This is a genomic window from Pontixanthobacter luteolus (genome assembly GCF_009828095.1).
In the GTDB taxonomy this organism is placed as follows: Bacteria; Pseudomonadota; Alphaproteobacteria; order Sphingomonadales; family Sphingomonadaceae; genus Pontixanthobacter; species Pontixanthobacter luteolus.
In genome coordinates, this window is the sequence record NZ_WTYP01000002.1 from 626110 (window position 1) to 1087482 (window position 461373).

The window sequence follows — 461373 nt, forward strand, 5'->3', positions numbered from 1 at the left end:
TTGACCCCGTATGCGGGGGAGCCCTGCATACAAGACACTATGTGAGGAGTTCACATCATGACCAATATCATCCTGGCTACCGACAGCTATAAACAGAGCCACTTTCTGCAATACCCGCCTCAAGCGCGTATGATCAGTGCCTATGGCGAAAGCCGGCACAACGATTTCTCCGATGAAATCCTGTTCCTTGGGCTCCAGCCCTTCCTGATCGATTATCTCGGCACCCCGATTTCGCAGGCGGATATCGATGAAGCCGCGCTGATTTGCGGCGCCCACGGCGTTCCCTTCAATCGGGACGGCTGGCTGGCGATCCTGACCGATCACGGCGGATATCTGCCGCTGGAAATCAGCGCCTTGCCCGAGGGGACGATCGTGCCCAGCGGCGTGCCGATGTATCAGGTGCGCAACACCGATCCGCGCATGCCGTGGCTGACCACCTTCATCGAAACCGCCTTGCTGCGGGCGGTATGGTATCCCACAACCGTTGCCACGCTGAGCTGGAAATGCCGCCAGATCATCGCCGCCGGCCTTGCGCAAACCTCCGACGATGCAGCCGGCCAGTTACCCTTCAAGCTGCACGATTTTGGCGCCCGCGGGGTCAGTTCCGGAGAAAGCGCGGCGCTGGGCGGCATGGCTCATCTGGTGAATTTCAGCGGCACCGACACGCTTGAAGGGATCATGGCCGCGCGCCGTTACTACGGTGCGGACATGCCGGGCTTTTCCATCCCTGCGGCGGAACACAGCACCATGACCAGTTGGGGCAAGGCAGGCGAAGAAGCGGCCTATGCCAATATGCTCGACGCATTCGACGGGGAGGGTGCATTGGTTGCCGTGGTGTCCGATAGCTGGGATCTCGACAACGCGGTCGAGAACATCTGGGGCGGTTCGCTGAAAGAGAAAGTCCTGGCCCGCAAGGGCACACTGGTGGTGCGTCCCGACAGCGGCGATCCGGTTGAAACACCCGCGCGCACTCTGGCGAAATTGTGGGAGATTTTCGGCGGCACGGTGAATTCTAAAGGTTTCCGTGTGCTGGATGACAAAGTTCGCGTGATCCAGGGCGACGGAATGAACATCAACAGTATCGGCAAGCTGATCGACCGCCTGATTGAGGATGGCTTCGCGATCGACAATATCGCGTTCGGCATGGGCGGCGGCCTGCTGCAATCGGTCAACCGCGATACATTGCGGTTCGCCATGAAGGCAAACGCGATGCAGGATGATGCTGGCCGATGGCACGATGTGTCCAAGAAACCGGCGACTGATCCGAGCAAGGCCAGCAAGGCGGGCCGGCAAGCGGTTGTGCTGGAACAGGGCAGGATGGTCGCGAAGCGGCTGGATGCGGTGGGTGATGACGCAAACTTGCTGATGCCCGTTTGGAAAGACGGTGAACTGCTGGTCCGGCACGACTTCGCCGACATTCGCGAACGTGCGGCAAACGCCTGATTTGGCGCAATATCTGGGGCAGCCAGCCGGGATTTGACCCGGCCAGAGCTGCCCCTCTTCGCACCTGCACAAAAAAGAACAAGCCAAAGCGCCTCTTTTCGTGTATGCGGACGGCATAGATCGTGCGTGCACGAGATTTTCCCCCTGCCAACCCGGCAGGCATCAGACCCACCTGCCACATGGCAGGTCTCAGAAATTGCGAGACACATGAATTTTTCCGAACTGCCGCCAGTCCTTGGCGAAGCATTGACCGAACGCGGCTATGAACAACCCACCTCCGTCCAGTCGGCGGTAATCGAAGCGGAAGCCATTGGCCGTGATCTGGTCGTTTCCGCCCAGACCGGCTCCGGCAAGACTGTCGCCTTCGGCCTCGCCATGGCCGAGCAACTGCTGGGCGAAGATGGTAAGGTGCCATACGGCATCGCCCCGCTAGCGCTGATCATCGCGCCTACCCGCGAACTGGCACTGCAGGTCAGCCGCGAATTGATCTGGCTGTATGGCAAGGCGGGTGCGCGCATTGCCACCTGTGTCGGCGGCATGGATGCATCGAAAGAACGCCGCAGCCTTCGCGGCGGCGCGCAAATCGTGGTCGGCACTCCCGGCCGCCTCCGCGACCATCTGGAACGCGGCGCGCTGGACCTTTCCGCGCTGAAAGTCGCAGTGCTCGATGAAGCGGACGAAATGCTAGACATGGGCTTCCGCGAAGATCTTGAGGAAATTCTCGATGCGACGCCAGAAGGCCGCCGCACGTTGCTGTTTTCTGCCACCATGCCCAAGCCGATCGTGGCCTTGGCGAAGCGGTATCAGGATAACGCCCTTCGCATTTCGACCGTTGGTGACGATCGCGGGCACGGCGATATCTCCTATCAGGCAGTCACCATCTCTCCCTCGGAAATCGAAAATGCGGTGGTCAATCTGCTGCGTTTCCATGAGGCCGAGACCGCCATCCTGTTTTGCGCCACGCGCGATGCAGTGCGCCGGCTGCATGCAACCCTGCAGGAACGCGGGTTCGCAGTGGTCGCACTGTCGGGCGAACACTCGCAGTCGGAACGCAACCAGGCCATGCAGGCGCTTCGCGATCGCCGCGCCCGTGTGTGCGTCGCGACCGACGTCGCCGCACGCGGGATCGACCTTCCGTCGCTGAGCCTTGTGATCCATGTGGAGGTGCCGCGCGATGCAGAGACATTGCAGCACCGTTCCGGCCGCACCGGCCGCGCCGGCAAGAAGGGTACCGCGGTTATTCTGGTACCGTTTCCGCGCCGCCGCCGGGTCGAATCCATGCTCCGCGGGGCGAAGATCCAGGCGCAGTGGGTCGATGCCCCATCGCCCAAGGATATTCGCCAGCAAGACCGCGAGCGTTTGCTCGAAACGCTTCTGGCACCGGTCGAGATCGAAGACGAGGACCGCAGCCTTGCCCAGCGGCTGATCGCTGAAAAATCTCCTGAAGACATCGCTGCGATGCTGGTTCAGGCGCACCGATCCAAAATGCCGCAGCCCGAAGAGCTGATGGAAAACACGCCTGAGGCGCGCAAGGCTGCGCAGCAGGACCGCCACCGTCCCGGTTTCGAAGACGTGGCATGGTTCCGCATGGATATTGGCCGCCGCCACAATGCCGATCCGCGCTGGATACTGCCGCTGATCTGCCGCCGCGGTCACGTAACCCGCACCGAAATCGGTGCGATCCGGATTGGCGGCGACGAGACCTTTTTCCAGATACCCACTGCCATCGCAGCGAAGGTTGAGGATGCGATCCAGCGCACAGCTGCATCGGAGGATCAGGATCGTCCGGTATTCATCGAACGCAGCGCCGATGGCCCGCGGATGCAAGCCCGTGAAAATCGCAAGCCGGGCCGCAAGCCATTCGGCAAGAAACCGCATGGCAACAAGCCCTACGCCGCGAAATCCGGCCAGGACAAATCCGGCAGTGGCGGCAATGTTCGCCCTGGGAAATGGGACCGCAACAAAGAAGGCGGCCCCGCAGGTGAAGGCCGCAAGCCGCTAAAACAGCGCGGACCGCGGGTTGAAAAAGGCAAATTCAAGCACCGCAAGGGTGCACCGAAATCCGCTGACTGAGGGCTAGGGCTTCCCAACCGCCATATTGTCGATGAGCCTGGTCCCGCCGATTCGCGCGGCGACCAGCAAGCGCCCGGGCCGATCGCCCAACTCGGACAAGACTTCTAGGCTCGCTGCATCGGCAAGGTCGGCATAATCGACCGAGCTGAACCCTGCGCCCAGCAGCGCATCTTCCAGCGCGGCTAGCGTGCGGCCGACATGTTGTCCGTCTTCGATGCGGGCGATGGCTTCGCGCATTTCACGCGGCAGGCTTGCCGCGGCAGACCGATCGTGCTCGCTCAGATACCGGTTGCGGCTGCTCATCGCGAGCCCGTCTGCCTCGCGAACCGTCGGAATGCCGATGATATCGCGGGCATAGGGACGTGTCAGATCGAGATCGCGCGCCATTGTGCGAATCACCGCCAGTTGCTGCCAATCCTTTTCACCGAAACAGGCGATATCGGGCAGCACCTGATGGAACAGCTTGCACACAACCGTGGCAACGCCGTCGAAATGACCGGGCCGGTCGGCACCGCAAAAGCCGCTGCTCACGCCGCTAACGGAAATACTGCTGGCGAAGCCGTCGGGATACATTTCGCCGACAGAGGGTGCCCAAAGCAGCGCTGTCCCTTCCTGCTCCAGCATCTCCGCGTCTTCCTGCAGCTGGCGGGGATAGGCGTCGAGGTCTTCATTCGGACCGAACTGGGTCGGATTGACGAAAATGGAGGCGGCAACGTGATCGGCGCGGCTCGCAGCTTCGCGCACCAGCGTCAGATGCCCTTCATGCAGCGCGCCCATCGTCGGCACCAGCGCCACGGTTCCGCCCTTCGCGCGCAATTGCGCCACGGCTTTTCTCAACATTTCCAGCTGGGTGATAGTTTGCACGGTTGCGGGGCCTCCGGTAGAAGTAAGCTTGCTGGTCCTAGCCGCGTAGGCAGGGCCAAAACAACCACAATACAGGATTTGCCCCTTGTCCCACAGCGCCCCCCACCGGATCACATTTGCGAATGAGAAGGGCGGAACCGGCAAGTCCACGACTGCGGTGCATGTCGCGGTGGCGCTTGCCTATCAGGGTGCGCGGGTGGCGGCGATCGACCTCGATCCGCGCCAGCGCACGATGGACCGCTATTTCGAAAACCGGGCCGAGACCGCAAAGCGCCGCGAAATCGATCTGCCAACCGCGCGGTGTCAGGTGTTCCGCGGCGAAACGGTCGGCGATTTCGATGATCTGGCGGCAGAAATGAGCGAAGGCGCGGATTTCCTGATCGTCGACACACCCGGCCGCGATGATGAATTCGCCCGCCACGCCGCGACAGAGGCGGATACGCTGGTGACGCCGATGAATGACAGCTTCGTCGATTTCGATCTGATCGGGCAAGTTGATGCGGAAACCTTCAAGGTTCGCCGCCTGTCATTCTACGCCGAACTGATCTGGGAAACCCGCAAGGCCCGCGCGCTGCAACAGCGCAAGGAAATCGACTGGGTCGTGGTGCGCAACCGAAGCGGCCACACCGAGGCGCGTAATATGCAGCGCATTGAAAAGGCTCTGAACGAACTGTCGAAGCGCGCAGGTTTCCGCGTGGTCAAAGGCCTTTCGGAACGCGTGATCTACCGCGAGCTGTTCCCCTCGGGCTTTACCTTGCTCGACAAGGGGCATCTGGGCGAACTGGGCACCAGCCACCTTGTCGCACGGCAGGAAATGCGCGCCTTGCTGGCCGGTTTGCACCTCCCTGAAATCGCCAAACCGCAAGCGCAGCTGGAACTGGCCTAACCGATGTGGAAGCTGCTGTTCTTCACCTTTCTTGCAAGCGCTGCTTGCAAGCTGCTGTTCGGGAAATGGCCGTGGCAGTTCATGCAGACGAAGAGCACGCGCAGCCAGGCGCTGTTCCGCGCAAGAAAGCTTCTGGGTGTTCGTGAAAACGCAACACGCGAAGAGGTAATGCAGGCGCACAAGCAATTGCTGGCCTTGGTTCATCCGGACCGCGGCGGCACCAATGAACAGGTGCATGAAGCGAACGCTGCGCGTGATATACTGATAAATGAATTGCCCTATCCAACGGCAAAAGACACCAGAGGCCCCTGATGACCCATGCATTCGACCCCACCGTCCTTCGCGAATACGATATCCGCGGAATTATCGGAGAGACATTGGGGCCGGATGATGCGCGTGCGATCGGGCGCGGTTTCGCGACACTGCTAAAGCGGGCAGGCGGTTCGAGAGTGGCGGTTGGTTACGACGGACGCACCAGTTCGCCGATGCTGGAACATGCGCTGGTCGAAGGGCTCAATGCGAGCGGCTGCGACGTGGTCCGGGTGGGCATGGGGCCAACGCCGATGCTGTATTATGCAGAGGCGTCAGCCGAAGATGTAGATGGCGGCATTCAGATAACTGGCAGCCACAATCCCGCCAATTACAATGGCTTCAAAATGGTATTTCAGGGGCGCCCGTTTTTCGGGGAAGACATCCAGACCATCGGCCGAATGGCTGCTGCCGGCGAGTGGGATGACGGGGTCGGCACCAGCGAAACCCGCGAAATCATGGACGAGTATGTCGACCGTCTCCTCGCGCCGCTGGATGGGCTTGATCCGGCCGATCTCTCCGCCATGCGGGTCGGCTGGGACAATGGTAACGGTGCAGCCGGCCCCGTCCTCGAGGCCTTGCTTGATCGGCTGCCGGGCACGCATTTCGCGCTTTACACTGACGTCGACGGTACGTTTCCCAATCATCATCCTGATCCCACTGTTGAGGCCAATCTGGAGGACCTGCGCTCGCTCGTCGCCGAGAAGAAACTCGACTTCGGAGTTGCATTCGACGGGGATGGCGACCGGATCGGCGCGATCGACGGCGAAGGCCGGGTTATATGGGGGGATCAGTTGTTGATGATATACGCTGAAGACCTCCTCGTCAGACTACCTAACTCCACGATTATCGCCGATGTAAAGGCGAGCCGCGCATTGTTCGACCATGTGGCAAAACACGGCGGAAAGCCGGTGATGTGGAAGACCGGACACAGCCTGATTAAGTCCAAAATGAAGGAAACTGGTTCGCCATTGGCTGGCGAAATGAGTGGTCACGTGTTTTTTGCGGACGAATATTACGGTTTCGACGATGCGCTTTATGCCGGCGTGCGCCTGATCCTCGCCTCTGTCCGGCTGGGTAAATCCGTGACCCAGCTCCGCGGCGATATGCCCGCGATGATCAACACGCCTGAAATGCGTTTCCAGGTCGATGAAAGTCGCAAGTTCGCGGCGATCGACGAAGTGAAGGCGCGGTTGGCGGACAGCCCCGCGCAAGTTGACGGGACCGACGGGGTCCGGGTCACCACCGATGACGGCTGGTGGCTGCTGCGCGCTTCGAACACCCAGGATGTGCTGGTCGCGCGGGCCGAAAGCGATAGCGAAGAAGGGCTTGCCCGCCTGATGGCGCAAATCGACGAACAGCTGCGTCTGTCGGGCCTTGAACGCGGCGAGAGTGTAGGGCACTGACAATACGAAGAATTATGCGAAAGGCCCGAAAATGCTGAAGAATTCCCTGTTTGCTCTCGCACTGGCTGGCGCTGCTATTGGTTCACCGCTCGCCGCGCAGGAACAAACCACCACCGATGCACGGATGATGGAGGCTATGGGCGAAATGTTCGGCAAGGCCCAGCCGCTGACCGCCGAGCAGGAAGCTCGGCTGCCAGAGGCGCAGCTTGTGGTTGCCAGCATCTTTCCTGAAGGCACCTATGCCAAGATGATGGGCGATACGATGGAGCCTATGATGGGCAGCATCATGGATGCCATGGTCCAGATGCCAACCGGAGAGCTGGCGGAGCTGACAGGGCTGCCGGTCAGTGAGCTGGAGAACATGGGCGAAACCGCGATCAACGATGCGATGGCGATAATGGATCCTGCCTATCAGGAGCGGACCAGGCGGATTGCGGAAACTTCGGTGAAGATGATGACCGATGTCATGACCGAGATCGAACCAGGCTATCGCGACGGTTTGGCCCGTGCATATGCCGTGCGTTTCAGTGTGGCCGAGCTCAAAGAACTGAACGCGTTTTTCACCACCCCGACCGGCAGCCACTACGCAGCTGAATCGATGCTGATCTATGCCGATCCGCAAGTGATGTCGGCCATGAACGAGGTCATGCCTGCGGTAATGGAGATGATGCCTCAGATGATCGAGGCCATCGGCGAAGTAACCGCTGAACTCGCTGCTCCGCGCCAGTATTCGGAGCTGACGGAGGAAGAAAAGGCGGCACTGTCGGGCATTCTTGGTATGGATCAGGACAAACTCGCTGCCGCAGAACCCGAGATCGAGGAAACGGCCGGCAATGCGGAAGAAGGCGGCTATTGATCTGCTGATCGCAGGCGGGGCATTGCACCCCGCCGGTGTTCTGACCGCCGGGGTTTCCTGCCTTCGCAGCTTAGCGCGGACTTCATGCAAGATATGCGGGCGGGGCCGATCATGAAAGCTGCGGCGATCCCGCCAGAGATCGAGGCATGGTTTTCCGGGCGCGACTGGCGCATCCGCAGCCACCAGAAAGGCATGTACGCGGCTGCCCATGCGGGACGCCACACCATGCTGGTGGCCGATACCGGCGCGGGCAAGACGCTGGCCGGCTTCCTCCCCACGCTGGCGGATTTCTGCCCCAGCAAGTTTGGCGATGATGGACCGCCTGAAGGGCTCCACACGCTCTATGTTTCTCCGCTGAAGGCGCTCGCGCATGACGTGCAGCGCAATCTGGTCACTCCGGTGGAGGAGATGGGACTGCCGCTGAAGATCGAAACGCGCAGCGGTGACACCCCGTCCGACCGGAAGCGGCGGCAGCGGAGCAAACCGCCCAACATCCTGCTGACGACACCGGAATCGCTTTCGCTGCTGCTTTCCTATCCCGACAGTTTCGAAATGTTTCGCGGAATGAAACGGATCATCATCGACGAGGTTCATGCATTTGCGACGGGCAAGCGAGGCGACTTGCTTGCGCTGGCGCTGTCGCGTTTGCAGGCCATTGCCCCTCAGCTCCAGCGTGCTGCCCTGTCGGCCACAGTTGCCAATCCCGAATCGTACCGGGAATGGCTCGCGCCGTGGGGAGATCTGGACCAGGTCGAACTGATAATTGGCGAACCGGGGGCGGAACCAGTGGTTGAAATCCTGCTGCCTGTGGAAGAACGGGTGCCGTGGGGCGGCCACGCGGCGACATGGGCAATTCCGCAACTTTACGGACAGATAAAGGCCAACAAGACCACACTGATCTTCACCAACACGCGTTTTCTGGCGGAATTCATATTCCAGAACTTGTGGGACGTGAACGAAGATCGGCTGCCGATCGGGATTCATCACGGTTCGCTTAGCCGCGAGGCCAGGCGCAAGGTCGAAGGGGCCATGGCTCGCGGCGAATTGCGTGCGCTAGTGGCGACCGCCAGTCTCGATCTGGGGGTCGATTGGGGCGACATTGACTGCGTGGTGCAGATGGGCGCGCCAAAGGGTTCATCGCGCCTCTTGCAGCGTGTCGGGCGCGCGAACCACCGGCTTGACCAGCCCAGCCGCGCGCTGCTTGTGCCTGGCAACCGGTTTGAGTTCCTTGAGGCAACAGCGGCAAAGGACGCAGTGGAAGAAGGCCAGCGTGATGGTGAGGACTTCCGGCGCGGCGGTCTGGATGTGCTGGCCCAGCATGTAATGGCATGCGCGTGTGCGGGGCCATTTGGTGAAGACGAATTGCTGGCGGAAGTGCGATCATCGCTCGCCTATGCGTGGATCGATGCTGAAATCTGGGGCCGGGTTTTACGATTTGTAGAGACTGGCGGTTATGCGCTGCGAGCCTATGACAAATTCAAGCGTATCACGCGTGACCGCGGGGGCACCTGGCGGCTGACTCACCCTGAACATGCCGCCCGGCACCGGCTGAATGCTGGCATTATCATTGATGGTGAGATGTTGACGGTGCGGTTCAAGAACGGCCGTTCGCTGGGCAAGGTCGAGGAACGCTTTGCTGCGGCGCTCTCGCCCGGAGACACTTTTGCCTTCGCCGGGACCAGCCTTGAGGTTGAGGGCGTAAAGGACATGGACGTGATCGTGCGTGCTTCGTCAAAGGCGGCGATGATTCCCTCCTATGGCGGCGCGCGGATGCCGCTGACCACGCATCTGGCAGACAGGGTTCGGGCAATGCTGGATGACCGCGCCGGATGGGCGCGGTTCCCAGACGATGTCCGAGAATGGCTGGAGGTGCAGGATTGGCGCAGCGAGATGCCCGCACCGGGGCAATTGCTGGTCGAAAGCTTCCCCCATGCGAAGCGGTACTATTCGGTCTATTATACGTTCGAAGGGTGGAACGCGAACCAGTCGCTGGGAATGCTGATAACGCGCCGGATGGAAGACCGCGGGCTGCAGCCCGGCGGGTTTGTCGCGAACGATTATTCGTTGGCGGTTTGGGGTCTGAAACCGGTGGAAGATCCCGCCCCGCTGCTTTCGCCTGATATTCTGACCGAAGAATTTGTCGACTGGGTGCAGGATTCGCATCTCCTGCGGCGCGCCTTTCGCGAGGTGGCGGTTATCTCGGGGCTGGTCGAACGGCAGCATCCCGGGAAGCGGAAGACCGGCAAACAGGTCACCTTCTCGACCGATCTCATCTATGACGTGCTGCGCAAGCACGAGCCCGATCATGTTCTGCTGGAAGCGGCCTGGGCTGACGCGCGGGAACGAATGACAGACGTCGGCCGCCTGGCGGACCTGCTTGAAAGTTCTGCCGAGAGGCTGCGCCATGTCACTCTTGACCGGGTCAGCCCGCTCGCGGTGCCGGTCATGGTGATGATCGGGCGGGAAAGCGTCCCGCAAGGCCAGATCGACGACGAGTTGCTGCTCGAGGCGGAAAGCCTGGCCGATGCGGCGATGCGGGTGGAGCCTGCGCTTGATGGCTGAGAGCTACTCAGCGCGGGCGAAAGTCTTGTGTTCGTGAAGCCGGTCAAAAGCGAACTTCTTTGAACCGGAATCCTTGATTACGAGAATGGTTTTCGCTGACGCATTGTAGGATGCTGCCGGGTCGGGAGAGAACCGCAGCACAGGTTCTGTTGGCAAGGCCAATGCGCGGGCAATCGACGATTCGAGAGTAGGCTTGTCGACAGGTTCTCCATTCCAGAGCATCTGGTCGCCAGCGGTCAGCCCGACGACATTGATAACCGGGTCGGGTTCCAGGCCGCCATCACCATTGGGTAATTCGACCTCGGTCACATTTGTCATGATCGGGATGGTCATGATCAGCAGGACGAGAAGAACCAGCAGCACGTCAATAAACGGCGTGATGTTGAGGTCCTTCATCGGGCCCTCGTGGGATGGAGCGGTAGTGAATGGCATAACCTTCCTCCTTTATGAATGTGATAACATAACATAAAGCTGCGGCAAGACAAGAGTGGTGAATGGAGAGATGAAGGAGATGCTCCGGAGTGTTCCCTTGCGCGCGTGCGGAAGCGGGTCGGGGGCTGCACATTGCAGCGCGCAAGACAGATTCAGCGAATCACGGCGCTGCTGTTCACAGGATTGCGGGCAAAGAAAAAGGGGCGGATTGCTCCGCCCCTTTTCAAAGGGTCATCTGTAAGAGCCGATTACTCGGCTTGCGTACCGAAGGACCGGTATTTTTCGTTCCCGACGAAACCGAACTTGGTAACGCCCGAAATCTTGATGATGTTCAGAACGCGGGCCGACAGATCATAGCTGGCCGACGCTTCCGGTTCGAACTGAAGCTCCGGCTCCGGATCGATATCCTTGGTGATTTCGAGGTTCCGGACAAGCTCACCCTGGTCGATAGGCGTTCCGTTCCACAGGATCTCGTTCGCCTGAGTAAGAACAATCTTGTTCTTGATCGGGTCGATCTGATCAGGTGGCGGCGGCTCGTTATTAGGCGCCGGGAGATCGATATCAACCGAGTGTGTTGCCACTGGGATGGTGATGATGAACATGATGAGAAGAACGAGCATGACGTCGATAAGCGGCGTCGTGTTCATTTCCATCATCGGCTCGCCATCGTCCTTGCCGCCTGACATTGCCATAGTGGGTTACTCCTGAATTCTCGTTCGATCCGCGCCGATCAACCGTTAGGGTCGACCGGGTTGGAGATGAAGCCGACAGTCGGATAGCCGGCTGCCTGGACGTTGTAGATCGTTCCGGCAACACAGCGCCACGGTGCGTTTACGTCACCGCGTATGTGAACCTGCGGGATCAGTTCCGGGTTCTGCATGATTGCATCCGGTCCGCCTGCGGCCTGAACGATTTTGTCCAGACGTTCGAACGCTTGGTCATAAAGCTCTTGCGAGTCGACCGGGGCTACGTTGTTGAAGTAGATCCGGCATTCGCCGTCGCGTGTTGCGCCTTCGAAGCCTGGCTCGCCCGCGCTGCGGCCTGCCGCGTCGGAAGTGCTGACGGTCAGGAGCAGGTTCTCGACCTTATCCTTCGACTCGATCGATTCCATAATTGGAATTTCGAGCTTGTCGATCGTCTGGATGGCGACCGGAACCGCGATAAGGAAGATGATCAGAAGCACCAGCATCACGTCCACAAGGGGAGTGGTGTTGATGTCTGACATCGGCCGCTCTTGGCCTCCGCCGCCCGCTGAAATAGCCATTGCTAATTCCTATCCTGAATTGGTTTAACTTCGGGTGGAAAGGGGCGGGATGGCACTGCCACCCGCCCCGTTACCCGTTCAGGCTTTCGGCTTTGCAGCTGGTGCTGCGGCTGCCTTCGGAGCCGGCTTGGCTGCGCCGCGTGCTGCTGCTGCGGTTGCAACTGCAGGCTTAACGGTGCCCTTGGAGTTGATGTTTGCAAGCAGATCGGTCGAGAAGCCGTTGAGCAGCTCGGCGATGCGCTTGTTGCGGCTCTGCAGCCAGTTGTAGGCAAGAACAGCCGGAACAGCCACGAGCAGACCAATCGCGGTCATGATCAGTGCTTCACCAACCGGGCCAGCGACCTTGTCGATCGATGCCGAACCGGCGAGGCCGATGTTGATCAGTGCGCGGTAGATACCGATAACCGTACCGAGCAGACCAACGAACGGTGCAGTCGCACCCGTGGTTGCGAGGAACGGCAGGCCGCCAGCAAGCTTCGCATTGATCGAAGCTTCCGAACGGGCCAGCGAACCGTGAAGCCAATCATGCGCTTCGAGGCTGTCAGTCATCTTGCTGTGGGTTTCTTCAGCAGCAAGACCATCGTCGACCAGCTGGCGCCATGCGCTGTTCTTGTCGAGCTTGTTGGCGCCTTCGCGGAGCGAGTTTGCACGCCAGAAGTTCGAACGAACTTCCTTGTACTGATTCATGATCTTGCGCTGCTCGAGCAGCTTGGTGATGAGAATGTAGAACGAACCGACGGACATGATAACAAGGACGCCAAAAATCGACCAGGCGATAACACCGCCCTGATTCATGGCTTCCCAGAAGCCGAACTGGTTCTTGATTTCTTCGCCACCGGCGTTTGCTAGAATTTGGGTAATCATTGCGAGTTTCCTCTCAGAAAGAAGCGTATCTAAAAAAACTTAGTCCCGGTTAGGCCGCCGCTTTCGGCGACCCTCCCGTTTATTCAGGTATCTGCCAGCGAACGGCGTTCGACCACGTTCCCGTCGTCTCCTGTCCGTTGCCATCGGTTGCCGGACGGAAACGACCACGGCGGGTAATCAGCTTACACGTCGTTTCGTCGAGGTCCGAATGCCCGCTAGAGCCCGTGATCTGACAGTTCGTCACACGGCCATCGGCGTTCACCGTAACCCGGAAGCGGGTAACACCTTCGCGTTCTTCGCGAAGTGCACGCGAAGGATAGTCACGAGGGCTTGCCCAGCTGCCAGGATTACCGCGCGGTGTCGGATCCTTCGGCTGGAAAGCCGGAGGCGGCGGCGGCGGCGGTGCTGGCGGAGCCGGTGGCGGCACCCGGACAGCAATCGGCGCTGGTGGCGGAATTGTTGGCTGAGTCCGCACAGGAGGCGGAGCCGGCGCAATGTTAATCGGCGGCGGCGGCGCTACGATAGGCGGCGGCGACGATTCGGGGATTTCCTCCGGTGGTGGTGGCTCCTCGGGTTCGGGTTCGGGCTCATCAATATCAACCGTGGTAACGCGCTCTACCGCTTTCTTGACTGCCTCATAGGCAAGTCCGGTCACGAGAACGTATCCGACAGCGATATGAATCAACGCCACGATGATAAGGGCGATAATGCGATTACCGCTCATCTCTTGGTCAGCGTAGGCCATTCAGTCGCATCACTCCATCGTCATTAACGCCGGACGAATCCGGCTACTCATCCCATTGGAAGGGCTGTCCGCCCTGCCAGAGTGTTATCCTGCTTGTCTACCCCCGCCGATCTGGCAGATCGAATTGGGACTTGGCCCTTTTCAACCCGGCAAAGAGGCGTGGGCCTGCATGAGACTGTTCTATTATATTTATCTCCGCACTCATCGCCCTTTAGCTGGCATAAAGGGGGCGCGCAAACGCTTTATCGGTTAACGCCCAATTCACAGCCATGCTAGGACACCGGCAAGTTACTGGTCTTTGTCGGTTAATGACGGAGCGAAATAAACCCTTGGGTAAATTGACAAACATGAAAACATCACTCGCAATCGTGGCTTTGGCACTCGGCACTGCGGCATTGGGCTCAGCAGCAACCGCGCAGACCGGCCCTGCCCAGATGCAGCTGACATATGCGGATCTTGCCGACCTGGCAGATGGCACGCCGCTGGTCCTGCGGGCAGAGATTCGCAAGCAGATTGCGCTGAAGCCGGAACGTGCCCCGGATGTCCCGCCCGGCATGGTCAGACTTTATATTGAAGCGCGGACAATTGCGCTGCTTTCAGGCAGCACGCCGGTGGGCGAATCCCTCAAATACCTGGTGGATGTTCCGCTTACAGCCAAGGGCAAGGTGCCCAAGCTGAAGAAACAGGAAGTCATCCTGTTTGCGAGGCCGGTTGCCGGCCGTCCCGGTGAAATTCAGCTGGCTGCTCCGTCGTCACAGCTGGCCTGGTCACCGGAGACGGAGCAGAGGCTAAGGGGTGTGCTGACCGAATTGCTCGCGGCAGATGCGCCGCCTGCGATTTCCGGCATCCGCGACGCATTGTCGATTGCCGGCAATCTGGCTGGCGAATCGGAAACGCAGATTTTCGTTTCGACCAAGGCGGACGGTCCGGTATCGCTGACAGTCATTCGCAGGCCGGGGCAACGCCCGATGTGGGGCGTTTCGTGGAGCGAAATCGTTGATCAGGCCGCCCGCCCGCCGCAAGCAGAGACGCTGGCATGGTACAGGCTGGCGTGTTTCCTGCCTGACGCACTGCCCAGATCAGTCATCCTGTCGCAGGACCGCGTGTCACAGCAGCGTGCAGCCGAAGATTACGGTTACATCCGCAATCAGCTTGGCCCTTGTCCGCGCAACCGCAGCTAGCGGCCAGCTTAGAAATACTGGTTCCTATGCGGCAGTCATGGCGGCTACAGAGCCGCTCATGTCACAGCCATTCCGCCACGTCTTCCGTGTCCGTTACGCCGAACTTGATCCTCAAGGGGTCGTTTTCAATGCGCGTTATCTTGAATATGCCGACCTGATCGTCACCGAATACTGGGATGCGCGGGAATTGCGTCTGAGCGGCGAGGGCGCGCTGGAATTTCACGTGGCCAAGGCAGAAGTGAATTTCCGCAAACCGATCCGCGCAAACGAGTTCATCGAAGGACGCGCCTGGACCACCCGGATCGGATCGAGCAGCATGACCACTCGGATCGAATTGCACGGGCATGATGAAGTACGCGGGGACGGCGCGCCTGCAGATGATCTGCGCGCAGAGATCGAACTGGTGAACGTCCATGTCGATCTGGAAACCGGCAAATCCATGCCGATCCCGCAAAGTGCAAGAGACGCCTTGCTTGCCGAAGACACCGAACAAAGGACTTGAGATTGCCAGACACAACATCTTCCGCGCCGCTCAGGATTGCATTGGCCGGCCTTGGCACCGTTGGCGCCGGGGTTATCCGCCTGCTGGATGCGAACGCTGACTTGGTAACCGCGCGTGCCGGGCGCCCGCTGGAAGTCGTGGCAGTCAGCGCGCGCGACCGGAACCGAGATCGCGGTGTCGATCTGTCTGGCTTCGCCTGGGAAGGCGACATGACACAGATGGCATCGCGCGGCGATGTCGATGTGGTTGTTGAATTGGTCGGCGGGGCGGACGGTCCGGCGCTGACGCTGGCGCGCGATACCATCGCTGCGGGCAAGGGCCTGGTCACCGCCAACAAGGCGATGATCGCGCATCACGGACTGGCACTGGCCGAATCGGCCGAAGCGCAAGGCACCGCCCTTAAATTCGAGGCGGCGGTTGCAGGCGGCATCCCGATTGTGAAGGGTCTTCGCGAAGGCGCAGCGGCCAATTCGATCGAGCATATTTACGGCATCCTCAACGGCACCGCGAACTATATCCTGTCGACCATGGAAAGCTCCGGCGCGGATTTCGCCACCACGCTGAAGGATGCACAGGAACTGGGCTATGCGGAAGCTGACCCGACTTTCGACATCGAAGGGATCGACGCGGCCCACAAGCTGGCCATTCTCGCCGCGATCAGTTTTGGCGCGCGGGTCGATTTCGAAGCCGTCGCTTGCGAGGGGATTTCGCGGGTCCGTGCCGCCGATATCGCACAGGCCGATGCGCTGGGCTACGTTATCCGCCTGATCGGAATGGCCGATATTTCAACGGACAGTTCCGGTGCGCCGGTTCTGTTGCAGCAGGTCAAACCGTGCCTGGTCCCCAAGGGGCATCCGCTGGCTCATGTCACAGGCCCCACCAATGCCGTCGTGGCAGAGGGCAATTATTCGGGCCGCTTGCTGTTTCAGGGTGCCGGCGCCGGTGAAGGGCCGACGGCAAGTGCGGTTGTTGCAGACCTGATCGATATTGCGCGCGGCGAGGCCGGGGCGCCGTTTTCCGTGCCGGCAGCGGCATTGCAGGCGATGGCCCCCGCTGAATCGGGCGCACGGATCGGTCAGACCTATCTGCGCTTTACCGTGTCCGACCGGCCGGGTGTCCTGGCAGAGATTACCGCTGCGATGCGCGACGCCGATGTGTCGATAGAAAGCCTGATACAACAGGGCCGCGCCAATGATGGCGGGGAAGTTCTGGTGGCGATGGTGACGCATGATGGCCCGGAAAGCTGTGTCACCTACGCGCTGCAATTGCTGGCCGATTCGGACAGTCTCACTGCGCCGCCGCTGGTCATGAAAATCCTAGAAGATTAGGTTGCGGGCCGAAGCCTGGGCCGAAGCCTGGGCCGAAGCCTGGGCCGGAGTCAGGGTTGGCGTTCCGTCTCGTTAAGGGCCGGGCCTTCTTCGCTTGCGGGCTCACGCGCCGTTTCGCCCGGCAATTCATTGGGCAGGCGAGACTGGGCCCCGGTGTCGTTTCCGCGCGGGGCCAACCCGTTTGCAATCCTGTCCGCATCCGACCCTTTGGGTGTTTCAGGCAATTTGGAAAAATCGATCAGATAGGCTGGCGGCGGGACCGAACCGAAACTGATGCAAGCCCCCTTTTCCGGGTTTTTTTTGCATGATTCGGCGAAATCGGGTGCACGGGGCAGCCCGTCATCCAGTGCCTCATCCGATTCCGGGTCCAGTTCGCTGGTGGATTTGACCCGGAACTGAGACTGTTCCTGCTGCTCCGCGCAAACCACGATCTCATCCCCGTTACCCTGATCGCATTTCGGCTCCGGAGGGGGCGGGCCGTAAGCTGACTGCGCATTTGCGAACACGTCTTCGGCGGTGGATGCCGTGCGCCCCTGTGCGGCGGCCGGCTGAGTGGATACTGACCAGCCGATGGCGAGCAGGGCCATCACTGCCAGATACAATGCCTTCATACATTGCGGGCCAGCAATTGCGGACCCAAGCCTTCTCGACAATGCAACACTCCCTGTCTAAGCGGCCAAGCAACAATTGCCGAGATGCTGGATGCCACAGCAGCCCAGAGGGACTGAATTCACCATGAACACCAAGAAGCTTGCCGCCAGCCAGGTCCTCGACCGGGTTCTCGTCCTTGAAATGGTCCGCGTGACGGAGGCTGCGGCAATCGCTGCGTCCAAGCTGATCGGTCGCGGCGACGAGAAGGCGGCAGACCACGCCGCAGTCGAAGCAATGCGCAAGGCGTTCGACGAGCTGTACATGGATGGAACAGTGGTGATCGGTGAGGGCGAGCGCGACGAAGCGCCCATGCTCTACATCGGCGAAAAAGTTGGCGGTGCACCGGGCAGAGGCCCCAAGATCGATATCGCCCTCGACCCGCTGGAAGGCACCACTATTACTGCAAAGGCTGGTCCCAACGCTCTCGCGGTGCTCGCCGCTGCCGAAGAAGGCTGCCTGCTCAACGCGCCCGATACGTATATGGACAAGATCGCGGTTGGTCCGGGCTATCCTGACGACGTCATCAGCCTCGAAAAAACTGTCACTGAAAATGTCCAGGCTGTTGCAGCAGCCAAGGGTGTGGAACCGAACGAGATCATCGTCTGTGTCCTCGACCGTCCGCGTCACGCCGATATTATCGCGGAACTGCGCGGCCTCGGCTGCGGCGTGGTGCTGATCGGTGACGGTGACGTTGCCGGCGTGATCGCGACGACCGATCCGGAAACCACCATCGACATGTATATGGGGCAGGGCGGCGCGCCAGAGGGCGTGCTTGCTGCCGCTGCGCTTCGCTGTGTCGGCGGCCAGTTCAATGGCCGGCTGGTGTTCCGCAACGATGACGAACGCGCCCGTGCCCGCAAATGGGGCATCGAGGAACTCGACCGCATCTATAAGCTGGAAGACCTCGCCAAGGGTGACTGCATCTTTGCTGCAACCGGCGTCACCGACGGTTCGCTGCTCGATGGTGTCAAACGCCTGCGCGGCGGGAAGATGACCACTGAAAGCGTTGTCATGCGCGCCAGCAGCGGCACCGTCCGCTGGATCAGGGGCGAACACCGAAGCTCTTAAGCCTGTCGGGGCGCACACGCTCCGCAGATTACCTTCACGTGCCGGGGCACAGGATTGGGAAAAGCTGGGTGCTGCTCTGTTGCAATGCAGGGCCGCTCGGCTAAGCCTCCGCCAGCACGAATCGTTGCGCTTTCGGGGATACATCGCATGAAAATCATGGCCGCCAATTCGAACCTGCCGCTTGCGCGGGCCATTGCAGCCTATCTCGAAATTCCACTGACCGACGCCAGCGTGCGCCGCTTTGCGGATGAAGAAATTTTCATCGAGATCCACGAGAACGTGCGCGGCGAAGACGTTTTCATCGTTCAGTCGACCAGCTTTCCGGCGAATGACAATCTGATGGAATTGCTGATCGGAATCGACGCGCTGCGCCGTGCCTCGGCCCGCAGGATCACCGCCGTGGTCCCCTATTTCGGATATGCGCGTCAGGACAGAAAGCCCGGACCGCGCACGCCGATTTCGGCAAAGCTGGTGGCCAATCTGATCACCGAAGCCGGGGCGGACCGTGTCCTCTCGGTCGATCTTCACGCCGGACAGATACAGGGCTTCTTCGATATCCCGACCGACAATCTGTATGCCGCGCCGGTCATGGCAGCGGATATCCAGGCGCGTTACGGCGACCAGTCACTGATGGTTGTTTCGCCCGATGTGGGCGGCGTGGTTCGTGCCCGCGCATTGGCAAAACGCCTCGACAATGCCCCGCTTGCCATCGTCGACAAACGCCGCGACCGTCCGGGCGAATCTGAAGTCATGAACATCATCGGCGATGTTCAGGGGCGGCACTGCATCCTGATCGATGACATTGTCGATTCGGGCGGCACGCTGTGCAACGCAGCGCAGGCGCTGCTGGATCAGGGCGCGAGCAGCGTCGCGGCCTATATCACGCATGGTGTGCTTTCTGGCGGGGCGGTGGCCCGGGTCAACGATTCGGCGCTGACCGAACTGGTCATTTCAGACACCATCATGGCGTCCGATGCTGCGAAGGATTCGGACCGTATCCGGATACTCACCATTGCGCCGCTGATCGGCGAAGCCGTTCGCCGGATTGCCGATGAAAGCTCGGTCAGCTCGCTGTTTGACTGACCACTGGCACGAACGGTTCGCGCATCCACGGGCGTATCGAATCGGGCTCCAGCCGGTGCAGAACTTCCAGCCGGCGGGCCTGCCTGATTTCAAGGCTGAGCGTGAGCAGGCCCTGCCGCTCTGACACGAACTGCTTGGGCGTCATGCTGAAGAAGGTCGTGAATTCCCGTATCTGGTGCGATTGATCGAAGAAGCGGAGATAGATCTCCTCTTCTTCCTCGTCTGCCACACCGCACAGGCGCGCCGCGAGGTCGAGCGTTCTTGCCCGGCGCATCACCTGCTTCGGCGTCATCCCGAAATCACGTTTGATGATCCGCTGCAAGGTTCGCGGAGTAACCCCGTTATCCTCAGCGAAATCGTTAATCGACTGGTTGGGGTCGGCAAACGCCGCAGCTTCGAATTTTTGTGAAACTCTTTCCGGCGGCTGGATGCCGTGGCGCGCGATGTAATGCCGCAGCCAGTCTTCCATCGCGATCAGCCAGTCGAGCGGGTCCTTGTCGGCGTCGTAGAGGCCGGTGAGTTCCGCATCGGGTACGCCAATGAATTCGGTCGGTTTGATCCGGTCGATCAGCGGGCCGTCGTCCTTGCCCCATATCGCCCGGAACGCACCGGGGCGGAACATCATTCCGGCGACCTTGATCCCGCCTACATATTCGAGCGGCATCGCTTTCGAATGCTGGCCGCAAACAAAGGTTTCGTCGCGAATGCGCAGCTCACCATCTGCCGTTCCCACGGTCCAGTCGACGCCGATCGCGGTGCGGATATAGCTGGCATCATTGCACAACAGACCGTTGACCACATAATCGTCGGGTGCCTGCGCCACGGCGACCATGACCCGGCCAAGCCATGGTTCAAGATCGGCAGCGGGAGGGCGGTTGAACGAAAGCGGCACGCCGTCTCTGGTCGCGCCGGTCCGCGGCTGCAGCCGGGCAGAATCGCTCCCGCCCTGTTTGCCGTTTTCAACCTCGTGGGAATTCCCAGCGCCCATTATCCGACTGTCTGACCTCAGCTCTTATTATTCTGGACCCGAAACGTGCCCGGTTTTTTATGAGCGGCAACCGGGGCGGACAATTGTCTTCCGGCGCCAAGCCCTGTGCCAAGACCCTTATGCAAAACCGCAGCTTACGCAAGGCCTATGCCTTGACCAAATCGCGCTCTGCCACGATGTGCAGTGCATGATCAATTCCAGAGATATCGCCTTCGCCAACCGCTTGGCGGATGCCGCCGGTTCGGTAATCGGGCCGCTTTTCCGATCGAGCTTTTCCGACGAGCGCAAAGCCGACCGCAGCCCTGTTACAGAAGCCGACAAAGCGGCCGAGGCAGAGATGCGCCGCTTGATCGAATCGGAATATCCCGATGACGGCATTATCGGCGAGGAATACGGCACCAGCCGCGAATCGGCCGGGCGGCAGTGGGTCCTCGATCCGATCGACGGGACGATCAGTTTCATGGCGGGGCGTCCGATCTTCGGCACATTGATCGCACTGATGCAGGATGGCTGGCCGATGCTGGGTGTGATCGACCAGCCGATAGCGGGCGAACGCTGGGTTGGTCAGATCGGCGGCGGAACCACCTTCAACGGCAAACCCGTTCAAACCTCCGGCTGCCGCGAACTGACCGAAGCGAAGCTGGCAACCAGCAGTCCGCACTACTTCGATGCGGGACAGGCGGATGCCTATATGAAAGTGGCCCAGGCAGTCGGCGGAAACAAACGTCAGGGCATGATCGTCTATGGCGGCGACTGCTACAATTACGGACTGCTGGCATCGGGTCACCTCGATATCGTGTGCGAGGCTGGCCTGGAGATTTATGATTATGCCGCGCTTGTTCCGGTGGTGGAGGGTGCGGGCGGCACCATGTCCGACTGGCAAGGCAATCCGCTCGACGCGAACAGTGACGGCCATGTGCTTGCACTGGGCGATCCGGCGCGGCTCGAGGATGTCCTCGAAGCGATGGGCTGATTGGCAAAGATCAAGGCACCGATCCGCGTGCGGATCGTTTTCGCGCCATGAGCACGACAAACAACACTATCGTCATAACCGGCGGCGGCGCCGGCATCGGCCGGGGTACGGCGGTGCATTTTCTGGACCTAGGCTGGCGGGTGTGCACCCTCGACAAGGATGATGACGCTCTGGCTGAACTGCGCGATCAATTTGCGGGCGATGAACTGCTGGCGATCGAATGCGATGTCGGGCACGAGCACGCCGTTGCGGCGGCATTCGGGCAGATCTCGGAATGGCTTGGACAGTCGCCGCTGACTGTTCTGGTCAACAATGCCGCCATAGCTGATCCTTACTGCGGCCCGATGGAAGAGCTCACGCTGGAGAAGTGGCAGGGCTGGATCGACGCTAGCCTGACATCAACCTTCCTGTGCAGCCGGGCGGCAATTCCCCTGCTGCGCCGCGGCAAGCAGGGCAGCATCATCAACATGTCATCCACCCGCGCAGTGCAATCGGAGCCGGATACATTCGCCTATGCTGCATCCAAGGGCGGGGTCAGCGCGCTGACCCATTCGATGGCGGTATCGCTGGGGCCGGATATTCGCGTGAACGCGGTGCTGCCCGGCTGGATAGAGACGGGTCCGTGGCAGAAAAAGGCGGATCGCAGCTTCCCCGATCACCGCGAAATTGACAAGGAACAGCATCCTGTCGGGCGTGTCGGCGAAGTGTCCGATATTGCGCGCACTGTCGAATGGCTTGTTGGCGAGGGAGCAGGCTTTGTCACCGGGCAGCAGATCGTGGTCGATGGCGGGATGACGCGGAAGATGATTTACGCCGGTTGATGCGCCCGTCCAGCGCCTGCGAATCCCCTTGCATTCGCGCGTGGTTCGTCTAAATGCGCCCCCTTCACCGACACGTGATTCATCTGCCGGTCTGGCCGTTAGGGCTGCCAGGGCTGGTTGGACGTGTCTCTGACCCGACATCCTTTCAGGAGACAAGAAATGCCCAAGCTGAAGACCAAAAGTGGTGTGAAGAAACGCTTCAAGATCACCGCAACTGGCAAAGTGAAGCACGGCGTCGCTGGTAAGCGCCACCGTCTTACGCACCACAACGCCAAGTACATCCGTACCAACCGCGGCACGTCCGTACTGTCTGACGACAACGTCAAGACAATCAAGAAATGGGCCCCTTACGGCCTCGATTGAGCCGGTTCGGAATTTAGGAGTACTTGAAAAATGCCACGCATTAAACGCGGCGTCACCACGCGCCAAAAGCATAAGCGGTTACTGGACCAGGCCAAGGGCTATCGCGGTCGCCGCAAGAACACCATCCGCGTCGCGCGCCAGGCTGTCGAAAAGGCAGGCCAGTACGCGTATCGCGACCGTAAGGTTAAGAAGCGCAATTTCCGCGCTCTGTGGATCCAGCGTATCAACGCTGCCGTCCGCGCAGAAGGCCTGACCTATTCGCAGTTCATGCACGGCGTTAAGCTCGCCGGTATCGAACTGGACCGCAAGGTAATGGCCGATCTCGCGATGAACGAAGGCGCTGCCTTCAAGAGCGTGATCGAACAGGCGAAGAAAGCCCTTCCGGCTTAAGCACTTCGCCGGTTTCAAAACCGGATCATGAAAGGGCGCGGACGGCATGACCTTCCGCGCCCTTTTCTATGTCTGACATAGATTCGCTGCCATGATCCAGACCCTCAGGCTCGGCGGCCCCAAGGCTGATTAACGCGGCACCCTTTCCTTTCCGGGCCGCATGCGTATGAATACCGCTTGTAGAAATACGACAAGTCGGGGAACGCCAAAATGTCCGGACAATGCCGGATCGCGGTGAGCTTTCATGAGCCGCCTCCAGATCTCGAACGATATTTTACGACCTTCTATCATGTCGACATCGATCCCGGCCCGTCGGAAACCGTCAGCGATTCGCTGCATCCCGAATGGGCGAACTTTCGGGTTTTCTCCGGTGCACGGCCTCACAACGAAATCGCCGGGAATGTGCTCGACGATTGCGACGTGACCGTAACCGGGCCCAGCCGTAGCCCGCTGAACTTTACCATGGGCGCGACCAGTATCTGGGGCATCGGCCTGATGCCGCTGGGCTGGTCCACATTTGTGGGCAGGCCGGCAGACGATTTTGCCAATACGATCAACGATGCGCGCATCTCGCCGGCTTTCACCCAGTTTGCAGAGCTCGCAGATGGCTTGCAGTCGCGTGAGGGTGCAGAGCACAGCCAACTGGACTGGATCACGCATTTTTTCCGCGAGGCCGCGCCGCGGTTTGGCAAGGAAGACCCGAGGATCACGGCCATCCATACCAAGCTGGTCGAACCAGAGCTGCCGCATGTTTCCGATCTCGCCGACCAGTGCGGATTGAATCAGCGGACCCTTGAGCGGCTGTGCCGCAAGCATTTCGGGTTCTCGCCCAAGCTCCTGCTGCGCCGGCAGCGCTTCATGCGCAGCCTCGCGCAGTTCATGCTCGATCCGACGCTCGGCTGGATCGGCGCGATAGACTCGCTCTATTTTGACCAGTCCCACTTCGTGCGCGACTGCAAGGAATTCCTCGGCATGACGCCCACCGAATATGCGGAAATGGATCACCCGGTAATGGGCGCATTTCTGAAGGAAAGGATGCGTGCCTACGGCTCGGCAGTGCCGACTTTGGACCCGCCCGAACGCGCACCTGACTGAAACGAAATTCGGCCTGCCAATCTGCACCTTTGCCTTGCGCGCAAATTGGCGCTAGCGCGCCTTCGCCATGGAAGAATTGAAGACACAGAAAAACACCGCCCTCGAGGCGATTGAAGCCGCAGGCTCGCTTGACGCTGTAGAGGCGCTGCGCGTCGATGCGCTGGGCAAGCAGGGCTGGATCAGCCAGCTGCTCAAAACCCTGGGCAAGATGACCCCGGAAGAACGCCAGGAAAAAGCCCCAGCGATCCAGCAGGCGCGGGCCGAAGTGGCCGATGCCATCGCCGCCCGCAAGGACGCGCTGGAAAATGCCGAGCTTGACCGACGACTGGCAACCGAAACGCTCGACCTGTCTCTGCCCGCTCCGGACGAGGCGAGGGGAACGGTCCATCCGGTCAGCCAGGTGATGGACGAACTGGCAGAGATTTTCGCCGATCTCGGTTTCGCGGTGAAGACCGGTCCCGAAGTCGAGGATGACTGGCACAATTTCACCGCGCTCAACATGGATGAGCACCATCCGGCGCGCGCGATGCATGACACATTCTATTTCCCTGACAGGGACAAGGAAGACCGTGCGATGCTGCTGCGCACGCACACCTCGCCCGTGCAGATCCGCACGATGGTGAACGAGGGTGCGCCAGTGCGGATTATCGCGCCGGGCCGCGTTTACCGCAGCGACAGCGATGCCACACACACGCCGATGTTCCATCAGGTGGAAGGCCTGGTGATCGACCGGGACATCCACCTTGGCCATCTGAAATGGACGCTGGAAACCTTCCTCAAGGCATTTTTCGAGCGCGACGATATCGTCCTGCGCCTGCGCCCGTCATACTTCCCCTTCACCGAGCCGAGCGTTGAGGTCGATGTCGGCTTCGAGATCGTCAAGGGCCGCCGCGTACTGGGCGGATCGGGTGATGCCCCCGGTCATGCGTGGATGGAATTGCTGGGCAGTGGCATGGTCAACCGCCGGGTGATCGAATTCGCCGGTCTCGATCCTGACGAATGGCAGGGCTTTGCCTTCGGCGTGGGCGTGGACCGCCTCGCGATGCTGAAATACGGAATGGACGATTTGCGCGCTTTCTTCGACGGCGACATTCGCTGGCTGCAGCATTACGGGTTCAGCCCCTATGACCAGCCGACCCTTTCCGCAGGCGTAGGAGCACCGGCATGAAGTTCTCCCTGACCTGGCTCAAGGATCACCTCGAAACCGAGGCGAGTGTTGCGGAACTGGCGGCGGCGATGAACCGTATCGGTCTGGAGGTCGAAGGTATCGAGGACCCGGCGGAAAAGCTCGCCGGTTTCACCGTGGCAAAAGTTCTCACTGCGGCCAAGCACCCCGATGCCGACAAGCTGCAGGTGCTAACCGTGGACACCGGCGCGGGCGATCCCCTGCAGGTGGTTTGCGGGGCGCCCAATGCGCGCTCGGGGATGAAGGGTGTGCTGGGCCAGCCCGGCGCTGTCGTGCCTTCCAACGGAATGGAGCTGCGCAAGAGCGCGATCCGCGGCGTCGAATCGAACGGCATGATGTGCTCAGTGCGCGAACTGGAGCTGGGCGACGAGCATGACGGCATCATCGAGCTGCCCGATGACGCGCCCGTCGGCGAAAGCTTCGCCAGCTATCACGGCACCTCGCCAGTGTTCGATGTGGCGATTACCCCCAACCGCCCGGACTGTATGGGCGTGCACGGCATCGCGCGCGATCTTGCGGCTGCTGGTATGGGCACGCTGAAGCCGATTGCCATGCCGCCTTTCGAGGAAGCGGGCGCATGTCCGGTTGAAATCCGCACGGATGATCCGGAAGGTTGCCCAGCATTCTATGGCCGCGTGATTACCGGCGTCCGCAATGGACCGTCGCCTGATTGGCTGCAGCAGCGCCTGCAAAGTGCAGGGCAGCGGCCCATCTCGCTGTTGGTCGATCTGACCAATTACCTGATGCTGGCCTATGGCCGCCCGGCGCACGCTTACGATCTGGCGAAGCTGAACGGTGCCGTCACTGCCCGCCGCGCCAAGGATGGCGAACAGGTACTGGCGCTTAACGAAAAGACCTATACGCTTAATAGCGAGATGACCGTCATCGCGGACGATAACGGCGTGCACGACATCGCCGGTATTATGGGCGGCGAGAATTCGGGCTGTTCGGATTCAACCACCGACGTGCTGCTCGAAATCGCCTATTTCGATCCTCACCGGATTGGCCAGACGGGCCGCAAGCTGGGCCTGTCGTCCGACGCGCGGACCCGGTTCGAGCGCGGCGTCGATCCCGCGTTTCTCGATGATGGACTGGACCTGCTGACCGGTCTGATCGCCGAACTCGCAGGGGGCGCAGCGACACAAAAGGTCCGCGCCGGAACCCCGCCTGCCGAGGCCCGGTCGGTGTCCTTCGATCCAGCTCTGACGCAGCGGCTAGGAGGGGTGGATGTTGCCTCTGACGAGCAGCAGCGGATTCTCGAATCGCTTGGCTTCGCCGTCGATGCGTCGGCTGTTCCGTGGGCGGTAACCGCGCCTCTGCGCCGCCACGATGTGGAAGGTCCGGCAGATCTGGTCGAGGAAGTCGTGCGCATTTACGGCATCGACGATATCGCCAGTGTTGCTTTGCCGCGTGCGGAGGGTGTTGCCGTGCCGACCGCGTCGAGCGAACAGAAGCAGGAGCGGCGCGTTCGCCGTGCTGCTGCGGGCCGCGGGCTGAATGAGGCGGTTACCTGGTCATTCCTGCCGGTGCCGGAGGCAGAACATTTTGCCGACGGTCACAAGCTCTGGGCGCTCGACAACCCGATCAGCGAAGACATGAAGGCGATGCGCCCGTCCATGATTCCCGGCTTGCTGATGGCTGCCAAACGCAATGTCGATCGCGGCGCCGGTGCGCTGCGGCTGTTCGAGATCGGCCGGCGGTATTTCCGCAATGATGACGGGTCCAGCAACGAGAAGCCGACTGTCGGTGTGGTGCTGGCGGGCGAGAAAACCCCGCGCGGTTGGGCATCGGGCAAGGCGGTACATTTCGATGCTTTCGACGCCAAGGCAGAGGCTATGGCGCTGCTGGCAGAGGCCGGCGCCCCGGCTGACAAATTGCAGGTGATGGGCGAGGCCGGCGGTCAATTCCACCCTGGTCAGTCCGGCACCTTGCGTCTGGGACCAAAGAACGTACTGGCCCGCTTCGGCGCGCTGCATCCCAAGACGCTTGAGGCTTTCGACATTGAAGTGCCGGTCGTCGCGGTGGAGATTTTCCTCGACGCGATCCCTGGAAAGAAGGGCGCGGCAAGTTTCGCCAGAAGCAATTATTCGCCGCCCGCATTGCAATCCGTCATGCGCGATTTCGCGTTTCTCGTTCCGGCTCAACTGCCGGCAGGCGACTTGCAGCGCATGGTCAAGGGTGCGGACAAGGCGAACATCGTGGATGCGCGCATCTTCGATGTCTTTGCCGGTCAGGGCGTGCCAGAGGGCAAGAAATCGGTCGCGATCGAAGTGACGCTTCAACCTGCCGATAAGAGCTACAAGGAAGAAGACCTGAAAGCGATTTCGGACAAGGTCGTCGCCGCCGCGGCAAAACTCGGCGCGGAACTGCGCGGCTGATCATGACATCCGACAGGCGAACATTTGCGATCATTTCGCATCCCGATGCTGGTAAGACCACGCTGACAGAAAAACTGCTGCTGCAAGGCGGCGCGATCCACCTTGCGGGCGAGGTCAAGGCGCGCGGGCAGGCGCGGCGCGCACGGTCCGATTGGATGAAGATCGAACAGCAGCGCGGAATTTCGGTCACATCCAGCGTGATGACATTCGAGCGGGACGGGATTACCTTCAACCTGCTCGACACGCCGGGGCACGAGGATTTCTCCGAAGACACCTACCGCACGCTAACGGCGGTCGATTCGGCGATCATGGTGATCGATGCCGCCAAGGGTATCGAACCGCAGACGCGCAAGCTGTTCGAGGTTTGCCGGCTGCGCAGCGTGCCGATCATTACCTTCGTCAACAAGGTCGACCGCGAAGGGCGCCCGGTTTTCGAATTGCTCGATGAAATTGCCGACATGCTGGCGCTCGACGTCAGCCCGCAAATGTTTCCGGTCGGAATGGGTGGCCAGTTTGAAGGCATTCTGGAATTCGAAGGCGGCACTGTCGCGCGCCCTGAAGGTCCGTCGAAAGAATTTCTGGGTAAGCGGGACGCAGATCCGGTTTTGCCTGACGAAGTCGCAGAAAATGCCGAACTGGCGCAGATCGGTTATCCCGAGTTCGATCTGGAAGCCTATCGCAATGGCGATCTGACGCCGGTCTATTTCGGTTCTGCGCTGAAGAATTTCGGCGTTACCGAGTTGATCGATGCGATTGCCAAATATGCTCCGCCGCCCCGGCCGCAGCCGGCCGGTGAAACTCAGGTGCAGCCCGATGACGACGAGGTTACCGGTTTCATCTTCAAGGTTCAGGCCAATATGGACCCGAACCACCGCGACCGGATCGCCTTCATGCGGCAGGTTTCGGGCACGTTTAAACGCGGGATGAAATTGATTCCGTCGGGTCTTGGCAAGCCGATCGCGATCCATTCTCCGATCCTGTTCTTTGCGCAGGACCGCGAAATTGCCGACACCGCCGAGGCGGGTGATATCATCGGCATCCCCAATCACGGGACTTTGCGGGTTGGCGACACGCTGAGCGAAAACAACAAGCTGCGATTTACCGGACTGCCCAATTTCGCGCCGGAGATTCTCCGCCGGGTCCAGCTGAAAGACCCGACCAAGACCAAGCAGCTGCGCAAGGCGCTGGACGACCTTTCCGAAGAGGGCGTGATCCAGGTATTTTATCCCGAACTGGGTGCGAACCATATCGTGGGCGTAGTCGGCCAGTTGCAGCTGGAAGTGCTGATCTCGCGGTTGTCGGCGGAATACAAGGTCGAAGCTGCGCTGGAGGCGGCCCCGTTTGCGACGGCCCGCTGGGTAAAGGGCGAAGGTCAGGCGATGAAGGATTTCGAGGAATTCAATCGCCCTCATCTCGCCAAGGACCGCGATGGCGACCTTGTGTTTCTGGCCAAGTCCCCGTGGGATGTGAGCTATCAGGAAGAGAAAAATCCAGATCTGAAATTTTCCGCTACCAAGGAGCGGTGACAAGCCGCGCTTGCGAGCGTAGCATTGTGAAATGGCCGAATTTTTCGACACGCTGCAGGATGATCATATTGCGATGATTGGCAGGCAGCCGGTGTTCTTCGTGGCCACTGCGGCGGAGGGGTCGCGCGTCAATCTCAGCCCAAAGGGCTATGACGCTTTCCGCGTTCTGGAGCCGGGGCGGGTTGCATATCTCGACCTTGGCGGGTCGGGCAACGAAACCCATGCCCATCTGGTGGCGAATGGCCGGATCACGGTCATGTTCTGCAATTTCGAACAGCCAGCCTTGATCCTCAGAATTTATGGTCAGGGCGTTCCGGTGCTGCCCCAGGATGCACAGTGGGACGCATTGGCGCAGCATTTCACCCTGCTGCCAGGAACGCGGCAGATCTTCGACATCAAGGTGGAAAGCGTTCAGACCAGCTGCGGTTACGGCGTTCCATTCATGGAATTCGAGCGTGAGCGGGACACACTGACCAAGCACCATGCCCGCGCCAATCCGTCCGAATGGGCGGCGAAATACGGAATGCAGCTGTCGAGTATTGACGGTTTGCCTGCGCGGCCGACCGACCGGTACATTCCGGGCGAGCCAGAGGAATAGGCACCTTTCGTGAGGCTAAAATTCGCCAGCTATAACATCCACAAGGCCGTGGGCACCGACGGGCGCCGCGATGCAGACCGGATCATCACGGTCCTGCGCGAGCTGGATGCGGATATCATCGCCTTGCAGGAGGCGGATTTGCGGGTCGGCCAGAGGGCCAGCGTTCTGGAACGTGCCGCGCTGGACGACACGCCGTGGAAACCGGTGGATGTGGCCAAGCGGCCGCGCAGCCTGGGTTGGCACGGCAATGCCCTGCTCGTGCGGCGAAAATTCAAGATCATCAACGCCGAACCGCTCGATCTGCCGACGCTTGAGCCGCGCGGAGCGGCGCGCGCGGACCTCCACATTGACGGAATCAGGGTCCGCGTTGTGGGAATGCACCTCGACCTGTCCGGTCTGCGCAGGCGCGATCAGATCAAGGCCGTGCTGGGTCATGTCGAGGATTGCGGGCCAGCCTGTCCGACAGTGCTGATGGGCGATTTCAACCAATGGGGTAACCAGACCGGGGCGATGCAGGAATTCAATGCGGGCTGGCACATCCTCGACACAGGCCGCAGCTTCCCCTCGCGCCAGCCGATTGCCCGGCTCGACAGAATTGTGACTTCGCCCGAGTGGGGCTGCCTTGAACAACACGTTCACCACAGCGGCATGGCGGCACAGGCATCGGACCATTTGCCGATCGTCGCCCACCTAGAATTGCCTAATTTATAGGCATCGCCTAATAATCAGGCAATTTGTTCCTTCGTGGGGAAGGTTTGTTGCGCACTAACCCCTGCGGAATCCGGGATATTTCAAAACTGGCACGGCTTTTGCTGCATGTGCGAAGTCGACGACGGGTCGGCGGACAAGCAGGGGCCAGAGATGAAGTTCATCATCGCCGTAATCAAACCATTCAAGCTCGACGAGGTGCGCGAAGCACTCGGCGCCATTGGCGTGGCGGGCATGACCGTTTCCGAGGTCAAAGGCTTCGGACGTCAAAAAGGGCAAACCGAGATTTATCGGGGTGCTGAATATTCCACCAACATGCTTCCCAAGGTGAAGCTGGAAATTGCAGCTGGCGACGACATCGCCGCTCAGGTGGTTGAAACCATCAAGGATACCGCAAGCACCGAGTCGATCGGCGACGGAAAGATCTTCGTTTTCGACCTCGCCGACGCGACGCGCATCCGCACCGGCGAAACCGGGGACACAGCGCTATGACCGCTCTTCCAGACATGAAGGAAACTTCCATGATCCGCAAAATTCTTGGCGGGGCTGGCGCGCTTGGCGCGTCGTTTGCCGCCGCCGCACCCGCATGGGCACAGGACGCTGCCGAAGCTGCGCCAGCAGTGGCCAATCCCGGAAACAACGCCTGGATGATGACATCGACCATTCTGGTCCTGCTGATGATCATTCCCGGCCTGACGCTGTTCTATGGCGGCCTCACCCGCTCGAAAAACATGCTGTCGACCATGACCCAAATCGGTGCGACGGCGTCGCTCGCGATGCTCGTATGGGTGATGTGGGGCTTCAGCCTCGCCTTCGGTTCGGAAACCTATGAAGGCGCGCTCGGCCTGTTTGTCAGCGGGGGCAGCTACTTCCTCTCGGGCATGGACGCCAGCACGACTGCTGCGACGTTCACCGACGAAGTCATCAGCGAATATGTGTTTGTAAGCTTCCAGATGACCTTCGCCGCGATTACCGCAGCGCTGATCCTTGGTGCGACGGCTGAACGGATGAAGTTCAGCGCAGTGATGGCATTCGTGCCGATCTGGCTGACCATCGTCTATTTCCCGATTGCCCACATGGTCTGGGCAGGCGGCGGGCTTCTGTTCGAAGCTGGTGCGCTCGATTTCGCCGGCGGCACCGTGGTGCACATCAACGCAGGTGTTTCGGGCCTGGTCCTCGCATTCCTTCTCGGCAAACGCCGCGGCTATCCGGCTGAGCCGATGCCTCCGCACAGCCTGACGCTGACCATGGTCGGCACAGGCCTGCTGTGGGTCGGTTGGTTCGGGTTCAACGCCGGTTCCGCTCTTGAAGCGGACGGGTCTGCCGGACTTGCCATGATCAACACCTTCGTTGCGACAGCAGCCGGTGCCCTGTCCTGGATGGTCATCGAACGTCTCGCTGGTCACAAGGGATCAGCCCTCGGCTTCTGTTCCGGTGTTATCGCCGGTCTGGTTGCGGTGACCCCGGCTGCCGGCAACTCCGGTCCGTTCGGTGCGATCCTGCTCGGCATCGTATCATCTGCAGTCTGCTACTTCGCGGTTGCCAAGCTCAAAGCCAAGTTCGGCTATGATGACAGCCTTGATGCGTTCGGCATCCACGGCATTGGCGGCATCGTCGGTGCGATCGGTACAGGCATTGTCTACCAGCCGTTCCTCGGCGGACCGGGCGATGGCTCGACCGGCGTGGCAGCACAGCTGTGGATCCAGACCGAAGGCGTTCTCGTCACGATCGTCTGGGCCGGTGTCGGCACTCTGATCGCCGGGCTTATCGTCAAGGCACTTCTCGGCCTCCGGGTTTCGGAAGAAGCCGAAGTCGACGGCCTCGACATCAGCGAACACGGCGAACGCGCCTACAACTAATTCACCAGGTACGGCGGGGCCGGGAGATCCTCTCCCCTCCCGTTCCCGCCGCACAACGTTCCTCCTGCGAACAACACTCAACGGGCCGGCGCTGCAAAGCTCCGGCCCCTTTTTTGTGTGGGCGCATTTGTGCTGGCGAGAACCTCGCCCGGATATCCCCAAGCAGTAGTGTGGTTCCGGCCCTAGCCGCCGTTCATGATGAAGTCGGCGCAGCGTTCGCCGATCATGATCGACGGGGCATTGGTGTTGCCGCTGACGATCTTGGGCATAACGCTGGCATCGGCGATCCACAGGCCGTCAACGCCGCGCGCCTTCAGCTTGGTATCGACAACGCTGTTCTCGTCGGCCCCCATCCGGCACGTGCCGACAGGGTGATAGACGGTGTCTGCACGGTTGCGGATCAGCTGATCGAGAGCATCGTCGTCGTTCAGATTGATCTCGTGGCGGTCCTTCGGTTCGTAATCCGCCAGCGGCGAAGCCTCGGCAATCCGGTGAGACAAGCGCACGCCTGCGCGCAGCACCGCGATGTCGCGTTCATCATCGAGGAAATTGGGGTCGATACGCGGCGCATCTTTCGTGTCAGCCGAATTCAGGCGCACTGTCCCCCGGCTTTCGGGCCGAAGGACGCAGGCGTGGAGCGAAAAGCCGTGCCCTTTTACCTTTTCGCGTCCGTGATCTTCCAGCATCGCCGGAACGAAATGCCACTGGATGTCGGGGGCGGGGGCATCGGGCATCACGCTCCAGAAACCGCCGGCCTCTGCATAGGGGGTGGTCATGATGCCGGTGCGTTTGCGCCGGTGTTCGATGATCGCCTTGGCCATGCGGGCAGTCCCGGCGGCGCTGTCGCCTATCGGGTCCTTGGATTCGGTTTCCCAGCTCGACACGTAATCGATATGGTCCTGCAGGTCGCTGCCAACTGCTGGCGCGTCGCGAACCACGTTAATCCCGTGCTCCTTCAGGTGGGCCGCCGGACCGATGCCGGAAACCATCATGATCTGAGGTGAATTGAATGCACCGGCAGACAGGATCACGCCGCCGCGCGCGGTCAGGATCTTGCGCCGCCGGCCCTGCCTGATCGCGACGCCCGTAACCTTGCCGCCTTCGATGATCAGCTTGTCGACCAGCGTCTTCGTGCGGATTTCAAGATTGGGCATATCCCGCAGCGGTTCGATATACGCACGCGCGGCTGACCAGCGTTCACCATTGCGCTGCGTCACTTGGTAGACACCGAAGCCATCCTGACGCTGGCCGTTGAAATCCTCATTCAGCCGCAGTTGGAGCGACTCCGCACTCGATACAAAAGCCTTGCTGGTCGGGTTCACCCATTTCTGGTCGGAAACGAACAGCGGACCTTCACCGCCATGGAAATCGTCCGCGCCGCGTTCGTTGCTTTCCGCGTATTTGAAAAACGGCAGGACATCATCATAGCTCCAGCCATCGCAGCCGAGCTCAGCCCAATTATCGTAATCCCACTTGTTACCGCGAATGTAGACCATCGCATTGATGGCCGATGATCCGCCCAGACCTTTGCCCCTCGGTTGATAGCCTATGCGGCCGTTCAACCCCTTTTGCGGGACCGTGTCATACCGGTAATTGGTGTTCTTTAGGAGGAACGGCATGAAGCCGGGCGTTTTGACCAGCATGTTGTCGTTACGCCCACCTGCCTCGAGCAGGCAGACGCTGTGCTTGCCATATTCTGCGAGCCTGCCGGCAACAGCGCTGCCCGCGCTGCCTCCGCCGATTACGATGTAGTCGAACTGATCCATGACCTCTCCTTTACGGAAAGGTTAAGCGGCTTCCTCGCCCGGGGCAATTGCGTTGTTATCTGCAATGCGATTTTGGCCCTGATTTTCGGGCTGCTGCGCCTGGCGAGCTTGCCAGCGTTCCCGGATCATGTCGGACGTTTCTCGGCTGCCGTCGTGGGTCCAGCCGGGTTCGCGCAGCAGATAGGCGAGCTTGTGCCTCCACGGTGCCTTCCAGATATCGGCCAGCATGCCGATCCATTCATGGAAGACGGCCCACAGCAGGTTGAAACTGCCCAATTGCTTCACGATCCCGTAGCGGATGCGTTCGCTGTCGACCTCGGGCTGGAACGTGCCGAACAGCTTGTCCCAGATGATGAAGACTCCGGCATAGTTCCGGTCGAGATACAGCGGATTGGTTGCATGGTGCACGCGGTGGTGGCTGGGCGTGTTCATAACCGCTTCGAACCAGCGCGGCATCTTGCCGATAGCCTCGGTGTGAATCCAGAATTGATAGATCAGGTTGAACCCGCCGGCGACCGCGATCATCACCGGATGAACGCCAAGGAAGACGAGCGGCAATTTGAAAGCAAATCCCAGCGTGAATGCCCCGGTCCATGTCTGGCGCAGCGCCGTGCTCAGATTGTAGTGCTGACTGGAATGATGGTTCACATGGCTTGCCCAGAACCACCTGACGCGGTGCCCGAACCGGTGAATCCAGTAATAGGCAAGATCATCGAGCACGAAAACAACCGGCCACAGCCACCAGATCGACCACCATTCCGGTCCAAAATCGATGACCCGGTATTCATAGGCGAGCAGGAACAGAAACAGCGCCATGCCGCCAAGCAGCAGCCCGGCGACGGTGCTGCCGAGGCCGAATGCGAGCGAGGTCAGGGTGTCGCGCGGCTCATACGCTTCCGGCCGGTGCTTGCGGGCCCAGATCATCTCTATGATCACCAGCAGGATAAACCCGGGAACGGCATATTCGGTAGGTGAGAAATCGGGCATTTCAGCGCGCCTCCAGCCGCCGCAAGCTCGCCGCCCAGACTTGTGCCTGGCGGCCCAGATCGAGGGTCACCGCGCCGAACGGGCGATCCTCGGCCTCGATTGTGAGAAGATTCTGGTCCAGCCGCGCTGTAGGCCGCCGATCAAGCAAGCGGCCAGCAAAGTGTGCACCGTGCCGGCGCAGCACCATGACACGGCCATCCCCGTCGCGCAGCAGAGCGCCGTAACCGGCGCGGTCGATAGCGATTTCAATCGGGTCGAAGCCGGTCATGATCTCGTCAGCCAGTTCGCGCGCTTCGGCCTCGCTCCGGATGCGCCGGTCGCCGCCAAGCTGCATCTTTCCCGCAAGCCATGCGAGAGCAAGAATCGCCAGAAGAGATCCGCCTATCTGCAGAAGCTGGTCCATGTGGTCGTTACTGACACAAATGTCAGTTTGCGTCGAGACTTGCCTGATCCGATCGACGCACTAGGCTCTGGGCAAAGGGGAATGAAATGACACCGATCCGCAAAGCAATCACTGCGACACTGTGTGCCGCTGCAGTCTACAGCCTGCCGGTGGCGGCCCAGACGCCCAGCCCTGTCGCCGCAGTGGAGGCGCAACAGGATCGGACCGAGCGTGTGGCGCAGCAGATATGGGACTGGGCAGAACTGGGCTATCTCGAACTCAGGTCCAGCGGACTACTGCGCAGCGAATTGCGTTCGGAAGGTTTCGCACTGCGCGAAGGCGTCGCAGGCATCCCGACTGCGTTCATCGCGGAATGGGGTGAAGGCGGGCCGGTGATTGCGCTGCTCGCTGAATTCGATGCCTTGCCGGGCATAAACCAGTCGGCGGCCCCGGTGCGCGAACCTGTCGAAGGCAAGGGTGCGGCGCATGCTTGCGGGCACAATCTGTTTGGTGCCGGTTCGCTGACGGCTGCAATCGCGATCAAGGAATGGCTCGAAGCAACCGGCACCCCTGGCCGAGTCCGGCTGTATGGCACCCCGGCGGAAGAAGGCGGATCGGGCAAGGTTTACATGGTCCGCGCCGGACTGTTCGACGATGTCGACTTCACGGTCGATTGGCATCCTGATGACGAAAACTCGGCCGCAGCGCGCACCACGCTTGCCAATCGTTCGGCCAAATTCCGTTTCCGCGGCGTTTCGGCCCATGCCGCCGGTGCGCCTGAGCGCGCCCGTTCTGCGCTGGATGGGGTGGAGGCGATGAACATGATGGTGAACATGATGCGCGAGCACACCAGCATGGATACCCGCATCCACTACGTCATTACCGAAGGCGGCGCCGCGCCAAACGTGGTGCCCGATTTTGCGGAAGTGTTTTATTATGTCCGCCACTCGGACGCGGACGAGGTTCGTGCATTATGGGAAAGGCTGGAAAGCACCGCCCGAGGCGCGGCGATGGGCACCGGTACGACCGTGGATTGGGAAATCATTCACGGTAACAATCCCAAGCTCGTGAACGAGACGCTTCAACAAGCGCTCGATACCAAACTGAGGGAACTGGGCGGGTTCACGTACACCGATGCGGAAAAGGAATGGGCCAGCGAGATCAGCGCCAGCCTTGGCGATTCGGCCAAGCCGCTGGATCAGGTGGGCGAGATTCAGCCCTATGACATCACGCTGGGCTACGGCTCGACCGATGTGGGTGATGTGTCCTGGGCAACTCCGACTGTCAGCCTGCGTGCTGCGACATGGGTGCCGGGCACCAGTTCACACAGCTGGCAATCCGCCGCCGCCAGCGGCCATTCAATTGGCGTAAAGGGCGCGCAATTCGCAGCCAAGGCAATGGCCGTGATGGCGGCTGAGCTCTATCTCAATCCTGAACTGCGGGCAGCGGCGCGGGCAGAATTCGATGCGTCACGCGGGCCGGATTATGTCTACGAATCGCTTCTTGGGGACCGGGATCCACCGCTCGACTATCGCAAGTAAGCGGAAAATCAGCCGCCGGATTTGCTGGCCAGCATTTGCAAGGTCTGGCCAATCGGGCTGATGTCATATCCTGCCTGACGTGCGGATTCGGCGATTTTGCTGACGTCCGCCCCTGCATCCGCTTGCGCGAGCGACCACAGGAAGGTGGAACGCGTGCCAGAGCGGCAATAGGCAAGCACGTTGCCCTCGGTTTGGTCCAGTGCTTGGCGCATCGCATCGACTTGGGGCAAGCTGAAGCCGGCCGATGACACAGGGATCGCCACGTATTCGATTCCCGCGTCCCGCGCGGCTTGTTCGATTTCCGAGCCGGGGGTCTGGTCAGGTGCCTCGCCATCGGGCCGATTGTTGACGATCAGCGTCACGCCCAGTGCCGCAGCATCCCGGATATCGGATGGGCTGATTTGCGGGCTGGCCATCACCTGCTCACTCAACTGCCGGAAATCACTCATGTCGTCTCCTGTTTACGCTCGCCATGTGCCTGATGGGTGGACGCGCTGCAACCATATCGCCATGCGAAAATGTCACAATCATGCGCCAGACAGGGGCACAAAGTTAAATCATTCGCGCAACTGACGATTCTGCGCTATGTGTAAAGATTGATGGGAGGTTGCAGACTGCGAGTCTTTTCTCCTGAACTGTTTGGCGCGCTTCCGCTCGCGTTGCCGGCAAATTGAATATCGGGCGGAGATACGAAGGTACGTTTTAAGTTATGGGTTATGATAAAGGGCGCCGTGGTCGGGGCCGTGATAAGCGCGATGGTTTCGGTGAAGAGAGCTTCGATCCGTTCGGTGGCGGCAGCAATTTCGGCGGTGACAGCTATGGCGGCGGCGACCGTTTTGGTGGCGGCAATGACCGGTTCGGCGGCGGCGGTGGCGGTGATCGCTTCGGCGGCGGCGGCGGCGGTCGTGGTCCCGGTGGTGGCGGCGGAGGATTCCGCGGCGGCCAAGGCGGCGGCGGCGGCGGTGGTGGCGGCGGTTTCAACCGCATGCCCGCTCAGGTTGTCGGCACCGGCAAGGGCGTCGTAAAATTCTTCAACGGCCAGAAGGGCTTCGGCTTCATCCAGCAAGAGGGCGGCGGCGAAGACGTTTTCGTTCACATCAGTGCTGTTGAGCGCGCCGGCCTTGAAGGTCTGGCGGAAGGTCAGGGTCTTGAATTCAATCTGGTCGATCGCGGCGGCAAAGTGTCGGCGCAGGACATCCAGATTGTCGGCGATGTCATTCCTGTTGAACAGAGTGCCGGCGGCGGCAATGCTGATCGCGGCGGCGATCGCGGCGGAGCCCCGCAGCGTGAACTGACCGGTGAAAAAGCTACCGGGACCGTCAAATTCTTCAATTCGATGAAGGGTTTTGGCTTCCTCGTACGGGACGATGGTCAACCAGACGCATTCGTGCATATCAGCGCGGTCGAGCGTTCGGGCCTCTCGGCTCTCAACGAAGGCGAACGCTATCAGTTCGACCTTGAAGTGGACCGACGCGGTAAACATTCAGCGGTGAACCTCGTTCCGGCCGAATAAGCCGAACAGTTCACAGCTGCACTTGATCCGGGGTCTGGTTGCCAACCGAATATTCGGCCAACCAATTGACCAAACTGGTTTCAAGTGAATAGATATTTTGAATGGCGGCTCCTATGGGGTCGCCATTCGCATTTGACGCTTTGGAAACAGGAATTTTCGCAATGGCCATCACCCCGCTCATGCCCGTCTACCCTCGCTGCGGAGTCCGTCCGGTGCGCGGTGACCACTGCCACCTGATTGACGAAGACGGCACGCGCTATCTCGATTTCGCCAGCGGCATCGCGGTGAACCTGCTCGGCCATTCGCACCCCGGCCTGATCGGAGCGATCCAGAAACAAGCGGGAACGCTGATGCATGTGAGCAACCTTTACGGCAGCCCGCAGGGTGAGAAGCTGGCGCAAATGCTGGTAGACAACACTTTTGCCGACACCGTGTTCTTCACCAATTCCGGCGCAGAGGCGGTTGAAACGGCGATCAAGACGGCCCGCGCGTATCACCAGTCCATCGGCAACGAAGATCGATACGAACTCATCACCTTCACCAATGCCTTCCATGGCCGGACCATGGCCACCATCAGTGCCTCCAATCAGGAGAAGATGCACAAGGGCTTCATGCCCCTGCTCGAAGGGTTCAAATATTGCGAATTCGATGATCTGGAGATGGCGAAATCGCTGATCGGCCCCAAAACAGCCGGCTTTCTGGTAGAACCAATTCAGGGCGAAGGCGGTATTCGCCCTGCATCCGACGAATTCATGCAGGGCCTGCGCGCGCTTGCCGACGAACACGATTTGATGCTGGTTCTGGACGAAGTGCAGTGCGGCGTTGCTCGTACCGGCACGCTCTATGCCTATGAACAATACGGGATCGTCCCTGACATCGTCGCGACTGCAAAGGGCATCGGTGGCGGTTTTCCTCTTGGCGCTTGCCTCGCAACGGAAAAAGCCGCGCGCGGCATGACCTTTGGCACGCATGGTTCCACCTATGGCGGCAACCCGCTGGCCATGGCTGCTGGTACTGCGGTCATGGAAGCTGTTGCCAACGAGGAATTTCTCGCCTCCGTGCGCGACAAAGGCGAACGCATCCGCACCCGTCTGGAACAGTTCATCGGCAATTACCCGGATCTGTTCGAACTGGTTCGCGGCAAGGGCCTGATGCTCGGGTTGAAGATGAAGGTGGAGAGTCGCCCGTTCTTCGTTCACCTGCGCGATAACCACCAGTTGATGATGGTTGCTGCCGGCGACAACACCCTGCGGCTTCTTCCGCCGCTGGTGATCGGAGATGAAGAGATTGACGAATTCTTCGACAAACTGTCGGCCGGCGCCGCCGACTATGTAATTCCCGAAGCAAGCTAGGACTGACCATGCAAAGCCCTCGGCACTTTCTCGACCTTTCCGATGCAGGCGGCGATGCCATTGCCGCCATGATTACTGATGCGCAGGAGCGAAAGGCGGCGAGGGCAGACTGGCCGAAAGGCCGTGCAGATGCAGATCGCCCGCTTGATGGGCATGTGCTGGCGATGATCTTCGAGAAGAACTCGACCCGTACACGGGTGAGTTTCGACATGGCTATGCGCCAACTCGGCGGAAGTGCCTTTGTCCTTGATTCGGGAACCAGCCAGCTCGGGCGCGGGGAAAGCATCGCCGACACTGCGCGGGTACTTAGCCGCATGGCAGATGCGATCATGCTGCGCACAGACGATCACGCCAAGATCGAGGAGATGGCCAGATACGCCACAGTCCCCGTGATCAATGGCCTGACTGATCGCTCGCACCCATGCCAGATCGTGGCCGACCTGCTCACTGTAATTGAGCATGGCAAGGCGCTGCCGGGTCTTGAGATCGCATGGCTTGGTGATGGCAATAATGTCCTGCATTCCATCCTCGAAGCGGCCAGCCTGATGAAATTCAATGTTCGGGTTGCAACCCCGGCCGGATACGAGCCCGAGGAGGAATTCGTGCAGATGGCGCGTAATGCCGGCTCGCGAGTGGATCTGACGCAGCATGCCGGTGCTGCTGCCGAAGGTGCGGATGTGCTTGTCACCGATACCTGGATTTCCATGGGTCAGGAAAATGCAGCTGAGAAGCTCGCCGCGATGGCGCCGTACCAGGTCAACGATGCACTGATGGCCAAGGCGAAACCCGGTGCCATCTTCTTGCACTGCTTGCCCGCGCATGTCGGTGATGAGGTGAACGAAAGCGTGTTCGAGGGCCCGCAATCGGTGGTCTTTGACGAGGCTGAGAACCGCATCCACGCCCAGAAATCGGTCCTGCTGTGGGCACATAACAAGCTCTGACGCCGGCGCTCCTAGCTTTCCTGGTCTTGCTACCCATATTCACGCAATGACCAAACAAATCGAAACATTCAGCGACCAGCTGCTGTCATTCACGCTGCCCGGGCAAAATGCCCGCGGGCGGAGCGTGCGGCTTGACGGTGTTCTGGATGAAGTTCTTTCCGCGCATGAATACCCTCCTGCAATCACGCATTTGCTGGCAGAGGCGCTAACGTTGACCGCGCTGATCGGCGGCCTGCAGAAAGATGCAGGCGGGCAGATGACCATGCAGGCCCAGACCGAGCAAGGCGTTGTAAACCTGCTTGTGTGTGATTTTCGCGGCGGGGAACTGCGCGGGTATGTCGATTTCGATGCAGATCGGCTGTCCGACCTCGGGGCGAACCCGTCGCTGTTCGCTCTGTTCGGCAAGGGTTATCTAGCAATCACGATCGACGGTGCAGGCAAGGAAGGTCGCTATCAGGGGATTGTCCCGCTGGAGGGCGATTCGCTTGCCCAGGCCTGTGAAACCTACTTCGTGCAATCGGAGCAGATACCGACGCTGATACGGGTCGCGATCAAGGGCGAACAGTCAGGCGCACTCGCATCTGGCCTGTTGATCCAGCACCTTCCCGATGGGGAAGAGGGGCGCGAACGGCTTCATGTCCGCCTCGATCATCCAGAATGGGAGCATGTTTCGATTCTGGCTGGCAGCATCAAGCACGACGAATTGCTCGATCGTTCGCTGTCGATGGAAGGCATCGTCTGGCGCTTGTTCCATGAAGAGGACGAAATTCGGGTCGAAACAGGATCACACCTGACGCGCGGCTGCCGCTGCACGGTGGCTCATTATCAAGATGTGCTGGGCCGCTTTCCGGAAGCCGAGAGGGCAGAAATGCGCAATGACGATGGCTTGATCCTCGTCGATTGCGCCTTCTGTTCGAAGGTATTTCCGATTTCGGTTTAGGAACTTTCCATACTTTGGAACGATTTGGTCCAACGGCCACTTGTGGTAAGAGGTGAATATGAAGATCGCAAAATATCAGATCGGCAAAGGGCCCGTGTTGCGCGCTGGCGCGCTGCGTCTGGCACTTGGCGCATTTGCGCTCGGCGTGGCCGCCGCACCTACCGCTGCACAGGCGCCAGCCCTCGCCATGCTTGATGGTCTTACCAAGGGTCAGTGGGAAATCCGTTTTCGTGATGGCAGTGCCAGCCGCAAAATTTGCGTCAGAACCGGTAGGGAATTGATCCAGCTCCGCCATGCAAAACCCAATTGCAGCCGCTTTGTAGTGGAAGATTCCGCCAACGAAGTGACGGTTCAATACACTTGCAAGGGTGACGGGTACGGACGGACCAATATCAGGCGCGAAACAGCGTCTCTGGTACAAATTCAGGGGCAGGGCATCGACGGAAGCCTGCCGTTTGAATTCACCGCAGAAGCACGACGCACGGGTGCCTGCAGGTAATATCCGGCGATTGAATCGCGGGATTGCCGAACTATCCATTTCGGACTAGCCCCGAATGGATGACTTCTCAGAAAGATAATTCAGGCAGACAGGCTGTGGTTCTGTTGTCGGGCGGGCTCGACTCCATGGTCTCGGGTGCGATTGCACGCGAAAGCGGTTTTGCGCTGAATGCTCTTACCATCGATTATGGCCAGCGTCACAGGATCGAGATCGAATCGGCTCGGTCGATCGCAAAAGAGCTAGGCTGCGTCAGGCATGTGATCTTGCCGCTCGACCTGCGGGCGTTCGGCGGATCTGCTTTGACCGACGATATCGATGTGCCGAAAGACGGGGTCGGGGACGATATCCCGGTGACCTACGTGCCAGCCCGCAATCTCGTCTTTCTATCGCTCACATCAGCTTGGGCAGAGGCGGTTGGCGCGAGTGATATCTTCATTGGAGTGAATGCGCTCGACTATTCGGGCTATCCCGATTGTCGCCCTGAATTTATTGCCAGTTTCACCGAAACGGCGCGGCTGGGAACGAAGGCGGGGGTAGAGGGGCACCCATTCAAAATCCACACACCGCTGCAACACATGAGCAAGGCAGACATCGCACGCGAAGCAAGCCGTTTGGGTCTCGATACAGGCCTTAGCTGGTCATGCTACGATCCAACTGATGACGGATTGGCGTGCGGGGTTTGCGATAGCTGTCGTTTGCGGCAAAAGGGCTTTGCCGAAGCAGGCCTTCAGGACGGGATCATCTATGAATAATGAAAACCAGGATACCGGCGTAGCTCCGGCGGATACCGACGCGCAAAAGGTGCCCGCATACAGCTGGTATGCTCTCGGCGTTCTCGTAGTGATCTACATCCTGAACTTCGTCGACCGGAACATAATGTCGATCCTGGCGGAGGATATTAAAGCCGATCTCGGGATCGGGGACGATGATCTCGGCTTCCTCTACGGCACCGCTTTCGGTGTATTTTACGCTCTGTTCGGTATTCCGCTGGGTAAGCTGGCCGACAGTTGGCACCGCATCCGCCTTATGACGATCGGTCTGGCGCTATGGTCTGCCATGACTGCGCTGTCCGGCTTCGCGAAAAGTTTCACTGCGCTCAGCTTCGCGCGGATCGGTGTTGGTGTCGGTGAGGCGACGGCCAGCCCGGCCGCTTATTCGCTAATTTCCGACTGGTTCCCCAAACGGATGCGCGCGACTGCGTTGGCGATATATTCCTCGGGTCTATACCTCGGCGGCGGTATATCGCTGTTTATCGGCGGGCTTATCGTCGAACGCTGGAACAGCATTTATCCCGGCGGCGGACCGATGGGGCTGGCTGGCTGGCAGGCTGCGTTTCTCGCGGTTGGTTTCCCCGGCTTGCTTCTGGCGATGCTTGTAATCACCCTGAAGGAGCCGGTGCGCGGCCAAGCTGATGGGATCATTTCAGAACCCGTTAGAGATCCATTCCGCGGGTTCCTGAACGAGCTTTTCGCCGTGATCCCGCCATTTACGTTCATTCAGGCCGCAAGACATGGCGCAAAGGCCTTTCTGGTGAACATAGTCGGTGCAGCCGTGATCGCAGGGACCGCCTATGGCCTGATCCTGATCACCGGCAACATCCCGCAATGGATCGCGCTTGGCGTGGGATATTACGCGGTGTTTTCATGGGCCACCTCTCTTCGCCGCCGTGATCCGCCGACCTTCGCGCTGATTTGGGGATCGCCAGCGTTTCTCTGCACCATTCTTGGCTATGGCATGGTCGCTTTTGCGTCATACGCTGTGACCTTCTGGGCTTCGCCTTATGCAATTCGTGTTCTGGGCGAATCGCCAAGTATTGTTGGCTGGTGGATTGGCGGACCGGGGGCAGTTGGCGGATTCCTCGGCGTCATCGCTGGTGGCCGTGTCGCGGATTATCTACGTGAACGCCATCCCTCTGGACGATTGCTGGTGGTCATGTTCGGAGTCGTGGCTCCTGTCATCCCGCTGATCGTTGCCTTCACGACGTCTAGCTCGTTGTTGTTCTACTTCCTGAACTTCCTTATCAGCCTGTTCGCAAGCTCGGCGCTTGGTGCCGCTGCAGCGACATCGCAGGACCTTGTCCTGCCAAGGATGCGCGGCACGGCTACGGCAACATTCTTCCTTGCGACCACGCTGGTTGGCCTTGCGCTCGGCCCCTATCTGGCGGGCCAGGTTTCGACCGCCACCGGTAGTCTTTCGACCGGCGTGCTTTCGCTGTTGATTGCCGCACCTATCGGCATGATCCTCTTGGTCGCTGCCTATCGCCTCGTTCCGCGAGCTGAGGAGACGGTAATCGAACGCGCAAAGGATGCAGGCGAAGTCTTCGCCGCCTGACCGCTTTAGTTTAGGCTAGGGTCAGGACGCGCTTATGACGGCACATGCAACTCGTGCGCCAGCGTCCCCCGCAGGATCGGATCTGTAGTCGTCCGGGCCTGCGTGGATGACGGTTGCCGTGCCATCGGCGTCAAAGATCGATGGCACAATCTGGTCCGCCTCACCTTCAAGTGCGATTGTTGCGGTAGCCGTGCCATCTGCTGCGACTTCCAGATTGGGGAGGTCGCCAAGATGGCTGCCGCCTTCTGAAAGCTTTCCGTGTGTGGCACCGCCCGGATTCAAATGCCCGCCGGCGGACTTGAAATCTGGTGCGTCGCAGGCCCCTGTCGTGTGGAGATGGAAACCGTGCTTGCCTTCGCTGAGGCCGTTGGCGGTGATTTGCGCTGTGATGGCGTTTCCTGATCTGAGGAGCTCAATGGTGCCGGCTGATGCGCCGTCAGCAAGCTGCAGGATACCAGTGCCAATCAGTTGCGGCTGATTCGCCGGGGTATCGGAATCAGATGCGCTATCGGCTGGGCCCGAGCAACCCGTAATAGCAAGCGTTGCCGTCAGTGCAGCGGGCAGTTTCAGAAAATGCATTCTAGCCTCCGTTAACGTGTGTCAGAGACTATAACGAAAAAGGGGCCGGATTGCTCCGACCCCTCTCCGATTTTTATTCGCTTCCGCGAAATTACATACCGGCGTTAGGGCCGTAGGTAACTTCAACACGGCGGTTCTGGAGTTCGCGAACTCCGTCAGCCGTTGGCACACGAAGCTGGGTTTCACCAAATGCTTCGCTAGCGATCCGACCAGCCGGAATTCCGCGACCGGTGAGATAATCCATGACCGATGAGTTACGACGCTCGGAAAGACCGACGTTGTAAACCTTCGAACCCGAAGTATCCGCGTGTCCAGCAAGCATCACCGATGCCATGCCGCAGTTTGCGTACTGCGATACCGCATTGTCGAGAATGGTCGCAGCTTCAGGCGTGATGTCCGACTGATCCCATTCGAAGAATACGATGTACGGGCCCTTGTTGCAAACCGTCGGTGCCGGTGGCGGCGGCGGCGGTGGCGGAGGAGGCGGTGGCGGTGGCGGTGGTGGCGGTGGTGGCGGAGGCGGAGCGTCCGGTTCACCACCGAAGTTGTAAGTCAGCGTACCGAGAATCGAGTGCGAACGAACGTCGCCTTCGAGATTGCGGCCGTAACGATCGACGATGCCGACGTTCTCTGCGTTGAACATGCGATAACGCAGACCAACGTCCCAGTTATCTGTTAGCGGTGCACGAACGCCTGCGAGAAGCTGCCATGCGAGCCCGCTGTCGGAATCGTCAAAGACGTCCGCCGCAAGTGGGTTCGTAGCTGCCTGCAGTTCAGTGCGTGCGACGCCGATACCGGCACCAGCGAAGCCTTGGATGCCGTCATCATCACCGAAGTCGAAAAGACCGTTCAGCATGAAGCTGAGGGAGTTGATGTCGCCACCGGCAGGATAGGTGCCACCAGGTGTTACGTTTGGAGCGTTAACACGCGGAAGTCCGGCGCTACCGACCGAAAGGTTGGTAATGTCAGCTTCGCGATAGCTTACTTCAGTCTCCAGACGGAAACCACCGAAGTCGTAACCGACGATACCGCCAAAGTCGTAACCAGTGTCGGTATCGACCTTGATGTTGTCCGTACCATTGTTCAGGTCAAGATTGACGTCTTCAACGATCATCGGACCACCTCCGACCTCGACGTACCATTGTCCGTCGCGGGCGAGGGCAGGCGATGCAAGGGCCGTAGAGGCCATCGCCATTCCTATGACGAGTTTCCGCATTATGTATTTCCCCTTTATTAGCGAAATTGAGCCACCGAGTTGTGGTTTTCTAACTTTTCCTCATGGGAGAGGCAAGCGGTCAATCGAAGCAAACTGTTGCAAGAATGTCTCTCTTTGGCTCTCAAGAGCCGAAATATGACCGGTTTACCTATCCCTGTGGGAGTGAAACGTCATTGGACCGGAAGTGTTCCAATTATGTTACCGGAAATATTCCTGCGTTTGTAAGGGCTTCGATTAAGTCGGCGAATGCCGCCCTGAGCTCTGTGTCGGGAGCTGTGCCCCCGGTTGGCTGAGCGGGAGCGTCAGGGCCGATCCAGCCATCCCTGAACAATCTATATTGGCCCTTCGACAAGTCGTAAATCCTCATGCCCGTAGTCGGTATCGCGAAGATCCAGGACCCGCTCGAATAGCCGGCAATAAGTCCGTCGCGGCCTGTCCATTCGCCGGTGCCGCCGTCGGCCACCAGCCAGCAATGGCCATCGGCAGGATTGGCAGGCGGAACGGGAATCTCTGCTTGGATTGCTGGGTGTAGGAGGATGTCTGTTCTGGCCAGAGCCTCGTTCACGAAGAATTCTTTTTGCGATTGTGCTGCAAACAGGAATGGAAGGGCGAACCGTGGCGAAGCTTCGGTGAATTGAATGGGGTCAGACATATTTTACCTCGTTTGAAGGTGTTTTTCGGAAATTCTGGTCGGAATTATTGCAGAAGAATCAGCTCAAGCGCTTCCGATTCTCCGAATCGACCGACCTGCCGTACCCAGGCACTCTGTCCGGCGAACGAGCTTGCGACACTGGCTGGGATGTTCACATGGGTTTCCCCGACTTCCCACATTGCCTGGTTCTCGGGGCTGCCGATGCCAACGCGATAAAGCTCGGCTTCTTCGACGAGAGGAACTTCGGTGCTGGAATTCCAAATCCAGCTTCCCCTCGCCCTGCGGGTCCATTGCAATCGGAGATCGCCATTGGGCAGGTGCGTTACGCGTGGGTGAACCGGTGTGAGCGGCAACGACCCACGGCCCAAGTTCGAGATTTCGCTGAGCACAGGGTCATCATCACCTGCACCGATTGCAGCGATGCTCGAAACACTGCCTCCTCCAAACCGCGTCAGTGCAAGCTCGATCAAATTCGCATCGATCGCCGTGACCGCGCTGCCCGGTGCATGCGCAGTCTGCGCCAAATGCTCGGTGCCCCCGCGCCCTCTGAGTAGACCGCTCAATTGCCAACGTGTTGATGAAAGGCGATCTGCGGTTGTGAATTGAATGATCTCATCGTTCAGGATCAATCTGTTTCGACCAGAGGCGAGGGCATCGATCGAGCAGTCGCTGAAGAGATGGTCCTCTGAAACCGTTTCCACATCCATCCTGCTCAAGGCTTCGAATCGCAGCGATGGTGAAGGAGGAAGGGGTTCGACAAGCTTTGCCATTGTTGCCTGGCCGCGGCCCGAAGGACCAAGAGGGTCGAGGATTCCACCAGCATTTGCGTAGAGCGCCGCGCCGCGCCAGCTTGCATCGGATGAGCCGACCGCGGCATAGATTTTCGGTTGGTCGCCTGAACTGACCAATTGGCCGGGCAGTTCGAACGCTCTGAGATAGGTTTCAGATGGAACCCAGTCCGCAGCTTGGGGTGCCGTACCGCCGTCTGCGGGAACACTGTGGCGTTGCTGGCGCGCGGCACGTTTCAGCTCCAGCTCGACGCCTTTTTCCCGCCATTCCCATCCGGTGATGGTCCACAAACCGGGTGAGCCGGGGACGCGGACGGTCGTCCCCGGACGAAATCTCTCATCGAGCTCGATGAGCCGCCATTGCATGATTTCACGCGAATCCTCGGCCCTTTGCGCCGCTTGGTTGATAAGGCTGCGGGCATTCGCTGGCTCCAATGCGCCGGGGAATTGTAGAACCGAATCCTGCGCGGGTCTGGAACGGCCGATAGCGCGCTGGATGCCGGGCTGGTAATCCCGGGAGACGTCATAATATCTGAGCCCGGTGAGGAGTGCGCTTTCAGCATTCGCCCTCTCGCGTGCGACACCGGTGCGCTTCCCGAATTCGCCATCCTCCCAGGCTGACGCGGCAGGCAGCAAAGGCGCCTGCCCGTTGGCCTCGCTCTCCGCCTCGACCATCAAACTGCCGTCGGCGATTGAGGTCTGCATGGGGTAGAGGAGGTCTAGCGTGCTCAGTATGCCGGCATAGGATCCCCCCTCGTGACTGATACCCGTGAGGCCCGAAAAGCGCATCGGCGCGGCAGGAGTATTCTCTTCGCTGCGGAAGAATTCTTCGCTCGATACTTCATCATCATCGGCGATCACTTCGAAAGTCAGGGCAGGAATGCGGTTGCCGAAATCTGCCAATTGCAGGTCTTCGAAGACAACATATGCGCAGCCACGATAGGCGGGGCAGTTACCGCCAGCCGCCGCGGCCATGAGCGGATCGGATGGCTGATCTCCAGCACCAGTATAGATGCGAAGCGTTCCGCCAGCTTTTAGATCGCCTGCCGTTCCGCGGAGCAAGTTTCCATCGGCCCAAATTCTGCCGATGCGCTTGATCGGGCGGCTGGAAAGAGCCACTGCGAAGGAACTTGAATAACTGTAGCTGGTGGTCTTTGGCCTGCCTTTCCCGCCGCCCGATTTTTCCTTGCTTTCCACCAGATCGGTGGCCCAGATTATCGTACCGGAAACGCGCATCGTCCCGAAGTGGCGCGACAAAGGGCTGCCATAACTGGAGGTCGTGACATCCAGCTCTTTCAGGCGCGGTCCTTCGCGAGTGCCGCTGCCCAATATCTTTGCATCGATTTGCCTTCCAGCGAGTGCACCGATGGCCCCGCCGATAGGGCCGCCGAAAACAGTGCCAAGGGCACCGAGAACCAGTGTTGCCATGATCTAGCGTCTTTCATTGAGGCGGAATTTGTTAATGACCGGCCATTGCAAGGGGCCGGCTGCGGAAACCACGCGGCCCAGACCGACATGGGCATGGATGAATCGAAGCGGGCCAGCTGCGATCAGCAGATGCCGCTGGCCAGGACCGGGGCGGACAACGAGGATATCGCCGCGCTCGATAACCCCGGCAGCCGGGCCCAGGCCGGCGGACGAAGCAATATCCGGAACAAATGAGTAGTCAGCATTGCGCAGGCCGTAGCCGGATAGGGACGGAACCTTGCGACCGACCGCCGAAAGCGCGAGCAGGACAAGGCCAACGCAGTCCACTCCGTAGAGAATATCGCGGCCATGAAGCTGGAACGGGACGCCGACCAGCCCTTCGGCGGCGGCGGCAAGCCGTTCTTGATCTGCCGTCATTCGGGCAGCGGATATCGGGCAAGCAGATCGTTTCCGGGCAGAAAGGGCTCGCCGCGAAAGTTTGCCGAGTTGGCAAACCGGCTGTTGCAGGCGGCGAAGGTATGATCGCATCCCTCCCGCAGAAGCGCCTGGTCACCTGCTTGCAAACCGCCGGGCAATGCCCCGCCGAACACCAAAGCAGGTCCGTCAGAAGCGATGATTGAAGACCGGATCCCTGAGTCTGCTCCGTCGATCCAGCGGGCCCAGCCGAACAGGTAGGGTGTCGGGTCAATGCCGGTGAAGATGGCCGAATTTGCTTCGAAATCCACCTCCTCCACCGCCGCTTCTACAGTGAAGGCCGGTGCAGCGAGATTGCAGCCCGGACCGCAGAATTCCGCGCGGCAGGTCGGGCTGGTGCGCGGCACCGGATCTTCGTCGAGCAGGAATTTGGCAGATCGAAGCTCCGCTGTGAATTCGCCGCCCTGTTCGGCGATCGCGCCGATCGAACCGTGATAGAGCACGGTATGATCCAGCGTTTCCCAATCCACCGCCCCCACCTGGATTGCGGCATCGTCGAAGCGACCTTTGGAGAGGTCCGGCACAGATATGGAGTCGTGTGACAATACGCCCTGCACCTCGGCGCTGTCCGGAGACAGGTCGGAGGTGCGGCGGATCGAACTGGGGATCATGCCAGGCGCGGCCAGATGAGTAAGCCCGCCAAACACCAGATTGCGGTCGTGACTGGTGAAACCAAGCGCGCGGCCATCCTTACGATAGATTCGCCAGAATGTTGCCACGCCTTCCAGTTCCTCGCGGAAGAAAACGTGTGTCATACGGCCTCGCGAATTTCGACCATCGGTACGGAGGGTGCCTCACCTGCCGCAAAACTGGCGCTGCTTATATCGATCTGATCCTCTGCAAAGCGCACCGGAACATCGAATAGAAAGCCCGCACGGACCTCTGCACCTTCCGGAGGCGCCTCATCAAACGACAAGATCCCGCCTGGCTGGAGCGACCAGTTCTGCGCCGGGGCGCTCCCAACGTTGACCATGATCGTTTCAGCGCGGGGCCGGGTAATCCGCCGCCGCTGCGGTTCTTCCCCGTCGCCATAGAATTTGGCCATTTCGAACCCGGATGTGACCCCGTCGCCGATCCCCAGCAACTGGTCATCAGAGCGGGGATTGCCGGTCATCCCGTTTGAACTGAAGTCGAACGGGTCTTGCAGGCGGAACCCGCGGGCGGCACCGCGGCGCGCCCGAAAGAACGAGATAAGCGTGCCAAGCTCCGCCTCTGAACGTATGCCCGGCCCCACATCGAACCGTAGCCGCGCATCAGACCACAGCGAATTGCGCCGTTCATGTCCGGACGCGGTGACTGCCACTGTGGTGGAGAATTCGGGGCTGACCCGAGTGTCGCGGCCCAAGGGGAGCGGGTACATGATATCGTCGAATGCCTGCACGGGATTATCCTGATTTGGGGCGAGGCGGGTGTAGCCATCGCGGTTGATCTGCGGGAATGCCCAGACAAACCGCTGGGAGATGCCGCGCGCTGCGGCTTCGTCGAGCCCGGCGTCGATCCGGACCCAGAATTCTTCCGCATCGGCGGCATCCAGAACGAAGCCCGAAAGATAGTCCTGGCGGTCTGCCGGATAATTCAGGCGGCGATCGAATTCGGCATATGCCATCCGGCGGCGCGCATCCGCACCTTCGGTCAGCCAGTCGTAATCTTCCAGTTGAAGCCGATCGAATGCGGGGTAGGCCCATCCGACAGGCACATTGGCTCGTTTCAGTTCAGGCATTTCCGGGTCGAGGATCGTGGGCGTGAATGCGAGCAGCAATATTTCCGCCGGACCTTTTGCAGCCGTTCTGACAGCGGCGGCCAAATCGTGGGTCGATTGGGCCAGCAGCGCCCCGGCTGCGTCCAGCAGCGCGGTCTGATCGGGCGGCAAATTGCCGTGCATGGATGTGATGATGGGCGGGTTCCCGCCAAACGCGGCGACTGCGGCAGCATCGTACAGGCAGGGCTTCCCGTCGCTTGTCACCCACCACCAAGGCTCGCCGATCTGGAACAGGATCGGCAGGCCGGCTCCGCGCATCAGCCCCACCAGATACCCTGCGGTCGATCGCAACCAGCCCATCGCAGTTTCGTTCGCCGGCGAAAGCAGCGCCGACGGCGGTTCCCACCCGGTGCGCCCGGCTTCGCCGCTATACGTTCTTTGCTGCCAATCATCCGGGCAATGGTCCGCTAGCAATTCGTAGGAAAGCGAGCAGATCGGCGCATAATCCATGGCCGCACAGGCCCGAAAAAAAGCCCGGTGCCAGCGGAACGCGGGTAAGTTGAGGATGCCGTCCGCCGCCGCCACGAGCCGGCCTCCATCATCCTCCAATCGGAAGAAATGGCTCATGCCGACATAGTGCAGGATCCGTCCACGATAGCCGAGGCCGCGAATGCTGCGCAGGATGCGTTCGGGTGTCAAATTGTAGGAATCATCGTAGGCGGTAGCCATCTGCTCACCATGGGGAGGCAGCATGACATCGCCGATTTCGAGCATGGGCCGATCACCCTCGCAGACAATGTCGGACAGTGTAACGTACCCATTGGCCGGTCCGCTGAAGCGTTCGTCGCTTTCAGGTTCGTAAGCTGGAGGCACCAGCGAAATGAACATGCGATCGACATCGGCGGGATGGACCGGTTCGCCGGGTAAGCCATAGCCGCTTTCCAGCTGCGAGAACGGCAAGACGATCTCCGCATTTTCCGGTGTGCCTTGGGCGTAATTCCACAGGCGGACATACCATACGCGATTATCGCCGTTTTCATCCCGCCCCTCGATCGTCAGGGTCGGGCCGTGCGGTTGATCGAGCGGCATCAACCCGCTCGACCGCCAGGAAAATCGCAAGGTAGTTCGCGAATAGTCGCGGTCACAGCTGTAGGCGAGCAAGGGATGGTCGTGCCGGTCTTCGCTTTCCCAGATCAGTCCGCACAATTCGCCGCGATGATGGAATTCGCAATCAACCCGCAATGTGCCAGCCTGTTCAGCGACGGCAGCGGCCATCATCGGGCGCGGAAAATTCACGGTCCAGAAGCGCGGATCGAAGCGCTGGATGTATTCGGTTTCCTGTCCGTGCCGCTGACGGGCGAGCCAAAATGCCATGTCGAATTCCTCAGTTTGCAGCGAGCGCGCGGCGCACGGCGCTGGCGATCTGGCGTGACGAACGCTGGAGCGTGGCCGGGGCGCTTGCTCCGCGCGGCTGGTTAAGCTGGATGGAGACCCTCACATCGCGAGAGGCTGCGCCCGCCTGCCCGCCGGTTTCCACTCTGCCGGAGCTGGTCGGCACGAAAAGTTCCGGGCCGCGTTCACCGACCAGATAGCCGCGCCCTGGCGAAACCGGGCCGCCTGTCGCGCGCCCGGGCAGGCCGAGGATCGCGCCGATGCCGCCGCCCAAAATCCCCCCGATACCGCCGCCGCCGGAACCGCTGCCCAGACCGCCAAGTATCTTGTCGAGGCCAAGCTGCAGCGCTTGCGCGGCGATCTGGTCGAGCGTCTGGATTGCCATTCGCTTGAGATCTTCGAAACCGATGCTGCCTTTGCGGATCGCGCTAAGCAGCCCCTTTTCGAGGATATCTCCGGCCTTGCTGAAGCCGGTCGCAAGCACGCCGTCCACGCTGCCGCGCATCGCGGCAATATCATTGGAGAAACCTTGAGTGCTGGCGCGCACTTCGATCAGCATCTCGTCTATTGGATCATCCATTGCGTTCTTGCTCCAGCAAATGGTTCAATTCGGTGCGGGTGATGGTTTCGCTTGAGGATTGCGGGTCGCTGAGTGCGAGGACGAGGTCCGCCGGTGTGGCGTTCCAGAATTCATCCGGCCGCCAGCCCAGAGCCCGCGCCGCAATTCCCGCCAACGCAGACGCGCTTTGGCTAAACAGGCCGGTTTGCGCAGGCACCGACACGGGCATAGGTGCAGGCTCTGATCCGTTCATCCGGTGCCTTGCAGGATCTGGCCCAGCAGCGCGCGTAGCGGCTTTGCGCATCCTGCCAGTCCGGCTTCGACCACTGTGCGCTCCACATCCTCTCGGCTAACGGATTCGCGGCAGCGCAGGCAATGCCAGAACAATGCCGTCAATTCGGACAGGCGCAGTTGTCCATCGCCCGCGCGTTCGACCAAGGCGAATAGCGGCCCCAGTTCTTCTTCGGCAGTAACCAGCGCAGCAAAGCTTGGCCGCAGGATGTGCGGCGCACCGCCGATCATGATTGCCGCTTCACCGCGCAGGGGGTTGGCAGGGCCGGTCATGCGGGCAGCACCGCGCCTGAACTTTCAAGCTGGAGCGTGTAGTTGCGCTCTCCGTTGAAATCGCCCGAATAGTCGAGCCGCTGGACCAGAAACCGCCCGCGCAGTTTTTCGCCGTCTTCGAACGACAGCTCGTAATCATCGACGGTGCCGGCCAGCGCGTGAGCCCGGATGGCTGCCTCGGCGCTGCTGCCCAGGAAAATCCCGCTGGCGCTGACGGACACCGAACGCACTCCGGCGCCTGAAAGCAGATCGCGCCAGCCGCCCGATTGCTTGTGCGTGACGACCACTGTGTCGCCGTTAATTGATAGCTGCGTGGTCCTGAGGCCGGCGACGGTCTGATAGGCAGGAGGCTGCGCGCCGTCCCCGATCTTTAGAAGGAAGGCAGAGCCTTTCTGGGCTGTCATGATGATTTACTCCGATTGATTTTCGAGAATGCGAAAGCGGTATTCGAGGAGGAAGGATCGCAGGCCGCGATCACGCCGTTCGGCGCGCGCCCGAAGGAACTGTACGCTGGCAAGCTGGAACCCGGTATGCGCGGCAGGCAGGGCCGAAACCCTGCGTTCGATTGCAGTGATCAGTGCGGCATCGGCCCTCGGATCATCGCCGCGTGTCTGCAATTCCAGAGCGACGCGGATTTCGCGCCCCGCACGTTCCTTGGTGCTCCAGTCGGTCGAGGCGCTAGCCGCGATCCCCAGCCATGGCGGGCTGGCGCGAACCGGGCTTTCTTCTTCCACCGCATTCAGGTTTGGCCCGACAGCGGGACCAGCGCGAAGCCAGTCCAGCAGCGCGGCGCGCAACAGGTTTTCCATTTAATCTGTCCTTGCAAATAGCGGCCAGAGGAGCCGGGCATCGCGCCAGCGCCGGGGATCGCGGCGGCGCGCGCGCAGGCGGTTTTCGGCGACCGACCTTGCCGCAGCGGCTGCGGCGGCAGTCAGGCGATTGGCCAGCCTGCCGGATGAATTCGCGAGCTTTGCCTTGATCATGCGATCCGCATCTCTCGCCACGGGCGCCACAGGGCAGTTACTGCCGCTGGCGGCGAACCGTCGGGTGCAGCGTCACGTTCGCGGTAAAGGTGCCCGGCATAGCGGATGATCCCTTGGCGAAGACCCTCGGGCAGAGAGCCCCAGCCCGGCGCAAATCCGGCGGCAAAGCGGACAGCGACCCTGCCGGCTGCACCTTTGCGAAGGATGCGGAAGCTGCCGGTTTGCCCTTCGCCCAGATCAAGCTCGAACGCGTCGGCGGGCATGATGAAACGCGGCCCTTCCGCAGGTATTCCTTCCACCGCGGTAATCGCATGAACCGGGCGCACGGTCAGTTGCTGCCATTCGCCGCGCGCAGGCCAGATTTCCTCGCACGTCGCGGCCAGCGGCATCAGGCCGCAAAATGCCTCGCACATATCGGCGCTGGCAGACAGCAGAGCGGTGAGGGCGGCGTCATCCTGCGTTGTGGTGATTGCGAGCCAATGCTTCAGCTCGTCCAATGCGGCCCCGCCAAACTCGGCAGGGGCGATTATGGCCCGTTTCATGGCGGTCTCCGGTCAAATTCGAAAAAGGTGCACCCGCGCCAGCCAGCACCAGGGGGAGAGGGCGTGCGGCGGCGCGGGTGCGGAAACCGGCGGGGGAGAAAGGGGGAAACTCACCCCGCCGGGAGGGGGTTATTCCTCGATCTTGAGGAGCTTGATCGCCGCGCTGTCGAGCACCTGCCCGCCAACCCGCTTGGTCGCGTAGAAATGCACGAACGGCTTGTTGGTGAACGGATCACGCAGGATCTGCGTGGCCGATCGTTCGGCGATCAGATAGCCGTGGCGGAAATTGCCGAATGCAATCGGGAAGGTGCCGGTTGCGACATCGGGCATGTCTTCCGCCTCGACCACCGGATAGCCGAGCAGGCGATCAGGCTGGCCCTCGACCAAGCCCGGCTGCCACAAGAATGCGCCATCGGCTGTCTTGAGTTTGCGGACTTCTGCCAGGGTTGCGGAATTCATCACGAAACTTGCACCCTGCCGGTGGCCAGACTTCATCGTGTGCACCAGGTCGATCAGGCGTGCCTCGGGAGAAGTGCCGAACCCGGCTGCATCGCCGGTGCCGACATATTGCAGCGAGCCGAAAGCGCGCACGCCGTCTTCTGCGGTGGAAACCGGCGCAGACAGGAACCCTTCGGGCTGATCAATTCCGTTACCGCTGACGAAAGCTGCTCCTTCTGCGCGGGCGAACTCCATCGCGATCTCGCTGGCAAGCCAGCTTTCGAGGTCGAAACCGGCATCGTCCAGCATGGTCTGGCTGGCAGCAGGGTTGGCGTATAGCTCACCGGTCGGCGGTGCGATTTCCGCAAATTGCGGCGTGTCTGTAGCTGGCCGGCCTGCGGTTTCGCTGACCCAGCCACTGGCGGTGCCGCCGGTCGACACCAGCTTGCGGTAGCCTGCGCTACCGGTCTGGACGATCTGGGCGAGGGCGCGGATCGGGCTGATTTCGGTCAGTTCGCGGGCGATTGCCGCATCGATTTCGCGCGGCACCGCAAATCCGCCATCGGCAGGCACCTGACCGCTGATCGATTTGAGTTCAGTGTCGCTGCCGCGGCGCAGATATCCATCAACGAAGCCTTTGACCTCGGCTCCGCCCGATGCGGCGGAAAGAGCGGGGCGGCCAGCGGCCTTGGCAACCTTGTCCAGGCGCTGCTTGACCTCGTCGACATCGCTGCGCAGCGCCGACACATCGGCTTCCGTCTTGTCTTGGCGGGCGACGATATCGAAACTGGCTTCGAGTTGATCCGGAGTGGTTTGAGGGGCGGAATTTTCCATAGGGGTATTCACCTTGTCATTGCTGGGGGTTGGGTGGTTGGTGGTGTGTTTCGGTTTCAGGCTGGTGCGGAGGCATAAAAAAAGCCGCCCGAAGGCAGCCAACGCACGTCTGGATCGGGCCGTTATCCGGTTATTCCGGTATGCCGATCATGTGCACGCGCGCGCCGTGTTGGAGCGGGTGCGAAACCAGGCTGACTTCGAACAGTTCGACTTCATCGAGCAGCCGGTTCTTGCCCTTGCGGTGATGGCGGCGCGCGCGGTAGCCGAAGCTCAATCCGTCTACCGTGCGCGCGGCAAGCATGGCGGCAGCACGGCCCCGCGGATTGTCGATCTGGGCGATCACCTGCAGGCCGCGGCGATCCTCTCTTGCTTCGCGGACCCAGCCGATCCGCTGGTCGGGGCGGTGCTGCCAGAACAGCGGAACCGGACCGTTTCGTCGGCTCAGCGTCGCTGCGAAAGCGCCGCGTCTGATGATGTCGCCTGCCGCATCGGCTGTATCGAACAGCGCGGCATATCCGGCGAATTTCATCGCAGCATGTCCGGAACGCCGATCCGCACTGCAATGCCGATCAGCAACATGGCCAGTATTCCGCGCACAATCCACGCGATTGCGGCTTTCGATGCGCTAGCCTTGGCGTCCCGCCATGCCTGAAGCAGCTCGCGCAGTTCATCGATATCGTCCTGCGCGTTGTCATCGCTGAGCCCAAGCCGGTGCATTGCCCGGTCTGCGCCCATTTCGCTCGCTTCCTCGATAATGGCGCGCAGGGTAACCAGCTCGCCGCCTTCGCTGGCGGCCTGTGCGAGCAGACCAGCCAGCATATCCTGCCGGTTCACGATACGTCTCCTGCGGGGGCAAGGCCGAGCAGGGACCGTTTTTCGGCATTGGTCAGAAAGTCTGCGGCGGACACCTGCGACCACAGGCGTTCGCGATCCTCCGAAAGGGCGGGCACGCGGTCGAGATCGATGGCGAGCGCTGCATTTTCAAACCATGCTGAAAGGCCCTGCTGCAACCCGCCCAATATCTTGCTGGCCAGCGGCAACAGGGTCAGCCGCCACAGCGCGCGGTTGGCCTCGCGGTAGTTCGAATAGGTGTTGTCGCCGGGCAGGCCAAGCAGCATAGGCGGGACGCCGAATGCCAGCGCGATGTCGCGGGCGGCGGCGGCTTTCAGGGTCGCGAAATCCATATCCGCCGGGCTCATCGACATCGATTTCCAGTCCAGCCCGCCTTCTAGCAGCATCGGCCGCCCGGCATTCGCCTGCCCGGCATAGGCGGCGGTCAGTTCGGATTTCAATCGGTCAAATTGTTCCGTGGTGAGACCGCCGGCATCGCCGCTTTCGAACACCAGTGCGCCAGACGGTCTGGCGGCATTTTCCAGCAGCGAACGGTTCCATTCGCTCGCTGCGTTGTGGATCGCCACCGCCTGTTCTGCCGCTGCCAGACTGCCGGCGCCGTAATGGTCATCGCCGGGATGGACGCTGCGCAGGTGGATGATGTTGGGCCATCCCGCATCGTCATCCAGCGGTATCGTCAGGGTCTGGTCGGCCAGGCGGTAACGGTAAGCAGCGGGCCAGCCGTCTTCGCCCGGAACAACCGATATGCGTTCGGGCCGCAGGGCAAACAGTTCGACGGGATTTCCGGCACCGTCTTTCATGATCTGAACAAACCCGTTTCCGTGAAGCAGCAGATGCATGGCCAGCGTTTCGATCAGCGACTGGCCTGCGCTGGAGGTTCCGACAAGGCTGGCAAGTGCACTGTCAGTGTCTGCCAGCGGCGCGCTGCCGACCCCTTCGGATACGATCCGCACGGCGCGCTGGGCGACAGGATTTTCGACGAAGCTGTTTTTGACCGCGCGGCCATAATCGAACGGAGCGCGGGCGCTGCCGCCATCGAATGTGGCGGCCCAGGGGGATGCAAAGCCGCGGGCCAGAGGCACACGGGAACCGTCACCGCCCTTGAAGGCAGAGGCGAGACTTGAAAGGAACGACATAGAGTTTTCCTGTTTCAGATGTTGGTAATTCGCGGGCGCATTTGACGCCCCAGAAGCAATTCCGTCAGTGCCCAGACGAGCGCGTCGGCGCGGTCGGGGCTGCGGCCCGGACCTTCGTAAGTGCCGCCAGCCATCAATCCGCACATCTGGTCTTCCAGCGCTGCGAAATGGCCGCAATGCCGCACGCGCCCCGCTTCGTAGAGCGCAGCGACGGGCTCCGCGCGGGCGGTCTTGCCGCGGCTGGCGTGAACCAGTTTCAGCGGCAGCGAGACATCGGCGGCGCGCAGCACGCTGGCGACCATCGCGCCGCCCTGATTGGCTTCGGCTACAACGCGGTCAGCCGACCAGATGCTGGCGGCTTCTGCAACTGCGCGTGCCCAGCGTTCCGGGCTGGCATTTTCCACCGAGCAATCGGCGAGCACGTGCGCACTCCCGTCCTGCGCCACAGCGGCGGCAATGATCCCGCAGGCATCGCCATTGGCGGAAGCTGGCGGATCGACTGCCACGACCACCCGAAGATGTTCGGCAGGATCGCTGCGCACACGGCAGTTTTCGATCAGCGCACGGCTCCACAGCGCGCCTTCGATATCGTCGATCAGTTCCCCGCCAAGTTCCTGCCTGCCGAGCAGCGTTTGCCCGAATTCCCGCTCCATCGCGATCATGAAGGTTCGCGGCAGGTTTGCAGCGTTGGCGCTGGTGGCGCCGCCGGTTACCACTGTGCCTTCGCTGGCGGACAATCGCCGCACCAACGCGGTGTTGCGCGGCGTGGTCGTGGCCACGATCCGCTGATCCCTGCCCAGCCTCAAGCCGAGCAACAGGTTGTCCCAGCAACGCGAAGCCCGGTCATGGGCTTGCGGCCATTTGCCGATTTCATCACACCAGGCGTGGCTGTGCTGCGGTCCGCGCAGGCTTTCCGGCTCTGCCGCCGAATACAGAAACGCCTGCGCGCCGTTGGGCCACCGCAGCCGGTGGAGCGAGGGTTCGAAAGTCGGGCGGTCCGAAGGTGGGGAACAGGCGATCAGCCCGCTTTCACCTTCCACCATCACGCTGCGCGCCTCGCCCAGCGATGTGCCGACCAGCGCAATCCGGGCATAGGCGTCGCTTTCCGCGATGCTGCGGACATATTCCGCGCCGGCCCGCGTCTTGCCGAAACCGCGCCCGCCCATGACCATCCAAACCTGCCAGTCGCCAGGTGGCGGTGTCTGACCGGGATGGGCATGGGGGGCGAAGTAGTGGTCGAAATAGGTGGCTGCATCCAGCGCATCGCGTTCGTTCATTACAGACAGAACATCGGCACGCTTGGCCGCGTCGGCCTCGGCAAGGAAGTCATATCCTTCAGGATCGGGGCACTGCTTGCCGGTCACTGTATCGTCTGCCCTTCGGCTTCGCGCCGGGTGATGATTTTCTGCCGCAATTCTTCCAGCTTCGCATCGATGATCTGGCGGGCCCGCGCCGCATCCATATTGCGGCGGCGAGCGTGTTCTTGCGCCATCGTGTCGCGGTGCAGGGATAGCAGGCGCAGCGCGGCACCATTGTCATGCCGGGGGCCATCTTTCGCTTCGCCGGAGCGCAGCCGGGCAAGCAATTCCAGCTCCAGATGTTCATATCCCTCGACCAGCGCGGCGTGCCACGCGCGGGCAAATTCCTGTTCCTCGCGCCGCACCTTGTAAGCCCGGCTGGGATTGATGCCGGCAATCTCCGCAGCCCTGGTGACATTGGATGTTTCCGCCAGACAATCGAGAAACAAACCGCGCCAGTGCCGGTTGAGCTTCTCCTTCTCGCCGGTTTTCAGTTCCGGCTTGATCTTGGTGTTCTTGGGTTTCGGCATGCACCTGTCCTCTTGCGCAGTGCAGACGCGAAAACGGGCGGTCCCGCCGTGGTGTGGAGGGCCGCCCGTTTTCGAATCGGTCTATCGCGATGTTCTTCTTGTCTAACCAAAGAGCGTTACGATGTCAATATAAAAGTGCCAGATAGGTTATTTCTTATCCGTTGCCCTGGTTCACGGCCTCGCTTAAATGGTGGCAAACTTACGGGATATCTCGCCGACATGATGAAATTGCTGCGCGGTCTTTACGACTGGACGATGGAAAAGGCGGCGCACCCCCATGCGGTGGGCTGGCTGGCGTTTTTCTGTTTTGTGGAAGCCAGCTTTTTCCCGATCCCGCCGCATCCGCTGCTCGGGCTGATGTGTCTGGCCGAACCTTCGAAAGCGATCCGTTTCGCGGTGGTTGCCACGCTTGCCTCGGTCGCCGGTGCGCTACTGGGATATGCGATCGGTTGGGGGTTGTATGATACCGTCGGGAAACAGCTGATCGACCTGCTGGGGCTGAGCAAGAGCTTCCCCGTCGCGGCGTGTTACCTGCGCGAATACGATGTCGAGGCGATCCTGATCGCAGGCGCGACCCCGGTGCCGTTCAAACTGCTGACGATCACAGCGGGTTTCATCGAAATGGCGCTGGTGCCGTTCATTCTCGCCAGTCTGGCCGCACGGGCGATGATTTTCATGACGGTCGGCATTCTTTTCCGTCTGTTCGGTGCCCCGATCAAGCGGGTGATCGACCAGTATCTCGGCACCGTAACGGCGGCCTTCGTCTTGCTGGTTGTCGGCGGGTTCTTCGCCATCAGCTATCTCAGCGGCGGCAATGAAGAGGTGAAGGACAAGTGCGAGGCGGCGACCGAGCTTCAGGGCCGCTGAGCGTCAGCCGAAGGCCAGATTTCTCAGTGCCTTCTGATTGTGAATGACGATCCTGCCGTAATGGCGGGTTAAAACGCCGCGGCTCTCCAGGCTGCTCAGGCATTTGTTGACCGTTGCACGGGTCAGCCCGGTTAGTTCCGCGAGATCCTGCTGCCCCAAACGGATCGTGGATTGGCCCTGCGCCCCGCCTGAGAGGTTCGCGAGCACTGCCGAGACCCGCGCACTGCTGGTTCCGTTTCCAAGCCCTGCGACAAGGTTGATCATTTCCTGCAGCTGCGCAGCGAGAGCGCCGATCAGGCTGCGCATCGCAGCACCATCATTCATGATGGCCTGTTCGAACGCGGCACGTTCTATCCAGTTCAAAGTGACTTCGCCTTCCGCGACGGAATCGACTGCCCGGCTCGAATCCGCGAACATCGCGAGTTCGCCGTAGGAATCGCCGGCCGACAGGATGGCGATCACTCTGAACTCACCGTCCGGCCTGAACTGCCCGACTTTGACGGCTCCAGATTTGATAACCCAGAAACCGTCCGGCTCGTCACCCTTGTGCTGGATGATCTGAGTGTCCGAAAACCTCAGCACCGGCGCATTTGCCAGCAGGCCGGTGCGCAGATTGGTATCCAGCACCCCGAACAGTGTCGGTGCAACCAGTGACCGCATGGCCGGTTCTTCGGTAAAATGTATAATATTTGACATTCATCAGCGGCATTATGCTCTATCCGGCTGCTTCGCAAGTGGAGGAGCCTGTCATGCCATCATCGACCATTGCCATTCTCGCTATCTATTTCGGCTATGCGATACTGGAACTCTGGCGTTCCAACCTGCTCCGCAAGGAAGAGCAGACGCGCGATGATGGCATCGTAGAAATAGTCTCCACCTTTACCCTGCTGGGCCTGACCCAGCCGGCTGTCCTGTTTACCGCTGGTGCATTGATGGGGGTCATCGCACCGCAATGGGAGGGCGCGCTCGCAGGCATCAACGTGTTTGCCGCGATCGCGCTCTTTCTCATTCTCGACGATATGACGCAGTATTGGTGGCACCGCGCCAGCCACAGTTTCAGCTGGCTGTATAACCTGCACCGTGCGCATCATAATGCGCGGTATATGAGCATCCGCCTCGTGTACCGGAACAACCTGTTTTACTACGCGATGATGCCGGGCATCTGGATGAGCGGCGTATTGATCTACATGGGGCTCGGCTGGGTCTATGCCGGATACATCGTGGTGAAACTGCTGGTTATCACCGGTGCCCACAGCGACGTTGCATGGGACAAGCCGCTTTATGCGATCAAATGGCTCAGCCCGCTGATGTGGGTGGTTGAACGCACCATCTCGACCCCGGCGACGCACCACGCACACCACGGGCGCCATGCGGACGATCAGGCCACCCATTACAAGGGTAATTACGGAAACCTGCTGTTCTTTTGGGATGTGCTGTTCGGCACCGCAAAGATCACCCGCAGCTATCCCGAAAGCTACGGCGTTGAAAACCTGCCCAAGGCGACGCTGGGCCAGCAATTGGCCTGGCCGCTGTTCAGGGAAGGCACCGAAATCGAAACATCGGTTGGAGAGGGCGCAGCCAACAAGGCTGCGTGAACCCTTCGGGGTGGCGGCCGGGGGCGCAAGCGCCCGGCCGCCTAACAAACATGTATTTGCCCAGACAAGCTCAGGCGATGGCAGCTGTCAGCAAGACTGCGGCTGCTCGGTTTCCTGGCGGACTTCAAGCAGCCTGCGTCTAACGAGCGGTAAGGCCCTGCACCGGGGATTCTCGCCTTACGAACCTTCTGACTGATCGGAGGTTTGGCCCAGGATGCCGGTTGCCTTTCCTGCGCGTTCGAACATCCCCAGAATAGTGCCAACTTCTTCATCGCTGTGTTCTGCACACAGCGAACAGCGGAGCAGTGTCATGTTCGCTGGTGTTGCAGGCGGCCGGGCGAGATTGACGTAAAGGCCTTCTTTCAGCAGCGCTTCCCACATCATCGCACCTTTTTCGAGGTCGGGCATGATGACGGCCACGATTGCGCTTTGCGGTTCTTTCGTGCCCAATTCGAAGCCCATTTGGGTAAGCCCCTTGTGGAGGCGCTTCGAATTTTCCCACAAATGCGCGCGCTTGTTGTGGCCGTGCATCAGCTTGCGAATGCTTGTTTCAGCGGTGGCAACCACGCTGGGGGGCAATGATGCGGTGAACACATAGGGCCGGCAAACCAGCCGCAAGATCTCGAATTTCGGATGGTTGGAAACGCAGAAACCGCCCACGGTCCCGACGCTTTTGGAAAACGTGCCGATGATGAAGTCGACATCGTCGATTACACCGGCATCTTCCACCACGCCGCGGCCATTTTCACCGATGAAGCCCATCGAATGCGCTTCGTCGACCAGAACCATTGCGCCGTATTTCTTGGCGACTGCGACCATTTCCTTGAGCGGCGCGACATCGCCGAGCATTGAATAGACGCCCTCGAGGATCACCAGCTTGCCGGCATCCTCGGGCAGGCGGCGCAGGCGTTTCTCCATCGCTTCCACGTCATTATGCTTGAACGGAACGACTTCGGCATTGCCCATCGCGCAGCCATCCCAGATGCTGGCGTGGCTATCGATGTCGAGGATGATGTAATCGCCCTTTCCGGCGATGGTGGAGATGATCCCGAGATTGGCGAGATAGCCGGTCGAAAACACCATGGCATGATCCATGGCGTAAAATTCCTTCAGCGCTTCCTCGCATTCGCGGTGGCCCTGATAGGTCCCGTTGAGAACCCGGCTGCCGGTCGTACCCGTGCCGAAATCGGCCAATGCCTGCTTGCCGGCATCGATCACATCGGGATCGAACGTCATGCCCATATAGTTGTAGGTGCCGAGCAGGATCGTGTCGCGTCCGTTGCAGATTGCGCGGGTGGGGGAGAGCACTTTCTCCATCACCAGGTTGAACGGGTCTTCTATTCCGCTGGCCAGCAATCCTTCGCGCATCTGGATGATGTCGTCGAATTTGCTGAACAGATCTTTCGATCCGCCTTCGAGAGTTTCCGGCTGGTCCGGCTGCGAAATGCCTTCGGTCATGTTCAGTCCTGCAGCTTGTTTACGGCATCGACGAGCTGGCCGTAATTTTCGATATCGGCCTGCTGGTTCATCGTGATGATGATGTCGAATTCGTCTTCGATCTCAGCGACGAAATCCATCACCGTCAGGCTGTCGAATTCAAGATCGCCCGCGAATGTCGTTTCGTCTTTCAGCTCCACCCCTTTTTTGTTGAAGGGTTCGATCAGTGTGCGGATCTTGCTGTCGACTTCGGCACGGTCCATTTGGGTAATTCCTATCTAGAAAAGGTCGCATTTTCGCGCTGCTTGGCGCGCTTGCCATGTGAATGGGGCCGAAAAGCGGCCAGAACGTCTGCTTGTCAAGCGCTAGCGCCAATGGCAAGCCTTGTCGCCAAGGGATTCATATTCGCCGGGCGGGGAACCACATGGCTGAGACGGAACACGAAACGCCAGTGTCGAGCGAAGCGACGAGGATCAACACCACTCCGCCCACGCCGGCCTATTCGGCGCACGCCATCCACATGATGCGAACGGCGCAGATAAACACGCTCACGCTTTCGCAAATGGCAGATCAGAAAGCGTCGATCCTGATGGGGGCGACGTTCCTGGTGTTTTCACTGTCGATCAGCCGGACCCTTGCCGGTGACAACCCCGTGTCGCTGATGCTGCTGGCGTTGTTTTCGTTTCTCAGTTCACTGTGCGCGGTGATGGCGGTGTTGCCATCGGTGCGGAAGCCGAATGAAACAGGGGCACGGCCGAACAAATTGTTCTTCGGCCATTTTGCCGAGCTGGACGAAGAAGAGTGGACTGCTTCGATCCTGCAGGAAATGCAGGCGGACGAAACGGTGTTCCGGGCGATGATGCATGATGTCTACCAGAACGGGCAGGTGCTGGCGCGGCGCAAATACCGCTTTCTCGGCCTTGCATACCGGATATTTATCTGCGGCCTGTTCCTGACGCTGATCGCGTTCGCAGTGGAATCATTCGCACTTTAGGCTGGCAGCAAGCCCTTAACCGCATTCATGAACGGGCCGATCGATACCGGCTTTGACAGATACCCCTTGGCGCCTGCATCGCGAATACGGTCTTCGTCACCTTTCCCGGCATAGGCTGTCACGGCCAGGATCGGCACATCGCTGATGGTGGCGTCTTTGCTGAACGCCTCGATCAGGTCGAGCCCGGAGATGTTGGGCAGCTGGATGTCCATGATCACGAGGTCCGGTGCGAATGCGCGTGCGGCATTCAGCGCAAGTTCCCCGTCGGCCACAGGCTCCACTTCAAAGCCATTGGCTTTCAGTACATCGCAGAACAGTTTCCTGTTGAGGTCGTTATCCTCGACAACGAGGATTCTCTTTGTCATTGCGTGGTTCACCCGGGGTCGTTGGATCGATGGCCCTTCTGGACCTTCAACCATTCCTTATGACTCAAGCGGGAGTCTGACAATTCTGCACGGCAGCAAATCCCCCGACCAGAGCGCGATTGGCGCCGAAAGCCTGGCCCTGGCAGCGCTGGGCTGGGTGCTCAGCGATGATGACCGCGCCGCGCGATTGCTTGCACTTACCGGGCTGACGCCCGATATCCTGCGGGACCGATTATCCGATCGGGGCGTTCTGGCCGCAGTGCTAGAATTCCTGATCAATCACGAACCCGATCTTATCGAGGCTGCCGATACGCTGCAGGTCAAACCGCAGGATATCGTCGCCGCGCATGAAAGCCTGACCCGATGAACCGCCCTCTATTGATATCCGACTGTGACGAAGTGCTGCTGTATATGGTCGCCCCGTTTCGCGACTGGCTGGCCGAAAGCGAAGGGGTGGAATTCCGTATGGAAGGAAACAATTTCGCCAACGCCATGCGCTGGAAGGAAAGCGGCGAGCTGGTCGGCGAGAAGGATATCTGGCGGCTGCTTGGCGGATTTTTTGACACGGAGATGCACCGGCAAACCCCGATCGAAGGCGCCATCGAAGGTATCAACGCGATTGCTGAAAATGCCGAGGTGGTGATCCTGACCAATCTCAACGACGAACGGCAGCAAAAACGGACAGAGCAACTGGCCAAGTTCGATCTGCACGCGAAAGTGTTCACCAATCAGGGGCCGAAGGGGCCTGCCCTGTCGCGGATCATGGAAGAATACCAGCCGAGCAGGGCAATCTTCATTGATGACCTGCCGCAGCATCACGAATCGGTGTCTGTCGATGTTCCGCATGTGAAGCGCCTGCATCTTTGCGGTGAACCGATGCTAGCGTCGAAAATCGACTGTGCATTCGAGGCCGGACACGCGCACGCCCGGATAGACAACTGGAATGACGCGCTGCCATGGTTGCTGGACCAGCTGCATGGCGACAGTGAGTAGGCAGGAGCAGGGGACACGCGATGAGCATCAATGCGAGACTGAACGAACTAGGCATTACACTTCCGAAAGCGGCGGCGCCGGTCGCAAGCTATATGCCGGTCGTGGTGCACGGCGATCTAGCCTATGTGTCCGGCCAATTGCCGTTTGTTGACGGAAATCTGGTGACCGGTCGGTTGGGCGAAGACGTCAATCTCGATCGCGGCATCGCGGCAGCGCGGGCCTGCGGGCTGATGATCCTGGCGCAATTGGTCGAAGCGCAAATCTCGCTCGACCGGGTGCAGCGGATCGTGAAGCTTGGTGCATTCGTCAACTCCGTCCCCAATTTTACCGATCAGCCGAAGGTCGCCAACGGCACATCGGATCTGATGGCGGAAGTTTTCGGTGACATTGGCCGTCACGCGCGCAGTGCGGTCGGGGTGCCAGTGTTGCCGCTGAATGCGGCGGTAGAGGTGGATGCGATCATTGCTGTTTCGTCTGCTTGATAATTGGCGCGCACCCGCGCCGGATGCAGGTAAGATTGCCTGGATCAAAGAATGGGAATTCGCCCATCGCGGACTGCATGCGCCGGGCGTGCCGGAGAATTCATCCGGTGCATTTGCCGATGCGATCCGCCGCGGGATGGGCATCGAATGCGACATCCAGCGGTCGCGTGATGGCCGCGCGATGGTGTTTCACGACTGGGGCCTTGACCGCCTGACCGACTTGTCCGGCCCGGTTGCAAAACTGGATGCCGCGCAGCTGGAAGAAGTCCGGCTGTCGGGCAGCAATGATGCAATCCAGTCCCTGCCGCGTTTCCTCGATCAGGTGGGCGGGCAGGTGCCGGTGCTGATCGAATTGAAATCGGCGTATGACCGGCGGATCAACTCGCTCTGCATGGAGGTCCACCGCGCTCTTGAGGGATATCAGGGCAAATATGGTGTGATGAGTTTCGATCCGCGCGTTTCCCGGTGGTTCTCCGCCCATGCACCGCGCACGGTTCGCGGGCTGGTGCTGAAGGATCGTGATTTTCGCGGTCCTCTCGGCCCGGCCAAGCGGCGGCTGGCGATGTGGCATGCCAGGCCAGATTTCCTCGCTTGCGACGTCCGCGATCTGCCCAGCGCCTTCATCGCTGCGCAGCGCGGGCGCGGCGTTCCGGTTGCCAGCTGGACAGTGAAAACCGCAGAGCTGCACACGGTGGCCTTGGAGAATGTCGATGCGCTGATATCCGAAGGCGAGGGGCTGGTTTGAGCGACAATGCCCTGGTCGCGAAAGTCGCCGGTTCTGTCGGCGCGATTGCCAAGTCTGAGTGGGATGCATTGGCAGGCGGCGATAACCCGTTTGTCCGCCATGATTTCCTGACCGCGCTGGAAGATTCCGGCAGCATCGGGCCGGGCACCGGCTGGCAAAGCGCGCCCATTGTGATCGAAGGGGAAGGCGGAGAGTTGCTGGCCGCGATGCCTGCATTCCTGAAGGGGCATAGCCAGGGCGAATATGTATTCGATCATGGCTGGGCGGACGCGTATCAGCGGGCCGGCGGCGAATATTACCCAAAATTGCAGATTGCGGCGCCTTTCACGCCCGCAACGGGCCCGCGGTTGCTGTTCAAAAACCCTGAATATGCGGTGCCGCTTTTGCGGGCAGCGGAGCAGCTTTGTCAGGGAAACGGATTTTCGTCGGCGCATGCAACCTTCATCGAACCGGGCCAACTGCCGATCTTCGAACAGGCCGGATGGATGCTGCGCAGCGACATCCAGTTCCACTGGGAAAACCGCGACTATGCGACCTTCGACGATTTTCTGGACCAGCTTGCTTCGCGCAAGCGCAAGGCCGTGCGGAAAGAGCGTGCGGCAGCTATAGAGGGGCTGGAAATCCTGCACCTGACCGGCGCAGAAATCGGCGAAAGCCAATGGGACGCGTTCTGGAATTTCTATCAGGACACCGGCGCGCGGAAATGGGGCACGCCGTATCTTACGCGCGAGGCGTTCACGCTGCTGGGTGAACGCATGGGCGATGCAATCCTGATGATCCTTGCCCTGAAAAATGGCGTGCCGATCGCCGGAGCACTGAATTTCATTGGCGGCGACGCGATTTACGGCCGCTATTGGGGGTGCAGCGAAGACCGCCGCTTCCTCCATTTCGAGCTGTGCTACTATCAGGCAATCGATGCCGCCATCGAACGCGGATTGAACCGGGTTGAGGCGGGCGCGCAAGGCGGCCACAAACTGGCCCGCGGTTATGAACCGGTCACAACATGGTCAGCCCACTGGATCGCCGATCCCGGATTTCGTGCTGCAGTCGCCGAGTTCCTCGAACGGGAACGCGAAGGTATTCAGATTGATCAGATGTATCTGGGCGATCGAACGCCCTTCAAGAAAGGGTAAGCGTCCGGGTTCAGGCGACTTTGCGGTCACTTGCGCGGAGCCATTCCCGGGCGCGGCGCTGTGCCTCGGCAATTTCGCGCGCTGTCATTTCATCTGAAACATCGGCCCGGCACCAGGCTGCTTCCTCGTGGCCTTCGACGGCAGCAAGGTTGAACCATTTGTGCGCTTCCACCAGATCGCACGGTGCGCCGTGACTGCCGGTAGAAAAAGCCACGCCCAGATCGAAATATGCGGTCCCATCGCCCTGCGCTGCAGATGCGAGGCATTCTGCGACCAGTTGGTCTGCGGCTTTGGTGTTCAGTTGCTGAGCGTTCCCGCCGTCAATTGAGGTCAGTTTCATTTTTTAGTCCCCTGTTTCCGGCAATTCCCCCTGCCGGTGAACACTGGTTCGCCCGAACATGGTCAACAAATGGTTAACGCGGTGCCGATAAAATTAATGGAGAGTCACCAAGCACAGCATTGCGGAGGTTTATTTTGGGCCAGATGATGCCGCTTCGTGGATTGCGTCTTGTGCGCTCAGATGCGCCCGCCTATAGGCGCGGCCATTCGATCACTCGAAGTTGCCGACCGGGAGAGAGGCCGAAAGGTTCTGGAGCGGCAACAGGACAGATTTGGGAGCCGAGGACTTTATGCCTAGCGCGTCTGCCGACGACACCAAGATCCTTGAAAAGGTGAAGCATTCGCTTGAGCCGGATTATGTTCCGAGCGATGACGAATCCTACATGAGTGGCAAGCAGCTGGACTATTTCAGAATGCTGTTGCTGGAGTGGAAAAAATCCATCCATGATGCTTCTTCTGCGACGCTGCAATCGTTGCAGGACGGCCCGATCCGAGAAGCGGATTTGAACGACCGCGCATCCAGCGAAACCGATTGGAGCATCGAACTGCGCACCCGTGACCGGCAGCGCAAGCTCATCTCCAAAATCGACTCCGCACTGCGCCGCATCGACGAGGGTGAATACGGATATTGTGAAGTCACTGGTGATCCGATCGGTCTCAAGCGGTTGATCGCCCGGCCCGTCGCCACGATGACGGTCGAAGCGCAACAGGCGCATGAAAGACGTGAAAAAATTTCACGTGACGACTGAATTCACACAGTTTTTTCTGCACCGGATTTAAACCTTCATTAGCCACTGAACCCCTATATCGCTGGGGCCTGAACAAGGCAGTCCAACGACGTAAACGAAAGGGGCCAGCGCGCAAAATGTCCAGCGTCGATACTCGCGATATTCACCGTGACAGCCTGTTTCTTATGGCTGAAATTCGTCCCGAAGGGGACGATACCGTTTCGCGTGTCAAGGTCCGTAATCTTTCGCCCGGTGGCATGATGGCCGAAGGTGGCGCACTTGTTTCGCGAGGGGCGAAACTGGCGATCAATCTCAGGAATATCGGCTGGATCGACGGGATCGTTGCCTGGGTTCAGGATGCGCGCTTCGGGATAGCTTTCTCGGAAGAGATCGACCCCAAGCTGGCCCGCGCGCCGGTCGAAAGCCTGAACTACGAATCCCCTCGCTTTACGCGCCCGTCTTCATTGCTTCCGCCGGAAGCAATTCTGGACAAGAGCAAGCTGCGCAAGCTCTAGGATATTTTGGGCCGGAGCAATTCCGACCTGACGATCGCCCGGCTTCCTGCTATCTCGCCTGCAATGGCGCGGGCACCTCAAACGATTCTGGCAATTCTTGGCCTGCTGGGCCTCGCCAGTTGCGGTCTTGGTGCTGGCGACGATACCACCAAAATCGTCTTTATAGGTTCACCATCGGATTTGCAGGCAAACGGGCTGCGCCTCTCGCCAGCGGGACAGCACCTGCGGGCAGCGACGTCTGCAGGCCTCGTTTCCCTCAACGACGAAGGCGACGTTGTGCCTGCCCTGGCGGAACGCTGGATCGTTACAGAAGACGGACTCAGCTACATTTTCCGGCTTCAGAACACTGACTGGCCTGATGGCACGGCGATGACCGGCGAAAACGTGCAGGCTGCACTGCGACAGAACATTCGCGATCTGAAGGGGACCTCGCTGGGCATCGATCTGTCAATTATCGATGAAATCCGCGCGATGACGGGCAGGGTGGTGGAAATCAGGCTGAAAAGCCAGATGCCGCAATTCCTGCAATTGATGGCACAGCCGGAACTCGGGCTGAGGCGCGGCGGCGCGGGCGCGGGGCCAATGGTTTCCGAGGCGACCGATGAAGGCGTCCGGTTGACGGTTATGCCACCTGATCTTCCAGAAGACACCGATATCGACGAGTGGCGCGAGCAGTTCCGCGTGGTGGATGTTTCAAGCATGAGCGCCCGGCAGGCGACCGAAGCATTCGAACAGGGAAATGCCGATGCGGTCTTCAATGGTCGGTTGGCGAGCCTGCCGATGGCCGATACCGGGCCGTTGTCGAGCGGGACAGTCCGCCTTGATGCGGTTTTCGGACTGTTCGGGCTGCAAATCACCAACGCGAATGGTCTGCTGACGGAGCCTTCACGCCGCGAAGCGATTGCAATGGCGATCGACCGGTCGGCGTTGTTGCAACCCTTCAATATCGGCGGCTGGACTCCTTCGACGCGGATTGCCCCTGCCAATCTTCCCGGCAGAAGTTTCGAGCCGCAGGAAAGGTGGACGCAGATGTCCATCGAAGAACGGCGCTCAGCTGCTAGAGCAAGGCTCGCGTCAGGGGACTCGCTTGAATTGACCATGGCCCTCCCTGAAGGCCCGGGTTCCGACACGCTGTTTGCCAGCCTGGCTGCAAATCTTGCGGAAGTAGGGATCACGCTTGTCCGGGTTCAGCCAAACCAGAGACCTGACCTGCGCCTGGTGGACCGGTTGGCCCGGTACTCCGATGATCGCTGGTTCCTCAACCAGTTCAATTGCGACCTGAAGCGCGGCCTGTGTTCAAAAGAGGCCGATGCGTTTGTGGGCCGGGCAATCGCCGAAACCGACACGGCTCAGCGCGCGGCATTGATGCGCAGCGCAGAACAGGCCCTGCTGGATTCCAATGTTTATATTCCGCTGGGCGCGCCCATCCGCTGGTCGCTGATCCGTGGCAATGTAGACGGCTTCTCCGAAAATCGGTGGGGCCTCCATCCCTTGTTCCCGATGGCCAGACGCCCCATCTAGGAGCCAAAGGAGTATTCATGGTCCAGCTGGAACCTTATAAACCGGAACCTTATACCTCGGAACCTGGCGAAAGCGGCCGAGCGAGGCCCATGGGGTTCGAATTGCCGACCGGCACAGATCCCGTTTCGATCCGCAAGCGTATCGAAGCCATGGAGATGCTGCTGGAACGCAGCTTCAAAATTCCGGGTGTGAATTATCCGATCGGACTGGATTCACTGATCGGTCTGGTTCCGGTGCTGGGCGATATCGTGACCACCGCCATGGGCGCTTATATCGTTTGGGAGGCCCGCAATCTGGGCCTGCCGCGGTGGAAGATATGGCGCATGATGGGCAATGTCGGTTTTGACGCTGTGCTGGGTGTTGTCCCGCTGGTTGGCGACGCGGCCGATTTCCTGTTCCGATCGAACACTCGCAATCTGCGGATCGTGAAGAAGCACCTCGACAAGCATCACCCTTCATCCCGTGTGATCGATAGCTGAGCAGGCGAAGCCGCTGCGAAGATAGTTTCAAACTATACCGGTTTGCCTCTATAGCGCCTGCATGACCAAGGGCGTTACCTATTCAAGCTATCTCGATCTGGACCGGATTTTGTCCGCCCAGCACCCTGCATCCGATGCGCATGACGAGATGCTGTTCATCATCGTTCACCAGGCGAGTGAGCTGTGGCTCAAACTTTGCCTGCATGAACTGACCGAGGCGCGAGAGCACATTGCCGCCGACACTCTGCGCCCTGCATTCAAGATGCTTGCCCGCGTCGCCCGCGCGCAGGGGCAGCTGATTTCCAGCTGGGACGTTCTGTCCACCATGACCCCGCATGACTATTCGCTGGTCAGGCCGCATCTGGGTACGAGCTCAGGATTTCAGTCGGCGCAGTACCGTCTGATGGAATTCCTGCTGGGCGGCCGCAATCCCGACATGGTCACCATGCACGAGGCAACGCCCGACATCGCGCTTCTGCTGAAAGACGAACTGCGCCGCGCGAGCCTGTATGATGAAGTTGTCCGGTTGCTTGCGCGGCGCGGGTTCGCAATTCCGCAGGATGTACTGGAACGTGACCCGCAGGCACCATGGTCTGCGTCGGATGCTGTCGAAGCAGCGTGGGCGGAGATCTACCGCCACCCGAACAAGCACTGGGACCTTTACGAACTGGCTGAAAAACTGGTCGATCTCGAATATCATTTCCAGCGCTGGCGTTTTGGACATCTCAAAACTGTCGAACGGATTATCGGCTTCAAGAAAGGCACTGGCGGGACCGCCGGGGTCCCCTATCTGGAAGCGGTGCTCAAGCAGACATTCTTCCCTGAATTGCTGTCGGTGCGGACCGCGATATGAGCGCACGGATATGGGATATTTCGCAGCGTCTGCGCCCCGGATTGCCGGTCTGGCCGGGCGATACCGAATTCGCCCATGAACGGACCTGGAAGATGGCGGATGGATCGCCGGTCAATGTCTCGCGCCTGACAATGTCTACCCATTCAGGGACCCATGCCGATGCGCCGCTGCACTATGACGAGGCAGGTCTCGACAGCGCGTCCTCCGCGCTAGAGCCCTATATCGGCGAATGCCTCGTGGTGGATGCGCGCGGCGTCGGTGCGGCGATCGAGGTCGGCGATTTGCCGCACTTGCATTCCGCAGACCGCATCCTGTTCCGCACTTACGAAACCTTCCCGCATGAAGCGTGGGAAACCGGCTTTACCGCTATTGCCGCAGAAACGATCAAATGGCTCGCGCTGCAGGGGGTCAGGTTGGTGGGAATCGATACGCCGTCGATAGACCCGCAGGATTCAAAGACGATGGATGCGCACAAGGCAGTGCTCGCTGCAGATATGCGCATATTGGAGGGACTCGTCCTCGATGATGTGCCGGAGGGGCGGTATGAACTGATTGCGCTGCCGCTGCCTTTGGCGGGCGCTGACGCATCGCCGATCCGCGCGATCCTGAGGGAACTGACATGAGCCTGATAGACACAGCCCGGGCATTGGATGCCGGCGATCCGCTGGCGGAATTTCGCGGCCGGTTCGACTTGCCGGAAGGCGTGGTCTATCTCGATGGCAACTCGCTCGGCGCGCTGCCCAGGGCCACGCGAGAGCGTGTGTCGCAGGTTGTCGATGCAGAATGGGGCCGCGACCTGATCCGCAGCTGGAACAGCGCAGACTGGATCGGGATGCCGCAGCGTATCGGCGCCAAAATTGCCCCGCTCATCGGCGCTCAGCCACATGAAGTGATCGCTTGCGACAGTGTTTCGGTGAACCTGTCCAAGTTGATCGGTGCCGCGCTGCAAATGCGCCCCGGGCGAAATGTGGTGCTCAGCGAACCCGGCAATTTCCCGACTGATCTTTACATGGTGCAAGGCAGCCCGGCGGCTCAGCGTCTGGCCGCGCGGGATAAAATTGTCGATGCGCTGGATGATGATGTTGCGCTGCTGATGCTGACGCATGTGCATTACAAGACCGGCGAGATGTTCGATATGGCCGCGCTGACCAAGGCGGCGCATGATGCAGGCGCGCTGGTGCTATGGGATCTGTCGCATAGCGGCGGCGCGGTCCCGGTGGACCTCAACGCTTGCAATGCCGACTTGGCGGTTGGCTGCGGCTACAAATATTTGAACGGCGGACCCGGTGCGCCTGCCTATGCCTTTGTGGCCGAGCGGCATCACGATGCGCTGCATAACCCGATCAGCGGCTGGATGGGCCACGCCGCGCCCTTCGCTTTTTCAGATGAATACGAGCCAGCCGCCGGCGTCTCACGCCTGCTCGCAGGCACGCCGCCTGTGCTGGCGATGGCGGCATTGGAGTGCGGGGTCGACCTGATGGCAGAAATCGGCATCGAACCGCTGGTTGCCAAATCACGCGCGCTGTCCGAATTCTTCCGCGCTGCGATGGCTGAACATTGCCCGCAGCTGGAATGCGTCAGCCCTGCCGACGCGCCGATGCGCGGCAGTCAGCTATCCTACCGCCATAAGGACGCCTATGCACTGTGCCAGGTGCTGATCGCACGCGGTGTGATCGGTGACTTCCGCGATCCCGATATTCTGAGGTTTGGCTTCGCCCCCGCCTATGTCAGCTACGAGGATGCAGCGAAGGCGGTAAACGCGCTCGCGGAAATTCTGGAAAATGACGAGTGGGACGCGCCGCAGTTCAAAAAGCGCGCGGCGGTTACGTAGGCAGCCGCGCTATCACTAAGAGTTTAAGCGATAAATCGACATAGCAGTCTCATAGTCGATGTAGGTCGCGCCACTGTACGGTTTTACTGAGACGAATTGTCTGATCTCTTCAGCAGAGAAAGACCAATCTTTCGGGAGCTTGAGCTTTCTTTTTGCTGCTCCGTCGGCCGAGTTGCAGTCGCCACAGATGAGTGTTTCCAAAAATCGGCCATGCCCATGACAATGATGACGGGTCAATGATACAGAGAAGCCCATTCCATGCTCATCTCCAAAGCGTGCGCGAAAGGACGGCCCCTTGATTTCGGTCCATCGGACGAGTTGTTGAGCGGTCCGCCCAGAAGAAGGACACTTCCAACGACTTTCAACGGCACCGCGATACAGCCTCGCGCAGTGCATGCCTGAGAAATTCTGCAAATCTTCTTGCGTTGGTATTTTCGAGTATTTTTGGGATTTCATTCTTGGACCCAAATGATGCGGATAATTTAACTAGCGAAGCCTGATCACCCTTCCAGCTCGATATCCCAGTACAGCCAGTCCCGCCATGTTTCGTGCAGGTGGTTCGGCGGGAACCCCTTGCCGATGTGCTGCAATTGCCAGCTGGTCGGCCGGATCGGATTGACCGGTTTCATATGCGCCTGTTCGGGTGTGCGGCCGCCTTTCTTCATGTTGCAGGGGGCGCAGGCGCTGGCGATGTTTTCCCACGTGGTCTTGCCGCCCAGTCGGCGCGGAATCACGTGGTCGAACGTCAGATCCTGGCCGCTGCCGCAATATTGGCAGGTAAACTTGTCGCGCAGGAACAGGTTGAAACGGGTGAAGGCGGGAAATTCGCTCTGCTTCACATATTGGCGCAGCGCGATGACTGAGGGGATCTTCATGTCGAGATTGGGCGAATGAACCTCGCGGTCATAACTCTCGATAATGTCGACCCGGTCAAGGAACACCGCCTTGATGGCAGTCTGCCACGGCCACAAGCTCAGCGGATAATAGGACAGCGGCGTGTAGTCCGCATTGAGGACGAGCGCGGGGCACGCCGAAAGATTGCGGCCTCCATCCTCTTCAGCGCGCCTGAATTGCGCCGCAGTTTCGATCAGTTCAGCTTTGAACACGCAAATGCTCCTTCCTGATGGACACAAGAAGATCATTTGCGCCAGAAAGCGTCAAGCCTGTTACAAGGTGTCAATCCACAAGCTTGTTCGCCCGGCCGTGCGGTGTTCGTCAAAGCAGGAAGCCTGAATGATCGTTACCCGCTTTGCTCCAAGCCCCAACGGGATGCTGCATCTGGGCCATGCCTATTCCGCGATAGTCGCGCATGATCTTGCGCGGGAGGGTGGGGGCCGTTTTCTGCTGCGGATCGAGGATATCGACGGCCCGCGCAGCAAGCCCGAACTGGCGGAAGCATTCCGCCGCGATCTGCAATGGCTGGGGCTTGAATGGGAGGAAGTGCCGGCCCAGTCCACCCGCCTTGTACGGTACGAGCAAGCGGCGCGCGACGTACTGATCGGCCAGCACGGCGTGCTTTATCCCTGCACCTGCACCCGTGCAGAAATTGCCGCATCGGCGACACAGAGTGGCCCGGACGGCCCGATTTACCCCGGAACCTGCAAAGGCCGCAGCATCGATCCGAACCGGCCCGATGCCGCATTCCGCATCGACATGGCAAAAGCGATGGAGATTGCGGGGCCGCTGACCTGGCGCGATGCCCTTGTAGGGGAACAAGCCGGACGGCCCGATCTGTTCGGCGATGTCGTGCTTATCCGCAAGGATGCCCCGGCCAGCTATCATCTGGCGGTCACGCTCGACGATGCGAGCGACGGAATAACGCTGGTGACGCGCGGGGCGGACCTGTTCGCGGCGACCCATATCCACCGGCTGCTTCAGGAACTGCTCGGACTGCCGGTGCCGGTATGGCATCACCACGATTTGCTGCTGGACGAGAGCGGGCAGAAATTGGCCAAGCGGCGCGATTCCGCATCGCTTCAGGATCGACGGTTGGCTGGCGAGGACGGACTCGCGCTGGCCAAAGCGCTGCGCAGCGGGAACCTTCCTGCTGGTATTTCGCTTGGTCGGTAACTAGGTAGGTGTCATGACAACATTTCTGATTATCGTTCTCGCAATTCTCTGCATTCTGGTGGTCGTGTCGCTGGTTCGTGGCATCGTGGCTTTCCTGCAAAGCACGAAAATCGATCTTGAAACTGGCGAAAGCCAGGACGCAACCGAAATGCAGCTTAGGCAAAACAAGGCCATGTTCGCCCGGATCAAGTATCAGGGGCTGGCCATTCTTGTCGTGGTGATCATCCTCGGCATCAGCCGCGCGGGTTAATTGGTCAAACTCAACAAGATATACACCCGCACGGGTGACGATGGTTCAACGGGGCTCGTAGATGGTTCGCGCGTTGCGAAGCATGCCGCGCGGATGGATGCCATCGGGGCTGTAGACGAGGCCAACAGTGCGCTGGGCCTTGCCGCCGTGTCGCTGCAAGGCGGTGCCCATGCCCCCGATGTCGAGCGAATACAGAACGACCTGTTTGATCTGGGCGCGGATATTGCCACCCCGCTGGGCGAATTCGGCGGGTCGGATTTTGAACCCTCGGAAATGGTGCTGCGGATCGTCGCGCCGCAGGTCGATTGGCTGGAGACTGCAATCGATGCGCTGAATGCCGATTTGCAGCCGTTGACCAGTTTCATTCTTCCAGGCGGATCAGAAGCTGCCGCGCGAACTCACATCGCCCGTGCATCGGTTCGCCGGGCAGAACGCGCGCTGACCGCCATGGCGGCGGAAGAACCCACAAATCCGCAGGCGCTTGCCTATATCAACCGCCTGTCGGACTATCTGTTTGTTCTGGCCCGTGTGCTCAACGATAACGGCACACGCGACGTGAAATGGGTGCCCGGCGCGAGCAGAGGCGCTAAGCGCTAGTCAGGCCAGCCATCAGCCGCTAACAGGCCCTTTTGCTGCATGTGCGAAGGGATTTCAGATGCGTAAAGTCGCAATCATCGGTGCTGGTCAAATGGGCTCGGGCATTGCCCAGACAGTGGCCCAGAATGGCATCAATGTGATGCTCTCCGACATCGAGCTGGCAGTGGCAGAAAAGGCCAAGGGCGGCATTGAGAAGGCGCTTGGCAAGCTGGTTGGCCGCGGCAAGATCGAGGTCGCAGATGCCGAAGCGGCTCTGTCCCGGATTACACCGATCGCCGATAATGCAGCCATGGCCGATGCGGATTTGATCATCGAAGCGGCGACCGAGCAGGAAGCGATCAAACGTAAGATCTTCGAAGCCGCCGGCAAGGTTCTGTCGGCTGATGCGATCATGGCCAGCAACACCAGTTCGATCCCGATTACGCGGATGGCCAATTACGCGCCCGATCCCGAACGCTTCATCGGGCTGCATTTCTTTAATCCGGTGCCGGTGATGGGCCTGATCGAAGTCATCCCGGGCCTGGCCACGGCCCAGAACACCACCGACCGGATCACCGCCTTTGCCGAAAGCCTGGGCAAGGAAGTCGTCCTGTCGCAAGACGAACCCGGCTTCGTCGTGAACCGCATCCTGCTGCCGATGATTAATGAAGCGATTTTCGTACTCGGTCAGAGCACGGCCAATATCGAAGACATCGACAAGGGCTGCCGACTGGGCCTCAACCACCCGATGGGCCCATTGCAGCTCGCTGATTTTGTTGGGCTCGACACCTGTTTCGAGATTATCAAGGTCCTCTACGATACCACCGGCGACAGCAAATACCGCCCGGCGCCGCTGCTCGTAAAATATGTCGAAGCAGGCTGGCTTGGCCGCAAGACAGGCCGTGGTTTCTACGATTATTCAGGCGAGGCACCGGTGCCAACCCGCTGACGGTTTGCCGCATGCGCCGCCTTTCCCGGTTCAATGGGCGGAACACAGCGCGGTGCTCAACCGTTGGTCAGGCAAAGGAGATTTCTCAATGACTGACCGCAAGACACTTTCGCAGGAAGAACGCCAGTCCGGCCTCGCGCCGGAAACTCACAATGACGAGCAAGACGATCATCGCAACCAGGCTCAGGAAGTGGCGCAGCAAGCGCAGGCCCTGACCGAAGAAACCGAGAGTCCGACCGAAAGCGTGAAGGATGCGCGCGGGCAGACGCCGCTCGGTTCGTCGGAACAGGATACGATCGATCACATGCGCGACATGGAAAGTTCGGGCCGCATCGACATGGATGCCTACGCAAACGAGCCGAACCACGACGACAATGTCGACAAATACGGCAAGGACAAGAAATTGGACGGATTGCGCGGCGACGGCACCTGATTTCAGGCTAGCCGCGCCTTCAGGATGCAGGACTGACTAGATGTCGTCTGCGTTAAGCATCCACAGGGCTACGGCCAATATCACCGCCCCCGCGCTAACAATGTAGCTGAGCCAGCGCATATGTAACGCGCGCGGGGCGTCGATATCATGGGAATTCAGCCGTGACAGGGTCCGACATGCATTGCGCTGAGCCGACCATGAGACAAGTCCGCCGATCAAGATGAAAATCGTCGCAATCGATTTCGCCAGATAGGGCGGCTGCAATTCCCCAAACAGGGCACGAAACGCCAGGCCGATGCCGATTGCGGCAAATGCCGTCCGCAGCCAACCGGCATATGTCCGCTCGGTCGCTTGGACCGTGCGGTCCTCCGCCCAGTCGGTGCGCTGTTCAGCGAGATCGTTAGAAGAAGGGTCCGGCTCTGCCATCGATCATGACGATATCACCTTCCTCGGGTTCGGCAACCATGCTGTCGTTTGCCGCGCTCCGCGGAACCTGTGCCTGAACGCGCGGAGTCGCAGCGTTATCTTCTTGAAAATTATTTTCATCGAGGCCGTCCGGCGTAGGATCGAATCCCTCTGCCATTTCAACCAGTTCATCGTCAGCATAGAATTCAGACGGTTGGTACTCCTCGCGCGGCGGAGCAATTTCAGATTGCATGGCGACGGGAGGGGGCGGGGCGGCAGCGCGCGTTCTGTTGCTGCTATCATCTTCGTCGACGAATTGAGCGACGACACCTTCCTGGTCTTCTGTACCGACCAGATTGGCTGCGACAAAGGCTACCGCGCCTACGAAGGCGAGTGTGCCGAACTTAAATCGAGATAGATTTTGCGACATAGTGTCCCTGACATAAGGGCAAATTCTTAATATCAGGTAGATTCCGCAGCGCGCTTGATTTCATACAGGATTTCGAGGGCTTCGCGCGGAGAGAGAGCATCTATGTCGAGTTCCGACAATTTTTCGCGCACGGGGTCGCCGGGTTCATCATCGTCGGCCTGAACGGCAGCAAATAGTGGCAAATCGCCCAGTCCGGCCGCCAGTCCACCAGTTTTTGCGCGGCCTTTCTCCAGCTTGTCGAGCACCGACTTGGCGCGCGCTACGACTTGCTTCGAAATTCCCGCCAACCTTGCGACGGCCAGTCCATAACTGCGGTCAGCGGGGCCGTTTGCCAGTTCGTGCAGCAATACCAGATCGCCCTTCCATTCGCGGGCGCGCACGTGATGCAAGGACAGTGCATCGCATCTGTCTGCAAGGCGGGACAGCTCGTGGTAATGTGTCGCGAACAGGCACCGGCATCGATTGTTTTCGTGCACCGCTTCGACCACCGCCCACGCCAGTGCCAGCCCGTCATATGTCGAGGTGCCGCGCCCTACCTCATCGAGGATCACGAAGCTGCGATCTGTCGCTTGGGAAAGGATCGCGGCGGTTTCGACCATCTCGACCATAAATGTCGAGCGGCCGCGGGCAAGATTGTCCGATGCGCCCACCCGGCTGAACAACCGATCCACCAGCCCGATCTGTGCGCTCTCTGCAGGGACATAGCCGCCAGCCTGCGCCAACAACACGATCAGGGCATTCTGGCGCAGGAATGTCGATTTACCGCCCATGTTCGGCCCGCCGATCAACCACAGCCGGTCTTCCGGCACCAATGTGCAATCATTGGCGACAAACCGGTCCCCCGCTTGCGCCAGAGCAGCTTCGACCACCGGATGCCTGCCGCCGACGATGGCCAGAACGGTGTCTTCGCTGATTTGCGGGCGGCACCAATCGCCTTCGGCTGCGCGCTCAGCCTGCCCGGCGCTCACATCGATCCGCGACAAGGCATCTGCTGTCGCTGCAATCTCTTGGCGCGCGGCCACAACCTGCGCGGCAAGCATTTCGAAGTGTTCCTCTTCAGCGGCCAGCGCGTGCCCGCCCGCTTCGCTGATCCGGCCAGCTTCTTCATGCAGCGACAGCGAGTTGAATCGCACTGCACCTTTCATCGTCTGCCGGTGGGTAAAGCCGCTGTCAGGTGCCATCAACGTGTCGGCATGGCGCGCCGGGACTTCTATGAAATAGCCGAGCACACCATTGTGCTTGATCTTCAGCGAAGCGATGCCGGTATCGTCGCGGTAGCGCGCTTCGAGAGCCGCGATTGCCCGGCGCGCATTGCCCGAAACCTGGCGCAATTCGTCCAGCGATGCGTCATAACCTTCGGCGATAAATCCGCCGTTTTGCCGTTCGGTAGGCGGGGCTGCGACCAGTGCGCGCTGCATCAGGTCGACCAGCGCTCCATGCCCGCCCATCAGCGGCAGCAAGCTTTCGAGCAGCACGGGGCGGTCTGGCTTGTGCGACAGGAAATCACGAACCCTGCGAGCTTCTGCCAGCCCGTCACGAATTTGGCCCAGGTCCCGCGGACTGCCGCGGCCCGCCACCACACGTCCAAGCGCGCGGCCGATATCTGGCAGCAAGCGGAGGACATCGCGCAAATCAGCGCGGAGCAGCGGGTCCTGGTGCAAGTAGTGAACCAGTGCGAGCCGGCCCGAAATTGCGGCCATGTCGCACAGGGGCGCGGACAGGTCGTCAGCCAGTTGGCGGGCGCCGGCTCCGGTAACGCAGCGGTCGATGGCGGCGATCAGGCTGCCCTGGCGGCCCCCTTGCTGCGAAGTCAGTATCTCAAGGCTCGCCCGTGTCGCCTCGTCCATGGAGAGCTGGCTTTCGCCTGCACGCACACGGGGCGGCAGCAGCAGTGGCAGATCGCCGCGGCCGACATGTTCAAGATAGCTGATCAGTCCGCCTGCGGCAGCCAGCATTGCCCGGTCGAAATCGCCAAAGCCATCCAGCGTCTTTACCTCGTGCAGGGTCTTCAGCCGCCTTTCGCCGTCGTCACTGCCGAAATCTGATTTTGGCCGGCTGATCGTATCTTCAAGCCTTCCGGCCCAGTCATCGGGGGTGATGATTTCGCTGGCACCGACGCGGGCGAGGGCAGCGTGCAGATTGCCGGGATCGCAGCTTTCCAGCACCATCCGCCCGGTGGAGATATCGCAACTGGCAATTCCGATGGACCCGCGCACCTCGCACACAGCCGCAAGCATATTTGCGCGGCGCGGTTCCAGCAGGGCTTCCTCGGTCAGGGTGCCAGCCGTGACGAAGCGGACGATGTCGCGCTTCACCAGCGCCTTCGATGAGGGAGTGCCTTCCCGTTTTGCGCGCTGTTTCGCCTGTTCCGGTGTTTCCACCTGCTCAGCGATGGCGACCCGGCATCCGGCCTTGATCAGGCGGGCCAGATAGCCTTCGGCGGCGTGGACCGGCACCCCGCACATCGGGACCGGATCCCCGCTATCCTTGCCCCGTGCGGTCAGCGCGATGTCGAGGATCGATGCCGCCTGTTTTGCATCGTCAAAGAACAATTCGAAGAAATCCCCCATGCGGTAGAACAACAGGCATCCTTCGGCCTGCTGCTTCAGCGCATGGTACTGTTCCATCATAGGGGTGGTTTTGCCCGACATCGCCACGGACTACTCGGGCCGCCTGCGATTCGGGAAGGGCATGCTCTGGCCCTATCCACCATACACTTGAGGGCTGTCGTCTTTCCCCTATCGCATCGCTTTGCCGTGGGCTAAGCGGCAGCGGCAAGACCCAGGGGCAAGCAACAGAGGTATCCGAACGTGGCAGAAGACAAGACCAACAGTTTCACCGCTCGTGAGGCACTTTTCTACCATGAAACGATCCGTCCCGGGAAAATCGAGATCATCGCCTCCAAGCCGATGGCAACGCAGCGCGACCTCTCGCTCGCTTATTCCCCTGGTGTGGCTGTGCCGGTTGAAGAGATTGCGAAAGATCCCGCAAACGCCGCCAAATATACTGCGCGTTCCAATCTGGTCGCGGTGATTTCAAACGGCACTGCAATTCTGGGCCTCGGCAACCTGGGCGCGCTCGCTTCCAAACCGGTGATGGAAGGCAAGGCCGTTCTCTTTAAACGTTTCGCCGATGTTGATTCCATCGATATCGAACTCGACACCGAAGACCCGGAAAAGTTCATCGAGGCCGTGGCCCTGATGGAACCGACTTTCGGCGGCATCAATCTGGAAGACATCGCCGCGCCTGAATGTTTCATCATCGAGCAGGCACTGCGCGAGCGGATGAATATCCCGGTCATGCATGATGACCAGCACGGCACCGCGATCATCGCCGCTGCCGGTCTGATCAATGCCTGCCACCTGACCGGACGCGATTTTGCCGATGTGAAGATGGTTGTGAACGGCGCCGGTGCCTCTGCGCTGGCCTGTACCGCGCTGATCAAGGCGATCGGCGTGCCGCACGAAAACGTGATCGTGTGCGACCGCACCGGGCCGATTTATCCGGGCCGCGAAAATGTCGATCAATGGAAAAGCGCGCACGCTGTACCGACAGAAGCGCGCAGCCTTGAAGAGGCGCTGGAAGGCGCGGATATCTTCCTTGGCCTGTCCGCTGCAGGGGCGCTCAAGCCTGAATGGGTGAAAAAGATGGCTGACCAGCCGATCATTTTCGCGATGGCAAATCCGACGCCTGAAATCATGCCTGACGAAGCGAAGAAGGTGCGCCCGGATGCCGTAATCGCCACCGGCCGGTCGGACTTCCCCAACCAGGTCAACAATGTGCTCGGCTTCCCGTTCATCTTCCGCGGTGCGCTGGATGTTCAGGCAACCGCGATCAATGAAGAAATGAAGGTCGCGGCGGCTCACGCAATCGCCGATCTCGCTCGCCAACGGGTGCCGGAAGAAGTCGCTGCCGCTTACGGCAGAAATCACAAATTCGGCACTGATTACATCATTCCCGCCCCGTTCGACCCGCGCCTGATGGAAGTCGTTTCGTCCGCAGTGGCGAAGGCGGCAATGGATTCGGGCGTGGCCAAGGCTCCGATCGCCGATTTTGAAGCCTATGCCCTGTCGCTGAAAGCGCGCCTGAACCCGACGACTTCGGTCCTCACAAACACTTATGAGATTGCGAAAGCCAATCCGAAGCGTGTGGTCTTCGCAGAGGCGGAAGAAGACGTTGTGCTGCGCGCCGCGATCCAGTTCCGCGATTTCGGTTATGGCACGCCGGTCCTGGTTGGCCGGACGAAAGCCGTGGCCGACAAGATGCATATGCTGGGGGTCGACAATCCGGGTGATTTCGAAATCCAGAACTCGGCTGATTGCGAATACGTGCCGGCGATGGTGGATTTCCTCTACAAGCGCCTGCAGCGCCGCGGTTACACCCAGCGCGACGTGCAGCGGATGGTGAACCAGGAACGCAATGTGTTCGCCGCGCTGCTGGTTGCTCTCGGCCACGGCGACGCGATGATTTCGGGTCTGACCCGCACGTTTGCCCAGACCGCCCGCGAAGTGAATTTGGTACTGGATGCGAAAGAGGGCGCGCTGCCCTTCGGCATACACATGATGATCGGCAAGAACCACACGACTTTCCTTGCCGATACCACGATCAACGAACGCCCGAGTTCGAAAGAATTGGCGCATATCGCCCGTGAAACTGCGGCCGTTGCCCGCCGCATGGGCCATGAACCGCGCGTTGCATTCCTGTCCTATTCCACATTCGGCAATCCGAGCGGGAAATGGCTGGAAAATATCCGTGAGGCTGTTTCGATCCTCGATCAGGAAGATCCCGGCTTCGAATATGAAGGCGAAATGGCGCCCGATGCCGCGCTCAACCCCAAGGTCATGGCGCAGTACCCGTTCAGCCGGCTGTCCGGCCCGGCCAACGTTCTGATCATGCCGGGGCTGCAATCGGCCAACCTTTCGGCAAAGATCCTGCGTGAACTGGGCGGCGATGACACAATCGGCCCGATGCTGATCGGGATGGAAAAACCGGTCCAGATCGCGCCGATGACTGCCATCGCGCCCGATGTCCTGACACTGGCCGTGCTGGCCGCAGCCGGGGTCGTCGGCTAAGTTTCCAGCAGCATATACAGGCCGATCGTGCTGGAGGCGCTGAGCACGCTTCCCACCAGCACGAGCATGAAATTGGTGGGCAGGTATTTTGCGGCCATGGCTCCGAACGGGGCCGCAGCCACACCGCCCACCAGCAGGCCAATGGTCGGGGCGAGCAATGCCTCACCCCCTAACTGGCCGAGAAAAGTTCCGGCGATGATGACCGCAATGAAAAACTCCGCGCTGTTGACGGTGCCGACTACTTTTCTCGGCTCGGTCCCCTGAAGCATGAGGCTGGAACTGACCACCGGACCCCAGCCGCCCCCTCCAATCGCGTCCAGCAAGCCACCAAGGAAGCCAAGCGGTCCGACATGGCGGGCGGTGCCTTTCTCGTAAGTGTCACGCATACCGCGCAGCAGAAGGATAACGCCGAGCAGAGCAAGATAGCCGAGCACGAGTGGTTTGATCACAGCCGCGTCGACATTGCTAAGCCCATAGGCACCGATCGCCCCGCCGATCACGCCCGGCAGCAGCAGTCGCAGGAACATCCGATTGTCGACATTGCCGCTGAGAAAATGGCTGATCCCGGATGCAGCTGCAGTGAAGCATTTGATGATATGCACGCGGTATGAAGCCTGGGCAGGCGGCATCCCCACGACGCCGATCAGCAAGGTGTTGGCGATTGCGCCGAATGCCATGCCCAATGCGCCATCGACCACCTGAGCCGCGAAGCCGATGGCGATGAATTGCCATAGATCGGCGAGGCGAATTCCAAATATCGTCTGATCAAATGCAGCGGCAACATCCATCGCCCTGCGGTATGGCGCGTAAAAACAGCTTGGTATCAGGAATTATACGCTGGCACCGGCAGTCGCTGCGGCCATTTGAGCCGCGCGGCGCTTGGCCGGTTAGTCTTTGCGGCGATAGCGGAAATACCAGACCTCGTGGCCAAACACCTCGCGGGCCTTCTTTTCGTACCGCGTCTCGCACCAGCCGCTAGGGCGGTTTTGCCAATCGGCAGGCCCTTCTGCGAGCCATTCGAAACTGTCGGTATGCCGCTGCATCACCATCAAGGCGTGACGCAGATAGATGTCGTGATCCGTGCCGAAGCGGAACTCTCCGCCGGGTTTCAACTTGTCGGCAAACATCTGCACCGGCCCGTCATTCATCATGCGCCGCTTCGCATGGCGCGCTTTCGGCCACGGGTCGGGATGGAGGAGATAGATGAAGCTCAGGCTTGCGTCGGGAATTCGGGATAGCACCTCCAGCGCATCACCATGATGCAGCCGGATGTTTGCCAATCGCTGCTCCTTGGCGTGAGCCAGCGCGCCTGCGACACCATTCAGGAACGGCTCTGCACCGATAAGGCCGTGGTCAGGCAGCATATTGGCGCGGTCGGCCAGATGTTCTCCGGAACCGAACCCGATCTCGAAATGCAATGGCCGTTCGCTGCCAAACAGGCGCTCGGCTGTGACCGGGCCTTCTGTTGGCACGGCGATTTGCGGCAGGAAATCGTCCACCAGACTTTGCTGGTAGGCGCGCAGGGGCTTGCCAATCGATCGGCCGTAAAGCCGGTTGAGGGTGGTCGGATCGCCTTCTTTGTGTGCAGTCATGCCGGGCGCATTAGCGGCATCAACCCCAAGCGGTCCAGATGCCATATGCGCTTGCTGCGCCGCCGATTGCGCCGGGTATCAGCGGGCGGAAGAACAGCGGCTTGTCGATATTTCCGCTTATCAGGTGACTGAGCCGCCAGGCGGCCGTCGTGAAGCATTACACCACGTGCATCCGCTGGGACGCAGCAGCAGGGGGCACGACCAACAGACCGACCAGCAATGTATTGGTAGTCAGCGTGAGCCCCATGTCCATCGCCCCGTCCACCATCTGGGCTGCAAAACCGATCGGATTGAAGGGGACGAGCGCCGAGAAATCGGAAGCGGCGAAATCCGTGACCCGGCTTTTCCTTCACCGGTTTGCGAGATGAATTCGTACCGGACAAACGAGAACACCCGGGATGCTGCCATCCCGGGTGCCACTCGCTATCTTGAAGACTGAAAGATCAGGCCGCTTCAGCGGCACTTTCCGGATCGCGCAGCACGTAACCGCGGCCCCAGACTGTCTCGATGTAGTTTTCACCGCCGCACGCATGGCTGAGTTTCTTGCGCAGCTTGCAGATGAACACGTCGATGATCTTGAGTTCCGGTTCGTCCATCCCGCCATACAGGTGGTTGAGGAACATTTCTTTGGTCAACGTTGTGCCTTTGCGGAGCGAAAGCAGCTCCAGCATGGCGTATTCTTTACCGGTCAGGTGAACACGTGCGCCATCGACTTCCACTGTCTTGGCGTCGAGGTTTACTGCCAGCTTGCCAGTGCGGATGATCGACTGGCTGTGGCCTTTCGAACGGCGCACAACTGCGTGGATACGGGCAACCAGCTCTTCGCGGTGGAACGGCTTGGTGACGTAATCGTCAGCGCCGAAGCCAAAGCTGCGAATCTTGCTGTCCATTTCGGCAATACCCGAAAGGATGAGCACAGGAGTTTGCACCTTGGCGACACGCAGTTTCTTGAGCACGTCATAGCCGTGCATGTCAGGAAGGTTGAGATCGAGCAGGATGATATCGTAATCATACAGCTTGCCCAGATCGAGCCCTTCCTCGCCCAAATCGGTCGAGTAGACATTGAAGCCCTCGGTCGTGAGCATGAGCTCGATTGCCTTGGCTGTTGTCGGCTCGTCTTCGATCAGCAGTACACGCATGGGTTGGTCCCCCTTTGCCCCAAATTCATCTGGTAACACTCCGCTAAGAGGTGTTGCCGTGGATTAACCACAAAACTTCTGAACAAAAAAGGTTAATAACCGGTAAACCCAGCTGACTCCGCGAGTCGCGCGGTATTTGAGTCACAGTTAATTTGCCGCCGGGTCAGGGATTTTCATCCTTACAGTCTGCTTTGGCCGGCTGCGATCATATCAAATGCCCGCCAGTTTTTTGGCCCGTCTCCTCTGTACGCTGCTGCCGATTCCCATTGCCTCGCGATATTTTGCGACTGTCCGCCGGGCGAGATCGAAGCCCTCCGCTTTGAGCAGGTCGACAAGTTTGTCGTCTGACAGGATTTTCTTCGGGTCCTCGGCATCGGTCAGCGCCTTTATCCGCGATTTGACCGCTTCCGAAGACGCGCCGCCCTCACCATCGGCACCGCCGCCGACTCCGCTGGTGAAAAAGTATTTGAGTTCGAACGTCCCGCGGTCGCAGTGCAGGTACTTGTTCGACGTCACCCGGCTTACCGTGCTTTCATGCATGTCGATTTCGTCCGCGACCTCGCGCAGCGTCAGGGGCCTTAGCTCCGACACGCCCTTGCGGAAGAAGCCTGCCTGCTTCTTCACGATTTCCGCAGCCGTTTTCAGAATCGTCTTCTGTCGCTGGTCCAGGGCCTTGATCAGCCAGTTCGCATCGGCGAGCTTTTCATTGAGCCAGCCCTGCGCTTCCTTGTCGGAGCAGCTTTCGCGCAGTTCGACGAAGTAACTCCGGTTCACGATCAGCTTGGGAAGAGTTTCCTCGTTCAGCTTGATGTTCCAGCCATCCGCGCTGCCCGGGGTAATCAGGATATCCGGAACGACCGCCATTTCGGCTTCGCTGCCATAGGCAAGGCCCGGCTTGGGATCGTATTCGCGCAGTTCCCCCAACATGTCGGCGAAATCTTCATCATCGACATCGCACATCCGTTTCAGGCGGGCGAAATCTCCCTTGGCGACCAGGTCGAGATTGTCGATTAACCGCGCCATACAGGGATCGTAACGGTCCGCCTCTTTCGCTTGCAGGGTCAGACATTCACTCAGGCTTCGTGCGCCCACACCTGTAGGCTCCAGCGACTGAACCACGAACAATGCGCGCTCTGCCTCTGCAGTACCGATGTCGAGATCCAGGGCGATCCGGCGAATGTCTTCGGGCAGATAACCTGCCTCGTCGAGCAGACCTATTATGTAGCGTGCGGTGAATTCTTCTCTGGCATCGCCTGCGGCCGCGCCTACCTGTTCGCCCAGGTGATCCGCCAGCGAAAGGGTTGCGGAACTGCGCTCTTCTATGCCGGGCAAGTCATCGGCACCCTGACCGGAACCCGAACCGGCGGCGCCCCATTCACCGTCGCCCCGTTCGCCGTCGCCAGTGTCGCGGTCGACGTCGATCGCTGACTTGTCGATGTCCAACGCCCCGTCACCTGATGCGGGCGCATCGGCGGCCGGTTCGGGTACGGCTTCGATGCTTTCGGTTTCTGGGGTCTCGCTGCGCAATTCGCCCGCTTCCAGCAGCGGGTTGGCCTCCAGTGCGTCGCCGATAAAAGTCTCGATTTCGAGATTGGACAGCGCCAGCAGTTTGATCGCCTGCTGCAATTGCGGCGTCATTACCAGCGATTGAGACTGTCTTAAGTCGAGGCGAGGGCCCAGGGCCATGATTTCAGTGTCCCGCCGAGTGTCTCATCACAAGGTGAAACCTTCGCCCAAATAGAGCCGCTTCACGTTCTCGTCGGCAACCAAAGCTTGCGGTGTGCCAGCGAACAGCACTTGCCCGCCGTAAATGATGCAGGCGCGGTCGACGATTTCCAAGGTCTCGCGGACATTGTGATCGGTGATCAAGACGCCGATTCCCCGGGTTTTCAGGTCTTTCACCAGATCGCGAATGTCGCTGATCGACAGCGGATCGATCCCGGCAAAGGGTTCGTCGAGCAGCATGATCGAGGGCTTCGCGGCCAGCGCGCGGGCAATCTCGCAGCGGCGCCGTTCACCGCCCGACAGCGCCATGGCAGGTGAAGCACGCAGGCGCTTAAGGCCGAACTCTTCCAGCAACCGCTCCAGCTCCGCTTCGCGGGTCTCCGCGTCCGGTTCGACCATTTCGAGAACACAGTTGATGTTCTGCTCAACCGTCATGCCGCGAAAAATGCTGGTTTCCTGCGGCAAATAGCCGAGGCCCAGGATCGCACGCCGGTACATGGGCAGCTTGGTTACATCTTCCCCGTCCATCAGGATGCGGCCAGCGTCCGGGCGAACGAGGCCCATGATCGAATAGAAACAGGTTGTCTTGCCAGCGCCGTTGGGGCCCAGCAGGCCGAGCACTTCCCCTTTGCCGACGGTGAGTGAAATATCGGTCAGGACGGCCCGCTTGTCATAACTTTTCGCGATCGAAATGACTTCCAGCCCGCCATCGGGGAGCGGTGCGTTGGCGTCGACAGTGGGCGCCGTTTCCATAAGGTCCTGAGTGCTCATATGGCGACTTGTAGCACTCGCAAACGTCATGAAAACCCCCGCTGGCCGCTGATTGGCAAGATTCCTGCATGGGGTGCATACCGTCCGACGAAATGCAGCGAAAACGACGCTTTGGTTACCGCGCTTGATTGTCTTGCCTCTCTTTGAGATACTCCGAGTCGGAAGAGGACATGGGAGAGCAAGTGTGAACAAGGCGCTGCACGAGAAGACAGCCGCGAAGGAACGGGGCGCAAGCACCCGCGACTGGCGCAAAGGCATGAGCGACAATGTGGCCTGGGCCCTGATTGTCTATACTGCCCTCCATATCGTTGCCACGGTCGGCGCGATGAAGGAAACCGGCATGAAGTCGCTGGCGCTGCTGGCGCTTGTCGTCCTCGTCGCCGGTATCATTCCCGCATGCCGCAGGTTCGAACGCCGCTGGCGCGACCTGACCGACGAAGAGGCCGCCTCTCCCCGATTCGCCGATGCATACCGGCGGGACCAGATTGCCCTGTGGATCCTCGCGATCGGCTTGCCATTCGCGCTGACAGCGCTGTTCAAAGGTATCGCCGCAATGGCATAAACGCGCTGCGGCATTGATCGCGGCACGGCTGGGCACTACGCCCTCACAATGATCACTTCTTCAGAGGCGCAGGATCGCTGCGCCCAGATTATCGACCTCGCCATACAAGCTGGCGCCGATGCGGCTGATGCAGTTGCGTCTGCGAGCTCATCCGAAAACGTCTCTGTCCGGCTGGGCAAGCTGGAAGAGGTTGAGCGTTCCGAAGGCGAGGAAATCGGCCTTCGCCTGTTCGTTGGCCAGCGATCTGCGAGTGTCAGCACGAGCGATTTTTCCAAAGCCTCGCTTCAGGAAATGGCCGAACGGGCGATCGCGATGGCACGGCTCGCCCCTGAAGACGAATATTCCGGACTTGCGCCGCAGGACCGCCTGCTTACCGGCGCCGCGCCGGACCTTGACCTTTCCGATGCATCCGAACCAACGCCGTCCCAATTGAAGGATCTCGCACTGGAGACGGAAGATGCAGGCCGCGCTGTAGGCGGGGTTACCAATAGCGGCGGGGGCAGTGCGAGCTTCGGCCGATCGGTTGTGGCGCTCGCCACAAGTCACGGCTTTTCCGGCGGCTATGAAGCAACTCATAGCTCGCTCAGCGCCAGCCTGATCGCGGGTGAAGGCGAGACGATGCAGCGCGACTATGATTTCCGCACAGCGCGGCATGCCGCGGACTTGCCGCAGGCGGACACCGTTGGCCAGACAGCGGGCGAACGGGCCGTTGCGCGGCTCAATCCGGCAGGTTTGCCGAGCGGCACGATGCCGGTGGTGTTCGATCCGCGTGTCGGCGGATCGTTGATCGGTCATCTGCTGGGCGCGATCAGCGGCGCGGCGGTGGCGCGGAAATCCAGTTTCATGATTGGCCGGCTGGAAGACGCCATCTTTGGCGAGAATATCCGTATCTGCGACGAACCGCACCGGCAGCGCGGTTTGCGCTCCAAACCTTTTGACGCAGAGGGGCTTCCCACGTCCGCCCGCGATATCGTTGCCGTAGGGCGCGTAACCGGGTGGCTGCTGAACAGCGCGTCGGCCCGGCAGCTTGGTCTTGCACCCACCGGCCATGCCGCGCGTTCCGGCAGCGGGTCGCCCGGAATTTCCGCCAGCAATGTGCATATGTGCGCCGGCACCTGCAGCCGGGACGATTTGATCGGCGATATACAGGATGGCGTGCTGGTCACCGAACTGATCGGACAGGGCGTGAACGGTATCACAGGCGACTACAGCCGGGGTGCATCAGGCTTCAGGATAAGCGGCGGAAAACTGGCCGAACCGGTATCCGAATTTACGATTGCCGGGAACCTGATCGATATGTTCGCCGCTTTGATACCAGCAGATGATTTGGAAATGTACCGGGCGATCAATGTGCCCACACTACGCGTCGATGGAATGACGATAGCAGGGGAGTGAAACGGATGCAGGCGCTTGGCAGAATATTGGGCATATTTGCGCTCGCATTGGCCAGCGCCGGCCCTGCCATGGCAATCCTGCCATCGGCCCCGCCGGAAACCGCCCCGGCAAGCGCTGAACCGGCGCAGCCGCTCGAAGCTGAACGTGATGCAGGCGCGGATGACCGGATCGCCACTCGCTTGCGAGAAATCTTCGCGGAAATCCCCTCTCTTTCTGCGGTCGAGGTAAACGTCGCGGAAAGTGTCGTTACACTGTCGGGCACAGCCCCGGATGAGGCGGCGATTACCCGTGCGGAAAACATTGCTGCCCGGTTCGATATCGCAACCGTCGAAAACACCATCGAGCGGGATGTGTCGGTAGGGTCATCGGTGGGCGCGATCGAAACGCTGGGCGAAAGATTTGCTGGCTTTGCCAAGATGTTGCCCCTGATCGGGGTCGCTTTGCTGGTCGCGCTGGCGATTGGCGCAATCGGTTACCTGATCGCCGGCTTCGGCAAGTTCTGGCGAAAAGTGACCCCCAATCCGTTCCTGGCCGAACTGGTGGCTAGCGCCATCCGGTTCGTGTTTGTCGTGGTCGGTCTGGTGATCGCGCTCGACATGCTGGGGGCCGGGGCGCTGCTGGGCGCGGTTCTAGGCGGTGCAGGCGTGATCGGCATCGCGCTGGGTTTTGCGATGCGCGACACGATCGAGAATTACGTTGCATCGCTGATGCTCAGCCTCAGGCAGCCGTTTCGTGCGAACGACCTGGTTCTGATCGGAGATCTGGAAGGCCGCATCATTCGTCTGACCAGCCGCGCCACCATCATGATGACGCTGGATGGAAATCACCTGCGAATTCCCAATTCGACCGTGTTCAAGGCAGTGATCCTCAATTACACGACCAACCCGCACCGGCGGTTCGATTTCGAGCTTGGTATTGATGCGGATGACGATCCCAATGCCGCACGGCATCTGGGGCGCGAGACGCTCAAATCGCTCGGCTATGTGCTCAGCGATCCGGCACCGGAAGCGCGGGTGACGAATGTCGGCGATTCGAACATCGTCATCCAGTTTCTTGGCTGGATCGATCAGACAGAGGCGGATTGGTACAAGGCCAGAAGCCGGTCAATCGCAGCGGTGAAGCGCGCTCTCGAGAAAGCCGGATTCGGGCTTCCCGAACCAATCTATCGTTTGCGTTTCGACGAGCGGACTATGCCGCTTCCGTTCGAGAATATCGAAGGCAAGGCGCAGCTTGCCAAACCGAAGAAGGCACCTGCCGCAGTCGAACCGGCAGCCGAAGCCCACGATGTCTCGCCAGAAGACGAGATCACGAAAATGGTAGAAGCCGAACGGGCGGCGGAGCCGGTCGAAAACGATCTGCTCGATCCCGACCGGCCTACCGAATAGGCTTACTTGCCTGCGCGCTCGATTGATTCCAGCACGATCTGGCGTGCTTCGGCGGCGTCGCCCCAATTGCCGATCCGGACCCACTTTTCATCTTCCAGATCCTTGTAGTGGGTGAAGAAGTGTTCGATCTGCTGGAAAATGATCGAGGGAAGGTCCTTCGTCTCGCCCACGTCGGAATAATACGGGAATGTCGTGTCGACCGGGACGCAGATCAGCTTCTCGTCACCGCCGTGCTCGTCTTCCAGATTCAGAACGCCGATCGGGCGGGCGCGGACAACGCAGCCGGCAATGAACGGGCTGCGAGCGATGACCAGCGCATCCAGCGGATCGCCGTCGGGCGAAAGCGTGTGCGGCACAAAGCCGTAATTCGCCGGATAGCGCATCGGCGTATGCAGGATGCGGTCGACGAACAACGCGCCAGAGGCCTTGTCGAATTCATACTTCACCGGTTCGCCGCCTGTGGGCACTTCGATGATAACGTTGAGGCTTTCCGGCGGATTATCGCCGATGCTGATTTTGCTGATATCCATGCGCGGGCCAATAGGGCCGGCAACGCGTCACGCCAAGCAAGAAAATGCTGCAATGCGGCAAGGTGCGCGATTTATTCGGAAATACAGCTGCCGGATTCGGCGGGTCCATATTGCCCGCGTGGCCGCTCTCGCCTAAGCGCGCCGCATGGGTAAAAAGACACCACAGGCCATTCGCGGCACACAGGATATTTTCGGCGCAGAGGCGGAAGCTTTCGCTTTCGTGGTCGAAACCTTCGAACGCGTGCGTAAACTGTATCGCTTTCGCCGTGCAGAGATGCCGGTATTCGAAAAGACCGAAGTGTTCGCGCGCTCGCTCGGCGAGACAACCGACGTCGTGTCGAAGGAAATGTATTCGTTCGACGATCGCGGAGGGGAATCGCTGACGCTGCGGCCTGAATTCACCGCCGGTATCGCACGCGCTTTCCTGACCAATGGCTGGCAGCAGCACGCGCCGCTGAAGCTGGCGACGCACGGCCCGCTGTTTCGCTATGAACGGCCGCAAAAGGGCCGCTACCGCCAGTTCCACCAGATTGACGCGGAAATCATCGGCGCTGCCGAGCCGCAAGCCGATGTCGAACTGCTGGCGATGGCCGATCACCTGCTGAAAGAGCTGGGCATCCGCGATGTGACCCTGCATCTCAACACGCTGGGCGACGGGGAAAGCCGCGAGGCATGGCGCGCGGCGCTGGTCGAGTATTTTCGCGCCGTGAAAGACCAGCTTTCGGAAGATTCGCAGGAACGACTTGAAAAAAACCCGCTGCGAATTCTCGACAGCAAGGATCGCCGCGACCAACCTTTTCTGCCGGATGCACCCAAGATCGACGATTTCCTGTCGGACGAAGCACGCGAATTCTTCGCTGTCGTAACCAGCGGCCTCGATGCAGCAGGCGTGAAATGGAAACGGGCAGAGGCACTGGTTCGCGGTCTCGACTATTACCGCCACACCGCGTTCGAATTCATTCCCGATGAAGGCAGTGCGTCTGCCGATGCGCTGGGCAGCCAGAGCACCGTGCTGGGCGGCGGCCGTTATGACGGACTAATCGAGAACCTCGGCGGGCCGGCAACGCCAGCGGTCGGCTGGGCTGCGGGCATCGAACGACTGGCGATGTTGGTGGGCGAACGTGCTGAACCGGCCGCTGCTGCAATAATCGTGGTTGAAGATAATTCGCAGGCGGCACTTCGCCAGGGCATGGAGGCGCTCACGGCGCTGCGCAACCACAACCTGCCTGCTGAAATGATCGCGACAGGGTCCCCGCGCAAGCGCCGTGACAAGGCGGTCAAGAAAGGTGCCGCCTCGATCATCACATTCCACGAAACCGGGCACGGCATCAGCGGCGATGACGATATCGATCCGGCAATCTTCGAAGCCCTGCCGTTCTTGCGATGAAAATCCCCGCCGAACGCCTCCAGCAGATTACCCATCGCTTCGCCGAGCTGGAGGCGCGGATGGCGTCCGGCACGCTCGAGGGCGAGGAATTCGTCCAAGCCAGTCGTGATTACGCGGAGCTGGAGCCGGTCGCGAAAATCGTGGCCGAAGTTTCCTCGATACGGGAAGAAATCGCCGGGCTGGAAGCCATGCTCTCCGACCCCGAAATGAAGGCAATGGCGGAGGAAGAGCTGGCCGAACTGCGCGCCAGCCTGCCTGAGAAAGAGCGCGCGTTGGCGCTTGCCATGCTGCCCCGCGACAGTGCCGACAGCCGGCCCGCCATGCTCGAAATTCGTGCCGGAACCGGTGGTGACGAAGCCGCGCTGTTCGCAGGCGATCTGTACCGCATGTATGAAAAATTCGCTGCCGAGCAAGGCTGGAAAGTCGAACCAGTCAGCATGAACGCGGCCGATGTCGGCGGCTTCAAGGAGATCGTCGCCAACGTCAAAGGAACCGGCGTTTTCGCCAAGATGAAGTTCGAAAGCGGCGTTCACCGCGTGCAGCGTGTACCGGTGACGGAAAGTGGCGGGCGCATCCATACATCTGCCGCGACCGTCGCGGTCCTGCCCGAACCGGACGAAGTCGATGTCCATATCGATCCCAGCGATCTTAAGATCGATATCTACCGCGCATCGGGTGCGGGCGGCCAGCACGTCAACACAACCGATTCCGCGGTCCGCCTGACCCACTTGCCCACCGGGCTTGTCGTGATCCAGCAGGACCAGCGCAGCCAGCACAAGAACCGCGACAAGGCGATGCAGGTGCTACGCACCCGGCTGTATGATCTGAAGCGGGCCGAAGCGCACGGCGCCGAGGCGGAGGCGCGCAAAGCGATGGTTGGCAGCGGTGATCGCAGCGAGCGTATCCGCACCTACAATTTCCCGCAGGGCCGCGTCACCGATCACCGGATCGGCCTGACGTTGCACAAATTGCCCGAGATTCTCGAGGGAACCGGTCTGACAGAAATGATCGACGCTTTGATCGCGGAAGACGAGGCGAAAAGGCTCGCCGCGCTCGATTCATGAGGCTGCGCCGATGACCACGGTCTCCGCTGCTCTGCGCGAGGCCGCCTCTGCGCTTGAAGGGGCATCCGATACCGCCCGGCTCGATGCCGAATTGCTGATGGCAGAGGCGCTGGGAATGTCGCGTTCAGAGATGCTCCTGACCGGTCGCGACAGGGGAGTGCCGCCGGAATTTGCCCGGCTCCTGGACCGCCGCAAGCAGCACGAACCGGTCGCCTATATTCTCGGCCGGCAGGAATTTTACGGGCGTGAATTTCTGGTCAATCCGCAAGTTCTGATCCCGCGCGGGGACAGCGAAACGCTGGTCGATGCAGCGCTGCGCAACAGTCCGCCCGCTGCCCGGATACTGGATCTCGGCACGGGATCGGGCGCTTTGCTGCTGACCCTGCTTGCCGAATTGCCCAAGGCATCGGGCACCGGTATCGACGCATCGCTCGGCGCGGTTTCGGTCGCAGCAGCCAATGCCGCTAGGTTGGGCGTTGCCGACCGGGCGCACATCCTGCACGCAGACTGGAATGCGGAAGGCTGGTCGGAAAATCTCGACCGGTTCGATTTGATCATCGCCAATCCGCCATATGTCGAAACCGGGGCTGAGCTTGCCCCATCGGTGCGCCAGTTCGAACCCGCGAGCGCTCTGTTTGCGGGGGCCGATGGCCTTGATGATTACCGTTCATTGATTCCGCAGCTGAGCAATATGCTTACGCCAAACGGTATAATATTGCTGGAGATCGGATACGCTCAGGCGGATCAAGTGTCTCAGATTGCCGGGCTTTCAGGGTACTCGGCAGAATTATTTCGTGATCTTGCCCACAGGCCTCGCGCACTATTGTTGCGATAAAGGCTTGGCAAAGGGCAAAACACACATTACCTCTAACTCAAGACCAGCGGTTTACGGCGTTTACGCTCAAATCCCGGTCTAGCTCCAACATTTGCAGAACACTTGCGTGCTTGCGCTAGTGCATAGAGCAAACAGGCGAACTGCAAATGGGGCACCGCGTATCGTGAAGAGACGATCGCGGCGAGGGGTCATTTGGCCAGGCGTGTACATCTGAATGCCGCCACCGGTCGCTACAGGAAGAGAATTCCTTGAATAACAATCGAAACAATAATCGTCGTGGTCGCGGCCGCAGTCCGAACCGCAGCCAGGGCGGAGGCAATCAGGCCAATCGCATCGATAGCCGTGCGCGCGGAAACGCGCCGCAATTGCTCGACAAGTACAAGAAGCTTGCCCAGGACGCGCAGCACAATGGTGACCGCGTGCAGGCTGAATACTATCTTCAGTTTGCCGACCACTATTTCCGTGTGATCGCCGACAACAAAGCGCGTCAGGACGAAGCGCGCGCCAAGCGTCAGGACGAGCGCGGCGATAGCAGCGACGAAGACGAAGATGACGGCGATGATCGCCGCGGCAACCGCCGTTCGCGTGGCCGCCGCAGCGACCAGGACGATAGCGATGGACGCAGCGACCACCGCGACACTCGCGACGATAACCGCGAAGACAGCAAAAGCAGCCAAAACGGCCGCGGCAAGAAACGCGCGAAGCGTGATGACGACCAGTTCGAAGAGGGCAGCGAAGGCGCCGAAGTCGAGCAGGGCGACAATCCGTTTTCCCGCGAAGCCAAACGTCCGCGCAAACCGCGCGCTCCGAAAGTCGCCAAGGACAACGGCGAGATCGACATGGCCGTGCTTCCGCCAGCAATTGGCGATGCTTCCGAGCAGCCGGAGAAACCCAAGCGCGCACCGCGCCGCCGCAAGGTGGCCGATGACGGCGAAGCCGCTAGCGCGGCAGGCTGAGGCAAGCGTATTGATCCGGTAACTTCCGTGAAGTGAGGGGCGGGTCATGGAAGCTTTAGGAACATTTATTCGCACGGTTGGTGCGCATCCGCGCTGGCTCGCGCTTGTTTGCGGCGCTGTGGCGGCAACCGGCTTTCCGCCGCTAGCGTTGTGGCCGGCGGCGCTTGTCGCCGTCGGAATTCTCGGCTGGCTTGTGTTTACCGCACCGGGCTGGCGTGAAGCGGGGATTCGCGGCTGGTTGTTCGGGCTGGCGCACTTCACCCTTGCCAACAACTGGATTGCCACTGCGTTCACCTATCAGGCGGAAATGCCTGCCTCGCTTGGCTGGGCAGCAGTTCCGCTGCTGTCGGTGTATCTTGCTGTGTATCCGGCGCTTGCTGCGATTCTCGCGCGGGTTCTCGGCGAGGGCAGCACGAATGGAAAATTCGCGCTTCTTTTTGCTGGCTGCTGGGCCATTTCCGAATGGCTAAGGAGCTGGGTGTTCACCGGTTTTGCATGGGACCCGCTTGGCCTGATCCTGCTTGGTCCATCCGACAGGCCCGGCCTCGCCGTGGTCCTGCCGTGGTTGGGCACATATGCGCTGTCAGGTCTGGCCGTGCTGATCGGGGTTGGTTTGTTCAGCCTGATAGCTGCCCGGCGCGCCGTGATTGCGGTGCCCCTTTTGATTGCCATCACTGCCGGAATGTATTGGCCTGCAGGAGAGCGCGCGGAAGGCAGTTTACCCTTCACTCTGGTCCAGCCTGACGTCAGGCAGGACGTACTCGATGATCCTGGCAATTTTGAAGAGCAATTCATGCGCACGGCGATGCTGTCGCGCAATTTGCAAGGCGCGGACAATCGCCTGGTGCTGTGGCCGGAATCGGGCGTGCCAGATTATCTTCGGGATGGGTATCCGCAGCGCTACTACAACCAGATGACAGCAGGCGGCGATCCCGCCTTTGCCCGGTTCAGGATCGGGCGCGCGATTGGCGAGGGCAGCCTGCTGCTCACCGGCGCGGTTGATTTGGAGATCGAGGATGGCCGCGCATATGGCGCGCGCAATGCGGTGACCGCGATTAACAGCGATGGCGAGATTATTGCCGGTTACGACAAGACGCACCTGGTACCTTATGGCGAGTACCTCGCGCTGCGTTGGTTGCTCGAACCGCTCGGCGCTACACGGCTTGTTGCCGGATCAATCGACTTTATTCCCGGTCCCGGGCCGCGCACGCTGGACCTTGGCGAATGGGGGCAGGCTGGCATTCAGATCTGTTACGAGATCGTCTTTTCGGGGCAGGTGACCGATCCGGAAAAACGCCCCGACTATATCTTCAATCCGTCCAACGATGGCTGGTTCGGGGCATGGGGGCCGCCGCAGCATCTGGCGCAGGCGCGGATGCGCGCGATCGAGGAAGGGTTGCCGGTTCTGCGATCGACCACAACCGGTATCAGCGCAGTAATAGATGCGGATGGCGTTGTCAGACAGCGGATCGGGATGCTGCGCGCAGCCCGGATCGATGGCCATGTGCCCCCGGCAAAAGCGCCGACACTGTTTTCAGCGCTGGGTAACTGGCTGCCAATGGCTTGGGCAATCTTGGCAATTCTTGTTTCGCTGGTTGCCACGCGCTGGCGAGAAAGCTAACACTCAAACAAGACATAAAGCTTTCTTTATATGAGGCATCATGCGTAACTCCTACATCTTCACATCCGAAAGCGTTTCCGAAGGCCATCCGGACAAGGTGTCCGACCAGATTTCCGATGCGATCGTGGACCTTTTCCTTGGGATTGACCCCGAAGCACGCATCGCCTGCGAAACCATGACGACGACCCAGCTGGTCATTCTTGCCGGCGAGATTCGCGGCCGCGGAATTTACGAGAACGGCGAATGGGCTGAAGGCATTCCTGAGAAGGTGGAAGAAACCGTGCGCCGGACTGTCCGCGAAATCGGATATGAGCAGGACGGTTTTCACTGGGAAACGCTTGTGTTCGAAAACAACCTTCACGGCCAGTCTGTCGATATCGCGCAAGGCGTCGATGCTGCAGAAGACAAGGACGAAGGCGCGGGCGATCAGGGTATCATGTTCGGCTATGCCTCGGATGAAACGCCTGACCTGATGCCTGCCACTCTCGATTACAGCCACAAGATCCTTGAGCAGATGGCGCTGGATCGCAAATCGGGCAAGGCGCCTTTCCTTGAACCTGATGCAAAGAGCCAGGTGACACTGCGTTATGCGAATGAACGCCCCGTCGAAGCCACTGCAATCGTCGTGTCCACCCAGCACGCGCCGGGATATTATTTTCACAAGGGCGAAGGCAACGAAGCGAAATACGCCGAACTGCGCAATTATGTGAAGGGCGTGGTGGCCGACGTGCTGCCCGCCGAACTGCTGACCGAAAACACGGTTTACCACATCAATCCGACCGGCAAGTTCGAAATCGGCGGGCCCGACGGTGATGCGGGCCTCACAGGTCGCAAGATTATCGTCGACACCTATGGCGGGGCTGCACCGCATGGCGGCGGCGCATTCAGCGGCAAGGATCCGACGAAAGTCGATCGTTCGGCCGCCTATGTCACACGTTATCTCGCCAAGAATATCGTCGCCGCGGGGCTTGCGCGCCGCTGCACGATCCAGCTCAGCTATGCTATTGGGGTGGCCGAGCCGCTGTCGATCTATGTCGACCTGCACGGGACCGGCACGGTGGATGAAGGGCGGATCGAAGCCGTTCTGCCGACCCTGGTCCGTCTGACGCCGCAGGGCATTCGTACGCATCTGGGTCTGAACAAGCCGATTTACCGCAAGACTGCCGCTTACGGCCACTTCGGCCGTCCATCGGAAGGTGAATACTTCCCGTGGGAGCGGACCGATCTGGTGGAGAAGCTGAAGGCTGCACTCGCCTGAACTGATGGGCCGGACGGAGCAGTTCGGCCCGGTCGGTTGAATCAGCGCTGCTCAATCGAGGAAATCGATTTCCCCGTCATGCTCGCCGTGCCGGGGCGATGGCTTGTCGAACACAAGATCGGCATCTGAAAACCGGAACGGGCTGCGCAGCGATGGCACGCCGTCCAATTCCATTCGCATTCCGCGGGCCTTCACCTGCGGGTCTTCGAAGACCTGGTCGATTGCATTGATCGGCCCGGCAGGGACACCCGCGTCGCGGCAATGCGCCAGCAATGTATCGCGCTTCCATTTGCGCACTTCATCGGCCAGCTCGCGCTCCATCCAGTCGCGGTTGGCGATGCGACCGGCATTGTCCTGGAGCCTCGGATCATCTGCCAGATCATCGCGGCGCAACACGCGCATCAGGGCCCTGAACAGGCGGTCGTTGGCGGGTGCCAGGACAACCTCTCCATCAGCCACTTCGAATACGCCGTATGGGACGACCTGCGCGTGTGAATTGCCCTTGCGGGCGGGGTTTTCACTGGTCGCAAAAAAGCTCAGCGCCTGATTGGCCAGCAGCGATACGGAACAATCGAGCAAGGCCATGTCGATATGCTGTCCGCGGCCGGTCCGCTCCCGCATCAGCAGCGCGGATTGCACGGCGATGGTGGAATAAAGACCGCAGGTAAGATCGGAGATGGAGATGCCCATTTTCATCGGCTCGCCTTCCGGTTCACCGGTGATTGACATCATCCCGCTCATCGCCTGGATCACGAAGTCATAACCCGGTTCATTGCGGCGCGGACCATCCTGTCCAAACCCGGTGACAGAGCAATAGACGACGCCCGCATTCCCGAGCGAGATGGTTTCATAGTCGAGCCCAAAGCGGTCCAGCGTTCCGGGCTTGAAGTTCTCGATCACCACATCGGCGCGGCTGCACAAATCGGCCACCTGCACGAGATCATCTCGGTCGGTAAAGTCTGCGACAATCGAACGCTTCCCGCGATTGCAGGCGTGGTAATAGGCCGCTTCCCTGGTGCCGTCCGCACGCTCTATCCACGGCGGACCCCACTGCCGCGTTCCGTCGCCTTCGGGGCTTTCCACCTTGATCACGTCGGCCCCGAGATCGGCCAGCAATTGCCCAACCCACGGTCCGGCCAGAACCCGCGCGAGTTCAACCACGCGCAGTCCGGCCAGCGGGGTGTCCTTATCCGTCATCCGCCGATCAGGTGATGTAATGAGCGGTGGTCTTCTCGGCGATTTCTTCGGCCGTCACCCCGTCTGCCATCTCGATCAACCTGAAGGGGGTATCGTGTGTATCGCGGCGAAACACAGCGAGGTCGGTGATGATCATGTCCACGACATTCTGGCCGGTCAGCGGCAGGGTGCATTCGGGGATGAATTTCGGGCTGCCCGATTTGCTGCAATGTTCCATCACCACGATGATTTTCTTGACCCCGGCAACCAGATCCATCGCGCCGCCCATGCCCTTGATCATTTTGCCGGGGATCATCCAGTTGGCAATGTCTCCGTTTTCCGCGACTTCCATCGCGCCAAGCACTGTCAGATCGATATGTCCGCCGCGGATCATCGCGAAACTGGCGGCGCTGTCGAAATAGGCGGAATGTTCCAGCTCGCTGATCGTCTGCTTGCCAGCATTGATCAGGTCGGCATCGACTTCTTCTTCATAGGGGAAAGGCCCGATACCCAGCATCCCGTTCTCAGACTGCAAGGTGACCTGCATCCCATCGGGGATATGGTTCGCGACCAGCGTCGGTATCCCGATGCCGAGGTTCACATAGTAACCGTCCTGCAATTCCTGAGCAGCGCGGGCGGCCATTTCGTCACGGGTCCAGGGCATTGTTCTATCGTCCTTCGGTAAGCGGTAGAGGGGCAAGGAACCATCCGGCCCCGATCAATTGTTCAAGTGGCTGCGCAGCTGACTTGTCTTTCAGATATGAATACAGCTCGTCAAAATCGGAGCGGTCATCGCCAGCAATTGCGAGCAGGCAGTGCGTTTCGCCCACTTCCCTGCGGCGGGTCTGCTTGCGGTCGTCCTTGCGGCGCATCAGCAGCAAGCTATCGCGGCCCTGCGGGTCCAGCCCGCTTTCGCTCAAAGCCTTGCGGATGGCGGCGGCATCGATGGCGGAACGCTGTGAAATCCAGAAAACATCGATCTGCTGCATCCTGAGCGAGAGCAGGATCTGCGCCAGCGCATCGTTGGGCCGCTGCGCCTCGGACAGGCTGAAGGTTCCGCCTGACGGGTCGAGATCCAGCAGCACAGCAGGCGGACGGATGCTGCAATCGGTCCGGCGCGGGCTGAGATTGCCAGGCGAGGCGAGCAGCGCGGATTGCCGTTCGTCGTCGACCGGATCGCGCCGTGCCTGCTGCTCGACATAGCTGTAAAAGACGTCATAGGCGCGGAAGTCGATTGCGTCAGGTTGCGCCGTCACAAACCGTTCCATCACAGACCGTTCCATCGCAGCCTGGACTTCGCCATTTGGCTCTGTCTCGGGAGCTGGCTGATAAACTACAGGTTCGCTGGCGTCACTTTTATCGCCGGTATCCGGCGACTTGGCTGGCAGCTCGGCTGCTACGTTGTCGGAGCTGCCCTGTTCGGGAGGCTGTTCCATGAAATCGTCGGTCCACGAACTGACGGACGCCATTTCATCGGCTGGCTCAGGTTCTTCATCTTCCAGTTCATCCACCGGCCCGACAGTCACCACAGGGTCGGCTGGAGCGAGCGTGTCCGGTTCCGGCATCGGTTCTGGCTCGGGCATCGGATCAGGCATCGGCTGCGGTTCGGAAACTGCGACTTCTTCGCGGGCCGGTGCCTCTTTATCCTTGTCGCCTTTTCCCAGCATCACTCCGCCCGCGACAACCGGGATCGCAGCTGCCACGCAGCCGCCCAGCAGTGGCAGCGCAGAGGCCAAAAGCAGAATGGACCGAAGAGGGCGGGTCACAGCGGAGTGTTCCTGATCAGGCGCTTTCGCGCTCGCGCACGGTACGGAACTCGATCTTCTTGTCGTACGGCGCGCCCACGATCATCCGCTGCACATAAACGCCGGGCAGGTGGATGCAGTCAGGATCAAGCGATCCCTTGGGCACGATTTCTTCAACCTCGACCACGCAAACCTTGCCGCAGGTAGCCGCAGGCATGTTGAAATTGCGCGCCGTTTTGCGGAACACGAGATTCCCGGTTTCATCGGCTTTCCACGCTTTCACGATCGCAAGATCTGCGAAAATGCCGCGCTCGAGAATGTAATCCTCTCCATCGAAGGATTTCACTTCCTTGCCTTCGGCAACCTGCGTGCCGACACCCGTCTTCGTATAAAAGCCGGGAATGCCAGCTCCGCCAGCGCGCATCCGTTCCGCGAGGGTTCCCTGCGGGCAAAATTCGACTTCCAGTTCGCCGGACAGGAATTGCCGTTCAAACTCCTTGTTCTCCCCCACATAGGAAGAGATCATCTTTGCGACCTGCTTCGTGCGCAGAAGCTTGCCGATACCTTCGTTATCGATACCGGCATTGTTGCTCGCGAAGGTCAGCCCCGTCACACCGCTGTCGCGAATGGCGTCGAGCAGCCTTTCAGGAATGCCGCAAAGGCCGAACCCGCCAGAGGCGATCAGCATGTTGTCGGTCAGGATTCCATCGAGAGCGGAAGCGGCATCGGGATAGAGTTTCTGCATATTGTACCTTGGTCTGGGCCGGCTGAGTTTGGGCGAATAGCGATTGCTGGCGCGGCTGTCATCATGCCAGTCGAATTGCCCGGCAAGCTATCTGAGCTGCGCCCGCATGGGGCGGTTGGTCGAGATTGCGCGCGGCTTTGTCGAACAAGGCTCGATTGCCGGGCGGTGCACGGCGCATCTTCAACCCTGAGAAAATCAAGGGAGGGATAGATGATAGGATACCCAAGAGCAGGCATCACGGCAGCAGCAATCGTCGCGGCATTGCTCGCGGCGCCGTTGCAGGCAGGAACCGCAGACGTCCAGGAGGCTTTGGCGAACCCTGAGCGAAGCGAGGCTGAAAGGGCGCTGGATGAAAGCCGGATGCCGGCAGAGGTCATCGCGTTTTCAGGTATTGAAGAGGGCGCGGTCGTTGCCGATTTCATGGCTGGCGGCGGATATTACACGGCGCTGCTGGCGCGGCAGGTCGGGCCGGACGGCCGCGTGTACGCGGTGAACCCGGCAGGATTTCATGACCCGAAGGTCTGGGCGCCGGTGCTGCGCGACAATGCCAACATCCGGGTCATGCCGGTCGCCCCGCAGGCTATGCTGATCGCGCCGGGCAGCGTCGACACGATATTCACGCATCTGGTGTTTCATGATCTGTACTGGGAATCAGAGCAGTATAAGTTCCCCAGGCTTGATGTCGATTTTGTCCTTGCGAACTGGTTTGCGGCGGTCAAACCTGGCGGGAGCGTGATCGTGGTCGATCATGTCGGGCCGGCAGGCGATCCGCGAAAAATAACGCAGAGCCTGCACCGTATCGACCCGGAGACAGTGATCGCTGCGATGAGTCGAGCAGGTTTCACGCTCGAAAAACGCAGCGATATGCTGCAGCGCAGCGAAGACGATGGGGCAAAAAACGTTTTCGATCCCGAAATTCGCGGTAAGACCGACCGTTTCGTGATGAAATTCCGCCGTTAATCAGGTGCTTGCGCCGAGTGTTGCAAAAAATTCAACCCCCTATGTCCTTTTCGCACTTGCACAAAAAAGCACTCTGGCCCATTTGAGAGGGGCCTTTTAGGCATCCTCTCCCAAACTTTCATAGGCCCGGTCGGCAACGACTGGGCCTTTTTTCTTTGCGGCTTAGAAACTGCGTTACTTTCCTGATCGGCACCGAATTGGGTTTCGTTCATTTGCATCCTGAGGGTCCTCTTCCTAGCTAGGCAAGAGAGATTGCGGACAAACTTCAGGAAGCAGGTGCCAGATGGCCGAAACCGACACGGCAGTAAAAGAACAAACAGTACGGTTGCAGGTTGCGGCTGCCAGGCAGGAAGAAAGCGGACAGGGCATTGCCCGAATGCCGCGCTCCGCCTTTCAGGCTCTTGGCATCACCGAGGGCGATGTTGTCGAAATCAGCGGCAAACGCACCACCGTTGCGATCGCTATGGCGGCCTATGATGAAGACCAGTCTTTGGAAGTTGTGCGGCTGGACGGCCTGCAGCGGGGCAATGCCGAGGCCGGTTCAGGCGAACATGTCGTTATCAAGAGCGCCGAATCACAGCCCGCGACTCGAGTGGTGTTTGCACCGGCGCAGCGCGAAATGCGGCTGCAGGGTCCGACACAGGCGCTGAAGCGCAATTTCTTTCGCAAGCCAATCGTCGCAGGCGATCTGGTCGCAACCGCGGGCCAGCAACCCGTCCAGAACATGCCGCCGCAGGTGCAGCGGATGTTCAATGCGCCGGCATATGCTCTTACCCAGATCCGTCTGAGTGTCGTGTCGACGACACCAAAAGGCATCGTCCATATCGACGAGGATACCGAAGTTGAGCTTCGCGCCGAGTTCGAAGAGCCGCGCGATCCCCGTGCCGGTGTGAATTACGACGATGTCGGCGGTATTGGCGATACCATCCAGCAATTGCGCGAGATGGTCGAATTGCCGCTGCGCTATCCCGAATTGTTTACCCGCCTGGGCGTCGATCCGCCCAAGGGAGTGCTTCTCCATGGCCCTCCCGGAACCGGCAAGACCCGCTTGGCGCAAGCTGTCGCAAACGAAAGCGACGCTGAATTTTTCACCATCAACGGTCCGGAAATCATGGGCTCGGGGTATGGCGAAAGCGAGAAGAAGCTGCGCGAAGTGTTTGAAGAAGCCTCGCGGGTTTCCCCGTCGATCATCTTTATCGACGAGATCGACTCCATTGCACCCAAGCGGACGCAGGTTCACGGCGAAACCGAAAAACGGCTGGTCGCACAATTGCTCACCCTGATGGACGGGCTTGAGGCGCGCTCCAATCTGGTGGTCATCGCCGCAACAAACCGGCCCGATGCTCTGGACGAGGCGCTGCGCCGGCCGGGCCGTTTCGACCGCGAAATCGTGATCGGTGTCCCTGACGAGAAGGGTCGCCGCGAAATCCTGGCGATCCATACACGCGGGATGCCGCTGGGTGAAAAGGTCAACCTGACCGAACTCGCCAAGACTACGCATGGTTTTGTCGGTGCCGATCTGGCTGCGCTTGCACGCGAAGCTGCAATCGATGCGGTGCGCCGGATCATGCCCAAGCTCGATCTGGATGAACGGACCGTACCGCAGGACGTCCTCGATGAACTGTGTGTAACGCGGGAGGATTTTCTCTCGGCACTCAAACGCGTCCAGCCATCCGCCATGCGTGAAGTGATGGTCCAGATGCCTAACGTGGGCTGGGATGACATCGGCGGGGTCGATGACGCCATCGAAAGCCTGCGCGAAGGGATCGAACTGCCGCTAAAAAATGAAGAGGCGTTTGCCCGTCTCGGCATTCGCGCTGCCAAGGGCTTCCTGCTCTATGGCCCCCCGGGAACGGGCAAGACGTTGCTGGCAAAAGCGGTCGCGAAGGAGGCCGAGGCAAACTTCATTTCGATGAAAAGCTCCGACCTGCTCAGCAAATGGTACGGCGAAAGCGAACAGCAGATCGCCCGTATGTTCCAGCGCGCCCGTGCAGTCGCGCCATGCGTCGTGTTCATCGACGAAATCGACAGCCTCGTGCCTGCTCGCGGAAGCGGTCAGGGCGAACCGCAGGTCACCGGCAGGGTGGTCAACACCATCCTCGCCGAGATGGACGGTCTCGAGGAACTTCAATCCGTAATCGTGATTGGCGCGACCAACCGGCCAACGCTGGTCGACCCCGCTTTGCTGCGTCCGGGCCGGTTCGACGAACTGGTCTATGTCGGCACACCCGATGAAAAGGGCCGCGAGCAGATATTGGGCATCCACGCGGCGGCAATGCCGCTGGCGAAAGATGTCGATATGGCGTCGATCGCCAAAAAGACGGAACGCTTCACCGGCGCCGATCTGGAGGATGTCGTCCGCCGCGCAGGTCTCAATGCGCTGCGGCGTGCAGGGGCCGACGTCAAGGAAGTGAATGCCGCTGATTTTGCAGAAGCGCTGAAGGATTCGCGCGCGACCGTCACATCCAAGATGGAAGACGAATACAAGAAGATGCGCGGCGAGCTGAAGAAGCGCGCAGCCGAAGTGAAACCGTCAATCGGCTTCCTCAGCGAGGGGATGGTCGAATCGGTACGGGACAAGAAGCACGGAGACGAGACCGGCTGATTGCCAGCCGGTCTCGGTTTTCCGCTTATTTGCCTTTGACGCGCTCGTTCGCTGCCTCGACCTCGAGACGGTGGCGGATCAGCGCGTCCGGCATTTCCCGCCGCAGCCAGGCTATCATGTGTTCGCGCACTGCGCAGCGCAGAGCGAACAGGTCGGCAATGGTGTTGGCGCTCATCGACAGGCGCAATTCGATGCTCTCCGGATGCGCCTCGGTCATCAGCAGGCCTACCGTGCGCTTGTCCCACAATTCGTGCTGTTCGACGAAGCGTTCGAATTCAGCCCGGATGGGGTCGACTTCGGCTGCGGGGTCAAGGTGCAGGTATACCGGCCCGGTCAGTTTTTCACTCTTGCGGGACCAGTTTTCGAAGCTGTGATCGAGGACGCTGGTCGTCGGAACGATGATCGCTCGTTCGTCCCATGTCCGGACCGTGACGAAGCTCATGCGGATTTCCTCGACACGCCCCGTATGGCCGTCGATCACGACCAGGTCGCCGATACGAAGCGGTTCGGTTAGCGCCATCTGGATGCCGCCAATCAGCGATTTCAGCGCTGGCTGTGCTGCAGCACCGACCGCCAGAGCAGCCAGACCAGCGGATGCCAGCAATGTCGTCCCGATCGACTGCACGCTGGGAATGGCAAACAGCATCAGGCCAACAGTTATGAACACGATCGCGAAGGTTGCCGTGCGCGAGAGAATGGACAGCCGCGTACGGCGGCTGCGAACGGCGACGGGATCTTTCGATGCCTCCAGCCGGATTTCCATCGCCGCGGTGAATGCTTTGACCAGAGTGTATGCGATCCAGCCAAGCAGGGCAGGGCGTACGAATTGCGCCACCGGTTCCCACACAAAGGCCAGCGTGGAATCGGCCTGCGCCACCAGAGTGACGGCAATGGCGATCATCGACCATTTGATGGGGCGCCGAATGCTTTCGATGATCAGGTCATCGGAAGTGTTTTCAGAAGCTGCGGTGACCCGCCGCAAGATCGCGAAAACGACCCTGTAGGCAAAATATGCGGCCACAATCGCGGCAAGGAGGCCCAGTGCAGCGGGGAGAATCTCGCCCCAGGCAATGGTCCAGTTCTGCGGATTAAGCTGTTCTAACATGGGCGCCACCTATGGATGAGGCGGAACACTTACAACCCCGACGGGGCAATCCGCATCCTATCAGTGCGCCTCGTCCCAACTGGTTCCCGTTCCGATCTCTATACCAAGCGGAACATCGAGCTGCACCGCAGGACGGGCAGCCTCGGCCATGATCTTTTCGATTACCGGCTTTGCCTTGTCCACGTCGCCTTCGGGCAGTTCGAACACGAGTTCATCGTGGACCTGCAACAGCATCCTGACCTTATCCAGCCCGGCATCGTGCAGCGCTGGCATCATCCTAGCCATTGCGCGCTTGATGATATCTGCGCTCGTACCCTGGATCGGAGCGTTGATGGCTGCGCGTTCGCTGCCCTGCCGCTCTGCCTGGTTCTTGGAATTAATCCGCGGGAACCATGTCTTGCGGCCGAACAGCGTTTCCGAATATCCACGCTCGCGCACGGTCTCGAGTGTTTCTGCGATGTACCGCTGGATGCCCGGGAAACGTTCGAAGTAGCGGTCGATCATCGCCTGCGCTTCGTCTGCTTCCACCCCAAGTCTGCCAGCCAGACCCCAGCGCGAAATGCCGTACAGGATTGCAAAGTTTATGGTCTTTGCCTGCGCGCGCGTATCGCGGTTCACTTCGCCGTACATTTCGCGGGCCGTACGGTTGTGAATATCCTCGCCCTGCTCGAACGCTTCCTTCAGCGAGGGGACGTCGGCCATGTGTGCTGCAAGCCGCAGCTCGATCTGCGAATAGTCGGCAGCCAGCAGAACATTGCCGGGCTCAGCCACGAATGCCTCACGAATCTGACGGCCGATAGCCGTGCGGATCGGGATATTCTGCAAGTTCGGATCGGTCGACGAAAGCCGCCCGGTCTGCGCCCCGACCAGGCTGTAGCTGGTGTGGACACGTCCGGTCTTGGGATTGATCGCCGCCTGCAACGCATCGGTATAGGTCGATTTCAGTTTCGACAGCTGGCGCCATTCCAGCACCTTGTTGGCAATTTCGGCGCCTTCGCCTGCCAGTTTTTCCAGCACTGCCTGATCGGTCGAATACTGGCCGCTCTTGCCTTTGCGTCCACCCTTGTATCCCAGCTTGTCGAACAGGATGTCGCCCAGCTGCTTGGGGCTGCCAATGGTGAATTCCTGCCCTGCGTCTTCGTGGATCTGCTTTTCCAGTTTGCCCATTTCGGTTGCGAATTCTTCGGACAAACGGGCCAGCTGCGTGCGGTCAACCTTGATCCCGTTCCGCTCCATCATTGCCACCACGGGTACCAGCGGCCGGTCGACGCGCTCGTAAATTGTGGTCCCGCCTTCGATCGAGAGGCGGGGTTTAAGGTGCTTGTGAAGGCGCCAGGTGACATCCGCATCTTCAGCCGCATATTCGGTCGCCCGGTCCAGCGGGACCTCGCCGAACGGGATCTGCTTCTTGCCGGTCCCGCACACTTCCTTGAACGATAGCGGTTGGTGCCCGAGATGGCGGGAACTGAGTTCGTCCATGCCGTGACCGCCGCCAATGCCGCTTTCGCCGCGCCCGGCATCCAACGCAAAGCTGATGATCATCGTGTCGTCGATCGGCGCGACTTCGACGTCATAACGGGCCAGCACATTCAGATCGTATTTTATGTTCTGTCCGATTTTAAGAACCGCGTCGCTCGCCAGTAGCGGGCGCAGCGCTGCCAGTGCTTCGTCGAGAGCGATCTGCTCTGGCTTCTCGTCGAACATGTCGCTGCCGCCATGCTGCAACGGGATATAGCAGGCCTCGTTAGGGCCGGTTGCCAGACTGATGCCGACAAGATCAGCCTGCATAGCGTCGAGCGCGCTGGTTTCCGTGTCTACGGCGATAACGCGCGCGGCGAGGCATTTCTCGATCCACCGGTCCAGCGCATCGCGTGTCTGGACACATTCATAGCTGGTGCGGTCCACGGCAGGCATATCAGGCAGGGGCTGGCTGTTGCCCTTTGCAGATGCGGCGGCGCCGGCGGTTTCAGCCTTGGCCGGGTTCAGATCATTGGCCCGGTCCGGACTTCCGGTTCCCGCGTCCAATCGCCGCAGCAGGCTGGTGAAACCGTGCTTGTGAAGGAAATCGGCGAGCGGTTCGCTCGGCACACCGTCGAGCGCAAAGTCTTCCAGTGGAACGGGCAGATCGCAATCTTCCTTCAGCGTCACCAAAATCCGGCTCATCTCCGCATCTTCGCGGTGTTCCAGCAGACGCTCTTTCAGCTTCGATTTCTTCATGTCGGCAGCTGCATCGAGCGCCGCGGTCAGATTGCCATGTTCCTGGATCAGCTTGGTCGCGGTCTTCGGACCAACGCCGAAGATGCCGGGGATGTTATCGACCGAATCGCCCATCAGCGCCAACACGTCGCCGACCAGGTCGGGCGCCACGCCAAATTTTTCCTCGACCTCGGGGATCGAGATGCGCTGGTTCTTCATCGTATCAAGCATGTCGATGCGGCCGCTCGAATCGCTGCCGCTGTCGATCAGCTGCATGAGATCCTTGTCCGACGATACAATTGTAACATCCCACCCCTTGGCCGCTGCGGCGCGCGCATAGGATGCGATCAGGTCGTCTGCTTCCAGCCCTTCTTCCTCGATGCATTCGAGGCTGAACGCGCGCGTGGCGTCGCGGATCAGCGGAAATTGGGGCACCAGGTCTTCGGGCGGGGGCGGACGGTTCGCCTTGTATTCGGGATAAATATCGTTGCGGAATGAATGGCTCGACTTGTCGAGGATGACAGCCAGATGTGTCGGGCCTTCCGCCTTGTCGAGGTCCTCTGCCAGTTTCCACAACATGGTGGTGTAACCGTAAACCGCGCCGACCGGTGTCCCTTCGGGATCGGTCAGCGGGGGTAGCCTGTGATAGGCGCGGAAGATATAGGCGGAGCCATCGACGAGATAGAGGTGCTGCTTATCGGCCATGTTTTGCATCTAGCAGTGCATTCGGGCCCGGTCAGCTTACTTTGGCGAACAATCGCCGGTAATTTTTCTCGGCTGCAAAACCGCGCATTTCGGCCATTTTGAGGCAAATAAGGCCAAAAAAAGGCAGGAAACGTGTGAATCCGCTTGCGCTGCCACATTTCGGCCTTTATTTAGCACTCACGAAGTCTGTCCTTGGGGGGAGATTTCGCGTGTGGCCCCATCGGGCCGTGCGATATTCACTCGCTGTTTTAAGGAATTTATACATGCGTAAGATCGTTCTTGCTGCCGCAGCTGCCGGCGCCGCCCTGACCCTCGCTGCTTGTTCGGAAGCAACCGAAGACGCTGCTTCGGAAACCGCTGATTCGATGGCTGCAGACGCTGAAGCTAACGCTGAAGCTGCTACCGACGCTGTTGCTGAAGCTGGCGCAGAAGTTGAAGCTGCTGCTGACGAAGCTGCTGCAGACGCTGAAGCTGCTATGCAGAACGAAACCGAAGAAGAAGCTCAGGCTGACTAATCTTCGGCTTTCAGCTGATAAAAGAAAGGGCGGTACCGGAAGGTGCCGCCCTTTTCTTATGTCTGGCTGACATCACCGGGGACCGTCACTGGCCCTGGGCGATGTCTATCGATGCGGGGTGGGCGTCAAAGCCGTCAAAGCGGCGTCAGCCGCCGGTCTTGTATTCAGCGTTTACCCAGTTGCGGGCGCTCTGCGATGAAAACCCGTTATACAGAGCGCGGGCAATATTCGCGATCCGCTCGTCACGTTTGCGGCGGGCTTCGCGCTTGTTCATCGCTTCGTGATCGCTCGACAGGCTTTGACCAGTCACATAGATCGCGATTGCGATTGCACGGCCATCGGGCGTTTCAAATATCCCGATGTCGCTTGCCATCCGGTTCAAGGTGCCGGTTTTGTGCGCGACATTGGCGCTCATGGGCAGTGCTGAACGTATCCGGCGCTTGCCTGTCGTAGTGTTCTCCATCGCGCCGATCAGAACATCACGGCTGGAGCGGCTGAGCCATTTGCCCTGGTACAAACCTGCCAGCAGCTTTGCCATGGCATTGGGGGTTGCGCTGTCGCGGTTATCGATCCGCGTTGCGGGGTCGACCTCGCCATCATCCCTGACCAGCGTCGCAATATCCCGGGACAGTTCAAAATCATCAATGCCGGCACGGCGCATCCAGGCGTTGACCGCCTGCGGCCCGCCGACCACGCGCAGCAGCGCATCGGTTGATGCATTGCTGCTCTTGCTGATCATCAGGTTCAGCAGTTGTTCGGCTGGCAAATAGGTGCCTTCGCGTACCGGGGCACGGGGTGAAGAATACTTGCCCGACTTCACCGGAATCAGAAGCGGAAATTCGCTCGTCAGGCTCCAACGGCCCTGATCAACACCGGCAAGAAACGTTGCTGCAATCGCGACCTTGCTCGTGCTGGCCATCGGGAAGCGCTGATCCCCCAGGACCGATACCTGATAGCCGGTAGTAAGATCGATTGCGGAAACCCCGATCCGGCCCTGATCGCCATCGGCAACTTTCGCGAGCTGCCGTTCAAAGCTGGATTCGTATACTGCGTCAAAAGTCTGCGGCGCTCGCGGTTCGGTTCCGAAGGTTCGGTCGAAAGCAGACTCGAAATTGGCCGTTTGAGCCTGCGCTGGTGCCAGTGCTGTCAGCCCGAGGGCTGCTGCAAAACCAAATCGTCCCAAAATGCCGAGTCCTGATCGCATGTATATCTAGCTACCCTTAGTATGCTTTTCATATCCTTAACGGCTGAAGATTCCGCTAGGCAAGCAAGATAGCGACGAAAAGTGTCGCTGTAGCGACCAAAACTAACGCAATCGGGTTATCTTTCGAAATCAGGAGCTGGAAATGGCGGCCGCAATCTTCTCGCCTGTTTCGCCCGTCATGGTTTTCGCGATTTCACCGCTCACGCGCTTTTCCAGTTCGGAATGATAATGGCGGCGCATTTCGCCCAGTGTTTTAGGGTCCGCAATGACGACCAGATCGTCAATCTCGCCGCTGATAGCCTGCTTGTTGAGCCATTCTGATGCAGCAGCCGCATGGGCAAGTTCGTCAAGCTGGGTGCTTCCGGTGCGCTGCCCGGCGTCATCCTGATGCTTCACGCCCGCGCTGAAATTGGAGGCGGTCAGGTCTGGCTGCGCCACTGTCTTGAGCTTCGGTTCGAAGATTTGTCCTTCGTTCTGCATGATGACGAAGTTCTCTCCATCGACGACGGCGACGTGTGCTTTGTGGGCCAGTTTCATAAGCTCTCCTGATTGGTTTGTTATTGTCTCAACGTCTGACTTCGGGAATCGTTGCGGTTGTCTGATCGCATCAGTCCTGCAAGGTTAGCCAAGTGAACGATAAAACAATCTCGCAAGAAGAGCTCAAAGCCGGGATCGAGCGGGCATTGGCCCGGACCGGGCGCGGTCAATCGGACAATCTGAAGCGCCTGACGGGCGGCGCCACCATGGAGAGTTGGCGGTTCGAGGCCGAGGGTGAGGCATTTGTCCTGCGCCGCGCGCCAAGCCTGGCTTTCATGGATGGGCGGCCGTTCGGCCATGAAAGCGAAGCGGCGATCATCCGGAGCGCTCACGCCGCCGGTGTAACTGCACCCGAAGTGCTGACAGTGCTGGAGGCTAAGGACGGCATAGGCAGCGGCTTCATCATGCGTGCGCTGCCCGGTACACCTGACCCGCGCGCAATTCTTGCGATGGAGCAGCCCGACCGCATTCTGGGCGAAGTCGCCCGCGATCTGGCGCGGATCCACTCGATCGGCCGGGCGGATCTGCCAGCGGACGTGCCTGTCATGGATTATGCGGAGGGCGTAGAGAGTCTGCGCCTGCAATTCGAGGAAGCGGGCGGAGACCGTCCGATCATCGCACTGGGGCTGCGCTGGCTGGCGGACAATGTGCCCGCAGCGGTCGAGCCGGTGCTCAACCACGGCGACTACCGGCTGGGAAATATCCTGTGCGAAGACAGCCACCTGACCGGCGTGCTGGACTGGGAACTGGCGCATTTCGGTGATCCGCATGAAGACCTTGCGTTCGGCTGCATGCCGGTGTGGCGCTTCGCCCGGTACGACCGGCCCGCGCTGGGGCTGGGGAGCCTAGAGGATTATTTCGCGGCCTATGAGGCGGAAAGCGGCCGCAAGGTCGACCCGGCGCGCTTCCGCTTCTGGTCGGTATATCGCACGGTCTGGTGGGCGCTCGGCTGTATCCGCATGGCCGACTTCTGGCGCCGGGGCGAAGACCGGATGCTAGAACGCGTGGTGATCTCGCGCCGGACCAGCGAGCAGGAACTCGACCTGCTCATGCTGCTGGAAGAAGATGCGCCGGAGGAAGAGCGCGCCAAGCCGGTGCGCTTCGAGCCAAGCGAATTTCATCACGGCAAGGGCGAAGCGACACTTTCCGAGTTGCTGCAAGCGATCAACGAATGGCTGGGGTCGATGAAGGGCAAGGTCGAGGGGCACGACAAGTTCCAGCTCGCAGTCGCCCGCAATGCACTGGGCATGGCGATCCGTGAGGAGGCAGAGCTGCCCGGCCACTTCGAATCGAAATCCGTTGCCCGCGAAATCACAAGCGGTGAGCGCAGCTTGCAGACACCGGGGATGCTTGGCTGGCTGCGCCACAGTGCGCTGGAAAAGCTCAGCGTCGATGTACCGAAATACCCCGCGCTCGCTGCTGCGCGTAAGAGTTGGACCGGAGAGGAATAGCAATGGATTTTACCATCCCGCAGGAACTGGAAGATTATTACGCAGAGCTGGAGAAGTTCATCGATGCGGAGATCGAACCGCTGGTGGCCGCAGACGACAATATCCGTTTCTTCGACCATCGCCGTGAGAATGCACGGACCGATTGGGACCGTGAGGGCCTGCCCAACCATGAATGGGAGGAACTGCTCCGCGCTGCGCGCAAGGCCGCCGACAAGGCAGGGCACTGGCGCTTTTCCGCACCGAAGGAATATGGCGGCAAGGATGGTTCGAACCTGTGGATGGCGGTGATCCGCGACCGGTTCGCTGCGCGCGGGCTGGGGCTGCACAATGATTTGCAGAACGAACACAGCATCGTCGGCAATTTCCCGTTCGTCGCCATGTTCGAGCATTTCGGGACGGAGGAACAGAAGCAGGAATTCATCCTCGGCGGGTTCGAAGGGACGCGGCGGGTCGCCTTTGGCCTGACGGAGGCCAATCACGGCAGCGATGCGACGCACATGGAAACCCGTGCGGTGCGCGAAACGCGTGACGGCGTCGATGGCTGGCTGATCAATGGCGAGAAGATGTGGATCACCGGGATGCATGTCGCCACGCATTGCGCGGTGTTCGCCCGCACCAGCGGCGACAATGGCGATGCGCGCGGCATCACCTGTTTCCTCGTGCCGAACCCGACAGAGGGGCTGAAGATCGAGGAATGGATGTGGACCTTCAACATGCCGACCGACCATCCGCGCCTCAGCCTGACCGACATCTGGGTGCCCGACAGCGTGATGCTGGGCGAGGAGGGCAAGGGCCTCGCTCTGGCGCAGAGCTTCGTTCACCAGAACCGCATCCGCCAGGCTGCTTCATCGCTCGGCGCGGCGAGTTTCTGTGTCGAGGAAAGCGTGCGTTATGCCCGTGAACGCAAGCCTTTCGGACAGGAACTGGCGCGCAATCAGGCGATCCAGTTCCCCCTGGTCGAACTGGCCACGCAGTGCGAAATGCTGCGGATGCTGATCTACAAGACCGCATGGGATATGGACAATATGCCGCACAAGGAGATCGAGCGGACGATCTCCGACAAGGTCAGCATGTGCAATTACTGGGCGAACCGCTTGGTATGCGAGGCCGCTGACCGTGCGATGCAGGTGCATGGCGGTATCGGTTACTCGCGGCACAAGCCGTTCGAACACATCTATCGCCACCACCGGCGTTACCGCATCACAGAGGGCGCGGAAGAAATCCAGATGCGCAAGATCGGTGCGTATCTGTTCGGCTATCTCGGCCCGAAAAAGGGCAAATATAATTGAGGTCTACAGCGACTGCTGCAGCCTTCGTGCTGTTGGGAGGCTGCCATTCGCAGCCGGAGCACTCGCAGTTGCCATCGAACTTCATGTTTGAGCTTCCCAAAGTGTGCGATCTGTCTGCAGTCCATGAAGGTCTGCGCAATCAATCGATAGACCGTGAGCGCCCGCCGGCCTGCGCTCTCCCGACGGCAGAAACGATCGCGCAAGCCTGTGCCATTCATGACCAGGTTCGCGATCCATCCTACAACCCAACCTATGACGAACTCGGCTATATCCGCAGTGCGCCACCGCCGCCCGAGTACCTAGTGAGTGACCTGCAATGCCGTTTCACCAGTGCGGAGGAGAACGAAGCGAATTGCAGCTTCGGCCTCGCACTGCCGGGGGAGGAGAGAGGTGCGCGGCAAGTCGAAGCCCGCTTCGACAACCGGTACTGGCAGCTCGACACGATTATCTCGCATTCGCGCGGCGTTCATTGGTTTCTCCGGGACGACTGCACCCCTGATCCTGACGGCGATGTGTAGGACCAAGGCGGCAGATGTCACCCGGTTTCGTTTCGCGAGACCCTGTGTTTTCCGGCCTTTTGCAAGCCCATCAGAGTGACACACTTTCGCGCGATCTGAATTTTAGTGATGTTCAGCAGGCCCGCGATGGGAAAGAGCAGGACGAAGCCGATGGACTGCAGATTGTGTAGGAAAACGTTTTGTGCGCCGGACAATCAGTCGATCGACCTCCAAGCAAAGGCCGAGGCGACAGGGGGTTTTTTGCTTTCGATTAGCGATTGAGCCGCTAGACATGACAAGATGAGCAAATGGACTATCGGCATCATCGGAGGCAGCGGCCTCTACCAGATCGACGCGCTGGAAGACGCGCAGTGGATCAGAGTCAATTCGCCTTTTGGCGAAGCGTCTGACGAAATCCTGTGCGGCCGGATCGGTGATGTGCAGGTCCGGTTCCTGCCGCGCCATGGCCGCGGCCACGTGATCCCGCCGAGCGAAGTCAACGCCCGCGCCAATATCGACGCGCTGAAACGCGCCGGCTGCACCGATATACTCGCAATCTCGTCGGTCGGTTCGCTGCAGGAAGAACTGGACCCGGGGCAATTCGTGGTCGTCGACCAGTTCATCGACCGGACCAAAGGCCGCCCCGGCAGTTTCTTCGGCACCGGCATGGTCGCACATGTCAGCATGGCGGAACCTGTGTGCGAACGGATCAGCGCCTTCGCCGCAGCGGCGGTGGACCGTGCGGGCGGGGCTGTCGCGCATGGCGGCACCTATCTCGCGATGGAAGGCCCGCAATTCTCGACCCGCGCCGAAAGCCACCTCTACCGCCAGTGGGGCGCCGACGTGATCGGCATGACCGCCATGCCCGAGGCGAAACTGTGCCGCGAGGCGGAGATGCCCTATGCGCTGGTCGGCATGGTCACCGACTATGATTGCTGGCGCGAAAACGCCGCATTCGTGGAGGTCAGCGAAGTGATTGCGCAGATGAACAAGAACGGCGATCTGGCGCGCAAAACGGTTGAAGAATTCATCGCCGCACTTCCCGAAACGCGCGAAGCCTCGCCGCTCGACACGGTGCTGGACCATGCGATGATCACCGCGCCCGATGCACGCGATCCCGCGATGCTGGCAAAGCTGGATGCGGTGGCGGGGCGGGTGCTTTAGGGCTGGCGGGGAAGGTCTGCTGGCGATGCGATTGCGGTCATATGGGAAGAATGGCAAACCCGCTTACATGGGTATCGATGCAGATATTCTTTCTCAATTTCCGCTCGCGAATGTGGTCAAAGTCACATTCTATAAGCGCGACGAAGTTACGACTGACCTAATTTGCTGCGAAGTCGTGGTCGGCGATCGGGTCTGGACGTTTCATGAGGAACTTAAGGGCTGGGATTTGCTGATCGACTATCTTCAAGGACTGCCTAGCTTCCAGGCTGACTGGTTTGCGGCGGTCTCCCAGCCGCCGTTTGCTGAAAGCGAAACCATCGCATTCAGTCGTTTGTGAGAGCGTTTGCCTTCCAACCCAAAAGCAGAATTCTCAAGCCGAACAGCTCGCCCCGCCCAGCACGCAGAACCGTGCGCAATGCGGGTGGTTGAGCGCGACCTCGCTGCTTGCCTCGGCCAGCGTCTCGCCCATGTCGAAACCCTTGTCGTAGGGGATCAGCGTGCAGGTGGCGACGCGGGGGGCGGGCTCGCCCTTGCGGTGGACGACCATGCGGCTGGTGGCGCACATGATATCCGCCGGTGACTTGCCGAGGATGCCCCAGCAATCGGTGGTGATTTCGGCGATGTCCTTGGTCTCGTCCATCTCGGGGAACAGCACCAGACGCATGGGGTCGTGTGCGTCCACGCGGATGTTCTCGGCGGCGAACAGGCGGGCATAGCCTTCGCGGGCATCGCCCATGCCCTCGCCGGGCAGCAAACGGCCCGCGACTGCGATGCTGAAACCATTTTCCGACAGCCATTTTAGGCCCGCCAGCCCCGGCTCCCAGCTGCGCGGGCCACGCTCGCCTTCGTGCCCGGCTTGCGTATGATGATCCAGGCTTACGCGGATCGTCAGCCTGTCGCCGTAGCGTTCGCGAAGTTCCAGCAGCGCCGCTTCATGCCGGCGCATCGGTTTCATCGCATTGCTCAGCACCAGCGCCTCCAAACCGCGTGCCAGCGTGTCGTCCAGCATGGCGAGGAAATGCGGGTTCATGAACGGCTCGCCGCCGGTAAAGCCGATTTCCCGCGTCCCCATATTCTGCGCTTCATCGAGGAAGCGCGAAACATCTTCCGCGCCGATATAGATGAGCGCGTCATTGGTCGGGCTGCTTTCGATATAGCAGGTCGCGCAGGCCAGATTGCACAGCGTGCCGGTGTTGAACCACAGCGTTTCGAGCGTTTTCAGCGGCACCGACGCGCGCCGCTCCCCCTTGGCGGTCAATTGCGGGTCGGAGAATTTCTCGCTCGGCAGCGCCTCTGCTTCAACCCGGAATGGAGACGGGCCTTGCGGCGCGTTGCGAGACTGCGTGCGCGATTGGGCGCGCGTTTGCGTGCGTGTCTCGGTCAATTGAACGTCCGGCGCATTTTCGCGACAAAGGCCGCGTATTTCTTGGGCAGGCTGCCAAACACGGTCGGTTCCCATGCGGCGAAGGCTGCGGCCTTGGAAATCTCGCTGCGGGTAGGATAGCTGATGATCGCGCTGCCCAGTGCAAACGTGCTGCTTTTGCCGGTGATCGTCTGCGTGAAGGGCAGCAGCAATTCACCGGCATTCTTGCCGACGATGCTGGCGCCCAGCACTTTCTTGCCTTTGAGCACGACTTTCAAATGCCCCTTCGTCGCGTCTTCGGCGATGGCGCGTTCGTTGTCGGCAAAGGCTTCCTTCACCACGGTGATCTTGTCGCCGAACTGTTTGCGGGCGTCGCTTTCGGTCATGCCGATCTGGGCGACCTCCGGCTCGGTATAGGTGCACCACGGCAGCGCTTTCCAGTCGACCTTGGTCGGCAGGCCGGTGACGATTTCCAGCGCCACGTTCGACCCTTCATAGCCCGAAACATGGGTAAGGCGCGGCCCGTCGCGGCAATCGCCAATGGCATAGATGCCTTTGACCGAAGTGCGGCGGCGGTCATCGACCTTGATCCCGTTTTTCGCCAGTTCCATGTCCAGCGCTTCCAACCCGTAGCCTGAAACGCGCGCCTTGCGGCCAACCGCGATCAGCAGATGTGTGCCCGTAATTGTCTCGTCGCTGTCGGTGCTGACGGTGATGTTCCCCGCAGTGCCGCTGACCCTCTGCGCCTTGCCCTTCACGAAACGGACGCCTTCATCCGTCATGGTATCGATCACCACTTGGACCGATTCCCTGTCGTCGCGGCCCATTGGCGCGCCCGGTTCGATCACGGTCACTTCGCTGCCCAGCCTGCGGAAGCTTTGCGCCATTTCCATGCCGATCACTCCGCCGCCGATTATGACCAGGTGGCCCGGCTGCTCGTTCAGGTCGAACAGGTTTTCATTGGTCAAATAGGGTGTGCTATCCAGCCCCTCTATCGGCGGTACGAACGGTTCGGACCCGGTGGCGATAACAATGCGCGGGGCGGTTAGCGTGCGCCCGCCCACTTCGACAGATTGCCTGCCGGTGATCATCGCCCGGTCCAGGATTACCTCGCAGCCCATCTCTTCGAACGTTTCTTTTGAATCGTGCGGTTCGATATGCGCGATCGCATCGTGGATGTGCTTGTGCACCCCGGACCAGTGGACGGTCGGGGCGGCCAGCTGCACGCCGTAACGCTTTTCCTCACGCGCTTCCTGCGCGCGCTTCGCTGCGGTGATCAGCGCCTTGCTGGGCACGCAGCCATTGTTGAGGCATTCGCCGCCCATCTTGTTGCCTTCGATCAAGGCGACCTTCAGTCCGAACAGCGCACATCCGCCAGCCGCGGTAAGGCCGGCGGCACCGCCGCCGATTACGATCACATCATGGGTAAATTTCATTGTGCCCTCTCCGTAACCAACTATGGCCTGCAAACGAAACCTTTTGTGTCGGCGGCCGCATTGGTAGTGGCCTGCACTTCGTGGTCCGGAGAAACTTGGTTACATGAATATCGAAAACAGCCGTGATTATTACGGCAAGGTGCTTGGCGGGTCGGACGATCTTAAAACCGATGCCTGCTGCACCACCGAAGCACCGCCGCCAGCCGTCATGGACGCGATGCGGAATGTGCACGACGAAGTAAGGGCGCGGTATTACGGGTGCGGCCTGGTCAGCCCGCAGGCCATCGAAGGGGCGCATATCCTCGACCTTGGCTCGGGCAGCGGACAAGATGCCTACATCCTCGCGCAGATTGTCGGCGAACACGGCACGGTAACCGGCGTCGATACAACACCCGAGCAACTGGCCGTGGCCAACGAACATCTCGAATGGCACCGGGCCCGGTTCGGGTACCAGAAATCCAACGTGATGTTCGTGGAAGGCGATATCGAGAAGCTCGACGAACTGGGCCTGCCGGAAAATCATTATGACGTGATCGTATCGAACTGCGTGATCAATCTGGTGGCTGACAAACAGGCTGTATTTTCCGCCGCCTACCGCCTGCTGAAACCGGGCGGTGAGCTGTATTTTTCCGACGTGTATTCGGATCGCCGGGTGCCGGCTGACCTGCAGAACGATCCCGTGCTGCACGGCGAATGCCTGTCCGGCGCGCTGTATTGGGGCGATTTCATCGACCACGCCAAGAAAGCCGGTTTCCTCGATCCGCGGCTGGTGTTCAGCAGGCCGCTGGCCATCGGGGATGCCGAAGTTGCGGCGAAACTGGACGGTATCGAATTCCATTCCGCGACCTTTCGGCTGTTCAAACTGCCTGAACTTGAAATGCAGTGCGAGGATTACGGCCAGGCGGTAATCTACAAAGGCACGGTCAAGGGGCAGGAACGCATTTTCGAGCTGGACGATCATCACCATATCGAAGCCGGGCGGATTTTCCCGATCTGCGGGAACAGCTGGAAAATGCTCGCCGATACGCGGTTTGCAGAACACTTCACCTTCATCGGCGATTTCAGCAAGCATTGCGGGGTGTTCCCCGATTGCGGGGTCGCCATGCCGTTCACCGACGCTGGTGATGCCGGTTCTGCAGCCCCGGCAGCCTGCTGTTGAAAATTTTCCTGACCGGAGCCGCCGGCCTGATCGGCGGCGAAGTTGCTGCGCGCCTGTTGGCCCAAGGTCACAGCGTGACCGCAATGGTGCACAACAACCGCGATATTCGCGCCAATGATGGCAGCGAGGTTCAGCCTGATGAGGTCGTCACAGGCGATGTGTCAAAGCCTCTGTTCGGCTGGGACAAGAGCGAGTGGGACCGGCTGACGGGCGGCCACGATCTGCTGATCCACTGCGCGGCCACGGTCAGGTTCGATCTGGATGAAGAAACATACCGTGCCGTGAACACCGGCGGCGCTGCCAATGCGCTGGAATTTGCCCGATCGGGCGAAATGCCGATCCTGCACGTCAGCACAGCCTATGTCTGCGGCACGCGCGATGGCCGCATTCTGGAAGAAGACCGTGTGCCCGATCGCGGGTTCGCCAATGGATACGAGGCAAGCAAGGCCTCTGCCGAGAAACTGGTCCGCGCCAGCGGTGTGCCGTTCGCGATTGCCCGGCCCAGCATCGTAGTGGGTGAAAGCGGCACAGGACGCATTCGGCAATTCGACACCACCTATGCGGCCTTCAAACTGATCGCGGAAGGGCGCGTGCGTCACATGCCTGCACGCAGCGGCGCAACGCTCGATTTCGTGCCGCTCGATCATGTCGCGGCGGGCATAACCGCACTGGCCGGCAATATGCGCCGGGCGCAGGGCGGGGCCTATCACCTGGTGTCTGGCACGCCGATCCCGGTGCAGGCTTTTACCGACGGGATCGCGGCTTTCCCTCAGTTTCACCGGCCCCAATTGGTCGAACCGGACGATTTCGACCCGTCAGTTCTGCCGCCGCTCGAACGGCGCCTCTACAAGCGGGTGGCGGGTCTCTATGCCAGCTATTTTCAGCGCAATCCGCAATTCGATGACCGCGCCGCGCAGGAAATGACCGGTCTGGTTTGTCCTGCGACCGGGCCGGAATATCTGCACCAGCTGATTCAATATTGCGTGGATGTGGGGTTTCTTGCCGGGGCAGAAATCGCTGCCGAATAACACCTAGCGGATATCGGGGTAATCTTTCGCCATGCGCGAGCGTGCACCAACGGCCCACAGGATGCCGACCTTGAAATAGATCCAGTTGGCTTTGAGCGGGCCCCATGCCGCGATCCGCCGGTCAGATGTCTGGACCCAGCGTCGCACCATCCTGATCTTCCCGAGGCGGGCGAATTTCACGCACAAATCCGCCTCTTCCATCACTGCATCGCTGGGGGTGCAGCCACCGATTTCCAGAAACTGACGGCGGCGAAAAAACATTGCGTGATCCCCGAACAGCAGCCGGACACCGCGGATAAACAGGTGCGGCCGGGTGATCAGCGGCGCGTACCATGTCTTGATCCAGTTGTGGAACGTGGTGACCCAGCGGGTCTTGTCAGGCCCCTTGATTAGCGGGGTAAAGCTGGCGAGAGCGATCCTGCGATCGGCCATGGTGTCGCGGATCACCTGCACCATGTCGCCAGGTGGGGCGGTGTCGGCGTGCAGGATGCAGACAAGTTCTGCCTGCACCGCGGCAACCCCTGCATTTATCTGGACCGCCCGCCCGGTCGCGGTTTCCAGCACACGAAAACCCGCCTCGCGGATCAGGTCGCAGCTGGCATCGGTGCTGCCGCCATCGACAAACAGAACTTCCGCAGGCGCGGGGTTCAGGCCGCGCAGAACATCGAACATGTCCGGGAGGGCCTGCTGCTCGTTCAGCACTGGAAGCACGATGCCAACTTGCTGGTCTGCTGCTATCACGGCAGGAAATCCGGCCAGTTTTCAAGATCGGCTGCAGTATCGATGTCGCTCAGCTCGGGCAGAACGGCGGGCCTGATCCCCTGCTTTACAAAGCGGCTGACCGTATCGGCAAAGACACTTTGCGTGCTCCAAGCCATGTCGGTGAAGGCGAACTCTGCAGGTTCATTGTAGCCGAGCAGGTAATATCCGCCGTCGCTGGCCGGGCCGATTACCATGTCTTCGCTTTGCAAGGTGTCGCGGGCGGCCTGCAACACGGCGGGGGTGAGGCCGGGGCAGTCGCTGCCAATCAGGATCGCAGGCGCGGGCACGCGGGCCAATTTGTCGGTCAGGTCACCGCCCCCTTGATCGACCACGCGCAAATCTTCGCCCAGGCCGCGCTTGAACTGATCGATCGGAGCGCCGGTGACGCGCAGTTCGAACGGAACGCCGCTCGCCCTTGCGACTTCCACTGTATGCGCCAGCAGTTTGGTATAGATTGCCGCAGCACCAGCCGCTCCGAACCCGGGGATCAGGCGGGTTTTGGCCTTGCCCGGTTCAGGCCAGCGGCAGAAAATTCGGATTAGCGGCATCGCTTCGGGGTTAAGCATGACCCATTCTCTAACTGCTCGACTGCGGGCGCGCCATAAGGCAATGTGGGACCATGAAATCTGGTAAGCTAGCGATGATGGTTGCTGCAGGCGCAGTAGTTGGCGGAATTTTGCTGGCAGAGCGCAAGCGTCCGCTACGGCATCAGGACAAGCCGGCTATTCCGCGGAACCTGCGCAACGCAGCGCTGGGTGCCGGGTGCGCGGTATTCGTGGCTGCAGTTGAGGAACCGCTAACCCAAGCCATCGCGCGCGGCAATCTGGCCGGGAAGCGCGGTTTCGCGCAGAAACTGCCGCGCCCCTTGCGCCTTATCGGCGGGATCGCGGCGATGGATTACGGATTTTACTGGTGGCACGTTGCCACCCACAAGGTTCCGTTCCTGTGGCGCTTTCACAGGGTGCATCATATCGATCCGGACATGGACGCGAGCACGGCGGTCCGCTTTCACCCGCTTGATATGCTGGTTTCGCTTCCGTGGCGGCTGGTTCAGGTGCGGCTATCGGGCGCGAGCCCCAAATCGCTGCGCTGGTGGCGCAATTTCTTCAACTTTTCGATCCTGTTCCATCATTCGAACATGAAGCTGCCCGGCCGCACGGACGAGACGCTGGCAAAGGTGCTGACCACACCGGAAATGCACGGCATCCACCACTCCAGCATCAAGGCAGAGCGGGACAGCAATTATACCAGCGGGCTCAGTTTCTGGGACAGGCTGCACGGGACCTATCGCAGCTCGCCGCCGCAGGACGAGATCGATATCGGTGTGTACGAACAGTTTTCAGGTAACGATGTCCCGATTGATCAGTCGCTTGGGGCACCGTTTCGCGAGGTGCCGCGCCAGCGCTGATCTCTAAGCGCCAACCGCATTCTTCACATCGCCGACAAAGCTGGAGCGTCTGATCGCGTGGTATAGCATCCGGGTTGCAATTCTGCCGGGCAGCTTCATGTCCCGCTGGACCTGCAACAGCAACATGACGCGGGGTTCATCCGACATGTTCCAAACCTCATGCGGATAGGTTTCATCGAACACAAACCATTCGCCTTCGCGCCATTGATGCGTTGTGCCATCGACAGCGATTTCGCAACGTTTCCCATCTTTCGGCAACATCAGGGGCAAGTGGCAATTGAGCCATGATTTGGTCAATCCACGGTGCCGGGGAACATGCGTCCCCGGTTCCATGATCGATAGGAATGCGACAACGACGCCGGGGATCCGGCTGATCGCGTCGGCAATCAGCGGGCAGCGCGCCTGATTGTCTGCCGCGTGATACCCGTATCCCTGAAAAAAGAAGCTCTTCCATGCTGGCGAGGACGCAATGCGCCTATGGTCTGGCGAAATCTTGCCGAGCGGGGGGATTATCTCTCTTTCACGCATCAGCGGGATGATCTCGTCCCGCATCGCGCTCCATTCCCTGGCAACTTCGTTTAATCCGGGGATCAGCCGGGCGTCGATCACCGGGGTGTCGCCAATCAAGGATTGTCCCGCCAGAAACCGGTTCACCGGATCGCGAAGCCGTTTTCCGATCCTGACCAGCGGCTTTTGCCTAGGGCGAACGTAATGCTCCGCATGTTGCGGATCGGGCGCGACCCCCCTCTGGCGAGGCGGCTGGTACATGCCGCAATGCTATCAGGCTTGCAGGCGCCAGCCTTGGAAAAACGCGACGCCGCCAGCGATTGCCTAAGCGAGCGCGTTGGCAGCTGCGACTGCGATTTGTTCGAGTGTGTAGGGTTTGACTACCAGCGGTATCGCCGAAAATTCCGGCGGTACGACATCGTCGCCGCCATAACCCGAAGCGAAAAAGAATGGCACATTCGTTTTCGTGAGCTGTTCGGCAATCGGCAGGCTGGTTTCCTGCCCAAGGTTGAAGTCAAGCATGGCCACATCGATTTTCTCGGATCGCATCATTTCGGCGGCCCGGTCAATGCTCGCTGCCAGCAGTACATTGTCTGCCCCCAGCTCGCGCAATTTGTCTTCCGCATCGAGTGCGATGATCATGCTATCTTCGACCAGCAGGACAGTCTTGCCCTTGAGCACATCTGCCGAGCCTGATGCGGGAGATTGCGGCATTGCAGCGCTGGCAACCGGTTCCTGCGCGACAATATGCCTTTCGGGAATGCAGAATTGTGCCTGCAAGCCGGAGGGCTTGTAATTGACATCGGCCTCTCCGCCCAGCTCGTGCGGGATGGAGCTTGATATTACGGTCGTTCCGAACCCCTTGCGCGATGGAGGTTCGACCATCGGGCCGCCGGCTTCCTTCCATGTGAAGTGCAAATGCCCGTCAGTGTCCACCGACCAATCGATATTGACCGATCCGCTGTCGCTCAGTGCGCCGTACTTGGCCGCATTGGTGGCCATTTCATGGATAACCAGCGCAACGATAGGCACGGCCTGTGGCTTGATCGAAACTGCCGGGCCCGACAGACGAACGCGGTCGCTACCCTTGGATAGATAGGCCGAAAATTCGACTTTCAGAATCTCTTTGAAGCTTGCGGGGACCCAGTTTTCTGCAGTCAGCAGGTCGTGCGCGTTGGCCAAAGCCTTGACCCTGCTTTCCAGTGTATCGACCACTTCGTCGATGGTCCCGCCTTCGCGCTTCGTTTGCGCCATAAGTGCCCGGATGAGCGCAAGGATATTGCGGACCCGGTGATTGAGTTCCGCGATCAGCAATTGCTGTTGCTCGGCCGCACGCTTGCGGTCTTCGTTCGCTTCTTCACTAAGATGCAGAACCACTTCGAGCAGCGTTGTACGCAGCGATTCAGCTGTGCGGACGTCAGATGGAGAGAACGGTTCCGAGGTTCCGCGGACCAGTTCGGACCATTCCTCGAAGCTCTTGCGCGGGGTCAGGCGAGGGCCGTCCTCGCCTTGTTCGACAGATTTGGCCTGATCGCCGGCCCAGCGCACGGAACGTAGTTTTTCCTCGCGGAACAGGATCAGATAATCGCGTGGGCGTCGTGAAATGGGGATCGACAGCATCCCGCCGAGTGGCGAGTTGGAACTGGCGAGCTCGGGCAAGAATTCGGCAATCCGGCTGGTGTGCTGGATCGTCTGGGCATCGCGGCGGTTCAGCGCATCGACCAGTTTCATGAACTGCGCCTTGGTCGGGGCCAGCCCGCTAAGCGCGGTCGTGCCTTCAACATGGACGCCTACGCCATCGCATTCGATAGCCCGGGGCAACAGTTCGCTCAGCCAGTCGGCATCTGCGAGCCGATCCTTGTCCTGCGCTGCTGCACTCATCAGCCGGTTCGACACATGGCGCGCCCTGCGTTCACTTTCCGAGATCTGCTCGCGAAGCTTGCTTTCGATCTGAAGCGAGAAAATCTGCCCGAACAGTTCTGCCGCGCTGCGTTCGGCAAAGCTGGGAAGCCTCGGGCTGTCATGGTGGCACACGATCATGCCCCATAATTTGCCATCGACCACGATTGAGACAGACAGCGACGCACCAACCCCCATGTTGCGCAAATATTCAAGGTGGATCGGCGACACTGCCCTGAACAAAGCGAGCGACAGGTCGAGCGGTTTTCCTTCGCCCGCGGGTTCGATAGGCACAGCTTCGCCCTGCACATCGGCGATGATCCGAAAGGTGTTTCGCAGATAGAGAGCGCGTGCCTGCTGCGGAATGTCGGTGGCGGGAAAATTGAGCCCGATATAACTATCGATGTCCGGTGCAAGCGATTGCGAGACCACTTCGCCGCTGCCGTCTTCTGCGAAGCGGTACATCATTACACGGTCGTAACTCATCAGCGAACGAAATTGGCGCGCGCCCTCTTTCAGCAGTGCCGAAACATCCTTGCAACTGCCGAGCCGGGTGAGCGAACTGCGCACCAGAGATGACACTTCGACCTGATCACCCTGCGCCGGTTCGCACTCCACGATCACTGCGTTGTCGGAAAAATGCACGGCGATGTCGTAGGGTTTGCCCCCGTCCACCAGCGGCACGTCGAACATCCGTTCAACCGCGTCTTTTGAACGGAGCAGAGCAATGCGCGAACGAATTTTGTCGATTGCCGATTTCTGGAGGAGACCGCTCAGCGGTTTTCCTGGCAGGTCAGCGGCTGCGACCCCAAGATGATCCAGCGTATTGGCTGCGCGCTGGACAATCCAGTCTGCGCTGGTGGCGATCAGGAATCCGATTGGCTGAATGCCGCCCGGGGTGTGGATCGGTTCACGATCGCAATTTGTAAGTCCGATCTTCTCGTCGGCGGGTAAAAGATTATTCATTCAGAAGATTCCGACTTGTGAGCAAGAGTTTGAAATGTCCGGAAAGCAGACTTGGCGCCCGTCAGCGCCCGGTCCAGCCATGCGGTTGGATGCTGCTGTGCCTGTTCGTCCAGCGCATCGCAAAAAGCGCGCCAGTTTCTGCCTGTTTCCGGAGTTGACGCAAGATAGGAACGCGGCGAGCCTGTGGGTATGCGCTGACAAAGTATCTGGCCGCCCAAGCGTGACCCTTCCAGCACATATTGGACCCCCCATGCGGCGGCATCATCATACTGTCTATCAGCGCTGCAAGGCGAGACATGGATTTCGCCTGACAAGGTTAGTAGATCGTCTGCGGCCATCGGCAGGCGCGGCTTCCACTCGCTCCATCCGGCATGTTGAAGCCCTGGTTCCAGCTCGGCCAGGGCGGCGCGGTGGACCGTCAGGAAGGCTGTGTAATCGGCGGGGTTGGCCAGATCGAACTTCTCAAATGCCAGTTCGGTCAGTTCATGTTCGGCCGAAGTTGCTTCGCGCAAGGCAAAGCGGGCCGACCGAGATTTCTCTCCGTCAACCTTTGGTCCACCATCAACCTCAGCTAGCAACCCGATACGCACAAATCCTCGACCCTGTCAGAACACTACGCTCCAGATCAGCATTAGTGCCTGAAATATTGCTGTTTAATGGACGCGGGCTGATGGATTCAGGTTTAGCCCGCCTGCATTTTCGCAACCCATTGGTCGACCCGCTTTTCCAGCAGGTCCAGCGGCACCGGGCCGCCGCCCAAAACCGTATCGTGGAAACCGCGAATGTCGAATTTGTCGCCCAGCGCCTGTTCCGCCTCTGCGCGCAGTTCCTGTATCTTGATCATGCCGATCTTATAGGCGGTCGCCTGTCCGGGCATGACGATATAGCGGCGCACTTCGGATTTCACCGCCGCTTCCGGGATGGGCGAATTGGCGAGGAAATAATCGACCGACTGCTGTTCGCTCCAACCTTTGGAGTGGATGCCGGTGTCCACCACCAGCCTGATCGCGCGCCACATTTCCGTCGTCAGGCGGCCAAAGTCAGAATACGGGTCCTTATAGGCGCCCATCTCCTTGGCCAGTTTCTCCGAATAGAGACCCCAGCCCTCTCCGAAGGCCGGAATATACCCGCCCTGCGCACGGAATTTCGGCACGCCAGTCAGTTCCTGTGCGATCGACAGTTGCATATGATGTCCGGGATTGCCTTCGTGATAGGCGATCACTTCGAGGCTGGGGATCGACATGGCGCGCATATCTGAAAGGTGCGCGTAATAAATGCCGGGGCGCGAGCCATCTGGTGTGCCCGGGCGGTAATGCTGGGCGGCACCATCCTGTTCGCGGAACGGCTCCACACGCCGGACCTCAAGCGGTGCCTTAGGCAGAATGCCGAAATAATCGGGCAGCCGGGTCTTGATGAAGGCAAGGTGTTCCTCAGCAGCGTCGATGTAATCCTGCGCGCCTTTGTCATCGTCGGAGAAATAGAACTGGTCGTCTTCCCGCATGAATGTGAAGAATGCCTGCAAGTCCCCATCGAAGCCGACCGCGTTCTTGATCGTTTCCATTTCGCCGCGAATGCGGGCTACTTCCGACAGGCCGATCTCGTGAATCTCGTCTGCAGTCAGCGATGTCGTGGTCATCTGGTTCAGGCGGAAATTGTAGAATTCCGCGCCGTCTGCCAGTTCGCTTACGCCTTTCGCTTCTGCATCGGCGTTCTCTTTGTCTTCGGTGAACCAGTCGATCACCCGCTGATAGGCAGGCTGCAAGTCCTGCGTCAGTGCAGTGCGGGCCTGTTCACGCAGTTCGTCCGCGCGGGTTTCGGTGATGGTACCGTCCTCGACCAGCTTGGCGAGGTGGCCTTCGCTGGCAGTCCAGAGCGCGGATGCCTCGCCATTGCCAAACGGCGCGCCGCTGGTGATCTTGCGGGATTCGGCAATCACCGCGTCGTAGGAGAACTGCGGCGGGCGCGTGCCTGCTGCGGCATTGCTTTGCGCCCTGACCAGCAATTGGTCGATCGCTGTGCCGATACCGGAAATCCGGGAAATGAACGCGGTCATGTCGGCTTCGCTATCGACCCGGTGCTGGCTGATCAGGAAGCTGGGCAGGGCGGAATGCGCGCCGTTCATCTGGTGGAGAATGTAGGCCTGATTGCGGAAATCTGCCGCCTGCTCGACCTGATCCTTGCGGAATTGCCACATATCCCACGAAAGCTTAGCGTCATCGGACAGTTCGTCGTAATCGAAATTCGCTTCCATTTCGGCGGTGGTGTCTTGCCACCAATCGAGCTGCCGCTGTTCCGCCTCGACGCTCAGATCGTCGATCTTGTCATAGTCGGTTTTCAGCCCAAGCGATGTCTGGCGCAGCGGGCTGAAGGCGAGTTCTTCCTCGAATTTGGTGTCGAACCATAGGTTGATGCATTCCGTTTCGCTCGCGGCTGAACATTCGAATGGCGCGGGCGCAGCGTTCAGCTGCCCGCAGCTCACAACGGCGGTGGATGCCAGCAATACGGCTAGAATACGGGTCATCGGCTTGGTCCTCTCGGGAATTGGATTCGCTCTCCGCAGCAGCATGGGGCAGCCGGGCTAAAAAGAACAGAGGCGGCGGCCAGACGGCTCCGCGAAATCAGAACCAGGCGCGGATGCCGGCAAGGAAAGCCAGCCCGTCCGTGCCGCGGCCTTGGGCGCGGGCAATGTCGGCGGTTTCGCCCAGCGACGTTTCATAGCCCACGCCGATATAGGGCGCGAATTCCCGCGTGATTTCATAGCGCAAGCGGAGCCCGGTTTCGAGTTTCGTCAGTCCCGCGCCCAGATCACGCTCGGGAATATCCTGCGCTGCCAGTTCCAGTTCGGCGCGCGGTTGCAGGATCAGCTGCTGTGTTATCTTCTGATCGTATTCCCCTTCGCCCCGTGCCGTCAGATCGCCGCGGTCGGACAGGAACAGAGCCGCATCGACGTGCCACATGTAAGGGGCAAGGCCCTGGACGCCGAGAACCAGATGGCTGCGGGTTTCAGGTTCCAAATCAAGCTTCGCGCCCGTTTGAAGATCGAAGAAAGGGCCGATCGCCCGGCTGTAAAGCAGCTGGATTTCGGCATCTTCGACAGATACGCCAAGCTCGCCTTCACCTTCCGACTTGATGAAAACGCGGTTCAGATCGCCGCCGTACCAGCCCTGGATATCCCACAACATTGCACCTTCGCCGCTGACGATGCGGGCTTCCAGCCGTTCGACCATCAGCACACCGGTGGTCATCCCGCCATTTTCGCGTGCCAGCTGCGTGCGCGACCCTGCCATGGCCCGTTCGCCCCAGATCGCATCGGCCGCATGGCGCGGCCCGTCGAACGCGCGGGCGGGCGGCGGCGCGGACGGCGCGGGAGCAGCATCATGGTTCATCTGGCCGTGCTTCATAACGCCGTGGGTTTCTGCCGGTTTCTGCTCGGCATTTTGTCGATGATCCATCGATCTGTGATCCATTGAACCTTGATCCGGCGTGCTTTTTTCGTCCGTGGTCGATGGTTGCGCAGCGCCATTGCTCTGACGTGCGCCGTGACTTTGATGATCCTGCGCAGCCAGAGGGGCGGCCCCGCTCAGCAGGATGGCGGCAGCGGCGATCCGCATCATGCGTCCCCCGGGAACGGGCGAACGGTGACAACCTGCATCATGCCGGCGTGCATGTGGTATAATAAATGGCAATGGAACGCCCAGTCGCCCGGCTCATCCGCAGTCAGATCGAATGTCGCGCTGCTGCCTGGCTGAACGATCACCGTGTGTTTGCGCGGCTGGTGCATGTTGTGCTCGCCGCCATTCACCAATTCAAAGAAATGCCCGTGGAGATGGATCGGATGCGCCATCATCGTATCGTTGACGAGCTTCACCCGGACCCGTTCGTCATAACCGAAGCGGATCGGGTCCTCTGACACGGAGGTGAATTTCTTCCCGTCGAATGACCACATATAGCGTTCCATATTGCCGGTAAGATGGATTTCCATCTCACGCTCCGGCATCCGGTGCGGGTTCATCTTCTTCGACTTCAGATCGGTGTAGCGCAGCACCCGGTGCGGCACATTGTCGAGGCCGAGGCCGGGGTAATCCATCCGGTCCACCGGCATCGGGCTGATCATGTCGACTCCCGGGCCGCCCTTTACATCTGGTGGCACCAGCCTCTTGTCGCGCATCGAATGGTTCAAGCTGCCATGATCCATGCCCGAATGATCCATCGAGCCCATATCCATTCCCATGCCCATATCGGCCATGGTCAGCGTGGGCACTTCGCGCAGCGGCGGGGGGCTGGCGCGGCGACCGGGATGTGAAGTCAGGCTGGCAACGCCCATTCCGCTGCGATCCATCGATTCTGCCACAATGGCATGGCTGCCGGCGGGCGGAGTGACCACGACATCGTAAGTTTCCGCAACGCCGATCTGCAATTCATCGACCATCACATCGGCCACGTCCTGCCCATCGGCCTGAATGACCGTCATCGGGACGCCGGGGATGCGCATATTGAAGAACGTCATCGCGCTGCCATTGATGATGCGCAGGCGGACTTTTTCGCCCGGCTGGAACAGGTATTCCAGATTGTCGGCCGGACCGTGACCGTTGATCAGATAGGTGTAGGTCGATGCCGTGACGTCGGCGATATCGCGCGGGTTCATTCGCATTTTGCCCCACATTCGGCGCTGCTCGCCCGAGAGGTCGCCTTCCGACGCGGTCATCATCGAACGGTTGAAGTAATGTTCGCCAACCTTCAGCTTGCGCATGATTTCATGCGGATGCATCGGGGTGAATTCGCTAAGCAGGACGACATAGTCGCGGTCGTATGCGCTGTCTGAACCGTCCTTTGCCTCGATCACGATCGGGCCGTAATGTCCCATCTGTTCCTGCAGACCGGAATGGCTGTGCCACCAGTATGTGCCAGCCTGACGGATGGGAAACTCATAGGTGAATGTTTCGCCCGGTTTGATCCCGGGAAAGCTAACGCCGGGCACGCCGTCGAACTGAAACGGCAGCAGCAGGCCGTGCCAGTGGATCGAGCTGTACTCATCCAGATTGTTGGTCACGTGCAGGCGCAAATCCTGCCCTTCGCGAAGGCGGATCAGCGGGCCCGGGATCATTCCGTCCACGGCAACCGCATGGCCGCTGCGACCCCCGGTGGCGAAATGCGCGTTGCCGATCGAGAGGTTGATATCCTCGCCCGAATAGGTGCCGAACCCTTTCCTGGCTTCGCGTATGGAGCCGCCCTTTGCCCATACCGGGCAGGGCAGCGCGGAAGCCGCGGCCAATGCGGCGGTGCTGGTGATCAGCCCTCTTCTCGAAAGCAGGGGGGTGGCAGGCTTGAAGACTTGCGACATGCAGGTCTATATATACCCCTATAGGGTATTTGAAAGGGTCAGAATTCAATGCCAGATTCTCAGTCTGCAGACGCGAAATCGAACGTCAACCGGCTAAACCGCATTGCCGGCCAGGTTAAGGGCATCGGCCGGATGATCGAAGATGATCGGTACTGTATCGACGTGCTTACCCAGATCGCAGCGGTCAAGGCGGCGCTGGGGAAAGTCGAAAGCGCGGTGCTGAAACAGCACGCTGCCTGCTGCGTGGCTGAGGCAATCGCGAGCGGTGATGAACAAGAGCAGCGCCAGAAATTTATCGAACTGGTGGATCTGATCGAGAAGCGGCGCTGATATAATGCTGCCTTGACAGAAAAGGCCCGGCGGATCGCTCCGCCGGGCCTTTCTTTTCGGTAAGACCGGATGGTTTTGGAGGCTTAGAAGCCGCCCATACCGCCCATGCCGCCCATGCCGCCCATATCGGGCATGCCAGGTCCGGCGTCCTTGTCTTCCGGAGCGTCGGTGATCGCCGCTTCGGTGGTGATCAGCAGGCCGGCAACCGAAGCTGCGTCCTGCAGCGCAGTGCGAACAACCTTGGTCGGGTCGATTACACCGGCTTTCACCAGGTCTTCATAGGTGTCGGTTGCAGCGTTGAAGCCCTGCGTCTCGTCGTTTTCGCGCAGCAGATTGCCCGAAACAACCGCGCCGTCATGGCCAGCGTTCGATGCGATCTGGCGGATCGGTGCGAGGATCGCCTTGCGGATGATGTCGATACCGCGGGTCTGGTCGTCGTTTTCGCCTTTCAGGCCGTCCAGCGCCTTGGTCGCGTAAAGCAGTGCAGTACCGCCGCCCGGGACGATGCCTTCTTCAACAGCAGCGCGGGTAGCGTGGAGCGCGTCATCGACACGATCCTTGCGTTCCTTCACTTCGACTTCGGAAGCGCCGCCGACCTTGATCACGGCAACACCGCCAGCGAGTTTCGCCAGACGTTCCTGCAGCTTTTCCTTGTCGTAGTCGGAAGTGGTGGCTTCCATCTGCGCCTTGATTTCACCGACACGGGCCTGAATCTCTTCAGCCGAACCAGCACCGTCGACGATGGTGGTGTTATCCTTGTCGATGGTGACGCGCTTGGCTTCACCGAGCATGCCCAGCGTGACGTTCTCGAGCTTGATGCCGAGATCTTCGCTGATCATTTCGCCCTTCGACAGGATCGCGATGTCCTGCAGCATGGCTTTCCGGCGATCGCCGAAACCTGGTGCCTTGACCGCAGCAACTTTCAGGCCGCCGCGCAGCTTGTTGACCACGAGGGTCGCCAGCGCTTCGCCTTCGATGTCTTCTGCGATGATCAGCAGAGGACGGCCCGACTGCATGGCAGCTTCGAGAACCGGCAGCATGTCCTTGAGGCTCGAAAGCTTTTTCTCGTGGATGAGAATGTAAGGGTTTTCGAGTTCAACCGACATCTTGTCAGGGTTGGTGATGAAGTAAGGCGACAGGTAACCGCGGTCGAACTGCATGCCTTCGACAACGTCGAGTTCAAACTCGAGGCCCTTGGCTTCTTCGACGGTGATTACGCCTTCCTTGCCGACCTTTTCCATGGCTTCAGCGATTTTCTCGCCGACTTCACGGTCGCCGTTGGCAGAAATGACGCCAACCTGAGCGATCTCTTCGCTGCCCGAAACGTCTTTCGAACGGCTCTGAAGGCTTTCGGTTACGCGGGCTACCGCGGTGTCGATGCCGCGCTTCAGATCCATCGGGTTCATGCCCGCAGCAACTGCGGTCATGCCTTCGCGGATAATCGCCTGGCCCAGAACTGTTGCAGTGGTGGTGCCGTCACCGGCGAGGTCGTTGGTCTTCGACGCAACTTCCTTCAGCATCTGCGCGCCCATGTTCTCGAACTTGTCTTTCAGTTCGATTTCCTTGGCGACGGTGACGCCGTCCTTGGTGATACGGGGTGCGCCGAAGCTCTTGTCGATTACAACGTTACGGCCTTTCGGGCCGAGCGTTACTTTAACGGCGTTTGCGAGCGTATCTACGCCCTTGAGGATGCCTTCGCGGGCATCGCGGCCGAACTTTACGTCCTTGGCTGCCATTGGTGTTTCTCCTGATTAGGTGTGAATTGAAAACAAGCGTGCGCAGTGGCGGATCAGGAAATGATCCCCATGATGTCGCTTTCTTTCATGATGATCAGATCTTCGCCGTCGACCTTGACTTCGGTGCCCGACCATTTGCCGAACAACACGCGGTCGCCAGCCTTGACGTCGAGTGCGATGCGATCGCCATCGTCGTCACGCGCGCCGTCGCCAACGGCAACGATTTCGCCTTCGCTGGGCTTTTCCTGTGCGCTGTCGGGGATGATGATCCCGCCTGCAGTCTTCTGATCGGCTTCGATCCGGCGTACGAGTACGCGGTCGTGTAGCGGACGAAATGCCATAGTGATGACCTCTTCGTTAGAGTGGTTGAAAAGTTGGGTTGGCACTCTCACCATGAGAGTGCCAGCGAGGTGCAAATGGGGATGCGCCTATGGAGAGTCAACAGGCCCGGCGATGAAAAAGTTTCGCGTTTTTCGCTGCGGTGTGGCCTGTGTCAGCCAGCCTGTAGCAGCACGCCCGGTTCTGATTGCTTGGCTTACTCGGCTTTTGCTGGGCGCGTGGTCAGACCGATCCGGTCGCGCAGCAGCCAGCGCCAGATCAGAAACAGCGCAGCAACTGCAAGACCGGTGGCAAGCCCGATCCAGACCCCTGTTCCGCCAAGCGGGGTGAGGAAGCCGAGATATAGCGACACGCCGATCCCCGGCACCCAGTATGAAAAAATCGCGATCCACATCGGGATGCGGGTATCCTGCAATCCGCGCAACGCCCCGGCGGCGACCGCCTGCAGGCCGTCCACCAACTGAAAAGCAGCGGCGATGACCAGGTATCGCAGCGCAAACCCGACCAGCACCGCGTTCTTGGCCGCTTCGGGATCGATATAGATATGCAGCAGCGTGCGCGGCATGAAGATCATCGCAGAACACGAAAACGCCATGAAACCGGTTCCGACGAAAATCGCGGACCATCCGGCGCGGCCCATGCCTTCGCGGTCGCGTGCGCCATAGAAATAGCCGACCCGAATGGTCGCCGCCTGCCCGACACCGAACGGCACCTGGAACGCCAGTGCCGCAATCTGCAAGGCGACCGTATGCGCTGCCAATTGCGCAGTGCCGATATTGCCCATCAGAAACGCCGCTGCCCCGAAGATTCCCGCCTCGGCCGTGATCGTCAGCGCAATCGGCGTGCCGATTTTCACAATCGCCCGGAACCGTTCCCAGTCGGGCACCCACCAGCGGCCAAAGATATGATACCGGTGCATCAGCGGGTCCAGGCGGATCGCGATGACATAGGCGGCAAGCGTCACCAGCGACGTGATGATCGTTGCCACCGCAGCGCCCGTCAGCCCCATTTCCGGCGCGCCGAAATTGCCGAAGATAAAGGCATAGTTTGCCAGCGCGTTCACCCCGATGCCGCCAGCGGTGATGAGCGTCGCAAAGATCGGACGGCCAAGCGCGGATACAAAATTGCGCAGCACATTGTTCAGCACCATCGGGATCATCGACCAGATGATGACGGTCATATAGGCGCTCGACATCGCGATAATCTCGCTCTGCTGGCCGGTAATGCGGGAGAGCGGACCAATGCCGAGGCAAATGATCATACCCGCCGCGCCGCTTATCACCGACAGCCACAGCGCCATGCGGGTCGCACGCCGCACCGGGCGCAGGGCCGGGGCGCGTTCGCCCAGATCGGCGGCGATGACCGGGGCGACCGCACCCGTCAGGCCGGATAGTGCCCATAGGACCAGACCGAACAGCGCAATCGCCAGCGCCGAAGCTGCCAAAGGTGCTTCTCCGAGCCGGGCAATGAAGATCACATCGATTGCGTAGGTTAGCATCTGAAGCAGATTGGCGAGCGCGAGCGGCCAGCTAAGCCGAAGGGTGGCTGCCAGCTCTGTACGCCAAGGGGTTGCCCCTGCGGAATGGACGTAGGCCTGCGTCATAAAGCCGGTCCGGATAGGCCCGGGGAGTGGCAGTTGAAAGGCTGATGCGAAAAGCCGCGCCGCTTTCAGCAAGCGGCGCGGCTATCACGCAACAGCAGTCCCCGCGGGCAGTCAGCCGCCCTTGCGGCTGTCTTCGACCCTTCGGGCGATATCATCCGGCCATGTCACCGGCAGCTGTGTTTGCGGGTTGAAGGTTTCACCCTGATCGGCGGCTTCTGCGGCGGCGATTTCCTCTGCGCTCAGAAATTCGCTCGGTTCCAGCGCAAAGACGTCGAGCCCGCGGGTGATTTCGGTGCCGTAAATGCGGCCCTTGTACCAATAGGCTGACCAGTATCCGCCGGTCACAAGCTGATCTTCGTCGATGGGCCCGCGGTCGAAATAGGCGATTTCAAACGGATTTTGCGCATCGGTGAAATCGATCACGCTGATGCCGCCCTGATACCAGGCCTGCACGAAGATATCGCGGCCCGGCACCGGGATGATGGAACCGTTGTGCGCGACGCAGTTTTCCTTGTCCCCTTGCGGTGCCGGCAGCTTGTAAAGGCTGCGGAATTCAAGCTGCCCGTCGACTATCTCGTAAATCGCGTTCGCGCCCCAGTTGCGCGGGTCGGTTGCCTGGCACCGCGGGCGTCCGCCGCCGCCCCATTCATCGGTGAACAGCACCTTTGTCCCGTCATTGTTGAACGTGGCCGAATGCCAATAGGCAAAGCCCTTGTCGGTCACTTCGTCGATCCGCTTCGGCGCGCGCGGATCGGTGATGTCGAAAATGATGCCGTTACCCGAACACGCGCCCGCCGCGAGGTTGAGCGAAGGGAAAACGGTGATGTCGTGGCAATGGTTGGTTGAATTGGTTTCCTGCGTGTCTTCGCCGTGATCGCCGCCCTGCCACAGTCCGGCGAGGCGGCCGGTTTCCGGATCGGCGAACACGGCGGGACTATCGACGATGCGTGACCGCGAAGGATCGGCCAACGGGATTTCGATCACATCGATACGGAACAATGCGGTCCGGTCATCGCCGGGCACATCGCCGATGCAGCCGGCCAGTTCCTTCTCGTCGCGAATACGCGAGGTGCCGGAATTGTAGACGATCAGCGCATCATCGGTTTGCGACACAACCGAATGGGTGTGCGATCCGCGGCAGGTCTGGACCTGGCCCACCTGAACCGGATTGGTCAGGTCAGAAATGTCGAACACGCGCAGGCCGCGAAAGCGTTCTTCGCTGACCTTTTCGGTAACTCCCTGAAGCCCGCAATCAACGCGGGCGCGGGTGTCCTGCACACTCATCAGCAACAGATCGCCGACAATGGAAACGTCACCCTGCCCGCCCGGGCAGACGACCGAGCTGACGAGGCCGGGCGTTCCATCTTCGCCAAGCTTGTAGATGTTGAACCCGTGATAGCTGCCGGCAACCAGCAGATCCCCGCTGAACGCCATGTCGGTGTTGGCAAAATCGAGCAGAGGCCCGCGTTTCGCAAATTGCGGTTTGTCATCCTCACTGTCGCGCGGATCGGCAGAGGCCGCTTCTGCGTCGCTCTCTGCAACTTCGGTGCCGGCGTCTCCCTCAGTTTCGTCCTTCTTGATTTCCGGACGCAGTTCGCCCGGATTGGCCGGGTCGAAGAAGCCGACAGGTTTGGGCAGGGTCGCCACTTTCCGCAGGTTCAGAATTGCCTCACCAGCATCGGTCAGTCCTGCAGCCAGCGTCGCACGCGGATCATCGGACAGGCTGGCGAGAATTGCGTTCATCCGCTCGATCTCGGTGTTCTGGTCGTTCTTCACATCATCGGTGAATTCCAGGAACACCGGATCCGACGCGGTGCCCGGCTGTTCGATCAGGTCATCCACCATTTCAACCGCACCCTTGTGGTGGGCTATCATCAGCTCGAGGAACAGGCGATCGAAATTGGTGCCGGTGGATGCAGCCAGTTGCTTCATCTGTTCAGGCGTCGCCATGCCCATCATGCCCATATGCGCGGCGTGGCCCATGCCCTCCATACGCAGCGGTTCGTCCTTTTCAGCGAGCCAGTCGGTCATGAATTTCATTTCGTCTTTCTGGCTGGCATCAATGCGCCCGCCCAGTGCGACAATTTCTTCCTTGCTGGTGCGCTCTGCGATCAGCGCCGCCATTTCAACGGCTTGCTGGTGGTGTACGATCATGCCCTGCATGAACATCACGTCGGCAGGGGCGTATGCGGTGGAAGCAAGGGCGGTCGCCTGCTCAGCGGTCAGGCGCTGGGTCGGCTGGCCGGGCGCGCCCGGCTTCACGATCGGTGCATCCTGCGCGGTGGCAGCGGTCCCGGCAATCATGGCGGCGGCAGCGACGGCAGTGTAGAAACGGCATTTGGCGAGCATGTGCGATAGTCCCCTGATTTGACTGTTCGCAGTGCTGGCCCAGATTAGCAGGCATGCCAAGTGCAGTTTGCAGCAATAGGAAGACTGCTCATAGAAAAAGGGCGGCGCCAGTACGGCACCGCCCTTCCTCGGTGATCCTGAGCGGATCGAAGCGTAAGCGTTGGCTTACTTGAGTTCGACGGTACCGCCGGCTGCTTCGATCTTGCCCTTGATTTCTTCGGCTTCTGCCTTGTTCACGCCTTCCTTGAGTGGCTTAGGCGCGCCTTCGACGAGGCCCTTTGCTTCGGTCAGGCCCAGGCCAGTGATGGCGCGAACTTCTTTGATGACCTGGATTTTCTTGCCACCGTCGCCGGTGAGAATGACGTCGAATTCGTCTTTCTCTTCAGCAGCAGGTGCGTCGCCGCCAGCAGCTGGGCCAGCAACAGCAACTGCAGCAGCGGCGCTAACGCCCCACTCTTCTTCCAGTGCCTTGGCGAGGTCAGCTGCCTCGAGGACAGTCAGTTTCGAAAGTTCTTCAACAAGCTTGGCGATATCGGCCATGATGCTTTACTCCAATTAGATGACTTGGCGGGGCAAAAAGCGCCCCAAAATTGTTTCGCTTGAATAACCGCTTACGCTGCTTCTTTGGCGCCGTAGGCACCGAAGACGCGAGCAAGCTTGTTGGCCGGTGCGTTAACAACCTGAGCGATTTTCGTCGCCGGTGCGTTAACCAGACCAATAATCGTACCACGCAGTTCGTCGAGGCTTGGCATCGAGGCGAGTGCCTTGATTCCAGCTTCGTCGAGCATTTGTCCGCCCATCGAGCCGCCGACAATTTCAAGTTTGTCGTTCGACTTGGCGAATTCCACCGCAGCCTTGGCCGCCGCGACCGGATCTTCGGAATATCCGAGAGCGGTCGGACCGGAGAGCAATTCCTCCAGGCCTTCGTACTGGGTGTCTTTCAGGGCAAGCGCGGCAAGACGGTTCTTCGCAACCTTGTAGGACGCCCCTGCATCACGCATTTTTCCGCGCAGATCAGTGGACTGTGCCACCGACAGGCCGAGATTGCGGGTTACAACAACCACGCCAACCTCGTTGAAAACTGCATTCAGCTCGGCGACCGCGTCGGATTTCTGCGAACGATCCATGCCTTACTCCTTCACTATGGCCGCACGTACACCCGAAAGCGCGCGAGCGACCGGCTCACATTTGCCCATGCCGCAAACCGACATGGGTTAAAGGTCCGTTGATGGGGAAGGAGGGTGCGCCAATATCCAAATATCGGAGTGAGGCGCGAATGCGGCGCATGGCCACATAAAAATTCTCTGTCCCCGTCTAGGCTGGAAATTAAGAAGGCCAGATTGCCTTCACCAACTGTCTCGGACGGATGTTCACTGGACCCGTCAGCCCAGCGAACGGGCCGGCATCTAGCGCAGTTGCATCAGGAGTCAACCGAATTGCGCGTAGAAAGAGGCTGGCCCATCGAGAAAGAGTCCGGCCCATAAAGAAAAGGCCCGCCGTTCGCACGGCAGGCCTTTTCAGAAGATATGCAGACGCAATTACATGTCGTCGGCTTTGTCCTCGAGAGCTTCTGCTTCTGCTTCGAGAGCAGCAGCTTCGCCGGCGTTGCCAGCGTCTTCAGCCACTTCAGCCTGAGCTTCGAGAGCTTCAGCTTTTTCGTCGATGACTTCAGCCTGAGCTTCAACGACATCGTCCATTTCTTCGCCAACTTCTTCAGCCGGGCCGTCACAAGCGGTCAGGGCGAATGCAAGCGGAGCTGCAACCAGTAGAATCTTTTTCATGTTTATTCCCCTCGATAGAAATACTCGGGACACGGGCTATCGAAACCACAGTGCCCAAAACCTTGTAATCTGGAAACATACAGGCCCGCCAGGTTTCCCGGCAGGCCTGCAGTTTTGTGCCGGACCGGTCAAACCAGTCCGGCAATGCAATTACATTTCGTCAGCCTGGTCTTCCAGAGCTTCAGCTTCAGCTTCAACAGCTTCGGCACCAGCTTCGTCGCCAGCGTCTTCCATTTCGTCAGCCTGAGCTTCGAGAGCTTCAGCCTGTTCGTCGATTACGTCGCCAGCGGCTTCAACTTTTGCTTCCGCTACGTCTTCTGCTTCTTCTTCAGCGGTACCGCCACAAGCGGTCAGTGCGAAAGCCAATGGCATAGCGACAAGTGCAAGTTTCTTCATAATAATTCCCCTTCAAAACCCAGTCATTTGACTCACCGGTCGGCGCAACATCCCGTTAACGGGCCGAGAGTCAATGGCCAGTGAAAAATATCCAAAGCGCCAATTGGTAAACGGCCGCGCGACTTGAGTATTCGCCGTCCATTTTCCTTTCGGATCAGGCTACCAACCACCCGCCAGCGCATCGGTTCCAGAAGATTGGCGAAAATGTGGCAAGATGGCTCGCGAGTACCTGAATTAAGGGGGTGGTGGGGCCAAGACCTCGGGCCAGTACCTCAGGCGGCTGGCTCAACCCCGGCTTGATAAGCCAGCAGATCGCCCGGCTGGCAGCCCAATTCGCGGCAGATCGCCTCAAGCGTGGAAAAACGGATGGCTTTTGCCTTGCCGGTTTTCAGGATCGACAGGTTTGCGAGGGTCAGGCCGACTCGCTCCGCCAGTTCGGTCAGCGTCATGCGGCGTTCGTGGAGCAGGTCATCCAGTTTGACCAAGATCATGCCGCCTTCGCCGGCTGCGTTGTTTGCGGGGGGCATCAGACGGTTCCTTCCAGTTCTTCGCGCATGGCCGAGCCCTGACGGAATACCCGTGCAAGGATGAACAGGACGATTGCCAGCAAGACGCCGGTTGCCGACAGTTCGATATCCAGCTGGATTTCTTGCTCCGGGAACTGTGTTTGCAGATAGGCGACGGCCATCATCATGGGAATTGCGGCCACCTGGAATACAGCGGCGATCCAGCCCATTTTCTCAAGCCGGTCAGCGTTTTCGTCCACGAACGGGTCGCCTTGGCCGACCGTGTCGATGATCTTGCCGAGATAGCGGAAGAACATGAAGGCGGCAGCCATTACTGCTGCGCCGAGCGTCAGAAGGCCGGTGATGGTGGCCAGGACAAGTGGCAGGTTGGCGGCGTTCCCATCCAGCGCTTCTGCCACGTGTTTGTAGCTGAAGAGGAATGCAGGAATCGTAAGTACCAGCACCACCGCAACAAGCAGCAGCAGCGCGCTGACGAGGGTGGTGACAATCTTGCCAGCTGCGAGCAGCGGGTCATTCGGGCGGGCGGCCATGGGCGGTTCCTTTCTTCGAACGTCAGGCGAGTATAGGTGCCATCAGCGCGGCGGCCTGTGCACTGGGAACGGAAATAACCGGTATCCAGGTGATTGCGACGATCACCAGCGCAGCGATTGCGGCGGTGGCATGTTGAGTGAATTGCGTCATTTGTCGATCTCCAATATGCTCGATATCGAAAATCAATAAGGGCAATCAGATTTATTGTCAATCAATAATATCGAAAAACAATATGCCCCGTTCCGCTTTGCAATATGCGACTGGCGCTAGTTCCGGTGCCAAACCGTCAATTGGTGCCCGCCAAACCAGCCCCCGACTTCGATTTTTGCCTCTATCTCAGACCTGTCTATTTCCGGCCCATCCTCTGTTCCGGCAAGCGGGCTGAAGCGCACCGGCCAGTGAAGCGCACGGGCGGGGCCGGGCGCGTTCTCGTACGATATCCCGTCCGTCAGCCTGAGGCGTATCCATTGCGCGATACCGTTTGCCTGTTCGCCACCGCTGGCTAGCGCAAGCGCCGCCTCGCCGGTCTGGGGAATTTCGGCATCTGAGTAAAATTCGAATGTGAACAGGTTCCCGGTCTCGCCAATCTGTTTCAGTTTCGGGTGGGCGTTATGCACCGGGCGTGTTGGTGCGACATGCCGGTTGAACAGCGACAGGTCGAACCCCTCCACTTCGCCTATCGGTGTGCGCTTGCCGGTCAATTCGCACAGAGACACCCTGATGTCGGCGCCCTCCGGCAAGAACACCGCGCCGGGCCGGCACAGCCGCGTCCGGACATCCTCCAGTGCGGGAAGCATGCCTTCTCCGATCAGATCGTCTGACACTATCTCCGAGATCACCAGATCCGCGCCTCCTGCCAGATCAGCGTCCTTGTCGAGTTCCGCCGAATTGCGACCGATAATCGTGATTTGATCGGATAAGCCGTTCGCAGCGACAATTTCGCGCGCGGTTGCGGCCAGCATCGGGTTCATTTCGCAGGCGACCACCGATTTCGCGCCCGCACGGGCGGCCATCATTGCGAGCAATCCAGACCCTGTGCCGACATCGAGTACATTCTTGCCGGGCGCGAGCCGTTCGATAGCCGCACGATAGGCTGCATTTCGCGGTTCGTCCGCCAGCATCCCGCGATGAAAGCCATCAACTTTGTGGCTGCTAATCATTCTGGAGAGCGCGCGAACACGCGAATCGCCCGGATCGGCGTTCATGGCCCTTGCTATCAGGGAGAGTGCCAGTTCCCCCTGTTCGCTCGAAGCCAGTTTCTGACCGAGCGCAACATAGCCAGCCGGGTCGTGCAGCGGGTGTGCGGATTTCTTGCCGTCCATTGCCCCTTTTCCGGTAAAACCGGCTGCGATTGCAAGCCGTCCTGGTGTTTTTAATGGTTTTTGCCGCAAACCAGCCAGACTGTGCGCACCATAAACTGGTCCCGGCCTGATCCATTCGGCTTGCCAGCCCCGGGCTCCCAGAATCGGTCGGCCAGACTCGGTTTGACAGTGCGGCGAGCCATTCCTATATGGCTGGCAACCGCACGCTTCGAGCGCGACGGGCCTTTGCGCGGAGGCCAGTCCAAGAACGGAAGCGGCGATTCCATATTCGCGACGCTTTTATTGAGCTGCAGCTGTACCGGGAACGGTACGATTCGCTGCGGCTTTTCCGCGTCCTGATTGGAAGTGTCCATCCGCGCAGACACAAACAGATCACCCGCCAACGCGTAGGCGGGATCACTTTATAAGAGGCAAGCACCCTCCATGGCGACCAAGGCAAGCAGCACCGGAGCGAAAAAACGGCTCAGGAAAACAGGTGCCAACACCGGCACTGCAAAGCGGCGCATCCGCAAGATTTTCGGCGACATTCACGAAGTCGTGAAGATGCCTAACCTGATCGAAGTGCAGCGTGAGAGCTACGAACAGTTCCTCCGCTCCGATCCTTCGATCGATTACGTTTCGGGTCTTGAGAAGACCCTGCGCAGCGTATTTCCGATCCGTGACTTTGCCGGCACTGCCGAGCTTGATTTCGTGCATTACGAACTTGAGCCGCCGAAATACGACACAACCGAATGCCGCCAGCGCGGTATCACTTATGCGGCCCCGATGAAGGTCACGCTGCGCCTGATCGTATTCGAAGTCGACCAGGAAACCGAAACCCGCTCCGTGCTCGATATCAAGGAGCAGGACGTGTATATGGGCGACATGCCGCTCATGACCGGGAACGGCACGTTCATCATCAATGGCACCGAGCGCGTTATCGTGTCGCAGATGCACCGTTCGCCGGGTGTTCTGTTCGACCATGACCGCGGCAAGACCCATTCTTCGGGCAAGTTGCTGTTTGCTGCCCGCGTCATTCCATATCGCGGTTCGTGGCTCGATTTCGAATTCGACGCCAAGGACATCGTCAACGTTCGTATCGACCGCAAGCGCAAGCTGCCTGTCACGTCGCTGCTTTATGCACTCGGCCTCGACAGCGAAGGTATCCTCGATCACTTCTACGACACCGTCACCTGGGAACGCGTCTCGGGCAAGAAGGGCGATGGCTGGAAAATGCCGTTCGTTCCGGAACAGTGGCGCAATGCGAAGCCTGCCTTCGCCCTGGTCGACGCAAAGACCGGCGAAGAAGTGTTCGCAGCCAACCAGAAGATCAGCCCGCGCGCAGCCAACAAAGCTGCCAAGGACGGCCTGACCGAACTGTTGATCCCGACTGAAGAAGTCTTCGCGCGCTATTCCGCACGTGACCTGATCGACGAGAAAACCGGCCGTATCTATATCGAGGCTGGCGACGAATTTTCGGCAGAAAACCTCGAAGTGCTCGACGCTGCTGGCATCGACCGCCTCGAACTGCTCGACATCGACGAGATCAATACTGGTCCGTGGATCCGCAATACTCTAGCCGTCGACAAGGCCGAGAACCGCGACGAAGGTCTGGAAGCGATCTACAAGGTCATGCGTCCGGGCGAACCGCCAACCAAGGAAACCGCAGAAGCCCTGTTCGAAGGCCTGTTCTTTGACAGCGAACGCTACGACCTTTCCGCCGTTGGCCGCGTAAAGCTCAACATGCGTCTTGAACTGGACGCGGAAGACACCGTGACCACCCTGCGCAAGGAAGACATCCTCGCCGTGGTCAAGGAGATGGTGAACCTGAAAGACGGCAAGGGCGAGGTCGATGATATCGATAACCTCGGCAACCGCCGTGTCCGTTCGGTTGGCGAGCTGCTGGAAAACCAGTACCGCGTCGGCCTGCTGCGCATGGAACGCGCAGTGAAGGAACGCATGAGCAGCGTCGATGTGTCGACTGTAATGCCGAACGACCTGATCAACGCGAAGCCGGCTGTTGCAGCGGTACGCGAATTCTTCGGCTCCTCGCAGCTGTCGCAGTTCATGGACCAGACCAACCCGCTGTCGGAAGTCACCCACAAACGCCGTGTGTCGGCGCTTGGGCCGGGCGGTCTTACCCGTGAGCGCGCAGGCTTCGAAGTCCGCGACGTTCACCCGACGCACTATGGCCGTATCTGCCCGATTGAAACGCCGGAAGGCCCGAACATCGGTCTGATCAACAGCCTCGCCTCGTTCAGCCGCGTCAACAAATACGGCTTCATTGAAACGCCTTACCGTGCGGTCAAGGACGGCAAGGTTACCGGTGAAGTAAACTACCTGTCGGCCATGGAAGAGCAGAAGCACGCGGTTGCGCAGGCTTCGGCAGAACTGAACGAAGACGGCACATTTGTCGAAGAACTCGTTTCGGCCCGTCAGGCTGGCGAATTCGTGATGCTGCCGAACGACCAGATCACGCTGATGGACGTTTCGCCCAAGCAGCTTGTTTCGGTTGCCGCCTCGCTCATCCCGTTCCTGGAAAACGATGACGCCAACCGCGCATTGATGGGATCGAACATGCAGCGTCAGGCTGTGCCGCTGGTGAAGGCCGAAGCGCCTTTCGTCGGCACCGGCATGGAAGAAACCGTGGCCCGCGATTCCGGCGCTGCGATTTCCGCAACGCGCGGCGGTATCGTCGACCAGGTCGATGCGACCCGTATCGTGATCCGTGCAATCGGCGATGTCGAACCCGGCCAGTCGGGCGTCGACATCTACACGCTGCAGAAATTCCAGCGCTCGAACCAGAACACCTGCATCAACCAGCGTCCGCTGGTTAAGGTTGGTGAAGTGATCGAAGCCGGCGACATTATCGCTGATGGTCCATCGACCGACATTGGTGAGCTGGCGCTGGGCAAGAACAGCCTCGTCGCGTTCATGCCGTGGAATGGTTACAACTACGAAGATAGTATCCTGATCAGCGAACGTATCGTGAAGGATGACGTGTTCACCTCGATCCATATCGAGGAATTCGAAGTCATGGCCCGCGATACGAAGCTTGGCCCTGAAGACATCACCCGCGATATTCCGAATGTCGGCGAGGAAGCCCTGCGCAACCTCGACGAAGCCGGTATCGTTTACATCGGTGCAGAAGTGCACCCGGGTGACATTCTTGCAGGCAAGATCACGCCGAAGGGCGAAAGCCCGATGACGCCGGAAGAAAAACTCCTCCGCGCCATCTTCGGTGAAAAGGCTTCTGACGTTCGCGATACCTCGCTGCGTCTGCCGCCTGGTGTTGCCGGTACTGTTGTCGAAGTCCGCGTGTTCAACCGCCACGGTATCGAAATCGATGACCGTACGCGTGCGATCCAGAACGAGGAAATCGAGCGTCTGCGCAAGGATAGCGAAGACGAACGCGCGATCCTCAACCGGGCAACCTACAACCGTCTGCACGACATGCTGGTTGGCGGCACCGCGTCCGCAGCGCCGAAAGGCGTCAAGAAGGGCAGCGAGATCACCGGCGAAATGCTCGACGGGATCGAGCGCCACGAATGGTTTAAGTTCGCGGTGGCCGATGATACCCGTCAGCAGCAGCTCGAAGCGATCAAGTCGCAATACGACGAAGCGATCAAGCGCATCGAAGAGAAGTTCGATGACCGGAAGGAAAAGCTTGAGCGCGGTGACGAACTCGCTCCGGGCGTGCTCAAGATGGTCAAGGTCTTCGTTGCCGTGAAGCGCAAGCTTCAGCCGGGCGACAAGATGGCAGGCCGCCACGGGAACAAGGGTGTTATTTCGCGGATCCTTCCGCAGGAAGACATGCCGTTCCTCGAAGACGGTACCCCTGTCGACCTCGTGCTCAACCCGCTCGGCGTGCCGTCGCGTATGAACGTCGGCCAGATCTTCGAAACCCACCTGGGCATGGCCGCACGCGGTCTTGGCCAGCAGGTTACGCGGGCTCTGGAAGATTGGAAGATGGCCAACCCGAATGCTGCAGAAGACTACGCCAAGGCGACCCCGCCTGACGCAGTGGTCGAGCGGCTGAAGGAAGCTTACGGCGAAGACTACGCTGACGAGATCGAAGCCCGCTCAACCGCGGAAATCGTCGAGCTCGCGGGTAATCTGACCAATGGCGTTCCGATGGGTACGCCGGTGTTCGATGGTGCGCGCGAAGCCGATGTCACCGCAATGCTTGAGAAAGCGGGTCTGCCCGGTTCGGGTCAGGTCACGCTGTTCGATGGCCGCACCGGTGACGCGTTCGACCGTAAGGTGACTGTGGGCTACATCTACATGCTCAAACTGCATCACCTTGTTGACGACAAGATCCACGCACGTTCGATCGGCCCGTACTCGCTTGTTACCCAGCAGCCGCTGGGTGGTAAGGCGCAGTTCGGTGGTCAGCGCTTCGGTGAGATGGAGGTCTGGGCACTCCAGGCCTACGGCGCGGCTTACACGCTGCAGGAAATGCTCACCGTCAAGTCGGATGACGTGATCGGACGGACCAAGGTTTACGAAGCGATCGTCAAGGGTGACGACACCTTCGAAGCGGGTATTCCGGAGAGCTTCAACGTTCTCGTCAAGGAAATGCGCAGCCTGGGTCTCAATGTCGAATTGTCTTCGCTCACCGAAGGTGACGAGGATGACGACGGCATGAAGATCGCCGCAGAATAAGCCGATAGGAAATTGACCCTGACCCCCTCTAGCGGGGGATATGGAGCGAAGTTATGAACGACCTTACAAAATTCACCAACCAGCTGGCCAAGCCGGAAACCTTCGACCAGATTCAGATCGGTCTGGCATCGCCCGAGCGAATCCGCAGCTGGTCCTTCGGCGAAATCAAGAAGCCGGAAACCATCAACTATCGTACGTTCAAGCCTGAGCGTGACGGCCTGTTCTGCGCCCGCATCTTTGGTCCGGTAAAGGACTACGAATGCCTGTGCGGCAAGTACAAGCGCATGAAGTACAAGGGCGTCGTCTGCGAGAAGTGCGGCGTCGAAGTAACCGTGACCAAGGTCCGCCGCGAGCGGATGGGCCACATCGAACTGGCTGCGCCGGTTGCACACATCTGGTTCCTCAAGTCGCTGCCTTCGCGCATCGGCTTGCTGCTGGACATGCAGCTCAAGCAGCTTGAGCGCGTGCTGTATTTCGAAAGCTACATCGTCACCGAGCCTGGCCTTACTCCGATGGAGAAATTCCAGCTGCTGACTGAAGACGAGCTTCTCGAAGCGCAGGACGAATACGGGGAAGACGCGTTCTCCGCCGGGATCGGCGCGGAAGCCGTCAAGTTCATGCTGATGGATCTCGATCTGGAGCAGGAACGCGACGATCTTCTGGAAGAGCTGGCGACGACCAAGTCGAAGCTGAAGCCTGCCAAGATCATCAAGCGCCTGAAAGTCGTCGAAAGCTTCATCGATTCGGGCAACCGCCCCGAATGGATGATCCTCGAAGTCGTTCCGGTCATTCCGCCGGAACTGCGTCCGCTTGTGCCGCTGGATGGCGGCCGTTTCGCGACTTCGGATCTCAACGATCTGTACCGCCGCGTCATCAACCGTAACAACCGCCTGAAGCGCCTGATCGAACTGCGCGCTCCGGACATCATCGTCCGCAACGAAAAGCGCATGCTGCAGGAAGCTGTCGACGCACTGTTCGACAACGGCCGCCGCGGTCGCGTGATCACCGGTGCCAACAAGCGTCCGCTGAAATCTTTGAGCGACATGCTCAAGGGCAAGCAGGGCCGCTTCCGTCAGAACCTTCTGGGTAAGCGCGTCGACTATTCCGGCCGTTCGGTCATCGTGACCGGTCCGGAACTGAAACTGCACCAGTGCGGTCTGCCGAAGAAGATGGCGCTCGAACTGTTCAAGCCGTTCATTTACGCCCGCCTCGATGCAAAGGGTCTCTCCATGACCCTGAAGCAAGCGAAGAAGTGGGTCGAAAAAGAACGCAAGGAAGTCTGGGACATCCTCGACGAAGTGATCCGCGAGCACCCGGTTCTGCTGAACCGTGCGCCGACGCTTCACCGTCTTGGCATCCAGGCGTTCGAGCCCGTGCTGATCGAAGGCAAGGCAATCCAGCTTCACCCGCTGGTATGTTCCGCCTTCAACGCCGACTTTGATGGTGACCAGATGGCGGTCCACGTACCGCTTTCGCTGGAAGCCCAGCTCGAAGCGCGCGTGCTGATGATGTCGACCAACAACATCCTCTCGCCAGCAAACGGCAAGCCGATCATCGTTCCTTCGCAGGACATGGTTCTCGGGATCTATTACCTGTCGATGGACCGTCAGGAAAAGACCCCTGAATACGTCGAGGAAAATGGTGAGAAGATCGAGAAACTGCCGCGCTTTGCCGACATGGCCGAAGTGCATCAGGCTCTCGAAGTGGGCGCCGTAACCTATCACTCCAAGGTCATCACCCGCGTTCCGCAGGCCGATGAAGACGGGAACATTGTTCTCAAGCGCTTCACGACCACGCCGGGCCGTCTGCTGATCGGTGAATGCCTGCCGAAGAACCACAAGGTTCCTTTCGACATCATCAACCGCCTTCTCACCAAGAAGGAAATCGGCGATGTGATCGACCAGGTTTACCGTCACACCGGCCAGAAGGACACGGTTCTGTTCGCTGACGCGATCATGGGCCTTGGCTTCCGCCACGCGTTCAAGGCCGGTATCTCCTTCGGTAAGGACGATATGATCATCCCTGATTCCAAGGATGCACAGATCGAACAGACCAAGGCGCTGGTTGCCGATTACGAGCAGCAGTATCAGGACGGCCTGATCACGCAGCAGGAAAAGTACAACAAGGTGATCGACGCATGGTCACGTTGCGGTGACACTGTTGCTGACGCGATGATGGACGAGATTAAGGCGCAGCCAATCGGCGACGATGGCAAGCAGGCCCAGATCAACTCGATCTACATGATGGCACACTCCGGTGCGCGTGGTTCGCCAGCGCAGATGAAGCAGCTTGCGGGTATGCGCGGTCTGATGGCCAAGCCTTCGGGCGAGATCATCGAGACGCCGATCATCTCGAACTTCAAGGAAGGTCTGACCGTTCTTGAATACTTCAACTCCACCCACGGCGCTCGTAAGGGCCTCGCGGATACGGCGCTCAAGACGGCAAACTCGGGTTATCTTACCCGCCGTCTGGTCGACGTTTCGCAGGACTGCGTGATCGTCGAGGAAGACTGTAAGACGTCGAACGCGCTGGAAATGCGCGCCATCGTTCAGGGCGGTAGCGTTATCGCCTCGCTCGGTGAGCGTATCCTGGGCCGTACGACTGCAGAAGACCTCGTCAACGCGAAGACCGAAGAAGTCATCGTGAAGTCGGGCACGCTGCTCGACGAAGCCATGGTCAAGGAAATCGAAGCGGCTGAAGTTCAGTCCGCCAAGATCCGCAGCCCGCTTGTTTGCGAAGCCCAGCAGGGTGTTTGCGGCAAGTGCTACGGCCGTGACCTTGCTCGCGGTACTCCGGTTAACATCGGTGAAGCTGTTGGCGTTATCGCCGCGCAGTCGATCGGTGAGCCGGGCACCCAGCTGACCATGCGTACCTTCCACATCGGCGGTGCTGCGCAGGTTAACGAAACCTCGCATCTCGAAGCGATTTCGGATGGCAAGGTCGTTTACCGCGACATGCCGACCATTACCGACAAGAAGGGCCGCACGCTCTCCTTGGCGCGTAGCGGTGAAATCGTGGTCATCGATGCGGAAGGCCGTGAGCGCGAAATGCACAAGGTTCCTTACGGTACCGTGCTGCTCAACAAGGATGGCGCGAAGATCAAGGAAGGCGACCGTCTGGCTGAATGGGATCCGTTCACCCTGCCGATCATCACCGAGACTTCGGGCGTTGTGAAGTTCCAGGACCTCATCGACGGCACTACCATGGAAGAACGCGTCGACGATGCCACCGGTATCGCCCAGCGTGTTGTCACCGAAAACCGGGCTACCGGCCGCAAGAAGAAGGAAGATCTGCGTCCGCGCCTGACTCTCTTCAACGATGCGGAAGCAGCCAAGGGCGAAGAAGCCGATGCCGCACGCTACATGCTGGCACCGGGTACATCGCTGTCGGTCGACGACGGCCAGGAAGTACAGGCAGGTGACATTCTTGCCCGTGCTTCGCGTGAAGCTGCCAAGACCCGCGACATCACCGGCGGTCTGCCGCGTGTTGCCGAACTGTTCGAAGCCCGTATCCCGAAAGACAATGCGATCATCGCCAAGATTTCCGGCAAGATCGAATTCGTTCGTGAATACAAGGCCAAGCGCAAGATCGCGATCGTTCCGGAAGAGGGTGATCGCGTCGAGTATCTGATCGCGAAGACGAAAGTCCTCGACGTTCAGGAAGGCGACTTCGTGAAGAAGGGCGACACCCTGATTTCCGGTAGCCCGAACCCGCACGACATCCTTGATGTTCTGGGGATCGAGCCGCTGGCCGAATATCTCGTCAACGAGATTCAGGAAGTCTACCGGTTGCAGGGCGTGAAGATCAACGACAAGCACATCGAAACGATTGTTCGCCAGATGCTGCAGAAAGTCGAAATTACCGATGGCGGCGACACCACGCTGCTGCCGGGCGAGCAGGTCGATCTCGAAGAAATGAACGAGATCAATGCGAAGCTGGACAAGAAGAAGAAGAAGGCAGAGGGCACGCCCATCCTTCTCGGAATCACCAAGGCTTCGCTGCAGACCCGTTCGTTCATTTCGGCTGCTTCGTTCCAGGAAACCACCCGCGTGCTGACGCAGGCGGCGGTCGAAGGGAAGAAGGACACGCTGATCGGTCTGAAGGAAAACGTGATCGTGGGCCGTCTCATCCCCGCCGGTACCGGCGCTGGTATGAACCGCATGCGCGTCACCGCTTCCAGCCGCGACGCCGCTCTGCGCGCTTCGTGGAAGAAGCAGCAGGACGCGCTGGCCGCAGCAGAAGCTGCCGGTCAGGTTGTCGAAGAGCCTGAAACCGAAGTGCCAGCCGATGCACCTATGGACGAGGCCGCAATGGCCGCTGCCATGGGCGGTGCAGCGCCTGCTGCGGATGAAACACCGGAAACTCCAGAAGCCGAATAAGCTTCCGGTAACCGGATAAAAAGACCCCGCTGGAGCTACGGCTCCGGCGGGGTTTTTTGTGAGCGATGATCCGACACTGCAATCTTGCGCTGGCCGATGCGCGTTTGATAGTTTTCGGCAAATTGGCTGAGTTTCGCAGATTGAGTTATACCCGCTTCAGGGGGTGACATTATGGTTAGACTTCTCAAATCAGCATTGGTGACGATTATTGGCTTGCACGCGCTATTTTACGCGGTGCAGAATATCGCGAATCTGGAGGCGGCACATGGCGCGCTGCTGTATGTTTTGGGCGGCGCAGATCATGAGGTTTACGCTGCCAGCGCATTTCCGCAGTCAAGCAATCCGGCGCTTGCCTGGGCTGCATTACTGGTGGTCCTGGCCGGTGAATTTGCCGTGGCCTATTTCGGCATCCGGGGCGGATGGGATTTGTTCAGGGCACGAAGCGGGCCGCCAGAGGAATTCCATGCCGCAAAGCGCAACGGCATTATCGCTGCAGGCGTGGCACTGCTGGTCTGGTTCGGCTTTTTCATGAGCTTTGGCGCTGCGTTTTTCCAGATGTGGCAAACGCAGGTTGGCGCAGGATCGATGGAAGGCGCGTTCATGTATGCCATGGCATCATCCGTCACGATGCTGTTTGTGTGTCTGACGGACGACTGACAGAATTGGCCTGGCCTGCCGGGCCAAATCCGCGTCAGGAACTGTACGCCAGCCGCTCCAGCGCCTGGAACCCGGACATGGCGCCGGGATCGCCGAAGGGTGAAAGCTGGCTGATAAACACGCCAGCAATTCCCGCCGCCGGATCAATCCAGTAATAGGAATTGAAAATGCCTGCCCATGCCAGGCTGTTGGCGCTGCGGCCGCCCTCGACAGGTTCCGGGTTGATCAGGAAGCCTAAACCCCAGCCGGTGTGCTGGTCGGGGAAATTGTCAAACGGCGGCGCCAGATCAGGCATGGCCGATCCCATATAGCCTGCGCGCAGATCGCCGATCTGGTTGCGCGACATTTCCGCGATGCTTTCTTCGCTGAGGATGCGTTTGCCGTCCAGCTCACCGCCGCGCAGCACCATTTGCAGGAACCGGGCATAGTCCGGCGCGGTGGAAGACAATCCGCCGCCGCCGCTCTGGAACTCGCCGCCGCCAAGATACATCGGGGAATAGGCCCAGTCGCCGCCCGGTCCGCGGACATGCACTTTGGCAGAGCCCTCTACCGGTTCGGGCCGGAATGCCGTGTGGGTCATGCCCAGCGGCTTCAGGATATACTCGGTCAGATAGCTTTGCAGATCGCCGCCGGTCACGGCTTCTACCGCCAGTCCGACCCAATCGGTCGCAACGCTGTATTCCCACTTGTCGCCCGGATCGAACATCAGCGGCATGGTGATGGCCGCTTTTGTACCGGGCACAGGCGCGCCCGTGGCCGAGAAATATTTCAGGATTTGCGGGTGGACGAAAAAGTATCCGAGGCCGGACGTGTGCGACAGCAAATGGCGCAAGGTGATCTGGCGAACCGCCGGGCGCAGGATTGGCGCGCCATCATCATCGAACCCTTCCAGCACTTGCGGGTCTGCCAGTTCAGGCAGCACATCGCCGATCGGGCCGTCCAGGCTAAGCTTGCCCTGTTCGGCCAATTGCATGGCGGCAACCGAGACCAGAGCCTTCGTCATCGATGCAATCTGGCAGATCGTGTCCAGCTTCATCGGCGTGCCGGCCTTTGCGTCAGCATGTCCCCATGCGCCGCTGAACCGCACACCCTCTCGGTCAACGATAATGGCTGTAGCGCCGGGCAGGTCGGCGTTTTCGATGGCTTGCGTAAGCTGTGCTTCGTTTGTCATGTCGGGGAAGCTAGCGGCGCATCCTGTTCTTGGGAAGCGCGTCATGCTTGTCGCCATGACCTGCACAGGCTAACCGCGCCTACATGACCACGATCACCCGCTTTGCCCCTTCGCCTACGGGCCGCCTTCACGTCGGAAACATCCGCACCGCGCTGCATAACTGGATGCTGGCGAGGAAGAATTTCGGCAAGTTCCTGCTGCGGATCGATGATACCGATGCGGAGCGATCGAAAGAGGAATATGTCGATGCGATCCGCGCCGATCTGGCATGGCTGGGTATCGAGCCGGACGGTGAGGAGCGCCAGTCGCTGCGGCTGGACCGCTACGAGGCGGCGTTCGAGAAACTGAAAGCAGCCGGCCATGTCTATCCGGCGTATGAAACGGCGCAGGAACTCGAGCTGAAGCGCAAGATCCAGCTGGGGCGCGGCAAGCCGCCAATTTACGACCGCGCCGCGCTGAAGCTTACCGATGAAGACCGCGCTGCGAAGGAAGCAGAGGGGATCAGCCCCCATTGGCGCTTCAAACTCGACCATGAAGAGATCATCGATTGGGAAGACGGCGTTCGCGGGCCGCAGAAATTCGATGCGGCGCAGCTGTCCGATCCGGTGATCCGGCGCGCCGACGGAAGCTGGCTTTATATGCTGCCCAGCGCGGTGGATGACATCGAAATGGGCATCACAGATGTTCTGCGCGGGGAAGACCACGTATCCAACACTGCGGTTCAGAAGCAGATGTTCGATGCCCTGCACGCAGTTGGTCTGGATCACGATACCTGCCCGGTTCACGATGCGTGCCCCCATTTCGCGCACGAGGCGCTGCTGGTGGGGCGTGAGGGCAAGCTGTCCAAACGGCTCGGCTCGCTGGGCTGCGATGCGTTTCGCGAACGTGGGATAGAACCCGATGCGATCATCGCGCTGCTTGCGCGCCTGGGTACCTCACTGCCCGTGGAACCGATCCGCGACCGGCAGGAACTGCTCAACAGCTTCGACCTGGAAACCTTTGGCCGCGCGCCGGCCAAATTCGACGATACCGAACTTGACCGGATCAACACCGCAATGGTTCACCAGATGGATTATTCGGAAGTGAAGGACCGGCTTCCCGAAGGGATGGGCGAAGATGCATGGCATGCGATCCGCCCCAATCTGGAAACTGTCGGCGGGGCGCAGGATTACTGGAAAATCGTGACCGGACCGATTGAGCTGCCAGAATTTTCAGACGAAGATCGCGAATATCTGGCGCAGGCTGCGCAAGTGCTCGACTTTTCCGGCGATGATCCATGGCACGCGCTGACCGGCGCACTGAAGGAAAAGACCGGGCGCAAGGGCAAGGCACTGTTCCTGCCTTTGCGCCAGGCACTGACCGGGCAGAATTCCGGCCCCGACATGGGTGAGCTGTTGCCGGTTCTGGGCGAGGATGTAGCCCGGCGCCGGCTGGAACGGGCGGCGGGATGAACAACGCGGATATCGCAAAGGCCCTGTTTGAAGCCTTCGCCGCAGGTGATGCTGAGGCCGCACGGCAGCTTTGCGCCGAAGATATGACCGGCAGCCAGAATGGCGGGCCGGAAATGGATTTGGAAGCGATCCTGCATTTCGCGCTGGCAGTGAAAAATGCTGCGCCGGATTTCCGCTATGAAGATGCGGTTCGCTCTGCAACCGAAACCGGCTTTGTCGAAGAACACCGCGTCTTGGCAACATTCGGCGGCGGGGCACAGCTTGACCTGATGGTCTGCGTGGTCGCCGATGTTGAAGACGGCAAGATTACCGCGCTGCGCGAATATTTCGACACAGCCGCCGCTGCGGCGTTGGGGGCCGCTCTCAACCCGGGCTGAGGGATCGCATCGGCCGCTAGGCACGCCCTTCCGGCAGATCAATCCCGTCCTGACGCACCCCGGCGCGCCGGGACAGGGCATAGAGGCCAAGCCCGATCGCCACCATGCCCATCATGTGAAGCGCGGATTCCAGCGACAAAAGCGACAGCAGCCAGGCGATATATCCAATTGCGACAGCGACAATGATCGCCCATCGCAGGTCCATGGCCTCTCTCAGGCCTGCATCATTGCGTTTCCACATCACGAATAGAGCGCCGATAACAGCGATATTGATGAGCTGCTCCACACTCACCACGAGCACGGCGAGCAAGGTGAAGCTTCCGGACAGTGCCAGTACCGCAATGATCGCTCCGTATGCGCCAATCGCGGCAGCCGGAGTCTGAAACCTTGGCGAGACATAGGCAAAGACATGGGGCAGCAATCCGCGCCGTGCCATGCCGTAAGCGATGCGCGGGATGACCACGAAAACGTTCAACTGGTATGTCGCGACGGAAAAGATTGCCGCGAGGCTGATCATCAGACTGCCCGAGGGGCCGAGCAATTTGTCGCCCATCGCGGCAAGCGGGCTGTCAATGGCATTGGGGTCGGGTGCGACAGCGCTGTATGCCATCTGGATCAGGGCATAGAATATCGCCACGCCGGCCAGGTTGATGAACAGCGCGCGCATCAGCATCTTGCGCGGTTCCTTGGCCTCTCCAGCCGCCGCGACCGCGACATCCGCACCGGAGAACGCAAATGCGAGCAGCAGTGCAATGGATTCAAATTCGGAAAATCTCGGAAGGATTACGTCGGTTGGAACTCCGCTTTGGATAAAGCCGATAACCGTCAAAAGAATGATCGGAACAAGTTTGAAGAATGTGCCGACTGCGATCGCCCCAATCGATCGGGCAGTTCCGCTGATGCTGAGGGCAGTGAAGAAGCCGACCAACATTGCGATCGTGGCCAGCCGCACGGACGGGTCTTCAAAAAATGGAAAAATGGCTGCCAGATAGGATACCAGCACATGAAAGTTCGCAGCTGCGCCGGCCATGTTGGTCGCCAGGCTGAACCAGCCGATCTGGAAGCCGATCATCTGACCAAAGGCATGTTCAGCGTATAATTGCGGCCCGCCAGATTGCCGGAATACGGTCGAAAGCTTGGCAATCACGGCCAGAACGCTTCCGTAAAGACATGCGAAAATCAGGATCGCGAACGGCGAAAACGTGCCTGCGCTGGCAAACAGCAGCGCAGGCAGCGCAAATATGCCCGACCCTATCACGCCGTTGACGCTGACGATCAGTGCGCCGGCAAGGCCGACTACAAGCGGCGGTTTCCTGTCATATGCGATGTGCCGCCCCCCATAGCGCCCCTGTCGCAATGGACGACTATCTTGGGCCGGAGTCAATTGGCAGCTGAGGCCGCGGGCAACGAAAGGCTCGCGGTGCGCGTTTGCCGAAGCGCCTTTCGACTAGCCTTCGTGATTGTCCAGCTCGTCACCCGCCAGCGTCACGATATGCAGCAAATTGGTGCTGCCCGGTGTGCCGAACGGAACCCCGGCGAGAGCGATCAGCTTGCTGCCCGCCTCGCCGAAACCATGGCGCAGCGCCATGCGTTTGCCCTTGGCGATCATCTCTTCAAAGCTGCCGATATCCTTCGTCGCGACCGCATGCGCGCCCCATAGCAGCGCCAGACGGCGTGCGGTGCGCTGCGACGGGGTCAGCACCAGCATGGGCACACTGGGGCGTTCGCGTGCAACGCGGCGTGCGGTGCTGCCGCTGCCCGTAAACACTGTGATTGCAGCAATGTTCACCGTGTCCGCAATAGTCATGCATGCATGGCTCAGCGCGTCTGCCGTGGTGCGATCGGGCGGAGTGTCGAGGAAGCGCACCCGGTCGAGATACGCCTCGTCATTTTCGACCTGCGCGGAAATCCGGTCCATGATCGCAACCGCTTCTTCAGGCCATTCGCCGGCGGCGGTTTCCGCGCTCAGCATGACTGCATCGGCCCCGTCATACACTGCATTGGCCACGTCTGACACTTCGGCGCGGGTTGGCGCAGGGCTTTCGATCATGCTTTCCAGCATTTGCGTTGCCACGATCACCGGTTTGCCCGCGATACGGGTCTTGTTGACGATCTGCTTTTGCAGCGGAGGAACTTCTTCGGGGTTGAGTTCGACCCCCAGATCGCCGCGGGCGACCATCACCCCGTCCGACATTTCGATGATTTCGTCGAGGCGGCGCACGGCCATCGGTTTTTCGATCTTGGCACACAGCGCGCCGTATCCGCCCATCAGCTTGCGCGCTTCGGCCAGATCTTCCGGGCGCTGCACGAACGACAGGCCGATCCAGTCGGCCCCCTTCTGAACTGCAAAGGCAAGATCCTTGCGGTCTTTCTCCGTCAGCGCGGGAATGGGAATTTCTGCGTCGGGCACATTCACGCCCTTGCGATCGGAAATGACCCCGCCGACCTCTGCCGAACACAGTATCTCGTCCTCGTCGGCGCGGATGACTCTCAGGCGTATCTTGCCGTCATTGATCAGCAGCCGCTGGCCTTTATCCAGCAGGCCGAACAATTCGGGATGCGGCAGCTGGACGCGGGTTTCATCGCCCGGTTCCGGATTCCGGTCGAGCGTGAAATGGCCCGAATGGCGGATCACGGCCTTGCCGTCCTTGAACTTGCCGACGCGCAGCTTGGGCCCTTGCAGGTCGCAGAAAATCGCAATCGGGCGGCCCAGCTGTTTTTCAAGCTTGCGGATTTCGTCGATTGTTTCGCCGTGGTCGGCATGTTCGCCGTGGCTCATATTGACGCGGAAGGCATCGACCCCCGCGCGCACCAGACGTTCCAGCATTTCCGGATCGCGGCTGGCGGGGCCGACGGTTGCCAGGATCTTGACCTTGCGGCCTCGCGGGTTGAGCCATTTCGGGTCGATCTTGTTCATGGCATACGGCTATGCCAGAGCCGTGTTGCAACTCAAGGTCGAAACGTGAGGGACCACTCAATGGATACGAATTCGCCCGCCGATGCATCTGCAAAACTGGATCAATTGCCCGACGCGGTTGCGGCGCAGGCGTTCCGGCGGCTGGTGCAGCATCTGCAGCACCGCCACGACGCGCAGAATATCGACCTGATGGGCCTATCCGGATTTTGCCGCAACTGCCTGGCCGACTGGATCATGGATGCCGGTTTCGAAGGGGACAAGTCTGCCGCGCGCGAGCTGATCCACGGTATGCCGATGGACGAATGGAAGGCTGCGCACCAGACACCTGCAACCGATCAGCAGATCGCCGCCATGCAAGCAAGCGTGGCGAAAAACCTGATCTGAAATTAAGCCGTGAATTGATCCCGCCCGGCCTTCACCCCCGCGTGCCGCGCCGCTATCAGCATGGCCAACTGATTCTCATTTCATACTGGAGTTTTGATTATGGCTGATGCCACCGACGACCGCCTGCGCCTGCTGATCGAGCGTATCGAGCGCCTCGAAGAAGAAAAGAAGGGCATCGCCGACGATATCCGTGATGTTTATGCCGAGGCGAAGGCTGTCGGTTACGATCCGAAGATCATGCGCCAGGTGGTTCGCCTGCGTAAAATGGAACCCAATGATCGCAGCGAAATGGAAATGGTCCTCGATACCTACAAGGCTGCGCTTGGCCTTGAATAATTCCTCTGGCGTGTTATGCATATAACACACTGAAAAGGCAAAGAGGAAACAGCGATGGCAGGCCCCTGGAAAGATGCGCGCGGAATAACCGTGTCAACCACACCGACGCTGGAGGGGCAGCCGATCCAGCAATATCTCGGGATCGTGACCGGCGAGGTTATCGTCGGCGCGAACCTGTTTCGCGATCTGTTTGCCAATATCCGCGATATCGTGGGCGGCCGTTCGGGTAGCTATGAACGCATCCTCAGCGATGCGCGCAAGCAGGCGATCGAGGAATTGCAGGCCGAATGCGGCGCATTGGGCGGCAATGCCGTGGTCGGTGTGGACCTCGATTACGAGGTGATCGGCGACACTGGATCGATGTTGATGGTCAGTGCGAGCGGGACTGCGGTAAAGGTCTGACGCCTGCCGCCTGATGTCTGCCGTCAGCCACCCAGCTTGCCTGCGGTGACCACCACCAGAACCAGCGCGCCATTATGCAGCATATGCAACAGGATGCTGGACCACAGGCCGTATTGAACGCGGGCAAAACCGAATATCGAACCGCTGATGAATTGCGGGATGACCAGCGGCAGCAGCATGGCCAGCGTGCCTTCCGTGTAGTTCAGCAGGTGGACCAGCGCGAAGGCTGCCGTGCTCAGCCAGAACAGTGCAGGGAACAGAGTGCCGAACCAGCGATAGGCGGGTTTTTTGCGAAGCAGCACGGCGAGTAACACCGCGCCCAGCACAGCCCCGAGCAACAGGCTGGCGGCCAGCAATGACGATTGCCCGTTCAAAGCCTGGAAGGCAGCGATCCCTGCAATCGCCAGCGGCAGGCTGATAAGCGCGCCCGGCCTGCCGGAAAGCCAGCTGCGAAACCCCAATTCCTCCAGCACAGGCGCCAGCACCACGACCCCGATGATCGTCAGCATGGTCCAGTCGAGTTCCGCCAGCGCATTCGACGGCGGGACAAATCCGCCGCTGATCGCGATGATGGCAAGCAGGATCAGCGTGCCCATTATCGACAGGTCGAGCGCGAGCAGCCGCAGCGTCGCGGTCAGCGACGAGCGGCAAAAGCCGGCAGCGCGTGCGGGAAGGACTGGTCGCTTCAGGAATGCGAGGCAGGCGCTCCATTCTTCGCGCGCGGATTTTGCCTCAACAAGGCTTGTGGTTTCGCTGTTCATACGGCTAATGCCCGTGCCATAGATTCCATTAATTTTTAGGCGTACCCATGGCAGGCCATTCCAAATTCAAGAATATCATGCACCGCAAAGGTGCGCAGGACAAGAAACGGTCCAACCTGTTTTCAAAGCTGAGCCGTGAAATCACGGTTGCGGCCAAGATGGGCACGCCCGATCCTGACATGAACCCGCGCCTGCGGCTGGCGGTGAACACTGCGAAAGCGCAGTCGATGCCGAAGGACAATATCCAGCGTGCAATCGACAAGGCGACCGCTGGCGATGACGAGAATTACGAAGAAGTGCGGTACGAAGGGTACGGCCCGGGCGGCAGTGCAATCATTGTCGAGGCGCTGACCGACAATCGCAACCGCACCGCAACCGCAGTGCGTACGGCATTCTCCAAGAATGGCGGGAATTTGGGCACCGAAGGTTCGGTTGCACATGGTTTCGAACGGCTTGGCTACATCGAATATTCGGCTGATGCCGGCGATGAGGAAAAGGTACTCGAAGCCGCGCTGGAAGCGGGTGCAGACGATATTCAGTCCTCCGAAGACGGACATGAAATCTGGACCGCCGCCGAAGACCTCCACGAAGTAGCCGCCAGCCTTGAAAAGGCGCTCGGCGAAGCGAAGGAAGTCAAACTTGCGTGGAAGCCGAACCTCACCGTCGATATGGACGAAAAGGGCGCCAGCACCCTGCTCAAGCTGATCGACACTCTGGACGATGATGACGATGTCCAGACGGTTTGGGGCAATTACGAAATCTCTGACGAGGTGATGGAGAAGCTCGACCAGGCTTGATCCCGGGTCTGCCGCGCATGATCATCCTCGGTCTCGATCCCTCGCTCAGCTGTACCGGCTGGGGCGTGATCCGGACCGAGGGGTCGCGCATCAGCCATATTGCAAACGGCCAGATCAAAACCGGCGTCAACACGCCGATGGCGCAGCGTCTGGCGGATTTGCACTCCGGCCTCGCGGCGGTGATTGCCGAATTCGCGCCCGACCGCGCTGCCGCCGAAGAAGTGTTCGTCAACAAGAACCCGCAATCCACCCTCAAGCTGGCGCAGGCGCGCGGCGCGATACTGGCATCCTGCGGCGCGGCCGGACTGGGCGTAAACGAACACGCTGCGCGCAAGGTGAAGAAGGCAGTTGTCGGCACCGGCTCGGCAGAAAAGTCGCAGGTGCAGGCGATGCTGAGGGTGCTGCTGCCCGGCGCGCAGATTGCAGGCGCCGATGCCGCCGATGCCCTCGCGGTGGCGATTGCAGATGCACATCTCGCGCCGCGATAGGCTGTCCTACATTTGCTGTTCGGGCTAGGCGTCTGGCAGGAGGTCTGGCGGACGCGGCATTTTTGTAAGCGCGCCGCAATCAAGCTATTCAAAGGCGGCGTTATTTAGCCCTCATGGACCGTGTTCCATGTGTTCCATCCTGTAGGAGTTTTCCTGTGACCATCCAGCCCCACGGCATCCCCAATTGCGAGCAAGTAGCAGGGGCTATAGACTGAGAAGCGCGCTAAACAGCCGCTTTTGGCGAACTTTTATGAACCCGCGAATGTCCGATTATGGGGTGGGAAGCGGACATTCCGCTAGTCCCCTGCGGGACGCGATCCGAAACAAAAGGAACCTCGTTCTTCCCATCGCCCACCAGCATCAAGACACGCATCGACGGCTGAAAGCTGACTCAGAGACCAACCGGCCCATCCACCGATCAGGACCGAAATGAATGCCGTGAATACAATCCGCTTCTTCATGGTGAGACTCTAGGCAGAGAGATGGGACGTCCGCAATCGGGTCGTTAGCTGTCCGTCCGTCTTTTTTTCAATTAGCTTGCACAACCGCCGTTGTTCTACAGCATACGGACTTGCGCGATGAATCGTGTCAAAATAGCAATAACCAGGAAATCCAGAAAGTTATGATAAAAATGTATGGCATCCCCAACTGCGACACTGTCAAGAAAGCGCGCAAATGGCTGGAGGCGAATAATGTCGACTATGCGTTTCACGACTACAAGAAAGAGGGCGCCGATCCGGACAGGCTGGCACGCTGGGCCGATCAGGCCGGATGGGAAGTGCTATTGAACAAGCGCGGCACCACCTTTCGCAAGCTGGATGATGCAGACAAACAGGATATTGACCTGACCAAGGCTGTCGAACTGATGGCTGAGCATCCCAGCATGATCAAACGCCCCGTGGCCGAATATGATGCGGACACCAATGGCGGGGCCGGGCTGCTGGTCGGTTTCAAGGAAGACGAATGGTCAGCAGTCTTTTCCTGAGCGCGCGGATTGGCGCTGAAACGGCATTTCTGAAACCGCCGGCGATGGAATCCCGGCGGTGAAGCGATGAGCGATATCGACGCATTGCTGGCGCGGCATCCGGTGATCGTTTTCGACGGGGTGTGCGTGCTGTGCTCTGCCAATGCGCAGTTCATGCTGAGGCATGACCGGAAGGGTGTGTTCCGCCTTGCAGCCATGCAGGGCGAAACCGGTGCTGCATTGATGCGGCGCGCCGGACTTGATCCTGCCGACCCGGATAGTTTCGTGGTGTTCGACCGCGGACAGGTGCTGATGAACAGCGATGCGATGATCCATATCTGGTGCCGTCTGGGGTGGCCGTGGAAGATCGCGGCGATCGGCAGATTGATACCGCGCATGGTCCGTGACCGGCTGTACGGGATCGTCGCGCGCAATCGCTACCGCATGTTCGGCAAACGCGATGCTTGCTGGGTGCCCGATGCCGATCAGGCCAAGCGCGTTGTCTAGTCGCTCTCAGTAACCTCGCGGTGAGTAACGGCGGCGATGTAGTTGAGGCCAAGATCGCCCGACAGGTGGAGGCCCTGCGCGGGGCTGAAGGCGATTCCGGTTGGCTCGCCCATCGCCAGGCCGATCGGTTCAAGCAGGGCGCCAAGTTCGTCCGGCGTGATGAAATCGTCCCAGTGATGCGTTCCGCGCGGGACCGCGCCAATCGCCTCGGCCCCTTGCACCAGCAGGATCCGCGATGCAGCCGTGCGGTTCGGTGTCGACAGGACAATGAGCCCGCCGGGTTTCAGCCGCGATTGCAGCTGGGCAATAAACGCGGCCTTGTCGGCAACGTGTTCGATCACTTCCAGGCAGGTCACCAGATCAAACTGGCCGATATCCTGATCGCCGATTTCACCGGCGATATAGCGAATGTCGAGACCCGCCCCTTCGGCATGGGCGGCCGCCGCCAGCGCATTTTCCGGGGCGGCATCCACCCCGGTCACCTGCGCGCCGAGGCGGGCAAGCGGTTCGCACAAAAGGCCCGCGCCGCAGCCGACATCGAGCGCGGTCTTGCCGGACAGCGGCTTCACGCTTTCGATATCGCCGCCCCAATGCACGTCGATCGCCTCGCGGATGAATTTGAGCCGCACCGGATTGAGCCTGTGCAGCATTGCCGATGAACCATGCGGGTCCCACCAATCCTTCGCCAGTTTGCCGAAATGTTCCGCTTCTTCCGGCCGGATGGTTACGCCCGAATTTGAGGCGGCTGAAGAATTCGTTTGGTCGGTTGCTGTTGCATCACTCATGCAGCCTCCGTAACAGCGCGCAGAGGCTAGCGCCAGAACCAGGGAGACCAATCGCTTGGCACGCATAGTGATGAAATTCGGCGGCACTTCGATGGCCGGCACCGAACGCATTCGCCGCGTGGCCAATATCGTGCGCCGCCAGCAGGCCGCCGGGCACGAGGTCGCGGTGGTGGTTTCGGCGATGGCGGGCGAGACTGACCGGCTGGTCAATTTCTGCCGCGAAGCCAACCCGCTATATGATCCGGCGGAATATGACGTAGTCGTCGCCAGCGGTGAACAGGTCACGTCGGGTCTCCTGGCGCTGACACTGCAATCACTTGGCTGCAAGGCGCGAAGCTGGCTTGGCTGGCAGATGCCGATCCAGACGATCGAAGCGCATGCGAAGGCGCGAATCGACTGCATTGATGCGCCAGAGGTGGTCGCGTCCATGCAGCGCGGGGAAATCGCCGTGATCCCCGGGTTTCAGGGTATTTCCGAAGATGGCCGTATCACCACGCTCGGCAGAGGCGGGTCCGATACATCGGCAGTAGCAGTTGCCGCTGCGCTGAAGGCCGATCGCTGCGATATCTACACCGATGTCGACGGAGTTTACACGACCGACCCGCGCATCGTTGCCAAGGCGCGCAAGCAGAAGGCGGTGACCTACGAGGAAATGCTAGAACTCGCATCGGTTGGTGCGAAGGTGTTGCAGACCCGCTCGGTCGGTCTGGCGATGAAAGAAGGCGTGCGCGTTCAGGTGCTCTCCAGCTTTATCGATGACGATGCGACACCGGCAGACGAATTGCCCGGCACATTGATAGTCTCCGACGAGGAGATGGAAGAAATCTTGAAGGACAGCGATATGGAACGCCAGCATGTAACCGGCATCGCACATGACAAGAATGAAGCGAAGATCATCCTGACACGCGTGCCCGACAAGCCCGGTGCGGTGGCGCACATTTTCCAGCCGTTGGCGCAGGCATCGATCAATGTCGACATGATCATTCAGAACGTCGGCCGCGACAAGGGAGAGACCGACGTGACCTTCACCGTGCCGCAAGCCGATCTCCCGAGGGCGCAGGCACTGCTGGAGGACAAGCGCAGCGACATCGGTTTCAACCGCATCATCACCGACGACCACATCGCCAAGATCAGCGTTGTCGGTGTCGGGATGAAAAGCCACGCGGGCGTCGCCAGCACGATGTTCAAGGCGCTGGCTGACCGCGGCATCAATATCCAAGCGATCACCACATCGGAGATCAAGGTCAGCGTTTTGATCGATGAAGATGAAACCGAGCTGGCGGTTCGCGTCCTGCACACTGCCTACGGCCTTGATGCAGAAGACGAGGCCGCCTGACGGTCTGACCCTTTCTGACGGCAAACCAGCACGGCCCGTCGACGCGCGGCCTGCGCGCTAACTGAAACTTAACCGTCAACCGGCGATCTGGTCCTTTCAATCGAGAGGACCATAATGGCGATTGCTGCCCATTTCGACGAACAGCGCAGCGGTGCAAGTAGGCGAGGCGAGCCGCGCCGTACCTTGCGCCTGCAGGCCGGCGGTGAACGATCGGATGGGGCGGATGCGAGCGTTACGATCCACAATGCATCGCGCACCGGGCTGTTGATCGAGAGCGAAACGGCGCTCGAAATCGGCGAAGTAATCGCGGTCGCCTTGCCGGAGGGCGTGCCCGTTCAGGCCGAAATCGTCTGGGAAAGTGACCAGTTCTACGGCTGTCGCTTCAAGGAACCCATTTCGGAAGCGGCGCTAAGCGCTGCGCAGCTCCGTAGCGAACCGGATCGCGCAGAAGACGAAGCCCCCGAAAGTGTTGGCGAATCCTTCGGGGCGCGTCTGAAGCGCCTGCGCCTGGAAAACCGTTTGACCATGGAGCAGGTCGCGAAAGAGCTTGAGGTTACCAAGGCCACGATATGGTCGTGGGAGCATGGCCGTGCGCGTCCCCGGGGGCGGCGCATAGGTCAGCTTGCTGAACTGTTCGACGCGCCGCTTGAAAAACTGAGCGCCGAGAAGGATCGCTCTGGATTGCCGGACATTTTGGCCCGAAGCCGCGAAGAGATTGCGGAAGCCTTCGGAACCAGTGCCGACAAAGTTCGGATAATGATCGAGCTTTGACCGGTTCGAGATTCCGAGTCCCAATTCATGAAATTATGGTAAACAAATTGGAAAGCGATTCGTAAGTAAAGTTAGTAAGTTTACAAAGTTTACTTTCCTAATTGCGAAATCGTCGCGAGTTTGTTTATTTTCTGATATCAAGCACGCGACATATCAAAGCTTTCATCGTAATTATTGTTCGGGGGCAATCGGGCGATGGCAAGTAACTTCACCCTCAAAGAGGGGTCGCAGCTATATGATCTACTTTCTCATTCAACACAGGATATTTTCTTCAAAACAGACGGCGATGGTTTCATACTTCACTGTTCGCCGGGGATGATGCGGGTTGGGGTTGATCCGGGGGCGATGCTCATCGGACCGCATCTGACCGATCTGGTGGAGCCGCGCCACGAGAAGGAGGTTCGCCGCAGCCTCGCTCTCGCATTGGGCGGGATCACGCCCGACAAACCGGTTGAATTCCGCCTGCGCGATAATTTCGGTGAGCGGCAGTGGTTCTCGCTCAAGCTGACACCCGCTTTCGATCGGACGGGATGGGTCTACGGCGCTCTTGGCGTGCTTCGCTGCATCACTGATCGGCGCGAGCTTGAGGACCGCCTGTTCGTCAAATCGATGACAGATCCGTTGACCGGCCTGGCGAACCGCGGCGCATTCGTTTCGATGTTGCAACATCTGGTTCAACGCCAATCGGGTGGCTCAATGGCGATGCTGGCAATCGATCACTTCAAGTCGATCAACATCACCCACGGCCAGCGAGCGGGAGATGTCGTGCTGTCCGCCGTCGCGAAATTCCTGCGGAAGATTTTGCGGCAAGACCATATTCTGGCGCGAAGCGGCGGCGGCACCTTCGTGGTTCTGATGCCGCACGACATGGAGGAACGGGCAAAGCGGATAGCGGAGGATGTCGAGTACCAGCTGGGGCGGCTGTCGAAAGAAATAGATTGGCACGGTTTCCCCGTCTCGGCGCGGTCCGGCGTTGTCGGTATCGGGGGATGCGTCGATACGACCATACGCGAAGCGGAACTGGCGCTGTTTCTGGCCAAGGCGCGGGCGCCGCACCCTGTACAGCTCGGGCTTGCCTTGGGGTAAAGCAGGGCCTTCAAGGGACTCGCGGTTGCGCAATATCTTGGTTAGACAATCTGCATGACCTTCACTGCAAAAATCATGCTTCTCGGCTCAGGCGAGCTCGGCCGCGAATTCGCAATCTCTGCAAAACGGCTGGGCGCCTATGTCATTGCCTGCGACGCGTATGACGACGCGCCGGCGATGCAGGTTTCCGATGCAAGGGAGGTCTTCTCCATGCTCGACGGTGAAAAGCTGGGCGAGGCTGTCGAAAGACACCGGCCCGATTATGTGGTGCCGGAAATTGAGGCAATCCGCACCGAAGTGCTCGCCCGGCTGGAAGAGGACGGGGTCAATATCGTGCCCTCTGCCCGGGCCACCCAGCTGACGATGAACCGCGACGCGATCCGCGATGTCGCAGCACAGGAACTGGGCCTCAAAACCAGCACCTATCGATATGCCAAGAATTTTGAAGAGGTGGAGGCGGCCGCTGCGATCACGGGTTTCCCATGCGTAATCAAGCCGGTGATGTCGTCATCAGGCAAAGGGCAGAGCAAAGTCGATGGCCAAGCCGGTCTGGCAGATGCCTGGGACTATGCCGTGGCCAATATGCGCGGCGATCGTCAGCGCGTTATCGTGGAGCAATTCATCGATTTCGACTACGAAATCACCTTGCTGACCGTGCGCCACAAGGGTGGCATTTCGTTCTGCCCGCCGATTGGCCACCGTCAGGAACGCGGCGACTATCAGGAAAGTTGGCAGCCTGCCGAAATGTCTGACGCTGCGATTGCCGCTGCGCAGGAAATGGCCGCCAAGGTTGTTGAGGATCTTGCTGGCGGGGGCAGGGGATGGGGCCTGTTCGGCGTCGAATTCTTCGTCAAAGGGGAAGAGGTCATCTTTTCCGAACTGTCACCGCGCCCGCACGACACCGGCATGGTGACACTGCTTAGCCAGAACCTGACCGAATTCGACCTGCACGCACGGGCAATCATGGGCCTGCCGGTGCCGGAAACGATCCGCGCGCGCCCATCGGCATCGGCGGTTATTCTGGCGGACCGAGAGAGTGACCGCATTTCCTATAGCGGGCTGGATGCAGCGATGGCGGGCGGCGGCGATATCCGATTGTTCGGCAAGCCTACTTCGCGCCCCTACCGAAGGATGGGCGTCGCGCTTGCGTGCGCGGGGTCGGCTGACGATGCCCGCCGCATTGCACGCGATGCAGCGAGCAAGGTCCAAATCCACTATGGTGACTGACTGCTGTTTTGCAGCGCTCACCACAGCAGAAGCACGTTCATCATCCGGCCCGGTACCGCGAATGCTACAATTCCGGGGATCATCAGCGCGCCGAGATAAAGCGAGAGAATGTGGATCCGGTGTGACCTGAAGTCTCCTTTGCGGGCACTGGAAATCACCTTGTAGGACGCGAACAGGGTCATCGGAATGAAGATGTGAATGGGGCTGAAGCTACCGCTGGTCTTGATGAATATCGCGGCGCATGCAGTGGTAACCATCAGTGCAAGCCAGATTTTGCCAAGCCGTTTGTGACGCGCACCGCCTTTGCGGGCGAGCAGCAGGTAGGCGCCCAGAGGTATCGCCGGCACAACGCTCCCCACATGGATCAGGATCGCCAAATCCCGCATATGCGAATGGTCCGGAGCGACCCCGGAAAAGCTGCGGGCCAAAGCGATAATGGCAAGCAGGCTCAGCGTCCCGCCGGCTAGCAGGACAAGCGCGCGAAGAGCAGGCCCAATATCGAAACCCGATGCGGGCGGGCGCTTGGATAGCGGAACGGCTGCGGTAGTCATTTAATCCTCCGTATTCATGAGTTCGGAGGCCATTGTGACTGCATGCATGGTGGCCGCAATCGATGCTGCGCGGCCGGGCCGGTTTGTTCGTGAACAGTGCGTTTGCAGCGGCGCTTGCCACTTTACGAAGCGCGAATGGACGCTAGGAATTGCAATTGATGACGCAAGTGAACCCTGGCTTGAGCGCGCGGATGACGCGGAGATTGCTGATCGACCTGTCGATCATGACCGTGATCGGCGTGGTGCTGGGCCCTGATCGGGCCCTTTGGCAGCGCCAGCGCACCATTGGCGGTTCGTCTCGGCAGCTGGTTGCTGTTCGCCTATGTCGGCTATGCCGCATACGCGCCCATCGGATGGTTCGTGAACGTGTTAGAGCGAAAGCTGCAATTGCCTCGGACCGGATTGTGGATCGCCGGAACGCTGATCGCCACGATCCCGCTGGCCGCGATTATCTGGTGCATCGGTTTCTGGCCGGACCCCGTGCCTTTCCCGACCGGCGAACAGGCGCTGTCTGCCTATTTCAATGTTCTGATTATCGGTGCTGCAATTACCGTGCTGTTTCAGCTGATCGAGCGCGGCAATCGCAATTCGGCAGAAACATTGACTCGTGGTTCTGCGCAGCGATCAGGTTCTCCGGCACATGGCTTCGATACATTGGAGCAAGGCACTGCCCCGCGCTTTCTGGACCGGTTGCCGCCAGAACTGGGGACTCAGTTGATCGCTCTGGAAATGGAAGATCACTATGTCCGCGCGCATACTGCGCTGGGGTCTGACCTGATTCTGATGCGGATGCGGGACGCGGTTTCCGAACTGGATGGCCTGGAGGGCGAGCAGGTCCACAGAAGCTGGTGGGTGGCGCGCGGTGCGGTGGAAAATGTGCAGCGGGACGGGCGCAATGTCCGTCTGATTCTTTGCGGGGGACTGGAAGCCCCGGTGTCCCGCGCTAACGTCGCTCCGCTCAAGGATGGCGGCTGGTTCTAATTTTATCACGCAAGTGCACAAAAAAGCCTCCCCGCACATCGTGAGGGGAGGCTCCTTGCGACCCTCTGGGGTCAGAGGGGGCCGTGATCAGGCGATGCCGAACAGCCCGTTGTTCATGATCTTCGTCCATGCAGAGACAAAGTCGTTGACGAACTTCTGCTCGTTGCCGTTTTCTGCGTAGACTTCAGCCACGGCGCGCAGCTGCGAATTCGATCCGAAGACCAGGTCGGTGCGGGTCGCACGCCATTTCTCTTCGCCCGATTTGCGATCGCTGCCGATGAACTCTTCGTCTCCGCTCGTGTCGACCACTTTCCATTCGGTGGCCATGTCGAGCAGATTGACAAAGAAGTCATTGGTCAGCTGGCCGGCACGCTCTGTAAGAACGCCGTGCTTGGTGTTGCCGCTATTGGCACCCAGAGCGCGCATCCCGCCAAGCAGAACCGTCATTTCCGGCATGCTCAGACCCAGCAGATTTGCTTTGTCTACCAGCATATCCTCAGTCTTCACTGTCGCTTTGGTTCGCAGATAGTTGCGGAAACCATCGGCGAACGGTTCAAGCGGCTCGAAGCTTTCCGCATCGGTGTGCTCGTCACCCGCATCGCCGCGGCCGCCGGTGAATGGCACACTCACGTTGAACCCGGCATCCTTGGCAGCTTTTTCGACCGCAGCGTTACCTGCAGCGACGATTGCGTCAGCCATGGAAAGGTCGCCGCGAAGCTCGTCGATTTTCGAGAGAACTTTGGAAAGTTCTTCCGGATCGTTTGCAGCCCAGCCGTTTTGCGGCGCCAGACGGACGCGCGCACCATTCGATCCACCGCGGTGGTCGGAATTGCGGTATGTCGATGCCGATGCCCATGCTGCTTTGACGAGCTCGCTAACCGAAAGGCCGCTGTTCAGTATGGCGGACTGGAAGTCCGAGACTGCGGCGTCCGCAGGCTTGCTACCGGCCGGTACAGGGTCCTGCCAGATCAGCGTTTCTTCCGGTACTTCCGGTCCGAGATAGCGGGTTTTCGGCCCCATATCGCGGTGACACAGCTTGAACCATGCGCGGGCAAACGCATCGTCGAGAGCAGCCTGGTCGTTGAGGAAACGTTCGGAAATCTTGCGATATTCCGGATCGCGCTTCAGCGCCATATCGGCGGTGGTCATGATGGTCGGGACCTTTTTGTTCGGGTCGCGGGCATCAGGTGCCATGTCTGCTTCTTCTGGGTTGATCGGAGTCCACTGATGGGCACCCGCCGGGCTCTTGGTCAGCTCGTAATCATACTTGAACAGCAGGCGGAAATAATCGCCGCCCCACTGCGTTGGGTTGGGTGTCCATGCACCTTCGATACCCGAAGTGGTGATGTGCCCTTCGGCGATCTGCGCCTTGTCTGTTGCCCAGCCGAAGCCCTGCATTTCCAGCGCGCCGCCTTCGGGGCTGCCGGAAAGCTGATCAGGCGGAACAGCACCGTGGCATTTGCCGAAGGCGTGGCCGCCCGCTGTCAGCGCGACGGTTTCCTCATCATTCATCGCCATGCGCGAGAATGTTTCGCGCATGTCGCGCGCCATACCCTCGGCATCGTGCGGATTTCCGCCCGGACCTTCTGGATTGACGTAGATCAGACCCATCTGGATCGCGGCAAGCGGGTTATCCAGCGCCTTGCCTTCATCGGGCAGGATGCGTGTTTCAGCGCCCTGATCGACCCACAGTTCTTCGGTGCCCCAGTAGACCGTTTCCGGCTCGAACACGTCTTCGCGGCCTCCGCCGAAACCGAATACCGGTCCGCCCATGCTTTCAATCGCGACGTTGCCGGTCAGAATGAACAGGTCGGCCCAGCTGATGTGCTTGCCGTATTTCTGTTTGACCGGCCACAGCAGGCGGCGGGCCTTGTCGAGGTTGCCGTTATCCGGCCAGCTGTTCAGCGGGGCAAAACGCTGCTGCCCGCTGGAGGAGCCGCCGCGGCCGTCGCCTGTGCGATATGTGCCGGCTGCGTGCCACGCCATGCGGATAAAGAAAGGGCCGTAGTGGCCGTAATCCGCCGGCCACCAATCCTGGCTGTCTGTCATCAATGCAGTCAGGTCGGCTTTCAGCGCGTTGTAGTCGAGTGCGTTGAAAGCTTCGGCGTAATTGAAATCATCGCCCATCGGATCGGCAGATTTGCCGCCCTGCGCCAGAATCTCCAGCTGCAGTGCATCTGGCCACCAATCCTTGTTGGTGCGGCCAAGCAGGCTCCGAACACTGTTGTCGCCTGTAAAGGGACAGCCGCCGCTCATTTGTCCAGTCTTGATATCCATCGTACATCCTCCGTTATCTGGCATTTATGTTTTCAGACTACGCTTCCTGTTCAATCGAGGGAAGCTGTTAAGTCCTGTCACCATGATCGTAAAAAGCGATCATGCGATCATGCTTCGACCCCAGCCTTTTATTTTGTTCTATGGTTTCTCAATGGCGGGCGAGAGACAAGGTTCCGCCGACACAAGCCGGTCCGTGCGCCGACTGCGGCGCATCCCCCTCTTGCCGGGTGCCGCAGCGGCATCTAAGCGCGGCGGATGAGCGATTTTCCAAAGACGATGCGCCTGATGAAGCGCGGCACAGATTTCCTTGGCAGCGAATACGCAATCATGTGCGGCGCGATGAGCTGGGTGAGTGAGCGCAATCTCGTTTCGGCGATCAGCAATGCAGGGGGGTTTGGCGTAATTGCCTGCGGCGCAATGACGCCGGCCCTGCTCGACACTGAAATAGCCGAAACGAAAAAGCTGACCGGCAAGCCCTTCGGCGTGAACCTGATCACCATGCACCCCCAGCTATTCGATTTGATCGAAGTTTGCGGCAAGCACGGTGTTGGCCATGTTGTTCTGGCTGGCGGCATTCCTCCGAAAGGCAGCGTCGAAGCGATCAAGGCGTTCGGCGCGAAAGTTATCGTGTTTGCGCCGACCCTGGCTTTGGCGAAAAAGCTGCTTCGTAGCGGCGGCGATGCGTTGGTTATCGAAGGGATGGAGGCTGGCGGCCACATCGGGCCGGTTTCAACCAGCGTGCTCGCGCAGGAATTTCTGCCCGAACTGTCGGAAGACCACCTCGTATTTGTCGCCGGAGGTATCGGGCGAGGGCAGGCGATTGCGGGCTATCTCGAAATGGGCGCGGTCGGTGTGCAGCTGGGCACCCGGTTCGCCTGTGCGACAGAAAGCATCGCGCATGAAAACTTCAAGAAGGCCTTTTTCCGGGCAAACGCCCGCGACGCGATCACCAGTGTGCAGGTCGATCCGCGACTGCCGGTAATCCCGGTGCGTGCGCTGAAGAACAAGGGAACCGAAGAGTTCACCGCCAAACAGATCGAAGTCGCGAAATTGCTGGATGAAGGCACGGTCGAAATGGCCGAGGCGCAGCTGCAGATCGAACATTACTGGGCAGGCGCCCTGCGCCGTGCGGTGATCGACGGCGATGTCGAAAACGGGTCCATCATGGCCGGACAGTCCGTCGGGATGCTCAAGGCTGAAGAGCCTGTCGTCGACATCATGCAAAAGCTGATGACGCAAAGTGAAGAGGCGCTGACGCGGCGGTAAAATGTCCGATGCGCTGATCCTCACCCTGTCATGCCCGGACCGGCCGGGCATTACCGCCAATGTCACCGGCTTCTTGTTCGAACATGGCTGCAACATTCTGGAGGCGCAGCAATTCAACGACCGTGAAAGCGACGCGTTCTTCATGCGTATCGCTTTCAATCCCGCAGGTGCGTCGGCAGAGGCCTTGCGCGCGGGGTTTGCCGCTTTCGCTTTGCGGCAAGAGATGGACTGGAAAATCGCGAGCCGTTCGCGCCCGCGCCGGGTCATGTTGATGGTGAGCAAGTTCGACCATTGCCTGGCAAGTCTGCTCTACCGCTGGCGGATCGGGGAGCTGGCGATGGATCCTGTGGCAATCGTTTCCAATCACCCCCGCGAAGCCATCAGCCATACCGATATCGGCGACGTCCCGTTCCATCATCTGCCAATCACGCGAGATACGAAGGATGAACAGGAAGCGCAGGTTCGCGCCATCGCAGATGAAACAGACGCGGAGCTGATCGTTTTGGCGCGGTATATGCAGATTTTGTCGGACCGGCAGGCTGCGTATTTTTCGGGGCGCTGCATAAACATCCATCACAGCTTTCTGCCGGGCTTCAAAGGCGCGAAACCGTATCATCAGGCGCACGCACGCGGCGTGAAGATGATCGGGGCGACGGCGCATTACGTAACCACCGACCTCGACGAAGGGCCGATCATCCATCAGGATGCCGAAAGCATCAGTCATGCGGACAGTCCCGATGATCTGGTACGCAAGGGCCGTGATATCGAAAACCGCGTGCTGGCAGAAGCGGTGCGATTGCATCTCGAGGAGAGGGTGCTGCTGAATGGTCAGCGCACTGTGGTGTTCAAGGGGTAGTTTAAATGTCCGAATTTCCATTGCCGAATGTTTCTAACGATCTGACCGGACGGGTCGCGCTGGTCACCGGCGCATCATCCGGCCTCGGGGAACGGTTCGCCCGGGTACTGGCCTCGCAAGGTGCATCAGTCGCACTTTGTGCACGCCGTATAGACCGGCTGGAATCGCTAGCAGGGGAGATTACGGAAGCGGGCGGCAAGGCTGTGGCGGTCCAGATGGACGCTATGGATGCCGATGCGCTAGTCGCTGCGGTGGACGCGGCCGAGGCGGCTTTCGGCACGGTCGACATTCTCATCAACAATGCTGGCATCCCCGACGCGCAGCGCGCTCACAAGATGTCGGTCGATCTGGTGGACCGCGTGCTGGGCATCAATGTTCGCGCGCCGTGGCTGCTTTCAACCGAGGTCGCACGGCGCCTGATAGAGGCAAAGAAACCCGGCAACATCGTCAACATCAGCTCGACCGCGCATTACCGTTATGATGGCGGCGGGGCAGCGCTCTATTCGGTCAGCAAGACCGCTGTTGCGCGGATGACGGAAACGCTCAGCACTGAATGGGCCTATGCAAATATCAACGTCAACGCGATCGCGCCGGGAATGTTCGTCAGCGAAATGACCGACGGCATGTTCGAAAGAATTGGCGACCCGCGCGAATGGGTCGCCCGCAAGCGCGTGCCCGTGCCTGCCCAGCTGGACTCTACCCTGCTGTATCTGTGCAGCGCGGCCAGCGAATGCGTGACCGGCGCAGTGATCAAGGTTGATGACGGGCAAAGCGCGCGGATGCGGATGGGTTGAGCTACGGGCGCTAACCCGCCGATTTGCTCCACGGCCATCTGCGTGGTTTGCGTGCAGGGCCTGCTTCCCCGGTAATCTGGTAAAGATAGTTGCCAAGAACGCTCGCCTCGTTCCGGTCGAGCAGCAGCCGCATGATTTGCGGGCGCCCGCGCGGCGTCTTGCCGGGCGGGAAATATTCGAGCTTCAGATGTATTCGTCCCTCGATCTCAGACGAATCCCATCCGACCAAGACGCCGATCTGTTCGGTCGGCCGGTCGGATGGGGTCGTTATCGGATCTTCAGACCGCGGCATCTTTCTTGATCGTGATCACCTGCGGATAGGTAAATTCGCTCAGCCCTTCCTTGCCGTACTCAGCGCCGAAGCCGGACTGCTTGTGTCCGCCAAATGGCGCGAAGGGCGAGAGGTGGAGGAATTCGTTGATCCAGACTGTGCCGGTCTCAAGCTGTTCCGCAATTTCGACACCCTTGTCGGTGTCCTTGGTCCAGACAGCACCGGCAAGCCCGTATTCGGAATTGTTGGCACGCTCGATCACTTCGTCGGTGGTCGAGAATTTCATCAGCGGCATTACCGGCCCGAATTGTTCTTCTGCCACGATCCGCGCATCTTCCGGCGGATTGTCCATGATCGTGATCGGCACGTAATAGCCTGTACCCGACGGGTCGACATTGCCGCCTGTCAGGAATTTGTAGCCATTGTCTTTGGCATCCTGAATCAGTTCGCAAACGCGGTCGAACTGCTTCTTGTTCTGGATCGGACCGACACCAGTTCCCTGCTGCGCGCCATCGCCGACAACAACATTCTTGGCGACTTCAGCAATTGCAGCGCTCAGCTCGTCATAGATGTCTTCGTGGATGTAAATGCGTTTTGCAGCGACGCAGATCTGCCCTGCATTGCTGAAGCTGGACCAGAACAGCTGTTCGGCAACCTTCTGCACATCGGCATCTGGAAGAACGATCGACGCGTCGTTTCCGCCCAGTTCCAGCGTGATACGCTTAAGGTCCTTCGATGCGCCTTCCATGATCTTCTTGCCGGTCGCGGTGGAGCCGGTGAAGGTGATCTTGTCGATATCCGGATGCTCGGTGATCAGCGGGCCAAGCGTATCTTCGCCAGTGATGATGTTGACGACACCTGCTGGCGCGATGTCCTTGATCAGTTCGGCAATCCGCAGCGTAGCCAGCGGGGTGAACGGCGAAGGTTTCAGCACGATGGTGCAGCCCGACAGCAGGGCGGGGGCGATTTTCTGCATCGCCATCATAACCGGGAAGTTCCACGGCACGATTCCGCCGACAACACCAACCGGTACGCGGCGAGTACGGCTGAGGCGCTGGTCGCTGTCTTCGTTGATTTCGTCATCGAGGCTGAGCGTGGACTGCGCAGACATCATGCCAGCAGCGCCGTAAATTTCGCCCTTGGCTTGATCGTGAGGCTTCCCCTGCTCACTCGTCAGAAGGCGGAAAAGCTCGTCGGCGTTTTCCTTGATTGCGCCGGCCATGGCCTGGATCACTGCGCGGCGATCGTCGATCGGGGTCTTTGACCAAGTCTTGAACGCGGTGCGCGCGGCGGCGACAGCACGGTCAAGTTCGTCCTTCCCGCAGGACGGGACCAGGCCAATAACCTCTTCATTCGCTGGATTAAGAACTTCCATCGTGTCTGCTGTGCTGACGAGCTCGCCGCCGATCAGGTTCTGGTAAGTCTTGGTCATCGTAATCTCCCAATAATCCGTCTGGCCGCGCGGCTACGCGGCGTTGATTCGCTATGCCGCAAACCTAACACGCGGCAGGCTGAAACCTAAGTGATTTGGCGCGAACCTATTGTTCGGTGGACATCACCTTATCTTGATTGGCGCGGAATATGATCCACTCGCGGATCGCGTCGATCTGCTCCTTCGACAGCGAGCCTTTGAAGCTGGCCATTCCGTTATCCTGCAGTGCGCCGTCATGTACGATGCTGAGCCAGGCTGCCTTGTTTTCCAGCGTGCCGCTGCGCCGAAGATCGGGCAGCACGGTCGAACCGACTGCGCCTGGCGCATGGCATACCGCGCAGTAGCGGGCATAACTCTTGCCGCCAGCTGCGATAATGTCTGCCGAGGCGCGGCTGGGGGGCGGATCAAGCGGTGCGGTCGCCATATCCTGCGCTTCCGGTAGCGCAGATGTGCCGCCCAGTTTGAACACCAGCATTCGGCTGACGTTGCGCACAGGTGCCTTGCGCTTCATCAATTCACCGTCGACTGACAATGCGTAGGCACCGCCCCAGCCAGCCAGCACAGCAACATATTGCTCGCCGTCAACGGTGTAGGTGATGGGCGGTGCGACCACGCCGGTTTGCGCAGGGAAGCTCCACAGCTTGTCGCCGGTTGCGGCATTGTAGGCGTTGAATTCGCTGCCAGCCGTACCCTGAAACACAAGGCCGCCAGCAGTCGCCAGCAGGCCGCCGTTCCACGGGCCCGGATGTTCGACGGTCCAGCGCGGCTCACCCTTTACAGGGTCCCAGGCGACCAGCATTCCGCGCAGCGTCCCTGCGACTTCGCGGCGGAAACCCTCGTCAGGCGGAAGGTCTCCTGCGGCCAGATCAAAGCCGACATTGAAGCCGCGGTTCACATCGGGTTTCCAATCCGCTTCAGGCGCGTACATCATCGCCGCTTCAAAAGCTGGAATGTAGACCAGACCTTCGCCCGGGTGAAACGCCATTGGGTGCCAGTTATGACCGCCCAGTGCGCCGGGTGTCACCATCGCAGGCTTGCCGGTCTTGTCGATACGGGTTTCCGGGTTCTCTATCGGTCTGCCGTTTTCGTCGATGCCGGTGGCCCAGTTGAGCGTGACGTAGGGATCGCCGGAAATGAATTCGCCTGTTTCGCGGTCGAGCACGTAGAAGAAACCGTTTTTCGGCGCCTGCATCAGCACCTTTCGCTGCTCACCCTCAATCTCGAGATCGGCCAGCATGATGTGCTGCGTGGCCGTGTAATCCCATGTCTCGCCCGGCGTCGTCTGGTAATGCCAGACATATTCGCCTGTCTCAGGCCGAACTGCGACGATGCTGGAAAGATAGAGGTTGTCGCCTTCGCCGGTGCCGTCTTCACCGGGCGAACGATAAGCGCGGTTCCACGGGCTGCCATTGCCAACCCCGACATAGAGCAGGTCGAGCTCCGGATCGTAGGCCATTGCATCCCACACCGTGCCGCCGCCGCCAATGCCGCTTTCGCTACCCAGCACATCGCCCGACCAGGTTTCCGCCGCCTTGCGCAGATATTCGGGCGAATTCTCATCTTCATCGCCGCCGGGGACGGTGTAGAACCGCCATAATTCCTCGCCGCTATCTGCGTCATACGCGCCGAAATAGCCGCGCACGCCGAATTCAGCGCCCCCGCTGCCGATTAGCACCTTGCCATCGATAACCCTGGGCGCGCCGGTGATTGTGTAGCTCTTGGCCTGGTCGACGGTTACCTTTTCCCATTCGACCTTGCCGGTTTCACGGTCCAGCTTGACCAGCCTGCCGTCGAGCGTGCCGAGAAACAGCGCATCGCCCCATGCTGCAAGCCCGCGGTTCACGACATCGCAGCATGCCTTGACCCCGGTTTCGCCGGGTACTTCGGGATCGTAGGTCCAGATCTCTTCACCCGTTGCAGCGTTGTAGGCTTTCACCTTGCTCCATGCGGTGGTGAAATACATCACGCCGTCGATCACCAGCGGTGTCGATTCCTGACCGCGCGCGGTGTCCATATCGGCCGACCATGCGAGGCCAAGTTCGCCGACATTCTCGGTGTTGATCTTATCGAGAGGAGAGAACCGCTGCTCTTCGTAATTGCGGCCGTAGGTGATCCAGTTGGCATCATCCGCCTGTGCGCCCAGCAGGCGTTCTGCACTGATGCCGGCCTCGCTCATTTTCTCGCCGCAACCGGCAAGTGCCCCTGTAACGGCAAGCGCTGCAAACGCAGCGAACGCGATCTTCCTCATTTGGTTTCCCTCTCCCAAGGATTTTGCGGACCCTGTATTCAGTCGTCCTTTGCAACTGTTCTGCCGTATCTTGCAGCGCGAGTCCATTGCCTGCATGATCGGCAAGGGTAGGGCAGCAGAATGAAAACGGAGATGCAGGATGTGTGATGATTTCACCAAAGAGCAGGAAGACGAAGCAATCCGGCGGATGAAGCTGAGCCGCCGCCAGTTTGCCGCGCTCTCCGGTACGGCGGCGATCGCTGCCTGCGCGCCGAACGAAGTCGATGCGGTTTCAGGATCGGACCCGGGTCCAGGTACATCCTCTTCGCGCGAACCCCTGCTGCTGACCAAGGCGAGTGAAGTCTCTTTCGCGACCCCGGACGGCACCATGGACGCGTATTTCGTCCACCCGCACCCGGGCACAACGCGCAAGAAAAGCCCCGCAGTCATCATGTGGCCCGACATCGCTGGCCTGCGCGAAGCCTATCAGATCATGGCCACTCGGCTTGCAGAGCAGGGTTACGCAGTGCTTGCGATGAACCAGTACTACCGCAATGCCAAAGCGCCCGTGTTGGGGAGCTTCATGGAATGGCGGACTGACGCGGGCCGCGCGAAGCTGCGTCCGATGATTGATAATCTCGACAGTTTTGCAATTCGCCGAGATGCGCAGGCGGCTGTCGAGTTTCTTGACGCGCAGGACGCAGTCGATACGTCGCGCGGTATCGGATCATGTGGCTATTGCATGGGCGGGCCGTTCACCGTTTACAGCACCGCGGCGGTCCCGGGGCGGGTCAAGGCCGCTGCCAGTTTCCATGGCGGCGGATTGGTGCGTGACGATGCTGAAAGCCCTCACAAGCTGATGCAGAAAACACAGGCGAGCTACCTGTTCGCCATTGCCCAGAACGACGATGCAAAAGCGCCCGGTGACAAGACAGCGTTGAGGGCGGCATCGGAAAGCTCGGGTCGCCCCGCAGAGATCGAGGTCTACAACGCCGACCACGGTTGGTGCACCATCGATTCGCCGGTTTATGACGAGTTGGAGGCTGAGCGGGCCAAGGCGCGGATGCTGGCGCTGTTCGCGGGTTTATAGCCACTGGGTTCCGGGCGCGGGCGGAGCGGGAGGTGCTGTCTAACTGGTCCGTCAGCTAGCCAGGCGTAGCAGGTTCCGGCCATCGCTCTTGGCTTGGTAAAGCGCCGCATCGGCGGCCTGCATAAGCCACGTGTCGTCTGCACCGTCGCGGTGGGACGCGATGCCGATACTGACAGTGACAAGATCCAGTTCCTCGCCCGTCCAGTCGGCCAACTGGATTGCGATACGGACACGTTCGCAGATCAGTTTTGCAATTTCAGGTGCGGCGCCGGGCATGACAATCAGGAACTCTTCCCCGCCAAGGCGGCCAACGAAATCTTCCTCGCGCAGGGCGCTGGAGCACAGTGAGGCAACCTGTTGCAGAACATGGTCGCCGACTGCGTGCCCAAACCGGTCATTGATCGATTTGAAGTGGTCGACATCCAGAATTCCGACGGCCAGTTGGGAACCTCCAGCCTCTGCCACCTTGATCGCATCGGCGAGCACCATCATCACCTTCCGGCGATTGGCGATACCGGTAAGCTGGTCGGTTTCCGCCAAGCGCATAGAATTTTCGGCTTCGCGCAAAGCGCTTTCGCGGGCCTGGCGCAGTTCTTCGAGTATTTCGGTCTGTGCGGTTATGTCCTGCAGGGTTCCGAACAAGCCGGCGAAATTGCCGCGGTCGTCAAATCGCGCTTCACCGATGCTGGTGATGAACCGAACCTCGCCATCTGGCCGAACGACCCGGGCGTTGTACGTAAATCCATCTTGCTGTTGCAGCGCCCGAAGCAAGGTCGTGCGCACATTCTCGCGGTCGTCTTCATGGTAAAGGTCCAGCGAGGTGCCCTGCTTGATCGCGCCGGTTTTTTCCGGCCTGAAATGATCCGCATCCAGCCCGTGAATCTGATAGACTTCGTTCGACCAGCCAAGCTCTGCGCCGTCGCTACCCACGTGCCAATGGCCAAGTTTGGCAGCGCTTTCGGCAAGCTCAAGAAAGTAGTTCGATTCTGCATAGTTTGCGATCAGGCGCCGCTTTTGCTCCAACAGGGCGGAAAGCGGCCAGGCCGCTATCAACAGGCTAAGAAGGTAGAATTGGAAAAAGAGCGTGCCTGCATTCCGGCCGCCCTCGATCAGCGGGACTGCGCCTGCGCCGCCGGCAAGCGTGAGGGTGCCTGCCATCGCAACACTGAACACGCCTACCGCCGTACCCACGCCGCCCAGGCGGTAGGTCGCAATTAGAACCCCGATCAGCGGCAGGAACAGCAGCGGATACGCAGTCTGGCCGAATACGCCGGCACTCAGCGCGATGAGAATGACTGCAATTCCGAACGATTCAACCAGATTTCCCGTCGTTACACGAACCTTGTCAGAGGTAATTATCCGGACAACGGTGACGATCAGCGGGGTGACGATCAGCGTCCCCAGCAAAGTGGTCGTGGCCCAGGATTCGACGAATGGTACTGACAGCTTCCCGCTCAGGAAGCCGGCAATCAATGCAGCAGAGAGCGTGCCGATAATGGCGCTGCCGCAAAACCGGCCAACGCTCCTGAGGTTGGAAAAATTGCCGACCTGCCCGCTGGCCCGGCCGTAGAGGCAAAGCCATGTGATCATCAGCGCCTCGCAGACGTTGGCGATCGTGAACAGGGCTGCATCGGACCATGTGGCGTTCGCCTGGCCATTGGCAACAAAGCTGGCGAGCGCGATGCAGATCACAATGGCCGGGCGCTGCGGTTTTGAAGATAGCAGCAAAGCGGCCACGAACACCCCGCTTGAGGGCCAGATTGTCGCCAGGCCGCTTACGCCTTCTGTCAGGTACAGCGAAAGGGCCGCCAGTGCGTAATACGCAAGGCCGGCGGTAATCGCTGCGATCGGAAGTCGCGCGTAGAATGTGCGAAGCGCATCCATCCGCAGCCTTATGACCGGGGCTGGTAAAGGACTTGATAACCGTGTTGCCTGTTTTGCTGCCTGCTTTCCACCCGCGTCCGGTTGGTCTAGTGTCTGACCACGTTACTTGGGAGAAAGCCCATGGATATTCTTATCCTGATATTGTTGTTGTTGCTGATCGTCGCTGTTTTGTTCTCAACCGTTCGTGTCGTGAAACAGGGATTTGTCTATACGATTGAAAGGCTGGGCAAATTCACAAAACCTGCTGATCCGGGGCTGCATATCCTTATCCCGTTCGTCGACCGCATTGGTCACAAGATAAACATGATGGAACAGGTGCTGGACATCCCCGGCCAAGAAATCATCACCAAGGATAACGCCATGGTCGGCGTTGATGCGGTGGTCTTCTTCCAGGTCCTCGAGGCGGGCAAGGCGGCTTACGAAGTCAGCAATCTTTATGGCGCGATCATGGCGCTCACCACCACAAATCTGCGGACTGTGATGGGCAGCATGGATCTGGACGAAACACTTTCCAAGCGTGACGAGATCAACGCCCGCCTGCTGAGCGTAGTCGATCATGCAACGTCTCCATGGGGAATCAAGATTACCCGGGTCGAGATCAAGGACATCCGCCCTCCGATCGACATTTCGGAGGCGATGGCCCGGCAAATGAAGGCAGAGCGCCTCAAACGTGCTGAAATCCTCGAAGCCGAAGGCGACAAGAGCAGCGCGATCCTGCGTGCTGAAGGAAGCAAGCAATCCGCCATACTGAAAGCCGAAGGCCAGCGCGAGGCCGCCTTCCGCGACGCAGAGGCGCGCGAACGTGCGGCAGAGGCAGAGGCGAGGGCAACCCAGATGGTGTCGGATGCCATCGCCAGCTCCGGCAGCCAGGCGATCAACTATTTCGTGGCGCAGGAATACACCAAGGCGGTCGGCAAGTTCGCGGATAGCCCGAATGCCAAGACCATCCTGTTCCCGATCGAAGCCACGCAGTTGATCGGGTCGCTCGGCGGTATCGGCGAATTGATGAAAGATGTCGTTGGGGGTGAGGGCAGCGGCGCTCCGATCACGCGCGACACCGCTCCACAAAACACAGGCAAGCGACCGGTGCGCACAAGTGTTCCGCGCAGTTCGGGCAAAAGCTGATGGATTTGTTCGACAATTTCGACCCGGTTTGGATCTGGCTGGCAGCCGGACTTGCGCTTGCCGCGCTCGAAATGGTGGTCCCCGGGGTCTACCTGATCTGGCTCGCAGCCGCCGCCATCATCACCGGCGCACTCGCCTTTGTCTTGGACCTCGGCGTTTTGTTCCAGGTGATCAATTTCGTCTTTCTGGCCTTGATCATGGTCTATTCGGCGAAGCGTTGGCTTCGCGACCGTCCAATCGAAAGCTCCGACCCGTTGCTGAACAATCGCGGGGGCAGGATGGTCGGCGAAACAGCAGTTGTCGTGGCGCCGATCGATGGCGGGGAGGGGCGCGTGAAGTTCGGCGACAGCGAATGGATCGCGCGCGGTCCCGATTGTGGCGCTGGCACCCGAGTGCGAATTACTGCCGCCAAGGGACCGATCCTTGCGGTCGAACCGATCACGGCAGGCGCAAATTCAGATGCGTCTTCCGGAACGCTGACCGAAACGTAAATCAGCCTTTCGATGGAATGGTGAACCGCCCATGCTTGCGATAGGGTGTCATCCATCGGTCGAGATACAGGCTCAGGGGTTTCGGCTCGATCCCCAGCTTGGAAAACCCTGCCGCGCCTTTCGATACGACGCTGCCCTTTTTCAGCAGCGTCCATTGATCGCTGTCCATCGGGGTCAGCGGTAGCGCTGCAAAAATGCCCGATACTGCGTCCGGCATGGGCAGGAAAGTGCGTGAACGCTGCTGCGCGGCAGCAATCCGCTCATTGATTTCCATCATGGTCAGCTGTTCGGGTCCGCCCAGCTCATATGTCTTTCCGCCGTGTTTTGCCGGATCGGACAGTGCGACGACGGCCGCTTCCGCAACATCATCCACGTAAACAAGCTGCAGTTTCGATTCCGGCGCAAACACCGGCAATATCGGCAGTGCCTGAATGAGCCCGGCAAACATGTTGATGAAATTGTCATCCTTGCCGAACACGATTGAGGGCCGCAGGATTGTCGCTTTCGGGAAATGGTCTTTCACCAGCTGTTCGCCGAGGGCCTTGGCCTGCGCGTATTCGGTTTCACTGCCGCCGTCCGCACCGATGGCGCTGATCTGAACGAATGCCTGCGCCCCGGTTTCTTTGGCCAGCCGGGCAATGCGGCCTGACGCCTCGCCCATCAATTCCATCAAATTGCCATCGAACGAACCGACCAGGTTTACGACTGCATCGGCGCCTTCGACGACCGCAGCGACACTGGCCTCATTCAGAACATCGCAGCGGACAAACTGGATCTGACCAAGGTTTGCGAGCGGCTTCAGGTTCATTGCCTTTTCGGGGTGACGCCCGGCAACCCGCAAACGTGCGCCCCGCTCCAGCAAGGCCTGAGCAACGTAATTGCCGAGGAAGCCGGTTCCGCCCATCAGGACGACTAGCTTGCCATTGAGTGGATCGGATTTCGCCATGGAGAAGGCCCTTAGAAGTGTGTCGTTCGAATTGCACCGCGCCATGCCTCAACGCGCCTTTGGCCGCAACTGTTCCTGTGCGGATCACGGTGTGAACATCCATTCACAGCTAATCTCCCGCAGATGATCCATTTTCGTTGACAGACCGCAGGCGCGCCCGCTATCGGCCCGCTCCTACGGCGAGACGGCATCCGATGACCGACTCGCATGTGTGCCCAGATGGCGGAATTGGTAGACGCGCTAGCTTCAGGTGCTAGTATTCGCAAGGATGTGGAGGTTCGAGTCCTCTTCTGGGCACCATTTACTTCAAAAAATGCAATAAAATTACTTCAAAAAATGCAATAAAAATAATATTTTATCTGGGTTTTCGAAATCTGGTCCACCTTTTCGCCCACCTCAATTTTTGCGATGTAGTGGGTTTGCATGTGCTCCTATGTTCCATCCAATTACGCAGGTTGGAGAGAACGGATGGCCAAAGCGGATAGAACCAAGGGCGGCTCTATAGAGCTGCTGATCGAGATCGATAGCTTCGAGCAATCGTATCACATCGCCGATCACCGGGCTGAGATTGGCCGCGTGGACGACGAAGCAATAATCGAAATTCGCGGCAAGATCGTGCGAACCAGCGACCACCGGCCTTTGGTCGGCGCGCCCGCAGAGATGTCACTGGTCTGCTCTCAGTCATACCATGCTGCTCCAGATACATCAGAGGCGCCCATGCCGATGCTCATGACAGCGAGCCATTCTCAAGGCGCGTTCAAAGCGTTGGGATACCTACCGCCCCAGCCATTCTGGTCTCTCCCGGACATGATTTCGTCTGGCAGGGTGTCTCACGTCATTGTCGATTATAGAGCAGGGGTCGGCAGAGGCTTCGAGCTTCATGCTTTGTACTTTACGTCCCACGAAAACATCAAGCGCCAGGAGCTAGTCCACTCGCCATAGCGCCTCAGCACCTATCCAATTGTCCTTGCGTAAGATCTCGTCACTGATAGCATTTGAGGTGCCTCGGGGGCTTTTGCCAACCTCGAGCATCGCGATGCTCTTCAATTAGGAGACATCGTGATGAGGATTTTGTCGAAGCGTCAGGTCAAGGAGTTAGTACTGTATTCGCCTCAGCACATCGCACGCCTGGAAAAGGCCGGCCAATTCCCCAAGAGGGTACAGCTTGGCCCGAGCCGGGTCGGATGGGTTGAGGACGAAGCGCTGGACTGGCTGCAGAAGCGCCTGGAAGCCCGTGACGAACCTGTCCGGCACTCCTGAAAAGGAGCGGGTGGTCGGGATTGCAAGCCCGGCCACCCAACTTGTTAAACGGGACAAAATGAATGCTTTGGATTTAGTACCCGCTCGGTGCTGCCTAGCCCTAAGAGGACTTAAGATATCAATGCATCTTCGAGAGCAGCTAAAAACGCTGCCCCATCCCGAGGCCTCCGCTTATGATTGTGCTGCAAAGCATCATAGAGCGGCTGGAAGAGCCGGTCTGGCCCGGTCCAATCATCTCTTGAGATGATACCGGATGGGTGCCGAGATGTGGCGATGAACCAAAATACCGCAGCTAACTGATAGACATCGGAAGCTTTGCAAATGGCATCCCCAACGCCGAGCCGACGATTTTGACCTTCAGGCGACATCCAAAATTTCGGTCCCGGAGCTTGATCTTCGGGAGTTAGGTCTGGGCCCCGCGAGCCGGAAAATTTGCAGAGCCCATAGTCGCTTAACAACCAGCGATCACCTGATACCAAAATATTCTCCGGCTTGATGTCTCTGTGAACTGCATGCTGATGCAAGAGTTCCAAGCCCTGAGCCAGCCCACGAAACTGACCCAGAAACACCTCAGTCGGAATTGAACATCCCGATTCTTGCATCTCAGTCAGTAAGTTACGTTCTGCGATTTCCATTATGATGAATGGGATCACCCGCCTTCTATCGGACTGCGGTCGAACTTTTCCGGCGGTGCGATATTTTACAATGTGGTTGTGGCTCAGCTTGGCGAGCAATTCCCCTTCTCGGGCAAAGCGTTCTGCTAATCGACGCCCGGGCAGCAATAGAAACTTTATCGCAAGTTCGTTTCCGCTGCTTCGTTCTTTACATTGAAAAACGGTTGCATTGCCCCCGCGCGCGATCCACTCGCCAAGCTCATACGAACGACCATCATCCCCAATAATCGGGCCGCCGATGGTATAGCTCTTGCCTCGGCTGCCTTTGCGCAGATCTTCAGGGCTGAAGTAGATTTGGGTCTTCAAAGGAGAGCTCTTCCTTGGTTTACGCAATCGACCAGTCCGAAGCCCCATCAGCACAAGCTTGATGCACCCAACGCGAGTTAGATACTTGAAAGACTTTCGCGCTTGGTGGCCATCCAATTGCGACATCCTCGTACTGGTCTGCCTCACTAAACTTGGAATCGCAGATTGGACACTTCGGGCTCGTGTACGACATGTCGCAATGGGCCTCAGAATCTTGCTTCACCATTTTCAATATTCCAGCGGCCGGAGCTGAAGGGGGGCAACTCAGATAGGTCCCGGCCAAGATCGCTTCTAAGAAGTTCATTCTCCATCTTCTGCTCGATGCTGAGTTTGCCTGTGAGACACATTTGATCGCGTACTCACTGAAAATTGCCCCCATCGATTCAGGTGCAATTTCGGCGTCGAGCAGTCCCAAATCATCGCTAAGATCTGATAAATCCTTCCCTTGAATTGATCCTTCTCTTAGTCGCAACGCGTCTACCGCTAAGACTAAGCTATAGAAGTCTGCTTTCTGCCTAAAACGAGTTTTCTTAAGGCCCTCTGGAAAGGTGGAAAATATCTCACCTATATCAGCCAACGCCAAGCTCAATCTATCAGAGATATTCCCTTTATGATCCTGGTCCCACTCTGCATATTTGATGTAGAACGAGTCTAAGGTAGCCTTCTTATCTTGCACTCCATCAATGAGTGCGGCGACGATCTCAGATAGATATTCTGCGTCTCCGTATCGACGCCGATCTGTGGGGGTAAAGATTGCCGCCTGATCAAAAAAATCATTGACAGATGTTTCCTCAACAAAATTGAGGAAATCTCCAGGAAAATCGGCCCTTCGTAGTTCCTGCTTTGTGAGTGGCGTAGTGTACTTATTTACCCGCATGTAGACGTCACGCGTTTCCCGATCAGTCGGGTTTGTGGCCTCGTTGAAATCAATACGATATTGTAGGATTTTGGCCTGTGTTTCTTCATCTAATTGGCTGAATTTTTTACCCTCGTTTGGCCCTGAGTAAGGGGCATCGAGAGCGAAACTATCTCGAAGATAGTCTAGAATCGTCGAAATTCTCTGCTGACCATCAATGACAATTCGATAAGTGCTCCCATCTCGCATGACTTTCGAGAGAAATACCTTGGGGAGAGGAATGTCTGAAAGGATCGAGTCGATCAGCATTACCTTAGCTGTCATCGCCCACACTTCTCGGCGCTGAAAGTCTGGCTGCAATTCAAGCCGTCCGGCATCGCTCCAATCGCGAATGTCAGAGATGGGGTGCGGGCTTAAATTCCAATGGACCATGCTTGCATTCTATTCCGCAACCTAGGTGCATTGCAAACAATGTCTTGATTGCCCAGTGAGATTGTTGACGAAGGTTACCTCTTTGACCGAGGTGGGCGAGGACGAAACGATTGAGAAAGACTGCTTTGCCTCGCCTCTTGCCAATTCACTAATCTGCTTTGAGCCTCTTAAGTGCGCCACATAGGTAGTTTGCTGCGATCTCGATTTCGCTCTGGGTTGTGTAGCGACCGATACTAATGCGAATTGCTCCGCGCAGACGCTCTTCTGATAGTCCTATTCTTGATAGAACGTATGAAGACTCGGGGACCCCCGTAGTGCAAGCTGCACCGCTCGAAATTGCAAGGGCTGGCTGGACAGAGCCGATGATGTCTCTGCCATCGTATCCCAAGAAACTCACGTTCAAGTTGCTTGGATGCCTGGCCTCCAAGCTGGGACCGTTGAGTTCGACATGGAAAGGCAATGCCTGTAGCTTGGCCCACAGTTCTTTGTTCAAGCGACGAATTATTCCGCGCTCTTGCGGCTGACTTAAGATTAGCTCTGCAGCTTTCCCCATACCAGCTGCAAGGGCAACAGGAACAGTACCGGATCGAAGGCCTCCCTGCTGTCCGCCACCTGTAATTTGAGGTCGAAAATTGAGCTGATCGTTGCGCGCGATATACAGGCATCCGATTCCCATTGGACCATAAAACTTATGGGCTGACAGGCTGATCGAGTCGGCTAGATCCGCCAGACCAGACAAGTCAATTGCCATCGGCGCTTGAGCAAGGTCCAGATGGAGCTTGGCGCCCGCTGCTCGCACTATTTCGGAAATCTTCTCAAGGGGCTGAATCGTGCCGATCTCATTGTTGACGCCAATCACAGAGACAAGCGCAGTTTCCTTATCAACAAACTCTTTCAATTGATCGAGACGGACGACACCGATCTCATCGACATCGAGTCTGGCAATTTCTACACCCCTTTCAAGCTCGATCGAACGCGCCGTTTCGAGCACACATTTGTGATCTATCGAACTTACAACAAGCTTGGAGCAATTAGCGTAATCGCGCCCGCGCAACGCCAGATTGTTTGCCTCTGTCGCGCCTGAGGTAAAAATAATTTCATCGGCGTCAGCGCCAATCAGCGCGCCGACTTGCTCTTGCGCATCCAGGACCGTCTTTGCCGCTTGCCAACCGAAACTATGCTCAGCGGAATGTGGGTTGGCAGCAGGCCCTTTGAAATGCTTGCTCATGACTGCAAACACTCGCTCGTCGAGCGGGCAGGTTGCCTGATAATCAAGGTAGATTTTCTGAGCATTTGTCATGATAATTCAGTCTATTATAGGCGTTTTTTTGGGTGCGAAGAGATAAGCTACAAATCAATTCCATAATCTGGGGCTTTGCTCCAGTTTGGAATTGACCCTATCAGACACCAACTGTTATTGTCGACCTGGAGAGAACATCCAGGATCAATGTATGTCGCGCGGCCACCTATACACAGTTGAATATCGCCCACAGTTTTCCGGCCATGAGACCTTCCCGCTCCGATACGGTTGGTTGAAAAAGGCCTATGACCTTGTTTCAGAGACAAAAAATGACCCTAAGAACAAGTCAAAGTTCACCGACGACGAGGCAATTGCAACGCTAGGAGTCGGCAAGAACATGGTGTCCTCAATCAGATTTTGGGCTCAGGCTTGCAATATCATCAAGGAAAGCGGTCAAAATGGCTTCGCTCCGACGCAGCTCGGCGAGGACATCTTCGGGATTGATGGGCTCGATCCGTTCATGGAAAATGCGGCCACTCTCTGGCTTGTCCATTGGCATCTTTGCAGCAAGGCTGATCGCACTACTTGGTATTGGGCGTTCAATCATTTCCTGGCTCAATCATTCGAGCGAGAGCTCCTCGTCAAAGATTTGATGCGCCTCGCTGCAAACCGAGAGTGGCCGCGAGTTTCTCCAACCACAGTGAAACGTGATGTAGAGTGCTTCGTTCGCACATACGCGGTCCGGATGCCGTCAGGGCGCGGGTTGCACGAGGAGGCGTTAGAATCTCCTTTGGCCGAGCTTGGGCTATTGAAGGCGACCGCGAAGAAGGATGGTTTCCGTTTTGTCGCAGGCGAGCGATCGACCCTCGGTGACGGCGTCTTTGCCTATGCCGCAACTCAATTTTGGAGCGATTTCTCGCCTTCTGCTAAATCACTGTCTTTCGAGGCGATAGCGCATGAGCCGGGTTCGCCTGGTCGCGTTTTCTGTCTAGAAGAGCAGGAGCTGGCACGTCGCCTCGCTGACATCGAGGGCTATACGGACGGTGCGATCGCGTGGTCTGAGACCGCTGGTTTAAAGCAGCTGGTTCGCCGACGAGAGCTCGTTGATGAAGAAGTGCGCGCGTTTATTTTGCGTGACTACGGGCGTCACATCCTGCGGAGGGCGGCGTGAAAAACCTCGCTGAGCAAGTTTCGATCGGGCGCCGGTTTCAAAAGGCGATTCGTATTGATGCAGATTTGGAAAAGGCGGAGGCGCTTGAAGGCTACATCTGCCCTCAATCATCCGCTGAAGTTCTTACCTCGATGGCCACGCATGTTGCCGAAAATAAGCATGGGGCGTTCACCTGGACGGGGCCATACGGCAGTGGAAAATCGAGCCTTATTCTTATTCTGAGTGCATTGCTCAGCACAGATAAGGGGCTCCGCGCCAAGGCTGAAGCCCTTGTTGGCGAGGCCACAATTGACAAATTTAGACAAGGCTTCCCCATCGGCGGTAGCGGGTGGGTCACAGTTGCCGCTGTTGGGAGAAGGTCCGCGCTGCCTGGCATACTCGGCGCTGCTATCCTTGAGGCCAAGCTCGATGTTCGCGAGCCGAAGCGCTGGACGGACGAGACGTTGCTGTCAGTGCTCCAAGCGCTGTTGGATAGCCCAAAGCAGCACAGAATTATTTTATTCCTCGACGAACTTGGAAAGGTGCTTGAGTCTGTGGCGCAAGAAGGTGGAGATCTCCACCTATTGCAACAGGTCGCCGAGTTGGCATCCCGGAGCGGCGGCCGCCTGATATTCGTCGGTATCTTGCACCAAGCGTTCGATGAATATGCGAACCGAATGGCGCGCGACGTTCGCGATGAGTGGTCGAAAATTCAGGGGCGCTATGTCGACCTAATAGTCAACACTGCTGGCGAAGAGCAGATTGATCTGCTTTCGCGCGCCATTGAGACAAGGCGTATTCCCGATAATTTTGGCACCAAGGTAGAGGGTGTTACGAAGGAGCTCGCGCTTCCGTCTGCTTCGACCCGCAAGTCTTTCAACGCTCTGTTGACCGAGTGTTGGCCTTTGCATCCTGTAGTTGCAATGCTGCTGGGTCCAATTTCCCGCCGCCGATTCGGTCAGAACCAGCGTAGCCTCTTTGGGTTTTTGAACTCTGCCGAGCCGCAGGGGTTTCAAGATTTTCTCCAACGAGGTTGCGACGATGACCTCTACTATCCTTGCCATCTTTGGGACTACCTCCAAGTAAATTTGGAGCCCTCGATCATGGCTTCGCCCGATGGTCATCGCTGGGCTATTGCAGCGGAAGCGATAGCGCGATGCGAGTCGCTCGGTGGCGACGAAGAGCACCTTCAGTTGCTAAAAACCATTGCGGTCATTGACTTGTTCAAGGATCGCTCGAACGTTTTGGCGTCGCCAAGGCTTCTCCAGCACGCGTTGCCCCAAAAGATGTCCATGAAGGCCGTTGACGAGGTCTTGGGGCAACTTTCGCAGTGGTCGCTCATCGTTTTTCGGCGTCACGTCGGCGCTTACGCAGTTTTTGCCGGTAGTGACTTCGACATCGATGGCGCGATTGATGAGGCGTTGTCTGCGCTTGGTGAGGTTGACTTCAAGCGGCTTAATGAGCTCGCAGGGCTACAGCCGATTCTTGCCAAGCGTCACTATCATGAGACGGGAGCTTTCAGGTGGTTCGATATTGAAATTGGACCTCTTCTGGGTGCGCAAGAGCGCATTAAGTGTTTCGAACCTCGAGCTGATTCCATCGGTCTTTTTCTGCTCTGCGTTCCTACCGAAAACGAAGCGGAAGATGAGGCCGATGACATTGCTCGCGCGGCCGTTGGTTCAGCAGATGGCTTTGACGCCGTAATAGGCATATCGCCGCGCTCTTGGACAGTTGCTTCGCTGGCAAGGGAATTGCTCGCAGTTGAGTCTGTAAGCCACGACCGCGCCGAGCTCCAGGGCGATCCTGTTGCGCGACGTGAGGTTGCTGCCAGGCTCGCCGATCTTCAGACTCGCCTTGGAACTCAGGTTCAGAGGACTTTCAATTCCGCGCTTTGGCATCTGCGCTATGAAAAACCTCAATCATTCGCTCAATACCAGCTCAGTAGTCTAGCGTCAGACTTGGCGGACAATCGGTTCCAGCGCTCCCCGATGATCAAGAATGAGCTTCTCAATAGAGAAAAGCCCTCGGCAAATGCCGTCGCCGCTCAGAACGCACTCTTGAGGCGTATGGTGATCGACGAGGGTTCGGAGCGTTTAGGTATTAAGGGATTTCCTGCTGAAGGCGGCTTGCTCGCATCACTTCTCGAAGCGACAGGCCTCTATCGCAAACATAAAAAAGAGTTGCGGTTCCGCGCGCCAACGACTGCTGACCCGGCTAGGCTTGGGCCGCTTTGGGAGGCAGCTGACAGCTTTTTATCCGAGAACAGCGACCGCTCTGTTTTGTTATCGGAAATTTATGCTCTTTGGGGCAGTGAGCCATTCGGATTGAAACCTGGCCTGCGCCCGATCCTGGCCGTAGCCTACATTCTCTCCAAACGTACGGAGGTGGCTTTCTACCGGCAGCGCATTTTTCAAGCCCGATTTACAGACCTCGATGTGGATTATCTCTCAAAAGATCCGACGGACATTCAGCTTCGCTGGATGAACCTCAATGACATTGGTCGCCGTTTGCTTTCCGGTCTTGCGGCGGTTGTGCGTGATGTCGATAGTGCAAACGAATTGAGCAATCTTGAGCCCATTGATGTGGGGCGCGGCTTGATCTCTATATACGTATCGCTTCCTCCGTGGGGGAAGCGAACAATGCGCTTGTCGGAGGGCACCATTCATATCCGCAGCCTTCTAAAGAAGGCAAATGATCCCAACCAGCTCATCTTCAACGACCTGCCGCAGCTCGCAGGCGGCAACGACCTCGAAAGCACCATTGAATTTGACGCAGTGATTAAGAGCGTTCGGAACGCGCTCAGCGAATTGGCAAATGCATATCCGCAAATGTTGATGAGGCTGGCCGATAACATGCTGGCGGAATTGCAGGTTCCGAACGCTTCGGCCCAGGCCCTGTCTGAACTTCGTGCGAGATCTGAAAACATCAAGGATCTTGGCGGAGATTTTAGGCTCAACGCCTTCGTAAACAGATTGTCGCGGTATGAGGGTTCGATGGAGGATATTGAAGGGTTGGCTGGCCTTGCTACGAACAAGCCATCTCGAGACTGGATTGATGCAGACCTTGATGATGCGGCCATTGCTCTCACAGAACTCGCTCAGCAGTTTAACAAGAGTGAAACCGTAGCACGAGTGAAGGGCCGCACCGACAAACGCCATGCGATGGCCGTCGTGCTTGGCATTGATGGTCGTCCCGCACCACAAATGAGCGAGTTTGACATCAGTGATGCCGAACTTGCGAAAGCACGAGAAATCGCAAAGGCCTTGGAAGAACGTTTGAGCGAAGAGGGCGTACTAGACAACAAGATCAAGCTAGCTGCGCTCGCAGAATTGTCCTCCCACTACATGAGAGCCTCAATAGAGAAACGCGGTAAGGCGACCTCGGCGAAGGAGTCGGCACTTTGAGCACCCAGCATAGACATGTTTTAGGATTGTCGGGCGGGCGCGACAGTGCCGCGCTGGCGGTCTATATGAGGCATCATCATCCTGAAATAGAAGTTGAATATTTCTTCACCGACACGGGCAAGGAATTGCCAGAGGTTTACGAATTTTTAGGCCGCCTTGAAGGCGTGTTGGGCAAGCCAGTGCTCCGTCTCAATCCCGACCGGGACTTTGATTTCTGGCTAAAGCAATACAATACGTTTTTGCCGTCCGCACAGACCCGCTGGTGCACGCGACAACTCAAATTGCGACCTTTCGAGCAATGGATAAAGCCAATGCTCGACGAAGGTCAGCATGTGACTTCTTACGTCGCCATTCGCGCGGACGAGGAATATCGGGAAGGCTACACGTCCAAGCATGAAAACCTGGTTGTTACGTTGCCTCTCAAGGAGGTGGGTGTCGATAAAGCAGGCGTGATGGAAATTTTGGACTCTTCGGGATTAGGCCTTCCTCGCTATTACGAATGGAGGACCAGAAGCGGCTGCACATTCTGCTTTTTCCAGCAGAAGATTGAGTGGGTTCGCCTCCGTGAACGCCACCCAGAGTCATTTGAGGAAGCGAAGCGATACGAGAAGAGCGCTGTCGAACATGGTTCGCCATTCACATGGAGCCATGGTGAGTCCCTAATAGAACTCGAGCAACCAGAGCGCATTGAGCAGATCAAAGCTGATCATAAAAAGCGCGTGGAACGGCAAAAAGCGAAGATGATGGCCAACCCGTTGCGGCCGGACGACGAACCTCTTGATGTTGACGATCTTTACGGACAAGCAAAGGGCTGTATCGCATGTCACAAGTGACGGAATGAGAGGCGCGCTTGAAGGAACCACATCACTTTAGCGCCACCCCAGGCTTGGAAGATGCGGTCGCAGACGCGAAACCTCTCTTTCTTCTGCCGAAAGACGATGTCGCAACTGATGTAATATCGCCCGCTATGAAAGCCTCTGAAGACGTGGCTATCATGATGGGCTTCTTTTCCAGTGCGTCGTTTGCAGAGATCGCTCCTGGACTCGCGACTTTCTTGCAAAGGTCAACGCGCCCGCTCCGCCTCATAATCAGTCCGTATCTGTCCGCAGAGGATCGTGAGGCTTTCCAAAATGGCCTCAGAGATGCTGAGGCTTTGGGAGAGGGCGCTGTAATGAGACTCATTCCCGAGGCTGATGAGCTATCCGCACATACATTGTCCTGTCTCGCTTGGCTCATTTCTAGCGGTAGGCTCCAGGTTAAAATCGCGCTGATGCGAGACGCCCTCTTCCATCCCAAGGTCTGGCTATTTCACGACGATCACAAGATTGCTGCCTTGCATGGATCAGCGAATATGACAGGTAAGGGATTGCGGAAAAACCGAGAGCAATTGAGCCTCGCACGTAGTTGGCGAAGCGAGGAAGCCCTTCAAACCTGCAACGATCTAGCACAAGAATTCGAAGTGCTTTGGACCGGTGGCGATGATGATTGTGTTACCGTCGATCTCTCCAAGGCCATCGCCGACAAAGTCTTGCGAGAGTTCAAAGGTTCAAAAGAACCAGATGAGGAAGACTTCAATCGGCTTTGGAGAACGGCCCACAATCTTTCGGAGGAGCCAATCGATATTTCGAGCCTCCTCGCGGGAGAGGAGGCTCGTGGGTTCAGCATTCCAGATTGGCTCAAATATAGAGAGGGAGCCTACGCTCACCAGGGTGAGGCAATCGACAAATGGGAAGCCCAAGGCAATCGCGGCATTCTCGAAATGTGCACAGGGTCCGGAAAGACGCTAACTGCGCTTGTTGGCGCGAAGTTGCTTTTCGATCGCGTCGGACCTCTGCTTATCGTTGTGAGTGCCCCTTACAACGTTTTGGTGAGGCAATGGTGCAATGAGATCAGGCTCTTCGGTCTAAGAGCAATCAATATGTCAGAGGCTGGCGGTGCGGCTTCTCGTTCTCGTGAGCTCGCGGCAGCGCGAAGGCGATTGAGAAAGTCGGTGTCCGATAGTGAAGCGGTAGTCGTCTCAAACGACACTCTTTGCACAAAGGAATTTCAGGAAGAGATAGCCAAATTTCCTGGCCCAAAACTCCTCATAGCCGACGAGTGCCACAATCTTGGGGCTGCAAATTTCATTAGCAATCCACCCGCGTTTTTCGACTATCGATTGGGACTATCCGCAACCCCGGTCCGGCAATACGATGATGAAGGAACCGATGAGCTTTTCGCTTTCTTTGGCGAGCCTACGTCTGGCGACACTTGTTTCCAATATACGCTAGAGCAAGCAATCGGCGTCTGCCTTACGCCATACGACTACCACGTGACATTCGTTGAACTAAACAGTGACGAGATGGCGCAATGGCGTGAAATCAGCGATAAGATCGCGCAATTGTCTTGGAAAATACAGGCTGGGGAGAAAGATCCCTACCTTGATTCATTATTTTTGAAGAGGCGACGAGTGCTCGAAACTGCCGCTTCGAAAATCGACGCACTTGAGAGCCTGCTAGCAGAAATTGGCCCAAGAAATCTTCGATACAGCTTAATCTATGCGACCGACAAAGACCCTGACCAATTGCAGGCAGTGAACGACCTACTGAATTCCGAAGGAGTGTTTTTTCATCAGCTCACGTCCGAAGAAACTGGAAATCCAAAAAAATCAAAGCAAATATTGGATGGCTTCCAAGAAGGAAAGCTTCAGGTCTTGACTGCAAAGCGCGTCCTGGATGAGGGTGTGAACGTACCGCAGATTATGTCAGCCTATATTCTCGCTAGCACGACCGTGAAGCGGCAGTGGGTCCAGCGCCGAGGAAGGCTCCTAAGGACATGTAAGGCTATTGGGAAGGAATCAGCAGTGATTCACGACTTGGTCGCGCTACCTCCTGAGGTAGAGCTGAGGAATCTGGTTGACAAGGATGCAAAAAAAATCGTCAATTCTGAGCTAGATAGAGTTTGGGAGTTTGCGCGCTTAAGTCAAAATGCTGCCCAAACGGGCGGGCCTTTTGAAGCAGTAGAGCGAATGCGAGCTCTGGTTGGGGGATGAATGGCGTACAAAGACGAAAAGATTGTCCGTGTTCTGCTTGATGAAGCATCAGCCGTAGAAGAGCGCTGCGAAGGCTATCGTGAGGAACTCACGGAAGCGATGGCAGAAATCGTCCAAAAAGAACGCGCCCATCTGTTCCAGCGGACAAATATCGTCGTTGAGATTAGTGATATCGTTAGTCGCGTAGGGACTTTCATACAACTGAAGGAAGATTCGAAATGAAGCTTCTGAGCGCACGCTTCGATGGCTTCCGCCTCCTTTCCGGCATCGATCTAAAGTTTTCCGTCGATCCAAAGAAGAACATCACAGTCATCCGCGCTGCCAATGAAAGCGGAAAAACGACTATGCTCACTGCGTTGCAGTGGGGCCTAATCGGCGACGAGGCCCTTCCAAAGGGATATTCGCTCCGACGCATGGACTTGCCTCCCAATAAACCTGCCTCAACTCGCGTTGAGATCGACTATGAGATTGAGGGGAGGATGGGGCCAAAGCACTATAGGATCGTTCGTCGCGTCACGAGTGAAACGATCGAAGATAAGCGACCCCGTTCGCTCGTTGAGCTGTATCACGTGACTGCGGCTGGGCCCGAGGAGCTCGACAGTCCAACGAACCACATTCAACAGCATTTTCCCGCAGAGTTGCGAGAGGTATTCTTCACAGACGGGGATCGGGCGCTCAGCTTTATTGAAGGGGCGAAATCCGAGCAGCAACACAAGGTTCGGAATGCCATCGAACGTATGATGGGGCTTTCGTTGCTGGAAACCACAACCGAACATATTCGGACCATCGAGCGACAGCTCAGGAACAAGTTCGATAAAGAGGCTGGCAATGCCGAAACCCGTAAGGTCGAGGAAGACCTCGAACATGCCGAGAAGCAGCTTCCGATCCTGACCAATAAGTTCGACGATATTAAAGACAAGATCGCCAATCTAAACGATCTCAAAGAGAAGGCGGATAGAGAGCTTCAGGACGCTCTCAGCGCTGGAAACCGAGACGAGCTTTCCAAAGAGCTCGTCGATGTTCGCCGCAACAGAACGCAGCTTGAGGAACAGCGCAAACGCACAGAGAAGAGACAATCTGAATTAATTTCTTCCGAGATACTCACGCGCCATATGATGGCTGATCCATTTGCAAGAGCCGGAAAGCTCCTCGATGAACTGAGGAAGAAGGGTCAGATTCCAAATAAGACAGTGCCAATTTTAGAAGATCGGCTAGATAATCACTTGGATTGTATTTGCGGCGGAAGTTTGGACGAAAGCACTTCTGACGGTGCGGAACGCCGCTCGAACATCCAAAAGCTCATTGATGACAGCCGTGAAGCTGATGATATACGCGCAAAGGTTTCAGACCTTTACTACGATGGGCGAAACCTTTTCTCAGGCAAGCCGCCTAGCTGGTCTGACCTTTATTCTGATGCTTTTCAAGAACGTCAGCAAATTGATTCTGTCTATCGTGATATCGGTGAAAAGGAAGCTGAGCTTGAAGCCAAGTTAGACAAGATTCCCGATATTAACGTGCAGAGGCTTCGAGAGATTAAGCAGACCTATGACAAACAGCTTCGTGACGAGATAGTTAGAGGTGCGGAAACGGAAGGCGACATCAAGCGTCTGCGAGCTAAGAAGGTAGAACTCGAGAAGGAGTTCAGAACGCTTTCTGCGAAAGTGAGTAAGGGCGTAAAGATTGCGCGTGATCTAGATGTCGCCACCGACATTCGCGGAATGGTAGAGAATGCTCTGGACAGGATGAAGACAGTAGAGGTCCGTTCTGTTTCTGCCAGAATGAACGAACTTTTTCTCGATATGATCGGTGCGGACAAGGAAAGTGCGCTCATCACGAGAGCTGAGATAACCCCTGAGTTTAGTATTGTCGTTTACGGTAGAAACGAACTCGTGATGGACCCATCCATTGACCTAAATGGCGCATCTCGGCGAGCCCTAACAATATCATTCGTTCTCGCGCTGACGGAGGTCAGCGGTGTTGAGGCTCCAAACGTGATCGATACCCCTCTCGGCATGATGTCTGGATTCGTCAAAACAGAGGTCGTGCGCACTGCTTCAGAAAATAGCAGTCAGCTGATTCTCTTCCTTACGCATGACGAAATCAAAGGATGCGAAGACATCCTCGATCAACGAGCAGTAGTTGCAGGCACAATCACCAATCCAGCTCATTATCCTCGAATTTTGAAGAATGACCCAGGAACCCAGGACGCAATGACCCTTCAGTGCGACTGCGACCATCGTTCACACTGCAAGGTATGCGACCGATATGAATCCTCGGCCCAAGCTCAGTTGGAGGGTGCATGATGGATAACGCGTTTGCAGGGTTAGATATCAATATCGATGAGGACTTCCGAGAGCGAGTAGAGGGTCTTGTTCAGTTAAGGGAGGGGAAGTCCGCCTCTGCGTTGCATCAGCCATTCAGGCGGAACGTCGATATTTGGTTTTTTGCGATAATGTTAGCGGTCAAGAAAGGCCTAAAACCGACCCCACCCAAAGGAAAGACTTACAAGGCTGCAGAAGGCGTCGTGCTTGGGTCCGATTCTTGGAGGCCAACGGCGCTCACCCTGCTTGCGATTTCAGAGACGGGGAAAGCAGAAATTGTAGACTCTCCAAATGAGATGATGCGGATCGCGAGCTGCTACGCACATGCTGGTCTTCCATTGGTATTTTCGATGTTAGATCAACGTGGCGATGACACCTCACTGGACTACATCTGCGACGAAATCGAAGCCCTTGTGTCTTAGCCTACTCAGCTTCGTCGAATACTGCAGTTTACCTGTTCGCCCTTGAAAAGGTTCGGGCTAGGGACCACGCAATTTCAACTGCGGCTATTTTCTATTTCGTTGCATATCATTCGGCTTGGGGGTGCTGATGCATTGCAAATCTTGCGGGGCAACGATTCATCGCAGAGACGCATTTTGTGCGAAATGCGGTGAACTTACCGAACGAGCCCAGCCCCTTGCTCAGAAAATCGGTTCGGCTGTAGGCGCACTCAGTTCAGAGTTTGGCAAGCTTGTACGTTGGATCATCGATTATGTGAGCGATGAGGCGCATCGCAAGCAGGTCATCGCTGGCGGTGCGACCATAGCCCTCTTGTCCGTGGTTCTGACTGACAATCCCATCACCACTGGCGTTTCAAGCCTATTCTCCGGCGATGAAAACAGCCCGCAGCTTACCGATGACGGCCTGCCTGATTTTGCGAGCTACGAAGACGTCTTCATGGGCGAGGAAGAGGAATTCATCATCATGGGAGCGGCGAACGTGCGAGACTTTCCGACAAGCCAAGGAACAACTGTCACGCAGACATTTTCGGGCGGTGAGACGGTTTTTGCTCGTGAAGTCAAAGCATTCGATCCTTTGTCCCAATGGTTCAAACTGACTAGCGGCGGATACGTTTGGGGCGGTAATCTGGAAAGCCTCTCACAGATCGCTCATGAAGCGGGTGCCAGCGCAACCAGTGAGTCTGATGCTCTCGGTCTCCATGATCTCTTCGGGCAGTGGAGTGATCGCGCCACATGCTATGGCGAATTCCGAGATATCGAATTTGAAGTCACATTCGACGGCCTATTCATGAACGGTGAGCGTTATAACATTGATGGCGCACCTGATGGCAATCGTTTCACATTTTCGACGAATGACCCTGATCCTAGAAGAAGATCGCAGATTGCTGTGGTGAAGACTGAAACCGACGAACTTCTCTATGTGAGCTTTCCAGGCGCCATGGATCTGCGGGAGTTCCCCTTTTATCCTCAAGGGATCTCATGCGCCCAGAGGGCGGAATACCTAAATCAGTAGAGCGAAAGCGGTGGGGATACGAGACTGGCTTCCTCTATCCCCATAACCTTCGATACCGATCCCCATCCATAACTGCGCATAACAACACATGGCTGCGACAAGGACGATGGGGATGCAGAATGACTTCAAGATCTTTCTCATTCAAATAGAGAGAAATTTCTAGAACTTGCGCGCACCCAAGATCGCGCACGCAGTCCAGATTAGGCTTGACCCTGAGAGCCTCTATTCTCCATCGTAAGGGCTTAAAACACATGGGATGGGGGTATCCATGGATTTGCTTCTAAAAAGAGAACAGAATCGAAATTGGCGAGGACGAGTGATTTTCCGTCTTTGGGCCAAAGCGGAGATGTCCGATGACGAACGCGCATTGATCGATCGCTATGACATGGGCGAGTCTTGTCTGATCGCTGCCGATGACTTCGAGCATCTCAAAGGCGCAGCCATATTCGGCTTTGTCGCCTTCCTGATCGGCGGCGTTCTTGCCGGTGCTTATTCTGGTGAGATTATCGGCGGCCTGGCGTTTGGTGTCATCGCAGGCGTCGCAGCGGGTTATTGGTGGCTCAACGAAAAGCGCGAGACCATTTGGATGCGCGATCTGCTTTATGGTCGCCGGTTCAAATGCGACAGCATTATCGAATTGGCGCAAAAGGAAGCCATGCTGGACAACGCCTGCATCGCGCTCCGGCAGGTGGTCGAGACAGCCAAACACTGGGATGGTGTTGAGACCCGGCCTGTGCCGGTCCTGCCGCCAGAGGAGGCCAAGGAAGTGGTCTTAAGGCTCGGCTGACATGGCTTCAGACATTGGCGCCAAGCTCCACAGTTTCTTGCATGGGTTGATTAGGCCCAGCGAGACAGATCTTGTTCGTCGCCAATGGGAAGAAGTTGCAGCCCAGTTTGAAGCGCGTGAGCTTCGAACGATCGAAGAGCGCGAGCGCTTAATCGCTTCTATAGCGACAGAAGTGCGTTTCCAGCTGTTCGGCGATAGCCCAATGAACGATCAGGATGGTGTCATCCTCAACCTCGTCCTGCAGCTATTCAATTACGACCAGCTCTTCGTGCTCCCAGACGTCGATTGGGATCGGACACGCACAATCGCTGAACTTTGGGAAATCCGCGAGGAGCTGACCCGCCAGCAGAAATTGGTCGACGACTTCGATCGCAATTGTGAGCTCATCCAGATGGCAACTGCGGCAATGCTGAGGCCGATCTATGAAGCTTGTCCGGCCCTGATGCAGGATACAGATGAGGCCGATGGCATATCGGTTCCAACCGACCTTCTTCGAAGCTTAGGCGATGTCGGTGAGATCACCGAGCAGGTGCTTGGCGTTGGCCTAGCTGATGAGCTGATTGAAGCGCCCTTACTGCCAAGGCTGCAATCCCGTCTCGAATACAATCTCATTGCGGCATCAGGAGGAAACCCCACTGATCCTGCCAGCTTCAAACGCGTCTTTAAAAAACCAAGCCAGTATGATGCAAAAGCTCCTGAAGAGATGGTTGAGGCCTATCTCGGAGGGACGCCACTGGCGGCCCTGTTCGATCAGGAACTGACCTTCACCATTCCGACCAAATCTCGTTTTGAGCACCAGCACATCGTGGCTGGCTCAGGTCACGGCAAGACGCAGACCCTGCAATATCTGATCGCGCAAGACCTGGCAGCGATGGAAGATGAGAAACGCACCGTCATCGTGCTCGATAGCCAGGGCGATCTCATCAGCAACATCGCCAAGCTGGATGTCTTTGGTCCGGGCGGCGCGCTGCATGATCGGCTTGCGCTGATCGATCCCACCGATGTCGAGTATCCCGTCTCGCTCAACCTTTTTGATGTCGGGCAGAAGCGGCTCGATGGTTACGCGCCCTTGGAGCGAGAGCGGCTCACCAACTCGATCCTCGAGCTCTACGACTTTGTGCTCGGCACTTTGCTCGATGCGCAGATGACGCAGAAGCAGAATGTCATCTTCCGCTATGTCACGCGGCTGATGCTCCATATTCCGGATGCGACGATCCACACGCTGCGCGAGCTGATGGAGCCCGGCAGCGAGGTGAAGTTTGCCGAGCACATCGCCAGGCTCGAAGGCACGGCAAAGCACTTCTTCGAAACCGAGTTTGCATCGCGTGAGTTTGAGCAGACCAAGAAGCAAGTGCTGCGCCGACTTTGGGGCATTCTCGAAAACCAGACCTTTGAGCGCATGTTCTCGCACCCGCGTTCCAAGCTCGATCTCTTTACTGAGATGAACGCGGGCAAGGTCATCCTGATCAACACCGCCAAAGATCTTCTGAAGGAGCAAGGCACCGAAATTTTCGGACGGTTCTTTATCGCCATGATCGCGCAGGCGGCCCAGGAGCGCGCCACCTTGCATGGCTCGGAGCGCGTGCCGACCATGGTTTATATAGACGAGGCGCAGGACTACTTTGATCGTAACATCGGCCTGATCCTGGCCCAGGCGCGCAAATACAATGTCGGCATGGTGCTGGCGCACCAATATCTCGGGCAGCTTGAGCCTAAGCTTCAGGAAGCCTTTGCAGCCAATACGGCGATCAAGTTTGCGGGCGGCGTATCAGCCAAGGATGCACGTTCGCTAGCCCCGATGCTTTACACCGATCCCGCTTTCATTGAGGCACAAGGCAAGGGCAGCTTTGCGGCGCATATTCGCGGAGTCACCAAGCACGCTGTGCCGCTGTCATTCCCGTTCGGCTATTTGGAAGACCTTCCGGAAATGACCGAGGTAGATCGCGATGCGCAGCGTGAGGACATGCGTGCCCGCTATGCAGTCCATCACTCCCAGATTGGGAAAGAAGAGGCTGATGGTGATGGGCCGAAGGATGGCAAAGACGATGGCTCAGGCGGCGATGATCCGTCGCCCGACAAGCCCAATCCAACCGGTCCGAAACTCAAGGAGCCTGGTCCGCAGGATAAAGGCCCAGGGGGTTCCGACACTCACGCGGAAGCAGTGAAACAGTCGGATGAGCAGAGCCCGTCAAATGGGGGCAAGACTAGGCGTGGGCATATCGACCCAACCCCGGGCGAGGACTGGTGATTTCTTGCCGCCGACCATGGCGGCCCAAGCCTGAAATTAGCCTCACACTTTTGAATTTGCTGCACGGTTACAGGCCAGCATTACGTGCATATAAGAGCGGTCCTCCGAAACTCACAGAGGACCACGCCATGTCTCCAAAGCCGAAATTCGACGTGTTAGGGCGGCGCTGTCGCACGAGGCCAACGCCAACTGGCAAGCGTGTCACACCGCAACCACGCGATCTGCTCTGGTTCGAGAAGTTAGCTGAGCATGGACCCCTGCCGTCTTCGTTTCTTCTAGCTTTCGCCAAGGACACGCATCGGTCTGAGAAAAGAGCGAAGGAACGTCTGGCTGATCTCTTCAACGAGGACCGCACACCGCACAAAGGTGCATACCTATCGCGTCCAGTACAGCAGTTCCGTACGCTTGATGCGCGCTACAATCAGCTTGTTTATGATCTTTCGCCAGCGTCAGTTGCCGCCCTTAGAAAGAGCGGCTGCGCAATCCGACCCGCACGCTCCGGGCCGTGGCAACATAGCCTGATGGTTAGCTGCATCACCGCATCGATCGAGCTTGCTTGTCTGGAGCGCGATGATCTCAATTACATCCCGCAATCAAAAATCTTGGAGCGTGCTGAAACGTGTCTGCGTTGGCCAACCGAAATCTGCGATCCCGATACCGTCGCGACCTATGAAAAGGATTTGATCCCGGATGCCGTATTTGGACTGGAGTATCTGACGTCAGAAGGGAAACGCTACCGTTTCTATGCTCTAGAGGCCGACCGCGCGACCGAACCCCTGCGTTCTGCTGAGATCCACCGCAAGAGCTTCCTGCGGCACTTGCTGCAATACGAGGCTTACATAGAAGGTGCCGGTTATCAGGACCATCTCAACCTGACCGCACCGATGATGGTGCTGAATGTCACTACCAGCGAGGAGAGGACTCAGCGAATGCTCGGGTTGACGCAGGAACTATTCCCTGAGGGCAATTCGTATCAGCTGTTTCAGGTCTGGGATGCGTTTGGGAGAGCGCTTTCGCCGCCACATCCAAAAGGCCAGATGCTTGTGGCCCCTTGGCAGTCGGCGGTGCAAATTATCCCGTTGGACATCGCATAAGTTTCAAACGCTATCTGGCGACAGGCCAACTCGTCGTCATTTTTCACTTTCAACAATTTGAGGTGCTCGCTCTTCTGAACGAGATTAATTGTCTAATCCATTGAAGTCTTGCCAATTCGACAATGATCTTTAGGGTTTAAACGCGCGCCGTCATGACGACAATGTTGACGTTGCTTAGTCAAAGGGAGGGGGCTTCCATTGTTACGCGCTTTATATCTTGCCGTGCTGGCCGCATTGTTAACGTCTTGTGTGAGCACCTCAAAGGTTCGACTGACTGGACTAGACCACCCTTCCGGTTGGTCAGACCAGATTCGAACTACCGCGAACAGTTCATTTCTGTATGCGCAGCTCTCATTTGTTAGCTACCAAGGGCCTCCGGAATTTCAGATCGATTCAAAGGTCTCTGAAGTTGAAAGGCAAGAGAACAACAGCATCGACTTCGCATATGCGATTTTCTCAAGAGAGATGGACGTCGGACCAAGCGAAATCATCATCGCTTTTCGAGGAACAGACACCGCAAGGGATGTTTGGTCGGGCACTTTGACAAATGCGCAGGGCGCTGCTGGACTTGAGTTGTTTGACCGAATTAGGAGTGAATTTTTGGAAGAGCGAATTATCGTTACCGGCCATTCCCAAGGTGGTGCAATTGCTACCCATGTCACGCTCAATCGCGAAAATGTCACTGGCTATTTCTTCAACACCTCTCCGAGATTCAGAAGGCTGAGCGGGGATCTGGAGAACGACCGGTATTCAATTGTTGAGCACGGCGATCCACTAAAACTGCTTCGGCTCTTTGGCCGCGAGCCAACACAGCTTTACACTTCGATCGGCTGCACTCGTGGTGGCCCGTTTTCTCAGCATTCAGCGAGGAGTCTGGCGATTTGCCTCACTCAAATAGCTTCTTGGGAACGCGAAGCCGCCCGCACTTCATTGAGGCGCAATAACCTGTCTCTTCCACAAGGAGTGACACGCTGAAGTGATTTCCTAAGTGAAAATGGATTAGAATTGGAGGGCATAATGAAGAAGACCATATTGCTGTCATCATTGGCAGCCCTCACAGCTAGCGTGGCTTTCTCGCGCAACGATGCAGTCGCACAGATTAGTGAGCCAAACCCTGCAATATATCTGGAGCAGGGTTGGAGTTCGAACGAACGAGGCGCTTGGTACACAGCAACTCAGGGCTCCAGGTTGATGCCTGCCAGTTGGTTCCGTTCGCTCGAAATTCCTCAGGGGACGACGCTATTCAACTCACCATCGAACATGAGCCGATACCGTTTTATTTACGACGAAGACAACCCCGCCAATCCGTACCCGATTGGTTTCGCTGAGGATCGACAGTCGGACAGCGTATTCGACGAGACTCAACTTCGATGGCTCGATAGGGGCTTGTTTGGAGGTCAAAGTAAATACGAAGAGTGGATCGGCCTGAATTGTGCAGCATGCCACACGGCAGAAGTCCATTTTGAAGGCGCAAGAATCCGTATCGACGGCGGTCCATCGATCATCGACTTTCAAACCTTTGAAGAGGAGGTCGCTCAGGCCCTTCGCGCAACTCTTGATGACGATGAGAAGTTTTCACGCTTTGCTGCCCGGGTGGTTTCTGAAGACCCACAAACCAGAATCGATAGACTTCGATCCGCACTCGAGGAGCTAACCGTTTGGCGCGAGCGCGTCGTTTCAATCAACGCGACTGATTTGAGATCAGGCTTCGCGAGATTGGACGCGTTCGGGCATATATATAATCAAGTCGCGCTCTTCTCAGACGTTGAAGGACAGTTTTTTGAAGGGGCGGACGCTCCAGTTTCCTTTCCCTTCCTTTGGGACACACCTCAACACGACAAAGTGCAATGGAATGGAATCGCCAGCAACGGGCCGAGCATTCTCGGCATTGATGTTGGTGCGCTCGGCCGTAACGCTGGCGAAGTGATTGGTGTCTTTGGCGAGGTAAATGTTGATAAGAGAACAGGCTCGGATTTGTTGTTAAGGCCCCGAGCCGTTTCGAGTGTGAGCATCAACAATCTGATCGAGCTGGAAAGGCACGCTGAACGATTGGTTTCACCGCAATGGCCTCACAACATACTCGGCCAACTTGATATGGAGAGCGTTGAACGGGGACGGGAGCTTTTTGTCCAGGAATGCCAGTCTTGTCACAATCCAATCGATCGCGATGACCCAGAGCGGTCAGTAACTGCGCAGATGAGCTTATTCTTGCCGATTGAAGGTCTGTCCGACGAAGAGAATGAGAATACGCATGGAGCCCCAGGGACAGATCCAGCTATGGCCTGTCGCTCTGTTGAACGACAGGCCCTGCGCGGCTCGCTATATGACGGTTTCACTATCGAAACTGAGAACGGACAAGAGCGTGAGCTCCAAGAAAGAGAGCAATTGTCCGCTTTGCTTACAGTGATGGTCAAGTCGGCTCTGTTTGATCAAGCCGGAGAGCTAGTCGATTTCATCGGTTTAGGGAGCGATGGCCTCATTGTGCAAAATCCCGGTAATTATAACACCACCGGCGCATCGACGCAGGCAGGCGCGGCTTCCGCTAGTAGAGAAAGTACGAGAGATTCTATAATTGCTGGCGTGGCAGAGCCGGTATTTGCGACCGCAGAGCGCACTCAACTAACCCTACCATTTGGGGCGGACGTTAGCGATTGGGGGCCCTTCCAAGAGTGCATGACCACAAACCCCTCATGGCTGAAATCTTACAAGGCCAGACCTCTGAATGGTATATGGGCTACTGCGCCCTTCCTGCACAACGGATCAGTGCCAAATCTCTATGAGTTGCTCCTTCCACCCGAGCAAAGGATGCCCGTCTTCTACACCGGCTCCTATCAATTCGATCCCGTTAGAGTGGGTTACGTAACCACTGAAAGTGAGACAAACAGCTTCAGGTTCGACACGTTCATGCCAGATGGTTCTGTGCGATGGGGGAACTTCAATGGTGGCCACGACTATGGAAATGCAGCTCTGACCGATCAGCAGCGATGGGATTTGGTTGAGTACATGAAGTCCCTTTAATTGCATTGACCGCCTGATCTTGCGCCGAAATATTGAGATTGGGGCAGAAAAAAGGGCCAAGCTTGTAGCTTGGCCCTAGGCTGAAAAGGCCGCACCTTAGTATTCTGAAGCCAGCATGATTGTGAGAGCGCGTTTTGTAATTCCCGGATCGGATGGATCTTCACTGCCCGACATCATATCGGGGCTGTAATAGTCGATCTTCCAGAAGATTCGCTGCCCATCATGGTCGAACGCGCCGAAGTCGTGTTCGCCATGCGGGTCATTGTCGTGATCGAATTGATCGAAACCAGCCACCTTCGCAGCGACCGCATTCATCCCTTCTTCGCCAAGCTGTTGGATGCCCGGCGTGACGAAGATGTCGCCGCCAACTCCAGACCGGCGGAACCGATCATTGAGACGCCGGATGCGCGCCGTCTTCTCTTTGTCCATGATATGCTCTCCTGCAGAAATCCGGCAACACAGGAATTGCGGCCGGAGCAGTGCAGGTGAGCTGTGCGTCCATGATACCATGGACGCGCCTTTGTTTAATTGATGGAAAACACCAAGGGCGCTGCCCTTTCGTTTTCCAAAGCATGAAATGCACCGGGCCGTGACTCGCCCGAGTTCCTCGGGCTGCGTCCGCACCACCCCGAGGCATTTCACGCTTTCCTTTCCCCATCCCGTTCTCGCCGAAGGGCAGGGCCGATGTTCACATCGGCCTGATCAAATAAGAAAGCAGCGCCTCATTGCGCTGCTTAGGGAAGGACAGTTGAGCCGCGTCTTGCGAGCTCGCAATCGGCCAGACCTACGCGGCCTCGCTGCGGATTGAATGTGCTAGTGCCAGAGCTTCAAAGATGACGAGGCTTCTGGGCTGGTGATCATAATACTTGCGCTTGGCTGGCACGCGCGGTGCCAGGGCCGGATAGATCTCGGCCAAGGCAGCAGCCTCTTCGTACTTGTTGGCATAACGCTGCACGCGCGGCACCACGACATCGAGCACCTCATTGCGCTCGGCGGTGCGCGCCATGGCCCTGATCAAGCCAATCGTTGCCGGTGCCTTCTGGCAGCTCGGCGCGATCTGCTCGGTCAGAACGACATCGGGCCGATAGCGATTGATCAACTCTTGCGTATAGCCAGCTGCCGCCACGGTGCTTAAGGCGCCGGTTTCGGAGGCCACCCAGTCCTTTAGCTGTCCCTCGATCAGGAACACCATCCCGATCCGGTCAGAGATCGCTGCCAGCGACAACACCTTAGCTGTCATGGCCCGTTCCATTATTGGCCAGTAAGCGGCGTTCCAGACGCTGCAGATTTGCTTTGCGATTGGTAGCAAGAGCCGTCTCCGCGCATTTGTCGGGCAGACTAGGCAGATTGCTGCGCACACGTTCGCGGGCGTCTTCGATGACTTCTGCAAACAGGCCTTCAAAGCTCCTCCCGAACACCAGCGAGAGGGCGCAGATTTGCTCCAGGGTTGGTAAGTGCTCACCCTTCTCAAGGGCGACGATATTGGATTGATGGCTTTCAATTAGGTGGGCCACATCACATTGGGTGAAGCCCGATTTTCGACGTGCCAAACGCAAGTCGAATCCAAACTGTTTTGACATGATATGTATATGTTAAATTGCTAATTCCTCTCCATTTTACCTGAGAGGATCGCAGCCACTAGTTGCCGGATTATCGGGATTTCCGATAATTGACCCCAGCGCGCTATGACCAAACTAGCGAGCGGAAAGGTGAAACCTTTCCGCAAGCTGCTCATAGCGCGCTGGTGACATTACCAACCGTGTCTCTTGCGAGAACAGGATATCGCGCACCGCGATATCCTGCCTAGTTGCCGCCAAATTTGCGCCCCCGATATTCCGGCAACTAGGCTCCAGCCTGCAGGCATCGCAGACTGAACGCATGGACCAGTCACCCGCATATCTCAGGCTCGGCAATGCCTATCATCGCCATGGCGACAGGCCTTTTGCCATCAAGACAGGCGACCGAATGCACTCGCTCTACCTTGTCGGGCAGACCGGGACCGGCAAATCGACTTTGCTACTCAATATCGCTCTCCAGGACGCAAAGGCGGGACATGGGTTTTGCCTGATCGATCCGCATGGAGATCTTGCGTCATCGCTCTCTCGGCAACTCGGCCAAAAGCACATCTATTGGGATATCGCAGACCCTATCTCGCCTTACGGATACAACCCGCTCACGCGTGTCTCTGCGCCACTGCGACCCTTGATCGCCTCTGGCCTTATCGACGCGCTCAAAAAGCAATGGTCCGATGCCTGGGGGCCGCGAATGGAGCATTTGCTACGTCATGCAATCCTGGCCTTGCTTGAACAGGATCGCGCGGACCTTTCGGACATCATCCGGCTCTATATCGATAGTGATTTTCGCAAAGGTGTGGTGGCCAATGTCCGCGATCCCCAGGTCAATCAGTTCTGGACCCGCGAATATGCCCGCATGAATTACCGAACAGCATTCGACGGTGTCGCGCCGATCGCGAACAAACTCGGCGCTTTGCTCGCCAGCCCGCAATTTCGCCGGGCGCTGTGCGAGCCAAAAGAGCCCCTCCGTTTCCGCGCGCTGATGGACGAAGGCGGCATTCTTATAATCAATCTCGCCAAGGGCCGCCTGGGGACAGACAATGCCAACGTCATGGGCGGTTTGATCGTCTCCAGCATCATGAATGCCGCCTTCTCACGCAGCACGATACCCGAGAACGAGCGCCGCCCCTTCTTCTTGGCGGTCGATGAATTCCACAATTTCACCAGCCAGAGCTTCGCTGACATGCTGCCTGAATCGCGCAAGTACGGTCTCTCGCTCACGCTGGCGCACCAACACCTATTGCAGCTTGATCCGCACGTGATGGAAGCGATCTTCGGAAATATCGGAAGCGTGCTGGCCTTTCGAATGGGAGCGATGGACGCCCCTGCATTCTGCCGCCAGTTGGGCGACCTGGAGCCGCAGAACCTCATTCGCTTGCCTAACCACCATCTGTGGGTTCAGCTGATGATTGATGGCCGGAAGTCGTCAGCCTTTTCGGCAGCCACTTTCCCTCTAAGCAAATCGGCTCAGCGATAATCCGGCAACTAGGCCGCACTCATACACGCCGTAAAATACGAGTATGAATGAGCGAGATCACCTCGAAGAGTACTTCCAGCTTTGTAAGCGTATTTACGAGCAGCGAATGCGCGATGGCACTTGGCCGTGGACAGACGATTCGACGGATCATGAGGATATGGTAGATTCGGGGAGTAAACCCGATGAAATATGAAAAGGTGCTACGCCTACATTCGCGTCTCGACCGTCAAGCAAGGCGACGGCGTTTCGCTCGAAGCTCAGAAGGAAGCAATCGAGCTTTTTGCGTGTCAGAATGACATAGCCATAAGCGAGTGGTTCGAGGAGAAGATCACTGCCGCGAAAAAGGGGCGTCCAGTCTTCAATCGAATGATTGCCCAGCTTCGCAAACGCAAAGCCGATGGCCTTGTCATTTACAAAATCGACCGCTCCGCCAGAAACCTCGCCGACTGGGCTCGCATCGGTGAACTGGCGGATCTTGGCATCGACATCCATTTTGCAACTGAAAGCCTGGACTTCCGTTCTCGCGGCGGTCGTTTGGCTGCTGATGTTCAAGCGGTGGTGGCGGCGGATTACGTCCGTAACCTTAGGGAAGAATGCATCAAGGGCATCAACGGTCGGCTGAAGCAGGGCCTCTACCCATTCAAGGCACCCATCGGATATCTCGACAACGGAGGCGGCAAGCCCAAAACGCCCGATCCAGAACGCGCGCCTCTGATTCGTCGTGCATTCGAGCGCTATGCAACCGGCCAATACTCTCAGCGCGCAGTCCTGGCGGACGTGACGGCCCGGGGGCTCCGCAAAGGTGACGGATCACTGTTCAGGCCGCAAAATCTCGAACTGATCCTCGGCAATCCGTTCTATTGCGGCATGATCCGCATCAAGAAGACCGGCAGCACCTATCGCGGCTGTCATGAGCCACTAATTCCCGTCTCCATTTTCGAGCGTGTTCAAGACGTGAAAGCTGGGAAAGCCCTCAAGAAAGTCACCCGGCACAATCATACCTACCGTCTCCTTTTTCGATGCAAGCTCTGTGCAGGCCCGATGGTGCCTGAGCGCCAAAAGGGTCATGCCTACTATCGCTGTCATTCAAAGGACTGCCGAACGAAGTCCGTGCGGGAGGAAGCAATTGAAGCAGCGGTCACCGAATGCCTTCAGGCTGCGCAACTCAGTGAAGACGAGGCCGCAAACATCAAGAAGAAGTTTGACGATTGGTTCCGGCAAACGGCAGGCAGTGACCCGACCCCGATGATCCAGGCTCGGCGGCAAGAGATTGCGGGAAAATTGGACAGACTAACCGATGCGCTTATCGATCGCTTGATCGACCAAGAGACCTTTCAGGAGCGTAAGAAAAGTCTACTTTTCGATGATGCCGGATTGATCGACCAGGCCCAAGAATGGGCGCGAAACTGTGCAAATCCGCAAGGGTTCATGGAATTCCTCGAACTGACAAAAAGCCTTGTTTCAACCTACGAAATGGCTGCTCCGCCTGAAAGACGTACGATTGTCGAAATGACGACTTCGAACCGGACCGTGAATGGAAAAAACGTAGTGTTAGAGCCGTCAAAATGGCTCATGGACCTGCGTCATAACGCTGTTGTCCTGTTTGGTGGACCACATCGGGGTGCAGGTCGAACCGGTGGGGCTAACTACAACAATATTTCCGAGGTGTTTTGTTCAGCGCAGATTTCGGCGCTTGAAAAAATATCTCGAAAGTTCGTTACTTCGAATCTCAAAGAACCACATGGGCACACCCTGTGATGAGCCATCTCGAGACAGAGATCGAACCCTAAGAATGATCTTCAAAATGTTTAATGGAGAATGCGGTGAAATCCCAAGTCCTATGAGCTACGAGGCGGAATGCCATCTAGCGAGCTTCCGCGACCATCGCTACCATTCTTGACACATGGACAGTTCCAAGTGTTGCTGAAGTCTTTCATTTTGTACATAGAAAGATGCTAAGTTTCGAAGGTCAATTGCTAGCCTTGCAGGGTGATGCAAGGGGGGGGGCTGAATGTCGCGGACTTTAAACCTCGTGTCTGAAGTGAAGAATGCCATCCGCTCCGACTTGCGCAATAATCTATCCGTTGATCTATCCTGTATTGCCACGAAGAGAGACAAATATCGTCGAAACAACGTCACTAGCGTGAGGCTTGAAGTAACGGATGAGACTGGTGATGGCGTTGCTGTTTTCCGAGAAAACCAATGTCAACCTATTGACTGGGAGCAAGTTGTATCGATCCGCGCCGGTGATCCAATTAGATTGAAGGGGTTCGTGGATTACAAAACCAAGGGCTCCGACATTCTAGGGCAGACCGTTCGAAAGGTTACTGCCTCCAACATGGGGCCCGCACTCAAGGACGCAGTCTCTTCGGCAACACAGCTTTACGTCGCTCGGATCAAGGCCGAATTGGCGAAGTCACTGCGGGAAGATGATTTCACCGAAATTGACACGCGCTTGATTTCAAGTGCGCCGCCGCCTGAGGGCAGTGTCTACCCATTGAAGGTTCACTACGATGGCTATGGTGGAAGATTTCACATTGCGTCGACGCCCGTGCCGCAGCTCATACGCTTTGCATCCCGCACATCATTCGGCCGGCTATTTGCGATTTCCAGATCTTTCACGCAGACCTATCGCGACCCTGTCGCCAGTGTCGAATCCGTTATCATTAGCGTGTTCGAACGCAGTGCTTCTCTCGAAGACCTTCTGTATCGAATAAATCAGAGAATCTGTGCTGTATTGGCAATTCATGCTCCCAATGAACTTCCCGAGCGGTTCAATATCCCACCAGCGCCCAAGCGGTTTCAGGATCTAAGCGAGGCGGAGAAGGCGGTCACAGAGCCCGAAATCCAGCTTTTCACAGAACAGGATGATGCTCCGGGCGAGATCGGGAGATTATGTTGGCCAAGCAAGGTTGAGGAGGTGGGGCACTTCAGCGAATACGTCCTGGCCGAAGGCTTTGGGATAGGTGACTCATCCGATCCAGCTTTTTCGGTGGCAAGCATCAATGTGGACCGTGTCTTCAATTTGCTTTTTGACGATGCCGAGATCCGGCGGATACCGGATCTAACCATCTCACAGGGGCGGGATAACATGGCCAATGAGTAGATTTGAGAGGGCAATTGATGGCTGGCCTGTAGGACATACAATTTCTGCCGTTCGCGAGGAGAAATTTGATAGGAACCATGGTCTTTTCTTCGCGCCGATTCATTACGAACCAACCCCAATCGTTGTGGACCGAACGCGTGCACCGACGGTGGAGTGGGTTCGCAACAGTTTTCATGGGATGGTCCGAGAGGAATTCCAGGATGGGGACGCTGTCTCAATTTCATCCGCACCACCACCAATGGCAACCACGGAAGTGTCGGATCTAGATCTGGTGTCACTTGGCGAGGTTATCAGGGACAATGCCGAGCAGGAGCTGATTTATAATGAAAAATTCGCTGCGATCCTCGCAAAGAGAGATCCGAAGGATTTGGAAGGTAGGCTCAGGGACCTGCTCGAAAATCCCACGATCGGGAACCAGAAGAATCGAGGCTATCTCCGAGATGGTGATCTGAAATTTCTATTTTCAAGGATGGATGTTGGAGTTCGCCTAACATTCCCGGGACTACCGTTTCGAGATCAAAACCCTCTACGCGCTGAGGGTGGCCCTGAGCTCGTAACTCTTGCAGAGGTCTATTATTTGGTCCGCTTGCACTGCACAGCTTTGGCGATCTACCAAGTCTTGCCTACCGGGGCGGATATCCTAATTCTATCAGATGGTTCTTTCTTCGCAGAGCCACTTGGCGTCCCGGAGGAGCCAGTACGCCAGTATCTTGATGGCATAAGGAGGATACGGAATTCCCTTAATCTCACTGGAACGATCCAGATTGTCGAATTGAGACGGATAGTCGAGATTTGGGACGCAGGAACGGGTGCATTCGAAAAAACTGTAGAGATGATTGAACGGGAAATTTACAAGTTTGCGCACCCGGACGATGAAAATTATGCAACCTTTCAATCGTTAGCAATTGGGTTTCGCCGAAACTTGAACTCTAAAGACTTCTCGGCGTCGCCAGACGACTTGGCTCTTTGGATATCCGACCCAAAATCCGACATTGTTGGTGGGGGCTTCCCTTCAAGGGATGAGATAGTTTCTCGTTGTGCAAGATATGCTGCCTTGAATCTCGCTTTGAAATGGCATGACGTTATCGGCCAAGTTCTGCCGACTGCTGTGAGAGCGACGGTACACCCAAAGGAGGGGCAGATCGGCTTACCCTCGGTTGGCAGTTGCTTGCCTTGGAATGGTGTTCCAATCGTGAGGGAAGGCCGAATGGAGTGGGACAAGATTGAGGTGCATTCGCTGAGTGTCGCCGCCAGCCGTAACTATGAGCTTGCTCCAGTGTCATTTGGCGAGACTGTGCTATACTACAAGCGTTTAGAAGGTTAGAAACATGCATGTACACGTTGCGATTTTTAAGTGGAAGACTGGTACTACTACGGAGCAGATAAATGATGCTCTTGTACTTGTAAAACAGGTGAGAAGCCGTGTCCCAGATATCGTAGATATTCTCTGTGGTGAGAATACTTCGAAGTGGGGGCAGGGCTTTTCTCATGCTGTTGTCGTTTTAGGGCGAACCGAAGAGGCGATTGCGGCATATCGGGCGGATGAAGTGCACAAGGAAGCCGCGAGAGTGATCGATGCTATGGAGCTCGACGGAATAGGGGTCGATTTCATCGACTTTGAATGAGAATGGAAGAACCACTCGCTAAATTGCAGCAAGCGTTCCCGCTTGAAAGAATTCAAATTAGGGATGGTCTGTGCGTTCGACCGCTCGAGGATCAAGACTTCGCGGGCATGGTGGAACTGTTAGCGGGTGACCCAGATATGTCTTGGTCGCGAAAGCCTTGGGGGCCCAGCAACATTCGCCACTTATTGGACCATAGGCTTAGTCACTATTCGTTGTACGGGTTTGGCCCATATGCAGTGATGCTGGATGATAGATTTGTAGGCATGGCAGGCGCTCAGGTATTTGACCGAGAACGGCAGTCTGTTGAGCTCTTGGCATATATCTCAAAAGACCAATGGGGGCAGGGCCTGGCGAGCGAGGTGCTGTCATGGGCGACTGCACGGATCACGGACATGACAGACCAATCCTCGATATTTGCCACGACTCGGCCAGACAACGCGCGTGCGCACCGGATGGTTGAGCGTTTAGGCTTTAGGCAAACCGGACTCGATCAGGAGCACTATGGCCACGAGGCTCTCACCTGGGAGATGGAGATTGAGCGTGATTGAGGTGTTTTTTAAAATTTTTGACTCCATCGCGCGGTTGATTTGCGCGCTTGTGGTGAACTTTGACAAGATTTCCAATCGTATCGAGAGCATCTCGCAAACTGAGGATAATAGGATCTCCTACTTCAGAGAACTTATCGATACGGTTCAAAGCAGAGTCTCGATATTAATTGGTCATGTATCGATCATGCTCGCAGTTCTAATTTTTGCCTACACCAGCTACTCTGACAAAGGAATTGGTGCCTATCTAATCCGCATCGAAATCATTGCCTATCTGGTGATGACAGCGATTCTAATACGTTGTATTAGCGCCGTTTCAAAAGCGGGGTCTGAATCTCAATCTGACTATGAGAGTGAGTTGGTTGCTGAGGCCAAGTTAAGATACGGGTATTTCCGAGCGATGAGCTTCTACTCCATCGTTTTTACGTTCTTTCTCGTCTTCATTCTCATGCGTTACCCGCCCTCCTGAAGGGGTGCATCCCATCAATTGCTACGAAATTTGCCCAAAGGCGTGTTCATACGTGGCCGCCGATACTACTATCGGCAATTGGTTCCGCTCGACGCGCAGAGATTGATTGGTCGCAAAGAGGTTTGGCGGTCACTTCGCACCGATAGCAAGAGGATCGCCCCCCGAAGGTTGGCGGCGACCATTAGTGCTATTGAAGCGAACATTGAGATCACCGGACGCGACGCTGGTCAGGCATTCAACGCCGACATTCTGAACAATCTCGGCAGACCGTCTTGCGGCGAGAAGGAAATAGGGTCCTCGACTGTTTCCCGTAATCCGTTCGAGATTGCTCCCATTCAAGTGGATGCGATCACCCTCGGCGAAGCATACAAACGGTATGCTGCAGTTCGGCGAGGCCGGATCGATCCTGCCGTTCGATCAAACCGATGCGGGCATTCTTCGACGCTGACGCATCTGCTTGTCTAGACGGGAATATCGATCTCCACCACAGCCCCGCCCCTGTTGGCGCTGGCATAGCAGGCTTCCATGATGCGCAGGTCGCGCAGGCCCATTTCGCCCGGTGTGCGAACCGTGTCCTCGCCCCGCGCGGCGCGGGAGAAGCCGTCCACTTGCGCCGCGAACTGGCTCTCTGCGTTGCCCGCGCGATAGGTCCGCGGCGCATGCCCGGCGCCCTCGAACCTGATCTCGTTGTCGTAATAGGTCGTCGCGGGCTGCATTTCGATGCTGGCATCGCTGCCGAAATAACGCTGGCGCGAGACATAGGGGCTGTAGCAATAGGACGAGGAACCCTGGACGTTGATCCCGCTCGCCATCCTCAATCGGTAGTCGATTGCGCCCTCGACCTGCGAGAACCGGGGATCACCGTCTGGCGTGGCGTATGCAGCCGACGCCGACGTCACGTGGTCGCCGGGCAGCATCATGAGAGAGGTGTTGATGCCGTAAATGCCGATGTCCCATAAGGAACCGCCGCCGCCTAGTTCCTTCTCCAGCCGCCATTTGTGCGGGGGGTAGTCAGGGTTGGCAGAGAAACCGTGATCTGCTGAAATATACCGCATCTCTCCCAGCGCGCCGCTGTTCACCCGGCCCAGGACATGCACATTGTTCGGCTCGAAATGCACGCGGTATGCAACACCGAGCTTGCGGTCGGCCGCCTCGGCTGCGGCGATCATGGCCTCCGCTTCGGCGGGGCTCGATGCCATGGGTTTTTCGCATAACACGTGCTTGCCAGCCTTAAGCGCACGGATCGTGTACTCAGCGTGCAGGCCGACCGGCAGCACGATATAGACGCAGTCGATCGATGGGTCTTCGGCAATCGCGTCGAAATTCGCGTAGCTGTAGATTCGCTCCACACCGTAACGGGCCGCGAGCAACTTTGCCTTGTCCGGATTGCCCGAAACGAAGGCCGAGATGTGCGAGTGACGGGCACCCGCAAATCCGGGAATGACCTGCCCGATGGCGAACGTTCCCAACCCTACGATGGCCCATCCGAGGCGCTTGGCAGGAACGTCGGGCAGGACGGGGTCGCCGATCAGCGGCTGTCCCTCGGCAGTTTGGGCGACAAGTTTGCCGGATGCTGTGAGAGCGGCTGCACCAGCGGCACCGATCAGCGTCTCGCGCCGTGTGGGGTGCCATCTCGGTCCGTTTGAAGTCATGTCATGCTCCTGCTTTATCGGCTTGCCGGTCAGGATGGTCCACGCAACCGGTCGTCATCTCTGGCCCGCGAAAAACATGTTCATCGTCATTCGCGCCGAGCCGGGATCGGATGACAACGGCATATGCGCGGGTATCACGCCGGAATGCAGCAACCGGCCACGATAGAGCACCAGCCGGTCGGGCTGCGCCTCCACTTCACCGATCATTTCGTACCGGTCGCTGTCGCCATAATGGTAATCGCGCGGCGGAGGGCCGAGTGTGCGGAATTCCTCGGACACGGCTGCGTGATAATCGGCCTCGCGCGCCGCTGAAATCGTTTCGAAGCCGGTTCGGCGGTGGCGATAGAATGCCGTGCCGCCTGTTTCCTTGCCGAGCATATAGAACATCCCCGCGACCACGTGGGCGCCTGCCTGGTCGTAATGCGGAATGCACTGCATCGGCTGCAACCGCGCGCGCGGCGTGCTGACCAGCGCATAGGCCAGCATTTCGAGCACGATTTCCTGCCGCAGAGCGAAGACCTGTTCGAGGATGCCGGTGACCAGATCGCGGCGTTGCTCGATCAGGTCGGGTCTGACTGCGGCTCGCAGGCCGGGGTAAAATGCCCCGGCCTGCTGGAAATGCGCCGCGCGTCCCGTCGCCAGCAATGCCTTTGCCATCGCACTGAATCCGTCGAGTATCACCAGCGGCTCCTTTTCGTGGCCGATGCTTCGGATCGATAGCTCGGCTTGAGGCAGGGCGGTCATGGCTGGCACATCGGGCTCCCACGTGGCAGTGGTCAAAAGCGTATCAGGGCAAACGCCACGTGCCGTTGACGCGGACCAGAGTGCCAGATGTGCCTTCGCGCAAGCCCGCTGGCAGGAGACTCGCGGGCATATCCTGATAGGATACCGGCCGCAGGAAGCGGTCGATGGCGAGTGTGCCGACAGAGGTGCTCCGGCCATCGGAGGTTGCGGGGAACGGTCCGCCGTGCACCATGGCATGGGTCACATCCACGCCTGTGGGCCATGCATTGGCGATGATCCGGCCAGCGCGTTGTTCCAAGATCGGCAGAAGCGCGCAAGCAGCCTCGTGGTCGGTTTGCGCCATGTGGAGCGTTGCGGTCAGTTGGCCCTCCATCCCGGAAAGGATGTCCGCGACCTCGTCCAGATCGGTGCAGCGCACGATGATCGAGCTTGGGCCGAACACTTCCTGCTCGAATGCCGGATTGCTGCGGAAATCTGCGGCCGACACGGTGTAGACATAAGAGCGCCCGCAGGGGCCGGTCCCTTCTGCGCCGGTCCCGACCAGCTCCGCGCCGGTTTGTGCGCCGAGCGTATCGATGCCGGATTCGTAGGCATCGCGGATACCGCCGGTCAGCATGGTCTGGGCGGGGACGCCTTCCAATGCAGCTCGCGCCGCGCCGATGAATTGCGCGGTATGTTCGCCGTCCACTGCCAGCACGATGCCCGGGTTGGTGCAGAACTGGCCTGCACCCATCGACAGCGATGCGACATAGGCCTGCGCCAGATCGGCGGCGGCTTCTGCCATTCGGCCCGGCATCAGGACGACCGGATTGACGCTGCTCATCTCGGCATAGACGGGAATGGGCACGTCGCGGCTGGCGGCATGCTCCATCAGGGCAAGGCCTCCTGCGCGCGATCCGGTGAAGCCGACAGCGGCGATGCGCGGGTCTTTGACCAGTGCCTCGCCAAGCGCGTAATCGGTGCCGTTGAGAAGAGAGAAGACGCCTTGCGGCAGGCCGCATTCTTTCAGCGCTGCAGAGATCGCTCCGGCAACCAGTTCGGATGTGCCGGGATGTGCAGGGTGCCCCTTCACCACGACGCAGCAGCCCGCCGTCAGGGCCGAGGCGGTGTCACCTCCGGCGACGGAAAAGGCGAGCGGGAAGTTGCTCGCACCGAAAACTGCGACAGGTCCGAGCGGAATCTTGCGCATCCGCAAATCGGGTTTTGGCGGCGTGCGCCCTGCATCGGCATGGTCGATCCGCAGGCCCTGCCATGCGCCGTCTTCCACTTCATCGGCGAACAGGCGAAGCTGGCCGACAGTGCGGCCCCGTTCCCCATTCAGCCGCGCTTCGGGAAGACCGCTTTCGAGCATTGCCCGCTGGGTGAGGATATCTCCCAAGGCGTCGATCTTGTCGGCTGCAAGACGAAGGAAGGCCGCGCGATCTTTCAGCGCAAGGGCGCCGAAGGTGGATTGCGCCTGTGCAGCAGCCTCGCAAGCATCACCGACATCTGCTGAACTGGCCTCGGCAAAGGCGGGCTCGATCGGTTTGCCGCTGGCGGCTTCAACCGCGTTGAAAGTCGTTTCGCCGGAGCGCCAATGGCCCGCAACCAGATTTTTGCCAGTCAGCATTGATGTACCTCTTACCCGATCAGTGTCATTGTTTCGAAAACGCAGCTTGCAACGCTGCGAAATTCAGTGAAAGGTAGCGCTAACATAAATGGCCGGCGTTGCAATAGACCGGCTTGTGGGAGGGGGAAACTTGGACACTTCGCAAAATGGCACCAATCTGGGGCTGATCACGGCAATTGTCGCGGTCGCCACTTTGGGCGGATTTCTGTTCGGCTTCGATAGCGGGGTAATCAACGGCACGGTCGACGGGCTGCGGATCGCTTTCGATTCGGATGATGTGGGCACCGGATTCAACGTTGCATCGATGCTGCTGGGCTGCGCTGTCGGGGCGTTTGTCGCGGGCCGGCTGGCCGACATGCTTGGCCGCAAGAACACGCTGATGATCGCAGCGATGTTCTTCATCGTCAGCGCCTACGGGTCGGGCATTGCCGGGTCTTCCGCCGAATTCATCATATACCGGATCATCGGCGGGTTCGCGGTGGGGGCCGCCAGCGTTCTTGCGCCCGCGTATATTAGCGAAGTCACGCCAGCAGACATGCGTGGCAGACTGTCCAGTATTCAGCAGATCATGATCATCGTCGGCCTGACGGCGGCATTCCTGTCGAATTATCTGCTGGCAGAGACAGCCGGATCTTCGACGTCGCAATACTGGCTCGGCTTCGAGGCGTGGCGGTGGATGTTCTGGATCGAGCTGATACCGGCCACCATCTTCCTGATCGCCCTGTTCTTCATACCGGAAAGCCCGCGCTTTTTGGTGACCAAGGGCCGCACTGATGCTGCCCGCTCCGTCCTCGACCGGCTGTTCGGCGGCGGCGCCGGGGAGCGCAAGGTTGGCGAGATCGAACGATCTGTCTCCAACGATCACGCGCCGCGCCTGTCGGACCTGATCGACAAATCGAACGGCAAGATCCGGACAATTGTCTGGGTCGGTATCGGGTTGGCGACTTTCCAGCAGCTCGTCGGGATTAACGTCGTTTTCTATTACGGCGCAGTCCTGTGGCAGGCTGTCGGCTTCAGCGAGTCCGATGCGCTAAAGATCAACATTCTCAGCGGCACGATATCGATTGCGTCCTGTGTTGCTGCGATTGCCCTGATCGACCGGATCGGGCGCAAACCGTTGCTGCTGATAGGCTCGGCGGGCATGGCCGTGACGCTGGCAATCATGTCGGTTGCCTTCATGAGCGGATCGCTGGTGGACGGCACGCTGGAGCTTTCCGACGGGGCCGGCCTCGCAGCGCTGATTGCGGCGAATGTCTATGTCGCGTTTTTCAATTTCAGCTGGGGCCCGGTAATGTGGGTCATGCTGGGTGAGATGTTCCCGAACCAGATACGAGGGTCGGGCCTAGCGGTCAGCGGATTTGCCCAGTGGATTTCGAACTTCGGGATCACGATGACTTTCCCAATCATGCTGGCCTCCATCGGCCTCAGCGGCGCTTATGGCTTCTACGCCGTAAGTGCGGCGATCTCTGTCGTATTCGTGTGGCTTATGGTGCGCGAGACGAAGGGCATGGAACTGGAAGACATGCAGGGCTAGCGTGGGCGGCGTGAAAGACGGGTCCGATCAGCCGGTTCGCGTCGTCGTTCTGGGCGGCGGCACGGCCGGCTGGATGACCGCCGCCGGCATTGCCCGCCTGCTGCCCGAAACGGCGCAGGTGCAACTGGTGGAAAGCGAAGACATTGGCATCGTCGGTGTCGGAGAGGCGACGCTGCCGCATATCCGGGGCTTCGTCGAGAAGCTCGGCATCGACGAGGCTGCCTTCATGAAGGCGACCCATGCGACCTACAAGCTGGGCATCGATTTCCGCGATTTCGGGCGGATCGGCGAAAGCTATATCCATCCGTTCGGTTCGTTCGGGGAGGAATTGAACGGCGTCGGTTTCCACCATTACTGGCTGGAATTGGAGCGGCAGGGGCTGGCGCGCCCGCTCGGGGAGTATTCCCTCGCAGTCACCGCCGCATTGGCAAACAGATTTACGCCGCCATCGCAGGACGACAGCCTCTCATCGACATACGGCTATGCCTACCAGTTCGATGCCACGCTGTTCGGCCCCTTCATGCGCGAATTCGGCATGTCCATCGGGGTGGAACGCCACGAGGGTAAAGTTACCTCTGTCGATCGCGATGGCGAGAGCGGTGATGTTCTGGCGCTGAAACTGGAGGACGGGCGGCGGATCGAAGGCGATCTGTTCATCGACTGCTCCGGCTTCCGATCGTTGCTGCTGGGGCAGGAACTGGATGTGGAATGGGAAGACTGGACGCATTGGCTGCCCTGCGACCGGGCTGCGGCCATGCCTTGCACCCATGCCACCGATGACATCCGCCCCTATACCACGGCCACGGCCATGCCCGCCGGATGGCGCTGGCAGATCCCGCTGCAGCACCGGATGGGCAATGGCTACGTTTTCTCCAGCGCCCACATCTCGGAGGACGAGGCCTGCGAGATGATCCGCGAGGCAGCCGAGGGGGAGCCGCTCGCCGACCCGCGCATCCTGCGCTTTCGCCCCGGCAGACGCAGCCGTTCGTGGAGCCACAATGTCATCGGCGTGGGCCTCGCCAGCGGGTTCCTCGAACCGCTGGAATCGACCTCCATCTACCTGGCGCAGATGGCGATTACCTACCTGATCGAACTGTTTCCCGAAGATGGCCGGATCGACCCGCGCGACCGCGACGAATTCAACCGGCTGGTCGATATGGAATACGACCGTGTTCGCGATTTCCTGATCCTGCATTACAACGCCACGACCCGCGACGATTCCGAATTCTGGAACCACGTGCGCACGATGACCGTGCCCGATAGCCTGGCGGACAAGCTGGAATTGTGGCGACGGGCAGGGCGTATAGAGAAATATTCCGACGGGCTGTTCTACGATGCCAGCTGGATCGCGGTGTATGTCGGGCAGGGGCTGTTGCCCCAGCAACACGATGTGCGCCCGGCCCTTGGCAATCCGCAGCAATTGGCAGGTGCGGCCGAGAAGCTGCATGAGGCGGTGAAACGCGAGGTTGCGGCCATGCCCGGCCACAGGGAATATTTGCAGGCCGAAGCTGCACGCCTCGCCGCCGCAGCATGAGCATTCCGCGCGAACCACTTCGCCGCATTGCCATTGTCGGCGGCGGACAATTGTCCGTCTTGGCGGCGATAGCGTTTCGCCGCGCCTTGCCGGTGTGCGAGGTCGTACTGGTCGGCCAGCAACCGTCGCCCGCTTCCTTTGCCGACTGGTCGCCCACCGCGCTCCCTTTCACGAACAAGTTGCATGACCGGCTGGGCATTGTCGAAAGCGAGCTGATCCTGAAGGCAGGTGGCAGCTACAGGCTGGTCAGCCGGTTTGCCGGTTGGGGCGCAGCCGAGCAGGGCGGTGTGCTGTCCTATGGCGAAACGCTGGACCCTTCACTGAAGACCGCATTCGCCCGCGAATGGGGCGGATACCGGCGGAACCCCACTGGTTTGCGGCAAGCAGGATCGCTTGCCGAGGTGCTGGCCGATGCAGGACGTTTCGCGCCCCCGCCGCCCGACGCGGCAACGCCCATCTCCGATATAGATTACGCGCTGCGATGGAATCCGACGGCCTATCGCGATCTGCTGATCGGCCACGCGCAGGCGCTTCAAGTCCAGTATGTCGAGGGGCGCGTCGACGCTGTCGTGCCCGGAGAAGGCGACATGGTCCGCGCCATTTCCATCGCCGGGCAGGGGCAGATCGAGGGCGACCTGTTCGTCGATTGCAGCGGTCCGGCAGCCACTCTGCTGGCCTCCCAGCCTGGCTTCGAAAACTCCGACTGGTCGGACAGCTTGCCGACCCGTACCGTCTATCTGGGCGAAACGGGCGCGCCGGTTATCGCGCTGGAAGACCGCGTCCTGCTCGGCAAGACGGGCTGGACTACGCAGGTCGCGGGACGCGACGGCCTGTATACAGCGCTGGGTGTTGGTGAGGGCGTCTCGCGGGAAATCGCGCTTGCAACACTGGGCGTTCCGGCGGCAGCGGCCATCACTATGAGCCCGGGATGCGCCGCGCGCCCGTGGATCGGGAATGTCGTGGCCCTGGGGGACGCGGCTGCCCGGTTTGAACCCTTGGGTCCCTACCACCTCGATCTGGCGCACCGGCAGCTCGACCTGCTGCTCGAAATGTTGCCCGGATGCAGTATAGAGCCGCTGGAGCGGGCGGAATACAACCGCCGGTCCGTGCTGATGATGGAAGGCGTGCGTGACATCCTCGCCCTGCATTTCGCGAGCCAATCCGCGCGCGAGATGTTCGGGGAACAGACCATGCCGGGCAGGACAGGCGAAGTCATCGACCAGTTCCAGCGGCGCGGACGCTTGCCTTTCCGCGAAGAGTCACCGCATTTGTCGCAGGAGCAATTTGCCCTCCTGGTTGCCTTGGGTTTCAAACCCGGCCTGCCGCCCGTTGCGCGCCATTCGGACGGAGCGGAGGAAGAACAGGCGAGGGCGCAGTTTGCAGCTGCTTCACAGGCCGCATTGGAATTCGCGCCGCCTTACCAGCAATGGCTGATATCCGCTCTTCAGGCAGGGTAATCCCCAGGCTAGCGAACGTTACTGCCGGATTAGAGAGCGCATTGTGTCGAACAATTGGGTGCTGGCCGGGCCAAGAACGCCCTGTGCGTGCGGCGGTAGATGTTCTGCCGGATCGCCGCCTTTTTCGAACACGTAGTAGTCGAGCATAGTGCGCCACACCTCGCGCTGGTCTTCGGGCAGATGCTTGAAAGACAACAGGGCCTGCAGCAGCGCGTCATAAGGACTGCCGATCCCGTCTGGCAGGCCCGGCGCCCACCAGTAATTGACGAGGACACTGACCGCCTCCAGCGATTCAACGCCATGCCACCAGCCATAGGGAATGTAGATTGCATCGCCCGGCTCCAGTGTGGCCTGCACCGCGTGCTGCGCGGCTTCTGCAAAACGCGGATATTTGCCGAGATCGGGATTCGCCAGATCCACCATGCTGACCGGCGTTCCTGCCGGGGTCCGTTCGAACGGACCGGGATAAAGATTGGCGATCTGGTCCGGTGGGAACAGGGTGAAACGGCGACGCCCGGCCACGCAAACAGCGACATTTTCCTTTGCATCGTAATGCGGAGCGACGCGGATGCGGTTGCCGATCCAGATACGGGGCGAAACGCCGGGCAATATGTCTAGCCGGTTGGACTGGGTGAACGCAGGGATCAGCGCCGCAATTTCTTCTGACTGCACAGCCATCGCCGGCGCATCCGGTAGTTCCGCAGCGCGCAGCAAATCCTCCAGAAACGCGTCCAGTGCGCCTGTGCCCTTGATAAAATTAAGCCGCGAGAGATCGGCTGTGTAAAAGAACCGCCCAAGTTCCGAAGGCGCGGCGGCGATTGCGCCAATCGGCCGGGCGGCCGCCCTCGCCGTCAGATAGTCCACCATTGCCCGGTTGCCGGTGTTTGCCGCTTGTACGGCCGGCCAATCCGCAGCAATCCCGCGCAAGACTGCGGGGCGGACAGCCGACCTCAGCGCATCGAACGCGGCCTGATCGATCGCCCCGCCGATGTGTTGATCAATCGCTTGCGGGGCTGGCAGCGATGTCATGCCTGCAGCAGATCGGCAGGCGCGATCGCTCCGCCCTGTTCGCGCAGGAAATCGTCCTGCGTGGGCAACTGCCCGGCCGTTTGCGCAATCACGTCGCGGATATGGCGCAGGCGAGTGCGGGTCTCGTCCGTGTCCAGCATGCAGGCGGCGGGATGGTAGTTCTCCGGGTGGATGCCCTGGCTGAGCAGAACTGACAGCCAGCTTGCCTCTGTAAACAGTTCGTTGTTTTCCCGGAATATCCGGCCCGAGCTGCGGAACATGTCGATCTTTTCGGACAGTCCGCCGGGTGCGTCGAGGTTGCGGCAATAGCGCCAGAACTCCGAATCGTCCCGCTCGCTGGCGCGATAATGCAGCACCAGAAAATCGCGAATGTCGCTATATTCCCGGAGCGTTTCCATGTTGAACCGAGCAATCTCGACCTCGTTGAACCGGGTGTCGGGGAAGAGCGCCAACAGCCGCGCAATGCTCGACTGGACCAGATGTATAGAGGTCGATTCCAGCGGTTCGAGAAAACCCGCCGCAAGCCCCAATGCTACGACGTTCTTCTCCCAGAAGCGCGACCGATGCCCTGCCGTAAAGCTGAGCTGGTTCGGGTCTGACAAGGGCTTTCCGTCGAGATTGGCGAGCAGCACATCCGTCGCCGCATCACGCTCGATATGCGCGGAGGAAAACACGTGCCCATTGCCCAGCCGGTGTTGCAGCGGGATGCGCCATTGCCACCCGGCGGGCCGTGCCGTTGCGCGGGTCAGCGGTTCATTCCGTCCACCCAGTTCACACGGGATCGCCACTGCACTGTCGCAGGGCAGCCATTTGCTCCAGTCGTTGAAAGCCACGTCCATCGTCTGGCCAAGCAGCATCGAGCGGAAGCCCGAACAATCGATGAACAGCTCGCCTTCGACAGTGCGGCCGCCCTCCAGTTCCACATGGCTGACGAACCCGGTTTCGCTGTCCTGCCCGACATCGACAATTTTGCCCTCTATCCGCCGCGCCCCGGCAGCTTCGGACATGGTGCGCAAGAACCGCGCATATCGGCCTGCATCGAACTGGAAGGCATAGGAGAGTTTGGACATCGGCGACTTAGGATTTTCCGCCTGCGGCCAGAAAAACCGTCCAGCCTTTCCGGCCATCGCCGCAATCGAATACGCATCGATCGGGTCTGTTTCGCCCAACTCCCTGCCGCGCAGGTAGAAATGCTGGAATTCTATGCCCAGCATATCCAGACCGAACGAGCCAAACGGATGCACGTAGGCGTGTCCGGGCCGCAGCCAGTCGACGAATTCGATGCCCAGTTTGTAGGTGGCGCGGGTTTCGCGCATGAAGTGCATCTCGTCGATACCCAGCATCCGGTTGAACCCGATGATCTGCGGGATCGTAGCCTCGCCCACACCGACCGTGCCGATGGCTTCGCTTTCCACCAGAGTGACTGAAAAGCCCGGCAAATCGCCCATGATGCGGGTCAGGGCGGCTGCTGCCATCCAGCCAGCAGTGCCCCCGCCGACGATAACCACTTTTCTGACCGGCGCTGCGCTCATCAGCCGATCCCCGCGGCAGCAAATGGGCGTGGCATATCTTCGTGCCACCCGCCTGACTGGCGGATAAATGCCTCATGGCCGGGCAGTTTTTTCGCGGTTTCGGCGTATGCACGGCGCATCTGCTCCATCGCCGCTGCAACCTTGCTCTCGTCCAGCGTGTCGGCAATCGGATCATAGGACGAAGGTTCGATATTCTGCCCCAACATGACTGCGACCCAGCTTGGCGTGGTGAACAGTTCGGCGTTCTCGCGGAAGACCCGGCCATGCAGCCGCCAAAGCTCCATCTTGCGCGCCAGGCTATCCGGGACATCCATGTCCCGGACATAGCGCCAGAATTCCGAATCGCCGCGCTGCGTTGCCTTGTAATGCAGGATGATGAAGTCGCGCACATCCTCGAACAACTCGGCCATCCCGCGATTGTATTCATCGCGCTCCAGCGGGCTGATCGGGTTGTCGGGAAAGAGCGCGAACAGACGCTGGATACCATTCTGGATCAGATGAATGCTGGTCGATTCCAGCGGTTCGATAAACCCGCCCGAGAGGCCCAGCGAAACGACATTGTGGTTCCATGCCTTGCGCCGCATCCCGGTCTTGAACTGCAGGGTGCGCGGCTCTGCCAGTGGTTCGCCTTCGAAATTGTCGAGCAGGATGGAACGGGCCTCGTCCTCATCCATATACGCGCTGGAGAATACATGACCGTTGCCGGTGCGGTGCTGCAACGGGATGCGCCATTGCCAGCCTGCCGAATGTGCGGTGGAGCGCGTGAAGGGGTCGGGCGAGCCCTGGTTTGCAGTTGGCACGGCGATGGCCCGGTCCATCGGCAGCCAATGGCTCCAGTCTTCATAGCCCGTTTGCAGTGCCTCTTCGATCAAAAGCCCGCGAAAACCGGAGCAATCTATGAACAGGTCGCCGGCAATTTTCTCGCCGTTCTCCAGTTTCACTGACATCACGTCGCCGGTTTCACTATTGCGCTGCACATCGGTGATGCGGCCCTCGCGGCGCTGGGTGCCCTGCCGCTCCGCCAGACGCCGCAGGAACCCTGCGTAAAGGCTGGCATCGAAATGATAGGCATAGGCGATCTGGTTGACGAGGGACTGTGCGCCCTGGGCAGGCCTGCCGAATCGCGCACTGCACGCGGCCATCGTGCTCATCGAATATTCGCTGATCCCGCCGGCCTGACCGCTGCGCGCGCATTCGCGCAGATAGAGATGGTGGAACTGGATCCCATGAAAATCCTGGCCATACTCGCCGAAGGGATGGAAATATCTGTCGCCCACACGGCCCCAGTTCACGAATTCTATGCCGAGTTTGAACGTCCCGCGTGTTTCGCGCAGGAAATCGCTTTCCTTGATGTCCAGCATCGCGTTGAAATTGCAGATCGGCGGAATGGTCGCCTCGCCGACGCCGACCGTTCCGATCGCATCCGATTCGATCAGCGTGATGGTGCGCTGGCCATCGGCGAAGAACCGCGAAAGCGCGGCCGCTGCCATCCATCCGGCCGTTCCGCCGCCAACGATGACAACCCGCTTGAGACGATTTGCGTTACCGATACCATTTCCCCTCACCGACACTTTATGACCCTAGTCGATCGGCCATTTGTTGGCAATTTACCACAGGTGCGGGCTGTTTTCGCACTAAGTGACTTGCCAAGCCCGAAACTGCCCGATAAACCCGATCGATAAGGGAAATCAAGCAGCGCATCCAAAGATGGTAGCGCTAACATGGGAGGGGAGGTCATATGGCCAAGAATTACGGGCATAATGCCGTGCAGGGGAATCTGCTGAAAAGCATCCTCAAGACGGGTGCATCTGCGTTTGTCGTGGGAAGCGTCATGTGCAGCGCGCCTGCCTTCGCTCAGGATGCTGATCCCGACGATCAGGATTCCGATCCGGTGGTCGTCGGCCAAGCCGATGAGAGCGTCATTGTGGTCAGCGGTATCCGTCAGTCGCTGGCCAATGCACAGAATATCAAGCGCGACTCCGACACTGTGGTCGACGCGATCACTGCAGAAGATATCGGTGCCTTGCCTGACCGTTCTGTGACCGAGGCGCTGCAGCGCGTTCCCGGAATCGCGATCAACCGTTTTGCCGGATCGAACGATCCCGATCACTTCTCGGTCGAGGGCTCCGGCGTAGTCGTGCGCGGCCTCAATTTCGTGCGTTCCGAATTCAACGGCCGTACCGCTTTCGCCGCAGGCGTCGGTGGGCAGGCGCTGAATTTCGCCGATGTTCCCTCCGAATTGCTCGGCTCTGTGATCATCAGCAAGAACTCTACCGCCGACATGATTGAAGGCGGGCTTGCGGGCACCGTCAACCTCAATACCCGCAAGCCATTCGATCGCGATGGTTTCCATATCGGTTTCGGGGCCGAGGCAAACTATTCCGATTTTGCCGAAGAGTGGAGCCCGACCGGCTCGCTACTGATCAGCAATACCTGGGACACCGGTGCCGGCCGTTTCGGCCTGTTGGTGAGCGGTTCTTTGTCGCAGGTCAAGAGCCGCGCCGACGGCATTCAGATCGCCAATTACCAGACGCGCGATGGCCAGTTGGTCGCCGCCGCCAACACCGCCGACCGCCTGATTTGCCGGACGCGCTTGCCTTCCGGATCGGACAGCCTGACGTTACCCGGCGGAGGCGCTGCCTGCGATGCTTTGGGAAGCCCCGGCGCGGACGGTTTTGCAGACTATGCTGATTCGCGGGTTGCACCCGTAGGCGGACAGTTCCGGACGCAGGAATTCAACCGCAAGCGTGACGGTTTCGCCATTTCCGGCCAGTGGGAAAGCACAGACGAGCGGACCCTGCTGACTGCGGAATTCATTCGTTCGCACACGACGAACAAATGGGGCGAATATACCTACGAAGCCGCTCCGGATCTGTCGGAATATTCCACCTTCCCGGTCGGCTGCCTGCAGAACGCCGATGGCCCGCCCGTTCGTGACAGCAACGGAGCCGTCAATCCGGACGACGAAACACCGCCGCGCGCGCAATGTCCGGTCGGCGGGTTTACAGATTACCAGTATGATGAATCCGGCCTCTTCCAGTCGGGATACATCACCGATGTCAGCAATGGCTGGCGCGGCGATCCCGGCGCATCGCCCTTCGTGCCGATTGGCGGTTCGCAATACTCGCTGGCCCGCCGACAGGTCGATGACGAGGTCACCAACCAGGATTACAGCCTCAATCTGCAGCATCAGCTGACAGAGAAATTTGGTATCGAGCTCGATGCCCAGTATGCCACATCCAAGAAAGAGAATGTCGACTTCAGCGTATTCGGTTCGAACTTCGCCGACCAGGAACTCGACATTTCCGGTGAATATCCCAACATCATCCCGCGCAAGCCGCAATATCTGGGATATGTTTGGTCCGCTCCGGGCGAAGCGCTCGCCAATGCGACGGACGAGGAATATTTTAACGATCCACGCTTCCAGTTCTGGCGCGCCGCGATGGATCATATTGAGGAAAGCAAGGGCGACCAGTTCGCCTTCCAAATCGACACGACATACGACATCGACGAATATGCCTTCCTTCGCGAAGTGAAAGTCGGTGCGCGCTTCCAGACCCGCGACCAGACGGTTCGGTACACCACCTACAATTGGGGCATGCTCAGCGAGACGTGGTCCGGATCCCGCCCGGTCAATTTCGACGACACGGCCGGTGACGGAAACCAGGCACGGTATGAATTTCCGAATTTCTTCCGCGGTGAAGTCCCTGCCCCTCCGGGTGCTTTCTACTACGATGGCGATCTGACTGGTGGGTACGACGAATCGGTCGCCTACTTCCAGTCGATCCAGGACCGCGCACGTGAACTGGGTGGCGGCCCGACCTGGGCTCCGCTGGCAGGCCGCGGCGGCACGGTTGGCGGATCTCCATTCCTTCCGTCGGACATCCAGCGCGTGCAGCAGGATGACACCGCAATCTATGCCATGGTGCGCTTCGGCAGCGACGACATTTTTGGCGGCGTCCGCTTTTCGGGCAATGCCGGTTTGCGCTATGTCTCCACCACCGTCCGTTCGCAGAGCTCGCGCGGTCCGGGATCGGCGGCATCGCTGAACATTGCCGATCCGTTCAGCGTTCGCTGCCAGCCGCGTGATCGGCCGGCCGAACTGGGCGGTGGGCAGGTGCGTCCGGGCGGGATCTGTACGCTGGGTCAGGACGCCTACGAGGCGCTGCAAAACTTTGCCGATGGCAGCTTCCAGTTCAATTCTGTGAAGAACAGCTACGATTACTTCCTGCCGAGCATGAACCTGAAATTCGGCCTGTCAGACGATCTGATCCTGCGATTCGCCGGTTCGAAGGTCCTGACCCGTCCGGAAAACAGCTACATCCGGAATTACTTCACATCGAGCATCGATACGTCGGGCAACTTCACTGGCAATGCCGGTGATCCCACGCTTCTGCCCGCCACGGCATGGCAGTTCGATGCCTCCCTAGAGTGGTATTTCGCGCGGGTTGGTTCGCTGACGCTGAACGGGTTCTACAAGGAAATCGACAACTTCTTCTTCCAGTCGATCCGCGAAGAAACGATTAGCAATGCCAGCGGCGAAACGCGCAATGTGACGGTGCGCGGTCCGGCGAACTTCAATGGAACCGGCAAGATCAAGGGGTTCGAGGTTGCCTACCAGCAAACCTTCGACTTCTTGCCGAGTCCGCTCGACGGGTTCGGGGTGCAGGCGAACTATACCTACATCGACAGCGAAGGTCTGCCCAACACCTTCCTGAACACTGGTGCACCGGTCAATGAATCGACGATACCGCCCGGTAACCTGCCGCTCGAACAATTGTCCAAGCACAACTACAACGTTGCCGGTTTCTACGAGAAGGGGCCGATCTCGCTGAGGGCTGCGTACAACTGGAGGTCCCGCTTCCTCTTGACGGCCTCGGACGTGATCTTTCCGTATTATTCAATCTTCAACGAGCCGACCGGCCAGCTTGATGCGTCGATCTTCTTCAACGTGAACGATCGCCTCAGGGTAGGTGTGCAGGGTGTGAACCTGCTCAACGAAGTGACCAAGACTTCGCAGGCTTACACGGGCGATCCAGATGTGCTGGCACCGCGTTCGTTCTTTATGAACGACCGCCGGTTCTCCTTCATCGTTCGCGGAAACTTCTGACCCTCAATTCCTCCCGAGGATAAGAATGGCCGTCTTGCTCTAGGGCGAGACGGCCTTATTCTTTGCACGCAGCGAAAGCGGAAAGCGGGCCGGCAGGCTGCTATGAGGATGTTCCCGCACAGATTCTCCACGCAACATAAAAAAGGCCCGCCGACCTTGCGGTGGACGGGCCCTCTGGAAAGGTGGGCCCTGCGCGAGTGGCCCGTCTGGCTTTGGCTCCCGTTCAGCCGGCGAGCGATTTCGCCAAGGCTGTCCGCAGCGGCTTCGCCTCGAAATCTGAAGTGTACGGCGTGCCGCGCACTTCCAGACCGTCCTCGCGCTCCGCCGGGCCGAAATATTGCAGCCAGTTGTATTTGTCGGCCATCCCCCAGGCCAGGACATCGTCTAGATGGTCGCCGTATTCCATCATCAGATCCATATACCGCCGCGCGAAATCGGCGACCTTCGCATCGCGGAAGGTCACATCGGCTGGTAGCGCCTTGTCCTTCACGTCGAACTCGGTGATCAGCAGCCGGTATCCCATGCCGGTCACCTCGTCGAGGAAACGCCGCCATTCGCGTTCGGCATAAGGCCCGACGCCGGTTGCTGGGTCGATCGAGAACATCTCGATATGCGACTGGATACCCAGCGCATCGACCGGCGTCCCGCGCTTGCGGAACCCCTCCAGCAGGCGCAGCACATCATCGCAATGTTTACGGTGGGCAGGCTCCCAGCTCATGTAGTCGTTATAGACAAGCTGGCCCTCGGGAAGCTCTTCGCGCGCGGTCTGGAATGCAAGGTCGAGGACTGCCTCCGGGCTGCCCATCGCGCGGCTCAGGCTGGTCTCGATCGGTGCATTGCGATCATGGTCGATAGCTTCATTGACCACATCGTAACTGGTAATCTGGCCCTTGTAGCGGCGCGTGACTGCGCGGATGTGTTCGGTCACCAGCCGTTCGGCCTCGGCGACCGGAGCAGATCCGAAATCGTAAGTATTCAGCCAGTCGGGAAACCATTGCGGGCGGTGCCACAGCAAGGTGTGGCCGCGCAGGGCAAGGTCGTTTTGCTGCGCCCACTGAGCGATGGAATCCATCCGGCTGAAATCGTACGTTTCGGCGTCGGGCCGAAGGGCCTGCCACTTCATCTCGTTTTCAGGCACCACCATGCCGCATTCCGCCTTGATCAGGCGCGCATAGGCCGGGTTCTGGATACTGCCCGCATCGGTCCGGCCCGGAGTGGAGGCGATTGCGCTGCCGAAGCGGCGGCCGCCGCGTTGCGCGATGGTGTCCAGCCCCGGCTGCGGGAAGACCCCGCCTGTCATTGTGCTGTCAGCCGGAGCCAAAATGTTGGCCGCCCCGCCCATACACGATGCCAGCGGAACCGATGCGAGACCGGCCAGCGCAGCGCGGCGTGACATTTCAAAACGACTGTCCATTCTAAACGATCTCCACGTCGGTTTTTTGCAAATTGGCGGAACTGCCGCCGGCAGAGAGGATCACCGGCCCCGGCTCGTTCACTTCCCGCATTTGGCGATTCCAGATTGTCAGCTGTTCCGGCGGGATGGCGAAGCTGACCGTCCGCGTCTCGCCGGGTTGCAGGGTGACTCGCTCGAAGCCTTTCAGCTCCAGGACGGGCCGCGTCACCGAAACATCGGTGCGCGTGATGTAAAGCTGGACGACCTCGTCGCCCGCGCGCGTGCCGGTATTGCGTACGTCTACTTCTGCGAGGATGGTTTCGTTCACGCCGTAACGGCGCTGTGCGGGTCGCGGTGCCGATATGTCGAATGTGGTGTAGGACAGCCCGTGCCCGAACGGGAAAAGCGGTCCCTTGTCATCGAACAGATAGCCGCGCCGCGCGCTTGGCTTGTGATTGTAGAAATAGGGGATCTGCCCCTCGTTCCGCACCACCGTCACCGGCAGTTTGGCACCCGGATTGATGTCGCCCAGCAACGCCTCGGCAACGGCGATGCCGCCTTCCTGACCCGGATACCAGCATTCGAGGATGGCATCGGCCTTGTCCACGACGTTGGGCCAGCTTGGCGGGCGGCCGTTATAGGCGGCAACGATCAGGGGTTTGCCCAGCGCGGCCAGGGCATCGACCAGTTCGTTCTGCTCACCAACCAGATCGATATCGGTCCGATCACCCAGGTGGTTCGTGGCGAAGCCTTCGCGGCTGGTTTGCTCGGTATCGCCGATCGCCAGGATGATCGTATCGGCGGTTTGCGCGATTTCGACAGCTTCCTCGATCAATTGCAGGTTCTTCGCCCGGTCGGCCAGATAGATCAGGTCCTGGGAGCGGTCTTCGCTAGTGGTGATGAAGACGCCCTGAGCGGTGACGAAGTCGGCATCCGGTGCGACCTGCCGCAAGCCCTCGATCAGGCTGATCGCCTGCTTCGGCACGCTGGAATACCCGCCGAGGCGCGCGATGGCGTGGTTGGGTCCGATTACTACCACGCGGCCCATGCTAGACCGGTCGAGCGGCAAGGTAGCGTCCCGGTTCGTCAACAGGCAGACGCCCTTGCGCGCAGCCTCCAACGCTAGAGTGCGCGCTTCTGCATTGCCGGTAATCCGGGCAGTCAGAGCGTTGTCGCCGAACGGGTTTTCGAACAGTCCAGCGCGGAACTTCAGTGCGAGCATGCGGGCGCACGCGGTATCGACCAGCGCTTCGGGAATTCGGCCCGCGCGTACTGCCTGCGTCACGGTTGCGTAGGCCATGCCTTCCGGCAATTCGCTGTCGACACCGGCCTGCAGCGATTGCAGCGCGGCGTCCTCCAGATCGTTTGCCACCTTGTGCAATGTCGCCAGCTCGTGGACCCCGCCATAATCGCTGACGATAACGCCGTCGAAGCCCCACTCGCCGCGCAAAATACTGCCCAGCAGCCAAGTGCTGGCATGGCTGGGCATACCGTCGATCTCGTTATAGCTGGGCATGACCGCGCCGACCGACGTGCGCTGCACGATTTCGCGGAACGGCGGGAAGAAATTCTCGCGCAGCTCGCGCTCCGACAATTGGGCGGGTGAGATGTTGTTGCCGGCCTCGGGCTGGCCGTGGCCGGTCATGTGTTTCAGCGTGGCAAAGACCTTGCCCTCGCGTAGCGTCTCGAACTTGCCGGGGCCTTGCAGTCCCTCGACGGCGGCTACGCCCATTTCTCCGACCAGATAGGGATCCTCCCCCCAGGTCTCCTCGATCCGGCCCCAGCGGGGATCGCGGACGATGTCGACCACTGGGCTGAGAACCAGCGGGACGCCGCGCGCCCGCACCTCGCGCGCTGTCAGCGACTGGACGCGGCGCATCAGGTCTAGATCGAAGCTGCCTGCCAATGCGATGGCCTGCGGGAACATGGTCGCCTCTGTCGCCATATAGCCGTGCAGGGATTCTTCGTGAAGCAGCACCGGGATACCCAGACGTGTGTCTTCCAGCGCCCAGCGTTGCAGCGCATTGATGAAATCGACTGTTTGTTCCGGCGTTCGCCAGCGGGCTGCCGTGCCGCCAGCTGCGCCGGAGATACCCGGCACGCCGCGCTTATCGCTGGGGCGGGTGACATGGCCGATGCCGTCGGGAAAGGCCGCGCTGGCCTTGGCCGGATTGAACGCCAGATCATCGATCATGTCGCCTTTTGCCGCCCAGGCAGTGCGGATTTGCGCGACTTTCTCCTCCAGCGTCATGCGGGCCATAAGATCGGCAACCCGCGCCGCGATCGGAGCGGAGGCGTTTTTATACAGCACGCCGCCTTGCGCGAAAGCTGCCGGAGCCTGCGCCACCGCGAGCGCCGACAGGCTGCCGCTTGCCAGCAGCTTGAGCGCGTCGCGGCGGTGGAGCGTCACGGGGTCACCGTAAGCTTGGCTTCCTGCAGGTCCTCCGAATTGGGGCCGACCATGATCGTGAAGTCACCCGGTTCGATGACCCTTTCCATGTCGCGGTTCCACATCATGAAGGAGCGCGGCTCGATTGCGATATCGACTTGCCGAGATTCGCCCGGTTGCAGGGTCACGCGCTGGAAACCAGCCAGTTCTTTGACCGGCCGCGTGACCGAGCTGATATCGTCGCGCAAATACACCTGCACCACTTCGTCACCGGCCATGCCGCCTGTATTGGTGACGGGAACGCGGACAGTCACGCCCGAGCCTGCGCTGATGCTGGAGGAGGACAGGGTAGGCGCCCCGATATCGAAGCTGGTGTAAGACAGGCCGTGTCCGAACGGAAAGAGCGGCGTGACCTCGGTAAAGAGATATCCGCGCCGCGCGCTCGGTTTGTAATTGTAGAAATTGGGCAACTGACCGACATTGCGCGCCGTCGTGACCGGCATTTTCCCGCCGGGGTTAACGCGTCCGAACAGCGCATCGGCAATCGCGGTTCCCTGCTGCTCGCCGGCATACCAGGTTTCCAGAATCGCATCGGCCTGCTCTGCCACTGCCGGATAGCTCGGCGGGCGGCCATTCACGAGAACCACGACGACGGGTTTGCCCAAGGCCTTCATCGCGGCAAACAGTTCGTTCTGCTCGCCAACCAGGTCGAGACTGGTCCGGTCGCCCAGATGGCCCGGAGCCCAGCCCTCACGGCTGGTCTTTTCCGTGTCGCCGATGAAAAGAACGATCGTGTCGGCATCCCGTGCCACTTCCACCGCTTCGGCAATGCGGCGACGATTTTCGGCCGGATCGCCCAATTCTACCGTGTCGTCCCACCAGTCATCGTCGCCCTTGGTGATTTCCACACCAAGCGAGGTCACGATATTGGCGCGGTCCCCGACCAGAGCGCGAATGCCCTCCAGGGGTGTCACACTGGCCCGCGGCTCGCCGTAATATCCGCCCAGCCGCGCAACGTCGGCGTTCGGACCGATCACCGCGATGGTGGGTTTCTCCGCACCAGCATCGGGAAAGGCGAGCGGGAGGACGCCGTCATTCTTGAGCAGGACGAGCGATTTGGCCGCGGCTTTGCGGGCCAGCGCCACGCCTTCCGGGCCGTTCGAGGTCTTGGCGAGAGCGAGGTCTGGCCACGGATTGTCGAACAGGCCCGCATTGAATTTCATCGTCAGGAAACGGCGTGTGGCGGTGTCGATGGCATCCATCGAGACACGGCCAGCCTTTGCGCTTTCCACGAGGTTCACGAAGCCGGCGCCCTCGGGCAGATCGACATCCACTCCCGAATTCAGAGCCAGTTCTGCCGCCGCCGTGTAGTCGGGCACGATCCGGTGCAACCGGGCCAGATCTTCGATGGCATAGTAATCCGATACCACCGCGCCCCGGAAACCCCACTCGCCGCGCAGCACGTCGTTTAGCAGCCAGCTGTTGGAATGGGACGGGATGCCGTCGATCTCGTTGTAGCTGGCCATCACCGCGTCGATGGCGGTGCGGGTCACGACCTGCTCGAAGGGCGGGAAGAACATTTCGCGCAAGGTGCGCTCGCTGATCTGGGCGGGGCCGACATTAGTGCCGCTTTCCGGTTGTCCGTGGCCCGTCATATGCTTCAGCGTGGCCATCACTTGGCCGTCTTTCAGGGTGCGCTCGGTGCCTTTGCCGGTCAGACCTTCGACCGATGCCACGCCCATTTCACCAACCAGATATGGGTCTTCGCCGAAAGTTTCCTCGATCCGGCCCCAGCGCGCATCACGCGCGACATCCACGACTGGGGAGAGAACCAGATGGACGCCGCGCGCACGCACCTCACCGGCAATCAGGTCGTTGATCTCGCGGACGAGATCGGGGTCCCAAGTGCTGGCAAGGCCGATGGATTGAGGGAAGGCGGTTGCATCCTTCGCCGCGAAACCGTGAAGCGATTCTTCGTGAAACAAAACGGGAATGCCGAGACGCGTTTCCTCCATCGCCCATTTCTGGGCATCGAGCACATACTGGATACTGTCTTCGATGCTGCGGCGCGGCACTTCGCGCGGGCTTGAGGGGCCGATCCTGTCGGAGGGGCGGGCGATTTGGCCGATCCCGTCGGGATATTTGGCTGCGGCCTTGGCCGGATCGAATACGTCGTCTTCGCCCTGAATGTCGCTTTTGCTGTCCCAGACGGTGATGATCTGCGCGACTTTCTCTTGCAGCGTCATGCGCGCAAGAAGGTCGTCCACGCGCTGCTCTACCGGCAGGTTCGCGTTCCAGTAGGGGGCATCCTGCATCGCTCGCTCTACCGCGATTTCCTGTGCCAACGCGGGCGCGATAGCCGTGACCTGAAGTGCCGCCAGGCACACCCCGAACGCGAGTGCGCTCCGCTTAACACGACCCATAGCCAAAATCCTCTCCCCTGCGCGCGGCTTGACTGCCCCGCCTTTTGTGGTAGCGCTACCATGATGAGAGGAAGAGGGCTTGTCAACCAGCTTGCGACATTGGTCGTAACGATCCTGACCTGCGTCTGGATGACTGTCCCAGCGTATGCCGAGGATGGCTATGACCTGTGGCTGCGCTACACCCTGCTATCGGGGGAAGAGGCCAACGCTGCACGCCCGTTTGTCGGTGGTTCGGTTCAGTTGCTGGCTGATCGCTCGGAGACGATTAACAGGGCTATTTCCGAGCTTGGGGAGGCTGGCGCGGCTATGACCGGGCTCAAGATTTCGCCGCATCCGCAACTCGTTCTGGCCCGAGCTGACCGCGTGGAATCGGGCAGTTATCTCGCCGAAATCCGACTGGTCGGAGCGCCCGAAGGTGCCTTTTCGATCCGGACAGCTCGCAATGGCAGGATCGCGATCACGGCCAATGACGATATCGGCTTGCTTTACGGTACATTCGCTCTGCTGCGCCACGTGCAAGCCACAGGCTCGAACGAGGGCGTCGAGCGATTTTCGGCCCCCGCCATGCCGCTGCGGATGCTCAATCACTGGGATAATCCCGATGGGCATGTCGAGCGCGGCTATGCCGGGCGCTCGATCTTCGACTGGTGGCACCTGCCCGAAAAGCTCGACCAGCGAATGATCGATTACGCCCGCGCCAATGCGTCCATCGGCATCAATGGGGCCGTCGTGAATAACGTCAATGCGCGTTCGTTCATGCTGGAGCCGCGCTATATCGCGAAGCTCAAGCGGCTGGCCGATGCGTGGCGGCCTTACGGGATCAGGGTGTATCTCTCCGCGCGTTTCAGCGCCCCTCGGGACATTGGCGGGCTGGATACTGCAGACCCGCTCGATCCCGCCGTGCGCGCCTGGTGGCAGGCGAAGGCGGACGAGATTTACGCCGCTATCCCTGATTTTGGCGGCTTTCTGGTCAAAGCCAACAGCGAGGGTCAGCCCGGCCCGCAGGATTACGGGCGAACCCATGCCGATGGCGCCAATATGCTTGCAGAGGCTCTTGGCCCGCGCGGGACCGTGATCTGGCGGGCCTTTGTCTATTCGGCTGAAGACGAGACCGACCGGGCCAAGCAGGCCTATGCTGAATTCGTGCCGCTCGACGGGCAGTTTGCCGACAATGTGATCGTGCAGGTCAAGAACGGTCCGATTGATTTCCAGCCGCGCGAACCCTTCCACCCTATTTTCGGCGCGATGCCGAACACGCGCCTGATGCTCGAAGCGCAGATTACCAAGGAGTATCTGGGTTTCGCCAGCCATCTCGCCTTCCTCGCACCCATGTGGAAGGAAGTGCTGGACGCAGAAACGGGCCGGATGGGCAGTGTGGCGCAGGTAGTGGCACCTGCCGGATTGGCAGGGGTGGCAAACACCGGATCGGACAGGAACTGGACGGGTTCGCATTTTGACCAGGCAAACTGGTATGCCTTTGGCCGTCTTGCGTGGAATCCGTCGCTGGATAGCGAGACGATCGCCCGGGAATGGGCGGCACAGACATTCACGCGTCACCCGGCCAGTATCGACCGGATCGCCAATATCATGCTTGGCAGCCGCGAAACCGTGGCGCGGTACATGACGCCGATGGGTCTCGCACACCTGATGGATACCGGCCACCATTACGGGCCTGCCCCATGGGTTTGCGATCTGCCACGGCCTGAATGGAACCCATGCTATTATCACCGGGCAGACGAGCAGGGCATTGGCTTCGACAGGACAGTGTCAGGCTCCGACGCGCTTTCCCAGTACCATCCGTCCGTAGCCAGTCAATGGGCCGATCCAGCGCAAATCGATCCCCGCTTCCTGCTCTGGTTCCACCGCGTGGACTGGAACGAGCGCCTGCCATCCGGACGTACGCTGTGGGAAGAACTGGTCGGGCGGTACGACAGAGGCATCGCGGAGGTTGACGCGATGACCGCCTCTTGGGCGTTGCTGGAGGATGTCATCGATCCGGGCCGGTTTCGCGACGTGAGCCAGAACCTTGCGATCCAGCAGGCCGAGGCGCGTTGGTGGCGCGGCACCTCTCTTGCCTATTGGCAATCGCTGAACAACCTACCCCTGCCTGAGGGAGCGCAACCCGTGCCCGACACGCTAGGCGAATATCGCGCACGACGCTTTCCAGAGGCTCCGGGCCAATGATGGTACTTGCTGATAACGCAACCATGGCGTTATGGCCGTGATCATGAGTGCACCCGAAGAGACCGTAAAGGCCGAGCGCAAGCGCGCTGCCCGCCGCAAGAACGCAGCCCCCACGATTGCCGATGTGGCGCACGAGGCGAAGTGTTCCCCCATGACGGTCAGCCGCGTGATCAATGGCGAAACCAATGTGCGCGACGGTACACGCCTGCAAGTCCTCACCGCGATCGAGAAACTGAAATACATACCCAACCGTGCAGCCCGCTCGCTTGCCGGCGGCGCACAGCTCAGGATTGCGCTCCTGTTCGACAACCCATCGGCGTCCTATCTCAGCGAGTTCCTGATGGGCGCGCTGGAAGAAGCTAGCCGGCGCGACATCCACCTGCTCGTGCAGAGCTGCGAGATTTCACGGGAGAGCGAGGAGATGATCCGCAATCTGGTCGATGGCGGTATCGAGGGATTCATCCTTCCCCCGCCGCTGTGCGACGATCAGGCTGTGCTGGACCAGATCAGCGCGTCGGGCGGGATTGCCGTCGCCGTAGGACCGGGCCGTGCCGAAGGGTCGCACGGGGCGGTCCTGATCGATGAATACCAGGCTGCCTTCGACATGACGCGGCACATCATCGGCCTTGGTCACGAACGGATCGGCTTTATCGTCGGAAACCCCGAACAAGTGGCTAGCGGGCAGCGTTTGCAAGGGTTCCGTTCGGCGATGGAGGATGCTCAGCTCGAGATCAGCGACGACCTGATCGCGCAAGGGCAGTTCACGTACCGTTCGGGCATGGTGGCAGCGGAGAAATTGCTTGGCCTGGAGAACAGGCCGACGGCCATCTTTGCATCGAACGACGATATGGCGGCGGCTGCGGTGGCGATGGCGCACCGGCGGCACCTGGACGTGCCCAACGACATCACGGTGTGCGGGTTCGACGATACTGAACTTGCCAGTTCCATCTGGCCGGAATTGACCACCATTCGCCAGCCAATCCGCGAAATGACCGCGCAGGCCGTGTCCATGATCGCCAAGGTCTACAAGCTGCGCCCGCGAACGAAACGCATGCCGGCAGAGAAAATGACGCTGCCTTACAAGCTGATCCGGCGCAATTCCGATGCAGGGCCTAGCCTCATTTCATCTTTCAAGAAACTGGCACCAGAAAAATGACGCAAAGCTTTGGCGGGCGCCGGCTCCGTTCCCGCGACTGGTTCGACAATCCGGACAGGATGGACATGACTGCGCTCTATCTGGAGCGATTCATGAATTATGGCATCACACCGGAAGAATTGCGCAGCGGCAAGCCGATCATTGGCATCGCGCAATCGGGCAGCGACCTGTCGCCCTGCAACCGGATCCACATCGAGCTTGCCAAGCGGACCCGCGACGGCATCCGCGATGCGGGCGGCATTCCCATAGAATTCCCGGTCCATCCGATCTTCGAAAACTGCCGGCGGCCGACGGCTGCGCTGGACCGCAACCTGCTCTATCTCGGGCTGGTAGAATTGCTGAACGGCTATCCGATTGACGGCGTCGTTCTGACCACCGGTTGCGACAAGACTACGCCCAGCCAGATCATGGCCGCCAGCACGGTCGACATTCCGGCCATCGTTCTTTCCGGCGGCCCGATGCTGGACGGCTGGCACGAAGGCGAACTGGTCGGATCGGGCACGGTCATCTGGCGCAGCAGGCGTAAACTGGCCGCTGGCGAGATAGACGAGGAAGAGTTTCTGGAGCGTGCGACCGGCAGCGCGCCGAGCGCGGGCCATTGCAATTCGATGGGCACGGCCAGCACGATGAACGCCGTCGCAGAAGCGCTCGGCCTGTCGCTGACCGGCTGTGCGGCCATTCCCGCACCGTATCGCGAGCGGGGCCAGATGGCCTTTCGCACGGGGCAACGGATCGTCGAAATGGTGCGCGACGATGTGAAACCATCCGACATCCTGACGCGCGAAGCCTTTGAAAATGCCGTATCGGTGGTCAGCGTGATCGGCGGTTCCTCCAACGCTCAGCCGCATATTCAGGCGATGGCCGCACACGCGGGCGTCGAACTGGAAACGGGCGTTTGGCAGACCCACGGCTATGACCTGCCACTGCTCGTCAATATGCAGCCGGCGGGCGAGTATCTCGGCGAGCGATTCCACCGTGCAGGCGGGGTTCCGTCGGCGATGTGGGAATTGCTATCGAGCGGCAAGCTACACGGTGATTGCTTGACGTGCACAGGCAAGACGATGGCTGAAAACCTGGACGGCCGCGAAAGTCGCGACCGGGAAATGATCAGGACCTTCGATGATCCTCTGATGACCAACGCGGGTTTCATGGTGCTGTCCGGCAATCTGTTCGATTTCGGCATCCTGAAGACGTCAGTCATCAGCGAAGAATTTCGCGCCCGCTACCTTTCGCGTCCGGACGAAGAAGGCGTGTTCGAGGCGCGTGCGATCGTTTTCGACGGGTCTGACGACTACCATCACCGCATCAATGATCCGTCGCTGCAGATCGACGAGGACTGCATATTGGTGATCCGCAGCTCCGGCGTGATCGGCTGGCCGGGGAGCGCCGAAGTCGTCAATATGCAGCCGCCAGATGCGCTGATCCGCGAAGGGACGCAGTGGCTGCCCACGCTCGGCGACGGGCGGCAATCGGGGACGAGCGACAGCCCGTCCATCCTGAATGTCTCGCCCGAAAGCGCAGTGGGCGGGGGCCTGTCTTGGCTGCGCACCGGCGACACCATCCGGGTCAATCTGAATGAGGGCACTTGCAACGCAGTGGTCGAGCAGGCCGAAATCGACCGGCGCCAATCCGAGGAGCCTGCGCCAGAATATCCCGAAAGCAACACCCCCTGGGAAGAGCTGTTCCGCGAGAAGACCGGGCAGTTGGGCGAAGGAGGCGTGATGGATTTCGCGCTCAAATATCGCGGCACCAGCCGGAAGTTGCCGCGTCACAACCACTGAGCGGATCGCAGCATAGCAAGCAACCGGCGACCGGCGACTGCGGCTTCGTAGCAATCAGTCGCCTTGGGTTATGGCGAGTTCGAAGCCGGGTACCGGCATACCGCGCGCATCGTAAAGATTGACGACCGGCGCATCGGCCCACGCATGGCGCACGCGCTGCGCCTGAAAACCGGCGGGGACAGGGATTGACATCGTCTGCCCACTCAACACCGGGCTGGCCCAGCGGCACGTGTCCCGTTCAGCGCCGCAAAGCTCTATGCCCAGCGGGTAGGGTCCGCCCAGTGCGGCGAGATCGCCGCTGAGGCCGGTAAAGGTAACCTCTACCGCTTCGCCCCGACGCACAGCCGCCGCTGGCATGGGCATCGCTGCTCCGGCGAAGGCATGGGCCAGACGCTTGCCGAGAACGTTCTTGTTGGCCGGGTGGATGTCGGTCGGCTCGCCGATGTCGATAGCTGTTACAAGAATGGCATCGGCATCGGCTTCGACACCGTCCAACTGGTCCTGCCGCAGTTGCGCCCAGGCCGATTCTGCAGGCTGCGCGCGGCGCTCTCCGAAATCGGCCAGTTGCACGACCATCATCTTCATCTGCGGCCCGAACTGATCGCGCCAGCCAGCGAACAGCTCTCGCAATTTCTCGTCATAGTCCGGCTGCCCGACATCGGCTTCGCCCTGATACCAGGCCGCGCCTGCCAGACGCATCGGGCCAAGGGGGGCAATCATGGCATTATGCATCACGCCAAGCCCGGCATTGGCATCCCATGGCGCGCGCGGGGGGACGCCGGTTACCCCTGAAACCGAGTATTCCCAAGCGGGCCCCAGCGGCACCTTTTCGCCGCGGTCCGATGTGAAGAAGAGCCGATCAGGCCCTGCGAAAAACCCGCCGGTGTCCCACATATTATTGGCCGCAATCAGGATCTCGTTGTCGCCCTTGCGCAGATATTCGGCCGGCACGTCATACGTCCGCTCCACGCCCCAACCAAAGGTATAGCCGACCGGCTGGCCATTGACGAAGGTAAGGTCCATGTCGTCGATCGCGCCGATCGACAGCTTGCCCTGCGACGCCGCCTGTTTGGCTGTCAGCGTGATGGTCTGGCGCAGCCACACATTTGCCCGGGCCTCGGTATCCAGCCCCGTGCCCGTCCAATCGTTCCAGAAAGAGAATTTCGGGATCGGCTGCCAGTCAAGGATCGAGGAGTCGGCCCACGGTTCACGCCCTTCATCCTTTTCCCGCCACCAGTCATACCACTGCGGCACAAACCGCTGCGTCGCTGCGAGCGGATCGTTTGAATACGCGCGCAATTGTTCTAGCGCCTCCGCGCCATACAGAGCCTTTACACCTTCGGGCGCGAGCCAGGCACGCGCAGCGCTGCCACCCCAGTTCGAATGTATCAGTCCGACGGGCACGGCGGGATTATCCAACCGCAACTGCTTCGCCATGTAGAAACACGCCGCTGAAAACTCGCCGACTGTGTCACGGCTGGCAGCGTTCCATTGGACGGGCTCTGTAAAGTGTGTCTGCGGCACGGATGCCGTAGTCTGACCGACCTTGAACAGGCGGATCCCGTCATCGGCCGCCATCCGCAGCTGGTTCGACGTATCCAGAGCCCGATTGACCGGCAATTCCATGTTCGATTGCCCGGAACACAGGAAGACGTCGCCCACCAGAATATTGCGCAGCTCGGTGCTGCCTGCGGGGTCACTCAGAAAGAGCGTCTTCGCTTGTGTAGAAGCTGGACGTGCGGGCAGGGTCAGCCTGAATGTGCCGTCGGGATTGGCCGTTGTCTGGCCTGTCGCATCGCCCATGCGCGCGGTGACGGTCTCGCCTGCCTCTGCGCTGCCTTCCAGAACCACGGGCACATCGCGCTGCAGCACCATGCCATCCCCGTATGCGGGGCCGAGCGTTGGTGCGGCCATCGCCACCACCGGTGCGAAAAAGGCGATCCCCGCAAAGGCCATTGCCCGGCGCATCACAGCTTTGCCCGCGCCTGGTCGAAACCGGCGACTGGCGCATCGAAGGCGAACAGGCTGCCTGCTTGCGGATACTCTGCCATGTCCGCCGCCCCCATGTTCTTGATTGCGCTGGTCACATAGGCCGTGCGTAGGTCGACGCCGCCAAAGGCCATCTTGGTGATATCCCGTGCAGGCATTTCAATCGTCTGGTCCAGCTTTCCGTCGGGCGTGAAGCGTGCGACCTGGCTTCCCAGATACAGCCCGGTCCACACATGGTCTTCGGCATCGACGACCGGACCGTCGGGATAGGCATCGGGGAACAGCGCCCCTGTATCGGCAAAAGGTCTGGCTTCGCCCACGCCGGCAGCCGTCAGGTCAGCCACCATGATTTTCTGGGCTGTCGTGTCGGTGAAATAGATCCGGTCGCCTTGCGCATTGACGGCGGGGCCATTGGTGATGGTGATACCGGATGGCCCGGCCGCGCGGATGTCCCCTTGGTCGTAGACGTAAAATTTGCCGGATGCGTTCTGTTCTGAATCGTCCATCGAGCCGAACCAGACCCGGCCCCACGGGTCGGTGCAGGCATCGTTGAGGCGGTTGGTGGCAGGTTCACCCGGGACCGGGCCAATCTTATCAAAAACCTCTGTTTCCGGATCGAACGTGTAGAGCCCGTCTTTCAGGCCGCATAGCAGGAGGCCGTTTTCCGCAGGGATTGCCCAGCCGATCTGGGCAGGGGCCTCGCTGTGGGTATTGCTGCCCGTGGCCGGGTCATAATGCCACAATCTGTTGCGCTTGATATCGACGAACCAGACGATCTGGCGTGCCGTATCCCACAACACGCCTTCGCCCAGCTTTGTATCGGCGGATAATACCTGTCGGACCTGCATCTTTATCTCCAGCCAGCGTCGACCCAGTAATTGTGGGCGGTGCAAAAACGCGCATCATCGGATGCGAGGAACAAGGCCATGGCGGCGATATCGGCAGGCTGTATCCTCCCATCCAGACACTGGGCGGCGACAATTTTTGCCTCCTCGTCCGGGGAATACCACTGCATCTGGCGGGGGGTTTTCACGTTGCCGGGGATGATCGTGTTGACGCGGATCTTCTGGCGGCCCAGTTCGCGCGCCATGCTGCGCGTCAGGCCTTCGATGGCAGCCTTTGCGGTCTGGTAGACAACCAGATCTTCGAGGCCGAGATGCCAGCTGATCGACCCCATATTGATGATCGAGCCTCCACCGGCACCGCGCATCGCGCCGAGCACGGCTTTCGCAGCGAAGAACTGGTGTTTCAAATTCACCGCCATGCGGGAATCCCAATATTCGGGAGTGGTGTCCTCCAGCGAATGGCGATCATCGCTCGCAGCGTTGTTGATCAGCACGTCGCAGCCGCCCAGCTGCTCGATCATCAGGGCGATTTTCTCGCCGTAGTCGTCGCAGTCCGTCACATCGCAAGTGTGGAAGATGGGTGCGATGGCCGCATCAGCCAATCGCGCTGCCAGTTCCTCGCCCGGTTCAGCCTGGATATCGACAAAGGCGACAGCGGCCCCCTGCAGGGCGAAAGCCTCGACGAACGCCTCTCCTATCCCGGAGCCTCCGCCGCTGATAATGACTTTCCGGCCCGACAGGCTCGGGTAGAGCGCGCCGTGCGCGGCTGCTTCGCCATCTTGCGGCATCGAATTTTCCCCCATCCCATTCGTATTGTGCGCTGGATGCGCCGTTATTGTATCCGTCAAATCTTGTCGATCAGACCTCGGCCTATCAGGTTTCTTGCAAATTCTCCGAAGCCCATTTCCCATGCCGGGGCATCGCGCGACGTGGTCACGGTGTTTCTGAGGGTGCCGATCCGATCCGAGTGGATCGTCACGACATCGCCGATCTTGTGCGTGAAGCCCGCGCCGGGCTCATCTCTGTCTTGCGTAGGAGCAAAAAGGGTGCCGCAAAACAGCACGAACCCGTCGGGATAATGATGTTCCGACAGGCACTGACCGACCAGACCCAGTGGATCGCGGCTAATCTGGGTCATGTCGTTGCGGCCTTCGAGCAGGTACCCCTCCGGCCCTTCGATCGTCAGGCCGACATTGGCCGCGCGCACATCGTCCAGCGTGAACTCGTCGTCGAACAGGCGGATGAATGGTCCGATGGCGCAGCTGGCCGTATTGTCTTTCGCCTTTGACAGCAGAAGGGCTGAGCGCCCTTCGAAATCGCGCAGATTGACGTCGTTGCCAAGCGTTGCCCCCAGAACATCGCCATCGGAATTGCAAACAAGCACCACTTCCGGTTCAGGATTGTTCCAGCTGGAGTCCGATCGCACCCCGATCTGGGCGCCGTGCCCTACGGAGGACAGGACAGGCGATTTGGAGAAAATTTCCGCATCCGGACCGATCGCGACTTCGAGATATTGCGACCACATGCCCTGTTCGATGAGGGCGGACTTCAGCCCGGCGGCGGCATCGCTGCCCGGCACGACGGAGCGAATTCCGGAGCCGATCTTTTCCTCCAGCAGGCCGCGTATCTCCGATGCCTTGGCCGCATCGCCCATCGCCCGCTCCTCGATCACGCGTTCGATGGCGGAAAGCGCAAAAGTAACGCCGCTTGCCTTGATGCATTGCAGGTCGATCGGGGAAAGCAGCCGCCACCCGGTGGGCAAACCGTCCGCAGCCGGACCGATGGCGTTCCCGCCGCTGAGCATCCCGCGTTCTATCGCACCGGACACTGTTGCCGCCACGGGGGTCAGGTCGTGCAATATGCCGTTTTCGATCGTGACCACGCATGGGCCGCCCGGCGACTGGACGCGGCCGATGAATGTGCCGCGCAGATAATCCGCCGGCAGGCTGTCCAGAATCTCATCGGCCATATCTGCGCTCTTGCCCTCTCCACTGATAGCGCTACCATAGGCATCATGAACGGGCGGAACAAGCCCGAATTGGAAGCGGTGCTACTACAAAAAGTTATGACGGGGATGGCATGCTGAAATCAATTGCAACGGGCGGGGCTTTGGCTCTCGCGTCCTTTTCGCAAGCTGTGCTTGCCGGTTCGACTGCCACGATCGATTATGTCGAATACGCTGCAGTCGATGCGCCAACAGACACTACCTCGCACGCCGGGGGCGGCGCGGATGCTGCCGCGATGCTGGCTCGCGACACGTTTCGCAACCCGGCGCTGCCCGGCTTCCATCCCGACCCGTCGATCGTGCGGGTTGGCGATGATTTCTACACTGTAACGTCCACCTTCAGCTGGTTTCCCGGCCTGCCGATTCTGCACAGCAAAGACCTCGTTAATTGGCTTATGATCGGCAATGCGATAGACCGTCCCGGTCAAGTCGACTTTTCCGGTCTCGGTACCAATCGCGGGCTGTTTGCTCCTGCAATTACCTACCAGGACGGCATATTCTGGATCCTGAATACCTGCATCGAATGCGGTGACAATTTCGTCATCACGGCAACCGATCCGGCTGGCCCGTGGAGCGATCCGGTGTGGCTCGACTTTGGCGGAATCGATCCTTCGCTCTATTTCGCCGAAGATGGCACAGCGTGGATTACCTATAACGATGCGCCTCCCGGGCCTCCGCGATACGAAGGGCACCGGGCCATCTGGATGCAGCAATTCGACCCGGGCACTATGCAGGTGATGGCAGAGCGGACCCTGCTGGTGGATGGCGGGGTGAATCCTTCCGAAAATCCGATCTGGGCCGAGGGGCCGCACATCTACAAAGTGGCTGGCTGGTATTACCTGCTGACTGCCGAAGGCGGAACGGCAGACCAGCATTCGCAGACGATATACCGATCGAGGGACCTTCAGGGACCGTATGAGCCGGGCCCCTTCAACCCTATCCTGACCCAGCGCGACTTGCCGGCTGACCGGCCGGACAGGGTGGAGGCGACAGGTCACGCCGACATCGTGCAGCTGGATGATGGCAGCTGGTGGGGCGTATTCCTTGCGACCCGGCCTTTTGCGGGACAATCGACCTTGCTGGGGCGCGAGACATTTCTCCTGCCGCTGGAATGGCAGGATGGCTGGCCGCGTTTTCTGGATCGGGGGGAAGCCGTTCCGATGCAGTTGGCCCGTCCGAATTTGCCGCGTGATCAGCCTGTCGATCACTCGTCATGGAGAGAGGATTTCGAGGCCCCGCTTTCGGACGAATGGATCGGGCTGCGCACACCGGGAACGGACCAGCAGCTGGCAGTTGCTACGGGGGAGGGCGTGCTGCAATTGGTAGCGGGATCCGCCGCCGCGGGAAGCCTGGGCAAACCGGCATTTACCGGGCGCCGATTGCGGCATCATTCGGCAGACATCGTCACGCGGGTCGATTTCGATCCGTCGCGCCCCGAAGAATTCGCCGGCCTGCTGGCCTTCATGGACGAAAACCATTTTCTGGCCGTGGGTAAGGAGCAGGGCAAGCTCGTCGCCCGCCTGCGAACGGACGCCGCCCAGCCTGAGACAGGTGAGGTGGTTGCCGTGCACTCACTGCGGACGAACGGCCCGGTCGAACTGCGGATTGCGCTGCGGGCGGGATCGGCCCAGCTGTCGTGGCGCGAGGCGGACACTGACCGGTGGCAGATGCTGGGGGGCCAGATCAATGTCGAACCGCTTGCGTCCATCCATGCCGGGCTCTTTACCGGGCTCGTCGTCGGCCCATACGCATATGCGCCGGACTAGCCGGATCTAATCCTCTACCTCCAGGCCCAGGGACTCCCGCATCCCCGGCAGCCATTCGCCGGACTTGCGGTCGAAGAACGGGAAGGTGTTTGAATAGGCCCAGACACACATGCCGATGCCGGTCGGCGCGAAAGCATCGGTGATCGTTCGGTGATATGCGGCCCGGTCTTCCAACGGGATATGCAAGTCGTATGCTCCGACTTCCCCCATGAAGGGCGTCTTGCCAGTGCGGTCGATAAAGGCTTCCACCGCCAGAACATCGTTGGCCAGCTTGGCAGCGTCTGCGTGGGTGGGGAAGGTGCGCCCCGCCGGCGGCATGTCGGGTGCGGTCCAGCTTGCTCCCTGATGGGTGTACTGGAACGGGTCGTAATAATGGAAGGTGGCATGGATATTGGCATCGTCCGGCAGCGGCAGGGTTTCGAGCGATGCGATCCCGCTCCAGTTTTCGCCGCCGATGATGACCGCGCGCGTGGGATGCAGGGCGCGAACGGCCTCCAGCGCGGGCGTCAGCGTGGAAATCAGGTTGGAATGATCGAACACATTGTGCGGCTCGTTTTCCAGCTCGAACCACAATGAGTCTTCGGGATACCCGGCGAAGCGCTGCGCGATCTGCTGCCACACGCCGCCGTGCCAGTCGGCCACGCCGAGCGGATCGTCGTGGATCGGGTCGAAGTGGTGGCTGTTTAGGATAACATTGAGATCTGCCTTCAGCGCCCAGTCGACGATCTGCTGCACCCGGTTCATCCAGCCGGGATCGACCGTGTAAGGCGGGGTGCTTTGCGATTTGTTGTGCCAGCGCACGGGAATGCGGATCGTATCGAAACCGGCTGCCGCAATGCGCTCCATATCCTGCTTAGTCGCAGGCGCTCCGCCCCAGCTTCCTTCTTGCTCAGGCTCCAGCGTGTTGCCCAGATTGACGCAGGTACCGACCGGCAAGGGGGGCTGTTTCTTCGGCGTGGCCGCCGCGTCATGGGTAGTTGCGGATACTGCAGTGGACATGGTCACAGCGGCCAAAGCTGTCGCCGCGATCATAGACACTGTGGTCTTCCCTGCAATCCGTGAAAATCCAGTCATCGAAACCTCCTTTTATGGTGATGAAAGCACCTGCAAGATAAAGCGGCGCATCTGTTCGTCCCGCTCCGGCGATGCCGGGCCGTTGACGCCCCGTGCATGCGTGGGAATGTGGTCTGCCGCACCAGCTGCCTCTTCGCCGAACACGAAATGATCGAACCATGTGCGCCATGCTTTGCGCTGGGGGGCGGGCTGGTCCCGGATGGCCAGCATGGCATGCACGAGCGCCAGGAATCCGCCGCCGCGCTGCGCGTCGTTATGCCAATAATTGATTAGCAGATTGATCGGCGCACTGGCCGCGACATGATGCCACCACAAGGTAGGGACATAGATCGCATCGCCCGGTTCCAGATCGGCGAAAAGCGCCTTTTCCTCGGCATCGCGATATTTCGGAAATCGATCGTGGTCCGGGGCCAATGGATCGACGAGGCTCACCGGCTGCCCGGCCAGCGTGATGTTGAGCGGCCCGACATAGAGGTCGGGCGTGGCATCGGGCGGAAACAGGGTGAAGCGCCGCTTGCCCACGGCGACCACGGCGAAATTGTCCGACAGGTCGAAATGGGTCGCAACCTGTGTAGCGTTGCCGAGCCATATCCGCGGGACTGCTCCCATGGCTTTGACCAGCGGGAGGGGATTTTCCTGCGCCAGTGCCGGAACGTGGGCAGCTATATCGCTGGCACCCGCATAGATGCCGATCGAATTTTCGTCCTCCGCAATCTGCCGCAAATGCCGGGCCAGATCGGCGAGGCTGGCCTTCTCGCGGCGAAAGTTGAAGCCGCGCATGTCTTCGCCGTAGAAAAAACGCCCCTTTGCGCTTTGCGGCGCTACCATGATGTCCGCAGGTGCGCCCGTATCGAAGCGTTCGATCATCGTTAGTGCGGCTGCGGGATCGTCCTTGCCGGCCTGGGCGATCGGCCAGTCGCTCGCCAGCCCGCGGATGACGAATGGCCTGAAAGCCGGACGAAATTCAGCCTCGAAAACGTCCGCATTGCAAACCGGAATTTCGTCGACTGGATTCATTTCGCGCTATCTCAACTGCATGGCAGGATTTGCTGCGCGTCGGTTCCCAGACGGACTTCTCCGAGGGCGAAATCCGTGGGTCCGCTCGTCTCCAGTACAAATGGCTGGGTCAGGCTGGTGACGTCTGCCCCGTTTGAGCGGAGGCATTTGAGCGGGATACCATAGCGCACGAACTCATCGTTTTGCGGCATATCGAAAGCAGTGAAGCCACGGCTTCCCTCGCCGATTGCACCGAGACGCGCACTGGTGGGCGATTCCCAGACCTTGGCCGTCACCAGCAACATGATATCCGCATTCGTTTCCCGGTCGATATTGACCGGCTCGAAATTGCGCAGCTGCACGCTGGCGTTCCCGCTGGCGATGGTGAAGCGCCGCGCGCCTTCCTGCACGAGATAGTTTTCAGCCGTGATCCGTGCCCGCCCGCCAAGCGCTTCGGCCGGAACGGTCGTGATGCGGGTCTGCTCGCCTGTGGTTTCGCCCGTCACCAGCAAAGACCATCGCGCCGCCGGTGCACCGGCACTGAACCAGAGCCGGCTGTCTCCTGCGAGAGCTTCGGTGTCGAGTTCGGGCAGGGCGGCCCAGCCCTGCGCAGGGGAGGAATAATCCAGACCGTAGCCGTACGGATACAGAACGCCTTCGCTCAGCAATGTCGTACGGGGCCAGTCGGCTGGCAGTTTACCAGCGAAGTCGTAGCGCGCATTGCCTGAGGTATCGCCGATCAGAACATCGGCGATCCCGCCGCCTTCGCTTCCGGGAAGCCATGCCACCGCAAACGCATCGGCGGCATTAAGGGCGGGGTTTGTATAAAGCGGGCGCCCGGTGACCATCAGCGCGACGACCGGAATGCCCTTCGCTTTCAACTCGCGAATGGTGTCGTACGGCTTGGTCAATTCCGGATCGAGCGCAAGTGCAGCGCGGTCGCCCTGAAACTCTGCGTAAGGCGTTTCGCCGAACACGACGACTGCGGCATCGGGCCGCTGGGTAAAGCTGCCGTCAGGGGAGTGCACCGCGCTGCCCCCGCCCGCTTCCACTGCTTGCTTCAAGCCGTCCCAGATCGACGTTGCGCCGGGGAAATGGCTATTGTCGACACCCGTACCCTGCCACGTCAGCGTCCATCCGCCGGACTGGCGTGCGATATCATCCGCGCCGTCGCCTGCGACAAGCAACCGCCCGCCCGGTGCAATCGGCAGGATGCCTTCGTTCTTCAGCAGAACCAGCGATTTTCGTACCGCCTCGCGCGCGACCGCGCGATGTTCCGGCGCGCCGAGTAATTCGTACTGGCCGGACAGCGGCCGGTCTGATGGCTTGCCTGCGTCAAACAGGCCCAGCCTGCCCTTGACCCGCAAGATCTTGGTCACCGCATCGTCGATCCGGGCCATCGGGATGGTACCGGCCTTCGCGCGTGCAAGAAGATCTTCGTAAACAGGCTTCCAGGTGTCGGGAGCCATATACATGTCGATCCCGGCCATCAGAGCCTGCGGGCAGCTTTCATTGGTGCAGCCGGCGACCTGGCCGTGGGCATTCCAGTCGGAAACGACGAAGCCGCCGAAATCCATCCGGTCCTTCAGCACGCCGGTGACCAGCGATTTGTTGCCGGTCATCTTCTTGCCGTGCCAGCTGGAAAAGCTGATCATGACGGTCGATACGCCCTCGGCAATCGCCGGGCCATAAGGTTTGCCGTGAATGTCTCGCAGGTCTTCTTCGCTGATCGAGCTATCGCCCTGATCGACCCCGTTATCGGTCCCGCCATCGGCGAGGAAGTGCTTGGTCGATGCGATTACGTAGGGGCCGGAGAGCAGATCGTCATTGCCTGGCGGACCCTGCAGACCGCGAACCATTGCGCCGACATAGGAAGCGACCAAGTCGGGATCGGATGAATATCCTTCGTAGGCCCGGCCCCACCGGAAATCCTGGGGCACAGCCACCGTCGGGGCAAACGTCCATTCCTGGCCGGTTACGCGGATTTCCTTCGCCGTGATCGCGCCGATTTTCTCGATCAGCGCAACATCGCGCATCGCGCCAAGGCCGATATTGTGCGGAAACAGGGTGGCGCCGATGATATTGGAATGCCCGTGAACAGCGTCGGTGCCCCACACGAGCGGGATGCCAACACCGCCATCCGATGTATCGACGGAGGAAAGATAGAATTCGTCAGCGGCTGCCAGCCAGTCCGGCGCAGGCGACAAATCGTTGCCATTGGGGCCACTGTTCCCGCCGACCAGAATGGAGCCGAGATTGTATGTCTTCACATCCTCCGGCGTGACGCAGCACAGATCGGCCTGAACCAGCTGGCCGACCTTTTCCTCGATGGTCATAGCCGCCAGCAGACCGGCAATGCGCGCCTCGTCGTCAGGTTGGAGCGGCACGGGATAATCGTATGCGGGCCAGATGTCCGGGTTGGCCATACCTTGTGCTGAGGCGAGCGCTACGGCTGGCTGCTCAATCGTCGCATCCGCGGATTGCGTCACCGCGAGATCAGGTTGCTGGGATGACGCGCACCCCGCGAGTAAAGCTCCTGCAAACGATATAGTTATCCATCCGCACAAACGGGCCATGAAACCACTCCTCCCCAAACGCCTTATGTGAGCGCTATCATAAAGCTAGGAAATAGCCAGCTGAGTGTCAATCGCGTTGGATCCTCTTATCTCCGGGGCAGAGGATGAGGGGGCCTGACCGAAGTCCAAGAGACGGGCGGACAGTGATATGATAGCGATACCAGTGAGGATGGATCTAGGAAATTTTACTCAGAACCAGGAAGGTATGGCGTCCGTCTATTGATTGTGCGGGCATGATTGTGGGCCCTACAGTGTGTCCCCGTAAGTTAGCTTTCAGCAACAACGCCTTGCGCCTCGTGTGCGATACTTCTTCGGATACCTTCGGTTACGTTGAACGGCAAAACATGCGCCGGAAGCGGAACGCCTTCGTCAAATGTCCCGAAAGCGAAAAGCCGCCATTCCGTAGCTGGCCGAAAAGCCGTAGATCGACGATTGTGTTCTCACAGTCAGCTCGCGATCGTCGACACTGCGCATTTTAAGTTGCAGCCAAAAGTCTCAGTCTAGGCACAAGAGATCATGTTACGAGACGGAATAATTGACGATTTTGAACCCAAATTCAAATCCATAAAAAAGGACTGTGATCGATATTTTGATGCACTGATAGAGTTGGAAGACAAAGGGCTGGTCGAGGCGAGCGACCTTATTTGCAATTGTCAGAAAATGTGAGAAAGGCGCAAACGCATACGGATTGTCAAAGAAATGGATAAAGCATTATCTACCGGCACTGAAAGGTATCATCATAGATTATGATGAACCCGCAAGTTCTACAGGCACGAGTGGTCCTGATCTGGATCGAGTACAATCTAAGATCAGGCAGTGGGTTGAAATTGCTCGCTGAATTCCGCTTCCGTTCCCAATCCCAGACATTTGGCAAGTGCAGTCGAATGGCTGCTTTCTGACGTTCCCGGCATGGGGCCGAACGCCGGAGATTGGGCCCCAAAGAAGACATCTAGAGAGGTTGCGCCTAGCACATTATTGAGATTGATTATCGTAAAAAATACCACATTATCATATAGATAAATAGCGCTTTGGTCCCAATTGTGGGCTTTCTGTTAAGCCCGCGAGATAATCATTGGCTAGTTCAGTAGCTTACGCGGTCAATGCGATGCCTCTTCTTCACCAACACGATTCTACGGTTCATGAATGATAGCAAAGACCGCGCAGACGCGGGGTGGTGTTGCTTTTGATGACGGTTGGCGTTGACCGGGGTTTTTGGCCGTTTCGCAAGAGCGCTTTTGCGAAGCGGTGCGTTTCGTTTGGGGCGGCACTGTGGTCACGCCCTGCTGCTTACTGTGTCGATTGCCGCGAGCGGCGCCATATGCGATCGGTCCACTGCCGTGCTGATCTGATCGAGCGCGAAAGGACCTTCCAGTGAAGCACGGTTCCTCAGAACCTTCCGAGCATTTTGCGAATTGTTCGTCACCAAGATAACCGGTGTGCCGTAGGCTTCCGAGATTGCCCGCGCTGCTTCGCATCCCGATCCTTCGGCGACATGATCGCCCAGTACGACTAGGTCGGGCTGCCGCCGATGTGCTGCTGCGATCGCTTGTTCCTCAGTTTCGGCGCGATCAAAACTGCGAAAGCCCAACGACGCGAGGCGTTCTGTCATAATGCCTTGGACGATGCTGCTGTCGTCTATGATGAGTGCGTGGGGCATTGCCGACTCCGGAGTTGCTGCCGGTCCATTGTGTGTGGCGGCAAGTCGCCCGGCATTACGCAATCCCCCGTGGGTCTTTCACGCCGGTGATGGGCCGGTGCTGGCAAATTCGCTTGCGTATATATCCCGATATGCCCGGCGGCAGCGCTTCGGCCATAGACCGCCCCTATACACTGCCAAGGCAATTCAAGGACGGTTGGAACATGGCTCAGGATTCGGTGCTGTTCGCACTCGACGCGAGCAAAGCCTTTGGAGAAAAGGTGGCCCTTGCGATGGGGATTGGCCTTGCCCCGCACGAAGAGCGGGAGTTCGAATGGGGCGAGCACAAGGCGCGGCCATTGTGCGAAGTTGCGCGCAGGGAAGTCTTCGTGATCAACAGCCTGCACGGAGATGCCGGTGCGAGCGCCAATGACAAGCTGGTAAGGCTGTTGTTCTTCATCGGCGCGTTGAAAGACGCAGGGGCTGACCGGGTAACTGCCGTTGCGCCCTATCTGGCCTATAGCCGGAAGGATCGCCGCACCAAGCCCCGCGACCCTGTCGGCTCGCGCTACGTCGCATCGTTGTTCGAGGCTGTGGGAACGGACCGGATAATCACGCTCGATGTTCACAATGTCAGCGCCTTCGAAAATGCCTTCCGCCAGGCCACTGCGATACACCTGCCGCTGGCCAGGGTCTTTGCAGCAAAGCTTGCTGACCATCTTGCCGGGCAAGATCTCGCAGTCGTGTCGCCTGATGCAGGCGGCAACAAGCGCGCCGAGCTGTTCCGGCATGAAGTAGAACGTATTTCCGGCCAGCCCGTCAGCAAGGGGATCATGGAAAAGCACCGCAGCAGCGGGGTGGTGTCGGGCGAAATGTTCGCAGGCGATGTTGCTGGCAAAACCGCCATCATTGTTGATGACCTGATCAGCAGCGGGGGCACGATTATGCGGGCGTGCCGCGCGTGCAGGCGGGCAGGCGCGCAATCGGTCATCGCAGTTGCCGGCCACGCGATGTTCGGCAGCGAGAGCGTATTGTTTGAAAGCGGCGGGCCGGAAGCGATTTTCGTATCGGACACAGTCCCTCTGCAAAAGGATTTACCGAGGCCCGGTGGAACCCGGCTGCATATCGTCGATGCTGCACCTCTGGTGGCGGATGTTCTGGCGCGGCTGACATCGGGAGAGCCGGTCAGCGAGTTGATCCCCTATGATTGACCATCGAAGGGCAAGGTCTCCGCAGCGAGCCTGAGATAGGCACGGGCCTGACGCGGCCATAGTTCAGGCGTGCGCGGATTTTCATCAAGCAGATGCTCTATCGAAAGGCGTGCTCTCAGGCAGGCGCGATAGCATCGGTAAAAGCGCAGCAGGCAATCGGGCGGCCGATCATCAAGCCGATCGGCCATCCTGTCCACCAGACCGGGCAGGATCGACGGCATCCCCAGCCGGCTGCATTCCGTGCCAAGGAAAGCGATCTCGTCGAACGGATCGGACCACCTCAACTGTTCGTCAAATTCCAACCGATCGATGATGATCACGCGGGTTCCAAGATAGATGTGTTCCGGCTTCAGGTCGCCGTGGCCATCCACGATCTTCCCTTGGGAAACACGACTTTCTATCTGTTCCCTGTCGCGGTCGATATACCTCCACAGGGCGGTCAGAACCGGCTCCGTCAGATCGTGCGGAAGTTCAAACTTGCTATCGCTAAGGCAGGCATCGACAATCTCGATCTGCGCCTGCCACCGATCAAGCATTTGCTGAGGTGACAGGTCCAGCGGTTGCTGCTTGCGGTAAAACCCGGCCAGCCGGTCGCATATCCGGTCAAGATCATCCTCGGTGACACGCTGCGAACTAACCAGACGGTCGAGAGAAAGGGAGCTGTCGAGCCGCCGCATGATGACAAGCCAATCAACGGTTTCGCCGCGTCCCCCGATGTGCAAACGGCCATCGCCGCTCCGCACAAGTGGTTCCGCGCCCAGATAGACCCCCGGCGCAAGGTCGTGGTTCACTGCCACTTCACGCTCGCAGTCCAGTTGGCGCCGTTCGAGCGTGCGCCAATCGAGGAATGGGAGGCGTACGGGTAGCTTCAGCTTGTAGATCAGATCGCCAGCAAAGAAGAGCAGCGACATATGGGTTTCCACCACATCGACCTTGTCGGGCACCGGATCGTAGCTGCCGGGGCAGGAGAGAAACGAGACCGTTTCGTCCAAACATCCCGGCACGTTCTGCGGGGGGTGCCGAGTTTCAGCCATGCTGGGCCGGTGCCCCGGGCGCAATAGTTGCTGTGTGATCAATGTCCCGACACCTCGCCGACGCTTGATGATAGCTGCACAGGCTAGGTCGGGGGGTGTTTTCAGGCTTTACGCAATGTTCCGGGGATCACGCGGTGTATATCCGGGGCGCTCGCGGATGACAGGGCGACGCGAAAGTGATTTGCAGTACAGTGATTGAATATGTCGCGAAGCTGCGGCCCAAAGCCACAATTGTATTGCCTTGATTTGCAATATATCTTAATCTCAAATGAACCATAGGGCCGACTGAAGGAATGACCAGGGATCGCAAATCGAAAGGCAAGGTGGCAAGCTTTCCTATAGTGGCCATCGGCGCATCGGCTGGCGGCCTGCGGGCATTGGAAGCTTTGCTGGACCAATTGCCTGCCGATACCGGCGCTGCATATGTGGTTATCCAGCATCTCGACCCAGATCACCAAAGCCTGACTGCCGAAATTCTCGACCGGCACACGGAAATGCCGGTCGTCCAGGCCGCGCAAGATATGATGATAGAGCCCGATCACGTCTATGTGATCCCGCCCAATGCCTATCTGACGCTGGATGGCCATCGCTGCGTGCTTGGCAAGGCGGTGCTCCAAAACGGTCTGCGCATGCCGATCGACGAATTCTTCAGGTCACTGGCGAACCAGCATGCCGAACTGGGTGTGGCGATCATTGCATCGGGCGCGGGAAGTGACGGCTCTCAGGGCTTGCGGGACGTCAAGGGTGCGGGCGGGATCGTACTGGTTCAAGATCCCGATACAGCGCAATATGACGGGATGCCGCGGTCTGCGATCGCCACTCAATTGGTCGATGTGGTGTGCCCGATAGAGGAGATACCTGCCCACCTGGTTCGTTATCTTTCGCACCCGTATGTCGAAAAAGATGCTGACGAAGACGGCGAAAAGCTTAGCGAAAGCGACGAGGCAAGTTTGCGTTCTATCCTGGCGCTGCTTCAGTCGAGGATCGGCTGCGATTTCCGCAATTACAAACGGGGCACGATCACCCGTCGGATATCCCGTCGGATGGGCTTGCGCCATTGTGAGACTACCAGCGATTACGCCGATTATCTGCGAGAGCATCCCGACGAAATAAAAGAACTCTACCGCGATCTTCTGATCAGCGTAACGGCCTTCTTCCGCGACCCAGAGGCATTCGAGGCGCTGGACAAGACCGTGCTGAGCAAGCTGGTCGAGGAGAAGCCCGAAGGCGAGCCGATCCGTATCTGGGTACCCGGCTGCGCAACTGGCGAGGAAGCATTTTCCATCGCGATGCTGCTGACTGAACATCTGGAGAAAGCACACAAGCATAACACCGTGCAAATCTTCGCTTCTGATCTGGACGAAACCGCGCTGTCGATCGCGCGCACCGGAGTTTACCCTGAAAGTCTGGTGGCCGATGTGCCAGCGGACAAGCTGCGGCGGTTCTTTGTGAAAGAGGATGGCCTCTACCGTGTCAGCAAGCAAATACGCGAAATCATCACGTTTGCGGTGCAGAACATCATATCCGATCCGCCATTCTCCCGGCTGGATCTGGTCAGCTGCAGAAACCTGCTGATCTACCTCAAATCCGATATGCAGCGCAGCGTTCTGGGCAATTTCCATTTCGCCTTGCGCGACGGCGGCTATCTGTTTCTGGGTCAGTCCGAAACGGTCAGTCAGAACGAAACGCTCTTTACCCCTCTGGATAAACGCTGGCGTATTTACCAGCGTTTGCCTCTCGCCCAACAGGGTGTGCCCAGGTTCTCGGTCGGTCAATTGACGCGGCCGAGCGCAATCGAGGTTCACAAACCGTCACGCCCGGCCGAGTATTCGCGGTTCAAGGAATTGATCCAGCAGCAGCTGCTGGAGAAATATTCGCCTGCCGCGGTCCTTGTCGATGCGCGCAATTCGATCCTCTATTACGTGGGCCCAACCGGCCAGTATCTGGAACAGCCATCCGGCATGCCCAGCCAGGACCTGATGACACTTGCCCATTTCGAACTGCGCGCGAGCCTCAGGTCGGCGTTGAAAAGTGCCAGATCAGATGGCGATGCTCTGGTGATCGAAGATGCGCATGTAAAACGCGACGGTGAACGATCGGTCGTGCGCATAAGCGTGCGCCGGCTGGCGACCGCTGGAAAATCCGATCCGCTGTTCCTGATAACTTTTGAAGACCGGGCGGAAAAACCGGTTCAGGTGCAGGCATCGCCCAGTGCGCCCGGGTCGGAAGCCGAGGCGCTGCGCGATCTCGAGTTCGAATTGAATGCCACGCGGGAGGAACTGCAAAGCAATATCGAGGAACTCGAGGCGGCCAACGAAGAACTTCAGGCCGCCAATGAAGAGGTGATGTCGGTCAACGAGGAGCTCCAGTCCACTAACGAGGAAATGGAAACCTCGAAGGAAGAACTGCAATCAATGAACGAGGAGCTGACGACGGTTAACTCTCAGCTCAAGGAGAAGGTCGAGGAACTGGCGGCGGTCAATGATGACCTGTCCAACTTCGTGGCTAGCACCGGCATCGCGACAGTTTTTCTGGACAGCGGCAACAGGATTGGACGTTTCACACCGGCAACGAAGCAATTGTTCAACCTGATCGCAACCGACATAGGCCGGCCAATTGCCGACATCCGTCCCAAGTTTTCCGACGAACAGCTGCTTTCCGATGTCGATCGCGTTACGGAAACCCTCCAGCCGATTTCCCGCGAAATCAGCACTGAAGACGGCCAGATGTATCTGCGCCGCATCCAGCCGTACCGAACGGGTGCCAGCGGTATCGGCGGGGTCGTGATCACATTTGTCGACATAACCGAGCGAATCGAGCAGGAAAAAAGCCTGCGTCAGAGTGAGGAACGGTTCCGTAGCGTTGTCGAAAACGCACCGGACCCGATGTTGATCATCGACGATGATGGAAAGTTGACGCTGGCCAATCTGGAGGCGGAAAAGCTCTTCGGGTGGTCGCGCGAAGAATTGCGCTCGAAGAATATCGCAGATTTGGTGCCCGGTCTGTCCGATGCTGTTGGTGAAGGGGGCTTCAGCGGCCTGACAAGAGCAGAGGGGGTTCGCCATTTCGAAGAAGATTGCGAACTGATCGCTGAGACAAAAACAGGGCGTAAAACGCCGGTCATCGTCGGCCTGAGCATCGTGTCGATAGATCAGCATCACCTGATAAGCGCAGTGATTCACGACATCACCGACCGCAAGCTGGTCGATATTGAACTGCACGACGCGGTTGAACGCTCCATCAATGCCGCAGCAACCAAAGCCCGGTTCCTCGCAACGGCCAGCCATGATCTTCGCCAGCCATTGCAGGCGATGGCCATGCGCAATGCTGTGCTACTGAAAAAAATTGAAGACCCGGAACAGGTGAAGCTGCTGGAAGAACAGCAACGCTCTACGCTTGAAATGCGCTCCATGCTGCATTCCTTGCTTCATGTAAGCCGGCTCGATTCCGGGGTAATCGAAGTTAAACTGGAAAGCATCGACCTCAACACCGTGTTCGCGGAAGTGTCTTCCGACTTCGGAACGATCGCGGCACGCAAAGGTCTGTCGCTCGAAGCGTCGGGCAACGGTCTTGCGGTCAAAACTGATCGGGCTTTGCTGGGCCAGTTGTTGCGCAATCTGGTCGATAACGCGGTGCGATACACGATCAGTGGGTTCGTACGACTATCTGCCGAAGTTGTGGAAGACGGTGTGAAGATCACCGTCGAAGACAGCGGCCCGGGCATCTCGCAGGATCAGCTGGTCGAGATTTTCGAAGAGTTCTTCAGGGTTGATATGGAACAGACGGAGCGCGACGGGACGCTCGGCCTGGGGCTTGGACTGTCGATCGTGAAGCGTATTGCGACGCTGCTTGGCACGCAGGTCCAGGTTGCATCGCAGCCGGGCAAGGGCGCGGCGTTTTCGCTGGTCCTCCCGAGAGCGACTTCGCTCCCGCTGGTACCTGCTCCGGCTGGCATTGCCGTCGAACCGCAGGCGGGGGTCGTTCTGCATATCGATGATGACAAGGGCGTGCGCAAATCAACCAAGATGCTGTTGTCTTCAGAGAAAACCTTCACGGTGCTCAGCGCGAAATCTCCCGAGCGCGCCTATCAACTTGCCGGAAAGACTGTCCCCGACGTGATTGTCGCGGACTATCACCTTGGGAAGGATGCGTCGGCGACTGGCGACAGGATAATCGCTGAAATTCGCAAGATGAGCGGCCGCAACATTCCGGCCATTTTGATGACCGGTGATACATCCGATAGTGTCGAAGACCTGAGAAGTCAGGATTTCGACATAATGATCAAGCCGGTTGATGGACGTGAATTGATCGCGGCGATTCACAAATTGCTGGCCCGGTCCAAAGCGGAATAGCGGAGCGCTCATCCCGCTTCTGATAGCGCTGCGGGTTGCTGGCCGCATCCAGCAATCAACTGGTCGCGATTCAGGCGATTTACCTAATTACGATACCCTTTGTGCACCATAGAAATGTCCGCCGAATTCGCTCGATGGCATGAAACGTCGTTTAATTTGAATGACCTAGCAGGCGAATCACGAAGGGGATGTATGGTTTACCATGACTCAGGACAGCAGCACATTCCATTCACCAGCACATGAAACGTCACGCGCGCGTCGGATGGAAAACAGCGATGGCGAGGGCCGGCGAAGTCGCAGCGGTGATCGACATGATCGCAGCCCAAACTCGCCTAGCGTATTTTCTTTTTTGGAATTGGATGCACCCGCTTTGGCCGTCCCGGATGGTGCGCAGGCCAGTGGCGGCGATGCCGTGAGAACCGGCCCGGAACAGCGCGCCGCCGACATGCTGGCAGAAGCGCTGAGAGCCAGTTGCCAGACCTGGCATTGTATCGATGGCAAGTCGCGTATCTTCCTGACCCGCGACGGTGATTGGCTGGCATCGGACGAGCAGGCCGAGGCGGTTCTGGTGGACAATATTGCAGGGCTTTCCCTGGACCAAGGCCGGTTGAGGGCGAACGGCAAGATGGCGAAGCGGTTCGACCGGCTTTTGAAAGCAGGCCGCGAACCCGTCACCATCGTGATGCCGAAAAAGGATTGGGAGGGGCACGTCATCCTCCGATCGTCCGCGTATAATGACACGACGGTAGGCGTGCTCGCATACGATTCAGAGAATAAGGCGGATGCAGAATTTGCCAGTCTGGAAGAGGCGTTTGGTCTGACACCGGCCGAGGCTAATGTCGTTCATGCGATGGTTAATGGCTATTCCGCCGCTGAAATTGCGGAGGATCGCAATTTGTCGATCAACACCGTCCGGGTGCATTTGCGCCATTGTTACGAGAAATTGGGCGTATCGAGCCGCGAGCAATTGTGGCGCAAGATACATCCGTATTTCCTTATATAGTATGTAGATATACTGATAAGCAAAGTGAATTACTCGATTGTGATGATGCGCCGATAAACGAATCATCTATAACAAGCTCCACTATTTACCGAATCAACAACAAACAGGTCGCGTTTAGAAATATCGTGCGGATGCTGAATAGATGCATTTGCGGGACGAAGAAGCTTGTCTTTTTTCGTGAGGGAATTTCAAATGGATCGACCAATTTTACAGTGCTGTAACGATTTGGGTAAGGCTTGCTCGCTAATTGCGCTCATGCTCGTCAGCCTGTCGTCGCCTGCTGTAGGACAGGATGGCGCTGAACAGGATGCTCCGGCGTCCGGATCGGTCACGGTTTTGCGCGATGTTCCCTACGGTACAGCGCTGCACAGATATTCCAGCGGGCAAACGCTAGACGTTAAGACCGGTCCGGAAGAAACGGTCCTGTCTGCTCTGGCTCAAGGCCTCAAACCCCTTACCGATGCGCAGCAAGCATCCGTATTCGGCAGCAATCTCGGGCAGGTCGCGGGCCAGACACAGTCAGGCATCGGCGCTCTGGGCCACATCGAAAATGCAGTCGGATCTGGCCTGTCGCTTCAGCATGGAGAGGGAGGCGGAGGAGCCGTAGGGAGTGCACTATCGCAGATGCCGTCGGTTGGCGGGATTCTGCGCGGCGCGCTGGGTGACGGACAATGACCTGGCAAGGCTTCGGGATACTCTTGCTCGCGGCATCGGCTGCGGTGCCTGCATCGCTTTCGGCACAGGACAGTGCCGAGCCTGACGCGCAGGACAGCGTGATCGTCGCTGCTGGTGCGGCTGAGAATGCATCCGGCAGGGTGGCGATCAATCTTGCTGCCGGGAATGGCAATCAACAGGCCGGCGCTGCGGCAATCGCGATCGGCGACGCCGCGCTTGCGGGAATTTCGCTCGACCAGATGAGCATTGCGGCAGGCGCGGGAGACCGGGCCACACGCATCGCCATCGGGCCGCGGGCATTTGCAGGAATTCAGGGCCTAGCAAGCGTGAACATCACGGCTGGCCAGAACAATCAGTCCGCCAATCTTGCAGGATTGGCGATCGGAACAGGGGGCGCGCTGACAGATATTGCTCTGTCCCAATCAAGCGCTCCGACAGGACCGAAAGGTGCGCCTGACGCAGACCTCCAGGCCGGGAACGACTCGATCGATATTTCAAGCGACGCGTTTCTCGGCGGCAGTGGACTGCTTCAGGTCAACCTCGTCGGAGGCGAGAGGAATTCCTCTGCCAATACGTTTGTCCTTTCCGTTTCGGGGAATGGCAATTGATCAACCAAAGGAGTGAAAAATGAAGAAGTTTCTTCTAGCAACTGCGGGGGTTGCGGCATTGGCGGCATCCCCGGCGATCGCGCAAAATGGCGAAGGCAGCAGCCTTGAAGTCGATCTGCGCTATGCAAACAACATCGACACCAGCGTGACGACAGATGTGACGTATACGAAAGACGTCGCCCTGATCGGTACCGTCGAAATTGCCGGCGATATCGACATCGACAGCTCGGCTGTCGCGGTGACCGATGCCAAGCAATTGCTTACCGGCAATGTCGTCAATTACCGTGAAGAAAACGAGCTGAACGGCGAGAACGGCTATGTCGATCCGGTTTTCGGACCAGGTTGGAGCGAAGCTGGCAACGACCCGAATGATTTCCTGACGGACGGCACTCTCGAAGGGCAGATCCGGGCGGGCTATTTCGCACCGATCATCAATACGGTCGATACATTCGATCTCGATTCCAGCGGCAACCTCGGGGTTAACCTCGCTGCAGGCTACTTCAACATGCAGATGAACGCTGCCACGCTGGCCGTGTCTTCGGATGCCAATGATGAAGCAGAAGGCGGCTGGGCCGAAGCATCGACCACCTCGCTGCAATCGCTGCTCGGTGTTCGTCAGGCGGCAACGCCCGGCTTCACATCGCCCGGAGACAATCCTGAACAGGGCGGTGACAACAACAACTTCCGCGACCGTAATACGGTCCTGGGTGGTTCGGTCACCGGTTCGGGCAATATCGGCGTCAACGCAGCTGCCGGCTCGTTCAACCAGCAGGCTAACCTGATGACGCTGGCGGTTGCCACCGATGCCGTTCTGGCAGAGGCGAATGCCGGTCTCGTCCAGTCCGCGTTCCTCAGCAGTGTCGAGCAGCAGGACAGCATCAACTATGTCGCCGGACCAACGGTGGCAGGTGCATCCGGCAATATCGGTGTGAACTTCGCATCGGGTGTCGGCAACCAACAGCTCAATTCGCTGACCATCGCATCGTCGCAAGGTGCCAGCAATGGCAACGGAAACGGCGGCGGCGGTAACGGCGATCCGGACTAACGCTACCCCCCCCCTGGGGAGAGATGCACCGCGTCTCTCCCCATTTTTTCTTTTGGCGTGAGGTCTTCTGTGTCCACTGACAGGCAAAAATCCAGAATTGGCGTCATTTCCGCCGCGGCAGCCGCGATGGCGATGATATCCGGTTGTGCGACCGCGCCTGCTGGACCAACCCCGGTATGGCTGGGGCAGTTCTCGCAAGGCCCCGAAATGGTTCGGGTGCCGGTGCGCAGCTGGACCGAACGCAAGTTTGACAATGTCGTCCGTCAGAGGTCCGATTTCAGTTGCGGTGCGGCAGTGCTCGCCACGGTTTTCAACTACGGGTTCGGTTATGAAACCACCGAACAGCAGGTCTTGGTCAATATGCTCAAGATCGCCGATCCCGACATCGTGCGGGAAAAAGGTTTCTCGCTGCTCGATATGAAATCCTATGCCCAAACACTGGGCATGCAGGCCGAGGGGTACGAGGTCGAATACGACAAGCTGCGCGACCTCAAGGTCCCGATGATCGCTCTGCTCGACATTCGCGGATACAAACATTTCGTGGTTCTGCGGACAGCGTTCGATGACCGGATATCGATTGCCGATCCGGCGCTGGGAAACCGCACCATGACCCGCAAGGCATTCGAAGACGCGTGGAACAACGTGATCTTCATTGTGCTCGATGACCGGTTTGATCCGGATTCCGAACTGTTCAATCCCGTTTCGCCGCTGTCGGCAAAGCGGCTTCTCGCCACCCATGCTGACCTGCCTGCCGCCGCAGCTGCGGAATTCGGCATCAATCAGGGGTTTGATTTCTCACTTTAGAAAAGGGCTCTGAAAATGTTTGCTTCAAGATCGACAATTCGCGGCACCCGGCTGGCCGGGGTTTCAGCGATAGCATGTGTTGCTGCAGCCATTGCCGGGTCGGCCGTGCCGCAAATGGCGCTGGCATCACCAACTTCGCTGGCGAGCCTGGCCCAGCTCGAAGGCCTCGGCGATCCGGTGGATGACACGGAGCTGGGCGATATTCGCGGCAAGTTCATCCAGCAGGGACAGATCAATTATTTTGGCATTTCCATGGTCACCAGCTGGCAGGACAGCGCCGGGATCACGACGACTGCACGCCTGCTGTTCTCCATCGATTTTGCGGCTGGCGGCGGCGGATCTGCGCCGCAACTGTTGGTCGGCTGGGTTCGCGACGGTGATCCGGCGATGGATGTGAACACGGTGCATGACGGGTACTCACCCTATATCGTGCCGGCCAATATCAGCGGCATTGGCGGCTTGGGCACGCAGGACGGGGTTGCGCAGGCCAACATCATCGCCGGGGCCGATAACAACGCAGCCAACAATATGCGCATCGCGATCGTTCCCTCGTCGCAGCTCGCAGACCTGCAGATGAGCGGCCTTTCACCAGCCGAGCAAGGCTCCGTTGTGCCGTTCGCGGATGGCGACACGCTGGAATTCAGGGTCGCCGACAATCAGATCGGAGTGATGCTGACCGGCGGGGAAGGGCTCGACAGTTCGATCCAGGCAATCGGCGGCGATGCTGCCGGCGTACTCCAGCAAACAATGCTGAACACGCATTCGAACATGGTTCGCAACAGCACCGAAATCATAGTCGGGACCGGGCTTGGCGACACGGGCACTGCCGCACGCATGTCCGAAGCGATCACAGTGATGCGCGGCTTCGGATTTTAACACGATGGGGGGACAGCAATGAAAAACGCAGCATTGAAAACAGCTTGCTCGCTGGCAGCAGCGGCAGTCATTCTCTTCAGCCCTGTCCAGGCGCAGGCCGGATCATCGGGCGGAGACAGGCGCTTTGCAGTCGAAGGTGCGGGCAATCTGGATTGCGCCTCGTTTCTCGATTCCCGCAAGGATCGAGGGTCGCCGGAATACCAGCGATTTATCGGTTTTGCGGAAGGCTACCTCAGCGCCGCCAACCTGTATGAGCCTGCAACTTTCGATCTTTCGCCGTGGCATAATGCTGCGGCTTTCGACCTGATATTGAGCAACCACTGTGAAACGCATGGCGAGGAAAAACTGGCCAATGTGCTGCAGCGGATGGTGTCCAGTTTCCGCCCGCTGAGGATCGCCGAATTTTCGCCGATGGTGGAAGTCGGCAGCGGTGAATACCGCGCGATTGTCTATGAAACGATTCTGAAGCGGGCCCAGGCCGCGCTGGGGCAGCTCGGTTATTACGCAGGCCCCGAAGACGCGAAATATACGACCGACCTGCGGGAAGGTTTCCTGAAATTCCAACGTGACAAACAGCTTGTCGAAACCGGTGTGCCGGACCCGGCAACGCTGTGGACGCTGCTGAATCCGTAATGGCCACGGAACATGGCCAGTTAATCATGAAAGGTGGGGGAAATGACCAAATCTCGTATTTTGCATTCGTTGATGGCCGGGTGTGCTGTTGCAGCCTTGGCCGGAACTCCAGCGACACTTCAGGCCCGGGAGACAGGGCCGGAAACCGCATCGCAGGTCGAAATTCTGCAAGACAAGATCGCGGAACTGGAACGACGCGATGCAGCGTCGCAATCGCGGATCGACAATCTCGAAGCGCGTATCGCCGAACTGGCCGACATTTCCGATCGCCGCGCCTGGATAGATGCTGAGCCGGTTGAGGCTGACGATCTGGTTGTCATGCGCGGAATGTTTGCCTCGAACCCGAACGTAGCCCGGCCCAGCGATCCATCCTGGGCTTTTGTCCGTCAGCAGGACCAGCCTGCGCAATCGGTGTCGGGTTCGGTTCTCGGTCAGTCTCCGGTTGAAGGCGCAGATGACGAGCCAACGCTCAAGGAACCTGCGAAGACGCAGGCCGTGACCGACGTGACCGAACAACAGCAGGGCCGTTTTGGCGATCGCCTCAGTCTGGAGCTGGGTCTGGGCTATACCCATTTTGATGATGCGCGCATCAATCTGGACGGATTCCTTGCGCTTGATGCTATTTTCCTTGGCACGATCAGCATCGACCAGGTGAAGGCGGACATTTTTACCGTCGATCCAACCATCCGTTACGGTGTGAGTGACAGGCTGTCGCTGGATGCCAGCGTGCCCTACCTCTACCGGACTTCGAATTTCCAGTCGGGCGGCGCAGGCGGCGCTGCGGGCGAGCTGATCGAGGAAACGGTTTCAGCAGACGGGCTGGGCGATGTCAGTGTCGGCGGCAGTTTCCGGTTGATGCAGGAGAGCGCCGGGCGGCCCGATCTGGTGCTCAGCGCGCGGGCCAAATTCCCCACTGGCAGGGACCCCTTCGGTGTCGAGTTCATCGAAGTCCCCAATAGCGAAGGTAACCTGCAAGTCCCCGCAACGCTGGCGACCGGCAGCGGGGTCTACGGCGCCTCTGCCGGGCTATCCGTGCTGAAGACGCTGGACCCGATGATTGTGTTCGGAAATGTCACCTATTTTCACAATTTCCCGCGCAGCTTTGCGGATATCGACGAGAACCCCGATGACCAGCCGGGCCGGGTCAATGTCGGCAATGCATTTCAATTTGGCGGAGGGTTGGCGTTCGCCCTGAACGAGCGGTCCAGCATTTCGATGTCCTACAGCCAGCGCCTCGTCAAACGCACGCGCATCCGGCTGGAGGACCAGGACTGGCGGCCGATTGTGGGCAGTCAGGCGAACGTGGCCCTCGTCAATCTGGGGGCGACATTTTCGCTCAGCGATACGGTCACGCTGATCACCAATGTCGGGATCGGGCTAACCGATGACAGCCCTGACATGGCGGTAAACATCCGCGTGCCGTTCCGGTTTTAGGATCGCGTGACCGGCCAGCGGCCAACGGGTGGCGCTCCGTCCGAGCGGTGGGGCGGTTCCGGTTGCTAGGTCGCCACTGCCAGGGCTTTCCCCCCGCGCGTAGCGATTGCACCAAGTCCGAAAAGCAGCGCGAGGATCCACACCAGCAGCCCCGCCAGCGGTATCAGGCCAAGGATCAGGACAATTGCAGCGCCCAGGCCGGGCCAAAGCAGGCGACCCAGAATGCCGGCGGGCGGCTCTGTCTGCTTGGTCGCTATGCGCCGCGCCTCCATCCCGACGAAATAGGCTGTCGCCGCGATCGCGATAGGCGTTAGCGATATACAGATTGCGGCCACCAGCATCGCCAGCGGCGCGCCGACCACGCTGGCAAACAGCAGAAAAATCAGAAACGGTGCGCCCACTGCGATCAGTGCGCCGATCCCGAGGCTCTGTAGCGGACGCTGCCTGATCATATCGGACGCAGAACGCATCAGGGCGGGGACTGCCACCGCAATCACCATGACCAGCACAGTGAAGCCGACCAGAACCGAAAGCGCGAACGTCGCGAAGAGCCTGCCTGCGCCCTGACCCCATTCTTCCATCGCAGAGCGGTCGGTTTCGGGCATCGGGACCTGTCTGCCTGTAACAACGGCCCCCGGCTCGAGGACGAGATTTTCCGTGCGGTAAAACAGGTCTCCTTCGATCCGGGCTTTCGGGCCCAAAGTCACCAATTCCCCGCTTAGCCGGGCATCGCCGCCAACCGGCGAATTCACGTAGGCATTGGCCGCGCCGACACGAAGGTCCGCCGGAACCGGCGTTTCAACCCTGACTTCGCCGCCGGTCAGGACGGCTGAGCTACCAATGCTGAAGCCTGGCTCCACATCAATTTCACCGCCAGCTGCCACTATGTCGTCAGATGCGGCTCCGCTTACCAGCTTGATCGTACCGCCAGCTGCGAACAGGTCCTGGATCGATACATCAGCCACTGAAATCTCGCCCCCTGCAAGGACCAGATGATCGGCAGAGGTTTGATCCACGCGCACAGTACCGCCTGCGGCAAACACATCGTCGGTGGAATTGACCCTGACAGTTACGTCCTCGGCAGAGAAAAATGTCATGTCCGGCATGACTAGTCCGGTCTCGGCATTTTCCCCGGTTTCGGGCGGTGTCTGCGATCCTCCGCGTGTCGCCGCGAACAGGATCAGGATTATGATAAGAGTGGCTGCGATCAGTTTGATCAGCGCTTGTGCAAGGGAGGTCATGATGAAAAGCCCTTCGTGTGTCTTCGCGCCGACAATCCGATCCGAAGGCACTAGCCGGCTCGGAGGCATATGGTTCGGTCGCATCGGACCATCGGCGCGCGAAAAGCATTCCCATTTCCGGAGGTTGGGTCGTTAGGTGATGGTACCTAACGCCGGCAGGCAGCCGCAGCGCGCCTGCTGGCCGAACGCCTGCTGGCCGAACGCCTGCCGGACCGTGGCAGCGCCGCTTCCCTCTGGTGTGTTACGTATGGATGGGGCGGCGCGTCATGGTGTTATGCAGCCACTTGCTTTGCACCGCGCTTGAGGCACAATGGCGCAGCCCGGTCCCGGTGTTTGAAAAGGAACAGAAACAATGGCCACTACGCCGCCAGATCAACCCGACAGGATCGATCCGCAATCCCCGCCGGAAACGCCATTCGTGCCGGATCAACCGGCCCCGCCCAGCGTGCCAGAGCTTGATCCGCCGGCCCCCGATTTTGACGAACCTGACCGCAGCCCGGACGAGGTCCCGCCCGAAGATCGGGCCTGAACCCGCGCGCTAATCCGTGTCGCCGACCCCGGCGGCAAAGGCGATCCGCAGCAGATCGGACAAGTTGCGAACTTCCAGCTTGTTCATCAGGTTGGCACGGTGAATTTCGACCGTCCTTGCGCTGATGCCCAGATCATAACCAATGGTTTTGTTCGGGTGGCCCTGGACAAGCCCTTCCAGAACATCGCGTTCGCGCGGCGTCAGTCCGTTGAGCAAGAGCCGCGCTTCATCACGCCGGGAATGACGGTTGCTGGCATCGCTTAACCTGTGGTCGGCTTCCTCGATTGCCTCGAGCAGGGTGGTTTTTTCAAACGGCTTTTCAATGAAATCGATCGCCCCGGCTTTCATCGCCCGCACCGCCAGTTCCACATCGCCGTGGCCCGTCATTATGGTGACCGGATAGGGAATGCCGCGTGCCGTGATTTCTTCCTGAACGTCGAGCCCGTCCATCTCCGGCATCCGGATGTCGAGCAGAATGCTGCCGGGTGACAGTTTCCCGATATCTTTCAGCAACGCCTTGCCGCTTTCATAGGTAGTGACGTTGCGGCCCGATGTTTTCAGCATGAAGCTGACAGATCGGCGGACTGAATCGTCATCATCGATTACATACACTGGAAATTCATTCATCGGATTCCTCCACTGAGGCTCGGTCGAGAGTGAACCTGAAAATGGTGCCGCCCAATTCGGAAGGTTCGGCCCCGATCCTGCCGCCATGAGCAGTGACAATTGTATGGCAAATGGACAGACCAAGGCCCATTCCGGTTGGCTTCGTGCTTATGAATGGGTGGAACAACCGTTCGGCAACTTGCGGCTCCAGACCTGGGCCGCTGTCGCTGACGGAGACGGTGACCTTTTTCAGTCCCGAGGGCTCTGACGCGATGACGATGCGTTTGAATTCGGAATCTTCCATCGCTTCCAGAGCGTTGCGGAGAAGGTTGACCAGAACCTGCTGAATTTGCACCGGCACCGCCAGAACCGTGTCGCACGCCGGGTCGAGACGGGTGGAGAAATCGACTCCTTTTCCGTCGCCATTCACCAGCGCCAGTGCTGTCGCCTCGCGGACGATTTTGGACAGGCTGGCTATTTCGGGCCTTGCATTGCCGCGGACGATGAATTCCCGCAGCCGGTGGATGATTCTGCCCGCGCGGATTGCTTCGGTCGAACATTCGACCAGCGCGCCGCGCACCATATCGATATTCTCTGTGGTCGGGTCGGCAAGAAGATCCTTTGCCGCGTCGATATAATTGGCAACCGAAGTCAGCGGCTGGTTCAATTCATGGGCGAGCGAACTGGCGAAGGTGCCCAGCGACGTGATTCTGGACACGTGCGCCAGTTCGGCCTGCAAACTGTAAATCCGTTGTTCTGTTTCGCGCTGCTCGCTCAGATCCCGGATAAATCCGGTAAACATACGGATCTCTCCGACAAACATTTCGCCCACGGAAAGCTTCGCCGGGAAAACTTCTCCAGTGTGCCGAATTGCCGAAATGATGCGCCCGGTCCCGATGATGCGCCGCTCTCCGGTAGTGATGTAGTGGCGCAAATAGCCGTCATGCGCCTCCCGGTCGGGCGATGGCATGAGCAGGCTGACGTTTTTGCCGACCAGTTCGGCTTCCTGATACCCGAACATCTTTTCCGCCCCCTGGCTGAAGGATATGATTTCGCCGGTCGAGTTGATGACAATCATCGCATCCGGGACCGTGTCGATCAGCGCATGCATGGTGTCCACATATCGCACCTGTTTGCTGGTCGATGCGGGTTGATTACTCTTCTTGTTCAAGGAAACAGTTCTTTCAGGATACGGTACATCCAAATAAGTTATACGATCGGCCAGGATGTGTCATTTCTTCGTCCTGTCGAGGTACAAGCAGGTGCGGTGCGGACCATACGGGATATTACCTATTGGCGGTTTGATACCCATCAATAGTGGAACTGAAACATGAAGTTTTTTGCCCCGATCTTTCTGATCCTGCTGCAGGTGGGGCTAACAAATAATGCAGCTCAGGCGCGCGATTGGCAGCCGCCGCAATCCGAAAATCTTGCCCGCTGGATCGACCGCGCAGAAGATGAAGCGATTGCGCTTCCACCAGACGAAGCGGCTGCCATCCGCCGGGCGATTGATGCCGCCGATGAAGAGGTGCTCGACCGGGTATCACACGCTGCCGCCATGCGGCTGCTGCGGGCTTACCATGGCCGGTGCTGCGGGCCGGAGCGACCGGCGCGTTGGCATATAGTTGACCCGGCCAGCGAACAGGAATGGCGCAGCGGTCTTGAAACCGCGCTGAGTGACAACACGCTCGACCTCTACCTTAGAAGTATGCGGCCGCAGCATCCGTATTACCGCAAACTATCGGCGGCCTATGCGCGGGAAACGGACGAGAACCGAAAGCTGATATTGGCGAGGAACCTGGCCCGTTGGCGGTGGATGCCGCGCGACCTTGGGCCTCGCTACCTGCTCGCCAACGCTGCAAGCCAGGAAGTCACCTTGTGGTCGAATGCCCAGCCAGTGGGCCGCTGGCGCACCATCGTCGGCAAACCGGCCAGCCCCACTCCGGTATTCACCACGCAGGTTACCGGCGTGATCTTAAACCCGTGGTGGGAAATTCCCTCCAGCATCGCTGCAGAGGGAATTGCAGCGATGGTCTGGCGAAACCCTGCGGCGGCGCGGGCGCGTGGCTACGTCTATCAGAATGGCAGATACCGGCAGAGGCCGGGCGACAACAACGCACTTGGCCGGATGAAGCTGGTGATGCCGAACCGGTTCAGTGTGTTCCTGCACGACACATCGAACAGATCATTGTTCGACGGAGAAAGCCGCACCTTGAGCCATGGATGCGTTCGCGTTGATCGCGCGCTTGAATTCGTCGGAACATTGCTCGCTGCGGGCGGGCAGGGCGATTACGACATCGATGCTGTGATCGCCGCGGGGGACACGGTCAAGGTCATGCTCGATCAGCCGATCCCGGTTTATATCGCCTATTTCACGGCTGAACCGGATGGCTATTCAGGCGTGCGCTATCTCACCGATGTCTACCGGAGAGACGGCCTTCCTGCGGCCCGCCAGGCGGGGATCGAAGCCGAATGCTCGCTCGGATGATGCCTAGCTAATTGTGCGTGTCCGGTCCGCTTCACGGCACCGATTTTAGGGAGATTTCCGTATCGCGGCCAATAAGCGGGCAGCATATTTCTTGATTGTCGGAACAACCAATCAATCAAGGTATGGATAATGGTCAATCAGATAGTTACCTCTCCAAGACCGCTTCAGGAAAGCAAGATTGCGGATCGTTTTCTGGAACCATTCGCCCGGATGCGCAGCAGTATGGATCATCTGTTCGATGATTTTCCCGCGCGCTGGCCTGCGTTCCATTTCAATGGCTCACCGGCTGTCGAAATGACCGAGAGCGATGAAGCCTATGTAGTCGCGGCCGAGATTCCGGGAATAAAGCCTGAGGATGTCGATCTGCAGATCGACCGGGACATGCTCATCCTCAAGGGCGAGAAAAAGGAAGAGCGCGAGGAAAGCAAACAGGATTACGTGATTTCGGAACGTAGCTACGGCAGTTTCGAACGGCGCATTGCGATCCCCGCTGACGGGATGACCGACAAGATTGAGGCGGAAACCTCAAACGGTGTTCTTCGCATCACTATCCCGCGCAGCCACGAAGCAGGTTCGGAGCGGCGCCACATCCAGATCAAGACCGAAGCGCCAAAACAGGCCTGAAGTCCCAGTTTGCCGGCGCCACTTGCGACCCGACGTCGGCAATTTACACCCCGATCCATCGTGATCGGGGTGTTTTTATATGAGTAGCCAAAGTCACCACGGTGCTGCTCAAATCGGTATTCAGAAACCGCAATGGCTGACCGGCCCCATCCGGACATGTCCGTATGTCTGCACTGGGCGGGTGCAGGCTAACTGGTTGGATCAAGATACAGGCATGGGCGGATCAATATGAAAATCGCACGAGGAACATTGTTGCTGGTCGTAGACGGATCGCAAATGATGGTGCTGCGCAATGATGGCGACACAGTGGAACCCGAACTCACGGTGATTGAGGAGCGCCGCGCGGAGAGCGAAAAGAATGCCGATATCATGGCCGATGCGCCCGGCCTGGGCTTTTCCAGCGCAGGCTTCGGACGCGATACAAAGAGCCGGGCCGACCCCCATCAAGAAGCCGAGGATCGTTTTGTCATAAAGGCTGCGGAGGCCTTTGCAGGCCATGCCGCGGATCAGAAAGGCGACCTCATCATAGCGGCTCCGCCCGCTGCGCTCGGCGTGCTCCGGCGGAAATACGATGCTGCAGTCAAAGACAGATTGGCAGGTGAGATTGCCAAGGATTTTGCCAACCACCCGGTCGATGAAATTGCCCGGCTGGTTATAGCGTACGAACCTAGCTGAGATCAGCCGACTGACGGATCATGCTGCGTGAGCGAAGAAGCGCCCGCCCGCTTATTTGGCGGTCCATCCCCCGTCGACCGCCACGGCCTGACCGGTCATGAAACTGGCCCCGCTGCTGCATAGCCACACTACCGCATCGGCAATTTCGCCGGGCGTGCCGATGCGACCCATGGGTTCGGTTGCCACCATCTGTTCGCGGCCGCCTTCGGTGCTGGACATGAACCGCTGCAACATTGGTGTTTCGATAGCCCCCGGACATACCGCGTTGATACGCACGTTCCGCTCGGCATATTCGAGCGCGGCTGCCTTGGTCAGGCCGACCACGCCGTGCTTCGAGGCGACGTATGCAGGGATGCCCGGTATCCCGACTAGCCCCGCGACGGACGCGCAGTTCACGATTGTGCCGCCTTCGTTTTCCTTCAGCATGAAATAGAGTTCTTCCCGCATACAGAACCACAGGCCGCGCAGGTTCACGTTCATGACCCTGTCCCAGTTTTCCGTGGTCGTCTGATCGGTTTCGGCGGTTTCGCCCTCTATGCCGGCATTGTTGAATGCGGCGTCGATCCGCCCGAAATGGGTGATCACCTTCTTGACCATTGCGGCAACCTGACTTTCATCGGCAACGTCGCAGATGACGAAAGTGCAATCGCCCCCATCCGCCTGCAGTTCGGCGCAGGCCGTTTTGCCTTGGTCTGCATCACGATCGACCAGCGCAACAGCGTATCCTGCCCGAACAAATGCCCGCGCAGTTGCGCGCCCGATGCCCGAACTGGCACCTGTGACCAGAGCCACGCGTTCTCGCTTGTTATCTGTCATGATCTCCGCCTCGCCAGTTTGCGTTACCGGGCTGCGACCACAGTTGCTGATAGAGCGAGCGAACGGGTGCGGGCATTACGCAATTGTCCGGAAAGCCGGTTCGCCCGGCGCTCCCGGTTCCCACTATCCTTCGCCTGCCTCCCGCAGTTTCCGTTCCAGATATTCGGCTCCTCCGCCCAGCGTGACCAGATGTCCTGCATCGGCATCGGGAATATCGAATTGCAGGCGTTTGCTGACCGCCACGACAAGGTTGAAAATATCCATCGAATCGAGGTCCAGCGCCTCGCGCAGATCCTCCGCCTCGCCAATCGCCGAAAGGTCCGCCTCCGGTGCGATTGCGCTAATTTCTTCTGCGATGACTGCCCGCATAGCTTCGCGGTTCATAACCCCTCCGGATGGCTTAGCAGTTCCTCTATACGGCGCAGCAGCAGGGCGCCTCGATGCCCGTCGCTTGCCCGGTGATCGGCGGCCAGCGTGGCGCACATCACCGGGCGAACCTGTACTGCCCCGCCGGTCGCCCATGCACGCTGGACCACACTGCCGAACCCGATAATCGCGACTTGTGGCGGATAGATTATCGGCAGCAGCGCCTCGACCCCGCGTTCCCCGAGGCTGGAGACTGTCACAGTCGGATCGCTGATCTCCGACGAACGAAAGCCGCCGGCCCGCGTGCGGCTAACGAGATCGTTCATCGCAAGCATCAGTTCGGGCAGTGATAGCCTGTCGGTATTGTGGATCGCCGGTGCTGCCAGACCGCCGCCGCGCAAGGCAATGGCAATGCCGACATGAATGCTGCGGCTCGCACTGAAACCATTCTGCCCGTAAAATCCGTTGAATTCGGGAAACTCGCTGACAGCCAATGCCACCGCCTTCAGGGTGAGCGCGCTGAACACAAGTCGTTCGGCTGGCGGTTTGCCGCCGTTAAATGCATCCAGCCATTCCCGCGCCGCTGACACATCGAAGCTGTGACAGAGATAATAATGCGGAATTTCACGTTTCGAACGCGACATTGCTGCTGCAATTGCCCGGCGCATCGGGGCCAGATTGCGGGGCCGAGTGCGGTTTGCACCGCCTGCAGCCAACCCTGCCGCTTTCTGGACATCTGCCAGAATAATTGCACCGTCCGGCCCGGTTCCCTGGAGTGCATTCAGATCCAGCTCCTTGTCATACGCGAGCTTTCGTGCGGCTGGCGAAATCCGCTCTCCTGCCCCGAAAATCGGTGCGATGGATGAAACTGGTTCCGCTTCTGGTCGGGCGGAGACAGGCGGGGCTGGCGGGGCAGTTTCAACCGGGGCATCAGCCGGGACATGCGGCTCGGGTGGCGGGCTGGCTTGCGCTTGCGTTCCGGAACCGGCGATTTCCGCCAGAGGAGTTCCAACGGGGACCTTGGTGCCCGGCTCGACCAATAGCCGGTCCAACCGGCCATCCTCGAAAACTTCGACTTCGATCGCGCCCTTGTCTGTTTCGACAACCGCGATGATATCGCCGTGCGACAGCTCTTCGCCGGGCTGCTTCAGCCACTCGACAAGAATGCCGGCTTCCATGTCGGCACCGAGCGATGGCATGGTGAAAGTGCCCATTGTCAGCGGCCAAGCAGCTTGCGAACGGCCTGGACAATCTTGTCGGTGTTCGGGAGCGCAGCGTCTTCGAGATGCTTTGCATAGGGTATGGGAACCTCTTCGGAGCAGACGCGGGCAAGCGGGGCATCAAGGTTCCAGAACCCGCTTTCGGAAATCCTTGCCATGACCTCGGCAGAGATGCTGCCCGATCGCCAGCCTTCATCCACCACCACGCAGCGGCGGGTGCGGGCGACACTGCCGAGAATCGCCTCTTCATCGAGAGGCCGCAAGACACGCAGGTCGAGGACCTCGGCAGAAATGCCGACCTGTTCAAGCAGCTCAGCCGCCGCCAATGTCTTGCCCAGCGAACCGCCATAGGTAATCAGGCTTATATCGGTCCCTTCACGGCGCACGGCAGCGTGGTCGATATCGGCCTTGGCCAGCCCATCCACCCGCGCTGTGTCGTTATAGAGAAGCGCGTTTTCGAAAATCAGGACCGGATCAGGGTCGGCCAATGCCGGGGCAAGCATCCCGCCCGCATCTTCGACGGTTGCAGGGGCAAGCACCCGGATGCCCGGGATGTGCGCGTACCAGCCTTCAAGGCTGTGCGAATGCTGCGCGCCAAGCTGGCGCCCCCCGCCAGTCGCCATGCGGATCACCAGCGGCACGCTCACCTGCCCGCCGGACATATGGCGCAAGGTGGCCGCATTGTTCATGATCTGGTCGAGCGCGAGAAGCGAGAAATTGCAGGTCATGATTTCCACGATCGGCCGCATACCGCCCATCGCGGCGCCAATTCCCGCGCCGGTAAACGCGCTTTCCGACAGGGGTGTGTCACGAATCCGGTCCGGCCCGAATTCGTCCAGCAGGCCCTTTGAAACGGCGTAGCAGCCGCCGTAATGGCCCACGTCCTCCCCCATCAGGAAGACGCGCGGATCATCTTGCATCGCATTGCGGATCGCGCTGCGCACAGCTTCGCGGTAACTGAGTTCGGCGGGCTCGCTCATTGCCGCCGCTCCGCACCGACATCGCGGGTCAGATCCTCCACCGGCTCCCATGTCCCGGCTTCCGCAAATGACACCGCATCGGCGATCTCGCGTGCGACCAGCTCTTCCAGCTCTGCCAGATCTTCCTCGCGCAATTCGCCGGTTTCCAGGGTCCATTCGCGGAACCTCGCAATCGGCCCGCGATCTTTCCATTGTTCCACTTCGTCCTTGTCACGGTAGAGCTGGGGATCGAACATGGAGTGGGCGCGAAACCGGTAGGTGCGGCATTCCAGAAAATACGGCCTTCCCGTTTCGCGAATTGCCGCCGCCGCGCGGCGCGCAGCAACTTCGACATCGACGACATTCATCCCGTCCACCGCTTCTGATGCGATATTGTAGCTGGCAGCTTTCGCGCTGATATCGGTCTGCGATTCCGACAGGTTCAGCGCAGTTCCCATCGCATAGAGGTTGTTCTCGCAGATAAAGAGCACCGGCAGTTGCCACAGGGCAGCAAGGTTCATCGTCTCGTGAAATTCGCCTTCCGCGGCTGCACCTTCCCCGAAATAGCAGGCGGTTACGTGCGGGCGGCCCTGCATTTTATCGGCGAGCGCGAGGCCCGCGGCGACCGGCAGGCCGCCCCCGACGATGGCGTTGCCGCCAAAAAATCTCGCCGCCGCATCGAACAGATGCATCGATCCGCCGCGCCCCCGGCTGCACCCTTCCTGCTTGCCATACATTTCCGCCAGAATTGCACCCGCCGGCACCCCGCGGATCAGCGCGTGGCCGTGTTCGCGGTAAGTCGCGACCACTGCATCTTCCGGGCCAAGCGCCTGCATTGTGCCCACCGCGACCGCTTCCTCCCCGATATACAAGTGCAGGAAACCGCGGATTTTCTCCTGCGTGTACAGCTCCGCGCATTTTTCCTCGAACCGCCTGATCCGCAGCAACTGGTGCATCAACTGGCGGCAATGTGCGCGGTTAAGCTGCACCTTTTGCGAAGGGGCGTTCATGCCGGTTTCTCGAGCGTCGAGATGTCGCCTTCGGGCAGGCCAAGTTCGCGTGCCTTGAGCAACCGGCGCATGATTTTGCCCGAACGGGTGCGGGGCAGATCATCGACAATTTCCATCAGGCGCGGCGCAATGGCAGCCCCCAGCCTGCTGCGCACATGGCCGAGCAGTTCCTTGTTGAGCTGGGGGGAGGATTGAAACCCCTGGTGCAGGGTGACGTAACCTTTGACGATCTCGCCAGCCCGTTCGTCCGGGATGCCGATCACGGCGGCTTCAGCCACCGCAGGATGTTCGATCAGGGCGCTTTCAACCTCGAACGGTCCGATCAGGTGTCCCGCCGATTTGATGACATCATCGGCACGGCCAACGAACCAGAAATAACCGTCCTCATCGCGCATCGCCAGATCGCCCGACAGATACCATCCGCCCTTAAAGCATGCGGCATAGCGTTTTTCTTCATCCAGATAGCCGCGGAACATCGATGGCCAGCCGGGCCGGAGCGCCAGATGCCCCGGTGCATTCGCCGTGTCGAGCACGCGCACGCTGTCGCCATTCTCCTCGACAATTGCCGCTTCGACAGCGGGCAGAGGTTTGCCCATCGATCCCGGCTTCACATCCATCGAAGCGTAATTGGCGATCATGATCCCGCCGGTTTCGGTCTGCCACCAATTGTCGTGGAACGGGCGCCCGAAAAGCTTCTGGCTCCAGACTACTGCTTCGGGATTGAGCGGCTCCCCCACACTGGCGAGAAAGCGCAATCGCGACAGGTCATGCGCCTTGGCAATTTCGGCGCCGGACTTCATCAGCAGCCTGATTGCGGTGGGGGCAGTGTACCAGACCGTGACCCGTTCCCGTTCGAGCGTTTCGTACCATCTCCTGGCATCGAATTCCGCTTCGTCGACCAACATCGTCACGCCGTTCGTCAAGGGCGCTATGATCCCGTAAGATGTGCCTGTGACCCAGCCGGGATCGGCTGTGCACCAATAGATGTCGCCCGGCCTGAGATCGAGTGCAATACGGCCCGTGGCATTGTGGGCGACGACTGCCTCGTGCACGTGGATAGCACCCTTCGGCTTTCCGGTGGTGCCACTGGTGAAATGAAGCAGGGCCATGTCCTCGGCACGTGTCTCTACCAGTTCGAATTGCGCCGGAGTGCGCGCCAGTGCGGCTGCAAGAGCGATTGTATCGGCACCGCTTTCATCTGGGCTTTCGGTGATCAGAACATGCTTCAGGTCAGGCATCTGGGCCCGCCATGGTGCGACCTTTTTTGCATAGTCGCGCGCGCGCGCAACAAGCACATCGGCCTTGCCAATAGTCATGCGTGATCGGACCGGTTCCGGGCCAAACGCGGAAAACAGCGGACAAAACACACCGCCCGCCTTGAGCGTGCCGAGCGCCGCAAAATAGAGTTCCGGAACGCGCCCCAGAAGCGAAAAAACGCGCACACCCGGCCCATGCCCAAGGTCCGAGAGGAACCGCGCGAAACGGTCTGTTTCCCTTTTCAGGTCTGCGTAGCTGTAGCTTCGCGTCTCGCCCGACTTGCCCAGCCAGCGGATCGCCTCGTGATCGCCGCGTCCGTGTGCAACATGGCGGTCGACCGCCTCGAAAGCGATGTTCAGACCGCCGCTCGGCAGATAGTCCAGCCAGTCGCGGAAATCGTCCCAATTCAGATCTGCGCAGGCCCGGTCATAATCGGCCATATTCGCAGATTTACGCTCCGGTGCGGATTTCTCGATCTTTGCAAATGCCAAGCGGCGCTCCTGAAAGCGGAACAGACGGAAACTTGCCCGGACAGTGCGCGCCCTGCCAAATCCAGTAATTAGGGAATGTTCCGGGGGCGGACGGGCGGCCTTGGCCGACAGCGCATGCGGACATATCCGTAAAGCCGCCTTCGCTGTGCCGCACTATTCTTTAGCGAAACCAGAAGCTGACGAAGGGATATGACATGAGCACCACCGGACTGGAGGTTTTCGACAAGACGCTGCAGGCGACGCATATCTGGCTGGACGAGATCATGGATGATCTTGGCCCTGATCGCGCGCTGGCATGGAAGGTGTTGTCAGCCGTGCTGCACACGCTTCGCGACCGTCTGCCGGTCGAACTCGCGGCGCACATGGGCGCGCAATTGCCGCTGCTGGTGCGGGGCACATATTACGACGGTTTCGACCCTGCAAAGATGCCTGCCGAATGGCAGAGCGGCGAACAGTTTCTGGATCAGGTCGCCGAGCAACTGGCTGCCTCCAGGAAGGTTGGCGCGCGTGATGCAGTCGATGCGGTATTCGGCGTACTGGATCGCCACCTGTCAACCGGGCAGGTCGACAAGGTATACAGGTCATTGCCGCGGGGCATCCGCAGCTTGTGGCTGGAGCCGGAAGCGCAAGACAACTAGTCTTCGATCCCGAGATATTCAGCGATAACCGACTGGTCGTGGAGCATCTCCTGCGGGCTGCCAGCGAAAATGATCCGCCCTTCGTCCATCACATAGGCGCGATCGATCAGGCCGATCATTTCGGGCACATTCTGATCGGTCAGAAGCACCCCGATATTGCGCGCTTTCATCGCCAGAATCAGTTCCTTGATACTGGCGATGGTTAGCGGGTCGATCCCCGCAAATGGTTCATCCAGCAACACGATCATCGGATCGAGCGCCAGCGCCCTTGCAACTTCGCATCGCCTGCGCTCACCACCCGAAAGAGAGGTTGCCGCCGCGTCGCGCAGATGCGCAATGCCAAGGCTTTCCAGCATATCGTCGAGGCGTGCGCTACGAATGACCGGGTCCGGTTCAACTGTCTCCAGCATAACCATGATGTTCTGCGCCACTGTCAGCCCGCGAAAGATTGATGGCTGTTCCGGCAGGTAGCCAAGCCCGAGGATTGCACGCCGATAGAACGGCAGGCGGGAGATGTCGCCGCCATCCAGCATGACGCGGCCGGTGTCGGGCCTTAGCAGGCCGAGGATGCAATAAAAGCTGACAGTTTTTCCGGCACCGTCGGGCCCGAACAATCCAACGATTTCACCGGGTCTTACGGTCAGCGTGACACCGCTTAAAACGGGGCGGCGAGCGAGCGATTTGTGGAGGTCGATCACTTCCAGGCAGCGGCCCGTCTTCGCGCATTCGCCGAATTCTGGCTGGAAGGCGGCGCTGTCGCCGCGCTCGCCAGCTGGTTCAATGCTTGGTTGTCCGGTGTCAGTTCGAGGCTTGCGCTTCACCGCTTACGTTCTTGCCTCCGGGATTCTTTGAATTCGGCATAGGAATCGAGCAATTCCTGCATTTCATCAATCGCCTTCTGACGCTGCGCTTCGTTTTCTATTCTGGCCAGTTTTTCCCGCAGGCTGGTGGTGAAACGTGCATAGCTGTTCTGCCAGTCCTGCCCGATCGCCTGCTGCGCTGCCAGCGAACCGGTGGCAGTTCGTTTTGCCGGCGCTCCCGCTCTGAGATCATAAGCTTCGCCGATCTCGGGGATGCGGACCGATGTTTGGGGGGACTGCTGTTGTAGCTTGCGCCGCATACCCTCTAGCGCGCGGTCCTCCCCGTGGGTCAGAAAGATGCTTCCTGTGACTGGTTGGCGTTCTTTGATCCAGTCGAGCAATTCGGTTTGATCGGCATGGGCTGAATAGCTGTCGATACGCCGTATTTGCGCACGCACCCTGACATCGTCGCCTGAAATCCTGACTGTCTTCGCACCCTCCAGAATTACCCTGCCCAGGCTCCCCTGCGCCTGAAACCCGACGAACAGGATGGTGGAATCCTTGCGGTGAAGGTTGTGTTTCAGGTGATGGCGAATACGCCCCCCTTCGCACATGCCCGACGCGGCAAGTATGACAGCTCCGGACACTGAATTGAGGCGGATCGACTGCGCAACATCGCTGACTGCATGAAATGTTGGGAAATCGAAAATGTTCGTGCCGCCGGTATCTTCCAGATTTTCCGCATAACGGGCAAAAACGCCGGTGACCTTGTTGGCAAGAGGGGAATCGACGAAGATCGGAACCCCGCGGATCGCGCCTGACCGGGATAGCATGATCAGGTCCAGCAGCAGTTCCTGTGTCCGCTCCAGGGCGAAACTCGGAATGATCAGGTTGCCGCCGCGTATGATCGCGCTGCGAACTTCTGCTTCCAGCGTCTTGCGCCGTTCTTCCATAGTGACCTGGACCCGCTGGCGGTCGCCATATGTTGTTTCGCAGATGATATGGTCGAACCCGGCTGGACCGGCCGGTTCAGGATGGAATGCCTTGTTTTCCGGCCCAAGGTCGCCGGAGCACATGATTTTCGTGCCATTGACGTTCAATTCGACTGATGCGGAGCCCAGTATATGGCCCGCGTTCCACAGCCGCGCATGGAAGCCATCGGCAGGCTCGAACCATTCTTCCCGGTTGGTGGCGCGGCAGTGATGCCAAGCTTCTATGGCATCCGCTTCGGTATATATTGGTTCGAAAGGCGGATCGCCCGCACGGTCCCGCCGCCGGTTTCGCCGTTCCGTGTCCGCTTCGTGAATGCGCCCGGAATCTGCGAGCATGTGTTCCAGCAGATCGGCGGTAGACGCAGTGCACCAGATGTCTCCTTTGAAACCGCTGGCAACCAGTTTGGGGAGCAGCCCGCTGTGGTCGATATGCGCATGGGTTAGAACGACGGCATCGATAGTGCGGGGGTCGAACGCGAATGGCCCGGTGTTGAGCATTTCTAGCGAACGCGAGCCCTGAAACAGGCCGCAGTCGACCAGAATCCGGGCCTTTCCATTATCGAACAGCATGCAGGAGCCAGTCACGGTATGTGCGGCCCCGTGAAATTCCAGCGACACCCGATCATTCATCGGCCCGCACCGGCAGTTTCGGCAAGGCCGTCTGGGATAAAGGTCTGGAGCATTCGAAACCCTTTCTCAGGAGCGGTGGAGTCTAGCCATGCAGGCATTGCTGAAACCCAGAAAATTCAGCCAGCTGGTCCAAACCTGATCTTGGTCCAGACTGCACGCCGTGATCCGCCCGCGCATTAGGTAGGTCTACGGATGGATGCGTCCGCAGGCCTCGGCTCAAAAGCCAGCCTGACCGCGTTTTTCGGAGCGCAGGAAACCTCCGGCGCGCAGGGCAAAAGGGTAAACAGCCGCAGATCGTATGCCCGCTTGGTTCCATTTGCAAAACGGGGCGGTGACCTGATGGCAGAACAGGCTTGGCATACGCTCCGTAGAAGCACCGCGATTGTCTCACTTGCATCGTCGAAATCCGGGCTGGAGGAGGCCGAGGCGGAGGCACGCCTCGCACAATACGGGCCCAATCGCCTGCCAGAGCCCGGGCGATCCGGGCCGATCCGGATTTTCGCACGCCAGTTCAGCAATCCGCTGATCTATCTGCTCTTGGGCGCAGGGTTTCTGTCGCTGTTGGTCGGTGACAAGTGGGATGCGGTGTTCATTTTCGGCGTTCTGACGACGAACGCGCTGATCAGCAGCTATCAGGAATACAAGGCCGATATGAGCGCGCGTGCCCTGCGCACTCTCGTGCCGCAAACCGCCCGGGTGCGGCGGTCCGGGGCGGCCAGGGAAATACCGTCGGCAGAGATCGTGCCGGGCGATATAGTCGAGCTGGAGAGCGGTATGAAGGTCACCGCCGATATCAGGTTGCTGTCGACATCGGGCCTGCGGGTCGACGAATCGTTGCTGACCGGCGAATCCATGCCAGTTGCCAAGGATGCGGCGGCAAACGCCACGCCAGAAACGCCGCCGGGTGATCGCTTGAACATGGTGCACGGCGGTACGACGGTGGTTGAAGGACGCGGATTCGGTGTCGTGGTCGCCACGGGCGCTACGACCTTGCTGGGGGAGATCGGCACCACGCTGGCGGCGGCATCGCGAACTGCGGTCGATACCCCGCTGGTGCGCCGCATGGGGATACTTGCCCGGCAGATCGCGCTTGCCAGCTGCGCGCTGATTCTGGTGCTGATCGGCCTGCTGGCCTTGCAGGGTCAGGGGTGGCGCGAAATGGTGCTGCTGGCGATAGCGCTGGCAGTGGCGGCAATTCCTGAGGGGCTACCGATTGCGGTCACCGTGGCGCTATCGGCGGCGGCCAGCCGCATGGCGCGGCGCAACGTCATCGTCCGTTCGCTGCCAGCTGTGGAAGGGTTGGGCGCGTGCACAATGATTGCAAGCGACAAGACCGGTACACTCACGCTCAACCGGCTGACGGTCGAACAGGTGGCGCTGCCCGACGGCCGCAGTGTGCACCGCAAGCAATGGCTGGACGGTCACCAGCCCGAAGGCCTGACCGCTATCGCGATGGCAGCTGCGCTGTGCAACGAAGCCCATCTTACCAGCACCGGCAGCCCGGTAGGCGACGCGGTGGACATCGCGCTGCTCGATCTTGCGCGTGAGGCGGGCAAGGACCCGGCGGCACTGCTTTCTTCGCAGCGCCTGACCATCGTCCCCTATGAACCGGCGCTGCGTTATGCCGCTGTGGAGGCAAGCATCGACGGCAACAGGCGGCTGGTGGTGAAGGGTGCCCCTGAAACCGTCTTGCCCATGTGCTCCAACGGCGGCGGGGCAAACGGCGGCGGGGCCAGCGGCGAGATTGCAGAGAAGATGGCGGCACAGGGTTACCGCGTCATCGTGCTGGCGGAAGGCAATGCCCATCAGGCATCGCAAAGCATTGCGGCGCAGCTGAATGGCCTGCGTCTGCTCGGGTTCGTAGGATTGGCAGACCCCCTGCGATACGGCGTAATCGAAGCGGTCGAGAAATGCCGCGCTGCCGGCATTCAGGTTCGAATGATAACCGGCGATCATCCGGCAACGGCGCTGACCATTGCGGGCAAAATGGGCCTGTCTGTCGATCGAGGCTCGGTCATTACCGGCTCGCAGCTGGCGCGTCTCGAACCGGGCAGCGCGCCCTTTCGAGATGCCGTACGTAGCGCGCCAATCTATGCGCGGATCGAACCAGCGCAGAAACTGGCAATCGTGCAGGCATTGCAGGGCGGCGACGAGATCGTGGCAGTAACCGGCGACGGGGTGAATGACGGACCTGCACTAAGGGCCGCCGACATCGGGGTCGCCATGGGCCGCGGAGGAACCGATGTCGCGCGCGGTGCCGCCGATCTGGTTCTGGCCGACGATAATTTCTCGACCATTGTGGCCGGTATCGAGGAAGGGCGGATTACATTCCTCAACGTCCGCAAGATCGTGCTGTTCATGCTTGCAACCGGGCTGGCGGAGATTGGCATGTTCCTGGGCGCTCTCGCAGCGGGATTGCCCATGCCGCTCACCCCGGTTCAGCTGTTGTGGCTGAATTTCGTCACCAACGGAGTGCAGGACGTGACGCTGGGATTCGGGCGGGGTGAGGGGAACGAATTGCAGCGCCCGCCCCGGCGAAAGCTTGCCGCGCTGATCGATCGGGAGGCACTGATCCTGATGGTCCCGGGCGCAATCGTAATGACGTTCGTGGCGGTCTGGATGCTGGGCACGCGGCTGGGTGCAGGGGCCGATATCGGGGAGGCGCGCAATGACGTGCTGCTGATGGTCGTCCTGTTCCAGAACGCGTTTCTGCTCAACGTCCGTAATTTGCAGCATCCGTTCTGGCGCTGGCAGAGGCAGGAAAATTACTGGATGTTTGCCGGTATTTTCAGCGCGCTGGCCTTGCAGGTGGGGGCGATGAATTTCGGACCGGCGCAGCGATTGCTGGGTGTGGCGCCGGTCGGATGGTCAACACTGGGCCAATGCCTTGCAGGGGCGTTGATCGTTTTGCTGGTAACCGAAGCGGCCAAAGCATGGCTGTCATTTTCCCGGCGCGATAGTTCAGTCGCGCTCACGGACCCTTGAACCGTCTCCAATCGCACCGGACGGGTTGAGGATAACCTTCTCTCCAGCCTCCAGCCCGCTCAACACTTCGCCGAATTCTTCGTTGAGGTGCCCGATCTCTATGTCTCTCAAGCGTGCACGGCCGCCGTCAATCACGAAGACTTGCCACCCGCCCTCTGTACCCCGGAACAGCGCCCCGACAGGCACGCGCATCACATCCTCTTCGCGCCACAGGATCACGGTCACGTCGACCTGGTATCCATGACCCAGGCTGGCGATCCGCTGGCGTGCGCCATCGCTGAAATCGATGATTACATTCACCCTCTGCTCTTCGATACCCAACGCGGAGATCTTCAGCTGGCCGGACGGTTCGACCGAGCGAACGCGCCCGGGTAGAGCGCCGTCTCCGCCCCAGCGAGTGATTTCGACACGATCGCCCGGCTTGATCTGCGCTGCTGCCCGGGAAAGCAGATCGGCAGCGATTTCGATCTGTGCTGGATTGCCGATTTCGATCAGCGGTGTGCCCTGTACGATCACCCCTTCGCTTTCGTTCAGACGCCGCAGCACCACCCCGCTTTCAGGTGATCGGACAGCGATGGAACCTCCTGAGGGAGTGCCCGCCGCTGCCGGTTCGTTCAGCAGGCTTCGCAGACGCCGGGTTTCTGCGCCGGTACGGGCAATATCCGCGCGGGCGCTGGCGGCACTGGCCCGTTTGGCTTCCAGCTGCGCCTTCGAAACAAATCCGCGTTCAGCCAGCGCTTCTGCCCTACCGAGTTCCGCATCGGCCAGACGGGAGGTGGCAGCCGCGCTGCGCTCTGCCGCGCGCGAGGCGTCTATGGCATTGCGGATTTCGCTGCGGCTGCGCTGGTCGAGAGGCTGTGACGGAATGCCGGCCATGCGCGCGATGACGGTCTGGCCGGCAGTGACCGGGTCACCCGGTTCCAGTTCGATACGGGTGACGTATCCGGTGACAGGCGCGGCGACCTGATACAGTTCCGTGACCCGCGTCACCCCGTCATCTGTTACACCGACCGACATGGGGCCCTGTGTCACTTCGCCCAGATCGACCGCTTCGGCCTCAGGCCAGAAACTGTATAACAATCCTGCAGCAAGAATTCCCGTGATCAGGATTGCCCAGCGCCATTTTTTGAGTGTTTGGAGCATCAGTCGCGAGCCTTCAGAACACGTACCATGTCAAGCCGGGTAACCCGGCGGGCGACGATCATCGCGGTGGCCGCTGCTGCCGCCAGAATAACCAATATCGCAAAGCCGTAGCTCGACCGATCAGGCGCAAAGGGTAAACGAAACAGGTCAGAACTGAACATCGAGATCATCAGCTGCGCCAGCCAGTAACCGGCGATGCAGCCAAGCGGCACCGCGATGGCAACCAGCAGCGCAAGTTCGCCGAGCAAGACGATGGCAACTTCGCGCCGCTGGTATCCCAGCACTCTGAGGGTTGCCAGTTCGTGCGCCCTTTCCGAAAACAGGATGCGCGCACTGTTATAGACGACCCCCACGGCAATCGCGCTGGCAAAGGCGATATAGAAACCCATCATCGACATGATGTTCTCCTCGATTATCTGCTCGAACAATTCCATTGCGGCATCTCTCTCCGTCAACCCTAGCACGATAGGCATTTCGCCCAATCTGGTAATGATTTCGTCGCGCTGCAGCGGGTCGATCAGGAGGTTGGCGCTGCCCACTGGTGCACCGTCGCGGGTCAGGCGCGACAAGGCGCTTTCCTGCGCATAGGCGCGGGTTCCGATCAGCTCGTCAATGATGCTGGCCACGGTCATCACCGTCTGCGTCTGCCTGCCGCCCAGCAATTCAACCTCGACATTGTCACCCGCGGAAACCCGTAACTTGGCAGCAAGCGGCCTGCTGAGCATCAATCCGGCAGCAGGCAGATCGACTTCGAAACCGTCGCTATCGACCCGCGCGGTTAGCAGGTCATCATTGTTGGCGGCCTCTATCGCCACCCGCTCTGCCACCGCGCCGTGCCGCATCCTGACCGCCACGGCTCGTGCAGGTTCAACCCTGATGACACCGGGCAGGGCGGCCAGATCGTAGAGGACTTTCTCATTGCGCGGCTCGATGAAGGTGACCGAGATATCCTGCCGCTGGGCGCGGAAGAAGTAATTGTCGAGCATGGCCCGCGAACCATCGATAAACTGGATCACTGCGAACAGCAGGCCAAGCGACATCGCCACCCCGGATGACGTGATCGCCGATCGCCCGGGCCAGCGTGCAATGTGGCGCACAATCATGTTGCCGACGGCGGTCAGCCCGGCTCTGTCACCCAGCCTCTCTACCAGCCCGGCATGATAAACTGGTGGCGGCGGCGGTGACATCGCGGTTGCCGGGGTTAGACGCACTGCGGACCGGACCCCGCCCAGCGCGCCAATTCCTGCCGAGGCAAGTGAAAGCAGCGATCCACCGGCGAATACCGCAGGCGAAATCTGAAAGATCAGGAACGGGAAGCGGTAATACTCGGCATATTGTCCGGTCATGGACCGCCCCATCCACCAGCCAGCGAGCGAACCCATGACAATGCCGATCAAAGCGATGGCAAAGGCGAATTTGAGATAGTGCCAGCCAACTGCCCAATTGGTGTAACCGAAAGCCTTCATTAGGCCGATTTCCTCACGCTCCGTGCGGATCGTGCGGCCCAGAACGACATAGACGAGAAAGGTTGAAACCAGCAGGAAGATGGGCGGGATGACCCTCGTCATAGCCTCCAGCTGGTCGAGTTCGCTGGTCAGAAACGCGTTGGAGAGGTGGTCCTCGCGTCCGACTGCGCCTGTACCGCCGAACTGGCCAACCACTGCATCCACACTGCGGATGACTTCGGCTTCGCTGGCACCGTGTTCCAGAGTGAGCGACAATGCATTGATCGCGCCCGTGCGGTTGGATGCCGCCTCCAACGCTTTCTCTCCCATCCAGAATATGCCGTAACGCGATGCGTCGGGCACCAGTTCGCCGGGGGCAATGGACCAGATGTAATCCGGCGCCAGACCGATGCCGACGACTTCCAGATTGCTGCGGCTGCCGTAAATGATGGCGCCTATCCGGTCGCCAACGGTCAGCGAATTGGCGTCGGCAAACGCCTTGTCGATCACCACTTCTCCGGCGGCCTGGATGTCGGGGCCGCGGCCGCGGATTAGGACCAGGCGGTTGAGCGAGCTTGCACCGCCATCGCCGATCGAGTTGATCTTCGCCCGTATCGGGCTGATCCGTCCGGGAAGTTCGAGGGTGGCGAATTGTTCAATCCGCCCCTCTGCCCGTGCCACGCCGCCGATTGCCGCGATCCGTTCCACCACGCTGCGGGGCGCGCGGGTCATGTTCACGAATATATCGGCATAGCGATAGCGGTCGTAATATGCATCGCGTGTCTGTGTCAGCGAGTGATGGACGCCCATCGCCATCACGAAAGTCGCCATCGCCGCACCGATGACCAGCCCGATCGCCAGCGCCTGTCCGCGCATGCGCCACAGGTCGCGCATCAGCTTGATATCGAGCGACCTCACCAGGTCATTTCCGATGCCGCGACGCGGTTCTGATTGACTTCGATTGACGCGATCTGTCCGTCGAGAAAGTTGAACACCCGGTCTGCCATCGCGGCGATCCCCGCATTGTGGGTAATCAGGATCAGGGTTGTGCCCAGCTCGCGGTTTGCATTGGCGAGCGTTTCCAGAACCCTCACCCCGGTGGTGCTGTCGAGCGCGCCGGTGGGTTCATCACACAATAGCACGCCGGGGCGCTTGGCAATCGCGCGGGCCACCGCGACGCGCTGCTGTTCGCCCCCGGACAGCTGGGCCGGGAAATGGTGGCGCCGATCCTGCAACCCGACCAGTTCCAAGGCCTCGGCCGGGTTCATCGGCCGGTCCGAAATGTCGGTCACCAGGCGAACATTCTCTTCTGCAGTCAGGCTGGGGATCAGGTTGTAGAACTGGAAAATGAATCCGATATTCGCGCGCCGGAAACGGGTCAGGTCCGCCTCGTCCAACGCTGTCAATTCCTTGCCATCGTACCACAATTCGCCTGATGTCGGTCGGTCCAGCCCCCCGATTATGTTAAGAAGCGTCGATTTTCCGCTTCCTGACGGGCCGAGCAGAACAAGGATTTCACCGGCATTGATCTCAAGGTCGACACCGCGCAGCGCGTGGACCTCTGTTTCGCCAGTGACATAAGTCTTGCGCAGCGATTTTCCGGTGAAGGCTGCCCGGCGCACATCACTCTCTGAAAAATCGCCGTGGACAGCCATGCTTCCAGTCTAGTCCGCAATTAAAGCGTGAAAACTACGCAAATACCCTATGAGGGTCCGCTCTTTCCGAAGCGCTGTCAATTTATGGTGAGGAGGAGGCTGAGCCCGGCAGCATAGATTACCAGCACCGCGATGGAGTCTTCTCCCATTCGAAAAATCGTCCGGTCCCTGCGTTCGACCAATCCCAGCACGAAGATGCCGGACAGGACCAGCGCAAGCAGCGCTGCCGTGGCTTCGAACGGGCCGGCCAATTCGAGGATCGGCGGACCCGAGGCTACGATATCGATCACGACAATCAGTGCCAGATTAAACAGGTTCGATCCGAATATCTCGCCCACGGCAAGCTCATATCGGTGATGGCGGATGGCGCCGGTAATCGCGCTCAGTTCCGGTAGAGACGTCGCGGCTGCTACGAACAGAAACCCCATCAGGCTGCCGCCTATGCCCGTATTTGCCGCGATCAATGTCGCCGATACTGCAAGCGTGGCCCCGCCGACGAGGATGATCGCTGCCAAGACAGTGAGGCCGACCAGCAACTGCCGCCAATCCAGTTCGCCAAGATCTTCTTCTTCCGCAAACGGCAGGTCTGGCTGGCTGATCACCAACCACATGGGCCGACGTTCCGATCGGTCGGCTATCCTGATCGCTGCCAACGCAGCGACGGCCAGCAGCACCGACCACAGGCCGGCGATGCCAAACACAGCCTGGTCGCCAGCCGTGATTGCAGCAATCACCAGCGCCAGCAGCATCATTCCCAAGACGCCCTGTATCACGGTAACCGGCTTGGCGACGACTGAGGTAAGCGGCTTCGGCCCCAGCAGCATATCGGCAGCCGCGAGCAGCAGGATGTTGAACCCCGCACTGCCCAGAACATCATTCAGCGCGATCAGCGGCGATCCGATTGCAGCAGCAGTTGTGGCAGTGGCCAGTTCCGGCAGGGAAGTGATCCCGCCCAGCACCAGCATACCGGCGATACCCTGTCCCAGACCGGTCTTGTCGCTAAGGCTGACGACATAACGGGGTAGGCGCGTTCCTGCCCACCAAACTGCGCTCGCGCCGAGCAAGAATGCAATGATCAGCAGCGAGAGAGGGAAAACTTCTAGCATGGGGGAGGGCGGGAGAGACCGGCCTGCCGCTCAGAATAGCGGAATTTTCGGTTTCCCTTTCGCGACATGGTCTGGCGACATTCGGCGCGGACACCGTCACCTGCCATCCGTAAATCACCTGACCCGACTAGGTTTCCGGATGATTACCTAGTGATAGAGTATTTCAGCTTCCGTATCCGAAATCCGGGCGAGACCCTTTTCCGGTCGCATGCCTGAAGGGTGATGGAATATGGGATACGAACCGGCTTATCGTTCACGGCAAAGCAGTCCCGGCGATCTCCGCAAGGGGCCGATCTTCCAATCTGAAATCCCTGTTCACGCGGTAAACCGACCCGTTCGGCACTTCTTGCCATTTTTCGTGGCTGATCCGCTCCGACGCCACAACCAGCGCGCGGTAGCGGTGCCTCTCGCTGTGATGAATGTGCGGGAAGCCGCAAATCTCACAATCATGGACACCGCGCCGCGCGACGAAATGCAAGGGCCGGTTGAGGCGTGTTCCGGCCATCTCCAGTCCATTGGTAACCAGCAGATTGAGGCCTGGTCGGGCATTCCGGTCGATCGAACGGGTCCAGCCAATCACCATGGTCATCAACTCAGCCAGCACTTCGGCAAGCGGGCGGCTCGGCTGGCTCTCCTGCAACGTTCTGAGCAATTGCAGGATGTGTTCGCTATCGGTGTCCCCGCCAACCGCAGCACGCCTGTGTTCGGGAAGCCTGTCCAGCAACAGCGGGCGAACCTGATCAAAATGCGGGATGGTGCCGTTATGGATCAGCGCCCACCCGCCATCGACAAACGGATGGGTGTTGGCCAGCGTCGGCTTGCCCACCGTCGCCCGGCGGACATGGGCAAGGACTTGCTGCGAATAGATGCGCGCGGCCGCGCGGCGGAAATGTTCGCCATGATATGCCGCCCAGGCCTGCCGCTCGATATGCATCGCGCCGTTTTCAAACGTTGCAAGGCCCCAGCCATTGGCGTGGGATTTTCCGGACAGATCGGCTTCGCTCTGAACCATCAACGCATTCTGCGCATGCACCAGAGTGCATTCCACCTTGGTCGGCTCGCTCGCCCGAAATCCGTAAAGTCGACACATGCGGCGCTTTTCGCTGGTCGGTCAGTTTCGCAACATCCGGAATGTCACGGAGCGATGCGATGAGCGATCCGGTCAAGGAGCTTCTTGCGGAATTTCATCGCGACCATGCGGTTCTGGGCCGCGGATTGTACCGTCTGGGAACAGCGCTGCGCGACCGCGACATCTTGTCGGCGAAGAAGATAGCTGACGAACTTGACCGCGAAGCAGGACCGCACATCGCGTTCGAGGAGCAGTGCTTTTATCCCGCTCTCCGCCCGTTGATCGGGGATGAAGAGGTTGACCGGTTCTATGAAGAACATGAGGCCGGGAAGGACGTGCTCACTCTTATTCGGTCTATGCCTGACGAGGCATGGCCAGACGCCAAACGCATGGAACAGATGCTTTCCGAAGTAGAGAATATGGAGCACCATGTCACTGAATGCGGCGAAATGTTTGGCGCGATGGGCCGCATTCCTGCTGATGAACAACGGACAATGCTCGCCAAACTTGCCGAATTGAGAGAGGCTGATATCCGCTGGAGCGAAGTGGCACCGGCCAAGAGAGCAGCACCAAGCAAGAGCGCTGAATGACTACCGCCACGCAGTTGACACGAGCGCCTGGGTCGCACGTGGCGGACGGTACGCAGCCGGCATCGGTCCGCACGCCCATCACGCCTGTTTTCGACATTCCCCTTTCACCGGACCAGCGTCGGCATATCTCCGCCGTGGCGGCCATGATCGCCGAAGAAGATCCGCGCATTTCCCGCGTGCCGCCGCTGGCCGATGATCTGGCCACGGGGCAGATCGATGCCCCGGCACTGTTGATAGAGGATCACAGCGGCATCCAACTGGCACATGACCGCGGGGCCGACGCCAATCTCAGCTACCGCGCCATGCTGCTGGCCGCTGATGGAGACTTAGTCGCGGTCTACGGTCAGCGAAACAGGGCGTTCGAAGAATATTGCCGCGATACGCTGGATCTGGGTGATGTCGAAGTGATCGCGCCGCCGCTTGCTGACCCTCATCAATCGCTCGCGCAGGCTTGTCTGGCGGATCACGATCTGATTACGCGAACTGTCAGCCGTGCGAAGGATCACGGCGGGCTGAACGTCATACCTTACATGGCAACTGGGGGGATTTGGCGTCTGGCGGGCGAAATTGCCCTGCGGTCGGGCGTGCCTGTGCGTGTCTCAGGCCCGCCGCCAGCGTTGATGCGAGCGGTGAACGACAAGATATGGTTTGCGCGCTGGGCTGCGTCGCTGCTTGGCGAGGATGCCATTCCGCACAGCAGAGCCGTCTATGGCATGGGGGCGCTGGCCGGATATCTTCGCCGTTTCATCCAGGAACATGGACGCGTGGCAGTGAAACTGACGCATAGTGCCGCATCGCTGGGCAATATCGTGCTCGACAGTGATCAGCTCACATCGCTTTCGCCACCGCAATTGGCGGCACAGTTGCGCGATATGATCGAAGATCGGGACTGGCAGAACCCGTTTCCGGTTCAGGTGACGGCATGGGAAGGCCCGCTTGCGGCGACACCGTCAGCCCAATTGTGGATCCCCCATCCGGAAGATGGTCCTCCGCTGGTTGAAGGAATATTCGACCAGATAACCGTTCACGAAAATGCGCGTTTCGCGGGCGGCATACCCAGTGAACTGCCTGATGCGGAACAGCGGGAAATTGCCAGCCAGGCGCTAAGGCTCGGGATGCTTTTTCAGCAACTGGGCTATTTCGGCAGATGCAGTTTCGATGCCGTGCTGATCGCCGCCAGCGGTATGGGGCAGGGTCAGGAAAACCGCCTGCATTGGGTCGAATGCAATGGCCGCTGGGGCGGCGTTTCAATTCCCATGACTCTGGCAAGCAGGCTTGTGGGTGACTGGCGAAACCGCGCCCTGCTGATCACAGAGCGGACGATTGCGGACGGGCGCGCAATAGCGATGGATGAATTTCTGCAAGCCTGCCGCCCGCATTTATTCCGCGCCGGAGGGGATCGGAACGGGGCGATATTGCTTACGCCGGGAAGGCTGCAACGGGGTGGCTTCGACCTCCTCCTGCTTGGGACGGACCGCGCAGACGTAATCGCGCGTGAACGCGCATGTCTGGACAGCCTGACACAATGAAAGCCGGGTTCGGGGCGCCTGCATCGCCCGCGCGAATGCTCAGTACGGATGGTTCCGTATAGGCCCATTGGGGGCGCCTGTTCATCTTTCTATTGCGCGGAAAAGAATCAGCTTTTTCGGCATCCGTTGGAAGTCGCAATGAACATCAGCCAAGTCAGAAACTTCGTCGACTCAGCCCCGCCTGCGCGGCCCGCGCCGCAGCAATTCGGTTCACCTGCCAGCGCGGTCCGCCGCGAAGTGGCTGCACCGCGGCTCGTTGCCTGTGTCGATGCAGGCGATCAGGCCGAGGCTGTTTCAATGCAGGCGCTGGCGGTCGCATGCAGTTTGGGGCTGGAAGTGACGTTCGCACGGGTAATCGAGGCGCCTGAACATTTTGCTTCTCCTGCCGATCCGATCGAATGGCAATTGCGCCGCAAAAGCCAGCAGGAGAAACTTAAACGGCTGGCCAATCAGGATCAGGTCGAAGTGCTCGCAAACAGTGTCCTGCTGGCAGGGGCTCCGGCCGATGAATTGTCCGATTGGGCGTTGGAACACGGGGCGACCTTACTGGCACTGGGGCAGCGGCGCAGCGACAATGGCAAGGGATTGGGGAGCACCGCGCAAGCATTACTGGAACGGGGTGAGCATTCCTTGCTGCTGGTTCCGCCAAGCCCGGTTCGGCAGCGCGGCTACCGCAAGATCATGGTCCCGATCGATGGCTCTGTCAGGGCTGATAGCGTGCTGCCGATTGCCTTGCGCATTGCGCGAACACACGCCGCCGAGCTGGTTCTGGTGCATATCGTGCCGCGCCTTGAAGTGGTGGCATCCCCCCATATTCCCGAGGTCGACAAACTGCGGGCCAAGATCGACCGCCATAACGAGCAGAGCGGATCATCGCATCTGGAAGAATTGCGCCGGCGCAGCGAGGGTGATGGCGTTAGCGTCAGCACGATAACGCGCGGCCCGGGTGATCCGCGTTCCCTGCTGCACGACATCGCGATCGAAGAGAACGCGGATCTGATCGTCATGGCGTCTCACGGTAACACCGCGCTGGAAGATGTCGCTTGCGGCAGCGTGGCGGAATATCTCGCCGGCCATGCACCTGCTCCGCTGCTGATCGTGCGGCCCAATCTGCGGTGCAGCTTCGGGCCGGAACCTGCCAGCTGCCGCGACGTCTCGGCCTTCCGTTTCATCGGGTGAACGCGCCGTCGGACACAGGCTCGCCGCTGGTTCTGGCGGCACGCGAACTGGCTGCGCGGCACCGGATCAGCAGGGCACCACCCGGCAGGATTGACCTGTGGCAAAAGATTGCCGAGGCGCGGCAGTGGCTTGATGAGGCCCGGCTTGCCTGCGTGACCCCACCGCCCGCTGCCGGGAAGGCGGCAGAATGGTTGTTGGACAATGATTACCAGGTCCACCGCGCCCTGCGGCAGATCGATCAGGACCTGCCGGGCGGATTTTATAATCAACTGCCGGCACTGGCTGATCACGGCGGCGGAGAGCCGCGGATTTTTGCCGTCACGCACGAATTTCTCAGGGCAGGACATCTCCAGATTTCGCTGGCCGGTGCAGTTCGGTTTGTCGCGGCCTATCAGGAAGATCGCCCGCTCACCATGGGTGAACTGTGGGCATTCCCGACGATGCTCAGGATCGCCTGCATCGAAATCCTGGCGGATGCGCTGGACCCGCTCCTCGAAGGATCGGTCAGGCTGCGTTTTACCCCGTCCAGCGCCGCGCGCGAGCCGCAGTCGCTCGATCCAACCGAACGCGTAGCGCGGGCAATTTCGATCCTTGGCGTGGTTGCAGCAATTCCGTGGAAGGAATTCTTCGACCGTACGAGCCTCGTCGAGCAGTGTCTGGGCGGCGATCCGTCAGGCCATTATCAGGCGATGGATTTCGAGACCCGTGACCGATATCGCGGCGCGGTCGAGGAAATGGCGCGAGCAGGAAATTGTGACGAAATCGAAGTGTCGCTCGCCGCGATAGATCGGGCCAGCCGCGCCGGTGCTAGCGATGTAGAACGCCATGTCGGATACTGGCTGGTCGATGCCGGGCGCCATGAACTGGAGCGCGAACTGTGCGTTTCTATCAGTTCACGCGAACGAGCGAGGCGGCTTGTTCTGGCAAGGCCCGGGCGTTTCTATTCAGCAGGGATATTGCTGGCGGGGGTCGGTGCGCTGATCCTGCCGGCATTGTACCTGATGTTCGTCGGTGCATCGTTTGAGGGCTGGGTGGGTGCCATGGCGGCAAGCCTTATTCCCGCCTCGGTTCTTGCCATCACGATGGTCCATTGGGTGATTACCCGCAGTCTGCCCCCGGCCACCCTTGCCAAGCTGGACTGCAGAAAGGCGCTGCCGCCTGAGGCGAAAACCTTTGTGGTGGTGCCGGTGGTTATCGGTTCGACGGCTGAAATATCCAGCCTTGCGGAGCAGATGGAAACCCACTGGCTGGCCAATTCAGACCCCCAGTTGCACGTCGCGTTGCTGGCCGATCTTGTTGATGCGCCTCAGGAAGAAATGCCAACTGATCGGGAGATTGTGGATGGTCTGGTGTCTGCGGTGCGTCATCTCAATCGGCGGCACGGCACTGACGGCGCCAAACCTTTTCACCTCCTGCTTAGGCCGCGCCAATATAGCGCCGGTGAAGGGTGCTGGATGGCGTGGGAGCGAAAGCGGGGCAAGCTTGAGCAATTCAATCGCCTGCTGGTCGACGATGACTGGTCGGCTTTCTCCCTGCATGAAGGGGCGACTGCCGCGCTGAGGAAGGTGCGATTTGTTGTAACCGTGGATGCCGACACACTGTTGCCGTCGGGTTCGGTCGGCAAGCTGGTTGGCACTCTCGCACATCCGCTCAACCGGCCCTATCTTGACCGGGCGACTGGGCGGGTGATCCGCGGATACTCGCTGGTCCAGCCGCGTGTGGAAATATCCCCCCATGCTGGCATACGCAGCCTGTTTGCACGGTTGTTTACCGGGGAAACAGCGATCGACATTTACAGCCGTGCAGTGTCCGACGTTTATCAGGACCTGTTTGGTGCCGGAATATTCGTCGGCAAGGGCATCTACGATGTGCGCGCATTTCATGCGAGCGTCGACGGCCGGGTTCCGGAAAACCGGATACTCAGCCATGATCTGTTCGAAGGTGCGCTGGGCCGCGCGGCGCTGGCCACTGATATCGTTCTCTACGAAGGTTTCCCCGCAAGCTATCCGGAATATGCCCGGCGGTTGCACCGCTGGATCAGGGGCGACTGGCAATTGCTTGCATGGCTGTGGCCCAAGGTTCCCGGCGGCGACGGCAAAATGCAACGCAGCACAATCTCGGGCATCGACCGGTGGAAAATGCTCGACAATCTGCGGCGAAGCATGGTGGCGCCGGGCTTGCTTGTGTTGGCCCTTGCCGGATGGTTCGCGCTGCCCGGCAGTCCGTGGTTCTGGACCGCGCTGGTCGTGCTGGCCCCCGGCTGGCAATTGTTCACCGATGTGATCAGCGGCCTGGCAAGGGGCCGGCGTGTCGGGGCATCCTATGGCCTGCTGGCGCGCCTGTCCGATCAGGCGGGCCGGTGGCTGCTGGCGATTGTGTATCTGCCGCACGAAGCGCTCCTGTCACTTCATGCGATCGGCGTTACCTTGTGGCGCAATTTCGTCAGCCACCGGCATTTGCTGCAATGGACCGCCGCAGCGCATGTCGCCGCGCGGCTGAGGCAGGGAAGCCCCCGGTCGATTATCTGGCACGAAATGTGGATGGGGTCAGCTCTCTCGCTGGCGATATTTGCGGTCCTGATCTGGCTACGGCCCGCTGGGCTTGCCGTGGCCACGCCGCTTCTGGCGCTGTGGATTGCCGCACCGGAAATCGCCTATTGGACCAGCCGTCCGAGGCGAACCGGAGTCAGGCCGCTGGCTGAAGGCGACGTTGAATATTTGCGCCTGCTCGCTCGCCGCACTTGGTATTTCTTCGAACGTTTCGCCGGGCCGGAAGACAACTGGCTGCCGCCGGACAATTATCAGGGCCCCCCGCATGAGGAGATCGGGCACCGCACATCGCCAACCAATATCGGGATGCTGCTGCTCTCGACTGCGGCTGCCTGGGATATGGGATATGTCGGCCGGGCAGAACTGGCGGCGCGCGGCCGCAACGTGTTCGACGCGATGGCCCGGCTGGACCGGTATCGCGGCCATTTCTACAATTGGTACGAAACGCGCCATTTGCGCCCGCTGGAGCCGCGCTATGTTTCGACGGTCGACAGCGGCAATCTCGCGGTTAGCCTGATCGCTTTTGCTGAAACGCTGCGCGAAGCATCGAACCATGCAGAGCTGGAGGCACAGCGATGGACCGGGCTGGGCGACCTGTTCGCTCTGCTGGACGAGGCATGCGAAAGCCTGAGCGGATCTGCAAAACTTCGCGCGATCATCGCGGATTGCCGTGAACTATGCGGTGCACGTTCCAATGCCGGTGCCAATGCCGATGCTGGAGCCGGCGCCGATGATGAAATCGCCTTGATCGGGTGGCTGCGCGAGACAGCGCTTCCCATGATCGAGGCAGAAGCGGAATCCGTCGCCGATCACGTCTCCGATACCCTTCCCGAAGAGCTTCGCGATCTTTTCGTATGGCTCGACCGTCTGCTGCACCATGTGAATGAAATGAATCGCGATATGGGTTCTGCGGACGAGCTGGCGGCAGAACTGAAGCAACAGGCTGATGAAGCGATCGCGCTTGCCTGGTCGATGGATTTTGCATGGCTGTATGACGAAGAACGGCGGCTGTTCTTCATCGGTTACAATATCAGCGCCAGCCGGATCGACACCCACCATTACGATCTGCTCGCGTCGGAGGCCCGGCTGGCAAGCTTTTTCGCGATAGCCAAGGGCGACGTCCCGATCGAACACTGGTTCCATCTGCAACGACCTGTGACGCGCGGCCCCGGCGGGCTTTCGCTCCTCTCATGGAACGGTTCGATGTTCGAATACCTCATGCCGCGCCTGCTGCTGCGTGGGGAGCCGGAAACACTGCTGGGCGAGAGCGAACGTGTCGCAGTCGAGATTCAGATGCGCCACGGGCGAGAACATGACCTGCCGTGGGGCGTGTCCGAATCTGCCTATGGAGAGCGTGATCCAGAACATCGCTATCGCTATCAGGCGTTCGGGACACCGGGGCTGGGCCTGAAGCGCGGGCTGGCACGTGATCAGGTGATCGCACCTTACGCCTCCGCGTTGGCGCTGGCGATTCTGCCCGGCGATGCGACGGCCAATCTTCGCCGCCTTTCCTCGATGGGCGCTGAAAAGCGCTATGGCATGTGGGAAGCGCTCGATTTCACACCCGACCGGGCACCTGCCAGCGCCCGCTTTGCCCCCGTGGTTGCCTATATGGCACATCACCAGGGAATGATCCTGTGCGCGATCGGCAATCTGCTGACCGATGACCGGATGGTTGAAAGGTTTGCGCGCGACCCGCAAATGCGACTGGTTTCGCTGCTGCTCAGCGAGCGTGTGCCGCACGAAATACCTCCGGAAATCGAGCGGCTCGAAACGCTGGAACCGGCGGAGGAAGCCGTGCAGGTCGAGGCTGTCGTTCCGTGGGAGCCAATTCAGACACCGTTCCCGCAGGCCCATGTCATGGGGAATGGCCGGCTGTCTTGTTGGATATCGGAAAGCGGGGGCGGCACGCTCCGCTGGCAAGGTCAGTCGCTGTCCCGTTTCGTCGCCGATGCCACCCGAGACGCGGACGGAATGTGGATTTATCTGCAGGATATGGACAGCGGCGAATTGTGGTCCGCCACCCGCCAGCCGACCGGCGCAGTGCCGCAGGAATACAGGGTCATTTTCCAGCCGCATCTGGCTGAGTTTCATCGGCGTGACCATGGAATTGATGTCAGGCTGGAAGTCGGTGTGGGTAGCGGCGACGATCTGGAAATTCGCCGGCTGACGATTGTCAATGAAAGTGGTCGTCCCCGGCGGCTGCGGCTGACCAGCTATGCAGAGATTGTCCTTGCGCCGCCGCTGGAGGATGAACGGCACCCGGCCTTCAGCAAGCTGTTTGTCGGCGGAGAATTCATCCCGCGCATCGGCGGGGTGATGTTCAATCGCAGGCCCAAAAGCCCGAAGGAAGCGCCAGCGGTCCTCGTGCAATTTGCCATTGATGCGAACGGCCCGATCGAAGACCTGAATTACGAGATGGATCGCGGGATGTTCATTGGCCGCGGGCGGACCCTCAAAGATCCGCTGGGCGCTTCACGGGAACTTAAGCGAAGCGCGGGACTGACGCTTGATCCAGTCTCGGCGCTTCAATGCGAAGTCAGCATCGATGCGGGCGAACGCACGGTGCTGTGCTTTGTCACCGTGGCAGCAGCGAGCCGGTCTACCGCCCTGGAGGTTGCAGCGCGGCATTCCACCCTTTCGGCGATGGAGTGGGTGCTTGGCGACGCTGCGACGGAAACCGCCCGCGTGCTGGGCCGCACGCGGCTGTCCCCGGCGATGCTGCCGCAGGTGCAATCGCTTGGTTCCCTGATGGTCTATCCGCACGCTGCGCTGCGTGCGCTGCCGGACAAAATCGAGCGGAACCGCTTTGGTCAAAGCGGGCTGTGGGGGCTGGCCCTGTCCGGGGACTTGCCGATCCTGCTTTTGCGGTCGGACGGGATCGGGCAGCGCCTGATTCCCTTGCTTGCTGCCGCGCATAATTATTGGCGCCATGCCGGGCTGCCTGTCGATCTGGTGATCCTTCAAACGAGCGGATCGACCTATGTCGAACCGATCCGTGATGATCTGATGGAATTGCTCCGCGAAGCCGGAGCCAGCGAAATGCTGGGGCGAAAGGGCGGCATACATCTGCTGTTTGCCGACCAGAGCGGACCGGACATGGTCCGTATGCTGGAGGCGATGGCGTGGGCCGTTATCGACGATAATGGCGGTTCGATCGCAGATCAGATCGCGCGGGCCCATGTGCCGGGAAAGCTGCCGCCGCCAATCATCCCCAGCCTTGCCGAATCGGCTGCCGATCCGGCCACGCGCTCTCAGCAAGACTACCTGCTATTCGCAAATCACGCTGGCGGCTTCAGCGCCGACGGCCGCGAATATGTGATCAACCACAACGGCGTAGAACCGACCCCTGCGCCGTGGGCCAATGTCCTAGCCAATGATGAATTCGGCACATTGGTGACGGAGACGGGCGGCGGTTTCACATGGGCCATAAACAGCGGGGAACACCGCCTCACACCTTGGACGAACGATCCTGTAACCGACCGGCAGACCGAGGCGCTTTACCTGCGCGACGAAGAAACGGTTGCTGTCTGGTCGGTTACGCCTGCCCCTTGCGGGCAGGGTGAAGATTGCGAAATCCGGCACGGTGCCGGTTATTCCAAATGGCAGAAAAACGCCCGCGGGATTGAGCATGAGCAAACCGTGTCAGTCGCCCCCGATGCCCCGGTCAAGCTGGTCCGTCTACGTCTGAGCAATACCGGCCCGCGCCACCGCCGGCTGACCGCCACCTATTATGCGGAATGGCTGCTGGGTTCATTGCCCTCGGTTGAAAGGCGGCATGTCTTTTGCCGCTTCGATGATTCCGCGCAAACGGTTCTGGCCCGATCAACGTGGAATGCGGAATTTGCAGGCCGGGCGGCATTTCTCACCGCAACCCGCGATGCGCACGGGCACAGCTGCGACAGGGAGGAATTCCTTGGCCGTGAAGGCGACTTGCGCGCGCCCGCGGCGCTTGGCCGGTGGGGCCTGGGCGGGCCGGGCATCGCAGGCCAGGATGCTTGTGCAGCCTATCAGGTCCATATCGACCTGAAACCCGGCGAGACAACAGAGGTCGTCTTCATTCTGGGCGAAGCCGCCGACGAAGATGCAGCGATCGCCCTGGCCCGTGAATGGCGCACCGGCGAACGCGCGCATATGGCGGAAACTGCGCAAATCGAGCGCTGGAACGATCTGCTCGGCCGGGTCACAGTGGAAACGCCGGATCCCGCATTCGACCTGATGATCAACCGGTGGCTGATCTATCAGAGCCTTTCATCCCGAATTCTTGCGCGGACGGGGTTCTATCAGGCAAGCGGCGCAATCGGTTTCCGCGACCAGTTGCAGGATGTGTTGGCGCTGCTGCATCATGAGCCCGCCCGGGCACGGGCGCACATCCTGACCTGCGCCGCGCATCAGTTCGAGGAGGGCGATGTGCTCCATTGGTGGCATCCGCCATCTGGCCGCGGCGTGCGTACGCGCTTTTCCGACGATCTGCTGTGGCTGCCCTACGCGACCGGCACATATGTTCGCGCAACCGGCGATGAATCGATCCTGCGCGAAACCGTGCCGTTCCTTTCCGCTCCTCCTCTGTCAGCAGAAGAGCACGACCGGTACGCGCAGTTCGAACGGACGGAGCCTGGTGCCCCGCTGATCGATCACCTCGAGCGGGCGATGGAGCGGGTAAGGCTAGGCGCCAACGGATTGCCGCTGATGGGCACTGGCGACTGGAATGACGGTATGGACCGTGTCGGTGACGAGGGGCACGGAGAAAGCGTGTGGCTGGCATGGTTCGCATCGGTAACGGCGCGCCATTTGGCCGATCTGGAACGCAGGCTGGGCCGCCAGCGTGATGCCGACCACTGGAGCGATCGCGCTGACATGCTGCTGCGCAATGCGGAGGAAGCCGGGTGGGACGGAGGCTGGTACCGCCGAGCCTATGATGACGAGGGGCACGCGCTGGGTTCCGTGGAGGAACCCGAATGCCGTATCGATTCAATCTCGCAAAGCTGGGCAGCCTTTGCCGGGGCAGACCCGAACCGCGTCGAGCGGGCGCTGGCATCGGCGCAAGCCGAATTGATCGACGAAGAAGCCGGTCTCGCGCGGCTATTGTGGCCGCCCTTCGACAAGGGGCTGCGCGATCCCGGATATATCAGGGCCTATCCGCCCGGGCTGCGTGAAAATGGCGGCCAGTATTCCCATGCTGCGGCGTGGCTTGGCCTGGCGCTGGCACGATCGGGCAAAAGCGATGCAGCGCTCGACATCTTTCACATGATCTGCCCGGTGCGGCGGACATCAAGCGAGGCTGGTGCGAAACTATACCGGTTGGAGCCATACGTGACTGCCGGCGATATTGCATCGGCGCCGCCGCACAGGGGGCGCGGCGGATGGAGCTGGTACACCGGTGCCGCGTCTTGGACCTGGCGATTGGGGGTGGAGGGGCTGCTCGGGATCAATCTGATCGGCGGCAAGGTGCGCATAAACCCTTCGCTGCCGGCGGATTGGCCCGGCTACCGCGCAACCCTGCGCCGGGATGATGCGTCGATCACCATTTCGGTCGAACGGCAGGGGGCAGGCCCGTCTAAAGAAGTGACCGTCGACGGGAAAGATCACCCGCAGGAGGAAGCCATCGCCTTCCCCCCAAGCGGCGAGACGCGCCAAGTAGAAATCAAGCTGGCCGATCCGGCCAAGGTAGTTGCGGGTGAGCAGACATGACGGACGCTTTGGTCAGGGATTTCGAACAGATATCGCGGGGCGATGTTGCAAGCGTAGGCGGGAAGAACGCATCACTGGGGGAATTGATTGGCGCGCTCGTGCCGCAGGGTATCGCTGTTCCGCCGGGCTTTGCCACCACAGCCGACGCATTCCGGCTTTTCCTGTCGCACAACCGGCTGGAACCGCTGATTGCGCAGCATCTCTCAGCGCACGCGCGCGGCGAGGCAACATTGGCAGAAACCGGAAGGGCAATCCGGCAGGCGATCACCGCTGGAAAATGGCCTGACCGATTGCACGGTGCAATCGTGGACGCGTATCGTGTCCTGTCCGCCCGTGTGGGCGATCTCGAAACAGCGGTGGCAGTTCGGTCAAGCGCAACCGCCGAAGACCTGCCGGAAGCAAGCTTTGCCGGGCAGCAGGAGACCTTCCTCAACATTAGCGGAGAGGAGGCGCTGCTGGCGGCGTGCAGGCGGTGCTATGCCTCGCTTTATACCGACAGGGCGATATCCTACCGTGCTGCCTATGGGTTTGCTGAAGCCAGCGTCGCGCTTTCGATAGGGGTGCAGAAGATGATCCGTTCCGACACGGGCGGGTCAGGCGTTATGTTCTCGATCGATACGGAGACCGGGTTTCCCGGCATCGTGATGGTGGATGCAGCATGGGGAATGGGCGAAAATATCGTTCAGGGCGCGGTCGAGCCGGATAGCTGGCAAGTGTTCAAGCCGCTATTGGGCAATCCTGATCTGTCGCCCGTGGTGGCGAAGACACGCGGAGCCAAGGCGCTGAAGTTGATCCATTCGGACGGCGGGGGCGATGCGACGGTCAATGTTGAAACCTCGGAAGAAGAGCGCGCCCGGTTTGTCCTGACTGATAGCGAAGTTCTCAAACTGGCCCGCTGGGCTGTGCTGATCGAGAAACATTATGGCTGCCCGATGGATATCGAATGGGCGAAGGATGGCGCCGACGGCGCGCTGTTCGTGGTGCAGGCGCGGCCCGAAACCGTCCATTCGCGAGCGGATGCGGGCACCCTGCGCGCCTTTTCCCTTCGCGGGGAAGGGCCGCCCATTGTCACCGGCCTCGCCATTGGAGAAGGCGCCGCTGCAGGACAAGTGTGCCTGATTGAAAGCGCTGCAGATATCGAACGGTTCACCGACGGGTCGGTGCTTGTCACATCGACAACCGATCCCGACTGGGTCCCGATCATGCAGCGCGCAGCGGCGATTATTACCGACCATGGCGGGCGAACATCCCACGCGGCGATTGTCGCCCGCGAATTCGGGCTGCCTGCCATTGTCGGCACCGGGAATGCCACGCAGCTGGTCCAGAGCGGCCAGATGGTCACAGCCGACTGCACGAAGGGCGAGATCGGAGTTGTGACGCAAGGTGCGGCAGAGATTTCGGTCGAGGCGATCGATCTTGCCGGTCTGCCTGAAACGCGGACGAAATTGATGCTGAACCTTGCCGATCCTGCCGCTGCCAGTCGTTGGTGGCGGCTGCCAAGCGATGGTGTGGGGCTGACGCGCATGGAATTCGTAATCGCCAACACGGTCAAGGTCCATCCACTGGCATTGGCGCGTTTCGATCAGCTCGACGATCCTGCCATCCGCGACCAGATTACCGCGATGACGGCGGGATATGCCGACAAATCCGACTACTTCATCGACCAGTTGGCGCTTGGGCTGTCGAGGATTGCAGCAGTCGCCTATCCCGAACCGGTCATCATCCGGATGAGCGATTTCAAGACCAACGAATATGCCGGTTTGATCGGCGGTGCCGCGTTCGAGCCGGCGGAAGAAAACCCGATGCTCGGCTTCCGCGGTGCGTCGCGGTATTATTCGCCGCTCTACCGCGATGGGTTCGAACTGGAATGCCGCGCAATCAAGCGCCTGCGCGAAGAAACCGGTTTCGCCAATGTAGCGGTGATGATCCCGTTTTGCCGGACACTGGAGGAGGCCGACCGGGTGCTTGAGGTGATGGCCGGGGCTGGTCTTGCACGGGGCCAAAACGGGCTGGAAGTCTATATGATGTGCGAGATCCCCTCCAACGTGATCCTGGCGGCACAGTTCGCCCAGCGGTTTGACGGGTTTTCCATCGGCAGCAACGATCTCACCCAGCTGACCCTTGGCATCGACCGCGATTCCGAGCTGCTTTCCGAACAGTTCGATGAGCGCGATCCGGCGGTGGAATGGATGATCCGCCATGTGATCGAAGAGGCCCGCAAACAGGATACGAAAACGGGGCTGTGCGGGCAGGCGCCCAGTGACCACCCCGAATTTGCGCAATTTCTGGTCGATTGCGGAATTGACTCGATATCCGTGACCCCCGACAGTTTCGTGAAGGTGAAGCGGCAGATTGCAAAGGCAGAGGCGCGACAATCTGGCGATAATACCTGAAGGAGGTTCCAACCGATGCCAAACACCCGCCGATGCTGAATATCGCCACGCTCACGCTTAACCCGACCATCGATACCGCTTGCGAGGTCGAGCGGGTTACTGACACCCGCAAATTACGCGCGACCGGCGAACGCCATGATCCGGGTGGCGGGGGCATCAACGTGGCGCGCGTGTTCGTCAGGCTGGGCGGCAATGCGCGCTGCTATTACTTGTCCGGCGGGGCCACCGGGGTCGCGCTCGACGGGTTGCTGGACCTGCATCAACTGGTCCGGACCAAAATCGGAATCGCCGGGCAGACCCGCGTGAGCACGACGGTCCATGAAACCAGCACGGGTCTGGAATACCGGTTTGTACCGGGCGGCCCAACGATTGCGGAAAGCGAATGGCTCAGTTGCCTCGACCTTTTGGCCGAGGCGCGGTGCGATTATCTTGTGGCGAGCGGATCTCTGCCTGTCGGTGTGCCGGATGACTTCTACGCCCGCATTGGTGCGATCGCGCAGGAGCGTGATTTTCGATTGGTCCTCGACACGTCCGGCGCGGCGCTGGCGGCGGGGCTATCTGGCGGGGGTGTTTACCTAGCCAAACCCAGTATCGAGGAATTTCGCGCCCTGGTTGGAAGTGACCTGATAACAGAGCGCGAGATCGAAGAGGCCGCGATGGATATCATCAAACGCGGCGGGGCAGAGATATTGGCGATCACGATGGGCAGCGACGGGGCCTTGCTCGCCAGCAAGGCGGGCACGCTGCGTTTGCCTGCCATTGCGGTCGAAACCCGCAGTGCGGTCGGCGCAGGGGACAGTTTCGTTGCCGCCATGGTTTACGCCCTCGGTCACGGAGACAGCACCGAGAGGGCGTTTCGCTATGGCCTCGCGGCGGGCGCCGCAGCGGTGCTTACGCCCGGTACCGACATGTGCCGGGCGGACGATGTCGAGCGGCTGTTCCAGCAAGCGAACGCTGTGTCCTGACCCTGCGCGGCGTAAGGGCCTGCGGTCCGGCTAAGGCAATTTGCGTAATTACCTCTACCTGCTCCCAAGCCATTTTCGGATGCGCATTTGAGCAGGTGGAGGGCTATCATGCCGGAACTGATGAAAGCGGCTATATTCATTGAACCAGGACGGATTATCCTGGGCGAAAAGCCGATCCCCGATGTCGGGCCGCTCGATGCGCTGATCCGCATCACCACCACCACGATCTGCGGCACCGATGTGCACATTTTGAAAGGGGAATACCCGGTCGAGGCAGGCCTGACAGTGGGGCATGAGCCCGTCGGCGTGATCGAAAAACTTGGATCTTCGGTGACCGGTTTCGAGGAAGGGCAGCGGGTCATTGCAGGGGCGATCACCCCCTCGGGCACATCCAATGCATCTTTGTGCGGATTTCATGCCCAATGCGGCGGTCAGGAAGGGCACGGCTGGAAAGCCATTGGCGGTTGGCGGTTCGGCAATACGATCGACGGCGCACAGGCGGAATATCTGCTCGTGCCCGATGCAATGGCCAATCTGGCCCCGATCCCCGATGGCCTGACCGACGAGCAGGTTTTGATGTGCCCGGATATCATGTCGACCGGTTTCGGCGGCGCTGAGGCAGGCCGGATACGGATCGGAGATACGGTGGCGGTGTTCGCGCAGGGGCCGATCGGTCTGTGCGCGGCGGCGGGCGCGCACATGATGGGCGCCACCACGATCATCGGCGTGGAATCTGTGCCCGCCCGGATGGAAATGTCGAAGAAAATGGGGGCAACCCATGTGGTGGATTTTTCAAAGGTCGATCCGGTCGACGAGATATTGAAGATTACAGACGGCAGGGGCGTGGATGTCGCGATCGAGGCGCTGGGCACGCAGGAAACTTTCGAAGGTGCCTTGCGGGTTCTGCGCCCCGGCGGGACGCTGTCGTCACTGGGCGTGTATTCGGGCGATCTGACCATCCCGCTCGATGCGTTTTCCGCCGGTCTGGGAGACAACACGATCCGTTCGACACTTTGCCCGGGCGGAAAGGAAAGAATGCGCCGGTTGATGGAGACGGTGGAATCCGGCCGGGTCGATACAGGCCAATTGGTCACTCACCACTATCCGCTCGACTCGATCGAGGATGCGTACGAATTGTTCGCCAATCAGCGAGACGGTGTGCTGAAGGTGGCGATACGCACCTGATGTCAGCGGATGCGCAAACGCCGGCCAGCGCCGGTCCGGGTCCGCAGTTGGCAACGCCGACAGAGCCCGCCATTCCGCAGCCATATTCGCGCTTCGCCCTGATTGCCCTGATTTGTGCGGGGCTGGTGCTTTGCTATCTTATCACCGCGCCGTTTATTGCCGCTCTGGTATGGGCATTCACTCTGGCAGTACTTTTCGCACCGGTTGAGGCGCTGTTCAGGGCGCGTTTCCCGTTTCCTGCGCTGACGGTTTCAGTCACGATGGTTCTTGCCGCCATCCTTGTGGTCGCACCGGTCATATTCGTGTCTGCAGCATTGATCGATGCGGTTGCGGACAGCGCAGGGGCAATGGCCGGTTTGCGTTCGGCGGATGATTTGCCCCGGTTGGCGAGGGACTATCCCGCCATCGCCCCGGCCCTTGCCTGGATCGAGGGATTTGCGGATTTCCCGTTGATTTTCCAGTCGCTCGGCGAACGGCTTGAACAATGGGGGACGAACCTCGTGGTCGGCTCGATCACCGGTACGATCACCTTGCTGCTAACCTTCTATTTCCTGTTTTATATGCTGCGCGACCGTGTGCGTATCGTACAGGCCATAGGCGAGACCCTGCCGCTTGATGCGGTTCAGTTCGGCTCGCTCGTCCAAGATCTGAAGAAGACCGTATTTGCATCCGTTTATGGCACTGCGGCCGTTTCAGCGCTGCAGGGACTACTGGGCGGGCTGGTATTCTGGTGGCTCGACCTGCCATCGCCGGTATTCTGGGGTGTGGTCATGGGATTGCTGGGCATCGTCCCCTTCCTGGGCGCCTTTATCGTATGGGTGCCGGTTGCCATTATCCTGATGCTTGACGGGCAATGGAGCGAAGCTTTGATCCTGATCGTGTGGGGTACCTTCGTCGTCGGCCTGATCGACAACATCGTGTACCCGGTGCTGGTTGGCCGCCAACTGGCGCTGCATTCGGCAGTGACGTTCATCGCCATTGTCGGCGGCATTATCGTGTTCGGTGCGCATGGCTTCGTGCTGGGGCCGTTGGTCGTCGCGGCTGTGTTGTCGCTGGTCACAAGTCTCCGCAACAGCTGAGGACGGCTATCCTTCCGCTCCCAAAGGCGATTTGTCCGCCAGATTTCCGCGAGCCTCTGCCAGCAGTGATACAACCTCCTGATCGCTGGTCTGGTCAAACACCGTATAATGCGCCCCCACCGAGTAAAAGGGATCGGGAGCGATCAGGCAGATGATCTCGTCACACAGGGGGCGCAGCATGGCTAGCGAGGTGCGCGGGGCAACGGGAACGGCAAGGATCAGCTTGTGTGCGCCTGCTGCCGCCAAAGCTTCCAGCGCGGCCCGCACGGTGTTGCCTGTGGCGATACCGTCATCAACAACGATTACCGTCCTGTTGGCTAGCGGAACCGGCGGCCCTGTGCGGTATGCGTTTCTGCGCCGCTCTATCTCGGCCAGTTCTGTTGCAATGGTGGTCTTGATGTAATTGTCGCTCGCGCCGACCGCCCGTGCGGCATCGTGATCGATGACAACATGCGGCGCCGCCCCGTCTACGAGCGCGCCAATACCGTATTCCTTGTGGCCAGGCGCACCAATCTTGCGCACCATGACGATGTCGAGGGGCGCGCCAAGCTCCTGTGCGACTTCAAAGCCGACCGGGACACCTCCGCGCGGCAGGGCGAGAACCACGGCATCGCTCAGATCTGCCTTGGCCAACACTTGGGCCAATGCCCGTCCGGCCTGCGCGCGATCGTGGAAATGGGCGCTGCCGTTAGTCATGCTGCCACCCCCGGATGTTGGCGGAACCAGTCGATGGCAAGGTCAACCACCTGGCGCAGCGCCCCCGGTTCTTCGAACAAATGCCCCGCACCCGGGACGATCGCCATCGTATGTTCGCAGTTCATCGCAGTCGCTGCGGCTTCGTTAAGGCCGACAACCGCGCCATCGAGCGCTCCGACGATCAGCAGGGTCGGTGCTGTAACGTGGGCGAGGGCAGACCCGCCTGCCAGATCGGGGCGTCCGCCGCGCGATACGATTGCCGCGATACGCGGATCGCCGGCTGCGGCCTGCAATGCGGCGCCCGCCCCGGTGCTGGATCCGAAATAAGCAGGCGCAAGTCCAGCCAGTTCTCGCCTGTGTTCGGCCCAGTCTGCGGCCATATTCAGACGAGAGGCGAGCAAAGCGATATCGAAAACATTACGCCGGTCGCGTTCCTCCTCCGGGGTGAGAAGATCAACCAGCAGCGTGGCGAACCCAGCGCCGCGCAGCTCATGGGCAACATAATTGTTACGCGGGCTCAGCCTTCCGCTTCCGCTGCCGTGGGCAAAGATGACAAGTCCCCGCGCATTTTGCGGAATACCGAGCAGCGCCTTCAATTGAGGGGCGGTGCCGATCGTGACTTCACGGCAATCGTCGATGGTTTGCTCCACGGTCACATCAGCCTCACAGTCCGAACGGCCAGATTTCCGGTGCGCCGTGCGGCCGTTCGCTGCCCAGCGGGGTGACCGCGCGGGTTTCTTCAAACCAGATATAGGCATCGAATTGCTCGCCCAGCACGGCCTCGAAGTAATGGCTCAGCAATTCGGTTTCGGGACGGTAAACCACCCCCACCGCGCGCTCGAGCATGGCCTGTCCCAACGCCTCGGCCAGGTCTCCATCACGGTTGTGCCGCCAGTCGATCAGGCATCTGTTCAACCCGATCTTGCGGAACGCGGCCTCCCAACTGTCATCTCGTGCCGGACGCAACTGCATGACTTGCATTTCCCCGCCCCAGTCCGATGCCGCGGCCACTGTTCCGCGATCCGTGCCAAAACCGATGAGAACCGCGTCAGTCCCGTAAGCCGTTCTGACAAGCTCGCCGATATTGAACTCTCCGCGCCAGCCCATGGCAGTGGCAGCAGCGTTTCCGACATGGGAATTGTGCGCCCATACCACCGCCCGGGCATCGCGGTGATGCGCCATCAACGCTTGCAGGGTTTCGAACATGTGCCGGTCGCGGAGATTCCAGCTTTCTTTCGCGCCGCGGTAGATCGAACGGTAATATTGCTCCGCTGCGCGCACGATCCTGGCATTGCGTTCCGCGTCGAAGAACGCCTCACCATCGTCGGCGATCCAGTCCATCCTGCGGGCAAGCAAATCGCGCAATTGCTGCACCACCGCGTCTTCGCACCGGGCAAATCTGCTGGTTGCGGTTGTGCGGCCGTATAGCTGCGGATCATCTTGCCACGGGGTCAGGCACCCATACCTCTCACGTGCTTTTTCGGCTTCGGCGGGTGCATGCCGGTCGAGATAGCGGGTCACCGCATGGATGGATTCGCCCAAGCTGTATATGTCCAGCCCGCGCAGCGATACGCGGCGATCTTCGGGCAGGTCTGCGTTGAAACCGCGCAGCCAGTCGATGAACGAGAGCATTTCCTGATTGCGCCACATCCATGTCGGGAACCGGGCAAAGGGCTGGCCAAGCCGCGGCCGCGGACCGGCGTGGCGGACGTAGTCATCCAGCCTCGCGATGTCGGGCCAATCCCCTTCGACGGCGATGATTGTGAAGCCATGTCTTTCCACGAGCATTTTCGAGATCGCGGCCCGGGCGGCATAGAATTCGTGTGTGCCGTGCGTTGCCTCGCCCATCAGAACCACGCGGGCATCGCTGAATTGTTCGAACGCGTCAGCGAAATCGGGCGCATCGGGCGAGGGCAACGCCCCGGCATGGGGCCGCATTAGAGCGGCAATATCGGAATTTGCGGCAAGGGACGGGCTATGGACCGTCATCGTTTTCGGACCTTTTCCTCATATCAAAAAAAGCACGCTTTGTGCTTGCATACGAAGAATGAACGCAGGTCCAAACGCGGCCTATACGTAAGTTTCCGGCCCGGTGTGACCAGGATTTCTGGTGGTGCAGGCCGGGTTTGGGCGCCGCAGAATGCCAGGCCCGGCGCCTGAAAAGACCAACCGCATGCCTGCCAAACACAGGAAATCGACTGGCGTTATGCGCTGCGAGGAACCTGCAGGACACCGCAGCGTTTACTGCCCATGACCGCCGCTGATAAAACCCTCGCGCTTGTCGTAGATGACGAAGCGCTGATTGCTTACGACCTGAGCACCACGGTGGAGTCGCTTGGTTACGATGTAATGGGTCCGGCACTTTCGCTGGACGAGGCAATGTCGCTGGTTGATGAGCAGACACCGGACGTCGCGCTGCTCGATATCAATATCGCCGGTGATCTTGTGTGGCCATTGGCCCGGCGTCTGATAACGACCGACTGCCAGATCGTGTTTATCAGTGCGAAGAACTGCCACGCCGAGCTTGCCGGCGAATTCTCCGGCGCGCAATTTATCGACAAGCCAGCATCGCAGACCGAAATCTGCGAGGCGCTCAGCACTGTCAAAATCGCGGGCTAGGCCCCTTCCGGCAAAAGATCGAAGGTCAGCGTTCGGATATAGCCGTTATCGCTGCGATGGCCTTCTATCGTGCCTTTCAGCTGTCTGACGGTAGCTTCGATCAAGCGCGTTCCGAACCCGCTTGAGATGTCGGTTTCGGAACGGAAACCGCTTTCTTCCCATTTGAGAAGAACTCTCTGGCCTTCGACCTTCCAGTCGACATGCAGCTTCCCGTCCGGGATCGACAGCGCTCCGTATTTGGACGCATTGGTGGCCCATTCATGGAATATCAACGCAAGAGGGGTCAGTTGGGAGGTCTTCACCTCGATTGCGCCGCCTGACGTCTTGAAGTCCTGAGAACTCAAGGTCGGCGAAACCACCGTTTCGATCAGTACCTCCAGCGAAATCTGCTCGGCTTTGCTCGACCGGTTGGTCAGGGCGTGTGACTGCCCCAGTGCATAGATGCGCTTGCGCAGATCATTCGCGAATTCTCCCACCTCGTCAGCTTCTGCCGAAGTGATTGAAATCATCGCCGAAATGACCGCGAACAGGTTTTTCACCCGGTGGTTCATTTCGCTGATCATCATTTCGCGCTGTTCAAGGATCTCGCGTTCCGAAGTGATGTCGTAGGTCACACCGATGAACTTCTTCATATCGGTCAGGCTGAGACGCCGGCCCAACCCGTGCAGCCAGCGGTATGAACCGTCGGCGAGCGGCACGCGAAACACCTCATCGAAATCCTCATCGCCGTCCATTGCCTTGCGCAGCGAAGAGTTGATGCGATCCCGGTCGGCTGACGGAAGCTTGGCCAGAATGGGTTCCATCGTGGCGCCTTCGTCATCTTCGTTCAGACCGAGCAGGCTGCGTTCCGTGGCGTCGAGTACTGTCCTGTCGGTCGAAGGTTCGTATTCCCAGATACCGATCCCGGCGACTTCGAGAGCCAGCCTTAACCGTTCGCGTTCCTGCTGCAGATCGCTTTCCAGGGCGAGAGCCTTGGTTACATCGGTGAAGACCAGAGTTGCGCCTTCGATCGAGCCGTCGAGATTCTGGTATGGCACCACCCGGCCGATGAATTGGCGGCCATCTGCCGAAACCTGTGACCGATACTCGCTCACACGACCCTGCTCGGCAGCCTTGCTGGCGAGGCTCACATATTGCTGATCATCCAGCTGGGTTTCGATCGACGACAGCGGACGGTCGATGTCGGCACTGGAAATCGCGAAGATGCTGCCCGCTGCTTCTGTAAAGCTGCGGATCTTGAGGTCTGCATCGACCACCATCACGACCATATCGGTAGAATCGAAGAAGTTTTTCAGGTCGGCATGGGCCACCGTAACCTGGTCGACCTTGTTCTTCAGCTCGTCATTGACGGTTGTGAGCTCTTCGTTTGTCGATTGAAGCTCCTCGTTCATCGACATCATTTCTTCGTTGCTGCTCTTGAGCTCCTCATTGGTTGTCTCAAGCTCTTCAACCGTCGACCGAAGCCTGTGCCGGGTCGATTGCAATTCTTCCTCCAGGAAGCGCAGTTGCCCGTCTTCAACCTCGAAATCCTCGCCGAAATCCTCGCCGAATGGTTCAACACTGCCAGTGTCGCGAAGGACTAGCAGGTAGGCAACCTCGTTCACAGGTTCGCAGACTACTGTCGTCGGCAGGCGGCCGAACTCAGTCGCGATTTCGACATCCCGCTTGATGACCCGCCGATTGGTGCCGCGCACCTCGCGCAGCATTGGGCCAACCAGTTCGCGCAGTCCGGGCCGCGCCAGCGAAGGTACGTGGATGTTGCGTTCAAGGCGGTCAGGAAAGTTCAGAAATTTGCCTGCACTGCCCCAGCGCTCCAGCAGGATGCCTTCTTCGTCTAGCAGTAGCGACACAGGCGCATATTTGTCTGCGATGCGTTTGAGCGCGGCGATTTCGGTCGGATTGCTCCGTGGAACGCTTTGCGAGGTTTCCGTTTGAACCCGTTTGGTGAACGTGGCGGGCCGTGATCTGCTGGCCTGCATCGTATAACGGCTCTTCACGTCTTTCCTTTTGAACAGCCGGGCAGACTGATCGACTATTTCATACAGATCGTCGAAGCGTCCGATCGCCTCGGACGAGCCGAGAAACAGGTAGCCATCGTTGCGCAGAGAGAAGTGGAACAGCGGCAGGACCTGCTGCTGAAGGGCATCATCGAAATAGATCAGCAGGTTGCGGCACGACACCAGATCAATGTTGGAAAATGGCGGGTCGCGTACGAGGTTGTGGAGACTGAAGCGGACCATGTCCCTGATCTTGGGCGCGATGGTGAAGGAATCGCTGGAACAGATGGTGTAGGCGGAACGGTATTCCTGGGGAATGTCGTCCAGCGCCGACAGCGGATAGGTACCCGACCTTGCGATGCTGAGCATCTTTTCATCAATGTCGGTCGCGAAGATCTGGATATAGGGAAATACATCGAGCCGTTTGGATGCCGCGGCAAACATCATCGCAATGGTGTAAGCTTCCTCGCCACTGGAACAGCCGGCGATCCAGATCCTCAGCTCACTGGCATTTCTGGAGTTTTCGACCATCGGCTCGATCACATCGCGCCTCAGGGTTTCGAACTCCTGCGTGTCGCGGAAAAACTTGGTCACATTGATCAGCAGGTCGCGGAACAGCGCGCCGCATTCCTCGTGATCGGCCCGAACCCGCTTGACGTATTCGCGCGCATCCTCGGTCCCGAGTACCTGCATCCGGCGGGCGATGCGCCGCACCAGTGTCGCGCGTTTGTAGCCGGAGAAATCATGACCGACCTCTTCGCGCAGGATTTCGCAAAGCTCGTCGATATTGTCGATCACTTCGGATGCTTCGTCTTCCAGACCGCGGCCATCGGGATTGCGGTCGAAGAACTTGCGCAGGGAATCGATGATTTCAGATGGTTGGCATTCAATGTCGACCAAGCCGGTGCCGATCGCAGAGACGGGCATACCATCATACCGTGCGGTGTCGGGCTGCTGTGCAATACACAGGCCGCCATGTTCCTTGATGGCGCGCAGCCCGCGGCTGCCATCGGCGCCGGTCCCTGAAAGGATTACGCAGGCGGCCAGTCGCTGGCGGTCTTCGGCCAGGCTTTCGAAGAAATCATCGATTGGCCGGCGCATTCCGCGGGGGTCGGTAAATTCGGTCAGCTGAAGCACGTTGTCATGCACCGCCAGCCCGTGGCCCGGAGGGATGACATAAACATGGTCCATTTCCAGCGGTTCGCCGCCTTCGGCCTGCTTGACCGTCATCAAGGTATAACGCTCGATCAATTGGGCCATCAGCGATTCGTGCGTAGGATCGAGGTGCTGGACCACGACAAATGCCATGCCGGTCGGGTCAGTGAAGCCCTGAAACATTTCGCGCAACGCCTCGAGGCCGCCCGCCGATGCGCCTACCCCCACGACAGGCACCGGTTCTTCCATTTCGCTCACTTCTGCTTCCCTTGCCGCAGGATCAATCGTCCAGCTTGGCCTGCGCGATCAACGCATGACTGGAAGCGAGGGTATCATAATTGCCGAGCATAACCAGTCCCATCTCTCCGCCAATCTGGCCTAACTTGCGCAAATCGCTGCTCAAAGCTTCCCGGTAATACCGGTCCGCGTCGGGTTCAAAGCGTCCGGCGTCGAATTGTGAGCCAAGAAAATAACGAACTGCACCGTTCTCCCGCAGCTTGGTAATGTAGACAAGGTTCAGGAAAGCGGTGCCGTCCTTTCGTTCATTTGCCAAGGCGAAACGGCCGTCATTCTTGCCTGGATCGGTCAGAAGATCCCGCAGGCGTTTGCGCACCGGGCCGCCGCCGCCCGCTGGTTGCAGGAACCGGCAGTTGCGCCCGAGCACTTCATCCGGCTCATAACCGCACAAATCGTAGAAAGGCTGATTGGCGGCAATGATCGGTAAATCATCGACCGCCGCGTCAGCAATTGTCAGCGCGATTTTCGAACTCTCCAGAAGGTCGAGGATTCCGGAGGGCAGGTCATGGGCTGGGAGGCTATCAGTCATGCAGATGGCCTACACGCGGCGGTCAGCTTGGGAAAGACGGGTAGAGCACAGGACATGCGTAATGCGTGTCTTGAAGCGGAGAATGCGGATGACCGATGTGCAGGCAATACAGGCGAAAAATTGCAGTTAACCGGATTTCACGGCTTATTTTAATCACGATAATCGCAAAAATATGCGCTGCTTCACCGCCTGAATTGCACTGAAATTCCTCGGTTTTCAGGTCTAGCAGCGAACATGTGCACCAAGCCTTAACCTTAACCGGTAGGCTGATTTCAATCATGCCTGTCTAGCCAGAGTGGATGTTCCGCCAAAGTGAGAATGTCTGATGTATAGCAAACTCGTATCCCTTGGGGCGGCCGCCTGCGTTCTGGCTTCGCCTGCCGCCGCTGCCACCTATGGTGTCAAACTTCAGGGCTTCGTGCCCGTAACGTGCAATGTCTCGACCCAGAATGCGGTCGTGAACGTGAACGCCGACATGGTCGAGATCGGCCAGGTTCGCGAATTCTGCAACAATGCCGCAGGTTATACCGTCCACCTCGACTACAATCAGTCGATGACCGGCGCAAAGCTGTTGGTCAGCGGACGCGAGATCGACCTTACCGACGCCGGGACGGTTGCATTTGCGACTGAAGCCAACGCAGCGATCAAGACGCGCGACCTGTCGCTCGATCTGGCAGGCGTAGAAAATCTCGATAATCTGCAGATTTCTTTCCGGATCAGCCCCCGCTAAGTTTCGCGGGAAATCAATCGCGCAATCCTTTGCGCAATCAAAAAGCGGCGGGAGCCTGAGTGCTGCCCGCCGCTTTTTGCTGTCTGCCCGAATTTGCCTAAAGGGCGGGGCAGTTCAATCCGCCCGGCGTGCCGCCTGCAAGCGGGGCCAGCGTGATGCTGATTATATCCTGATAATCCGGGCTCGGCGCCTTTGTGCTCCCGCCCTCAGCCAGTTCAGCCGATAGCGGCAATTGCCTGACTGCCAAGCCCGCACGCTGGCATACCACCGTGGTGAAAGCCGGGCTGGCGTTATCGACGGTTTGACCAGCGAAAGTTGCCGAATAATTCAGCCTTTGCGACGGATCGCCCAGATTGCCGCCGGGGAAGGTCATCCGGTATCCGTTCTGCGACACCATATCGACGGTATAGGGGCCGGAACTGCGCACGTTGACCCAGCCTGACTTGGTGTAGTTCAGCTGGTCGGCGGCGATATCGGTATCGGTTTTGTCGCCAATCTCGCCAAAATCAAGCACGTGGCCGGAATAGCTGGCCTGCAAACCGCTCAGCACCTTGATCGGGAAGCTGACAGCGTTGGGGATTGTGCCGGCGTCTTCGAATGGCGGTCCGCCGCCGGTTCCCTTGCAGCCAAAATTCACATCGAAATCGAGCGTTTGCGAAGCTTCGATGTCCAGATTTGCCGGCAGTGTAACGTCGAAATCGACGGTCACGAAGTCAGATGCCGTATTGTTGCCGGTAAACTCGACAATCGTATATCCCGGCGGCGTATTGGTCGACAGATCGATCAGAGGACCCGGCGAACCGAAATTGTAGAAGATGTTCTGGTTGGTGCCGTAAATATTGACTGAACCGGCAGCTGAAACCGGCACGATGGTGGAATTGTCCGTCTCTGATCCCTGTCCGGTCAGGTAAAAGCCGACATGCGACGTTTTCGCGCCGCCGCCGGGATTGATCCGCTGCATGGTCAGTGTGATGCGCGTCGTCGGCAGTCCGACCGGGCTGAACGGATCATAGATTGCAGCCTGTGCGGTGGCACTGCCGGTGATGCCGCAAGTGACCGACTGAGCCGCTGCGGGTGTGGGCGCTGCGAGCCAAGCCAGAGCGGGCAAGGCGGACAGCGCGACTTTTCGAGTGATTGATCCGAACATCTTACTGCCTTCCACTTGTACGAATGGGCCCGAGCCTGACGATGTTGACTTCCGGGTTGTCAGGGATCGTGATCTCTGCCGAGCTGCGATCATCGTCCAGCATTTCCAGACGCCATTTGCCCGGTGCCAGGCCGGGAATGCCAAAGCGGCCTTCGCGGTTCGTGAATATCTCATAACTCATCGGATTGTCTTTATCGACTTCCGTGATCTTGCCGATTGCAAGCGAAACAGGCTCGCCGTCAGGGTTTAGAAGCGTGCCGATTGCAGTCATCGAATATTCCGACCCGACGATCATCTTGTAGCCGCTGCGATATTGCGGAAGGACACGGAAGGTCCCCGTGTCGAGGTCTGTCCCTGCCGAGGATTCGGGTGCTTCAACTGCCACTGTCCGCTCCGAATAGGAATTGAGACTGGGGTGCACGCCAGCACCGAATGTGGCGGTGTCGGCGACATAACCTGCAACGCTCGGGTCGATCAGGATCTTTTCGCCCTTCAGTTTCTCGTGCGGTTTTACGATCGCGAAACTGTCGTAGATCGGCCTGCCAATGGCGAGGCTGTCTCCGGCAAATGCGATCGAGGATGCCATGCGCAGCGTCGAGCGCTGTGACCGCGACTGGCCGAAATCACCGGCAAAGTCGCCAAAGTGCGAAAGACCGAATTCGCCGACATTCGAATAGTAATTGCCATTGAAGTTGAAGCCGCTGCCGAAATCGCTGCGTTCGATATCGGCGCTGAGATTGAACGATCCGACACCCTGGCCTGTCAGCGTCTGGAACGAGGCACGCGCACGGTTGTCGCGGCTATCGAACTGGACGCGGGCGCTGGAGAACCCGCCGAGGCGGATGTTGAGCGAAACCATGCCGCTGACCTCGTCGCGGAACAGGTTCTTTTCGTATCGTGCCTCTGCAGTGAAGCTGATGCGGTCGTTTACGCGGTATCCGCTGGACAGGCGGTAGCTGTGCTGGTCGGCAAAGCCGTTGCGTCCTTTGGAAAACCGCCCGTCCACGCCGACATAGGCGCGTTCGTTGATCGCGTGCGAATAGCCACCGCCCAATTCAACCTCGTACGGATTTACCGGCAGGAAGAACGAGATCGGGGCGAATTTCTTGCTTCGCGTTTCGACAAACAGATTGAGCGAATCCGCATAACCCTGTGGGCGCTGGAACAGGCGCTGGAAGGAAACCGTCCCGGCCCAGCCTTCGCCCACATTGTCGACATGCGACGCGGCGAGGTTGCTGGAGAAGGTGCCGATGGCTGTGCCGAACACCGCCTCGACCCCGCCCATGGCGGAATTTTCATCCAGTTGCAGGTTGCCGCCAAGCGTCAGCTGGTCGGAAATGCCGTGACGAACGAAACCGGTAAAGACCAGATCGTTCGAATAATCGGGGCCGGTCGGGCCAAGCGGCGCCTGAACACCGGCGTAAACACCGAATTCGGTCAAGCCTTTGGCAAGCTGCGTCTGGTCGAGGAAGATATTGAAGCGCAGCGTTTCCTGCCGCCCGCTATCATCGATGATATTGATGCGAATGTCATTCGCGCCCTGAGTGTAGGGGAAATCATTGAGGTTGTAATTGCCCGGGTTCAGCCGCACCCGGCGGGCGAGCGATCCGTTCACATACACTTCAACGGTTGCAGCCCGTTCGAGCAGGAACGAACGGTTGCCGCGCGGCCGGATGATCTGCTGCGGGCGTAGTTCGCTGTAAGAACGCGCGAGTGAAAGGCCCGCAATATTGGGCGTCACCTGGAATGCGCGTGCCACCGGCTGCAAATCACCCGCTGTCAGGCGGAACAGATTGTCCAGATCATCATAGACGACCCGCGTGCCTTGCCGCTGGAAGTCTGCCGCACCGTTCGCGCCGGGCTGCCAGAACGCTTCGCCTTCGATAACGACGTCACCGATGCGGCTAGCCCCGTCGAGGAAGAACGTCGGTTCCTGAAAGCCGGTCGAAGGGCCGTCGCTGACATAATCGAGTGCGCCGCGAATGTTGAGGTAGGCGCTGAAATTTTCGGGCTGGAGGAAATCGCCCACCCGTCCTCGGTCCAGCGCGCTGACCTGCAGGTTGCGGCTGGCGCGAAGTTCGCTGGGGATCAGGAACTGCAACGTCAGGCTGCGCGGGTCGAAGCGCAGGCCGATGCCGGAACGCTCGAATTCATCAAGCGAGATTTCCCGCCGCGCGAGCAGGGCACCGGAAATGGCCTGCAGCCTGTCGGCATCAACCGATTCCGCCAGCAGGTCCAGAATGCGCCGGGTGCTGATCCGCAGCCGGTCATCCGGCATCACAGTGACCGGCACTTCGCCCAGCAGGACGGGGCCATCATTGGCAGAAATTGTCAGCCGGATCGGGCGGTCTGTCGGGTTCAGTTCCAGCCCATCGCCCATCGACGTCTGCGGCGCGGGCAGGACAATTTCGGTTGGCTGCGAACCGCCAGCGAAATCTTCGACTTGCTCGGTCGCCTGCACCGGTGTGAAGGTGAGGCAGGTCGCAGCAGCGATGGCCAGTAGCGATGCGGCCGTACGGCGGCGGCTTGGCTTATTCAGGCGTGAATTTCGCATCAAGACTCCCCTCGCTCGACGGTAATTCCACCGGTATCTGAATGGTTCGATTGGTATTCGCACCGACCAGACCGAAACCGACGATTTGCAGCATTTCCGGACCGGATATCGATCGCTTGTAGATTTCCTTGCCGTTGGCGTCTTTCTGCGAGATGCGCAGCCGTCCATTGGAAAGGTAACCATGTGCGTTTGATGTATTGGCCAGGGTTATTGCGGGTACCGGTTTGCCATCCTGATTGGTCGCAATTTCGCTGCCGACAATTTCAAGTGCGGGTTTTGCCTGCGCTGGGGCGACGCTGACAAGGACCTGGAAATTGTACAGGATCTGGATCGCGGACTGCCCTTCGGCAAGCTGCACCGGAAGCTGGGCGACCGTCACGTAATAGTGCTTGCTGTGCGCCAGTTCGGGATCGCCGATATACTGAATCCGGAAGCTCTGCGTTTCACCCGGCTCGATCATAGCCTGAGGCGGGAAAACCAGGATGTCGCCCGGATCCGTCTTGGTGTTGACCAGCTGACCATCTTCGAAAACCAGTTCTTCGACCCGCAATTCAACCGGCAATCTGGTGGCGAATGTGTTTTCAACCGTGACCACGCGGGACATCCCGCTGCCAAAGGAGGTCAGGTTCACCACCACGGGTTGTACCGTCATGGAAGATGCCTGAAGCACAGGGAACACAGCCATTACGAAGGCTGCGGCAACTGCCAGTGCTTTCTTGAAAATTCCCATTCGTTGTTCCCGTCCCGTTAAATTCAGTTGGCTGCGGTTATCTCGATTTGCAGCGTATCTTCGTATGCACCGGCCACAAGCGGAGCGTCGGAGCCGTCAAGCGCAACATCCACCAGCAGCGCACCTTCGCCTGCATTGGGGATGGACATGGCCAGTTCGGCGCCGTCGTCCGATTGCCCGGAAAGAACCTGTCCGGCCCAGTCGAAGCGCACCTGATAGGGGAGAAACTGGACAAATCCGCCGACTGCGTCGCGGGTGCCGCCGGCGCGCTGCAATCCGCCATTGGCGGAACGCACGGTTATCTCGTGCGCGCTGTTGCAGATAACCGGCACTTCGACCTGCACGTTGACCGGTTGGGCCAGTGCGGTCTGCGGGTTGGAAAGGTTGGTGATCGAAACAGTCCCGCCGCTCGCGCCTTCGCTGGTGAAGGTCGCATTGCTGAGTGCGGAGGCATTTCCGGGCGAAACATTGCACACCGGCTGTGCCACCGCGACCACTTCGATCTGCTGGCGGCCGGTGGCATCGAAACCCGATCCGGAGAAATCCTGCGCGAGGGCAGGTCCAGCGGCAGCGATTGCCGACAGGGCTGCGCCAATTGCGCAAAGGCGAATGGAGGGACCGGTCCAGATCATTGCTGCGGCTCCAGAACTATGGTGAGCGTATCCGAATAAGCACCTGCGATCATCGGGGCATTGGCCGCCAGATTGGTGGCGCCCGCGGCGATTTCAAAACGCAGGGTCAATTCGCCGCTGGCCGCGCTTGCGATCGGTACGCTGCGTTCGGTGGTGCCGCGAACAGCCGCATCTGCCGAAAGACGCAGGACCTGATCGGTCCACCGCGCTGTCAGGTCGTAAGGAACGGCGGTTGCAAAACCCTGTGGCCGCTCCGGCGGAAGCTCGGACAATTGCCACAGTCCGTTATTCAGGCTTTCGACCCTGATCCGGTGCGCACTGTTGCACACCCCGTCCATGGTGATCTGGAACGATGCCGCCCGCGTCGACAGCGTGGCTGCATCGAGCATCTGGTCAACGCGGTAGACATTCCGGTCGGCGGTGCTGAAATTATACAGCCCGTCTTCCGATCCTGTGCCCAGCGCCAATGTGCAGATCACCGGCGTGTTGCCCGCAACCTGGAACTCCGCAGTATCTTCCACCGGGACCTCTTGCGCTGCCACTGCGGCAGGGGCCGTGAGCATCGCGGCGGAGAGGATCAGTGTCGAAAGGCTGCGGACAGACATCGCGTTTACTCCGATGCCGAAAGCGTGACGGTGATTTCACCAAGATATTCGTCATCGGCCACCGGGCGCAGAGTAGCGCCGCCAGCGGTCGCGAAATCGGATACCCCGACAGAAATGTTGCCAGTGAACGCGCTCGCGCGGTCCTGCGATGCACCAGGGTTGCTGGTGGCTGCGGTATCGAAGCTGGCCGGGGCAACGGTCCACCCGCTGGCTGTCGCGACGTAGTCGACTGCGCTGGCAAAGCCAGCAGCCGGTGTGCCGACGAAATTCAGCGCCTGCATCGGTGTCGCGTCAACCGCGATGGTGCTGCGCGAGGAGCAGAAAGCTCCTGCCAAAATCTTGTCGGGCGCGGCAAGGTCTGTCCGCAGCAGGCCGGTGGTGGTGTCCACCAGCACGCCCATGTCGAAGATCCCGCCGGTGTTGTCGGGAATGCCGACAGAGCAGAGCGGAGGAACGGTGCCGATCACCTGAAAATTCTCGCTGTCAGTGGTCGAAGGCGGGGCTTCCTGTGCAGCAAGCTGTGCAGGGGCCATTGCGATGCCAGTGAGCAAGGCTGCTAAAACTGTCTTTTTCATATCTGCCTCCTTCAGAAATCGTTTGCCGGGCCAAGCGTGACCGTGATCAGACCGGAATATTCGCCCGCAACGAGCAAGGCGTCGGACGGCGCGGCAAAATCGGCCAGCTCCATCGTCAGGTCCGAAATTTTGGGCAGCGGCTGGCTGGAACTGTTGGCATTGCCAGGCAGGCCGCTGCCATCGCTCGCCGCGCTGGTTAGCAGGTCAGCCTCGGTGGCCGACCATGGGCTGACGCTGACACGGTAATTCACCGCGCGGGAAAATCCGGTGTTGAGCGGCGCACCCGTCTGTTCGGTCATGGCGCTCGCGGTGATCGAAATCATCGTATTGGCATAATTGCAGAAACTGCCCGGCATCGTGACCTGGCGCGGCGTGATCGAGGCGGTTCGCCCGACCCGTGGGCCGGAAAGATCGATCAGGACGCCCAGATCAACCACTGCGTCGGAAGGTTCGCCCAGACTGCAGATCGGTGCGACCGATCCGATTATCTGAACTTCGCCTTCGTCGCTGTCCCCAGCAGTCTGCGCAAAGGCAGAGTGGGGCAGGACGCATGCCGACAGCGCAGCAAGGAGAAATGCTGTTCGGCTGGTTGATCTATGGGGCGTCCGGATCGTCATGGCACTACTGTGTTCCGCCTGTGGTGACGTTGGGTGCCAGAGTCACTTTGACCAGCCCCTGATAGTCACCGGCGACCATGATCCCGCCACCCGGCGTGCTCGCCGCACTCAGGACGACCGGAATCGTGCCGGCAAACATGCCGACCGATACGGGTGTGCCCGCACCGGGGCTGGCCGATCCATCGCTGCCATCCACCGAATTGGCGGTTGCAGTGGCCGTGTAATTGACCGTCGAATCGAAGCCGGCTGGCGGCGCAGCGGTGAAGGTGATGTTGGAGATCGGCAGCGCTTCGACCGTCATGGTCGCAGCGGTTCCGTTACACCAGCCCTCCAGGGTTTCGGTTGCACCGTTCACCTTTGCCGGGTCGAGCCGACCGGCGCTGCCATCGGTCCCGGGCAGCGACAGCTCGCCCAGATCGATGATCTTCGATGGCAGGGTGAAGAGACAACGATCAGCCACCTGGCCAAGGATCGTCACCTCACCTTCGGCAGGTGCGGTCTGGGCAGCGGCCCCTTGCGCGCAAAGCGCAAAGCCGATCGCTGCTGCCGGTAAAACCAGAATGTGTCTCATGATAAATACTCCTGAAGGGTATCAGTCGATCAGTTCGGCGAGATCGTGATCGAAACCGAACCGGTATAGTTGCCGGCAACCAGCACGTCCGTGACGGCAGGTGTGTGGAAACCGCTGAGGTCGACCTGAACATTGTCCGGACCTGTTGCCAGGCGGTTGCTGAGCGTGCCGCCATTGGTTGCGGTCGCGTCGGTGATGACCTGATAGGTGTCAGTGCCGCCGACGACGCTGAAATTGGCATCTGCGGTAAAGTGCACGGTATTGGCGTAGCCAGCTGGTGCAGTCGCGGCGTTGACCATCGGTGCGGCGCTGACGGCAACAGTCGGGGTTGCGGTTGTGCAGACGACACGGAAGCCGAGGTTGTTGAGATCGCTCGACGCGTTGATGTCCGCGATAGTGCGCAGCGTGCCGTCTGTATCATCCAGCGCGCCGAGATCGACGATGCCGCCAAAATCGGGGTTTGGATCATCACCGGCGTCGGTGACGATGCATTTTTCACCGACGGTTCCGTTGATGGTTACAGTGCCGCTGACGCTTTGCGCTGAAGCCGGGCTTGAAGCTGCTGCCAGAGCTGCAGCGATTGCGAATGCTCCTACTGTGTATTTCATATTCATTCTCCTTGCATTTCAATCAATTGATAGGTTCGAAACTGGATCATATGGCCCCGCTCAAAGTGACGACGAGGACATCTTGATAATTGCCGCTGACCAGCACATCTGGCGCGTTGTAAGGTCCGGCCAGAACGCGGATTGTCGAGACCGTGCCTTCGGTCGACGGGGCGTTCAAAAGCAGTCCGGTGGTTTCATCCGCCGGTCCGGTAAAGTTCACTTGTGGGCCGCCTGCGCCGCCGTAGGCTGTGCTGCAGGCTGTCGAACCCGCTACCAGCGCCGCCGCCTCGCAGCTGGCTGTCGCCACCGCGCCAGCATCACCGGCAAGGCTGAGGCCAACATCGTAAGGCGCCAGGCTCGTGTAGCCCGGTGTCAGGGCGGCATTCTGGAACAGTCCGCCGTTTGCCGAAACGACACCGACCCGGGCTGGCCCGCTGCAATCAAGTACGAAATTGAAAGTGGCGTCGAAACCGGTCACGTCGAAATCCGGCTGGCTGACAGCGCCATTGGGCGATTGACCGTCGGCAAAGCCGCACCGGCCGCCCACAGAAGCGCGTACGTAAATAGGTGTCAGAGTGATGCTGGTTCCTGCGCCGCTGCCGGGCGGAATGTCGCCGGGTGCGTATACAGTCGCAGAGATATCCTGGGCCTGAGCGGGGCTTATCGCCAACGCACAAATGGCCGCACCGAGAGCATATCGCCCGGCCTTGCCCCACCATTTGCCTAGTGCTTTCAGCACATCCCGCCCCACTTCCGTGGCGGTGTCCGGTGGTTTGCGATTCGCTGGCGAAGTTCACTTTCGCCGACGCTTGCAATCCTTAAGACATCGCCTGTTAACTTGGTAAACAAAGGCTTAAGGCTACTGCGACAGAGTCATAATTGGGGAACCTCCGTATACGTATGGCGACGTAGTTGGAGGGATGGTCGAGCCCATTAACCACGTGTAAACCGCTGTAATAAAATACGAAAAGATGCAGCGTGTCAGCTGTTGCGGAGTATGGCGGCAATGGATTCAGCGAGCAGCGATTTGCATTAACCATGAAGGTCTTATGCGACTCGGAGTGAACTACGTAATTTCCCGCAGTTTTGTGATTCGCTTGTTCGATGCTACTTAGTTGGTCGTGTTCCGGGCAGAGGGCGTCACGGAACATCCATGACTTGGTTAAGAAAAGTCATAAGGAAAACAGACGGTCGCGAGTTTGATGCTTCAAAGGGGGCGAAGCTTGCATCAGCGCGTTTCGAACACAGGACGTTTGTCCTTTCTGACACAAAGTGAGCAGTTGCGGGTGGTCCTGGAGACTTCCCCGTCCGCTTTGGTTGTCATGGACGAACAAGGCACCATCCTTGCTTTTGGCAAGGCTGCGCAGGCCCTGTTCGGGTATGCCGAAGACGAGGCTGTCGGCCAGAACGTCAACATCCTTATGGCACCGCCCCATGCCGAGCGGCATGACGGCTATCTTAAACGCTACCGCGAAACCGGCGAGAAACGGATCATCGGCAATTTGCGGGTGGAAAAAGCGAGGGACAAGGAAGGGCACATTTTCCCGGTCGAGATTTCGATCGGCGAAACCCATTCCAACGGCACCCGCTACTTCGTGGGATTTGTGCGCGGACTGGACCAGCGGGAAGAAGACCGCAAGCAGGCACAGGATATGCTCGCCGAATTGGCTCACGCCTCAAGGGTGGCGGCAATGGGCGCGTTTGCAACCGCCATTGCGCACGAACTCAACCAGCCGCTCACCACCATTGCCAATTATACCGAGGGTTGCCGCGACATCCTGAAAAACGGGGTCGATTTCCCTGACCGTGATAATCTGATCAAGAATCTGGATACCTGCAGCAAGCAGGCGCTGCGCGCTGGGCAGCTGATACACCGCTTGAGGGATTTCGTTCGCGGCGGCGAAACCCACAAGGAAGCGGTTGAGGTCGAGGACTTGATCGACAATTCGCTGACGCTGGCAATGATCAACGGGTTCCGCCGCAACGTGACGCTGGAGCGCCGAATTCCTGCTGGACTTCCGTCTGTTGCCGTCGATCCGCTGCAAGGACAGCAAGTGCTGTTCAACCTGATCCGCAACGCATTCGAATCCATGCACGCCGATGAAAAAGCCGGACAGCGCCTGAGGATAGAAGTCGCGCCAAGCGATCAGGGCATGCTCGAATTTATCGTGGAAGACAGCGGGGCCGGTATCGATCCCGAAATCAGCGATACGTTGTTCGATAATTTCGTGACGACCAAGGGCGGCGGCATGGGCGTGGGGCTCGCGATCTGCAGGCAAATTGTCGAGGCGTGCGGCGGGGCGATTTGGGTCAGTTCCTCAACCGATCTCGGCGGCGCCAAATTCCACTTCACACTACCAATAGCTGACAATTCAGCTTCACAGGGGGCATGATCCGATGGATCTGATGCACATTCACATTGTCGATGACGACGCAGAAATCCTGGAGTCCGTAGCATTCATGCTGCGTGCGGAAGGCTACAATGTTCACCGCTATCACAGCGCTGAACAATTATTGGAAGGTTTCAGGAACATGAAGTCGGGATGCCTGCTGGTCGACCTCAGGCTGCCAGGCATGAGCGGTCTGGCGCTCCAGAAATATCTGCATGAACATGAATGTGACTTTCCGGTGGTCCTGATGACCGGTCACGGCGAGGTTTCCAGTGCCGTTCGGGCGATGAAGGAAGGTGCGGTAGATTTCCTGGAGAAGCCGTTTTCGAAGTCCGACCTGATGGCGGCACTCGGCGCCGCGTCAGAGCTTATGACGCACCCTCAGGCATCGTCGAAGGAACGCCGCGATGCAGAGGAAAAGCTGGAACACCTGACCAAGCGGGAACACCAGGTTCTGGAAGGTCTGGTAAAGGGGCACCCCAACAAGACGATCGCCTATGATTTGGGAATCAGCCCGCGGACGATCGAGGTGCACCGGGCGAATGCGATGAAGAAGCTTGAAGTGCAGAATTTGTCAGAGATGCTTCACATTGCCTTTGTCGCCGGCATGATGGACCATCAGGACGATGCTGCTGCCTGAATGGTGTCGTCTAGATGATTTCCCTGACCGGCTGCTGCAGAATGATTGGCCGGCTCGAAGGTTGCACCAGTTCCACGGCCTGAACATCGAACAATTGCGCCGGTCCAAAGCCCGGGCGAAGCACGACCGCTGCGCCGCGCCGGATTTTGGTAAAACTCATGCGGGTTCGCGGCGGGGGCGGGGCGGATCCTTCCGCCCAGACAATCGTGTGCCTGTTTTCCACCAGAGCAAAATTGCCGCGGGAATGGCCATGGTCCGGCTGGAAGCGTTCAACAATCGACAGGTCAGGGTGAGCGCGCAACTCGTGATAGGCAATTCTGCCGTCACTGACCAAAGGCAGGTTGATCTGATATCTGCACCACGCGAATTTGGCGTCTGAATAGACACCCTCACTTGGTTCTAATGTGATGCGGGACCAGCGCATTCGACTACCTTTTCTGATTATTGTTTTTTATAGAATGCCCGCGCGGCACCAGTGAATTCAAGGTGGGGATTCTACGCAAACCGGCGTGAATTGTATTTCCGCTCATCGGCATTTTCCCCTCCCTTTCCTTTATTCAAAAGCGCAATCGAAATGCGCTTTGCGTCATCCTGCGGATAGCAGGTAAACCGTTATCCAGCTGGCGATCGAAATAGGTACACCAAAAGGCAGCATGGCCTTCTTACCGCCGCCGCCCGCGTCTGTTTTGTGCTTTCCCGCAGAGGCGACAAACCAGACCAGGACAAACACAAGCGTGCACGCGGATGCCAGCGCCAGCAGGAAAAACCCTTTGGTTATGGGAATCCAGCAGGCCAGACCGCCATAGAATTTCGCGTCGCCGCCGCCGAACATTCCGAACTTGAAAATGACCATACCTACAACCAGCGCGGCGGCACCGTGGGCTGCCGCCAGCATTGCGGCGTTCAAGTCGGCTGAAAGCAGCACATATGCCAGTCCGCCCGCAGCCGCGGCCAAGCACAACCAGTTCGGCAGGCGCCGATATTTGATGTCCAGATAACACCCGATCACGGTGATGGATGCCAGTACGGACAGGCCAGCGATAACTGTGGGCTCGGGCATACTATGCGAACCCTATTTCAGTTTGGTCATGTTGATGCGAACCGGATAGATGGTCTTACGCGCCGGCACTGGTTTGGTCGGCGCTTCCTCCGGCTGCTCGATCACCTCGCCGTCCGGTATGTTCACCCTGATGGGGTATTGCTGGTCAGCCTTTTCAGACTTTACCGCGATCTTGGGTAGTCCGGCTGGCCCCTCGCTATCGCTTTTTGGTGCGGAATTGCGGCTGGCGATCTTCATTGCCTGAGGCGCGCGATTTGCGGCCGTGTCAGATTGGCTGGCGATGAAAATCTCGTTCCGGTTGCTTCTCACCAAGTGCGGGGCAGAGGATGCGGCAAGCGCCTGAGATTTCCCGGCTGTACCCGTGCGAATGAAAACCTCTCTCGCACGCCTATTGGGTAGCGCCCGGACAGGGAGCTGCGCCGCCTTGGCAACTTTGACGGCTGCTTCTTTGCTCGCCCTGCGCTCCAGCAACGACTTGCCCGGCGACGAGGTGTAGAATTTCTCGAGATTGGCCAGATAGCGCGGGTTTGACGGCTGCCACTCGAGCGCCTGCATGAAATATCTTTCTGCCAGATCGCCGCGGCCCAGCTTGGCATAGGCCACGCCTAGACCGTTCAGCGCGTCGCCTCTGGTCGCATCGTTGATCGCAGCCAGACGGAACTGGTCGATCGCAGTCGTAACATTGCCTGCGCTCAGCGCTTTGCGCCCTTCAGCCAGTTCTATTTCGCCGAAAATACCCGACTGCCGCGCCTGTGCCTGGCCCCGCTCACCGAAATTCAGCGAACTGAGGAAGGACTGGCACCCCGACAGGCTGCTTGCGATTGCTATACAGGCGATCAATTTGAACGAACTGGTCTTCATGGCTTATCCCCCCATGGCCGGTGAAACTTCGCGGACGTATCGGACGACCGCTGGCAAGGCCAAGACCCCGATCATTGTCGGCAACATGCACGCCACCAGCGGTATCGATATCAGCACTGGCAGGCGGTGTGCCTTTTCCTCAGCGCGAAGCCGCCGCGCTTCGCGCATTTCGCCGGCATAGACACGCAGCGTTTGCGAGATGCTGGTGCCAAGCTTGTCCGACTGGATCAGTAAGGTGGCGAAGGAACGGATTTCGTCGACACCCGAGTTGTCGCTCAGGTGATGCAGGGCGTCTTCGCGTGATGCGCCTGCGCGCAAGCGATAGGTTGTCTCGACCAGCAATTCAGCGATGAGCGGCCTGCTGCCAATCATTTCCCTGCCGACCCGGCCCAGCGCCGCCTCGAGGCCCAGTCCGGCCTCCACACAGACCAGCAGCAGGTCCAGGCAATCGGGGAACCCGTTGATGATTTCAGACCGCCGCCGGTCGGCTTTCGCACGTATAAACAGGTTGGGAATGTACAGGCCCAGCAGGGCCAGAATTGCACAAATCAGGTAAATCATCGGGCCCGAGGCGGGCTCGGCTGAAAACGATGTGATCAGCAGGTACCAAGCAGGCAGCACGAACACGAGAACGAGCCGGACCAGAGTGTAGATTCTGGGGGCGGCCTTGGATGTGTAGCCTGCAGCGCGAAGCTTCATCTGAAGCTCGTCCATATTCGAATCCTTGAGGCTGAGGCCCGATTTCTCGATCCGGTCCGCCAGCTTCGTCCATGCGCCGTCCTGCTGCCCACCGGACAAGGCGGTGCTGACACCGTCCCCAGACCCCTCGATCGACCGGATGCCTTTCACCAGATTTGCACGCCGTGCGCCGGTGTTGATCGCATAGAATGCGGCGCTGACCACGATCAGGAACACGCCGAATAATATGGTCATCCGCAAGGCTGCACTGCTGGCGATCAGGTCAATCATGTCAAACTTTCAGGTCAACCATCTTGCGGATCGTAAAGACCCCGATGAAGTACAGGGTAAGCAGGCCGATTGCCCCGACGATGAAGATCGTGTCGTCGGCGACCTCGAGATAGAAGCCGGGACTGCCTAGAAATACCGAGACGAATGCAAAGACGGGCAGGACGGAAAGCATCCATCCGGTCATCCGGCCTTCTGAACTCAGCGCGCGAACTTTCATGTACATCTGCGCCCGGGCCCGGATCACGTCCGACAGGTTTTCAAGGATTTCCGCCAGATTGCCCCCTGTTTCCGACTGTACAGAGAGGGAGACGACAAACATCCGCATGTCTTCCAGGTCCCAGCGGTCGGCCATGGCGGCGAGTGCCGATGTCAGATCGGCACCAAACGTCACCTCGTCGTTCACCAGCCCAAATTCAGAACCGATCGGGTCTTCCATCTCATTTGTCAGCAATTCGATGGCGGAGGCGATGGGATGACCAGATCGCAGCGCTCGAACGAATATATCGAGCGCAACCGGAAACTGTCTTTCGATTGCCTTGCGCTGGCGATCGGCGCGAAACTTCAGGATCAGCAGCGGAACCCCGATTGCAAGGGCGGCCGCAAACACCAGCAGCAACTGGATCACCCCGAACGTAATTGTGAAGCCGGAAACATAGGCCGCCACGACAGCGATGGTGAAGATGACGGCGAACGCAGTCGCTATGGTGAGGAAAAACTGCAGCGGAGTGAGGGTGATGCCCGATGCGAAAACCGTTCGTTGAAAGCTGCGCGACATACCCGCGAGCAGCGGCGGCAGGCCGTCGAAAGAACGTGGCTGATTCTTGCGCAGCTCGCCCATGATCGCCTCGCGAGAGGCGCCTTCGCGGATCATCTTGAGGCGGTAGTTCACGGCCGCTCTTTTCGACCGTTTCGACACGAAATTGCGGATCGCCAGCTGGCTCAGCAGGAACACCGCGGCAAACAGGACCAGCAGAATAAAGACGCGAATGAAAATCTCGTTCATCGCCTATCCGATCTTCAGGTCCGGGCGGAACAGTTCCGATGGCAGTTCGATGCCGTAAGCTTCCGCAGCAGCCAGGAATTTGGGCCTGACGCCGGTGGCCTCGAAATGGCCGACGACCATCCTGTCATCATCGACACCTTCCTGCTTGAAGCGGAATATTTCCTGCATGGTGATCGTCTCACCTTCCATGCCGGTGAGTTCTGACACGCTCATCACCTTGCGCCGGCCATCGGACAGCCTGCCCACCTGCAGCACTACGTGAATGGCCGAGGCGATCTGGTTGCGGGCTGACCTGGGGGTAATGTCGATGCCGCTCATGCCGATCATCTGTTCAACCCTGGACAAGGCATCGCGCGCGGTGTTGGCGTGGACCGTGGTCATCGACCCGTCATGGCCGGTATTCATCGCCTGCAACATGTCGAAGGCTTCGCCCGCTCGGACTTCGCCCACGATGATCCGGTCGGGGCGCATACGCAGGGCGTTTTTCACCAGGTCACGCTGGGTTACTTCGCCTTTGCCCTCGATATTGGGCGGCCTGGTTTCTAGCCGCGCGACATGCGCCTGCTGCAATTGCAATTCGGCGCTGTCTTCGATCGTCACGATGCGTTCGCGTTCATCGATATAGGATGACATCGCGTTCAGCATCGTCGTCTTGCCCGAACCGGTTCCGCCGGAAATCAGGACATTGCGGCGCGATGCCACGACCGCTTCCAGCACACTCGCCATCTGTTCCGGGACACTGCCGATATCGATCATCTTCTGGATACTGATCGGGATCTTTGCGAATTTACGAATAGAGAGCAGCGACCCGTCGAGCGCCAGCGGCTTGATGATCGCATTGACGCGCGACCCGTCGGCAAGGCGCGCATCGACGAAGGGGGAGGATTCGTCGATACGCCGCCCGACAGCGCTCACGATCTTCTGGATAATGCGAAGCAGGTGCTTCTCATCCTGGAAGCGCGTGTCGACTGCCTCGAGAACACCATTGCGTTCGACGAAAACCGTCTGCGCGCCGTTCACCAGAATGTCCGTGATCGTTTCGTCCTTGAGCAGCGGTTCGATCGGTCCGAGGCCCAGCAATTCGTCGAGCACCTCGCGTACGAGGTTGGCGCGTTCTTCGCGGTTGAGCGGCTTGTCGAATTCCAGCAGCAGTTCCGGCACGATTGCCGAAATCTCTGAAATTATCTGCTCTTCCGGCAGCTTGTCTAAAACCGAGAGGTTCAGTTTCTGGAGCAACGCGCCATGGATCGCGACCTTGAGTGCAAGCAGTTGATCGGACTTTTCTTCCGTATGCAAATCGGCCAGCGCCTTTGCCTCTGCATGGGCGGTTTCATCCTTGCCCGCTTCGGCATCCTGTTGGCCGCTATTGCCGAGGTTGAGATTCCAGATCTTATTCATCGCGGAACACCTTTTCGGCTATGTGATCGGCCAGACCCTGAAACTCCTTCGCCAGCCTGCCTCGCTTGTTCAGGTCCCAAACCAGCAGCCCTTGCGACTGGGCATCAGCCAATGCGTCGTCGTCCTTGCTGATGGTCAGTTCAAGGTCCTGACCCAGCGCACGTTCGGCATCGCCGGTGTCGATCGTACCGAACAGTTTGCGGCTGGTCCGGTTGAGCACGATCTCGATTGCGCCTTTGTCGTAACCCATGGATGTCAGGAGCCGCTGACGGCGTTTCGTCTGGTTCAGGCTGGCCAGGCCGAGCTGAGCGACGATGATTGTCACATCCGCGTCCATCACCGTGGCGAGCGCCCAATTTGTCAGGTCCAGCGGCAGGTCGAGCACGACAAGATCGTAATTCTGGCGCAGCAGACGAATGATCCGGTCCAGCTTTGCCCCGTCGATCGATTCCACCGGGATGATATCGCTGGGCGCAGCGATCACATCGACATTGCTATCGGTCTTTGTGACCACGGATTGCAGCAGGTCGGTATCGATCCTGGCGTCCGCTTCTATCAGGTCCAACAAGCTTAGACGGGGTTGGCCGCCCAGCATCGGCGCGACGCTGCCCAATTGCAGGTCGAGGTCGACCACGCAAACCGAGCAGGGGTGATCGGCGCTGGATGCAAGACCGCCGGCCAAATGGGTGGCGATGGTCGACGCACCGCAGCCGCCGACGCTTTTCATAACCGCGACGACCGGGGCCAGTTTGATCCTGGCTTCGTCGTCATCGATCCGGGTCTCGACATCCAGAACGCAGGTCATCACCTCGTCCTGGTTGAAGGGAATCCGGACCAAATCCTCGATCCCCAGCCGGATCATCTTGCGCGTGATGCGCAGATCCACATCGGGCAGCGCGGCGATAAGGTGCAGCGACGGGTTGTCGTTTTTCAGTTGTTCGATCCGGCTGACCGATCCGGGGTTCTCGGGATCGACCTGCATGATAAAAACTTGAGCATTGCTGATCGCCGTTTCGGGCGGTGTCTCGTCAATTGAAAGCTCGATCAGTTCCAGGCTCTTGGAAAGACCGGTCAGTGGGCCCAGGTGCTCGGCTTCAGCACAGATCGCAACGCGTGCTGTCAATTTGAACTCCTTGTCAGCTGTCAGGTCTATGATGTCGTTCATCTGGCCCATGGTGTTCTCAATTCGAAAAATCGCCTTCGCCGTCTTCGCTGGTGAGCGAATAGGACAGGGTCGGCAGATCCACTTCACCGCCAAACAGCTGGAAGGTGAGCGGGGTGAAGGTGAGGTCCTGGACGGTCACGGTGACAATGGGCGCGACGTCAGGCCCGTTCGGATCGCCCGAAAAGCCGAGGCCGGACCATTCGTAATCAAGCTGGACGTTGTCCGCCTCGATCGTGTTCATAATGTCGTTCATGCGGCCGACAATCGCTGCGAAAGCGGCCCCGTTGCCGGTTGTGGGATAGCTGCACGAAGCAGGGCAGGTGCATGTCGCACTGGTACCGTCACCGGTGCAGGTGATACCGGGGAATGCGCTTTGCGGAACGGTCGTGCCTTGCGGGATGCCGCCATCGGTTGCGAATTTGTAATTCGCCAGTCCCGAAGGAACCATGTCGGTTGCCACGGCCCATCGCGCGCCGATCTGGGTTGCTTTCTCCGCCCGGTTTATAGTCCAGGCATACAGACCGACATCGATGATCCCGATGAAGAAAATAATGAAGATCGGCAGGACCAGGGCGAACTCAGCCGCAGGTCCGCCGCGCTCGTCACGGATGAAGGCGCGAAACGCGTTCATATGCCCATCACCACCGATTGGGCGCTGGCGTTTACGGTGGAATCGGAATCGATAAAGCCGAGCGTTTCGAACAGCGATGGATACTCCGCTGTCGCTGCGACGGTGACTATTCGTGCGCCGCCCGCGAGATCCTTGAATATGCCGTCGGTCGCGCCTGCATCGCACGTCACGGTGACTGTGATGTCGGCATTCTCCCAGCCATCAATCAAGGCGGTGCCGCCAGTCAGTTTCCCCGTTCGGGTGATTTCCTGGATATCGGCCGACCTTGTTGTACCGGTGCAAGTATAATCATCGAATGGCAGGCGACCGGCATATCGCGCGCCGTCGCGCACTGCTTTGATGATCTTTTGTTCAGTGTAAAAGAAATGGCCGGCTTCAAACCCGCCGAACATGATTGCCAGCAGCAGGGGCAGAACCAGCGCCATTTCTGCCGCAGCCGCGCCGCGTTCGTCGCTTCGGAAATCAAGGCGGCGGAGACGGGTCATTCGATAAGATACGGAACATCCTTGCGGATCTTCTGTCCTTGCGTGGCACCGCCGCCCAGCGTCGTTTCGCCGATTACTTCGATGTAAACGTCGCTGTTGCGGGTATATTGCGTACCATCATGCGTGCGCCGTGCGGTCGGCTCAACCAGGAACACGTCGACGAACTTCTTGATTTCAGCATCGGTGGTGCTGGAACTGAGACCTTCCGCGGTGCAATTGATTACGGCCACGCTCAGCACCCGGCGGTCTGGCGTGCTGGCTGGCGCGATGCCGGCTGGCGGCGTGCACAGCGGCGTGCCTTGCTGTTGCAGGCTGCCGACATTTTTCGACGCCAGCATGGACGCCTTGTTGTCGTATTCGTAGCGGTATTGCTGATAACGCGTCGGCGCGGTGCGGTTCTTCAGTTCCGGATAGCCGTAGCTGGACCAGGTTGTGGGGACCGATCCGTAACCGTTGGTGGCGTAATAGGCCGCCCGGTCCCAGTCGCCGTTACCGACCCGCGCATTGCCATTGCCCGAACAAATCCCGTCGACACTGACAGCGTGGCATTTGTCGCGCGGATAGCCCATCGGATCGAGGCCGGTGGGGTCGATATTGTTGACGCCTGATGTGGGACGATAGGGATTGTCGCCGACCTGGAAACCGCTGGAATGAATGCGGCAGCTTCCGCCGTTTCCGGCCTTTTTCAGCAGGTCGATCCGGGCGTTGTCAGATGGCGGGCACAGCGCGTTGTCGGTACCGCAAGCATTGTTCAGGCCGTTGTCGAACACGCCGAACCGGGTGTTTAGTGCGTCGAGCACGCTGACCTGCTGGCCGGGTTTCACATCGGCGCCTTCGACGGAGACACATTCGCCCGGCGGCTGTAACCGTCCCAGCGACTGGGCGGTGGCGTTGGCCCCGCTTCCCGCGTCGGTTTCCAGATAACCGAACACGCCGGGGCCGTAGCTGCCGGGGCTCTCGTCGGCGGTTTCATTGTTGCCGTTTTTGCCGTTCACATTGGCGACCAGGCGGATACCCCGGCCTGTATAATTGGGTGTAATGAATTCCGGATCGGACGTTTCGTTCGGATTGCACATCATGACCGGCGGAACCTTGCAGATTGCCGATCCCAGACCGGCATAGGCGGCAGCGTCCATATTGCCCGAAGTGACCAGCCCGATGACCGGGAACAGCGCGTAATCGACCGTCTTGGCGTTGACCTGGACCTCAACGAAGCGGGCATTTCCGTCTGCTGTGGCGGCGGTTGTCTTCGCCTTGTCCTGATAGAAACGGATTTGGCCGACCGCGTCGCAATCTTCCTCAAGCGGGATGGTTACTGCATTGTCTCCGCTGCCGAGGAGGGACTGGTTGGCAACCAGACTGACTGCGGCATTGGCCGCACGTGCGCACGCGCCGGTGTTCTTGTTGAGCTGGCTTGCTGCCGCAAGGGCAGCCTGATCGGCGCCATTTTGCAATTCGGAATCCATCCCGACCATGCGTGCGTAATCCATCCCGAATGCGGCCGCTGCCACCAGCACCGGCAGAGCCAGCGCATAGCTTGCTGCCACTGCGCCGCGTTCATCGGCCCAGAAGGCGCGCAGCGATTTCGCATGGGTATGGGGATGGCGGGGTCGGATCATCTTTCAGCCGTTCAACCCGGGCCTGTTTCGCGTGTGTCGATGCGTTCGGGCTTCTTCACCCGGTCGCTGCGCAAACGGTCGATCGCGTCCACTGCATTGTCGGCGCTGGTTGGCGGATTGGCGTCAGTATAAACCGGATCAGGATTGACGACCTGCGCGGCCATGGTCTGGCGGTTTGCCTCACCAAAACCCGGATCGTCGAAAGCCCCGATCGCCGATCCCGTCTGGCATCCGCTGAGCAAAATGGTGAGGAGCGGGAGAGCGAGCAATCGCTTGTCAGTAATCATAATCATCTCCCTCGCTTTCGCCTGTGTTTTCGGCTTGGTCGGCGCGTGGTTCTGCCGGTGGCAGTTCGACGGGCCGGTAAGCTTCCCCGGTAAGGATGGTTTCCAATGCGTTGGGGTCCTTCACCCGGTCGGTCGGCAGCCTGACCTGGTCCGGCCTGATCGGCTGGACCAGCCGCGGCGTGACCACGATCAGCAATTCGGTTTCACCTTTCTGGAAGCTGGTGGAACGGAACAGCGTGCCGATGATCGGAATTGACCCGAGCAGCGGGATCTGTTCGACCGTTGTCTTGAAGTCTTCCTGGATCAGTCCGGCAATGGCGAAACTTTCGCCGTCGCGCAGCTCAATGACGGTGCTGGCGCGCCGGGTTTGCAGGCCGGGGATCTGGATGCCGTTGAGCGTGATCGACGCGGTCGGGTCGATCGCGCTGACTTCCGGCTCGACCAGCAGGTTGATCGTGCTGTCGCCAAGCACTGTCGGCGTGAAGCCGAGACTGACGCCGAACGATTTAAACTCGACACTGATGGAAGACGCCCCGCCGGGTGATCCGCCACCGCCGCCATTCTGGACCACGGGGATCGGGAATTCGCCGCCCGCGAGGAAGGATGCCCGCTGACCGGAAAGTGATACCAGAGTCGGTTCGGCGAGTGTTTTCGACAGGCCGCGCTGTTCAAGTGTGTCCAGAACGGCATCGATCCGCAGACCAGCGACATCGCTGAAGATGCGGCGGAATACGCCGAAACTGCCGGTTACTGCGCTGCGTTCAAGTTGGCCGAAACCGGTATCGGGATTTGGGACGAAGCCCGATCCGGTTCCAGTTGCGCTGCTGAATGCGCCGCCATTGGACGAAGTGAATCCGCCAACGCCCAGTTGTTCGCCAATGTTTCGCGAAACCTCGGCAAAGCGGACTTCCAGCATGACCTGCTGGCTGCTGCCAAGTGTCATCAGATTGACCACGTCATCTCCGGCATATGCGCGGGCCAGCTGGACCACGCGGTCTGCGCTTCCGGCGCTCTTGGCCATCCCGCTCAGCACGATCGACTGGTTCGAAATACGCGCGTCGATGTTCTCGTCCGGCATCAGCGCGCCGATCTGTTCGCGCAGGGCGAGCACGTCGGGCCCGACGGAAATGTCCATCACTGCCAGAACCTGATTGCCGGAACCGTAAAGGGTAAGGCTGGTCGTGCCGAGTTCCTTGCCCAGAACGTAAACCGACCGGTCGGAAATCGGGAAGATGTCAGCGATCTCGTCATTGCCGATCATCGCCCTTGCGATTGGCCGGTCAGCAGTGACAACCTGGCTCTTGTTGATCGGAATCTCGATCGATCCACCTTGGCTGTAGACCTCTGCACTTTTGACGGCTTGCGCCTGGACTGCAGGGCTCAGCGCCATGGCGATTGCACTTGCTGCGATTGCGATTGCGCGGTGTGTCATCTTACCACCCCCTCGAACGGTTGACCGAGTATTCGGTATCTTCAACGCCGCGGACGACCGTCATGGTCGGGCCGCGCGGGCGGGTTGGTGCGGGTGCGCTGCTGCCCGATGCGGCACGCGGCGCAGCCGGGCGGTATGATGCAGCGGCCGGCGCGGCTTGGCGCGTCTTGGGGCCGATATAGTAACCGGCACCGCCAAGGTCATTGGCCAGAACGACTTGCGTTGCCCCGGTCATCTGGTTTTCGATGTTGCGCAGCGTCAGGCTGAGCGAACCGATCTGCTGGGCGAGCGCAAGTTTCTGCGCGCCGTAAATATCGGTCTGCAAAGTGGCTGTCTTGGCCACGGTCGCATCGGTTTCGTTCTCGCTCGCGACCTGATCGACGGCCAGAACGAGTGTGTTTTCCAGAACGACCGTGGTCATCTTGTCGCTTGGCTGGGCACCTTCGCCCGGGATTTGCCGTGTCAGCAAGACATCGACGACATCACCGGCGCGGACAAAGCCTGCAACCCCTGCGACTTCATTCACCGGAATTGAAACTGCGCGCTGGTCATCCGGCAACAGCGCGGCGAGCGTTGCCCGTCCGTCTTCACCGCTGACTTTCGTTGCGAGCACCGGTTCGCCGATCGTGATCGGACGAAGGGCCACGCGGCCGCCGCGCATGGCGACTGAAATATCAGAAAAGGCCCCTTGCGGGACCGAATTTGCTGGCCAGTTGACCAGCCTCAGATTTGTCTGGGTGAGCGGGGTGCCAAACGCCATGTCCTGCGTTGCAACTACCACGCGGGCGAGCTTGTTTACCTCAGCCTGCCGTTCTTCTCTCTGTTCGACGCCGCTGAAATATGTGTTCGCGAGAAATACCGCGACCAATCCCAGCAAAACGGCGAAACCAAGTATAATCAGGTTCCTGCCCTGCATGTTTCCGATCCCCCCAGACGCAAACCGAATTGAAAGCCCCCCGGCGCGAACCGCCGGGGGGAATATTCAAGCTCGCTTAGTCTGCAGCAGGCAGAGCATTCTGCGAGTTCGCAACATTTGTTTCAGCGTTGTTGATCGCATCGCGAATTTCGCCGCCGAGCAGGCCAGCTGCTGTTGCGATAGCCGCGCCGACGATGGCGAGGATCAGAGCATACTCAGCTGCCGAAGCGCCGGATTCGTCTGTTGCAAAAGTTTTCAGGAAAGTTTTCATTTCAATTACCCCTATTCATGTCCGGCGCACTGTTTTGCGCGCCGATACAATTTCTCTCGTCAAACCATTCATGACCGGGCACCGATCAATTTGGTAAACAAGAGGTTAAGGAGGCTGCCACTCCGGAAGAATTGGGAATGACCCGTAGAGCCGGGGACGTTTCAGAATGGCACGGAATGGCCGCCGGCTAAATTTGCAACTATCGGAAAAACAAGGGAAAAGATTTTTCTGGCGCTTCCATGAGTGGCGGCAAATCGAATTTGATCTGTATCAAAATCGTAAGCGAACGCTGACAGGTCGGCGCGAATCGCAATATTCTACGTAAATGCCCGTAGAATTTATTCTATTTGATCTGTCAGTACGTAGAATTCCGATTTTGCATGGTCTTGGAACGCAGAGATTCGTCCAAGGATTGTGTATCCACTCGCCAGCGGTTCTCAGGGCGCAAAAAATTAACCAAAAGATGCAAGGGTATGCTCATAACTTGCAGTCTGTCCGGGCACTCCGGGCGAGCTTGTGGGTTATGGAACTGGAACGAGAATTCCCTGATAGGTCTGGCGCAGAGCTGCGCCGGATCAAGGGCAAATCGGCAAGGATACGCAATGTTGAGCGATCTGAAGATCATCGGGAAACAGGCTGAGCGGCACGTCCGCGCCTATGCTGACCGGTGGCTGTTGCAGAGCGCAGCAGTTCCGCGCCTGCTTGAGGCTCACCTTTCGCGAATATTCACCGGGTGGGCGGCGCTGATGGCCTTGCTGTGCAGTTTCAAGGTCATGACCAGCCCCACACCGCCGGATTCGATTATTACTCTGGCGCAGCTGGTACTTCCCTACGCGCTGGTTGCCGCTGCACCTCTTGCGGGATATTTTCTGGCCCGTGCGACTTTTCCGAAAGGTGCAGAAACCCAGCAACCGCAATCGCGGCTAGCTTTGCTTGGTACGTGGAAATCTCTCGACCTGCACGGTGCACGGCGGGATCGCGCCTATGGCCCGTCCGGGATCGTCGCGACGATACTAGTCGGTCTGCTGCTCAACATCCTGATCCGGACCGCCGAATTTTCGGTGGCAGTGCCCGCGCTCAATTCACAGGCACCGGAATGGGGCCAGTGGCTGATGCTGGCGATGACTGCGGATCTGGTGATCCTGAATTTCTTTTACATGGTGTGTTTTGCCATGGCGCTGAAAGGGGTTCCGCTGTTCCCCAGAATGCTGGTGTTCACCTGGCTGCTCGACCTTCAGATGCAGCTGGCAATCGCGAAATTTGTCAGCCTGGTCCCGCCGCCGGAAATGGTTGCCTCCGCTCTTGTGACATTGCTTGGCGGGAATGTTCAGAAGGTGCTGCTCAGCATGTGTATCTGGCTGCCCATCCTGATCCTGTCACGGCGAATTAACGTGACATATCGCCACAGGGAACCGGCCAGCGCCTGACGCACCGGCCGGCGATGTCCCTGCTAGATACCGAGCTCTTTTTTCACCTTCGCAAAACTTTCCAGCGTGTGATCCAGATCCGTAATTGTCAGCGCGGATGACATCTGGGTGCGGATGCGGGCCTTGCCGCGCGGCACCACCGGGAAAGAGAACGCGGTTACATAAATACCGTGCGCATACGCTTTGTTGGCGAATGCCTTGGCCACTTTCGCATCGTAGAGCATGATCGGAATGATCGGGTGTTCGCCGGGCAAGGTTTCCAGCCCGATTTCTGCCAGGCCGTTGCGGAAATAGTCCGCGTTCCTGAACAATTGCTCCCGCGCGCCGCCATCTTCCGCGATGTCGAGCGCCTTCAGCGCGCCGTTCACGATTGGCGGCGCAACGGAGTTCGAAAACAGATAGGGCCGTGAACGTTGCCGCAGCAGCGCGACGACTTCCTTCTTCGCGCTGGTGTAACCGCCGCTTCCCCCGCCGAGAGCTTTGCCTAGTGTGCCGGTGGTGATGTCGACCCGGTCCATACAGGCGCGATATTCATGCGTGCCGCGCCCTGTATCGCCGAGGAAGCCGGTCGCGTGGCAATCGTCGAAATGGACCAGCGCGCCGTATTTTTCCGCCAGATCGCATACCTCATCGAGCCGGGCGATAAAGCCGTCCATCGAGAAAACACCGTCGGTGGTGATGAGCTTGAAGCGGGCACCTGCAGCGTCCGCTTCCTGCAGCTTGGCTTCCAGATCGGCCATGTCGTTGTTCTTGTACCGGAACCTCTTGGCTTTCGAGAGGCGGATGCCGTCGATGATGCTGGCGTGGTTCAGCTCATCCGAAATGACCGCGTCTACATCAGTCAGCAGCGTTTCGAACAGGCCGCCATTGGCATCGAAGCATGACGGGTAGAGGATCGTATCCTCCATCCCCAAAAACCGTGAAAGGCGTGCTTCGAGCTGTTTGTGCAGGTCCTGTGTGCCGCAGATGAAACGCACCGAAGCCATCCCGTAGCCATGCGTGTCGAGTGCTTCTTTCGCGGCATCAGCCAGCCGCTGGTCACCCGCCAGGCCGAGATAATCGTTGGCGCACAGATTGATCACGTCATCCGCGCCAAGACCGACATGCGGGCCTTGCCGGGTCGTGATCTCGCGTTCCTGCTTGGTCAGGCCCTGATCTTCGATCTCTGCCAGCTGCGCGGCGAGGTGATCCTGAAATTGTCCGTACATTGTCAGTCTTCCCAGTTCAGTACGACTTTGCACGCAGACCCGTCGAGCATGGCCTGGAAGCCTTCCTCGAAACGGTCCGCGGGCAGGCGGTGGGTGATGATGCCCGATAGGTCGAGGCCGCTTTCGATGAAGACCGACATCTTGTACCAGGTTTCGAATATCTCGCGTCCGTAGACCCCCTTCAGCGTGAGCATGTTGAAGATGACCTTGTGCCAGTCGATCTTCACATCACCTGATGGCAAACCAAGAATCGCGATCTTGCCGCCATGGCACATATTGTCGACCATTTGGGCAAAGCCTTTTTCCGATCCCGACATTTCGAGGCCGACGTCGAAACCTTCGGTCATGCCGAGGCTATTCTGGACTTCCTTCAGGTCTTCCTGTGTCACGTTGACAGTACGGGTCGCGCCCATCTGTTTTGCACGTTCGAGGCGGCCGTCATTGAGATCGGTGACGACAACATGACGGGCCCCGGCATGGCGGCAAACAGCGGCTGCCATGATCCCGATCGGACCGGCCCCGACGATCAGCACATCTTCGCCGAGAACATCGAATTGCAGCGCGGTGTGAACGGCATTGCCGAACGGGTCGAACAGCGATGCGACATCCAGATCGATGCCGTCGCTGTGGACCCACAGATTGGCCGCGGGGATGGACAGGTATTCGGCGAATGCGCCCTGACGGTTCACCCCGATGCCGCTGGCATTGGCGCACATATGGCGGCGCCCGGCCATGCAGTTGCGGCAATGCCCGCAGACCACGTGGCCTTCGCCCGAAACGATTTGCCCAGGGTGGAAGTCACTGACATTGCTGCCGACTTCGACGATTTCTCCAACGAATTCGTGCCCGACAACCATCGGGACCGGGATTGTGGACTGTGCCCATTCATCCCATTTCCAGATATGCATGTCGGTCCCGCAAATCGCGGTGCGTTTGATCTTGATCAGTGCGTCGTTGATGCCAACTTCGGGCATCGGCACGTCCTGCTGCCACAAGCCTGGTTCGGCTTTCGCTTTGACGAGGGCCTTCACTCGGTATTCCTTTTGGTTCGTAACTAGGTGCACACCCTGATGTCGACGTCGCGCGTCAGGATGTCGGATTCGTAGCCGACCGTTAGCGTGTATTCCTGATCAGTGCACAGGTTGAGTTTGGCAGTTTGATCAGCATCGAGCGAAATCGTGTAATTTCCGGGTTTGAGCCGTTCGAAAAAGTAATACCCATCGACCTCGGTCTTGGCATAGCTGACGATTTTCCCGCTCTCGTCACGCAGTCTGAGGCGGACGCCCGAGACACCGCGTTTCTTGCCATTCTTGTCGAAACTGACGGTGCCTTCGAGCTCGCTCAAGGCAATGATAGGGAACTCGGCCTTGTGAATACGGCCAGGGCGAGGGACAATTTCAACTCCATCCAGCGCCGGGGCGAGGGTGATATCCGGCAGACTTGAACCTTCCACCTGCAGGCTGACACCGCGCCCTGCACCGAGGCCGCTGAGCCGAGCGATACCCTGATCATCCGTTTTGCCGGTCTGGTTGAAGGCGATGAAATCCACGTCCGGCAGCGGGTGATCGGCAGGACCGAAAACGCCGTCACCGTCAACGTCCCTGAAGGCGCGCAGGGACGCGCCGCCGGATGACGCAAGACCGGGGCGTGCGACGAACAGGCGGCCGCTGAGTGGGTCGCGGCCAAAGCTCAGACCAACGCGCAATCCTACCGAATAGGTATCGTCCGTGAATCCATAATTGCCATCCAGCGCGACGGTGAATTTGTCGAAATCACGCACGGCAGAAAGTCCGACCAATGTGGATCCCGACTGGAACGCATAGCTGACCGTTCCTCTTATCGCTGTGTCTTTGTCGACAGCGTAATCCAGTTCCAGACCGGCTGAAACCAGTTCGGGCTGCGGCATCACCTGATAGCCGACCGAGACGCGGCCGCGCACCTTGGAACGGGTCGCAGTGGCAAGATCGAAATTGCCGATCAGCTGCGAAAATGCCTCGATCCCCGGGAGGCTTGTGTGCGAATATTCCAGCGTGTTTGAAACAAGGAAGCCCGGTACCCGCGTGGACGCGCGCAGCGAGGCATTCGTCTGTTTCCGGCCGCTCGCCGTTTCCAGATAGCGCGCCCTCGCGCTGAGCGGGATGGTCAGGCCGGTCACCGGGTTCCCAAGATTGAGCGAGGTGTTGAAATTAAGTTCCGTCGAACGGCGCAGGAATTCTCCGCCTGTGCTGCGGGTTTCGTCGATGAAGTCGCCCATATACTCGGCATGGCTGAGCGTGAACGCCGACCCGCCGAGCTTGCCGCCAATACCTCCGCTGAAGGCCATCGCACCGCCGTCAGCAGCCGCAAGATCAGCTTTCAGCGCGAAGCCGCCAAGCCCCGTTCGCACACCGGCCGATGCTGTCCACCGGCTGTCGTCGGTATCGGTCTGATACCATGCGCCGCTCATGACCGTGGTCAGTCCGGAACTGAGGCCGTAGCTGACTTCGGCGGTGGCGCGCCAGCTACCCTCATCGGCAGGCGCGATATAGTTCGGGCCGCGAACCCCTAATACATTGGTGTCTTTCTGTACCGCGCCGACGCGGTAAACCAGTTTGCCAGGTGGCAGGCGCCCGTCGCCGACGCTGATCTTGCGGACCTGTTCGCTGCGCTGCCCCTGCGGCCCAAAGAACACGAGCCGGAAGATGTTCAGCCCGAAATCGACCGGGATCTGGAGGAATTCGTACTGGCCGTTGACGGTTTCTCTGGTTGAACCGACGAGAATTTCATTGCGATACAATTCGACTTCGTACCCGTCGGGCAAGATGCCGCGTAAATCGATACGTTCGAAGACGGAGAACGCCTGCTGCGGGGTATTCGTCACGGTAACACCGCGACCCGAAACACTGCGCAAGCCGACCGGCATCGACACGGTTGCGACATCACCCACCGCGAAACCTGTTGCAGCCAGCGGCCCCAGAAGGTCCGCATCAGGGTCCTGCCTGCCCAGCTCGATGAGCGACGCAGTCAGGCCGTTTTTGGTGTCTCCGCTGAGATAGGCCTGGGCAGTCATGAAGGCGAGATCGCCGGCCAGTTGCAAATCCCCCTCAATCCGCGGACCGAATACGCTGTCCGACAGCGCCCGAACTTCCACGTCCGCCAGCGGAAGCGATGCCAGAAGCCAGGGCGTTTCACTGCGCGGCCATTCTTGGCTGGTGCGTTTAACACCGCGGGTTTCAAGCCGGCGGCGCTCCTCTTCGCGCGCCATTCGTTCCTCGAACGGGAAGGGCTGGAGCGTCTCGATTAGGATCGCCTGAGAGCGCAAGTCGGCCTCGATTTTCAGCGGCAAAAGCTGCTCGAAAGCATCGGTACGCAGGAACATCTCGCCATCGAACGCGGCGGCAAAACCGGAGGGAAGTGGCTGCGACCGCCCTTCCAGCTCGAGCGTCCCCTGGCGGATATTGATCGACAGCGTGCGGTTCTCGTCCAGCGCCCAGCCATTGGCATAGTGGCCATCATCGCTGACCGTGATCGCAAGATCGAGTATACGCGCAAGCGTGCCAAGCGGCAGGTAAACACCGTCACGCGTGCCGAACGCGAAAATGGTGTCGCGGGCATCGATACCCTTGATCTGTATCTCCAGGATCAATTCATCCTGATAGCTGAGTACCGGGGGCTGTGCGGATGCCGTGAACGCCGTTTGACGATCATTTCCCAGCTTTGCTGCCTGCGGGTTCTCCGGCTCAGACGCAGGCGGCTTGAAGAGACCGAGCGAGGTCTGAGAGCGCTGAGAAGGGACGAGAGAAGCTGCCGGCGGCAGTTCCGCCTGTGGGTCAGGCCGATCGCCTTCGTCATTGGCCGGCGTGACCGTGCTCGAATCCGGCACTTTCGCCTCGACGCTGACCATCGGTATCGGCACGCGACGCGAAGGCAGCACGGACGCTATCGAGGGAACGCTGGCGCCGGGCTGTTCGCTGATGCCGGCGGGCGCAGCAGAGGGGGCAGCTGACGGTTCGGCTGGACCCTGCGGCGCGGCGCGAGCGGAAATGGTTCGCCTCGACCCGGAAGTTTGAGCCTGATCTGCTGCTTCTTGCGGGATGCTTGGGCCGCTGTCTGCCAGTGCGAGCGCAGGCCCGCGCTGTTCGAAAACCGGGCCATCTAATGGCTCGGGCGCCTCAGGCTCTTCCGGCTGCGGCGCAGCAGGTGCTTCATCGGCACGGGCTAGCGCCGCTGGTTCTTCCAGCTCGGTCTCAACGCTCGGCGGCGTCTTGGCCGCCACCTGCGCAACAAGCTTGGAAGTCTCGGTTGGCGCGCCATCTGGCAAGGTTTGCTGTACGGCGCTTTCCGCAATATCCGGCGCTGTATCCCGGTTGCCGAGCCCATGTGGCAGCGCGTGATGTTGCTTCTTGCCAAAGGCTGGTTCGACTTCTTGGTCTGCAGCCGGGATGAAATCTGGTGCGGGGAACGCGTCTGCCGTCTGTTCCGAAGTAAGCGATTGCGTTTCGGTGTCTATTGCCGCGCCGCCGCGGTCGGATGTCGCAATTTCGACTTTATCTTCGAGGGGAGCGTTCTGCTCAGCCGGAAATTTCTCAGTTTGCTCCGTGCTCAGCGAAACGAATTCGGTTTCGAATGGTGCTTCGGTCTCAGTACCCGCTGACGGTGCCACCTCATTCGCTGGTTCAGGCGGCGCAATCAGGCTTGGCGAGGAAGCCGGCGCTGGGGAGGTGATGGGCGGGTGCCCATTCGAAGCAGCTGGCTTTTCCGTGATGACCAGCGAATGGTCACTGACTGTGGCAAGCAACCGCTCTTTTGGCTTCCGTTCAGTCGCCCGTTGGGCCGATTGCCGGGCAAGCACAGCGCCGCCCTCCTCTGACGGAGGCGGAGCTTCGATGGTCTTGCGCGCAAGCGGACCGAATTGCGGCCTCGGGATGTCGGCCGCAGTTGGCGCCGGACCGGTGCGGGGTGCGGGTTTCTCCGGAAAGGGTAATCCCTTGTCCGCAGCGTCATCATCATCGCTGTTGCGCGGTGTGCATCCCAACCCGAGCAGAACCGTCCCTAAACAGACAGTTCCTACGTTCCGGGCCAGCGGTTTTCTGGTCACGGGATAACGAAGGTAAGCTCAGCAAGTCTGGCGCCGGGTTCGACATCGTCATCGGTGTAGGTGATCGTCAAAGTCCTGCCCGATACGATCGTGCCCGGCTCTGTTTCCGGGTCGATCGGAATGACCAGCTTGCGTTCTGCCAGTTCAGGATAAACGCCCACACCGCGGGCGAAGGCGACCGGACGATTGGCGCCCCTCGCAGTGATTTCGATGTCGCCGAATGCGGACCGGGTGCCAGAACGCGTCACAGTCAGGCCGATTGCCTGTGTTCCGTCGCGCGCAGTCAGCAAAACAGGGTTCCTGATGCCGACATCCAGCGTGGTGTCGCCAATGCGTACGATCACCGGGATCGAAATGCCGAAGCGCGGCTGGATGGTCACCCCGATACCGTCGGAGGTCTCCCCGCCGATGGCGTCGTCGATCGAGAAGCCGCCGCCTTCATCGTCAGGTATTGCGGTCACTTTGAAGTGCGAGCGGTATTCACCCGGCGGCACGTCTGCACTGGCGCGCGCCATCAACCTGATGATCTGGGATTCGCTGCCCCTGAGCCGTACGCGGCGCGGGGAATAACGCAGGAAGGGGCTGGCCGTTTTGACCCGGGCCTGTTCGGCATCGGTCAAGCCGTTACCGAATACGAGCAACCGGCCCTGATCGTTCATCCCCATATCGACGATTTCGATCTCGTAATCGCCGCTGTTCGTGGTCTTGTTGTAAAGACCGACCGTGGCGATCTGACGGCGGCCGTCGATAATCACGCGTTTCGGGAACAGGTTGATGTCGCCGAAACCGCCGACCGAACCCTCTGGCGCTTCAGCCGCGACAGGGGCATCCGTTTCATCTGACTGCGCCAGTGCCGAATTGCCGCAGATGGCGCATGAAATTGCCGCCAAAGCAACCAGTGCCAGGCGTTTTGTCCTACCGAACAAGTCAGGATGAATAGTATTGAACGACATTATGAATTCCGTGATGCGACCAGCGAAGCATGCCTCTGGCCTATCGCTACAGCATCAGGGAGTCACAGGTAAAGCACGGTGACATCGTAAGTCCCCGAATAGGTCCCGACCTGTTGATTTGCGCCCACATTCAGGCGCGCTCCAACGCTGAGATTGGCGACCCCGTTTGTATCCATCCGGCCAAAGCCGAAGCCGAAGCTGTCCATCCATTGAAACTGATCGACAAGCATCGTGCTGGTGCCGTTCGATATGGTTGCGAACAACGGCACGGTCACGATGAAGCGGCGGCGAGGATCACCAAATACGGCAAACGAACCCGCGCCCTGGCCGCCCGCCAGTTGCGGGGTGGTGGTCGAACCGATGGCTCCGCCGGTTTCCGTTACAGCTCCATCGGTGCCGATGGACACGGTGCCTGCGGTTGCAGGCTGCATGATCCGGCCAAACCGCAGATCGGCAACATTCTGGATACCGATTGGCTCGATGATCCGGACTCTTGCCTGCCCCTGCAAAGTGTGCGTGTCCCCCGGCGCAGCGACTGCCTGTGCCGACAGGGTCAGCGCCAGGGCTGATCCGGCGGCGCGCAAGGCGAAGCTGAGTGATGCCGTGGAGGCCATTTCGCAAACCTGTCCGGAGGGAAAATAGGCGGGCATTCCTGTTGAATGCCCGCCTACGAAAGCCGAAGCTTAGTTGTAAGTGACGGTTGCGTCGTAAGTGCCGACGTAGTCACCGGCAGCCTGCGCTGCGCCTACCGAAAGCGTGCCGCCAACGGTGAAGGCCGAAGTACCACCAGCGGAGATGATCGCGCTGCCGACCGAGGGTGCAGTCGTGAAGGACATAGTCTGCGTGCCGTTGGTAACCGAACCAGGTGTAGTGGTGATGTCGAACAGGCGCGAAGGATCGCCAGTGACGTCGAACGAGTCAGCGGTGTTGACCGAACCAGCAACCAGAGTTGCGGTGCCGTCGTCGCTGCCTGCGCCAGCGGCAGTCACGGTTACCGAACCAGCGGCTGTGGTGTCAGGAATGATCGTACCGAAAGCAAGTGCTGCGTTTGGTGTGTGCGTAAGAGTGATCGGTGCAATGATTGTTGCAGTAGCGCTACCTGCTTCAGTATCTGTGTCACCCGGTGCTGCTGCGGCCGGAACTGCGATGGCAGCTGCGAAAGCTGCGAGAACGATTTTTTTCATTTTGGTCTTCCCCAAAGGCTGGTCCTGGTCGGTGCACTCGGGGCGCACCTTTGCACAAAAGGCTGGTGCCCTTCGTGATGCTCTAAGGGATAGTGCTTAGGTCTTAACAATTTCTAACCGGAAATAAGGCTGCAAAATCAGACTACTTAGCAGTCAATTAATTTGCCGTTATTCATAGGAGACAACTAAAGTGATCTCTGCGGCATAACTTCCGGGGGGTGTTCCAGCCGGAATTTCCAATTGTCCGCCGATTCTCAGCGTGTCCCTGCCGTTGGCATTCAATAGTCCAGCCGAATCGTTATTTGGCCTGTTCTCGCTGGCCGATGTAATTTGTGATACAACAAGATCCGGGGCCGGGCCGCGCTGCGCACTCGCCATGACCGTGGTGGGCAAGATTACACGGTATCCGCGGTCTTTTTCTCCCTGCACTGCATAAACCGCCGGACCTGGTGCGCACGGCACCGCAGTGAGGCACATCTTCTTTGCAGACCCGTTATAGGCCGCGTTTCCTGAAGAGGGGTCGATGGTTACATTACCGCCCTGATTGGCTGACACTGCGACACCGCCAAATTCCAAACGTTTTTGAGCAGAGACAGAAATGGGCTTGATAATCGAGGCGCTGGCTACCCCTCGATCGGTAGAGGAGCCTGGTTCGGCCCTCAAGTCTACAGCGCACGTCATCGCGATTAAACCAGAAAGTATTGCTAGTTTCGCGCGATAAAACATCTGGGCTGTATTTCTCCTTTGAAAATATTATTCATTAAATACAACTAGGTATTTCCCCAAAGGTTCCGTAATTGTTCAGTGCGTCGCCGCAGTGGCGGCCATTACCGGACAGAAATCAGAACGGCATCTGCAGGAATCATCAGGCTCACCGTGCCTCCACCGAAATTACGGTCAACATCCAGGCGCCCGCCGACGTGAAATGTCCTTTGGCAAACGCGCTGGCGGCAATTGGGAATGTTGATCTCGATGACCTGCCCTGCGGCCAAAGATGCATACCCGGGCAAATCCGTCTGGTACGATGTCAGCCGCGCCGTAATCCCGCCTTGGGTCACAACGGGGGCAGCAGCCAGAACTAGTTGGATGCGCAGGTTCAATACCCGGCGGCTGTTGGAACCCCGATCGTAGGAAATCGTGAACCGTGCAGGTCCGGTATCACCGCGGGTGGTTGAAAATACGCCGACGCTCTGGACATTCCCCGCTGGCCCGACGACCCGGTACCCTTGGTCGAGGACCGCGAAGGTGCCGAAGCGCAGTTCCGTCTGCGGGATTATCCGCAACTGTGCCGGTGCCGCCTGCGCCGAATGCTGCATCAGTAGGCACAATGCGGCCAGAATGGCGGACAATCGCCGGATCATTGCTTTGCCAGCCAATCAACAAGCAAGGCGTTCACTTCGCCGGACCGTTCCTGCTGCGTCCAGTGGCCGCAGCCCTCCAGCATGTGCAGCCCCTGCAATCCCGGTAGCAATTTCGCGAGTTTTTCGAGGCTGTCCGGGCCGGCAAGCCGGGTCGCAAGATCACTGGTTCCGCCGATGAAAAGGCTGGGTTGGTGGATCACATTGCTGTCGAGTGCGGTCAACATCGCGTGATCGCGGCGCTGGTTGCGATAGCGGTTCAGCGGTCCATGGAAGCCGGACCGGCTGAACTCGCCAGCCAGATAGGCTACGTCATCATGATCGAGCCAAGGCAGCGGCATCGGTGGTTCGGGCAGCCCCTTTAGCAGTCCGTCGCCTGGTTTTTTGTCCGCCGGCCAGGTGCCTTCGGGGGCATCGCCCGAAATCGCATAGTAGAACTTGCGGATTACTTCGGCAGGGTCTGCTTCCAGCTCCGCCTCTGCGGTGCCGACTTCCTGGAAATCGACCTGGTAGAAATACCGACCCTTTTGGGTGAAGAACTGGTCCTGCAGGATATCCGCAGAAACCGGACCGGGCGCAGAATGGGGTATCGACAGGCCGGAGACGGCGCGGAAACGATCCGGATGGAGTAGCGCCGAAGTCCACGCGATCGGTGCTCCCCAATCGTGACCGATAATGATAGCGGGCTGATCAGGCGACAGGCTATGCGCAAGCGATGCCATATCGCCAGCGAGTTCAGCCATCGAGTATGCCTCCACCTCTTTCGGGGCCGATGAACCACCATAGCCGCGCACATCAACCGCCACTGCGCGGAATCCCGCCTTGGCAATCGCCGGCAATTGATGCCTCCAGCTATACCAGCTTTCGGGGAAACCGTGCACCATCAACACCAGAGGGCCGCTACCCATCTCTGCGTATCGCAGGCTGATATCGGGCGCAGTACTTACTTTCCCGAAGACGATCTGGTCCAGAATACTCATTGCGCACTAGCTACCACTGCAAAACTTGTTTGGACAGTCTTGCATGGGTTCGAATGCGGTTGACTGCGCTTCATTAGGTGACAGAAGATCGGGCGATGGAAAGCAATACAAGCCACAGCGCCCCGGCGCAGTTCGCGGCCGCTGGCGTGGCGGACATTTGCCTGTTCATTCGGGAGAACCGGTTGGCGATTGAACGCGCGCTGGTTGAACGCGGCGCGGTGCTCCTTCGCGGCTTCGATGTTTCGGACGGTCAGGATTTTGACGCGGCAGTGCAGGCATGGGGAGGGGAGAACTTCGCCTATGCCAAATCGCTATCCAATGCGGTGCGAGTAAACGTCACAGAGCGGGTATTTACGGCCAACGAGGCCCCGCCAGCGACCGAAATTTTCCTCCATCATGAGATGGCGCAAACGCCGATCTTTCCCTCCTCGCTCATGTTTTTCTGCGAGATTGCGCCTGAATCAGGGGGCGAAACACCGCTTTGCCGGTCCGATGTGCTGCTGGAAAAACTGCGCGCCGAACTGCCGGATCTGATTGCTTCATTCGAAGAGAAGGGCGTCCGCTATTCCAACACCATGCCGGCCGAAGACGATCCGGGCTCCGGGCAGGGGCGCAGCTGGAAATCGACATTGGGGGCGGAAAGCCGGACCGCCGCAGAAGCGCGTCTTGCTGAACTGAATTACAGCTGGGAATGGCAGGAAGACGGCTCGCTCCGCATAACCACGCCGCGTCTTGACGCAGTGTGGGTGCTGCCGAGCGGGGACAGGAGCTTTTTCAATCAGCTGATCGCCGCATATCGCGGGTGGTCGGACAGCCGCAATGAAGCATCCCAGTCAATCAGCCTGGGCGATGGCAGCCCGATCGATCACGCTGCCATGATGCGCGCAATCGAACTGGCATATGATCTGGTCTACGATCACCAATGGCAGGTAGGCGATGTCGTATTGGTCGACAATTTCACCGTCATGCACGGCAGGCGGCCGTTCGCGGGCAAACGCAGGGTGCTCGCCTCGCTGTTTCGCTGATTGCTGGCTGCCCCAGCTCAGGGCAAAGGCTTGCCCATCGAAGCTTGCATAACCGAATACCATGCGCTGCGTGTCCATTCGACTTTAGCCAGATCGGCAAGCTCGCCAATCCGCTGCGCTGTCTGACTGCCGACGATCGGAATGGGGCGTGCGGGATGCGCGGCTACCCAGCTGAAGGCGGCGACGGCGCGCGATACGTCGAACTGACTGGCCACTTGGTCGAGTGCTTGCGCGACAGCCTGCTCGCGCTCGTTCGACGGAGAGGCAATCCTCCCGCCTCCAAGCGGCGACCAGGCAAGGATCGCCATTCCGTTCTGGACGGCATCGTCGAATTCCCCGTTTAATACCGGATCCAGATGGAGCGGCGAAAATTCAGGCTGGCTGCTGACCAGCGGAATATCGAGAGCTGCGCGCAATGCCGCGATCTGCGCCTGCGTAAAGTTCGATACGCCGACCGCGCCGACTTTGCCCGTTGTAACCATGTCTTGCAGCGCGCGGGCTATTTCATCTGGATGGGTCAGGATATCCGGCCGGTGAATTTGCCACAAATCCACGTGCTCCACCTGTAACCTCGACAGGGAGGCATCGAGCGCCTGCGAAAGGTATTCGGCAGACGAATTATACGGCACTCCGGGAATGATGCCGCCCTTGGTCGCAAGTACCATTTTGCTGCGTAGACCGGGCGTTTCGCTGAACACCTGGCCCAGCAATGTCTCTGCATCGCCGAAGCCTTCCGAACCGTTGAACCCATAGATGTCGGCGGTGTCGAATAGAGTTATGCCGGCCCCGAATGCGGCATCGATCAAGCTGCGCGCCTGCGGGACTGACACACCGTGGAAGCGCCACATACCCCAGGCTGCGGCCGAGATTTTCGGACCTCCGGCATACAGTTCGCGTTCGGCCTTGATCGCGGGTAGCGGTGTTTCGGTCATTGATAGGTCCTGGTTTTTGCTATTGCCTGAAAGGTCGCGGAAAAGCTGCTTCCCTTCCGGTAGAAAACGGGCGGATTGCCCAATGGCGCGTCAATATCGATCCACTGCCCGCCTTCAAAGGTCTGATTGGTCCAAATGTGGACCCAAATGTCCCCTGCAGGGAGATAGACTGGCCAGCGATCGGCAAATTCCTCAATCACCGGGGCAACGAGCAGGTCGCGGCCATAGAGATAATGCCATTGCAAATCGAACGTGTTCGGGTCGCTTTCATAATGCATGAATACGGGGCGCTGCAGGGGCAGGCCGGTGCGCTCCGCTTCCTCACACAGATGCCTGACATAGGGGGACAGACCCGAGTGGACCTGAGACATCCACGCAAAATGCGTCAGGATTGCAGGAGAACTGTCGATCTGAAGATTGTCCTCCGGCCGGTTGCCTTCATGGGTCCGCATGACCGGGGTGAACGCGGCCAGTTCAGACCAACGCATCAACAATTCGGGCGACCGCGTGCGCCCATCAAGGCTGGTGTACCCGCCGATATCGCTGTGATGATAGGCATTGCCGACCAGCCCGGCTGACAGCGCCGCACATATCGCGGTGCCGATCCCGTCATGCCGCGAAAAATCTACCGATTGATCGCCGGCCCACAGCAGCGGGCAGAAACCGCCGACCTCGCTATGGCCGGACCGCATGAAGAACAGCGCATCCCCCGCCGCCGCGTTGGTCATGGCCCACAACACCGGCCATTCATTATGCGTCAGCATGGGGTCCGATCTATCGGACAGCCGTGCATCCACCGGCAGGTATTCGCCAAAATCGGCCATCCATCCTGCCATGCCCAAATCCAGCATTTCGCGGCGCAGGATACGCGCGGCGAACCAATCGCGCGCCGCACTGCTTGTAAGGTCGATCAGGCCGCATTCGAATTCCCCGAAATCGACCAGATAGGGCGCATCGCCGTCAGGGTTTAAAACGAAGTGCCCACCAGCGGCTGCTTCACCGAACAATTCCCCGTCGGCGGCAAGATAGGGGTTCGCATAACCGAGAAACCGGATGCCCTGATCGGCCAGCCCTGCAATCTTGTCTGCCAAATCGGGATAGCGCGTTTGGTCTGCCTTCCAGTCCCAGAAAAGCCTGCGGCCAAAACTGGTCTGGCGGATGCCCGCCCAATCCTCGCACCAGAGCGCGCTGACCTTTGCCCCCACATCGATTATCCGCTGGAGCCGGGCGAAGCTGTTTTCACCGTCCTTCAGGCCGATGATCGACCCGGAAATTGCCCATTCCGGCAATTGCGGCTGTCTTCCGAAACGGTCGGACAGCTGGCTGACAAGTCCCGAAAGGTCAGCGGCCGCGAAAATTTCCAGACGCGCCGGAACGTCCCAGAAGTGCAGTCTGTGCTGGTCGTCCGATGTGAAATCGAATTCTGCATAGGCGCGGGTATCGGCGTGCAGCGCATAACGATGCGAGGAAAGAAATGTCGGCTGCGGATAGTAGGTTGTCCAGTAATCCCCGATGCGTGCTGGGTTGAACGCGCTGGCCGGTATGCCATGCGGGTCGCGGCCGACGCCGGGTTCACCGCACCATAGCGGGAATTTGCGCCCTCGCAGATTCAGGTAGGACATTTGTTCCCCGCAGCCCCACACGTATTCTCTCTCGCTGGCTTCGAAGTCGATCCAGAACCGGTTTACTTCAGGGTCAGTGCATTCCAGCCGGATTGCCATCCGGTCCAGCGTCATCGTCAGAATCGTTTCCGTGCCGCCGCTGCGCCCAAATTCTACAGAGAGGCCGGATTGCCGCACAACTGAGAGCGGCCCCTTCCACGCCAGTTCGTCACTGAAACTGAAATGGCCCCGGTCCGAATGAACGTCCGGCCTGCCCGAGCCGGCGAAAAATGCTGGCCGATGCGGATCGTGGCTAAGCAGGACCCTGCTGCCGAGGAGGATCTGAAAGCTGTCTTCCGCGGCGAACAGCTCAAGACTGTCGATTGTCATCCTGCCTCTGGCCGCCACTGGTCGCGTTTGACCATGACCGCCTTGAACAATTCGGATTCGAGCATTGTATCGAGCCAGCGGCGAACATTCGGGATCGGCTGGGTGTCGAACCATTCCCGGTCAGTCGCGGCAAATTGGCGGACGAACGGCATGATCGCCGCGTCGGTCAATCCCGGCTTCTGCCCATGCAGATAGGGGCCGGTGCCGATTCTTTCATCCAGGTCCCGCAGGATCGCAAGGCACGCGGCGCGGTGTTCCTCGGCATCGCTGCCGTGCCGGGTCGAATATTTGTAGCGATCAAGGTGATGTTTGAATGGCCCGTCATTCATCTCGATCAGATCGAAATCGGCGCCTTGAAGCCAATTTTCCGGGTCATTCCGGCCCAGCGCCCAGCGCATCACGTCGATGCTTTCATCGATCACCTTGCCGTTTTCAAGCACCAGCACCGGGACCGTACCCTTAGGCGAGGCTTCCAGCATTTCGGCAGGCTTTTCGCGCAATTTGACTTCCCGAAATTCGGGTTCGATCCCGCTGGCCGCCAGAGCCATGCGGGCGCGCATTGCGTAAGGGCAGCGGCGAAAGTTGTAGAGGACCGGTTTATTCATCGGACCCTTCCGTCATTCCCCCGCTTCCCGCCTCGCGCTGTTTGGCGAGTTCGGTCTGGCGCTGGCGTTCGGCGTACCGGGCGCGCTGTTCATCGGTCCGTGTATCGAAACAGTTCGGGCAGCTGATGCCTTCGACGTATTTTTCCGATTGCATCTGTTCGCACGACAGCGGATTTCGGCACGCCCGGCACAGCGCATAGTCGCCCACTTCGAGCCCATGTCTAACGCTGACCCGCTCATCGAAAACAAAACAATCACCTTCCCAGCGGCTTTCTTCTTCCGGCACTGTTTCCAGATATTTCAGGATACCGCCCTTGAGGTGGTAAACCTCGTCTACCCCTTCGCTGCGCAGGAAAGCAGTCGATTTTTCGCAGCGTATGCCGCCAGTGCAAAACATCGCGATCTTGGGCAGCTTGCCCTCTTTTTCGAATTCCGCGCGTTTTTCGCGAAACCATTCGGGGAACTGGCGGAAGCTTTCCGTCTGCGGGTCGATTGCCCCGGCGAATGTGCCGATGCCGACTTCGTAATCGTTGCGGGTGTCGATCACGATCGTATCGGGATCGTCGATCAGCGTGTTCCAGTCTTCGGGTGAAACATAGGTGCCGACATCGCCCACGGGGTCGAGGTCCGGCTGGCCCATGGTCACGATCTCGCGTTTCAGCCGGACCTTCATTCGGCGGAATGGCATCGATGGTGCATGGGAAAACTTCACTTCGATGGTGTCGCATCCGGGTAGGGTTCGGATGTGCGCAAGAACTGCGTCGATACCTGCTTGCGATCCGGCAATCGTCCCGTTGATGCCCTCCCGCGCGATCAGCAGCGTGCCTTTGACGCCGTTTCGCTCGCACAGTTCAGCCAGCGGTGCCTGGACCGCCGCCAGATCATCGAATGATGTGAATTGATAAAGGGCCGCAACGGTAAAGCTCTCGGGGCGGCAAGTCTTGTCGGTCATGGGTCTGTTTTCGTGTCCTTCGTCGGCACTGCCCGAACTTGCGGCGGCTTTGCTCTGCAGCGCGAATTACGCACCGCGATCTTCATGCCGGTATTTTCAGGCCGCCAGATTGCTGGCATGCCATGCACAGTGCGAATACGCATAGTCGCATAGGAGGGGAAACCGCGATGGACAAGAATTCAGATGCCGCTTCCAAAAGGGCGGACGCATATTGGAAAGCGAATATCCGTCTCCTGTGCGCGCTGATGACCGTCTGGTTCCTTGTTTCTTTCGGAGCCGGCATCCTGTTCCGCCCATTCCTCGACCAATTCATGATCGGCGGTTTGCCGCTCGGGTTCTGGTTTGCCCAGCAAGGCTCGATCTACGTCTTTATTGTCCTGATATTTTTCTACAGCTGGCGGATGAAGCGCCTCGAACGCAAATTCGATCTGGACGATTGAGGTCGCGGCCATGACAACGCAAACCCTGATTTACATTTTCGTCGGCCTCAGCTTCGCGCTGTATATCGGCATTGCCATCTGGTCGCGGGCCGGATCAACCCGGGAATTCTATGTCGCGGGCGGCGGCGTCCACCCGGTGGTAAACGGGATGGCGACGGCTGCCGACTGGATGAGCGCGGCATCATTTATCTCCATGGCCGGTCTGATCGCGTTTCTGGGATATGACGGTTCGGTCTATCTCATGGGGTGGACGGGCGGATATGTCATGCTCGCACTGTTGCTGGCGCCCTATCTGCGCAAATTCGGCGAGTTCACCGTGCCTGATTTCATCGGGACGCGGTTCTATTCAAAGGCCGCGCGAACTGTCGCGGTAATCTGTCTGATATTCATCAGTTTCACCTATATTGCGGGGCAAATGCGCGGTGTCGGCATCGTGTTTTCGCGCTTCCTCGATGTGGAGGTGGAAATCGGCGTTGTCATCGGGATGGCGATCGTTTTCGTCTATGCCGTGCTGGGCGGGATGAAGGGGATCACCTACACCCAAGTAGCGCAATATTGCGTTATGATTTTTGCCTATCTGGTTCCGGCAATCTTCATTTCGCTGCTGATCACCGGCAATCCCGTGCCGCAGCTCGGGCTTGGCTCCGTGGTCAATGACGGATCCGGACTTACCGTGTTGCAGAAGCTTGACGAATCTCTGCAAATGATGGGCTTCGGAGCATATACGCAGGGCAGCAAATCGGCGGTCGACGTGTTCTGCATCACCGCGGCGCTGATGGTGGGCACAGCGGGACTGCCGCATGTCATTGTCAGGTTCTTCACCGTTCCCAAGGCCTCGGATGCGCGCCGGTCGGCCGGGTGGGCGCTGGTCTTTATCGCTTTGCTCTATACGACCGCGCCCGCAGTTGCTGCTTTTGCACGCATCAACTTCAACGATTCCGTCCATCAGACGGCCTATCAGGATGCCCCCGCCTGGTTCACCAATTGGGAGGCGAACAATCTGATCGCCTGGCAGGACAAGAACGGCGACGGGGTGATGCAAGTCGCCAGCGGTGACGCGTTTGAAGGCGCGCCTGAATATCTCGAACAAACAGGTCCCAGCGGTGAACGGCTGCTGGCGAATGCGCCTGGCGCGGGCAGTGATAACGAAGTCTATGTCGACAGGGACATCATGGTGCTGGCCAATCCCGAGATCGCCAATCTGCCCGGCTGGGTCATCGCGCTCGTTGCCGCAGGCGGGTTGGCTGCGGCGCTATCGACCGCGGCGGGCCTGCTGTTGGTAATTTCTGCAGCGGTCAGCCACGATCTTCTGAAATCGACATTCCGGCCCGAGATTTCGGAAAAGGGTGAATTGCGTGCAGCCCGCCTCGCCGCCAGCGCGGCAATCATCGTTGCCGGTTTCCTCGGGATATACCCTCCCGGCTGGGTTGCTCAGGTGGTTGCATTCGCATTTGGATTGGCGGCAGCATCGCTGTTTCCAGCGATCTTCATGGGGATATTCACAAAATCGATGAACCGGGAGGGCGCGATCGCGGGGATGGTCAGCGGGCTTGCTTTCACCTTCCTTTATATTGCCTATTTCAAGCTTTGGGCCCCGCAGGCCAATGTGGCGGCGAACTGGCTTCTGGGTATCTCTCCGGAGGGGATCGGCATAATCGGTATGCTGATCAATTTCAGCGTAGCCATCATCGTCGCCAAATTTACCCCGCCTCCACCGCAAGAAGTTGGTCAGCTGGTCGAAATGATCAGGGTACCGCGCGGCGCACGTCAGGCCAGGGAACACTGATCGAGCAAGGGATTTGCGCTTTGCCGTCCTGTGACTGTGGTTAGCTGACCAACTTCAACCGCGGAATGTCGCGATTGTTCGCGGGCTCCGGTGCGGCGCTGCTCTGGTTCTGCGCCTCCATCCAGCCGCGCAGTTTCCGGCGCGCATAATGTAGCCGCGTTTTGACCGTGTTTACGCTGCAATCGGTCGCTTGCGCGATTTCCTGCAATGGCATCGCCTCGAAATAGCAGAGCACGACAGCTTCCCTCTGATCCAAGTTCAGAATTGCCAGTGCGCTGCGAAGCCAGCGACTATCATCATCGATCATCGCCGCTTCTTCAGGATTTGGGGCCTGATCCTCATAGTGTTCAAAGAATGCGCTTTCCTGGCTCGTCTCGCGGCTTGCCGGTTTGCGCAGGTAATCAATCGCCTTGTTACGCACGATCCGCCTGATCCACGCAGGCGCATTGTTGATGTCCTTGAACTTGCCTGCAAGCCGCCAGATATCGGTGAATGCCTCGTCCACCACGTCTTCGGCGGTGCTGAAGTCACCCTTCAGGATCGCAGCAGCATGAGCCATCATCGCTGGTCTGACTTCTCGGTAGAGCCGGGTGAATGCAGCGCGATCCCCTCTGCCGATTGCCCTCAATAGCGCGCCGCTATCCATCGAAGATATCCAGCCCGTCCGCGTCTCGCTCTGAGACGGACAACACGCCCCAGATCAGGCAATCACTCGCGTCCCGGAAATGTTTGAGAGCCAGCCCGGCTTCTGCCGCCACCTGCGATAGCGTATCTTCATCGTGGCAAAATGGCTGAACGCCATTGCAGACATACTGCCATCCAATGCCGAAATAACCCGGCACCAGACTGGAAATCAGGATGGTCCCGCCAGATGCGAGTTTGGCCTTCAGCGCGCTTAGCTCGGCAATCAATTCTTGTTCCGTGCATTTGTCGGGGAGGTGCGGTGCCGCGATCAAATCGCATGAACCGTCCTGCTCCGTGCCGTCTGCAAAACTGATGAGCTTTCCGCTTTTGATCGCCTGTCTTAGCGCCTGCTCGGTCAACTTCGCCCGGGCCGCTCTTGCGCGGTTGCCTGAAAATTCATCGACTGCATTTGTCAGCGCCGAGCTTTGCGGGAACGCTGCTGGCGACCGTGCAGGCGGCGGGGCCTCCGATCCTTCAACCGGCGGGCTGTAGCTGAGCAGGTCCCGCAAAGGGTGCCGCTTGAGATCGAGGCGCCAGCGTTTGAGATCACCTCCACTTGCAAGAATTCCGTCGAAGACACCTGCAAGCATGAGTGTGCCCTGTTTGATCTGGCCGGCCTCGAACTGCGTGAGGACCTGATCATAAATGCGGAATGGATAGGTTTGATGGGTCATAATGGCTGCAGGGATATCGGTGAGGCATCCGACCGGCGTCCCAGCAGCGTTCCAAATGCGTGAAAAAGTTGCCCTTTAACCATGTTACCTGCTATTTGGGCTGCATGAGGAGTACGAGGGCAACTCCTGATCAGGGGGCACTATTTCGTTTGACGCTGTTGGGGCCGTTCGGCCTGAACGGTGCCGATGGCAATCGTGTCGCTGTGACCAGCAAGCGCGGGCAGGCGCTGCTCGCGATCCTTGCGACATCGCCGCGCGGGGAAAGATCGCGCAGTTGGCTGGAAAGCACGCTGTGGTGTGCGAAGCCGTCCGAACAGGCCAAGGCCAGCCTGCGCAAAGAACTTTCGAACCTTAAAAAGGCCGTCAACGGGTCGGAGCCGGCACTTTTGCAGGCTGACAGTAGCCGGGTTTGGGTGGATACGGACCAGCTTTGGATCGATGTCTTCCAAAATACCGGGTCCACTGGCGAAGAATTCCTCGAAGGAATGGACATTGCTGGGGAGGAGGCATTCGAAGACTGGCTGCGGGAGAAACGCAGCGAGTTGAGCGGCTCCTCCGACGGTTCCAGCCTGCCGGCTCAGGCAGATGCAGGGTTGGATGCCTCTGAAGTCAAGCCGACCAAGCTGGCCATTGCTGTGCTGCCGATCCGGATGGAACCGCCCAAACCCGAGCTGGAGTTCGCAGCGTATGGGTTTGGCGAAGAATTGATCAATCGCCTGTCACGGCTTCGCTGGTTGCCGGTTATTGCTCGCAGTTCCAGTTTTGCCTTGGCACCGGAACTGACCGACCCCGTCGCTGCCGGCCAGGCATTGGGCGCGCGGTATATCGTGGAAGGGAGCCTGCGTTCGTCTGGGTCCGGCTTTCGCTTGTCCATCGGTCTGGCTGATGCTGAAAGCGGTCAGACTTTGTGGAACGAGGCAATAGTACTCAAGGCAATTGAAGACCCCGATGCAATCGAGGCGACGCTGGATGGTCTGACCGCCGCGCTGGATCACAGGATCGACCACAGTGAGCAATTGCGCGCTATCGGAACGACGGACCGCAATCCGGACTTGCTGCAGTTGATCTGGAAGGCGCGCTGGCATCTCGTCAGGTTGACCGATGAGGATATCGCAATCGCGGAAGGTCTTCTCGATCAGGCGGCAGAGCTGCAACCCAATTCATCTGAAGTCATGATCGAACGGGCATGGCTGACTGTCAGGAAGCTTTGGCTCAGTCGCGGGTCAGAGGAACAAATTCGTGCGCTGCGCAAGTCCGCCCAGGCAGCGATATTTGCCGATCCCAGCGATGCCCGCGGGCATATGATTGCTGGCATTGCGGAGTTCTGGCTGCATCAGCCGCTCCGCGCAGAAGGGTTGCTGCGCCGCGCCGTGGAATTGAACCCGAGCCTGGTGATGGCGCATGCCCAGCTGGGCAGTTCGCTCTACCACAAGGGCGAGACCGAAGAGGCCATCGAAACGCTCGAGACGGCTATTCGTCTTAGCCCCAACGATTTCGATCTGTTTTTCACCGAAGGCGAATTGGCGATGGCCCATTTGACCGAAGGCAATCTGGAAGAATCGATTGTCCATGCTGAGGCTTCGCTGTCGCGCAGAGCGGCCTATTGGTCATCCCATGTGGCCCGGATCAATGCTCTCGCCGGCCTGAACCGAATGACGGAGGCAAAAGCTGCTTATGCGGAAATGCTGGCAGCCCAGCCCAAATTCAAACCGCATTTCATCGACTGGCTTCCCTACCTCGATGTGTCGCGCAACGCCGCGCTGAAAGATGGATTGAACCAGGCTGCGACTTACACCGACTAAGGGGCAAACATAGCAGCGGGATCGCAAGATATGCCTCAGGCCAAGTATTTTTCGAAAATTGACCGTGATAAAGACGGGGAAGAAAATACACCGCGCAGGTTCGATCTGAACAGGCTCGCAGCAGCGGGAAGATTCGCGAAGATCGGCGCTTCACTGAAACGGAAAAGTCTGCCCCGGCTGTACGCTTTTTCGCGGTCTTTCAATCCGGTGATGAAGCTGGGCGGCCTGATCCACATTTCCCGGGATGAACAGGTGCGCGATGTGCTTTTGCGCACCTCAGATTTCCCTGTTCCTTTTGGAAAGGAAATGTCGGAGCTCGGGTTGGGTGCGACCTTCCTGCTGGGTGTCGATGGCGCAGAACATGCCAGATTGCGGCACATCCTGACTTCCGCTGTACTGCCGCGTGATGTCGAAATGATGCACAGGCTGGCGGCTGAATTCACCGCCGCCTTGCTCGACAATCATGCTGGCAGAATCGATGTAATTCATGACCTGATCAAAAGGGTCCCTGCCGAAATATGTATCCGGTATTTCGGTCTCGATTGTCAGGATGCTGACGCGCTGGCCGACTGGACGCTTGCCATCTCGGCGCTGCTGTTTGGTGATCCGTTCGGCGACCCGGAAGTGCGTGAACTCGCATTTCAGGCACGCGGAAAGCTGGCGGCCTATATCGACGATGCAATCGCGCGAACACGCAGGGATGTTCTGTCTCCTGAATGCACTGTTCAACAGGCTGACACTCTGGTCCATCGCTTGCTCATTCTGCAGCGCGACGGGGCAGAAATAAGCGACAAGGATATTGCTGCGATACTTTTGGGTATGGCCTCTGGTTTTATCCCGACGAACTCGATCGCCGCTAGCAACATGCTGACCGAAATACTGGACCGCCCCTCAGCGAAGGCAGCCGCCGAAAAGGCCGCCAAAGAACGCGACCACGATACGCTGCGCAGGATTTTGCTGGAGGCGGGCAGACTTAATCCGACGCTTTATCCGGGACAGTTTCGCATATGTCCTGACGGGGCGACCCTGCAGGTTAATGGCCGGCCGCAGCAGATACCGCCGCAATCAACGCTGATTGTCGCCACTGGTTCGGCAATGCGTGACAAACGGGTCTGGGATAATCCCGATGATTTCCGGATCGATCGTAAGGAAGCAGATGGCCGCTGGCAGGAGCCGGACTTGCTGTTCGGGCTGGGGCCGCACACCTGCATCGGCAAGGAAATGGCAATCGGCCAGATTTCGGGTGTTTTTGCAGAACTGTTCGCGCGCGATGGATTGAAGCCCGCGCCCGGGAAATCCGGCAAGCTGGAATATCTTGGCCTGTTCCCGCGTCACCTGACTCTCGAATACGACACGCCGTCATCGCAGCAATCGATGTACCTGATAATCGCGCCGGTCACCGATGGCAGTTCTTGCGAGGATATTGAGGCGGAGATTGCAGCATGGGGGCACCCCGCCATTCCCGAAATCCGTGATGATCTGGATGGAAGCAATATTGTCCATTTCGCCTCCATCGCGCCAATCGAGTCCGAACGAGGGCTGGATATCATCTTCGAGATGAATTGCGATGGATCGAAGGAAAGTTCGATCAAGGCACTGTGCCATGCGATCGGGCCGCGCCTGGATAGGCTGTTGATACATACCGCGCGCCATGAGGCTGTATCGCTCGAATCGTATCTGCTTGCCCACGTTGTGGAGCTTCACGGGAAGCCGTGGGGCCCGACAGGCCTGAATTACAACGGCCTCGCCGAGTTTCCTGTTTCGAAGGTCGAAAGCGAGCGGAAATTCGCTGAGTTCATGGGCCGCGTCATGCGCGATTTTGTCGCAACCGAATCCGCCAGGGGCAGCAACCCGATGCTGGCACTCGGCCATATGCGGCGCATCTTGCGGCAGGATCCGGTCATGAAGACACGTGCCACGCCGGTGCAATTGGACCTGATGAAAGAGGCGGAACGGGAGCGCTTCGACGCTTATCATCTTTCGACGCGGTCCATGCGGCTGGCGCTGTCTACATTCAAAGATCCAGGCAGCCATTTCAAGGCGGCCATGAACTTCCTCAAGTCGCGCGATGGCCTGCTGGTCCTGATTCCGTTTTTCGTGACGCTTTTAGCAATGACGGTTCTGGCGGTTGAAGTTCTGGGCGGTTGGAATTTCAGTAATCTGCTCTTCGCCGTGTTCTCGGGCCTGACCACGACTGTTCTCATTTTCGGTGTTGTTGGCGGGATTTTCCTCGCGATGGTCCGGCGTCAGGAGAAGAAGGAAAAGCGGTTCGAAAAGCGGGCTTCGCTGGACAAAATGCGCGATATTCTCGCTGCAGAAGATCTGCCCGGCTATGCGCAGAACCACGTCTTCGCATCGGCAATGTTGAAGCCGGGCCTGTTCCGCACGTTCCTGCATGCCTTTGGCCTGTGGGCAGCGAAAATGTCGATCGTCCATCGGTTCAGGCCGGGCATGATCAACGGGATGGGGACGATACATTACGCCCGCTGGTACAAGATACCGGGCACACGGCGAGCCGTGTTCTATTCCAATTTCGATGGCAGCTGGGAAAGCTATCTCGAAGACTTCATCTCGCGGGTGTCATGGGGCCAGTCCGCCGCGTGGAGCAATTGGGAAGGCTTTCCCGAAACCCGCTATCTTTTCATGAAGGGCGCGCAGGATTCTGACCAGTTCAAGAACTACACGCGGACGGTGATGCGCGTTTCGCCTTTCTGGTATTCGCGTTTCCCCGAATTGTCTTCCGAGCAGATCCGGCAGAACGGACTGATCCATATCGGGGCAGGCCTGGCGCGCACTTCTACCGAAGCGGACGAATGGCTGCGCTGCTTCGGTTCGCGCCCGCGGCATGCCAATCTCGTCGAACAGGATGAAGTACAGGCGCTGGTCCTCAGGGGAATGAAGCGGCTGCCCTATTCCACATGTCTGGCGATCACACTGCCGCCCGCAGGGCCGAAGCTGGGCGAATGGCTTTGCTGGATCCGCGGGAAGCCGATGCAGATCGATGGATTGCTGGGTCAAAGCGAGCAAGCGCAGATCAACGCGCTGATCGAGGAAGGCGTTATTGGCCGTGTGCCGCGACCCGATGGTCACGCGGCAGAATACAGTCTGGCTCATGCGCTCACCATAACCTTTGGAGACCGCCCGCTTCTCGGCATCAGAAAGGGGATGAGCGATCCCGCCGGATTGGCAATGGGGCACGCGGCGTTTCTCGGTATCTCAGCGGCTGGCATGAAGAAGTTCACCGCCGATGGCGCGGCTCCTGACGCGGTTGAAGAGGGGATGCCGTTCGCGTTTCGAATGGGAATGGGCGGCCGCGGCCAGATTCTGGGGGATCCAGAGCCTGGTGATCGCCAGTGGTACTGGGACGACAATGTCGACAGCGACAACCCGGCCGAGGCGGTCCTGATGCTATACGCCTCCGATCAGGCATCGCTTGATAGGATGACGACAATTCATCGTGCATTGCTCGGCAATCATGGCGGCTCGGTTCAGACCCAGATCGACTGTGCACCCGCATGGGACGATACAGAGCGGGTCGATTTCGAGCACTTTGGTTTCCGTGACGGCATCTCGCAGCCCATAATGCGCGCCACTGGCAAATCCATCAAGGATGTGCCCGAACGCGATATCGTTGAACCGGGCGAATTCATCATCGGGTACAAGAACAATTCCGGCTATTTTCCGATGTCGCCGAAACTGCCCCCGGAAGCCGATGTTTCCTGCGCCTTGCCGGTCACGATTGGCGGCAATCTGTCCCGCTTCCCGGACTTTGGCGGAGACAGCCTCGCAAATGCGGAGCGCGATCTTGGGCGGAACGGCACATTTATCGTGCTGCGCGAACTTAAGCAGGATGTTGAAGGGTTCGACGCCTTTGCCGAGGAAGCGGCGAAGAAGCTCAACACCGGCGGTTTCGCGGATTTGTACAAGGTGATCGGGCAGCGCCCCGATGCGGAATGGGTAAAGGCCAAGATGATGGGGCGCTGGCGCGACGGGCGTCCGTTGATCGGCAATCCGGTCAATAATAACCCGCAGGCATCCGCCGACCCTGCCGAACGGGAAAATGATTTCACCTTCGGGACCGACGATCCGCAAGGCCTGGCCTGTCCGTTTGCTTCCCATATCCGGCGGACGAACCCACGCGACAGCAAGCACCCGGGTGATCCGAACGAGCAAGCCATTTCCAATCGCCACCGGCTGCTGCGGAGGGGCCGGCCCTATGTTCGTAAGGACACCGGGGAAAAAGGCCTGCTATTTGCCTGCATCGGAACCGATATCGAGCGGCAGTTCGAATTTGTGCAGCAGTTCTGGGCCAATGCCCCTGCATTTCACGGCCTCGACAATGAACCCGACCCGGTGATCGGTGCAAATTCGCCTGACACGAAAACCGGTGAACCGCGGACAAGGCATTTTTCCATTCCCACGCCGGTCGGGCCGGTCAGGCTTGAGGGGATGCAAAGCTTTGTCGAGCCGAAGGGCGGGGGGTATTTTTTCATGCCCAGCCGGTCGGCCCTCGGTTGGCTTTGCGAGACAGCGCTCCATGCGTCCCCGGACAAGCTCGCGGTGGCAACGGAGAGCACTCACCATGACTGACAAGCGAGAGGTGGAAAAGATGCGCGATTTGGTGCCCGCCTATGTCAACGGAACGCTGTCTGATGATGACAAGGCAGCTTTTGAAGCAGCCTTGCATACGTCGCCAGATCTTCGAAAGCTGGTGGACGAAGAAACTGATATTCAGGCGAGGGTGGCGGCCGGAGTACAGTCCGGGGTCGACAGCCGCGATGACCGCAGCGTTCCGCACATTCAGTCACTGATAAAGCCCGAGCGAATGCCTGCCGGCAGTACAGGCAATGCAAGGTTGGCCAGCGCGCTTGCATTCCTCAACCCGGCGAACTGGAAGCCCGCGCTCATGCTTGCTCTGGCTGCTGCGGCGGTCGGACAAGCCGTTATTATCGGTGGCCAGTCTAGCGCTATCGACAAGCGAGACGTCCAGATAGCGCAGCTGGAGAATGACAATTATGAACTCGCCTCGGGCGGTTCTGCCATTCCCGACAACGCGCCAATTCTGATTGAACTGGTGGAAGATGCGCCCTGGAGCGAGGTTGCACAACTGTTCGCGAATGAAGGTTTGATTATAGCGCGCGGCACAGCGCAAGGCGTACTTTTGTTACGTCCTACGGACCAAAGAGCGGACATCGATATGCTGGTTGAGAAACTGGAGCGGTCCGACCTGACCGCCAGCGTTTCGAAAGCGGAGTAGCCGCCATGCGCGTTAGGATAGCATTTCTGGCCGCATGTGCTGCGGGCCTTTTCCTTGCATCAGGCTTCCATGCGGCAGGACAGCCGCCCAACCAGGCCAAGATCAAGGCCCCAGCCGAAGTCGAGCGTCCTGTCAGGCGCTTTGTAGAGCCATTGGTGGAGAAACCATCTGCGCAGAAAGCACCCGACTCTGTCGACAAAACCCAGACGACTGCTCCGCTGATTGACGCCGATGCCAGCGCTGGGGAGGCGGTGCAGGAAGCACGCGACGCTGATGGATCGTCCCCCGGTATGATCACGATGCAAAATCCTGTTTTGCCTCCGAAAAGGCCGGCGATCGCTGCCCCTTCACCGGCACCTAAAGAAAATCCGCTGACAATGCGGAACGCAGATCTGCCGATCTATCAGCATCACGAATTGCTTCTGTTTGGGCCGGGGTCGGAACGGGCCGCGGAAAGGCTGGCTGAGGCAAACGGATTTGACGTGATTTCAGTCACCCGCATCGATCTTCTCGGCCTCTCGCTTGCGCATGTGCGATTGGGGGGCGGGGATACCGTTGCCCGAGCTTTGGAGCGTATGGCCAAGAACAAGGGAGCAGCCTGGGCGCAGCCCAACTACATTTATCAATTGCTGGGAAATTCGCGTGAACAAGGGTTGGCGATGCATGGGCTGAACAGTCCGGGCAGGTATTTGGGCCGCGATTTGCCGCCCGCAAATGGCGTGACGATCGCGATGATCGACAGTCCGGTTGATGTCGCCCATCCGGATTTGGCGAACGCAAACATCATCCAGAAAGGTGCATTGGCGACCGGGGCACCTTCACCGCATGGGACGGCAATTGCAGAGTTGCTGGTTGGCAGCGGCGCGTTTCCTGGCGCTGCGAAGGGCGCAAAGCTGGTAAGTGTTCCGGCTTTCATTTCCGCCGCACACGCAGACATGCAGTCTCCGGCGATTTCGACCACCGCAGCGCTTGTTGCCGCTTTTGCCTCTGCTGCGGATGCAAATCCTGATGTCATGAACCTCTCGTTCGGTACTCAGGCGAGCGACGATGAAGCCATTCGGCGAATGATCGGGCGGTTGCAGGCACAAGGGGTCTGCATCGCTGCCGCGGCCGGGAATGGAGGCAAGCAGGGTGCAGTGATGTTCCCGGCAAATCTGGAATCGACCATTGCCGTTGCCGCTGTCGATGCGGCGGGCGCGGCGTATCAGCACGGTTCGCGCGGGCGTGAAATCGACGTTTCGGCCTGGGGCGTCGATATCAGCGCGGCTGTGCCCGGGGGCAGACGTCTAGTCAGCGGCACATCGTTCGCAGCGCCGCTGGTGGCTGGCGCAATGGCTCGCATGTCGGTCTGTGCCGAGTCGAGGCACCCCGCTGCAGTGCGTATCGCCATGTCCAGAGATGCTATCGATCTGGGTGAAGACGGACCGGACGAAATCTTTGGCGCGGGCATGCTCCGATTTGGAGAGGCGAGCCTGGCTTCAGCGCAGATCCCTGTGGCAGGGCAGCCAAACGGCACAAACGAGGGAGCAGACCAGGCAATCAGCGTGCCAACGCTGTTGCTTGCGCTTGGCTTGGCAGGCGGCCTTGGAGTGCTGTTTTTCTTCCTTCTCCGGCGCAGGCGAAGGAACAACTAAACAGCGGCCATTGGCCATTTGGCCGGCGTCGTAATGGCCGTTGGAATACGTTGACGTGTGAGAACAGCGCACTCTGACGTTGATGAATAGTGCGACGTCTGTTTTCGGCCTGGACGATGGGATCGACAGCGACTGGTGCCGCCTCGATTCTCCGTATATTTTGGAAGGTCACTCAGGACTGTTTGGTGCGGTCGAGAAGACTCGAACTTCCACGGCCTTTCGGCCACAACGACCTCAACGTTGCGCGTCTACCAGTTCCGCCACGACCGCACACAGTCAAAGGGGCGAAACTAACGCCCCCGCAGGGTAGGAGCGGCCCACTAGCAAAGCCCCTCAGGACGCGCAAGCACGGTTTGCACACTAACGAAATTAGTCATGGTCTGAAGCTGGAGCGGCAATCCGCATTTTGCCCGATCAGCTAGGTTTCCAGCCGATTTCCGCGAATTTTGCGGCCTTCGGGATATCCGTCACCGCTTCATTGATCGTCATGCTTTCGCCGGGGGCGAGGGTGCTTTGCGGGGGAACGACTTCCCAACTGTAGACAATCCTGTCTCTTGCATCGCGCATGACAATAAGAATCGACGGCACGCGCCGTGTTTCTCGCCCGGTATTTGTGACTGTCCCGCTCGCGCCGAAAAATTCGGAGCCATTTGGCAACGCGCGGCGATCCTGCTGGTCTGCGGGAAAGTCGAGCACCAGGTCGGTTTGCTCCATCGCAAAGGTCGGACGGCTCACGGGTACCCAGTCAGGCAGCCCGTAATAGCTGACAGCGGCGACGGTCCCGAAGGCAAGCACTGCAAACATTAGGCCGGCCGCGGTCCAAACCTTCAGGGGGTTCCGGCGCGAACGGAAGGGCGGCTCGTAATCGAACTGCGACCCTTCATCGTAATAGAACGTTTCCGGTTCGCGATCGGTGTCGGTTTCGACAACGGTTGGCGGCGGAGGCGTTTCGTCTTCGATCTCATCGTTGACCGGATCTTCGGTAACGGGTTCGTGAACCACAGGCGCAGCATCTCGGTGCGAATCTGTTGCTGCCGGGGCCGTATCAGCGCTGGCGCTCGGCTGGGTGGGCGCTTCCGCTTCGGACGGCTCGCTCAACCGCGCATTGGCGCGTTCGGTGTCTGACGGGGCGGGTGCCGGTGCCGGAGTGACAGGAGCCGAGGAAGCGGGCGACGATTGTTCAGGCGAGGTCTTTTCGGGCGCCATTGCCGTGCGCGCTGAAGCCGACCGTTCTGCTGGCGGGGCGACATGGGTCCCGTCAAATCCGGGCTTCGGTGCAGGTTTGTCGTTATCCCCGGCAGTGGCGGCCACATTCTTGCCCGAAGGGGGTGTCTCGATCTCCGGGCCATCCTGATGCCAGCTGTGCCGACATTTCGCGCAGCGCACGGTGCGACCGTCCACACCGATTGCGCTGTCGGGGACGACATAACGCGTCGAGCAGGCTGGGCAGGCAATAATCATTATTCAATCGTCTTACGACTGTGTAGGATTGGCAACAAGTGGCGACCGACTGTGGGCAGGTCCAGCTGTGCCTTTTTTCCACATCGAAGGGCGGCTATAGGCCCGTCACGATGCAAATTTTCCCGATTAACCCTGCGCAGAAAAGAGCTGAGACATGAGTTCGAGCGAAGGCGAGGGCATAACTTTCGATAATGTCGGGCTGCGTTACGGCACTGAAAAGGAAGTCCTCAGTGATCTTTCCTTCACTTTGCATCCGGGCAGCTTCTACTTTCTGACCGGCGCGAGCGGGGCGGGGAAGACATCGCTGCTAAAGCTCCTTTACCTCGCACAGCGGCCTTCGCGCGGTGCAATCCGGATGTTCGGCACCGACGTGATTACGCTGCCGCGCAAGCGCTTGCCATCATACCGGCGCCGGTTGGGGGTCGTGTTTCAGGATTTCCGCCTGGTCCAGCACCTGTCGGCATTTGACAACGTGGCGCTCCCGCTTCGGGTTTCGGGGGTCCGTGAAAACGACTTGCGCAAGCCGGTTTCGGATATGCTCGAGTGGGTTGGATTGTCGCACCGGATGGATGCGCAGCCAGCGACCCTGTCTGGCGGGGAGCAGCAACGCGTCGCGATTGCCCGCGCGGTTATCGGACGTCCGGAATTGCTGGTCGCTGACGAGCCGACCGGCAACGTTGACCCGGATATGGCACTGAAGCTGCTGCGCCTGTTCGAGGCATTGAACAGGTTGGGCACCACCGTGGTTGTCGCGACTCACGATGTGCATTTGCTGAAGAAAGTGCCGTCATCGCTGATCATGCGGCTGGACAAGGGACGTCTTTCGGACCCAACCGGTGCCTTGCGCTATCCGCCGAGGCAGAATTCGCACAGCACCGCCGCTGGAGAACAGAAAGGTGGCTTTGAATGAAGAAGCCGCCAACCCTTGGCCGGACGACTGCGCGCGGCCTGATAAAGTTTCGCGGTGATCGCGCGGCCCAACTGGTGCCGCAGGCGCGGCTCGCAGGGCCGATGCCCTGGGTGATCGCCATTATGATCTCTCTGACGGTGATTGCCGCGGCAGGCGGATTGGCGCTTAGCAATGTCGTTTCCAATGCGCGCGCCGAACTGGCGGGCGGTGCGACAGTCCAGATACTAGAAGCTTCGCCCAGCGAACGAAACCGGCAGGCAGACGCTGCAGAAGCCGTTCTGGCAGAGCATCCGCTCGTCGGCTCGACCCGGCGTGTGCCCGATGAAGAACTGGACGCATTGCTGGAGCCGTGGCTCGGCGCGGGTGCAGGCAGCGAGGCAGTGCCGGTTCCGGCCTTGATCGATGTGCGGCTGCGCGGTGATGTGACGCAGCAATCGCTAGGCACGCTCAGAGGTTTGCTGGTCGATGCTGCGCCATCTGCCCGTGTCGATGCGCAATCGTCATGGCTAGGCCCGGTTTTCTCCGCGCTGTCATCGCTGCAATGGCTGGCAGCCGCGCTGGTGGTGTTGCTTGGGTTGACCAGCGCTGCGGCGGTCTGGCTGGCGGCACGCAGCGCGCTTGGTTCCAATCGAGACACAATCGAGATCGTGCACCTGCTTGGCGGAACCGATGTCCAGATCGCGCGCATTTTCGAACGATCTGTCGGCTTCGACGCAACCCTTGGCGGTGCTTTCGGTCTGGCACTCGGGTTACTTGCGATATTGTTTCTGGGGCAGCAGTTCGCTGACCTTGGATCGGGCATGATGGCAGGCGGCGGCCTGCGTTGGTTCGACTGGGTCGCAATTGCGGCAATTCCGATTATCGGCGTTGTCATTGCCATGCTGACTGCTCGGCTCACCGTGCTTGGTGCGCTCAGGCGGATGCTATGATCCGGCGCTCAATCGCCGCAATCGCGGTTATCTGGTTCATGGGTTTTCTGTGGTTCACGGTCGCACTGCCGGGGCCGATGGATCGCGGCGCTACGCAGGCGGTTATCGTTCCGACCGGCGCAGCAGGGCGGATAGAGCGCGGACTGGAAGTGGTGGAAGGCGGCGATGCCGGCCTGCTGCTGGTGACAGGCGTCGACCGCGAAGTGCGGCCCAGTGAGTTCGCGGTACAGTTCGAAGTGCCCAAGCAACTGATGCAATGCTGCGTGTTCCTCGGTTTCGATGCGGTCGACACGCGCGGAAATGCAACTGAAACTGCGGAATGGATTGCTGAAAGAAACATTCGCTCGATCCGGCTTGTGACCACCGATTGGCACATGCGCCGGGCGGCGCTTGAACTCAGTAGGGCAATTCCGGAAGATGTCGTGATCGTGGAAGATGCCGTAGTATCGGAGCCTTCGCTGCGAATTCTTTTCCTCGAATACCATAAATACCTTGCCAGCAAGGTGTCGGGGTTGTGGGGATAATGGACCAGACCATGCTGCTAATCCGAAATTTCTTCTTTTACCTGATCTTCTATCTGGGCAGTCCGGTTTACGTGATTGCGTCGATGGCGACCATGTTCGTGAACGAAACCGCGCTGCGCAAATGCGTGCGCGGCTGGTGTAATTATCATCGCTGGTGCTTGCGGGTATTCGTCGGGATCGAGGTCAGGATCGAAGGCGAGAAAATCGACGGCCCGGTTTTCTATGCGATCAAACATGAAAGCTTCTTCGAAGCGATAGACGCGCCGGCCAACTTCAACTGGCCCGCGCCGTTTGCCAAACGCGAATTGTTCCTGATCCCCGGATGGGGCTGGGTGGCCAAGCAATATGGCTGCGTACCGGTTGCCCGGACCGAAGGGGCTAAAGCCCTCCGGGCGATGGTTAAGGCAGCGCGCGATCTGTCCAAACTGGGCCGCCCGCTGGTTATCTTTCCTGAGGGAACCCGCATCCCCCACGGCGAGCGCGGCGAATTGCGCGCCGGATTTGCCGGGCTTTACAAGATGATCGGCCTGCCGGTTGTGCCGGTGGCAGTGAACAGCGGGCCGTTATACCACCACAGATTGAAGCGGCCCGGCGTAATCACTTATCGCTTTGCAGAACCGATTCCCCCCGGCCTGCCGCGCGCAGAGGTGGAAGCCCGGGTGCTGGACGCAATAAACGCCCTGAACGATCAGTGATCCGCGCGCCCGAAATCGGGGCGTGCATCATCCTGACCTTGCTCGATAATCGACCTGCGGATCGCTCGGGTGCGCGTGAAAAGTTCGTGCAGCGCATCACCGTCCCCGCGCCGGATCGCCCGCTGTAATGCGGTTAGATCTTCGGTAAAGCGGCCCAGCATTTCCAGCACGGCGTCCTTATTGTGCAAGAACACGTCGCGCCACATCGTCGGGTCCGATGCGGCGATCCGGGTAAAATCGCGGAAACCACCAGCAGAATATTTGATCACTTCGCTGCGCGTCACATCTTCCAGATCGGAGGCGGTGCCAACGATCGTATAAGCGATCAGGTGGGGGATGTGGCTGGTGACTGCAAGCACGAGGTCGTGATGTGCCGCATCCATGATTTCAATCTTCGATCCCAGCCGTTTCCACATCGCTGAAAGGTCCGCGATCTTGTCGTCGGGTGTGCCCTCGGGCGGGGTCAGGATGCACCAGCGGTGTTCGAACAGTTCCGCAAATCCGGCCTCTGGCCCGCTTTGCTCTGTGCCAGCGACCGGGTGCGCGGGGATTACAGTATGGCCGGGCAGGGCTGCTTGCAGGCTTTCGACGACGGACTGCTTGGACGAGCCGACATCGCTGATAATTGCGCCTGAAGGCAGAACATCACGGATCGCTTCCGCGGCGAAAGCCATTGCCCCTACGGGGACGCACAGAATGACCAGATCGGCCTGAGCAACGCTGCCAGCTGCGCTGTCGTGCACCGTCCCGACCAGCTGCCGGGCCCTGGCAGCCTCGCGGGTGGCAGGATCCGCGTCATAGCCGGTGGTTGTGATGTCAGGGCAATGTTTTGCCAGAGCAAGACCGATCGACCCGCCCAGCAGGCCCAGCCCGATCACAGCGACGCGCTGTATGCTCACTTCGATCCCTCGGCCAGATCGCGCAAAATTTGCAATACCTCATCCATCTGTTCGCTAGTGCCGATGGTAATTCGCAAACCGTGCGGCAGGCCCGCACCGGGCAGCCACCGGGTCGCATAACCGCGTTCGGCCAGACCGTTATATGCTTGTTCTGCGGTCAGCGATCCCTCGAACAGGATCAGCAGGAAATTTGCCTTGCTCGGCACCGGACGCAGCCCGTGATTACCCAGGCTTTCCACCACGCTGACGAAGCGCTCCAGCTCCTTCGTATTGTGATCCCGCGATGCGTGAACAAAGGCTTGATCGCCGACAGCGGCCAGCGCTGCTGCCTGTCCGTGATTGGTTACGTTGAAAGGCCCGCGAATTCGGTTGAGCGAGGCGATCAGGTCGGGATGCCCGGTTGCCCAGCCAATCCGTTCGCCGGCTAGGCCATAGATCTTCGAAAAAGTCCGCGTCACCAGCACATTGGCGTGGGCTGCACACAGCTCCAGCCCGCCGTCATCTTCATCTTCGCCAAGGTATTCGGCATATGCCTGATCGACCACCAGCAGCACATCGGAAGGCAGCGCAGCGTGCAGCCGCGCAACCTCGTCCTCAGGCAAGTAGGTGCCGGTGGGGTTGTTCGGGTTGGCCACGAACACAACGCGCGTTTTTCCGGACAGGTTCTCGATCAGCGCATCGACATCGGTGCCGTAATCCTTGTCCGGTGCGATTATCGGTACTGCGCCGCAGCGACGTGCCGCAATCTCGTAAACTGCGAAACTGAAGTTGGAAAACAGCACTTCATCGCCCGGTCCGGCATACGCCTGCGCGGCCAGGTTGAGCAATTCGTCGGACCCGGTGCCGCAGACGATTCTCGCAGGATCGATGGTGTGCAAGCCGCCGATCGCTTCGCGCAGGGATGCGGAATCCGGGTCGGGATAGGCTGCAGGCGATTTGGCCACGGCGAGCGCTGCCATGGCTGCAGCCGAACACCCCAACGGGTTTTCGTTTGCCGACAGTTTGACGAGCTCGCGCCCGTCATCCGATTTTGCCTTGCCCGGCACATATGCGTGGATCGCGTTGATCCACGGTTTAGGCGCCGGGGCTTTGTTCGGGTTGTTGCTCATAACGGCGCGGCGTTTAAACGCTTTGCGCGCAATAGGACAGACTACAAAAATTGCTGCGTTGACAGCCCAGCTAGGGTGCCGCAATCCGCTGCGCGATGACGCCGCAGCCTGTTTTCAACGCGACTACGCTTGCCGATCCGCTTCCGCTCGACAGTGGGGAGGTGCTGCACGGCGTGTCGATCGCCTACGAAACCTACGGTGAACTGGCGGCGGACAAAGGCAATGCAATCCTCCTGTGTCATGCGCTGACCGGCGATCAATTCGTGGCGAGCAAGCATCCGGTGACAGGCAAACCCGGTTGGTGGGAACGCATGGTCGGTCCGGGCAAGCCGATCGATACGAACCGTTTTCACGTGATCTGTGCCAATGTCATCGGCAGCTGCATGGGGTCGACCGGTCCAGCGGCCATTGGCCCCGATGGCAAGCCTTACGCGATGTCATTCCCGGTCATCACGATCAGGGACATGGTGCGCGGTTTGGCCGGCTTGCTTGACCAGATGGAGATCGAACGGCTGCACGCGGTGGTGGGCGGATCGATGGGCGGGATGCAGGCCTTGAGCATGGCCGCGAATTTTCCGGAACGAGCGGGCAGGGTTCTCGCCATCGCAACGACCGCGCGCCATTCGGCGCAGAATATCGCGTTTCACGAAGTCGGGCGGCAATCGATCATGGCCGATCCAAACTGGGCGGAAGGCGATTATTACGCATCGGGAAAAACGCCTGACGCTGGCCTTGCGGTCGCACGGATGGCGGCGCACATCACCTATCTTTCGGAAGAGGGGCTGACCGAAAAATTCGGCAGGCGCCTACAAGACAGGTCTGAGAAAACGTTCGGCTTCGACGCCGATTTCCAGATCGAATCCTATCTGCGTTACCAGGGTAGCGGATTCACCCGCCGCTTCGATGCCAATTCCTATCTCTATATCACACGCGCGATGGATTATTTCGACATCGCGGAGGAGCATGGCGGACTGCTTGCAGACGCGTTTGCGGGAACGACCGCACGGTTCTGCCTGGTCAGTTTCGACAGCGATTGGCTCTATCCCACAGCGGAAAGCCGCCATGTGGTTCACGCGCTGAATGCCGCAGGCGCGCCGGTCAGCTTTGTCGAACTGTCTGCACCGTTTGGCCATGACAGTTTCCTGCTGGATGTGCCCGCGCTCGACCGTGTTGTAAGAGGGTTTCTTGATGACTGAAGCGGACAGATCATCCCTCCGACCCGATCTCGCGGTAATTCTGGACCATGTCGAACCGGGCAGCCGGGCGCTAGACGTCGGATGCGGTGACGGGGTTTTGATGGCGGCCATGCGCGATCAGCGCGGGGTTGATGCGCGCGGCATAGAAATTGATCCGGTTTGCGTGGAACGCTGCGTCGCGCGCGGCCTAAGCGTGGTTCAGGGCGACGCGGACCGCGATCTGGGTTTCTATCCCGATGGGGCGTTCGATTATGCAATTCTCAGTCAGACGCTGCAAACGGCGGAGCGGCCCGATCGGATGTTGCGCGAATTGCTGCGGGTGGGGCGGCGTGCCTTCGTCAGTTTTCCGAATTTCGCCTATTGGCGGATGCGCTGGGCGCTGCTGAGTAAAGGGCGCATGCCTGTGACGCGTCACCTGCCCGTGACTTGGTACGAAACTCAGAATATCCATCATGTTACGGTGAAAGACTTCGAGGCCCTGGCCGATGATCTGGATATTGCCATTTCGAACCGGTGGTTTTTCACGAAAGGGCGCGAAGTCGGGGACAGCGGGGCAAACTGGCGCGCCGAATATGCGCTGTTCGAAGTCCGCCGTTCCGGCTGAGGTGTTTTCTCAGCCGTTGCAAAAGCCTCTAGCCCGCAAACATCGAGTGTAGGAAATGACCGGCGGCATAGGCGAGAGCCGCCGCCGCGCCGCCCACGGCAAGTGTTTGCAGTCCGGAGCGCAGCGGCGAGATGCCGACCGCCCAGCCTTTACCGATGCCAAGAATGAAAAAGGTCGCCGCGCCGAGGAGCGTGCTGATCCGGAACATTTCGTCGAACGTTCCGAAGCTGCCGAGGAACGGGATCAGCGGGATCGAACCGCAGAGGGAGAAAGCGACAAAGGTCGTTAGTGCCGCACGTGCCGGTCGCTTGGAAACTTCGCTGAGCCTCAATTCTTCGGCCATCATCGTATCGACCCAGACCTTCCGATCCGCGCTTATGACTGACACGATTTCGTCCAGGGTCGCGCCCTCGAACCCCTTTTGCTCGAAGATTTGCCGGATTTCCGCCATTTCTCCTTCAGGGAATTCGGTGATTTGCCACTCCTCGTCGGATCGGCTCTGGCGCACTTCTTCCTGGCTCGCGCGCGTGCCCAGATAATTGCTCACCGCCATACTGAAGCCATCGGCGATCAGATTGGCAATACCCAGGATGATCACAATTACCGTAGTCAGCTGCCCGCCAGCGCTGCCCGCCACGACCGCGAAGGTGGTGACGACTCCGTCCACACCGCCGAGCATGAAATCGCCCAAGGCGCTTTCGCCGCGCGGGTACCGCAGACGGTTCCGGATGCTTGCCGAAGAATGCTCGCTGACGAGATCACGGTCGCGGCGAGCCATCCCTTCAGCCCTCGTCGCCGTCCTTCAGGCGATCTGCGTGCCAGCCGATGTGGTCTGCCATGAATGTGGAAATGAAATAATAGGAATGGTCGTAGCCATCCTGCATCCGGATTTGCGCGGGGATATCGGCTTTCTTGCAGGCGAGAGCCAGCAAACCGGTTTTCAGCTCGTCCTTCAGGAAATTATCGGCCGTTCCCTGATCCACCAGCAGATCGGGCAGCCGTGCGCCGTCTTCGATCAATGCGCAGGCATCATATTCGCGCCAAGTGTCGCGGTTGCTACCCAGATATCCGCTCAACGCCTTCTCACCCCACGGGCAATTCATCGGACTGACGATCGGGGCAAAGGCACTAACCGATGTGAACCGCCCCGGATTGCGAAGCGCGATTGTCAGCGCCCCGTGCCCGCCCATCGAATGGCCGGTAATCCCTTGCCGTTCCATGTCGGCAGGGAAATTCTTCCCGATCAGCGAAGGAAGTTCGTTCTCGATATAGCTGCGCATGCGAAAGGTTTTTGCCCACGGCGCCTGCATCGCATCGACATAGAACCCGGCGCCCTTGCCGAAATCATACGCGTCATCGTCGGGGATATCCTCGCCGCGAGGTGACGTGTCGGGGGCGACAAAAATGATGCCGCGCTCGGCACAGGCAGCGCGGAATTCGCCCTTTTCCGTGACGTTGGAATGCGTGCAGGTCAGGCCCGACAGATACCAGAGAACGGGCAATTTCGCGCCCAGCTGATGCGGCGGGACAAATACCGAGAAAGTCATCTCGGTGCCGGTTTCGGCGGAGGCATGGGAATAGACCCCTTGCACTCCGCCGAACGCACGGTTTTCAGCGACTGTTTCCATCAGCGCGCGGTCTTAGACACGCATCATGGTGCAGATCTTGTTCCCGGCCGGATCGCGCAGGTATGCAAGGTACAGTTTCATGCCTGCGCCTTCGCGGACGCCCGGCGGATCTTCGATCGCGGTGCCGCCATTAGCGAGGCCTGCCTCATGCCAGGCATCGGCCTGTTCGGTGCTTTCCACGGCGAATCCGATCGTCGAACCGTTACCGCAGCTGGCTGGCTGGCCGTCGATCGGCTTGGTCAGCATGAAAATGCCGTCATTATGCACGTACATTACGCGGCCCTTAGGATCGACCATGCCTTCGCGCCCGCCGAGCGCCTTGAAGCAAGCGTCGTAAAATTTCTTCGAGGCGTCGATATCGTCGGCCCCGAGCATCACATGACTGAACATTCTTCTCTCCTTGGTTATGGTTGGTTTTCTGCGATCAGAATACGACCACGCTGCGGATGCTTTCGCCCGCATGCATGAGGTCGAAACCCTTGTTGATTTCGTCGAGCGTCAGCCGGTGCGTGATCATCGGATCGATTTCGATCTTGCCGTTCATGTACCAGTCGACGATCTTGGGAACATCCGTCCGGCCCTTCGCCCCGCCAAACGCGGTGCCGCGCCAGTTGCGTCCGGTGACAAGCTGGAAGGGGCGGGTCGAAATTTCCTTGCCCGCCTCTGCCACGCCGATGATGATACTCGTGCCCCAGCCCTTGTGACAGCATTCCAGCGCTTCGCGCATCACATCGGTGTTGCCGGTGCAGTCGAAACTGTAATCCGCGCCGCCATCCAACATATTGACGAGATGCTCGACCGTGCTGCCGACTTCGGCCGGGTTGACGAAATCGGTCATCCCGAATTTGCGGCCCCATTCTTCCTTGTCGTTGTTGATGTCGACACCAACGATCCGGTCGGCCCCGGCCATCTTTGCGCCCTGAATCACGTTCAGGCCGATCCCGCCAAGTCCGAAGACGACGACATTGTCGCCCGGCTTAACCTGAGCGGTGTTCACAACCGCGCCAACACCGGTGGTGACCCCGCAGCCGATGTAGCAGCTGGTGTCGAACGGAGCGTCGGTGCGTATCTTGGCAACCGCGATTTCCGGCAAGACCGTAAAGTTCGAGAAGGTCGAGCAGCCCATATAGTGATAGATGGTCTCGCCCTTGTAGCTGAAGCGAGAGGTCCCGTCGGGCATCAGGCCTTTACCCTGCGTTTCGCGGATTGCGCTGCACAGGTTCGTCTTGCCTGACAGGCACATCTTACACTGGCGGCATTCAGGGGTGTATAGAGGGATCACGTGATCGTCCGGTGCGACCGAGGTCACCCCAGCGCCAATTTCCCTTACGATGCCAGCCCCTTCGTGACCCAGCACACTTGGAAACAGGCCCTCGCTATCCAATCCGTCGAGCGTGTAAGCATCGGTGTGGCAAATCCCCGTTGCCATGATTTCAACCAGAACCTCGCCTTCTTTCGGCCCTTCCAGATCGAGTTCGACGATCTCGAGGGGCTTCTTCGCTTCGAATGCTACGGCGGCACGTGTCTTCATGACGGGGAGAATCTCCGATTGATGTTTGGTTGCTTTTCGAGACTGGACGCAGATGCGTCAACCTTCGTGAATGGCCTTGGGTACCATGCAGGCCATTACGCCTTCCCGTCCGTCTTCGCTGCCATACCCCGACCATTTCACCCCGCCGAACGGAGCATCGACTGCGGATACGCCCCCGGTATTGATCGCAAGCATGCCGGCTTCGACCTCCGCAGCAAGACGGCGGCGCCGCGTCGGATCACTCGTCCATGCGTAGGCTGCCAGACCGTAGGGAAGGCGGTTTGCTTCTTCGATCATCGCGTCTTCGCTGCTCATCGGGTTCAATATCGCGACCGGGCCAAAAGGCTCTTCGTTCATGATTTGCGCGTCGGTTGGAACTTCGCTCAGCACGGTTGGCTGGTGGAAGAATCCCTGATTGCCAATGCGTTCACCGCCGGTCATCAGTTTTGCCCCTTTCTCCACCGCGTCGCCGATCTTTTCCTGAATGCCGTCGACGCCGCGTGAATTGGCCATCGGACCCATTTGGGTCCCATCTTCCATTCCGTTGCCAACCTTCAGGGCCTTGGCCCGTTCTACGAACCCGTCACGGAATTTTTCGAACACGCCTTCTTCGATCAGGAAGCGGGTAGGGCTGACACACACCTGACCGGCATTTCGGTATTTGGTGGCGGCCATCGTATCCAGCGCCTGGTCCACATCCGAATCGTTGAACACGAGCACCGGTCCGTGCCCGCCAAGCTCCATCGTGTTGATCTTCAGATCTTCGGCCGCAAGCTTTGCCAGATGCTTGCCTACTGCGGTGGAGCCGGTGAAGGTCAATTTGCGGATGATCTGCGAGCCCAGCAGATGACGGCTCACTTGATCGGGCACGCCGAATACGCATTGGACCGCATCACCCGGTACGCCTGCATCAAGCAGTGCCTGTACAATTGCGATCCCGGATGCGGGGGTCTCTTCGCTCGGCTTTACGATCACGGAACAGCCCGCTGCCAGCGCGCCGCCGATCTTGCGCATCACGTTGAGAGTGGGAAAATTCCACGGCGCGAAACCGGCAACCGGACCCACAGGATGGTATTGCACCTCGACCCGGCTTCCTTCCGGGCGCACCAGCGTCCTGCCGTAGAGGCGCTTGCATTCACCGGCGTAGAATTCGAGCAGCATGGCCGCGTAAATCGTCTCGCCTTTCGCTTCGCCTAGGGGTTTGCCCTGTTCCAGTGTCAGGTGATGGGCAATCTCGCCGGCGCGCTCCTTGATCAGGCCGGCAGCTTTGGTCAGGATCGCGGCACGCTTGTCCGCGGGTGTCTTGCGCCATTCGCGAAAACCCTTTTCCGCGCCTTCCAATGCCCGGTCGAGATCGGCGGCGTTCGCATGCACAAGCCGGCCCAGGATTTCCCCGGTTGCGGGATTGATCACGTCTTCGCTGTCGCGGCCATCGCCGGAGATCTGTTCTCCGCCAACAAGAAGGTGAAGGGCTGGATAGTTGCTCATCTGGTGGATCCTCTTTGCGCGCTAATAGACATTTCTGCAGCCTCACATGGGGCGCAAGGTGCCGCGTTGCGAGCGGTAATCGCATCTGGGCCCTAATTGCGTTGGTGAATATTCATCCTCCGCAGTTTAAGGCCAATGCATGACCACGAAATTTGTTCACGCATTCGCCCTTGTTTCTCTCGTCACGGCGGGATCGTTAACTGCGCAAACGAACGGGGATGATGGTTCGCTGCCGCTCGTGTCGCTTGAGCAGAAGACGGCGCTACGCTGCGCTGCTGCCTTCGCCATTGTCGCCGATGGGCAATCACGCGGAAATGCCGAGGCTTCGAACTGGCCCGCACTGGGCGAAAGAGGGCGAGAGTTCTTTGTCAGGGTAAGCGCGCAAATGATGGACGAGGTTGGCCTGGAGCGTGGTCAGGTCGCAGCGTTGATCCAGCGCGAAGCGCAGGATCTGTGGGACAGTGGCGAAACGCAGCAAGTCATGCCATCGTGCCTGTTGTTGCTTGAAACTTCGGGAATTTAATTCGTTCGCTGATCATTCGGCGTATGGACGCTGACGCGCGCTTGCGGCATTAGGATGCAATGTGGCGTCTCTATCAATTTCCCCTGTGCCCATTCAGCCGCAAGGTCCGCTTGCTACTGAGTGAAAAGGGCGTGGGATATGAACTTTGGCGCGAAAATCCGTGGGATGCCAGCGACGAGTTCTGGGCGCTGAACCCGGCCGGGCGAACCCCGGTCCTGCACGATCCGGAAAAGAAGACGACCCTGTGCGACAGCCGGGCGATCTGCGAATATTTCGAAGAGACCGTCGACCAGTCGCCGATGATCAACGGGACGGTAAAAGAGCGGGCTGAAATTCGCCGTCTGGTGGCGCTGTTCGATGAAAACTTCTTCACCGATGTGACCGGGCCGCTGCTGCAGGAACGGATGAAGAAACGCATCGTGCTGCGTCAGCCGCCGGATTCGCGCCGCCTGCGCGAAGCGATGAAGATGGCGCATGGCCATTTGGACTATATCGACTATCTGATCGACACGCGGCCCTGGCTCGCTGGTTCCCGGATGAGTCTGGCCGATCTGACAGCTGCGGCGCAGATCAGCGTTGCCGATTATCTTGGCGGGATCGATTGGTCGGGCCATGAACAGTCGAAAGGCTGGTATTCTGTATTCAAGAGCCGGCCAAGCTTCCGGCCCTTGCTGAGCGAGCGGATGGAAGTAATCACCCCTCCAGCCCATTACTCGCAGGTCGATGGATAGGCTGACTGCCGGCTGCGGGCTTCTCATATGGCGCGAAATGGCCATATGGAATGAAAAGGAGCATCTATGACCGATCCCAAATCGACCACTGACAGCGAATGGCGTGAAAAGCTGACGCCTGAACAATTCCATGTCCTGCGCGAGAAAGGTACCGAACGGGCCTTTACCGGCGAATATGACAAGCATTTCTCTGAAGGCGAATATTACTGCGCAGGTTGCGGGACGAAGCTGTTTGAAAGCGATGCAAAGTATAACAGCGGTTGCGGCTGGCCGGCATTCACCAAACCTGCCGAGGGCGAGGCGGTGGCTGAACACCGCGACGTGTCGCACGGCATGATCCGTACAGAGGTTACCTGTGCCAAATGCGACGGCCATCTGGGTCATGTTTTCCCTGATGGGCCGCCAGAAGCGGGCGGCCTGCGTTACTGCATCAACAGCGCATCGCTTGATTTCGCAGGCGGGGACAAGGACGGCGATTAAGCTTCCCCTGTTAAACAGGCCGAATCTTCCCCCGTTCACGCCGCGTTACAACTGGCCAATGCAGGCATTTACGGTATGATTGATGGCGCTCGCTATGAATAGACGGGCCCTTGCAGAGGTGGTTTAGGAAGAATGGCCAAACGGGGCAGTCGGCGCGCCGCCAGCGCTAACCGCAAGACAACGGCGCGGAAGCCAGGCAAACAGCCCCTGACCGGGTGGAAGCTTTGGCTCCGCCGTACTTTCCTATGGGGCGCCGCGCTCGCGCTGCTTGGTGTTGCATTCCTTGGGCTGGCCGTCTTTTTCGCGGCCCGGTCGCTTCCGTCCTACAACGAACTGAAAGCGACGCAGAACGCGCAGACTATCATTGTGCGCGCTCGCGATGGCACGGAAATCGTGGAGCTCGGCCCCAGTTTCGGAAAGTGGCTTTCGAGCGAAGAAATTCCGCAGGTGATGAAAGATGCGATGATCTCCGTCGAGGATCGCCGCTACAACAGCCATTTCGGTGTCGACCCGCTTGGCCTTGCCCGTGCGCTGTACGACGCGGCAGCCGGTGACGGGCGCATATCCGCGACATCGACCATCACTCAGCAGCTTGCGCGCAACGTGTTTTTGAACTCGAACCGGACACTTGACCGCAAGATGCGTGAGGCGGTTCTGGCGCTTGCGCTTGAAAGCAAGTTTTCAAAGGAGCAGATCCTCGAGCTGTATCTGAACAAGGTCTATTTTGGCGGCGGCGCATACGGGATCGACAGCGCAAGCCGCAAATTTTTCAGCCATCCGGCGACCAATCTCAGCACGGCAGAGGCGGCGATTATTGCGGGTCTGGTAAAAGCCCCGTCGCGTTATTCCCCCACCGCCGATGTCGATGCGGCTGTCGACCGCGCACAGGTTGTGTTGCGGTTGATGAAGGAACAGGGACGCATCCCGCAAAGCGCCAGCGTCGACCCGTCGGCTGTCAAACTGAAGCAGGATCGCGGGCAGAATTCGGTGCGCTATTTCACCGACTGGGTGCTGCCGCAGCTTGATATCCTGCTGCCCGAAACATTTGAACCGATTGAGGTCTGGACCACGCTGGATGTCGGAATGCAGCGCACAGCCGCCGCCTCCATCAAATCGAACACTCCGGGCGGTGCGCAAGGCGCGCTGGTTTCGCTGGACCGCGATGGTGCAATTCTGGCGATGATCGGCGGCACCGATTACGTCGAAACAAACTACAACCGGGCAACCGATGCCGTGCGCCAGCCGGGTTCGGCCTGGAAACTGTTTGTCTATCTTGCCGCGCTGGAGGCCGGGTACACCCCCGAAGACCGCGTGGTCGATGCGCCGGTCACGATTGATGACTGGAGCCCGCGCAATTCCGGTGGAAGCTATGCCGGTGAAATCAACGTGCGTACGGCTTTCGCCTATTCGAAGAACACTGTGGCTGCGCAGCTGGGCAATGAAGTCGGTTTCGGCACGGTGGCCAGCATGGCCCGCCGTTTCGGGATCACTACTCCGATTTCCACTTTCCCGGCGATGGTTCTGGGCAGTTCGGAGACGCGGGTGATCGACATGACGCGGGCCTTCGCCGCGGTGTCTGCAGGCGGGATGTCAGTTGAACCTTACGGCGTGGTAAAAGTGACCACTGCTGACGGCGAGACTTTGTACGAACATGAAAAGGCGCGCGAGACGCGGCTTGTGCCGGATTACGTTGCCGCAGGAATTACCGATCTGCTGCAAACAGCGGTGAACACCGGTACCGGCAAGGCCGCGCAAATCGGCCGGCCCGTCGCAGGTAAAACCGGCACGACATCCTCCAACAAGGATGGCTGGTTCATCGGGTTTTCCAGCGGGGTTACCACTGGTGTCTGGATGGGCCGCGATGATGCGAAGCGGGTGGGCGGATTGCAGGGCGGCCGCGCACCGGCACAGGCTTTTGCCGCATTCATGCGCTATGCTGTTAAGGACCGTCCTGTCGAAGAATTCAACACGGAGCTGAAGCTTCCCGAATGGCAGCTGGAGCCTGATGACGAATATTACTTCGGCGATCCGGATGACTATTACTACATCGATGAACAAGGCAATCTGATCGAGCCTGGGCGTCCGCAGGAACCGGGTGAACCGGCGTTTTCGATCGAAGGTGAACAGGCACCGCCTCCTCCGCCGCAGGATTTGACAGAGCGCCAGCAAAGGCCGGTCCAGAACGTACCGCCAGCGGTAAGCGAGGACTTCCTTGACCGGGCGACTGGCGGCGGGCGGCGAAAAACCCCGGCCACGCCGCCGCCGCAGCCAGCAACGCGGCCAATCCCGGCACCGCAGCCATCAAGGCAGCCGGCGCCGCAGCAATAGGCCTGCACGCTTTACCTTCAGCGGACACATGAAAAGAAAAGGCCCCGTCCGACAGATCGGACGGGGCCTTTTGCTTTTTACGCTAATCGCGGATCAATCATTTCATACGAACTGCGACATACTGTGCCGGGCGGCCGCGCCGCTGAATGCGCAGCAATACCGCATCGCGGTTCTCTGTCCGGGCCTGATTGACGATACCCTCTAGATCATTGGCGGTGCTGACTGCGTTGTAATTTGCAGTCAGCACGATGTCGCCGCGCTGCAGGCCCTTGCGGGCTGCGTCCGAGTTCGGATCGACGGCAGCGATCACGAGACCTTCGGTGTCGGCACCGACGCCAAGCTGGCGCGCGATCTGTTCGGTCAGCGGGATAACCTGAAGACCGAGGCGTTCCTCGATCACGCCGGAATCGCCAGCATCGGGCATTTCGCTCTCGCTATCCGGATCGAACATTTGCTGGCTGCGAAGTTCTTCCTCACTCGGCCGTTTGCCGATGGTCGCCTGAACCGTGCGGCGGCGGCCATCCCGATACAGTTCAATCGGAATTGTTGTGCCGGGCGCGATGTTCGCGACAAGGAATGACAAGGTCTGTTCGTTTGTGACAGGCTGGTTGTTCACTTCGACAACGATGTCGCCGGCCTTGATGCCTGCCGAATCGGCTGGTTGATCAGGCTGAACCAGTTGCACGATCTCGCCGCGATTGCGTTCAATCCCGAGCGAATCTGCCAGATCGTCATCGACCGGCTGGATACTGACACCCAGATACCCGCGTTCGATGGTCTGGCCTTGCTTGAGCTGCTCGACAATTGGCGCGGCAATTTCTGCAGGGATGGCAAAGCCGATGCCCACGCTGCCGCCCGATGGCGAATAGATGGCATTGTTAATGCCGATCACATTGCCTTTCATATCGAACAGCGGGCCGCCCGAGTTACCCCGATTGATGCTGGCATCGGTCTGGATGTAACGGTCATATGCGCCGCCGCCGGTGTTTCGGAGGACTGAGGAGACGATGCCGCTGGTAACAGTTCCGCCAAGGCCGAACGGGTTGCCGATCGCGATCACCCAGTCGCCGGTGCGGGCCCGTGCAGAATCGCCGAACTTGACGAACGGGAACGGTTCGCTGCGCTGTACCTTCAGCACTGCGAGGTCGGATGCGGCATCATTGCCGACCAATTCGGCCTGATATTCCTTGCCATCCGGCAGCGTGACGGTGATTTCTTCCACCGTTCCGCGCCCGTTTGGGCTCACCACGTGGTTGTTGGTGACGACATAGCCATCAGCTGAAACGAAGAAGCCCGAGCCAAGCGATTGCGCCTCGCGGGTTTGCGGCTGGCGTTGCTGGCCGTTGCGGCGGCCAAACAGATCGGCCAGCGGTGTTCCGGCGAACGGATTGTTATTCACTTCAATCCGTTGACGGGTGGAAATGTTGACCACAGCAGGCTGAAGCTGCTCGGTCAGGTCGGCAAAGCTCGCGGGCGCGCCGGCACTAGGAACGGCGCGCTCAAGCTGCAGGCCCTCGTTCTGGGCCACTTGGGCACCAGCGGGGAAACCACCAAGCAGGGAAATGGCTGCGCCGCTCACCAGCAGCGCGGATGTAACTCCATAGGCATATCGCACAGGCTTCACGTCCTTATCATCCTCTTCATCATTACAGGCATCCATTGACGCCTTTGTTCCTGCTGGTTTGTCGTGAAATGCGCTGAACGTCGTTTGAACGACAGCTGTAGTCATCGACAAACGGTCAATACGGGGCGCTTAACGCCTGCCCCGGAATTGACGCAGGTATTCATTGTCCGGCGACAGGATAATGCTGCTTTCACCGTCGGTGCCCTTGGCGAAGGTCGCATCATAGCTCTGCATGGCGCGGTAGAAATCGTAAAAGCGCGGATCCTTGCCGAAGCTTTCGGCATATTGGCGTGCCGCAGTGGCATCTGCCTCTGCCCGGATAATACGCGCGTCGCGCTGGCCCTGTGCGCGGATCGTTGCCGCTTCGCGTTCACGGTCGGTTTCCATGCGGGTGAAGGCAGATTCCAGCGGAGTGCCTTCGGGCAGGTCGGTCCGTTTGATCCGCACATCGATCACCTGCGCGCCGTAATTGCGCGCCTGTTGGTCCAGATTGTCACGAATGTTGGACATCGCGGTGCCGCGCTCGGCGGTCAGCATGGAGGCAAACGTCCTCCGGCCAAGTTCCTGACGCAGGACCGAGTTCAGGATCGGCTCAAGCTGCGTACGAACCCCGTCGGTCGACCCAGCTCGTTCGACCATGCGCACCGGATCGATGATCCGGAAACGGGCGTAGGCGTTGACGAGCAGGCGCTGCTGATCGCTGGACAGAACCTGCTGATCGGTCATGTCGAGATCGAGAATGCGCTTGTCGACTTCGACCACATTATCGACCAGCGGAATACGGTACCAGACGCCGGCACCGGTCTCGCCAAAGTTCTGATCGGGGCGGAAGCGGTTGACTACGGTAATCGGTTCACCGGCCCGCACGATAACGACCTGCTTGTCCTCTGGCACCACGAACAGGGTGGAGAGGACAGCTGCAATCAGAACCGCGACTGCGATGATGGATAAGCGGTGATTTTCCCAGATAGTCTGCATTTTACTGTCCTTCCGCCGATACGGTCGGCGCGGCCGATCGCTGCTGCGCCCGGCGTTTGATTTCCGGAAGCGGCAGGTAAGTGGTCACGCCCTGCGTTTCGACGACGGTCGTGTCTGTTTCACTGAGCACACGCTCCATTGTCTCGTAATAGAGCCGCTGACGCGTCACTTCGGGTGCGAGGCGGTATTCCTCGTAAACCTTGTCGAAAGCGGTTGTCTCACCTTCCGCGCGGGCAAGGATCTGCTGGGCAGCGGCGCGGGCGCGGTTGCGCGCGGCGTCGGCGTCCTGCTCGGCTGCGGAAACGTCCTTGAACGCCTCCACCACCTTGCTTGGCGGGTCGGTTTTATCGATTTCAACACCCTGCACGGCGATACCCGCCTTGTAGGTATCGAGGATGGCCTGCATCCGGTTCTTTACCCGCTCTTCAATTTCGGCGCGGCCCTGACCGGAGAAAGTCTCGTCCAGCGTTTTTTCTGCGACCGATGCGCGCATCGCTGCTTCAGCAACTTCTTCTACCGTCACGATCGGTTCCGCCAGGCGGAACTTGAACTGGGTCAGGTCCTTGATGTTCCAGCGAATGAGGTAAGACAGGTCGACCAGGTTCTGATCACCAGTCAGGATCAGCTTTTCCGCCTCTCCGCCTGGGATGCGGACTGCGCGGACCTCACTGATGTTCTCGACCTGCACCTGTTCGAACGGCCAAGGCAAAGTCCAGTTCGTTCCCGGACTGAATGTGCGCGAAAACTTGCCCAGAGTGGTTACGACGGCCTGCTCTTTAGGCTGAATGAAATGGAGCGAGGTTGTTCCGACCCATGCGATGACTACTAGCCCGATGATGATCGGTACCCAGCTCTTGCCGCCGGGCCGCTCGGGTAATTTGAAGCCTCCGCCTCCCGGGCCGCCGCCGCCACCTTGGCCGCCGCCGCGACGTTTAAAAATGTCTTCTACATTGGCACTGCGGCGCGGTTCACCACCGCCGCCCGGCAACCAGGGGTTCCGCGGACCTTTCGGTTTTTCCGAACCGGAACTGTTGCCGCCGCCGGAGCTGTCGTCTGAACCGCCTCCGGATGTCCCGCCCCAAGGATTCTTGCCAGCCATCGCCAGCCCGATGTTTTTTGCAAACGTGCCAATTGTGTCCATGCTTTCCTTTATAGGTGTCGATTGTAGGAAAAACAGGGGTTGCGCGCGCGAATTTGATGCTAGGGCAGCACCCGATGGACGAACAGGCATTGAAGGCAAGACTGCCCGGCTCGATTGCAGCCCGGGTGCAGACACTCAAACTTGCAGATGGCAAGGTCACTCTGGTGCTGGAGGCTTCAGGTCTCGATGCGGCCGGACGTGCGGGGCTGGAAGCTGCAGCCAAGGATGTGCTGGGCGCAGCCGACGGCGTTTCCGAAGTGCGCGTTGCGATGGTCGCGGACCGGGCTCCGCCCCCGCCGAAACCGCGCATCATTGCGATCGGTTCGGGCAAGGGTGGGGTCGGCAAGTCGACGCTGACGGCCAATCTTGCGGTTGCTCTTGCGCGCATGGGGCGCAAGGTCGGCGTGGTCGACGCTGACGTTTATGGCCCCTCGCAGCCCACAATCCTCGATACCAAAGGCGGCAAGCCGGAAGCCCGCGATGACAAGCTCGTGCCGGTTCAGAGTCGCCACGGCGTGCCGCTATTGTCGATGGGGCACCTGGTTGAACCTGGAAAGGCGCTTGCCTGGCGCGGGCCGATGGCCGGAAATGCGATGGCGCAGCTGGTCGATGCGCACTGGGGCGATACCGAATTGTTGCTGATCGATCTTCCGCCGGGAACCGGGGATGTACAGCTGACCATGCTGCAGAAATTCAAACCGGAAGGCGCTGTCATCGTTTCGACGCCGCAGGATCTGGCGCTGATCGATGCACAGCGTGCGGCCAATCTGTTCGATTCGGGCAAGGTGCCGATAATCGGGCTGGTAGAAAACATGTCCGGATATGCGTGCCCGCATTGTGGTGAAGTAAGCGACCCGTTCGGGCGCGGCGGGGTGGAAACCGCTGCGGAGGGAACGGGCATTCCTTTCCTAGGCCGCATTCCTCTGGCCCTTGAAATTCGCAAGGCGAGCGATGCCGGTGCGCCGAATACATCAGGTGACGGCGAAGAGGCTGAAGCTTTCTCGGCGATCGCGGCAAAGCTCGCGAGCTGGATCGACAGGGAGGCTGTCTGACCATGGCAATCAGCCGCCGGGGGGTGCTTGTCGGCGCCGCAGTCGGCGGCGGCTTGCTGGTTGCATGGGGTCTTCGTCCGCGCACCTTCCCGACCCCGCTTAGCCCGGGGCGGGGCGAACAGGTTTTCGGTGCGTGGCTGAAAGTAGCCCGGGACGGGGTCGTTACCGTCGCTGTTCCACAGACTGAGATGGGGCAAGGTGTTACCACCATTTTGCCGCAGATCATCGCCATCGAGCTAGGTGCCGACTGGCGCCAGATCGCAGTTGAACCCGCCCCGGTAAGCGGTGCCTATGCCAACATCCCGCTTGCCGCCAAATGGGCTGCATTGTGGACGCCGACGTTCGCCGATCTTGCGGATGAGCCGGGCGACATGCTGGCTGAACGCTACGCCCAGATCACCCGGTTTTCGGCGACTGCAGACGGGACTTCTCTAGCCGCTTACGAAATGGCCTGCCGCAATGCAGCAGCTTCGGCGCGGACTGTTTTCATAGAGGAGGCGGCAGAGCGCTGGGGGATTGGTGTCGAGGAATGCGATACAGCAGCCGGCTTTGTCATCGCCGGTGATCGGCGGCTTTCCTTTGGCGAACTGGCCGATGGAGCGGCACAGCGAGACGCCCCCGATATTCCCGTGCTGCGCCCCGGTGTTATTGCTGAGCAGCCATTGCCCGGTTCCGAATTGGCGGAGCCGGAGTATCCCCGGCTTGATCTGCCGTCGAAGGTCGACGGAACACATCTGTTCGCAGCGGATGTGCGCCTGCCAGACATGGTTTATGCCGCAATCAAGCACGGGCCGCTCGACCGTGCGGAACTTACCGAATTCGACATTGGACCGGCGGAGGCCAATCCGCGGGTCGTGAATGTCGTGAAAGGGAAGCGGTGGCTGGCCGCCGTTGCAACCGACTGGTGGACTGCGGACAAGGTGGTCGAAGCTATGCAGCCACGCTTTTCGGTGGAGGGTATCGCCGAAAGTTATCGCGGGCAGGAAGCGCTGAACGATGCCGCGCGGAGCGGCGCGGGCTTCCGGATCGCAGTGCGCGGTGACGGGGTTTCAATCGACGATCCGGACTTCGCCCGGCGCTATCACGTGGCGCCAGCGCTGCATGCGGCGCTGGAAACCGCCAGCGCCACGGCCCGCTATGCCGATGGCCGTCTGGAAATCTGGATCGCCAGCCAGGCTCCCGAAAGGGCGCGCAGGGCCGCCGCGCAGGCGATCGGCCTGTCGCTGGAGGACGTGATCCTTTACCCTATGCCTGCCGGGGGCAGTTTCGACCGCCGGCTGGAGCATGATCATGCGGTGGAAATCGCGCTGATCGCCCGCGAGGTGTCGCTCGAACGGCCCCGCCCGGTGCAATTGGTATGGTCGCGCTGGCAGGAACATCTGGCCGGCATCCCCAGAACACCGGCAGTCGGCCTGCTGTGGGCGGATTTCAAAGACGGCTCCAGCGGGCAGTTGAGCGCGCTGCACAGCCGTATCGCAGCGCCGCCTTCCGCTCTCGAATTCGGCCAGCGGTTGTTTGAAAACAAGACCCGGTGGGCTGCGCGTGAGGCGGTGTCGGGCAAAGCTGATCCGCTGACCGTGGAAGGGGCGATGCCGCCCTATGGCATACCCAGTGTGGTGGTCGAGCACGTACCCACCGATATTGGCATTTCCACTGCGCGCATGCGGGGCAATGCCCACGGATATACTGCTTTCTTTACCGAGAGCTTCATCGACGAAGCGGCCGCAATGTTCGGGCGCGAGCCGCTGTCTTACCGGATTGAAATGCTGGGCGACGACGTGCGGCTTGTTACCTGCCTTCAGGCGGCGGCGCGGCTGGCCGAATGGGACGGCGGGCGCGACCAGAGCGGGCAGGGGCTGGCCTGCCACCGGATGGGTTCGAAAGAAACCGGCGGCCGGATTGCTTGCATTGCGACCGCCCGGCTCGATACAGGCGGGGTCAGGGTTTCGAAGCTGAGCGCGGCGGTTGATATTGGCCGGATCGTCAATCTCGACATCGCGCGTCAGCAGATAGAAGGCGGATTGATCTTCGGTCTTTCCATGGCGCTGGGCGCAAGTACAGAATATGCGCGGGGATTGCCGACCACTCAGGGACTGCGCGATCTGAACCTGCCAAGGCTTGCCGAATGTCCTGAAATCGAAGTCGAATTCGTCCCCAGTTCGGCGGAACCGTTCGATCCCGGGGAACTTGGGGCCGCCGTATGCGCTCCTGCTGTGGCGAATGCTCTTTTTTCTGCCACCGGGCTGCGGTTCCGCAACCTGCCTCTGTTTTCCGAAGGATTCTGATTTTCAATGACCTGGCAACCGCAACATCTACCCGCCGATCACCCAGCAGTGCACAGCGGAAATGTAGGGGTGCTGGTGGTCAATTTGGGAACACCAGAAGCGCCCACGCCCAAAGCGGTGAAGAAATATCTCGCAGAATTCCTGTCCGACCGGCGCGTTGTCGAAATTCCGCCAATCGCGTGGCAGCCGATCCTGCGGGGTATCATCCTGAATACACGGCCCAAGAAATCGGCCCATGCCTACAGCCAGGTCTGGACCGAAGACGGCTCTCCTCTGGCGAACATAACGAAGGCGCAGGCCGAAGGGTTGCAGCTCCGGCTGGGCAGCGGGGTGAAAGTTGCCTGGGCCATGCGCTATGGCAAGCCGACTATCGCCGACCAATTGCAACATTTGATGGATGCTGGCTGCGATCGCATTCTGCTTGCGCCGCTTTACCCGCAATATTCCGGGGCGACGACCGCGACGGTGGTCGACAAGGCGGCGGACAAGCTGAAGGCAATGCGCTGGCAAACATCGCTGCGCACCTTGCCCCCTTACCATGACGATCCGGCCTATATCACCGCGTTGGCGAGCGATATCGGCAGACAGATCGACACGCTGGATTTCGATCCTGAAGTGCTCCTGCTCAGCTTTCACGGGATGCCGCAGCGCACGCTTGAGCTAGGTGATCCCTATCACTGCCATTGCCGCAAGACCGCACGGCTGCTGGAAGAAGCGATGGGCCCGCAGCGGCAAGGCCTGCGTTTCGAAACCAGTTTTCAGTCCCGCTTCGGACCGGCCAAGTGGCTGGAGCCGGCGACAGACGACACGCTGGAACGGCTCGCTGGCGAAGGCGTAAAGCGCGTCGCGATCGCGGCGCCGGGATTTTCCGCAGATTGCCTCGAGACGCTGGAAGAGCTGGCGATCCAGGGCAAGGAACAATTCGAGGAGGCCGGCGGTGAGCATTTAGCCGCGCTTGCCTGCCTCAACACGAGCGATGCCGGGATGGACATGCTGGAACATATCATCCGCCGTGAATTGTCGGGCTGGACTTGAAGTAGGGTTTTACTTACACTTTTGTCAGTAAGGAGACCCCCATGGCTACACTGGCAGAAAAAACCGAGACCGTTTCCGCACCGCACGATGCATCTTTTGCGCCGCGGCACTGGACCGATCGCCTGCCAGATGGCGCACTGGATCATATCCCGGGCGATGCGGGCTGGCCGATGGTTGGCAACACTTTCAAGATGTTGGCCGACCCGCCAAAGTTCGCTCGCGAAATGATCGAGCGGTTTGGGCGAGTTTACAAGAACAAGGCGTTTGGCGGCTGGCAGGTTGCACTGGTCGGCGCGGAAGCAAACGAGCTGATGCTGTTCGACCGCAACAAGGTATTTTCGTCCGAACAGGGATGGGGCCCAGTCCTCGACAAGCTGTTTCCCCGCGGGCTCATGCTGATTGATTTCGATCACCACCGGGCTGACCGGCGGGCATTGTCGATTGCGTTCAAGCCGGGCCCGATGCGGCATTACTCAGGTTCACTCAATCGCGGGATTGCGCAGGAAGTGGACAGCTGGGCAGACCAGCCGATGAAGTTCTATCCGGCGATCAAGAAGCTGACACTGGATCTGGCCGCTGACAGTTTCATCGGTATCGAATGGGGCCCGGAAGCAGACAAGATCAACGAGGCGTTCGTCTATATGGTTCAGGCGTCGGTTGCGCCGATCCGCAAGCCTCTGCCCTTTACCTTGATGCGCAAGGGCGTGAAGGGGCGCGAATTCCTGGTCGATTATTTCACCAAGGAAACGCTGCGCCGCCGGAAAGAAGGCGGCGGGCAGGATATGTTCAGTCAGTTCGCTACAGCCACGCGTGAAGACGGCGAATTGTTGCCCGTCGACGAAGTTGTCGACCACATGAATTTCCTGATGATGGCGGCACATGACACCATCACTTCCAGCGCCACGTCGCTCATATATCTGCTTGCCCGGCACCCTGAATGGCAGGACAAGTTGCGCCAGGAAATTCTTGCAGTAACCGGCGGTCTGGATGCGAATGGTAAGCCGCGCGATCTGGCATATGAGGATCTGGGCAAGCTTGAGCTGACCGAAATGGCGTTCAAGGAAGCGTTGCGGATGATCCCGCCGGTCCCGTCAATGCCGCGCAGGGCGCTGAAAGATTTCGAATATGGCGGGTACACTATCCCTGCCGGCACGCAGGTGGGCATCAATATCGCGATGGTCCACCAGATGGAGGAATATTGGGACGAACCGGAAAAGTTCGATCCGATGCGCTTCACCCCTGAACAGGTTAAGGCGCGCCATAAATATGCGTGGGTACCGTTTGGCGGCGGAGCCCACATGTGCCTCGGCCTGCACTTCGCCTATATGCAGGTGAAGATCCTGATGGCGCATTTGCTGACGCGCTATTCGATAGAGATCGAGGAAGGTTACGACCCCGAGTGGAAACCGTGGCCCATACCGCAGCCAAAAGACGGGCTGAACGTCACTTTCAAATCGCTCTAGCGATCAGAAATCCCAGGCGATGCCGTCTTTTTCCCAATCGCCGTAGCGGGTAGGGCTAAGTTCGCGCGGTTCGTCTTTCTTCGGGTCTACTGCCTTCGGCTCAGGCACTGGTTCGTTGGTCCAGTGCTTGGGCTTTTCGAAAGTCTTGGCGGCTTTGGATTTCTCTTTCGTCATACTTGTATAACGCATGGGGTGGCGGTTGGTTTCAAGCGCGACTAAGGCAGCCGTATGGCTGACATTCCCGGACTTCCCGCGCGCCGCGCTGCGCTTCAGATGATCGATGCGGTGCTGCATCGCGGTGAGACGCTCGAAAATGCAGAGCGCAACGCGACGCGCAGTATTCGCGGCCCAGCAGACAAGGCATTGTCGCGCGCGATTGCAGGCGAAACGCTCCGCTGGCTGGTCGATCTCGACGGCCTCATCGACAGTGCAACCAAGAAAAACCTGCCGCATGATGCGAAGCCCCGCTCCGTCCTGCGCCTGATGCTGGCGCAGTGGTTGCGGCTGGATACGCCCCCTCATGCGGTAATCGCGACGGGACTTCCCCTGCTTGCGGGTGGTCCGCGCAGGCTTGCACACGGGGTGTTTTCGACACTGACGAAGCAAGAAATTACGCTCCCCGATGCACCCACCCTGCCGGACGATGTGGCAGAGCGGTGGGGTGAGCGTGCTTCAGCGATTGCATCGGGCCTGATCGTCCCGCCGCCGCTCGACTTGGCGCTGAAAAATTGGGACGAAACCGCGGAACGTGCCGCCGCGATGGGCGGGATCAGCCTCGCGCCCGGCCATATCCGTCTGCCCAGAGGCACGCCGATTGATCAATTGCCCGGATTTGGCGACGGTGATTGGTGGGTACAGGATTTCGCCGCTTCGCTGCCTGCACGTTTGCTGGGGCGAGGTGAAGGCAAGCGGGTGCTCGATTTGTGTTCCGCGCCGGGCGGAAAGACGCTGCAACTGGCTGCGGCTGGCTGGCGGGTCACTTCGCTCGACATCAGCGAACGCCGCCTGGAAAAAGTCAGGCAGAACCTGAAGCGCACCGGGCTGGAAGCTGAAGTGATAAAGGCGAACGCGCTGACGTGGCAGCCTGCCAAACAATTCGATGCCATCCTGCTCGACGCACCTTGCACTGCAACCGGCACATGCCGCCGCCACCCGGATGTGGTTCACCGGATCGGGGACAGGCAGATCGAGGAAATGGCTGAACTGCAGAATGCGCTATTGGAGCGGGCGGCCGGCTGGCTGCCCGATGGCAGCACTCTCGTCTATGCGGTGTGCTCTCTGGAAAGCGCGGAGGGTGCGGCGCAGGCAGACAGTGTCGGCCTGACCGCGCAGCCAGTTACCGCTGACGAATTACCCGCCGATTTGCAGCCGACCGAAGATGGCTGGCTGCGCACTGATCCGGGAATGCTGCGCGATGAAGGCGGCCTGGACGGTTTCTTTGTCGCGCGCTGGCGGAAATAACGCTCAGGCCTTTACCTTGTCCTGAAAGCTCTTGCGCAGCTTCATGATCTTGGGCGGGATCACGGCGAGGCAATAGGGGTTCTGCTTCCCTTCACCTTCCCAGTATTCCTGATGGTAATCCTCTGCCGGATACCATTTTGCCGGCCCCTCGATCGTCGTCACGACCTTGCCGCCGTGATCGTCGTTGGCGCGTCCAATCGCGGCTTCGGCTTCGGCGCGTTGGGCATCGTCCAACGGGAAGATCGCGCTGCGGTACTGGGTGCCGACATCGTTGCCCTGACGGTTGAGCTGGGTTGGATCATGCGTTCCCAGAAACACGTCGAGGATTTCGGCGTGAGAGATCACATCGGGATCATACGTGACGCGGATCGCCTCTGCGTGGCCGGTGGTGCCGCTGCACACCTGCTTGTAGGTCGGATTCTCCACCGTACCGCCGATATAGCCGCTCTCCACCTCGGTGACGCCGATCACGTCGCGGAAGACCGCCTCTGTGCACCAGAAGCATCCACCTGCGATGATTGCCTGCTCGCTGTTTGCCATGTCGCTGTCTTTCCATTGTCCAGTGGTGAGGGGGCATTGTTGGAACACAGATAGGAACCGGGTGTTCCATTGTCATCGCCTCAAACGAGTTTAGAGTGCGGCACCGCGATACACTTATCATCCCCGGAGAGAGAAATTATGCGTTCAATCATGCTTGCCACTGCAGCCGCTGCCTTTGCCATTGCGGCACCGGCGAATGCCGATCACCACGCATCGGGGGATCACCCGGCTGATCATGGGGCGAAAGATCACGCCATGAACATGCCGCTGATGGAAGTCCTGGCAAGCGAAACACGGGCCGAAGACTTTGGCCGGGATCAGTACCGCAATCCCATGGAGACACTCGGATTCTTCCAGGTAGAGCCGCAGCACACAGTAGTTGAATATGGGCCCGGCGGCGGCTGGTATACCCGCGTGCTTGCCCCCTATGTTGCAGGAACCGGTCAGTATATCGCTGTAGACGGCGACACCGACCAACGCAGTTTCCGCGATGCAGAAGCCGAGGCGCAAAGCAGGAGCTGGCCGCAGCGTTTCCCTGGCATCGCCGCAGGATGGACGGGCGTGGATGCAGCAAAAATCATGGCTTTCGAAAGCGACGAATTGCCGGAAGGCATCGCCGGCAATGTCGACCGCGTGCTAATATTCCGCTCCATGCACGGTCTGCTCAACGGTAACCGCGCCGATTCCGAACTGCGCAATATCCGTGCCATGCTCGCGGATGACGGGTTGGTTGGTGTGGTCCAGCACCGCGCAAAAGCTGATCAGCCGTACGAGATGGCGATGGGTACGCGTGGATATCTGCGGCAGGACGACGTGATCGCGCTGTTCAAGGCGTTTGGCTTCGAACTTGTCGATACGTCTGAGGTGAACGCGAACGCGGCTGACCCGGCAGATTGGGAAGGCGGCGTTTGGACCCTCCCTCCCGTCCTGCGTTATGGAGATCAGGACCGGGCTAAATACACAGCTGTCGGCGAATCTGACCGCATGACACTGCTGTTCAAGAAAGCAGACTGAGTTTAAGGGCGGCAGCATGACTGAAATCACCGTTGCCGCCCTTCAACTATCGCTCGGTTCCGATGACGAGAGCGAAAATATCGACGCCGTTAGCCAGCTGATTGAAAACGCAGCAGAGCAGGGCGCGCAGATTATCCTGCCGCCGGAGCTTTTTTCCGGCCCGTATTTCTGCCGTGAAGAAGACGAGGCTTTGTTTTCGCTCGCGCGGCCTACGCTGGAACATCCTTCCGTGATTGCGATGACCCGCCTCGCCAAGAAGCTGGGCGTGGCGATACCGGTGAGCTTTTTCGAACGCGATGGACACCATTATTACAACACGATCGCAATGGTCGGCAGCGATGGTGAAATCATGGGCACTTATCGCAAAAGCCACATCCCCGACGGCCCGGGATATGAAGAAAAATTCTATTTCCGGCCCGGGAATGACGGTTTCAAGGTCTGGGACGTTTGCGGCACCAAAATCGGCGTCGGGATATGCTGGGACCAGTGGTATCCGGAATGCGCGCGGGCGATGGCATTGCTAGGCGCGGAACTGCTTTTCTATCCCACTGCCATCGGATCGGAACCCTACGACGCCGAATTCGACACCAGCCGGATGTGGCGCCGCGCAATGCAAGGACATTCGGTGTCGAATTGCATGCCGGTTATCGCCGCAAACAGAATCGGGAAAGAAGGCGGCCAGAGCTTTTACGGTCACAGCTTCATCACAAATGAATGGGGTGACCTGATCGCTGAATTCGGAGCGGCTGAGGAAGGCGTGTTGGTGGCCACTCTGGACCTCGCCCTTGCGGCGCGTCACCGCGCTGGAATGGGTTTTTTCAGGGATCGCCGGCCGCAGCTCTACGGCAGGCTTTGCGAAGACATCTGATTTCAGGCGGGGCGGGACAATACCTTTGACCCATCGGTATCTTATCGGCCTTGGGTCGAACATCCCTCATCCCGTCTATGGAAAGCCCGCGCAGGTTGTCCGTGCGGCGTTCGGAGAGATTGATAAATTGGGCAGTCTGGAGATGGCATCGCCAGTTATTGGCAGCGCTCCGCTTGGTCCGTCACGGCGGCGCTATGCAAATGCCGCTGCGATGATCGAGAGCAGCGAGGCACCCTCATCATTGTTGAGACAGCTCAAAAAGATCGAACGCGCATTCGGTGTGCGCCGCGGAGGCCGCTGGCAGGCACGGGTGCTGGATCTCGATATCATCATGTGGAGCGGCGGTATCTGGGCGTCATCGACTCTGGCCATACCGCACCCGCATTTCCGGCAGCGAGCCTTCGTATTGGGCCCGGCATCGGCCATCGCCCCCCTGTGGCGAGACCCGATTTCATCTTTATCGCTCAGACAACTCAATGCCCGCTTGACCAAGCCGCGCCCCACCACTAGGTGACGCCTCCGGTATCGACGCCACAAAGTGTGGGCCCTTAGCTCAGTCGGTAGAGCAACTGACTTTTAATCAGTAGGTCGCTGGTTCGAACCCAGCAGGGCTCACCACCTATCCCCAAATTCGATTGCAACCCCTTTGGGGGGCTGTGCGCTTGTAAGCCCGGCTGCGGCTCTAGAGTTCGTTCATGGCGAAGCGGGCTTCACCCGATGCCGCAAGCGGCATAAACAGGCCTTTGCTTGTCGGTATGATCTGGCCGTGTTCGACCGCGTTAACGGCAAGGCTCAACCGGGATTTGCCAATGGCGACTGATTCCAGGCCCTTTTTCGCCTTGGCCAGAACATCTTCGTAATCCGACTGAAAATCCTCGACCAGAGCGCGCTCGATTTCCGATGTCACTTCTTCAGTGCTCATAACCCGCAGCAGCAGGTCGCCTGAAAGGCTATCCATATTGCCGTAGACTTCCAGCTTGTCGAAGGAGAGCACTTCGCTTCCTTTCCGGGTGATAGGCTTGGCGGTAAGCCAGATTTCGCCCTTGCCGCGTTTCCACAGTTCGCCCGTCCTTTCGCCAATCGGCTGGACCTCCGCCTCGATGCCGACAGCGATGCGCCCACCGCTGGTGGGATACAGAGTGACCTTGCGAAACTTTGCTTCGATGCTCCCCAGTCCGTCTCTTTTGAGCCCGTCTTTCGCGAGATTTTGCAGCGCGCGCAGGATCACAGGTTCCAATTCGGCATAATCGGCGAAGACAGGGATGTTGGCCCGAAAGCCGGATCCGAGTTTGATCGCTGCATTCTTGCCGAGCGGGGTTGGGGTGGGCGTGTCCGGCTTTTCCCCCACCAGAATTTGCGTGTCAGCCTGCAGCATTACCCGTGTCGACATGCGGCCGCCCTGCACGCGGAATGCGCCAACCCCGACTTGCTGCGGTTCCAGTCGCAGCCAGACTGGCGGATTTTCCTGATTGAGCGATTCGACCATAAATCCCTGCTTCCAGAGACGCGCGACCTGTGATTTTATATCCAGCGCTTCAATCTGACGCTCGAGGTTGCGCTCGATCCGTTCGATGATCGGTTTCAGTTCCTTGTCCGCTTCGCTGGTGAAACGGATCCGCTGGCCGAGGAAATCGATGCCAGGCTCTTTCGACCAGCGATAGGACATCTCGACATCCGAACCCGCCTGCCAGTTTTCACTTACCAGGAAGCGCGCGCTCACTTCGATGAACGCCCGGCCAGTCGCGGTCTCCCGCTTGATGATCCCGCCCACATCCTCGGCACGGACGATGGCATCGACCGGGAACCGGGCCACTATCCGGTCACCGCGCCCCGTCACCGATACCTGTCCCCGCTTTACCGACCCTCGCAAGGTGCACCCGATTTTTGGTGTTTTGGTAATATCCTGACCAAGGATGCTGATCTGTTTTCGGGGGACGCATTCATCCAGTTTGCGGTCTATCGACCAAAGCTGCCTGGGGATGTCCTGTTCGAGGCCGCGCTGGATAGTCCTGAGCGGAATGCCGACAGAGGTGACGAGAACCGATTCCTCATGCACATTTGGCGGTGCTGCACCTTCGCGAACCGGCACCGGATAGTCGGTGATCGGCACTTTGATAAACAGGAAGTATGCTGCCACGCCAAGCGCAGCCGCAAGCAATACCGCGCCGCCGACAATCAGCCGCCGCATCGATTCAGTTCCAGGTCCAGTGCAGCACGCTCAGCATGTCAGCTGTGGCGTTCAAAAATTGCCGACAGACCCTGTCCGCCGCCGATGCACATTGTTTCGACACCGTACCGGGCAGTGCGGCGTTCCATTTCTCGCAGCAGGGTCGCGAGAATTCGTCCACCGGTTGCGCCAACCGGATGCCCCAGTGAAATGCCTGATCCGTGGGGGTTCAGACGGTCATCATCGGGCGCAACGCCCCATTCTTTCAGCACCGCCAGAACCTGCGCCGAAAATGCTTCGTTCAGCTCGATCAGGTCGATATCGGACCAGCCGAGGCCGGCGCGGTCCAGCGCCTTTTCAGTTGCAGGGACCGGGCCGATGCCCATCACTTCCGGCCCGACGCCGGCGACTGCCCAGCTTTTCAACGAGGCGAATGGTTTCAATCCGTGCCTGTCAGCCATCGCGCGGGTGCAAACGATGGCAGCCGAACCGCCATCGTTCTGACCGCTCGCATTCCCTGCCGTCACCGTCGCACCGTCCATCGACCGGGCGAGTATCGGCTTCAGTGCGCCAAGCTTGTCCATGCTGATGTCGGCGCGCGGATGTTCATCGCGGTCGAGCGTCAGTTCGCCCTTCTTGCGGTCGTGAACGGTGACCGGAACAATCTCATCATCGAAGATTCCGTTTTCTTGTGCAGCAAGCGCTTTCTGATGCGAATTGAAGGCGAATTCGTCCTGCAGCTCACGCGGGATGGAGTGTTTGACCCGCAGGTTTTCCGCAGTTTCCAGCATCCCGCCAGGAACAGGGAAGTTTTTGCCCCCGGCGGTCAGCCTGCCGCGCTGGAGGCCGTCTTTCATTTCGAAATTGCCCTGCTGACCCCAGCGAATGTCGTGAGTGTAAAACTGCGCATTGCTCATCGATTCAGCGCCGCCCACTATCACCAGGTCGCCGCCGCCCGTGGCCACGGTCATCACCCCGAAAATGATCGCCTGCAGTCCGGAACCGCACCGGCGGTCAATCTGCATGCCCGGGGTGGTGATCGGCAGGCCGGAATCGAGTGCGACAACACGCCCGAGTGCGGGCGCTTCCATCGTAGGATAGCACTGCGCGAAAATCACATCGTCGACTGCATCGCCGGGCAGCTTTGTGCGTTCCAGCAAACCGGCGACCGCTGCGACACCCAGTTCATGCGCCTGTTTGGACCGGTACATTCCGCCAAATCCGCCAACCGCTGTGCGCACAGGTTCGCAGATTACAATGTCGCTAAGATCGGGCATCGGATACTCCTGAATTGTCTTGGCCCTGGCGGGACCGGATGATTGTTTTGGCGTTCAGTCGTCGGCCTTGGTGTGGGCAGCGGCCAGACCGCGCCCGATGACATGGGCCTGAATTTCAGCCGCGCCTTCGAAGATGTTGAGGATGCGTGCGTCACACAGGATCCGGCTTGCCTCGTATTCCAGAGCATAACCGTTGCCGCCATGGATCTGCACGTTGAGGTCGGCATTGCTCCACGCGGTGCGTGCTGCAATCAGTTTCGCCATGCCAGCCTCGATATCGCAGCGTTTGCCCTGATCCTTGTGCCGGGCCGCATCATAGGTAAGCTCGCGCGCCATAACCAGTTCTGCAACCATCAGTGCCAGCTTGTCAGCCACTCGCGGAAAGTCGATCAGCGGTTTGGCGAATTGCTTGCGATCAAGCGCGTACCGGATGGCCAGATCGAAGGCGTTCCAGCCAACCCCAATCGCACGGGCGGCTGTCTGGATGCGAGCCCCCTCGAATGTGCGCATCAACTGTTTGAAGCCTTGACCCTCCGCACCGCCGAGCAAAGCGTCCTGTGAAACCTCGAAACCGTCAAAGCCGAGCGTGTATTCCTTCATGCCCCGGTATCCCAGCACCTCGATCTCGTCACCGGCGATGCCATTATCGGGAAACGGATCGGCATCGGTTCCGCGCGTCTTTTGCGCCAGCAGCATCGACAGGCCGCCATAGCCGGGAATGTCAGGGTCCGTCCGGCACAGCACTGTCATCAAATCGGCGCGCGCTGCGTGGGTGATCCAGGTCTTCGCGCCGTCGATCTGCCAATTGCCATTGCTGTTCTGGCTGGCGCGTGTGCGGACAGAGGCGAGGTCGGATCCTGTATCGGGTTCTGTGAAGACTGCGGTTGGCAGAACGGAGCCGTCAGCCAGTCTGGGCAGGAATTCGGCCTTTTGTGCTTCGGTCCCGTTCTCCCCGATCAGTTCGCCCGCGATTTCCGATCTGGTGCCGAGCGACCCTGCACAAATCCACCCGCGCGAAAGCTCCTCGGAGACGAGGCACATTGCTGTCTTGCCGAGACCGAGGCCGCCATATTGTTCGCCGATGCAAACGCCGAACACGCCGAGCCGGGCCATCTCGTCGACCACCTCGATCGGGATCAAAGCGTCATCAAGGTGCCATTGATGCGCATTTGGCGCGATACGGTCGGCGGTGAATGCCCGGAACTGGTCACGGATCATGTCCAGCGTTTCATCGCCAAAACCCTCGAATGGCCGCTGACCGTTTGCCAGCAGCGCAGCGCAGGACGCACGCGTTTGCCATGTGTTGCCGTTGTCGCGGAATTTGGCGACGCTTTCGTGGTTCTGAAAAGCGCGGGCTTCTTCGAGCAAGCCAAGTTCGCCCGGGCGAACGATCTCGTTCTGGCTCATCGGAACTCCGCTGGCCAATTGCGCGCAATATTCGCCGAAGCCAATCCGAAGAACCAGTTCCTCAAGCTCGCCGAAATGACCGGATGAGTGCGCCCGATCTGCCCATCCTGCGGTCGATGCAAGCGTTTCTGACGTGGTCGCAATCCAGGCGAATCCATGGACAATGCGCTGGTGTTGATCAGCCAGTGCCGGATCGACTTTTCCGCCTGCTGCAATCACCGATGCAGTCGATGCCCCGACCTTGGCCGAATATTTTCGCGCGGCTTCTGCCGCATCGCGGGCGAGGGTGATCCAGTCAGTCATTGAAAACTCACCTTTGCGGTCATTGCGATTGTTCCATCGGCGCGCACCGCACTGTACTCTCCGGCCTCGAGCCCTTTTTGCAAGAAGATTGGCTGGCCAAGAAACAGCGGTGCCATCGCGCGGAACGAAAAGCTGGAGAGTTTGCCGTCGCGGCTGGCCAGACCTGCCAGCTTTGCAGCGGTGAAGGGGCCGTGGACGACCAGCGCCGGGTAGCCTTCAGTCTCCACCGTATAGGGGAGATCGTAGTGAATTCGGTGACTGTTGAAGGTTGCTGCTGAAAAACGGAACAGGTTCACTTCATCCGGGCACCAGACCTCGCCATGGGGATGCGGATCAGCCGGTATGGGCATCGACACAGCCGGGCCATCGCCGCGATAAACGTAGGTTTGCTGTTCCCGAAGTTTGACACTGCCGCGCTGCTCCAGCCGCCGCTCAACCTTTACAAAAACAAGGTCCCCTGATTGCCCCGCCTTATGGCTCACATCCGCAATCGTGCTGGTAAGCGCGGCCTTGGCTCCAAGCTCCATAGCGCCCCTGAATTCCATCGAAGATCCGGCGAACATCCGGCGCGGCAAGGTAATCGCTGGCAGGAAATCTCCGCGCCTGGGGTGCCCGTCCGTCCCGATTTCGGAATCGGGCACGGCAGGCGTGAAATAGGCCCAATGACCAAGCGGAGGATCCTTGCAATCTGCCGCAAGTCCGAGCGCAAGCGCATATCGGTACAAGGATTGCTCATCCAGCACCTGTGACTGGACCAGTTCGCGGCCAATGGCCGACTGCCATTGGCCAATCACCTCTGCGCCCTGTTCGCTCACCTTCCGCCCTGCCGTGTCAAATCTTCATGCCGGCTTCGCGCAGCAATGCCTTGGCGATGATTGTCTGCTGGATCTGGCTGGTTCCCTCGTAAATTCGCATCAGGCGCACATCGCGGTAGAAGCGCTCAACCTTGTATTCAGCCATGTATCCTGCGCCGCCATGCACCTGCACAGCGCGGTCGGCGCACCTGCCAAGTGCTTCGCTGGTGAAGTATTTCGCCGACGCCACATCACGGCTGATGCGTTGCCCTTCATCAAATCGCCTGGCGACATCCTGTGTCAGGCACCAGCAGGCGTACGCATCGGTCTGACTATCGGCAATCAATCCCTGAACCAGCTGGAAGGCTGCGATCTGCTGGCCAAACTGTTTGCGCTGCACCGCGTATTGCACGCTTTCCTGAACCAGCCTGTGGCACATGCCGCTGGCGAGGGCGGAGAGATGAACACGGCCGCGATCGAGCACTTTCATGGCAGTCTTGAACCCGCGGCCCGGCTCACCGCCTATTATGTTTGCCGCCGGTACTTCGACATCATCGAAAATGACGTCGCTGGTTACAGTGCCTTTCTGGCCCATCTTTTTGTCGGGCTTGCCGAAACTGATACCTTTTGCATCTGCAGGAACGATGAATGCCGAGATGCCCCTGGCCCCCGGCTCGTTCCTGTCGGTTCGGGCCATTACGGTCAGCATTCCCGCGCGCGGTGCGTTGGTGATGTAGCGCTTCGTTCCGTTGATCCGGTAGACGTCGCCTTCCAGATCAGCGCTGGTCTTGATCGATGCGGCATCGGATCCGGCATCCGGTTCGGTCAGCGCAAAGCTGGCCATCATTCCTGCGGCAAGCCTGGGCAGCCATTCGCGCTTCTGTTCTTCGGTGCCATCCATCACGATGCCCTGGCTGCCGATCCCGACAGTGGTGCCAATTGCCGATCGATAGGCGAAGGATGTGCGGCCCATTTCGAAAATGACCCGCGCTTCCTCGCTCGCGGAAAGACCCAGTCCGCCATACTCTTCTGGTATTGTCAGGCCGAACAGGCCCATTTCGCGCATTTCGTCGAGGATTTCCTCTGGCACCGCGTCTTCTTCCTCGACCCGGTCCTCGTTGGGAATCAGCCGTTCATCGACAAACCGCGCAACCGTGTCGAGCAGAATGGAAAAAGTTTCGTTGTCCAAAAGTGCCTCCCTCTATTCCATACTCGATTGCCTGTTTGGCCCGGTTGCGCAAGGCTTCGCTTTCCCAGAGAATCTTTTGTCGGCAGTTTCTCAGCTTTAGCTTCAATCATAGCTTGGCATTGCGCAGGCTGGGCGGTTCTGCTGTGGGAAGCTGGATCGGGAGGGTGCGCATATGCGGCTTGGGGTTTGTTATTATCCGGAACACTGGCCGCAGGCGAACTGGGCCGCTGATGCCCGCCATATGGCCGAAACCGGAATTACCCGCGTAAGGATCGGCGAGTTTGCATGGAGCAGGGTAGAGCCTGAGCCGGGGCGCTTCGACTGGGGCTGGCTCGATAAAGCTATCGAAGTTTTGCATGACGCCGGATTGGGCGTGATCCTGGGTACGCCAACTGCGACGCCGCCCAAATGGCTGGTTGACCAAATGCCCGATATGGTGGCGGTGGACGAGCAGGGCCGCAAGCGCGGTTTCGGATCGCGCAGGCATTATTGTTTCAGCCATCCTGGCTACCGCGAACAGGCGGGGCGGATCACTCGCGCCTATGCAGAGCGATACGGCAATCATCCGGCGGTTATCATGTGGCAGACCGACAACGAATACGGCTGCCACGATACCGTAATCAGCTATTCCGATGCGGCGCGGCTGGCGTTCCGCGATTGGCTGTCCGATCGTTACAAAACGATTGATGCTCTGAACAGTGCATGGGGTAATGTGTTCTGGAGCATGGAATATCGCAGTTTCGACGAGGTCGATCTGCCCAATCTGGCGGTTACCGAAGCAAACCCAGCACATTGGCTGGCATTCCGGCGGTTTTCTTCCGATCAGGTCGTCGCATTTGACCGCGCGCAGGTCGACATCCTTCGCCAGCTTTCGCCGGGCCGTGATGTCATGCACAACGCGATGGGTTTCTATACCGACTACGATCACCACGATCTGGGCCGCCAGCTCGATTGCGTGATGTGGGACAGCTACCCGCTCGGTTTCCTGGAAATGTTCCGTTTCAGCGATGCCGACAAACGGGATTATGTGAGGCAAGGCCATCCTGACATCGCTGCCTTCCACCATGACCTGTATCGTGGCTGCGCCGCCGATGGCCGGTGGGGCGTGATCGAACAGCAACCGGGGCCGGTGAACTGGGCGCGCAACAACCCCGCACCGCTGCCGGGAATGGTCAGATTGTGGACGCTGGAGGCGATGGCGCACGGGGCTGAACTGGTCAGCTATTTCCGCTGGCGCCAGGCCCTCTTCGCGCAGGAACAGATGCACGCAGGGTTGCTGCGCCCGGATGGAAAGGCTGCGCCGGGACTGGGCGAAGCTGCGCAGGCGTCGGCCGATATCGCAGCAATTCAGGGGTCGGGTGAGCTGCCAAATGCTGAGCCGGTCAAGGAAGCGGCGATTATCTTCAGCTACGAATCCGAATGGGTCACAGCCACCCAACCGCAAGGAGAAGATCTGTCAGCGCTATGGGCCAATTTCACTGCCTATACGCAGCTGCGCAAGCTGGGGCTGAATGTCGACATCGTCGCCCCGGGCACTGACTTGAGCGGGTATGCCATGGTCGTTCTGCCATGCCTGCCAATCGTGGCGGACGGTCTGGCAGAGCAGCTTGCATCTTTTTCAGGCCAGATCATCATCGGGCCGCGCAGCGGAAGCAAGACCGCTGAATTCTCCATCCCTGACAACCTCGCGCTGGGGCCGCTTCAGGCGATTTTCCCTGCGCAGGTCAGCCGCAGCGAATCGCTGCGTGCCGGGGTCACGCATCAGGGCGATGGCTGGGCAATCACGCGCTGGCTGGACCATTTGGAAAGCGATGCCGAACGGGAACTTGTCAGCGATGACGGGATGGTTGCGTGCTGGAAGTCCGCGAATGTGCGTTACTGCGCGACCTGGCCCGAAGGCGAGGTGATGGCCGTAATCGCTGCCCGCGCTGCGCACGATGCCGGCCTTGCCGCTGTGCCGCTTCCGGAAGGTATGCGGCTGCGCAAGGCAGGAAAGCTAAGCTTCCTGTTCAATTACCGCGCTGAATCGCAAGCGATACCAGAGGCGTTGCAGGGGCAAATGGTGTTGGGCGATCGCTTGCTTCCCGCAGCAGGGATCGCGGTTCTGCGGACTGTCTAAAGCGGTTTGCGATCCAGCCACCGGGCCAATTGGATGAAGCCCGTAATAAGGAATGGCACCAGCACAAAGGAAAGCACGATCTTGGCCAGCATCTGGCCAATCAGCAGCTCCTTGATTTCAAACACGCCGTAGAATGCAAGGGTGATGAAGATCACCGAATCGATTGCCTGACTGAGCGCAGAGGCGATTGCCCCTCGGGCCATCAGCCCAAGCGTGCCTTGATCGCCGCTTCCCCGAAGCTTCGAGAAAATCCACACATTCAGCAGCAGCGAAACGAGATATGCGGCCGGGCCCGCCAGCCAGACCCTCCACAGTTGCTGATGGACACGTTCGAAAGCGACCAGGTCATCAGGCCGGAATTCCAGCATTTCTACAGACGCTGGCAATTGCAGAACGATCTGCATCAGGATTGAGGAAACCCCGAGCGGTACGAAACCCCACCAGACCACCTTGTTGGCCAGTTTTTGCCCGAACAGCTGCGTGATGGTGCTGGAAATTACGACCAGAATCAGAAATGCGAGGATGCCTGCCTCGACTGCCAGATTGGTCGGCCACAGCTGGATTTGCTTGTAAGCCAGAACCCCCGCAACCACGGTCATGCCGCCATACAGAAGCAGCATGAACAGCAGGGATCGGGTAATGGTGGCAGGCTGATTGTCGGTTGTCATTCCAGCTGACTATTGGCTCGCGTGCAAAAAGGGAAGCCGCCCACCGCACAGTCTCTGTGGGTAGAGCGTTTGACTGATCGCCCGCAAAAGGCGAAGGCGGCAGCTTCTAGACTCGGAACCGAAAGATATCATGCACCCGATTTTGGCCAGCCTACTCGGCATTGCTGCGATTTTGCTCATCGCGTTTATCCTTTCCGTCGGCAAGACGCGGATCAATTTGCGGATCGTTGCCTCTGCTTTCGCGCTGCAGGCGGTGCTCGCATTTCTGGTTTTACGCACGCCATGGGGCAGGGCCGCGATCCAGGGGATGTCAGACGGAGTGGCCGCGCTGCTATCCTATGCCGATGCCGGCACGGCTTTCCTGTTCGGGGTCGACAATCCGCTCAAAAACACCTTTGCGCTGGGCGCATTGCCGGTGATCGTGTTCTTCGCATCGCTGGTTTCAATCCTCTACTACCTTGGCATCATGCAGCGCGTCGTACGCTGGGTCGGCGGTGCGATTGGCTGGGTCACAGGCGTCAGCAAGGTCGAGGCGCTGGGCGCTGCGGCCAATATCTTTGTCGGCCAGTCGGAAAGTCCGCTGGTTGTAAGGCCCTATCTCGCCTCGCTTTCCCCGTCGCGGCTGTTCACGTTGATGAGCGTCGGCATGGCGGGTGTGGCCGGTACAATTCTCGCCGCCTATGCTGGGCTGCTTGGCAGTGAATACCTGCCATTCCTGCTGGCAGCGGCATTTATGTCCGCGCCGGGCGGCATTCTGATGGCGAAAATTATCATGCCCGATGATGCGGATCATTCGGACATCGTCGGCGATATTGCCTTGCCCAAAAGCAGGATCAGCTCTGAAGGCCCGGCTGCCTTGACCGAGGGCGGTAAGGCTCATGAGGTCGAAATTGCAGAAACCTTCGAAGAAGGGCAGCAGCCGGCCAACGTGATCGAGGCGGCCGCGCAGGGCGCGCAAACCGGCGTAAAGCTGGCGGTTGCGGTGGGCGCGATGGTGCTGGCCTTTGTCGCGCTGGTTGCACTGGCCAACGGTTTGCTCGGATCGGTCGGAGGGCTGCTTGGCTATCCCGACCTGTCCTTCCAGCAGATATTGGGCTGGGTGTTCGCACCGATCATGTTCCTGCTCGGCATCAGCGACTGGAGCCAGGCGCAGACCGCAGGCGGGCTGTTCGGCACCAAGATTGTCCTCAACGAATTTGTCGCCTTCATCGAACTTGGCCAGATCGGTACGGACGCGCTGACGGAACGCAGCCGGGCAATTGTAACGTTTGCCTTGTGCGGATTTGCCAATTTTTCCTCGATTGCTATCCAGATGGCCGTTACAGGCGGCCTCGCCCCGAACCAGCGGCCTGTCATTGCCAAGCTGGGCCTGCGCGCTCTGGCCGCAGGTTCGCTCGCCAATTTGATGAGTGCAGCGCTGGCGGGGCTGTTCCTTCCCTATTAAAGAAGCTCTCATGACTGACATTGCATCCGTATCGATTGCCCGCCCGTTGAACGAAGTGGCGGATGAACTTGGCCGCAGCTTTGCCGAATATGGTTTCGCGGTGATCCGCGACCATGGCATCCCCAGGGAATTGATCGAGCGCGCTGAGGAAAAGTCGAAAGCTTTCTTTGCGCTGCCTGAAGAGGTGAAGCGCGCCTACATTCTGGAAGGCGGGGGCGGTGCCCGTGGTTACACTCCTTTCGGCACGGAAAAGGCGAAAGATGCCAAGGTCCATGACCTGAAAGAGTTCTGGCACGTCGGGCGTGACCTGCCCGAAGGGCACGAGCTTGCTGAATATATGGCGCCCAATATCTGGCCTGCAGAAGTAGACGGATTTCGTGAAACGTTCGAGCAATTGTACGCCGCATTCGAAGAAGCCGGCGACAAGGTCCTGCGCGCAATCGCAATTCATCTGGGGCTTGAGGAAGACTTTTTCGTTCCGACGGTAAAGGACGGAAATTCCGTAATGCGCCTGCTGCGCTATCCCCCTCTGGAGGGGGCGGAGGCAGAGGGCGCAATCCGCGCGGCCGCTCATGGCGATATTAACACGATCACGCTGTTGCTCGGCGCTGAGGAAGCTGGCCTTGAACTGTTGAAGGCTGACGGCGAATGGCTGGCCATCGATCCGCCGGGAGGCGCATTGGTGGTGAACATTGGCGACATGCTCGACCGGCTTACCAATGGACGGCTGCGTTCGACCACGCACCGGGTCGTCAACCCGAGCGGCGAGGCAGCCTATCGGGCGCGCTATTCCATGCCGTTTTTCCTGCACTTCAGGCCTGACTATATGATCGAGACGCTACCTTCGTGCGCGGACGAAAATTCACCCGAGCCGATCTCCAGCCATGACTATCTGTTGCAGCGACTCCGCGAGATTAACCTTGCCTGACCATCACCGGAATCGCGCCCTGCGATGCCGCTGTACAACTTTGTAAAATCGTGTTGCATTGCAGCAACATTGATAGGTCACTGTAATTGCACTGATTTTGCCTAACTGACATGGCTGTGAATAAGTTTCCGGCCAATGGTCATCATATGGTCACAAAAACTCCTTTTGCGCGTCACCTATCGCACCTATCGGGCGCTCATCGCTCCTGAGGCGGAGCATAATAATTTTTCGAACCAACTCCCGTTCGTCACGCAAGGACTGTCGTTCATGAAACTTAAATATCTCCTGACTGCCAGCGCTGTCAGCATCACCGCTTCGGCTATGTTCGCGGCGCCTGCATCAGCGCAGTCGACCGGTTCGGTCGATTTTGAAGAATCTGAAATCATCGTAACCGGCAGCCGCGACAGCGGTGTTGGCGGCGTCGAGATTCCTGAAACAACGAAAGCCAAGCAGGTTCTCGGTGAAGAAGTGATCCGTCGCCAGCGCCCCGGTCAGACCGTTAACGACATCGTTAACCTGGTCCCGGGTGTCAGCTTCCAGAACAATGACCCTTGGGGTTCGTCGGGTGGTGGTTTCACCATTCGTGGTTTCGGCGCGGATCGCGTGTCGCAGACACTTGATGGTCTGCCGCTGAACGATTCCGGTAACTATGCGCTGTACACCAACCAGCAGGTCGATTCCGAAGTGCTGTCGCAAGTCAACGTGAACCTCGGTACCACCGACGTCGACAGCCCCACCGCATCGGCAGCTGGCGGCACCATCAACATCCGTACACGTGAGCCTGGCGATGTCTTCGGCCTCACCGCGACAATCAGCGTTGGCGACGTATTCGCCTCCGGCGCATCGGACACTCTATACTCGCGCGCATTCGGCATGATCGATACCGGTGACATCACCGGTGCTGGCACCAAGGCTTTCGTCTCCGTCAGCACAACCCGCTACGGCGTTCCGTACAACCCGTATGGCCAAGTCGATAAGACTCAGTTCAATGGCCGTATTTGGCAGGACCTCGGTTCGAACGGCGATTTCATCGCGGTTTCGGGACACTTCAACAAGAACCGCAACAACTTCGCTGGTTCGGAACGCCTTTCTGACCTGCTCGGTTACTACGATGGCGATTTCACGAAGAAAGATCGCTTCAGCATCTATGCTGAAACCGAAGAGTATCCGTGCATCGTTGATCCGCGCACCGTCATCGGCGGTTCGGGTAGCCCGGGCGCATCGGTCGACTATAGCGATCGTGGCGGCTGTGGTTCGGCATTCTTCCGCCGTTACAACCCATCCGACACCGGTAACATTCGCGGCGCATCGCGTTTCACCATTTCAGACTCGCTGACACTGACTGTCGATCCGAGCTTCCAGTACGTCAAAGCAAATGGCGGCGGACCGGACGATCTGCGTGAAGGCTTCTTCAACCCGCGTGGAACCACTTCGCAGCTGACTGGTGCGTTCAACGGTGGTTACTACTTCGGCCGCGATCTCAACAATGACGGCGACCTCGACGACGAAGTTGCCGGTAACGATCCGAGCCAGACGCAAACCAACCGTTACGGCGTTGTTGCCAACCTGATCTATGACATCAACGATGATCAGCGTGTCCGCATTGCGTACACATGGGATCGTGCACGTCACCGTCAGACCGGCCAGATCACGAACATGTTGCCGGACGGTGAAATCAGCAACGTTTTCGCCATCGACAACCCGCTGCTGGACGTGAACGGACTGGAAGTTAACAAGCGTGACCGTCTGTCGCTTGCGATCCTGCACCAGGTTTCGGCTGAGTATCGTGGTCAGTTCGGTGGTTTGAATGCGGTTCTCGGCCTTCGTGCACCGTTCTTCACACGTGAACTGAACCAGAACTGCTTTACCACTTCGATCAACGGTTTCGTGGACTGTCCGAACCCGGGCCAGGACCTGACCCAGTACATTGCGGCAAACCCGGACTATGCTGCTCCGCAGTCGCGCAAGTACAAGTATGACAAGCTGCTCCCGAACGTCGGTTTCACTTACGACTTCGACAACGGCTTCTCGGCTTTCGCAAACTACGCGAAGGGCCTGTCGGTCCCGGGCACCGACCCGCTGTATGACTCGCTCTATCTGGCTGACACCGACTTTGCTCGTCCGGTTCCTGAAACAACCGACAGCTTTGATCTTGGTGTTCGCTTCAACCAGGGCCGTATCACTGCGCAGGCAGCTGCTTGGTTCACTCGCTACAATGATCGTCTTGCATCGGCATTCGATCCTGATGCGAATGACGGCGAAGGCGCTACCGTATTCCGTAACCTCGGCCGCGTAGACAAGTGGGGCATTGACGGCTCGATCGCTTACCGCCCGACTTCCAACACGCTTCTTTATGTCTTCGGTTCGATCAACGAATCGGAAATCAAGGATGACGTGCAGGACGGCATCACTTCGTTCCTGCCGACCGGTGGCAAGACTGAATCGGGCGCACCAAACTTCTCGGTTGGTGCGCGCGGGCAGGTCGCTTTCGGTTCGTTCGAACTGGGCGCGCAGGTCAAGCACACCGGCAAGCGTTGGATCAATGACATCAACGCTGACCGTGCACCGGGCTACACCCTGGTCGACATGGACGCTCGTTGGACAATTGCTCAATCGCCAACCGGCGGTGACGTTGCTGTCCAGCTCAACATGACCAACATCTTCGACGAATATTACATCGGCTTCTTCGGTGGTTCGCTTGATGGCTTCGGATTTGCGCAGATCGGTGCGCCGCGTGCGGCAAGCCTTTCGCTGATCTTCGGCTACTAAGTTCACTTTCAGCCGACTAAAACTTGCGGCGGTCCCTTCGGGGGCCGCCGTTTGTTTTTGTGGCTTGTTCCGGCGATGATGGCGGAACGGCCTCACGCGGCTCTGAGCAAGTCCTCGGCCAGCCTTGAACGTTCAGCGGCCTGATCAGCGGACTTCAGCGCACGCTCCAGCGCGCTAGCTCGCTTTCCAAGCTCTTCCTCTCCAAACATTCCGGCAGTCCCGGCTAGCTTGTGACAGGTGCGTGCAAGGTCCTCCGAAGCCTGACCGTCGAACGCGCCAGCGCGCAAAGCCTCCGACACGGCGTCCAGCGCTTCCTGTCGGCGGAGTTTCCAGCGATCAGCGATCGAAACATTTGAATCCGGCGTGGTGGCTGTAGCCTCATTTGCCGCTGCCGCTGCCGCCTTCGCTGCGCCAGCGTCTGGCGAGGGCAGGCGCGCGCCGGTTTCCGGCATATCCGATATTGTCGGCAGCCATTGCTGCAGCATCGTAACCAGCTTTTCGTACTGAAGCGGCTTGGCAAGATGGGCTTGCATACCCGCTGAGATAGCCGCGCTGATATCCTCCTCAAAAGCGTTGGCGGTAAGCGCGATGATTGGAAGTTCTTCGGGAGAGACACCGAGATTGCGGACGGTTTGCGTCGCCAGATATCCATCCACCTCGGGCATTTGCACATCCATAAGCACCAGATCGAATGGCGCACTGTTTGCCTTCGCCGCCATGATGGAGCTGACTGCTTCCTGCCCGTCCACAGCCGTTTCGACGCTCTGCCCGCATTGTTCGAGCATGGTCGTCACCAGGATACGGTTGATGTCATGGTCTTCGGCGAGCAAGATGCGGGACCTCGCGATAGTTTGACAGCGAAGGTCGGAGGTGTCGCACCGCTTGGCCTGTTTCGCCACCAACTTGCTCTGGACCAGCGGCAGCGTGAGGGTGAAACGCGACCCAGTCCCGAATTCGCTCGTGGCCGACAGCGTGCCGCCCAGCAAAGTGGCGAGCTTGCGGCTGATCGACAGGCCAAGGCCAGTGCCTCCATAACGGCGTGACGTGGCATTATCTGCCTGTTCGAACGGGTTGAATATTGCGTGCAACCTGTCTGGTGTGATGCCGATCCCGGTGTCTTCGACAGCGACGGTAAACTCGCCGCCCGCGCGTGACACTTGGACACAGATTGTCCCGCTCTCGGTGAATTTGATCGAATTGCCCAGCAGGTTCAGAATTATCTGCCGCAGCCTCAACGGATCGCAATCCACGGCTTGAGGGAAATCGCCGGGCAAATCGCTGGTCAGGGTGATGCCTTTGCTTTCTGCATTGGCGGAATGCAGTTTCAGGCAGTTCTTTACCACGTGGCCAACATCGACCGGTTCATGGTTGATCATGACTTCGCCGGCATCAATTTTGGATATGTCCAGAATATCGTTGAGCAATGCCATCATACTGTCGCCCGATTCCTTGATCAGTTCGGCATGACGCTGCTGTTCTTTCGGCAAGTCGGCGCGCAGAAGCAGATCCACAAAGCCCAGAACGCCGTTCATGGGGGTGCGGATCTCATGGCTCATGTTTGCCAGAAATTGTGATTTGGAGACCGCTGCGTTTTCCGCGTGTTTTCGCGCTCTCTTCAATTGATGCTCAAGCGTGACCCGGTGCGTCACATCGCGGGCGGAAACGATGATCCCCTCGGGTTTCTTGGTCGAAGAGCCGATCGCAATCGCCGCGTCAGCTTCGATAAACACGGGCCGGCCCTGGCCATCGTCGAGATATCGCCGGTATGTGAAGCGTTCGCTGGTGCTTTCCCCGCTCAACAGGCGGGCTTCGGCCTGCGAGATGGCTTTCTTCGCTTCCGGATGCATTCTTTCCGAGGCCCGCTTGCCGAGGAATTCCTTGGGGTTTGCGCCGAGCACGCTCTCAACCGAGGGGGAGCAGTAGGTGCAGATTCCATTGATGTCGTACCGCACGATTGCATCGGTGATATTGTCGGTCAGAAGCTTGAGATGCGATTGCCGCCTCGCGAGCTTGCGAACGGCGCGCCGTTCTCCATTCAGTACCGCTGCCACGGGCAGGCCCATCACAAACGCGGATGCAAGGAAGGTCTGGAGGACCAGCAACTCCGCCGTCTGGGAATGTTCAATCAGGTTTATCGGGCCGTGGCCCCTCGTGGTCATGATGGTGGCGACTACGGCCACTTTGATGATCGAGAACGCGGTGCCCAGACTGCCCAGACGGAAAGCGTGGCTGACGACGACCGGCGCGACCAGAAACAGCAGGGGGAATTCTGTCTGCCTGAAAACAAGATAGGTCGTAATGGTCCCGGCAATGGTCAGCAGGCTCCATTCGGCAACCTCGGACGGTTCAGGCCAGCGCGGATGTTCGGCCGCATCCACGATAATCATGAGGGTCGGGGCGACAAGGATCATCCCCAGCGCGTCGGTTGTCGCCCACTTGAGCCAGGTCTCCAGCAGCGCTCCTGAACTCATGTCGATCACCACTACTGCTAGGCAGGCGGACGCGATCGGTGCCGCAATCCCGGCAGATGCGACGAAAATCATAAGGTGCGAAACCCGCACCATGTCCGGTTTGCGGCCGCAAAACCTGCGCACCAGAATGGCCGCGAGGACGATTTCCACAGTGTTGCAAAGCGACAGGGACGCGGCCTGGATCGCGCTATCACCCACTGCCAGATTGGCTGAGACATTCCCGCAGTAAAGCGCGGCGAGAAAGACGGCCTCGTAACGTACGCGGACGCGCATCAGATAGGCCACTGCAACCCCGTTCGGCACCCACACTGCAGCGATCCGGCCATCCCCGCGGGAAAGCTCGATGCTGAAATACGCGAGCAAACCGAACAGTATCGCGCCGGCAAGCGGGATCAGGAATGCGTCGGCAATTTGGGATCTTGCCCGATTTTCCGGTATTGACTGCATGTCAGACACGTTCACACCCTCCTAACGTGGTGGGTGGTGCCCTAGCGGCGTAGCTGAGTGAAAACCGTCAAGCGCCTGCTAGTGGATTGTACGGATGGAGTTAAATGACTGAAGGCGGGAAATTTTCGACCACGAGCAGGCGGCCAAAACCAGCCACGCTGCTGGTAATCGTGCTGCTGCATTTGCTTGCGATCTACGGACTTGCACGTGCGTTTGCCCCGGACATGACCCAAACGGTTGAACAGAGCGTGGTTGCTGCCTTCACTGTCACGGTGACTACCCGCGATCCTCCGCCTGAAGAAAACGAGCCCGTACCGGACGAAGGAGCCGCCGGCAGCGCAGGCAAAAAAGCCACACCCAAACCGGTCACAGCACCGAAAGTGCCGATCGAGCGTGACCAACCCATGCCCAAGGCTTCTTCCACCGGTGCAGCCAACACCTCAGGTGCGAAGGATGAGGGCGAAGGAACCGGCGCAGCTGGTGAAGGCACGGGCACTGGCAGCGGCCTGGCCGGAGGCGGCATGGGCGGGGTCGCGGTTACCAAACCTGTTCACATATCTGGCGCCATCGACAACGCTCGCGATTACCCGGTTCCAGAGGGGGGCAGGAAGGCGCGGATAGGGAACGAAGTGATAGTGCGGGTGGTCGTAGGCAAGGATGGCAGGGCCCGAAATTGCACTGTCTACCGCGCAAGCCCCGACAGTCAGGCGGACCAGATAACATGCCGCCTCGTGGAAGATCGGCTGCGCTTCAAACCGGCGATGGACCGTAACGGCAACCCGGTGGCTGCCCCGTTCTTCTGGCGCCAGCGCTGGTTCTAGATGATGATGGAGATTTGCACTTGGTAACCTGATCGCAAGGCGTCGCCGCTATGGCGCTGCCATGAAGTTTGGAAAGGATTTGTGTAAGCGATGATTCACCCGGTCATCCTGTGTGGAGGAAGCGGAACGCGGCTTTGGCCGCTGAGCCGCCGCGACCGGCCCAAACCGTTCCTGCCGCTGGTGGGTTCGCACAGCCTGTTCGAACAAACGCTGGAACGCTGCACAAACGGGCAGATGTTCGCTCCGCCAGTGATCGTCGCCGGTGAAGCCCATATCGAACTGATAGAAGAGCAGATCCGTGACCGGGCGAATATAGAGATCATTGTCGAACCCGCCGCGCGCAACACGGCCCCCGCGATCGCGCTGGCGGCAATGCGCCTTCCTGCCGATGCTGTGATGCTGGTTTGCCCCAGCGACCACCATATCAAAGATGCCGCTGCCTTCATTGCGGCTGCGGAAATGGCAGCTTCTCTCGCGGACCAGAATTGGCTCGTCGCGTTCGGTATCGAGGCGACCCATCCTGAAACCGGATATGGTTATATCCTGCAGGGCGAACAAATCGGCGGCGGCTATTCCGTTGAACGATTTGTCGAAAAGCCGGACCTGCCAGACGCGAGGCGCTTCCTCGATGAAGGCGGATTCAGCTGGAATGGCGGCATCTTCTGTTTCCAAGCGGGAGTTTTCCTCGAAGAACTGGAAAAATTCCACCCGCAAATGATCGGGCATCTCCGCGCTGCGGTCGCTGCTGGCACCGCTGAGGGCCTGCATTTCCGCCCGCAAGCGGAGGAATTCGCCGCCATCGAAGGCATCTCCGTCGATTATGCAGTGATGGAAAAAACCGACAAGGCAGCCATGGTTCCGGCTTCCATGGGCTGGTCCGATATCGGCAATTGGCAGGCGCTGCACGATGCGCGTGAAAAGGATGAGGCAGGTAATTCGGTTTCCGGCCGGACCGAGCTTGTCGATTGTGAAAACACCCTGGTCCAGACTGACGGTCCGCGGGTTTCGGCGATCGGTATCAAGGATCTGATCGTTGTGGTCGACGGCGACGAGGTTCTGATTACCACCGCAGACGGCGCGCAATTGGTGGGTAAGCTGGGCGGGGCAGCTTCGCAGTGAGTATTCAGCCAGTCTTGCCGACCCGTTTGGTCGAAAAAGTGTGGGGGCGCAGTACGCTGCCATCGCCGTTTGCCGGCCCCGACGGGAAGCAGATTGGCGAAATCTGGTTCGAACCGCAGCCCGGTTTTGACAGGCTGCTGGCAAAATACCTCTTCACCAGCGAGAAATTGTCGGTCCAGGTGCATCCCTCGGATCACAACGCGCCGGATGGACAGCGCGGCAAGGAAGAATGCTGGCTCGTGCTCGACGCAGAAGCCGATGCGCGGCTCGCGATCGGATTTAAACAGTCGTTGAGCAGGGATGAAATCCGCGCGGCTGCCGTGGACGGGTCGATCGAGGACCTGCTTGAATGGTATCCGGCGCAGCGCGGTGATTTTTTCTACCTTCCAGCAGGGACCGTCCACGCCATCGGTCCGGGCATCAGCCTGGTCGAGATACAGCAGAACAGCGATGTGACATATCGCCTGTTCGACTATGGCCGCCCGCGGCAACTTCACCTCGAGGAGGCACTGGCGGTTGCAAATGGCGAACCGCATGAACCTCGCTTCCGCCGAACAATCGACTTCGACAAGTCGGCGAGCCTGGTTGAGGGCCCCTATTTCAGACTGGACTATCTGGTTGGCAGGCCTGCTCCCGATCTGGCGCTGCGGTTTCCCGGTCCGGTCATGGCCATGCCACTGATTGGCGACGTGCTGATCGGAAATACCCGGATTGGCGCAGGCGAGTGCGGGGTGCTGCATACGATTTCCGATGCATTGTTTGCCGATCAGGGAGCCACGCTGATTGCACAGCCGGTTGGCTGACCCTATCTCCCGGCAATCATGATTGCAGAAACCATTCAGGTCTCGCTGACGCCGGTCTTCGTGCTGGTCGCGATATCCAGCATTCTGAACTTCCTCACCACCAGGCTGGGCAGGGTGGTTGACCGCTCGCGCCTGCTAAAGCAGCAGCATGGTGAAACGACCGGGGCGGAACATGACATGATCGTGTTCGAAATACGCTCCACGGCGAAGCGTATCGAGTTGGTTGGCCGCGCTATCCTGATGCTGGTGCTGAGCGCGCTGACGATCGGATCGACGGTCGTGATCCTGTTTCTGAACGGGCTGACCGGTGCCGATCTGGATCAGATTGCAGCCGGCACCTTCATCCTTGCAATTGCTTTCCTGCTGATCGGACTGATCATCTTCATGCTGGAAACGCGCGAAGCATCGGCATCCTTGCGGATACCGCAGACCTATCTGGAGCTGGACCGCAAAATCTAGGCGTCGGAACCGGCGGGCGGGGCCAACATTTTCTGGCCCTGTTGCTTGATCGCGCCGGAAATGATCGGTTCGAAAAAGCTTAGCGCCATCGGCAGGTCGATGACGAAGACGAGCTGGCCATCTTCAATATCGACCGCGCCGCGCAGGTCTTGCCCCATGGCGCTGACACTGATGTTCATCCGGTCTTCGCTGGCCCAGTCAGTGGTGACGTCAGCCACCCCGCCAGGGATATGGTCCGCAATTTCGTGGCTGCGCTCCCGCAGCCGCTTGCGCACTTCTTCGCGCGGTAATTCGTGTGGAATTGCAACCCGCATCAGATAACTTTCGTTTTGTTTTGTTCAAAATCTGGCAGCGGCACTCCGCCGCCTTCATCCAATCCATCGCTATATTTGTAATCCAGATAGCGGTGGCGGATTGCGAGATTGTCGATTGACCCTTGGGCAAGCTGACGGTTGATCGAGTCAATCTCTCGGCTAATGACGTCGAGGCCGTTCTCGAGAGTGCTTACCGGTGTGGTGCCGTTGCGCTCTTCATACCGAAGACTTTCAGGAATTTTCAGAAAGCCCTCGATCATGTCAGGGAGGTCTGTGCCGACAAGTTTTCGAATTTCCGTTGCGGTAGGGTGCTTCTGATCAGTCTCTTCGAGCTGGGGTTGCAACTCGTCCAGTTGGCTGCCGATGATAGTCAGGCTCTTGGCGATCGGAACGGGCAGCCTCGATCGCTGCATTTCAAGCCACAGTTCTGTCTTTGCAACGAGCTCGCGTACGTTTTCGGTGTTCAGGTCTGCCCGCTCAGGCACCTTCATTTTTGGATATTTACCGAGAATAGCCAGAGCGACGACTGTTCCAATACCGAGAGCCATGACGCCCGCAAATCCGATGCCGCCTATCACCGCGCCAATCGTGAGGCCCGCGACCCATAGTGCGCCAACAGCAAGCACGATATTTCGCGCTTTTTTCATCCAGTGACCCAGCTTGAGCTTGGCTGAACCTCGACCGATCGAACTGGCGCGGCGATGAACTCCACCAGCGCGCTGTTGTGACAGGGATTGTCCAGCAGCGCGCACGATATCGTCGCTCTGGTTTGTAAGATCGTTCATCAGTCTTCAACGGTGAGAAGGTTGGATTCTGCGACCTTGCTGGACGCCTGGTTCTGTCCTTCGGCTCGGGCGATGTAGCCTTTTGACTTCTCGACCTCGTTGGAGAGCACATTCACCGTCTGCTTCATGGAATCGAGTGCGCGTACCTTGAACTGGTCCACTTCATCCATCGTGTCGTAGATGTTCTGAAATGCGCGTTGCAGCGTTTCCAGCGGGATTGTACTGGCGGCTGCCTGTTCGTGGATCTTGCCAGTCTGGTCGCGCAGCAGGGTTGAGGTGCTGTCGATGATACCGGCGGTGGTTTCGTTGAGCGCGGTGATCTGGCCCAGCACGAGGCGCTGATTGGTCATCGCTTCCGACACCGTCACGGCAGTGCGCAGCGCGCCGACTGTCGTGGTACTGGCACGGTCGACACCTTTGACCAGCTCGACATTGTTCTTCTTCACCAGATCCAGGGCAAGATAGCCCTGAACGCTCACGGCCATCTGGGTCAGCAAGTCCTGCGTCCGCTGGCGGACATAGAATAGCGCGGTTTCGCGCACGGCCTTCGCCTTCGCCGGATCGGTTGCGTCCAGCTCGGCTGCTTTCTCTTCCAGTCGCTCGTCCAGCGTTTTGGAGATATGGATCATCTGTTCCAGATCGCCCATCGCTTCCCACAGCTTCTGCCGTTCGACATCGATCGCGGCGTTATCCATCAGCAGTTCGTCCTTGCCGTTCGACAGCTTGGACAGAATTTCCTGAATGTGGGTCTGCGCGCTCTGATAGCTGCGGAAATAATTGGTCAGCTTGTTGCCGAACGGGATGATGCCGAAAATCTTGCGTGTGCCGGTCAGCTTGCCGCGTTTGCCGGGGTCGAGATCCTCAACCACATTGCGCAATTCCTGCAAATTGGCACCGACGCCTTCGTCCTTGTCCATCGCGCGGATAGGGCGGTCCAGAAAGCGATTGGACATCTGGGCAGCAGCCATGATTTCCTTGCGGCCCATATTGGTCAGCTGATCGACTTTCTTGCCGAATTCAGGGGAGTTAGCGTCCTGGTTTACCAGGTCCATGACGAAGGATTCGACCTTGGTCGCAAGTTTGGACTGCACTTCTTCGGACACCGGCACCAGCCCGGCCGCGTTGGCTGGCTTTACCTCGGGCACCGGATCGGGTGCAGTGAGCTCGAGATCGAGGCCAGTGCTGTTCTGGGTTGCGGTCTTTGTCTCGGTCGAACTCATGGCTGGGGGCCGGCTCCTGTACTGTGCCGGGCAAGGCCGGCGGATTTCCTGTTTCACTACTGTATTAAGGGCATAAGACACGAAGTTCAAGATTTGTGCAATATTGCGCCGTGCACGTCTATGCTTTCGTTGCCATCCGGTGCGGTATAAGGACCGCGGATTACCAGTTGAGGAAATACATTTGGCAAGCCAGGAACCTGTCGAACGCAACGATCTAGCTTTCGCACGCGCTGTATTCGGTTTTCGTCAATGGTGGCGGGAATCGGTCATCGGCTCAGTCGACCAGCAGGCGGTGATCGACAAGCGCCGCGTCGAAGGGGAAATGTCCGCGCGCTATCTGTTCATGACAGCGATGTCGGGCGGAATTGCGATACTTGGCCTGCTGCTGTCATCGCCTGCGGTCGTAATCGGCGCCATGCTGCTGTCCCCCCTGATGGACCCGATCATGGGGCTGGGATTTGCATTGGCGATTGGCGATTACCAATGGCTGCGCAAGTCGGCCCGTTCGCTGGCTTGGGGCACGCTGATGGCCGTCGGCCTGTGTGCGACGGTGGTGTTTCTGTCCCCGCTTCAGGAGCTGACTTCCGAAATCGCTTCGCGCACTCGGCCCAACCTGTTCGATCTGCTGGTGGCGCTGTTTTCCGCGCTGGCCGGTGCATATGCGATGATCCGCGGGCGCGAGGGTACGATTGTCGGCGTGGCGATCGCGACCGCCTTGATGCCGCCGCTGGCGGTGGTCGGATACGGATTGGCCACGTGGAACTGGACCGTCTTTTCCGGCGCGCTGCTGCTATATATTACCAACCTGATGACGATCGCCCTCACGGCGGCGCTGATGGCGCGGCTCTACGGTTTTCGCACTGCACTGTCCGATCGGCAAACCCAGCTGCAGAACATTGTTATCGTTGTCGTCTTCGTGGCACTGGCGGTGCCGCTTGCCTATTCGCTGCGCCAGATCGCGTGGGAGGCAAACGCTGCACGGCAGGTGCGCGGCGAATTGCTGGACCAGTTCGGTGACCGGTCGCGGCTGTCAGACGTTCAGATCAACTGGGATGCGGACCCGATTACTATCGATGCGACTGTCATGACGCCCGCCCTGCAGCCCGATGCCGAGGCGGATGGTGCCCGTGCGCTGGCGCGGCAGCTGCGCAGGCCGGTCAATCTGGTGATCACGCAGTACCAAGTAGGTACCAGCTCTTCCGCCGCAGAACAGGCGCAGCTGAGCGCGGCACGCGTGCAGGCAGAAGCTGCGGCAGCAGAGCGGGCAGACGATCTGGCAAAACGGCTGGCCCTGGTAGCGGGCGTCAGTATGGAAGATGTCATTGTCGACCGGCAGCGCCGCCGCGCGCTGGTCAAATCGACCGAGCTGGAGGGCGCAACGCTGTCTGCCTATGCAGAACTGGAACGCCGTATTTCCGCGACCGAACCGGAATGGAAGGTCGAACTGGTCCCGCCAACACGCGCACTGCCCAGCGTATCTTTCGAAGAAGGCGAACCGACGGAAGCCGGGCTCGCCGCTCTGGAACTGATCGCATGGGCTTCGCAGCGCGTGGGCGCGCCGATCAACCTTAGCGGATCGCCGGAAAATGCAGAGCGCGCCAGGCAGTTGCTAGTCGAACTGGGTGCCAAAAATATCGAAGTCGATAGTTCGGATTCTGCCAATGGCGGCGTCACCGCCCGCTGGGGGCGGATCGGCTAAGCAGTTTCAAGCAGCTTCGAGGATTTCGAACGGCTGAATTTCGCCGTTCAGGTACAGCCGCTTCGCCTTCGCCCGTGAAAGCTTGCCCGAACTGGTGCGAGGAAGAGTGCGCGGGGGCACCAGTTCCACAACACAGTTCATGCCGGTGATCGAGCGGACCTTGTCGCGGATCTGTTCGTGCAGCTTGCTGCGTTCTTCCGGATCGGACACTCGGCAATGGACCAGCACGGCGGGCGCTTCCTCGCCGCCGGATGTCTCCATCGAAAATGCTGCTACATCGCCGTGGTTGAAGCCGGGCAATTGTTCGACCGCCCATTCGATATCCTGCGGCCAATGGTTCTTGCCGTTGATGATGATCATGTCTTTCGCACGGCCGACGATGAACAGATAACCGTCTGCCATGTAACCCATGTCGCCGGTGTCGAGCCAGCCATCGACCAGACATTCGCTGGTCGCTTCCTCGTTACGGAAATAGGAATGCATGACGCTGGTTCCGCGGCACCAGACCTTGCCGATCTGGTGATCATCCTTGGCCGCGCCGCCTTCACCGCGAATTTCGACTTCCATTCCGGGGATTGGTTTGCCGCAATTGACAATCGCGCGGTAGCGGGCTGGGCGCGAAAGGTCGCCGCGTGTGCCTGACAGACGCTCTTCCTCAACCAGTTCCACGCGAATTCCCTCGTGCGGGGGCATGACGGTAACCGCCAGAGTCGCCTCCGCCAGGCCGTAGCTCGGGGTAAAGGCGTTGGCCCTGAACCCAGCCTCGGAAAAGGCATTCACGAAATTCTGCATCACGTCGGGCCGGATCATGTCGGCTCCGTTACCGGCCGTACGCCAGCGAGACAGGTCGAACCTGTCGGCAACATGGCTCTGGCTGGAAATGCGCCGGGCACAGATGTCGTAGCCGAATGTCGGTGAATAGCTGAGGGTGGTGCCCTGATTGCGGCTGATCAGGTCCAGCCAGGCCAGCGGGCGGCGGGCGAAATGTTCGGTTTTCAGGTAATCGACGGACACCTGATTCGCGATCAGCGACAGGAAGCAGCCGACCAGTCCCATATCGTGATACCACGGGAGCCAGCTGACGACGCGGTCATTGGTCCCGATATCCATGGAAATGGCGTGACCGGCCAAGTTGTCGAGCAAAGCACGGTGGGTAACGGCAACGCCGGTCGGGAAGCGGGTCGAGCCGCTGGAATATTGCAGATAGCAAATATCGTCGGGTTCTGGCGGGGTCAGCTCGCAATCGGGCGCTTCGCGGGTGGCGAAGCTTTCCCAGTCAATCCCCTCGCAGCCCTGCCGGGCCGCAGCCGCTGCGCCCATCTCCGCAATTTCAGCCGGGTAAATCAGCATCTTTGGATCGGAACTATCGAGCTGTACTGCCAGCTGGTCGATATAGCCTTCCTTGCCGCCAAAGCCTGTCGGCAGGGGCAGGGGGACAGGCCACGCGCCTGCATAGACAGCGCCGCAGAACAGGGCGGCAAATTCTGCGCAGGTTTCCGCGATCAAGGCGACGCGGTCGCCCTTGCCGATGCCGGACGCTGCAAAGCGCCGCGCCATTGCCAGCGAATCCTCGCGCATTTCGACATAGGTGTACACACGCTGCAAATTGCCGCGCATATCGTGAAAGTTCAGGCCCTTTTCGCTCTTGGCGGCATAATCGACCGCGTCGGTGAAAGTCGAAAAATTCGACCTGCGCCGGGGCAAGGGGCAGTCATTCGGCGTTGGAATCAAGGCCGTTGGCGTCGATGCAGCATCGGTCATAGAATATGCAAAAACCCGTCAATTGCGCGCCTGTCGGCGCTTCCAAGCAGTCCCAGCTATACGATTGATCCTGTCGCAATGCTGTAACCTTTCCCATTTCAGATAGACTGTGGCACGAATATGGCCAATGAGCGAACGCGACTACCCCCAGAAACGGCACAAAAAGCCGCCAAAACCGCTCGATTCTGCGCGTTTGCAGGAATTGGCGCTCGCATATGTGGCACGATTTTCCACCACTCAGGCGAAGCTGGAAGCGTATTTGCAGCGAAAATTGCGCGAACGCGGCTGGGATGAAGAGGATTGGCCGGACCTTTCGGCCTTGTCATCTCGTTATGTCGAACTCGGTTATATCGACGATGCGCTTTATGCCAAATCGAAGGCCAGCAGCCTTTTGGGCCGAGGTTACGGGTCGCGCCGCGTCGATCAGGCTCTGTATGCCGCGGGAGTCGGCGAGGGCATCCGCAGCGACGTTGCCCCGGACGAGGCGGCGCGCCGCCAGGCAGTTCTGGCAATGGCTCGCAAACGCCGTTTCGGGCCGTTTTTCCAGGGAGATTTGGAAAAGGACCGGCGCGAGAAACAGATCGCCGCGTTGCTGCGCGCAGGGCATGGCTTTGATTGTGTGCGTGCGGTAATGGATGCACCGGATGAAAATGCGGCTGAGGAATGGGCTGAAGAAGCGCGCGACAAACATGGCCGATGCCCCTAGCGACGGCCAGACGGTTAAGGATTAAGCGATGATTTCCAGAAACATCCTGATGTGCAGCGCCATTTTGCTTGCCGCCTGCGCGCCGCAAGAGGCGGCAGAGCCGGTCGCGGCGGAAGCGCCATCTGTGCACCCTGTGTCGGGCCTCGAAGTGGTGTCGCTTGCCGTGAAATCCGACGGGGAGACGTTCCAATTCAGCGTCGAAGTTGCGCGGACATCGGCAGAACAGGCGCAGGGTCTGATGTTCCGGACGGAGCTGGGCCCGAACGAAGGGATGATCTTTCCTCGCAATCCACCTGACATCGCCAGCTTCTGGATGCGCAATACGCCGCTTCCTCTGGATATTATTTTCGTCGGTGTGGACGGGAAAATCATGAATATCGCGGCTAACACGGTGCCGTATTCGCTCGAATCGGTCAGCGCGGCAGGTCAGACATCGCTGGTTCTGGAGATCCCCGGCGGCCGCGCGGAAGAACTGGGGATCGGCCCGGGGGACGCTGTTGATTGGCGGGATCAATAACGAGATGGTTGTGGTACCATTCCCGCTTGGCCAGCGCGGCGTAATCGGCTAGGCGCGCGCCATGAGCTTTCTTGGAAAAATCTTCACCTGGTGGGATGGTGCCACGATCGGCACGATGCTGGCCACCGCGCGCGGCTTCGAACAGGTCGGAACTGACGCTCAGGGCAACAAATATTACCGATCGAAGAAACAGAAAGACGGTCAGCGGGAACGCCGCTGGGTAATCTATAACGGCGCAAATGATTCGAGCCGGGTTCCGTCCGAATGGCACGGCTGGCTGCACGGGTCGTTCGGCGACGTTCCTGAAAGCTTCCTGCCTCCGGCAAAGATCTGGGAAGTGGACTACACGCCGAATGTCACCGGAACGGCTCAGGCTTATCGCCCTGCTGGCGCGCTGGAGCGCGGCGGGCAACGTGCCAGTGCTTCTGGTGATTACGAAGCCTGGACGCCGGATAGCTGATCATGCGCAGGGCCTTTCGCACCGCTGCGGCGGGACCGGCCGCAATCGGCTGCGCTCTGCTGCTGACATCGTGCGGGCAAAGCGGCCCGACCAAGCCCGAAGCAGTCGAAACTGAAATTCCCGAAGATCTGCAGGAAGCGGATCTGGTTCCTGCGCAGCCTGCGGGCGAGGCCGGTATCGGCACGCCGATGGCCGATCGCGTCGCCACCATCGGGCTGCTGAACAAACGCAACAATTTGTCTCAGGACCTGGAGATGTCGCCAGGCGAATCGCGCCGGGTCGGGGACATCATTGTCCGGCTTTCAGCGTGTGAGCGCACCGCTCCGTGGGAATTGCAGCGTGAAACCGGTGCCTTTGTTCAGGTGCTGGTCCGCTCGAAGACAGACGACGATTCGTGGAACCGGATTTTCTCAGGCTGGCTGTTCAAGAATGCCCCATCGGTCAACGTGGTCGAACATCCGATCTACGATGTCTGGGTCAAGGATTGCGCGATGAGTTTTCCGGGGGAAGGCAGCGCACCGGCTTCGCCTGCGGCCGCCGCGGCTCCTGCGCCTGAACCGGCTGAATCCCCGACTAGCGAAGAATAAGCTTCCGCCAAGGTCATCCGGGCGGGGCCTTTCGCCCCTTCGACCATTTTTACATAGCCATCCTGCTCGAGCTCGACTGCACCCAGCGAAGCAAGATGATCGGTCATGAACTGGCAGTCCAGAACCTCGTATCCGGCCTCGCGCAACAATGCGACTAGCCAGACAAGCGCCACTTTCGATGCGTTGTCCGCCAGGCTGAACATGCTTTCGCCGCAAAACACGCGGTCGAATGACACTCCGTAAAGACCGCCGACAAGTTTGCCGCCGTCCCAACATTCGATCGAATGCGCATGGCCCAGATCGTGCAGCGCGGCATAGCTTGCTGCAATCCGGCGGCTGATCCAGCTTTCTGGGTGGCCTGGACGCGGCGCCGCGCAGGCATCAACCACATCCGAAAACGCCTGATCGCAAGTCACCGTGAAGCGGTCTTTTTTGACCACTTTCCCCAATGATCGGCCCATCCGGAATTCGCCGAGCGGGAAAATTGCACGCTCTTTTGGTTCGACCCAGAAAATCTCCGGATCGTCGCGGCTGTCGGCCATGGGGAATATGCCACTGCGATAAGCAAGCAGGAGCATGTCGGATGGTATCAACGGCGGAATGGGTGCGTGCATCACCGCCAACCTAGTCATCCTGCGGCCATGATGAAAGGTGCCAAAACTTCGCCGGGATACGCTGTGCCCGCTTGCCAAGGGCGCGGCATCGCATTAGAGGCGCTGCTGCCTGGAGGGGCGTAGCTCAGTTGGTAGAGCGTCGGTCTCCAAAACCGAAGGTCCAGAGTTCGAGTCTCTGTGCCCCTGCCAGGCAAATTTCCCAAATCGCCGACTTGCCGCACCGGATGTGTGCCTGCGTTCGCGCTCGAACTTGTCCTATCTGAACCGAAGTCAACATTGCAGTTCAGGAACCATGCTGCCCATCCGTGCATTATCAGCGGTGGGACGAGGGGATTGAAGTTGGAGAAACGATTATGTCAAACTTGACCTATCGCAGCAGCCGCCCTGACAACTGGGTCCAGCCGCGTGCCTACAGCGATCCTTCGCAGCGTATGATGAAGCATGGCAGAATTCTTCCGATGGAAGAGCCGGGCTTTCTCGCGCGGTTGTTCGGCATGCGCTGACGCGCCTTGCGAATCAGATCGCGGGCCCGCTGGGTCCGTAAAACGAAAAGGGCCGGTCGCGATGACCGGCCCTTTTGTTTTGCCGTTTGGATCGGCGTTGGCAGAGAACCGGTCAGTATTCGTTCGGCTCTTCCGGCGTGTCGACGTGATGATCGGGTCCGGCCTTGCGGTCGCCTTGCGCCAGTTTGAAGACCACGCCCGACAACAGCGCCAGTGCCAGCAAGTTAGGCAGCGCCATCGCGGCGTTGGAAATATCGCCCATGCGCCAGACGAGCGTCAGATCCAGTGTGGAGCCGAGATAGATCACCACGCACCACAGCACGCGCCAGATCATGTGGAGGACCTTCTCGCCCGCACGGGTCGAACCGGGCACCCGGTCATAGATGAAGGTGATCGCCCGTTCCCCGTAATAGCTCCATGTCAGAAGCGTGGTGAACACGAACAGGATCAATGCAATCGAAGCGATCAAGGTGCCGATCGGCACATTGAAGATTTCGAACGGGAAGGCCGCAGCGAAGGCACCGCTGGTCATGGCAAAGCCTTGCAGATCGGAATTCCATGCATGGCGCACGACCTGATCGCCGGCGGTAAAGTTGCCTTCGACCGTCAGCATTACCAGCGCCGTCATGGTGCAGATCACGATGGTATCAATGAACGTGCCGAGCATTGCCATCCGGCCCTGCTGTTCAGGGTCGCTCGTCTGCGCCACAGCGTGCGCAATCGGGGTGGAACCCTGACCCGCTTCGTTGGAAAACAGCCCGCGTGCAACACCGGCCCGGATCGCCAACATGATCGCTGCCCCAGCAAATCCGCCCGTGGCGGCCTGCGGGTTAAACGCTCCGTCGAAAATCAGGGCGAAGGTTTCGGGCAGATCACCGAAATTCAGGATCAGCGCGATAATCGCCATCACGATGTAGGCACCGGCCATGAACGGGATGATCTTCTCAGCCACGCTGCCGATGGATTTGATGCCGCCGATAATGACGATGAACACGAGGATCGCAGTAACTGCGCCGCCGATCCATTCCTCAATCCCGAACAATTCGCTCATGCCGTCAGCAATCGCGTTGGCCTGTATCGAGTTGCCGGTCACCAGTGCGGAGAACAAGGTGCCGATACAGAACACGATGGCGAGCCAGGTCCATTTCTTGCCCAGGCCCAGCATGATGTAAGTCATCGGGCCGCCGCGATAGACGCCGTCCGATGTTTTTTCGCGGTAACGGATGGCCAGCGAACCTTCTGCAAAGGCCAGTGCCATGCCGATCAACGCGGTAACCCACATCCAGAAAATCGCACCCGGTCCGCCGAGCGCGATAGCTGTTGCGACACCGGCAAGGTTGCCTGTGCCGACCTGACCGGAAAGTGCGGTCGAAAGCGCGGCAAATGGCGAAATCTCACCGGCACCTTCGCCTTTGCGGCTTTTGAACAGCCCGGCAAATGCACTGCCCAGTTTGCGGATTGGATAGAATTTCAGACCGATCATGATCCACATGCCAATGCCCAGCAGGATCAGGGTCATGGGCGGGATCGGCTGGTCGCCAATGGAAAGCCACGGCAGCGGCTCCCCATTCCACGTGCCGCCCCAGATGAAATCGGAAACGTTTGTTACTTGGTCGATCAGACTGGTCGACCCGGTTGCATTTGCGGCCATTATTTGGCTCCCCCTCATGCGGAAATTGCTGGCGCGCACGCTAGAGTGATGCGCGGGTCAAGGCCAGCGCAAATGAGGTCGCAATCACCGCCTTGCTTTTACTGGCTTGCGGGCCTAGATGGATTTCCTCTTCCGACATCGGAGTTATAAAAGCCCCTCCCGATCTTGAATCGGGGCGGCGATGACCCCATCCCGGAAGAGACGAAATTTAACACGGGCAGCGAGAGCTGGATATTATGGCCGAGAAAAGCAGCAGGACTTCACCGGCGGAATTCCTCCGACAGGTTCAGAACGAAACCAAGAAAGTCGTGTGGCCAACACGTCAGGAAACGATCACGACCGCGATTTTCGTGGGTATCATGATGGTGATCCTGTCGATGTTCTTCCTCGGCGTCGATTCGGTATTCGGCTCGATCGTGAACTGGCTGCTTTCGCTGGCCTGACCGTAACGCGGCCCGCATGGCGGGCGGCACATTAAAGTTTATCTTACAGGGATTGCAGATGGCTCGCTGGTACATCATCCACGCTTATTCGGGTTTCGAGAACAAGGTTCGCGACGCGATCATCGCCGAGGCAGAGCGTCTTGGCCTTTCCGAGGGCGTTGAGGAAGTCGAAGTTCCGACAGAAACCGTGACCGAAGTGAAGCGCGGCAAGAAGGTTCAGGTCGAACGCAAGTTCATGCCCGGCTACGTTCTGGCAAAGCTGAACATGACCGACGACATCTATCACCTTGTGAAGAACACGCCGAAAGTCACCGGCTTCCTCGGTTCGGGCAACAAGCCGCAGGCGATTTCCGAAAAGGAAGCTGCACGGTATTTCGGCGGCGTGGAAGAAGCGAAGCTGGCCCCGAAGAAGCAAATCCAGGTCGATTACGAAATCGGCGATCAGGTCAAGGTTCTCGACGGTCCGTTCGCGAGCTTCAACGGCGTGGTCGAAGAGCTCGATTTCGACAAGGCGAAGGTCAAGGTTTCGGTGTCCATCTTTGGCCGTGCAACGCCGGTCGAGCTGGAATTCGAACAGGTCGAACTGGTCAAGTAAGCTGCTCCCCTCGGGGACTTACCACTAGAAATCAGATCCAGTCGCCGTTTATCTCGGGCAAATGGCGCACCAGTGCCGCGCCGGCAGAGTGCGAGCGGATAGCTCGTTCCCGGACCATTGATGTCTGGACCGTCTGCTGAGGCGCGGACCCTTTGTTTTTTACTAGGAGCTTATCCAGCCTTGCGCTTTTTGGCGGCTGGTTTGGCTGATTTGCGCAGCTTTTCCAACTCGGCATCGATCGAGGTTTCTCGCTGCATGGCGGCGATTTCCTGCTCGATCTGAGTGTGTGAAGGCGAGCTTCCGCCTTGCTGGTCATTGGCCAGTGCTACACGGCGTTCCAGTTCAGAAATTCGGTCCAAACGTTTGTCGTTCTGGCTGTCGCTGCCGGCACCCTGCTTGGCAGACGGTGCCGTTTCAGTTGCGGCCTCGACTTCGCGCAGCTTGTCATCGGTTTCAGCCAGTTTTCCGGCAAGCTGCTGGAGCGCTTCGCGTGCCTCGTCAATCTTCGCACCGAGGCTTTCGGCGTCGGCCTTGTGCTGCTCGGCGTTGATCTTGCAGTCTTCACGGGCGAGCAATGCTGAACGGGCCAGATCTTCCCGCCCGTGGTCCATGGCGATCTTCGCCTTGTCCGACCAGTCTTTGGCATCGGACTGCGCCTTGGCGGAGGCACCTTCCGTGCGTTCCTGCTGGCGTTCGAGCTTGCTGATCTCACCGTGCAGGGCAATGTCCGCCTCTTCGATTTCGCGGCGCAAGTGACGCAGCATCTTTGCAGGGCTCGAAGCGGATGCAACCATCGAAGAAACATTGTTGGAAACCAGCTCGCGCACTCGAATGACAATCTGCATGAATATTCCCCCCCTACACGGCCTAACGCACCGAATTCCGGTCACTTTTGCCTGTGATTACGTTAATGGGCGGTAAGTGCAAGCCAAGGGCGGCGATTTTGTCGCGCGCACTTGCCAACAAACCTTGCATTTGAGCCGTAATCCGCTATCTGCGCGCTTCCCAAGCAACAGCTTTGGAAAAACCATGCGGGAGGCGGGCGTACTCGCTGCTCGACCGCTTAACATGAACTTCGGCATTTGCGGTATTCCGTGATGCCGGGGCGATAGTGTGAAAGGAGGCCATCGTGGCCAAGAAAATTGACGGCTATATCAAGCTGCAGGTGCCAGCAGGCACTGCGAACCCATCACCGCCGATCGGCCCTGCGCTGGGTCAGCGCGGCGTAAACATCATGGAATTCTGCAAGGCGTTCAACGCTGCCACGCAGGACCTTGAAAAGAGTGCACCGATCCCGACGATCATCACCGTTTATGCGGACCGTTCGTTCAGTTTCATCACCAAGACGCCGCCTGCCAGCTACTACATCAAGAAAGCTGCCAAGCTGAAGTCGGGCTCGAGCGAGCCGGGCAAGGTTGTCGCCGGTTCGATCAAGCAGAGCCAGGTTAAAGAGATCGCAGAAGCCAAAATGGCTGATCTCAACGCAAACGATATCGATCAGGCAATGAAAATCATCGAAGGCTCCGTGCGTTCGATGGGCCTCGAAGTGGTGGAGGGCTGATCCAATGGCTAAACTGACCAAAACGCAAAAAGTTCGCGCTGAAATGGATCGCGAAAAGATCTACGGCGTAGACGAAGCAATCGCTACGCTGCGCGAGCACGCCAGCAAGAAGTTCGACGAAACCGTCGAGATCGCCATCAACCTCGGTGTCGATCCGCGCCACGCAGACCAGATGGTCCGCGGCATGGTTTCCCTGCCAGCAGGCACGGGCAAGGACGTGAAGGTTGCTGTGTTCGCACGCGGCGACAACGCAGAAAAAGCCACCGCTGCCGGTGCCGACAAGGTTGGCGCTGAAGACCTGATGGAAGACATGCAGGCCGGCAATCTCGATTACGATCGCGTGATCGCAACCCCTGACATGATGGGCGTTGTTGGCCGTCTTGGTAAGGTTCTGGGTCCTAAGGGCCTGATGCCTAACCCCAAGCTGGGCACTGTCACGCCGAACGTGGAACAGGCAGTCAAGGACGCCAAGGGCGGCCAGGTTGAATTCCGCGTCGAGAAGATGGGGATCATCCACAGCGGCATCGGCAAGATGTCGTTCAACGATGCCGACCTGAAGAAGAACTTCGAATCGCTCACTCAGGCAATCGTGAAAGCGAAGCCGTCGGGCTCGAAGGGCAAATACGTCAAGAAGGTCTCGCTGACCTCTTCGATGGGCCCGGGCCTGAAGATCGATCTCGCTGAAATCGAAGGCGCATAATTCGCGCTTTCCATTCGGTAGGAACTGAAATTGGGGCCGGGGGAGAAATCCTCCGGCCCTTTTTCTTTGTCAGCCGGCCCGGGTGGATTGTGGTGTCTGAGGCTGGGGTCGTTAGGCCCTAAGGGCGCGGCGCGCAGCGGCCAACGCACCGGTTTTCTCGGCCAGCGTACGTGCGGCGGCGACGCTGCTATCGAATGCAGCAAGCGAGCCGAGCAGCAAGCGGTTGGATGTATCGCGTTTCAGGAACAGGAAACTGCAACATTCGACGCTGTCGGTGCCGAACATCGCCTTGTGCGCGCCTTCGCCTTCGGTGAAATCGAAATAGCGATAGCGTTGCTCCGCAAACAGACGCTCGAGTGCTTCCAGTTGGAGAACGGTGCCTGGCGACAGCCGCGAATATGCGGGATCATAGCCTAGAAAAGCGTAGCTGATCGTTTGCTGATCTATGGGCAGGTAGAGGTAGCTGACCGGATCTCCATCGGCACACAGCAGGTAAGCGCGAACATTGCCGCTCTGCGCGAGGCGGCGCCGCTCGGCATGCGATGCTTCATCTTCCGGCAACCCCGCATCGAGCGATTTGGCCTGATAGGTGCGGCGCGAGAGGGGCAGCGCCAAATCGCGAAACTCATCCATCTCGGCTGGTGTGCGGAATTCGCGGAATTCGGCTGTACTGCCGATATCTTTCAGCAGCTTTCGATATTTGCGGCGCAGGGTCGAACGCGTCTTTCCTGAGAACCGGGCCATATAGTCATCAAAGGTTCCGGCCATGTCGATATAGTGCCGGCGGTACTCCTGCGCCCCGCCAATCATCATCTCCGGATGCTGTGCGAGCAGGCCCGCCACACTGCCCGCGGGCGCCGACAAAATGCGGTAGCCATCGTCTCCTGCGGAGAGTTCCGGCAGATTCAGGACGGCACCGCTCACAGCTTCGGGCAGGGACATCGACACGGTTTGGAGCGTTTTCGGGACCGAGAAGAGAACCTTGGAGCCAGCAACGAATTTTACAGGGACAGCACCGCTCATCAATTCGTCCCGTACATCAAGTTGGCTAGTGCCTGTTCTGCCAGGCGCAAGCCCGAGCGCACTTCGCTCAGTGGCAGGATGGCGTCCGGATCAATGGTCGTCGCAGGTTGCGGCGGCGTTCCTGTGAATGTCGCAGAATAGACGCCGGGCATCGCCTCCAACCCGGCACAGAACCGTTCAAACCGTTTCTGGATAATATGATTGATCTGCGACCTGTCCCGGCTCAGCAATTCGAAACTGTGCGAAACGACAGTGTAAGACGGAAATCCATTGGCTTTTGCATGCCGAATTGCAGCGAGCAGCTCCCAGGCGGAAAGCGCGGTGATCTGCGCATGGCGGTAGTCCTGGCCGAAATTTGCGACACATCCGATCGGAACAGCGATCACGCCTTCATGCTCCAGCGGCTGCCTGTCATTGCTTGAAAGCGAAATCTCGCAAGCGCCGTCCGGTATACCCGGTGGATGGCTGGTATCGTAGCCAATTCCCAATTCGCTAAGCGCCCGGAGGGTCACATCATTGGCCCCGTAATTACCGGCTCTGAAGGCGGTAGGCGGCGGGGCGCCCGCTGCCACCAAAACGTCTCTCGCGTAATCGAGGATAGCGAGTTGGTCTTCAAATTCGAAATCGGCGATATTGTCGCCGGTCCGGCTGCCAACCGGGTTTGCGTCTCCTGCAAGTTCCAGCCATTCGGTATGGACATGCAACTGCACATCATGGCCGCGCATGAGGATTGGCTCGACGATGTCGGTAATCGATTCGATCCCCCAGACCAGGGCTGGCATCGGGTCGACGAAGAACACGCCTCTGAGCCCGTGAGCATCGAATACGTCCATCTGGTAGGTTGTTCCCACCGATCCCGTCGGCGTGTCGCAGGCAATGGACCGGGCAAAATTTTCTTCGCGCAGGTGGACGCCCTCTGCCTTGGCAAAGCCAGCAGAATATTCGGTGTCGATCGTGATGTAGACCGCCGTCATGCCACCGACCTTAGCCGCGACAGGTTAAAACAGCGTATTCAGCCCCCGGGGCGGAAGGCCTGCGATCAGATGCCGCCGGGGGTGAAGTCGAAACCGGCCACACTCAAGCCATCGCAAAGTGTATCGACGCAGCTCTTCAGATCGTCCGCATCGGTTGAGCGGACCACGAAATTCGATCCGACCTTGCCTTCGCGGAAGAATGGATAGCTGCCGATCTGGCAATTTTCGTGCGCTTGCTCTGTTTCCCGCAACAGGTCCGAAACCTCACTCTCGGGAATCCAGCCGCCAACAGTCTCTGTCAGCAGCTGCGCGCCGCCTTCCAGCGTGCCGGTTAGCGCATCCAGCATACCTGCGGTGATGTGCGGGACCCCAGCCATCAGATAGAGATTGTCGATCTTGATGCCGGGCGCCCCGGATTTCTGATTGGGGATCAATTCTGCCCCATCTGGCACGCGCGCCATCCGCAATCGGCCTTCTGTCAGGCCGCCTTTGTCGGCGTAGTATTTTTCCAGGATTGCCCGAGCGGTTGGATGAATTACAACATCGACACCAAGTGCAGCCGCAATGGCATCGACAGTGATGTCGTCATGCGTGGGGCCGATCCCGCCGGTTGTGAACAGGTAATCATTGCGGGCACGAAGTGCGTTCACCGCTTCGACGATGCGTTCCTGCACATCCGCAACCACGCGCACTTCGTCAAGCCGGATACCCTGCACCTGTAGCCAGCTGGCAACTTGCGCAATGTTCTTGTCATGGGTGCGGCCAGACAGGATTTCGTCACCAATGATAACGAGACCTGCCGTATAGATTTTTTCGCTCATGCAAGCGGGTTAGGCGATTGCGACCGCAAGGTGAAGCGGCGTTTGCCTATTCTGCGGCCTCAAGCTGCTCACCTGGCAATTGCGCATTTGCACCAGCCTTGCGGAATGACAGCAGTCCATCATCGACAGGTTCTGTCATCATGATCTTGCGGTCGGCGATATATTCCTGGTTCAGACGCCATGGATAGGACACGGCATTTTTCGGCATGATATGCTTGCCGCGCTGAATGTAGCCGGATGAAAAGTCGAAAATGTCGTCCTCTTCCAATCCGTGATCCTGCGGCAGCACAGGCACGGCGATGTCGCTGCCCTTGCGCTCCATTTCGTTGAGCACGCGGCAGACGAAATCGGAATTGATGTCTGCCCGCAGCGTCCAGCTGGCGTTGAGGTAACCGAACACAACCGCGAGGTTGGGCAGGTTCGAGAACATGCAGCCCTTGTAATAGAACCGCTCGCTGAAATCGACCGGAACGCCTTCCTGGGTCACAGCGATCTTGCCTGCCACGGCCAGTTTCAGGCCAGTCGCGGTGACGATGATGTCGGCATCCAGCTTCTCGCCGCTTTCCAGCTCCACGCCGCCTTCGACGAATTTGGCAATCCGACCGGTTACGACGCTGGCCTTGCCCGACTTCATCGCTTCGAACAGGTCATCATCGGGTACGAGGCACAGGCGTTGATCCCACGGATCGTAGGGCGGGGTGAAATTAGAAAGATCGTAATCCTTGCCCATCGATTTGAGGATGCGCTTGTGAAGTCCCTGCTTCACTTTCTCTGGCTTGTTACGAGCCATCTTGAAGGAGAAGTCCTGCATCTTGATGTTTTTCCAGCGCGTGATCTTGTACGCCATTTCTTCGGGCAGGATCTTGCGAAGGAAGTTCGCCAGCGCGTCTTTCGCCGGGCGCGAGAACATCCAGGTTGGCGTGCGCTGCAGCATCGTAACATGCGCGGCCTTGTCGGCCATCGACGGGACGATCGTAACCGCCGTCGCGCCCGAACCGATTACGACGATTTTCTTGCCGGCGTAATCGAGGTCTTCCGGCCAGAATTGCGGGTGGATCACCTGACCTTTGAATTCGCCGAAATCGAAGCCCGGATCATAAGGCTCGTCGTAGTCGTAATATCCGGATCCGAGATAGACGAAATTCGCGGTCATCCGCTTGTGTTCGCCGTCGGGCATCTGGATGGTCACGTGCCAGCGCGCCTCGTCCCCGCGCCAATCAGCGGCGATTACCCGGTGCTGATAGCGGATATGTTCGCGGATGCCGCGTTCGTCGACGATGGTGTTGAGGTAATCCATGATCGACGGCGCATCAGCGATGCTTTTTTCATGCTTCCACGGTTCGAATACGAAACCCAGGGTATGCATGTCGCTGTCCGAACGGATGCCGGGGTATTTGAACAGATCCCACGTGCCGCCAAGGTTTTCACGCATCTCCACGATCGCATAGGAGCGGGTGGGGCAGTGCATTTCCATATGGGCTGCCATGCCAATGCCGGAAATTCCGGCACCTACAATCAGAACATCGAAATCGGGTGGTGTTGCCAGCATCTTTGTCTCTCCTGACCGCAGATAAGCACAGCCGAAGAGGAAATGCGAGTCAGGTTGCGAATGAGTACTGATATTGGCGTCGGACGGAGCTTGGCCCGGCGGTTAAACCACCAGAGAACGCTGGTCTTTCAGGCCCATTGACACGAGCAGCGGTTCGCTCTCCTGCACCGCCTTGAAGTCGGCCTTGCTACCCATTCCCTTCCATCCGGACAGAATCAACGATTGGGCGACCGCTCCGCCCAGTGTGGTGCCGGGGCCAGTGACGATGAACAGATCAGGGGCAAATTCACGGGCAGCGGTCCCGATGGCGCGGGTGAAATCATACGTCTGGGTGACCTGATGCCCCAGTGTGTATTCGCGCAGTGCCGCCACATCGCTGGCTTGCGGCCACCAGATCGCGCCGCGTCCATCGATCATCGGCAGTTCCGGCTGACGGAAGAGGTCAAGCCCCAACTGCTGGCGCCCTTTCGCAGCCACCGGTTCCTGCATGGGCGTATGGAACGCCGCATGGTTGCCTAACCGCATGGGGAAGCGGCCGTCTATCGGCTCGACCGTGTTCTCGAATGCCTTGAGGCCGGCTTCATTGCCCGCCAGCACCAGCATACCGCCAAGATGGATCGAAGGCAGGAGGATATGCTCTGGCCTGCTGTCAATATCCGAAACGATATCAAGCAGGTACTCTCGCCGTGTGTAATCAGGTTCCCAACCGTCGCCCAGGAACGGATATACCAACTGTCCGCCGATCAGTGCTTCTTGCATCAGGGTGCCCATGGTGTTGGCGACGGTGAAGCCGCTTTCCGGGCTGGTGGCACCGGCGCAGGCGAGCGCAGAATACCAGCCCATCGAATTGCCGGTCACTGCAACGATGTCGACCGCGTCACGGTCGAGCGACAGAAAATCGCCCACAGTGGCCGCAAAGATCAGGCCCGATGCATTGTCACCGCGTGTGTGGCGCGCAAGGCTGAACCTGTCGGCCCCATCAAGGTCGGACAGGGTGTCCTGCCCCATAGCCGAGCGCTGCTCGTCGAATTCCTGAAGCAGCCCCTGATCGGGAAAATGCGCGGCAAGATAACCAAGCTCGGTCTTGTTATAGGTCCCCCGGCCGGGGCAGATGACGACAGCGGTCTTGCGCGGATTGGTCACCGTGTCTCTCCCACAAGGCTGCGGGCGGCGGCGATTATGCTGTCTGCCGATGGCATTGTCACGGCGTAGGCCGGACCGGTTGGGATGAAGCTGTCTTCTGCCACCAGCCGCGCGTGGGGGACGTCCGATCTTTCAGTGAACAGGGCCATCAATGCCTCCGCAAGCCCGCCGGTTCTGCGTGTCTCGTCCACGATCAGAACATTGGCGCAGCCCGCGGCCGCTTCGAGCAGGGATTCCTCGGGTAATGGGGACAGCCAGTTCAGGTCGATCACCCGCGCATTGATACCGTCTCCAGCGAGCTTCGCCTGCGCCTGCCGCGAAAGGTATGTGCCGTTGCCGAAAGTCACGATAGCCAGGTCAGTCCCGTCTCCGTGGACCGATACCTGACCGAATTCGAGGCGCTGTGACGGGTCTGGATATCGCTGCATCCACAAACCGTCACCCTGCTCGTGCAGGTCGCGCATCGGATACAGCGCGATCGGTTCGAGGAAGATGACAAGCCGCTGCTCCTCGCGAGCCAGCCTTACGGCCTCGCGCAGCATCATCGCCGCGTTGGCACCGTTTGAGGGACAGGCCAGGATCACGCCCGGCACATCGCGTATCGCGGCGAAGCTGTTATCGTTATGAAAATGTCCGCCAAAACCCTTCTGGTAGCCAAGGCCCGCAATCCGCAGCACCATCGGATTGGTGTATTGGCCATTGGAAAAGAACGGCAGGGTCGCGCCTTCGCCGCGGATTTGGTCTTCCGCATTATGGTAATAGGCGAGGAACTGGATTTCCGGGATCGGCAGGAATCCGTTTTGGGCCATTCCCAGACCAAGGCCGAGGATGGATTGTTCATCCAGCAAGGTATCGATCACACGCGCCCGTCCAAACCGGTTGGCGAGTTTCTGCGTCACCCCGTAAACGCCGCCCTTACGCCCGATATCCTCGCCCATCATCGCGATCTCGCGGTGTTCGAGCATCAGGTCGGTCAGTGTCCAGTTGATCAAGCGCGACATGATCTGCGGCTGATCCATCTGTTTCATGTCGCCGCCAAAGGCAGCGGCGCGTTCTTCCGCCGTCGGCCCATTGGAGGGCGCGCATTCCCGTTTTGGCGGGATCAGGCTGGCCATTACGTCGCGGGCATTGTCCAGCCGGGGGCGCGAACAGGCCTCGTGCGCGATCCGGTCCACCCGTTCGCCTGTCCTGTTGTAGATATCGAGCGCCTGTGAGGGTGAAAGCGCGCCCGCCGTTTCCAGCAGCCTGACCGCATGCAGCAGCGGATCATTTGCCTCTTCAGCCTCGACCTCTGCCTTGGCCATATAGGTTGTCGGCACATCTGCCCCGGCGTGACCGTACAGCCGGATGGTGCGGATATGCAGGAAAGCCGGCTTGCGGCGTTTTCGAACATATTCCGCCGCTTCCTGCGCGGCGCGGAATGTTTCGTAGATATCCAGACCGTCGCAGCTGAAATATTTGAGGCCCGGGCGGCTGCTGAAATTGGCTGCGATCCAGCCTGTCGGGGTTTTGGTAGAAATGCCGATGCCGTTGTCTTCGCAGACCCACAACAGCGGCATCGGGATGTTCTGATAGGCAGTCCAGCTTGCCGTGTTGATCGCACCCTGAGCGGTCGAATGATTGGCCGATGCATCGCCGAAACTGCACAAGACGATCGCGTCGTCGGGCAATTGCTTGTGTTCGGGCGGCTGCCGTTTTGCGAGGCCGATCGAATACGCCGCTCCGACCGCCTTGGGCAGATGGCTGGCGATGGTCGATGTTTGCGGCGGAATCGTCAGCGCCTTTGATCCCAGCACCTTGTGACGGCCGCCCGAAATCGGGTCTTCACTGGAACACGCAAAGCTCAGCAGCATATCCCACGTAATCGTCTGCCCTGGCACCTGTTCGGCCCGCTGGATCTGGAATGCAGCGTCGCGGTAATGCAGGAATGCCATGTCGGTCGGGCGCAGCGCTGCGGCAATCGCGGCCATCCCTTCATGCCCGGATGATCCGATCGTGTAGAAGCCTTGGCCCTTGCTCTGCATCGCCCGGCTAGTGCGGTCCAGCGCGCGGGTCAGGCAACCTGACCGGTAGATCGATACGGCAAGCTCGGGGCTTAGCGGTCCCGAAGGCGCATGGCCTTGCGGAAGATCGCCTGCGGCTACACGGCGAAGGAAATTCTCGTGAACTATCTGGGCGCGGTCCATCCACCGCCTTTTGCAAATTCCGGTTTCAATGGAAACGACTTTCTCGTGAAACGGAGTGGGGAAAGCTGGCGCGCACGCCTTGGGCGTTGATGCTGCGCACGCTATCCAGCCAGTGTGAACACCGAAATCATTATCGGCGAAGACCGCACCGGCAAGCCGATTCGCATCGACATGGAAGAGCTGCTTGCCACCCGTTTGTTGGTGCAGGGCAATAGCGGCTCGGGCAAATCGCATTTGCTGCGGCGGCTGCTGGAAGAAAGCGCCGACATGGTGCAGCAGGTGATCATCGATCCGGAAGGTGACTTCACGTCGCTGGCGGACCTGTTCCCGCATATCGTGATCGACGGCTCGGCGCATTCGGTGGGCGAGATCGAGGCGCTGGCACGCCGCGTCCGCGAACACCGTGCCTCGGTTGTTCTGGCTCTCGAAGGGCTCGATGTCGAACAGCAGATACGGTGTGCTGCCCAGTTCATCGCGGCGCTGTTCGATGCCCCGCGCGAACACTGGTTCCCGGCTCTGGTCGTGGTCGACGAAGCGCAAATGTTCGCGCCAGCCGTATCAGGCGAAATCAGTGAAGAGACGCGCAGGCTGTCGCTGAACGCGATGACAAACCTGATGTGCCGAGGGCGCAAACGCGGTCTGGCAGGCATCGTGGCAACGCAGCGGCTGGCGAAGCTGGCCAAGAATGTCGCGGCAGAGGCGTCCAATTTCCTTATGGGGCGCACATTCCTGGACATCGACATGATCCGCGCCGCAGACTTGCTGGGGATGGAACGGCGGCAGGCCGAGCAGATCCGCGATCTGGAACGGGGCAGCTTTCTGGGTCTGGGGCCTGCCATCACCCGCCGTCCGTTGTCGATCCGGGTGGGATCCACCCGCACCGGAGCAAAAACCAACAGCAGCGGGTTGATGCCGTTGCCGACCGCCAAGCCGGACGAAATGGAGGCGCTGCTTCACGCCGAGTTGGAGGAAGCGGCTGCGCCTGCTGTGGAGCGGCCACTGCCTCCGCCTCCGCCGGAACCGATTTCGCGGAACATGGAAATCCTCGACGAACCGGCCCCGTCAGAACTCGCAGAAATGCCCGGAAACAAAGGTCCGAGCCAGCAGGATATTGCCGCAGAGGTTCTCGCGAAAATGGCATCGGACCCGTCCAGCCCGTTCCAGTCATCATCCCAGCTGTTCCAATCGTTCCAGATGCAGTGCCGCGCCGCCGGTGCGTTTGCGTCGGGCATCGACATGGAACAGTTTCGCCGCCGGTTCTCGATCGCCATTGCCGGGCTAGAGCGGCTGGAAGAGCGCCACCGCGAAACCGCGCTGGGCATGGCCGCAAATGTCGAAAGCGATATCCTTGCGCCTTATCTGGTGATCATCCGTTCCGCGCTTGAGGGGCGGACTGCCCCCGATCAGGATGAGCTTGCCGCTGCCTACGGAACCAGTTCACCGGGCCGCATCCGGCGGCTGCTCGATCATCTCGAAAGTCTGGGTCTGATTGTCATTCGCGAGGAGTATGGCGGCGGGCGCACGCTGATGGTCCCCGGTATCGAAGAAGCCAGCGCTTAGTAGGATCGGGTTCGGCAAAGGTACCGGATTGCCGCCCCTGCCTGCCCCTTCCAATTGGGGCATCCACCCCATGTGATCCCGCACCTTAAACCGCCATCAATCTGGCATGGTTTTGAGGGGTGATTCGATGATTTCAGCATTTCGTGCCGTGTTACTGCAAACGCGCTTGGCGTTGGCGGCGCTGTTTATTTCCTTTCTCGTCGCTGCGCCGGCAGCCGCGCAGGTGCCCGCAGATCTCAGGACCTTCGAGGAAATTTCCCCGATGGCTCCGCTGCCGATCGACGGGGTGTGGAGGTTGCAGGAACTCAATCGGCAGGTTCTGATCGAAAACGGTCACGTGATCGCCATGGAAGAATGGAACCACATGTTTTTGTGGACGGTGGAGCGCGGCATGGTGACCAGCACCGATTTACGCCAGACCGGTCCCAGCAGCTTTTCTGCCTACGATGCGTTGCTGAAACGCACCATGCAATGGACCGTACGCGAAGACGGCATCATCGTTGCAAGCGGCGGGAACGGGCTGCTTGACCCCAAATTCACGCTCTCTCCTATTGAGCTGGCTTATCCGGCCGCGTTCGAGGAACTTCGTGCGGGCCAGTATAATCCGGCGCCGGAATTGCCGGGCCCATTGCCCCCTCCGGCCATCCAGCCTGGACCTCAGCCAGTTCCGCTGCCAGGCCCGCCCCCCGGCCTGACAGTGGAACCCCAGCGCCCTGAACCGCTTGATCTGGACATCAGCATCACTGGCCCGATCCAAAATGGCGCGGGCAAGTGTCTCGATCTGCATGGCCCGGATGCCACGAAGCAGGGCGGCAAGGTCCAGGTCTGGAACTGCCTCGGCGGTGCCAACCAGCGTTTCCTGTATCTGGAAGATGACGGGCTGATCCTCACTGCCAGCGGTATGTGTCTGGAAGCTGTCGGGTCAGGCGACGGCGCAGCTGTGCAGGCGTTTGGATGCGACGGGAACAGTGCGCAGCTATGGACGGTGGTGCGTGTCCCGCTGGTCGGTACGGCTATCCGGCACAATGCGACGATGAAATGTCTCGATGCCGATGCAGCAGGGGCCAGCAATAATGGCGGGGTGGTTCAGCTGTGGGAATGCAACATGGCACCGCATCAGCAATGGTCAGTTGAATAATGCAGTCGCGCATTCTTTTGGCGGTGTTCGCTGGCTGCGCAGCGCTGATCGTCTCTGCACCCGCGCAGGCCGGATCAAAGCACCGTCCGGTGCAACTGGTAAAATGCGATGAACCCATTGGCTCGGCGGCGATCATAGAAGGTGATGCGCGCAGCTGGGTGGACAAGAAGCTGGGCAGCCCCAAGGCGCTGATTACCGCATTGGCCCAGCAGTCAGGCTGTTTTTCCGGTTTTGATCCTTCGACCGGGGAAAAAGCCGATTTCCTGCTCTCGATCGTAGCGGGGGACCAGGTGGAAGTTGCAACAGCGACCAGCCTCAACTCAGACCGGATGGCGACTGCCGCCGCCATCGCACAGAACAGCGGCCGCGGTGCAGGGCTGGGCACCGTAGGCGATGTTGCGGGTATGATTCCGCTTGCGGGCGCGGTGATGAACGGCCTCGCCGGAATGGTTGGCATCGGGAAGAAGAAGACCGTGGTCACCGGACTAACCCTTTCCAGCACGCTGGATGGCCAGCCCATTGCCGCCGGCACCGGGCTGGTGCAGCAGACAAAACTGAAATTCCACGATGATGATGACGATGCGATGGCGCGCCTGCCCGAAGGGTACTGGATGACCGGCGTGGAGGCGGCGACAAACGGTCTGCATTATACGAAGAAAGAAGACGGCCGGGAAATGGTGCACGGCTTCGTCATGGCATTTAACAATCTCGTGTCGCAGGCGCGCGCGATGGGTGTCGGGCAGATCGAAGAGCCGCCGCCAGTTGAGGAATTCGCTGAAGCCGCCGACGAGATCGTCGAGGTCAACCCCGATCCCGAACCGGTAGTTGTAAGGGTCGCGGCGCCCTCTGCGTTATATCTCGAACCGGATCGGACAGCCGAGGAAGTCCGGGCAATCCGCCCCGGTAACGAATTGACCGTAATCGGCGGGCTGGAGGGTATTTTTCTGCCCGTGCGCGATCCGTACGGTGTCCTCGGCTGGGTATCCGTCGAAGATCTTGAATAGGGTACGCGTTGTGGGGAGCGAAATTCCCGCCGGATTGGCCGGCAGCGTCTATTGGCTGCTGTTCGGATCAATCAGCCCTTCGCGCAGGGCAAAGGCGATCAGTTCAGCGGCGGAATGCGCCCCGGTTTTGCCCATCACGCTGGTCCGATGTCTGTCGACTGTCTTGATGCTGATGCCTAAAGTTTCGCCAATTTCGCGATTTGTCCGGCCGGCAACCACCTGGTTCAGAACCTGCCTCTCGCGGGTGGTCAGCGGTTCCGCCTCGCTTGCGGTTTCCAGCAGCTTTGCAAACCGGCTGCACACCACGCGCGCACCTTCCAGAATGCGCGGTACTGCGCGGGTCATTTCGCCCAGATCGTCGGATTTGCAGAAGATACCGTCAGCCCCGGTCGCAACCAGTTCTGCAATTTTCCCGCTGGCTTCGACACCTGTCAGAATGACGACTTTCGTTTCAGGCGACCAGCGGCGCGCCTCCAGCAGAACTTCGGTGCCGCCCGCATGAGGCATCGTCACGTCAAGCATGAGCAATTCGGGACGATGCTGGCGCACGGCCCTGATCGCCTCGATCCCGTTTTCGACCTCTTCGCAGATTTCGATGGTCTGGCCATCCATAGCGTCCGGATCGCTCAAAGTGGCAGACAGGGCGGTGCGGACAATCGCATGGTCGTCCGCGATAATCGCGCGATGTGGCCTGCCAAAGCTCATGATGATTGTCCCTGTTTGATTGGGGGGGTAGCATAACTTCCCGATGACCAGAAGATACCTCTTGCTGGCGCTGCGGCTATTGGCAGTTTTGAACGTTGCGGCGTTCGGTGCGGGGCAGGTTGCTGCCTCGGACATGCCGGGTGTGGTCGCAGTTGTGCCCGGGCAATCGGTGGAGCGGATCGACCGCGATGCCGTATATCTGCTGGCTCCGTCAGGCACGCCGATGAATGCAGCGCAGGCGCTTGCCGCGTTGGATGCGGGCGAGTTCAGCAAGGAGGTGCCAAGCGAGAGTGGCGCATCATTGCTCGAACGTGACCTGTGGATGGCAATCGCGTTGAAGAACACGGCAGGAGACGGGCAGGGCGATATTCGCAGGGTTCTGGGCCTTGGGGGAATTTTCGTCGACTACCCCCGGGTCTACCTTGCCGGGGACGGGGTGACGCCGACCGAGATACTGGGAACCAAGGCGGGGGAGGGGCAGCCGCTGGTGCCGCGCTATTTCACCTATATCCGCACACAAAGCTTCGACCTTTCGCCCGGCGCGACACGCATTGCACTGATAAACACTCATCTTAATGATCGCCCGACGCTTGGCGTTTTCCGGGAAGGCGAGCTTGGCAGCAGGCAGATCATCGCCACCTTGATCAAGGCCAGTTTTACCCTGACCCTGCTGGTGATCGGGATCGTGCTTGCCGTCATCTCGATACTTACGCGCCGCTGGCTCAGTTTCTTTGTTGCGATCGGTTTCGGCTTTGTGATGATCCAGGTTGATACTTCGCTTTATTCGACTGCGTTTGCGAGCACACCGCAGACCGGACGGATGGTGTGGGAAATCATGACCGTGTCGCTGATTTTCTACCTTTATTACGTGTTCCTGTTCGCCTGTCAGGAGACGCTACGCTTGCGAAAGTACCCATGGCTTGGTGTTATCGCGATCCTGTTGCCGCTGCCGCTGATCTGGATTGCAATCAATTCGGATGCGACGACCGACATAATCTGGGCCGTTTACATCGCACTCATTCTCCATGCTGTCACAATCGGAATGAAGCTGGATATCGATCCGAATTTGCGGCGTTTGACGATGATCCTGCTGCTGCTTTGTGTGGCGGCAGCGATCCTGGTTGAACCCTATTATCTAGGTCGGACGCTGCCCGATTTGACGGTCGAATATATCCGGGATGCGATCCGTCTCACCGCAGGCTTCGCAATGCTGATCGTCGTTCTGGTCGACGTTCGGCGCAGCAGTGCAGAGCGCGTGCGGCTGGCGAATGAAAAGCTGGCGGCAATGAGAACACAGGCCGAAACCAATCAGCGCCTGCTGGATATGGAGCGCAGTTATTCCCGCGCGCGAGAGGCCGCCACGCGGCGCAAGCATCAACTGGCCGCGGCCAGCCATGACATCCGTCAGCCTCTCTTGGGACTACGTTCAGCACTCAACAACGAGTCTGGCAGCCTGTCGACCGGGTTGCAGGCCCGGCTGGGCGAGGCAATCGACTATCTCGAACATCTAACGAATGAATACAGCGACCGTGAGGACTCGGTTGCAGCGCCGATGAAGCCTGATGAAGCCTATTCTCTGGACCTGATCGTCAGGGCGGTCGGCGACATGTTCGGCAGCGAAGCGCAGGCGGCTGGCATAGCCTTCACAGCGGCCTCCACCGATTGCCAAACAGACATTCCGGCGCTGGCGCTGATCCGTGCCACCAGCAATCTGGTCGCCAACGCCCTGCGTCATGCACAGGCGAGCACGATCACACTGACTGTCGAGCATCAGGATGGCTGTGTAATTACCGTGCGCGATGACGGTCAGGGCATGGATGAAGCCACGCTCTCTGCGGTCCAGACAAGGGGCACAAAGGGAACCGAATCCGATGGGGACGGTCTCGGTCTGGCGATCGTGCATGAACTGGCACATCGCCACGGCTTTACTTTCGAACTGCAATCTTCGCCCGGCCACGGCACGGCTGCGCGGCTAATTCTTTCGAAGGCATGAACAACAGCTAGCCGCTTTTGGGGTATTGCCCCCATTCTGGACAGACCCCTCCAAGCCTAAACAGAATTCACGGAACACCGCCGGACTGGCCACATCGGTCAGATCATAGATGGGAGTGAAGATTATGATGGCACGGGAATGGAAACTTGCAATTGGCGCGTCGGTATTGACGCTGGCCGCAGTTGCAACGCCTGCGCAGGCACAAGATCAGACTGCACAGGCTGAAGCTGCCAATTCGGATGACGGATCCGAGATCGACGGGGCAGCCGCAGGCGCGATTGTGATTGGCGGCGTGGTTTCCGGTTATGCCGCAAGCCAGATGGCTGAATCCTCGGTTGAGGCGATCGCCGAAGGGCGAAACAACCTCGCGAAAAAGTCGCTGGAGAAATTTACCGAGCGCGAACTGGCGCGGAACCCCAATGATGCGCAGGCAAGGAAGCTGGCCAAGAAGCCGAGCAGCCTTCTCGATGTGCAAAAAGCATCCAGTTCGCGGAAGGCCGCCACCAAGGCTGCCCGGCCTGCGAATGTGGCGAACACCGATCTGAATAAGCTGCTCGCCCGTGGTGAAGCGGCGCAGAATGCGCGGGCTGCAAAGGTTGCAGGTTCGGCGGACGAGCTGGCAGATCTTGGCCGCAGGGGCGATGTCAGCAAGGCGGTCCGCCAGAATGCGGCGGTCGCAAAGAAACCCAAGAGCAATATGAGAGTGCGGTTCCGCGATCAGGTCAAGGGGCCCGGCACCGGTTCCGCCCGCGTGGCAGGTTCGGCGGATGAACTTGCCGATCTTACCCGCCGCGGCGACCTGGCAAAGGGCGCGCGATCGGCAAAGATTGCCGGATCTGCTGATGAGCTGGCCGAACTCGGCCGCCGCGCCGACATTGCCAAGGGCACACGCAGGTCTGCGCAGAACGTGGCCAAAGCAGCCAGCGGCGGCGATACCTTCGCGCGGCAATTGCTGAGCCCTAAAGGAGCCAAAGCGGACGTTGCGAAGCTGGTTGCCAAAGCCGATGCAGCGCAAGTCGTCCGGGGCGGGAAGCTGGTCAATGAAGGTCAGTTGATGCGCAATATCGCCGACAAGGGCGGCGACATTTCGAAGATCAACAAGGCAGGCCGGACTGCGCAGGTCGCCCGCGGTGCAGGTGGTTTGAAAGCAGCCTCAACAGCAGGTGATGCGGCGAAAATGGCCAAAGCAGCCAAGACTGCAAAAATGGCAAAAACCGCAAAGACTGCTGCGACAGCCGCCAAGATTGGCAAGGGCGGCAGGGCCGCGCTTGCCGGGACCGGTGTCGGGGCGGTGATAGTCGTCGCCGAAATCGCCGGCACTGAAAGCGTGAAGGCGCTGACCGGTGCCGAGCTTCAGGATCCGGTCAGCACGACTTTCCAGTACGGGGCTGCGATCTTCGACAAGGATGTCACCTTGGGCGATGTCGCGAAGCAGCGGATGGACCATCACAAGGAGAACTTCCGCAAAATTGGCGAAACGCTGACCACCAAGGGCAAGCTGAAAGAAAACCTCAAGGCCTATGGGCAGGAGAAAGGCGAGAAGATCAGCCAGTTTGCGGGCAAGATGGATCAGGCTGACCGCACGGCCCGTGCCGGATTGCAGAATGCGACGGGCGTCAAGGTTGACCGCGTTTCGGACACTAGAGACCGTTACGCGAATGCTCTGGCCGGTGACGACAAGGTCAAGAATGTAACCGCAGTGGCCAAGGACCGGGCAAAACACCACACCGATAACGCCAAGCGCGCGGGCAAGAAGATCGGCTGCGGAATTGGCAATCTGTTCCGCAAGAAAGACAAAGACAAGAAGTGCTAATTGCCTGGCTCGTCAAACCAGCAATGAAAAAGGCCGCGCAGGATTTGTCCCGCGCGGCCTTTTTTACGTCAGTTCAGATTTTTCAGGCAGCTTTGCTCAGTTCGATAAACCGGCTAAGATGCAGGTCATCATCGCCCAGAACATGGCCCAGCATGGTCATGCGTTTCGCATAATGTGACAGCGGCAATTCCCAGGTCATACCGATGCCGCCGTGCATCTGGATTGCTTCTTCGGCAGCCAGACGGCCAACCTGACCGATGGAGAATTTTGCCGCAGAGCAATAGCGGTCACGTGTCGCCGTATCCTTGTCGAAATAGGCAGCAGCATTGATCGCGGCGGACCATGCCTGTTCAATTTCCAGCGCTAGCGTTGCCATCCGGTGCTGCAGGGCCTGGAACTTGCCGATTGGGATGCCGAACTGCTTGCGCGTCTTGAGGTAATCGAGAGTGCTGTCACGCAGCACCTCCATCACGCCAACAGCTTCCCAGCTTGTCGCGACGAGACCAGCGGCGATTGCTGCATCGATTGCGCCGGCATCGTCGCTGATCAGCTTTGCCGGTGTGTTCGAGAGAGTCAGTTCACCTGCCGAACCGCCATCGATCAGCGGGTAATCGCGGGTGCTGGCGCCGCTTGCGCCGCGTTCGACAAGGAAGCTGGCCGTGCTGCCATCCATCTCTGCCGTCACCACGATCAGATCGGCGCTGCCGAGATAGTCGACAACACCCTTCTGACCGGTCAGCGCCCAGCCATCGCCTGACTTGGCAGCCGTGGTCGCATCGACCGGACGCCCATCGGCGCTGACTGCTGGATCGTTTGCAAAGGTCAGGATCTTCTCGCCGCTGATCACGCCTTCCAGCGTGTCGGCGTCGCCTGCAGCCTCAAGCACCTTGCCGGCCATCAATGTTGCCAGAAACGGCCCGGTCGAGAGCGCTCGTCCGGCTTCCTTGAATACCACACCAATGTCGAAGGGTGATCCGCCGAAGCCGCCGGCATCTTCGCCGAACAATGCGCCAAGCACGCCCAGTTCAGCCATTCCGTTCCAGACATCGCGGTCGAACCCAGCCTCGCTCGCAATCGCAGCTTCACGAACTTTCCAATCCGCCTTGTCGGCGAAATAGCGGGAAAGCGAATCGACCAGCATCTGCCGGTCTTCACCAATTGAGAAATCCATGAATTAAAGCTCCAGTACCGCTTTGGTGATGATTTCGCGCTGCACCTCGTTCGAACCGCCGAAGATCGAGAGCTTGCGATTGTTGAAATATTGGCCGGCAACCGGGGCCGCCCATTCGGGGCCGACGGGTTCGCCATTATAGCCTTCGTCCAGCGCTTCATCGATGAACGGCTGGGCATAGCGTCCGGCAGCGCGCCGCATCAGGTCGTTCATTTCCTGCCTGATTTCAGTCCCGCGAATTTTCAGCATGGAACTTTCCGCGACCGGGGCATGACCTGCGCCGGCAGCATCGAGCACGCGAAGATTGGTCGTCTTCATATTCTCGAGATCGATTTCAAGCTTGGCGAGACGCGCGGCGTACAGCGGGTCTTCCGACAAGGGCTTGCCATTGCGGTACGTGGTGTTGGCTACCTCTTTCAGACGCTCGAACATGGCGATCGATGCGCCAACGCCTGCGATGTTCGTCCGCTCGTAGGTGAGCAGATACTTCGCGTAGGTCCAGCCCTTGTTCTCTTCGCCGACCAGGTTTTCGACCGGTACTTTCACATCGGTGAAGAACACTTCGTTCACCTCTGCATCGCCGTCCAGCAGCTTGATCGGACGCACTTCGATGCCCGGTGTTTTCATGTCGATCAGCAGGAAAGAAATGCCTTCCTGACGTTTGCCTTCATTGCTGGTCCGCACGAGGCAGAAAATCCAGTCGGCGTGCTGACCCAGCGTGGTCCAGGTCTTCTGCCCGTTGACGATGTAGTGATCGCCTTCGCGCACAGCCTGCGTTTTAAGGCTGGCAAGGTCGGAACCTGCGCCCGGTTCGGAATAACCCTGACACCACCAGTCGGTGCCGTCCAGAATACGCGGAAGGTAATGGCGGCATTGCTCTTCGCTGCCGTATTTGATCAGCACCGGGGCCAGCATCGAAGTGCCAAACGGGACGACGCGCGGAGCGTGGGCGATCGCGGTTTCCAGTTCGAAGATGAAGCGCTGCATCACGCTCCAGCCAGTGCCGCCCCATTCTTCGGGCCAGTGATTGGCCAGCCAGCCGCGT

At 59.4% G+C, this 461373-nt stretch carries 417 protein-coding genes, 4 tRNA genes and 2 pseudogenes (2 of these 423 cut by a window edge); 211 read left to right on the forward strand and 212 right to left on the reverse strand.

Annotated features, from left to right (window positions below):
• The 3 genes from GRI43_RS11510 to GRI43_RS11520 form a co-directional block, all read left to right on the forward strand.
• Positions 1–4, forward strand: the 3' portion of a protein-coding gene (locus tag GRI43_RS11510; protein WP_160731244.1) for a bifunctional nicotinamide-nucleotide adenylyltransferase/Nudix hydroxylase. Its footprint begins 1061 nt before the window's first position; 4 of the gene's 1065 nt are visible here — the last part of the coding sequence; its start codon lies off the left edge, out of view; the stop codon is at positions 2–4.
• A gap of 53 nt (positions 5–57) precedes the next feature.
• Positions 58–1443 (forward strand): nicotinate phosphoribosyltransferase, encoded by a 1386-nt coding sequence (locus tag GRI43_RS11515; RefSeq protein WP_160731245.1) that lies wholly within the window; start codon positions 58–60, stop codon positions 1441–1443.
• Between the two features lie 207 nt (positions 1444–1650).
• On the forward strand, positions 1651–3516 hold the full coding sequence (locus tag GRI43_RS11520; protein WP_160731246.1) for a DEAD/DEAH box helicase: 1866 nt from the start codon (positions 1651–1653) through the stop codon (positions 3514–3516).
• A 3-nt stretch (positions 3517–3519) separates the two neighbouring features.
• On the opposite strand, the gene panC is transcribed toward GRI43_RS11520, so the two are convergent.
• On the reverse strand, positions 3520–4380 hold the full coding sequence (gene panC / locus GRI43_RS11525; protein WP_160731247.1) for a pantoate--beta-alanine ligase: 861 nt from the start codon (positions 4378–4380) through the stop codon (positions 3520–3522).
• A gap of 85 nt (positions 4381–4465) precedes the next feature.
• Between panC and GRI43_RS11530 the strand changes: the two genes are divergently transcribed.
• The 5 genes from GRI43_RS11530 to GRI43_RS11550 all read left to right on the forward strand — a co-directional run bounded on the left by GRI43_RS11530 (position 4466) and on the right by GRI43_RS11550 (position 10399).
• Positions 4466–5266, forward strand: a complete 801-nt coding sequence (locus tag GRI43_RS11530; protein ID WP_160731248.1) for a division plane positioning ATPase MipZ — start codon at positions 4466–4468, stop codon at positions 5264–5266.
• A gap of 81 nt (positions 5267–5347) precedes the next feature.
• Complete coding sequence (locus GRI43_RS11535) at positions 5348–5578, forward strand: J domain-containing protein (RefSeq protein ID WP_338090041.1); 231 nt, start codon at positions 5348–5350, stop codon at positions 5576–5578.
• Positions 5578–6981, forward strand: coding sequence for a phosphoglucomutase/phosphomannomutase PgmG (pgmG, locus tag GRI43_RS11540; RefSeq protein ID WP_160731250.1), 1404 nt, complete (start codon positions 5578–5580; stop codon positions 6979–6981). The genes GRI43_RS11535 and pgmG overlap by 1 nt, the downstream gene beginning before the upstream one ends.
• A 31-nt stretch (positions 6982–7012) precedes the next feature.
• Positions 7013–7837 carry a DUF2059 domain-containing protein gene (locus GRI43_RS11545; RefSeq protein WP_160731251.1) on the forward strand — a complete coding sequence of 275 codons (825 nt, stop codon included), beginning with the start codon at positions 7013–7015 and terminating at the stop codon, positions 7835–7837.
• Between the two features lie 111 nt (positions 7838–7948).
• Positions 7949–10399 carry a ligase-associated DNA damage response DEXH box helicase gene (locus tag GRI43_RS11550; protein WP_160731715.1) on the forward strand — a complete coding sequence of 817 codons (2451 nt, stop codon included), beginning with the start codon at positions 7949–7951 and terminating at the stop codon, positions 10397–10399.
• A gap of 3 nt (positions 10400–10402) precedes the next feature.
• Here GRI43_RS11550 and GRI43_RS11555 read toward each other — a convergent pair whose 3' ends face one another.
• The 5 genes from GRI43_RS11555 to GRI43_RS11575 all read right to left on the reverse strand — a co-directional run bounded on the left by GRI43_RS11555 (position 10403) and on the right by GRI43_RS11575 (position 13704).
• Positions 10403–10831, reverse strand: a complete 429-nt coding sequence (locus tag GRI43_RS11555) for an ExbD/TolR family protein (protein WP_160731252.1) — start codon at positions 10829–10831, stop codon at positions 10403–10405.
• A gap of 248 nt (positions 10832–11079) precedes the next feature.
• Positions 11080–11523 (reverse strand): ExbD/TolR family protein, encoded by a 444-nt coding sequence (locus tag GRI43_RS11560; protein WP_160731253.1) that lies wholly within the window; start codon positions 11521–11523, stop codon positions 11080–11082.
• A gap of 38 nt (positions 11524–11561) precedes the next feature.
• Positions 11562–12095, reverse strand: coding sequence for an ExbD/TolR family protein (locus GRI43_RS11565; RefSeq protein ID WP_202391708.1), 534 nt, complete (start codon positions 12093–12095; stop codon positions 11562–11564).
• A gap of 78 nt (positions 12096–12173) precedes the next feature.
• Positions 12174–12959, reverse strand: coding sequence for a MotA/TolQ/ExbB proton channel family protein (locus GRI43_RS11570; RefSeq protein ID WP_160731254.1), 786 nt, complete (start codon positions 12957–12959; stop codon positions 12174–12176).
• 79 nt (positions 12960–13038) lie between these two features.
• Entirely contained in the window at positions 13039–13704 is a 666-nt protein-coding gene (locus GRI43_RS11575) for an energy transducer TonB (protein ID WP_160731255.1), read from the reverse strand.
• 347 nt (positions 13705–14051) lie between these two features.
• Here GRI43_RS11575 and GRI43_RS11580 point away from each other — a divergent pair, with 347 nt between their 5' ends.
• The 3 genes from GRI43_RS11580 to GRI43_RS11590 are packed head-to-tail and all read left to right on the forward strand — an operon-like array spanning position 14052 to position 16715.
• Positions 14052–14885: a hypothetical protein gene (locus GRI43_RS11580; RefSeq protein ID WP_160731256.1), complete on the forward strand. Its 834-nt coding sequence runs from the start codon at positions 14052–14054 to the stop codon at positions 14883–14885.
• 58 nt (positions 14886–14943) lie between these two features.
• Entirely contained in the window at positions 14944–15387 is a 444-nt protein-coding gene (locus GRI43_RS11585; protein ID WP_160731257.1) for an acyl-CoA thioesterase, read from the forward strand.
• 2 nt (positions 15388–15389) lie between these two features.
• The gene (locus GRI43_RS11590; protein WP_160731258.1) at positions 15390–16715 is read left to right on the forward strand and encodes a homoserine dehydrogenase; all 1326 of its coding nucleotides are present in this window, start codon (positions 15390–15392) and stop codon (positions 16713–16715) included.
• A gap of 50 nt (positions 16716–16765) precedes the next feature.
• Here GRI43_RS11590 and GRI43_RS11595 read toward each other — a convergent pair whose 3' ends face one another.
• Positions 16766–17326: a hypothetical protein gene (locus tag GRI43_RS11595; RefSeq protein ID WP_160731259.1), complete on the reverse strand. Its 561-nt coding sequence runs from the start codon at positions 17324–17326 to the stop codon at positions 16766–16768.
• Between the two features lie 124 nt (positions 17327–17450).
• On the opposite strand from GRI43_RS11595, the gene glpX reads away from it, so the two are divergent.
• Complete coding sequence (glpX, locus tag GRI43_RS11600; RefSeq protein WP_160731260.1) at positions 17451–18434, forward strand: class II fructose-bisphosphatase; 984 nt, start codon at positions 17451–17453, stop codon at positions 18432–18434.
• A 147-nt stretch (positions 18435–18581) separates the two neighbouring features.
• Positions 18582–19517, forward strand: a complete 936-nt coding sequence (locus GRI43_RS11605) for a ribose-phosphate pyrophosphokinase (RefSeq protein ID WP_160731261.1) — start codon at positions 18582–18584, stop codon at positions 19515–19517.
• Here the strand turns inward: GRI43_RS11605 and GRI43_RS11610 are convergent.
• A complete protein-coding gene (locus GRI43_RS11610) occupies positions 19498–20505 on the reverse strand; it encodes a helix-turn-helix domain-containing protein (RefSeq protein WP_235903740.1) in 1008 nt (335 codons plus the stop codon). The two genes, GRI43_RS11605 and GRI43_RS11610, sit on opposite strands and share 20 nt — an antisense overlap.
• A 187-nt stretch (positions 20506–20692) precedes the next feature.
• On the opposite strand from GRI43_RS11610, the gene GRI43_RS11615 reads away from it, so the two are divergent.
• The 12 genes from GRI43_RS11615 (at position 20693) to GRI43_RS11670 (ending at position 32402) form a co-directional block, all read left to right on the forward strand.
• Complete coding sequence (locus GRI43_RS11615) at positions 20693–21478, forward strand: inositol monophosphatase family protein (protein ID WP_160731262.1); 786 nt, start codon at positions 20693–20695, stop codon at positions 21476–21478.
• A 47-nt stretch (positions 21479–21525) separates the two neighbouring features.
• Positions 21526–22299, forward strand: coding sequence for an SDR family NAD(P)-dependent oxidoreductase (locus tag GRI43_RS11620; protein ID WP_160731263.1), 774 nt, complete (start codon positions 21526–21528; stop codon positions 22297–22299).
• Positions 22300–22458: 159 nt separating this feature from the next.
• Positions 22459–22662, forward strand: a complete 204-nt coding sequence (rpmI, locus tag GRI43_RS11625) for a 50S ribosomal protein L35 (RefSeq protein WP_160731264.1) — start codon at positions 22459–22461, stop codon at positions 22660–22662.
• A gap of 30 nt (positions 22663–22692) precedes the next feature.
• Complete coding sequence (rplT, locus tag GRI43_RS11630; RefSeq protein ID WP_160604960.1) at positions 22693–23052, forward strand: 50S ribosomal protein L20; 360 nt, start codon at positions 22693–22695, stop codon at positions 23050–23052.
• 210 nt (positions 23053–23262) lie between these two features.
• Positions 23263–24147: an AraC family transcriptional regulator gene (locus GRI43_RS11635; protein WP_160731265.1), complete on the forward strand. Its 885-nt coding sequence runs from the start codon at positions 23263–23265 to the stop codon at positions 24145–24147.
• A 67-nt stretch (positions 24148–24214) separates the two neighbouring features.
• A complete protein-coding gene (gene pheS / locus GRI43_RS11640) occupies positions 24215–25315 on the forward strand; it encodes a phenylalanine--tRNA ligase subunit alpha (protein ID WP_160731266.1) in 1101 nt (366 codons plus the stop codon).
• A complete protein-coding gene (gene pheT, locus GRI43_RS11645; protein WP_160731267.1) occupies positions 25312–27711 on the forward strand; it encodes a phenylalanine--tRNA ligase subunit beta in 2400 nt (799 codons plus the stop codon). Before pheS ends, pheT begins: the two co-directional genes overlap by 4 nt.
• Positions 27712–27713: 2 nt before the next feature.
• Positions 27714–29237 (forward strand): peptide chain release factor 3, encoded by a 1524-nt coding sequence (locus GRI43_RS11650; RefSeq protein ID WP_160731268.1) that lies wholly within the window; start codon positions 27714–27716, stop codon positions 29235–29237.
• Positions 29238–29268: 31 nt separating this feature from the next.
• On the forward strand, positions 29269–29835 hold the full coding sequence (locus GRI43_RS11655) for a pyridoxamine 5'-phosphate oxidase family protein (RefSeq protein WP_160731269.1): 567 nt from the start codon (positions 29269–29271) through the stop codon (positions 29833–29835).
• A 9-nt stretch (positions 29836–29844) separates the two neighbouring features.
• Positions 29845–30546 (forward strand): endonuclease/exonuclease/phosphatase family protein, encoded by a 702-nt coding sequence (locus tag GRI43_RS11660; protein WP_160731270.1) that lies wholly within the window; start codon positions 29845–29847, stop codon positions 30544–30546.
• A gap of 150 nt (positions 30547–30696) precedes the next feature.
• The gene (locus tag GRI43_RS11665) at positions 30697–31035 is read left to right on the forward strand and encodes a P-II family nitrogen regulator (protein WP_160731718.1); all 339 of its coding nucleotides are present in this window, start codon (positions 30697–30699) and stop codon (positions 31033–31035) included.
• 29 nt (positions 31036–31064) lie between these two features.
• The gene (locus GRI43_RS11670; RefSeq protein ID WP_160731719.1) at positions 31065–32402 is read left to right on the forward strand and encodes an ammonium transporter; all 1338 of its coding nucleotides are present in this window, start codon (positions 31065–31067) and stop codon (positions 32400–32402) included.
• Between the two features lie 182 nt (positions 32403–32584).
• On the opposite strand, the gene GRI43_RS11675 is transcribed toward GRI43_RS11670, so the two are convergent.
• Genes GRI43_RS11675 through GRI43_RS11685 form a run of 3 tightly spaced genes read right to left on the reverse strand, consistent with a single transcriptional unit; the run spans position 32585 to position 35558 of the window.
• The gene (locus GRI43_RS11675) at positions 32585–34168 is read right to left on the reverse strand and encodes a GMC family oxidoreductase (protein ID WP_160731271.1); all 1584 of its coding nucleotides are present in this window, start codon (positions 34166–34168) and stop codon (positions 32585–32587) included.
• Between the two features lie 21 nt (positions 34169–34189).
• Positions 34190–35155 (reverse strand): sterol desaturase family protein, encoded by a 966-nt coding sequence (locus tag GRI43_RS11680; protein ID WP_160731272.1) that lies wholly within the window; start codon positions 35153–35155, stop codon positions 34190–34192.
• Position 35156: 1 nt separating this feature from the next.
• Entirely contained in the window at positions 35157–35558 is a 402-nt protein-coding gene (locus tag GRI43_RS11685) for a hypothetical protein (RefSeq protein ID WP_160731273.1), read from the reverse strand.
• Between the two features lie 86 nt (positions 35559–35644).
• Between GRI43_RS11685 and GRI43_RS11690 the strand changes: the two genes are divergently transcribed.
• Entirely contained in the window at positions 35645–37078 is a 1434-nt protein-coding gene (locus GRI43_RS11690; protein WP_160731274.1) for an amidohydrolase, read from the forward strand.
• A gap of 8 nt (positions 37079–37086) precedes the next feature.
• Here the strand turns inward: GRI43_RS11690 and GRI43_RS11695 are convergent, their stop codons facing one another.
• A complete protein-coding gene (locus GRI43_RS11695; protein ID WP_160731275.1) occupies positions 37087–37527 on the reverse strand; it encodes a protein tyrosine phosphatase family protein in 441 nt (146 codons plus the stop codon).
• Positions 37528–37787: 260 nt separating this feature from the next.
• Here GRI43_RS11695 and GRI43_RS14045 point away from each other — a divergent pair, with 260 nt between their 5' ends.
• Positions 37788–38591 (forward strand): cold-shock protein, encoded by an 804-nt coding sequence (locus GRI43_RS14045; protein ID WP_160731276.1) that lies wholly within the window; start codon positions 37788–37790, stop codon positions 38589–38591.
• A 10-nt stretch (positions 38592–38601) separates the two neighbouring features.
• Here GRI43_RS14045 and GRI43_RS11705 read toward each other — a convergent pair whose 3' ends face one another.
• Positions 38602–38760 (reverse strand): hypothetical protein, encoded by a 159-nt coding sequence (locus tag GRI43_RS11705; protein ID WP_160731277.1) that lies wholly within the window; start codon positions 38758–38760, stop codon positions 38602–38604.
• Here GRI43_RS11705 and GRI43_RS11710 point away from each other — a divergent pair.
• Genes GRI43_RS11710 through GRI43_RS11735 form a run of 6 tightly spaced genes read left to right on the forward strand, consistent with a single transcriptional unit; the run spans position 38753 to position 44654 of the window.
• Positions 38753–39943: an aspartate aminotransferase family protein gene (locus GRI43_RS11710; RefSeq protein WP_160731278.1), complete on the forward strand. Its 1191-nt coding sequence runs from the start codon at positions 38753–38755 to the stop codon at positions 39941–39943. The two genes, GRI43_RS11705 and GRI43_RS11710, sit on opposite strands and share 8 nt — an antisense overlap.
• Before the next feature lie 8 nt (positions 39944–39951).
• Positions 39952–40884, forward strand: a complete 933-nt coding sequence (gene argF / locus GRI43_RS11715) for an ornithine carbamoyltransferase (protein ID WP_160731279.1) — start codon at positions 39952–39954, stop codon at positions 40882–40884.
• A gap of 46 nt (positions 40885–40930) precedes the next feature.
• Positions 40931–41824, forward strand: coding sequence for an Hsp33 family molecular chaperone HslO (hslO, locus tag GRI43_RS11720; RefSeq protein ID WP_160731280.1), 894 nt, complete (start codon positions 40931–40933; stop codon positions 41822–41824).
• Between the two features lie 58 nt (positions 41825–41882).
• Entirely contained in the window at positions 41883–42323 is a 441-nt protein-coding gene (locus GRI43_RS11725) for a DUF3617 domain-containing protein (RefSeq protein WP_235903741.1), read from the forward strand.
• A gap of 59 nt (positions 42324–42382) precedes the next feature.
• A complete protein-coding gene (gene queC / locus GRI43_RS11730; protein ID WP_160731281.1) occupies positions 42383–43075 on the forward strand; it encodes a 7-cyano-7-deazaguanine synthase QueC in 693 nt (230 codons plus the stop codon).
• Positions 43068–44654: a spinster family MFS transporter gene (locus GRI43_RS11735; RefSeq protein ID WP_160731282.1), complete on the forward strand. Its 1587-nt coding sequence runs from the start codon at positions 43068–43070 to the stop codon at positions 44652–44654. The genes queC and GRI43_RS11735 overlap by 8 nt, the downstream gene beginning before the upstream one ends.
• Positions 44655–44675: 21 nt before the next feature.
• Here the strand turns inward: GRI43_RS11735 and GRI43_RS11740 are convergent, their stop codons facing one another.
• The 20 genes from GRI43_RS11740 to GRI43_RS11835 all read right to left on the reverse strand — a co-directional run bounded on the left by GRI43_RS11740 (position 44676) and on the right by GRI43_RS11835 (position 60618).
• Positions 44676–45233 (reverse strand): superoxide dismutase family protein, encoded by a 558-nt coding sequence (locus GRI43_RS11740; protein ID WP_160731283.1) that lies wholly within the window; start codon positions 45231–45233, stop codon positions 44676–44678.
• Between the two features lie 91 nt (positions 45234–45324).
• Positions 45325–46449 (reverse strand): OmpA family protein, encoded by a 1125-nt coding sequence (locus GRI43_RS11745; RefSeq protein ID WP_160731284.1) that lies wholly within the window; start codon positions 46447–46449, stop codon positions 45325–45327.
• Positions 46450–46642: 193 nt separating this feature from the next.
• Complete coding sequence (locus tag GRI43_RS11750) at positions 46643–47101, reverse strand: DUF2793 domain-containing protein (RefSeq protein ID WP_160731285.1); 459 nt, start codon at positions 47099–47101, stop codon at positions 46643–46645.
• A 44-nt stretch (positions 47102–47145) separates the two neighbouring features.
• Complete coding sequence (locus tag GRI43_RS11755; RefSeq protein WP_160731286.1) at positions 47146–49317, reverse strand: GTA baseplate fiber-binding domain-containing protein; 2172 nt, start codon at positions 49315–49317, stop codon at positions 47146–47148.
• A 3-nt stretch (positions 49318–49320) separates the two neighbouring features.
• On the reverse strand, positions 49321–49734 hold the full coding sequence (locus tag GRI43_RS11760; RefSeq protein ID WP_160731287.1) for an NlpC/P60 family protein: 414 nt from the start codon (positions 49732–49734) through the stop codon (positions 49321–49323).
• The gene (locus GRI43_RS11765; RefSeq protein ID WP_160731288.1) at positions 49731–50546 is read right to left on the reverse strand and encodes a DUF2163 domain-containing protein; all 816 of its coding nucleotides are present in this window, start codon (positions 50544–50546) and stop codon (positions 49731–49733) included. The genes GRI43_RS11760 and GRI43_RS11765 overlap by 4 nt, the downstream gene beginning before the upstream one ends.
• The gene (locus tag GRI43_RS11770) at positions 50543–52864 is read right to left on the reverse strand and encodes a DUF2460 domain-containing protein (protein ID WP_160731289.1); all 2322 of its coding nucleotides are present in this window, start codon (positions 52862–52864) and stop codon (positions 50543–50545) included. Before GRI43_RS11770 ends, GRI43_RS11765 begins: the two co-directional genes overlap by 4 nt.
• 10 nt (positions 52865–52874) lie before the next feature.
• Positions 52875–53462, reverse strand: a complete 588-nt coding sequence (locus tag GRI43_RS11775; protein ID WP_160731290.1) for a tail tape measure protein — start codon at positions 53460–53462, stop codon at positions 52875–52877.
• Complete coding sequence (locus GRI43_RS11780) at positions 53455–53694, reverse strand: phage tail assembly chaperone (RefSeq protein ID WP_235903742.1); 240 nt, start codon at positions 53692–53694, stop codon at positions 53455–53457. Before GRI43_RS11780 ends, GRI43_RS11775 begins: the two co-directional genes overlap by 8 nt.
• A complete protein-coding gene (locus GRI43_RS11785) occupies positions 53691–54005 on the reverse strand; it encodes a gene transfer agent family protein (protein ID WP_160731291.1) in 315 nt (104 codons plus the stop codon). The genes GRI43_RS11780 and GRI43_RS11785 overlap by 4 nt, the downstream gene beginning before the upstream one ends.
• Entirely contained in the window at positions 54002–54409 is a 408-nt protein-coding gene (locus GRI43_RS11790) for a phage major tail protein, TP901-1 family (protein ID WP_160731292.1), read from the reverse strand. Before GRI43_RS11790 ends, GRI43_RS11785 begins: the two co-directional genes overlap by 4 nt.
• A 6-nt stretch (positions 54410–54415) precedes the next feature.
• Complete coding sequence (locus GRI43_RS11795) at positions 54416–54814, reverse strand: DUF3168 domain-containing protein (RefSeq protein WP_160731293.1); 399 nt, start codon at positions 54812–54814, stop codon at positions 54416–54418.
• Positions 54815–54988 carry a hypothetical protein gene (locus GRI43_RS11800; RefSeq protein WP_160731294.1) on the reverse strand — a complete coding sequence of 58 codons (174 nt, stop codon included), beginning with the start codon at positions 54986–54988 and terminating at the stop codon, positions 54815–54817.
• Positions 54985–55530, reverse strand: coding sequence for a head-tail connector protein (locus GRI43_RS11805; protein ID WP_160731295.1), 546 nt, complete (start codon positions 55528–55530; stop codon positions 54985–54987). The genes GRI43_RS11800 and GRI43_RS11805 overlap by 4 nt, the downstream gene beginning before the upstream one ends.
• Positions 55531–55659: 129 nt before the next feature.
• The gene (locus GRI43_RS11810; RefSeq protein ID WP_160731296.1) at positions 55660–56802 is read right to left on the reverse strand and encodes a phage major capsid protein; all 1143 of its coding nucleotides are present in this window, start codon (positions 56800–56802) and stop codon (positions 55660–55662) included.
• Between the two features lie 130 nt (positions 56803–56932).
• Positions 56933–57331, reverse strand: coding sequence for an HK97 family phage prohead protease (locus GRI43_RS11815; protein ID WP_160731297.1), 399 nt, complete (start codon positions 57329–57331; stop codon positions 56933–56935).
• Positions 57328–57636 carry a DUF6127 family protein gene (locus tag GRI43_RS11820; protein ID WP_160731298.1) on the reverse strand — a complete coding sequence of 103 codons (309 nt, stop codon included), beginning with the start codon at positions 57634–57636 and terminating at the stop codon, positions 57328–57330. The genes GRI43_RS11815 and GRI43_RS11820 overlap by 4 nt, the downstream gene beginning before the upstream one ends.
• Positions 57633–58790 (reverse strand): phage portal protein, encoded by a 1158-nt coding sequence (locus tag GRI43_RS11825; protein WP_160731299.1) that lies wholly within the window; start codon positions 58788–58790, stop codon positions 57633–57635. Before GRI43_RS11825 ends, GRI43_RS11820 begins: the two co-directional genes overlap by 4 nt.
• Positions 58791–58804: 14 nt before the next feature.
• The gene (locus tag GRI43_RS11830; RefSeq protein ID WP_160731722.1) at positions 58805–60067 is read right to left on the reverse strand and encodes a DNA-packaging protein; all 1263 of its coding nucleotides are present in this window, start codon (positions 60065–60067) and stop codon (positions 58805–58807) included.
• A gap of 83 nt (positions 60068–60150) precedes the next feature.
• Positions 60151–60618 (reverse strand): hypothetical protein, encoded by a 468-nt coding sequence (locus tag GRI43_RS11835; protein WP_160731300.1) that lies wholly within the window; start codon positions 60616–60618, stop codon positions 60151–60153.
• 219 nt (positions 60619–60837) lie between these two features.
• On the opposite strand from GRI43_RS11835, the gene GRI43_RS11840 reads away from it, so the two are divergent.
• The gene (locus GRI43_RS11840) at positions 60838–61485 is read left to right on the forward strand and encodes a YqaA family protein (protein WP_235903743.1); all 648 of its coding nucleotides are present in this window, start codon (positions 60838–60840) and stop codon (positions 61483–61485) included.
• Positions 61486–61488: 3 nt separating this feature from the next.
• Here GRI43_RS11840 and GRI43_RS11845 read toward each other — a convergent pair whose 3' ends face one another.
• Entirely contained in the window at positions 61489–62181 is a 693-nt protein-coding gene (locus tag GRI43_RS11845) for a Crp/Fnr family transcriptional regulator (protein WP_160731301.1), read from the reverse strand.
• Positions 62182–62234: 53 nt separating this feature from the next.
• Between GRI43_RS11845 and GRI43_RS11850 the strand changes: the two genes are divergently transcribed.
• Entirely contained in the window at positions 62235–63080 is an 846-nt protein-coding gene (locus tag GRI43_RS11850; protein ID WP_160731302.1) for a sterol desaturase family protein, read from the forward strand.
• Positions 63081–63257: 177 nt separating this feature from the next.
• Here the strand turns inward: GRI43_RS11850 and spt are convergent, their stop codons facing one another.
• Positions 63258–64538, reverse strand: coding sequence for a serine palmitoyltransferase (spt, locus tag GRI43_RS11855; protein ID WP_160731303.1), 1281 nt, complete (start codon positions 64536–64538; stop codon positions 63258–63260).
• Between the two features lie 2 nt (positions 64539–64540).
• Positions 64541–64780 carry an acyl carrier protein gene (locus tag GRI43_RS11860; protein ID WP_160731304.1) on the reverse strand — a complete coding sequence of 80 codons (240 nt, stop codon included), beginning with the start codon at positions 64778–64780 and terminating at the stop codon, positions 64541–64543.
• A gap of 161 nt (positions 64781–64941) precedes the next feature.
• Between GRI43_RS11860 and GRI43_RS11865 the strand changes: the two genes are divergently transcribed.
• Complete coding sequence (locus GRI43_RS11865; RefSeq protein WP_235903744.1) at positions 64942–65511, forward strand: Pycsar system effector family protein; 570 nt, start codon at positions 64942–64944, stop codon at positions 65509–65511.
• Here the strand turns inward: GRI43_RS11865 and GRI43_RS11870 are convergent.
• Positions 65508–65876 carry a response regulator gene (locus tag GRI43_RS11870; RefSeq protein WP_160731305.1) on the reverse strand — a complete coding sequence of 123 codons (369 nt, stop codon included), beginning with the start codon at positions 65874–65876 and terminating at the stop codon, positions 65508–65510. The two genes, GRI43_RS11865 and GRI43_RS11870, sit on opposite strands and share 4 nt — an antisense overlap.
• Positions 65877–66033: 157 nt before the next feature.
• Between GRI43_RS11870 and GRI43_RS11875 the strand changes: the two genes are divergently transcribed.
• The 5 genes from GRI43_RS11875 to GRI43_RS11895 are packed head-to-tail and all read left to right on the forward strand — an operon-like array spanning position 66034 to position 69229.
• Complete coding sequence (locus tag GRI43_RS11875; protein WP_420850004.1) at positions 66034–66243, forward strand: DUF3572 family protein; 210 nt, start codon at positions 66034–66036, stop codon at positions 66241–66243.
• Positions 66240–66869, forward strand: a complete 630-nt coding sequence (locus tag GRI43_RS11880; RefSeq protein ID WP_160731306.1) for an HAD family hydrolase — start codon at positions 66240–66242, stop codon at positions 66867–66869. Before GRI43_RS11875 ends, GRI43_RS11880 begins: the two co-directional genes overlap by 4 nt.
• 20 nt (positions 66870–66889) lie before the next feature.
• Complete coding sequence (locus GRI43_RS11885) at positions 66890–67351, forward strand: RidA family protein (protein ID WP_160731307.1); 462 nt, start codon at positions 66890–66892, stop codon at positions 67349–67351.
• Entirely contained in the window at positions 67323–68096 is a 774-nt protein-coding gene (locus GRI43_RS11890; RefSeq protein ID WP_235903745.1) for a glycerophosphodiester phosphodiesterase family protein, read from the forward strand. Before GRI43_RS11885 ends, GRI43_RS11890 begins: the two co-directional genes overlap by 29 nt.
• Complete coding sequence (locus tag GRI43_RS11895; protein ID WP_160731309.1) at positions 68093–69229, forward strand: GNAT family N-acetyltransferase; 1137 nt, start codon at positions 68093–68095, stop codon at positions 69227–69229. The genes GRI43_RS11890 and GRI43_RS11895 overlap by 4 nt, the downstream gene beginning before the upstream one ends.
• Before the next feature lie 10 nt (positions 69230–69239).
• Here the strand turns inward: GRI43_RS11895 and GRI43_RS11900 are convergent, their stop codons facing one another.
• Positions 69240–69569 (reverse strand): sel1 repeat family protein, encoded by a 330-nt coding sequence (locus GRI43_RS11900; RefSeq protein WP_160731310.1) that lies wholly within the window; start codon positions 69567–69569, stop codon positions 69240–69242.
• A 289-nt stretch (positions 69570–69858) separates the two neighbouring features.
• On the opposite strand from GRI43_RS11900, the gene dksA reads away from it, so the two are divergent.
• The 7 genes from dksA (at position 69859) to kynU (ending at position 75495) form a co-directional block, all read left to right on the forward strand.
• A complete protein-coding gene (dksA, locus tag GRI43_RS11905) occupies positions 69859–70317 on the forward strand; it encodes an RNA polymerase-binding protein DksA (RefSeq protein ID WP_160731726.1) in 459 nt (152 codons plus the stop codon).
• Between the two features lie 116 nt (positions 70318–70433).
• Positions 70434–70811, forward strand: a complete 378-nt coding sequence (locus GRI43_RS11910; protein WP_160731311.1) for a PilZ domain-containing protein — start codon at positions 70434–70436, stop codon at positions 70809–70811.
• Positions 70812–70874: 63 nt separating this feature from the next.
• Complete coding sequence (locus tag GRI43_RS11915) at positions 70875–72332, forward strand: ABC transporter substrate-binding protein (protein ID WP_160731312.1); 1458 nt, start codon at positions 70875–70877, stop codon at positions 72330–72332.
• Positions 72333–72421: 89 nt separating this feature from the next.
• The gene (locus GRI43_RS11920) at positions 72422–72811 is read left to right on the forward strand and encodes a DUF4112 domain-containing protein (protein ID WP_160731727.1); all 390 of its coding nucleotides are present in this window, start codon (positions 72422–72424) and stop codon (positions 72809–72811) included.
• Between the two features lie 61 nt (positions 72812–72872).
• Complete coding sequence (locus tag GRI43_RS11925) at positions 72873–73664, forward strand: tryptophan 2,3-dioxygenase (protein WP_160731313.1); 792 nt, start codon at positions 72873–72875, stop codon at positions 73662–73664.
• A complete protein-coding gene (gene kynB / locus GRI43_RS11930; protein ID WP_160731314.1) occupies positions 73661–74287 on the forward strand; it encodes an arylformamidase in 627 nt (208 codons plus the stop codon). Before GRI43_RS11925 ends, kynB begins: the two co-directional genes overlap by 4 nt.
• The gene (kynU, locus tag GRI43_RS11935; RefSeq protein WP_420850005.1) at positions 74284–75495 is read left to right on the forward strand and encodes a kynureninase; all 1212 of its coding nucleotides are present in this window, start codon (positions 74284–74286) and stop codon (positions 75493–75495) included. Before kynB ends, kynU begins: the two co-directional genes overlap by 4 nt.
• A 15-nt stretch (positions 75496–75510) precedes the next feature.
• Here the strand turns inward: kynU and GRI43_RS11940 are convergent, their stop codons facing one another.
• Together GRI43_RS11940 and GRI43_RS11945 are read right to left on the reverse strand one after the other, a co-directional pair.
• Complete coding sequence (locus GRI43_RS11940) at positions 75511–75951, reverse strand: hypothetical protein (protein ID WP_160731315.1); 441 nt, start codon at positions 75949–75951, stop codon at positions 75511–75513.
• A gap of 44 nt (positions 75952–75995) precedes the next feature.
• On the reverse strand, positions 75996–76586 hold the full coding sequence (locus GRI43_RS11945) for an HNH endonuclease (protein ID WP_235903797.1): 591 nt from the start codon (positions 76584–76586) through the stop codon (positions 75996–75998).
• Between the two features lie 142 nt (positions 76587–76728).
• Here GRI43_RS11945 and gluQRS point away from each other — a divergent pair, with 142 nt between their 5' ends.
• From gluQRS to GRI43_RS11970, 5 genes are all read left to right on the forward strand, one after another.
• Positions 76729–77565: a tRNA glutamyl-Q(34) synthetase GluQRS gene (gluQRS, locus tag GRI43_RS11950; protein ID WP_160731317.1), complete on the forward strand. Its 837-nt coding sequence runs from the start codon at positions 76729–76731 to the stop codon at positions 77563–77565.
• Between the two features lie 13 nt (positions 77566–77578).
• On the forward strand, positions 77579–77815 hold the full coding sequence (locus GRI43_RS11955; protein WP_160731318.1) for an HIG1 domain-containing protein: 237 nt from the start codon (positions 77579–77581) through the stop codon (positions 77813–77815).
• On the forward strand, positions 77816–78412 hold the full coding sequence (locus tag GRI43_RS11960; RefSeq protein WP_160731319.1) for a cob(I)yrinic acid a,c-diamide adenosyltransferase: 597 nt from the start codon (positions 77816–77818) through the stop codon (positions 78410–78412).
• Positions 78413–78470: 58 nt separating this feature from the next.
• On the forward strand, positions 78471–79340 hold the full coding sequence (locus GRI43_RS11965; protein WP_160731320.1) for a 3-hydroxyacyl-CoA dehydrogenase NAD-binding domain-containing protein: 870 nt from the start codon (positions 78471–78473) through the stop codon (positions 79338–79340).
• A gap of 88 nt (positions 79341–79428) precedes the next feature.
• A complete protein-coding gene (locus tag GRI43_RS11970; RefSeq protein ID WP_160731321.1) occupies positions 79429–79773 on the forward strand; it encodes a hypothetical protein in 345 nt (114 codons plus the stop codon).
• 36 nt (positions 79774–79809) lie between these two features.
• Here the strand turns inward: GRI43_RS11970 and GRI43_RS11975 are convergent, their stop codons facing one another.
• The 3 genes from GRI43_RS11975 to mutS are packed head-to-tail and all read right to left on the reverse strand — an operon-like array spanning position 79810 to position 83259.
• Complete coding sequence (locus GRI43_RS11975; RefSeq protein ID WP_160731322.1) at positions 79810–80199, reverse strand: YidH family protein; 390 nt, start codon at positions 80197–80199, stop codon at positions 79810–79812.
• Positions 80174–80608, reverse strand: coding sequence for a hypothetical protein (locus tag GRI43_RS11980; RefSeq protein WP_160731323.1), 435 nt, complete (start codon positions 80606–80608; stop codon positions 80174–80176). Before GRI43_RS11980 ends, GRI43_RS11975 begins: the two co-directional genes overlap by 26 nt.
• A 32-nt stretch (positions 80609–80640) precedes the next feature.
• Positions 80641–83259: a DNA mismatch repair protein MutS gene (gene mutS, locus GRI43_RS11985; RefSeq protein ID WP_160731324.1), complete on the reverse strand. Its 2619-nt coding sequence runs from the start codon at positions 83257–83259 to the stop codon at positions 80641–80643.
• 159 nt (positions 83260–83418) lie between these two features.
• Between mutS and GRI43_RS11990 the strand changes: the two genes are divergently transcribed.
• On the forward strand, positions 83419–85680 hold the full coding sequence (locus GRI43_RS11990) for an NADP-dependent malic enzyme (RefSeq protein ID WP_160731325.1): 2262 nt from the start codon (positions 83419–83421) through the stop codon (positions 85678–85680).
• On the opposite strand, the gene GRI43_RS11995 is transcribed toward GRI43_RS11990, so the two are convergent.
• Both GRI43_RS11995 and trmB read right to left on the reverse strand, forming a co-directional pair.
• On the reverse strand, positions 85677–86468 hold the full coding sequence (locus tag GRI43_RS11995) for a sulfite exporter TauE/SafE family protein (protein ID WP_160731326.1): 792 nt from the start codon (positions 86466–86468) through the stop codon (positions 85677–85679). The two genes, GRI43_RS11990 and GRI43_RS11995, sit on opposite strands and share 4 nt — an antisense overlap.
• Positions 86469–86567: 99 nt before the next feature.
• Positions 86568–87272, reverse strand: coding sequence for a tRNA (guanosine(46)-N7)-methyltransferase TrmB (trmB, locus tag GRI43_RS12000; protein ID WP_160731327.1), 705 nt, complete (start codon positions 87270–87272; stop codon positions 86568–86570).
• A 149-nt stretch (positions 87273–87421) separates the two neighbouring features.
• Here trmB and GRI43_RS12005 point away from each other — a divergent pair, with 149 nt between their 5' ends.
• Complete coding sequence (locus tag GRI43_RS12005) at positions 87422–87640, forward strand: hypothetical protein (RefSeq protein WP_160731328.1); 219 nt, start codon at positions 87422–87424, stop codon at positions 87638–87640.
• Between the two features lie 75 nt (positions 87641–87715).
• Here GRI43_RS12005 and ctrA read toward each other — a convergent pair whose 3' ends face one another.
• From ctrA to lptB (GRI43_RS12020), 3 genes are all read right to left on the reverse strand, one after another.
• Positions 87716–88411 (reverse strand): response regulator transcription factor CtrA, encoded by a 696-nt coding sequence (gene ctrA / locus GRI43_RS12010; RefSeq protein WP_160731329.1) that lies wholly within the window; start codon positions 88409–88411, stop codon positions 87716–87718.
• Between the two features lie 210 nt (positions 88412–88621).
• Positions 88622–90097, reverse strand: coding sequence for an RNA polymerase factor sigma-54 (gene rpoN, locus GRI43_RS12015; RefSeq protein WP_160731330.1), 1476 nt, complete (start codon positions 90095–90097; stop codon positions 88622–88624).
• Between the two features lie 27 nt (positions 90098–90124).
• Positions 90125–90907 (reverse strand): LPS export ABC transporter ATP-binding protein, encoded by a 783-nt coding sequence (lptB, locus tag GRI43_RS12020; protein ID WP_160731729.1) that lies wholly within the window; start codon positions 90905–90907, stop codon positions 90125–90127.
• A gap of 184 nt (positions 90908–91091) precedes the next feature.
• Here lptB (GRI43_RS12020) and GRI43_RS12025 point away from each other — a divergent pair, with 184 nt between their 5' ends.
• From GRI43_RS12025 to GRI43_RS12035, 3 genes are read left to right on the forward strand one after another with little or no spacing between them, the layout of a single operon-like run.
• A complete protein-coding gene (locus GRI43_RS12025) occupies positions 91092–91469 on the forward strand; it encodes a hypothetical protein (RefSeq protein ID WP_160731331.1) in 378 nt (125 codons plus the stop codon).
• Between the two features lie 48 nt (positions 91470–91517).
• Positions 91518–92864 carry a TldD/PmbA family protein gene (locus tag GRI43_RS12030; RefSeq protein ID WP_160731332.1) on the forward strand — a complete coding sequence of 449 codons (1347 nt, stop codon included), beginning with the start codon at positions 91518–91520 and terminating at the stop codon, positions 92862–92864.
• Between the two features lie 5 nt (positions 92865–92869).
• Entirely contained in the window at positions 92870–94249 is a 1380-nt protein-coding gene (locus tag GRI43_RS12035) for a mechanosensitive ion channel family protein (protein WP_160731730.1), read from the forward strand.
• A 2-nt stretch (positions 94250–94251) separates the two neighbouring features.
• On the opposite strand, the gene ppa is transcribed toward GRI43_RS12035, so the two are convergent.
• Positions 94252–94779, reverse strand: a complete 528-nt coding sequence (ppa, locus tag GRI43_RS12040; protein WP_160731333.1) for an inorganic diphosphatase — start codon at positions 94777–94779, stop codon at positions 94252–94254.
• A gap of 145 nt (positions 94780–94924) precedes the next feature.
• On the opposite strand from ppa, the gene hisS reads away from it, so the two are divergent.
• From hisS to metK, 6 genes are all read left to right on the forward strand, one after another.
• Positions 94925–96166 carry a histidine--tRNA ligase gene (gene hisS, locus GRI43_RS12045; RefSeq protein WP_160731334.1) on the forward strand — a complete coding sequence of 414 codons (1242 nt, stop codon included), beginning with the start codon at positions 94925–94927 and terminating at the stop codon, positions 96164–96166.
• Positions 96163–97230 carry a peptide chain release factor 1 gene (prfA, locus tag GRI43_RS12050; protein ID WP_160731335.1) on the forward strand — a complete coding sequence of 356 codons (1068 nt, stop codon included), beginning with the start codon at positions 96163–96165 and terminating at the stop codon, positions 97228–97230. Before hisS ends, prfA begins: the two co-directional genes overlap by 4 nt.
• 10 nt (positions 97231–97240) lie before the next feature.
• Complete coding sequence (prmC, locus tag GRI43_RS12055) at positions 97241–98065, forward strand: peptide chain release factor N(5)-glutamine methyltransferase (RefSeq protein ID WP_160731336.1); 825 nt, start codon at positions 97241–97243, stop codon at positions 98063–98065.
• A gap of 248 nt (positions 98066–98313) precedes the next feature.
• Positions 98314–99021, forward strand: a complete 708-nt coding sequence (locus GRI43_RS12060; RefSeq protein WP_160731337.1) for a DUF4167 domain-containing protein — start codon at positions 98314–98316, stop codon at positions 99019–99021.
• A gap of 46 nt (positions 99022–99067) precedes the next feature.
• Entirely contained in the window at positions 99068–100642 is a 1575-nt protein-coding gene (gene lnt / locus GRI43_RS12065) for an apolipoprotein N-acyltransferase (RefSeq protein ID WP_160731338.1), read from the forward strand.
• A 40-nt stretch (positions 100643–100682) separates the two neighbouring features.
• Entirely contained in the window at positions 100683–101900 is a 1218-nt protein-coding gene (gene metK, locus GRI43_RS12070) for a methionine adenosyltransferase (RefSeq protein ID WP_160731339.1), read from the forward strand.
• Positions 101901–101951: 51 nt separating this feature from the next.
• On the opposite strand, the gene GRI43_RS12075 is transcribed toward metK, so the two are convergent.
• From GRI43_RS12075 to GRI43_RS12090, 4 genes are read right to left on the reverse strand one after another with little or no spacing between them, the layout of a single operon-like run.
• Positions 101952–103097 carry a CaiB/BaiF CoA transferase family protein gene (locus tag GRI43_RS12075; RefSeq protein ID WP_160731340.1) on the reverse strand — a complete coding sequence of 382 codons (1146 nt, stop codon included), beginning with the start codon at positions 103095–103097 and terminating at the stop codon, positions 101952–101954.
• Between the two features lie 7 nt (positions 103098–103104).
• Positions 103105–103740, reverse strand: coding sequence for a CoA transferase subunit B (locus GRI43_RS12080; protein ID WP_160731341.1), 636 nt, complete (start codon positions 103738–103740; stop codon positions 103105–103107).
• 4 nt (positions 103741–103744) lie between these two features.
• Positions 103745–104842 (reverse strand): HAD family hydrolase, encoded by a 1098-nt coding sequence (locus GRI43_RS12085; protein WP_160731342.1) that lies wholly within the window; start codon positions 104840–104842, stop codon positions 103745–103747.
• A gap of 16 nt (positions 104843–104858) precedes the next feature.
• Entirely contained in the window at positions 104859–105566 is a 708-nt protein-coding gene (locus tag GRI43_RS12090) for a CoA transferase subunit A (RefSeq protein ID WP_160731343.1), read from the reverse strand.
• A gap of 210 nt (positions 105567–105776) precedes the next feature.
• Here GRI43_RS12090 and GRI43_RS12095 point away from each other — a divergent pair, with 210 nt between their 5' ends.
• Together GRI43_RS12095 and GRI43_RS12100 are read left to right on the forward strand one after the other, a co-directional pair.
• A complete protein-coding gene (locus GRI43_RS12095; protein WP_160731344.1) occupies positions 105777–106526 on the forward strand; it encodes a class I SAM-dependent methyltransferase in 750 nt (249 codons plus the stop codon).
• Between the two features lie 283 nt (positions 106527–106809).
• Positions 106810–109131 carry a CDC48 family AAA ATPase gene (locus GRI43_RS12100; RefSeq protein ID WP_160731345.1) on the forward strand — a complete coding sequence of 774 codons (2322 nt, stop codon included), beginning with the start codon at positions 106810–106812 and terminating at the stop codon, positions 109129–109131.
• A gap of 25 nt (positions 109132–109156) precedes the next feature.
• On the opposite strand, the gene GRI43_RS12105 is transcribed toward GRI43_RS12100, so the two are convergent.
• Together GRI43_RS12105 and polA are read right to left on the reverse strand one after the other, a co-directional pair.
• Positions 109157–110236: a mechanosensitive ion channel family protein gene (locus GRI43_RS12105; protein WP_160731346.1), complete on the reverse strand. Its 1080-nt coding sequence runs from the start codon at positions 110234–110236 to the stop codon at positions 109157–109159.
• 60 nt (positions 110237–110296) lie between these two features.
• Complete coding sequence (polA, locus tag GRI43_RS12110) at positions 110297–113137, reverse strand: DNA polymerase I (protein WP_160731347.1); 2841 nt, start codon at positions 113135–113137, stop codon at positions 110297–110299.
• Positions 113138–113400: 263 nt separating this feature from the next.
• On the opposite strand from polA, the gene GRI43_RS12115 reads away from it, so the two are divergent.
• Complete coding sequence (locus GRI43_RS12115) at positions 113401–113652, forward strand: hypothetical protein (protein ID WP_160731348.1); 252 nt, start codon at positions 113401–113403, stop codon at positions 113650–113652.
• Positions 113653–113797: 145 nt separating this feature from the next.
• Here the strand turns inward: GRI43_RS12115 and GRI43_RS12120 are convergent, their stop codons facing one another.
• Together GRI43_RS12120 and GRI43_RS12125 are read right to left on the reverse strand one after the other, a co-directional pair.
• Positions 113798–114856 carry a serine hydrolase gene (locus GRI43_RS12120; protein ID WP_160731349.1) on the reverse strand — a complete coding sequence of 353 codons (1059 nt, stop codon included), beginning with the start codon at positions 114854–114856 and terminating at the stop codon, positions 113798–113800.
• Between the two features lie 129 nt (positions 114857–114985).
• The gene (locus GRI43_RS12125) at positions 114986–115393 is read right to left on the reverse strand and encodes a baeRF12 domain-containing protein (protein WP_160731350.1); all 408 of its coding nucleotides are present in this window, start codon (positions 115391–115393) and stop codon (positions 114986–114988) included.
• Positions 115394–115485: 92 nt separating this feature from the next.
• Here GRI43_RS12125 and GRI43_RS12130 point away from each other — a divergent pair, with 92 nt between their 5' ends.
• From GRI43_RS12130 to GRI43_RS12150, 5 genes are all read left to right on the forward strand, one after another.
• Positions 115486–116844: a phosphotransferase family protein gene (locus GRI43_RS12130; RefSeq protein WP_338090042.1), complete on the forward strand. Its 1359-nt coding sequence runs from the start codon at positions 115486–115488 to the stop codon at positions 116842–116844.
• Positions 116845–116846: 2 nt separating this feature from the next.
• Positions 116847–118133, forward strand: a complete 1287-nt coding sequence (locus GRI43_RS12135) for an acyl-CoA dehydrogenase family protein (protein WP_160731351.1) — start codon at positions 116847–116849, stop codon at positions 118131–118133.
• Positions 118134–118216: 83 nt separating this feature from the next.
• Positions 118217–118651 (forward strand): hypothetical protein, encoded by a 435-nt coding sequence (locus GRI43_RS12140; RefSeq protein ID WP_160731352.1) that lies wholly within the window; start codon positions 118217–118219, stop codon positions 118649–118651.
• A gap of 279 nt (positions 118652–118930) precedes the next feature.
• Positions 118931–119794, forward strand: a complete 864-nt coding sequence (gene mtnP, locus GRI43_RS12145; protein ID WP_160731353.1) for an S-methyl-5'-thioadenosine phosphorylase — start codon at positions 118931–118933, stop codon at positions 119792–119794.
• Between the two features lie 67 nt (positions 119795–119861).
• Entirely contained in the window at positions 119862–120131 is a 270-nt protein-coding gene (locus GRI43_RS12150) for a hypothetical protein (protein WP_160731354.1), read from the forward strand.
• Between the two features lie 33 nt (positions 120132–120164).
• Here the strand turns inward: GRI43_RS12150 and GRI43_RS12155 are convergent, their stop codons facing one another.
• Complete coding sequence (locus GRI43_RS12155) at positions 120165–121178, reverse strand: radical SAM protein (protein WP_235903746.1); 1014 nt, start codon at positions 121176–121178, stop codon at positions 120165–120167.
• Positions 121175–122593 (reverse strand): dihydrolipoyl dehydrogenase family protein, encoded by a 1419-nt coding sequence (locus GRI43_RS12160; protein ID WP_160731356.1) that lies wholly within the window; start codon positions 122591–122593, stop codon positions 121175–121177. Before GRI43_RS12160 ends, GRI43_RS12155 begins: the two co-directional genes overlap by 4 nt.
• 103 nt (positions 122594–122696) lie before the next feature.
• Here GRI43_RS12160 and GRI43_RS12165 point away from each other — a divergent pair, with 103 nt between their 5' ends.
• Complete coding sequence (locus tag GRI43_RS12165) at positions 122697–123752, forward strand: methyltransferase domain-containing protein (RefSeq protein ID WP_160731357.1); 1056 nt, start codon at positions 122697–122699, stop codon at positions 123750–123752.
• The gene (locus GRI43_RS12170) at positions 123749–124780 is read left to right on the forward strand and encodes an SDR family oxidoreductase (RefSeq protein WP_235903747.1); all 1032 of its coding nucleotides are present in this window, start codon (positions 123749–123751) and stop codon (positions 124778–124780) included. Before GRI43_RS12165 ends, GRI43_RS12170 begins: the two co-directional genes overlap by 4 nt.
• Positions 124781–124783: 3 nt before the next feature.
• Here the strand turns inward: GRI43_RS12170 and GRI43_RS12175 are convergent, their stop codons facing one another.
• Positions 124784–125521: a glycosyltransferase gene (locus GRI43_RS12175; protein WP_338090043.1), complete on the reverse strand. Its 738-nt coding sequence runs from the start codon at positions 125519–125521 to the stop codon at positions 124784–124786.
• Positions 125518–126108: a TIGR04282 family arsenosugar biosynthesis glycosyltransferase gene (locus GRI43_RS12180; RefSeq protein ID WP_160731358.1), complete on the reverse strand. Its 591-nt coding sequence runs from the start codon at positions 126106–126108 to the stop codon at positions 125518–125520. Before GRI43_RS12180 ends, GRI43_RS12175 begins: the two co-directional genes overlap by 4 nt.
• 53 nt (positions 126109–126161) lie before the next feature.
• Between GRI43_RS12180 and GRI43_RS12185 the strand changes: the two genes are divergently transcribed.
• Positions 126162–126950, forward strand: coding sequence for a sterol desaturase family protein (locus GRI43_RS12185; protein ID WP_160731359.1), 789 nt, complete (start codon positions 126162–126164; stop codon positions 126948–126950).
• Between the two features lie 3 nt (positions 126951–126953).
• On the opposite strand, the gene GRI43_RS12190 is transcribed toward GRI43_RS12185, so the two are convergent.
• From GRI43_RS12190 to GRI43_RS12215, 6 genes are all read right to left on the reverse strand, one after another.
• Positions 126954–127718 carry an aspartyl/asparaginyl beta-hydroxylase domain-containing protein gene (locus GRI43_RS12190; protein WP_160731360.1) on the reverse strand — a complete coding sequence of 255 codons (765 nt, stop codon included), beginning with the start codon at positions 127716–127718 and terminating at the stop codon, positions 126954–126956.
• 63 nt (positions 127719–127781) lie between these two features.
• The gene (locus GRI43_RS12195) at positions 127782–130322 is read right to left on the reverse strand and encodes an HWE histidine kinase domain-containing protein (protein WP_160731361.1); all 2541 of its coding nucleotides are present in this window, start codon (positions 130320–130322) and stop codon (positions 127782–127784) included.
• The gene (locus GRI43_RS12200) at positions 130319–130834 is read right to left on the reverse strand and encodes a biliverdin-producing heme oxygenase (protein WP_160731362.1); all 516 of its coding nucleotides are present in this window, start codon (positions 130832–130834) and stop codon (positions 130319–130321) included. The genes GRI43_RS12195 and GRI43_RS12200 overlap by 4 nt, the downstream gene beginning before the upstream one ends.
• 170 nt (positions 130835–131004) lie before the next feature.
• Positions 131005–132843, reverse strand: a complete 1839-nt coding sequence (locus GRI43_RS12205; RefSeq protein ID WP_160731363.1) for a DUF885 domain-containing protein — start codon at positions 132841–132843, stop codon at positions 131005–131007.
• 97 nt (positions 132844–132940) lie between these two features.
• Complete coding sequence (locus GRI43_RS12210) at positions 132941–133936, reverse strand: copper resistance protein B (protein ID WP_160731364.1); 996 nt, start codon at positions 133934–133936, stop codon at positions 132941–132943.
• Positions 133933–135663, reverse strand: a complete 1731-nt coding sequence (locus tag GRI43_RS12215) for a copper resistance system multicopper oxidase (protein ID WP_160731365.1) — start codon at positions 135661–135663, stop codon at positions 133933–133935. The genes GRI43_RS12210 and GRI43_RS12215 overlap by 4 nt, the downstream gene beginning before the upstream one ends.
• A gap of 48 nt (positions 135664–135711) precedes the next feature.
• Here GRI43_RS12215 and GRI43_RS12220 point away from each other — a divergent pair, with 48 nt between their 5' ends.
• The gene (locus GRI43_RS12220; protein ID WP_160731366.1) at positions 135712–135993 is read left to right on the forward strand and encodes a metal-sensitive transcriptional regulator; all 282 of its coding nucleotides are present in this window, start codon (positions 135712–135714) and stop codon (positions 135991–135993) included.
• A gap of 83 nt (positions 135994–136076) precedes the next feature.
• On the opposite strand, the gene groL is transcribed toward GRI43_RS12220, so the two are convergent.
• The 12 genes from groL to GRI43_RS12275 form a co-directional block, all read right to left on the reverse strand.
• The gene (gene groL / locus GRI43_RS12225) at positions 136077–137729 is read right to left on the reverse strand and encodes a chaperonin GroEL (protein ID WP_160731367.1); all 1653 of its coding nucleotides are present in this window, start codon (positions 137727–137729) and stop codon (positions 136077–136079) included.
• A gap of 53 nt (positions 137730–137782) precedes the next feature.
• Entirely contained in the window at positions 137783–138070 is a 288-nt protein-coding gene (gene groES, locus GRI43_RS12230; protein ID WP_160731734.1) for a co-chaperone GroES, read from the reverse strand.
• Between the two features lie 194 nt (positions 138071–138264).
• Complete coding sequence (locus tag GRI43_RS12235) at positions 138265–139671, reverse strand: MATE family efflux transporter (protein ID WP_160731368.1); 1407 nt, start codon at positions 139669–139671, stop codon at positions 138265–138267.
• A gap of 111 nt (positions 139672–139782) precedes the next feature.
• A complete protein-coding gene (locus GRI43_RS12240) occupies positions 139783–142020 on the reverse strand; it encodes a DUF305 domain-containing protein (RefSeq protein ID WP_160731369.1) in 2238 nt (745 codons plus the stop codon).
• 165 nt (positions 142021–142185) lie between these two features.
• Positions 142186–142560 (reverse strand): 50S ribosomal protein L7/L12, encoded by a 375-nt coding sequence (gene rplL, locus GRI43_RS12245; RefSeq protein WP_160731370.1) that lies wholly within the window; start codon positions 142558–142560, stop codon positions 142186–142188.
• Positions 142561–142631: 71 nt separating this feature from the next.
• On the reverse strand, positions 142632–143147 hold the full coding sequence (rplJ, locus tag GRI43_RS12250) for a 50S ribosomal protein L10 (protein WP_160731371.1): 516 nt from the start codon (positions 143145–143147) through the stop codon (positions 142632–142634).
• A gap of 411 nt (positions 143148–143558) precedes the next feature.
• The gene (locus GRI43_RS12255) at positions 143559–143801 is read right to left on the reverse strand and encodes a hypothetical protein (RefSeq protein ID WP_160731372.1); all 243 of its coding nucleotides are present in this window, start codon (positions 143799–143801) and stop codon (positions 143559–143561) included.
• A gap of 150 nt (positions 143802–143951) precedes the next feature.
• On the reverse strand, positions 143952–144197 hold the full coding sequence (locus GRI43_RS12260) for a hypothetical protein (RefSeq protein ID WP_160731373.1): 246 nt from the start codon (positions 144195–144197) through the stop codon (positions 143952–143954).
• Between the two features lie 272 nt (positions 144198–144469).
• Positions 144470–144724, reverse strand: a complete 255-nt coding sequence (locus tag GRI43_RS12265; RefSeq protein WP_160731374.1) for a helix-turn-helix domain-containing protein — start codon at positions 144722–144724, stop codon at positions 144470–144472.
• Positions 144724–145254 carry a DUF2975 domain-containing protein gene (locus GRI43_RS12270; protein ID WP_160731375.1) on the reverse strand — a complete coding sequence of 177 codons (531 nt, stop codon included), beginning with the start codon at positions 145252–145254 and terminating at the stop codon, positions 144724–144726. The genes GRI43_RS12265 and GRI43_RS12270 overlap by 1 nt, the downstream gene beginning before the upstream one ends.
• Before the next feature lie 22 nt (positions 145255–145276).
• Entirely contained in the window at positions 145277–145405 is a 129-nt protein-coding gene (locus GRI43_RS14035) for a hypothetical protein (protein ID WP_268893600.1), read from the reverse strand.
• 116 nt (positions 145406–145521) lie between these two features.
• Complete coding sequence (locus GRI43_RS12275) at positions 145522–146577, reverse strand: 50S ribosomal protein L11 methyltransferase (RefSeq protein ID WP_160731376.1); 1056 nt, start codon at positions 146575–146577, stop codon at positions 145522–145524.
• Between the two features lie 423 nt (positions 146578–147000).
• Between GRI43_RS12275 and rpoB the strand changes: the two genes are divergently transcribed.
• The 3 genes from rpoB to GRI43_RS12290 all read left to right on the forward strand — a co-directional run bounded on the left by rpoB (position 147001) and on the right by GRI43_RS12290 (position 156257).
• Positions 147001–151221 carry a DNA-directed RNA polymerase subunit beta gene (rpoB, locus tag GRI43_RS12280; protein ID WP_160731377.1) on the forward strand — a complete coding sequence of 1407 codons (4221 nt, stop codon included), beginning with the start codon at positions 147001–147003 and terminating at the stop codon, positions 151219–151221.
• A 53-nt stretch (positions 151222–151274) separates the two neighbouring features.
• Complete coding sequence (gene rpoC / locus GRI43_RS12285) at positions 151275–155600, forward strand: DNA-directed RNA polymerase subunit beta' (protein ID WP_160731378.1); 4326 nt, start codon at positions 151275–151277, stop codon at positions 155598–155600.
• 171 nt (positions 155601–155771) lie between these two features.
• On the forward strand, positions 155772–156257 hold the full coding sequence (locus tag GRI43_RS12290) for a DUF2165 family protein (protein ID WP_160731379.1): 486 nt from the start codon (positions 155772–155774) through the stop codon (positions 156255–156257).
• Between the two features lie 34 nt (positions 156258–156291).
• Here the strand turns inward: GRI43_RS12290 and GRI43_RS12295 are convergent, their stop codons facing one another.
• The gene (locus GRI43_RS12295) at positions 156292–157428 is read right to left on the reverse strand and encodes a serine hydrolase domain-containing protein (RefSeq protein ID WP_160731380.1); all 1137 of its coding nucleotides are present in this window, start codon (positions 157426–157428) and stop codon (positions 156292–156294) included.
• A gap of 83 nt (positions 157429–157511) precedes the next feature.
• Between GRI43_RS12295 and gltX the strand changes: the two genes are divergently transcribed.
• Together gltX and GRI43_RS12305 are read left to right on the forward strand one after the other, a co-directional pair.
• A complete protein-coding gene (gene gltX / locus GRI43_RS12300) occupies positions 157512–158879 on the forward strand; it encodes a glutamate--tRNA ligase (RefSeq protein ID WP_160731381.1) in 1368 nt (455 codons plus the stop codon).
• A complete protein-coding gene (locus GRI43_RS12305; RefSeq protein WP_160731382.1) occupies positions 158876–159256 on the forward strand; it encodes a nuclear transport factor 2 family protein in 381 nt (126 codons plus the stop codon). The genes gltX and GRI43_RS12305 overlap by 4 nt, the downstream gene beginning before the upstream one ends.
• 16 nt (positions 159257–159272) lie before the next feature.
• Here the strand turns inward: GRI43_RS12305 and GRI43_RS12310 are convergent, their stop codons facing one another.
• Entirely contained in the window at positions 159273–160613 is a 1341-nt protein-coding gene (locus GRI43_RS12310; RefSeq protein ID WP_160731383.1) for an APC family permease, read from the reverse strand.
• A 90-nt stretch (positions 160614–160703) separates the two neighbouring features.
• On the reverse strand, positions 160704–162173 hold the full coding sequence (pyk, locus tag GRI43_RS12315; RefSeq protein WP_160731384.1) for a pyruvate kinase: 1470 nt from the start codon (positions 162171–162173) through the stop codon (positions 160704–160706).
• Positions 162174–162233: 60 nt separating this feature from the next.
• On the opposite strand from pyk, the gene GRI43_RS12320 reads away from it, so the two are divergent.
• The 3 genes from GRI43_RS12320 (at position 162234) to GRI43_RS12330 (ending at position 163295) form a co-directional block, all read left to right on the forward strand.
• Positions 162234–162557, forward strand: a complete 324-nt coding sequence (locus GRI43_RS12320) for a DUF1244 domain-containing protein (RefSeq protein WP_160731385.1) — start codon at positions 162234–162236, stop codon at positions 162555–162557.
• Between the two features lie 99 nt (positions 162558–162656).
• Positions 162657–162893: a DUF2312 domain-containing protein gene (locus GRI43_RS12325; RefSeq protein ID WP_160731386.1), complete on the forward strand. Its 237-nt coding sequence runs from the start codon at positions 162657–162659 to the stop codon at positions 162891–162893.
• 84 nt (positions 162894–162977) lie between these two features.
• On the forward strand, positions 162978–163295 hold the full coding sequence (locus GRI43_RS12330) for a heavy metal-binding domain-containing protein (protein ID WP_160731735.1): 318 nt from the start codon (positions 162978–162980) through the stop codon (positions 163293–163295).
• Between the two features lie 23 nt (positions 163296–163318).
• On the opposite strand, the gene GRI43_RS12335 is transcribed toward GRI43_RS12330, so the two are convergent.
• The gene (locus GRI43_RS12335) at positions 163319–164056 is read right to left on the reverse strand and encodes a CPBP family glutamic-type intramembrane protease (RefSeq protein ID WP_160731387.1); all 738 of its coding nucleotides are present in this window, start codon (positions 164054–164056) and stop codon (positions 163319–163321) included.
• Between the two features lie 47 nt (positions 164057–164103).
• Between GRI43_RS12335 and GRI43_RS12340 the strand changes: the two genes are divergently transcribed.
• The 4 genes from GRI43_RS12340 (at position 164104) to GRI43_RS12355 (ending at position 166812) form a co-directional block, all read left to right on the forward strand.
• The gene (locus GRI43_RS12340) at positions 164104–164853 is read left to right on the forward strand and encodes a YebC/PmpR family DNA-binding transcriptional regulator (RefSeq protein ID WP_160731388.1); all 750 of its coding nucleotides are present in this window, start codon (positions 164104–164106) and stop codon (positions 164851–164853) included.
• A 17-nt stretch (positions 164854–164870) separates the two neighbouring features.
• A complete protein-coding gene (ruvC, locus tag GRI43_RS12345; RefSeq protein WP_160731389.1) occupies positions 164871–165341 on the forward strand; it encodes a crossover junction endodeoxyribonuclease RuvC in 471 nt (156 codons plus the stop codon).
• A 622-nt stretch (positions 165342–165963) separates the two neighbouring features.
• Positions 165964–166326: an ArsC family reductase gene (locus GRI43_RS12350; RefSeq protein ID WP_160731390.1), complete on the forward strand. Its 363-nt coding sequence runs from the start codon at positions 165964–165966 to the stop codon at positions 166324–166326.
• A 66-nt stretch (positions 166327–166392) separates the two neighbouring features.
• Positions 166393–166812 (forward strand): thiol-disulfide oxidoreductase DCC family protein, encoded by a 420-nt coding sequence (locus GRI43_RS12355; protein WP_160731391.1) that lies wholly within the window; start codon positions 166393–166395, stop codon positions 166810–166812.
• On the opposite strand, the gene ubiG is transcribed toward GRI43_RS12355, so the two are convergent.
• Positions 166809–167597, reverse strand: coding sequence for a bifunctional 2-polyprenyl-6-hydroxyphenol methylase/3-demethylubiquinol 3-O-methyltransferase UbiG (gene ubiG / locus GRI43_RS12360; protein ID WP_160731392.1), 789 nt, complete (start codon positions 167595–167597; stop codon positions 166809–166811). The genes GRI43_RS12355 and ubiG overlap by 4 nt on opposite strands.
• Positions 167598–167652: 55 nt before the next feature.
• On the opposite strand from ubiG, the gene GRI43_RS12365 reads away from it, so the two are divergent.
• From GRI43_RS12365 to purT, 4 genes are all read left to right on the forward strand, one after another.
• A complete protein-coding gene (locus GRI43_RS12365) occupies positions 167653–168933 on the forward strand; it encodes an aspartate kinase (protein WP_160731393.1) in 1281 nt (426 codons plus the stop codon).
• Positions 168934–169047: 114 nt separating this feature from the next.
• Entirely contained in the window at positions 169048–169704 is a 657-nt protein-coding gene (locus GRI43_RS12370) for a helix-turn-helix domain-containing protein (RefSeq protein ID WP_160731394.1), read from the forward strand.
• Positions 169705–169899: 195 nt separating this feature from the next.
• Complete coding sequence (locus tag GRI43_RS12375) at positions 169900–170790, forward strand: sensor domain-containing diguanylate cyclase (RefSeq protein ID WP_160731395.1); 891 nt, start codon at positions 169900–169902, stop codon at positions 170788–170790.
• 54 nt (positions 170791–170844) lie between these two features.
• Positions 170845–172017, forward strand: coding sequence for a formate-dependent phosphoribosylglycinamide formyltransferase (purT, locus tag GRI43_RS12380; RefSeq protein WP_160731396.1), 1173 nt, complete (start codon positions 170845–170847; stop codon positions 172015–172017).
• A 17-nt stretch (positions 172018–172034) separates the two neighbouring features.
• Here purT and GRI43_RS12385 read toward each other — a convergent pair whose 3' ends face one another.
• Entirely contained in the window at positions 172035–172568 is a 534-nt protein-coding gene (locus tag GRI43_RS12385) for a DUF2306 domain-containing protein (RefSeq protein WP_160731397.1), read from the reverse strand.
• A 285-nt stretch (positions 172569–172853) separates the two neighbouring features.
• Here GRI43_RS12385 and GRI43_RS12390 point away from each other — a divergent pair, with 285 nt between their 5' ends.
• Positions 172854–173549 carry a LytTR family DNA-binding domain-containing protein gene (locus GRI43_RS12390; protein ID WP_235903748.1) on the forward strand — a complete coding sequence of 232 codons (696 nt, stop codon included), beginning with the start codon at positions 172854–172856 and terminating at the stop codon, positions 173547–173549.
• 87 nt (positions 173550–173636) lie between these two features.
• Here GRI43_RS12390 and katG read toward each other — a convergent pair whose 3' ends face one another.
• The gene (katG, locus tag GRI43_RS12395) at positions 173637–175826 is read right to left on the reverse strand and encodes a catalase/peroxidase HPI (RefSeq protein ID WP_160731398.1); all 2190 of its coding nucleotides are present in this window, start codon (positions 175824–175826) and stop codon (positions 173637–173639) included.
• Between the two features lie 255 nt (positions 175827–176081).
• Here katG and GRI43_RS12400 point away from each other — a divergent pair, with 255 nt between their 5' ends.
• Genes GRI43_RS12400 through GRI43_RS12410 form a run of 3 tightly spaced genes read left to right on the forward strand, consistent with a single transcriptional unit; the run spans position 176082 to position 178742 of the window.
• Positions 176082–177092, forward strand: coding sequence for an NAD(P)H-dependent flavin oxidoreductase (locus tag GRI43_RS12400; RefSeq protein ID WP_160731399.1), 1011 nt, complete (start codon positions 176082–176084; stop codon positions 177090–177092).
• Between the two features lies 1 nt (position 177093).
• Positions 177094–177948, forward strand: coding sequence for a formyltetrahydrofolate deformylase (purU, locus tag GRI43_RS12405; protein WP_160731400.1), 855 nt, complete (start codon positions 177094–177096; stop codon positions 177946–177948).
• 5 nt (positions 177949–177953) lie between these two features.
• Positions 177954–178742 carry an SDR family NAD(P)-dependent oxidoreductase gene (locus tag GRI43_RS12410; protein WP_160731401.1) on the forward strand — a complete coding sequence of 263 codons (789 nt, stop codon included), beginning with the start codon at positions 177954–177956 and terminating at the stop codon, positions 178740–178742.
• A 10-nt stretch (positions 178743–178752) separates the two neighbouring features.
• Here GRI43_RS12410 and GRI43_RS12415 read toward each other — a convergent pair whose 3' ends face one another.
• From GRI43_RS12415 to GRI43_RS12425, 3 genes are all read right to left on the reverse strand, one after another.
• Positions 178753–179034: a hypothetical protein gene (locus GRI43_RS12415; protein WP_160731402.1), complete on the reverse strand. Its 282-nt coding sequence runs from the start codon at positions 179032–179034 to the stop codon at positions 178753–178755.
• Positions 179021–180445, reverse strand: coding sequence for an aldehyde dehydrogenase family protein (locus GRI43_RS12420; RefSeq protein WP_160731403.1), 1425 nt, complete (start codon positions 180443–180445; stop codon positions 179021–179023). The genes GRI43_RS12415 and GRI43_RS12420 overlap by 14 nt, the downstream gene beginning before the upstream one ends.
• 106 nt (positions 180446–180551) lie before the next feature.
• Positions 180552–182693, reverse strand: coding sequence for a PQQ-dependent dehydrogenase, methanol/ethanol family (locus GRI43_RS12425; protein WP_420850006.1), 2142 nt, complete (start codon positions 182691–182693; stop codon positions 180552–180554).
• A gap of 139 nt (positions 182694–182832) precedes the next feature.
• Here GRI43_RS12425 and GRI43_RS12430 point away from each other — a divergent pair, with 139 nt between their 5' ends.
• Positions 182833–183762 carry a dienelactone hydrolase family protein gene (locus GRI43_RS12430; RefSeq protein ID WP_160731404.1) on the forward strand — a complete coding sequence of 310 codons (930 nt, stop codon included), beginning with the start codon at positions 182833–182835 and terminating at the stop codon, positions 183760–183762.
• Positions 183763–183813: 51 nt separating this feature from the next.
• Here GRI43_RS12430 and GRI43_RS12435 read toward each other — a convergent pair whose 3' ends face one another.
• A complete protein-coding gene (locus GRI43_RS12435) occupies positions 183814–185646 on the reverse strand; it encodes a sensor domain-containing diguanylate cyclase (RefSeq protein ID WP_160731405.1) in 1833 nt (610 codons plus the stop codon).
• 120 nt (positions 185647–185766) lie between these two features.
• Here GRI43_RS12435 and GRI43_RS12440 point away from each other — a divergent pair, with 120 nt between their 5' ends.
• Together GRI43_RS12440 and GRI43_RS12445 are read left to right on the forward strand one after the other, a co-directional pair.
• Positions 185767–186771, forward strand: a complete 1005-nt coding sequence (locus GRI43_RS12440; RefSeq protein ID WP_160731406.1) for an SPFH domain-containing protein — start codon at positions 185767–185769, stop codon at positions 186769–186771.
• Positions 186771–187262 (forward strand): NfeD family protein, encoded by a 492-nt coding sequence (locus GRI43_RS12445; protein WP_160731407.1) that lies wholly within the window; start codon positions 186771–186773, stop codon positions 187260–187262. The genes GRI43_RS12440 and GRI43_RS12445 overlap by 1 nt, the downstream gene beginning before the upstream one ends.
• Position 187263: 1 nt before the next feature.
• Here GRI43_RS12445 and GRI43_RS12450 read toward each other — a convergent pair whose 3' ends face one another.
• Complete coding sequence (locus GRI43_RS12450; protein ID WP_235903749.1) at positions 187264–188253, reverse strand: complex I NDUFA9 subunit family protein; 990 nt, start codon at positions 188251–188253, stop codon at positions 187264–187266.
• 168 nt (positions 188254–188421) lie between these two features.
• On the opposite strand from GRI43_RS12450, the gene GRI43_RS12455 reads away from it, so the two are divergent.
• The 3 genes from GRI43_RS12455 to GRI43_RS12465 all read left to right on the forward strand — a co-directional run bounded on the left by GRI43_RS12455 (position 188422) and on the right by GRI43_RS12465 (position 189468).
• Positions 188422–188508, forward strand: a tRNA-Leu gene (locus GRI43_RS12455).
• Between the two features lie 168 nt (positions 188509–188676).
• Entirely contained in the window at positions 188677–189150 is a 474-nt protein-coding gene (locus GRI43_RS12460) for a hypothetical protein (RefSeq protein WP_160731408.1), read from the forward strand.
• A gap of 120 nt (positions 189151–189270) precedes the next feature.
• Positions 189271–189468 (forward strand): helix-turn-helix transcriptional regulator, encoded by a 198-nt coding sequence (locus GRI43_RS12465; RefSeq protein ID WP_160731409.1) that lies wholly within the window; start codon positions 189271–189273, stop codon positions 189466–189468.
• A gap of 110 nt (positions 189469–189578) precedes the next feature.
• Here GRI43_RS12465 and GRI43_RS12470 read toward each other — a convergent pair whose 3' ends face one another.
• The 3 genes from GRI43_RS12470 to GRI43_RS12480 all read right to left on the reverse strand — a co-directional run bounded on the left by GRI43_RS12470 (position 189579) and on the right by GRI43_RS12480 (position 193036).
• Positions 189579–190448 carry a serine/threonine-protein kinase gene (locus tag GRI43_RS12470; RefSeq protein ID WP_160731410.1) on the reverse strand — a complete coding sequence of 290 codons (870 nt, stop codon included), beginning with the start codon at positions 190446–190448 and terminating at the stop codon, positions 189579–189581.
• Between the two features lie 19 nt (positions 190449–190467).
• Entirely contained in the window at positions 190468–191736 is a 1269-nt protein-coding gene (locus GRI43_RS12475) for a DUF262 domain-containing protein (protein ID WP_160731411.1), read from the reverse strand.
• 148 nt (positions 191737–191884) lie between these two features.
• Positions 191885–193036 carry a cysteine desulfurase family protein gene (locus tag GRI43_RS12480; protein ID WP_160731412.1) on the reverse strand — a complete coding sequence of 384 codons (1152 nt, stop codon included), beginning with the start codon at positions 193034–193036 and terminating at the stop codon, positions 191885–191887.
• A 151-nt stretch (positions 193037–193187) separates the two neighbouring features.
• On the opposite strand from GRI43_RS12480, the gene GRI43_RS12485 reads away from it, so the two are divergent.
• The 13 genes from GRI43_RS12485 (at position 193188) to GRI43_RS12545 (ending at position 211502) form a co-directional block, all read left to right on the forward strand.
• Positions 193188–194147 (forward strand): DUF4007 family protein, encoded by a 960-nt coding sequence (locus GRI43_RS12485; RefSeq protein WP_160731413.1) that lies wholly within the window; start codon positions 193188–193190, stop codon positions 194145–194147.
• The gene (locus GRI43_RS12490) at positions 194144–197530 is read left to right on the forward strand and encodes an ATP-binding protein (RefSeq protein ID WP_160731414.1); all 3387 of its coding nucleotides are present in this window, start codon (positions 194144–194146) and stop codon (positions 197528–197530) included. The genes GRI43_RS12485 and GRI43_RS12490 overlap by 4 nt, the downstream gene beginning before the upstream one ends.
• Entirely contained in the window at positions 197527–198363 is an 837-nt protein-coding gene (locus tag GRI43_RS12495) for a phosphoadenosine phosphosulfate reductase domain-containing protein (RefSeq protein WP_160731415.1), read from the forward strand. The genes GRI43_RS12490 and GRI43_RS12495 overlap by 4 nt, the downstream gene beginning before the upstream one ends.
• A 53-nt stretch (positions 198364–198416) precedes the next feature.
• Entirely contained in the window at positions 198417–200561 is a 2145-nt protein-coding gene (locus GRI43_RS12500; RefSeq protein ID WP_160731416.1) for a DEAD/DEAH box helicase family protein, read from the forward strand.
• On the forward strand, positions 200562–200783 hold the full coding sequence (locus GRI43_RS12505) for a hypothetical protein (protein ID WP_160731417.1): 222 nt from the start codon (positions 200562–200564) through the stop codon (positions 200781–200783). It abuts the gene before it with no gap.
• Positions 200780–202864, forward strand: coding sequence for an AAA family ATPase (locus tag GRI43_RS12510; RefSeq protein WP_160731418.1), 2085 nt, complete (start codon positions 200780–200782; stop codon positions 202862–202864). The genes GRI43_RS12505 and GRI43_RS12510 overlap by 4 nt, the downstream gene beginning before the upstream one ends.
• The gene (locus tag GRI43_RS12515) at positions 202861–203304 is read left to right on the forward strand and encodes a hypothetical protein (RefSeq protein ID WP_160731419.1); all 444 of its coding nucleotides are present in this window, start codon (positions 202861–202863) and stop codon (positions 203302–203304) included. Before GRI43_RS12510 ends, GRI43_RS12515 begins: the two co-directional genes overlap by 4 nt.
• Positions 203305–203419: 115 nt before the next feature.
• Positions 203420–204355 carry a hypothetical protein gene (locus GRI43_RS12520; RefSeq protein WP_160731420.1) on the forward strand — a complete coding sequence of 312 codons (936 nt, stop codon included), beginning with the start codon at positions 203420–203422 and terminating at the stop codon, positions 204353–204355.
• A gap of 316 nt (positions 204356–204671) precedes the next feature.
• Complete coding sequence (locus tag GRI43_RS12525) at positions 204672–205142, forward strand: hypothetical protein (RefSeq protein WP_160731421.1); 471 nt, start codon at positions 204672–204674, stop codon at positions 205140–205142.
• 1 nt (position 205143) lies between these two features.
• Positions 205144–207390, forward strand: coding sequence for a type IV secretory system conjugative DNA transfer family protein (locus GRI43_RS12530; RefSeq protein WP_160731422.1), 2247 nt, complete (start codon positions 205144–205146; stop codon positions 207388–207390).
• Between the two features lie 128 nt (positions 207391–207518).
• Positions 207519–208484 (forward strand): replication-relaxation family protein, encoded by a 966-nt coding sequence (locus GRI43_RS12535; protein ID WP_160731423.1) that lies wholly within the window; start codon positions 207519–207521, stop codon positions 208482–208484.
• Positions 208485–208682: 198 nt separating this feature from the next.
• The gene (locus GRI43_RS12540) at positions 208683–209459 is read left to right on the forward strand and encodes an Mbeg1-like protein (RefSeq protein WP_160731424.1); all 777 of its coding nucleotides are present in this window, start codon (positions 208683–208685) and stop codon (positions 209457–209459) included.
• 42 nt (positions 209460–209501) lie between these two features.
• Positions 209502–211502, forward strand: coding sequence for a di-heme-cytochrome C peroxidase (locus GRI43_RS12545; protein WP_160731425.1), 2001 nt, complete (start codon positions 209502–209504; stop codon positions 211500–211502).
• A 96-nt stretch (positions 211503–211598) separates the two neighbouring features.
• On the opposite strand, the gene GRI43_RS12550 is transcribed toward GRI43_RS12545, so the two are convergent.
• The 3 genes from GRI43_RS12550 to GRI43_RS12560 all read right to left on the reverse strand — a co-directional run bounded on the left by GRI43_RS12550 (position 211599) and on the right by GRI43_RS12560 (position 213082).
• Positions 211599–211931 (reverse strand): DUF3768 domain-containing protein, encoded by a 333-nt coding sequence (locus GRI43_RS12550; RefSeq protein WP_160731426.1) that lies wholly within the window; start codon positions 211929–211931, stop codon positions 211599–211601.
• Positions 211932–212286: 355 nt separating this feature from the next.
• Positions 212287–212742 (reverse strand): hypothetical protein, encoded by a 456-nt coding sequence (locus GRI43_RS12555; protein ID WP_160731427.1) that lies wholly within the window; start codon positions 212740–212742, stop codon positions 212287–212289.
• Positions 212732–213082: a helix-turn-helix transcriptional regulator gene (locus GRI43_RS12560; protein WP_160731428.1), complete on the reverse strand. Its 351-nt coding sequence runs from the start codon at positions 213080–213082 to the stop codon at positions 212732–212734. Before GRI43_RS12560 ends, GRI43_RS12555 begins: the two co-directional genes overlap by 11 nt.
• A 298-nt stretch (positions 213083–213380) precedes the next feature.
• On the opposite strand from GRI43_RS12560, the gene GRI43_RS12565 reads away from it, so the two are divergent.
• The 8 genes and pseudogenes from GRI43_RS12565 to GRI43_RS14100 all read left to right on the forward strand — a co-directional run.
• Positions 213381–214553 (forward strand): type IV secretory system conjugative DNA transfer family protein, encoded by a 1173-nt coding sequence (locus GRI43_RS12565; protein ID WP_160731429.1) that lies wholly within the window; start codon positions 213381–213383, stop codon positions 214551–214553.
• A gap of 189 nt (positions 214554–214742) precedes the next feature.
• Entirely contained in the window at positions 214743–216311 is a 1569-nt protein-coding gene (locus tag GRI43_RS12570) for a recombinase family protein (RefSeq protein WP_160731430.1), read from the forward strand.
• 253 nt (positions 216312–216564) lie between these two features.
• The gene (locus GRI43_RS12575) at positions 216565–217659 is read left to right on the forward strand and encodes a hypothetical protein (RefSeq protein ID WP_160731431.1); all 1095 of its coding nucleotides are present in this window, start codon (positions 216565–216567) and stop codon (positions 217657–217659) included.
• The gene (locus GRI43_RS12580; protein WP_160731432.1) at positions 217652–218983 is read left to right on the forward strand and encodes an L-tyrosine/L-tryptophan isonitrile synthase family protein; all 1332 of its coding nucleotides are present in this window, start codon (positions 217652–217654) and stop codon (positions 218981–218983) included. The genes GRI43_RS12575 and GRI43_RS12580 overlap by 8 nt, the downstream gene beginning before the upstream one ends.
• Before the next feature lie 4 nt (positions 218984–218987).
• Positions 218988–219284, forward strand: coding sequence for a Dabb family protein (locus GRI43_RS12585; protein WP_160731433.1), 297 nt, complete (start codon positions 218988–218990; stop codon positions 219282–219284).
• 2 nt (positions 219285–219286) lie between these two features.
• Entirely contained in the window at positions 219287–219832 is a 546-nt protein-coding gene (locus tag GRI43_RS12590; protein WP_160731434.1) for a GNAT family N-acetyltransferase, read from the forward strand.
• On the forward strand, positions 219819–220298 hold the full coding sequence (locus GRI43_RS12595) for a hypothetical protein (protein WP_160731435.1): 480 nt from the start codon (positions 219819–219821) through the stop codon (positions 220296–220298). Before GRI43_RS12590 ends, GRI43_RS12595 begins: the two co-directional genes overlap by 14 nt.
• 42 nt (positions 220299–220340) lie before the next feature.
• Positions 220341–220484: pseudogene (locus tag GRI43_RS14100) on the forward strand (DUF6538 domain-containing protein); the annotation flags it as partial.
• A gap of 275 nt (positions 220485–220759) precedes the next feature.
• Here GRI43_RS14100 and GRI43_RS12600 read toward each other — a convergent pair.
• The 3 genes from GRI43_RS12600 to GRI43_RS12610 are packed head-to-tail and all read right to left on the reverse strand — an operon-like array spanning position 220760 to position 224303.
• A complete protein-coding gene (locus tag GRI43_RS12600) occupies positions 220760–221950 on the reverse strand; it encodes a Gfo/Idh/MocA family protein (protein WP_160731436.1) in 1191 nt (396 codons plus the stop codon).
• A 54-nt stretch (positions 221951–222004) separates the two neighbouring features.
• Complete coding sequence (locus GRI43_RS12605) at positions 222005–222694, reverse strand: DUF6445 family protein (protein WP_160731437.1); 690 nt, start codon at positions 222692–222694, stop codon at positions 222005–222007.
• Positions 222695–222737: 43 nt separating this feature from the next.
• Complete coding sequence (locus tag GRI43_RS12610; protein WP_160731438.1) at positions 222738–224303, reverse strand: aldehyde dehydrogenase (NADP(+)); 1566 nt, start codon at positions 224301–224303, stop codon at positions 222738–222740.
• Between the two features lie 88 nt (positions 224304–224391).
• On the opposite strand from GRI43_RS12610, the gene GRI43_RS12615 reads away from it, so the two are divergent.
• From GRI43_RS12615 to GRI43_RS12625, 3 genes are read left to right on the forward strand one after another with little or no spacing between them, the layout of a single operon-like run.
• A complete protein-coding gene (locus tag GRI43_RS12615; protein ID WP_160731439.1) occupies positions 224392–225837 on the forward strand; it encodes a sugar porter family MFS transporter in 1446 nt (481 codons plus the stop codon).
• A gap of 10 nt (positions 225838–225847) precedes the next feature.
• Positions 225848–227371, forward strand: coding sequence for a tryptophan halogenase family protein (locus GRI43_RS12620; protein ID WP_338090046.1), 1524 nt, complete (start codon positions 225848–225850; stop codon positions 227369–227371).
• Positions 227368–228828 (forward strand): tryptophan 7-halogenase, encoded by a 1461-nt coding sequence (locus GRI43_RS12625; protein WP_160731440.1) that lies wholly within the window; start codon positions 227368–227370, stop codon positions 228826–228828. The genes GRI43_RS12620 and GRI43_RS12625 overlap by 4 nt, the downstream gene beginning before the upstream one ends.
• An 18-nt stretch (positions 228829–228846) precedes the next feature.
• On the opposite strand, the gene GRI43_RS12630 is transcribed toward GRI43_RS12625, so the two are convergent.
• Genes GRI43_RS12630 through GRI43_RS12640 form a run of 3 tightly spaced genes read right to left on the reverse strand, consistent with a single transcriptional unit; the run spans position 228847 to position 232960 of the window.
• A complete protein-coding gene (locus tag GRI43_RS12630) occupies positions 228847–229857 on the reverse strand; it encodes a cupin-like domain-containing protein (protein WP_160731441.1) in 1011 nt (336 codons plus the stop codon).
• Positions 229854–231389: a tryptophan halogenase family protein gene (locus GRI43_RS12635; protein ID WP_160731442.1), complete on the reverse strand. Its 1536-nt coding sequence runs from the start codon at positions 231387–231389 to the stop codon at positions 229854–229856. The genes GRI43_RS12630 and GRI43_RS12635 overlap by 4 nt, the downstream gene beginning before the upstream one ends.
• Complete coding sequence (locus GRI43_RS12640) at positions 231389–232960, reverse strand: tryptophan halogenase family protein (protein WP_338090047.1); 1572 nt, start codon at positions 232958–232960, stop codon at positions 231389–231391. Before GRI43_RS12640 ends, GRI43_RS12635 begins: the two co-directional genes overlap by 1 nt.
• Before the next feature lie 167 nt (positions 232961–233127).
• On the opposite strand from GRI43_RS12640, the gene GRI43_RS12645 reads away from it, so the two are divergent.
• Positions 233128–236499, forward strand: a complete 3372-nt coding sequence (locus GRI43_RS12645; RefSeq protein ID WP_235903751.1) for a TonB-dependent receptor — start codon at positions 233128–233130, stop codon at positions 236497–236499.
• A gap of 223 nt (positions 236500–236722) precedes the next feature.
• Here GRI43_RS12645 and GRI43_RS12650 read toward each other — a convergent pair whose 3' ends face one another.
• Genes GRI43_RS12650 through GRI43_RS12660 form a run of 3 tightly spaced genes read right to left on the reverse strand, consistent with a single transcriptional unit; the run spans position 236723 to position 242704 of the window.
• Complete coding sequence (locus GRI43_RS12650; RefSeq protein WP_235903752.1) at positions 236723–237913, reverse strand: endo-1,4-beta-xylanase; 1191 nt, start codon at positions 237911–237913, stop codon at positions 236723–236725.
• 1 nt (position 237914) lies between these two features.
• A complete protein-coding gene (locus GRI43_RS12655) occupies positions 237915–240302 on the reverse strand; it encodes a glycoside hydrolase family 3 N-terminal domain-containing protein (protein ID WP_160731443.1) in 2388 nt (795 codons plus the stop codon).
• The gene (locus tag GRI43_RS12660) at positions 240299–242704 is read right to left on the reverse strand and encodes a glycoside hydrolase family 3 N-terminal domain-containing protein (protein ID WP_160731444.1); all 2406 of its coding nucleotides are present in this window, start codon (positions 242702–242704) and stop codon (positions 240299–240301) included. Before GRI43_RS12660 ends, GRI43_RS12655 begins: the two co-directional genes overlap by 4 nt.
• 129 nt (positions 242705–242833) lie before the next feature.
• Here GRI43_RS12660 and GRI43_RS12665 point away from each other — a divergent pair, with 129 nt between their 5' ends.
• The 3 genes from GRI43_RS12665 to GRI43_RS12675 are packed head-to-tail and all read left to right on the forward strand — an operon-like array spanning position 242834 to position 247825.
• Positions 242834–244888 (forward strand): alpha-glucuronidase family glycosyl hydrolase, encoded by a 2055-nt coding sequence (locus GRI43_RS12665; protein ID WP_235903753.1) that lies wholly within the window; start codon positions 242834–242836, stop codon positions 244886–244888.
• Positions 244889–244931: 43 nt separating this feature from the next.
• The gene (locus tag GRI43_RS12670; protein WP_160731446.1) at positions 244932–246044 is read left to right on the forward strand and encodes a LacI family DNA-binding transcriptional regulator; all 1113 of its coding nucleotides are present in this window, start codon (positions 244932–244934) and stop codon (positions 246042–246044) included.
• Positions 246041–247825 carry an IlvD/Edd family dehydratase gene (locus GRI43_RS12675; RefSeq protein WP_160731447.1) on the forward strand — a complete coding sequence of 595 codons (1785 nt, stop codon included), beginning with the start codon at positions 246041–246043 and terminating at the stop codon, positions 247823–247825. Before GRI43_RS12670 ends, GRI43_RS12675 begins: the two co-directional genes overlap by 4 nt.
• 54 nt (positions 247826–247879) lie before the next feature.
• Here GRI43_RS12675 and GRI43_RS12680 read toward each other — a convergent pair whose 3' ends face one another.
• From GRI43_RS12680 to GRI43_RS12695, 4 genes are read right to left on the reverse strand one after another with little or no spacing between them, the layout of a single operon-like run.
• On the reverse strand, positions 247880–249739 hold the full coding sequence (locus GRI43_RS12680; RefSeq protein ID WP_235903754.1) for a sialate O-acetylesterase: 1860 nt from the start codon (positions 249737–249739) through the stop codon (positions 247880–247882).
• A gap of 53 nt (positions 249740–249792) precedes the next feature.
• Positions 249793–250662 (reverse strand): SMP-30/gluconolactonase/LRE family protein, encoded by an 870-nt coding sequence (locus tag GRI43_RS12685; RefSeq protein WP_160731448.1) that lies wholly within the window; start codon positions 250660–250662, stop codon positions 249793–249795.
• Between the two features lie 2 nt (positions 250663–250664).
• Positions 250665–251447, reverse strand: a complete 783-nt coding sequence (gene xylB, locus GRI43_RS12690) for a D-xylose 1-dehydrogenase (protein ID WP_160731449.1) — start codon at positions 251445–251447, stop codon at positions 250665–250667.
• 56 nt (positions 251448–251503) lie between these two features.
• Positions 251504–252628 carry a fumarylacetoacetate hydrolase family protein gene (locus GRI43_RS12695; protein ID WP_160731450.1) on the reverse strand — a complete coding sequence of 375 codons (1125 nt, stop codon included), beginning with the start codon at positions 252626–252628 and terminating at the stop codon, positions 251504–251506.
• Between the two features lie 110 nt (positions 252629–252738).
• Here GRI43_RS12695 and GRI43_RS12700 point away from each other — a divergent pair, with 110 nt between their 5' ends.
• Positions 252739–254430 carry a glycoside hydrolase family 43 protein gene (locus GRI43_RS12700; RefSeq protein ID WP_160731451.1) on the forward strand — a complete coding sequence of 564 codons (1692 nt, stop codon included), beginning with the start codon at positions 252739–252741 and terminating at the stop codon, positions 254428–254430.
• A 6-nt stretch (positions 254431–254436) separates the two neighbouring features.
• On the opposite strand, the gene GRI43_RS12705 is transcribed toward GRI43_RS12700, so the two are convergent.
• From GRI43_RS12705 to GRI43_RS12720, 4 genes are all read right to left on the reverse strand, one after another.
• On the reverse strand, positions 254437–255504 hold the full coding sequence (locus tag GRI43_RS12705) for a glycoside hydrolase family 5 protein (RefSeq protein WP_235903755.1): 1068 nt from the start codon (positions 255502–255504) through the stop codon (positions 254437–254439).
• Positions 255505–255516: 12 nt separating this feature from the next.
• Positions 255517–256521, reverse strand: a complete 1005-nt coding sequence (locus GRI43_RS12710) for a cupin-like domain-containing protein (protein ID WP_160731452.1) — start codon at positions 256519–256521, stop codon at positions 255517–255519.
• A gap of 11 nt (positions 256522–256532) precedes the next feature.
• Positions 256533–258989, reverse strand: coding sequence for a glycoside hydrolase family 3 protein (locus tag GRI43_RS12715; RefSeq protein ID WP_338090049.1), 2457 nt, complete (start codon positions 258987–258989; stop codon positions 256533–256535).
• 1360 nt (positions 258990–260349) lie between these two features.
• Positions 260350–260733 carry a response regulator gene (locus GRI43_RS12720; protein WP_160731454.1) on the reverse strand — a complete coding sequence of 128 codons (384 nt, stop codon included), beginning with the start codon at positions 260731–260733 and terminating at the stop codon, positions 260350–260352.
• 203 nt (positions 260734–260936) lie between these two features.
• Between GRI43_RS12720 and GRI43_RS12725 the strand changes: the two genes are divergently transcribed.
• The gene (locus GRI43_RS12725) at positions 260937–261923 is read left to right on the forward strand and encodes a ribose-phosphate diphosphokinase (RefSeq protein WP_160731455.1); all 987 of its coding nucleotides are present in this window, start codon (positions 260937–260939) and stop codon (positions 261921–261923) included.
• On the opposite strand, the gene GRI43_RS12730 is transcribed toward GRI43_RS12725, so the two are convergent.
• Positions 261914–262957, reverse strand: coding sequence for a hypothetical protein (locus tag GRI43_RS12730; RefSeq protein WP_160731456.1), 1044 nt, complete (start codon positions 262955–262957; stop codon positions 261914–261916). The genes GRI43_RS12725 and GRI43_RS12730 overlap by 10 nt on opposite strands.
• A gap of 293 nt (positions 262958–263250) precedes the next feature.
• On the opposite strand from GRI43_RS12730, the gene GRI43_RS12735 reads away from it, so the two are divergent.
• From GRI43_RS12735 to GRI43_RS12775, 9 genes are all read left to right on the forward strand, one after another.
• Entirely contained in the window at positions 263251–267309 is a 4059-nt protein-coding gene (locus GRI43_RS12735) for a chemotaxis protein CheB (protein WP_160731457.1), read from the forward strand.
• Between the two features lie 349 nt (positions 267310–267658).
• Positions 267659–268312: a helix-turn-helix transcriptional regulator gene (locus GRI43_RS12740; RefSeq protein ID WP_160731458.1), complete on the forward strand. Its 654-nt coding sequence runs from the start codon at positions 267659–267661 to the stop codon at positions 268310–268312.
• 255 nt (positions 268313–268567) lie between these two features.
• Complete coding sequence (locus GRI43_RS12745; RefSeq protein WP_160731459.1) at positions 268568–268987, forward strand: hypothetical protein; 420 nt, start codon at positions 268568–268570, stop codon at positions 268985–268987.
• Positions 268984–269595, forward strand: a complete 612-nt coding sequence (locus GRI43_RS12750; protein ID WP_160731460.1) for a hypothetical protein — start codon at positions 268984–268986, stop codon at positions 269593–269595. The genes GRI43_RS12745 and GRI43_RS12750 overlap by 4 nt, the downstream gene beginning before the upstream one ends.
• Before the next feature lie 19 nt (positions 269596–269614).
• Positions 269615–270640 (forward strand): hypothetical protein, encoded by a 1026-nt coding sequence (locus GRI43_RS12755; protein ID WP_160731461.1) that lies wholly within the window; start codon positions 269615–269617, stop codon positions 270638–270640.
• A 126-nt stretch (positions 270641–270766) separates the two neighbouring features.
• The gene (locus tag GRI43_RS12760; RefSeq protein WP_160731462.1) at positions 270767–271444 is read left to right on the forward strand and encodes a C39 family peptidase; all 678 of its coding nucleotides are present in this window, start codon (positions 270767–270769) and stop codon (positions 271442–271444) included.
• Between the two features lie 15 nt (positions 271445–271459).
• Positions 271460–272320 carry a hypothetical protein gene (locus tag GRI43_RS12765; RefSeq protein ID WP_160731463.1) on the forward strand — a complete coding sequence of 287 codons (861 nt, stop codon included), beginning with the start codon at positions 271460–271462 and terminating at the stop codon, positions 272318–272320.
• An 18-nt stretch (positions 272321–272338) separates the two neighbouring features.
• Positions 272339–272953: a peptidoglycan-binding domain-containing protein gene (locus tag GRI43_RS12770; protein ID WP_160731464.1), complete on the forward strand. Its 615-nt coding sequence runs from the start codon at positions 272339–272341 to the stop codon at positions 272951–272953.
• Between the two features lie 96 nt (positions 272954–273049).
• A complete protein-coding gene (locus GRI43_RS12775; RefSeq protein ID WP_160731465.1) occupies positions 273050–274387 on the forward strand; it encodes a transporter in 1338 nt (445 codons plus the stop codon).
• Between the two features lie 65 nt (positions 274388–274452).
• Here GRI43_RS12775 and GRI43_RS12780 read toward each other — a convergent pair whose 3' ends face one another.
• Positions 274453–275628: a DUF8173 domain-containing protein gene (locus tag GRI43_RS12780; protein WP_160731466.1), complete on the reverse strand. Its 1176-nt coding sequence runs from the start codon at positions 275626–275628 to the stop codon at positions 274453–274455.
• Between the two features lie 352 nt (positions 275629–275980).
• Here GRI43_RS12780 and GRI43_RS13900 point away from each other — a divergent pair, with 352 nt between their 5' ends.
• On the forward strand, positions 275981–276157 hold the full coding sequence (locus GRI43_RS13900; protein ID WP_202391711.1) for a hypothetical protein: 177 nt from the start codon (positions 275981–275983) through the stop codon (positions 276155–276157).
• A gap of 9 nt (positions 276158–276166) precedes the next feature.
• Here the strand turns inward: GRI43_RS13900 and GRI43_RS12785 are convergent, their stop codons facing one another.
• Together GRI43_RS12785 and GRI43_RS12790 are read right to left on the reverse strand one after the other, a co-directional pair.
• Positions 276167–276784 (reverse strand): response regulator transcription factor, encoded by a 618-nt coding sequence (locus tag GRI43_RS12785; RefSeq protein WP_160731467.1) that lies wholly within the window; start codon positions 276782–276784, stop codon positions 276167–276169.
• Positions 276777–277934 (reverse strand): sensor histidine kinase, encoded by a 1158-nt coding sequence (locus GRI43_RS12790; RefSeq protein WP_235903756.1) that lies wholly within the window; start codon positions 277932–277934, stop codon positions 276777–276779. The genes GRI43_RS12785 and GRI43_RS12790 overlap by 8 nt, the downstream gene beginning before the upstream one ends.
• A gap of 159 nt (positions 277935–278093) precedes the next feature.
• Between GRI43_RS12790 and GRI43_RS12795 the strand changes: the two genes are divergently transcribed.
• From GRI43_RS12795 to GRI43_RS12805, 3 genes are all read left to right on the forward strand, one after another.
• Positions 278094–279251, forward strand: coding sequence for a L,D-transpeptidase family protein (locus GRI43_RS12795; protein WP_160731468.1), 1158 nt, complete (start codon positions 278094–278096; stop codon positions 279249–279251).
• Positions 279252–279380: 129 nt separating this feature from the next.
• Complete coding sequence (locus tag GRI43_RS12800) at positions 279381–279875, forward strand: Hsp20/alpha crystallin family protein (protein ID WP_160731469.1); 495 nt, start codon at positions 279381–279383, stop codon at positions 279873–279875.
• 228 nt (positions 279876–280103) lie between these two features.
• Positions 280104–280550, forward strand: a complete 447-nt coding sequence (locus tag GRI43_RS12805; RefSeq protein WP_160731470.1) for a host attachment family protein — start codon at positions 280104–280106, stop codon at positions 280548–280550.
• Between the two features lie 51 nt (positions 280551–280601).
• Here the strand turns inward: GRI43_RS12805 and GRI43_RS12810 are convergent, their stop codons facing one another.
• The 6 genes from GRI43_RS12810 to acsA all read right to left on the reverse strand — a co-directional run bounded on the left by GRI43_RS12810 (position 280602) and on the right by acsA (position 286669).
• Positions 280602–281366: a glucose 1-dehydrogenase gene (locus GRI43_RS12810; RefSeq protein WP_160731471.1), complete on the reverse strand. Its 765-nt coding sequence runs from the start codon at positions 281364–281366 to the stop codon at positions 280602–280604.
• Positions 281367–281489: 123 nt separating this feature from the next.
• Positions 281490–281750 (reverse strand): acyl carrier protein, encoded by a 261-nt coding sequence (locus tag GRI43_RS12815; RefSeq protein WP_160731472.1) that lies wholly within the window; start codon positions 281748–281750, stop codon positions 281490–281492.
• On the reverse strand, positions 281747–282946 hold the full coding sequence (locus GRI43_RS12820; RefSeq protein ID WP_160731473.1) for a dihydrolipoamide acetyltransferase family protein: 1200 nt from the start codon (positions 282944–282946) through the stop codon (positions 281747–281749). Before GRI43_RS12820 ends, GRI43_RS12815 begins: the two co-directional genes overlap by 4 nt.
• A gap of 2 nt (positions 282947–282948) precedes the next feature.
• The gene (locus GRI43_RS12825; protein ID WP_160731474.1) at positions 282949–283932 is read right to left on the reverse strand and encodes an alpha-ketoacid dehydrogenase subunit beta; all 984 of its coding nucleotides are present in this window, start codon (positions 283930–283932) and stop codon (positions 282949–282951) included.
• On the reverse strand, positions 283929–284921 hold the full coding sequence (pdhA, locus tag GRI43_RS12830) for a pyruvate dehydrogenase (acetyl-transferring) E1 component subunit alpha (RefSeq protein WP_160731475.1): 993 nt from the start codon (positions 284919–284921) through the stop codon (positions 283929–283931). The genes GRI43_RS12825 and pdhA overlap by 4 nt, the downstream gene beginning before the upstream one ends.
• Positions 284918–286669: an acetate--CoA ligase gene (gene acsA / locus GRI43_RS12835; protein ID WP_235903757.1), complete on the reverse strand. Its 1752-nt coding sequence runs from the start codon at positions 286667–286669 to the stop codon at positions 284918–284920. The genes pdhA and acsA overlap by 4 nt, the downstream gene beginning before the upstream one ends.
• Before the next feature lie 194 nt (positions 286670–286863).
• On the opposite strand from acsA, the gene GRI43_RS12840 reads away from it, so the two are divergent.
• Entirely contained in the window at positions 286864–287307 is a 444-nt protein-coding gene (locus GRI43_RS12840; protein ID WP_160731476.1) for a DUF2267 domain-containing protein, read from the forward strand.
• On the opposite strand, the gene lptB (GRI43_RS12845) is transcribed toward GRI43_RS12840, so the two are convergent.
• Entirely contained in the window at positions 287304–288011 is a 708-nt protein-coding gene (gene lptB / locus GRI43_RS12845) for an LPS export ABC transporter ATP-binding protein (protein WP_160731746.1), read from the reverse strand. The genes GRI43_RS12840 and lptB (GRI43_RS12845) overlap by 4 nt on opposite strands.
• Before the next feature lie 113 nt (positions 288012–288124).
• Complete coding sequence (locus tag GRI43_RS12850; protein ID WP_235903758.1) at positions 288125–289669, reverse strand: MBL fold metallo-hydrolase RNA specificity domain-containing protein; 1545 nt, start codon at positions 289667–289669, stop codon at positions 288125–288127.
• 252 nt (positions 289670–289921) lie between these two features.
• Between GRI43_RS12850 and GRI43_RS12855 the strand changes: the two genes are divergently transcribed.
• A complete protein-coding gene (locus tag GRI43_RS12855) occupies positions 289922–292714 on the forward strand; it encodes a cation-translocating P-type ATPase (protein ID WP_160731478.1) in 2793 nt (930 codons plus the stop codon).
• Here GRI43_RS12855 and GRI43_RS12860 read toward each other — a convergent pair.
• The 5 genes from GRI43_RS12860 to GRI43_RS12880 all read right to left on the reverse strand — a co-directional run bounded on the left by GRI43_RS12860 (position 292691) and on the right by GRI43_RS12880 (position 299153).
• Positions 292691–293857, reverse strand: coding sequence for an efflux RND transporter periplasmic adaptor subunit (locus tag GRI43_RS12860; RefSeq protein ID WP_160731479.1), 1167 nt, complete (start codon positions 293855–293857; stop codon positions 292691–292693). The genes GRI43_RS12855 and GRI43_RS12860 overlap by 24 nt on opposite strands.
• Positions 293857–296220, reverse strand: coding sequence for an FtsX-like permease family protein (locus tag GRI43_RS12865; protein WP_160731480.1), 2364 nt, complete (start codon positions 296218–296220; stop codon positions 293857–293859). Before GRI43_RS12865 ends, GRI43_RS12860 begins: the two co-directional genes overlap by 1 nt.
• A complete protein-coding gene (locus tag GRI43_RS12870; protein WP_160731481.1) occupies positions 296217–296957 on the reverse strand; it encodes an ABC transporter ATP-binding protein in 741 nt (246 codons plus the stop codon). The genes GRI43_RS12865 and GRI43_RS12870 overlap by 4 nt, the downstream gene beginning before the upstream one ends.
• Before the next feature lie 77 nt (positions 296958–297034).
• Positions 297035–298063, reverse strand: coding sequence for a sodium:calcium antiporter (locus tag GRI43_RS12875; protein ID WP_160731482.1), 1029 nt, complete (start codon positions 298061–298063; stop codon positions 297035–297037).
• A 253-nt stretch (positions 298064–298316) separates the two neighbouring features.
• Positions 298317–299153 (reverse strand): class II glutamine amidotransferase, encoded by an 837-nt coding sequence (locus GRI43_RS12880; RefSeq protein WP_160731483.1) that lies wholly within the window; start codon positions 299151–299153, stop codon positions 298317–298319.
• A 59-nt stretch (positions 299154–299212) separates the two neighbouring features.
• Here GRI43_RS12880 and GRI43_RS12885 point away from each other — a divergent pair, with 59 nt between their 5' ends.
• From GRI43_RS12885 to GRI43_RS12920, 8 genes are all read left to right on the forward strand, one after another.
• Positions 299213–299722 (forward strand): hemerythrin domain-containing protein, encoded by a 510-nt coding sequence (locus tag GRI43_RS12885; protein ID WP_160731484.1) that lies wholly within the window; start codon positions 299213–299215, stop codon positions 299720–299722.
• Complete coding sequence (locus GRI43_RS12890; RefSeq protein WP_160731485.1) at positions 299719–301251, forward strand: preATP grasp domain-containing protein; 1533 nt, start codon at positions 299719–299721, stop codon at positions 301249–301251. Before GRI43_RS12885 ends, GRI43_RS12890 begins: the two co-directional genes overlap by 4 nt.
• A 138-nt stretch (positions 301252–301389) precedes the next feature.
• Positions 301390–302430, forward strand: a complete 1041-nt coding sequence (locus GRI43_RS12895) for a universal stress protein (RefSeq protein ID WP_160731486.1) — start codon at positions 301390–301392, stop codon at positions 302428–302430.
• Complete coding sequence (locus GRI43_RS12900; protein WP_160731487.1) at positions 302427–310670, forward strand: GH36-type glycosyl hydrolase domain-containing protein; 8244 nt, start codon at positions 302427–302429, stop codon at positions 310668–310670. The genes GRI43_RS12895 and GRI43_RS12900 overlap by 4 nt, the downstream gene beginning before the upstream one ends.
• Entirely contained in the window at positions 310667–313063 is a 2397-nt protein-coding gene (ppsA, locus tag GRI43_RS12905) for a phosphoenolpyruvate synthase (RefSeq protein WP_160731488.1), read from the forward strand. The genes GRI43_RS12900 and ppsA overlap by 4 nt, the downstream gene beginning before the upstream one ends.
• A gap of 32 nt (positions 313064–313095) precedes the next feature.
• Entirely contained in the window at positions 313096–314028 is a 933-nt protein-coding gene (locus GRI43_RS12910; RefSeq protein ID WP_160731489.1) for a 1-phosphofructokinase family hexose kinase, read from the forward strand.
• A gap of 120 nt (positions 314029–314148) precedes the next feature.
• A complete protein-coding gene (locus GRI43_RS12915) occupies positions 314149–315213 on the forward strand; it encodes an NAD(P)-dependent alcohol dehydrogenase (protein WP_235903759.1) in 1065 nt (354 codons plus the stop codon).
• A complete protein-coding gene (locus GRI43_RS12920; RefSeq protein WP_160731491.1) occupies positions 315213–316292 on the forward strand; it encodes an AI-2E family transporter in 1080 nt (359 codons plus the stop codon). The genes GRI43_RS12915 and GRI43_RS12920 overlap by 1 nt, the downstream gene beginning before the upstream one ends.
• Positions 316293–316298: 6 nt before the next feature.
• On the opposite strand, the gene GRI43_RS12925 is transcribed toward GRI43_RS12920, so the two are convergent.
• From GRI43_RS12925 to GRI43_RS12935, 3 genes are read right to left on the reverse strand one after another with little or no spacing between them, the layout of a single operon-like run.
• Positions 316299–316988: a phosphoribosyltransferase gene (locus tag GRI43_RS12925; RefSeq protein ID WP_160731492.1), complete on the reverse strand. Its 690-nt coding sequence runs from the start codon at positions 316986–316988 to the stop codon at positions 316299–316301.
• Positions 316985–317644 carry a dienelactone hydrolase family protein gene (locus GRI43_RS12930; protein WP_338090051.1) on the reverse strand — a complete coding sequence of 220 codons (660 nt, stop codon included), beginning with the start codon at positions 317642–317644 and terminating at the stop codon, positions 316985–316987. Before GRI43_RS12930 ends, GRI43_RS12925 begins: the two co-directional genes overlap by 4 nt.
• Before the next feature lie 7 nt (positions 317645–317651).
• Positions 317652–318926 (reverse strand): erythromycin esterase family protein, encoded by a 1275-nt coding sequence (locus GRI43_RS12935; RefSeq protein WP_235903760.1) that lies wholly within the window; start codon positions 318924–318926, stop codon positions 317652–317654.
• A 312-nt stretch (positions 318927–319238) separates the two neighbouring features.
• On the opposite strand from GRI43_RS12935, the gene GRI43_RS12940 reads away from it, so the two are divergent.
• On the forward strand, positions 319239–319607 hold the full coding sequence (locus GRI43_RS12940) for a response regulator (RefSeq protein ID WP_160731494.1): 369 nt from the start codon (positions 319239–319241) through the stop codon (positions 319605–319607).
• Here the strand turns inward: GRI43_RS12940 and GRI43_RS12945 are convergent.
• The 3 genes from GRI43_RS12945 to GRI43_RS12955 are packed head-to-tail and all read right to left on the reverse strand — an operon-like array spanning position 319604 to position 323865.
• Positions 319604–323008: a CheR family methyltransferase gene (locus GRI43_RS12945; protein WP_160731748.1), complete on the reverse strand. Its 3405-nt coding sequence runs from the start codon at positions 323006–323008 to the stop codon at positions 319604–319606. The genes GRI43_RS12940 and GRI43_RS12945 overlap by 4 nt on opposite strands.
• Positions 323009–323039: 31 nt before the next feature.
• On the reverse strand, positions 323040–323585 hold the full coding sequence (locus GRI43_RS12950) for a PAS domain-containing protein (protein ID WP_160731495.1): 546 nt from the start codon (positions 323583–323585) through the stop codon (positions 323040–323042).
• A 22-nt stretch (positions 323586–323607) separates the two neighbouring features.
• On the reverse strand, positions 323608–323865 hold the full coding sequence (locus GRI43_RS12955; RefSeq protein WP_160731496.1) for a hypothetical protein: 258 nt from the start codon (positions 323863–323865) through the stop codon (positions 323608–323610).
• A gap of 45 nt (positions 323866–323910) precedes the next feature.
• Here GRI43_RS12955 and GRI43_RS12960 point away from each other — a divergent pair, with 45 nt between their 5' ends.
• The gene (locus tag GRI43_RS12960) at positions 323911–324315 is read left to right on the forward strand and encodes a hypothetical protein (RefSeq protein WP_160731497.1); all 405 of its coding nucleotides are present in this window, start codon (positions 323911–323913) and stop codon (positions 324313–324315) included.
• A 97-nt stretch (positions 324316–324412) separates the two neighbouring features.
• On the opposite strand, the gene GRI43_RS12965 is transcribed toward GRI43_RS12960, so the two are convergent.
• From GRI43_RS12965 to GRI43_RS13010, 10 genes are read right to left on the reverse strand one after another with little or no spacing between them, the layout of a single operon-like run.
• A complete protein-coding gene (locus tag GRI43_RS12965) occupies positions 324413–325462 on the reverse strand; it encodes a hypothetical protein (protein WP_160731498.1) in 1050 nt (349 codons plus the stop codon).
• 1 nt (position 325463) lies between these two features.
• The gene (locus GRI43_RS12970; RefSeq protein WP_160731499.1) at positions 325464–328016 is read right to left on the reverse strand and encodes a fimbrial biogenesis outer membrane usher protein; all 2553 of its coding nucleotides are present in this window, start codon (positions 328014–328016) and stop codon (positions 325464–325466) included.
• Complete coding sequence (locus tag GRI43_RS12975; RefSeq protein WP_160731500.1) at positions 327994–328746, reverse strand: fimbria/pilus periplasmic chaperone; 753 nt, start codon at positions 328744–328746, stop codon at positions 327994–327996. Before GRI43_RS12975 ends, GRI43_RS12970 begins: the two co-directional genes overlap by 23 nt.
• A gap of 23 nt (positions 328747–328769) precedes the next feature.
• Positions 328770–329378 carry a spore coat protein U domain-containing protein gene (locus GRI43_RS12980; RefSeq protein WP_160731501.1) on the reverse strand — a complete coding sequence of 203 codons (609 nt, stop codon included), beginning with the start codon at positions 329376–329378 and terminating at the stop codon, positions 328770–328772.
• Positions 329375–329983, reverse strand: coding sequence for a hypothetical protein (locus tag GRI43_RS12985; RefSeq protein ID WP_160731502.1), 609 nt, complete (start codon positions 329981–329983; stop codon positions 329375–329377). Before GRI43_RS12985 ends, GRI43_RS12980 begins: the two co-directional genes overlap by 4 nt.
• Positions 329984–329988: 5 nt before the next feature.
• Positions 329989–330558 (reverse strand): hypothetical protein, encoded by a 570-nt coding sequence (locus GRI43_RS12990; RefSeq protein WP_160731503.1) that lies wholly within the window; start codon positions 330556–330558, stop codon positions 329989–329991.
• A gap of 11 nt (positions 330559–330569) precedes the next feature.
• Positions 330570–331175, reverse strand: coding sequence for a hypothetical protein (locus GRI43_RS12995; RefSeq protein WP_160731504.1), 606 nt, complete (start codon positions 331173–331175; stop codon positions 330570–330572).
• Between the two features lie 4 nt (positions 331176–331179).
• Complete coding sequence (locus tag GRI43_RS13000; RefSeq protein ID WP_160731505.1) at positions 331180–331746, reverse strand: hypothetical protein; 567 nt, start codon at positions 331744–331746, stop codon at positions 331180–331182.
• A gap of 29 nt (positions 331747–331775) precedes the next feature.
• Positions 331776–332354: a hypothetical protein gene (locus GRI43_RS13005; RefSeq protein ID WP_160731506.1), complete on the reverse strand. Its 579-nt coding sequence runs from the start codon at positions 332352–332354 to the stop codon at positions 331776–331778.
• A gap of 46 nt (positions 332355–332400) precedes the next feature.
• On the reverse strand, positions 332401–333093 hold the full coding sequence (locus GRI43_RS13010) for a hypothetical protein (protein WP_160731507.1): 693 nt from the start codon (positions 333091–333093) through the stop codon (positions 332401–332403).
• A 463-nt stretch (positions 333094–333556) separates the two neighbouring features.
• Here GRI43_RS13010 and GRI43_RS13015 point away from each other — a divergent pair, with 463 nt between their 5' ends.
• The 3 genes from GRI43_RS13015 to GRI43_RS13025 are packed head-to-tail and all read left to right on the forward strand — an operon-like array spanning position 333557 to position 335763.
• Positions 333557–334747, forward strand: coding sequence for a sensor histidine kinase (locus GRI43_RS13015; protein WP_268893608.1), 1191 nt, complete (start codon positions 333557–333559; stop codon positions 334745–334747).
• A gap of 13 nt (positions 334748–334760) precedes the next feature.
• Complete coding sequence (locus GRI43_RS13020) at positions 334761–335384, forward strand: response regulator transcription factor (protein WP_235903762.1); 624 nt, start codon at positions 334761–334763, stop codon at positions 335382–335384.
• Entirely contained in the window at positions 335371–335763 is a 393-nt protein-coding gene (locus GRI43_RS13025) for a hypothetical protein (RefSeq protein WP_160731510.1), read from the forward strand. The genes GRI43_RS13020 and GRI43_RS13025 overlap by 14 nt, the downstream gene beginning before the upstream one ends.
• A gap of 207 nt (positions 335764–335970) precedes the next feature.
• Here the strand turns inward: GRI43_RS13025 and GRI43_RS13030 are convergent, their stop codons facing one another.
• The 13 genes from GRI43_RS13030 to GRI43_RS13090 all read right to left on the reverse strand — a co-directional run bounded on the left by GRI43_RS13030 (position 335971) and on the right by GRI43_RS13090 (position 347481).
• The gene (locus tag GRI43_RS13030) at positions 335971–336444 is read right to left on the reverse strand and encodes a prepilin peptidase (protein WP_160731511.1); all 474 of its coding nucleotides are present in this window, start codon (positions 336442–336444) and stop codon (positions 335971–335973) included.
• A 12-nt stretch (positions 336445–336456) separates the two neighbouring features.
• The gene (locus GRI43_RS13035) at positions 336457–337305 is read right to left on the reverse strand and encodes a tetratricopeptide repeat protein (protein ID WP_160731512.1); all 849 of its coding nucleotides are present in this window, start codon (positions 337303–337305) and stop codon (positions 336457–336459) included.
• A gap of 3 nt (positions 337306–337308) precedes the next feature.
• Positions 337309–338274: a type II secretion system F family protein gene (locus GRI43_RS13040; protein ID WP_160731513.1), complete on the reverse strand. Its 966-nt coding sequence runs from the start codon at positions 338272–338274 to the stop codon at positions 337309–337311.
• 1 nt (position 338275) lies between these two features.
• Positions 338276–339277, reverse strand: coding sequence for a type II secretion system F family protein (locus tag GRI43_RS13045; protein ID WP_160731514.1), 1002 nt, complete (start codon positions 339275–339277; stop codon positions 338276–338278).
• 3 nt (positions 339278–339280) lie between these two features.
• Positions 339281–340666 carry a TadA family conjugal transfer-associated ATPase gene (locus GRI43_RS13050; RefSeq protein WP_420850011.1) on the reverse strand — a complete coding sequence of 462 codons (1386 nt, stop codon included), beginning with the start codon at positions 340664–340666 and terminating at the stop codon, positions 339281–339283.
• A gap of 1 nt (position 340667) precedes the next feature.
• Positions 340668–341840, reverse strand: coding sequence for a CpaE/TadZ family protein (locus tag GRI43_RS13055; protein WP_160731516.1), 1173 nt, complete (start codon positions 341838–341840; stop codon positions 340668–340670).
• A gap of 16 nt (positions 341841–341856) precedes the next feature.
• A complete protein-coding gene (locus tag GRI43_RS13060) occupies positions 341857–342471 on the reverse strand; it encodes a TadE/TadG family type IV pilus assembly protein (RefSeq protein ID WP_160731517.1) in 615 nt (204 codons plus the stop codon).
• Positions 342468–342956: a TadE/TadG family type IV pilus assembly protein gene (locus GRI43_RS13065; RefSeq protein WP_160731518.1), complete on the reverse strand. Its 489-nt coding sequence runs from the start codon at positions 342954–342956 to the stop codon at positions 342468–342470. Before GRI43_RS13065 ends, GRI43_RS13060 begins: the two co-directional genes overlap by 4 nt.
• A complete protein-coding gene (locus GRI43_RS13070) occupies positions 342953–344575 on the reverse strand; it encodes a pilus assembly protein TadG-related protein (protein ID WP_160731519.1) in 1623 nt (540 codons plus the stop codon). The genes GRI43_RS13065 and GRI43_RS13070 overlap by 4 nt, the downstream gene beginning before the upstream one ends.
• 11 nt (positions 344576–344586) lie before the next feature.
• A complete protein-coding gene (locus GRI43_RS13075; protein ID WP_160731520.1) occupies positions 344587–344862 on the reverse strand; it encodes a hypothetical protein in 276 nt (91 codons plus the stop codon).
• Positions 344852–346294 (reverse strand): type II and III secretion system protein family protein, encoded by a 1443-nt coding sequence (locus GRI43_RS13080; protein ID WP_160731521.1) that lies wholly within the window; start codon positions 346292–346294, stop codon positions 344852–344854. The genes GRI43_RS13075 and GRI43_RS13080 overlap by 11 nt, the downstream gene beginning before the upstream one ends.
• Position 346295: 1 nt before the next feature.
• The gene (cpaB, locus tag GRI43_RS13085) at positions 346296–347210 is read right to left on the reverse strand and encodes a Flp pilus assembly protein CpaB (RefSeq protein ID WP_160731522.1); all 915 of its coding nucleotides are present in this window, start codon (positions 347208–347210) and stop codon (positions 346296–346298) included.
• A gap of 76 nt (positions 347211–347286) precedes the next feature.
• Complete coding sequence (locus tag GRI43_RS13090) at positions 347287–347481, reverse strand: Flp family type IVb pilin (protein WP_160731523.1); 195 nt, start codon at positions 347479–347481, stop codon at positions 347287–347289.
• Positions 347482–348083: 602 nt separating this feature from the next.
• Here GRI43_RS13090 and GRI43_RS13095 point away from each other — a divergent pair.
• The gene (locus tag GRI43_RS13095; RefSeq protein ID WP_160731524.1) at positions 348084–348908 is read left to right on the forward strand and encodes a DUF2569 domain-containing protein; all 825 of its coding nucleotides are present in this window, start codon (positions 348084–348086) and stop codon (positions 348906–348908) included.
• Between the two features lie 23 nt (positions 348909–348931).
• Here the strand turns inward: GRI43_RS13095 and GRI43_RS13100 are convergent, their stop codons facing one another.
• The 9 genes from GRI43_RS13100 to GRI43_RS13140 all read right to left on the reverse strand — a co-directional run bounded on the left by GRI43_RS13100 (position 348932) and on the right by GRI43_RS13140 (position 359668).
• Positions 348932–350116, reverse strand: coding sequence for a glycine C-acetyltransferase (locus GRI43_RS13100; protein WP_160731525.1), 1185 nt, complete (start codon positions 350114–350116; stop codon positions 348932–348934).
• Positions 350117–350118: 2 nt separating this feature from the next.
• The gene (gene tdh / locus GRI43_RS13105) at positions 350119–351147 is read right to left on the reverse strand and encodes an L-threonine 3-dehydrogenase (RefSeq protein ID WP_160731526.1); all 1029 of its coding nucleotides are present in this window, start codon (positions 351145–351147) and stop codon (positions 350119–350121) included.
• Between the two features lie 23 nt (positions 351148–351170).
• Positions 351171–355193, reverse strand: coding sequence for an SdrD B-like domain-containing protein (locus GRI43_RS14080; RefSeq protein WP_160731527.1), 4023 nt, complete (start codon positions 355191–355193; stop codon positions 351171–351173).
• A complete protein-coding gene (locus GRI43_RS13115; RefSeq protein ID WP_235903763.1) occupies positions 355190–356146 on the reverse strand; it encodes a fimbrial biogenesis chaperone in 957 nt (318 codons plus the stop codon). Before GRI43_RS13115 ends, GRI43_RS14080 begins: the two co-directional genes overlap by 4 nt.
• 62 nt (positions 356147–356208) lie before the next feature.
• The gene (locus GRI43_RS13120; RefSeq protein ID WP_160731528.1) at positions 356209–356760 is read right to left on the reverse strand and encodes a DUF4402 domain-containing protein; all 552 of its coding nucleotides are present in this window, start codon (positions 356758–356760) and stop codon (positions 356209–356211) included.
• 69 nt (positions 356761–356829) lie between these two features.
• Positions 356830–357330 (reverse strand): DUF4402 domain-containing protein, encoded by a 501-nt coding sequence (locus GRI43_RS13125; RefSeq protein ID WP_160731529.1) that lies wholly within the window; start codon positions 357328–357330, stop codon positions 356830–356832.
• A gap of 168 nt (positions 357331–357498) precedes the next feature.
• Complete coding sequence (locus GRI43_RS13130) at positions 357499–358056, reverse strand: DUF4402 domain-containing protein (protein WP_160731530.1); 558 nt, start codon at positions 358054–358056, stop codon at positions 357499–357501.
• Positions 358057–358157: 101 nt separating this feature from the next.
• Positions 358158–358706: a DUF4402 domain-containing protein gene (locus GRI43_RS13135; RefSeq protein WP_160731531.1), complete on the reverse strand. Its 549-nt coding sequence runs from the start codon at positions 358704–358706 to the stop codon at positions 358158–358160.
• Positions 358688–359668 (reverse strand): alpha/beta fold hydrolase, encoded by a 981-nt coding sequence (locus GRI43_RS13140; protein WP_160731532.1) that lies wholly within the window; start codon positions 359666–359668, stop codon positions 358688–358690. Before GRI43_RS13140 ends, GRI43_RS13135 begins: the two co-directional genes overlap by 19 nt.
• Before the next feature lie 77 nt (positions 359669–359745).
• On the opposite strand from GRI43_RS13140, the gene GRI43_RS13145 reads away from it, so the two are divergent.
• A complete protein-coding gene (locus GRI43_RS13145; RefSeq protein ID WP_338090052.1) occupies positions 359746–360693 on the forward strand; it encodes a TauD/TfdA family dioxygenase in 948 nt (315 codons plus the stop codon).
• 17 nt (positions 360694–360710) lie between these two features.
• On the opposite strand, the gene GRI43_RS13150 is transcribed toward GRI43_RS13145, so the two are convergent.
• From GRI43_RS13150 to trhO, 4 genes are read right to left on the reverse strand one after another with little or no spacing between them, the layout of a single operon-like run.
• Complete coding sequence (locus GRI43_RS13150; protein WP_235903764.1) at positions 360711–361625, reverse strand: aldo/keto reductase; 915 nt, start codon at positions 361623–361625, stop codon at positions 360711–360713.
• On the reverse strand, positions 361622–363616 hold the full coding sequence (locus tag GRI43_RS13155; RefSeq protein ID WP_160731533.1) for an alpha-glucosidase: 1995 nt from the start codon (positions 363614–363616) through the stop codon (positions 361622–361624). Before GRI43_RS13155 ends, GRI43_RS13150 begins: the two co-directional genes overlap by 4 nt.
• Positions 363613–364221: a glutathione S-transferase gene (locus GRI43_RS13160; protein ID WP_160731534.1), complete on the reverse strand. Its 609-nt coding sequence runs from the start codon at positions 364219–364221 to the stop codon at positions 363613–363615. The genes GRI43_RS13155 and GRI43_RS13160 overlap by 4 nt, the downstream gene beginning before the upstream one ends.
• Positions 364214–365173 carry an oxygen-dependent tRNA uridine(34) hydroxylase TrhO gene (gene trhO, locus GRI43_RS13165; protein ID WP_160731535.1) on the reverse strand — a complete coding sequence of 320 codons (960 nt, stop codon included), beginning with the start codon at positions 365171–365173 and terminating at the stop codon, positions 364214–364216. Before trhO ends, GRI43_RS13160 begins: the two co-directional genes overlap by 8 nt.
• Positions 365174–365340: 167 nt before the next feature.
• Between trhO and GRI43_RS13170 the strand changes: the two genes are divergently transcribed.
• Positions 365341–365613 (forward strand): DUF4212 domain-containing protein, encoded by a 273-nt coding sequence (locus GRI43_RS13170; RefSeq protein ID WP_160731536.1) that lies wholly within the window; start codon positions 365341–365343, stop codon positions 365611–365613.
• A 10-nt stretch (positions 365614–365623) separates the two neighbouring features.
• A complete protein-coding gene (locus GRI43_RS13175; RefSeq protein ID WP_160731537.1) occupies positions 365624–367399 on the forward strand; it encodes a sodium:solute symporter family protein in 1776 nt (591 codons plus the stop codon).
• Positions 367400–367439: 40 nt separating this feature from the next.
• Here the strand turns inward: GRI43_RS13175 and GRI43_RS13180 are convergent, their stop codons facing one another.
• Together GRI43_RS13180 and GRI43_RS13185 are read right to left on the reverse strand one after the other, a co-directional pair.
• Positions 367440–368045: an RNA polymerase sigma factor gene (locus GRI43_RS13180; protein ID WP_160731538.1), complete on the reverse strand. Its 606-nt coding sequence runs from the start codon at positions 368043–368045 to the stop codon at positions 367440–367442.
• Positions 368038–368757, reverse strand: a complete 720-nt coding sequence (locus tag GRI43_RS13185; RefSeq protein ID WP_160731539.1) for a hypothetical protein — start codon at positions 368755–368757, stop codon at positions 368038–368040. The genes GRI43_RS13180 and GRI43_RS13185 overlap by 8 nt, the downstream gene beginning before the upstream one ends.
• A 149-nt stretch (positions 368758–368906) precedes the next feature.
• Between GRI43_RS13185 and GRI43_RS13190 the strand changes: the two genes are divergently transcribed.
• From GRI43_RS13190 to GRI43_RS13205, 4 genes are read left to right on the forward strand one after another with little or no spacing between them, the layout of a single operon-like run.
• A complete protein-coding gene (locus tag GRI43_RS13190) occupies positions 368907–370559 on the forward strand; it encodes a tetratricopeptide repeat protein (RefSeq protein ID WP_160731540.1) in 1653 nt (550 codons plus the stop codon).
• Positions 370560–370589: 30 nt separating this feature from the next.
• Positions 370590–375149, forward strand: coding sequence for a cytochrome P450 (locus tag GRI43_RS13195; protein ID WP_160731541.1), 4560 nt, complete (start codon positions 370590–370592; stop codon positions 375147–375149).
• Positions 375142–375816: a zf-HC2 domain-containing protein gene (locus tag GRI43_RS13200; RefSeq protein ID WP_160731542.1), complete on the forward strand. Its 675-nt coding sequence runs from the start codon at positions 375142–375144 to the stop codon at positions 375814–375816. Before GRI43_RS13195 ends, GRI43_RS13200 begins: the two co-directional genes overlap by 8 nt.
• A 5-nt stretch (positions 375817–375821) precedes the next feature.
• The gene (locus tag GRI43_RS13205) at positions 375822–377450 is read left to right on the forward strand and encodes a S8 family serine peptidase (RefSeq protein WP_160731543.1); all 1629 of its coding nucleotides are present in this window, start codon (positions 375822–375824) and stop codon (positions 377448–377450) included.
• A gap of 183 nt (positions 377451–377633) precedes the next feature.
• Here the strand turns inward: GRI43_RS13205 and GRI43_RS13210 are convergent.
• Positions 377634–377720: transfer RNA gene (locus GRI43_RS13210), tRNA-Leu, on the reverse strand.
• A gap of 144 nt (positions 377721–377864) precedes the next feature.
• Positions 377865–378911, reverse strand: a complete 1047-nt coding sequence (locus tag GRI43_RS13215) for a zinc-ribbon domain-containing protein (protein WP_160731544.1) — start codon at positions 378909–378911, stop codon at positions 377865–377867.
• A 154-nt stretch (positions 378912–379065) separates the two neighbouring features.
• On the opposite strand from GRI43_RS13215, the gene ftsE reads away from it, so the two are divergent.
• The 4 genes from ftsE to GRI43_RS13235 are packed head-to-tail and all read left to right on the forward strand — an operon-like array spanning position 379066 to position 381969.
• Positions 379066–379821 carry a cell division ATP-binding protein FtsE gene (ftsE, locus tag GRI43_RS13220; RefSeq protein WP_160731545.1) on the forward strand — a complete coding sequence of 252 codons (756 nt, stop codon included), beginning with the start codon at positions 379066–379068 and terminating at the stop codon, positions 379819–379821.
• Positions 379818–380750, forward strand: coding sequence for a cell division protein FtsX (locus tag GRI43_RS13225; protein ID WP_202391712.1), 933 nt, complete (start codon positions 379818–379820; stop codon positions 380748–380750). The genes ftsE and GRI43_RS13225 overlap by 4 nt, the downstream gene beginning before the upstream one ends.
• Positions 380747–381274: a YdcF family protein gene (locus GRI43_RS13230; protein WP_160731546.1), complete on the forward strand. Its 528-nt coding sequence runs from the start codon at positions 380747–380749 to the stop codon at positions 381272–381274. Before GRI43_RS13225 ends, GRI43_RS13230 begins: the two co-directional genes overlap by 4 nt.
• A gap of 11 nt (positions 381275–381285) precedes the next feature.
• Positions 381286–381969 (forward strand): lysophospholipid acyltransferase family protein, encoded by a 684-nt coding sequence (locus GRI43_RS13235; RefSeq protein ID WP_160731547.1) that lies wholly within the window; start codon positions 381286–381288, stop codon positions 381967–381969.
• On the opposite strand, the gene GRI43_RS13240 is transcribed toward GRI43_RS13235, so the two are convergent.
• Positions 381963–382868, reverse strand: coding sequence for a prephenate/arogenate dehydrogenase family protein (locus GRI43_RS13240; RefSeq protein ID WP_160731548.1), 906 nt, complete (start codon positions 382866–382868; stop codon positions 381963–381965). The genes GRI43_RS13235 and GRI43_RS13240 overlap by 7 nt on opposite strands.
• Positions 382865–383977: a histidinol-phosphate transaminase gene (hisC, locus tag GRI43_RS13245; RefSeq protein ID WP_160731549.1), complete on the reverse strand. Its 1113-nt coding sequence runs from the start codon at positions 383975–383977 to the stop codon at positions 382865–382867. The genes GRI43_RS13240 and hisC overlap by 4 nt, the downstream gene beginning before the upstream one ends.
• A 95-nt stretch (positions 383978–384072) precedes the next feature.
• On the opposite strand from hisC, the gene metX reads away from it, so the two are divergent.
• Entirely contained in the window at positions 384073–385173 is a 1101-nt protein-coding gene (metX, locus tag GRI43_RS13250; protein WP_160731550.1) for a homoserine O-acetyltransferase MetX, read from the forward strand.
• Positions 385166–385777, forward strand: coding sequence for a methionine biosynthesis protein MetW (metW, locus tag GRI43_RS13255; RefSeq protein WP_160731551.1), 612 nt, complete (start codon positions 385166–385168; stop codon positions 385775–385777). Before metX ends, metW begins: the two co-directional genes overlap by 8 nt.
• A gap of 28 nt (positions 385778–385805) precedes the next feature.
• On the opposite strand, the gene GRI43_RS13260 is transcribed toward metW, so the two are convergent.
• Genes GRI43_RS13260 through GRI43_RS13280 form a run of 5 tightly spaced genes read right to left on the reverse strand, consistent with a single transcriptional unit; the run spans position 385806 to position 390424 of the window.
• The gene (locus GRI43_RS13260; protein ID WP_160731552.1) at positions 385806–386555 is read right to left on the reverse strand and encodes a VIT1/CCC1 transporter family protein; all 750 of its coding nucleotides are present in this window, start codon (positions 386553–386555) and stop codon (positions 385806–385808) included.
• Between the two features lie 4 nt (positions 386556–386559).
• Complete coding sequence (gene fghA, locus GRI43_RS13265) at positions 386560–387405, reverse strand: S-formylglutathione hydrolase (RefSeq protein WP_160731553.1); 846 nt, start codon at positions 387403–387405, stop codon at positions 386560–386562.
• A gap of 12 nt (positions 387406–387417) precedes the next feature.
• Positions 387418–387795 (reverse strand): VOC family protein, encoded by a 378-nt coding sequence (locus GRI43_RS13270; protein WP_160731554.1) that lies wholly within the window; start codon positions 387793–387795, stop codon positions 387418–387420.
• Between the two features lie 34 nt (positions 387796–387829).
• Complete coding sequence (locus GRI43_RS13275) at positions 387830–388936, reverse strand: S-(hydroxymethyl)glutathione dehydrogenase/class III alcohol dehydrogenase (RefSeq protein ID WP_160731555.1); 1107 nt, start codon at positions 388934–388936, stop codon at positions 387830–387832.
• 57 nt (positions 388937–388993) lie between these two features.
• Positions 388994–390424 (reverse strand): NAD-dependent succinate-semialdehyde dehydrogenase, encoded by a 1431-nt coding sequence (locus GRI43_RS13280; protein ID WP_160731556.1) that lies wholly within the window; start codon positions 390422–390424, stop codon positions 388994–388996.
• A gap of 139 nt (positions 390425–390563) precedes the next feature.
• Here GRI43_RS13280 and GRI43_RS13285 point away from each other — a divergent pair, with 139 nt between their 5' ends.
• The 4 genes from GRI43_RS13285 to GRI43_RS13300 all read left to right on the forward strand — a co-directional run bounded on the left by GRI43_RS13285 (position 390564) and on the right by GRI43_RS13300 (position 394486).
• Positions 390564–390947, forward strand: a complete 384-nt coding sequence (locus GRI43_RS13285; protein WP_235903765.1) for a hypothetical protein — start codon at positions 390564–390566, stop codon at positions 390945–390947.
• A 59-nt stretch (positions 390948–391006) separates the two neighbouring features.
• Positions 391007–391678 (forward strand): glutathione S-transferase family protein, encoded by a 672-nt coding sequence (locus GRI43_RS13290; protein ID WP_160731557.1) that lies wholly within the window; start codon positions 391007–391009, stop codon positions 391676–391678.
• Between the two features lie 66 nt (positions 391679–391744).
• Complete coding sequence (gene msrB, locus GRI43_RS13295; protein ID WP_160731558.1) at positions 391745–392158, forward strand: peptide-methionine (R)-S-oxide reductase MsrB; 414 nt, start codon at positions 391745–391747, stop codon at positions 392156–392158.
• 132 nt (positions 392159–392290) lie between these two features.
• Positions 392291–394486, forward strand: a complete 2196-nt coding sequence (locus GRI43_RS13300) for a transglycosylase domain-containing protein (protein ID WP_160731559.1) — start codon at positions 392291–392293, stop codon at positions 394484–394486.
• Positions 394487–394583: 97 nt separating this feature from the next.
• Here GRI43_RS13300 and GRI43_RS13305 read toward each other — a convergent pair whose 3' ends face one another.
• From GRI43_RS13305 to hflK, 3 genes are all read right to left on the reverse strand, one after another.
• The gene (locus GRI43_RS13305) at positions 394584–396146 is read right to left on the reverse strand and encodes a Do family serine endopeptidase (protein ID WP_160731560.1); all 1563 of its coding nucleotides are present in this window, start codon (positions 396144–396146) and stop codon (positions 394584–394586) included.
• Between the two features lie 93 nt (positions 396147–396239).
• Positions 396240–397088, reverse strand: coding sequence for a protease modulator HflC (gene hflC, locus GRI43_RS13310; protein WP_160731561.1), 849 nt, complete (start codon positions 397086–397088; stop codon positions 396240–396242).
• A 1-nt stretch (position 397089) separates the two neighbouring features.
• Entirely contained in the window at positions 397090–398187 is a 1098-nt protein-coding gene (gene hflK, locus GRI43_RS13315; RefSeq protein ID WP_160731562.1) for a protease modulator HflK, read from the reverse strand.
• A 98-nt stretch (positions 398188–398285) separates the two neighbouring features.
• On the opposite strand from hflK, the gene GRI43_RS13320 reads away from it, so the two are divergent.
• Genes GRI43_RS13320 through GRI43_RS13335 form a run of 4 tightly spaced genes read left to right on the forward strand, consistent with a single transcriptional unit; the run spans position 398286 to position 404064 of the window.
• Positions 398286–399281, forward strand: a complete 996-nt coding sequence (locus GRI43_RS13320; RefSeq protein ID WP_276529154.1) for an Mrp/NBP35 family ATP-binding protein — start codon at positions 398286–398288, stop codon at positions 399279–399281.
• Positions 399282–399283: 2 nt separating this feature from the next.
• The gene (locus GRI43_RS13325; protein WP_160731563.1) at positions 399284–401566 is read left to right on the forward strand and encodes a xanthine dehydrogenase family protein molybdopterin-binding subunit; all 2283 of its coding nucleotides are present in this window, start codon (positions 399284–399286) and stop codon (positions 401564–401566) included.
• A gap of 6 nt (positions 401567–401572) precedes the next feature.
• Positions 401573–402601, forward strand: a complete 1029-nt coding sequence (gene hemH, locus GRI43_RS13330) for a ferrochelatase (protein WP_160731564.1) — start codon at positions 401573–401575, stop codon at positions 402599–402601.
• Between the two features lie 41 nt (positions 402602–402642).
• Entirely contained in the window at positions 402643–404064 is a 1422-nt protein-coding gene (locus tag GRI43_RS13335; protein ID WP_160731565.1) for a cytochrome P450, read from the forward strand.
• A gap of 3 nt (positions 404065–404067) precedes the next feature.
• On the opposite strand, the gene GRI43_RS13340 is transcribed toward GRI43_RS13335, so the two are convergent.
• Positions 404068–404238, reverse strand: coding sequence for a DUF1674 domain-containing protein (locus tag GRI43_RS13340; RefSeq protein WP_160731566.1), 171 nt, complete (start codon positions 404236–404238; stop codon positions 404068–404070).
• A gap of 54 nt (positions 404239–404292) precedes the next feature.
• Here GRI43_RS13340 and GRI43_RS13345 point away from each other — a divergent pair, with 54 nt between their 5' ends.
• Positions 404293–405525 carry an RsmB/NOP family class I SAM-dependent RNA methyltransferase gene (locus GRI43_RS13345; RefSeq protein ID WP_160731567.1) on the forward strand — a complete coding sequence of 411 codons (1233 nt, stop codon included), beginning with the start codon at positions 404293–404295 and terminating at the stop codon, positions 405523–405525.
• 3 nt (positions 405526–405528) lie between these two features.
• On the opposite strand, the gene msrA is transcribed toward GRI43_RS13345, so the two are convergent.
• A complete protein-coding gene (gene msrA / locus GRI43_RS13350; RefSeq protein WP_160731568.1) occupies positions 405529–406065 on the reverse strand; it encodes a peptide-methionine (S)-S-oxide reductase MsrA in 537 nt (178 codons plus the stop codon).
• Between the two features lie 138 nt (positions 406066–406203).
• On the opposite strand from msrA, the gene GRI43_RS13355 reads away from it, so the two are divergent.
• The 4 genes from GRI43_RS13355 to GRI43_RS13370 all read left to right on the forward strand — a co-directional run bounded on the left by GRI43_RS13355 (position 406204) and on the right by GRI43_RS13370 (position 408565).
• Positions 406204–407079, forward strand: coding sequence for a class I SAM-dependent methyltransferase (locus tag GRI43_RS13355; protein WP_160731569.1), 876 nt, complete (start codon positions 406204–406206; stop codon positions 407077–407079).
• Between the two features lie 16 nt (positions 407080–407095).
• Positions 407096–407947, forward strand: coding sequence for an N-carbamoylputrescine amidase (aguB, locus tag GRI43_RS13360; RefSeq protein WP_160731570.1), 852 nt, complete (start codon positions 407096–407098; stop codon positions 407945–407947).
• A gap of 25 nt (positions 407948–407972) precedes the next feature.
• A complete protein-coding gene (gene folK / locus GRI43_RS13365) occupies positions 407973–408461 on the forward strand; it encodes a 2-amino-4-hydroxy-6-hydroxymethyldihydropteridine diphosphokinase (RefSeq protein WP_160731571.1) in 489 nt (162 codons plus the stop codon).
• 28 nt (positions 408462–408489) lie between these two features.
• A tRNA-Lys gene (locus GRI43_RS13370) sits at positions 408490–408565 on the forward strand.
• Positions 408566–408629: 64 nt separating this feature from the next.
• Here the strand turns inward: GRI43_RS13370 and GRI43_RS13375 are convergent.
• From GRI43_RS13375 to GRI43_RS13395, 5 genes are read right to left on the reverse strand one after another with little or no spacing between them, the layout of a single operon-like run.
• On the reverse strand, positions 408630–410135 hold the full coding sequence (locus GRI43_RS13375; protein WP_160731572.1) for a DUF4403 family protein: 1506 nt from the start codon (positions 410133–410135) through the stop codon (positions 408630–408632).
• A 38-nt stretch (positions 410136–410173) separates the two neighbouring features.
• A complete protein-coding gene (locus tag GRI43_RS13380) occupies positions 410174–411391 on the reverse strand; it encodes an acetyl-CoA C-acetyltransferase (protein ID WP_160731573.1) in 1218 nt (405 codons plus the stop codon).
• A 54-nt stretch (positions 411392–411445) separates the two neighbouring features.
• Positions 411446–413101: an acyl-CoA dehydrogenase family protein gene (locus GRI43_RS13385; protein ID WP_160731574.1), complete on the reverse strand. Its 1656-nt coding sequence runs from the start codon at positions 413099–413101 to the stop codon at positions 411446–411448.
• Positions 413098–413916 carry an HTD2 family dehydratase gene (locus GRI43_RS13390; RefSeq protein WP_338090054.1) on the reverse strand — a complete coding sequence of 273 codons (819 nt, stop codon included), beginning with the start codon at positions 413914–413916 and terminating at the stop codon, positions 413098–413100. Before GRI43_RS13390 ends, GRI43_RS13385 begins: the two co-directional genes overlap by 4 nt.
• Positions 413917–413932: 16 nt before the next feature.
• Complete coding sequence (locus GRI43_RS13395) at positions 413933–415084, reverse strand: acyl-CoA dehydrogenase family protein (RefSeq protein WP_160731575.1); 1152 nt, start codon at positions 415082–415084, stop codon at positions 413933–413935.
• 172 nt (positions 415085–415256) lie between these two features.
• Here GRI43_RS13395 and GRI43_RS13400 point away from each other — a divergent pair, with 172 nt between their 5' ends.
• Positions 415257–417203 carry a beta-galactosidase gene (locus tag GRI43_RS13400; protein ID WP_160731576.1) on the forward strand — a complete coding sequence of 649 codons (1947 nt, stop codon included), beginning with the start codon at positions 415257–415259 and terminating at the stop codon, positions 417201–417203.
• Here GRI43_RS13400 and GRI43_RS13405 read toward each other — a convergent pair.
• Complete coding sequence (locus GRI43_RS13405) at positions 417200–417871, reverse strand: queuosine precursor transporter (RefSeq protein ID WP_160731577.1); 672 nt, start codon at positions 417869–417871, stop codon at positions 417200–417202. The genes GRI43_RS13400 and GRI43_RS13405 overlap by 4 nt on opposite strands.
• 130 nt (positions 417872–418001) lie before the next feature.
• Between GRI43_RS13405 and GRI43_RS13410 the strand changes: the two genes are divergently transcribed.
• The 3 genes from GRI43_RS13410 to GRI43_RS13420 all read left to right on the forward strand — a co-directional run bounded on the left by GRI43_RS13410 (position 418002) and on the right by GRI43_RS13420 (position 423012).
• Positions 418002–419315 carry a NupC/NupG family nucleoside CNT transporter gene (locus GRI43_RS13410; RefSeq protein WP_160731578.1) on the forward strand — a complete coding sequence of 438 codons (1314 nt, stop codon included), beginning with the start codon at positions 418002–418004 and terminating at the stop codon, positions 419313–419315.
• A 10-nt stretch (positions 419316–419325) separates the two neighbouring features.
• Positions 419326–420243 (forward strand): isopenicillin N synthase family dioxygenase, encoded by a 918-nt coding sequence (locus GRI43_RS13415; RefSeq protein ID WP_160731579.1) that lies wholly within the window; start codon positions 419326–419328, stop codon positions 420241–420243.
• Positions 420244–420510: 267 nt separating this feature from the next.
• Entirely contained in the window at positions 420511–423012 is a 2502-nt protein-coding gene (locus GRI43_RS13420; RefSeq protein ID WP_160731580.1) for a TonB-dependent receptor, read from the forward strand.
• Positions 423013–423104: 92 nt separating this feature from the next.
• On the opposite strand, the gene GRI43_RS13425 is transcribed toward GRI43_RS13420, so the two are convergent.
• Positions 423105–425930, reverse strand: a complete 2826-nt coding sequence (locus GRI43_RS13425; protein WP_235903807.1) for an MASE1 domain-containing protein — start codon at positions 425928–425930, stop codon at positions 423105–423107.
• Between the two features lie 104 nt (positions 425931–426034).
• Here GRI43_RS13425 and GRI43_RS13430 point away from each other — a divergent pair, with 104 nt between their 5' ends.
• From GRI43_RS13430 to GRI43_RS13445, 4 genes are all read left to right on the forward strand, one after another.
• The gene (locus tag GRI43_RS13430; RefSeq protein ID WP_160731582.1) at positions 426035–426751 is read left to right on the forward strand and encodes a TonB family protein; all 717 of its coding nucleotides are present in this window, start codon (positions 426035–426037) and stop codon (positions 426749–426751) included.
• A gap of 90 nt (positions 426752–426841) precedes the next feature.
• Positions 426842–427870: a mannose-1-phosphate guanylyltransferase gene (locus tag GRI43_RS13435; protein WP_160731583.1), complete on the forward strand. Its 1029-nt coding sequence runs from the start codon at positions 426842–426844 to the stop codon at positions 427868–427870.
• Positions 427867–428673 carry a class I mannose-6-phosphate isomerase gene (locus GRI43_RS13440; RefSeq protein WP_338090055.1) on the forward strand — a complete coding sequence of 269 codons (807 nt, stop codon included), beginning with the start codon at positions 427867–427869 and terminating at the stop codon, positions 428671–428673. Before GRI43_RS13435 ends, GRI43_RS13440 begins: the two co-directional genes overlap by 4 nt.
• Before the next feature lie 18 nt (positions 428674–428691).
• Positions 428692–429132 (forward strand): DUF2721 domain-containing protein, encoded by a 441-nt coding sequence (locus GRI43_RS13445; RefSeq protein ID WP_160731584.1) that lies wholly within the window; start codon positions 428692–428694, stop codon positions 429130–429132.
• Here GRI43_RS13445 and GRI43_RS13450 read toward each other — a convergent pair.
• From GRI43_RS13450 to GRI43_RS13460, 3 genes are read right to left on the reverse strand one after another with little or no spacing between them, the layout of a single operon-like run.
• Positions 429129–429446, reverse strand: coding sequence for a polyhydroxyalkanoic acid system family protein (locus tag GRI43_RS13450; protein ID WP_160731585.1), 318 nt, complete (start codon positions 429444–429446; stop codon positions 429129–429131). The two genes, GRI43_RS13445 and GRI43_RS13450, sit on opposite strands and share 4 nt — an antisense overlap.
• Positions 429446–430231, reverse strand: coding sequence for a hypothetical protein (locus GRI43_RS13455; RefSeq protein ID WP_160731586.1), 786 nt, complete (start codon positions 430229–430231; stop codon positions 429446–429448). Before GRI43_RS13455 ends, GRI43_RS13450 begins: the two co-directional genes overlap by 1 nt.
• Positions 430231–431451 (reverse strand): toxic anion resistance protein, encoded by a 1221-nt coding sequence (locus tag GRI43_RS13460; RefSeq protein WP_160731587.1) that lies wholly within the window; start codon positions 431449–431451, stop codon positions 430231–430233. Before GRI43_RS13460 ends, GRI43_RS13455 begins: the two co-directional genes overlap by 1 nt.
• Before the next feature lie 181 nt (positions 431452–431632).
• On the opposite strand from GRI43_RS13460, the gene GRI43_RS13465 reads away from it, so the two are divergent.
• Positions 431633–433150: a DUF389 domain-containing protein gene (locus GRI43_RS13465; protein WP_202391713.1), complete on the forward strand. Its 1518-nt coding sequence runs from the start codon at positions 431633–431635 to the stop codon at positions 433148–433150.
• Positions 433151–433156: 6 nt separating this feature from the next.
• Here GRI43_RS13465 and GRI43_RS13470 read toward each other — a convergent pair whose 3' ends face one another.
• Entirely contained in the window at positions 433157–434911 is a 1755-nt protein-coding gene (locus GRI43_RS13470) for a fatty acyl-AMP ligase (protein WP_160731589.1), read from the reverse strand.
• A 127-nt stretch (positions 434912–435038) separates the two neighbouring features.
• On the opposite strand from GRI43_RS13470, the gene GRI43_RS13475 reads away from it, so the two are divergent.
• The 4 genes and pseudogenes from GRI43_RS13475 to GRI43_RS13995 form a co-directional block, all read left to right on the forward strand.
• Positions 435039–435617, forward strand: coding sequence for a regulatory protein RecX (locus GRI43_RS13475; RefSeq protein WP_160731590.1), 579 nt, complete (start codon positions 435039–435041; stop codon positions 435615–435617).
• 28 nt (positions 435618–435645) lie between these two features.
• Positions 435646–436134, forward strand: a complete 489-nt coding sequence (locus GRI43_RS13480) for a DUF192 domain-containing protein (RefSeq protein WP_160731591.1) — start codon at positions 435646–435648, stop codon at positions 436132–436134.
• 61 nt (positions 436135–436195) lie between these two features.
• Positions 436196–436594, forward strand: a complete 399-nt coding sequence (locus tag GRI43_RS13485; protein WP_160731592.1) for an NADH:ubiquinone oxidoreductase subunit NDUFA12 — start codon at positions 436196–436198, stop codon at positions 436592–436594.
• Between the two features lie 254 nt (positions 436595–436848).
• Positions 436849–437022: pseudogene (locus GRI43_RS13995) on the forward strand (DUF2155 domain-containing protein); the annotation flags it as partial.
• Between the two features lie 35 nt (positions 437023–437057).
• Here GRI43_RS13995 and aat read toward each other — a convergent pair.
• Positions 437058–437795 (reverse strand): leucyl/phenylalanyl-tRNA--protein transferase, encoded by a 738-nt coding sequence (gene aat, locus GRI43_RS13495; protein ID WP_202391714.1) that lies wholly within the window; start codon positions 437793–437795, stop codon positions 437058–437060.
• A gap of 113 nt (positions 437796–437908) precedes the next feature.
• Here aat and GRI43_RS13500 point away from each other — a divergent pair.
• Both GRI43_RS13500 and GRI43_RS13905 read left to right on the forward strand, forming a co-directional pair.
• Positions 437909–437984: transfer RNA gene (locus GRI43_RS13500), tRNA-Trp, on the forward strand.
• Between the two features lie 164 nt (positions 437985–438148).
• Positions 438149–438298, forward strand: a complete 150-nt coding sequence (locus GRI43_RS13905) for a hypothetical protein (RefSeq protein WP_202391715.1) — start codon at positions 438149–438151, stop codon at positions 438296–438298.
• 112 nt (positions 438299–438410) lie between these two features.
• Here GRI43_RS13905 and GRI43_RS13505 read toward each other — a convergent pair whose 3' ends face one another.
• Positions 438411–439949, reverse strand: coding sequence for an alanine/glycine:cation symporter family protein (locus GRI43_RS13505; protein ID WP_160731593.1), 1539 nt, complete (start codon positions 439947–439949; stop codon positions 438411–438413).
• Positions 439950–440185: 236 nt separating this feature from the next.
• Between GRI43_RS13505 and secE the strand changes: the two genes are divergently transcribed.
• Positions 440186–440392 (forward strand): preprotein translocase subunit SecE, encoded by a 207-nt coding sequence (secE, locus tag GRI43_RS13510; protein ID WP_160731594.1) that lies wholly within the window; start codon positions 440186–440188, stop codon positions 440390–440392.
• 58 nt (positions 440393–440450) lie between these two features.
• Entirely contained in the window at positions 440451–440987 is a 537-nt protein-coding gene (nusG, locus tag GRI43_RS13515; protein WP_160731595.1) for a transcription termination/antitermination protein NusG, read from the forward strand.
• Between the two features lie 170 nt (positions 440988–441157).
• Here nusG and GRI43_RS13520 read toward each other — a convergent pair whose 3' ends face one another.
• A complete protein-coding gene (locus tag GRI43_RS13520; RefSeq protein WP_160731596.1) occupies positions 441158–441832 on the reverse strand; it encodes a PspA/IM30 family protein in 675 nt (224 codons plus the stop codon).
• Between the two features lie 284 nt (positions 441833–442116).
• Here GRI43_RS13520 and rplK point away from each other — a divergent pair, with 284 nt between their 5' ends.
• On the forward strand, positions 442117–442548 hold the full coding sequence (rplK, locus tag GRI43_RS13525) for a 50S ribosomal protein L11 (protein ID WP_160731597.1): 432 nt from the start codon (positions 442117–442119) through the stop codon (positions 442546–442548).
• A gap of 4 nt (positions 442549–442552) precedes the next feature.
• On the forward strand, positions 442553–443248 hold the full coding sequence (gene rplA / locus GRI43_RS13530; RefSeq protein WP_160731598.1) for a 50S ribosomal protein L1: 696 nt from the start codon (positions 442553–442555) through the stop codon (positions 443246–443248).
• Between the two features lie 111 nt (positions 443249–443359).
• Here rplA and GRI43_RS13535 read toward each other — a convergent pair whose 3' ends face one another.
• From GRI43_RS13535 to GRI43_RS13560, 6 genes are all read right to left on the reverse strand, one after another.
• On the reverse strand, positions 443360–444271 hold the full coding sequence (locus GRI43_RS13535; RefSeq protein ID WP_160731599.1) for a GNAT family N-acetyltransferase: 912 nt from the start codon (positions 444269–444271) through the stop codon (positions 443360–443362).
• Positions 444271–445245 carry a polysaccharide deacetylase family protein gene (locus GRI43_RS13540; protein ID WP_160731600.1) on the reverse strand — a complete coding sequence of 325 codons (975 nt, stop codon included), beginning with the start codon at positions 445243–445245 and terminating at the stop codon, positions 444271–444273. The genes GRI43_RS13535 and GRI43_RS13540 overlap by 1 nt, the downstream gene beginning before the upstream one ends.
• A gap of 65 nt (positions 445246–445310) precedes the next feature.
• Complete coding sequence (locus GRI43_RS13545) at positions 445311–446066, reverse strand: competence/damage-inducible protein A (protein ID WP_160731601.1); 756 nt, start codon at positions 446064–446066, stop codon at positions 445311–445313.
• A 46-nt stretch (positions 446067–446112) separates the two neighbouring features.
• A complete protein-coding gene (locus GRI43_RS13550; protein ID WP_160731602.1) occupies positions 446113–447615 on the reverse strand; it encodes a flavin-containing monooxygenase in 1503 nt (500 codons plus the stop codon).
• A gap of 102 nt (positions 447616–447717) precedes the next feature.
• Positions 447718–448758: an ACP S-malonyltransferase gene (locus GRI43_RS13555; RefSeq protein ID WP_160731603.1), complete on the reverse strand. Its 1041-nt coding sequence runs from the start codon at positions 448756–448758 to the stop codon at positions 447718–447720.
• Positions 448755–450944 carry a thiamine pyrophosphate-dependent enzyme gene (locus GRI43_RS13560; protein ID WP_160731604.1) on the reverse strand — a complete coding sequence of 730 codons (2190 nt, stop codon included), beginning with the start codon at positions 450942–450944 and terminating at the stop codon, positions 448755–448757. Before GRI43_RS13560 ends, GRI43_RS13555 begins: the two co-directional genes overlap by 4 nt.
• Before the next feature lie 114 nt (positions 450945–451058).
• Between GRI43_RS13560 and GRI43_RS13565 the strand changes: the two genes are divergently transcribed.
• The 3 genes from GRI43_RS13565 to GRI43_RS13575 all read left to right on the forward strand — a co-directional run bounded on the left by GRI43_RS13565 (position 451059) and on the right by GRI43_RS13575 (position 454646).
• Entirely contained in the window at positions 451059–452504 is a 1446-nt protein-coding gene (locus GRI43_RS13565; RefSeq protein ID WP_160731605.1) for a helicase HerA domain-containing protein, read from the forward strand.
• Positions 452505–452631: 127 nt separating this feature from the next.
• Positions 452632–453642: an RICIN domain-containing protein gene (locus tag GRI43_RS13570; RefSeq protein ID WP_160731606.1), complete on the forward strand. Its 1011-nt coding sequence runs from the start codon at positions 452632–452634 to the stop codon at positions 453640–453642.
• Complete coding sequence (locus GRI43_RS13575) at positions 453642–454646, forward strand: SH3 domain-containing protein (protein ID WP_160731607.1); 1005 nt, start codon at positions 453642–453644, stop codon at positions 454644–454646. Before GRI43_RS13570 ends, GRI43_RS13575 begins: the two co-directional genes overlap by 1 nt.
• Before the next feature lie 48 nt (positions 454647–454694).
• Here GRI43_RS13575 and GRI43_RS13580 read toward each other — a convergent pair whose 3' ends face one another.
• On the reverse strand, positions 454695–455351 hold the full coding sequence (locus tag GRI43_RS13580; RefSeq protein WP_160731608.1) for a LuxR C-terminal-related transcriptional regulator: 657 nt from the start codon (positions 455349–455351) through the stop codon (positions 454695–454697).
• Positions 455352–455394: 43 nt separating this feature from the next.
• Between GRI43_RS13580 and GRI43_RS13585 the strand changes: the two genes are divergently transcribed.
• Both GRI43_RS13585 and GRI43_RS13590 read left to right on the forward strand, forming a co-directional pair.
• A complete protein-coding gene (locus GRI43_RS13585) occupies positions 455395–457344 on the forward strand; it encodes a sensor histidine kinase (protein ID WP_160731609.1) in 1950 nt (649 codons plus the stop codon).
• A 124-nt stretch (positions 457345–457468) separates the two neighbouring features.
• Positions 457469–459157: a hypothetical protein gene (locus GRI43_RS13590; protein WP_160731610.1), complete on the forward strand. Its 1689-nt coding sequence runs from the start codon at positions 457469–457471 to the stop codon at positions 459155–459157.
• Between the two features lie 82 nt (positions 459158–459239).
• On the opposite strand, the gene GRI43_RS13595 is transcribed toward GRI43_RS13590, so the two are convergent.
• Together GRI43_RS13595 and GRI43_RS13600 are read right to left on the reverse strand one after the other, a co-directional pair.
• Complete coding sequence (locus tag GRI43_RS13595; protein WP_160731611.1) at positions 459240–460328, reverse strand: acyl-CoA dehydrogenase family protein; 1089 nt, start codon at positions 460326–460328, stop codon at positions 459240–459242.
• A gap of 3 nt (positions 460329–460331) precedes the next feature.
• Positions 460332–461373, reverse strand: the 3' portion of a protein-coding gene (locus tag GRI43_RS13600) for an acyl-CoA dehydrogenase family protein (RefSeq protein WP_160731612.1). Its footprint extends 155 nt past the window's final position; 1042 of the gene's 1197 nt are visible here — the last part of the coding sequence; its start codon lies beyond the right edge, outside the window; it ends in the stop codon at positions 460332–460334.

What these genes read in the sequence shown, in the direction of transcription:
- GRI43_RS12840 (WP_160731476.1), top strand. Translation starts at nt 286,864, where the DNA reads ATGAGCACCACCGGACTGGAGGTTTTCGACAAGACGCTGCAGGCGACG.
- GRI43_RS12205 (WP_160731363.1), bottom strand. Translation starts at nt 132,843, where the DNA reads ATGACCCGTATTCTAGCCGTATTGCTGGCATCCACCGCCGTTGTGAGC.
- metX (WP_160731550.1), top strand. Translation starts at nt 384,073, where the DNA reads ATGACGCCGCAGCCTGTTTTCAACGCGACTACGCTTGCCGATCCGCTT.
- GRI43_RS11775 (WP_160731290.1), bottom strand. Translation starts at nt 53,462, where the DNA reads ATGGATGATCCAATAGACGAGATGCTGATCGAAGTGCGCGCCAGCACT.
- GRI43_RS13270 (WP_160731554.1), bottom strand. Translation starts at nt 387,795, where the DNA reads ATGTTCAGTCATGTGATGCTCGGGGCCGACGATATCGACGCCTCGAAG.
- GRI43_RS11910 (WP_160731311.1), top strand. Translation starts at nt 70,434, where the DNA reads ATGTCCAGCGTCGATACTCGCGATATTCACCGTGACAGCCTGTTTCTT.
- GRI43_RS13280 (WP_160731556.1), bottom strand. Translation starts at nt 390,424, where the DNA reads ATGAGCAACTATCCAGCCCTTCACCTTCTTGTTGGCGGAGAACAGATC.
- GRI43_RS13200 (WP_160731542.1), top strand. Translation starts at nt 375,142, where the DNA reads ATGACTGACAAGCGAGAGGTGGAAAAGATGCGCGATTTGGTGCCCGCC.
- GRI43_RS13545 (WP_160731601.1), bottom strand. Translation starts at nt 446,066, where the DNA reads ATGAGCGAAAAAATCTATACGGCAGGTCTCGTTATCATTGGTGACGAA.
- GRI43_RS12425 (WP_420850006.1), bottom strand. Translation starts at nt 182,693, where the DNA reads ATGAGGAAGATCGCGTTCGCTGCGTTTGCAGCGCTTGCCGTTACAGGG.
- dksA (WP_160731726.1), top strand. Translation starts at nt 69,859, where the DNA reads ATGCCTAGCGCGTCTGCCGACGACACCAAGATCCTTGAAAAGGTGAAG.
- GRI43_RS11685 (WP_160731273.1), bottom strand. Translation starts at nt 35,558, where the DNA reads ATGGACCAGCTTCTGCAGATAGGCGGATCTCTTCTGGCGATTCTTGCT.
- GRI43_RS12120 (WP_160731349.1), bottom strand. Translation starts at nt 114,856, where the DNA reads ATGCGATCAGGACTCGGCATTTTGGGACGATTTGGTTTTGCAGCAGCC.
- GRI43_RS11570 (WP_160731254.1), bottom strand. Translation starts at nt 12,959, where the DNA reads ATGATTACCCAAATTCTAGCAAACGCCGGTGGCGAAGAAATCAAGAAC.
- GRI43_RS13450 (WP_160731585.1), bottom strand. Translation starts at nt 429,446, where the DNA reads ATGCGGGTTGCAATTCCACACGAATTACCGCGCGAAGAAGTGCGCAAG.
- GRI43_RS12875 (WP_160731482.1), bottom strand. Translation starts at nt 298,063, where the DNA reads ATGCTAGAAGTTTTCCCTCTCTCGCTGCTGATCATTGCATTCTTGCTC.
- GRI43_RS13080 (WP_160731521.1), bottom strand. Translation starts at nt 346,294, where the DNA reads ATGACACACCGCGCAATCGCAATCGCAGCAAGTGCAATCGCCATGGCG.
- GRI43_RS12125 (WP_160731350.1), bottom strand. Translation starts at nt 115,393, where the DNA reads ATGAAACTGGCCCACAAAGCACACGTCGCCGTCGTCGATGGAGAGAAC.
- GRI43_RS13095 (WP_160731524.1), top strand. Translation starts at nt 348,084, where the DNA reads ATGTTGAGCGATCTGAAGATCATCGGGAAACAGGCTGAGCGGCACGTC.
- GRI43_RS12445 (WP_160731407.1), top strand. Translation starts at nt 186,771, where the DNA reads ATGGATTTGTTCGACAATTTCGACCCGGTTTGGATCTGGCTGGCAGCC.
- secE (WP_160731594.1), top strand. Translation starts at nt 440,186, where the DNA reads ATGGCCGAGAAAAGCAGCAGGACTTCACCGGCGGAATTCCTCCGACAG.
- GRI43_RS13100 (WP_160731525.1), bottom strand. Translation starts at nt 350,116, where the DNA reads ATGTACGGACAATTTCAGGATCACCTCGCCGCGCAGCTGGCAGAGATC.
- GRI43_RS12980 (WP_160731501.1), bottom strand. Translation starts at nt 329,378, where the DNA reads ATGATCTGGACCGGTCCCTCCATTCGCCTTTGCGCAATTGGCGCAGCC.
- GRI43_RS11610 (WP_235903740.1), bottom strand. Translation starts at nt 20,505, where the DNA reads ATGGGCGCTGGGAATTCCCACGAGGTTGAAAACGGCAAACAGGGCGGG.
- GRI43_RS13055 (WP_160731516.1), bottom strand. Translation starts at nt 341,840, where the DNA reads ATGAACGACATCATAGACCTGACAGCTGACAAGGAGTTCAAATTGACA.
- GRI43_RS13150 (WP_235903764.1), bottom strand. Translation starts at nt 361,625, where the DNA reads ATGACCGAAACACCGCTACCCGCGATCAAGGCCGAACGCGAACTGTAT.
- GRI43_RS12465 (WP_160731409.1), top strand. Translation starts at nt 189,271, where the DNA reads ATGAGGATTTTGTCGAAGCGTCAGGTCAAGGAGTTAGTACTGTATTCG.
- GRI43_RS12800 (WP_160731469.1), top strand. Translation starts at nt 279,381, where the DNA reads ATGGTCAATCAGATAGTTACCTCTCCAAGACCGCTTCAGGAAAGCAAG.
- GRI43_RS12275 (WP_160731376.1), bottom strand. Translation starts at nt 146,577, where the DNA reads ATGGACGGCAAGAAATCCGCACACCCGCTGCACGACCCGGCTGGCTAT.
- GRI43_RS12375 (WP_160731395.1), top strand. Translation starts at nt 169,900, where the DNA reads ATGGCAAGTAACTTCACCCTCAAAGAGGGGTCGCAGCTATATGATCTA.
- GRI43_RS12750 (WP_160731460.1), top strand. Translation starts at nt 268,984, where the DNA reads ATGACCTGGCAAGGCTTCGGGATACTCTTGCTCGCGGCATCGGCTGCG.
- GRI43_RS11845 (WP_160731301.1), bottom strand. Translation starts at nt 62,181, where the DNA reads ATGTCAAATATTATACATTTTACCGAAGAACCGGCCATGCGGTCACTG.
- GRI43_RS12485 (WP_160731413.1), top strand. Translation starts at nt 193,188, where the DNA reads ATGTCGCGCGGCCACCTATACACAGTTGAATATCGCCCACAGTTTTCC.
- GRI43_RS12705 (WP_235903755.1), bottom strand. Translation starts at nt 255,504, where the DNA reads ATGACTGGATTTTCACGGATTGCAGGGAAGACCACAGTGTCTATGATC.
- GRI43_RS13170 (WP_160731536.1), top strand. Translation starts at nt 365,341, where the DNA reads ATGGACAAGAATTCAGATGCCGCTTCCAAAAGGGCGGACGCATATTGG.
- GRI43_RS11735 (WP_160731282.1), top strand. Translation starts at nt 43,068, where the DNA reads ATGAATAATGAAAACCAGGATACCGGCGTAGCTCCGGCGGATACCGAC.
- GRI43_RS12880 (WP_160731483.1), bottom strand. Translation starts at nt 299,153, where the DNA reads ATGTGTCGACTTTACGGATTTCGGGCGAGCGAGCCGACCAAGGTGGAA.
- GRI43_RS12415 (WP_160731402.1), bottom strand. Translation starts at nt 179,034, where the DNA reads ATGCCGCGGTCTGAAGATCCGATAACGACCCCATCCGACCGGCCGACC.
- rplA (WP_160731598.1), top strand. Translation starts at nt 442,553, where the DNA reads ATGGCTAAACTGACCAAAACGCAAAAAGTTCGCGCTGAAATGGATCGC.
- GRI43_RS12650 (WP_235903752.1), bottom strand. Translation starts at nt 237,913, where the DNA reads ATGGACAGTCGTTTTGAAATGTCACGCCGCGCTGCGCTGGCCGGTCTC.
- GRI43_RS13180 (WP_160731538.1), bottom strand. Translation starts at nt 368,045, where the DNA reads ATGGATAGCGGCGCGCTATTGAGGGCAATCGGCAGAGGGGATCGCGCT.
- GRI43_RS12255 (WP_160731372.1), bottom strand. Translation starts at nt 143,801, where the DNA reads ATGAAAAAGATTCTACTGGTTGCAGCTCCGCTTGCATTCGCCCTGACC.
- rplL (WP_160731370.1), bottom strand. Translation starts at nt 142,560, where the DNA reads ATGGCCGATATCGCCAAGCTTGTTGAAGAACTTTCGAAACTGACTGTC.
- GRI43_RS12805 (WP_160731470.1), top strand. Translation starts at nt 280,104, where the DNA reads ATGAAAATCGCACGAGGAACATTGTTGCTGGTCGTAGACGGATCGCAA.
- GRI43_RS12350 (WP_160731390.1), top strand. Translation starts at nt 165,964, where the DNA reads ATGATAAAAATGTATGGCATCCCCAACTGCGACACTGTCAAGAAAGCG.
- groES (WP_160731734.1), bottom strand. Translation starts at nt 138,070, where the DNA reads ATGGCATTTCGTCCGCTACACGACCGCGTACTCGTACGCCGGATCGAA.
- GRI43_RS11840 (WP_235903743.1), top strand. Translation starts at nt 60,838, where the DNA reads ATGATGAAATTGCTGCGCGGTCTTTACGACTGGACGATGGAAAAGGCG.
- GRI43_RS11650 (WP_160731268.1), top strand. Translation starts at nt 27,714, where the DNA reads ATGACATCCGACAGGCGAACATTTGCGATCATTTCGCATCCCGATGCT.
- GRI43_RS11555 (WP_160731252.1), bottom strand. Translation starts at nt 10,831, where the DNA reads ATGCCATTCACTACCGCTCCATCCCACGAGGGCCCGATGAAGGACCTC.
- GRI43_RS13460 (WP_160731587.1), bottom strand. Translation starts at nt 431,451, where the DNA reads ATGAGTTCGACCGAGACAAAGACCGCAACCCAGAACAGCACTGGCCTC.
- GRI43_RS12825 (WP_160731474.1), bottom strand. Translation starts at nt 283,932, where the DNA reads ATGAGCGAGCCCGCCGAACTCAGTTACCGCGAAGCTGTGCGCAGCGCG.
- GRI43_RS12725 (WP_160731455.1), top strand. Translation starts at nt 260,937, where the DNA reads ATGGCTCAGGATTCGGTGCTGTTCGCACTCGACGCGAGCAAAGCCTTT.
- GRI43_RS11825 (WP_160731299.1), bottom strand. Translation starts at nt 58,790, where the DNA reads ATGTCGTTCCTTTCAAGTCTCGCCTCTGCCTTCAAGGGCGGTGACGGT.
- rpoN (WP_160731330.1), bottom strand. Translation starts at nt 90,097, where the DNA reads ATGGCCCTGGGCCCTCGCCTCGACTTAAGACAGTCTCAATCGCTGGTA.
- GRI43_RS12165 (WP_160731357.1), top strand. Translation starts at nt 122,697, where the DNA reads ATGAATATCGAAAACAGCCGTGATTATTACGGCAAGGTGCTTGGCGGG.
- GRI43_RS13115 (WP_235903763.1), bottom strand. Translation starts at nt 356,146, where the DNA reads ATGTCGTTCAATACTATTCATCCTGACTTGTTCGGTAGGACAAAACGC.
- GRI43_RS11545 (WP_160731251.1), top strand. Translation starts at nt 7,013, where the DNA reads ATGCTGAAGAATTCCCTGTTTGCTCTCGCACTGGCTGGCGCTGCTATT.
- GRI43_RS12215 (WP_160731365.1), bottom strand. Translation starts at nt 135,663, where the DNA reads ATGTCGCAAGTCTTCAAGCCTGCCACCCCCCTGCTTTCGAGAAGAGGG.
- GRI43_RS12925 (WP_160731492.1), bottom strand. Translation starts at nt 316,988, where the DNA reads ATGACTAACGGCAGCGCCCATTTCCACGATCGCGCGCAGGCCGGACGG.
- GRI43_RS13205 (WP_160731543.1), top strand. Translation starts at nt 375,822, where the DNA reads ATGCGCGTTAGGATAGCATTTCTGGCCGCATGTGCTGCGGGCCTTTTC.
- GRI43_RS13375 (WP_160731572.1), bottom strand. Translation starts at nt 410,135, where the DNA reads ATGCGGCGGCTGATTGTCGGCGGCGCGGTATTGCTTGCGGCTGCGCTT.
- GRI43_RS13020 (WP_235903762.1), top strand. Translation starts at nt 334,761, where the DNA reads ATGCACATTCACATTGTCGATGACGACGCAGAAATCCTGGAGTCCGTA.
- GRI43_RS12585 (WP_160731433.1), top strand. Translation starts at nt 218,988, where the DNA reads ATGCATGTACACGTTGCGATTTTTAAGTGGAAGACTGGTACTACTACG.
- GRI43_RS13285 (WP_235903765.1), top strand. Translation starts at nt 390,564, where the DNA reads ATGACCACGAAATTTGTTCACGCATTCGCCCTTGTTTCTCTCGTCACG.
- GRI43_RS12975 (WP_160731500.1), bottom strand. Translation starts at nt 328,746, where the DNA reads ATGGGAATTTTCAAGAAAGCACTGGCAGTTGCCGCAGCCTTCGTAATG.
- GRI43_RS11810 (WP_160731296.1), bottom strand. Translation starts at nt 56,802, where the DNA reads ATGGAAAATTCCGCCCCTCAAACCACTCCGGATCAACTCGAAGCCAGT.
- GRI43_RS13480 (WP_160731591.1), top strand. Translation starts at nt 435,646, where the DNA reads ATGATTTCCAGAAACATCCTGATGTGCAGCGCCATTTTGCTTGCCGCC.
- GRI43_RS12915 (WP_235903759.1), top strand. Translation starts at nt 314,149, where the DNA reads ATGAAAGCGGCTATATTCATTGAACCAGGACGGATTATCCTGGGCGAA.
- GRI43_RS12420 (WP_160731403.1), bottom strand. Translation starts at nt 180,445, where the DNA reads ATGACCAAGACTTACCAGAACCTGATCGGCGGCGAGCTCGTCAGCACA.
- GRI43_RS12935 (WP_235903760.1), bottom strand. Translation starts at nt 318,926, where the DNA reads ATGCGGCCCCATGCCGGGGCGTTGCCCTCGCCCGATGCGCCCGATTTC.
- trhO (WP_160731535.1), bottom strand. Translation starts at nt 365,173, where the DNA reads ATGACCGACAAGACTTGCCGCCCCGAGAGCTTTACCGTTGCGGCCCTT.
- GRI43_RS11745 (WP_160731284.1), bottom strand. Translation starts at nt 46,449, where the DNA reads ATGCGGAAACTCGTCATAGGAATGGCGATGGCCTCTACGGCCCTTGCA.
- GRI43_RS12435 (WP_160731405.1), bottom strand. Translation starts at nt 185,646, where the DNA reads ATGGATGCGCTTCGCACATTCTACGCGCGACTTCCGATCGCAGCGATT.
- GRI43_RS11970 (WP_160731321.1), top strand. Translation starts at nt 79,429, where the DNA reads ATGACTGACCGCAAGACACTTTCGCAGGAAGAACGCCAGTCCGGCCTC.
- queC (WP_160731281.1), top strand. Translation starts at nt 42,383, where the DNA reads ATGACTTCTCAGAAAGATAATTCAGGCAGACAGGCTGTGGTTCTGTTG.
- GRI43_RS13155 (WP_160731533.1), bottom strand. Translation starts at nt 363,616, where the DNA reads ATGACAATCGACAGTCTTGAGCTGTTCGCCGCGGAAGACAGCTTTCAG.
- GRI43_RS11710 (WP_160731278.1), top strand. Translation starts at nt 38,753, where the DNA reads ATGGCCATCACCCCGCTCATGCCCGTCTACCCTCGCTGCGGAGTCCGT.
- GRI43_RS12555 (WP_160731427.1), bottom strand. Translation starts at nt 212,742, where the DNA reads ATGACAGCTAAGGTGTTGTCGCTGGCAGCGATCTCTGACCGGATCGGG.
- pheT (WP_160731267.1), top strand. Translation starts at nt 25,312, where the DNA reads ATGAAGTTCTCCCTGACCTGGCTCAAGGATCACCTCGAAACCGAGGCG.
- GRI43_RS14035 (WP_268893600.1), bottom strand. Translation starts at nt 145,405, where the DNA reads ATGACGCAATTCACTCAACATGCCACCGCCGCAATCGCTGCGCTGGTG.
- GRI43_RS13045 (WP_160731514.1), bottom strand. Translation starts at nt 339,277, where the DNA reads ATGAACGAGATTTTCATTCGCGTCTTTATTCTGCTGGTCCTGTTTGCC.
- GRI43_RS13550 (WP_160731602.1), bottom strand. Translation starts at nt 447,615, where the DNA reads ATGCTGGCAACACCACCCGATTTCGATGTTCTGATTGTAGGTGCCGGA.
- GRI43_RS13470 (WP_160731589.1), bottom strand. Translation starts at nt 434,911, where the DNA reads ATGACCGATGCTGCATCGACGCCAACGGCCTTGATTCCAACGCCGAAT.
- GRI43_RS12730 (WP_160731456.1), bottom strand. Translation starts at nt 262,957, where the DNA reads ATGGCTGAAACTCGGCACCCCCCGCAGAACGTGCCGGGATGTTTGGAC.
- GRI43_RS11975 (WP_160731322.1), bottom strand. Translation starts at nt 80,199, where the DNA reads ATGGCAGAGCCGGACCCTTCTTCTAACGATCTCGCTGAACAGCGCACC.
- GRI43_RS11665 (WP_160731718.1), top strand. Translation starts at nt 30,697, where the DNA reads ATGAAGTTCATCATCGCCGTAATCAAACCATTCAAGCTCGACGAGGTG.
- GRI43_RS13275 (WP_160731555.1), bottom strand. Translation starts at nt 388,936, where the DNA reads ATGAAGACACGTGCCGCCGTAGCATTCGAAGCGAAGAAGCCCCTCGAG.
- GRI43_RS12210 (WP_160731364.1), bottom strand. Translation starts at nt 133,936, where the DNA reads ATGATGCGGATCGCCGCTGCCGCCATCCTGCTGAGCGGGGCCGCCCCT.
- GRI43_RS12630 (WP_160731441.1), bottom strand. Translation starts at nt 229,857, where the DNA reads ATGACATCGCTGCCAGCCCCGCAAGCGATTGATCAACACATCGGCGGG.
- GRI43_RS11885 (WP_160731307.1), top strand. Translation starts at nt 66,890, where the DNA reads ATGAGCATCAATGCGAGACTGAACGAACTAGGCATTACACTTCCGAAA.
- GRI43_RS11870 (WP_160731305.1), bottom strand. Translation starts at nt 65,876, where the DNA reads ATGACAAAGAGAATCCTCGTTGTCGAGGATAACGACCTCAACAGGAAA.
- GRI43_RS12220 (WP_160731366.1), top strand. Translation starts at nt 135,712, where the DNA reads ATGCCAGATTCTCAGTCTGCAGACGCGAAATCGAACGTCAACCGGCTA.
- GRI43_RS13060 (WP_160731517.1), bottom strand. Translation starts at nt 342,471, where the DNA reads ATGAACGCGTTTCGCGCCTTCATCCGTGACGAGCGCGGCGGACCTGCG.
- ftsE (WP_160731545.1), top strand. Translation starts at nt 379,066, where the DNA reads ATGAGTTCGAGCGAAGGCGAGGGCATAACTTTCGATAATGTCGGGCTG.
- GRI43_RS12090 (WP_160731343.1), bottom strand. Translation starts at nt 105,566, where the DNA reads ATGCAGAAACTCTATCCCGATGCCGCTTCCGCTCTCGATGGAATCCTG.
- GRI43_RS13225 (WP_202391712.1), top strand. Translation starts at nt 379,818, where the DNA reads ATGAAGAAGCCGCCAACCCTTGGCCGGACGACTGCGCGCGGCCTGATA.
- mtnP (WP_160731353.1), top strand. Translation starts at nt 118,931, where the DNA reads ATGAGCAAATGGACTATCGGCATCATCGGAGGCAGCGGCCTCTACCAG.
- GRI43_RS11565 (WP_202391708.1), bottom strand. Translation starts at nt 12,095, where the DNA reads ATGGCTATTTCAGCGGGCGGCGGAGGCCAAGAGCGGCCGATGTCAGAC.
- GRI43_RS13160 (WP_160731534.1), bottom strand. Translation starts at nt 364,221, where the DNA reads ATGAATAAACCGGTCCTCTACAACTTTCGCCGCTGCCCTTACGCAATG.
- GRI43_RS13260 (WP_160731552.1), bottom strand. Translation starts at nt 386,555, where the DNA reads ATGGCTCGCCGCGACCGTGATCTCGTCAGCGAGCATTCTTCGGCAAGC.
- GRI43_RS12355 (WP_160731391.1), top strand. Translation starts at nt 166,393, where the DNA reads ATGAGCGATATCGACGCATTGCTGGCGCGGCATCCGGTGATCGTTTTC.
- GRI43_RS13420 (WP_160731580.1), top strand. Translation starts at nt 420,511, where the DNA reads ATGAAACTTAAATATCTCCTGACTGCCAGCGCTGTCAGCATCACCGCT.
- GRI43_RS11615 (WP_160731262.1), top strand. Translation starts at nt 20,693, where the DNA reads ATGATCAATTCCAGAGATATCGCCTTCGCCAACCGCTTGGCGGATGCC.
- GRI43_RS12575 (WP_160731431.1), top strand. Translation starts at nt 216,565, where the DNA reads ATGTCGCGGACTTTAAACCTCGTGTCTGAAGTGAAGAATGCCATCCGC.
- GRI43_RS12160 (WP_160731356.1), bottom strand. Translation starts at nt 122,593, where the DNA reads ATGAAATTTACCCATGATGTGATCGTAATCGGCGGCGGTGCCGCCGGC.
- rplT (WP_160604960.1), top strand. Translation starts at nt 22,693, where the DNA reads ATGCCACGCATTAAACGCGGCGTCACCACGCGCCAAAAGCATAAGCGG.
- GRI43_RS12960 (WP_160731497.1), top strand. Translation starts at nt 323,911, where the DNA reads ATGTATAGCAAACTCGTATCCCTTGGGGCGGCCGCCTGCGTTCTGGCT.
- GRI43_RS11750 (WP_160731285.1), bottom strand. Translation starts at nt 47,101, where the DNA reads ATGTCTGACCCCATTCAATTCACCGAAGCTTCGCCACGGTTCGCCCTT.
- GRI43_RS12615 (WP_160731439.1), top strand. Translation starts at nt 224,392, where the DNA reads ATGGCCGGCGTTGCAATAGACCGGCTTGTGGGAGGGGGAAACTTGGAC.
- GRI43_RS12780 (WP_160731466.1), bottom strand. Translation starts at nt 275,628, where the DNA reads ATGACCTCCCTTGCACAAGCGCTGATCAAACTGATCGCAGCCACTCTT.
- GRI43_RS12605 (WP_160731437.1), bottom strand. Translation starts at nt 222,694, where the DNA reads ATGACCGCCCTGCCTCAAGCCGAGCTATCGATCCGAAGCATCGGCCAC.
- GRI43_RS13030 (WP_160731511.1), bottom strand. Translation starts at nt 336,444, where the DNA reads ATGCCCGAGCCCACAGTTATCGCTGGCCTGTCCGTACTGGCATCCATC.
- GRI43_RS12940 (WP_160731494.1), top strand. Translation starts at nt 319,239, where the DNA reads ATGACCGCCGCTGATAAAACCCTCGCGCTTGTCGTAGATGACGAAGCG.
- aguB (WP_160731570.1), top strand. Translation starts at nt 407,096, where the DNA reads ATGACTGAAATCACCGTTGCCGCCCTTCAACTATCGCTCGGTTCCGAT.
- GRI43_RS12625 (WP_160731440.1), top strand. Translation starts at nt 227,368, where the DNA reads ATGAGCATTCCGCGCGAACCACTTCGCCGCATTGCCATTGTCGGCGGC.
- GRI43_RS13215 (WP_160731544.1), bottom strand. Translation starts at nt 378,911, where the DNA reads ATGATTATTGCCTGCCCAGCCTGCTCGACGCGTTATGTCGTCCCCGAC.
- GRI43_RS11725 (WP_235903741.1), top strand. Translation starts at nt 41,883, where the DNA reads ATGAAGATCGCAAAATATCAGATCGGCAAAGGGCCCGTGTTGCGCGCT.
- GRI43_RS12450 (WP_235903749.1), bottom strand. Translation starts at nt 188,253, where the DNA reads ATGGCGCGGTGCAATTCGAACGACACACTTCTAAGGGCCTTCTCCATG.
- GRI43_RS12760 (WP_160731462.1), top strand. Translation starts at nt 270,767, where the DNA reads ATGGCGATGATATCCGGTTGTGCGACCGCGCCTGCTGGACCAACCCCG.
- GRI43_RS12700 (WP_160731451.1), top strand. Translation starts at nt 252,739, where the DNA reads ATGCTGAAATCAATTGCAACGGGCGGGGCTTTGGCTCTCGCGTCCTTT.
- rplJ (WP_160731371.1), bottom strand. Translation starts at nt 143,147, where the DNA reads ATGGATCGTTCGCAGAAATCCGACGCGGTCGCCGAGCTGAATGCAGTT.
- GRI43_RS12370 (WP_160731394.1), top strand. Translation starts at nt 169,048, where the DNA reads ATGGCGATTGCTGCCCATTTCGACGAACAGCGCAGCGGTGCAAGTAGG.
- msrA (WP_160731568.1), bottom strand. Translation starts at nt 406,065, where the DNA reads ATGGCAAACAGCGAGCAGGCAATCATCGCAGGTGGATGCTTCTGGTGC.
- GRI43_RS12340 (WP_160731388.1), top strand. Translation starts at nt 164,104, where the DNA reads ATGGCAGGCCATTCCAAATTCAAGAATATCATGCACCGCAAAGGTGCG.
- glpX (WP_160731260.1), top strand. Translation starts at nt 17,451, where the DNA reads ATGAACACCAAGAAGCTTGCCGCCAGCCAGGTCCTCGACCGGGTTCTC.
- GRI43_RS13585 (WP_160731609.1), top strand. Translation starts at nt 455,395, where the DNA reads ATGACCAGAAGATACCTCTTGCTGGCGCTGCGGCTATTGGCAGTTTTG.
- ubiG (WP_160731392.1), bottom strand. Translation starts at nt 167,597, where the DNA reads ATGAGTGATGCAACAGCAACCGACCAAACGAATTCTTCAGCCGCCTCA.
- GRI43_RS12410 (WP_160731401.1), top strand. Translation starts at nt 177,954, where the DNA reads ATGTCCGAATTTCCATTGCCGAATGTTTCTAACGATCTGACCGGACGG.
- GRI43_RS13575 (WP_160731607.1), top strand. Translation starts at nt 453,642, where the DNA reads ATGCAGTCGCGCATTCTTTTGGCGGTGTTCGCTGGCTGCGCAGCGCTG.
- GRI43_RS12680 (WP_235903754.1), bottom strand. Translation starts at nt 249,739, where the DNA reads ATGGCCGCACCAACGCTCGGCCCCGCATACGGGGATGGCATGGTGCTG.
- GRI43_RS13230 (WP_160731546.1), top strand. Translation starts at nt 380,747, where the DNA reads ATGATCCGGCGCTCAATCGCCGCAATCGCGGTTATCTGGTTCATGGGT.
- GRI43_RS12950 (WP_160731495.1), bottom strand. Translation starts at nt 323,585, where the DNA reads ATGACTGATAGCCTCCCAGCCCATGACCTGCCCTCCGGAATCCTCGAC.
- GRI43_RS12195 (WP_160731361.1), bottom strand. Translation starts at nt 130,322, where the DNA reads ATGAATAATCTTTTACCCGCCGACGAGAAGATCGGACTTACAAATTGC.
- GRI43_RS11780 (WP_235903742.1), bottom strand. Translation starts at nt 53,694, where the DNA reads ATGAACGGATCAGAGCCTGCACCTATGCCCGTGTCGGTGCCTGCGCAA.
- prmC (WP_160731336.1), top strand. Translation starts at nt 97,241, where the DNA reads ATGACCACGGTCTCCGCTGCTCTGCGCGAGGCCGCCTCTGCGCTTGAA.
- GRI43_RS12135 (WP_160731351.1), top strand. Translation starts at nt 116,847, where the DNA reads ATGGATTTTACCATCCCGCAGGAACTGGAAGATTATTACGCAGAGCTG.
- GRI43_RS11770 (WP_160731289.1), bottom strand. Translation starts at nt 52,864, where the DNA reads ATGGCATTTTGGCTCGCCCGTCAGCGGCACGGACAGGAAACCGAATAC.
- rpoC (WP_160731378.1), top strand. Translation starts at nt 151,275, where the DNA reads ATGAACGACCTTACAAAATTCACCAACCAGCTGGCCAAGCCGGAAACC.
- xylB (WP_160731449.1), bottom strand. Translation starts at nt 251,447, where the DNA reads ATGCCGCAAGATGGCGAAGCAGCCGCGCACGGCGCGCTCTACCCGAGC.
- GRI43_RS11850 (WP_160731302.1), top strand. Translation starts at nt 62,235, where the DNA reads ATGCCATCATCGACCATTGCCATTCTCGCTATCTATTTCGGCTATGCG.
- ruvC (WP_160731389.1), top strand. Translation starts at nt 164,871, where the DNA reads ATGATCATCCTCGGTCTCGATCCCTCGCTCAGCTGTACCGGCTGGGGC.
- GRI43_RS13065 (WP_160731518.1), bottom strand. Translation starts at nt 342,956, where the DNA reads ATGACCCGTCTCCGCCGCCTTGATTTCCGAAGCGACGAACGCGGCGCG.
- GRI43_RS13430 (WP_160731582.1), top strand. Translation starts at nt 426,035, where the DNA reads ATGACTGAAGGCGGGAAATTTTCGACCACGAGCAGGCGGCCAAAACCA.
- GRI43_RS11800 (WP_160731294.1), bottom strand. Translation starts at nt 54,988, where the DNA reads ATGATCAAGGCAAAGCTCGCGAATTCATCCGGCAGGCTGGCCAATCGC.
- GRI43_RS12785 (WP_160731467.1), bottom strand. Translation starts at nt 276,784, where the DNA reads ATGAATGAATTTCCAGTGTATGTAATCGATGATGACGATTCAGTCCGC.
- GRI43_RS13485 (WP_160731592.1), top strand. Translation starts at nt 436,196, where the DNA reads ATGAGCTTTCTTGGAAAAATCTTCACCTGGTGGGATGGTGCCACGATC.
- argF (WP_160731279.1), top strand. Translation starts at nt 39,952, where the DNA reads ATGCAAAGCCCTCGGCACTTTCTCGACCTTTCCGATGCAGGCGGCGAT.
- GRI43_RS12235 (WP_160731368.1), bottom strand. Translation starts at nt 139,671, where the DNA reads ATGACGCAGGCCTACGTCCATTCCGCAGGGGCAACCCCTTGGCGTACA.
- GRI43_RS11635 (WP_160731265.1), top strand. Translation starts at nt 23,263, where the DNA reads ATGTCCGGACAATGCCGGATCGCGGTGAGCTTTCATGAGCCGCCTCCA.
- GRI43_RS12290 (WP_160731379.1), top strand. Translation starts at nt 155,772, where the DNA reads ATGGTTAGACTTCTCAAATCAGCATTGGTGACGATTATTGGCTTGCAC.
- GRI43_RS12150 (WP_160731354.1), top strand. Translation starts at nt 119,862, where the DNA reads ATGGGTATCGATGCAGATATTCTTTCTCAATTTCCGCTCGCGAATGTG.
- GRI43_RS11865 (WP_235903744.1), top strand. Translation starts at nt 64,942, where the DNA reads ATGGCTGAGACGGAACACGAAACGCCAGTGTCGAGCGAAGCGACGAGG.
- hisS (WP_160731334.1), top strand. Translation starts at nt 94,925, where the DNA reads ATGGGTAAAAAGACACCACAGGCCATTCGCGGCACACAGGATATTTTC.
- GRI43_RS12560 (WP_160731428.1), bottom strand. Translation starts at nt 213,082, where the DNA reads ATGTCAAAACAGTTTGGATTCGACTTGCGTTTGGCACGTCGAAAATCG.
- GRI43_RS13025 (WP_160731510.1), top strand. Translation starts at nt 335,371, where the DNA reads ATGCTGCTGCCTGAATGGTGTCGTCTAGATGATTTCCCTGACCGGCTG.
- hisC (WP_160731549.1), bottom strand. Translation starts at nt 383,977, where the DNA reads ATGAGCAACAACCCGAACAAAGCCCCGGCGCCTAAACCGTGGATCAAC.
- GRI43_RS13385 (WP_160731574.1), bottom strand. Translation starts at nt 413,101, where the DNA reads ATGACTGACTGGATCACCCTCGCCCGCGATGCGGCAGAAGCCGCGCGA.
- GRI43_RS11920 (WP_160731727.1), top strand. Translation starts at nt 72,422, where the DNA reads ATGGGGTTCGAATTGCCGACCGGCACAGATCCCGTTTCGATCCGCAAG.
- GRI43_RS11755 (WP_160731286.1), bottom strand. Translation starts at nt 49,317, where the DNA reads ATGGCAACACTGGTTCTCGGTGCCCTTGGCACTGTTTTCGGCGGCCCT.
- GRI43_RS12080 (WP_160731341.1), bottom strand. Translation starts at nt 103,740, where the DNA reads ATGCCCTGGACCCGTGACGAAATGGCCGCCCGCGCTGCTCAGGAATTG.
- GRI43_RS11620 (WP_160731263.1), top strand. Translation starts at nt 21,526, where the DNA reads ATGAGCACGACAAACAACACTATCGTCATAACCGGCGGCGGCGCCGGC.
- metW (WP_160731551.1), top strand. Translation starts at nt 385,166, where the DNA reads ATGACTGAAGCGGACAGATCATCCCTCCGACCCGATCTCGCGGTAATT.
- GRI43_RS13120 (WP_160731528.1), bottom strand. Translation starts at nt 356,760, where the DNA reads ATGGCCTCCACGGCATCACTCAGCTTCGCCTTGCGCGCCGCCGGATCA.
- GRI43_RS12920 (WP_160731491.1), top strand. Translation starts at nt 315,213, where the DNA reads ATGTCAGCGGATGCGCAAACGCCGGCCAGCGCCGGTCCGGGTCCGCAG.
- GRI43_RS12965 (WP_160731498.1), bottom strand. Translation starts at nt 325,462, where the DNA reads ATGTTCGGATCAATCACTCGAAAAGTCGCGCTGTCCGCCTTGCCCGCT.
- GRI43_RS12990 (WP_160731503.1), bottom strand. Translation starts at nt 330,558, where the DNA reads ATGAAAAAGACAGTTTTAGCAGCCTTGCTCACTGGCATCGCAATGGCC.
- GRI43_RS12610 (WP_160731438.1), bottom strand. Translation starts at nt 224,303, where the DNA reads ATGCTGACTGGCAAAAATCTGGTTGCGGGCCATTGGCGCTCCGGCGAA.
- GRI43_RS12810 (WP_160731471.1), bottom strand. Translation starts at nt 281,366, where the DNA reads ATGACAGATAACAAGCGAGAACGCGTGGCTCTGGTCACAGGTGCCAGT.
- GRI43_RS11940 (WP_160731315.1), bottom strand. Translation starts at nt 75,951, where the DNA reads ATGAAATCCCAAAAATACTCGAAAATACCAACGCAAGAAGATTTGCAG.
- trmB (WP_160731327.1), bottom strand. Translation starts at nt 87,272, where the DNA reads ATGACTGCACACAAAGAAGGCGATCCGACCACCCTCAACCGGCTTTAC.
- GRI43_RS12545 (WP_160731425.1), top strand. Translation starts at nt 209,502, where the DNA reads ATGAAGAAGACCATATTGCTGTCATCATTGGCAGCCCTCACAGCTAGC.
- katG (WP_160731398.1), bottom strand. Translation starts at nt 175,826, where the DNA reads ATGGATATCAAGACTGGACAAATGAGCGGCGGCTGTCCCTTTACAGGC.
- GRI43_RS12580 (WP_160731432.1), top strand. Translation starts at nt 217,652, where the DNA reads ATGAGTAGATTTGAGAGGGCAATTGATGGCTGGCCTGTAGGACATACA.
- GRI43_RS12400 (WP_160731399.1), top strand. Translation starts at nt 176,082, where the DNA reads ATGAGCGATTTTCCAAAGACGATGCGCCTGATGAAGCGCGGCACAGAT.
- GRI43_RS13015 (WP_268893608.1), top strand. Translation starts at nt 333,557, where the DNA reads ATGCTTCAAAGGGGGCGAAGCTTGCATCAGCGCGTTTCGAACACAGGA.
- GRI43_RS12590 (WP_160731434.1), top strand. Translation starts at nt 219,287, where the DNA reads ATGGAAGAACCACTCGCTAAATTGCAGCAAGCGTTCCCGCTTGAAAGA.
- GRI43_RS11760 (WP_160731287.1), bottom strand. Translation starts at nt 49,734, where the DNA reads ATGACGGCAGATCAAGAACGGCTTGCCGCCGCCGCCGAAGGGCTGGTC.
- GRI43_RS12660 (WP_160731444.1), bottom strand. Translation starts at nt 242,704, where the DNA reads ATGGGTCGTGTTAAGCGGAGCGCACTCGCGTTCGGGGTGTGCCTGGCG.
- GRI43_RS13335 (WP_160731565.1), top strand. Translation starts at nt 402,643, where the DNA reads ATGGCTACACTGGCAGAAAAAACCGAGACCGTTTCCGCACCGCACGAT.
- GRI43_RS12795 (WP_160731468.1), top strand. Translation starts at nt 278,094, where the DNA reads ATGAAGTTTTTTGCCCCGATCTTTCTGATCCTGCTGCAGGTGGGGCTA.
- GRI43_RS11830 (WP_160731722.1), bottom strand. Translation starts at nt 60,067, where the DNA reads ATGAACGAACGCGATGCGCTGGATGCAGCCACCTATTTCGACCACTAC.
- GRI43_RS11520 (WP_160731246.1), top strand. Translation starts at nt 1,651, where the DNA reads ATGAATTTTTCCGAACTGCCGCCAGTCCTTGGCGAAGCATTGACCGAA.
- GRI43_RS13540 (WP_160731600.1), bottom strand. Translation starts at nt 445,245, where the DNA reads ATGACGGCGGTCTACATCACGATCGACACCGAATATTCTGCTGGCTTT.
- spt (WP_160731303.1), bottom strand. Translation starts at nt 64,538, where the DNA reads ATGACCGAAGGCATTTCGCAGCCGGACCAGCCGGAAACTCTCGAAGGC.
- GRI43_RS12695 (WP_160731450.1), bottom strand. Translation starts at nt 252,628, where the DNA reads ATGGCCGATGAGATTCTGGACAGCCTGCCGGCGGATTATCTGCGCGGC.
- GRI43_RS11925 (WP_160731313.1), top strand. Translation starts at nt 72,873, where the DNA reads ATGACCAAGGGCGTTACCTATTCAAGCTATCTCGATCTGGACCGGATT.
- GRI43_RS11655 (WP_160731269.1), top strand. Translation starts at nt 29,269, where the DNA reads ATGGCCGAATTTTTCGACACGCTGCAGGATGATCATATTGCGATGATT.
- GRI43_RS12335 (WP_160731387.1), bottom strand. Translation starts at nt 164,056, where the DNA reads ATGAACAGCGAAACCACAAGCCTTGTTGAGGCAAAATCCGCGCGCGAA.
- GRI43_RS12815 (WP_160731472.1), bottom strand. Translation starts at nt 281,750, where the DNA reads ATGAACCGCGAAGCTATGCGGGCAGTCATCGCAGAAGAAATTAGCGCA.
- GRI43_RS12475 (WP_160731411.1), bottom strand. Translation starts at nt 191,736, where the DNA reads ATGGTCCATTGGAATTTAAGCCCGCACCCCATCTCTGACATTCGCGAT.
- pdhA (WP_160731475.1), bottom strand. Translation starts at nt 284,921, where the DNA reads ATGAACGCCCCTTCGCAAAAGGTGCAGCTTAACCGCGCACATTGCCGC.
- GRI43_RS12570 (WP_160731430.1), top strand. Translation starts at nt 214,743, where the DNA reads ATGAAAAGGTGCTACGCCTACATTCGCGTCTCGACCGTCAAGCAAGGC.
- GRI43_RS13405 (WP_160731577.1), bottom strand. Translation starts at nt 417,871, where the DNA reads ATGACAACCGACAATCAGCCTGCCACCATTACCCGATCCCTGCTGTTC.
- GRI43_RS12850 (WP_235903758.1), bottom strand. Translation starts at nt 289,669, where the DNA reads ATGCTGTTCGATAATGGAAAGGCCCGGATTCTGGTCGACTGCGGCCTG.
- GRI43_RS12510 (WP_160731418.1), top strand. Translation starts at nt 200,780, where the DNA reads ATGAAGCTTCTGAGCGCACGCTTCGATGGCTTCCGCCTCCTTTCCGGC.
- GRI43_RS13000 (WP_160731505.1), bottom strand. Translation starts at nt 331,746, where the DNA reads ATGAGACACATTCTGGTTTTACCGGCAGCAGCGATCGGCTTTGCGCTT.
- GRI43_RS12535 (WP_160731423.1), top strand. Translation starts at nt 207,519, where the DNA reads ATGTCTCCAAAGCCGAAATTCGACGTGTTAGGGCGGCGCTGTCGCACG.
- GRI43_RS12505 (WP_160731417.1), top strand. Translation starts at nt 200,562, where the DNA reads ATGGCGTACAAAGACGAAAAGATTGTCCGTGTTCTGCTTGATGAAGCA.
- ppa (WP_160731333.1), bottom strand. Translation starts at nt 94,779, where the DNA reads ATGGATATCAGCAAAATCAGCATCGGCGATAATCCGCCGGAAAGCCTC.
- GRI43_RS13590 (WP_160731610.1), top strand. Translation starts at nt 457,469, where the DNA reads ATGATGGCACGGGAATGGAAACTTGCAATTGGCGCGTCGGTATTGACG.
- GRI43_RS13345 (WP_160731567.1), top strand. Translation starts at nt 404,293, where the DNA reads ATGGCTGACATTCCCGGACTTCCCGCGCGCCGCGCTGCGCTTCAGATG.
- hslO (WP_160731280.1), top strand. Translation starts at nt 40,931, where the DNA reads ATGACCAAACAAATCGAAACATTCAGCGACCAGCTGCTGTCATTCACG.
- GRI43_RS12305 (WP_160731382.1), top strand. Translation starts at nt 158,876, where the DNA reads ATGAACAACGCGGATATCGCAAAGGCCCTGTTTGAAGCCTTCGCCGCA.
- GRI43_RS13435 (WP_160731583.1), top strand. Translation starts at nt 426,842, where the DNA reads ATGATTCACCCGGTCATCCTGTGTGGAGGAAGCGGAACGCGGCTTTGG.
- GRI43_RS13130 (WP_160731530.1), bottom strand. Translation starts at nt 358,056, where the DNA reads ATGTTTTATCGCGCGAAACTAGCAATACTTTCTGGTTTAATCGCGATG.
- GRI43_RS12100 (WP_160731345.1), top strand. Translation starts at nt 106,810, where the DNA reads ATGGCCGAAACCGACACGGCAGTAAAAGAACAAACAGTACGGTTGCAG.
- GRI43_RS11690 (WP_160731274.1), top strand. Translation starts at nt 35,645, where the DNA reads ATGACACCGATCCGCAAAGCAATCACTGCGACACTGTGTGCCGCTGCA.
- GRI43_RS13090 (WP_160731523.1), bottom strand. Translation starts at nt 347,481, where the DNA reads ATGAAAACTTTCCTGAAAACTTTTGCAACAGACGAATCCGGCGCTTCG.
- GRI43_RS11955 (WP_160731318.1), top strand. Translation starts at nt 77,579, where the DNA reads ATGACAACATTTCTGATTATCGTTCTCGCAATTCTCTGCATTCTGGTG.
- GRI43_RS11705 (WP_160731277.1), bottom strand. Translation starts at nt 38,760, where the DNA reads ATGGCCATTGCGAAAATTCCTGTTTCCAAAGCGTCAAATGCGAATGGC.
- GRI43_RS12770 (WP_160731464.1), top strand. Translation starts at nt 272,339, where the DNA reads ATGAAAAACGCAGCATTGAAAACAGCTTGCTCGCTGGCAGCAGCGGCA.
- GRI43_RS12870 (WP_160731481.1), bottom strand. Translation starts at nt 296,957, where the DNA reads ATGGCTGTCCACGGCGATTTTTCAGAGAGTGATGTGCGCCGGGCAGCC.
- GRI43_RS12265 (WP_160731374.1), bottom strand. Translation starts at nt 144,724, where the DNA reads ATGCCCCCCGCAAACAACGCAGCCGGCGAAGGCGGCATGATCTTGGTC.
- fghA (WP_160731553.1), bottom strand. Translation starts at nt 387,405, where the DNA reads ATGGAAACAGTCGCTGAAAACCGTGCGTTCGGCGGAGTGCAAGGGGTC.
- GRI43_RS13290 (WP_160731557.1), top strand. Translation starts at nt 391,007, where the DNA reads ATGTGGCGTCTCTATCAATTTCCCCTGTGCCCATTCAGCCGCAAGGTC.
- GRI43_RS12995 (WP_160731504.1), bottom strand. Translation starts at nt 331,175, where the DNA reads ATGACGATCCGGACGCCCCATAGATCAACCAGCCGAACAGCATTTCTC.
- GRI43_RS13905 (WP_202391715.1), top strand. Translation starts at nt 438,149, where the DNA reads ATGTCAAACTTGACCTATCGCAGCAGCCGCCCTGACAACTGGGTCCAG.
- GRI43_RS11835 (WP_160731300.1), bottom strand. Translation starts at nt 60,618, where the DNA reads ATGCCGAAACCCAAGAACACCAAGATCAAGCCGGAACTGAAAACCGGC.
- GRI43_RS11740 (WP_160731283.1), bottom strand. Translation starts at nt 45,233, where the DNA reads ATGCATTTTCTGAAACTGCCCGCTGCACTGACGGCAACGCTTGCTATT.
- GRI43_RS12115 (WP_160731348.1), top strand. Translation starts at nt 113,401, where the DNA reads ATGCGTAAGATCGTTCTTGCTGCCGCAGCTGCCGGCGCCGCCCTGACC.
- GRI43_RS12105 (WP_160731346.1), bottom strand. Translation starts at nt 110,236, where the DNA reads ATGTTAGAACAGCTTAATCCGCAGAACTGGACCATTGCCTGGGGCGAG.
- GRI43_RS12685 (WP_160731448.1), bottom strand. Translation starts at nt 250,662, where the DNA reads ATGCAGGTCCGACAGGTATTATCCGCCGATACAAAGCTGGGCGAAGGC.
- GRI43_RS11675 (WP_160731271.1), bottom strand. Translation starts at nt 34,168, where the DNA reads ATGGATCAGTTCGACTACATCGTAATCGGCGGAGGCAGCGCGGGCAGC.
- GRI43_RS13185 (WP_160731539.1), bottom strand. Translation starts at nt 368,757, where the DNA reads ATGACCCATCAAACCTATCCATTCCGCATTTATGATCAGGTCCTCACG.
- GRI43_RS13300 (WP_160731559.1), top strand. Translation starts at nt 392,291, where the DNA reads ATGGCCAAACGGGGCAGTCGGCGCGCCGCCAGCGCTAACCGCAAGACA.
- kynB (WP_160731314.1), top strand. Translation starts at nt 73,661, where the DNA reads ATGAGCGCACGGATATGGGATATTTCGCAGCGTCTGCGCCCCGGATTG.
- GRI43_RS12670 (WP_160731446.1), top strand. Translation starts at nt 244,932, where the DNA reads ATGAGTGCACCCGAAGAGACCGTAAAGGCCGAGCGCAAGCGCGCTGCC.
- GRI43_RS13125 (WP_160731529.1), bottom strand. Translation starts at nt 357,330, where the DNA reads ATGAAAAAAATCGTTCTCGCAGCTTTCGCAGCTGCCATCGCAGTTCCG.
- GRI43_RS13415 (WP_160731579.1), top strand. Translation starts at nt 419,326, where the DNA reads ATGACTGACATTGCATCCGTATCGATTGCCCGCCCGTTGAACGAAGTG.
- GRI43_RS12890 (WP_160731485.1), top strand. Translation starts at nt 299,719, where the DNA reads ATGACTACCGCCACGCAGTTGACACGAGCGCCTGGGTCGCACGTGGCG.
- GRI43_RS11515 (WP_160731245.1), top strand. Translation starts at nt 58, where the DNA reads ATGACCAATATCATCCTGGCTACCGACAGCTATAAACAGAGCCACTTT.
- polA (WP_160731347.1), bottom strand. Translation starts at nt 113,137, where the DNA reads ATGGCCGATAAGCAGCACCTCTATCTCGTCGATGGCTCCGCCTATATC.
- GRI43_RS12745 (WP_160731459.1), top strand. Translation starts at nt 268,568, where the DNA reads ATGCTCGTCAGCCTGTCGTCGCCTGCTGTAGGACAGGATGGCGCTGAA.
- rpoB (WP_160731377.1), top strand. Translation starts at nt 147,001, where the DNA reads ATGGCGACCAAGGCAAGCAGCACCGGAGCGAAAAAACGGCTCAGGAAA.
- GRI43_RS12710 (WP_160731452.1), bottom strand. Translation starts at nt 256,521, where the DNA reads ATGAATCCAGTCGACGAAATTCCGGTTTGCAATGCGGACGTTTTCGAG.
- GRI43_RS11670 (WP_160731719.1), top strand. Translation starts at nt 31,065, where the DNA reads ATGATCCGCAAAATTCTTGGCGGGGCTGGCGCGCTTGGCGCGTCGTTT.
- GRI43_RS13475 (WP_160731590.1), top strand. Translation starts at nt 435,039, where the DNA reads ATGAGCGAACGCGACTACCCCCAGAAACGGCACAAAAAGCCGCCAAAA.
- GRI43_RS13325 (WP_160731563.1), top strand. Translation starts at nt 399,284, where the DNA reads ATGGCAATCAGCCGCCGGGGGGTGCTTGTCGGCGCCGCAGTCGGCGGC.
- GRI43_RS12735 (WP_160731457.1), top strand. Translation starts at nt 263,251, where the DNA reads ATGACCAGGGATCGCAAATCGAAAGGCAAGGTGGCAAGCTTTCCTATA.
- cpaB (WP_160731522.1), bottom strand. Translation starts at nt 347,210, where the DNA reads ATGCAGGGCAGGAACCTGATTATACTTGGTTTCGCCGTTTTGCTGGGA.
- groL (WP_160731367.1), bottom strand. Translation starts at nt 137,729, where the DNA reads ATGGCAGCCAAGGACGTAAAGTTCGGCCGCGATGCCCGCGAAGGCATC.
- GRI43_RS12460 (WP_160731408.1), top strand. Translation starts at nt 188,677, where the DNA reads ATGGCCAAAGCGGATAGAACCAAGGGCGGCTCTATAGAGCTGCTGATC.
- GRI43_RS11585 (WP_160731257.1), top strand. Translation starts at nt 14,944, where the DNA reads ATGTCACAGCCATTCCGCCACGTCTTCCGTGTCCGTTACGCCGAACTT.
- GRI43_RS12565 (WP_160731429.1), top strand. Translation starts at nt 213,381, where the DNA reads ATGGACCAGTCACCCGCATATCTCAGGCTCGGCAATGCCTATCATCGC.
- GRI43_RS13195 (WP_160731541.1), top strand. Translation starts at nt 370,590, where the DNA reads ATGCCTCAGGCCAAGTATTTTTCGAAAATTGACCGTGATAAAGACGGG.
- GRI43_RS11815 (WP_160731297.1), bottom strand. Translation starts at nt 57,331, where the DNA reads ATGAAATTCGCCGGATATGCCGCGCTGTTCGATACAGCCGATGCGGCA.
- hflC (WP_160731561.1), bottom strand. Translation starts at nt 397,088, where the DNA reads ATGCAGACTATCTGGGAAAATCACCGCTTATCCATCATCGCAGTCGCG.
- GRI43_RS12270 (WP_160731375.1), bottom strand. Translation starts at nt 145,254, where the DNA reads ATGGCCGCCCGCCCGAATGACCCGCTGCTCGCAGCTGGCAAGATTGTC.
- GRI43_RS11965 (WP_160731320.1), top strand. Translation starts at nt 78,471, where the DNA reads ATGCGTAAAGTCGCAATCATCGGTGCTGGTCAAATGGGCTCGGGCATT.
- GRI43_RS12240 (WP_160731369.1), bottom strand. Translation starts at nt 142,020, where the DNA reads ATGCTCGCCAAATGCCGTTTCTACACTGCCGTCGCTGCCGCCGCCATG.
- GRI43_RS12665 (WP_235903753.1), top strand. Translation starts at nt 242,834, where the DNA reads ATGACTGTCCCAGCGTATGCCGAGGATGGCTATGACCTGTGGCTGCGC.
- rpmI (WP_160731264.1), top strand. Translation starts at nt 22,459, where the DNA reads ATGCCCAAGCTGAAGACCAAAAGTGGTGTGAAGAAACGCTTCAAGATC.
- GRI43_RS11560 (WP_160731253.1), bottom strand. Translation starts at nt 11,523, where the DNA reads ATGGCAATGTCAGGCGGCAAGGACGATGGCGAGCCGATGATGGAAATG.
- GRI43_RS13560 (WP_160731604.1), bottom strand. Translation starts at nt 450,944, where the DNA reads ATGGACCGCGCCCAGATAGTTCACGAGAATTTCCTTCGCCGTGTAGCC.
- GRI43_RS12675 (WP_160731447.1), top strand. Translation starts at nt 246,041, where the DNA reads ATGACGCAAAGCTTTGGCGGGCGCCGGCTCCGTTCCCGCGACTGGTTC.
- gluQRS (WP_160731317.1), top strand. Translation starts at nt 76,729, where the DNA reads ATGATCGTTACCCGCTTTGCTCCAAGCCCCAACGGGATGCTGCATCTG.
- GRI43_RS13410 (WP_160731578.1), top strand. Translation starts at nt 418,002, where the DNA reads ATGCACCCGATTTTGGCCAGCCTACTCGGCATTGCTGCGATTTTGCTC.
- GRI43_RS12075 (WP_160731340.1), bottom strand. Translation starts at nt 103,097, where the DNA reads ATGACGGATAAGGACACCCCGCTGGCCGGACTGCGCGTGGTTGAACTC.
- GRI43_RS12895 (WP_160731486.1), top strand. Translation starts at nt 301,390, where the DNA reads ATGAACATCAGCCAAGTCAGAAACTTCGTCGACTCAGCCCCGCCTGCG.
- GRI43_RS13535 (WP_160731599.1), bottom strand. Translation starts at nt 444,271, where the DNA reads ATGAGCGGTGCTGTCCCTGTAAAATTCGTTGCTGGCTCCAAGGTTCTC.
- GRI43_RS14045 (WP_160731276.1), top strand. Translation starts at nt 37,788, where the DNA reads ATGGGTTATGATAAAGGGCGCCGTGGTCGGGGCCGTGATAAGCGCGAT.
- GRI43_RS11550 (WP_160731715.1), top strand. Translation starts at nt 7,949, where the DNA reads ATGAAAGCTGCGGCGATCCCGCCAGAGATCGAGGCATGGTTTTCCGGG.
- GRI43_RS12635 (WP_160731442.1), bottom strand. Translation starts at nt 231,389, where the DNA reads ATGAGCGCAGCGCCGGTCAGAAAAGTGGTTATCGTCGGCGGGGGCACT.
- GRI43_RS12185 (WP_160731359.1), top strand. Translation starts at nt 126,162, where the DNA reads ATGAAATCTGGTAAGCTAGCGATGATGGTTGCTGCAGGCGCAGTAGTT.
- GRI43_RS12755 (WP_160731461.1), top strand. Translation starts at nt 269,615, where the DNA reads ATGAAGAAGTTTCTTCTAGCAACTGCGGGGGTTGCGGCATTGGCGGCA.
- GRI43_RS13235 (WP_160731547.1), top strand. Translation starts at nt 381,286, where the DNA reads ATGCTGCTAATCCGAAATTTCTTCTTTTACCTGATCTTCTATCTGGGC.
- GRI43_RS11785 (WP_160731291.1), bottom strand. Translation starts at nt 54,005, where the DNA reads ATGACCGGCCCTGCCAACCCCCTGCGCGGTGAAGCGGCAATCATGATC.
- GRI43_RS12550 (WP_160731426.1), bottom strand. Translation starts at nt 211,931, where the DNA reads ATGGACAAAGAGAAGACGGCGCGCATCCGGCGTCTCAATGATCGGTTC.
- GRI43_RS11900 (WP_160731310.1), bottom strand. Translation starts at nt 69,569, where the DNA reads ATGAAACTGACCTCAATTGACGGCGGGAACGCTCAGCAACTGAACACC.
- GRI43_RS13040 (WP_160731513.1), bottom strand. Translation starts at nt 338,274, where the DNA reads ATGATTGACCTGATCGCCAGCAGTGCAGCCTTGCGGATGACCATATTA.
- GRI43_RS13570 (WP_160731606.1), top strand. Translation starts at nt 452,632, where the DNA reads ATGATTTCAGCATTTCGTGCCGTGTTACTGCAAACGCGCTTGGCGTTG.
- GRI43_RS12855 (WP_160731478.1), top strand. Translation starts at nt 289,922, where the DNA reads ATGGATGCGTCCGCAGGCCTCGGCTCAAAAGCCAGCCTGACCGCGTTT.
- GRI43_RS12910 (WP_160731489.1), top strand. Translation starts at nt 313,096, where the DNA reads ATGCTGAATATCGCCACGCTCACGCTTAACCCGACCATCGATACCGCT.
- GRI43_RS12600 (WP_160731436.1), bottom strand. Translation starts at nt 221,950, where the DNA reads ATGACTTCAAACGGACCGAGATGGCACCCCACACGGCGCGAGACGCTG.
- GRI43_RS13340 (WP_160731566.1), bottom strand. Translation starts at nt 404,238, where the DNA reads ATGACGAAAGAGAAATCCAAAGCCGCCAAGACTTTCGAAAAGCCCAAG.
- GRI43_RS13140 (WP_160731532.1), bottom strand. Translation starts at nt 359,668, where the DNA reads ATGAGTATTCTGGACCAGATCGTCTTCGGGAAAGTAAGTACTGCGCCC.
- mutS (WP_160731324.1), bottom strand. Translation starts at nt 83,259, where the DNA reads ATGTCGGGCAAAACCACCCCTATGATGGAACAGTACCATGCGCTGAAG.
- GRI43_RS13075 (WP_160731520.1), bottom strand. Translation starts at nt 344,862, where the DNA reads ATGATTACTGACAAGCGATTGCTCGCTCTCCCGCTCCTCACCATTTTG.
- GRI43_RS12970 (WP_160731499.1), bottom strand. Translation starts at nt 328,016, where the DNA reads ATGCGAAATTCACGCCTGAATAAGCCAAGCCGCCGCCGTACGGCCGCA.
- prfA (WP_160731335.1), top strand. Translation starts at nt 96,163, where the DNA reads ATGAAAATCCCCGCCGAACGCCTCCAGCAGATTACCCATCGCTTCGCC.
- GRI43_RS12440 (WP_160731406.1), top strand. Translation starts at nt 185,767, where the DNA reads ATGGATATTCTTATCCTGATATTGTTGTTGTTGCTGATCGTCGCTGTT.
- GRI43_RS12955 (WP_160731496.1), bottom strand. Translation starts at nt 323,865, where the DNA reads ATGATTGAAATCAGCCTACCGGTTAAGGTTAAGGCTTGGTGCACATGT.
- GRI43_RS11580 (WP_160731256.1), top strand. Translation starts at nt 14,052, where the DNA reads ATGAAAACATCACTCGCAATCGTGGCTTTGGCACTCGGCACTGCGGCA.
- ppsA (WP_160731488.1), top strand. Translation starts at nt 310,667, where the DNA reads ATGACGGACGCTTTGGTCAGGGATTTCGAACAGATATCGCGGGGCGAT.
- GRI43_RS13400 (WP_160731576.1), top strand. Translation starts at nt 415,257, where the DNA reads ATGCGGCTTGGGGTTTGTTATTATCCGGAACACTGGCCGCAGGCGAAC.
- GRI43_RS11535 (WP_338090041.1), top strand. Translation starts at nt 5,348, where the DNA reads ATGCAGACGAAGAGCACGCGCAGCCAGGCGCTGTTCCGCGCAAGAAAG.
- GRI43_RS12180 (WP_160731358.1), bottom strand. Translation starts at nt 126,108, where the DNA reads ATGCTTAACCCCGAAGCGATGCCGCTAATCCGAATTTTCTGCCGCTGG.
- GRI43_RS13070 (WP_160731519.1), bottom strand. Translation starts at nt 344,575, where the DNA reads ATGATCCGACCCCGCCATCCCCATACCCATGCGAAATCGCTGCGCGCC.
- GRI43_RS12885 (WP_160731484.1), top strand. Translation starts at nt 299,213, where the DNA reads ATGAGCGATCCGGTCAAGGAGCTTCTTGCGGAATTTCATCGCGACCAT.
- GRI43_RS11680 (WP_160731272.1), bottom strand. Translation starts at nt 35,155, where the DNA reads ATGCCCGATTTCTCACCTACCGAATATGCCGTTCCCGGGTTTATCCTG.
- GRI43_RS13175 (WP_160731537.1), top strand. Translation starts at nt 365,624, where the DNA reads ATGACAACGCAAACCCTGATTTACATTTTCGTCGGCCTCAGCTTCGCG.
- lnt (WP_160731338.1), top strand. Translation starts at nt 99,068, where the DNA reads ATGGAAGCTTTAGGAACATTTATTCGCACGGTTGGTGCGCATCCGCGC.
- GRI43_RS12320 (WP_160731385.1), top strand. Translation starts at nt 162,234, where the DNA reads ATGGATACGAATTCGCCCGCCGATGCATCTGCAAAACTGGATCAATTG.
- GRI43_RS12720 (WP_160731454.1), bottom strand. Translation starts at nt 260,733, where the DNA reads ATGCCCCACGCACTCATCATAGACGACAGCAGCATCGTCCAAGGCATT.
- GRI43_RS13320 (WP_276529154.1), top strand. Translation starts at nt 398,286, where the DNA reads ATGCTAGGGCAGCACCCGATGGACGAACAGGCATTGAAGGCAAGACTG.
- GRI43_RS13505 (WP_160731593.1), bottom strand. Translation starts at nt 439,949, where the DNA reads ATGGCCGCAAATGCAACCGGGTCGACCAGTCTGATCGACCAAGTAACA.
- GRI43_RS12430 (WP_160731404.1), top strand. Translation starts at nt 182,833, where the DNA reads ATGTGTGATGATTTCACCAAAGAGCAGGAAGACGAAGCAATCCGGCGG.
- GRI43_RS12820 (WP_160731473.1), bottom strand. Translation starts at nt 282,946, where the DNA reads ATGGGCACTTTCACCATGCCATCGCTCGGTGCCGACATGGAAGCCGGC.
- GRI43_RS13355 (WP_160731569.1), top strand. Translation starts at nt 406,204, where the DNA reads ATGCGTTCAATCATGCTTGCCACTGCAGCCGCTGCCTTTGCCATTGCG.
- gltX (WP_160731381.1), top strand. Translation starts at nt 157,512, where the DNA reads ATGACCACGATCACCCGCTTTGCCCCTTCGCCTACGGGCCGCCTTCAC.
- pyk (WP_160731384.1), bottom strand. Translation starts at nt 162,173, where the DNA reads ATGAACAAGATCGACCCGAAATGGCTCAACCCGCGAGGCCGCAAGGTC.
- lptB (WP_160731729.1), bottom strand. Translation starts at nt 90,907, where the DNA reads ATGAGCACTCAGGACCTTATGGAAACGGCGCCCACTGTCGACGCCAAC.
- GRI43_RS11890 (WP_235903745.1), top strand. Translation starts at nt 67,323, where the DNA reads ATGCGATCATTGCTGTTTCGTCTGCTTGATAATTGGCGCGCACCCGCG.
- pheS (WP_160731266.1), top strand. Translation starts at nt 24,215, where the DNA reads ATGGAAGAATTGAAGACACAGAAAAACACCGCCCTCGAGGCGATTGAA.
- GRI43_RS13900 (WP_202391711.1), top strand. Translation starts at nt 275,981, where the DNA reads ATGGCCACTACGCCGCCAGATCAACCCGACAGGATCGATCCGCAATCC.
- GRI43_RS13520 (WP_160731596.1), bottom strand. Translation starts at nt 441,832, where the DNA reads ATGCAGATTGTCATTCGAGTGCGCGAGCTGGTTTCCAACAATGTTTCT.
- GRI43_RS13455 (WP_160731586.1), bottom strand. Translation starts at nt 430,231, where the DNA reads ATGAACGATCTTACAAACCAGAGCGACGATATCGTGCGCGCTGCTGGA.
- GRI43_RS12530 (WP_160731422.1), top strand. Translation starts at nt 205,144, where the DNA reads ATGGCTTCAGACATTGGCGCCAAGCTCCACAGTTTCTTGCATGGGTTG.
- purU (WP_160731400.1), top strand. Translation starts at nt 177,094, where the DNA reads ATGTCCGATGCGCTGATCCTCACCCTGTCATGCCCGGACCGGCCGGGC.
- kynU (WP_420850005.1), top strand. Translation starts at nt 74,284, where the DNA reads ATGAGCCTGATAGACACAGCCCGGGCATTGGATGCCGGCGATCCGCTG.
- GRI43_RS11765 (WP_160731288.1), bottom strand. Translation starts at nt 50,546, where the DNA reads ATGACACACGTTTTCTTCCGCGAGGAACTGGAAGGCGTGGCAACATTC.
- GRI43_RS11795 (WP_160731293.1), bottom strand. Translation starts at nt 54,814, where the DNA reads ATGGAAAACCTGTTGCGCGCCGCGCTGCTGGACTGGCTTCGCGCTGGT.
- GRI43_RS13580 (WP_160731608.1), bottom strand. Translation starts at nt 455,351, where the DNA reads ATGAGCTTTGGCAGGCCACATCGCGCGATTATCGCGGACGACCATGCG.
- GRI43_RS11595 (WP_160731259.1), bottom strand. Translation starts at nt 17,326, where the DNA reads ATGAAGGCATTGTATCTGGCAGTGATGGCCCTGCTCGCCATCGGCTGG.
- GRI43_RS11605 (WP_160731261.1), top strand. Translation starts at nt 18,582, where the DNA reads ATGAAAATCATGGCCGCCAATTCGAACCTGCCGCTTGCGCGGGCCATT.
- GRI43_RS11790 (WP_160731292.1), bottom strand. Translation starts at nt 54,409, where the DNA reads ATGACAGCCCAGAAAGGCTCTGCCTTCCTTCTAAAGATCGGGGACGGC.
- GRI43_RS13380 (WP_160731573.1), bottom strand. Translation starts at nt 411,391, where the DNA reads ATGCCCGATCTTAGCGACATTGTAATCTGCGAACCTGTGCGCACAGCG.
- GRI43_RS11915 (WP_160731312.1), top strand. Translation starts at nt 70,875, where the DNA reads ATGGCGCGGGCACCTCAAACGATTCTGGCAATTCTTGGCCTGCTGGGC.
- msrB (WP_160731558.1), top strand. Translation starts at nt 391,745, where the DNA reads ATGACCGATCCCAAATCGACCACTGACAGCGAATGGCGTGAAAAGCTG.
- GRI43_RS12095 (WP_160731344.1), top strand. Translation starts at nt 105,777, where the DNA reads ATGATAGGATACCCAAGAGCAGGCATCACGGCAGCAGCAATCGTCGCG.
- GRI43_RS12140 (WP_160731352.1), top strand. Translation starts at nt 118,217, where the DNA reads ATGTTTGAGCTTCCCAAAGTGTGCGATCTGTCTGCAGTCCATGAAGGT.
- GRI43_RS12515 (WP_160731419.1), top strand. Translation starts at nt 202,861, where the DNA reads ATGATGGATAACGCGTTTGCAGGGTTAGATATCAATATCGATGAGGAC.
- GRI43_RS12325 (WP_160731386.1), top strand. Translation starts at nt 162,657, where the DNA reads ATGGCTGATGCCACCGACGACCGCCTGCGCCTGCTGATCGAGCGTATC.
- GRI43_RS12860 (WP_160731479.1), bottom strand. Translation starts at nt 293,857, where the DNA reads ATGCTCCAAACACTCAAAAAATGGCGCTGGGCAATCCTGATCACGGGA.
- GRI43_RS12385 (WP_160731397.1), bottom strand. Translation starts at nt 172,568, where the DNA reads ATGACTACCGCAGCCGTTCCGCTATCCAAGCGCCCGCCCGCATCGGGT.
- metK (WP_160731339.1), top strand. Translation starts at nt 100,683, where the DNA reads ATGCGTAACTCCTACATCTTCACATCCGAAAGCGTTTCCGAAGGCCAT.
- GRI43_RS11860 (WP_160731304.1), bottom strand. Translation starts at nt 64,780, where the DNA reads ATGGACCGTGCCGAAGTCGACAGCAAGATCCGCACACTGATCGAACCC.
- GRI43_RS11980 (WP_160731323.1), bottom strand. Translation starts at nt 80,608, where the DNA reads ATGTCGCAAAATCTATCTCGATTTAAGTTCGGCACACTCGCCTTCGTA.
- hemH (WP_160731564.1), top strand. Translation starts at nt 401,573, where the DNA reads ATGACCTGGCAACCGCAACATCTACCCGCCGATCACCCAGCAGTGCAC.
- pgmG (WP_160731250.1), top strand. Translation starts at nt 5,578, where the DNA reads ATGACCCATGCATTCGACCCCACCGTCCTTCGCGAATACGATATCCGC.
- GRI43_RS12190 (WP_160731360.1), bottom strand. Translation starts at nt 127,718, where the DNA reads ATGTACCAGCCGCCTCGCCAGAGGGGGGTCGCGCCCGATCCGCAACAT.
- nusG (WP_160731595.1), top strand. Translation starts at nt 440,451, where the DNA reads ATGGCTCGCTGGTACATCATCCACGCTTATTCGGGTTTCGAGAACAAG.
- GRI43_RS13305 (WP_160731560.1), bottom strand. Translation starts at nt 396,146, where the DNA reads ATGGATGCCTGTAATGATGAAGAGGATGATAAGGACGTGAAGCCTGTG.
- GRI43_RS13595 (WP_160731611.1), bottom strand. Translation starts at nt 460,328, where the DNA reads ATGGATTTCTCAATTGGTGAAGACCGGCAGATGCTGGTCGATTCGCTT.
- GRI43_RS12645 (WP_235903751.1), top strand. Translation starts at nt 233,128, where the DNA reads ATGGCCAAGAATTACGGGCATAATGCCGTGCAGGGGAATCTGCTGAAA.
- GRI43_RS13445 (WP_160731584.1), top strand. Translation starts at nt 428,692, where the DNA reads ATGATTGCAGAAACCATTCAGGTCTCGCTGACGCCGGTCTTCGTGCTG.
- purT (WP_160731396.1), top strand. Translation starts at nt 170,845, where the DNA reads ATGACCTTCACTGCAAAAATCATGCTTCTCGGCTCAGGCGAGCTCGGC.
- GRI43_RS12480 (WP_160731412.1), bottom strand. Translation starts at nt 193,036, where the DNA reads ATGACAAATGCTCAGAAAATCTACCTTGATTATCAGGCAACCTGCCCG.
- GRI43_RS12295 (WP_160731380.1), bottom strand. Translation starts at nt 157,428, where the DNA reads ATGACAAACGAAGCACAGCTTACGCAAGCCATCGAAAACGCCGACCTG.
- GRI43_RS13005 (WP_160731506.1), bottom strand. Translation starts at nt 332,354, where the DNA reads ATGAAATACACAGTAGGAGCATTCGCAATCGCTGCAGCTCTGGCAGCA.
- hflK (WP_160731562.1), bottom strand. Translation starts at nt 398,187, where the DNA reads ATGGCTGGCAAGAATCCTTGGGGCGGGACATCCGGAGGCGGTTCAGAC.
- GRI43_RS12035 (WP_160731730.1), top strand. Translation starts at nt 92,870, where the DNA reads ATGCAGGCGCTTGGCAGAATATTGGGCATATTTGCGCTCGCATTGGCC.
- GRI43_RS11995 (WP_160731326.1), bottom strand. Translation starts at nt 86,468, where the DNA reads ATGGATGTTGCCGCTGCATTTGATCAGACGATATTTGGAATTCGCCTC.
- GRI43_RS11575 (WP_160731255.1), bottom strand. Translation starts at nt 13,704, where the DNA reads ATGGCCTACGCTGACCAAGAGATGAGCGGTAATCGCATTATCGCCCTT.
- ctrA (WP_160731329.1), bottom strand. Translation starts at nt 88,411, where the DNA reads ATGCGTGTACTGCTGATCGAAGACGAGCCGACAACAGCCAAGGCAATC.
- GRI43_RS11805 (WP_160731295.1), bottom strand. Translation starts at nt 55,530, where the DNA reads ATGAAACGGGCCATAATCGCCCCTGCCGAGTTTGGCGGGGCCGCATTG.
- GRI43_RS13035 (WP_160731512.1), bottom strand. Translation starts at nt 337,305, where the DNA reads ATGAAGACCAGTTCGTTCAAATTGATCGCCTGTATAGCAATCGCAAGC.
- aat (WP_202391714.1), bottom strand. Translation starts at nt 437,795, where the DNA reads ATGCACGCACCCATTCCGCCGTTGATACCATCCGACATGCTCCTGCTT.
- GRI43_RS11695 (WP_160731275.1), bottom strand. Translation starts at nt 37,527, where the DNA reads ATGAGTGATTTCCGGCAGTTGAGTGAGCAGGTGATGGCCAGCCCGCAA.
- GRI43_RS11880 (WP_160731306.1), top strand. Translation starts at nt 66,240, where the DNA reads ATGAACCGCCCTCTATTGATATCCGACTGTGACGAAGTGCTGCTGTAT.
- GRI43_RS12985 (WP_160731502.1), bottom strand. Translation starts at nt 329,983, where the DNA reads ATGTCTGTCCGCAGCCTTTCGACACTGATCCTCTCCGCCGCGATGCTC.
- GRI43_RS12765 (WP_160731463.1), top strand. Translation starts at nt 271,460, where the DNA reads ATGTTTGCTTCAAGATCGACAATTCGCGGCACCCGGCTGGCCGGGGTT.
- GRI43_RS12945 (WP_160731748.1), bottom strand. Translation starts at nt 323,008, where the DNA reads ATGGAAGAACCGGTGCCTGTCGTGGGGGTAGGCGCATCGGCGGGCGGC.
- GRI43_RS12030 (WP_160731332.1), top strand. Translation starts at nt 91,518, where the DNA reads ATGATCACTTCTTCAGAGGCGCAGGATCGCTGCGCCCAGATTATCGAC.
- GRI43_RS13425 (WP_235903807.1), bottom strand. Translation starts at nt 425,930, where the DNA reads ATGCAGTCAATACCGGAAAATCGGGCAAGATCCCAAATTGCCGACGCA.
- GRI43_RS12260 (WP_160731373.1), bottom strand. Translation starts at nt 144,197, where the DNA reads ATGAAGAAACTTGCACTTGTCGCTATGCCATTGGCTTTCGCACTGACC.